General features: G+C 57.3%; 421 protein-coding genes, 3 tRNA genes, 1 other RNA gene, 15 pseudogenes and 1 riboswitch (2 of these 441 running past the window's edge). Of the genes and pseudogenes, 210 read left to right on the top strand and 230 right to left on the bottom strand.

The features are described 5' to 3' along the window. A protein-coding gene (locus tag ACA048_RS22750) for a DUF6124 family protein (protein ID WP_497626381.1) crosses the window boundary here: on the top strand, positions 1-222 show its 3' portion. Its footprint begins 153 nt before the window's first position; only the last 222 of its 375 coding nucleotides appear in the window; the start codon falls outside the window, past its left edge; it ends in the stop codon at positions 220-222. A 134-nt stretch (positions 223-356) separates the two neighbouring features. Here ACA048_RS22750 and ACA048_RS22755 read toward each other — a convergent pair whose 3' ends face one another. Next, entirely contained in the window at positions 357-716 is a 360-nt protein-coding gene (locus ACA048_RS22755) for a PilZ domain-containing protein (protein WP_497626382.1), read from the bottom strand. A gap of 244 nt (positions 717-960) precedes the next feature. Continuing rightward, positions 961-1,335: a tetratricopeptide repeat protein gene (locus ACA048_RS22760; protein WP_497626383.1), complete on the bottom strand. Its 375-nt coding sequence runs from the start codon at positions 1,333-1,335 to the stop codon at positions 961-963. A 165-nt stretch (positions 1,336-1,500) separates the two neighbouring features. Here ACA048_RS22760 and pyk point away from each other — a divergent pair, with 165 nt between their 5' ends. Then, entirely contained in the window at positions 1,501-2,952 is a 1,452-nt protein-coding gene (gene pyk / locus ACA048_RS22765; protein WP_497626384.1) for a pyruvate kinase, read from the top strand. A 210-nt stretch (positions 2,953-3,162) separates the two neighbouring features. Here pyk and ACA048_RS22770 read toward each other — a convergent pair whose 3' ends face one another. The 3 genes from ACA048_RS22770 to ACA048_RS22780 are packed head-to-tail and all read right to left on the bottom strand — an operon-like array spanning position 3,163 to position 5,978. Further along, positions 3,163-3,912, bottom strand: coding sequence for an enoyl-CoA hydratase-related protein (locus ACA048_RS22770; RefSeq protein WP_497626385.1), 750 nt, complete (start codon positions 3,910-3,912; stop codon positions 3,163-3,165). Positions 3,913-3,943: 31 nt separating this feature from the next. Continuing rightward, positions 3,944-4,879 carry an iron-sulfur-binding ferredoxin reductase gene (locus ACA048_RS22775; RefSeq protein ID WP_497626386.1) on the bottom strand — a complete coding sequence of 312 codons (936 nt, stop codon included), beginning with the start codon at positions 4,877-4,879 and terminating at the stop codon, positions 3,944-3,946. After that, entirely contained in the window at positions 4,872-5,978 is a 1,107-nt protein-coding gene (locus tag ACA048_RS22780) for a GGDEF domain-containing protein (protein ID WP_497626387.1), read from the bottom strand. The genes ACA048_RS22775 and ACA048_RS22780 overlap by 8 nt, the downstream gene beginning before the upstream one ends. Positions 5,979-6,381: 403 nt before the next feature. Here ACA048_RS22780 and ACA048_RS22785 point away from each other — a divergent pair, with 403 nt between their 5' ends. The 9 genes from ACA048_RS22785 to ACA048_RS22825 all read left to right on the top strand — a co-directional run bounded on the left by ACA048_RS22785 (position 6,382) and on the right by ACA048_RS22825 (position 26,519). Next, positions 6,382-7,905, top strand: coding sequence for a fumarate hydratase (locus ACA048_RS22785; protein ID WP_497626388.1), 1,524 nt, complete (start codon positions 6,382-6,384; stop codon positions 7,903-7,905). A gap of 243 nt (positions 7,906-8,148) precedes the next feature. Next, entirely contained in the window at positions 8,149-12,672 is a 4,524-nt protein-coding gene (locus tag ACA048_RS22790) for a SpvB/TcaC N-terminal domain-containing protein (protein ID WP_497626389.1), read from the top strand. Next, positions 12,669-15,437, top strand: a complete 2,769-nt coding sequence (locus tag ACA048_RS22795) for an RHS repeat-associated core domain-containing protein (RefSeq protein WP_497626390.1) — start codon at positions 12,669-12,671, stop codon at positions 15,435-15,437. Before ACA048_RS22790 ends, ACA048_RS22795 begins: the two co-directional genes overlap by 4 nt. 57 nt (positions 15,438-15,494) lie before the next feature. Next, the gene (locus ACA048_RS22800) at positions 15,495-18,155 is read left to right on the top strand and encodes an RHS repeat-associated core domain-containing protein (RefSeq protein ID WP_497626391.1); all 2,661 of its coding nucleotides are present in this window, start codon (positions 15,495-15,497) and stop codon (positions 18,153-18,155) included. 25 nt (positions 18,156-18,180) lie between these two features. Further along, positions 18,181-20,919, top strand: coding sequence for an RHS repeat-associated core domain-containing protein (locus tag ACA048_RS22805; protein ID WP_497626392.1), 2,739 nt, complete (start codon positions 18,181-18,183; stop codon positions 20,917-20,919). An 87-nt stretch (positions 20,920-21,006) separates the two neighbouring features. Next, positions 21,007-22,773 (top strand): sensor histidine kinase, encoded by a 1,767-nt coding sequence (locus ACA048_RS22810; protein ID WP_497626393.1) that lies wholly within the window; start codon positions 21,007-21,009, stop codon positions 22,771-22,773. Beyond that, a complete protein-coding gene (locus tag ACA048_RS22815; protein ID WP_497626394.1) occupies positions 22,767-24,101 on the top strand; it encodes a sigma-54-dependent transcriptional regulator in 1,335 nt (444 codons plus the stop codon). The genes ACA048_RS22810 and ACA048_RS22815 overlap by 7 nt, the downstream gene beginning before the upstream one ends. Before the next feature lie 298 nt (positions 24,102-24,399). Then, a complete protein-coding gene (locus tag ACA048_RS22820; protein WP_497626395.1) occupies positions 24,400-25,719 on the top strand; it encodes an MFS transporter in 1,320 nt (439 codons plus the stop codon). A 170-nt stretch (positions 25,720-25,889) separates the two neighbouring features. Continuing rightward, positions 25,890-26,519 carry a flavin reductase family protein gene (locus ACA048_RS22825; protein ID WP_497626396.1) on the top strand — a complete coding sequence of 210 codons (630 nt, stop codon included), beginning with the start codon at positions 25,890-25,892 and terminating at the stop codon, positions 26,517-26,519. Between the two features lies 1 nt (position 26,520). On the opposite strand, the gene ACA048_RS22830 is transcribed toward ACA048_RS22825, so the two are convergent. Then, the gene (locus ACA048_RS22830; protein WP_223520321.1) at positions 26,521-26,751 is read right to left on the bottom strand and encodes a hypothetical protein; all 231 of its coding nucleotides are present in this window, start codon (positions 26,749-26,751) and stop codon (positions 26,521-26,523) included. A gap of 41 nt (positions 26,752-26,792) precedes the next feature. Next, entirely contained in the window at positions 26,793-27,146 is a 354-nt protein-coding gene (locus ACA048_RS22835) for a putative quinol monooxygenase (protein WP_497626397.1), read from the bottom strand. Between the two features lie 336 nt (positions 27,147-27,482). Between ACA048_RS22835 and ACA048_RS22840 the strand changes: the two genes are divergently transcribed. Then, positions 27,483-28,412 (top strand): AraC family transcriptional regulator, encoded by a 930-nt coding sequence (locus ACA048_RS22840; RefSeq protein ID WP_497626398.1) that lies wholly within the window; start codon positions 27,483-27,485, stop codon positions 28,410-28,412. A 142-nt stretch (positions 28,413-28,554) separates the two neighbouring features. On the opposite strand, the pseudogene ACA048_RS22845 reads toward ACA048_RS22840, so the two are convergent. Further along, positions 28,555-28,737: pseudogene (locus tag ACA048_RS22845) on the bottom strand (polyamine ABC transporter ATP-binding protein); the annotation flags it as partial. Positions 28,738-28,744: 7 nt separating this feature from the next. Here ACA048_RS22845 and ACA048_RS22850 point away from each other — a divergent pair. Continuing rightward, complete coding sequence (locus tag ACA048_RS22850; protein ID WP_497629952.1) at positions 28,745-29,014, top strand: hypothetical protein; 270 nt, start codon at positions 28,745-28,747, stop codon at positions 29,012-29,014. A gap of 136 nt (positions 29,015-29,150) precedes the next feature. On the opposite strand, the gene ACA048_RS22855 is transcribed toward ACA048_RS22850, so the two are convergent. From ACA048_RS22855 to ACA048_RS22910, 12 genes and pseudogenes are all read right to left on the bottom strand, one after another. After that, a complete protein-coding gene (locus tag ACA048_RS22855) occupies positions 29,151-30,014 on the bottom strand; it encodes a methyl-accepting chemotaxis protein (RefSeq protein WP_497629918.1) in 864 nt (287 codons plus the stop codon). Then, positions 30,009-30,929: pseudogene (locus ACA048_RS22860) on the bottom strand (MCP four helix bundle domain-containing protein); the annotation flags it as partial. The gene ACA048_RS22855 and the pseudogene ACA048_RS22860, both read right to left, overlap by 6 nt. Continuing rightward, the gene (gene tatC, locus ACA048_RS22865; protein WP_497626399.1) at positions 30,871-31,665 is read right to left on the bottom strand and encodes a twin-arginine translocase subunit TatC; all 795 of its coding nucleotides are present in this window, start codon (positions 31,663-31,665) and stop codon (positions 30,871-30,873) included. The gene tatC and the pseudogene ACA048_RS22860, both read right to left, overlap by 59 nt. Next, positions 31,662-32,072 carry a Sec-independent protein translocase protein TatB gene (gene tatB / locus ACA048_RS22870; protein WP_497626400.1) on the bottom strand — a complete coding sequence of 137 codons (411 nt, stop codon included), beginning with the start codon at positions 32,070-32,072 and terminating at the stop codon, positions 31,662-31,664. Before tatB ends, tatC begins: the two co-directional genes overlap by 4 nt. 10 nt (positions 32,073-32,082) lie before the next feature. After that, entirely contained in the window at positions 32,083-32,361 is a 279-nt protein-coding gene (locus ACA048_RS22875; protein WP_497626401.1) for a twin-arginine translocase TatA/TatE family subunit, read from the bottom strand. Between the two features lie 25 nt (positions 32,362-32,386). Then, positions 32,387-32,715 (bottom strand): annotated as a pseudogene (locus ACA048_RS22880) (phosphoribosyl-ATP diphosphatase). A gap of 457 nt (positions 32,716-33,172) precedes the next feature. Next, entirely contained in the window at positions 33,173-34,228 is a 1,056-nt protein-coding gene (locus tag ACA048_RS22885; protein WP_140667591.1) for an ABC transporter ATP-binding protein, read from the bottom strand. A 157-nt stretch (positions 34,229-34,385) separates the two neighbouring features. Then, positions 34,386-35,234: an ABC transporter permease gene (locus ACA048_RS22890; protein WP_497626402.1), complete on the bottom strand. Its 849-nt coding sequence runs from the start codon at positions 35,232-35,234 to the stop codon at positions 34,386-34,388. Continuing rightward, complete coding sequence (locus tag ACA048_RS22895; protein WP_497626403.1) at positions 35,231-36,139, bottom strand: ABC transporter permease; 909 nt, start codon at positions 36,137-36,139, stop codon at positions 35,231-35,233. The genes ACA048_RS22890 and ACA048_RS22895 overlap by 4 nt, the downstream gene beginning before the upstream one ends. 143 nt (positions 36,140-36,282) lie before the next feature. Then, a complete protein-coding gene (locus ACA048_RS22900) occupies positions 36,283-37,386 on the bottom strand; it encodes an extracellular solute-binding protein (RefSeq protein ID WP_095942819.1) in 1,104 nt (367 codons plus the stop codon). 217 nt (positions 37,387-37,603) lie between these two features. Continuing rightward, positions 37,604-39,052, bottom strand: coding sequence for an aldehyde dehydrogenase family protein (locus tag ACA048_RS22905; RefSeq protein WP_497626404.1), 1,449 nt, complete (start codon positions 39,050-39,052; stop codon positions 37,604-37,606). Further along, positions 39,049-40,686 (bottom strand): 5-guanidino-2-oxopentanoate decarboxylase, encoded by a 1,638-nt coding sequence (locus ACA048_RS22910; protein ID WP_497626405.1) that lies wholly within the window; start codon positions 40,684-40,686, stop codon positions 39,049-39,051. Before ACA048_RS22910 ends, ACA048_RS22905 begins: the two co-directional genes overlap by 4 nt. Before the next feature lie 160 nt (positions 40,687-40,846). Between ACA048_RS22910 and ACA048_RS22915 the strand changes: the two genes are divergently transcribed. Continuing rightward, positions 40,847-41,728: a LysR substrate-binding domain-containing protein gene (locus tag ACA048_RS22915; protein WP_497626406.1), complete on the top strand. Its 882-nt coding sequence runs from the start codon at positions 40,847-40,849 to the stop codon at positions 41,726-41,728. 129 nt (positions 41,729-41,857) lie between these two features. On the opposite strand, the gene ACA048_RS22920 is transcribed toward ACA048_RS22915, so the two are convergent. Continuing rightward, a complete protein-coding gene (locus tag ACA048_RS22920; RefSeq protein ID WP_497626407.1) occupies positions 41,858-42,472 on the bottom strand; it encodes an NAD(P)-dependent oxidoreductase in 615 nt (204 codons plus the stop codon). A gap of 193 nt (positions 42,473-42,665) precedes the next feature. Then, positions 42,666-43,547, bottom strand: a complete 882-nt coding sequence (locus ACA048_RS22925) for an MBL fold metallo-hydrolase (RefSeq protein WP_497626408.1) — start codon at positions 43,545-43,547, stop codon at positions 42,666-42,668. Positions 43,548-43,661: 114 nt separating this feature from the next. On the opposite strand from ACA048_RS22925, the gene ACA048_RS22930 reads away from it, so the two are divergent. Then, positions 43,662-44,567 (top strand): LysR family transcriptional regulator, encoded by a 906-nt coding sequence (locus ACA048_RS22930; protein ID WP_497626409.1) that lies wholly within the window; start codon positions 43,662-43,664, stop codon positions 44,565-44,567. A 175-nt stretch (positions 44,568-44,742) separates the two neighbouring features. Continuing rightward, positions 44,743-44,964 (top strand): hypothetical protein, encoded by a 222-nt coding sequence (locus ACA048_RS22935; protein WP_497629953.1) that lies wholly within the window; start codon positions 44,743-44,745, stop codon positions 44,962-44,964. A gap of 9 nt (positions 44,965-44,973) precedes the next feature. Here the strand turns inward: ACA048_RS22935 and ACA048_RS22940 are convergent, their stop codons facing one another. Next, complete coding sequence (locus ACA048_RS22940; RefSeq protein WP_497626410.1) at positions 44,974-45,870, bottom strand: helix-turn-helix domain-containing protein; 897 nt, start codon at positions 45,868-45,870, stop codon at positions 44,974-44,976. A 178-nt stretch (positions 45,871-46,048) separates the two neighbouring features. Here ACA048_RS22940 and pobA point away from each other — a divergent pair, with 178 nt between their 5' ends. Next, positions 46,049-47,233 (top strand): 4-hydroxybenzoate 3-monooxygenase, encoded by a 1,185-nt coding sequence (gene pobA, locus ACA048_RS22945; RefSeq protein WP_497629919.1) that lies wholly within the window; start codon positions 46,049-46,051, stop codon positions 47,231-47,233. 78 nt (positions 47,234-47,311) lie between these two features. After that, a complete protein-coding gene (locus ACA048_RS22950; RefSeq protein ID WP_497626411.1) occupies positions 47,312-48,829 on the top strand; it encodes an MDR family MFS transporter in 1,518 nt (505 codons plus the stop codon). Positions 48,830-48,954: 125 nt separating this feature from the next. Here the strand turns inward: ACA048_RS22950 and ACA048_RS22955 are convergent, their stop codons facing one another. The 4 genes from ACA048_RS22955 to ACA048_RS22970 form a co-directional block, all read right to left on the bottom strand. Then, positions 48,955-49,803, bottom strand: a complete 849-nt coding sequence (locus ACA048_RS22955) for a cache domain-containing protein (RefSeq protein ID WP_497626412.1) — start codon at positions 49,801-49,803, stop codon at positions 48,955-48,957. A 243-nt stretch (positions 49,804-50,046) separates the two neighbouring features. Then, positions 50,047-50,925 (bottom strand): ATPase, encoded by an 879-nt coding sequence (locus ACA048_RS22960; RefSeq protein WP_497626413.1) that lies wholly within the window; start codon positions 50,923-50,925, stop codon positions 50,047-50,049. Positions 50,926-51,043: 118 nt separating this feature from the next. Then, positions 51,044-52,036 carry an NAD-dependent epimerase/dehydratase family protein gene (locus tag ACA048_RS22965; RefSeq protein WP_497626415.1) on the bottom strand — a complete coding sequence of 331 codons (993 nt, stop codon included), beginning with the start codon at positions 52,034-52,036 and terminating at the stop codon, positions 51,044-51,046. Between the two features lie 55 nt (positions 52,037-52,091). Then, on the bottom strand, positions 52,092-52,985 hold the full coding sequence (locus ACA048_RS22970; RefSeq protein WP_497626416.1) for a LysR family transcriptional regulator ArgP: 894 nt from the start codon (positions 52,983-52,985) through the stop codon (positions 52,092-52,094). 96 nt (positions 52,986-53,081) lie between these two features. Between ACA048_RS22970 and ACA048_RS22975 the strand changes: the two genes are divergently transcribed. From ACA048_RS22975 to ACA048_RS22985, 3 genes are all read left to right on the top strand, one after another. Continuing rightward, positions 53,082-53,483, top strand: a complete 402-nt coding sequence (locus ACA048_RS22975; RefSeq protein WP_497626417.1) for an ACT domain-containing protein — start codon at positions 53,082-53,084, stop codon at positions 53,481-53,483. 5 nt (positions 53,484-53,488) lie between these two features. Next, a complete protein-coding gene (locus ACA048_RS22980; protein ID WP_497626418.1) occupies positions 53,489-54,091 on the top strand; it encodes a LysE/ArgO family amino acid transporter in 603 nt (200 codons plus the stop codon). A gap of 227 nt (positions 54,092-54,318) precedes the next feature. Further along, a complete protein-coding gene (locus tag ACA048_RS22985) occupies positions 54,319-54,915 on the top strand; it encodes a superoxide dismutase (protein ID WP_008034365.1) in 597 nt (198 codons plus the stop codon). A gap of 63 nt (positions 54,916-54,978) precedes the next feature. Here ACA048_RS22985 and ACA048_RS22990 read toward each other — a convergent pair whose 3' ends face one another. After that, positions 54,979-55,401: a DUF6124 family protein gene (locus tag ACA048_RS22990; RefSeq protein WP_497626419.1), complete on the bottom strand. Its 423-nt coding sequence runs from the start codon at positions 55,399-55,401 to the stop codon at positions 54,979-54,981. Positions 55,402-56,638: 1,237 nt separating this feature from the next. Here ACA048_RS22990 and ACA048_RS22995 point away from each other — a divergent pair. From ACA048_RS22995 to ACA048_RS23025, 7 genes are all read left to right on the top strand, one after another. Then, positions 56,639-58,690, top strand: coding sequence for a putative bifunctional diguanylate cyclase/phosphodiesterase (locus ACA048_RS22995; protein WP_497626420.1), 2,052 nt, complete (start codon positions 56,639-56,641; stop codon positions 58,688-58,690). A gap of 182 nt (positions 58,691-58,872) precedes the next feature. Further along, positions 58,873-60,231, top strand: coding sequence for an imelysin family protein (locus ACA048_RS23000; protein ID WP_497626421.1), 1,359 nt, complete (start codon positions 58,873-58,875; stop codon positions 60,229-60,231). A gap of 276 nt (positions 60,232-60,507) precedes the next feature. Then, entirely contained in the window at positions 60,508-61,935 is a 1,428-nt protein-coding gene (locus ACA048_RS23005) for a di-heme oxidoreductase family protein (RefSeq protein ID WP_497626422.1), read from the top strand. Positions 61,936-61,962: 27 nt separating this feature from the next. Continuing rightward, complete coding sequence (locus ACA048_RS23010) at positions 61,963-63,027, top strand: imelysin family protein (RefSeq protein ID WP_497626423.1); 1,065 nt, start codon at positions 61,963-61,965, stop codon at positions 63,025-63,027. A gap of 14 nt (positions 63,028-63,041) precedes the next feature. After that, positions 63,042-64,139, top strand: coding sequence for a DUF1513 domain-containing protein (locus tag ACA048_RS23015; protein ID WP_497626424.1), 1,098 nt, complete (start codon positions 63,042-63,044; stop codon positions 64,137-64,139). A 220-nt stretch (positions 64,140-64,359) separates the two neighbouring features. Continuing rightward, entirely contained in the window at positions 64,360-65,508 is a 1,149-nt protein-coding gene (locus ACA048_RS23020; RefSeq protein WP_497626425.1) for an efflux RND transporter periplasmic adaptor subunit, read from the top strand. 13 nt (positions 65,509-65,521) lie between these two features. Beyond that, positions 65,522-68,557 carry a multidrug efflux RND transporter permease subunit gene (locus ACA048_RS23025; RefSeq protein ID WP_497626426.1) on the top strand — a complete coding sequence of 1,012 codons (3,036 nt, stop codon included), beginning with the start codon at positions 65,522-65,524 and terminating at the stop codon, positions 68,555-68,557. Between the two features lie 115 nt (positions 68,558-68,672). On the opposite strand, the gene ACA048_RS23030 is transcribed toward ACA048_RS23025, so the two are convergent. The 5 genes from ACA048_RS23030 to colR form a co-directional block, all read right to left on the bottom strand. After that, a complete protein-coding gene (locus ACA048_RS23030; RefSeq protein WP_497626427.1) occupies positions 68,673-68,900 on the bottom strand; it encodes a hypothetical protein in 228 nt (75 codons plus the stop codon). Between the two features lie 2 nt (positions 68,901-68,902). Then, positions 68,903-69,616, bottom strand: coding sequence for a lipopolysaccharide kinase InaA family protein (locus ACA048_RS23035; protein ID WP_497626428.1), 714 nt, complete (start codon positions 69,614-69,616; stop codon positions 68,903-68,905). Between the two features lie 4 nt (positions 69,617-69,620). Next, a complete protein-coding gene (locus ACA048_RS23040; protein ID WP_497626429.1) occupies positions 69,621-70,289 on the bottom strand; it encodes a class I SAM-dependent methyltransferase in 669 nt (222 codons plus the stop codon). 162 nt (positions 70,290-70,451) lie between these two features. After that, a complete protein-coding gene (locus tag ACA048_RS23045; protein ID WP_497626430.1) occupies positions 70,452-71,735 on the bottom strand; it encodes a sensor histidine kinase in 1,284 nt (427 codons plus the stop codon). Next, positions 71,725-72,408, bottom strand: a complete 684-nt coding sequence (gene colR, locus ACA048_RS23050) for a two-component system response regulator ColR (protein WP_007948597.1) — start codon at positions 72,406-72,408, stop codon at positions 71,725-71,727. Before colR ends, ACA048_RS23045 begins: the two co-directional genes overlap by 11 nt. 204 nt (positions 72,409-72,612) lie before the next feature. Here colR and ACA048_RS23055 point away from each other — a divergent pair, with 204 nt between their 5' ends. Together ACA048_RS23055 and ACA048_RS23060 are read left to right on the top strand one after the other, a co-directional pair. Continuing rightward, the gene (locus ACA048_RS23055; protein WP_497626431.1) at positions 72,613-74,562 is read left to right on the top strand and encodes an LTA synthase family protein; all 1,950 of its coding nucleotides are present in this window, start codon (positions 72,613-72,615) and stop codon (positions 74,560-74,562) included. A gap of 54 nt (positions 74,563-74,616) precedes the next feature. After that, complete coding sequence (locus ACA048_RS23060; RefSeq protein WP_497626432.1) at positions 74,617-75,360, top strand: phosphatase PAP2 family protein; 744 nt, start codon at positions 74,617-74,619, stop codon at positions 75,358-75,360. 247 nt (positions 75,361-75,607) lie between these two features. Here ACA048_RS23060 and groL read toward each other — a convergent pair whose 3' ends face one another. From groL to ACA048_RS23080, 4 genes are all read right to left on the bottom strand, one after another. Further along, positions 75,608-77,251 carry a chaperonin GroEL gene (groL, locus tag ACA048_RS23065; protein ID WP_497626433.1) on the bottom strand — a complete coding sequence of 548 codons (1,644 nt, stop codon included), beginning with the start codon at positions 77,249-77,251 and terminating at the stop codon, positions 75,608-75,610. 49 nt (positions 77,252-77,300) lie between these two features. Further along, a complete protein-coding gene (locus ACA048_RS23070) occupies positions 77,301-77,594 on the bottom strand; it encodes a co-chaperone GroES (RefSeq protein ID WP_007948593.1) in 294 nt (97 codons plus the stop codon). 247 nt (positions 77,595-77,841) lie between these two features. Then, complete coding sequence (locus tag ACA048_RS23075; RefSeq protein ID WP_497626434.1) at positions 77,842-78,318, bottom strand: FxsA family protein; 477 nt, start codon at positions 78,316-78,318, stop codon at positions 77,842-77,844. A 66-nt stretch (positions 78,319-78,384) separates the two neighbouring features. Beyond that, on the bottom strand, positions 78,385-79,116 hold the full coding sequence (locus ACA048_RS23080) for a HugZ family pyridoxamine 5'-phosphate oxidase (RefSeq protein WP_497626435.1): 732 nt from the start codon (positions 79,114-79,116) through the stop codon (positions 78,385-78,387). 166 nt (positions 79,117-79,282) lie between these two features. Between ACA048_RS23080 and ACA048_RS23085 the strand changes: the two genes are divergently transcribed. Then, entirely contained in the window at positions 79,283-80,041 is a 759-nt protein-coding gene (locus ACA048_RS23085; RefSeq protein ID WP_497626436.1) for an SDR family oxidoreductase, read from the top strand. 123 nt (positions 80,042-80,164) lie between these two features. Here the strand turns inward: ACA048_RS23085 and apbC are convergent, their stop codons facing one another. Beyond that, positions 80,165-81,259 (bottom strand): iron-sulfur cluster carrier protein ApbC, encoded by a 1,095-nt coding sequence (gene apbC, locus ACA048_RS23090; protein ID WP_497626437.1) that lies wholly within the window; start codon positions 81,257-81,259, stop codon positions 80,165-80,167. Positions 81,260-81,458: 199 nt separating this feature from the next. On the opposite strand from apbC, the gene metG reads away from it, so the two are divergent. The 8 genes from metG (at position 81,459) to ACA048_RS23130 (ending at position 88,471) form a co-directional block, all read left to right on the top strand. After that, on the top strand, positions 81,459-83,510 hold the full coding sequence (gene metG, locus ACA048_RS23095) for a methionine--tRNA ligase (protein ID WP_497626438.1): 2,052 nt from the start codon (positions 81,459-81,461) through the stop codon (positions 83,508-83,510). A gap of 143 nt (positions 83,511-83,653) precedes the next feature. After that, a complete protein-coding gene (locus ACA048_RS23100) occupies positions 83,654-84,223 on the top strand; it encodes an electron transport complex protein RnfA (RefSeq protein WP_497626439.1) in 570 nt (189 codons plus the stop codon). Continuing rightward, complete coding sequence (gene rsxB / locus ACA048_RS23105; RefSeq protein WP_497626440.1) at positions 84,220-85,434, top strand: electron transport complex subunit RsxB; 1,215 nt, start codon at positions 84,220-84,222, stop codon at positions 85,432-85,434. Before ACA048_RS23100 ends, rsxB begins: the two co-directional genes overlap by 4 nt. After that, positions 85,421-86,407, top strand: a complete 987-nt coding sequence (locus tag ACA048_RS23110) for an RnfABCDGE type electron transport complex subunit D (protein ID WP_497626441.1) — start codon at positions 85,421-85,423, stop codon at positions 86,405-86,407. Before rsxB ends, ACA048_RS23110 begins: the two co-directional genes overlap by 14 nt. Beyond that, on the top strand, positions 86,404-87,015 hold the full coding sequence (locus ACA048_RS23115) for an RnfABCDGE type electron transport complex subunit G (protein ID WP_497626442.1): 612 nt from the start codon (positions 86,404-86,406) through the stop codon (positions 87,013-87,015). The genes ACA048_RS23110 and ACA048_RS23115 overlap by 4 nt, the downstream gene beginning before the upstream one ends. Then, the gene (locus tag ACA048_RS23120; protein WP_497626443.1) at positions 87,008-87,517 is read left to right on the top strand and encodes an Rnf-Nqr domain containing protein; all 510 of its coding nucleotides are present in this window, start codon (positions 87,008-87,010) and stop codon (positions 87,515-87,517) included. The genes ACA048_RS23115 and ACA048_RS23120 overlap by 8 nt, the downstream gene beginning before the upstream one ends. 28 nt (positions 87,518-87,545) lie before the next feature. After that, positions 87,546-88,184, top strand: coding sequence for an endonuclease III (gene nth, locus ACA048_RS23125; RefSeq protein ID WP_007943576.1), 639 nt, complete (start codon positions 87,546-87,548; stop codon positions 88,182-88,184). A gap of 107 nt (positions 88,185-88,291) precedes the next feature. Then, positions 88,292-88,471, top strand: coding sequence for a PA3496 family putative envelope integrity protein (locus ACA048_RS23130; protein WP_007898493.1), 180 nt, complete (start codon positions 88,292-88,294; stop codon positions 88,469-88,471). 82 nt (positions 88,472-88,553) lie between these two features. On the opposite strand, the gene ACA048_RS23135 is transcribed toward ACA048_RS23130, so the two are convergent. Beyond that, positions 88,554-89,180: a response regulator transcription factor gene (locus tag ACA048_RS23135; protein ID WP_010457667.1), complete on the bottom strand. Its 627-nt coding sequence runs from the start codon at positions 89,178-89,180 to the stop codon at positions 88,554-88,556. Positions 89,181-89,773: 593 nt separating this feature from the next. Here ACA048_RS23135 and ACA048_RS23140 point away from each other — a divergent pair. Continuing rightward, positions 89,774-90,355, top strand: a complete 582-nt coding sequence (locus ACA048_RS23140; RefSeq protein ID WP_497629920.1) for a hypothetical protein — start codon at positions 89,774-89,776, stop codon at positions 90,353-90,355. A gap of 174 nt (positions 90,356-90,529) precedes the next feature. Here ACA048_RS23140 and ACA048_RS23145 read toward each other — a convergent pair whose 3' ends face one another. Together ACA048_RS23145 and ACA048_RS23150 are read right to left on the bottom strand one after the other, a co-directional pair. Further along, positions 90,530-91,747, bottom strand: coding sequence for an argininosuccinate synthase (locus ACA048_RS23145; protein ID WP_452627977.1), 1,218 nt, complete (start codon positions 91,745-91,747; stop codon positions 90,530-90,532). A 129-nt stretch (positions 91,748-91,876) separates the two neighbouring features. Then, complete coding sequence (locus ACA048_RS23150) at positions 91,877-92,782, bottom strand: flagellar protein MotY (RefSeq protein WP_497626444.1); 906 nt, start codon at positions 92,780-92,782, stop codon at positions 91,877-91,879. A gap of 159 nt (positions 92,783-92,941) precedes the next feature. Here ACA048_RS23150 and pyrC point away from each other — a divergent pair, with 159 nt between their 5' ends. Further along, positions 92,942-93,988, top strand: a complete 1,047-nt coding sequence (gene pyrC / locus ACA048_RS23155; protein WP_497626445.1) for a dihydroorotase — start codon at positions 92,942-92,944, stop codon at positions 93,986-93,988. After that, complete coding sequence (gene rnt / locus ACA048_RS23160; protein ID WP_007943569.1) at positions 93,985-94,662, top strand: ribonuclease T; 678 nt, start codon at positions 93,985-93,987, stop codon at positions 94,660-94,662. The genes pyrC and rnt overlap by 4 nt, the downstream gene beginning before the upstream one ends. 74 nt (positions 94,663-94,736) lie before the next feature. Here the strand turns inward: rnt and ACA048_RS23165 are convergent, their stop codons facing one another. Beyond that, on the bottom strand, positions 94,737-95,339 hold the full coding sequence (locus ACA048_RS23165; RefSeq protein ID WP_046026483.1) for a peroxiredoxin: 603 nt from the start codon (positions 95,337-95,339) through the stop codon (positions 94,737-94,739). A 313-nt stretch (positions 95,340-95,652) separates the two neighbouring features. On the opposite strand from ACA048_RS23165, the gene ACA048_RS23170 reads away from it, so the two are divergent. The 5 genes from ACA048_RS23170 (at position 95,653) to ACA048_RS23190 (ending at position 97,844) form a co-directional block, all read left to right on the top strand. Next, positions 95,653-95,871: a bacterioferritin-associated ferredoxin gene (locus ACA048_RS23170; protein WP_497629921.1), complete on the top strand. Its 219-nt coding sequence runs from the start codon at positions 95,653-95,655 to the stop codon at positions 95,869-95,871. 240 nt (positions 95,872-96,111) lie between these two features. Further along, positions 96,112-96,663 carry a hypothetical protein gene (locus ACA048_RS23175; protein ID WP_497626446.1) on the top strand — a complete coding sequence of 184 codons (552 nt, stop codon included), beginning with the start codon at positions 96,112-96,114 and terminating at the stop codon, positions 96,661-96,663. Between the two features lie 109 nt (positions 96,664-96,772). Beyond that, positions 96,773-97,261 (top strand): hypothetical protein, encoded by a 489-nt coding sequence (locus ACA048_RS23180; protein ID WP_497626447.1) that lies wholly within the window; start codon positions 96,773-96,775, stop codon positions 97,259-97,261. 176 nt (positions 97,262-97,437) lie between these two features. Next, positions 97,438-97,692, top strand: coding sequence for a hypothetical protein (locus ACA048_RS23185; protein ID WP_497626448.1), 255 nt, complete (start codon positions 97,438-97,440; stop codon positions 97,690-97,692). Next, positions 97,689-97,844, top strand: coding sequence for a hypothetical protein (locus ACA048_RS23190; protein ID WP_497626449.1), 156 nt, complete (start codon positions 97,689-97,691; stop codon positions 97,842-97,844). The genes ACA048_RS23185 and ACA048_RS23190 overlap by 4 nt, the downstream gene beginning before the upstream one ends. Positions 97,845-98,008: 164 nt before the next feature. Here the strand turns inward: ACA048_RS23190 and ACA048_RS23195 are convergent, their stop codons facing one another. From ACA048_RS23195 to ACA048_RS23285, 19 genes are all read right to left on the bottom strand, one after another. After that, complete coding sequence (locus ACA048_RS23195; protein ID WP_497626450.1) at positions 98,009-98,218, bottom strand: hypothetical protein; 210 nt, start codon at positions 98,216-98,218, stop codon at positions 98,009-98,011. Further along, entirely contained in the window at positions 98,215-98,586 is a 372-nt protein-coding gene (locus tag ACA048_RS23200; protein WP_497626451.1) for a hypothetical protein, read from the bottom strand. Before ACA048_RS23200 ends, ACA048_RS23195 begins: the two co-directional genes overlap by 4 nt. Further along, positions 98,586-98,777 carry a hypothetical protein gene (locus tag ACA048_RS23205; protein WP_497626452.1) on the bottom strand — a complete coding sequence of 64 codons (192 nt, stop codon included), beginning with the start codon at positions 98,775-98,777 and terminating at the stop codon, positions 98,586-98,588. Before ACA048_RS23205 ends, ACA048_RS23200 begins: the two co-directional genes overlap by 1 nt. Beyond that, complete coding sequence (locus ACA048_RS23210) at positions 98,777-98,956, bottom strand: hypothetical protein (protein ID WP_497626453.1); 180 nt, start codon at positions 98,954-98,956, stop codon at positions 98,777-98,779. Before ACA048_RS23210 ends, ACA048_RS23205 begins: the two co-directional genes overlap by 1 nt. Beyond that, positions 98,957-99,484 carry a hypothetical protein gene (locus ACA048_RS23215; protein ID WP_497626454.1) on the bottom strand — a complete coding sequence of 176 codons (528 nt, stop codon included), beginning with the start codon at positions 99,482-99,484 and terminating at the stop codon, positions 98,957-98,959. Beyond that, positions 99,481-99,669 carry a hypothetical protein gene (locus ACA048_RS23220; RefSeq protein ID WP_497626455.1) on the bottom strand — a complete coding sequence of 63 codons (189 nt, stop codon included), beginning with the start codon at positions 99,667-99,669 and terminating at the stop codon, positions 99,481-99,483. Before ACA048_RS23220 ends, ACA048_RS23215 begins: the two co-directional genes overlap by 4 nt. Then, positions 99,666-99,851 (bottom strand): hypothetical protein, encoded by a 186-nt coding sequence (locus tag ACA048_RS23225; RefSeq protein ID WP_497626456.1) that lies wholly within the window; start codon positions 99,849-99,851, stop codon positions 99,666-99,668. Before ACA048_RS23225 ends, ACA048_RS23220 begins: the two co-directional genes overlap by 4 nt. A 4-nt stretch (positions 99,852-99,855) precedes the next feature. Beyond that, positions 99,856-100,236, bottom strand: a complete 381-nt coding sequence (locus ACA048_RS23230) for a hypothetical protein (protein ID WP_497626457.1) — start codon at positions 100,234-100,236, stop codon at positions 99,856-99,858. A gap of 103 nt (positions 100,237-100,339) precedes the next feature. Continuing rightward, positions 100,340-101,260 (bottom strand): hypothetical protein, encoded by a 921-nt coding sequence (locus ACA048_RS23235; protein ID WP_497626458.1) that lies wholly within the window; start codon positions 101,258-101,260, stop codon positions 100,340-100,342. Continuing rightward, the gene (locus ACA048_RS23240) at positions 101,247-101,513 is read right to left on the bottom strand and encodes a hypothetical protein (RefSeq protein WP_497626459.1); all 267 of its coding nucleotides are present in this window, start codon (positions 101,511-101,513) and stop codon (positions 101,247-101,249) included. Before ACA048_RS23240 ends, ACA048_RS23235 begins: the two co-directional genes overlap by 14 nt. After that, positions 101,510-101,992, bottom strand: a complete 483-nt coding sequence (locus ACA048_RS23245) for a hypothetical protein (RefSeq protein ID WP_497626460.1) — start codon at positions 101,990-101,992, stop codon at positions 101,510-101,512. The genes ACA048_RS23240 and ACA048_RS23245 overlap by 4 nt, the downstream gene beginning before the upstream one ends. A 1-nt stretch (position 101,993) precedes the next feature. Further along, complete coding sequence (locus ACA048_RS23250) at positions 101,994-102,479, bottom strand: hypothetical protein (RefSeq protein WP_497626461.1); 486 nt, start codon at positions 102,477-102,479, stop codon at positions 101,994-101,996. Between the two features lie 86 nt (positions 102,480-102,565). After that, positions 102,566-102,904 (bottom strand): hypothetical protein, encoded by a 339-nt coding sequence (locus tag ACA048_RS23255; RefSeq protein ID WP_497626462.1) that lies wholly within the window; start codon positions 102,902-102,904, stop codon positions 102,566-102,568. 613 nt (positions 102,905-103,517) lie between these two features. Continuing rightward, complete coding sequence (locus tag ACA048_RS23260) at positions 103,518-103,841, bottom strand: DUF7557 family protein (RefSeq protein ID WP_497626463.1); 324 nt, start codon at positions 103,839-103,841, stop codon at positions 103,518-103,520. 255 nt (positions 103,842-104,096) lie between these two features. Continuing rightward, on the bottom strand, positions 104,097-105,638 hold the full coding sequence (locus ACA048_RS23265) for an AAA family ATPase (RefSeq protein WP_497626464.1): 1,542 nt from the start codon (positions 105,636-105,638) through the stop codon (positions 104,097-104,099). Then, on the bottom strand, positions 105,635-106,204 hold the full coding sequence (locus ACA048_RS23270; RefSeq protein WP_497626465.1) for a hypothetical protein: 570 nt from the start codon (positions 106,202-106,204) through the stop codon (positions 105,635-105,637). Before ACA048_RS23270 ends, ACA048_RS23265 begins: the two co-directional genes overlap by 4 nt. Positions 106,205-106,309: 105 nt before the next feature. Beyond that, positions 106,310-106,450, bottom strand: a complete 141-nt coding sequence (locus ACA048_RS23275) for a hypothetical protein (RefSeq protein WP_497626466.1) — start codon at positions 106,448-106,450, stop codon at positions 106,310-106,312. A gap of 13 nt (positions 106,451-106,463) precedes the next feature. Next, on the bottom strand, positions 106,464-106,652 hold the full coding sequence (locus ACA048_RS23280) for a helix-turn-helix transcriptional regulator (RefSeq protein WP_497626467.1): 189 nt from the start codon (positions 106,650-106,652) through the stop codon (positions 106,464-106,466). Between the two features lie 308 nt (positions 106,653-106,960). Next, positions 106,961-108,205, bottom strand: a complete 1,245-nt coding sequence (locus tag ACA048_RS23285) for a tyrosine-type recombinase/integrase (protein ID WP_497626468.1) — start codon at positions 108,203-108,205, stop codon at positions 106,961-106,963. A gap of 316 nt (positions 108,206-108,521) precedes the next feature. On the opposite strand from ACA048_RS23285, the gene bfr reads away from it, so the two are divergent. Continuing rightward, complete coding sequence (bfr, locus tag ACA048_RS23290) at positions 108,522-108,998, top strand: bacterioferritin (protein WP_497626469.1); 477 nt, start codon at positions 108,522-108,524, stop codon at positions 108,996-108,998. A 173-nt stretch (positions 108,999-109,171) separates the two neighbouring features. Here bfr and grxD read toward each other — a convergent pair whose 3' ends face one another. Beyond that, on the bottom strand, positions 109,172-109,513 hold the full coding sequence (grxD, locus tag ACA048_RS23295; RefSeq protein ID WP_007943565.1) for a Grx4 family monothiol glutaredoxin: 342 nt from the start codon (positions 109,511-109,513) through the stop codon (positions 109,172-109,174). A 97-nt stretch (positions 109,514-109,610) separates the two neighbouring features. After that, positions 109,611-111,716: a molybdopterin oxidoreductase family protein gene (locus ACA048_RS23300; RefSeq protein ID WP_497626470.1), complete on the bottom strand. Its 2,106-nt coding sequence runs from the start codon at positions 111,714-111,716 to the stop codon at positions 109,611-109,613. A 474-nt stretch (positions 111,717-112,190) separates the two neighbouring features. Between ACA048_RS23300 and argF the strand changes: the two genes are divergently transcribed. Both argF and ACA048_RS23310 read left to right on the top strand, forming a co-directional pair. Next, a complete protein-coding gene (gene argF / locus ACA048_RS23305; protein ID WP_497626471.1) occupies positions 112,191-113,111 on the top strand; it encodes an ornithine carbamoyltransferase in 921 nt (306 codons plus the stop codon). After that, complete coding sequence (locus ACA048_RS23310) at positions 113,108-114,217, top strand: ABC transporter ATP-binding protein (RefSeq protein ID WP_497626472.1); 1,110 nt, start codon at positions 113,108-113,110, stop codon at positions 114,215-114,217. Before argF ends, ACA048_RS23310 begins: the two co-directional genes overlap by 4 nt. A gap of 179 nt (positions 114,218-114,396) precedes the next feature. Here ACA048_RS23310 and ybaK read toward each other — a convergent pair whose 3' ends face one another. Continuing rightward, on the bottom strand, positions 114,397-114,867 hold the full coding sequence (ybaK, locus tag ACA048_RS23315) for a Cys-tRNA(Pro) deacylase (RefSeq protein WP_497626473.1): 471 nt from the start codon (positions 114,865-114,867) through the stop codon (positions 114,397-114,399). A gap of 371 nt (positions 114,868-115,238) precedes the next feature. On the opposite strand from ybaK, the gene ACA048_RS23320 reads away from it, so the two are divergent. From ACA048_RS23320 to ACA048_RS23400, 17 genes and pseudogenes are all read left to right on the top strand, one after another. Beyond that, positions 115,239-116,090 carry an MIP/aquaporin family protein gene (locus tag ACA048_RS23320; protein ID WP_497626474.1) on the top strand — a complete coding sequence of 284 codons (852 nt, stop codon included), beginning with the start codon at positions 115,239-115,241 and terminating at the stop codon, positions 116,088-116,090. A 73-nt stretch (positions 116,091-116,163) separates the two neighbouring features. Next, positions 116,164-117,669 carry a glycerol kinase GlpK gene (glpK, locus tag ACA048_RS23325; RefSeq protein WP_497626475.1) on the top strand — a complete coding sequence of 502 codons (1,506 nt, stop codon included), beginning with the start codon at positions 116,164-116,166 and terminating at the stop codon, positions 117,667-117,669. Positions 117,670-117,764: 95 nt separating this feature from the next. Continuing rightward, the gene (locus ACA048_RS23330) at positions 117,765-118,520 is read left to right on the top strand and encodes a DeoR/GlpR family transcriptional regulator (protein ID WP_007916700.1); all 756 of its coding nucleotides are present in this window, start codon (positions 117,765-117,767) and stop codon (positions 118,518-118,520) included. Positions 118,521-118,792: 272 nt separating this feature from the next. Further along, positions 118,793-120,331, top strand: coding sequence for a glycerol-3-phosphate dehydrogenase (gene glpD / locus ACA048_RS23335; RefSeq protein WP_497626476.1), 1,539 nt, complete (start codon positions 118,793-118,795; stop codon positions 120,329-120,331). 445 nt (positions 120,332-120,776) lie between these two features. Next, on the top strand, positions 120,777-121,691 hold the full coding sequence (locus ACA048_RS23340) for a glutamate/aspartate ABC transporter substrate-binding protein (RefSeq protein WP_497626477.1): 915 nt from the start codon (positions 120,777-120,779) through the stop codon (positions 121,689-121,691). 194 nt (positions 121,692-121,885) lie between these two features. Then, positions 121,886-122,632, top strand: coding sequence for an amino acid ABC transporter permease (locus ACA048_RS23345; protein WP_489333976.1), 747 nt, complete (start codon positions 121,886-121,888; stop codon positions 122,630-122,632). Beyond that, the gene (locus ACA048_RS23350) at positions 122,632-123,303 is read left to right on the top strand and encodes an amino acid ABC transporter permease (RefSeq protein WP_497626478.1); all 672 of its coding nucleotides are present in this window, start codon (positions 122,632-122,634) and stop codon (positions 123,301-123,303) included. Before ACA048_RS23345 ends, ACA048_RS23350 begins: the two co-directional genes overlap by 1 nt. Beyond that, complete coding sequence (locus ACA048_RS23355) at positions 123,300-124,034, top strand: amino acid ABC transporter ATP-binding protein (RefSeq protein WP_497626479.1); 735 nt, start codon at positions 123,300-123,302, stop codon at positions 124,032-124,034. Before ACA048_RS23350 ends, ACA048_RS23355 begins: the two co-directional genes overlap by 4 nt. A gap of 157 nt (positions 124,035-124,191) precedes the next feature. Next, positions 124,192-126,093 (top strand): two-component sensor histidine kinase AauS, encoded by a 1,902-nt coding sequence (aauS, locus tag ACA048_RS23360; protein WP_497626480.1) that lies wholly within the window; start codon positions 124,192-124,194, stop codon positions 126,091-126,093. Beyond that, positions 126,090-127,418 (top strand): two-component response regulator AauR, encoded by a 1,329-nt coding sequence (gene aauR / locus ACA048_RS23365; protein ID WP_497626481.1) that lies wholly within the window; start codon positions 126,090-126,092, stop codon positions 127,416-127,418. The genes aauS and aauR overlap by 4 nt, the downstream gene beginning before the upstream one ends. A gap of 8 nt (positions 127,419-127,426) precedes the next feature. Continuing rightward, entirely contained in the window at positions 127,427-127,756 is a 330-nt protein-coding gene (locus ACA048_RS23370) for a GlpM family protein (protein ID WP_191624655.1), read from the top strand. A gap of 337 nt (positions 127,757-128,093) precedes the next feature. Continuing rightward, a pseudogene (gene tssI, locus ACA048_RS23375) lies at positions 128,094-129,281 on the top strand (type VI secretion system tip protein TssI/VgrG); the annotation flags it as partial. Positions 129,282-129,469: 188 nt separating this feature from the next. Then, on the top strand, positions 129,470-130,324 hold the full coding sequence (locus ACA048_RS23380; protein ID WP_497626482.1) for a DUF4123 domain-containing protein: 855 nt from the start codon (positions 129,470-129,472) through the stop codon (positions 130,322-130,324). Next, a complete protein-coding gene (locus tag ACA048_RS23385; RefSeq protein ID WP_497626483.1) occupies positions 130,321-131,109 on the top strand; it encodes a hypothetical protein in 789 nt (262 codons plus the stop codon). The genes ACA048_RS23380 and ACA048_RS23385 overlap by 4 nt, the downstream gene beginning before the upstream one ends. Then, positions 131,106-131,900, top strand: coding sequence for a hypothetical protein (locus tag ACA048_RS23390; protein WP_497626484.1), 795 nt, complete (start codon positions 131,106-131,108; stop codon positions 131,898-131,900). The genes ACA048_RS23385 and ACA048_RS23390 overlap by 4 nt, the downstream gene beginning before the upstream one ends. Before the next feature lie 33 nt (positions 131,901-131,933). Beyond that, entirely contained in the window at positions 131,934-132,707 is a 774-nt protein-coding gene (locus ACA048_RS23395) for a hypothetical protein (protein ID WP_497626485.1), read from the top strand. A gap of 12 nt (positions 132,708-132,719) precedes the next feature. Then, positions 132,720-134,906 (top strand): lipase family protein, encoded by a 2,187-nt coding sequence (locus tag ACA048_RS23400; RefSeq protein WP_497626486.1) that lies wholly within the window; start codon positions 132,720-132,722, stop codon positions 134,904-134,906. 66 nt (positions 134,907-134,972) lie between these two features. Here the strand turns inward: ACA048_RS23400 and ACA048_RS23405 are convergent, their stop codons facing one another. Further along, on the bottom strand, positions 134,973-135,638 hold the full coding sequence (locus tag ACA048_RS23405; protein WP_497626487.1) for a DsbA family oxidoreductase: 666 nt from the start codon (positions 135,636-135,638) through the stop codon (positions 134,973-134,975). 520 nt (positions 135,639-136,158) lie between these two features. Between ACA048_RS23405 and ACA048_RS23410 the strand changes: the two genes are divergently transcribed. Further along, positions 136,159-136,515 (top strand): DUF6124 family protein, encoded by a 357-nt coding sequence (locus tag ACA048_RS23410; RefSeq protein ID WP_497626488.1) that lies wholly within the window; start codon positions 136,159-136,161, stop codon positions 136,513-136,515. Positions 136,516-136,641: 126 nt separating this feature from the next. Here the strand turns inward: ACA048_RS23410 and ACA048_RS23415 are convergent, their stop codons facing one another. Continuing rightward, positions 136,642-137,676 (bottom strand): alpha/beta fold hydrolase, encoded by a 1,035-nt coding sequence (locus ACA048_RS23415; RefSeq protein ID WP_497626489.1) that lies wholly within the window; start codon positions 137,674-137,676, stop codon positions 136,642-136,644. Positions 137,677-137,881: 205 nt separating this feature from the next. On the opposite strand from ACA048_RS23415, the gene ACA048_RS23420 reads away from it, so the two are divergent. After that, positions 137,882-143,116 carry a dermonecrotic toxin domain-containing protein gene (locus ACA048_RS23420; RefSeq protein WP_497626490.1) on the top strand — a complete coding sequence of 1,745 codons (5,235 nt, stop codon included), beginning with the start codon at positions 137,882-137,884 and terminating at the stop codon, positions 143,114-143,116. Positions 143,117-143,155: 39 nt separating this feature from the next. Here ACA048_RS23420 and metE read toward each other — a convergent pair whose 3' ends face one another. Further along, the gene (metE, locus tag ACA048_RS23425; protein ID WP_497626491.1) at positions 143,156-145,468 is read right to left on the bottom strand and encodes a 5-methyltetrahydropteroyltriglutamate--homocysteine S-methyltransferase; all 2,313 of its coding nucleotides are present in this window, start codon (positions 145,466-145,468) and stop codon (positions 143,156-143,158) included. Positions 145,469-145,586: 118 nt separating this feature from the next. Between metE and metR the strand changes: the two genes are divergently transcribed. After that, positions 145,587-146,504 carry a transcriptional regulator MetR gene (metR, locus tag ACA048_RS23430; protein ID WP_497626492.1) on the top strand — a complete coding sequence of 306 codons (918 nt, stop codon included), beginning with the start codon at positions 145,587-145,589 and terminating at the stop codon, positions 146,502-146,504. A gap of 137 nt (positions 146,505-146,641) precedes the next feature. Here the strand turns inward: metR and ACA048_RS23435 are convergent, their stop codons facing one another. Genes ACA048_RS23435 through ACA048_RS23445 form a run of 3 tightly spaced genes read right to left on the bottom strand, consistent with a single transcriptional unit; the run spans position 146,642 to position 148,237 of the window. Beyond that, entirely contained in the window at positions 146,642-147,139 is a 498-nt protein-coding gene (locus ACA048_RS23435; protein ID WP_497626493.1) for a GNAT family N-acetyltransferase, read from the bottom strand. A gap of 2 nt (positions 147,140-147,141) precedes the next feature. Further along, on the bottom strand, positions 147,142-147,780 hold the full coding sequence (locus ACA048_RS23440) for a LysE family translocator (RefSeq protein WP_497626494.1): 639 nt from the start codon (positions 147,778-147,780) through the stop codon (positions 147,142-147,144). Positions 147,781-147,802: 22 nt separating this feature from the next. Continuing rightward, complete coding sequence (locus ACA048_RS23445; protein WP_497626495.1) at positions 147,803-148,237, bottom strand: NUDIX hydrolase; 435 nt, start codon at positions 148,235-148,237, stop codon at positions 147,803-147,805. A gap of 306 nt (positions 148,238-148,543) precedes the next feature. Here ACA048_RS23445 and ACA048_RS23450 point away from each other — a divergent pair. The 12 genes and pseudogenes from ACA048_RS23450 to ACA048_RS23505 all read left to right on the top strand — a co-directional run. After that, positions 148,544-149,794: pseudogene (locus ACA048_RS23450) on the top strand (FMN-binding glutamate synthase family protein); the annotation flags it as partial. 352 nt (positions 149,795-150,146) lie between these two features. Next, a complete protein-coding gene (locus ACA048_RS23455; RefSeq protein ID WP_497626496.1) occupies positions 150,147-151,409 on the top strand; it encodes a hypothetical protein in 1,263 nt (420 codons plus the stop codon). A gap of 5 nt (positions 151,410-151,414) precedes the next feature. After that, positions 151,415-153,517: a VPA1269 family protein gene (locus tag ACA048_RS23460; RefSeq protein WP_497626497.1), complete on the top strand. Its 2,103-nt coding sequence runs from the start codon at positions 151,415-151,417 to the stop codon at positions 153,515-153,517. A 37-nt stretch (positions 153,518-153,554) separates the two neighbouring features. Then, positions 153,555-154,583 carry an IS30 family transposase gene (locus ACA048_RS23465; protein WP_497625381.1) on the top strand — a complete coding sequence of 343 codons (1,029 nt, stop codon included), beginning with the start codon at positions 153,555-153,557 and terminating at the stop codon, positions 154,581-154,583. 119 nt (positions 154,584-154,702) lie between these two features. Next, positions 154,703-155,917, top strand: a complete 1,215-nt coding sequence (locus ACA048_RS23470; RefSeq protein WP_497626498.1) for a hypothetical protein — start codon at positions 154,703-154,705, stop codon at positions 155,915-155,917. Further along, a complete protein-coding gene (gene gmtX, locus ACA048_RS23475) occupies positions 155,914-156,633 on the top strand; it encodes a gamma-mobile-trio protein GmtX (RefSeq protein WP_497626499.1) in 720 nt (239 codons plus the stop codon). Before ACA048_RS23470 ends, gmtX begins: the two co-directional genes overlap by 4 nt. A 30-nt stretch (positions 156,634-156,663) precedes the next feature. After that, a complete protein-coding gene (locus ACA048_RS23480; protein ID WP_497626500.1) occupies positions 156,664-157,134 on the top strand; it encodes a VPA1267 family protein in 471 nt (156 codons plus the stop codon). Beyond that, on the top strand, positions 157,131-159,431 hold the full coding sequence (locus ACA048_RS23485; protein ID WP_497626501.1) for an ATP-dependent DNA helicase: 2,301 nt from the start codon (positions 157,131-157,133) through the stop codon (positions 159,429-159,431). Before ACA048_RS23480 ends, ACA048_RS23485 begins: the two co-directional genes overlap by 4 nt. Positions 159,432-159,609: 178 nt before the next feature. Continuing rightward, the gene (locus tag ACA048_RS23490; protein WP_497626502.1) at positions 159,610-160,584 is read left to right on the top strand and encodes a hypothetical protein; all 975 of its coding nucleotides are present in this window, start codon (positions 159,610-159,612) and stop codon (positions 160,582-160,584) included. Between the two features lie 478 nt (positions 160,585-161,062). Beyond that, complete coding sequence (locus ACA048_RS23495; RefSeq protein WP_497629922.1) at positions 161,063-161,371, top strand: DUF7693 family protein; 309 nt, start codon at positions 161,063-161,065, stop codon at positions 161,369-161,371. Positions 161,372-161,499: 128 nt separating this feature from the next. Continuing rightward, positions 161,500-162,189 (top strand): hypothetical protein, encoded by a 690-nt coding sequence (locus ACA048_RS23500; RefSeq protein WP_497626503.1) that lies wholly within the window; start codon positions 161,500-161,502, stop codon positions 162,187-162,189. Between the two features lie 306 nt (positions 162,190-162,495). Continuing rightward, positions 162,496-162,936 carry an antitoxin Xre/MbcA/ParS toxin-binding domain-containing protein gene (locus ACA048_RS23505; protein ID WP_497626504.1) on the top strand — a complete coding sequence of 147 codons (441 nt, stop codon included), beginning with the start codon at positions 162,496-162,498 and terminating at the stop codon, positions 162,934-162,936. A gap of 118 nt (positions 162,937-163,054) precedes the next feature. On the opposite strand, the gene ACA048_RS23510 is transcribed toward ACA048_RS23505, so the two are convergent. Together ACA048_RS23510 and ACA048_RS23515 are read right to left on the bottom strand one after the other, a co-directional pair. Next, positions 163,055-163,357, bottom strand: coding sequence for a nucleotidyltransferase family protein (locus ACA048_RS23510; protein ID WP_497626505.1), 303 nt, complete (start codon positions 163,355-163,357; stop codon positions 163,055-163,057). Positions 163,358-164,095: 738 nt separating this feature from the next. Next, positions 164,096-164,404: an antitoxin Xre/MbcA/ParS toxin-binding domain-containing protein gene (locus tag ACA048_RS23515; RefSeq protein WP_497626506.1), complete on the bottom strand. Its 309-nt coding sequence runs from the start codon at positions 164,402-164,404 to the stop codon at positions 164,096-164,098. Between the two features lie 252 nt (positions 164,405-164,656). On the opposite strand from ACA048_RS23515, the gene ACA048_RS23520 reads away from it, so the two are divergent. Next, entirely contained in the window at positions 164,657-165,553 is an 897-nt protein-coding gene (locus ACA048_RS23520) for a hypothetical protein (RefSeq protein ID WP_497626507.1), read from the top strand. A 256-nt stretch (positions 165,554-165,809) separates the two neighbouring features. On the opposite strand, the gene ACA048_RS23525 is transcribed toward ACA048_RS23520, so the two are convergent. After that, on the bottom strand, positions 165,810-167,294 hold the full coding sequence (locus tag ACA048_RS23525; RefSeq protein WP_497629954.1) for a hypothetical protein: 1,485 nt from the start codon (positions 167,292-167,294) through the stop codon (positions 165,810-165,812). A 55-nt stretch (positions 167,295-167,349) separates the two neighbouring features. On the opposite strand from ACA048_RS23525, the gene ACA048_RS23530 reads away from it, so the two are divergent. After that, a complete protein-coding gene (locus tag ACA048_RS23530; protein ID WP_497626508.1) occupies positions 167,350-168,237 on the top strand; it encodes a Fic family protein in 888 nt (295 codons plus the stop codon). A gap of 85 nt (positions 168,238-168,322) precedes the next feature. On the opposite strand, the gene ACA048_RS23535 is transcribed toward ACA048_RS23530, so the two are convergent. Both ACA048_RS23535 and ACA048_RS23540 read right to left on the bottom strand, forming a co-directional pair. After that, the gene (locus ACA048_RS23535) at positions 168,323-170,635 is read right to left on the bottom strand and encodes a hypothetical protein (RefSeq protein WP_497626509.1); all 2,313 of its coding nucleotides are present in this window, start codon (positions 170,633-170,635) and stop codon (positions 168,323-168,325) included. Positions 170,636-171,179: 544 nt separating this feature from the next. Then, the gene (locus tag ACA048_RS23540; protein ID WP_497626510.1) at positions 171,180-172,058 is read right to left on the bottom strand and encodes a helix-turn-helix transcriptional regulator; all 879 of its coding nucleotides are present in this window, start codon (positions 172,056-172,058) and stop codon (positions 171,180-171,182) included. A gap of 433 nt (positions 172,059-172,491) precedes the next feature. Here ACA048_RS23540 and ACA048_RS23545 point away from each other — a divergent pair, with 433 nt between their 5' ends. From ACA048_RS23545 to ACA048_RS23555, 3 genes are all read left to right on the top strand, one after another. Next, entirely contained in the window at positions 172,492-172,638 is a 147-nt protein-coding gene (locus tag ACA048_RS23545) for a hypothetical protein (protein WP_339555579.1), read from the top strand. Between the two features lie 70 nt (positions 172,639-172,708). Further along, positions 172,709-173,065 carry a 4-fold beta flower protein gene (locus ACA048_RS23550; RefSeq protein WP_497626511.1) on the top strand — a complete coding sequence of 119 codons (357 nt, stop codon included), beginning with the start codon at positions 172,709-172,711 and terminating at the stop codon, positions 173,063-173,065. A 115-nt stretch (positions 173,066-173,180) separates the two neighbouring features. After that, positions 173,181-173,771, top strand: coding sequence for a DUF6338 family protein (locus ACA048_RS23555; RefSeq protein WP_497626512.1), 591 nt, complete (start codon positions 173,181-173,183; stop codon positions 173,769-173,771). 616 nt (positions 173,772-174,387) lie between these two features. Here ACA048_RS23555 and ACA048_RS23560 read toward each other — a convergent pair. Together ACA048_RS23560 and ACA048_RS23565 are read right to left on the bottom strand one after the other, a co-directional pair. Then, a complete protein-coding gene (locus ACA048_RS23560; protein WP_497626513.1) occupies positions 174,388-176,148 on the bottom strand; it encodes an SIR2 family protein in 1,761 nt (586 codons plus the stop codon). 52 nt (positions 176,149-176,200) lie between these two features. Next, a complete protein-coding gene (locus ACA048_RS23565; RefSeq protein WP_497626514.1) occupies positions 176,201-176,683 on the bottom strand; it encodes a hypothetical protein in 483 nt (160 codons plus the stop codon). A 283-nt stretch (positions 176,684-176,966) separates the two neighbouring features. On the opposite strand from ACA048_RS23565, the gene ACA048_RS23570 reads away from it, so the two are divergent. Further along, complete coding sequence (locus tag ACA048_RS23570; protein ID WP_497626515.1) at positions 176,967-177,770, top strand: hypothetical protein; 804 nt, start codon at positions 176,967-176,969, stop codon at positions 177,768-177,770. A gap of 68 nt (positions 177,771-177,838) precedes the next feature. Further along, on the top strand, positions 177,839-178,738 hold the full coding sequence (locus ACA048_RS23575) for a hypothetical protein (protein WP_497626516.1): 900 nt from the start codon (positions 177,839-177,841) through the stop codon (positions 178,736-178,738). 390 nt (positions 178,739-179,128) lie between these two features. On the opposite strand, the gene ACA048_RS23580 is transcribed toward ACA048_RS23575, so the two are convergent. Next, positions 179,129-180,244: a GIY-YIG nuclease family protein gene (locus ACA048_RS23580; protein ID WP_497626517.1), complete on the bottom strand. Its 1,116-nt coding sequence runs from the start codon at positions 180,242-180,244 to the stop codon at positions 179,129-179,131. Between the two features lie 98 nt (positions 180,245-180,342). Between ACA048_RS23580 and ACA048_RS23585 the strand changes: the two genes are divergently transcribed. Next, positions 180,343-180,585, top strand: a complete 243-nt coding sequence (locus tag ACA048_RS23585; RefSeq protein WP_462034890.1) for an AbrB/MazE/SpoVT family DNA-binding domain-containing protein — start codon at positions 180,343-180,345, stop codon at positions 180,583-180,585. 249 nt (positions 180,586-180,834) lie between these two features. Here ACA048_RS23585 and ACA048_RS23590 read toward each other — a convergent pair whose 3' ends face one another. Next, on the bottom strand, positions 180,835-181,872 hold the full coding sequence (locus tag ACA048_RS23590; RefSeq protein ID WP_497626518.1) for a GGDEF domain-containing protein: 1,038 nt from the start codon (positions 181,870-181,872) through the stop codon (positions 180,835-180,837). Positions 181,873-182,115: 243 nt separating this feature from the next. Between ACA048_RS23590 and ACA048_RS23595 the strand changes: the two genes are divergently transcribed. After that, positions 182,116-184,605, top strand: coding sequence for a putative bifunctional diguanylate cyclase/phosphodiesterase (locus ACA048_RS23595; protein ID WP_497626519.1), 2,490 nt, complete (start codon positions 182,116-182,118; stop codon positions 184,603-184,605). A gap of 478 nt (positions 184,606-185,083) precedes the next feature. On the opposite strand, the pseudogene ACA048_RS23600 reads toward ACA048_RS23595, so the two are convergent. Further along, positions 185,084-185,260: pseudogene (locus ACA048_RS23600) on the bottom strand (transmembrane anchor protein); the annotation flags it as partial. A 25-nt stretch (positions 185,261-185,285) separates the two neighbouring features. Here ACA048_RS23600 and ACA048_RS23605 point away from each other — a divergent pair. From ACA048_RS23605 to ACA048_RS23615, 3 genes and pseudogenes are all read left to right on the top strand, one after another. Next, the gene (locus ACA048_RS23605) at positions 185,286-185,528 is read left to right on the top strand and encodes a PAS domain-containing protein (protein WP_497629923.1); all 243 of its coding nucleotides are present in this window, start codon (positions 185,286-185,288) and stop codon (positions 185,526-185,528) included. A gap of 143 nt (positions 185,529-185,671) precedes the next feature. Next, the gene (locus ACA048_RS23610) at positions 185,672-185,887 is read left to right on the top strand and encodes a hypothetical protein (RefSeq protein ID WP_140681260.1); all 216 of its coding nucleotides are present in this window, start codon (positions 185,672-185,674) and stop codon (positions 185,885-185,887) included. Then, positions 185,888-186,049 (top strand): annotated as a pseudogene (locus ACA048_RS23615) (LysE family translocator); the annotation flags it as partial. Between the two features lie 47 nt (positions 186,050-186,096). Here the strand turns inward: ACA048_RS23615 and ACA048_RS23620 are convergent. From ACA048_RS23620 to ACA048_RS23645, 6 genes are all read right to left on the bottom strand, one after another. Next, positions 186,097-186,408: a hypothetical protein gene (locus ACA048_RS23620; protein WP_497626520.1), complete on the bottom strand. Its 312-nt coding sequence runs from the start codon at positions 186,406-186,408 to the stop codon at positions 186,097-186,099. Between the two features lie 556 nt (positions 186,409-186,964). Then, positions 186,965-188,047, bottom strand: a complete 1,083-nt coding sequence (locus ACA048_RS23625) for an AraC family transcriptional regulator (protein ID WP_497626521.1) — start codon at positions 188,045-188,047, stop codon at positions 186,965-186,967. Positions 188,048-188,112: 65 nt separating this feature from the next. Beyond that, the gene (locus tag ACA048_RS23630; protein ID WP_497626522.1) at positions 188,113-188,376 is read right to left on the bottom strand and encodes a hypothetical protein; all 264 of its coding nucleotides are present in this window, start codon (positions 188,374-188,376) and stop codon (positions 188,113-188,115) included. 846 nt (positions 188,377-189,222) lie between these two features. Continuing rightward, positions 189,223-189,492 (bottom strand): hypothetical protein, encoded by a 270-nt coding sequence (locus ACA048_RS23635; protein ID WP_497626523.1) that lies wholly within the window; start codon positions 189,490-189,492, stop codon positions 189,223-189,225. 862 nt (positions 189,493-190,354) lie between these two features. Continuing rightward, the gene (locus tag ACA048_RS23640; RefSeq protein ID WP_497629924.1) at positions 190,355-190,576 is read right to left on the bottom strand and encodes a DUF7693 family protein; all 222 of its coding nucleotides are present in this window, start codon (positions 190,574-190,576) and stop codon (positions 190,355-190,357) included. Continuing rightward, positions 190,573-191,049 (bottom strand): CHASE4 domain-containing protein, encoded by a 477-nt coding sequence (locus ACA048_RS23645; RefSeq protein WP_497626524.1) that lies wholly within the window; start codon positions 191,047-191,049, stop codon positions 190,573-190,575. Before ACA048_RS23645 ends, ACA048_RS23640 begins: the two co-directional genes overlap by 4 nt. A gap of 422 nt (positions 191,050-191,471) precedes the next feature. Between ACA048_RS23645 and ACA048_RS23650 the strand changes: the two genes are divergently transcribed. From ACA048_RS23650 to ACA048_RS23660, 3 genes and pseudogenes are all read left to right on the top strand, one after another. Further along, on the top strand, positions 191,472-192,005 hold the full coding sequence (locus ACA048_RS23650) for an SH3 domain-containing protein (protein WP_497626525.1): 534 nt from the start codon (positions 191,472-191,474) through the stop codon (positions 192,003-192,005). Between the two features lie 177 nt (positions 192,006-192,182). Continuing rightward, entirely contained in the window at positions 192,183-193,046 is an 864-nt protein-coding gene (locus tag ACA048_RS23655; protein ID WP_497626526.1) for an alpha/beta fold hydrolase, read from the top strand. 669 nt (positions 193,047-193,715) lie between these two features. After that, positions 193,716-193,986: pseudogene (locus ACA048_RS23660) on the top strand (DUF1264 domain-containing protein); the annotation flags it as partial. 523 nt (positions 193,987-194,509) lie between these two features. Here the strand turns inward: ACA048_RS23660 and ACA048_RS23665 are convergent. The 3 genes from ACA048_RS23665 to ACA048_RS23675 form a co-directional block, all read right to left on the bottom strand. Then, positions 194,510-195,100, bottom strand: a complete 591-nt coding sequence (locus ACA048_RS23665; RefSeq protein ID WP_497626527.1) for a cyclodeaminase/cyclohydrolase family protein — start codon at positions 195,098-195,100, stop codon at positions 194,510-194,512. Between the two features lie 252 nt (positions 195,101-195,352). Further along, a complete protein-coding gene (locus tag ACA048_RS23670; RefSeq protein ID WP_129444056.1) occupies positions 195,353-195,517 on the bottom strand; it encodes a general stress protein in 165 nt (54 codons plus the stop codon). 137 nt (positions 195,518-195,654) lie between these two features. Further along, a complete protein-coding gene (locus tag ACA048_RS23675; RefSeq protein WP_497626528.1) occupies positions 195,655-195,954 on the bottom strand; it encodes a hypothetical protein in 300 nt (99 codons plus the stop codon). Positions 195,955-196,199: 245 nt separating this feature from the next. On the opposite strand from ACA048_RS23675, the gene ACA048_RS23680 reads away from it, so the two are divergent. The 4 genes and pseudogenes from ACA048_RS23680 (at position 196,200) to ACA048_RS23695 (ending at position 198,898) form a co-directional block, all read left to right on the top strand. Continuing rightward, positions 196,200-197,015: a DUF1206 domain-containing protein gene (locus tag ACA048_RS23680; protein WP_497626529.1), complete on the top strand. Its 816-nt coding sequence runs from the start codon at positions 196,200-196,202 to the stop codon at positions 197,013-197,015. A gap of 133 nt (positions 197,016-197,148) precedes the next feature. Next, a complete protein-coding gene (locus ACA048_RS23685) occupies positions 197,149-197,418 on the top strand; it encodes a hypothetical protein (protein ID WP_497626530.1) in 270 nt (89 codons plus the stop codon). A 474-nt stretch (positions 197,419-197,892) separates the two neighbouring features. Continuing rightward, positions 197,893-198,408: pseudogene (locus ACA048_RS23690) on the top strand (MFS transporter); the annotation flags it as partial. A gap of 91 nt (positions 198,409-198,499) precedes the next feature. Continuing rightward, a complete protein-coding gene (locus ACA048_RS23695; RefSeq protein WP_497626531.1) occupies positions 198,500-198,898 on the top strand; it encodes a hypothetical protein in 399 nt (132 codons plus the stop codon). Between the two features lie 157 nt (positions 198,899-199,055). On the opposite strand, the gene ACA048_RS23700 is transcribed toward ACA048_RS23695, so the two are convergent. Beyond that, positions 199,056-199,292: a hypothetical protein gene (locus tag ACA048_RS23700; protein WP_497626532.1), complete on the bottom strand. Its 237-nt coding sequence runs from the start codon at positions 199,290-199,292 to the stop codon at positions 199,056-199,058. Positions 199,293-199,637: 345 nt separating this feature from the next. Here ACA048_RS23700 and ACA048_RS23705 point away from each other — a divergent pair, with 345 nt between their 5' ends. Further along, positions 199,638-200,933, top strand: coding sequence for an NRAMP family divalent metal transporter (locus tag ACA048_RS23705; RefSeq protein WP_497626533.1), 1,296 nt, complete (start codon positions 199,638-199,640; stop codon positions 200,931-200,933). 538 nt (positions 200,934-201,471) lie between these two features. On the opposite strand, the gene ACA048_RS23710 is transcribed toward ACA048_RS23705, so the two are convergent. From ACA048_RS23710 to ACA048_RS23730, 5 genes are all read right to left on the bottom strand, one after another. Beyond that, the gene (locus ACA048_RS23710) at positions 201,472-202,506 is read right to left on the bottom strand and encodes a sensor histidine kinase (RefSeq protein ID WP_283184456.1); all 1,035 of its coding nucleotides are present in this window, start codon (positions 202,504-202,506) and stop codon (positions 201,472-201,474) included. A gap of 9 nt (positions 202,507-202,515) precedes the next feature. Next, entirely contained in the window at positions 202,516-203,991 is a 1,476-nt protein-coding gene (locus ACA048_RS23715) for an ATPase domain-containing protein (RefSeq protein WP_497626534.1), read from the bottom strand. Beyond that, complete coding sequence (locus ACA048_RS23720; RefSeq protein ID WP_497626535.1) at positions 203,988-204,422, bottom strand: hypothetical protein; 435 nt, start codon at positions 204,420-204,422, stop codon at positions 203,988-203,990. Before ACA048_RS23720 ends, ACA048_RS23715 begins: the two co-directional genes overlap by 4 nt. Positions 204,423-204,577: 155 nt before the next feature. Continuing rightward, the gene (locus tag ACA048_RS23725; RefSeq protein ID WP_214384793.1) at positions 204,578-205,114 is read right to left on the bottom strand and encodes a hypothetical protein; all 537 of its coding nucleotides are present in this window, start codon (positions 205,112-205,114) and stop codon (positions 204,578-204,580) included. Between the two features lie 130 nt (positions 205,115-205,244). Beyond that, the gene (locus tag ACA048_RS23730; RefSeq protein WP_497626536.1) at positions 205,245-205,469 is read right to left on the bottom strand and encodes a hypothetical protein; all 225 of its coding nucleotides are present in this window, start codon (positions 205,467-205,469) and stop codon (positions 205,245-205,247) included. Here ACA048_RS23730 and ACA048_RS23735 point away from each other — a divergent pair. Beyond that, a pseudogene (locus tag ACA048_RS23735) lies at positions 205,465-205,796 on the top strand (hypothetical protein); the annotation flags it as partial. The gene ACA048_RS23730 and the pseudogene ACA048_RS23735 overlap by 5 nt on opposite strands. 459 nt (positions 205,797-206,255) lie before the next feature. Here ACA048_RS23735 and ACA048_RS23740 read toward each other — a convergent pair. After that, the gene (locus ACA048_RS23740; protein WP_497626537.1) at positions 206,256-206,951 is read right to left on the bottom strand and encodes a VIT1/CCC1 transporter family protein; all 696 of its coding nucleotides are present in this window, start codon (positions 206,949-206,951) and stop codon (positions 206,256-206,258) included. 249 nt (positions 206,952-207,200) lie between these two features. Continuing rightward, on the bottom strand, positions 207,201-207,566 hold the full coding sequence (locus ACA048_RS23745; RefSeq protein ID WP_497626538.1) for a histone-like nucleoid-structuring protein, MvaT/MvaU family: 366 nt from the start codon (positions 207,564-207,566) through the stop codon (positions 207,201-207,203). 272 nt (positions 207,567-207,838) lie between these two features. Between ACA048_RS23745 and ACA048_RS23750 the strand changes: the two genes are divergently transcribed. Continuing rightward, on the top strand, positions 207,839-209,932 hold the full coding sequence (locus ACA048_RS23750) for a hypothetical protein (protein ID WP_497626539.1): 2,094 nt from the start codon (positions 207,839-207,841) through the stop codon (positions 209,930-209,932). A 159-nt stretch (positions 209,933-210,091) separates the two neighbouring features. On the opposite strand, the gene umuC is transcribed toward ACA048_RS23750, so the two are convergent. After that, a complete protein-coding gene (umuC, locus tag ACA048_RS23755) occupies positions 210,092-211,375 on the bottom strand; it encodes a translesion error-prone DNA polymerase V subunit UmuC (RefSeq protein WP_497626540.1) in 1,284 nt (427 codons plus the stop codon). After that, positions 211,359-211,793, bottom strand: a complete 435-nt coding sequence (locus tag ACA048_RS23760; protein WP_497626541.1) for a LexA family protein — start codon at positions 211,791-211,793, stop codon at positions 211,359-211,361. The genes umuC and ACA048_RS23760 overlap by 17 nt, the downstream gene beginning before the upstream one ends. Positions 211,794-212,054: 261 nt before the next feature. On the opposite strand from ACA048_RS23760, the gene ACA048_RS23765 reads away from it, so the two are divergent. Beyond that, a complete protein-coding gene (locus ACA048_RS23765; protein ID WP_497626542.1) occupies positions 212,055-212,216 on the top strand; it encodes a type II toxin-antitoxin system CcdA family antitoxin in 162 nt (53 codons plus the stop codon). Positions 212,217-212,468: 252 nt separating this feature from the next. Beyond that, positions 212,469-213,578: a hypothetical protein gene (locus ACA048_RS23770; RefSeq protein WP_497626543.1), complete on the top strand. Its 1,110-nt coding sequence runs from the start codon at positions 212,469-212,471 to the stop codon at positions 213,576-213,578. Between the two features lie 83 nt (positions 213,579-213,661). Here the strand turns inward: ACA048_RS23770 and ACA048_RS23775 are convergent, their stop codons facing one another. Beyond that, on the bottom strand, positions 213,662-214,327 hold the full coding sequence (locus ACA048_RS23775; protein ID WP_497626544.1) for a hypothetical protein: 666 nt from the start codon (positions 214,325-214,327) through the stop codon (positions 213,662-213,664). A gap of 215 nt (positions 214,328-214,542) precedes the next feature. On the opposite strand from ACA048_RS23775, the gene ACA048_RS23780 reads away from it, so the two are divergent. Next, positions 214,543-214,800, top strand: coding sequence for a hypothetical protein (locus tag ACA048_RS23780; RefSeq protein WP_497626545.1), 258 nt, complete (start codon positions 214,543-214,545; stop codon positions 214,798-214,800). 42 nt (positions 214,801-214,842) lie between these two features. Here the strand turns inward: ACA048_RS23780 and ACA048_RS23785 are convergent, their stop codons facing one another. From ACA048_RS23785 to ACA048_RS23800, 4 genes are read right to left on the bottom strand one after another with little or no spacing between them, the layout of a single operon-like run. Then, positions 214,843-215,127, bottom strand: a complete 285-nt coding sequence (locus tag ACA048_RS23785; protein ID WP_497626546.1) for a hypothetical protein — start codon at positions 215,125-215,127, stop codon at positions 214,843-214,845. 49 nt (positions 215,128-215,176) lie between these two features. After that, complete coding sequence (locus ACA048_RS23790; RefSeq protein ID WP_497626547.1) at positions 215,177-215,554, bottom strand: hypothetical protein; 378 nt, start codon at positions 215,552-215,554, stop codon at positions 215,177-215,179. Positions 215,555-215,583: 29 nt separating this feature from the next. Beyond that, the gene (locus ACA048_RS23795) at positions 215,584-216,030 is read right to left on the bottom strand and encodes a hypothetical protein (protein ID WP_497626548.1); all 447 of its coding nucleotides are present in this window, start codon (positions 216,028-216,030) and stop codon (positions 215,584-215,586) included. Positions 216,031-216,069: 39 nt separating this feature from the next. Further along, a complete protein-coding gene (locus ACA048_RS23800; protein ID WP_497626549.1) occupies positions 216,070-216,513 on the bottom strand; it encodes a DUF6957 family protein in 444 nt (147 codons plus the stop codon). Between the two features lie 164 nt (positions 216,514-216,677). Here ACA048_RS23800 and ACA048_RS23805 point away from each other — a divergent pair, with 164 nt between their 5' ends. Both ACA048_RS23805 and ACA048_RS23810 read left to right on the top strand, forming a co-directional pair. Then, complete coding sequence (locus ACA048_RS23805) at positions 216,678-217,145, top strand: resolvase (RefSeq protein WP_497626550.1); 468 nt, start codon at positions 216,678-216,680, stop codon at positions 217,143-217,145. Between the two features lie 410 nt (positions 217,146-217,555). Beyond that, positions 217,556-217,924: pseudogene (locus tag ACA048_RS23810) on the top strand (glutamate synthase-related protein); the annotation flags it as partial. A 42-nt stretch (positions 217,925-217,966) separates the two neighbouring features. On the opposite strand, the gene ACA048_RS23815 reads toward ACA048_RS23810, so the two are convergent. Continuing rightward, on the bottom strand, positions 217,967-218,341 hold the full coding sequence (locus ACA048_RS23815) for a GtrA family protein (RefSeq protein WP_497626551.1): 375 nt from the start codon (positions 218,339-218,341) through the stop codon (positions 217,967-217,969). Between the two features lie 331 nt (positions 218,342-218,672). Here ACA048_RS23815 and ACA048_RS23820 point away from each other — a divergent pair, with 331 nt between their 5' ends. After that, positions 218,673-219,797, top strand: a complete 1,125-nt coding sequence (locus ACA048_RS23820) for an OpgC family protein (protein ID WP_497626552.1) — start codon at positions 218,673-218,675, stop codon at positions 219,795-219,797. Positions 219,798-219,853: 56 nt separating this feature from the next. Here the strand turns inward: ACA048_RS23820 and ACA048_RS23825 are convergent, their stop codons facing one another. Beyond that, positions 219,854-221,275, bottom strand: a complete 1,422-nt coding sequence (locus ACA048_RS23825) for an amino acid permease (protein ID WP_497626553.1) — start codon at positions 221,273-221,275, stop codon at positions 219,854-219,856. Positions 221,276-221,910: 635 nt separating this feature from the next. On the opposite strand from ACA048_RS23825, the gene ACA048_RS23830 reads away from it, so the two are divergent. Both ACA048_RS23830 and ACA048_RS23835 read left to right on the top strand, forming a co-directional pair. Beyond that, positions 221,911-225,027: a transglycosylase domain-containing protein gene (locus ACA048_RS23830; protein WP_497626554.1), complete on the top strand. Its 3,117-nt coding sequence runs from the start codon at positions 221,911-221,913 to the stop codon at positions 225,025-225,027. A 166-nt stretch (positions 225,028-225,193) separates the two neighbouring features. After that, on the top strand, positions 225,194-230,257 hold the full coding sequence (locus tag ACA048_RS23835) for an NEL-type E3 ubiquitin ligase domain-containing protein (protein WP_497626555.1): 5,064 nt from the start codon (positions 225,194-225,196) through the stop codon (positions 230,255-230,257). Positions 230,258-230,328: 71 nt separating this feature from the next. Here ACA048_RS23835 and ACA048_RS23840 read toward each other — a convergent pair whose 3' ends face one another. The 6 genes from ACA048_RS23840 to ACA048_RS23865 form a co-directional block, all read right to left on the bottom strand. Further along, complete coding sequence (locus ACA048_RS23840) at positions 230,329-231,558, bottom strand: hypothetical protein (RefSeq protein ID WP_497626556.1); 1,230 nt, start codon at positions 231,556-231,558, stop codon at positions 230,329-230,331. 49 nt (positions 231,559-231,607) lie between these two features. Then, positions 231,608-232,867: a hypothetical protein gene (locus tag ACA048_RS23845; RefSeq protein WP_497626557.1), complete on the bottom strand. Its 1,260-nt coding sequence runs from the start codon at positions 232,865-232,867 to the stop codon at positions 231,608-231,610. A gap of 39 nt (positions 232,868-232,906) precedes the next feature. Beyond that, the gene (locus ACA048_RS23850; protein WP_497626558.1) at positions 232,907-233,407 is read right to left on the bottom strand and encodes a CS1 type fimbrial major subunit; all 501 of its coding nucleotides are present in this window, start codon (positions 233,405-233,407) and stop codon (positions 232,907-232,909) included. A gap of 3 nt (positions 233,408-233,410) precedes the next feature. Next, complete coding sequence (locus ACA048_RS23855) at positions 233,411-234,151, bottom strand: molecular chaperone (protein WP_497626559.1); 741 nt, start codon at positions 234,149-234,151, stop codon at positions 233,411-233,413. 41 nt (positions 234,152-234,192) lie between these two features. Beyond that, the gene (locus ACA048_RS23860; protein WP_497626560.1) at positions 234,193-236,715 is read right to left on the bottom strand and encodes a TcfC E-set like domain-containing protein; all 2,523 of its coding nucleotides are present in this window, start codon (positions 236,713-236,715) and stop codon (positions 234,193-234,195) included. Between the two features lie 109 nt (positions 236,716-236,824). Beyond that, complete coding sequence (locus ACA048_RS23865) at positions 236,825-237,316, bottom strand: CS1 type fimbrial major subunit (protein WP_497626561.1); 492 nt, start codon at positions 237,314-237,316, stop codon at positions 236,825-236,827. 498 nt (positions 237,317-237,814) lie between these two features. Here ACA048_RS23865 and ACA048_RS23870 point away from each other — a divergent pair, with 498 nt between their 5' ends. Together ACA048_RS23870 and ACA048_RS23875 are read left to right on the top strand one after the other, a co-directional pair. Continuing rightward, the gene (locus ACA048_RS23870; protein ID WP_497626562.1) at positions 237,815-238,393 is read left to right on the top strand and encodes a PadR family transcriptional regulator; all 579 of its coding nucleotides are present in this window, start codon (positions 237,815-237,817) and stop codon (positions 238,391-238,393) included. Beyond that, the gene (locus tag ACA048_RS23875) at positions 238,390-239,175 is read left to right on the top strand and encodes a siderophore-interacting protein (protein WP_497626563.1); all 786 of its coding nucleotides are present in this window, start codon (positions 238,390-238,392) and stop codon (positions 239,173-239,175) included. The genes ACA048_RS23870 and ACA048_RS23875 overlap by 4 nt, the downstream gene beginning before the upstream one ends. A 58-nt stretch (positions 239,176-239,233) precedes the next feature. On the opposite strand, the gene ACA048_RS23880 is transcribed toward ACA048_RS23875, so the two are convergent. Together ACA048_RS23880 and ACA048_RS23885 are read right to left on the bottom strand one after the other, a co-directional pair. Then, a complete protein-coding gene (locus tag ACA048_RS23880) occupies positions 239,234-239,872 on the bottom strand; it encodes a Pr6Pr family membrane protein (RefSeq protein ID WP_497626564.1) in 639 nt (212 codons plus the stop codon). Positions 239,873-239,874: 2 nt separating this feature from the next. Then, a complete protein-coding gene (locus tag ACA048_RS23885; RefSeq protein WP_497626565.1) occupies positions 239,875-240,105 on the bottom strand; it encodes a VF530 family protein in 231 nt (76 codons plus the stop codon). A gap of 285 nt (positions 240,106-240,390) precedes the next feature. On the opposite strand from ACA048_RS23885, the gene ACA048_RS23890 reads away from it, so the two are divergent. The 9 genes from ACA048_RS23890 (at position 240,391) to cmoB (ending at position 252,194) form a co-directional block, all read left to right on the top strand. Then, entirely contained in the window at positions 240,391-241,773 is a 1,383-nt protein-coding gene (locus ACA048_RS23890; protein ID WP_497626566.1) for a carbohydrate porin, read from the top strand. A gap of 215 nt (positions 241,774-241,988) precedes the next feature. After that, complete coding sequence (locus tag ACA048_RS23895; RefSeq protein ID WP_497626567.1) at positions 241,989-244,397, top strand: glucose/quinate/shikimate family membrane-bound PQQ-dependent dehydrogenase; 2,409 nt, start codon at positions 241,989-241,991, stop codon at positions 244,395-244,397. 514 nt (positions 244,398-244,911) lie between these two features. Then, on the top strand, positions 244,912-245,289 hold the full coding sequence (locus tag ACA048_RS23900; protein ID WP_497626568.1) for a DUF6124 family protein: 378 nt from the start codon (positions 244,912-244,914) through the stop codon (positions 245,287-245,289). Positions 245,290-245,981: 692 nt separating this feature from the next. Beyond that, entirely contained in the window at positions 245,982-248,399 is a 2,418-nt protein-coding gene (gene lon / locus ACA048_RS23905) for an endopeptidase La (RefSeq protein ID WP_497626569.1), read from the top strand. A gap of 201 nt (positions 248,400-248,600) precedes the next feature. Continuing rightward, positions 248,601-248,993: a protease inhibitor I42 family protein gene (locus tag ACA048_RS23910; RefSeq protein WP_497626570.1), complete on the top strand. Its 393-nt coding sequence runs from the start codon at positions 248,601-248,603 to the stop codon at positions 248,991-248,993. Between the two features lie 2 nt (positions 248,994-248,995). After that, positions 248,996-249,631: a lysoplasmalogenase gene (locus ACA048_RS23915; protein WP_497626571.1), complete on the top strand. Its 636-nt coding sequence runs from the start codon at positions 248,996-248,998 to the stop codon at positions 249,629-249,631. A 170-nt stretch (positions 249,632-249,801) separates the two neighbouring features. Further along, a complete protein-coding gene (locus ACA048_RS23920) occupies positions 249,802-250,290 on the top strand; it encodes a hypothetical protein (protein WP_497626572.1) in 489 nt (162 codons plus the stop codon). A gap of 171 nt (positions 250,291-250,461) precedes the next feature. Beyond that, positions 250,462-251,241 carry a carboxy-S-adenosyl-L-methionine synthase CmoA gene (gene cmoA, locus ACA048_RS23925; RefSeq protein ID WP_497626573.1) on the top strand — a complete coding sequence of 260 codons (780 nt, stop codon included), beginning with the start codon at positions 250,462-250,464 and terminating at the stop codon, positions 251,239-251,241. Further along, positions 251,238-252,194, top strand: coding sequence for a tRNA 5-methoxyuridine(34)/uridine 5-oxyacetic acid(34) synthase CmoB (gene cmoB / locus ACA048_RS23930; protein ID WP_497626574.1), 957 nt, complete (start codon positions 251,238-251,240; stop codon positions 252,192-252,194). The genes cmoA and cmoB overlap by 4 nt, the downstream gene beginning before the upstream one ends. 51 nt (positions 252,195-252,245) lie before the next feature. On the opposite strand, the gene tadA is transcribed toward cmoB, so the two are convergent. Next, positions 252,246-252,743, bottom strand: a complete 498-nt coding sequence (gene tadA, locus ACA048_RS23935; protein WP_497626575.1) for a tRNA adenosine(34) deaminase TadA — start codon at positions 252,741-252,743, stop codon at positions 252,246-252,248. Then, complete coding sequence (locus ACA048_RS23940; protein ID WP_497626576.1) at positions 252,743-254,119, bottom strand: multicopper oxidase family protein; 1,377 nt, start codon at positions 254,117-254,119, stop codon at positions 252,743-252,745. The genes tadA and ACA048_RS23940 overlap by 1 nt, the downstream gene beginning before the upstream one ends. A 229-nt stretch (positions 254,120-254,348) precedes the next feature. Between ACA048_RS23940 and ACA048_RS23945 the strand changes: the two genes are divergently transcribed. Then, a complete protein-coding gene (locus ACA048_RS23945; protein WP_497626577.1) occupies positions 254,349-257,393 on the top strand; it encodes a membrane-targeted effector domain-containing toxin in 3,045 nt (1,014 codons plus the stop codon). 93 nt (positions 257,394-257,486) lie between these two features. Continuing rightward, complete coding sequence (locus tag ACA048_RS23950) at positions 257,487-260,441, top strand: membrane-targeted effector domain-containing toxin (RefSeq protein WP_497626578.1); 2,955 nt, start codon at positions 257,487-257,489, stop codon at positions 260,439-260,441. 85 nt (positions 260,442-260,526) lie between these two features. Here the strand turns inward: ACA048_RS23950 and guaA are convergent, their stop codons facing one another. The 4 genes from guaA to ACA048_RS23970 form a co-directional block, all read right to left on the bottom strand. Beyond that, positions 260,527-262,104, bottom strand: a complete 1,578-nt coding sequence (gene guaA / locus ACA048_RS23955) for a glutamine-hydrolyzing GMP synthase (RefSeq protein ID WP_497626579.1) — start codon at positions 262,102-262,104, stop codon at positions 260,527-260,529. Positions 262,105-262,187: 83 nt separating this feature from the next. Beyond that, positions 262,188-263,657 (bottom strand): IMP dehydrogenase, encoded by a 1,470-nt coding sequence (guaB, locus tag ACA048_RS23960; RefSeq protein ID WP_223512163.1) that lies wholly within the window; start codon positions 263,655-263,657, stop codon positions 262,188-262,190. 185 nt (positions 263,658-263,842) lie between these two features. Then, positions 263,843-264,391: a sugar ABC transporter ATPase gene (locus ACA048_RS23965; RefSeq protein WP_497626580.1), complete on the bottom strand. Its 549-nt coding sequence runs from the start codon at positions 264,389-264,391 to the stop codon at positions 263,843-263,845. Between the two features lie 102 nt (positions 264,392-264,493). Beyond that, positions 264,494-265,261 (bottom strand): sulfite exporter TauE/SafE family protein, encoded by a 768-nt coding sequence (locus ACA048_RS23970; RefSeq protein WP_497626581.1) that lies wholly within the window; start codon positions 265,259-265,261, stop codon positions 264,494-264,496. 127 nt (positions 265,262-265,388) lie between these two features. Here ACA048_RS23970 and xseA point away from each other — a divergent pair, with 127 nt between their 5' ends. Both xseA and ACA048_RS23980 read left to right on the top strand, forming a co-directional pair. After that, positions 265,389-266,768, top strand: coding sequence for an exodeoxyribonuclease VII large subunit (gene xseA, locus ACA048_RS23975; RefSeq protein ID WP_497626582.1), 1,380 nt, complete (start codon positions 265,389-265,391; stop codon positions 266,766-266,768). Positions 266,769-266,771: 3 nt separating this feature from the next. After that, entirely contained in the window at positions 266,772-267,593 is an 822-nt protein-coding gene (locus ACA048_RS23980; protein ID WP_497626583.1) for a peptidoglycan DD-metalloendopeptidase family protein, read from the top strand. Positions 267,594-267,712: 119 nt separating this feature from the next. Here ACA048_RS23980 and ACA048_RS23985 read toward each other — a convergent pair whose 3' ends face one another. Next, positions 267,713-268,069 carry a hypothetical protein gene (locus tag ACA048_RS23985; RefSeq protein WP_497626584.1) on the bottom strand — a complete coding sequence of 119 codons (357 nt, stop codon included), beginning with the start codon at positions 268,067-268,069 and terminating at the stop codon, positions 267,713-267,715. Between the two features lie 387 nt (positions 268,070-268,456). On the opposite strand from ACA048_RS23985, the gene leuA reads away from it, so the two are divergent. After that, entirely contained in the window at positions 268,457-270,136 is a 1,680-nt protein-coding gene (leuA, locus tag ACA048_RS23990) for a 2-isopropylmalate synthase (protein WP_497626585.1), read from the top strand. A gap of 169 nt (positions 270,137-270,305) precedes the next feature. On the opposite strand, the gene ACA048_RS23995 is transcribed toward leuA, so the two are convergent. Together ACA048_RS23995 and ACA048_RS24000 are read right to left on the bottom strand one after the other, a co-directional pair. Further along, positions 270,306-271,097, bottom strand: coding sequence for an amidohydrolase (locus ACA048_RS23995; protein WP_497626586.1), 792 nt, complete (start codon positions 271,095-271,097; stop codon positions 270,306-270,308). Then, the gene (locus ACA048_RS24000) at positions 271,085-272,233 is read right to left on the bottom strand and encodes a pyridoxal phosphate-dependent aminotransferase (protein ID WP_497626587.1); all 1,149 of its coding nucleotides are present in this window, start codon (positions 272,231-272,233) and stop codon (positions 271,085-271,087) included. The genes ACA048_RS23995 and ACA048_RS24000 overlap by 13 nt, the downstream gene beginning before the upstream one ends. Positions 272,234-272,773: 540 nt before the next feature. On the opposite strand from ACA048_RS24000, the gene ACA048_RS24005 reads away from it, so the two are divergent. Both ACA048_RS24005 and ACA048_RS24010 read left to right on the top strand, forming a co-directional pair. After that, entirely contained in the window at positions 272,774-276,754 is a 3,981-nt protein-coding gene (locus tag ACA048_RS24005; RefSeq protein WP_497626588.1) for an RHS repeat domain-containing protein, read from the top strand. Positions 276,755-276,901: 147 nt separating this feature from the next. Then, on the top strand, positions 276,902-277,720 hold the full coding sequence (locus ACA048_RS24010) for an RHS repeat-associated core domain-containing protein (RefSeq protein WP_497626589.1): 819 nt from the start codon (positions 276,902-276,904) through the stop codon (positions 277,718-277,720). A gap of 290 nt (positions 277,721-278,010) precedes the next feature. Here the strand turns inward: ACA048_RS24010 and der are convergent, their stop codons facing one another. From der to trmJ, 19 genes are all read right to left on the bottom strand, one after another. Next, positions 278,011-279,480, bottom strand: coding sequence for a ribosome biogenesis GTPase Der (der, locus tag ACA048_RS24015; protein ID WP_150747938.1), 1,470 nt, complete (start codon positions 279,478-279,480; stop codon positions 278,011-278,013). A 260-nt stretch (positions 279,481-279,740) separates the two neighbouring features. Next, positions 279,741-280,892, bottom strand: a complete 1,152-nt coding sequence (gene bamB, locus ACA048_RS24020; protein WP_497626590.1) for an outer membrane protein assembly factor BamB — start codon at positions 280,890-280,892, stop codon at positions 279,741-279,743. Beyond that, complete coding sequence (locus ACA048_RS24025) at positions 280,885-281,526, bottom strand: tetratricopeptide repeat protein (RefSeq protein ID WP_497626591.1); 642 nt, start codon at positions 281,524-281,526, stop codon at positions 280,885-280,887. The genes bamB and ACA048_RS24025 overlap by 8 nt, the downstream gene beginning before the upstream one ends. Before the next feature lie 40 nt (positions 281,527-281,566). Next, positions 281,567-282,856: a histidine--tRNA ligase gene (gene hisS / locus ACA048_RS24030; RefSeq protein WP_497626592.1), complete on the bottom strand. Its 1,290-nt coding sequence runs from the start codon at positions 282,854-282,856 to the stop codon at positions 281,567-281,569. 37 nt (positions 282,857-282,893) lie between these two features. Beyond that, a complete protein-coding gene (ispG, locus tag ACA048_RS24035) occupies positions 282,894-284,003 on the bottom strand; it encodes a flavodoxin-dependent (E)-4-hydroxy-3-methylbut-2-enyl-diphosphate synthase (RefSeq protein ID WP_007944259.1) in 1,110 nt (369 codons plus the stop codon). A 3-nt stretch (positions 284,004-284,006) separates the two neighbouring features. Further along, entirely contained in the window at positions 284,007-285,032 is a 1,026-nt protein-coding gene (locus ACA048_RS24040) for a RodZ domain-containing protein (RefSeq protein ID WP_497626593.1), read from the bottom strand. Then, the gene (gene pilW, locus ACA048_RS24045; protein WP_497626594.1) at positions 285,032-285,790 is read right to left on the bottom strand and encodes a type IV pilus biogenesis/stability protein PilW; all 759 of its coding nucleotides are present in this window, start codon (positions 285,788-285,790) and stop codon (positions 285,032-285,034) included. The genes ACA048_RS24040 and pilW overlap by 1 nt, the downstream gene beginning before the upstream one ends. Before the next feature lie 17 nt (positions 285,791-285,807). Then, positions 285,808-286,950 (bottom strand): dual-specificity RNA methyltransferase RlmN, encoded by a 1,143-nt coding sequence (gene rlmN, locus ACA048_RS24050; protein ID WP_027922755.1) that lies wholly within the window; start codon positions 286,948-286,950, stop codon positions 285,808-285,810. A 27-nt stretch (positions 286,951-286,977) separates the two neighbouring features. After that, positions 286,978-287,403, bottom strand: a complete 426-nt coding sequence (gene ndk / locus ACA048_RS24055; protein WP_007916882.1) for a nucleoside-diphosphate kinase — start codon at positions 287,401-287,403, stop codon at positions 286,978-286,980. A gap of 92 nt (positions 287,404-287,495) precedes the next feature. Further along, positions 287,496-287,696, bottom strand: coding sequence for a Fe-S cluster assembly protein IscX (gene iscX / locus ACA048_RS24060; protein WP_497626595.1), 201 nt, complete (start codon positions 287,694-287,696; stop codon positions 287,496-287,498). A gap of 14 nt (positions 287,697-287,710) precedes the next feature. After that, positions 287,711-288,052 carry an ISC system 2Fe-2S type ferredoxin gene (fdx, locus tag ACA048_RS24065; RefSeq protein ID WP_497626596.1) on the bottom strand — a complete coding sequence of 114 codons (342 nt, stop codon included), beginning with the start codon at positions 288,050-288,052 and terminating at the stop codon, positions 287,711-287,713. A 3-nt stretch (positions 288,053-288,055) separates the two neighbouring features. Beyond that, positions 288,056-289,918 (bottom strand): Fe-S protein assembly chaperone HscA, encoded by a 1,863-nt coding sequence (gene hscA, locus ACA048_RS24070; protein WP_497626597.1) that lies wholly within the window; start codon positions 289,916-289,918, stop codon positions 288,056-288,058. 51 nt (positions 289,919-289,969) lie between these two features. Beyond that, positions 289,970-290,491: a co-chaperone HscB gene (gene hscB / locus ACA048_RS24075; RefSeq protein WP_497626598.1), complete on the bottom strand. Its 522-nt coding sequence runs from the start codon at positions 290,489-290,491 to the stop codon at positions 289,970-289,972. Positions 290,492-290,499: 8 nt separating this feature from the next. Continuing rightward, positions 290,500-290,823, bottom strand: coding sequence for an iron-sulfur cluster assembly protein IscA (iscA, locus tag ACA048_RS24080; protein ID WP_003227904.1), 324 nt, complete (start codon positions 290,821-290,823; stop codon positions 290,500-290,502). A gap of 34 nt (positions 290,824-290,857) precedes the next feature. Further along, complete coding sequence (gene iscU, locus ACA048_RS24085; RefSeq protein ID WP_003443374.1) at positions 290,858-291,244, bottom strand: Fe-S cluster assembly scaffold IscU; 387 nt, start codon at positions 291,242-291,244, stop codon at positions 290,858-290,860. An 84-nt stretch (positions 291,245-291,328) separates the two neighbouring features. Continuing rightward, on the bottom strand, positions 291,329-292,543 hold the full coding sequence (locus ACA048_RS24090; protein ID WP_059403380.1) for an IscS subfamily cysteine desulfurase: 1,215 nt from the start codon (positions 292,541-292,543) through the stop codon (positions 291,329-291,331). Positions 292,544-292,593: 50 nt separating this feature from the next. Then, a complete protein-coding gene (gene iscR, locus ACA048_RS24095) occupies positions 292,594-293,085 on the bottom strand; it encodes a Fe-S cluster assembly transcriptional regulator IscR (RefSeq protein ID WP_003227911.1) in 492 nt (163 codons plus the stop codon). A 238-nt stretch (positions 293,086-293,323) separates the two neighbouring features. Further along, positions 293,324-294,100: a serine O-acetyltransferase gene (gene cysE / locus ACA048_RS24100; RefSeq protein ID WP_477791539.1), complete on the bottom strand. Its 777-nt coding sequence runs from the start codon at positions 294,098-294,100 to the stop codon at positions 293,324-293,326. Between the two features lie 2 nt (positions 294,101-294,102). Further along, on the bottom strand, positions 294,103-294,873 hold the full coding sequence (gene trmJ / locus ACA048_RS24105) for a tRNA (cytosine(32)/uridine(32)-2'-O)-methyltransferase TrmJ (protein WP_140668441.1): 771 nt from the start codon (positions 294,871-294,873) through the stop codon (positions 294,103-294,105). A gap of 145 nt (positions 294,874-295,018) precedes the next feature. Here trmJ and suhB point away from each other — a divergent pair, with 145 nt between their 5' ends. Beyond that, entirely contained in the window at positions 295,019-295,837 is an 819-nt protein-coding gene (gene suhB / locus ACA048_RS24110) for a type III secretion system regulator SuhB (protein ID WP_007948182.1), read from the top strand. Between the two features lie 252 nt (positions 295,838-296,089). Here suhB and ACA048_RS24115 read toward each other — a convergent pair whose 3' ends face one another. The 6 genes from ACA048_RS24115 to queA all read right to left on the bottom strand — a co-directional run bounded on the left by ACA048_RS24115 (position 296,090) and on the right by queA (position 302,173). Further along, the gene (locus ACA048_RS24115; RefSeq protein ID WP_497626599.1) at positions 296,090-296,638 is read right to left on the bottom strand and encodes a glycine zipper 2TM domain-containing protein; all 549 of its coding nucleotides are present in this window, start codon (positions 296,636-296,638) and stop codon (positions 296,090-296,092) included. Between the two features lie 120 nt (positions 296,639-296,758). Continuing rightward, on the bottom strand, positions 296,759-297,673 hold the full coding sequence (gene secF / locus ACA048_RS24120; RefSeq protein ID WP_497626600.1) for a protein translocase subunit SecF: 915 nt from the start codon (positions 297,671-297,673) through the stop codon (positions 296,759-296,761). A 9-nt stretch (positions 297,674-297,682) separates the two neighbouring features. Beyond that, positions 297,683-299,551, bottom strand: a complete 1,869-nt coding sequence (gene secD, locus ACA048_RS24125; RefSeq protein WP_497626601.1) for a protein translocase subunit SecD — start codon at positions 299,549-299,551, stop codon at positions 297,683-297,685. A 63-nt stretch (positions 299,552-299,614) separates the two neighbouring features. Beyond that, positions 299,615-299,950, bottom strand: coding sequence for a preprotein translocase subunit YajC (gene yajC / locus ACA048_RS24130; RefSeq protein WP_007982729.1), 336 nt, complete (start codon positions 299,948-299,950; stop codon positions 299,615-299,617). 43 nt (positions 299,951-299,993) lie between these two features. Beyond that, complete coding sequence (tgt, locus tag ACA048_RS24135; RefSeq protein ID WP_223512204.1) at positions 299,994-301,109, bottom strand: tRNA guanosine(34) transglycosylase Tgt; 1,116 nt, start codon at positions 301,107-301,109, stop codon at positions 299,994-299,996. A 14-nt stretch (positions 301,110-301,123) separates the two neighbouring features. Next, complete coding sequence (queA, locus tag ACA048_RS24140) at positions 301,124-302,173, bottom strand: tRNA preQ1(34) S-adenosylmethionine ribosyltransferase-isomerase QueA (protein WP_140668445.1); 1,050 nt, start codon at positions 302,171-302,173, stop codon at positions 301,124-301,126. Positions 302,174-302,280: 107 nt separating this feature from the next. Here queA and ACA048_RS24145 point away from each other — a divergent pair. From ACA048_RS24145 to ACA048_RS24155, 3 genes are all read left to right on the top strand, one after another. Beyond that, positions 302,281-302,365: transfer RNA gene (locus ACA048_RS24145), tRNA-Leu, on the top strand. Positions 302,366-302,514: 149 nt separating this feature from the next. After that, complete coding sequence (locus tag ACA048_RS24150) at positions 302,515-302,844, top strand: hypothetical protein (RefSeq protein ID WP_497626603.1); 330 nt, start codon at positions 302,515-302,517, stop codon at positions 302,842-302,844. A 146-nt stretch (positions 302,845-302,990) separates the two neighbouring features. Beyond that, positions 302,991-303,491 carry a DUF3916 domain-containing protein gene (locus ACA048_RS24155; protein ID WP_497626604.1) on the top strand — a complete coding sequence of 167 codons (501 nt, stop codon included), beginning with the start codon at positions 302,991-302,993 and terminating at the stop codon, positions 303,489-303,491. A gap of 124 nt (positions 303,492-303,615) precedes the next feature. On the opposite strand, the gene ACA048_RS24160 is transcribed toward ACA048_RS24155, so the two are convergent. Genes ACA048_RS24160 through ACA048_RS24170 form a run of 3 tightly spaced genes read right to left on the bottom strand, consistent with a single transcriptional unit; the run spans position 303,616 to position 305,295 of the window. Next, entirely contained in the window at positions 303,616-303,972 is a 357-nt protein-coding gene (locus tag ACA048_RS24160; RefSeq protein WP_497626605.1) for a DUF7079 family protein, read from the bottom strand. Beyond that, positions 303,957-304,739 carry a hypothetical protein gene (locus ACA048_RS24165; protein WP_497626606.1) on the bottom strand — a complete coding sequence of 261 codons (783 nt, stop codon included), beginning with the start codon at positions 304,737-304,739 and terminating at the stop codon, positions 303,957-303,959. The genes ACA048_RS24160 and ACA048_RS24165 overlap by 16 nt, the downstream gene beginning before the upstream one ends. A 10-nt stretch (positions 304,740-304,749) precedes the next feature. Further along, a complete protein-coding gene (locus ACA048_RS24170; protein WP_497626607.1) occupies positions 304,750-305,295 on the bottom strand; it encodes a PAAR domain-containing protein in 546 nt (181 codons plus the stop codon). A gap of 67 nt (positions 305,296-305,362) precedes the next feature. On the opposite strand from ACA048_RS24170, the pseudogene ACA048_RS24175 reads away from it, so the two are divergent. Beyond that, positions 305,363-305,599, top strand: a pseudogene (locus tag ACA048_RS24175) (DUF3077 domain-containing protein); the annotation flags it as partial. Between the two features lie 464 nt (positions 305,600-306,063). Here the strand turns inward: ACA048_RS24175 and ACA048_RS24180 are convergent. Beyond that, on the bottom strand, positions 306,064-306,432 hold the full coding sequence (locus ACA048_RS24180; RefSeq protein WP_460164376.1) for a PH domain-containing protein: 369 nt from the start codon (positions 306,430-306,432) through the stop codon (positions 306,064-306,066). 331 nt (positions 306,433-306,763) lie between these two features. On the opposite strand from ACA048_RS24180, the gene ACA048_RS24185 reads away from it, so the two are divergent. The 8 genes from ACA048_RS24185 (at position 306,764) to ACA048_RS24220 (ending at position 315,126) form a co-directional block, all read left to right on the top strand. Then, positions 306,764-307,240 (top strand): formate dehydrogenase subunit gamma, encoded by a 477-nt coding sequence (locus ACA048_RS24185; RefSeq protein WP_497626608.1) that lies wholly within the window; start codon positions 306,764-306,766, stop codon positions 307,238-307,240. Next, a complete protein-coding gene (locus ACA048_RS24190) occupies positions 307,237-308,769 on the top strand; it encodes a formate dehydrogenase beta subunit (protein WP_497626609.1) in 1,533 nt (510 codons plus the stop codon). The genes ACA048_RS24185 and ACA048_RS24190 overlap by 4 nt, the downstream gene beginning before the upstream one ends. Then, positions 308,766-311,648: a formate dehydrogenase subunit alpha gene (gene fdhF, locus ACA048_RS24195; RefSeq protein WP_497626610.1), complete on the top strand. Its 2,883-nt coding sequence runs from the start codon at positions 308,766-308,768 to the stop codon at positions 311,646-311,648. The genes ACA048_RS24190 and fdhF overlap by 4 nt, the downstream gene beginning before the upstream one ends. Beyond that, positions 311,645-311,866 (top strand): formate dehydrogenase subunit delta, encoded by a 222-nt coding sequence (locus tag ACA048_RS24200; protein WP_497626611.1) that lies wholly within the window; start codon positions 311,645-311,647, stop codon positions 311,864-311,866. Before fdhF ends, ACA048_RS24200 begins: the two co-directional genes overlap by 4 nt. Before the next feature lie 115 nt (positions 311,867-311,981). Continuing rightward, positions 311,982-313,904 carry an alkaline phosphatase D family protein gene (locus ACA048_RS24205; protein ID WP_497626612.1) on the top strand — a complete coding sequence of 641 codons (1,923 nt, stop codon included), beginning with the start codon at positions 311,982-311,984 and terminating at the stop codon, positions 313,902-313,904. 14 nt (positions 313,905-313,918) lie between these two features. Next, positions 313,919-314,416: a P-loop NTPase family protein gene (locus tag ACA048_RS24210; RefSeq protein ID WP_497626613.1), complete on the top strand. Its 498-nt coding sequence runs from the start codon at positions 313,919-313,921 to the stop codon at positions 314,414-314,416. 204 nt (positions 314,417-314,620) lie between these two features. Continuing rightward, entirely contained in the window at positions 314,621-314,875 is a 255-nt protein-coding gene (locus tag ACA048_RS24215) for a type II toxin-antitoxin system prevent-host-death family antitoxin (protein WP_007948205.1), read from the top strand. Continuing rightward, entirely contained in the window at positions 314,872-315,126 is a 255-nt protein-coding gene (locus tag ACA048_RS24220) for a Txe/YoeB family addiction module toxin (RefSeq protein WP_497626614.1), read from the top strand. Before ACA048_RS24215 ends, ACA048_RS24220 begins: the two co-directional genes overlap by 4 nt. A gap of 9 nt (positions 315,127-315,135) precedes the next feature. On the opposite strand, the gene ACA048_RS24225 is transcribed toward ACA048_RS24220, so the two are convergent. Then, positions 315,136-316,311, bottom strand: coding sequence for an aspartate aminotransferase family protein (locus tag ACA048_RS24225; RefSeq protein ID WP_497626615.1), 1,176 nt, complete (start codon positions 316,309-316,311; stop codon positions 315,136-315,138). A 102-nt stretch (positions 316,312-316,413) separates the two neighbouring features. Between ACA048_RS24225 and ACA048_RS24230 the strand changes: the two genes are divergently transcribed. Then, positions 316,414-317,319, top strand: a complete 906-nt coding sequence (locus tag ACA048_RS24230) for a LysR family transcriptional regulator (protein WP_497626616.1) — start codon at positions 316,414-316,416, stop codon at positions 317,317-317,319. A gap of 74 nt (positions 317,320-317,393) precedes the next feature. Further along, positions 317,394-318,407: a sensor domain-containing diguanylate cyclase gene (locus ACA048_RS24235; RefSeq protein WP_497626617.1), complete on the top strand. Its 1,014-nt coding sequence runs from the start codon at positions 317,394-317,396 to the stop codon at positions 318,405-318,407. Between the two features lie 24 nt (positions 318,408-318,431). On the opposite strand, the gene msrA is transcribed toward ACA048_RS24235, so the two are convergent. Genes msrA through msrB form a run of 3 tightly spaced genes read right to left on the bottom strand, consistent with a single transcriptional unit; the run spans position 318,432 to position 321,493 of the window. Then, complete coding sequence (gene msrA / locus ACA048_RS24240; RefSeq protein ID WP_497626618.1) at positions 318,432-319,136, bottom strand: peptide-methionine (S)-S-oxide reductase MsrA; 705 nt, start codon at positions 319,134-319,136, stop codon at positions 318,432-318,434. A 31-nt stretch (positions 319,137-319,167) separates the two neighbouring features. Beyond that, positions 319,168-320,931, bottom strand: a complete 1,764-nt coding sequence (locus tag ACA048_RS24245; RefSeq protein WP_497626619.1) for a cytochrome c biogenesis protein DipZ — start codon at positions 320,929-320,931, stop codon at positions 319,168-319,170. A gap of 43 nt (positions 320,932-320,974) precedes the next feature. Further along, positions 320,975-321,493 carry a peptide-methionine (R)-S-oxide reductase MsrB gene (msrB, locus tag ACA048_RS24250; protein ID WP_497626620.1) on the bottom strand — a complete coding sequence of 173 codons (519 nt, stop codon included), beginning with the start codon at positions 321,491-321,493 and terminating at the stop codon, positions 320,975-320,977. Positions 321,494-321,645: 152 nt separating this feature from the next. Here msrB and ACA048_RS24255 point away from each other — a divergent pair, with 152 nt between their 5' ends. The 3 genes from ACA048_RS24255 to ACA048_RS24265 all read left to right on the top strand — a co-directional run bounded on the left by ACA048_RS24255 (position 321,646) and on the right by ACA048_RS24265 (position 324,748). After that, positions 321,646-322,362 (top strand): response regulator transcription factor, encoded by a 717-nt coding sequence (locus ACA048_RS24255; protein ID WP_497626621.1) that lies wholly within the window; start codon positions 321,646-321,648, stop codon positions 322,360-322,362. Next, positions 322,359-323,876 (top strand): sensor histidine kinase, encoded by a 1,518-nt coding sequence (locus tag ACA048_RS24260; protein WP_497626622.1) that lies wholly within the window; start codon positions 322,359-322,361, stop codon positions 323,874-323,876. Before ACA048_RS24255 ends, ACA048_RS24260 begins: the two co-directional genes overlap by 4 nt. A gap of 167 nt (positions 323,877-324,043) precedes the next feature. Further along, positions 324,044-324,748, top strand: coding sequence for a hypothetical protein (locus ACA048_RS24265; protein WP_497626623.1), 705 nt, complete (start codon positions 324,044-324,046; stop codon positions 324,746-324,748). A 55-nt stretch (positions 324,749-324,803) separates the two neighbouring features. On the opposite strand, the gene ACA048_RS24270 is transcribed toward ACA048_RS24265, so the two are convergent. Continuing rightward, positions 324,804-325,298, bottom strand: coding sequence for a RidA family protein (locus ACA048_RS24270; protein WP_497626624.1), 495 nt, complete (start codon positions 325,296-325,298; stop codon positions 324,804-324,806). Positions 325,299-325,419: 121 nt separating this feature from the next. Here ACA048_RS24270 and ACA048_RS24275 point away from each other — a divergent pair, with 121 nt between their 5' ends. Next, positions 325,420-326,829: an aminotransferase-like domain-containing protein gene (locus ACA048_RS24275; protein WP_497626625.1), complete on the top strand. Its 1,410-nt coding sequence runs from the start codon at positions 325,420-325,422 to the stop codon at positions 326,827-326,829. A gap of 197 nt (positions 326,830-327,026) precedes the next feature. On the opposite strand, the gene cyoE is transcribed toward ACA048_RS24275, so the two are convergent. From cyoE to hmpA, 7 genes are all read right to left on the bottom strand, one after another. Then, a complete protein-coding gene (cyoE, locus tag ACA048_RS24280; protein WP_477794725.1) occupies positions 327,027-327,914 on the bottom strand; it encodes a heme o synthase in 888 nt (295 codons plus the stop codon). 11 nt (positions 327,915-327,925) lie between these two features. Continuing rightward, positions 327,926-328,264: a cytochrome o ubiquinol oxidase subunit IV gene (gene cyoD / locus ACA048_RS24285; RefSeq protein WP_497626626.1), complete on the bottom strand. Its 339-nt coding sequence runs from the start codon at positions 328,262-328,264 to the stop codon at positions 327,926-327,928. Continuing rightward, on the bottom strand, positions 328,264-328,890 hold the full coding sequence (locus ACA048_RS24290; RefSeq protein ID WP_223518646.1) for a cytochrome o ubiquinol oxidase subunit III: 627 nt from the start codon (positions 328,888-328,890) through the stop codon (positions 328,264-328,266). The genes cyoD and ACA048_RS24290 overlap by 1 nt, the downstream gene beginning before the upstream one ends. A gap of 3 nt (positions 328,891-328,893) precedes the next feature. After that, positions 328,894-330,924, bottom strand: a complete 2,031-nt coding sequence (gene cyoB / locus ACA048_RS24295; RefSeq protein WP_452628091.1) for a cytochrome o ubiquinol oxidase subunit I — start codon at positions 330,922-330,924, stop codon at positions 328,894-328,896. 3 nt (positions 330,925-330,927) lie between these two features. Further along, the gene (gene cyoA, locus ACA048_RS24300; RefSeq protein ID WP_452628092.1) at positions 330,928-331,872 is read right to left on the bottom strand and encodes a ubiquinol oxidase subunit II; all 945 of its coding nucleotides are present in this window, start codon (positions 331,870-331,872) and stop codon (positions 330,928-330,930) included. An 829-nt stretch (positions 331,873-332,701) separates the two neighbouring features. Continuing rightward, a complete protein-coding gene (locus ACA048_RS24305) occupies positions 332,702-333,211 on the bottom strand; it encodes a disulfide bond formation protein B (RefSeq protein ID WP_497626627.1) in 510 nt (169 codons plus the stop codon). A gap of 287 nt (positions 333,212-333,498) precedes the next feature. Next, the gene (hmpA, locus tag ACA048_RS24310) at positions 333,499-334,680 is read right to left on the bottom strand and encodes an NO-inducible flavohemoprotein (protein ID WP_497626628.1); all 1,182 of its coding nucleotides are present in this window, start codon (positions 334,678-334,680) and stop codon (positions 333,499-333,501) included. 148 nt (positions 334,681-334,828) lie between these two features. Between hmpA and norR the strand changes: the two genes are divergently transcribed. The 5 genes from norR (at position 334,829) to ACA048_RS24335 (ending at position 339,175) form a co-directional block, all read left to right on the top strand. Continuing rightward, the gene (gene norR, locus ACA048_RS24315; protein ID WP_497626629.1) at positions 334,829-336,379 is read left to right on the top strand and encodes a nitric oxide reductase transcriptional regulator NorR; all 1,551 of its coding nucleotides are present in this window, start codon (positions 334,829-334,831) and stop codon (positions 336,377-336,379) included. A gap of 126 nt (positions 336,380-336,505) precedes the next feature. Continuing rightward, on the top strand, positions 336,506-337,408 hold the full coding sequence (locus ACA048_RS24320; protein ID WP_497626630.1) for a chemotaxis protein CheV: 903 nt from the start codon (positions 336,506-336,508) through the stop codon (positions 337,406-337,408). A gap of 27 nt (positions 337,409-337,435) precedes the next feature. Then, positions 337,436-337,894, top strand: a complete 459-nt coding sequence (locus tag ACA048_RS24325) for a GNAT family N-acetyltransferase (protein ID WP_497626631.1) — start codon at positions 337,436-337,438, stop codon at positions 337,892-337,894. Between the two features lie 120 nt (positions 337,895-338,014). Further along, positions 338,015-338,341 carry a hypothetical protein gene (locus tag ACA048_RS24330; protein WP_497626632.1) on the top strand — a complete coding sequence of 109 codons (327 nt, stop codon included), beginning with the start codon at positions 338,015-338,017 and terminating at the stop codon, positions 338,339-338,341. 84 nt (positions 338,342-338,425) lie between these two features. Beyond that, entirely contained in the window at positions 338,426-339,175 is a 750-nt protein-coding gene (locus ACA048_RS24335) for a YkgJ family cysteine cluster protein (RefSeq protein WP_497626633.1), read from the top strand. A gap of 136 nt (positions 339,176-339,311) precedes the next feature. Here the strand turns inward: ACA048_RS24335 and ACA048_RS24340 are convergent, their stop codons facing one another. Beyond that, positions 339,312-339,569: a hypothetical protein gene (locus tag ACA048_RS24340; protein WP_497626634.1), complete on the bottom strand. Its 258-nt coding sequence runs from the start codon at positions 339,567-339,569 to the stop codon at positions 339,312-339,314. 283 nt (positions 339,570-339,852) lie between these two features. Between ACA048_RS24340 and ACA048_RS24345 the strand changes: the two genes are divergently transcribed. The 6 genes from ACA048_RS24345 (at position 339,853) to ACA048_RS24370 (ending at position 348,234) form a co-directional block, all read left to right on the top strand. Then, positions 339,853-341,013: an efflux RND transporter periplasmic adaptor subunit gene (locus tag ACA048_RS24345; RefSeq protein WP_497626635.1), complete on the top strand. Its 1,161-nt coding sequence runs from the start codon at positions 339,853-339,855 to the stop codon at positions 341,011-341,013. Further along, the gene (locus tag ACA048_RS24350) at positions 341,010-344,111 is read left to right on the top strand and encodes a multidrug efflux RND transporter permease subunit (RefSeq protein WP_497626636.1); all 3,102 of its coding nucleotides are present in this window, start codon (positions 341,010-341,012) and stop codon (positions 344,109-344,111) included. The genes ACA048_RS24345 and ACA048_RS24350 overlap by 4 nt, the downstream gene beginning before the upstream one ends. 9 nt (positions 344,112-344,120) lie before the next feature. After that, the gene (locus ACA048_RS24355) at positions 344,121-344,798 is read left to right on the top strand and encodes a heavy metal response regulator transcription factor (RefSeq protein WP_007943491.1); all 678 of its coding nucleotides are present in this window, start codon (positions 344,121-344,123) and stop codon (positions 344,796-344,798) included. Then, positions 344,788-346,152 carry a heavy metal sensor histidine kinase gene (locus ACA048_RS24360; RefSeq protein ID WP_497626637.1) on the top strand — a complete coding sequence of 455 codons (1,365 nt, stop codon included), beginning with the start codon at positions 344,788-344,790 and terminating at the stop codon, positions 346,150-346,152. Before ACA048_RS24355 ends, ACA048_RS24360 begins: the two co-directional genes overlap by 11 nt. 150 nt (positions 346,153-346,302) lie before the next feature. Continuing rightward, entirely contained in the window at positions 346,303-346,527 is a 225-nt protein-coding gene (locus ACA048_RS24365) for a hypothetical protein (RefSeq protein ID WP_497626638.1), read from the top strand. A gap of 204 nt (positions 346,528-346,731) precedes the next feature. After that, the gene (locus ACA048_RS24370; RefSeq protein WP_497626639.1) at positions 346,732-348,234 is read left to right on the top strand and encodes a sensor domain-containing diguanylate cyclase; all 1,503 of its coding nucleotides are present in this window, start codon (positions 346,732-346,734) and stop codon (positions 348,232-348,234) included. Between the two features lie 167 nt (positions 348,235-348,401). Here the strand turns inward: ACA048_RS24370 and lpxC are convergent, their stop codons facing one another. From lpxC to rsmI, 18 genes are all read right to left on the bottom strand, one after another. After that, positions 348,402-349,313 (bottom strand): UDP-3-O-acyl-N-acetylglucosamine deacetylase, encoded by a 912-nt coding sequence (lpxC, locus tag ACA048_RS24375; protein ID WP_007943488.1) that lies wholly within the window; start codon positions 349,311-349,313, stop codon positions 348,402-348,404. Between the two features lie 112 nt (positions 349,314-349,425). Then, positions 349,426-350,619, bottom strand: a complete 1,194-nt coding sequence (gene ftsZ, locus ACA048_RS24380) for a cell division protein FtsZ (RefSeq protein ID WP_007943486.1) — start codon at positions 350,617-350,619, stop codon at positions 349,426-349,428. A 71-nt stretch (positions 350,620-350,690) separates the two neighbouring features. After that, positions 350,691-351,950, bottom strand: coding sequence for a cell division protein FtsA (gene ftsA, locus ACA048_RS24385; RefSeq protein ID WP_007943485.1), 1,260 nt, complete (start codon positions 351,948-351,950; stop codon positions 350,691-350,693). Positions 351,951-351,965: 15 nt separating this feature from the next. Beyond that, positions 351,966-352,835, bottom strand: a complete 870-nt coding sequence (locus ACA048_RS24390; RefSeq protein WP_497626640.1) for a cell division protein FtsQ/DivIB — start codon at positions 352,833-352,835, stop codon at positions 351,966-351,968. Between the two features lie 4 nt (positions 352,836-352,839). Further along, entirely contained in the window at positions 352,840-353,808 is a 969-nt protein-coding gene (locus tag ACA048_RS24395; RefSeq protein ID WP_497626641.1) for a D-alanine--D-alanine ligase, read from the bottom strand. Next, positions 353,805-355,265, bottom strand: a complete 1,461-nt coding sequence (gene murC, locus ACA048_RS24400) for a UDP-N-acetylmuramate--L-alanine ligase (RefSeq protein ID WP_497626642.1) — start codon at positions 355,263-355,265, stop codon at positions 353,805-353,807. The genes ACA048_RS24395 and murC overlap by 4 nt, the downstream gene beginning before the upstream one ends. Next, the gene (gene murG / locus ACA048_RS24405; protein WP_123435071.1) at positions 355,258-356,328 is read right to left on the bottom strand and encodes an undecaprenyldiphospho-muramoylpentapeptide beta-N-acetylglucosaminyltransferase; all 1,071 of its coding nucleotides are present in this window, start codon (positions 356,326-356,328) and stop codon (positions 355,258-355,260) included. The genes murC and murG overlap by 8 nt, the downstream gene beginning before the upstream one ends. Further along, positions 356,318-357,535 (bottom strand): putative lipid II flippase FtsW, encoded by a 1,218-nt coding sequence (ftsW, locus tag ACA048_RS24410; protein WP_452628106.1) that lies wholly within the window; start codon positions 357,533-357,535, stop codon positions 356,318-356,320. Before ftsW ends, murG begins: the two co-directional genes overlap by 11 nt. Continuing rightward, positions 357,532-358,878 carry a UDP-N-acetylmuramoyl-L-alanine--D-glutamate ligase gene (murD, locus tag ACA048_RS24415; RefSeq protein WP_497626643.1) on the bottom strand — a complete coding sequence of 449 codons (1,347 nt, stop codon included), beginning with the start codon at positions 358,876-358,878 and terminating at the stop codon, positions 357,532-357,534. Before murD ends, ftsW begins: the two co-directional genes overlap by 4 nt. Positions 358,879-358,883: 5 nt before the next feature. After that, positions 358,884-359,966 (bottom strand): phospho-N-acetylmuramoyl-pentapeptide-transferase, encoded by a 1,083-nt coding sequence (gene mraY / locus ACA048_RS24420; RefSeq protein ID WP_497626644.1) that lies wholly within the window; start codon positions 359,964-359,966, stop codon positions 358,884-358,886. Continuing rightward, entirely contained in the window at positions 359,966-361,333 is a 1,368-nt protein-coding gene (locus ACA048_RS24425; protein ID WP_497626645.1) for a UDP-N-acetylmuramoyl-tripeptide--D-alanyl-D-alanine ligase, read from the bottom strand. The genes mraY and ACA048_RS24425 overlap by 1 nt, the downstream gene beginning before the upstream one ends. After that, positions 361,326-362,789, bottom strand: coding sequence for a UDP-N-acetylmuramoyl-L-alanyl-D-glutamate--2,6-diaminopimelate ligase (locus ACA048_RS24430; RefSeq protein WP_497626646.1), 1,464 nt, complete (start codon positions 362,787-362,789; stop codon positions 361,326-361,328). The genes ACA048_RS24425 and ACA048_RS24430 overlap by 8 nt, the downstream gene beginning before the upstream one ends. Then, entirely contained in the window at positions 362,789-364,528 is a 1,740-nt protein-coding gene (locus ACA048_RS24435) for a peptidoglycan D,D-transpeptidase FtsI family protein (RefSeq protein WP_497629925.1), read from the bottom strand. Before ACA048_RS24435 ends, ACA048_RS24430 begins: the two co-directional genes overlap by 1 nt. After that, positions 364,528-364,821 carry a cell division protein FtsL gene (gene ftsL / locus ACA048_RS24440; protein WP_223515297.1) on the bottom strand — a complete coding sequence of 98 codons (294 nt, stop codon included), beginning with the start codon at positions 364,819-364,821 and terminating at the stop codon, positions 364,528-364,530. The genes ACA048_RS24435 and ftsL overlap by 1 nt, the downstream gene beginning before the upstream one ends. Then, a complete protein-coding gene (gene rsmH, locus ACA048_RS24445; protein WP_405046781.1) occupies positions 364,818-365,765 on the bottom strand; it encodes a 16S rRNA (cytosine(1402)-N(4))-methyltransferase RsmH in 948 nt (315 codons plus the stop codon). Before rsmH ends, ftsL begins: the two co-directional genes overlap by 4 nt. Beyond that, positions 365,762-366,217 carry a division/cell wall cluster transcriptional repressor MraZ gene (gene mraZ / locus ACA048_RS24450; protein WP_497626647.1) on the bottom strand — a complete coding sequence of 152 codons (456 nt, stop codon included), beginning with the start codon at positions 366,215-366,217 and terminating at the stop codon, positions 365,762-365,764. The genes rsmH and mraZ overlap by 4 nt, the downstream gene beginning before the upstream one ends. 355 nt (positions 366,218-366,572) lie before the next feature. Beyond that, positions 366,573-366,926: RNase P RNA component class A (gene rnpB / locus ACA048_RS24455), an RNA gene on the bottom strand. A 74-nt stretch (positions 366,927-367,000) separates the two neighbouring features. Continuing rightward, positions 367,001-367,906 (bottom strand): 16S rRNA (cytidine(1402)-2'-O)-methyltransferase, encoded by a 906-nt coding sequence (rsmI, locus tag ACA048_RS24460; RefSeq protein ID WP_223515303.1) that lies wholly within the window; start codon positions 367,904-367,906, stop codon positions 367,001-367,003. 176 nt (positions 367,907-368,082) lie between these two features. On the opposite strand from rsmI, the gene ACA048_RS24465 reads away from it, so the two are divergent. The 4 genes from ACA048_RS24465 to ACA048_RS24480 all read left to right on the top strand — a co-directional run bounded on the left by ACA048_RS24465 (position 368,083) and on the right by ACA048_RS24480 (position 371,529). Then, positions 368,083-369,894 carry a penicillin-binding protein activator gene (locus ACA048_RS24465; protein WP_497626648.1) on the top strand — a complete coding sequence of 604 codons (1,812 nt, stop codon included), beginning with the start codon at positions 368,083-368,085 and terminating at the stop codon, positions 369,892-369,894. Continuing rightward, on the top strand, positions 369,894-370,256 hold the full coding sequence (locus ACA048_RS24470) for a YraN family protein (RefSeq protein WP_019582357.1): 363 nt from the start codon (positions 369,894-369,896) through the stop codon (positions 370,254-370,256). Before ACA048_RS24465 ends, ACA048_RS24470 begins: the two co-directional genes overlap by 1 nt. A gap of 104 nt (positions 370,257-370,360) precedes the next feature. After that, positions 370,361-370,954: a phosphoheptose isomerase gene (locus tag ACA048_RS24475; RefSeq protein WP_223515311.1), complete on the top strand. Its 594-nt coding sequence runs from the start codon at positions 370,361-370,363 to the stop codon at positions 370,952-370,954. Next, positions 370,951-371,529, top strand: a complete 579-nt coding sequence (locus ACA048_RS24480; protein ID WP_497626649.1) for a BON domain-containing protein — start codon at positions 370,951-370,953, stop codon at positions 371,527-371,529. The genes ACA048_RS24475 and ACA048_RS24480 overlap by 4 nt, the downstream gene beginning before the upstream one ends. A gap of 259 nt (positions 371,530-371,788) precedes the next feature. Here ACA048_RS24480 and ACA048_RS24485 read toward each other — a convergent pair whose 3' ends face one another. From ACA048_RS24485 to rplM, 7 genes are all read right to left on the bottom strand, one after another. After that, the gene (locus ACA048_RS24485) at positions 371,789-372,202 is read right to left on the bottom strand and encodes a ClpXP protease specificity-enhancing factor (protein ID WP_007943725.1); all 414 of its coding nucleotides are present in this window, start codon (positions 372,200-372,202) and stop codon (positions 371,789-371,791) included. Between the two features lie 16 nt (positions 372,203-372,218). Beyond that, positions 372,219-372,836 (bottom strand): glutathione S-transferase N-terminal domain-containing protein, encoded by a 618-nt coding sequence (locus ACA048_RS24490; protein ID WP_007905304.1) that lies wholly within the window; start codon positions 372,834-372,836, stop codon positions 372,219-372,221. A 150-nt stretch (positions 372,837-372,986) separates the two neighbouring features. Next, the gene (locus ACA048_RS24495; protein ID WP_497626650.1) at positions 372,987-373,769 is read right to left on the bottom strand and encodes a cytochrome c1; all 783 of its coding nucleotides are present in this window, start codon (positions 373,767-373,769) and stop codon (positions 372,987-372,989) included. Next, positions 373,769-374,980, bottom strand: coding sequence for a cytochrome b (locus ACA048_RS24500; RefSeq protein WP_497626651.1), 1,212 nt, complete (start codon positions 374,978-374,980; stop codon positions 373,769-373,771). The genes ACA048_RS24495 and ACA048_RS24500 overlap by 1 nt, the downstream gene beginning before the upstream one ends. Then, complete coding sequence (gene petA, locus ACA048_RS24505; RefSeq protein WP_497626652.1) at positions 374,980-375,573, bottom strand: ubiquinol-cytochrome c reductase iron-sulfur subunit; 594 nt, start codon at positions 375,571-375,573, stop codon at positions 374,980-374,982. The genes ACA048_RS24500 and petA overlap by 1 nt, the downstream gene beginning before the upstream one ends. A gap of 268 nt (positions 375,574-375,841) precedes the next feature. Further along, the gene (gene rpsI / locus ACA048_RS24510) at positions 375,842-376,234 is read right to left on the bottom strand and encodes a 30S ribosomal protein S9 (RefSeq protein ID WP_002555064.1); all 393 of its coding nucleotides are present in this window, start codon (positions 376,232-376,234) and stop codon (positions 375,842-375,844) included. Between the two features lie 14 nt (positions 376,235-376,248). Further along, complete coding sequence (gene rplM / locus ACA048_RS24515) at positions 376,249-376,677, bottom strand: 50S ribosomal protein L13 (protein ID WP_007905295.1); 429 nt, start codon at positions 376,675-376,677, stop codon at positions 376,249-376,251. A 245-nt stretch (positions 376,678-376,922) separates the two neighbouring features. Between rplM and ACA048_RS24520 the strand changes: the two genes are divergently transcribed. After that, on the top strand, positions 376,923-377,963 hold the full coding sequence (locus tag ACA048_RS24520) for an NADP(H)-dependent aldo-keto reductase (protein ID WP_477789416.1): 1,041 nt from the start codon (positions 376,923-376,925) through the stop codon (positions 377,961-377,963). Between the two features lie 120 nt (positions 377,964-378,083). On the opposite strand, the gene ACA048_RS24525 is transcribed toward ACA048_RS24520, so the two are convergent. Then, positions 378,084-379,220: an acyl-CoA dehydrogenase family protein gene (locus ACA048_RS24525; RefSeq protein ID WP_497626653.1), complete on the bottom strand. Its 1,137-nt coding sequence runs from the start codon at positions 379,218-379,220 to the stop codon at positions 378,084-378,086. Between the two features lie 243 nt (positions 379,221-379,463). On the opposite strand from ACA048_RS24525, the gene ACA048_RS24530 reads away from it, so the two are divergent. Further along, complete coding sequence (locus ACA048_RS24530) at positions 379,464-380,360, top strand: GlxA family transcriptional regulator (protein WP_497629926.1); 897 nt, start codon at positions 379,464-379,466, stop codon at positions 380,358-380,360. Between the two features lie 93 nt (positions 380,361-380,453). Here the strand turns inward: ACA048_RS24530 and zapE are convergent, their stop codons facing one another. The 3 genes from zapE to ACA048_RS24545 all read right to left on the bottom strand — a co-directional run bounded on the left by zapE (position 380,454) and on the right by ACA048_RS24545 (position 383,649). Continuing rightward, positions 380,454-381,548: a cell division protein ZapE gene (zapE, locus tag ACA048_RS24535; RefSeq protein WP_033049434.1), complete on the bottom strand. Its 1,095-nt coding sequence runs from the start codon at positions 381,546-381,548 to the stop codon at positions 380,454-380,456. A gap of 91 nt (positions 381,549-381,639) precedes the next feature. Continuing rightward, positions 381,640-382,995: a tryptophan--tRNA ligase gene (locus ACA048_RS24540; RefSeq protein WP_497626654.1), complete on the bottom strand. Its 1,356-nt coding sequence runs from the start codon at positions 382,993-382,995 to the stop codon at positions 381,640-381,642. Between the two features lie 24 nt (positions 382,996-383,019). Then, complete coding sequence (locus tag ACA048_RS24545) at positions 383,020-383,649, bottom strand: alpha/beta hydrolase (RefSeq protein ID WP_497626655.1); 630 nt, start codon at positions 383,647-383,649, stop codon at positions 383,020-383,022. 144 nt (positions 383,650-383,793) lie between these two features. Between ACA048_RS24545 and ACA048_RS24550 the strand changes: the two genes are divergently transcribed. Next, on the top strand, positions 383,794-384,228 hold the full coding sequence (locus tag ACA048_RS24550; RefSeq protein WP_497626656.1) for a Z-ring associated ZapG family protein: 435 nt from the start codon (positions 383,794-383,796) through the stop codon (positions 384,226-384,228). Positions 384,229-384,473: 245 nt separating this feature from the next. Here the strand turns inward: ACA048_RS24550 and ACA048_RS24555 are convergent, their stop codons facing one another. From ACA048_RS24555 to ACA048_RS24585, 7 genes are all read right to left on the bottom strand, one after another. Next, a complete protein-coding gene (locus tag ACA048_RS24555; protein ID WP_497626657.1) occupies positions 384,474-385,172 on the bottom strand; it encodes a YiaD family glycine zipper/OmpA-like lipoprotein in 699 nt (232 codons plus the stop codon). 115 nt (positions 385,173-385,287) lie between these two features. After that, the gene (locus ACA048_RS24560; protein WP_007947105.1) at positions 385,288-385,929 is read right to left on the bottom strand and encodes an MBL fold metallo-hydrolase; all 642 of its coding nucleotides are present in this window, start codon (positions 385,927-385,929) and stop codon (positions 385,288-385,290) included. An 85-nt stretch (positions 385,930-386,014) separates the two neighbouring features. Then, positions 386,015-388,753 (bottom strand): winged helix-turn-helix domain-containing protein, encoded by a 2,739-nt coding sequence (locus tag ACA048_RS24565; RefSeq protein WP_497626658.1) that lies wholly within the window; start codon positions 388,751-388,753, stop codon positions 386,015-386,017. 362 nt (positions 388,754-389,115) lie between these two features. After that, complete coding sequence (locus tag ACA048_RS24570; protein WP_497626659.1) at positions 389,116-390,480, bottom strand: DUF1329 domain-containing protein; 1,365 nt, start codon at positions 390,478-390,480, stop codon at positions 389,116-389,118. A gap of 28 nt (positions 390,481-390,508) precedes the next feature. Continuing rightward, positions 390,509-392,395: a DUF1302 domain-containing protein gene (locus ACA048_RS24575; protein WP_497626660.1), complete on the bottom strand. Its 1,887-nt coding sequence runs from the start codon at positions 392,393-392,395 to the stop codon at positions 390,509-390,511. Between the two features lie 337 nt (positions 392,396-392,732). Beyond that, positions 392,733-394,415, bottom strand: coding sequence for a fatty acid--CoA ligase (locus ACA048_RS24580; RefSeq protein WP_497626661.1), 1,683 nt, complete (start codon positions 394,413-394,415; stop codon positions 392,733-392,735). 153 nt (positions 394,416-394,568) lie between these two features. Further along, a complete protein-coding gene (locus ACA048_RS24585) occupies positions 394,569-395,198 on the bottom strand; it encodes a LysE family translocator (RefSeq protein ID WP_007947100.1) in 630 nt (209 codons plus the stop codon). Between the two features lie 154 nt (positions 395,199-395,352). Between ACA048_RS24585 and ACA048_RS24590 the strand changes: the two genes are divergently transcribed. From ACA048_RS24590 to ACA048_RS24600, 3 genes are all read left to right on the top strand, one after another. After that, complete coding sequence (locus ACA048_RS24590; RefSeq protein WP_497626662.1) at positions 395,353-396,318, top strand: 2-hydroxyacid dehydrogenase; 966 nt, start codon at positions 395,353-395,355, stop codon at positions 396,316-396,318. A gap of 32 nt (positions 396,319-396,350) precedes the next feature. Next, a complete protein-coding gene (locus ACA048_RS24595; protein ID WP_497626663.1) occupies positions 396,351-397,349 on the top strand; it encodes a methyltransferase in 999 nt (332 codons plus the stop codon). A 40-nt stretch (positions 397,350-397,389) separates the two neighbouring features. After that, positions 397,390-397,514, top strand: a riboswitch (yybP-ykoY riboswitch). Between the two features lie 92 nt (positions 397,515-397,606). Then, the gene (locus ACA048_RS24600; protein WP_497629927.1) at positions 397,607-398,188 is read left to right on the top strand and encodes a TMEM165/GDT1 family protein; all 582 of its coding nucleotides are present in this window, start codon (positions 397,607-397,609) and stop codon (positions 398,186-398,188) included. A 123-nt stretch (positions 398,189-398,311) separates the two neighbouring features. Here the strand turns inward: ACA048_RS24600 and ACA048_RS24605 are convergent, their stop codons facing one another. From ACA048_RS24605 to ACA048_RS24620, 4 genes are all read right to left on the bottom strand, one after another. Beyond that, positions 398,312-399,130: a M48 family metallopeptidase gene (locus ACA048_RS24605; protein ID WP_497626664.1), complete on the bottom strand. Its 819-nt coding sequence runs from the start codon at positions 399,128-399,130 to the stop codon at positions 398,312-398,314. Between the two features lie 317 nt (positions 399,131-399,447). After that, the gene (locus ACA048_RS24610) at positions 399,448-400,071 is read right to left on the bottom strand and encodes an SOS response-associated peptidase (RefSeq protein WP_223515363.1); all 624 of its coding nucleotides are present in this window, start codon (positions 400,069-400,071) and stop codon (positions 399,448-399,450) included. A gap of 35 nt (positions 400,072-400,106) precedes the next feature. Next, a complete protein-coding gene (locus tag ACA048_RS24615; protein ID WP_452628127.1) occupies positions 400,107-400,367 on the bottom strand; it encodes a putative signal transducing protein in 261 nt (86 codons plus the stop codon). Positions 400,368-400,382: 15 nt separating this feature from the next. Beyond that, positions 400,383-400,565, bottom strand: a complete 183-nt coding sequence (locus ACA048_RS24620) for a CPXCG motif-containing cysteine-rich protein (protein ID WP_497626665.1) — start codon at positions 400,563-400,565, stop codon at positions 400,383-400,385. A gap of 141 nt (positions 400,566-400,706) precedes the next feature. On the opposite strand from ACA048_RS24620, the gene ACA048_RS24625 reads away from it, so the two are divergent. Further along, positions 400,707-401,870, top strand: coding sequence for a 1-acyl-sn-glycerol-3-phosphate acyltransferase (locus ACA048_RS24625; protein ID WP_497626666.1), 1,164 nt, complete (start codon positions 400,707-400,709; stop codon positions 401,868-401,870). A 63-nt stretch (positions 401,871-401,933) separates the two neighbouring features. Here ACA048_RS24625 and ACA048_RS24630 read toward each other — a convergent pair whose 3' ends face one another. Beyond that, complete coding sequence (locus ACA048_RS24630; protein ID WP_497626667.1) at positions 401,934-402,212, bottom strand: hypothetical protein; 279 nt, start codon at positions 402,210-402,212, stop codon at positions 401,934-401,936. 194 nt (positions 402,213-402,406) lie between these two features. On the opposite strand from ACA048_RS24630, the gene ACA048_RS24635 reads away from it, so the two are divergent. Next, positions 402,407-402,613: a hypothetical protein gene (locus ACA048_RS24635; RefSeq protein ID WP_223515378.1), complete on the top strand. Its 207-nt coding sequence runs from the start codon at positions 402,407-402,409 to the stop codon at positions 402,611-402,613. A gap of 82 nt (positions 402,614-402,695) precedes the next feature. On the opposite strand, the gene ACA048_RS24640 is transcribed toward ACA048_RS24635, so the two are convergent. Beyond that, positions 402,696-403,280: a YajG family lipoprotein gene (locus ACA048_RS24640; protein ID WP_497626668.1), complete on the bottom strand. Its 585-nt coding sequence runs from the start codon at positions 403,278-403,280 to the stop codon at positions 402,696-402,698. Positions 403,281-403,383: 103 nt separating this feature from the next. On the opposite strand from ACA048_RS24640, the gene ACA048_RS24645 reads away from it, so the two are divergent. Together ACA048_RS24645 and mqo are read left to right on the top strand one after the other, a co-directional pair. Then, on the top strand, positions 403,384-403,581 hold the full coding sequence (locus ACA048_RS24645) for a hypothetical protein (RefSeq protein ID WP_497629928.1): 198 nt from the start codon (positions 403,384-403,386) through the stop codon (positions 403,579-403,581). Between the two features lie 737 nt (positions 403,582-404,318). Continuing rightward, a complete protein-coding gene (gene mqo / locus ACA048_RS24650; protein ID WP_223515384.1) occupies positions 404,319-405,827 on the top strand; it encodes a malate dehydrogenase (quinone) in 1,509 nt (502 codons plus the stop codon). A 136-nt stretch (positions 405,828-405,963) separates the two neighbouring features. On the opposite strand, the gene ACA048_RS24655 is transcribed toward mqo, so the two are convergent. The 4 genes from ACA048_RS24655 to ACA048_RS24670 form a co-directional block, all read right to left on the bottom strand. After that, complete coding sequence (locus ACA048_RS24655; RefSeq protein ID WP_477793646.1) at positions 405,964-406,251, bottom strand: PA4642 family protein; 288 nt, start codon at positions 406,249-406,251, stop codon at positions 405,964-405,966. Between the two features lie 63 nt (positions 406,252-406,314). After that, the gene (locus tag ACA048_RS24660) at positions 406,315-406,800 is read right to left on the bottom strand and encodes a hypothetical protein (protein WP_497626669.1); all 486 of its coding nucleotides are present in this window, start codon (positions 406,798-406,800) and stop codon (positions 406,315-406,317) included. Between the two features lie 155 nt (positions 406,801-406,955). Next, positions 406,956-407,429: a WbuC family cupin fold metalloprotein gene (locus tag ACA048_RS24665; protein ID WP_497626670.1), complete on the bottom strand. Its 474-nt coding sequence runs from the start codon at positions 407,427-407,429 to the stop codon at positions 406,956-406,958. 3 nt (positions 407,430-407,432) lie between these two features. Then, positions 407,433-407,990 (bottom strand): hypoxanthine-guanine phosphoribosyltransferase, encoded by a 558-nt coding sequence (locus tag ACA048_RS24670; RefSeq protein WP_223515397.1) that lies wholly within the window; start codon positions 407,988-407,990, stop codon positions 407,433-407,435. A gap of 177 nt (positions 407,991-408,167) precedes the next feature. Here ACA048_RS24670 and upp point away from each other — a divergent pair, with 177 nt between their 5' ends. Together upp and ACA048_RS24680 are read left to right on the top strand one after the other, a co-directional pair. Beyond that, positions 408,168-408,806, top strand: coding sequence for a uracil phosphoribosyltransferase (upp, locus tag ACA048_RS24675; protein WP_223515400.1), 639 nt, complete (start codon positions 408,168-408,170; stop codon positions 408,804-408,806). Positions 408,807-408,808: 2 nt separating this feature from the next. After that, a complete protein-coding gene (locus tag ACA048_RS24680) occupies positions 408,809-410,083 on the top strand; it encodes a uracil-xanthine permease family protein (protein WP_150781825.1) in 1,275 nt (424 codons plus the stop codon). A gap of 89 nt (positions 410,084-410,172) precedes the next feature. Here the strand turns inward: ACA048_RS24680 and hemH are convergent, their stop codons facing one another. Both hemH and ACA048_RS24690 read right to left on the bottom strand, forming a co-directional pair. After that, positions 410,173-411,198, bottom strand: coding sequence for a ferrochelatase (gene hemH, locus ACA048_RS24685; protein ID WP_497626671.1), 1,026 nt, complete (start codon positions 411,196-411,198; stop codon positions 410,173-410,175). A 13-nt stretch (positions 411,199-411,211) separates the two neighbouring features. Further along, the gene (locus tag ACA048_RS24690; protein WP_497626672.1) at positions 411,212-412,114 is read right to left on the bottom strand and encodes a TIGR01777 family oxidoreductase; all 903 of its coding nucleotides are present in this window, start codon (positions 412,112-412,114) and stop codon (positions 411,212-411,214) included. A 196-nt stretch (positions 412,115-412,310) separates the two neighbouring features. Here ACA048_RS24690 and ACA048_RS24695 point away from each other — a divergent pair, with 196 nt between their 5' ends. From ACA048_RS24695 to ACA048_RS24750, 12 genes are all read left to right on the top strand, one after another. Next, complete coding sequence (locus ACA048_RS24695) at positions 412,311-413,297, top strand: NAD(P)/FAD-dependent oxidoreductase (protein ID WP_497626673.1); 987 nt, start codon at positions 412,311-412,313, stop codon at positions 413,295-413,297. Beyond that, a complete protein-coding gene (locus ACA048_RS24700; protein ID WP_497626674.1) occupies positions 413,294-413,509 on the top strand; it encodes a TIGR02450 family Trp-rich protein in 216 nt (71 codons plus the stop codon). Before ACA048_RS24695 ends, ACA048_RS24700 begins: the two co-directional genes overlap by 4 nt. Before the next feature lie 151 nt (positions 413,510-413,660). Next, a complete protein-coding gene (locus tag ACA048_RS24705) occupies positions 413,661-414,623 on the top strand; it encodes a YbgA family protein (RefSeq protein WP_497626675.1) in 963 nt (320 codons plus the stop codon). After that, entirely contained in the window at positions 414,623-415,564 is a 942-nt protein-coding gene (locus ACA048_RS24710; RefSeq protein WP_497626676.1) for a MerR family transcriptional regulator, read from the top strand. Before ACA048_RS24705 ends, ACA048_RS24710 begins: the two co-directional genes overlap by 1 nt. 20 nt (positions 415,565-415,584) lie before the next feature. Next, entirely contained in the window at positions 415,585-417,030 is a 1,446-nt protein-coding gene (gene phrB, locus ACA048_RS24715) for a deoxyribodipyrimidine photo-lyase (protein ID WP_497626677.1), read from the top strand. Further along, positions 417,023-417,445, top strand: coding sequence for a nuclear transport factor 2 family protein (locus ACA048_RS24720; RefSeq protein ID WP_497626678.1), 423 nt, complete (start codon positions 417,023-417,025; stop codon positions 417,443-417,445). Before phrB ends, ACA048_RS24720 begins: the two co-directional genes overlap by 8 nt. Further along, on the top strand, positions 417,442-418,224 hold the full coding sequence (locus ACA048_RS24725; protein ID WP_497626679.1) for an SDR family NAD(P)-dependent oxidoreductase: 783 nt from the start codon (positions 417,442-417,444) through the stop codon (positions 418,222-418,224). The genes ACA048_RS24720 and ACA048_RS24725 overlap by 4 nt, the downstream gene beginning before the upstream one ends. Continuing rightward, a complete protein-coding gene (locus ACA048_RS24730) occupies positions 418,221-419,468 on the top strand; it encodes an NAD(P)/FAD-dependent oxidoreductase (RefSeq protein ID WP_497626680.1) in 1,248 nt (415 codons plus the stop codon). Before ACA048_RS24725 ends, ACA048_RS24730 begins: the two co-directional genes overlap by 4 nt. Continuing rightward, positions 419,465-420,280 carry a DUF1365 domain-containing protein gene (locus tag ACA048_RS24735; RefSeq protein WP_497626681.1) on the top strand — a complete coding sequence of 272 codons (816 nt, stop codon included), beginning with the start codon at positions 419,465-419,467 and terminating at the stop codon, positions 420,278-420,280. The genes ACA048_RS24730 and ACA048_RS24735 overlap by 4 nt, the downstream gene beginning before the upstream one ends. After that, positions 420,267-421,538: a class I SAM-dependent methyltransferase gene (locus ACA048_RS24740; protein ID WP_497626682.1), complete on the top strand. Its 1,272-nt coding sequence runs from the start codon at positions 420,267-420,269 to the stop codon at positions 421,536-421,538. The genes ACA048_RS24735 and ACA048_RS24740 overlap by 14 nt, the downstream gene beginning before the upstream one ends. Beyond that, positions 421,531-422,034, top strand: coding sequence for a DUF2878 domain-containing protein (locus ACA048_RS24745; protein ID WP_497626683.1), 504 nt, complete (start codon positions 421,531-421,533; stop codon positions 422,032-422,034). The genes ACA048_RS24740 and ACA048_RS24745 overlap by 8 nt, the downstream gene beginning before the upstream one ends. Positions 422,035-422,087: 53 nt before the next feature. After that, positions 422,088-422,393 carry a YkgJ family cysteine cluster protein gene (locus tag ACA048_RS24750; protein ID WP_007942663.1) on the top strand — a complete coding sequence of 102 codons (306 nt, stop codon included), beginning with the start codon at positions 422,088-422,090 and terminating at the stop codon, positions 422,391-422,393. A 104-nt stretch (positions 422,394-422,497) separates the two neighbouring features. On the opposite strand, the gene ACA048_RS24755 is transcribed toward ACA048_RS24750, so the two are convergent. The 6 genes from ACA048_RS24755 to hemA all read right to left on the bottom strand — a co-directional run bounded on the left by ACA048_RS24755 (position 422,498) and on the right by hemA (position 427,862). Then, positions 422,498-423,016, bottom strand: coding sequence for an acyloxyacyl hydrolase (locus ACA048_RS24755; RefSeq protein WP_497626684.1), 519 nt, complete (start codon positions 423,014-423,016; stop codon positions 422,498-422,500). Between the two features lie 113 nt (positions 423,017-423,129). Beyond that, complete coding sequence (gene murI / locus ACA048_RS24760) at positions 423,130-423,921, bottom strand: glutamate racemase (RefSeq protein WP_497626685.1); 792 nt, start codon at positions 423,919-423,921, stop codon at positions 423,130-423,132. Beyond that, positions 423,914-424,669 carry a molybdopterin-synthase adenylyltransferase MoeB gene (locus ACA048_RS24765; RefSeq protein WP_497626686.1) on the bottom strand — a complete coding sequence of 252 codons (756 nt, stop codon included), beginning with the start codon at positions 424,667-424,669 and terminating at the stop codon, positions 423,914-423,916. The genes murI and ACA048_RS24765 overlap by 8 nt, the downstream gene beginning before the upstream one ends. Beyond that, on the bottom strand, positions 424,663-425,493 hold the full coding sequence (prmC, locus tag ACA048_RS24770) for a peptide chain release factor N(5)-glutamine methyltransferase (RefSeq protein WP_497626687.1): 831 nt from the start codon (positions 425,491-425,493) through the stop codon (positions 424,663-424,665). Before prmC ends, ACA048_RS24765 begins: the two co-directional genes overlap by 7 nt. Next, positions 425,494-426,576, bottom strand: a complete 1,083-nt coding sequence (gene prfA / locus ACA048_RS24775) for a peptide chain release factor 1 (protein WP_223515431.1) — start codon at positions 426,574-426,576, stop codon at positions 425,494-425,496. Then, the gene (gene hemA / locus ACA048_RS24780; protein ID WP_007942657.1) at positions 426,573-427,862 is read right to left on the bottom strand and encodes a glutamyl-tRNA reductase; all 1,290 of its coding nucleotides are present in this window, start codon (positions 427,860-427,862) and stop codon (positions 426,573-426,575) included. Before hemA ends, prfA begins: the two co-directional genes overlap by 4 nt. A gap of 182 nt (positions 427,863-428,044) precedes the next feature. On the opposite strand from hemA, the gene ACA048_RS24785 reads away from it, so the two are divergent. The 10 genes from ACA048_RS24785 to ACA048_RS24830 all read left to right on the top strand — a co-directional run bounded on the left by ACA048_RS24785 (position 428,045) and on the right by ACA048_RS24830 (position 437,375). Further along, positions 428,045-429,769, top strand: coding sequence for a tetratricopeptide repeat protein (locus ACA048_RS24785; protein WP_497626688.1), 1,725 nt, complete (start codon positions 428,045-428,047; stop codon positions 429,767-429,769). Positions 429,770-429,773: 4 nt separating this feature from the next. Next, positions 429,774-430,391: a lipoprotein insertase outer membrane protein LolB gene (gene lolB, locus ACA048_RS24790; protein ID WP_497626689.1), complete on the top strand. Its 618-nt coding sequence runs from the start codon at positions 429,774-429,776 to the stop codon at positions 430,389-430,391. 2 nt (positions 430,392-430,393) lie between these two features. Continuing rightward, on the top strand, positions 430,394-431,245 hold the full coding sequence (gene ispE / locus ACA048_RS24795) for a 4-(cytidine 5'-diphospho)-2-C-methyl-D-erythritol kinase (RefSeq protein ID WP_497629929.1): 852 nt from the start codon (positions 430,394-430,396) through the stop codon (positions 431,243-431,245). Positions 431,246-431,281: 36 nt separating this feature from the next. Beyond that, positions 431,282-431,356: transfer RNA gene (locus ACA048_RS24800), tRNA-Gln, on the top strand. A 46-nt stretch (positions 431,357-431,402) separates the two neighbouring features. Beyond that, positions 431,403-432,344: a ribose-phosphate pyrophosphokinase gene (locus ACA048_RS24805; RefSeq protein WP_003208392.1), complete on the top strand. Its 942-nt coding sequence runs from the start codon at positions 431,403-431,405 to the stop codon at positions 432,342-432,344. Positions 432,345-432,485: 141 nt separating this feature from the next. After that, positions 432,486-433,085, top strand: coding sequence for a 50S ribosomal protein L25/general stress protein Ctc (locus ACA048_RS24810; protein ID WP_497626690.1), 600 nt, complete (start codon positions 432,486-432,488; stop codon positions 433,083-433,085). A 168-nt stretch (positions 433,086-433,253) separates the two neighbouring features. Next, on the top strand, positions 433,254-433,838 hold the full coding sequence (gene pth / locus ACA048_RS24815; RefSeq protein ID WP_046030136.1) for an aminoacyl-tRNA hydrolase: 585 nt from the start codon (positions 433,254-433,256) through the stop codon (positions 433,836-433,838). Between the two features lie 22 nt (positions 433,839-433,860). Further along, positions 433,861-434,961, top strand: a complete 1,101-nt coding sequence (gene ychF, locus ACA048_RS24820) for a redox-regulated ATPase YchF (protein ID WP_497626691.1) — start codon at positions 433,861-433,863, stop codon at positions 434,959-434,961. A gap of 250 nt (positions 434,962-435,211) precedes the next feature. After that, a complete protein-coding gene (locus ACA048_RS24825; RefSeq protein WP_497626692.1) occupies positions 435,212-436,819 on the top strand; it encodes an anti-phage dCTP deaminase in 1,608 nt (535 codons plus the stop codon). Between the two features lie 85 nt (positions 436,820-436,904). Beyond that, positions 436,905-437,375: a hypothetical protein gene (locus ACA048_RS24830; protein WP_497626693.1), complete on the top strand. Its 471-nt coding sequence runs from the start codon at positions 436,905-436,907 to the stop codon at positions 437,373-437,375. Between the two features lie 76 nt (positions 437,376-437,451). Here ACA048_RS24830 and ACA048_RS24835 read toward each other — a convergent pair. Further along, positions 437,452-437,592: pseudogene (locus ACA048_RS24835) on the bottom strand (MFS transporter); the annotation flags it as partial. 82 nt (positions 437,593-437,674) lie between these two features. Between ACA048_RS24835 and tnpB the strand changes: the two are divergent. After that, positions 437,675-438,034, top strand: a complete 360-nt coding sequence (gene tnpB, locus ACA048_RS24840) for an IS66 family insertion sequence element accessory protein TnpB (protein WP_024647222.1) — start codon at positions 437,675-437,677, stop codon at positions 438,032-438,034. A gap of 18 nt (positions 438,035-438,052) precedes the next feature. Then, a complete protein-coding gene (gene tnpC, locus ACA048_RS24845) occupies positions 438,053-439,585 on the top strand; it encodes an IS66 family transposase (RefSeq protein ID WP_497370897.1) in 1,533 nt (510 codons plus the stop codon). A 44-nt stretch (positions 439,586-439,629) separates the two neighbouring features. On the opposite strand, the pseudogene ACA048_RS24850 reads toward tnpC, so the two are convergent. Beyond that, positions 439,630-440,718, bottom strand: a pseudogene (locus ACA048_RS24850) (MFS transporter); the annotation flags it as partial. A 333-nt stretch (positions 440,719-441,051) separates the two neighbouring features. Between ACA048_RS24850 and ACA048_RS24855 the strand changes: the two are divergent. Continuing rightward, entirely contained in the window at positions 441,052-443,106 is a 2,055-nt protein-coding gene (locus tag ACA048_RS24855; protein ID WP_497626694.1) for a methyl-accepting chemotaxis protein, read from the top strand. A gap of 116 nt (positions 443,107-443,222) precedes the next feature. Then, positions 443,223-443,299, top strand: a tRNA-Met gene (locus ACA048_RS24860). A gap of 89 nt (positions 443,300-443,388) precedes the next feature. On the opposite strand, the gene ACA048_RS24865 is transcribed toward ACA048_RS24860, so the two are convergent. Beyond that, complete coding sequence (locus ACA048_RS24865; RefSeq protein ID WP_497626695.1) at positions 443,389-444,498, bottom strand: DUF2817 domain-containing protein; 1,110 nt, start codon at positions 444,496-444,498, stop codon at positions 443,389-443,391. 163 nt (positions 444,499-444,661) lie between these two features. Here ACA048_RS24865 and ggt point away from each other — a divergent pair, with 163 nt between their 5' ends. Together ggt and ACA048_RS24875 are read left to right on the top strand one after the other, a co-directional pair. Beyond that, positions 444,662-446,494, top strand: a complete 1,833-nt coding sequence (gene ggt / locus ACA048_RS24870) for a gamma-glutamyltransferase (protein ID WP_497626696.1) — start codon at positions 444,662-444,664, stop codon at positions 446,492-446,494. Between the two features lie 308 nt (positions 446,495-446,802). After that, positions 446,803-447,327 (top strand): hypothetical protein, encoded by a 525-nt coding sequence (locus ACA048_RS24875; protein WP_497626697.1) that lies wholly within the window; start codon positions 446,803-446,805, stop codon positions 447,325-447,327. 22 nt (positions 447,328-447,349) lie between these two features. Here ACA048_RS24875 and ACA048_RS24880 read toward each other — a convergent pair whose 3' ends face one another. From ACA048_RS24880 to ACA048_RS24895, 4 genes and pseudogenes are all read right to left on the bottom strand, one after another. Then, a complete protein-coding gene (locus ACA048_RS24880) occupies positions 447,350-447,946 on the bottom strand; it encodes a flavin reductase family protein (RefSeq protein WP_497626698.1) in 597 nt (198 codons plus the stop codon). 57 nt (positions 447,947-448,003) lie between these two features. After that, the gene (locus ACA048_RS24885; protein WP_497629930.1) at positions 448,004-448,612 is read right to left on the bottom strand and encodes a methyl-accepting chemotaxis protein; all 609 of its coding nucleotides are present in this window, start codon (positions 448,610-448,612) and stop codon (positions 448,004-448,006) included. Next, positions 448,592-449,320 (bottom strand): annotated as a pseudogene (locus ACA048_RS24890) (PAS domain-containing protein); the annotation flags it as partial. The gene ACA048_RS24885 and the pseudogene ACA048_RS24890, both read right to left, overlap by 21 nt. A 121-nt stretch (positions 449,321-449,441) precedes the next feature. Beyond that, positions 449,442-450,755 carry an MFS transporter gene (locus ACA048_RS24895; RefSeq protein WP_497626699.1) on the bottom strand — a complete coding sequence of 438 codons (1,314 nt, stop codon included), beginning with the start codon at positions 450,753-450,755 and terminating at the stop codon, positions 449,442-449,444. A gap of 202 nt (positions 450,756-450,957) precedes the next feature. Here ACA048_RS24895 and ACA048_RS24900 point away from each other — a divergent pair, with 202 nt between their 5' ends. Next, on the top strand, positions 450,958-452,376 hold the full coding sequence (locus tag ACA048_RS24900; protein ID WP_497626700.1) for a short-chain fatty acid transporter: 1,419 nt from the start codon (positions 450,958-450,960) through the stop codon (positions 452,374-452,376). A gap of 274 nt (positions 452,377-452,650) precedes the next feature. Continuing rightward, positions 452,651-453,175: an SET domain-containing protein-lysine N-methyltransferase gene (locus tag ACA048_RS24905; protein ID WP_497626701.1), complete on the top strand. Its 525-nt coding sequence runs from the start codon at positions 452,651-452,653 to the stop codon at positions 453,173-453,175. Positions 453,176-453,181: 6 nt separating this feature from the next. On the opposite strand, the gene can is transcribed toward ACA048_RS24905, so the two are convergent. Continuing rightward, positions 453,182-453,826: a carbonate dehydratase gene (can, locus tag ACA048_RS24910; protein WP_497626702.1), complete on the bottom strand. Its 645-nt coding sequence runs from the start codon at positions 453,824-453,826 to the stop codon at positions 453,182-453,184. A 141-nt stretch (positions 453,827-453,967) separates the two neighbouring features. On the opposite strand from can, the gene ACA048_RS24915 reads away from it, so the two are divergent. Next, on the top strand, positions 453,968-454,372 hold the full coding sequence (locus ACA048_RS24915) for a serine kinase/phosphatase (protein WP_497626703.1): 405 nt from the start codon (positions 453,968-453,970) through the stop codon (positions 454,370-454,372). Between the two features lie 125 nt (positions 454,373-454,497). On the opposite strand, the gene rimI is transcribed toward ACA048_RS24915, so the two are convergent. Both rimI and ACA048_RS24925 read right to left on the bottom strand, forming a co-directional pair. Continuing rightward, positions 454,498-454,950, bottom strand: coding sequence for a ribosomal protein S18-alanine N-acetyltransferase (rimI, locus tag ACA048_RS24920; protein ID WP_497626704.1), 453 nt, complete (start codon positions 454,948-454,950; stop codon positions 454,498-454,500). Beyond that, entirely contained in the window at positions 454,943-455,683 is a 741-nt protein-coding gene (locus tag ACA048_RS24925) for an energy transducer TonB (protein ID WP_497629931.1), read from the bottom strand. The genes rimI and ACA048_RS24925 overlap by 8 nt, the downstream gene beginning before the upstream one ends. 238 nt (positions 455,684-455,921) lie before the next feature. Here ACA048_RS24925 and mksB point away from each other — a divergent pair, with 238 nt between their 5' ends. The 3 genes from mksB to mksF are packed head-to-tail and all read left to right on the top strand — an operon-like array spanning position 455,922 to position 460,727. Then, positions 455,922-457,199 (top strand): Mks condensin complex protein MksB, encoded by a 1,278-nt coding sequence (gene mksB / locus ACA048_RS24930; protein ID WP_497626705.1) that lies wholly within the window; start codon positions 455,922-455,924, stop codon positions 457,197-457,199. Then, on the top strand, positions 457,189-457,890 hold the full coding sequence (gene mksE, locus ACA048_RS24935; RefSeq protein WP_497626706.1) for an Mks condensin complex protein MksE: 702 nt from the start codon (positions 457,189-457,191) through the stop codon (positions 457,888-457,890). The genes mksB and mksE overlap by 11 nt, the downstream gene beginning before the upstream one ends. After that, on the top strand, positions 457,887-460,727 hold the full coding sequence (gene mksF, locus ACA048_RS24940; RefSeq protein WP_497626707.1) for an Mks condensin complex protein MksF: 2,841 nt from the start codon (positions 457,887-457,889) through the stop codon (positions 460,725-460,727). Before mksE ends, mksF begins: the two co-directional genes overlap by 4 nt. A 142-nt stretch (positions 460,728-460,869) precedes the next feature. Here the strand turns inward: mksF and ACA048_RS24945 are convergent, their stop codons facing one another. Next, positions 460,870-461,373, bottom strand: partial view of a PqiB family protein gene (locus ACA048_RS24945; protein WP_497626708.1) — the final stretch only. 1,800 nt of this gene lie beyond the right edge of the window; 504 of the gene's 2,304 nt are visible here — the last part of the coding sequence; its start codon lies off the right edge, out of view; its stop codon occupies positions 460,870-460,872.

Raw genomic sequence — 461,373 nt, forward strand, 5'->3', positions numbered from 1 at the left:
GCCATGAAAATGTTCACCGTTGTCCCGGATGCCAACCCCGAAGCCCTGACCATCCAGACTTACGAGACCTTTTCATCAGTCAGCATTCTGCTGCTCGACCTGGCCGAAAGCCTGGACGACAGGCCACGGCACCTGGCGATGGTGATTTATCAGATGAGTGAGTTGGGGTTGATGCTGGTGGAGCGGTCGTTGGATAACGAGCGGGCAATCAAGACGACGTAGCCGTTACCGGTCATTCGTTGTTGTTTGTAATGACGCCTTCGCGGGCAAGCCCGCTCCTACAGGGGATTTGTGAACCCTGGAGATTGTAGAAGCGGGCTTGCCCGCGAAGGCAATAGAGAAGACGACGCTACCCTTCAGGCAGACGCCGGCAACGGCTGAAAACTGAAGTACTGCCTCAATGCCTCCACCAATTGCCCATACTCCGGCGGCGCCCGTTGCAGGCTGAACCCGGCGTCGTAGTGCTGCGGCGTTTCGTCTTCATGGCACCACAGGCAACTCGCCGTCAGGTCAATGACCTGCTGGCCACCATTGGTGGCGGGAATTTTCAGACGCAGGTCGAAGTCGACGCCCACCATCATGGGCAACTGGCTGATCAGCATCAGCCCGTCTTCGGACACGTTGCCGAGAAAGCCGATGGGTTTGTCGGTGACACTGTTGAACACTTTCAGGAAATACGGCAGCTGATGCCGCTGAATCCGGCGGTTGGTAAACATGCGCAAATGGCCCAGCAAGACCCTTAAGCAGGGCCGCACTAATGCTTCGGAACGGGTCTTCTTCTTTATTGTAGAAGTGAAGGCGCGCTCTCCCCGATCCCGGTGCGACAGTCCATGCAACCGCTGACGCTTACTCCTGCCGATCACAGGTATGCACTCGGGTTTAGAGGCAAGGCTCTAAAACCGATCTCTTGGACTATAGCTCACCACCGCCAGTGAGCCAGCCGTTGCGTGACGACTGCGATCAGTACGTCGCCGGGCGCACAGCCGCGGCGCTTCGCAGCGGGTAACGGCCCTGGCTCTCCAGGGTTTCCAGACGAGCGCGGGCGCGGTAGGCGTATTCGCTGTGCGGGTACGTCTCGATGATGTACTGGTAAGTCTGCGCCGCATCGATATACAGCATCTGCTTTTCCAGGCACTGACCGCGCATCATCGACACTTCCGGCCACACATAAGGCCGCGCGCGGCTGGAGCGCTCGACTTTCGACAGTTCGAGTATGACCTGCTCGCAATTGCCACGGTCGTAGGCGCTATAGGCGAGATTCAAATGGTGGTTCATCGACCAACGGGCGCAGCCCGTCACACTGAGGGCAAGGACGGCAATGAGCGCGAATCGCATGGGGGTTCTCCTGTCTTGAGCTCTGTATCGACCCGTTGTGCAAAACCTTCAGGCGGCTTGTCACGATCGTTTAAAGATAAAAGCCAATAAGTAGTGCATTCGAACAATGACTACACCCAAAGATGATAGTAGCCTCACTCAGCGCTTGAACTCAGGAGTCTTTGCATGTCCGTCCGTCGTACCAAAATCGTCGCTACCCTTGGCCCGGCCAGTAACTCGCCGGAAGTTCTCGAACAGCTGATTCTGGCTGGCCTGGACGTCGCCCGCCTGAACTTCTCCCACGGCACCCCCGACGAGCACAAGGCTCGCGCGAAGCTGGTGCGTGACCTCGCTGCCAAGCACGGCCGCTTCGTCGCCCTGCTGGGTGACCTGCAAGGCCCGAAAATCCGTATCGCCAAATTCGCCAACAAGAAGATCGAGCTGAAGATCGGTGATCAATTCACCTTCTCCACCAGCCATCCTCTGACCGAAGGCACCCAGCAAGTGGTCGGTATCGACTACCCCGACCTGGTCAAGGATTGCGGCGTAGGCGACGAGCTGCTGCTCGACGACGGTCGCGTGGTGATGCGCGTCGATACCGCCACCGCCACCGAACTGAACTGCACTGTGCTGATCGGCGGCCCGCTGTCCGACCACAAAGGCATCAACCGTCGTGGTGGTGGTCTGACGGCTCCGGCCCTGACCGAGAAAGACAAGGCCGACATCAAGCTCGCCGCCGAGATGGAAGTCGACTACCTCGCCGTGTCCTTCCCGCGTGACGCCGCCGACATGGAATACGCCCGTCAACTGCGCGACGAGGCTGGCGGTACTGCCTGGCTGGTGGCGAAGATCGAACGCGCCGAAGCCGTGGCCGACGATGACACCCTCGATGCGCTGATCAACGCCTCCGACGCAGTGATGGTGGCTCGTGGTGACCTGGGCGTGGAAATCGGCGACGCCGAGCTGGTGGGCATTCAGAAGAAAATCATTCTGCACGCACGCCGCCACAACAAGGCAGTGATCGTCGCGACCCAGATGATGGAGTCGATGATCCAGAACCCGATGCCGACCCGCGCCGAAGTGTCCGACGTGGCCAACGCCGTGCTCGACTACACCGACGCCGTGATGCTCTCGGCGGAAAGTGCCGCTGGTTTGTACCCGCTGGAAGCCGTGCAAGCGATGGCGCGCATCTGTATCGGCGCGGAAAAGCACCCGACCAGCAAGACCTCCAGCCACCGTATCGGCAAGGTCTTCGAAAGCTGCGACCAGTCCATCGCGCTGGCGGCCATGTACACCGCCAACCACTTCCCGGGTGTGAAGGCGATCATCGCGCTGACCGAAAGTGGCTACACGCCGTTGATCATGTCGCGCATCCGTTCGTCGGTGCCGATCTACGCGTTCTCCCCGCACCGCGAAACCCAGGCCCGCGCGGCCATGTTCCGTGGCGTCTACACCGTCCCGTTCGACCCGGCATCGTTGCCGCCTGAGCAAGTCAGCCAGGCTGCGATCGACGAGTTGCTCAAACGCGGCGTCGTCGAGAAAGGCGACTGGGTCATCCTGACCAAGGGCGACAGCTACCACACCATCGGCGGCACCAACGGGATGAAAATCCTCCACGTTGGCGATCCGATGGTCTGAGTGACCGGTTGTTTGAAAAACAAAAGCCCCGCCATGTGAATGGCGGGGCTTTTTGCTTTCTGATCCAACAGGTGTTGTGTCTGATCGGGCCTCATCGCGAGCAAGCTCGGCTCCTACAGGGGTTGGCGGTGTCCACAAATCCAGCGTTCACCTCAAAACCTGTGGGAGCTGGGCTTGCCCGCGATGAGGCCCGTCCATTCACCACATCATTTAATGCCGGCGGATAAATGCTGACAACGCCGCCATCGCTTCCGGCGACCGCAACCGTTGTGTGAACAACGCCCCCTCTTCTTCTATCACTGTGCGCAGCAATTCCCGGTCCGGCGCTTTCATCAATTGCTTGCTGATGCGCACTGCTTGCGGCGGCAGCGATTCAAAGCGCAACGCCATCTCCCGCGCCTTGGTCAACGCCGCTTCGCCACTGCCCAATGCTTCAGTGGCAATGCCCCACTCTGCAGCCTGTTCACCGCTGAAACCTTCACCCAACAGCAACAACTCCGACGCTTTGGCATGCCCAAGCAAACGCGGCAGGATCAGGCTGGAGCCAAACTCCGGACATAAGCCGAGATTGACGAACGGCATGCGCAGGCGAGCATCACGACTGACGTAAACCAGGTCGCAATGCAGCAGCATCGTCGTGCCAATCCCCACCGCTGCACCGGCCACGGCGGCGATCACCGGTTTGCGGCATTCCAGCAGGTTGAGCATGAAGTGGAACACCGGGCTGTCGAGATTGCTCGGCAGTTGCTGGATGAAATCGGCGATGTCGTTGCCGGCAGTGAAGCACTCGGCGCTGCCGGTGATCAGCACGGCGTTGATTTCGGGGTCGGTGTCGGCCTGCTTCAGCGCCTCGGCCAGACGGCTGTACATCGCACGAGTCAGCGCGTTTTTCTTGTCGGGACGATTGAGGCGCAACGTCAGCAGGCCGCGCTCACGTTCAAGTTGGATGGCATCGGTCATGGCGAGTCTCGCGTCGTTGAACGATCAGCACTCAACCACGGGGAACAAAGACATCCGCCAGCAGTTGATTGCGCGGCAATCCCGCGAGGTACAGGCGCCGGGAAAAGGCGTCGACACTGTCGGGGGCTCCGCAGACTAAGGCCAGGGTTTGCCGGGAGACAAGCCGCAGTTGCGCCAATGCCTGCGGCAACTCGGCCGGGGTCCAGCACTCGACACTCAGGTGATCGTGGCCCTCAGCCATGGCGTGCAGGGGTTTGGCCAGATAATGCTCGTCGGCGTCATGGGCCAGGTGAATAACGCGAATGGCGCCTTGGTGATCCTGACGCAGCGCTTCGCGTAATACGCCAAACAGCGGCCCTAAACCGGTGCCAGCGGCCAACAGCCACAGTGGCCGGGTGTGCCAGTCCGGGTCGTAATGCAGAGAGCCGCCACGCAATTCGCCGAGGCGGATCGAATCGCCGATCTTCAGTTGACGGGCCGCGTCGCTAAATTGCCCCGGCTGTCGACAATCGAGGTGAAACTCCAGAAAGCGGTCTTCTTGCGGCAGGCTGGCCAACGAATAAGGACGTGCCACATTGCCCGCCCACAACACCAGATGTTGCCCGGCGTTGTAGCGCAAAGGACGCTCAGGCGTCAGACGTAATCGCAACACACTGGCGCTCAACCAATCCACGGCCGCCACCTCGGCCGGGTGGCCGTCCTGCTGTGGGTCGAAGGTGTGCACTTGCAGGTCCTCGACCACCCGGCACTGGCACGCCAGGCGCCAGCCTTGTTGGCGTTGCTCTGCGCTCAAGGCATCGGGTCGGCTGTCGCTCGGCAACCCCTGTACGCATTGGACCAGGCAGGCATGGCAACTGCCGGCGCGGCAACTGTAGGGGACGGCCACGCCGTTTTGATTCAAGGCATCGAGCAGGTTGCTGCCCGGTGCCACCGACCACTGACGCTCACCGACCCGCAACTCAGGCATCGACGTTCTCCCAGGCTGCCGCGCAACGATTGCGACCATCACGTTTGGCGCGGTAAAGCGCCTGATCGGCGCGCTGCAAGGCGTCGTCGAGATCGTCGCCCAGCTCCAGCAACGTCATGCCCGCCGACAAACTGAGATGGGCGACGTTGAGGCCGATCAGCTCGACATCGGTGAAGGCGATGCGCAACCGCTCACAGCACGCCGTCAGGCGTTCGGCATCGCAATCGGGCACCATCACCACGAATTCTTCGCCGCCATAACGCGCCAGCACATCGCCGTCGCGCAAGCACGCGGTCGCGACGCCGGCAAAGGCTTGCAGGACCTGGTCGCCCGCCGCATGGCCATGCACATCGTTGATGCGTTTGAAGTGGTCAAGGTCGATCAGCGCCAGGCCATGCATCACGCCGGCGTCCATGGCGTTCAGTTCGCGGGAGGCCAGGCGCAGGAAATGGCGGCGGTTGAACAGCCCGGTGAGTTCGTCGGTGGCGACCAGGTCTTCGAGCTGGCGCATCATCCCGCGCAGGGTGTCCTGGTGCGCTTGCAAGGCGAAGCGCCGCTGCCGCATGCGCTGACGCGTAGCCTGGACATAACGGGCGTAGAGCACCAGCCAGATCAACACAATAAGCAAAACGCACACTTGCAACCCAGCCAGCGCCGGGTCGCGGAGCTGAAAGTGGTAGCCCTCCCACAGCGTGATCGAACTGAAACTGAAAAACACCAACAGCGCACACCGCACCAGTGCTCGGCGCGACAGATGGAACAGTCCGAAAAGCAGGATCAGCACGTAAAACACCAGAAACGCGCCGCGTGCCTCATCCAGATTGGCGATCAGCCAGGTTTGCCACCCCAGCCCCGTCAACACTTGCGCTTCGGTCAGGCTGGGATCGGAAAAGCGCTGGTTGCAGCCGCTGTAAAACACCGCGAACAATGCCGCTTGGCTGATGACCACCAATGCAGTGCCGACGGCCAGGCTGGCCACAGGTTCATCGTAGTGTCCGGAGAAAAAAGCCAGCCACAGTAGCATCAGCGCCAGGGCGTAAGTGCCGGCTGCAAGGGCAAAGCGTTTGAGTAGAAGCTGTTGAAGGGCGTTATGGGTCAATCGTTGACTCACCATGCGAAAGAAAGCTGTTTGAGTGTCCTACTCTACAGGCCGGGTGCCACTTTAGTGGCGGGCCGGATAAATGACCATTCAATTTTAGGGATATAAAACCAGCGTCAAAAAACATGGCTCTCATCCCCCGGTTATTAGCAGTTCTGTGGCGAGGGGGCTTGCCTGTGGCAAGCCCCCTCGCCACAAAAGCAAAAGCACCACGCCAGCCTTTATGCGACCAACGATTGACTGCCGGCGGATGTGCCCGCCAGCGAGGCGCGCTATACTGCCGCGCCTTTTTAGCGTCGCGCCAGCAGCCCCGGCGTGCCTTGAAAGGTGCTTGCAACCGACCGATGCACCCAAGCTGCAAGCACCTTATTGAATGTTCCCGTCTTTTAGAGGAGCGCGACTCATGACCGTGATCAAGCAAGACGACCTGATTCAGAGCGTTGCCGACGCCCTGCAGTTCATTTCCTATTACCACCCCGTTGACTTCATCCAGGCGATGCACGAGGCCTACCTGCGTGAAGAATCGCCGGCAGCCCGCGATTCCATCGCACAGATCCTGATCAACTCGCGCATGTGTGCCACTGGCCACCGCCCGATCTGCCAGGACACCGGCATCGTCACCGTCTTCGTCCGCGTGGGCATGGACGTGCGTTGGGATGGCGCCACTATGGGCCTGGACGACATGATCAACGAAGGTGTGCGCCGGGCTTACAACCTGCCGGAAAACGTCTTGCGTGCCTCGATCCTCGCCGACCCGGCGGGCGCTCGTAAAAACACCAAGGACAACACCCCGGCCGTTATCCACTACTCCATCGTTCCGGGTAACACCGTGGAAGTGGACGTGGCGGCCAAGGGCGGCGGTTCCGAGAACAAGTCGAAAATGGCCATGCTCAACCCGTCCGACTCGATCGTCGACTGGGTGCTGAAAACCGTTCCGACCATGGGCGCCGGCTGGTGCCCACCGGGCATGCTCGGCATCGGCATCGGCGGCACCGCCGAGAAAGCTGCTGTCATGGCCAAGGAAGTGTTGATGGAATCCATCGACATTCACGAGCTCAAGGCTCGCGGTCCACAGAACCGTATCGAAGAGATGCGCCTGGAGCTGTTCGAGAAGGTCAATCAACTGGGCATCGGCGCCCAAGGCTTGGGTGGCCTGACCACCGTGCTCGACGTGAAGATCATGGATTACCCGACCCACGCCGCTTCGTTGCCGGTGTGCATGATCCCGAACTGCGCCGCCACCCGTCACGCCCACTTCGTGCTTGACGGTTCCGGCCCGGCATCCTTGGAAGCGCCACCGCTGGACGCCTACCCGGAAATCGTCTGGGAAGCCGGCCCGTCGGCTCGTCGTGTCAACCTCGACACCCTGACCCCGGAAGACGTGCAGAGCTGGAAGCCGGGCGAAACCGTCCTGCTCAACGGCAAGATGCTCACCGGTCGCGACGCTGCGCACAAGCGCATGGTCGAGATGTTGAACAAGGGTGAAACCCTGCCAGTGGACCTCAAAGGTCGCTTCATCTACTACGTCGGCCCGGTTGATCCGGTGCGCGAAGAAGTGGTGGGCCCTGCCGGTCCGACCACCGCGACGCGGATGGACAAGTTCACCCGTCAGATCCTTGAGCAAACCGGCCTGTTGGGCATGATCGGCAAATCCGAGCGCGGCCCGACCGCGATCGAAGCGATCAAGGACCACAAAGCCGTTTACCTGATGGCCGTGGGCGGCGCGGCTTACCTGGTGGCACAAGCCATCAAGAAATCCCGCGTTGTGGCGTTCGCCGAACTGGGGATGGAAGCGATCTACGAGTTCGACGTCAAAGACATGCCAGTCACTGTGGCAGTCGACAGCAAGGGCGAGTCGGTCCACATCACAGGTCCTGCCATCTGGCAGAAGAAGATCAGTGAGAGCCTGGCAGTAGAAGTGCAATAAGCGCTTTAGCGGGCTAAACAGCGGCCGGGGTGTCTGAATAGACGCCCCGGCCGTTTTTTTTGCGCAAAAAAAATAATGCCAAGGGCATTAAAACCGAAGCATTTACAACTATTCAGTCTAGAACCCCACGTCCGACCTGTCAGATCTGACAGGTTACGCACGCCCCCCTTCTTGTTAGCGTCTGAGCCATCGAGCGACACCGTCACCACGAGTGGCCGCCAGGCAAAAACAGGATCAGCCCCCATGCAAGACCAAGCGTCCCTGAGCATCACTGAACCTTCTATCGCCAAAAGTGCTTCCATCGCCACCATCGGTAAAAGCTGGGGCAAGGTCGGCACGACGGGAGGCGCTTCATTCGAACTACCGCTGCCACTTTCCTCTGGACGCGGATGGGACCCTCAGCTCTCTCTGAGCTATAGCAGCCAATCTGGTAACGGACCGTTCGGTGTCGGTTGGCATTTGAACCTCATCGCCATTACCCGCCAGACCAGCAAAGGCGTACCTCGCTACACCGACGACGATGTGTTCCTCAGCCCCGCGGGTGAGCAGCTCATGGCCGAGCGCGATGGCGAAGGCAAGATCATGTCCAGAGAAGAATCCGAATACAGTGGATTGCCCATCGGGGCTCACAGCGTGGTGCAATATTGGCCGCGGGTGGAAAGCTCTTTTGATGTGGTCGAATTCTGGCGCTGCGAAGCCAACCCCGATGGTTTCTGGCTGGTGCATGGGGCCGACGGCAGCCTGCACCTTTTCGGCAGGATAGAGACCGCGCGCAAGGCTGACCCACAGGACCCGAACCGTGTTGTCGCCTGGTTGCTGCAAGAAAGCATGAACGCTCGGGGCGAGCACATCTGTTACGAGTACAAACAGGAGGACCCGACCCAGGATCCTGACCCGCATGACTACCGGGCCCAGCGGTACTTGGATCGAGTGCTATATGGCAACTTCGCCGCGTATGAACACTTGTACGGCTGGGACATTTCACCAACGCCGACGCCTTCATGGCACTTTCACCAGGTGTTCGACTATGGCGAACGCACACGGGACCTGACTGAAAAACCTGTCTATGACGGCCCGACGCTTGCCCCGTGGCTGATCCGCAACGATCCCTTTTCGTCCTATGGCCAGGGCTTTGAAGTAGGCACCCGCCGCCTCTGCCAACAAGTGCTGATGTTTCACAATTTTCCGGTGCTGGGTGAGGAGCCGGTGCTGGTCCGCCGCTTGCTGCTGGAGTACTCGGTCACCGCAGAGCCCTGGTCTTACAGTCAAATCATGGCGGCGCATTATCAGGCGTACGACGCCAGCGGTACCGTGGAAAACATGCCCCCGGTGGAGTTCGACTATGCGGATTTCGAACTGAATACACAGCCGACACCGTTCTTCCCGTTCGAGAACATGCCGGGCATCGAAGAGGGTCAACGCTATCAATGCGTCGATCTGTTCGCAGAAGGCCTACCGGGCTTCCTGTGTCGTTATGACCAGTGCTGGTACTACCGGGAGCCGCTGCGTGACCTGACCGGTGGCGATCACATCCGCTATGGCCCGTGGACAGTGCTCAACGAAATTCCAGTCGCAAATCGCAACACGCAAGCGCATCAAGCGCATCAAGCGCTCATGGACCTCACCGGCGACGGTCGGCTGGACTTGATTGTTGCTCAGCCCGGCATGAGCGGTTTCTACACGCTGAATCCGGACAAAACCTGGTCTGGTTTCATTCCGTTCACGGCGTTCCCGGCGGAGTTTTTCAACGTCCTTTCGCAGTTGGATGATTTGACGGGCGACGGACTCAGCTCCCTGGCGCTGATCGGCCCCAACGCGGTGCGCCTTTACGCCAATAAACGTGAAGACGGTTTTGCCAGGGGCGAGGATGTCCTTCATGAGCCGATAGATGACCGCTTGCCATTGATCAGCAGTTCACGCGGTGAACTGGTGTTTTTGGGCAATCTGCTGGGCAGCGACATGACTGAGTTGTGCCGCATTCGCCACAACGAAATCAAATGCTGGCCAAACCTTGGGCATGGCCGCTTCGGCCAGGGTTTCGTCATGAGTGCCCTGCCCTTCGAATACGACACATTCGATGCGGCACGTGTACGGATCGCAGATTTGAACGGCTCCGGCGCCCCCGCGCTCATTTATTTGAATTCGGACGGATTCGAGATTTACCACAACCGGGGTGGCAACGGTTTTGAGCAGGTTCCCATTCAGGTTGCCTGGCCCGAAGGTGTGCGTTACGACAACCTGTGCCAGGTCACACTCGCCGACCTGCAGGGACTGGGCTGCGCCAGCCTGATCCTGACCGTACCGCACATGCCCCCCCGGCACTGGCGTTATGATTTTGTCAGCGCCAAGCCATACCTGATGATCGCCAGCAATAACAACATGGGTTGCAGCACCGAGGTGGTGTATCGAAGTTCCGCGCAGTACTGGCTGGATGAAAAACAGCGAATTCTCAAGCTCAAGCGCCTTCCCGCTTGTTACTTGCCTTTCGCTATTCAAGTCGTCAGTCAACAAACCCAACGCGACGAAATCACCGGCAATTGCCTGAATCAGTTTTTCAGCTATTTCGAGGCCTGGTACGACCTTAAGGACCGGGAGTTCCGTGGCTTCGGGCGGCTGCACCAAACCGACAGCGAAACCAGCTCGGACGAAGACGAAAGCTTCACCGCCCCGGCATTGGTCTGCACCTGGTTTCATACCGGCCGGCACATCGATTTGCCTCGCGATGGCTACTTCGATCGCGATGACGAGGCACACCCGCTGGGCGACACGCTCTTTTGTCGATATCACCCGAGCGATGACTGCGAAGAGCTCATTACGCCGGCCGATGAAGCCACCGCCCACGAAATCGCCCGCGCCCTTTCAGGCTCTGTGCTGAGAATGGAAACCTACGCGGCGGATGACCCGGTCCCGGCCAATCCGTACCTCGTGGAACAGTCCCGATACATCGTGCGCCAAGTGCGTGAACGCGGCGACCACCACCCCAACGCGGTGCTGATGCCGTCGCTATTGGAAAACATCAGTTACCACTATGAGCGTTTCGTCGAAGACCCGCTGTGCCGCCATGTCATTAATTTGAACCGGGACGCCTTCGGGCTGACGAGTCACAGCATCACGGCCAGCTATGCCCGGCGCAGAACCGGGGACGATGAGCCGCCGTTTGACGATGTCGACGAACGTAAATGGTGGATTGACGCCCATGATCCGGCTCAACAGTCCTACTACCTGAACGAAACCCGTGCCGAATTTATTCACCTGTCCAATCTGCAAGGCTGGAGGCTTGGCCTGCCGTATCGGCAACGCGGTAACGCACTGGTATTGCCCAAGGGGCCAACCCCTGAGGGCCTTAACCCAAAGGACATTGCCTATGAACAGTTTCGTGACCTGTTCAAGTCAACTGAATGGGTGGCTCAGCGGGAGCTGACGTCGCAATCGGTACAGCGTTATCTCAAAACAGCAGACGGCACGCTGCTGCCGGACGGAACTGCCGAGTTCGAAGCATCGGTGGGACCGCTGGAAATCGCGCAACTGAACAAGACGGCGCTGGCCGTTTACGGCGACGTGAGCCCTGCGATCGATATCCGGGAAGAACTGGCGAAGATTGGATATCTGCCCATGAATCTGTTTCTGGGTACAGACGAAGAGGCCGACGAAGAAGAGGACAAACAGAGAAATCTTTGGTCTGCCCAATACAGTTTTGCCAAGTATGGCGACCTTCAACACTTTTATAAGGTGACGCACTTCAACGAAACACAAAGTCACGGCATCACTACGACCCGATACGACGACTACAGCCTGATGAACATCAACGTCGAACTGCCGGACGGCTGTACCACACGCGTTGAATTCGACTACCGCTCACTGCAACCGCTACGCATCATCGATGCCAACGATAACGTCGAAGAAGCCCTTTACGATCCGTCCGGCCCGCACACTGTCACCTATTACGGAACCGAAGCTGCCCTGCCCGCCGGTTTCTTGCCCATCGCCGACTATCAGCGCCCCGAAGATACCAGCGCCGGCACGGCCATCGACGCCCCAAAAGAGGCGCTGCAAAACGCTGCCAGTACCTGGCGCAAAGACCCGTTCAGCTGGATGGGCCAACTACCCCCTTCCGTCCGGCAGACATCCGATTGGCTGACCAACGCGTGCGGGCAAGGTTGGGTATTGCCAAGCCTTCACCTGCGGGCTGGCGCACGCCGGCGACTGGGCCGGCTCAAGTCCCGGACGCCGGCGGAGCAGGCATTGTGGGAACGGCTGCCGAGCGTCCCACGCATGCCGGTGCACAGCGTCGTCCTTACCGCCGACCGCGACTACTATGATCAGACACCGCAACAAATCCACATCATCCTGAGCATCATCGATGGGTTCGGACGGCCCCTGCAAACCCAACAACTGGTTGAACCCGGCGATGCCTATGTCGTGGAAAACGGCGAACTGGTGATTGAAAACGGTCAACCAAAGGTTGCGCACGCCGATCGGCGCTGGCGCATCAGCGAACGCGTGGAATACAACAACAAGGGGCTCCCCGTACGTACCTATCGTCCCTATTTCGCCAACACTTACGGCTACATCCATGACCACGCCTTCAGGCAGTTCGGTCACCACGACAAGCGCTTTTATGACTTCCTCGGTCGCTTGATCAAGATCATCAACGCCAAAGGCGATGTCGCGCTTGAAATAATCCACCCCTGGTACAAAACCAGTCTGGATTTCAATGACACCTACGTTGAGCCGCCTGTGCAAGGACGCAAGGCCGGCGTGCAATGACCGGCGCAACTCCCTGGAACACCCCCGCCGTAACCTCCCATGACGCGCGAGGTCTGGCGGTGCGCCACATTGCTTACGTACGCAATGCGGCCAATGGCACCCTGGAACCGCTCGTCACCCGGCACACCTGTGACGTGATCGGCCGACAGGTGGAGCAACGGGACCCGCGCCTGGCCGATACGCCCACCCCTAACCTGTCGTCGGTCTATGGTCTTGGCGAACACCCCGTCATGATCGACAGCGTCGATGCCGGTAAACGGCTGAGCCTGAGAGGGCTGGCCGGTGAAATACTTCGTCGCTGGGACGCAAGGGGCAAAGATTGGCGCACAACCTACGACAACCAGTTACGCGTTCTCTCGCTTGAAGAAAGCGATCAAGACCCCGTTGACCTCTTTACCTACGCCACTGCGCTCGATGACCCGAACCATAACCTGCGCGGCCAAATGATCAGGCAAGTCGATACCTCAGGCGTTCTTGAGCTCCACAGCTTCAGCCTGCACGGCCAACCGTCGCGCGACAGCCGAACGATCACCGGCGCCGGCACCTTTACCAGTCAGCGGACTTACAACCCGCTCGGCGCGGTGCTGACCCAGACCGATGCCGGTGATCATCAGCAACAGATGCAGTACGACATCGCCGGGCAGCTGCAACAGGTTTGCCTGCGGCTCACGCTCACGGGGGGTTGGCTGCCCGTTCTGACAGACGCCCGGTATAACGCCGCCAGCCAGATCATTGAGCAGCGCGCCGGCAACCAGGTGGTCAGCCGCTGGACGTACGATGAAGCCGACGGTCGGCTCGATACCCTGGCCGCCGGTGTGCCCGGGCAGGACCTGCTCCAGCACTTTCAGTACGTTAATGATCGGGTCGGGAACCTGTTACACATCAGCGATCTCGCGTTTCAACCGATGTACTTCAAAAACCAGCTCATCGATGGTCATCGAGCGTTTACCTATGACTCGTTGTATCAGCTGACCAGCGCCACCGGCCATGACGCCGCGCCAACCTCCGATCTACCGGGCCGTCCTTTGCCGAGCGATCCCCGGAACCGTCTCAACTACAAACAGATTTACACCTACGACGACGGCGGCAACCTGATCAAGTTGATCCATGAGCGCGCGGTGGGCAGCTACACCCTCGAGATGTTCATAGACCCGTCCAGCAACCGAGGCGTGCGCTGGAAAGCAGGCGACCCCGCCCCCGATTTCGACGGTTTGTTCGACCGCCATGGCAATCAGCTGGCGTCGTCTCCCGGAAGGCCGCTGCACTGGAACAACCGCGATCAACTGGCCGCAGCGACGCTGGTTGAGCGTGACGGCGCGCCCAACGATGAAGAAACCTTTCGCTACAGCCAGGGCACGCGCGTCTGCAAACGCCACGAAACCCATACGTCCAAAACGACGCATTTTCACCAGGTGATTTACCTGCCGGGACTGGAAGTCCGCACCCGCGACAACGGCGAAGTGCTGCACGTCATCACCCTGCCGGGAGGCCGTGGCAGCGTGCGTTGCCTGCATTGGGTCAGCAAAAAACCCGATGGTATCGATCAGGATCAACTGCGCTACAGCCTCGACGATCAACTGGGTTCCAGCCTGATGGAACTTGATCAACTGGCCAGGCAGATCAGCCACGAAGGCTATTACCCGTTTGGCGGCACCGCCTGGCTGACGGCGGTTTCAGCGCTGGAGGTCGATTACAAAACCGTCCGTTATTCGGGCAAGGAAATGGATGAATGCGGGCTTTACTACTACGGCGCTCGTTACTACGCACCATGGTTGCAGCGTTGGGTGAGTGCTGATCCGCAAGGGGATGTGGATGGTATGAATCTGTATGGGTTTGTGGGTAATAACCCGCTGCGTTATGTGGATCACGTCGGCGAGGCAAAAGCCGAAAACGTCATCCTCAACTATTCAAGATTCCTTTCGGTCCTGGAAGGGCATGCCACTCAAACGCTGGGGCAAATCGACAACATCATTAATCAATCCAAAGTTGCGACATCGCTGGTGAAGAACCTGGTGGGTGAATCCATCAATGCCGGTATCGGTTTCGCCGGCGGATTCATTGCCGGCGACAAGCTGGGTGGACTGGTGCCTCAACACACGCCGGCGGGCAGCTTGAATGCTCAAGAAGTCATGCCTTTTTCCGGTGGTCTTACCGTCGGTAACTTCGGAGGTGAAACGGCAGGCCGTACGAGCCCATCTGTGATTCCGACTTCTCGGCTGACCGGCCCACTGATACCACAGACATCAACCATGTCCATCAAGGCGATTGATCAATCACTGAGTCTCGACACCCGTTCAGACCCGATCGACTGGCTTGGCGGCGCCATCAATATTTTCTTCAACAACGGGGTCGGCTCAGTGGTCCCAGGGGTGGGAGCCTTCCTCGCAATGGGCTCAAGGGTTCAGGAAGCCGAGGACATCAATAACCGGCTGGATCCGGTCAAGATCAACAAAATCGAGGCAATGCTGGATGAGTGGCAATCCACAGAAAATCAACGCTATGCCAACTCCGTGGCCGCCTTCAAGGTCGTTGGCGTTGATGTTATTTACCCTGCCGACGTGCTTCCCAATGTCAATCACATGACCCTTCGAAGCCTGTTGGAACCGATTCGCCTCAGCGAATTGACGCAACAGCATGAAAGAACGCAGGACTTGATACGTAGAAACAAAGCCGGTCTGGCGCTCTACAAAGAGAGGGGTACGACGGATAACCAGTTTTTGTTGAAGCAGGCACGCGTGGGAAAAATCTCACATGCAGCGGCTTAATGGACAAAGGGCCAATGGCTCCACCGTCCCGGGCTCTTGGCCTGTGAGTGCCAGCACGTGAACGCGGCCGTCCATACGGGCACCCCACGTCTGACCGCTACTGACGCCAGGGGGCTGGCGGTGCGTCAGGTGGTTTACCTGCGCAGCAAAGCCGGGGATGACGTGGCATCACTCAACACCCGACACGTCTATAACACTGCCGGGCATCTGATCGAGCAATGGGATTCGAGGCTGCCTGGACCCAATCTTTGCAACGTCTATCGCCTCTCTGGCGAGGTCATCAGGATCAACAGTGTCGACGCAGGCAGGCGCCTGATCCTGACGGGGCTGGCCGGCGAAGAACTGCAACGCTGGGACCCGCGCGGTCATCATTGGCGCACTCGTTACGATAATCAATTGCGCGCGGTGGCCCTTGATGAAAACGCTCAGCTGAATGTCGAAACTTTCAGCTATGCCGATGCGACGGCCGACCCCGCGTTCAACCTGCGTGGCCAGATGATCACACAAGTCGATCCGTCCGGCCGACTCGAGCTAAGCAGCTTCGGCCTGCGCGGTCAGCCGCGACGCGAAAACCGAACGATTGTCGATGCAAACGCCTGCGTCACTGGCCGAACTTACGGCCCCCTCGGCATGGTGCTGACGCAAATCGATGCAGGGGAACATCAGCAACATTTTCACTACGATCGTGCCGGGCGCCTCAAGGCAGTCGTTCTGCAACTCAAGGATGGCGAGCGACACTGTGTGCTGGAGGATGCACAGTACAACGCTGCCGGCCAGATCGTGGCGCAGACCACCGGCAACGGTGTGGTCAGCCAATGGACTTACGACCCGGCGGACGGCCGCCTCTGCACCCTGAAGGCCGGCAATATCAGCGAACGGTTGCAACAAAACTTCAAGTACTTCTATGACCGGGTGGGCAACATCCTGCGCATAGAAGATCACACCCAGGCCACGGTGTACTTCGCCAACCAGCGCGTCGAGGGGCACCGCGACTTCCGCTATGACTCGCTCTACCGACTGATCAGCGCCAGCGGATTCGAGGGTGAAATACCCAACAATCGGCCGGGTTTGCCGGATGTCATCACCCCGCTCGATCCCGGCCCCCGCTATAACTACACCGAAGAGTTCGAGTACGACTCGGGCAATAACCTGATCGAACTGCGCCATTTGCGCGACCAGCACTGCTTTACTCAGCGGATGTATATCGATCCCGCCAGCAACCGTGGCATGCGCCGGGATGAAAACCAACCGGAACCGGATATCGAGAAACTGTTCGACAGGTCTGGCAACTTATTATGTTTACAACCGGGACAGCCCTTGCAGTGGAATGCCCGCGATCAACTGGAGAAAGTGACTTTAGTTGTCCATGACAATGAACTGCCCGATGACGTCGAATCGTATCAGTACAGTCAAGGCGAGCGGGTCCGTAAACATCATGTGACGCATACCCCTACGGCCACTCACAGCCAGACCGTTATTTACCTGCCAGACCTGGAAATCCGCACCCGCAGCAATGGCGAGCACCTGCACGTTATCAGTGTGTCACTCGCTTACGGCTGCGTGCGCTGCCTGCACTGGGTCACGGATGAACACCCTGATCAACTGCGCTATAGCCTTGATGATCATCTCGGATCCTGCGCATTGGAACTCGATCGCTTCGGTGGCCTGATCAGCGCCGAAGTGTATTTCCCCTACGGCGGTACCGCCTGGTGGGCGGCAAAATCATTGATAGACGCGAGTTACAAGACCCTGCGTTACTCAGGCAAGGAACTGGATGTCAGCGGACTCCACTACTTCGGGTTGCGCTATTACGCGAGCTGGTTGCATCGCTGGATCAGTCCGGACCCCAAAGGAGCCGTTGATGGGTTGAATCTGTATCGGATGGTCGGTAACAACCCGATTCTGTACATCGACAAGTCGGGCGCAACCAAGGCTGTGTTTGAACTGGCCAAAGATTTCATCGGCGTTCTCGGTAAAGCCAAAAATGCCGCCGACCAGTTACACAATCTCGCGGAGGAATTCGACGGACTTGTTCCCGAAGGCGCCGATATTGCCGACGTTCGACTGAGCATGACGCTGGGCACATTCATGAAGTCCAAACATGGATTCAAATCGATTCTCAAAGGGGCCATTGCGGGAAGCACTGTAGCCTCGGCGCTGGGAAGTGTAGTTCCCGGTGTCGGTACGGGCATAGGCGCCGCCGTCGGTATGGTGGTCGGTGCCATTGCGATGCCGTTACTGCGGTATTACTTCTTCAAGAAAGGTTTAAAACTTGCGCAAACGCTGCATACCCAGGAATTGAAAGAGGGCTTGAGCACCGCCCTGGACACAACGAAGAAAGTAGTCAATGGCGCTCAGGACCTTTTAAGCGGCGGTAAAGAGGTGCTCGAAAAAATAAAAAATGGAGTGGCGAGTATCACGAGCTACACAGAGCCCCTGCAGAAAATGTTTTACCAACAGCTGGAGGAACTCGCCTCCGTACATCAACGTGAAGTGATGAAACTGCTCAATACCGGCATCGATCCTTTTGAAGCAATCGATAAAGTGCTGGAAATGGCGAAAGCCACTGCAAACCTTCCAGGCGAAGCAGAAGACGTACCCCGGCGATTGACCAAATTGGAACAGGAAGTCGTGGCGAATACGGTAGAGAAGCCGGTGCCCAAGCCCAGGAAGATGATCCCGAAATTACATAGAACCCTCTCCGAGTCAGCCGCATGAGTGGGCCTACCTGTGAGCCGGTCAAATGAAGCAGAACCTCCACTACCGCACCCCGCGGTTGAATGCCTTCGACAGCCGGGGTTTGCCCGCCAGGCGGGTTGACTACCTGCGCCAAAACGGGCTGCTGGAGGCGCATATCTCGTGCCAGCGTTACAACACCCATGGACACTTGGTGGCGCAATGGGACCCGCGCCTGTCCGGGGCGCGGCCGAACCTGGCCACGGTCTACCGACTCAGCGGCCAACCGATCAAAGTCGACAGCGTCGATGCCGGCTGGCGGATAAGCCTGGCCGGTATAGACGGTGAAATACGGCAACGTTGGGAGCAACGCGGCAGTCATTGGCGCATCGCTTACGACAATCAGTTACGCGAAGTCGCCATTGACGAGAACGGTCAACCGAACGTTGAAACCTTTACGTATGCCGATGCATCAGCCCCTCCCGAGTGCAATGTGCGCGGCCAAATGATCAGGCAAGTCGATACCTCAGGCGTTCTTGAGTTCCACAGCTTCAGCCTGCACGGCCAACCGTCGCGCGACAGCCGAACGATCACCGGCGCCGGCACCTTTACCAGTCAGCGGACTTACAACCCGCTCGGCGCGGTGCTGACCCAGACCGATGCCGGTGATCATCAGCAACAGATGCAGTACGACATCGCCGGGCAGCTGCAACAGGTTCGCCTGCGGCTCACGCCCACGGGGGGTTGGCTGCCCGTTCTGACAGACGCCCGGTATAACGCCGCCAGCCAGATCATTGAGCAGCGCGCCGGCAACCAGGTGGTCAGCCGCTGGACGTACGATGAAGCCGACGGTCGGCTCGATACCCTGGCCGCCGGTGTGCCCGGGCAGGACCTGCTCCAGCACTTTCAGTACGTTTATGATCGGGTCGGGAACCTGTTACACATCAGCGATCTCGCGTTTCAACCGATGTACTTCAAAAACCAGCTCATCGATGGTCATCGAGCGTTTACCTATGACTCGTTGTATCAGCTGACCAGCGCCACCGGCCATGACGCCGCGCCAACCTCCGATCTACCGGGCCGTCCTTTGCCGAGCGATCCCCGGAACCGTCTCAACTACAAACAGATTTACACCTACGACGACGGCGGCAACCTGATCAAGTTGATCCATGAGCGCGCGGTGGGCAGCTACACCCTCGAGATGTTCATAGACCCGTCCAGCAACCGAGGCGTGCGCTGGAAAGCAGGCGACCCCGCCCCCGATTTCGACGGTTTGTTCGACCGCCATGGCAATCAGCTGGCGTCGTCTCCCGGAAGGCCGCTGCACTGGAACAACCGCGATCAACTGGCCGCAGCGACGCTGGTTGAGCGTGACGGCGCGCCCAACGATGAAGAAACCTTTCGCTACAGCCAGGGCACGCGCGTCTGCAAACGCCACGAAACCCATACGTCCAAAACGACGCATTTTCACCAGGTGATTTACCTGCCGGGACTGGAAGTCCGCACCCGCGACAACGGCGAAGTGCTGCACGTCATCACCCTGCCGGGAGGCCGTGGCAGCGTGCGTTGCCTGCATTGGGTCAGCAAAAAACCCGATGGTATCGATCAGGATCAACTGCGCTACAGCCTCGACGATCAACTGGGTTCCAGCCTGATGGAACTTGATCAACTGGCCAGGCAGATCAGCCACGAAGGCTATTACCCGTTTGGCGGCACCGCCTGGCTGACGGCGGTTTCAGCGCTGGAGGTCGATTACAAAACCGTCCGTTATTCGGGCAAGGAAATGGATGAATGCGGGCTTTACTACTACGGCGCTCGTTACTACGCACCATGGTTGCAGCGTTGGGTGAGTGCTGATCCGCAAGGGGATGTGGATGGTTTGAATCTGTATGGGTTTGTGGGTAATAACCCGCTGCGTTATATCGACAGCCACGGTACACGCAAGAAGGATGCTGCAAAACAGCAGATCATCGACGCGTCAAACACGCTATCGGCCGTCAACAGCGAAATGAAGAAACTCAATTATCAACTCTACAATCTCACTCGAACCCGTGACATCTACAAAACTGCAGGCAAAAAATTACTCTATAGCGTGGCTTCGTTTGCCGTCACGTTTCATGCGGGGGCGGCTGGAGCCACAGTGGGTACAGGCATCGGCAGCCTGACGGGCCCGGCGGCACCGGTTGTGGTGCCGATTGCAGCGGCTGTTGGAGGGATTTTTGCCGCCGAAGCGGCTGCCAAATCCATGGACAAAATCGGCGAGGAAACAGGACTGGGATACACCATCACCCCGGACCCCTCAGCGATCTCGGTGAAAAACCTGAAAAGCAAATCCCGCGCCGAGCCTTTCAGCGTTAAAGCGGTGGCACAAAGCTTCAGCCCGGAAAATTCGGCAGGCCTGACAAAAACAGCCATCGAAACCACCGCCAGAGTCATTGGTAAACACCTCAAGGTGCCTTACCTCAAACAAACCCTGGCCATAGCGCGTCAGGCGTCCCAACTGACCGAAGCGCTCAATGATTCCCTTGGCCAAGGCGATCTCGACAGAATAACGTCCAATCTCGACGCATTGGACACCTATCTCAATGACGTAGAGGCGCAGGTCAACGAAGCCCTTGAAACGCTGGCAGGCGCGGCCGTCAGCGATGACAGATTGATCGGCGCCCTCAACATGCCGATGAACTCGGGTGCTCTCGACAGGTCGAGGCTTGAGCAGGACTTCAAAGTCGCACGAAGCGGGATCAAGCAAGCCAGAAACCTGGCCGGAAGAGTTTCTCAGTACCTCAACGAAAAAAGAGCCGCCTGAAGGCCTGCGCTGCGGCGCCGGGCCCTGAATTTTTGGCGCTACTCCATGTTATGGTGCGCGCCCCTACTGCTGATTGTTTCGGACACCATGCTTGCTCGTTCGCGCGCGTTACGCCTGACGCTGTACACCTTGCTGATCATCGCCGGTGCCGTGCTGGCGGCCAGTTTCGCCATGCGACATGCCGAACGCCAGGCCCTGGTCGAAGACGCCGCGCGAGCCAATCAGCAACTGGCGCTGTACGCCAACTCCCTGCACACCCTGATCGATCGCTACCGCGCCCTGCCCGCCGTGCTTGCGCTGGACCCGCAGTTGCGCGCCGCCCTCAACGGCACGGTATCGCCTGAACAGCAGGATGCGCTGAATCGCAAACTGGAAAAAATCAACGGCGCGGCGCAATCCTCGACCCTCGAACTGCTCGACCGCACCGGTCTCGCCGTGGCCGCCAGCAACTGGCGTTTGCCCAGCAGCTATGTCGGCCACAACTACGGCTTTCGTCCGTACTTCAGCGAAACACGCACCCAAGGCACCGGGCGTTTTTATGCGGTGGGCGTGACCAGTGGGATTCCTGGGTATTTTCTGTCCAGCGCGGTCACCGGCGACAACGGCGAGTTTCTCGGCGCAATGGTGGTCAAGCTCGAGTTTCCGGAACTGGAGCGCGAATGGAGTCAGGGCAACGACACATTGCTGGTCAGCGATGCGCGCGGGATCATCTTCATAGCCAACCAGCCGGGCTGGCGTTATCGACTGTTGAAACCGTTGAGCGACAGCGATCACACCGCGCTCAAGGCCACCCGCCAATACGACAAACAACCGCTGACACCGCTGGATTATCAATCGCTGCAGCACTTCGACGACAACAGTGATCTGAGGCGCGTCACGGGCCCCGACGGGACCGCTGATTACCTGTGGGAATCGCTGCCGCTGGCCAGTGAAGACTGGACCCTGCACCTGCTGCGCCGCCCGCAAGTCGCCTTCGAAGACAGCCGCAATGCCGCGCTCGCCGCTGCCGGGCTGTGGCTGGCGCTGGTGTTTCTGTTGCTGTTCCTCAATCAACGCTGGCGCCTGGCCAAAATGCGTCAGCGCAGCCGCGAAGAACTTGAACGACTGGTAGAGGAGCGCACCCGTGATTTGCGCACCGCTCAAGACGGTCTGGTGCAATCGGCCAAACTCGCGGCCCTCGGGCAAATGTCGGCTGCCCTCGCCCATGAAATCAACCAGCCACTGACCGCCCAGCGCATGCAATTGGCAACCTTGCGCCTGCTGCTCGATCACGGTCGGGTCGACGACGCCTACAAGGCGCTCAGGCCAGTGGATGAAATGCTGACGCGCATGGCGGCCCTCACTGGCCACCTGAAAACCTTCGCCCGCAAGAGCCCCAGCGGCCTGCGCGAACGGCTGGATCTGGCGGCGGTGGTGGACCAGTCGCTGCAATTGCTCGATGCGCGTCTGCGTGGCGAACAGGTCAGCACCGTGCTGCACCTGACGCGTCCGGCGTGGGTGCGCGGCGATGCGATTCGTCTGGAACAGGTGCTGATCAATCTGCTGCGCAATGCCCTCGACGCCATGCACGACAAGCCCTGCAAACGTCTGGGAATCCGCCTCGTAGCCGACGAACAACTCTGGCGCCTGAGCGTCAGCGACAACGGTGGCGGCATCGCCGAAGAACACCTGCCGAATGTGTTCGACCCGTTCTTCACCACCAAACCGGTGGGTGATGGCCTGGGCCTTGGTCTGGCGGTATCGTTTGCCATCGTTCACGAATCGGGTGGCCGCCTGCGTGCCGACAATGGCGAAAACGGCGCCGTATTTACCCTGACCTTGCCCATCGATCTGGAGGCGCCTGTCGCATGCTGAATTCAGTGATGGTGGTCGACGACGAAAGCAGCATTCGCAGCGCCGTCGAACAATGGCTGAGCCTGTCGGGTTTTGCGGTGCAGTTATTCAGTCGCGCCGATGAGTGCCTTGCGCAATTGCCCGCGCACTTTCCCGGCGTGATTCTCAGCGACGTGCGCATGCCTGGCATGACCGGGCTGGAGTTGCTGGCCGAAGTTCAACGCCGCGATGCTGACTTGCCGGTGATTTTGCTGACCGGTCACGGCGATGTGCCGATGGCGGTCGAAGCGATGCGCGATGGCGCGTATGACTTTCTGGAAAAGCCCTTCAGCCCGCAAACCCTGCTGAACAGTTTGCGCAGGGCGTTGGACAAGCGTCGGCTTGTACTGGAAAACCGCGCGCTGCATGAACAGGCCGATAACCGCGCCAAACTCGACGCCACCCTGCTCGGCGTGTCCCGTGGTTTACAGACCTTGCGCCGACAGGTGCTGGACCTGGCGGCGTTGCCGGTCAACGTGTTGATCCGCGGTGAAACCGGCAGCGGCAAGGAGCTGGTTGCCCGTTGTCTGCATGACTTCGGGCCGCGTGCCGACAAGCCGTTTGTGGCGCTCAACTGCGCGGCGATTCCCGAGCAGTTGTTCGAGGCTGAATTGTTTGGCCACGAGAGCGGCGCGTTCACCGGCGCCCAGGGCAAACGTATCGGCAAGCTTGAATACGCCGATGGCGGCACGCTGTTTCTCGATGAAATCGAAAGCATGCCCCTGGCCCAACAAGTGAAATTGTTGCGGGTGTTGCAGGAGCAGAAGCTGGAGCGCCTGGGCTCGAATCAGAGCATTCGGGTTGATTTGCGGATCATTGCCGCAACCAAACCGGATCTGCTCGATGAGGCGCGAGCCGGGCGTTTTCGTGAGGATTTGGCCTATCGACTGAACGTCGCCGAATTGCGGCTACCGCCGTTGCGCGAGCGCCGGGAAGACATTCCGTTGTTGTTCGAGTCGTTTGCACAGCATGCCGCCGAGCGTTTGGGGCGGACTTTTGCACCGCTGACCGGCCCGCAGCTTAGGCACCTGCTGAGCCACGACTGGCCGGGCAATGTGCGCGAACTGGCGAACGTCGCTGAGCGGCAAGTGCTGGGATTGAGTGAACCAGAACCCGCGGGAATTGATCCGGGGCAGTCGCTGGCGGCGCAGCAGGAAGCGTTTGAAGCGCATTGTTTGCGCGCGGCGTTGACCCGGCACAAGGGCGATGTGAAAGCGGTGCTTGAAGAACTGCAACTGCCGCGCCGCACCTTCAATGAAAAGATGCAGCGGCATGGGTTGAGTCGGGAGATGTTCTTGCAAGACAGCTGATTTTTTGGTGCCTGATATGGCTTCTTCGCTGGCAAGCCAGCTCCTACAGTAGAGGGGTGTACACAGTTCAAATGTAGGAGCTGGCTTGCCAGCGAAGAGGCCGGCACAGACAACGCAAATAACGACTTTGTAAGCAATTTTCCGCTCACACCCAACCCAACATGAGCGGATTTCCGCTCACCCATCCTTCAAAACCCCTCTAAACCGCCCCTCTCCCTCTTGGCACACCTCCTGCTATAGCCCTCACAGGCTGCGTTTAAACGCGCTCCACAAAAACAATTAAACGAAGGATCCTTCAATGGATAACTCCAACACCCTGCCCCTTGGGTCGGCTGCCGTGCCGGCCAAAGAAAGAACCACTTCCAGCCGCATCAAGTCGATCTTCAGCGGCTCGGTCGGCAACATGGTCGAGTGGTATGACTGGTACGTTTACGCCGCCTTCTCCCTGTACTTCGCCAAGGCCTTTTTCCCCAAAGGCGACACCACCGCCCAACTGCTGAACACCGCCGCGATCTTCGCCGTGGGCTTCCTGATGCGTCCGATTGGTGGCTGGGTGATGGGCCTCTATGCCGACAAGGTCGGGCGCAAAAAGGCCCTGATGGCCTCGGTCTACCTGATGTGCTTCGGCTCGCTGCTGATCGCCCTGAGCCCAGGTTATGAAACCATCGGCATCGGCGCGCCGATCCTGTTGATTTTCGCGCGTTTGCTGCAAGGTCTGTCGGTCGGTGGCGAATATGGCACCTCGGCAACCTATCTCAGCGAAATGGCGACCAAAGAACGTCGCGGCTTCTTCTCCAGCTTCCAGTACGTGACCCTGATCTCCGGCCAGCTCATCGCTCTGGGCGTGCTGATCGTCCTGCAGAATATGCTGACGACCGAACAGCTTTACGCGTGGGGCTGGCGTATTCCGTTCGCCATCGGCGCACTGTGTGCCGTCGTCGCGCTCTACCTGCGGCGCGGGATGGAAGAAACCGAGTCCTTCACCAAGAAAGAGAAGGCCAAGGAAAGCGCCATGCGCACCCTGATGCGCCATCCGAAGGAACTGATGACCGTGGTCGGCTTGACCATGGGTGGAACGCTGGCGTTCTATACCTACACCACGTACATGCAGAAATACCTGGTGAACACGGTCGGCATGAGTATCTCCGACTCCACCACCATTTCCGCCGCCACGCTGTTCCTGTTCATGTGCCTGCAACCGCTGGTAGGTGGGCTGTCCGATAAAATCGGACGCCGGCCGATCCTGATTGCCTTCGGCATTCTGGGCACGCTGTTCACCGTACCGATCCTGACCACCCTGCACACCATCACCACCTGGTGGGGGGCGTTCTTCCTGATCATGGCCGCGCTGATCATCGTCAGCGGCTACACCTCGATCAACGCCGTGGTGAAAGCCGAGCTGTTCCCCACCGAGATCCGTGCGCTGGGCGTGGGTTTGCCGTACGCACTGACCGTGTCGATCTTCGGCGGCACCGCTGAATACATCGCGCTGTGGTTCAAGAGCATCGGCATGGAAACCGGTTACTACTGGTATGTCACCGCGTGCATTGCCGTGTCGTTGCTGGTGTATATCACCATGAAAGACACCCGCAAGCACTCGCGGATCACGACGGACTAAGCTGGTAAGCGAAAAAAAGAAGGGGCAGACCTTAACGGGTCAGCCCCTTTTTCATTTGTGTCGACACAGAACCTGTGGGAGCGAGCCACATTTGGATCTCATCACTGGAATTAACCCGTTTGTCCTTGCACTATGGCGCGATCTGCGAATAAGCCCCAGGAAAGCCTTCCATGCCCGACGACATCCACTTCTACGAACCCGCCAACGGCCACGGCCTGGCGCATGACCCGTTCAACGCCATCGTTGGCCCGCGTCCTATCGGCTGGATTTCCTCGCAGGACGCCAATGGCCGCTTGAACCTGGCGCCCTACAGCTTCTTCAACGCCTTCAACTACATTCCGCCGATCATCGGTTTTGCAAGCGTCGGGCGCAAAGACAGCCTGAACAACATCGAGCAGACCGGCGAATTTGCCTGGAACCTGGCCACTCGCCCGCTGGCCGAGCAGATGAACCAGAGCTGCGCCATGGTCGGGCCTGAGGTCGACGAGTTCGAACTGTCTGGCCTCACGCCTGCCGCCTCGAAAATCATTCAAGTGCCACGGGTCGCTGAAAGCCCGGTGTCCTTTGAGTGCAAGGTCACGCAGATTATTCAGTTGCAGCGCGCAGACGGGAACGTGGTGCCGAGCTGGCTGATTCTCGGCGAAGTGGTCGCCGTGTACATTGCCAAATGGCTGCTCAAGGACGGGGTATACGACACCGCCGCGGCAGAACCGATTCTGCGCGGCGGTGGGCCAGCGGACTATTTTCAGCTGGGGCCGGAGGCGTTGTTCAAGATGTATCGCCCCGGTGCGAACAAGTAACTCACCAAAGCAGATCGGTGTTTTCTTTGACGTCCTTGAGGCGGGTCAGCTCTTTGGCTGCTGCTTCATCGGCCTCATGCGCCGTCTTGAAGGTTCGGTCTTCAAGGACTTTGTGGAAACGCGGTGCGCCCGCACCGCCCAGGGCTTTGACGGCGATGGCTGCGTGATAACCGCCCTCACCCGGTACTACAGCGGAAACAGCTTCGAAGTGATCAAAGGCTTTACGTGCCATGTCGCGGATCCTGGCTGGTTGAGAATGGCCTCATTAAACCCTCAACCCGCCATTTTGTGTACCCACGACTGGGTCTGACCCAACGCCTGGGCGGCCGATATCTCCTTGAAGGTATGAAAATCCAGACTGTTGACCACCAGGTCCTGCACCAATTCGGCAAACACTTCCATCGCCGGGGTGCTGAAATACGCGGTCATGGCCTGCTGGTTCATCCAGAAACCGGACACCAGCCACAACTCGGGATCGCATTGCGAATGTTGCAGGGCAAAGCTCAAGCAACCCGGCGCATTGCGCGACGGCTCGATCAAGGCGCTCAGGCGCGCACCGAGTTCCATCGAACGCCCGGCGCGGGCGCGGACAAAAGCCATATGACTGACGGGGATCTGTATAGACATGTTCAACCCTCCCAGGTACTCGAGTGGCAGCCTTGGGACGGGCCGCGACAGAATCCAAGGTTAAGCGCGCACGTTCCAGCGCGGTTAGTCGATTCCTGCCGGTGTTTTGCACAATCCTGCAGGGTGTCTCAAAAAACCTGTAATGCTCGGCAACACGCTTTAACGCTAATGAAACAAGGCTTTCAAGCAAGTTTTCCTTGGGCCGCCCGGCGCTAGAGGCACCGTTAATCCACTCCGTGCAGAATCAGGCAAGGTTGAGGCAGGATGTGTCTACCGCATCGTCTTGCACAAACTTAAGCTCGGCTCATTACTCACACCCCTCCGAGGATGCCTTGCATGTCGTCGCTCGATCATTTTCAAGCCCCGCTGGACGCCGACATGGAGAAACAGCGCGCAGAACTGGCCGCGATCATCCGCCGCAATACGCAGGAGGATGGCAATTATGCGACAGCCGTCGGTTCGCTCTTCATGTCACGCCATAGCCAGTCCCATGAATTTTCCCCGGGGCTCGCCCAACCGGCGCTGTGCATCATGGCGCAGGGGCGCAAAGAGGTCCGGCTGGCCGATGAGCACTTCAACTACGATCCGCTGAATTACCTGGTGGTGTCAGTTTCGATGCCGCTGAGCGGGCGGGTGGTGAACGTCTCGCCCGAGGCGCCGATCCTTGCTGTGCGGCTGGACATCGACCCGGCGGAAATCTCAGCGCTGATTGCCGACGCCGGACCTTTAGGTGTGCCGACCCGCCCCACCGGTCGTGGCCTGTATGTCGAGCGGGTCGACAGCGCCATGCTCGACGCCGTGCTGCGTCTGGCGCGTTTGCTGGACACGCCGAAAGACATAGCCATGCTCGCGCCGCTGATTCGTCGGGAGATTCTGTACCGGTTGTTGCGCAGCCCGCAGGGCCATCGGCTGTATGAAATTGCGATCGCCAACAGCCAGAGCCATCGCATCAGCCAGGCGATCAAGTGGCTCAACGGCAACTACGAACAACCGCTGCGTATCGATGATTTGGCGAAGGAAGTGAACCTGAGCGTGTCGACGTTGCATCACCGGTTCAAGGCAATGACGGCGATGAGTCCGTTGCAGTATCAGAAGCAACTGCGCCTGCAAGAAGCGCGGCGGTTGATGCTGGCCGAAGGATTGGAGGCTTCGGCGGCGGGGTATCGGGTGGGGTATGAAAGCCCTTCGCAGTTCAGCCGAGAATACAGCCGGTTGTTTGGGGCACCGCCGCTGCGGGATTTGGCGCGGTTGCGGTTGTCGGTCTGATCTGATTTTGCGGTGTGGCTACTGACGCCTTCGCGAGCAAGCCCGCTCCCACATTTCTACCGCATTCTCCTGAAAGAACTCGGTCAAATGTGGGAGCGGGCTTGCCCGCGATGAGGCCAACAAGGCCGACATCAATTCCGGATCAGGCACCCAATACGCGGCAAGACTCAGCCGGCAAGGTCACCGACACCGGGTTGCCAATGCTCAACCCAAACCCCTGGCACGGCGTGCTCAGCGCGGTAAACGTCACCCCGGAACACTCCACCGTGGTTTCAATCGTCGCGCCGATATCACGCACGAACGTCACTTTGCCCAGCAAGCGGTGAAATGGCATGACTATTCCACTTCATCATATCTCTATGTGCGACTTGCCCAGCAACTCCGGAAAGATCGCAAGTCGTGTCCTTTTGCATACGCCATACAACATCGTCAATTCGAAAAAAAATATCGAACGTCACCCTGAGTACGAAGGCGGGCAGTATCGGCATGAAGGGGACGTTCTGCGTTACGAGTTTTTCCACTCCATCGTGCTGGACATTCTGGTGGGTGGGCGCGCCACCTTGCAGGCGTATGTTGCGCCGTTCAGCCATTTGGTGGTGTGAGGCATTTATCGATGCAGGGCTGGATTTCTCCCGGTAGGCCTATGCACGGGTTCGTCGTCCGTGCACGGGTGACTGACAGAATGGTCAGCCTCTGGAGCTCATCCATGAGCCATTGGAGAGAGTGCTCTCCCCTGACTTAGAGTCTGAACTTGCCCACCAGATTATTGAACGAAATGGCCAGGCGCGACAGCTCCTGGCTCGAAGCGCTGGTCTGGTTCGCACCTGCGGCAGTCTGGGTCGACAGGGCCTGAATGTTCACCAGATTGCGATCAACTTCGCGTGCCACATGGGCCTGTTCCTCGGAAGCGGTGGCAATGAGCATGTTGCGGTCATTAATCTGAGCGATACTCTGCGCGATACGCTCAAGGGACTGACCTGTGGCCTGAACCAGCGACTGAGTACTGGTCGCCAGCGTACGGCTGCTGCCCATCGATCGCACGGCCTGGTTGGCGCTGTTCTGTACCGTACCAATCATCCCCTCGATTTCACCGGTAGAGGCTTGAGTGCGGGCGGCCAACGCTCGCACTTCATCCGCGACTACGGCAAAGCCTCGGCCTTGCTCGCCAGCGCGGGCAGCCTCAATGGCGGCATTCAGTGCCAGCAGGTTGGTCTGTTCGGCGATCGCGCGGATGACGTCCAGCACCTTGCCAATATCTTGCACCCCTCCCGCCAGCTTTTCGACAGAGGCGGTGGACGCGGTGATTTCGGCGCTGACACTGTTAATGGCATTCACTGCTTCAAGCGCCTGGTCTCGGCCTTTGGCTGTTTCTTCGCTGGTGCTTTTCGATGCGTCGGAAGTGGAAATGGCGTTGCAGGCAACTTCTTCGACCGCTGCGGTCATTTGCGTGACGGCGGTCGCGGCTTGCTGGATTTCGTCGTTCTGGCGTGTCAGGCCGCGGCTGCTTTCCTCGGTCACCGCATTGAGTTCTTCGGCAGCTGAAGCGAGTTGTTCCGCTGCGCTGGCGATTTGTTGGATCGTAGCCTTGAGACTGCCCTGCATGTCGCCAAGAGCGATCAGCAGTTGGCCCGTCTCATCACGGCCAGTACTGATGATCGTCTGGCTCAGGTCCCCGGCTGCCACACGCCGAGCACTGGCAACGGCCGTGGCGATCGGTCGACTGATCACGCGACTGATGAACACGCCCAACATCAGCGCGGCAATGAATGCGACGGCAATGCAGATGTAGAGAGCAGTATTGGCCGAGAGCGCCTGTTGCGAAGCATTCACGGCGCCTTCGTCAATCTGGCGGTTATTCGACTCCACCATGATTGTCAGTTCGTCCATCACCGTCTGATAAGCTTTTTGCACATCAGTATCCAACAGTGTTCTCGCCCCCTCGATATCCCACTTGGCAATCAAACCGACAGCTCGGTCGACCAGTGCCTGATAGGCTGGCCAGTCCTTCGCCATTTTGTCTCCGGCGGCGCGTTCATCGTCTTCCAGAGGGCTGGCACGGTATATGGAAAACGCTTTTTCACTGGCCGCCCGGTTGGCAGTGATACTGGCCAGAATCTCACTCTTCACGCTCTGAGACCCATTGGCAGCGATCACCGCCATGAGTCGATACAAATCGCGGTTCTGAGAGACAGCGCTGGTTCTGGTTTCTGCGATTTTGGTGACAGACAGCAAGTTATTGGAGAAGACCGCCTGGAGGGTACTCGAAAGGGTGGTGATACCCCGACTTCCCAGTACGCCCACTCCTAATGTAATAAATGCGCAAAGCGCGAATGAAAAAATGAGTTTGGTCGACAGCTTGGCGTCATAAAACCAGTTCATGCTGAGACATCCTATGGTGGGCAGCGAGGCATGCGATAGGTTGCAAGAGAAAGCAGGAATGAATTCCCACACAGTGTGTTCACGTTGGGGTCGCTGGCGGCTGGTCGTTGTGATCGTCGACCGGATGGTCATCGGCATGGTCGCCACCCTTGCTGATCAGTCTGCTGAACTGAATGCCAATCTCGAACAGCAACCACATTGGCACCGCGAGCAGTGTCTGCGAGAAGATGTCCGGCGGCGTCAGGATCATCCCCACGACGAAGCAGCCGATGATCACGTACGGGCGGATTTTCTTCAGGTAGGCCACGTTGACCACGCCGATCCACACCAGCAGCACCACGGCCACGGGAATCTCGAACGCCACGCCAAAGGCAAAAAACAGGGTCATGACGAAATCGAGGTAGCTGGAAATGTCGGTCATCATTTCCACGCCTGCCGGGGTGGCGGCGGCGAAGAACTTGAAGATGAGCGGAAATACCAGGTAATAGGCGAACGCCATGCCGGCGTAGAACAGCACGATGCTCGACATCAGCAAGGGGACGGCGATGCGCTTTTCGTGCTTGTACAGGCCCGGCGCGATGAAACCCCAGACCTGGTGCAGAATTACCGGGATCGCCAGGAACAGCGACACCATCATGGTCAGCTTCAACGGCGTGAGGAACGGCGAGGACACGTCGGTGGCGATCATCGTCGCGCCCACCGGCAAATACTGGCGCAGCGGCGTGGAAACGAAGGTGTAGATCTGCTGGGTGAACGCGAACAGCCCGGCGAAGATGATGAAGATCGCCGCGACGCAACGCAGCAGGCGCGTGCGCAGTTCGGTGAGGTGCGAGACCAACGGCATGTGTTGATCGTTTTCGGGAAGGTCGCTCATGGGGCTCGCGGCGGCAAAGTGTTGTCGTGAAGGGCCGGCTTGATCGGCGCCGGTTCAGCAACGGTCGTGGTCTCCGACGTGGCGAAGGCGGGCGTCGCTGCCGCCGTGGGTGCAGGAATCGTCGGCTCCGCCACTGGCTGCACCGGCGTCGGCTCCTGCTGGGTCGGGGTGAAAATCTTCCGCGCCTCTTGCTCCAGCGACAGAATGTGCTCGTTGTGCAGTTGCCGACGAATCTCGTCGGCACCGATTTCCCGTTCAACTTCCTGTTTGATCGCGTTGAAGCTGCGCTTCAAGCGCCCGACCCACAGGCCGGCGGTGCGCGCAGCACCCGGCAGGCGCTCGGGGCCCAGCACCAGCAGGGCTACGAGGCCGACGAGCAGCAGTTCAGAGAAGCTGATACCAAACATTAGTCAGTGCTCACACGTCTTTGCGGATCGGCTCTTCGACTTTTTGCGCCTGCACGTCGATGGTGTGCGGCTGGTTCACGGACTGCGTGGTCTGCGGCTGAACAGGCGGAACCGGTTGGGCCGGGGTCACCATCGGATCGGCTGGTTTTTCATCGTCGTTCATGGCTTTCTTGAAGCCCTTGATCGACTCGCCAACATCTGTGCCGAGGTTTTTCAGTTTCTTGGTGCCGAATACCAACACGACAACAACCAGGATGACGATCCAGTGTTTCCAGTCAAAAATGCCCATGTTGCTGCTCCTCTCTAATCATTGTTCAGGCGGACGGGCGCGAGGCTTTCTCGGCGTGTCCGGAGAGACCGAAACGACGGTCCAGTTCATCGAGTACAGCCTGTGGATGCTGCCCGAGTTGCGCATGACCATGCTGTGGGACCATAAATCGGCGGTCTCGTAGATCACATCACTGCAGTCGCCACTGACGGCGGCGTCCTTGGCGGCAATGATGGTTTCGACCGATTCTTCGCCGACTTTTTCCAGAATCTTGTTCAAGCCCTTGTGGTACAGGCTGGCGACGTACGAGCTGTCGACGGCGGCGCCTTTGCGCTCTACCAGCACTTGGGCCAGCCGGGTCAACGTATCACTCATGGGAATGCCCTGCGGAATAGATGGCGTGCGGGTCTTTCAGTACCGAGTCGACAGTGGTTGATGCGATATCCTCATCGACAAATTGCATATCGTTGAGCTCGCTTGACATCTCACGCTCGGAAGCGTCGGGTCCTGGCCGTAGCCCCGTCGATCCAAATATCCAATGTTGGGGAGCTGAGGGTGAACACCACTTCCTTGCGGCACTGGATAGCCCCGAACAAATTATTCATAGCTAAATTTTCCGCGGGTCGTGATAGGCAGAAATCGGCCACAAGCATCCGATGGACACGGTGATGGCATTATCGCCGCGTCCTGCCGACGGATCACCACCATCACCTGCCACGTCCCCTATTTCAGTACTACCGTGACTTCGCCAGATTCAATTTGAACTCCGGCTGCTCCCACAGCTTTGGGAACTGCCCGCCAAAGAGCCGGCAAAGCCACAATCAAATCGGGATCAGGCACCCAACACGCGGCAAGACTCTGCCGGCAAGGTCACCGACACCGGGTTGCCAATGCTCAACCCAAACCCCTGGCACGGCGTGCTCAGCGCGGTAAACGTCACCCCGGAACACTCCACCGTGGTTTCAATCGTCGCGCCGATATCGCGCACGAACGTCACCTTGCCCAGCAAGCGGTTCCCCGCCGTCGCCTGCGGGTGCGACAGTTGCAGGTCTTCAGGGCGAATCAGCATCTTCACTTTCTCGCCGACCACAATGCTGCTGCAGATCGGCACGTCCAGTGCATCGCCACCTGGCAAACCAACCTTGCCATTGCCCAGCGCCGTGGCCGGGAAGATGTTGCCGGAACCGATAAAGTCCGCGACAAATTCGTTGGCCGGGTGGCGGTAGATTTCAATCGGCGTGCCGACTTGCTGCACGCGATGTTCACCCAGCACCACGACGATATCAGCCATGGTCATCGCTTCCCGCTGATCGTGGGTCACCATGATCGTCGTGATGTTGAGGCGTTGTTGCAGCTGACGGATTTCCACCTGCATCGATTCACGCAGCTTGGCGTCCAGCGCCGACAGCGGCTCATCCAGCAGGAGGATTTTTGGTCGCGAAGCAATCGCCCGGGCAATCGCCACGCGCTGACGCTGACCGCCGGAAAGTTTTGCCACCGGGCGATCAATCATTTCCTGCAGCTGAATCAGCTCCAGCAATTCCACCACTCGCTTCTGCTGATCAGCTTTGCTGACACCACGCAGTTTCAGCGGATAAGCGATGTTCTCCCCCACCGTCATGTGCGGGAACAAGGCCAGCGATTGAAACACCATGCCGAAATTGCGCTCGTGCGCCGGGGTGTGGCCAATGTCTACGCCGTCCAGGCGAATCTCGCCGCCGGTGAGGGTTTCGAGGCCCGCGATCATCCGCAGCAAGGTGGTTTTACCGCAGCCCGACGGGCCGAGGAAGCACACCAGTTTGCCCTCGGGCAAATGCAGGTTTACATCTTTTACCGCGCAGGCCGAGCCGTAGTGTTTCTCGACGTTTTCCAGAATCAGACCAGACATGTGAATCACCTAAAAAATAAGGTTCTGGCTGGAGGTCGCCGAGCGAAGATCAGGCAAGGCAAAAGTCTGCGAAGAAGCGGAGTTGACTTTAGTCAATGAGCATTCTGAGCGGACTTTTAACGCAGCATGATCGAGCGCAGGCACCTCCAGGCAGAAGCTAGAACGAAACGCCACCTTCACCGACTAGCTTCTCCAGCGCCCAAATCAGGACGAAGTCGATCAGCACGATCAGCACGGCAAACGAGAAAACGGTAGGGTCGAGCGAAGACACGGTGCGGCTGTACATCCAGATCGGCACGGTCATCACGTCGATGGTGTAGAGGAAATAGGTCACGGTGAATTCGTTGAAAGAAACGATGAACGCCAGCAGCGCACCTGCCAGGATCCCCGACTTCATCAACGGCACCACCACATCGACAATCGCCCGGGTCGGCGAAGCACCGAGCATTTGCGCGGCCTCCTCGACTTCGCTGCCAATGGACAGCATCGCCGCGGTGCAGTTTTTCACCACGAATGGCAACGCCAGGATCACGTGGGCAATCACCAGTCGCGAGGTGGTCATCTGGAACGGCAGGCTGTCGAACACCAGCAGCAACGCCAGGCCCAACACCACCATCGGAAACACCAACGGCAGCGACATCAATTGCAGCGCCACGGCTTTGCCATGGAACTCGCAACGGGTCAGCGCATAAGACGCCGGCACCGCGATGATCGTGGCGAAGACCATGGTCAGGCACGCGACCATCAGGCTGGTCGTCATGGCTTTGCCCAGGCTCAGCACGTCGTTGCCGTCCGGCGAGACGAAGGTGTGCCAGGCGGCCTTGTACCATTGCAGGCTGTAGCTGGTCGGCGGAAAGTCGAGGTTCGACGAACCGCTGAACGACATCACGATCATGGTCAGGATCGGCAACACTGCCAGCAGCAGGATGAAGCCCGAGAGAATGCCGGCGAACTTGCCGGTTTCGCCCGGCAGCAGCCCATAACGTTTCTTGATCAGGGTACTCATTGCGAAGCCTCCAGCATGCGCCGACGGCGGCCAGTAAAGTATTCAGAGAACGTCATGATCGCCAGGGTAGTGACAATCAACACCACACCGGCAGCGGACGCGGCGGGCCAGTTCATCAGTGGCGCGATCTGGTCATGAACCATCACCGCCAGCATCGGCACGCGACGGCCACCAAGCAGCAAAGGCACCACGAAACTGCTGGCGTTGTAAGCGAATACCAACGTTGCACCGGTGATGATCCCCGGAAAACTCATCGGCAGAACCACCTGACGGAACACCTGGAAGCGACTGGCGCCCAGGGTCGCAGCGGCTTCTTCGTAAGTACGGGCGACGCCGCGCATGGCGCTGGCGATTGGCAACACGGCCAACGGGAACGCGGTTTGCACCAGGCCCATCAAGACGCCGTTCTGGTTGTACAGCAGCATGATCGGTCGTTTGATCAGTCCCAGGCCCATCAGCGCCTGATTGAGCATTCCGCCCGGGCCGAGAATCACCAGCCAGCCGTAGCTTTGCAGCAGCAGGTTGACCAGCAGCGGCAACAGCACCGCGGCGAGGAAAATCCGGCGCACGAACGGCGAGGTCAGGCGCGACATGGTGTAGGCCACCGGGATCGCCAGCACCACGGCGATCACAGCGCTGATCAGCGCCAGGCGCAGGGTCAGCAGCAAGGATTTGAGGTAATACGGTTCCAGCAATTGGGCGTAACTGGCCAGGCTGAACCCGGTCCATTCCGCGCCTTTGGTGCCCACGCTCATGCGCAGGACCAGCAGGCTGGCGGCGATCAGTACACCGAGAAACAGCATCGACGGCGTCAGGAAAAACCAGGCGCGGGTCGTCGGCGAAACACCCCGTTGCGCACGCTCGGGGGCGACGCTTACCGGATGAGTCAGAGGTTGGTGTTCCATAGCAAGGGTCTCGTCAATGGAAGATCTCGGCGAGTGCTGCGCACTCGATCGCGGGCAAGCCATGCTCCTACAGGTAAGGTGCTGCTCTTGTAGGAGCAAGGCTTGCCCGCGATGAGGTTCGAAGAACCTCCCTGCGATTCAGATCAGGAAGAAAAGATTTCCGTGTAGCGACGAATCCATTGGTCATGCACGGTGGCCAGGAAGGCGTTGTCGTGCATGATCGCCTTCTCGGCAATCTGCTCTGGCGTGAGGATGTACGGGCTCTTGCGCGCTTCGGCGGAGATGATCGCCTTGGCGTTGACCGGGCCGTTGTAGATGTCTTCAGCCATCTTGCCCTGCACCAGTGGGTCCAGAGAGTGGTTGATGAAGGCGTACGCCATGTCGGTGTCGCCCGGACGGTTCTTCGGCATGACCGAGAGCATCAGGTCGGTGTAGAAACCTTCCTTCATGCCGAACGTGGCGCCCAGACCGTAGGCCGGATCGCGGATTTGTTTCGGGAAGAATGCTGGCGCGTACAGGCCGCCCATGTCCAGGGAACCGGTGCGGAACAGCTCGGCGATCTGGTTCGGGTTTTCACCCAGGGTCACCACACGATCTTTCAGCTCGGCGAGTTTCTTGAAGCCCGGCTCAATGTTGTGCTCGTCACCACCGGCCAGTTTGGCGGCGATGATGATCAGGTCCATGGCCTCGGTCCAGTTTGGCGGCGGCAGGAAGATGTTCGGCGCGGCGTCGGCGTCCCACAGGGAGGCGTAGCTGGTCGGGGCTTCTTTCTGGGTGCGAGTGCTGTAGACCAGGCTGTTGCACCACAGGAGGTAACCGATACCGTGGCCATTGGCGCCGGTGCGGTATTTTTCCGGTACGTCGACCAGGTTGGGAATACGGTTGAGGTCGGGTTTTTCCAGCAGGTTGGCGGCGGCCAGACCTTCGGCACCGACGCCTGCCAGGGTGATGATGTCGTACTGCGGACGATCACCGCCAGCCTTGAGTTTGGCGACCATTTCCGAGGTACTGCCGGTGCGGTCAGCGATGACCTTGCAGCCGTACTTGTCTTCGAAGGTCGCAGCGATGTTGCGCAGGGCTGCCAGGCCTGTGTCATCGGACCAGGTCAGCAAACGCAGGGTTTTGCCCGCAAAGCGAGTATCGCTGGCATTGGCCTTGATGAACGGCATGCTCATGGCCGCTGCTGCCACCGAGGCTACGCCTACGGTTTTGATGAATTGACGTCTGTTCAGATCATGCTCGCCCATTACGGACTCCCTTTGTTTTTGTAGGTATAAGGCAGGTCGAAACTGTTGCATTCGCGCGACCGGACCAGCGTTATCCCCCGTATTTTCGGGGGCTTGGCTGAGCCGACGGGTTCATCCTGAGGTTGCGCAAAACACCTGACTATCGATAAAAATTCATTGAAGCCATGACGCCAGTGCATGCCTCCTTTCGAGGCATGCACTCACCTTTTTCGTGCCGTCAGACAGCCCGAATCACGTGTTTGATTTCCTGGAACGCCTGCAAGCCCCACGGCCCCAATTCGCGGCCGATGCTGCTCTGTTTGTAACCACCCCAGGCGGTCTGCGGGAAGATCACCTGCGGCGCGTTGATCCATACCAGCCCCGCCTGCAAAGCGTTGGCGACCCGATCAGCCGCTTCGGCATTGCGCGTGACCACGCTGGCCACCAGACCGAACTGACTGTCGTTGGCCAAGGCAATCGCCTCGGCTTCAGAGGCAAAACTGCGCACGCAGATCACCGGGCCGAAAATCTCTTCACACCACAGCGCACTGTCGAGGGGCACTTCGGTGAAGATCGTCGGCTGCAAAAAATAACCGCGCGGTAGATCAGCCGGACGGTTCCCGCCGCAAATCAACTTGGCGCCCGCACTCAAACCACGATCAATGTGGCCCAGCACACGCTGGTATTGCGCCTGATTGACCAGCGCGCCCATTTCCACGGCCGGGTCGAACGGGTCGGCCACGCGAATGGCTTCAGTGCGCGCCTTCAGACGCAACAGGAATTCATCGGCCAGTTCGTCGGCGACCAGCACGCGGCTGGTGGCGGAACACATTTGCCCGGCATTGAAGAAACCGCCGCCACAGGCCACTTCCACCGCCAGGTCGACGTCGGCATCGGCCAGCACCAGCAGCGACGATTTACCGCCCAGCTCCAGGCTCACGCCTTTGACGGTTTCCGCCGCGCGTTGCATGACCTGCACGCCCACCGCGTTGCTGCCGGTGAAGGAAATTTTGGCGATGCGCGGATCCGCCGACAGTGGCGCGCCGACCGCCAGGCCGGTGCCGCACACCAGGTTGAAGACCCCGGCTGGCAAACCGGCTTTCGCGATGATTGACGCCAGCTCCAGCTCCGGCAGCGGCGTCACCTCTGAAGGCTTGAGCACCACGCAGCAACCGGCAGCCAGCGCCGGAGCGAGTTTCCAGGCGGTGGTGACCATCGGGAAATTCCACGGCACGATCAGTCCGACCACACCGGCCGGCTCGCGGCGCAGACGCGCACTGAAATCTTCGCTCGGCAATTGAACGGCGCTGTCTTGTTTAGCGTCGAGTCCTTCGGCCAGACCGGCGTAATACTCGAAGGTGGCGATCACGTCATCGACATCGATGGCCGCTTCGAACAACGGCTTGCCATTGTTGCTCGACTGCACCTGCATCAACTGCTCGCGACCGGCCTTAACGCCCGCCGCGATGTTGCGCAGCAGGGCGCCACGCTCGGCGCCCGTGGTTTTCGACCAGTGCACGAACGCCTGGGTCGCCGCGCTCACCGCGTGATCGACGGCCTGTGCATCACCGCCATTGACGGTGGTCAACAGGGCTTCGGTCGCCGGGTTGATTACGCGCAGGTGTTCGTTGCCCGCCGACCATTGACCGTCGATGAACAGACCGTCCAGCGTCGCAGGGAACGTCATTTCGACACCGCCTTCATCCACTGGGTCTGATCGATTTCAATCAAGGTCGGGCCTTGGCGATCAGCCGCGGAACGCAGCGCAGTACGCAGTTGCTCGACGCCGCTGATCGCTTCCGCCGCGCAACCCAGTGCCTTGGCCACGCCGATGAAGTCAGGGGTGTAGATGTCGACGCCGACCGGCTCGATGGCGCGGTTGACCATGTACTTCTTGATCTCTTCGTAGCCTTGGTTATTCCACAGCAGCACGATCACCGGGGTGCGCGCTTCAACGGCACTGGCCAGTTCCGGCAGGGTGAATTGCAGGCCGCCGTCACCGATCAGACACACCACCGGCGGACGCGAACCGCCTTCAACGCTACCGCCAAGCCAGGCGCCGATAGCGGCCGGCAAGGCGTAACCGAGGGTGCCGTAACCGGTGGACGAGTTGAACCAGCGACGTGGGCGCTCGGGGTTGAACGTCAGGTTGCCGGTGTAGACAGGCTGGGTCGAATCGCCGACGAACACAGCGTCCGGCAGCACGCGCAATACCGTTTCAAGGAAGCAAGTCTGGGCCAGTGTCGGGGCATCCCAGGTCTCGGCAAGGTCTTTACGCAAACGGGCGGCACGGGCCTGCCCCCAATCGCTGCGACGCTCGGCCAGCGCCTGCTGGGACAGCGCACTCAGCAAAGCCTGGGCGGCGTTGCGCGAGTCAGACACCAGCGCCACGTGCGGCGGATAGTTGCGCACGGTCTGGTCCGGGTCGATGTCCACGCGTAGCAATTGACCAGGAATCTCGAAACCACCGGCAAAGGTGACGTCGTAGTCGGTCTCGGCCAGCTCGGTGCCGATGGCCAATACCACGTCGGCCTCGGCCACCAGTGCACGCGTCGCGACCAGGCTTTGGGTGGAACCGATCAGCAACGGGTGGCTGGATTCGAGCATGCCTTTGGCGTTGATGGTCAGTGCCACCGGTGCGTCCAGCAGTTCGGCCAGTTCAGTCAGTTCAGCGGCGGCATCGATGGCACCGCCACCGGCGAGAATCAGCGGACGCTTGGCGCCGGCCAGCAATTCGGTCATGCGCGAAACGGCGGTCGGCGATGCGCCAGCGCGGTCGATGTTCACCGGTACGCTGGTCAGCAGGTCATCAGCTTCTTCGACCAAAACATCCAACGGAATTTCGATGTGCACCGGACGCGGACGACCGGCCTGGAACAGCGCAAAGGCACGCGCCAGTACGCCTGGCAACTCGGACGCCGACATCAAGGTGTGGGAAAACGCCGCCACGCCGGCAACCAATGCGCCCTGGTTCGGCAGTTCATGCAGCTTGCCGCGACCGCCGCCCAACTGGCTGCGCGATTGCACGCTGGAGATCACCAGCATCGGGATCGAATCGGCGTAAGCCTGACCCATGGCGGTGGTGATGTTGGTCATGCCAGGGCCGGTGATGATGAAGCACACACCCGGTTTGCCGCTGGTGCGTGCATAACCGTCGGCCATGAAACCGGCGCCCTGTTCGTGACGTGGAGTGACGTGGTTGATGCTCGAACGGGCCAGCCCGCGATACAGCTCCACGGTATGAACCCCGGGAATGCCGAACACCTGCTCGACCCCATAATCTTCGAGTAACTTGACCAATACTTCGCCGCACGTCGCCATCTGATTTGCCCTTCTTGTTCGTTTGAGACGCCGGGCCTGCGCATTGTTTATGATGGGTGGGCAGGTCCAGGGATGGCCTCATTGGAACGGGCGACACGTAGCCGCAACAATGGATAAAAAGTCATACAAGCCATGTCCTCACGTCATACCTTGGATCCCAATGAAACGACTGCCTCCCCTGTCGGCGCTCCACAGCTTTTTGATTACCGCACAGTGCTGCAATTTCACCCGGGCCGCCGAACAGCTGCACATCACCCAAGGCGCGGTCAGCCGACAGATCGCCGGGCTGGAAGATCATCTGGGTTATGAGCTGTTTATCCGCCAGGCTCGCGGCCTCGATCTGACGGCCGAAGGACGCGAATGGCTGCCACGGGTTCAGCAGATTTTCGGGTTGATCGACGAGGCGGTCGAACAGATCGGCCAAAAGCGCGAAACCCTGCAACTCAAGGCCCCGACGTGCGTCATGCGCTGGCTGCTGCCGCGTCTTGTGCAATGGCAGAGAGAACGTCCGGACGTGCCGGTGGAACTGACCACGACGGTCAAGCACGGCGTGGATTTTCATCGCGAACAGTTCGATGCGGCGGTGATGTATGGCGCACCACCGGACAGTGCGCTGGTGTCTCAACGCCTGTTTGATGAACAGTTGACGCCGGTCTGCTCCAAGCCGTTGCTCGAAGGTCCGGTGCCTTTGCTGACACCCGAAGATCTTGAGCAGCACATGCTGCTGCATCCCACCCGTGATGAGCGGGACTGGAAAGCCTGGCTGGCCACGGCCAATGTTCGCCTGAGCAATGTCAGCAAGGGTCAGCACTTCGAAACCCTGGACCTGGCGATGTCGATGGCGTCCCAAGGGACGGGTGTGGCGATCGGAGACTGGTCGTTGATTGGCGATGACTTGAGCGCCGGGCGGCTGGTCATGCCGTTTGAATTGAAGGTGAAGACGGGGCTGGGGTATTACCTGGTATTGCCGCAAAAGCCCGCACCTTCGCCGAAGTTGCAGGAATTGTTGGGGTGGTTGGTGGAGCAGGCTCAGGCACGCTGAAACCCGAAAGCCTTGATGCGGTTCCTGTGGGAGTGAGCCTGCTTGCGATTGCGGTTGATCATTCAACGGTGATGTCGACTGACCCAACGCCATCGCGAGCAGGCTCACTCCTACAAGGGATCGGTGAACTCAGTAACCGACGGTGAACCGCTGGCGGGAATGCTTCGACACTTCCACTTCATCGATCATCGCAATCGCATAATCGAAAAACGTAATCCAGCTGCGCCCTGCACTGCCCACCAGCAAATCATCCTTGCCGATCCGAAACACGCCGGTGCGTTCACCTTCGACAAACTCCGCCGACGGTGAGAGGAAGGTCCAGTCCAGCTCGTTTTCCTGACGCAGGTTCTCAAGGAACAAAGCACCGGCCCCTGCCTCGGCCTTGTACGCCTCGGGAAAGCCCTTGCTGTCGATCACGCGAGTTCCGTCCGGCAACAACAGCGAACCGGCGCCGCCGACCACGAGCAGACGTTTCACCCCGGCCTTTTTCACCGGCCCGATCACGGCAGCAGCGGGCAGCGTCGAAAAATGCGCGGCGCTGATGACCACATCGTGACCGGCGATAGCTGCTTGCAAGGCGTCGGCATCAAGCGCATCGACATTCTTGCTCACCACACCGGCACGCTGGCTGATCTTCGACGTGTCGCGGGCAATGGCGGTGACACTGTGACCACGACGCAGCGCCTCTTCCAACAGTTGGCTGCCGGCACGGCCGGTGGCACCGATGATTGCGATTTTGCTCATGACATTCTCCAGTCGGGTTGGGTTTAAATGGGTTGGCAATGCTCATTGTGGCGCGGGAGCTTGCTCCCGCTCGGCTGCGAAGCAGTCGCAAAACTGGAGGATGCGGTATGTCTGACACACTGCCGGGAGCGCTTCGCACTCCAGCGGGAGCAAGCTCCCTCGCCACAGATATGCCGTTCACGGATAACCTCATTCACCCCCACTTCATCTCGCCCTTGGCGACTTTGGCGCTCAGCTCCAGCGAGCTTTCTTCGCCCAGCGTCGAGAAGCGTTTTTTCATGGCTACGATCAGTGCGGCCGAGTCTTTGGCCTTGACGGTTTCTTCGTCGAACGCCTTGATGTAATCCGCGGTGAACTGCACAGCGGCAAGCGAACGGGCGCTGTCACTGAGGTAATGACCCGGCACGATGGTGTTCGGTTTCAAGGTTTCGATGGCGTGCAGCGTAGTCAACCAATCGGCGTGAGACTGCGGGGTTTGCGTATCGGCCATCCAGACGTGGATGTTCTCTGCCACGACTACCCCACCGACAACCGCTTTGATCGACGGAATCCAGACAAAGGTGCGATCCGGCTGTTTACCCTCCAGCCCCACCACCTGCAACTTCTGCCCTTCCAGCATCAGGCTGTCGCCCTTGAGTACCTGCGGCACGATGGTTTTCGCCGGTACGTCGACGCCCATTTTTGGGCCCCAGAACGCCAGTTTGCCGTCGACGGTGTGCTTGATGTGGTCCACGGTCGGCTGCGAGGCGAGCACTTTGGCGTTGGGGAACGCGGTAGCCAGGGTGTCGAGACCGAAGTAGTAATCCGGGTCCCCGTGGCTGATGTAGATGGTGGTCAGTTGCTTGCCGCTGGCGCGGATTTTCTCGACGACCTGTTCGGCCTGGGATTTGCCGAACTGCGCATCCACCAGAATCGCCTCCTTCTCGCCACTGACCAGTACCGAAGTCACCGGGAAGATCGCCTTGTCGCCGGGGTTGTAGACATCCAGCGTCAGGGTCGATGCCGCCGCATGGGCCGCGAAGCCGAATGTGGCGGTGGCCAGCAAAATACGCTTGAGGGTGGTGAAACCGATCATGTGTTGCTCCATTGTCCGAATGCCATGCTTGGCGATGGGACGGAGCTTAGTTGCATGACTCAGTACAAAAAATGCGATGCTGGAACATAGTTTGTTTCTGAAAGCGTGCAAATCATGGATCGTCTACAAGCAATGCGGGTGTTCGTCACCGTGGTCGACCTCGGCAGCCAGTCGGCCGCCGCTGACCAGTTGGACCTGTCACGGCCGGTGGTGTCGCGCTATCTGGCGGAGTTGGAGGATTGGCTCGGCGCCCGGCTGATGCACCGCACGACCCGCAAATTGAGCCTGACCGCCGCCGGTATCGATATGCTGCCCCGCTGTCGGCAGATGCTCGACTTATCCACAGACATGCAAGCCGCTGTCAGCGAGCCGGACGATACGCCACGAGGCGCGTTGCGGATCAGCGTCAGCACCTCGTTTGGTCAGGCACAACTGGCGGACGCCATGGCGGCCTTCGTCAAACGTTACCCAGGCGTCAGCATCGACATGCAGATGCTCGACCGCACGGTGAACCTGGTGGATGAACGCATTGATCTGGCGATTCGCACCAGCAACGACCTGGACCCGAACCTGATTGCCCGGCGGCTGACGGTCTGTCGCTCGGTGATCTGCGCCTCCCCCGCTTACCTGCGCGAACATCCGACGCCGCAGCGGGTGGAGGATCTGAGCCGGCATAACTGCCTGACCCATTCCTACTTTGGCAAAAGCCTTTGGCATTTCGAGGAGGGCGGCGAATCGGTCTCGGTACCGGTGCAAGGCAACATCAGCGCCAACGAAGCCAGCACGTTGCTGCGCGCGGCGATGGCCGGCGCGGGGGTGGCGATGCTGCCGAGTTATCAGGCGGGCGTACATATTCACCGCGGCGAACTGATCCGCCTGCTGCCCCAAGCCGAGCCCCGGCAGATGAACATCTACGCGGTGTACGCCTCACGCAAACACATGCCGGCGGCGCTGCGCAGCCTGCTGGATTTTCTGGTGGTCAGATTCCCCGAAACGCCCCAGTGGGATATCGGCCTGTAAACACCTCCCCCTGTAGGAGCCGAGCTTGCTCGCGATGGCGTCGTCACATCCAACAATGATGCTGACTGACAGTCCGCTATCGCCGGCAAGCCAGCGCCTACAAGGGGTACATCAGTGTTCTGAATATCGGGCTACATGCGAGGCCGCTTTAGTGGCAACTCACTGGCGCTGACCTATGCTCAAAGTAATACCCAAGGGTATTCGTTCAGAGGTCAACGCCATGAACATCAAAACAAGAAGGTACCTCACCATTTTCATCACCTGCGCGGTGACGCTGGCGCTGTATGGCACCGCGGCCTGGCGGGTCGAGCAGGCGCGCCAACTGCCCCGCGAGTTTGCGAGCTGCAACTTCGAGCGCTGCATCCCCCACAACGCGACCCTCAACGCCCTGCGGTGACGAAGGGGATCAGGCCTCGTTGTCCTGATCGGCCTTCAAGCGGTCGCGAAACGCCTTGGGCGATATCCCCACTCGACGCCGGAACAGGCGCGTGAAGTTGGTCGGATCGGAAAACCCCAACACGTCAGACATTTCGTAGATGGTCATGCTGGTGTAGGTCAGCAAGCGCTTGGCCTCCAGCAATTGCCGCTCGTGCATGATCTGCAACGCCGGTTGTCCCGCCAGTTCACGGCAGGTGCCGTTGAGGTGGGACACGGAAATTCCCAGCCGATGCGCCAGGTCTTCGACCTTGACGTGCTGGCGGTAAGTTTCTTCCACCAGTTGAATAAACCCGTTGAGGTATTCCCGGGCGCGCTGCGGACGCTGGCTGGCGTTGCGGCGCGTGATCACCTGCCGGCTGACCCAGACCATGATCACGCTGACCAGTGAATGCATGAGCATTTCACGCGCCGACTGGTGACCGGTGTATTCCTCTTGCAGTGCAGAAAACAGGCTATTGAGGTAGTCGCCGTCCTTGCCCGCCGGGTAGCTTTCGGGCTGGGCCAGCGCATTCACCGAGTTGCCCAGTTGCGCCTGCAAATGGGCAACCAGCGGCGCGGCCAGGGTCAATACAAACCCTTCAACGTCCTCGGAAAATCGATAACCATGCACCGACAACGGCGGCAGGATCAGGATCGCCGGTTCAGTCAGTTGCGTGCGTTTACCTTCGATTTCAAGCTCTGCCTGACCTTTGAAGACGAAGAGTAACTGGCACAGATCCGCGTGGCGGTGGGGTTTGATTTCCCAGTGGTGTTCGCGGCTGCGTTTGGAAATGGTTTCGCAGTGCAGCAAGTCCGGGGTCGGCCAGTCCAGGCTTTCACCGTACAGCTTGAACACTGGAATCGAAGGCAGGTCAGGCTTGTTCATCCAAGGCCTCGAGGTGACGGGCGATAATCGCACTGATTGGCAGAATGTACAGGTATCGGCTCAGTTTTCCCCTTCAATTGACAGACTCGCAAGAGAAAAATGCAAGCACTCGATCCATAAAAATAATTCACCGGCCGTGGTCGCGTGGAGCTTGCGAGTCTTAAAAACAATGAAAACACTGAAGACCCAAATCGCCATCATTGGCGCCGGCCCCTCCGGTTTACTGCTCGGCCAATTGCTGCACAACGCCGGCATCGACACCCTCATTCTTGAACGCCAGACCCCGGATTATGTACTCGGCCGAATCCGTGCCGGCGTGCTTGAACAAGGCATGGTAGAGCTGTTGCGTCGGGCCGGGGTGGGGCAGCGCATGGATGCTGAAGGGCTGGTGCACACCGGCTTCGAACTGGCGCTCGATGGCCGCCAGGTGCATATCGATCTGCATGCCTTGACCGGCGGCAAAACCGTGATGGTCTATGGCCAGACCGAGGTCACCCGCGACCTGATGGCCGCTCGTCGGGAGGCTGGCGCGCAGACGATTTACAACGCCAGCAATGTCGTACCGCACGGGATGAAAACCGCAGAACCCTTTGTGACATTTGAGAAGGATGGCGAGACGTACCGCCTCGATTGCGACTACATCGCCGGGTGCGATGGCTTCCATGGTGTGGCACGCCAGTCGATCCCCGACGACTGCCTCAAGGTCTTCGAACGGGTCTACCCGTTTGGCTGGCTCGGCATTCTCGCCGACACGCCGCCGGTACACGAGGAGTTGGTGTATGCCCGCCACGAGCGCGGTTTTGCCCTGTGCAGCATGCGCTCGGCAACCCGTACGCGTTATTACCTCCAGGTGCCGGCCGAGGATCAAGTGCAGGACTGGTCTGATCAACGCTTCTGGGATGAGCTGAAATCGCGTCTGCCGCAAGCGTTGGCAGCGTCGTTGGTCACTGGCCCGTCCATCGAAAAAAGCATCGCGCCGCTGCGCAGTTTTGTGGTCGAACCGATGCAGTTCGGGCGGATGTTCCTGGTCGGCGACGCGGCACACATCGTTCCACCCACCGGCGCCAAAGGCCTGAACCTGGCCGCCAGTGACGTCAGCACGCTGTTCAATATTCTGTTGAAGGTTTACCAGGAGGGACGCGTGGACTTGCTGGAGAAATACTCCGAAATCTGTCTGCGCCGAGTGTGGAAAGCCGAGCGCTTTTCCTGGTGGATGACCTCGATGCTGCACCGCTTCGACGACCATGACGCCTTCAGCCAGCGCATCAGCGAGTCGGAGCTGGACTACTTTGTCGGCTCCGAAGCCGGTCGAAAAACCATTGCAGAAAATTACGTCGGGCTTCCGTACGAGGCTATCGAATAGCTTGCTATCGACTTACACTGGCGAGCATTCCCGCTCGCCGTACGCCTTGCGGGCCCATCACTGCCCGCAGGTTTTACCGTGACCAATCTCAACCAGCCTGACACGCCCAAACCGGCCATTCGCAGCGTGCTGATAGCCCTGATGCTGGCGATTTTTCTCGGCGCGCTGGACCAGACCATCGTCGCCGTCTCGATGCCGGCGATTTCCGCGCAATTCAAGGACGTCAGCCTGCTGGCCTGGGTGATTTCCGGGTACATGGTGGCGATGACGGTGGCGGTGCCGATTTACGGGAAGCTCGGCGATTTGTATGGTCGGCGCAAGCTGATGCTGTTCGGCATGGGGCTGTTCACCCTCGCCTCGTTGTTCTGCGGCATGGCCCAGAGCATGGAGCAATTGGTGCTGGCGCGGATCATTCAAGGCATCGGCGCGGGCGGGATGATTTCGGTCAGTCAGGCAATCATCGGTGACATCGTCCCGCCCCGGGAACGGGGTCGTTATCAGGGCTATTTCAGCAGCATGTACGCCGTGGCCAGCGTGGCGGGCCCGGTGCTTGGCGGCTACATGACCGAGTACTTGTCCTGGCGTTGGGTGTTTTTGATCAATCTGCCGCTGGGCGTTGGTGCCTGGCTGGTGGCCAATCGCACACTGGTCGGGCTGCCGGTGCCGCAGCGCAAACCGATCATCGACTACCTCGGCACGTTGTTGATGATCATCGGTTTGACCGCGTTGTTGCTGGGCATCACTCAAGTCGGCCAAGGTCATTCGTGGCGCAGCGCCGAAGTGCTGGGACTGTTTGCTTGTGCGGTGGTGGTGCTTGGGGTGTTCGTCTGGCATGAACGCCGAGCGCGGGAACCGTTGCTGCCGATGCATTTGTTCGCCAACCGCAACGCGATCCTGTGCTGGTGCACGATTTTCTTCACTAGCTTCCAGGCGATCTCGCTGATCGTGCTGATGCCGCTGCGCTTCCAGAGCGTCACCGGCGCCGGGGCCGACAGCGCCGCGCTGCACCTGTTGCCGTTGGCCATGGGTTTGCCGATGGGTGCCTACTTTGCTGGACGCCGAACTTCGGTGACCGGGCGCTACAAACCGATGATCCTGACCGGTGCTGCGCTCATGCCGATGGCAATTCTGGGCATGGCCTTCAGCCCGCCTCAGGCCTTTGTGCTCAGTAGTCTGTTCATGTTGTTGTGCGGGATCGCCAGCGGCATGCAGTTCCCGACGTCATTGGTCGGCACGCAGAACTCGGTGGACCAGCGCGATATCGGCGTCGCCACCAGCACCACCAACCTGTTTCGCTCGCTGGGTGGCGCGATGGGGGTGGCGTTGATGTCGGCGCTGCTGCTGGCGTTGTTGCAGGACTCCAGCTTTGCCCACATCGCCGGTTCGTCGCTGATTGCCGAGGGCAGTTCGGGCAATGTCTTGCTCGACGGCTTGAATGCCGCACCGGGGGATGCACAAAACGCCTTGCGCGCTGAGTTGTTGCTGACCTTTCGGCATTTGTTGATGGTCAGTGCGGGGGTGTCATTGCTGGGGCTGGCGGCGGCGGTTGCGATGCCGAATATGTTGTTGCGGGGGCGGGAAGACAAGGTCCGGTAGGGAGACCGAGTCGCCTGCATTCGCGAGCAAGCCCGCTCCCACATTTGATCGCATTCTTATAGGAGAACTCGGTTAAATGTGGGAGCGGGCTAGCTCGCGAAAGGGCCATTACAGGCATCGAAGAATCAAGGACTGTAATACCCGACAGCCACCAGAAAATGCCCGACCTTTTTCAGGTAGGCATGCTTGTCCTCAACCTTGTTGGTCACCGGGTTTTTCCAGCGGTATTCGTATTCGCCATAATCCTTTTTGGCCATCAACGCCAGGATCTCCTCGCCCACCGGTTTGCCTTCCGGGTCCTTGATCGCGCCAAAGTCGGTATTGACCAGCCGCAGATTGGTGCCGTGGGCCACATAACGCTGGGTGTTCAGGTCGACGACGAACACATACAGGTCATCCTGCAAGTAACCGCCCTTGAGGGAATTGATCGCGGTCAGTGTGCCCTTCTCATCCTTGGCCAGGTCGGTCGCGGCTTTGTTCAGCAGCGCCATGGCCTGTTCCGCCGACGCCCGTGGCCGGTAGTAACCGACCGCCAGAATCCGCTGACCGACGCGCTGATAGAACACATGTTTGCGCTCGACCTTGCCGTCAGCCCAGTTCTGCCAGCGGTATTCCGCCTCCTGAATGCCATTGCTCTGCGGCACGTTCACGGCGTCCTTGAAGGCTTTCTGCAAGTCCGGCCCGAGGGTTTCGGTGACATCGCGCCCGATCAACGCCGCAGATGGCCCGCCGCTCGCGAGCATCACACCCTTGGTGTCGACCACAAAGACGTAGCGATCCTTGTCGACAAATTCGCCTTGACGACTGAATGCCGCGAAGGCCTTGTCGCCATTGTCGTGGTAGTAGGCCAGGGCCTTCTCCAGCAAGGCTTTGGCGGCCTGACTGTCTTCCTTTTCTGTGTCGGCGGCGTGAGCCTGCCCGAGGCACAGCAAGAGCGCCCCGCCCAGTAAGGCCAGTTTGTGCAGAACCCCCATAGTGCATCCCTCGTTCTTTTAGGTGTTTCAAAAGCGTAGACGGCTTGGGGAGTTGTACGAATATTCAGGAACACGCAGGACGTGGCGAGGGAGCTTGCTCCCGCCGGCCGGTTCGCGTTCGGGCGCAGCAGTCGTAAACGAGGCACCGCGATTTAACTGAAGAACGGCGGTGAATGGTTTTGGGGCGGCTTCGCCACCCAGCGGGAGCAAGCTCCCTCGCCACCGATATCCAGCAACTGCAGACTATTGCCCCCGAGCGCGAAGCTGCTGCTGCAGATTCTGGATCTGCGCCTGAAGGGTGTTGATGTTGCGGGTGACCTGACCGCGGAACGCGTCGAACTCGGCGGTATTGGTGGCGCCTTGCACAGCGGCCGGGCGGTTGTCCTGCTCGCTTTTGAGCACAATCATCTCTTGCTCCAGACGCTCGATCGCGGCGCTTGGATTGCCTTGTTTTTTCAGCGCGGCGATGTCAGCGCCGAGGCTTTTGAGCTGAGCGTCGAATTTGCTGCTGTCGTCCGGCGCGCTTTTCAGGGCGGTCAACTCAGCGCTCAAGTCTTTGACCTGCGCCTGCAATTGCGTATTGGCCGTCTGGTGCTCGGTGTCCTGGGCGGTGAGTTGCGCCAGACGCTTATCAAGATCGCTGGATTGTGCCCTCATCTGCGCCAGACGCTTGTCCAGATCGGAGGCTTGGCCGACAACGCCTTGCTGCTGTTTGCCTTGATCCAGCAGTTTGGATTCCAGGTCCTTGATTTGCAGTTTCAACGCTTCGCTGTCGCTGGTGACGTTGGTCTGGCTGGCGACGACCTTGCCGGAAATGTCCTGCAAGCGCCCCGCGGCTTCCTCACTAATACGCGCGAAACTTTCCTGGGTTGCGACCAGTTGTTGTTCCATCAGCGAGATCTGCTGAAAACTCCACCAGGCAAGGCCGGCAAACGCAATAAACAACGCGCCGACCAAGGCCCAGAGCGGGCCGGTGCTGGCGCTTTTGACCTGGACCACCGGCGCCGGCCGCGAATGCACGCGAGTACGAACGGTAGGCGGAAAATCATCATCGTCGAGGCTGTCGGCACGCAAGCTAGGTACATTCTCGAAATCGTCGTTGGCATCGTTACGCATGGACATTGAGTCAACCTTTGTGGAACGCGGTGATGGCTTTATGCGGCGAGTATAAACCCCACTGCCGCACCGATTGACTCTCTTCACCCTACTCGGTTCAGTGCTGGCAGGCGCGGTTGGAACGTCAGCGGATGTCCTGAGCCTTCCACCAACTGCAAAATTCATCGAGGGCGGCCCAGAGGCTGACTTTCGGATCGTAGTCCAAATAATGCCGGGCGCGGCTGATGTCCAGGGTGAAGTTTTTGTTCATGACCTGCATGCCCAGTCGCGACAAGGTCGGCTCGGGACGCCCCGGCCACAGCTTGCACACCCCTTCGTTGAGCGCCGCGACGGTATAACCCAAACCGTAGGAACGGTAGCGCGTCACTTGTGGGACGTCCATGTTGCGCATGACGTAATTGACCACATCCCACAATGGAATCGGCGTTCCATTACTGATGTTGTAGGCCTTGCCCAAGGCCGAGCCGCTGGCGAGCAAACTGCTGAGCAGCGCTTCGTTGAGGTTTTGCACGCTGGTGAAATCGACCTTGTTCAGGCCGTTACCGATGATCGCCAAGCGTCCTTTACGCTGCATTTTCAGCAATCGCGGAAAAATGCTCATGTCACCGGCGCCCGTGACGAAACGCGGGCGCAGCGCCAGGACTTCGAGGCCGAATTCCTGGGCGCCGAAAACCTTTTGCTCCGCCAGGAATTTGGTCGCCGCGTAGGGATGTTTGAAACGCTTGGGCACCTGTTCTTCGGTCAACCCCAAGTGATCGCGGCCATCGAAGTAGATCGAAGGCGACGACAAGTGCACCAATCGACGAACGCGCTGCTTCAGACAAGCCTCGACCACGTTTTCGGTGACCTGGACGTTGCCTTGATGAAAGTCCTGATAGCGCCCCCACAGCCCCACCGCCCCTGCGCAATGGACCACGGCTTCGACGTCTGAACACAGGTCACGCGCCAGTTCCGGGTCGCTCAAGTCGCCCTGAATAAACTCGGCGCCACGACGCACCAGGTGTTCGACGCTTTCGGCCCGGCGACCGTTGACCCGTACGTCCAGGCCCTGCTCCAACGCGAAACGCGCAAAGCGTCCGCCAATGAAGCCGCTTGCGCCGGTGACCAGAATTTTCATGTAGTACTCCGATGTCTTTCGTTTCGCGTATTTCGAGAGATCTTGACGCTGTCCGTCAATCCAACGGCACCAGCCATTGCTTCGACGAACGCAACAATTGATCGGTCAACAACCCCAGAAGTTGACCGCCATTGCGCCAATGATGCCAGTACAGCGGCACGTCGATGGGCTTATCTGGCAAAAGCTCCCTCAATACACCGCGTTCCAGTTGCTCGCGCACCTGTAATTCCGGGACCAGCCCCCAGCCAAGACCGGCTTCGGTCAAGCGAATGAAGCCTTCAGACGAGGGGCATAAATGGTGTTCGAAACCTCCATCCACACCCAGCGAAGCAAGGTAGCGATGCTGTAGGAAATCATCCGGGCCAAAGACCAGCGCCGGGGTTTTCGCCAGTCGGTCGGCGCGAACGCCTTCCGGAAAATGACGCGCAATGAACGCCGGACTGGCCAACGCCCGATAACGCATGGCCCCCAGCAGAACGCTACGGGCACCCGCCACCGGGCGCTCACTGGCGCAGAGACACGCCGCCACTTCGCCGGCACGCATGCGTTTGAGGCCGACGGTCTGGTCTTCGACCACCAGGTCCAGCAGCAGGTGTTGTTCGGCACAAAAGTCGCCCACCGCTTGCGCCCACCACGTGGCCAGGCTGTCGGCATTCAATGCGATGCGCAGGCGCTCCGGCAGGCCCTCTTCATCCAGCGCCGGCACCAGGGACTGTAAGTCGCGCTCCAGCAAACGCACCTGCTGCACATGGTTGAGCAGGCGCCGGCCGATCTCCGTCGGGGCCGGCGGCGTCACCCGCACCAGCACCGGTTGGCCGACCCGCGCCTCCAGCAGTTTGATGCGCTGTGAGATCGCCGATTGTGACAAACCGAGCACCTGCGCGGCCCGTTCGAAACCGGCCTGCTCGACCACCGCGGCCAGGGCAGACAGTAATTTATAGTCGAACATCAGTTTTCCTAATGGGCGATCAGCATGATTGGTTTTTCTTATACAGGTTAGCAGCGGAGAATGCCCATCAAGATCTTTTGAACAAGGAACACCGACATGGCTGGCGAAACATCATTGGCAAACCTGCTGCGCAGCATGAGCCCGCAACTCAACGCCGGCGAATACGTGTTCTGCACCCTGCGCGACGGCAAGCTGCCGGCGGGCCTTGAGATTGTCGGCAGCTTTCGCGAGCAGGAAGGTCTGACCGTCATCCTGGAACGTACCCACGCCGAACAAGCCGGTTTCAGCTTCGACTACGTCGCGGCCTGGATCACCTTGAATGTTCACTCGGCGCTGGAAGCCGTCGGCCTGACCGCCGCCTTCGCCACCGCGTTAGGCAAGGCCGGCATCAGCTGCAACGTGATAGCCGGTTACTACCACGATCACTTGTTTGTCGGTCAGGCCGACGCCGAACGCGCACTCCACGTGCTGCGCGATCTTGCAGCCAACGCGGAGTAACCCTTATGTGGCAAAGCTATGTCAACGGCCTGTTGGTGGCCGCCGGGCTGATCATGGCGATCGGCACGCAGAATGCGTTTGTGCTGGCGCAAAGTCTTCGGCGTGAACATCACCTGCCAGTGGCGGCGTTGTGCGTGGCGTGCGATGCACTGTTGGTCGCCGCGGGCGTGTTCGGTCTGGCGACCGTGCTCGCGCAAAACCCGACATTACTGGCGGTTGCCCGCTGGGGCGGCGTGGTGTTTCTGATTTGGTATGGCAGCCAGGCATTGCGCCGCGCCTGCTCCAAACAGAGCTTGCAACAGGGAGAAAACCAAACCGTTCGCTCATTGCGCGCCGTCATGCTCAGTGCGTTGGCGGTGACACTGCTTAACCCGCACGTTTATCTGGACACGGTTTTGCTGATTGGCTCCCTCGGTGCGCAACAAACCGAACCTGGTGCTTATGTCATGGGCGCGGCGAGTGCGTCGTTGCTGTGGTTTTTCACCTTGGCGTTGGGCGCGGCGTGGTTGGCGCCTTGGCTCGCGCGACCCAGCACCTGGCGGATTCTCGATCTGCTGGTGGCGGTGATGATGTTTACCGTGGCGTTTCAATTAATCAGTGCAGGCTGATTATTCCAAAAGGCTCACGGGATGCCCTCACTAAATGACGGTCGCGTCATTTAGTGAGGGCATCCCCTTGAACCTCTATTCCACACAGTTGTTGCGTGGTTATGCAGCCCCCCCGGTGCTATGATCCGATTCCCTGCGCCGCAAAGAGTACAAACTCCCCGGCGCTTGTCTGGCCGCCCGTGATCGGCCTTGCGCTCACCGCAACTGACCTGATTAGGAGAATCATCATGGCTTTCGAATTGCCGCCGCTGCCTTACGCACACGATGCCTTGCAGCCGCACATTTCCAAGGAAACTCTGGAATACCACCACGACAAGCACCACAACACCTACGTCGTGAACCTGAACAACCTGGTGCCAGGCACCGAGTTCGAAGGCAAGACCCTGGAGGAAATCGTTAAATCTTCCTCGGGCGGTATCTTCAACAACGCCGCTCAGGTCTGGAACCACACCTTCTACTGGAACTGCCTGGCGCCAAACGCCGGCGGTCAACCAACCGGCGCGCTGGCTGAAGCCATCAACGCTTCGTTCGGTTCGTTCGACAAGTTCAAGGAAGAATTCAGCAAGACGTCCATCGGCACCTTCGGTTCCGGTTGGGGCTGGCTGGTGAAAAAGGCTGACGGTTCCCTGGCCCTGGCCAGCACCATCGGCGCCGGCAACCCGCTGACCAACGGCGACACCCCGCTGCTGACCTGCGACGTCTGGGAGCACGCCTACTACATCGACTACCGCAACGTTCGTCCGAAGTATGTCGAAGCGTTCTGGAACCTGGTCAACTGGAAATTCGTGGCTGAGCAGTTCGAAGGCAAAACCTTCACTGCTTAAGATCGATGCCAGTCAAAAAACCCGGCTTTTATGCCGGGTTTTTTTATGGGGGTTGGGAATGTTTTAGGACCCTGTGCAACTTGGAGAATTAAGTCGACTGCTCTGCCGCCTTCGCGAGCAAGTCGAATCGACGTTATCCAAGGCCCGGTTCACCGCCAACTCCGCCAGCATGATGATCTGCTGAATCGCCACCACCGTATTACGCTGCGGGCCGATCAGGTTCGCGGCGAAATCGCTGGTCATGACGCTGGCAGAGGCCAGTGACTCGCAGGCCTGGACCAGGAGGCTTTCGGTGTCCATGTTCGGGGCAATCATGTACATCGTGCTGGGGCGGCGGGGTTTTTCGGTGTATTGAGACGGAGGATCGAGGTAGTAGTCGAGGGCGCGCTTGATGGCTTCGCGGTCTCGCAGGAGTGCTTCGGATTGGGTTTCTTCGGCGTCTGGGCTGGTGGTGTTCAAGGGTGGATCGGGAATCAATTTGTCCATTGTATTTCTCCAGCGTTGGAGCCTCCACTTGCCGCTTCTCACACGGCGAAGAGGTGGCAGCTATGTGCGAGGTGAGAAGACCGGTTATGGACACCCGGCCGGACCGAAGTCCGCCCGCACACAGCCGCCATAACGCAATTACTGGCAGCGAGTAAGCTGGCGGCGATTATGCGTGTACAGACACTGGATGACCATAAGTTGCCGGGCTCTCACACCCGGTCGCTGAGTTTTCAGCGACAGCCAGAGGTTAGAGACAGGGCTTCCTACCCGGCAACCTGAAAAATGCGTGGGAAAGCGCTGTGTTTTTTACACATCTTTCAACACACAAAAATGGAACGCGAAGCATCCCCGGCGGCATTCCCACGCGGGAGCGAGGGAACGATCAGTCGGGGGGCGGCAGAATGAGACTGGTCGACTGTCAGGCCGCCTTCGCTGGCAAGCCAGCTCCTACAGGGGAATGGTGTACATCTGCTGGAAATTGGTCGGCTTTCAGGCCGCCATCGCAAGCGAGGCAGTTCCCACAATAGGTCGGCGTACAGCCCTTGCTCTTCACCACTCATCAGGCCGAGCGTTAGCTCGCCTGCAGCTTTTGATCTTGATCCACCCGCCCCTTCGGGAGGCTGAGTGGAGGTGTGCATCCGGGGAGTGGCGCGCAGCGCCGTTCGACGCAGTCGAACACGCTGCAGGTAGGTCGAAGCGAAGCCGACCGGAGGGCAGTGTCCCCGGATGGATACCGGAGCGAAGGAACGCCGAGCCCAGGCGAGGGGCCGGACGCTCGGGGCGAGCCTTTTTGGTTTCTTTTGTGGCGTTTGACAAAAGGGACTCGCTGTAAGAGCGAAACCATTAGTGGCCGTTACCGCAGAAATGGATATGTAAACCATTCAAAATCATGGTCGGCTGTCGGGCCGCCTTCGCTGGCAAGCCAGCTCCTACAGTTAGAACGCGTACATCAGTCAAAAAAGGGCCAATTTCCGACAATGAAACCAGCCTTAGCCCCCTTGCCCCAACGCCATAGCCGACTACCATCAACCCAGAAGGAAAAATTATCCCAATCCCCTCAAGTTGAAGGACCCAACTACCGACACAGTACCAATAGGACAAATACCCCAGACAACTGCATATCGGCCAAGCCCACAGGCAAAACCCCCTGTGATGGATTGTCCCTTTGACTGCCATCTCGGGATTGCCAATACTCATGGCAACTTGATGCTACCCGCACGGAACAAGGAATAACCCTTTGAAGCTGGAACTCAAGAACAGCTTGTCGGTGAAGTTGCTCCGGGTCGTCCTCCTGTCGGCATTGATAGTCGGCGTGGTCTTGAGCTGTGCGCAAATCGTTTTCGACGCCTATAAGACGCGCCAGGCCGTAGCCAACGATGCCGAACGTATCCTCGACATGTTCCGCGACCCCTCGACCCAGGCCGTCTACAGCCTTGACCGGGAAATGGGCATGCAAGTGATCGAAGGCCTGTTCCAGGACGACGCCGTGCGCCAGGCCTCCATCGGCCATCCCAACGAAGCCATGCTCGCGCAAAAATCCCGCGAATTGCAGCATTCAGACAGCCGCTGGCTGACCGACCTGATCCTTGGCAAGGAACGCACCTTCACCACCCAACTGGTCGGTCGCGGCCCTTACAGTGAATATTACGGCGACCTGAGCATCACCCTCGACACCGCCACCTACGGGCAAGGGTTCATCGTCAGCTCGGTCATCATCTTCATCTCCGGCGTGTTGCGCGCCCTGGCCATGAGCCTGGTGCTGTACCTGGTGTATCACTGGCTGCTCACCAAACCGTTGTCGCGGATAATCCAGCACCTGACCGAAATCAATCCGGACCGCCCCAGCGAACACAAAATTCCGCAACTCAAGGGTCACGAAAAGAACGAACTGGGGATCTGGATCAACACCGCCAACCAGTTGCTCGAATCCATCGAACGCAACACCCACCTGCGCCACGAAGCGGAAAACAGCCTGTTGCGCATGGCCCAGTACGACTTCCTGACCGGCTTGCCGAACCGCCAGCAATTGCAGCAACAACTGGACAAGATCCTGGTCGACGCCGGCAAACTGCAACGGCGGGTCGCGGTGCTGGTGGTCGGTCTGGACGACTTCAAAGGCATCAACGAACAATTCAGCTACCAGGCCGGCGACCAACTTCTGCTGGCCTTGGCCGATCGCTTGCGGGCTCACAGTGGCCGCCTCGGCGCCCTCGCCCGTCTGGGCGGTGACCAGTTCGCCCTGGTCCAGGCCGATATCGAACAACCTTACGAAGCGGCTGAACTGGCGCAAAGCATTCTCGATGATCTGGAAGAGGCGTTTGCCCTCGATCATCAGGAAATCCGACTGCGCGCGACCATCGGCATCACCTTGTTCCCCGAAGACGGTGACAGCACCGAGAAGCTGCTGCAAAAAGCCGAGCAGACCATGACCTTGGCCAAAACCCGCTCGCGCAACCGTTATCAGTTCTACATTGCCAGCGTCGACACCGAGATGCGCCGTCGTCGCGAACTGGAGAAGGACCTGCGCGATGCGTTGGCCCGAGATCAGTTCTACCTCGTTTACCAACCCCAAATCAGCTACCGCGATCACCGGGTGGTGGGCGTCGAAGCGTTGATTCGCTGGCAGCATCCCGAGCATGGTCTGGTGCCGCCGGACCTGTTCATCCCGCTGGCCGAGCAGAACGGCACCATCATTGCCATCGGCGAATGGGTGCTGGATCAGGCCTGCAAGCAACTGCGCGACTGGCACGATCAGGGTTTCCCCGACCTGCGCATGGCGGTAAACCTGTCCACCGTACAGCTGCACCATGCCGAGCTGCCGCGAGTGGTGAATAACCTGCTGCAAATGTACCGCTTGCCACCCCGTAGCCTGGAACTGGAAGTGACCGAAACCGGCCTGATGGAAGACATCAGCACGGCCGCCCAGCACCTGCTGAGCCTGCGTCGCTCCGGCGCATTGATCGCCATCGATGACTTCGGCACCGGCTATTCGTCACTGAGTTATCTGAAAAGCCTGCCGCTGGACAAGATCAAGATCGACAAGAGCTTCGTACAAGACCTGCTCGATGACGACGACGATGCAACCATCGTTCGGGCGATCATTCAGCTGGGCAAGAGTTTGGGCATGCAAGTGATTGCCGAAGGCGTGGAGACCGCCGAGCAAGAGGCCTACATCATCTCCGAAGGCTGCCACGAAGGTCAGGGCTACTTCTACAGCAAACCGTTGCAGGCACGGGAATTGAGCGCCTACCTGAAACAGGCCCAGCGCAGCAACGCGGCGATCCTCTAAATCAACGCAGCCCTGAGCTGGCAACGCCACAGGATCGCGCCAGCGGCTAAAGGTTCTGTGCCGCGTGAATAAGAAATATTTCCACCTACAACCCTTTACACATAATGCGAAAGATTTGCATTATGTCGCAGTTTTGCGCGCGTGAAGCGCCAGTCCACCCCTCTTGAAGCAGGATGTTCGCCATGATTCGTATGCCTCTGGCTACCGCCAGTCTGTTGGCCATCGCTATTTCCCTCGCCGGTTGCGGCGAAGGCAAAGACAAGACCGCCGCCGCGCCAGCGCCTGCTCCGGCCTCCAGCACTGCCGCCGCTGCACCAGCACCTGCTGTCGCCCCTGCCGCTGCCAGTAAAGTCGATGAAGCCGCCGCCAAAGCCGTTATCGCGAATTACGCCGACATCGTCTTCGCCGTTTACAGCGATGCCGAATCCACCGCGAAGACTCTGCAAACCGCCGTCGACGCCTTCCTCGCCAAGCCGAACGCCGACACCCTAAAAGCCGCCAAGGCCGCCTGGATTGCTGCCCGCGTTCCTTACCTGCAGAGCGAAGTGTTCCGCTTCGGCAACACCATCATCGACGATTGGGAAGGCCAGGTTAACGCCTGGCCACTGGACGAAGGCCTGATCGACTACGTCGACAAATCCTACGAACACGCACTGGGTAACCCGGGCGCCACCGCCAACATCATCGCCAACACCCAGGTTCAGGTCGGCGAAGACAAGATCGACGTCAAAGACATCACCCCGGCAAAACTCGCCAGCCTGAACGAGCTGGGCGGTTCCGAGGCCAACGTGGCGACCGGCTACCACGCCATCGAATTCCTGCTGTGGGGCCAGGATCTGAACGGCACCGGCCCTGGTGCCGGCAACCGTCCAGCGTCCGACTACCTGGAAGGCAAAGGCGCAACCGGCGGTCACAACGATCGTCGCCGCGCTTACCTGAAGGCCGTGACCCAACTGCTGGTCAACGACCTGGAAGAAATGGTCGGTAACTGGAAGCCAAACGTGGCCGACAACTACCGCGCCACCCTGGAAGCCGAACCGGTTGATTCGGGCCTGCGCAAAATGCTGTTCGGCATGGGCAGCCTGTCCCTGGGCGAACTGGCGGGCGAGCGCATGAAGGTTTCCCTGGAAGCCAACTCCCCGGAAGACGAACACGACTGCTTCAGCGACAACACCCATAACTCGCAGTTCTACGATGCCAAAGGCATTCGTAACGTGTACCTGGGCGAGTACACCCGCGTCGACGGCACCAAAATGACCGGCGCCAGTTTGTCGTCCCTGGTGGCCAAGGCCGACCCGGCTGCCGACACCGCGCTGAAAGCTGACCTGGCTGCAACCGAAGCCAAGATGCAGGTCATCGTCGATCACGCCAACAAGGGTGAGCACTACGACCAGCTGATCGCTGCCGGCAACACCGCTGGCAACCAGATCGTCCGTGACGCGATCGCTTCGCTGGTCAAGCAGACCGGTTCGATCGAAGCCGCCGCTGGCAAACTGGGCATCAGCGACCTGAACCCGGACAACGCTGATCACGAATTCTGATCAACGCTGGCTGAACAAGAAGGCGACCTGCGGGTCGCCTTTTTCATACCGGTCTGAATGCTGGCCAATGTGGGAGCGGGCTTGCTCGCGAAGGCTGACTCAGCCGACATCAATGTTGAATGTACAACCGTTTTCGCGAGCAAGCCCGCTCCCACAGGGGATCGCGGTCTCCGGTAAAACCTGCTCCACATCAAGCAAACGATAATTCCTCTTATTCAAACTCCCCTGCCCTGTTAGACTTTGCGCCCTTGTTTTGCTCGCCTTGCAGGATGTCTGATGCCCCCGCTGCCTCTTCGCTTGTCCGCACTGTTGCTGGCCCTGTGCCTGAGTGCCTGCGATGACGCCCCGCGTTTTACCAAGGCCGAACCCGGTGAAGCCCGGTCCGGTGGCAGCGCGACCGTGCGCAAGATTGATCAGAACTCGTTTTCCCTGCCGTCCGCCAACCTGCCGCCGTCACGGCGCGTGGACTTCAGCGTCGGCAACAGTTTCTTCCGCAACCCCTGGGTGATCGCCCCGTCGACCACCACCGCCCGCGACGGCCTCGGCCCATTGTTCAACACCAATGCCTGTCAAGGCTGCCACATCAAGGACGGTCGCGGTCATCCGCCGACGCCGGAGGCACCGAATGCCGTATCGATGCTGGTACGCCTGTCGATCCCCAACGCGCCGGCCTATGCCAAGGTCATTGAGCAGCTCGGCGTGGTGCCGGAGCCGGTATACGGTGGGCAGTTCCAGGACATGGCCGTGCCGGGCGTGGCCCCGGAAGGCAAAGTGCGTGTCGATTACACGCCCGTTCCAGTGCGTTTCAAGGACGGTACTGAAGTCGAACTGCGCAAGCCGAGCCTGAACATCACCCAATTGGGCTACGGCCCGATGCACCCCGATACCCGGTTCTCGGCGCGTGTCGCCCCGCCAATGATTGGCCTGGGCTTGCTCGAAGCGATCCCCGACGAGGCGATCCTGGCCAATGCCGAGGCGCAGGCGAAGGATAAAAACGGCATCGCCGGACGCCCGAACCGAGTCTGGGATGACGTGCAGCAGAAGACCGTCCTCGGACGGTTTGGCTGGAAAGCCGGGCAACCGAACCTCAATCAACAGAATGTTCACGCGTTTTCAGGTGATATGGGCCTCACGACCCGCCTGCGACCGTTCGATGACTGCACCGACGCGCAAACTGCCTGCAAACAGGCGCCAAATGGCACCGGCCCCGACGGTGAACCAGAAGTCAGCGACAACATCCTGCGTCTCGTGTTGTTCTACAGCCGTAACCTCGCCGTACCGGCCCGCCGCGATGTCAGTGCGCCGCAAGTGCTGGCCGGCAAGACTCTGTTTTTCCATGCGGGATGTCAGTCCTGCCACACGCCGAAATACACCACCGCTGCCAATGCCGCCGAGCCTGAACTGGCCAATCAAGTGATTCGCCCGTACAGCGATCTGCTGCTGCATGACATGGGCGACGGCTTGGCCGACCACCGCACCGAATTTCAGGCCAGTGGCCGCGACTGGCGCACCCCGCCGTTGTGGGGCATCGGCCTGACGCAAGCAGTCAGTGGCCACACCCAGTTTTTGCATGATGGCCGCGCGCGCAATCTACTCGAAGCCGTGCTCTGGCATGGCGGCGAAGCTCAGGCTGCGCGTGAACAGGTTTTGTCTTTCAATGCCGAGCAACGTACTGCGTTGCTGGCGTTTTTGAACTCACTTTAAACACTTATAAAGAATCGGGAGCCCGACATGTTCCGTCCCAAATTGTTGTTCACCAGCCTTGCAGCACTCGCACTGGGCGCTTGCTCACCGCAGGACCCGCAAGCCGTGACGTCGGCCGCCATCGCCAAATCGGTGATCCTGCCGACCTACACCCGCTGGGTTGAAGCCGATCGCCAATTGGCCGTCAGCGCCCTCGCCTACTGCGAAGGCAAGGAAAACCTCGACACCGCCCGCGCCGACTTCCTGCACGCGCAGAAAGCCTGGGCCGAGCTGCAACCGCTGCTGATCGGTCCACTGGCCGAGGGCAACCGTTCGTGGCAGGTGCAATTCTGGCCGGACAAGAAAAACCTGGTCGGCCGTCAGGTCGAGCAACTGGTGACAGCGCAGCCGCAGATCGATGCCGCCGCCCTGGCCAAGTCCAGCGTGGTGGTTCAGGGCCTCTCGGCCTATGAATACATCCTGTTCGACAGCAAGCCGGACGTGGCCAACGACGCACAAAAAGCCAAGTATTGCCCGCTGCTCAAAGCCATTGGCGAGCGTCAGAAACAACTGGCCGAAGAGATTCTGCAGAGCTGGAACAACACCGACGGCATGCTCGCGCAAATGAGCAAATTCCCGAACCAGCGCTACGCCGACTCCCACGAAGCAATCGCCGATCTGCTGCGCGTGCAGGTCACCGCCCTCGACAGCCTGAAGAAAAAACTCGGCACGCCGATGGGCCGCCAGAGCAAGGGTGTGCCGCAACCGTTCCAGGCCGATGCATGGCGCAGCCAGTCGTCCCTGGCCGGCCTGGAGGCCAGCCTCGCCGCGGCCAGAACCGTGTGGGAAGGCGTCGACAACAAAGGCCTGCGGGGTCTGTTGCCGAGTGAGCAGAAGCCGTTGGCCGACAAGATCGATGCCGCCTACGCCGCTTCGCTGAAACTGTTTGCCAGCAACCAGCGCTCGCTGACCGAAATGCTCAATGACGATGCCGGTCGCCAGCAACTCAACGATCTCTACGACAGCCTCAACGTTGTTCACCGCTTGCACGAAGGCGAACTGGCCAAGGCGCTGGGCATTCAACTGGGCTTCAACGCCAACGACGGTGACTGATGAGGACGAGTGCCATGCTGCGACGTCAGGCTCTGACTTTAGGTAGCTTGCTGCTGGGAGCAGTGACTCTGGGCGGCTGGACGCTGTTCAAGCAAAAGGACAAAAGCCCGTTGCTGCTGTCGGCGCGGGACGATACCGACGGCAAGCATTACGCCGTCGGCTATCGGCTGGACGGCACCCGGGTGTTCGCCACCCGGGTCGGTCAGCGCTGCCACGACATCATCAACCACCCGACGCTGTCGATTGCGTTGTTCGTCGCCCGCCGTCCGGGTACCGAGAGTTACTTGATCGATCTGCGTGACGGCACGTTGCTGCAAACCGTGACCTCGCAGCCGAACCGGCATTTCTACGGCCACGCAGTGATTCACAAGAGCGGCGACTGGCTGTACGCCACCGAGAATGACACGTCCGATCCGGGCCGTGGCTTACTGGGTGTGTATAAGTTCGAAGGTGAGCGACTGGTACATAGCGGCGAGATTTCCACCCATGGCCTCGGCCCGCATCAGGTGTCGTGGATGCCCGATGGTGAAACCCTGGTCGTGGCCAATGGCGGCATTCGGACCGAGGCCGAAAGCCGGGTCGACATGAACCTCAACGCCATGGAGCCAAGCCTGGTGTTGATGCAGCGCGACGGCACCTTGTTGAGCAAGGAAACCCTCGCCCAGCAGATGAACAGCGTACGCCATTTGGGGATCGCCAGCGACGGCACCATCGTTGCCGGTCAGCAATTCATGGGGCCATCCCACGAGTCATCAGAACTGCTGGCAATCAAGCGTCCTGGCCAACCGTTCGTGGCGTTTCCGGTGCCCGAGCATCAGTTGCAGGCGATGGGGCATTACACCGCCAGTGTTGCGGTGCACAGCGATCTGCGCCTGGTGGCGTTGACCGCGCCACGGGGTAACCGCTTTTTCATCTGGGACCTGGACAGCGGAGAAGTGCGCCTGGATGCGCCACTTCCCGATTGCGCCGGGGTAGGCGCCGTGGCCGATGGTTTTGTCGTGACTTCGGGCCAGGGCCGCTGCCGCTACTACGATTGCCGCCAGACCAACCTTGTTGCAAAACCCCTTGAACTGCCGGCGGGGCTTTGGGACAACCACCTGCATCTCATTTGACCTCACCCTGCCTTTGTAGGAGCTGAGCTTGCTCCGGGCGGCGTTCCGACGATAGCGGCGTATCAGTCGGTATATCCGTCGGCTGAGACACAGTCTTCGCGAGCAAGCTCAGCTCCCACGGGTTTTGCGCGGCATGTGAAATGTGTCAGTTGGAATCACCCGCGCACTCGGGGTAATGTGCCTCTCTGTCTCACCTGATTTTCTCCAAGGAACTGGAAATATGCTGCGTCGCCGCATGCTGATCATGTTGGGTGTTGTTCTGCTGATCGTGCTGGTCCTGGCCGGTTATAAAGCCTTCTCCATCTACACGATGATTCAAGGCTTCTCTGCGCCAAAACCGCCGATCAGTGTCGCTGTGGCCACGGCTACCGAACGTCCGTGGCAAACCCGCCTGCCGACCGTGGGCACGCTCAAGGCGTTGCAAGGGGTGGACCTGAGCCTGGAGGCCGACGGCACCGTTACGGATGTGCAGTTCCAGTCAGGGCAGACGGTCAAGGCCGGACAGCCTGTCGTCAAACTCGACAGCGCCGTGGAAAGCGCCTTGCTGGAAACCGCTCTGGCTGACCTCGGACTGGCCCAGCTGGATTACACCCGTGGCAGCCAACTGGTGGGCAGCCAAGCCATTTCCAAAGGCGAGTTCGACCGACTCTCGGCCGTCCTGAAAAAATCCAAGGCTTCGGTCAATCAGCTCAGGGCTGCGCTTGGCAAGAAAAGCATCCTGGCGCCGTTCAGCGGGACCATCGGCATTCGCCAGGTCGACGTGGGCGACTATGTGGCCAGCGGCACCATGATCGCCACCCTGCAAGACCTCAGTAGCCTTTATGTCGACTTTTTCGTGCCCGAACAGTCGGTGCCGAAAATCGCGATTGGCCAGCCAGTTGAAATCATTGTCGCGGCCTATCCGTCCCAAACCTTCAAGGGCACGATCAGCGCGATCAACCCGAAACTCGAGAGCAGCACGCGCAACATGCAGGTCCGCGCCACCTTGGCCAACCCCGACGGCAAACTGTTGCCCGGCATGTTCGCCAGCCTGCAAGTGCTGCTGCCCAACCCGCAGCCGCGCATCGTCGTGCCGGAAAGCGCGATCACCTACACCCTCTACGGCAATTCGGTTTACGTGGCCGCGCAGAAAAAAGCCGAAGACGGCAGTGTCGAGAAGAACGACAAGGGCGAGCCAATCCTGGTCGCCGAAAGGCGTTTCGTTGAAACCGGTGAACGCCGCGAGGGGTGGGTAATCGTTACCAAAGGTGTGCAGGACGGCGAAAAAGTGGTCACAGCCGGCCAGATCAAACTGGACAACGGTGCGCCCATCGCGATCAGCGACGACAAGACCCTAGCCGAGAAGAACAGTCAGCCGCGCGCGGACTGATCAAGGAATCCCCATGGCTTTTACCGACCCGTTCATCCGCCGCCCGGTCCTCGCGACCGTGGTCAGCCTGTTGATAGTGCTGCTGGGCTTCCAGGCCTGGAGCAAACTGCCGTTGCGCCAGTACCCGCAAATGGAAAACGCCTTGATCACGGTGACCACTGCGTACCCCGGGGCCAACGCCGAAACCATCCAGGGCTATATCACTCAACCGATGCAGCAGAGCCTGGCCAGTGCCGAGGGTATCGACTACATGACGTCGGTCAGTCGCCAGAACTTCTCGGTGATCTCGATCTACGCGCGTATCGGCTCCAACAGCGACCGCTTGTTCACCGAGCTGCTGGCCAAGGCCAACGAGGTCAAGAACCAGCTGCCTCAGGACGCAGAAGATCCGGTGCTGAGCAAGGAAGCGGCTGACGCCTCCGCACTCATGTACATCAGCTTCTTCAGCAAGGAGCTGAGCAACCCGCAGATCACCGACTACCTGTCGCGGGTCATCCAGCCGAAACTGGCCACCCTGCCCGGCATGGCCGAAGCCGAGATTCTCGGCAATCAGGTGTTTGCCATGCGCCTGTGGCTGGACCCGGTGAAGCTCGCCGGCTTCGGCTTGAGCGCCAGTGACGTGACCAACGCGGTGCGCCAATACAACTTCCTTTCCGCCGCCGGCGAGGTGAAAGGCGAGTACGTGGTGACCAGCATCAACGCCAACACCGAGCTCAAATCCGCCGAGGCCTTTGCCGCGATTCCACTGAAAATCGATGGCGACAGTCGAGTGCTGTTGCGTGATGTCGCCCGGGTTGAAATGGGCGCGGAGAACTACGACACCATCAGCTCCTTCGGCGGCACGCCGTCGGTGTACATCGGTATCAAGGCCACGCCCGGCGCCAACCCGCTGGACGTGATCAAGGAAGTGCGCAAGATCATGCCGGACCTGGATGCCCAGTTGCCGCCCAACCTCAAAGGTGAAATCGCCTACGACGCCACGCTGTTCATCCAGGCCTCGATCGACGAAGTGGTGAAAACCCTGTTCGAGGCGGTGCTGATCGTGATTGTGGTGGTGTTCCTGTTCCTCGGCGCCTTTCGCTCGGTGGTGATCCCGGTAGTCACGATTCCGTTGTCGATGATCGGCGTGATGTTCTTCATGCAGATGATGGGGTACTCGATCAACCTGCTGACGCTGCTGGCGATGGTGTTGGCCATCGGTCTGGTAGTGGACGACGCCATCGTGGTGGTGGAAAACATTCACCGGCACATCGAAGAAGGCAAGACGCCGGTTGATGCGGCCATCGAAGGCGCCCGGGAAATCGCCATGCCGGTGGTGTCCATGACCATCACCCTGGCGGCGGTCTACGCGCCGATCGGCTTCCTGACGGGGCTGACGGGGGCGTTATTCAAGGAGTTTGCCCTGACGCTGGCCGGGGCGGTGGTGATCTCCGGGATCATTGCTCTGACCTTGTCACCGATGATGTGTGCGTTGCTGCTGCGTCACGATGAAAACCCCTCCGGCCTGGCCCATCGCCTGGACCTGATTTTCGAAAGCCTCAAGCGACGCTATCAAAGCATGCTCCACGGCACCCTCAATACCCGGCCGGTGGTGCTGGTGTTCGCCGTGATTGTGCTGTGCCTGATTCCGGTACTGCTCAAGTTCACCAAGTCGGAACTGGCGCCGGATGAAGATCAGGGCATCATTTTCATGTTAGCCAACGCACCGCAACCGACCAACCTCGATTACCTGAACACCTACACCGACGAGTTCGTCACGATCTTCAAGGCGTTTCCCGAGTACTACTCTTCGTTCCAGATCAACGGTTTCAACGGTGTGCAATCGGGGATCGGCGGCTTCTTGCTCAAGCCGTGGAACGAGCGCGACCGCACTCAAATGCAGATTCTCCCCGACGTCCAGGCAAAACTGGAAAGCATCCCGGGCTTGCAGGTTTTCGGTTTCAACCTGCCCTCCCTGCCCGGCACCGGCCAGGGACTGCCGTTTCAGTTCGTCATCAATACGGCCAACGATTACGAGTTGCTGCTGCAAGTGATGGACCGGGTGAAAAAGCGCGCAATGGATTCCGGCAAGTTCGCCTTTGTCGACGTCGACCTGGCCTTTGACAAACCCGAAGTGGTGGTCGATATCGACCGCGCCAAAGCCGCACAGATGGGTGTGTCGATGCAAGACCTGGGCGCAACGCTGGCGACGTTGCTGGGCGAGGCGGAAATCAACCGTTTCACTATCGAGGGACGCAGTTACAAAGTCATTGCGCAGGTTGAGCGCCCGTTCCGGGATAACCCGGACTGGCTCAATAATTACTATGTGAAGAACACCAAGGGTGAATTGCTAGCCCTGTCGACCCTGATCACCGTGACCGACCGTGCCCGACCGCGGCAGTTGAACCAGTTCCAGCAACTCAACTCGGCCATCCTTTCCGGTGTCCCGCTGGTCAGCATGGGGGAAGCCATCGATGTCGTGCGGCAGATCGCCCAGGAAGAAGCCCCGGCGGGCTTCGCCGTCGACTATGCCGGCTCGTCGCGGCAATACGTTCAGGAAGGTAGCGCGCTGTGGGTGACCTTTGCCTTGGCACTGGCGATCATCTTCCTGGTACTGGCCGCGCAGTTTGAAAGCTTTCGCGACCCGCTGGTGATTCTGGTGACCGTACCGCTGTCGATTTGCGGTGCGTTGATCCCGCTGTTCCTCGGTTGGTCGAGCATGAATATCTACACCCAGGTCGGGCTGGTGACGCTGATCGGACTGATCAGCAAACACGGGATTCTGATCGTCGAGTTCGCCAACCTGCTCCGCAAGGAAAAAGGCCTGACAGCTCGCGAAGCGGTGGAGGAAGCGGCGGCCATTCGGCTTCGCCCTGTCTTGATGACCACGGCAGCGATGGTGTTTGGCATGGTGCCCTTGATCATCGCCACGGGCGCGGGTGCGGTGAGCCGGTTTGATATCGGTACGGTGATTGCTACGGGGATGTCGATAGGGACGCTGTTTACCCTGTTCGTGTTGCCGTGCATTTACACCTTGCTGGCCAAACCCGACACCAAAGAACCCGCATAAACTAATCCCTGTGCGAGCAGTCTCACTCCCACAGTTAATTGGTGGAGAGGCTTGGAAATCGGAATTAAAAAAAAGGCCTCGCACTTGCGAGGCCTTTTTTTTGGCTTCAATCTGGTCAATTTTGCGGTCTCATTCCCTGTACAAGCCCGAACATAAGCAACAACAAATCGTGGTCGGGTTGCGCAGCCGTGGAGGCTTTGATTGCGCGCGGTATTGGACAGTGAGCATCGCCGCTCACTGAACTGAGGACCTGCGTGCGAGGCTGCTCCCAAGCAGCCACCGCCAATGAAGCAACTGCCAAGGCTCCTATCAGAAACAAACCTCGTGCAATTTCCAGTTTCATCGCTATAAACCTTTGATAGCGCTGCCAAACGCCGTCTTGTAAAAATAGACGAGTTTTTCCCAATCCGCAGCGCTGAACGACGAGTGGCGACGCAGTTGCTTCATGTCATGAGCCGCCGCCTGAGAGGCTGTCATACGCTTTCGGCACTTCTCCAGGTCGATCAAGGCGATTTCGGGTTTGGCCGACTCACCTTCACCGATGATCCGCAGAAATACGTGCTTTATATAGAGGCAACTGTGCTGCCAACGGCCCTTGTGCATGCGGGCGAGGTTCTCGGCCAGCTCCTTCAACACGCGATCATGCACCGCCTCACCATGACGCTCACGACCACCACCGGCGTACCAGTATTCGATCTCCTGAAAGCCATCCAGCGACTTGGTTACCAGCAATGCGCGCCATTTGTGCACAGGGTCGCGCTGTGCGCCGCAGAAAACGATGTCAGGAACACGTACGTCGAGCTTGCGCAGGCCGACGAGGGCATCTTGCTCGCGCAACACGGTCGGCCGACCAAACGGGTGCAACCAGCTACGATAAATGTGACCGGTCTGACGCTTGGCGTAGAGCAATTGTCCATCGCTGGCCGTGACGCGCTGCACACCACTCTCTCCGCCGCGGCGAACGTTGGGTTCTTCTACCCATTCACCGCGCTGGTTCCAGAAATAGTCGAAGCGATCCTGGGGAGCGACTTCCTTTTCTGCTGCACATTGCCCTGCCATCCTGTTACCTCTTGCGTAATACGTAAACGCGCCACATCGCGTAGAGCGGTATAAAGTCCAGTTTTTCCTGGATACGGAAACCCGCCTGCTCAAACTCCTTTTCCACCGTTGCGGCCGGTAACACAAAGCGGTTTTGGTAGCCTTCCTGCCCACGCCGCGCTTCTGAACGCTTGCGCTTCCAGGCCTTGAAGTTACCGTCCACCCACAGTGAAAGGATCACGCTGTCACGGGAGACACGCTCGAATTCGCGGAAAATGGCCAGTCGATGCTCGGCTTCACCAATGTGGTGCAGCAAACGCATGCAGAAAATGCTGTCGACGGAGTTATCAGGCAAGGCGATGTCGAAAGCCGAAGTGTGCAAGGGTTGTACCCGCTTGACCACGTCAGCGGGTTGCGACTGCATGGCAATCTTCACCATCGACTCAGAGTTGTCGGCACCGATGATCGCACGGTTGGCTTTTTCCGCCAGCATTGGCCAGAAACGCCCGGCACCGCATGGCAAATCGAGTACAAGCCCAGGATCGCCGACCAGCGTCAGCGCCTTGCGCGCCAGCTGTACGTCACGCCAGTGGGACAACTTGCGACCGAGGCCATCCTGATGCTTGCGCAGGTAGTGTTGCGCGTGTTGGTCGTCGTATTTTTCGGAAAAATCAAGTTTGATCGGGCCGTCCATTATCAATGGTCTCCTGAAATGCTGATTTCACCAACCTTAGGTAGTTTAGTGTCACTGTGAGGTCATGCATTTGTGAAAATTTCGTCGGGTAAAACGTTGAACCATTTCAAGATTTTACTGGAAGCTAACAATAGCTCATGGCATCCCACCGTGACCATTCAATCAACTGACATTCGACGCCTGTAACTCGACCTGAAAACGACAACCATTGGGCTCCATTGTCGTCAGGCTGACAGTCCAGCCCTGGTTCTCACAGATCCGTTGCACCAGTGACAACCCTAGACCAAGGCCCTCGCCGCGTTTTTCGGAACCCCGCACAAAAGGCTCGAACATCGCTTCGCGCTTGTCCTCTGGAATGCCCACACCACTGTCCTCGACCCAAAAACCCGTGGCCGTGAGGGTCAGGCGAATGAACCCGCGTTCGGTGTAATGCAGTGCGTTGCGCAACAAGTTGCCCATTACCGCATGCAAAAGGGTTGCGTTGTAACTCGAGACTGGAGGGGGGCCCGGCTCGAAAATCAGCGTCAGCCCCTTGGTTTCGATGGGTTCTCGCCACAGATTGAGCAACCCGTCGGCGACCTGGCTCAGGTTCTGCTGCGGCGACATGCTGGCGTCTTCACGCTGTGCGCGAGCCAGCATCAGGAAGGTTTGTACCAGCTCTCGCATTTCTTCGCAGGCCCGGGCAATGCGCTCGACCTGGGCGCGGCCGCGCTGATCGATACCGGGGTTTTCCAACAGCAGCTCACAGGAACTGGCCAGCACCATCAATGGCGTACGCAGTTCGTGGCTGACGTCACTGGTAAACATCCGCTCGCGGCTCAATGCCTGGCGCAAGCGCCCGAGGGTGGCGTCGAAGGCAACAGCCAGCTCGCCCACTTCGTCAGCGGCATAATCGGGCGCCAGGGGCGGTGCCAGCCCTAACAACTGATCGCGGTGACGCACCTGGCGGGCCAGACGGACCACCGGCGCCATGACTTTGCGCGCCAGGACCCAACCGAGAAATACCGCCAGCACCAGGCTCAGCACGAAGCCCGTTAACACCACGGCAAACAACACCCGCTCACGCTCTTCGAAATCGCTTTGGTCCTGAAGCAAAACGTAACGCCGGCCGTCGACGATTTCGACCATGGCGTGATACGACAGCTGATCGCGAAAAACCTCGTGAAAACCCGAGTCCAGGTTGCGCAAATCCTTGGGCAGTTCGAAATCGCCTGCCCCACCACTGAAGTAGAACAGTTGGTCCGGCTCGGGACGATGGTTCCAGTCCGACATGCTGTCCATCAACAACAGACGTTGTAAATCGCCGCCCAGACCGGACGAAATCAGTTTTTCTTCCACCACGTGCACGGTCGCCACAATGCCCATGGCAAAGGCGCCAGCCACCAATGCGCTCATCAGTGCAAAGGCGATGATGATCCGTTGAGCAAGGCTCTGCTTAAACTCCATCACGGCCCTCGGCCAAGCGATAACCTACACCGTGAACGGTTTGCAGCAATGGCTTGGCGAACGGCTTGTCGATGACCTGACGCAGTTGATGGACGTGGCTGCGCAGGCTGTCACTGTCCGGGCAGTCGTCGCCCCACAGTGCCTCTTCGAGAATTTCGCGGCGCAGCACATGCGGGCTTTTCTGCATCAGCACGGCCAGCAGTTTCAGCCCCACCGGGTTGAGCTTCAGCAATCGGCCTTCGCGGGTCACTTCCAGGGTATCGAGGTCATAGGCCAGATCGCCGACTTGCAACGTACGACGACCGCCACCTTGAGTGCGGCGCATCACCGCCTCGATCCGCGCTGCCAGTTCAGACAGGGCAAAAGGTTTGATCAGGTAATCATCAGCGCCGGACTTGAAGCCTTGCAGCCGGTCATCCAGTTGATCGCGGGCGGTGAGCATGATGACCGGCGTATCGCGGCGGGCGTCTTCGCGCAGGCGTTTGCACAGGGTGTAACCGTCGATGCCAGGCAGCATGATGTCGAGCACGATCAAGTCGTAATGCTCGGTGGCCGCCAGGTGCAGGCCGGACAGACCGTCTTGTGCGCAATCCACGGTGTAGCCTTTGAGGCCCAGATAATCAGCCAGGTTGGCCAGGATATCGCGGTTGTCTTCAACCAATAGAATTCGCATGGGCACTCCTCCGTACACAGTCACGGCCGTCTTGGCCCGCGCAGCTTAAGGGCAAGTGTGGCTCAGGGCTAGGGTTGCGGACAGGAGGAATCAATTCGCTCAACCAAATGATAGAGTTAACACGTTTTTCACTATGGATTCACACCCTGACTACAGCGGTCGGGCGAAGCTTCCACGTAAATGATAATAAGGAATACATACACAATGGACTTCTTCAAGACGGCACCCATGCGCTTTCTCCTGCTGGTCACCGGCGCCTGGCTGGCCATTTTCTTTCTGACCCGAACGGTTCTGCTGCTCACTCATCTGGACGAGGCTGGCAGCGGCTTCCTGTCAGTGTTCGGCATCGGCTTGATTTACGACCTGGGCTTTATTGCCTATGCGGCACTGCCAATGGGCCTCTACTTGCTGCTGTGCCCACCGGCCTTGTGGCGTCGGCGCGGTCATCGCTGGTTTCTTCAGGGCCTGCTGACGGTCAGCCTGTTCGCCATGCTCTTCACCGCGGTGGCCGAGTGGCTGTTCTGGGATGAATTTGGTGTGCGCTTCAATTTCATCGCCGTCGACTACCTGGTGTATTCCGACGAAGTGCTGAACAACCTGCTCGAGTCCTATCCGATCGGCAAGCTGCTGAGCCTGCTCGCGGTCCTGGCAGTGGGCTTGAGCTTCGTATTACGCAAACCCTTCAATGCAGCCATGAACGCCCCGTTGCCACCCTTGCGCGGGCGCCTGCTGAATGCCTTGGGGTTATTGATCGTTGCTGGTTTGAGCCTGCAATTGCTCAGCCAGGATTCGCCTCGCGCACAAGGCGGCAACGCCTACCAAAACGAGCTGGCAAGCAACGGTCCGTACCAGTTTTTTGCAGCGTTCCGTAACAACGAACTGGACTACCCGCAGTTTTACAGCACCCTGCCGAGCGACGTTGTCGCGCAGCAGATTCGGGCCGAGTTAAGCGAACCGAATGCGCGCTTCATCGGCACGGACCCGCAAGACATCCGTCGGGAAATCGATAACCCCGGTACCCTGCGCAAACCCAATATCATATTGGTGACCATCGAAAGCTTTAGTGCCAAATACATGGGCAGCAACGGCAACCAGCGCAACTTGACACCCAACCTCGATGCCCTGCGCAACCAGAGCCTGTACTTCAACAACTTCTACGCCACCGGCACCCGTACTGACCGCGGCCTGGAAGCCATCACCCTGGCCATCCCGCCGACACCGGGACGCTCAATCGTCAAGCGCGTAGGGCGTGAGAGCGGTTTTGCCAGTCTCGGCCAACAACTCAACGCCGTGGGTTACGACAGCGTATTCGTTTACGGTGGGCGCGGTTACTTCGACAACATGAACGCGTTTTTCAGCGGCAATGGTTACCGCGTAGTCGACCAGAGCAGCGTCGATGAAGCCGAGATTCACTTCAAGAATGCCTGGGGCATGGCCGACGAAGATTTGTATACGCAGACGCTGAAACTGGCTGACGCCGACTATGCGAAGCAACAGCCGTTTCTGCTGCAACTGATGACCACGTCCAACCACCGCCCTTACACCTATCCGCAGAATCGGATCGACATCAAATCCGGTGATGGCCGTGACGGTGCGGTGAAGTACACCGACTACGCCATTGGTCAGTTCCTTGATCAGGCGCGCAAAAAGCCCTGGTTTGACAATACAATCTTCGTGTTTGTCGCCGACCACACCGCTGGCAGCGCCGGTCAAGAAGACTTGCCGATCAGTAACTATCAGATTCCGCTGTTCATTTATGCACCGAAGTTGATCGAAGCCCGCGAGACCGCACAACTGGCCAGCCAGATCGACCTCGCCCCCACTTTATTGGGCTTGCTGAATCTGGATTATGAATCGACGTTCTTTGGTCGCAACCTGTTGCAGGACAATCCGCTGCCACCGCGAGTGGTGGTTGGCAATTACCAACACCTGGGGTTGTTTGATGGCAAGGATCTGGCGATCCTTAGCCCGCGCCAAGGGTTGCGTCGTCATGATGAAGCGCTGACAGACAGTCGCGAGTCCAGTGCCAGTGCCAACGATCCATTGATCACCCGTGCGATCACTTATTACCAAACGGCCAGTTATGGCTTCAAGCAACAGCTGCTTGGCTGGAAGGCGTCCAAGGAGGGTGCCGGCCAAGTCAGCAACCGTTAACCGAATCGCCCCAGGCTGATGCCCCGGGGCTTGTTCCTTTGTTCAGGATCCACCATGTCATCAACCGTTGTCCGTCCTGCCTCTCGCCCACTCAATTTCTGGGTGTGCCTGGGTGTCCCCGCCGTCGCGGCGATCATTCTGGTGCTGCTCGAACTGACATCCCTGGACATGGACCTGGCCAAGCTGTTCTACGATCCAGTGGCAGGAGACTTCATCGGACGCCACAGTTACTTCCTGGAAGACATCCTGCATGACAGCGCCAAGCAAGTGGTCATCGCGTTCTCGGTTTTTGCCGTCCTCGGTTTCATCGGCTCGTTTTTCATGACCAGGCTCAAGCCGTTCAAACGGGAGCTGGGCTGCCTGGTGCTGTCTCTGGGACTGGCGACCTCCTTTGTCACCCCCATGAAAGCGGTGACGGCGGTGCAATGTCCGTGGAGCCTTGAGCAATTCGGCGGCCACGAGACCTACAGCGAATTATTGAGCACTCGTCCGCACACGGATAAACCTGGCCGTTGCTGGCCTGGCGGTCATGCTGCCACTGGTTTCACGCTGTTTGCGCTGTTCTTTGTGTTGCGTGACCGCCGCCCGCGCATGGCTCGCGCGGCGTTTGTCTTCGCCTTCGCCCTGGGCTCGGTGTTCTCCATTGGCCGGATGATGCAGGGCGCGCACTTCTTTTCGCACAACGTATGGACAGCGGTTTTCTGCTGGCTGATTTGTCTGGGGTCGTATTACTACGTTCTTTACCGACCAGCGACCCACGCTGAATCAGTAGCCAAGGCGAAACCGGTCAGCGCCTGAAACACCGATCAAACAATGTGGGAGTGAGCCTACTCGCGATGGCGTACTTTCAGCCGACATCCTGGTTGAATGTAAGACCGCAATCGCGGGCAAGCCCGGCTCCCACAGGTTTAGCTCGGTCAACTGAGGGAGCCGGGCTTGCCCGCGATGGTAGCGACTCGGTCTCCTGACTTGCCCGAATGCGGGCAATAAAAAAACCCCGCCTGCTTTCGCAGGCGGGGTTTTTCAATACAGGGGTAAGGCTGGCTTACATCATGCCGCCCATACCGCCCATACCGCCCATGTCTGGCATGCCGCCGCCAGCTGGTGCGTCGTCCTTGATCTCGGCGATCATGGCTTCGGTGGTGATCATCAGGCTGGCGATGGAAGCCGCTGCCTGCAGAGCCGAACGAGTCACTTTAGCCGGGTCCAGGATACCCATTTCGATCATGTCGCCGTATTCGCCGGTAGCAGCGTTGTAACCGTAGTTACCCGAACCCTGCTTGACCTTGTCGACGACTACGCTTGGCTCGTCACCGGAGTTGGCAACGATCTGACGCAGTGGGGCTTCAACAGCGCGACGCAGCAACTGGATACCAACGTCTTGATCGGCGTTGTCGCCTTTCAGTTCGGAGATAGCCTGCAGAGCGCGAACCAGTGCCACGCCGCCGCCAGGTACCACGCCTTCTTCGACGGCTGCACGGGTAGCGTGCAGGGCGTCTTCAACGCGGGCTTTCTTCTCTTTCATTTCAACTTCGGAACCAGCGCCAACCTTGATCACTGCAACGCCGCCGGACAGCTTGGCCAGACGCTCTTGCAGTTTTTCGCGGTCGTAGTCGGACGAAGTGTCGGCCACTTGCTGACGGATCTGCAGAACGCGAGCCTGGATGTCAGTCTCAACGCCAGCGCCGTCGATCACGGTGGTGTTTTCTTTGGACAGGATCACGCGCTTGGCATTACCCAGGTGTTCCAGGCCAGTGCTTTCCAGGCTCAGACCGATCTCTTCGGAGATAACGGTACCGCCAGTCAGGACAGCGATGTCCTGCAGCATGGCCTTGCGACGGTCGCCGAAGCCTGGAGCCTTGACGGCTGCGACTTTAACGATGCCACGCATGTTGTTCACAACCAGAGTCGCCAGGGCTTCGCCTTCAACGTCTTCGGCCACGATCAGCAATGGACGGCCGGCTTTGGCAACGGCTTCCAGGACTGGCAGCATTTCGCGGATGTTGGAGATCTTTTTGTCGACCAGCAGGATCAGCGGACCGTCGAGCTCGGCAGTCATGGTCTCTGGCTTGTTGACGAAGTACGGGGACAGGTAGCCACGATCGAACTGCATGCCTTCAACAACCGACAGTTCGTTTTCCAGGCCCGAGCCTTCTTCAACGGTGATCACGCCTTCTTTACCGACTTTTTCCATGGCTTCGGCAATGATGTCGCCGATGGAGTTGTCGGAGTTGGCCGAGATGGTGCCGACCTGAGCGATAGCCTTGGTGTCAGCGCAAGGCTTGGACAGGGCTTTCAGCTCTTTGACAATAGCGATGGTCGCTTTGTCGATGCCGCGTTTCAGGTCCATCGGGTTCATGCCGGCAGCGACGGCTTTCAGGCCTTCGTTGACGATCGATTGAGCCAGAACGGTAGCGGTGGTGGTGCCGTCGCCTGCGTCATCGTTGGCACGGGAGGCAACGTCTTTGACCAGCTGCGCGCCCATGTTTTCGAAGCGATCTTTCAGCTCGATTTCTTTGGCAACGGACACGCCGTCCTTGGTGATGGTCGGAGCGCCGAAGCTCTTCTCGATGATCACGTTACGGCCTTTAGGGCCCAGGGTCGCTTTTACTGCGTCAGCCAGGACGTTGACACCGGCGAGCATTTTCTTGCGGGCGGAATCGCCGAATTTAACTTCTTTAGCAGCCATGATCGATATTCCTTAAATACTTTGTAGTAGCGGGAAAATGAGCGGGGAATCAGCCTTCGACAACGGCGAGGATTTCGCTCTCGCCAATGACCAACAGGTCTTCGCCGTCGACTTTCACAGTGTTGCTGCCGGAGTAAGGGCCGAACACAACCTTGTCACCCACTTTCACGGACAGTGCACGCACTTCACCGTTGTCCAGCACTTTGCCTGGGCCTACAGCGAGGACTTCACCCTGGTTTGGCTTTTCAGCAGCCGAACCTGGCAGGACGATGCCGCCAGCGGTTTTCTTTTCTTCTTCGCTGCGACGGACGACGACGCGGTCATGCAGAGGACGAAGCTTCATTGTCGATCTCTCCTAATTGTGGTTTTCATCGGCCGGTGTACTCCCGGCGGGTTTAACAAATCCGGCGGTGCCGGGTGCGGTTCGTCAAACGAACCGCGGAAGTCTGTCTGGCAGGTTTGCCAGAAACCTTGCGGTGACCGTTACATAAGGGCACATAAGCTCATTACAAGGGCGGGGATCGAAATTTTTTACATCGATGACCCGAAAACGAACACGGCACCCGAAGGTGCCGTGCAGGTGAAACGATTTACTTGGAGTCGCGGTGCTCGAACTCACCTTCGATCACATTGGGCTCACGGCCCAGCGGCTCGCGCGGAACAGGACCGCCACGCGGCTGAAGGTCATCGGCGAATGCACGCTGACGGATCGCGGCTTCTTCGGCGCGCTGGCGCATTTTATTGGCCAGCAGTCGACGAGAGAACGGCAGCAGCATGATCAGGCCCAGCACATCACTGACGAAACCCGGCAGGATCAATAGTCCGCCCGCCAAGGCCAGCATCAGGCCTTCCAGCATGGTCTGGGCCGGCAGTTCGCCGCGACTCAGGCTTTCACGGGCACGCAGTGCAGTGGCCAGACCGGCGATACGCAGCACGAACACGCCAAGCATCGAGCCGAGAATGATCAGTAGCAGGGCCGGGAAAAACCCGATTGCCCCACTGACTTTGACGAATACGAACAGTTCCAACACCGGGAACAGTACAAAGAGCAACAAAAAAGGGCGCATCAAATGGTTCCTCAACGCAAGAATGCCTTGCCAGTGTTCCCTAGATGACGTCGCCGATTCGTGAATTCAAGCGTCGGCGACTTCATTTCTGGGCCAATGCTCGGCGTGAGCCAGGAAAACCAAGGCTTCCCGGACTTGTGTCGGCGTATTACAAGGCGCTTGAAACGGCAACCAGTATAGCGCCTGACCAATACGCAAATGCATGCCTTCGGTGTCGATGCCAGCCAGTTGCGCCGGTTCGGTTTTCGGCAAACCCGCCAGTTCGACGTAGTGCGCAATGGCTTTGGCGTGATCGGCATTCATGTGCTCGACCATGCTCACTTCGGCTTTGCCGGCAAACGGGTTGGCCAACGTCAGTTGATCGACCCAGTGAATCGCGCCGAAGCCGCCGATATAGCGGTGACGCACCGGTTTGAGTACCCAGAAATCGAAATCGTGGGCCTTGTGGTAACTCTGCGAATCCGGGAAGTAGCGGTAGTAACGCTCGGCTGCCGCTTCAATGGCGGCCTCGTCCTCGAGCTTTTCGGCTTCGGCGAGGTAGGTCAGGCGACCAACGGCTTGTACGTCGTCGGCCTCACGCTCGCCCACAAACAGAGAGCATTTCGGATCTTTCTGCAGGTTATGCGTGTGCTGGGCGATGCGGCTGATAAGGATCAGCGGCCGGCCCTCCTCGTCCAGACAGTAAGGAACCACAGAGCCAAACGGGTAACCCGGCATCGACTTGGAATGGGTCGACAGCACCCCCCGGTATTCCTTGAGAAGCAATTTTCGGGCATTCTTGGCCGCTTCTACGCTCAATTTATGACTCCTTAAATAGAATCCGTCGAAAAAACGGACAGGCGACTGGGGAAAAGTATTCAGTGCGCCATTCGGGCAGTTCTCATGTGCAGCCAGGCCACATCCGGCGCAGATCGAGAGGCCCTCTCCAAGGAAAACCACTCTGACCTGCTATTGGGGCATGCGAATGCAACTCACTGACAAAGTAATCATTATCACTGGCGGTTGCCAGGGTTTAGGTCGTTCCATGGCCGAGTATTTCGCCGCCAAAGGCGCGAAACTGGCGCTGGTGGACCTGAACCAGGAGAAGCTCGACGACACCGTCGCGGCCTGCAAGGCCAAAGGTGCCGAGGCACGCAGCTACCTGTGCAACGTCGCCAATGAAGAGCAAGTGACCCACATGGTCGCCCAGATCGCCGAAGATTTCGGCGCGATCCACGGCCTGATCAACAACGCCGGGATCCTGCGCGACGGTCTGCTGCTGAAGGTCAAAGACGGCGAAATGACCAAGATGAGCCTGGCCCAATGGCAGGCGGTCATCGACGTTAACCTGACCGGCGTGTTTCTGTGTACCCGTGAAGTTGCGGCCAAAATGGTCGAGCTGAACAACAGCGGCGCGATCATCAATATCTCCTCGATCTCCCGCGCGGGCAACGTCGGTCAGACCAACTACTCGGCTGCCAAGGCCGGCGTGGCGGCGGCCACCGTGACCTGGGCCAAGGAACTGGCGCGCTACGGCATCCGCGTGGCGGGCATTGCACCGGGCTTTATCGAAACCGAGATGACGCTGGGGATGAAGCCTGAAGCGCTGGACAAGATGACGGCCGGTATTCCGCTCAAGCGCATGGGCAAGCCTGAAGAGATCGCCCATTCGGCGGCGTACATATTCGAGAACGACTACTACACCGGCCGGATTCTGGAAATGGATGGCGGGTTGCGGATCTAAGCAACACCGCAAAACAATGTGGGAGCGGGCTTGCTCGCGAATGCGGTGTGTCATTCAACTAGTTGGCTGATCTACCGCATTCGCGAGCAAGCCCGCTCCCACATTTAATCGTATTTCAGATCATCAATCGTCGCTGATGGAGATGTTCGGCATCGCCGGCGACACGGCTTCCTGTAACACGATCCGCGCGCCGACGTGGCGGGCCAATTCCTGATACACCATCGCAATCTGGCTGTCCGGCTCGGCGATCACCGTTGGCTTGCCGCCATCGGCCTGCTCGCGGATAACCATCGACAGTGGCAACGAGGCCAGCAGTTCGACGCCGTACTGGTTGGCCAACTTCACACCACCGCCTTCACCAAACAGATGCTCGGCATGCCCGCAATTGGAGCAGATGTGCACGGCCATGTTTTCCACCACGCCCAGCACCGGGATGTTGACCTTGCGGAACATCTCCACGCCCTTGCGCGCGTCCAGCAATGCCAGATCTTGCGGGGTTGTCACGATCACTGCACCGGCCACCGGGACTTTCTGTGCCAATGTCAGCTGAATGTCACCGGTGCCTGGCGGCATGTCGATGACCAGGTAATCCAGGTCGCCCCAGGCGGTTTGGGTCACCAGTTGCAGCAGCGCACCGGACACCATCGGCCCACGCCAGACCATGGGTGTGTTGTCGTCGGTCAGGAATGCCATTGACATCACTTCAACGCCATGGGACTCGATCGGCACGAACCACTTCTGATCCTTGACCTTTGGTCGGGTACCTTCCGGGATGCCGAACATGATGCCCTGGCTCGGACCGTAGATGTCCGCGTCGAGAATGCCGACCTTGGCACCTTCACGGGCCAGCGCCAGCGCCAGGTTCGCGGCGGTGGTGGATTTACCCACGCCGCCCTTGCCGGACGCCACGGCCACCACGTTTTTCACGTTCGCCAGCCCCGGAATCTGCGCCTGAGCCTTGTGCGCGGCAATCACGCTGGTGATCTCAACGCGCGCGGTCGTCACGCCGTCCAGGCCTTCAATAGCCATTTGCAGCATCTGTGACCAGCCGCTTTTGAACAGGCCGGCGGCGTAACCCAACTCCAACTGGACGTTAACGCGATCGCCCTGGATCTGGATATCGCGCACGCATCCGGCGCTGACCGGATCCTGGTTCAGATAAGGGTCGGTGTATTGGCGAAGGACGGCTTCCACCGCTGCGCGATTGACGGCGCTCATGGGCAACTCCGATAGCAAGACTGGAAAATCAGGTGGGTATCGTACCTGTTCTGATCGTTTGGCGGGATGCCGAACAGATCTGTAGGGATCCGTTGCGCGAATCCCCGTCACTCATCCAATGAAACAGGCTCACAAGGTGAAAAATATGCGCCGGCGCTTTATAGTGGCCGACCTCCGTTTCATCAAGTAGCCGAGCCCCATGTCCGAGCCACGCAAGATCCTCGTCACCAGCGCCCTGCCCTATGCCAATGGTTCGATCCATCTTGGCCACATGCTGGAATACATCCAGACCGATATGTGGGTGCGTTTCCAGAAGCACCGCGGCAATCAATGCATTTATGTCTGCGCCGACGACGCCCACGGTTCGGCGATCATGTTGCGCGCGGAAAAGGAAGGCATCACCCCGGAACAACTGATCGCCAACGTCCAGGCTGAACACAGCGCCGACTTTGCCGAGTTCCTGGTGGACTTCGACAACTTCCACTCCACTCACGCCGAAGAAAACCGTGAGCTGTCGAGCCAGATCTACCTGAAGCTGCGCGACGCCGGGCACATCGCCCAGCGTTCGATCACGCAGTACTTCGACCCGGAAAAGAAAATGTTCCTGGCCGACCGCTTCATCAAGGGCACCTGCCCGAAATGCGGCACCGAAGACCAGTACGGCGACAACTGCGAAAAATGCGGTGCGACCTACGCACCAACAGATCTGAAGGATCCGAAGTCGGCAATCTCTGGCGCCACGCCGGTGCTCAAGGATTCCCAGCACTTCTTCTTCAAGCTGCCAGACTTCCAGGAGATGCTGCAAACCTGGACCCGTAGCGGCACCCTGCAAGACGCCGTGGCCAACAAGATCGCCGAATGGCTGGACGCCGGCCTGCAACAGTGGGACATCTCCCGCGATGCGCCGTACTTCGGTTTCGAGATTCCTGACGAGCCAGGCAAATATTTCTACGTGTGGCTGGATGCGCCAATCGGCTACATGGCCAGCTTCAAGAACCTCTGCAACCGCACGCCGGAGCTGGACTTCGATGCGTTCTGGGGCAAGGACTCCACGGCCGAGCTTTACCATTTCATCGGCAAGGACATCGTCAACTTCCACGCCCTGTTCTGGCCAGCCATGCTCGAAGGCGCCGGTTTCCGTAAACCGACCGGCATCAACGTGCACGGCTACCTGACCGTCAACGGTCAGAAAATGTCCAAGTCCCGTGGCACCTTCATCAAGGCCCGGACGTATCTGGATCACCTGTCGCCGGAATACCTGCGCTACTACTACGCAGCCAAGCTGAGTCGTGGCGTCGACGACCTCGACCTGAACCTCGAAGACTTCGTGCAGAAGGTCAACTCGGACCTGGTCGGCAAAGTCGTCAACATCGCCAGCCGATGCGCCGGTTTCATTCACAAAGGCAACGCCGGTGTGCTGGTGGCGGGTAATGCCGCGCCGGAACTGACCGACGCGTTCCTGGCCGCTGCGCCAAGCATCGCCGAGGCTTACGAGGCTCGCGACTTCGCCCGAGCCATGCGTGAAATCATGGGCCTGGCCGACCGTGCCAACGCCTGGATCGCCGACAAGGCACCGTGGTCGCTGAACAAACAGGAAGGCAAGCAGGACGAAGTCCAGGCCATCTGCGCGCTGGGCGTCAACCTGTTCCGTCAGTTGGTGATTTTCCTCAAGCCGGTCCTGCCGCTGCTGGCTGCCGACGCCGAGGCGTTCCTGAACGTCGCGCCGCTGACCTGGGATGACCACGCGACCTTGCTCAGCAACCATCAGCTGAACGAGTTCAAGCCGTTGATGACCCGCATCGACCCGGTAAAAGTGCAGGCCATGAGCGACGCTTCCAAAGAAGACCTGACCGCCAGCGCAACCGACACCGGCGAAGCCGCACCGGCCGGCAACGGCGAACTGGCCAAGGATCCACTGTCGCCAGAGATCGAGTTCGACACCTTTGCTGCGGTCGACCTGCGCGTTGCTCTGATTCTCAAGGCCGAACACGTGGAAGGTGCCGACAAACTGCTGCGCCTGACCCTGGACATCGGTGACGAGCAACGCAACGTGTTCTCCGGGATCAAGAGCGCTTACCCGGATCCGTCCAAGCTCGATGGTCGCCTGACCATGATGATTGCCAACCTCAAGCCACGGAAAATGAAGTTCGGCATCTCCGAAGGCATGGTGATGGCGGCCGGCCCTGGCGGTGAAGAAATCTACCTGCTCAGCCCTGATAGCGGCGCCAAGCCGGGTCAGCGCATCAAGTAAGGTTGTGCGGTAAACCGATCCCACAGTCGTGCCTGACGCGACTGTGGGATTTTCATATCTGGCCCACCCTCCGTCCTTGCCGGATAATGCCTAAGCTTTTTAGACCGCTCCGTTAAAAAGCCCCTGTTCTTGCCGGCACGATCATGACCGAAATGCTTCTTACGCTTATCAGCGCTGCCCTGATCAACAATGTCGTGTTGCACTGGCCGCTGGGCGCCGATCCGCTGTTGGGTAACGAGCATCGGCAAGTGCACGCGTTGGGTATTGCGACATTCTGTTTGATGCTAGTGGTCGGCGTGTTGGGCTACTCAGCTGACCGCTGGCTGCTGGTCCCTCTGGAACTGACGTCGTTGCGCCTTTTCGTGTTCTTGCCCTTAAGCGTTTTGTTGATTGCTCCGTTGTTGAAAGTGCTGTCGCGGGCACTGCCAAAACTGGCGTTCGACGGGCTCTGGCCACTTCTTTTGGGCAACGCTGGCGTGCTCGGGCTGACGCTGCTCAACGCTCAGGACGATAAAGGATTCTTTCATGCCACCTTCCTGAGCCTCGGCGCCGGGTTGGGGTTTTGGCTGGTGCTGAGCCTGTTCAGCGATTTGCGCCAACGCACACTCGACAACGATGTTCCCCTGCCCTTTCGCGGCCTGCCGATCGAGCTGATCGGCGCCGGATTGATCGCCTTGGCATTTCTCGGATTTAGCGGACTGATCAAAACATGAGTCTGATTCAACGCATCGACGCCCTCTTGCCGCAGACTCAATGCGGCAAGTGTGGCCACCCCGGATGCAAGCCCTACGCCGAAGGCATCGCCAGCGGCGAGCCGATCAACAAGTGCCCGCCCGGCGGCAGCGAAACCATCGCGGCCCTGGCCGAACTGCTGAAAGTACCGGTGCTGGAACTGGACATCAGTCGCGGCTCGGCCCCGGCGCAAATCGCCTACATTCGCGAGGCCGAATGCATCGGTTGCACCAAATGCATCCAGGCCTGCCCGGTGGACGCCATCGTCGGTGCGGCCAAGTTGATGCACACGGTGATCATTGATGAATGCACCGGTTGCGACCTTTGCGTAGCGCCCTGCCCGGTAGATTGCATCGAGATGCGACCGTTGCCGCTGGCCACCGTATTGCCGATTGTCGGGGGCCTGGCCGTAAGCCTTGAAGAGCAACGGGCTCGCGCCGCCAAACGCAACCATGCACGGCGCCGATTCGAACAGCGCAATGCCCGCTTGCAGCGCGAGGAACAACAGAGAACCGCTGAACGCCAAGCCCGCGCGCAACGCACCGTTGCGCACACTGAAGTGACGACGTTCGACCCGGTACAGGCAGCGCTTGAACGCGTGCGCGCACAAAAAGCGGCGAGCGCCGATGCGGCGTTGAAAAAGGCCAAGATCGATCTGGCGATGAGTCGGGCGCAACTGAACAAGTCACTCAAGGCCTTCGGGCATCCACCGACCTCCGAGCAGCAGTCGCAACTGATCGTGCTTCAGCAACAGTTCGAAGCCGCCGAACAAGCCTTGGCGCAACTGGAAAGCAGTTCACCGCCAGCCCCGCCCCCCGTTGCCCCGGCGAAGGACGCCGAGTTGAAACGGGCGAAGATCCAGTTGGCCATGCGCCGCGCCGAACTCAAGAAAGCCCAGACCAGCGAAGCACCGGTCGAACAAATCGAAGCCCTGCAACGCGCACTCAACGAGGCGGAACAGGCCTTGCACGTTGCCGAAGCAGCGAGTGAACAACCGCTGCCGGACCTGACGCGCGTCGAGAAACGCCCTATCGATAGCCAGCTTCGACAGTTGAAAACCGAATTGGCCTACGCACGTGCCGACGTCAGCAAACTCGAACGAGGTGCGGACACCCCAAGCGAGTTGATCGACAAGGCCCGCGCGCGCTTGCTGGAAGCCCAGCGCCAGGTGGATGCCTATGTCGCCCCTTGAGTCGGTGGACGAACGCCTTCAGCAGGCAATGAAGCTGGTGTTGCTGGCCACCGTGCCGGGAATGCTGACGTTATTCGGGCTGTATGGCTGGGGCGTATTGATCAACCTGATGCTGGCGACCGTTACCGCGCTGGCGGTTGAAGGCGCCGTGTTGCGACTGCGCCAGCGCCCGCTCAAACCGACATTGAGTGACGGCAGTGCGCTGGTCAGTGCGACGTTACTGGCACTGGCGCTGCCGCCCTACTGCCCGTGGTGGCTGACGGTCTGTGCGGCGGCGTTCGCGCTGCTCGGCAAACAGCTGTATGGCGGCGTTGGCAAGAATCCGTTCAACCCGGCGATGCTCGGTTTCGCCCTGGTGCTGGTGGCCTTTCCCCAGCAGATGACGCACTGGCCATCCTCCCACGGCATGGACTTGTTCGGCGGCCTGCAACAGGTGTTCGGATTCCACCTCAGCCAGACGCCCGACGCCTGGGCCCAGGCCACCGCGCTGGACAGCCTGCGAATCAACAAAAGCCTGACCATGGACGAACTCTTCGCCGGTAACCCGGCATTCGGCCATTTCGGCGGACGCGGCGTGGAATGGGTCAACCTGGCCTTTCTCGCCGGTGGCGCATTTCTCCTGCAACGGCGCGTGTTCAGCTGGCATGCGCCGGTCGGCATGCTCGCCAGCCTGTTCGTCATCAGCCTGCTGTGCTGGAACGGTTCGGGCTCCGACTCCCATGGCTCTCCCCTGTTTCATCTGCTGACCGGCGCCACCATGCTGGGGGCTTTTTTCATTGTCACGGAACCGGTTTCCGGCGCCAAAAGCGCTGGTGCCCGGTTGCTCTTTGGTATCGGCGCCGGCTTGTTGACTTACCTGATACGGACTTGGAGTGGCTATCCGGACGGCGTGGCATTTGCCGTGCTGCTGATGAACCTTTGTGTGCCAGCGCTGGAGCGCTTTGTCGCGTCCAGGCAGGAAGTGACCCCATGAGCCGAGCGTCCAGCGTTGTGATTCTGGTGCTGTTGGCCGGGCTGGGAGTCGGCGCGACCTACCTCGTGCAACGTATCAGCGCCCCCCGCATTGCCGCTGAACAACGGTTGATCGACAGCCGCAACCTGCTCGACCTGCTACCACCGCAAACCTACGACAATCAACCACTGGAACAGCCGCTCAACCTCGCCAACATCACGTTGCCCAACAGCACGCTGCTGGGCGGCTACCTGGCGACCAAAGCCGGCCAACCGAGCGCGGTCTTGCTGCGCAGCCAGACCATGGGCTACGAAGCCTCAATCGAATTGCTGATTGCCATCGATCCCAACGGCAAGTTGTTGGGAGTCAAAACCCTCAAGCAATCGGAAACTCCGGGGCTGGGTGGCAAGATCGCCGACTGGCCCAATACCTGGCTCCAGGCATTTGCCGGCAAGTCTCGAAGCGACCCCGGCGACGCAGGCTGGGCCCTGAAAAAGGATCAGGGGCAATTCGATCAGGTGGCGGGGGCAACCAGTACTTCAAGGGCGGTGATCAGTGCCATTCACGACGCGTTACGCTACTTCGATGAACACCGCCAACCATTGAGCGGGAGTAGCGCCCATGACTAAGTCATCGACCCTGCAAAACTCGTTGATGCTTGCGCCCCTGATCGGTGCCACGACTTCCTGGGCTGCGGCGCTGGGATTGTGGCTGATGTTCATCGTAGTGATCAGTGCTTACGGCGCTGGCATGTGGGCCTTGCGATCCCGGCTGGTTCCGCTCGCCCGCTTGCTTGCCTGCCTCCTGCTGGCCGCCACACTCACCAGCTGCGCGCAAATGGCCACACAAGTCTGGTCACTTCAATGGCACCAACCGGTAGCGCTTTACGCAGGATTGATCGCCCTGCAATGCGTTGTGCTGGAGTACAACGGTTTCTTTCAGAGCCCACGTCTTGATCGCTTGCGCCTGTGTGCTCTGTTTGGCGCGCTGATGGTCGGCCTGGGCCTGCTTCGCGAACTGGTTGGAAACGGTGGCCTGCACCTCGCCACGCTGGCCCCCGGCGGGTTCATTTTGCTGGGAGTGTTGTTCGCCGCACGTCAGGCCTGGACCCGCTCGACGCCCTCACCTTGATTGACTGTTTTTAGGAAATGCATCGCCCATGAATGCCGCAAAACGTTTGGAAATTTTCCGTCGGTTTCACGAAGACAACCCGGAACCGAAGACTGAACTGGCCTATTCATCGCCATTCGAATTGCTGATTGCCGTGATTCTTTCCGCCCAGTCGACCGATGTGGGCGTCAACAAGGCCACCGCCAAACTCTATCCCGTGGCCAATACACCGGCGGCGATCCATGCGCTGGGCGTCGAGGGCCTGTCGGAATACATCAAGACGATCGGTTTGTTTAACAGCAAAGCGAAAAACGTGATCGAAACCTGTCGACTGCTGGTGGAGCGCCATGGCGGCGAAGTGCCGCAAACCCGCGAGGAACTGGAAGCGCTACCCGGCGTCGGCCGCAAGACGGCGAACGTGGTGCTCAATACTGCCTTTCGCCAACTGACCATGGCCGTGGACACCCACATTTTCCGGGTCAGCAACCGCACCGGCATTGCTCCCGGCAAGAATGTAGTCGAGGTGGAGCAGAAATTGATGAAGTTTGTGCCCAAGCAATATTTGCTGGACTCCCACCACTGGCTGATCCTTCATGGGCGCTACGTGTGTCTGGCCCGCAAGCCCCGCTGCGGCAGTTGCCGGATCGAAGATTTGTGCGAATACAAGCAAAAGACCTCGGACGATTGAGGCACTATTAGATTTATTGATCCATCGATTGAAAAAATCTTTTTTACCCGCCGGTCGATTGTCGATATAAGGAGCGCCAAAGGCAGTCTTAGCCTGGAGTTGACCTTATGAGCACTGGCAAAGAGCAATTGGACGTAGAAGACGACTTCACACCCGTTGAGGCCGATGACGCTGAACCGGTGGTTGAAGTGGCAAAGACCAACCTGAGCAAACGCCGCACCATCGACAATTTGCTGGAGGAGCGCCGACTTCAAAAGCAATTGGCCGATTACGATTTTGACCTTTAACACCTAAAAGCCTCCCGAAACGGAGGCTTTTTACTAAGTGCCGATCCCTGATGAGCGCCGCCTCATCAGCCGTTAGTGGCACTTAGACCAGACCATTGCGTTGAGCCAGTTCGATCAGATCGACCAGGGAGCGCGCATTGAGCTTCAACAACAGGCGAGTTTTGTAAGTGCTGACGGTTTTATTGCTGAGGAACATTCCATCGGCAATCTCCTTATTGGTCTTGCCTCTGGCCAACTGTTGCAACACCATCATTTCGCGCCCGGACAGACGATCCACCATATCGGCTTCACTGGCATTGCCAAGACTGGACCGTACGGTATGCAATGCTTGATTCGGAAAGTAACTGTAACCTGAAAGAACGGCTTTTATCGCACTGAGCAATTCAGTGAGGTCCTGCTGTTTGCAGACATACCCTGCAGCCCCTGACTGCATACAACGCATGGAAAAATGCCCAGGTGCTTGTGAAGTCAAGATCAACACTTTAAGAGGCATCGCCGTCGTTGTCAGTCGCGCAATGACTTCCAGCCCATCCAGCTTCGGTATTCCAATATCCAGAATGACAATATCCGGCATAAGTTCGCGGGCCAGTTGTAATGCGTCCACGCCGTTATCTGTTTCTGCAATGACTTCGTAGCCATGGCGCTCCATTAGCATACGTACCGCAAGACGAATGACGGGGTGATCATCCACGATCAGCACTTTATTCATGGGCAAGTCCAATTTTCGCTGTTCGAATTTTTAGAGCCCGCACAATAGCCTAGTCGTTTCATCCATGGCATGCCGCCCCCCTCAGTGACCCACACCGAGAGACATTCCCTACAAACAAGAAGGATAATTCTTACAAGATTTGCACAAATACTGTGTTTCTTAAATTTTACCCGTCCATCAGCGCGCGGCTTTTTGAAATTTTTGTGTATCGATTTACATCCTAAAAAACTAAAGGGACAGGACAGTGAACGTGCAGCCCGACAAACACCGGCGATTGGGCTACGCTTAAAAATCAACCAACACATCAACCCTAAATACTCACACCTTGGAGGCGTAGCATCAACCACCAGGCCAACATAATGCTAATAGATCAACATCGAGCAACACTCCAGCATTAAAGATCAACAGAACTCTTCTTAAAACACGAACAGCAGCTATACCCGACCCACCATTAATACAGCTACTATAAGACCCACTAGAAACCCAACTAAAAGGACCCACAAAACAACAACTCAAATATAACAAAACCAAAACACACTTGAAAAACTCAAACTTACAAATCGAGAAAAGATAGTCCTTTATGAGCAAAAAACATAATGAAACCCAAATCAAAAATTACCAACCCTATGACAATCATCGCGGTATTTGCAGCACTGTCTGAAACTTCAGCTGCCATTTCGCTCCCCTTTCTCGATAATGATGAACGCAAGATTTACATCTGGTTCCTTATCAGCTTCCCCTTTTATTTGCTTTTTCTATTCTTCGCCACACTCAACTTCAACTACCGATCACTGTACGCCCCCTCTGATTTTGAGAAGGGGAAACATTTCATAAAGGTGATGGCCCACGCTGATCAATCGGAAAGTTTCGCACCGACAGACTCGACCAAGCACTGGATTGAACATCAGGTACGGTTGCCGGCATTGCTAAAGGATCTACACATCGTTGATGTACGAAGGATGAGCAAAAAAATTGAATTCAACACGCTGATCGAGAAGGTCCAGGCACCTCAGGCCCCCTCTGCACGGCTGATCGTATTTCTTACGTGTACCGATTCAGAGGCGCTACTGAAAGAAAGCGCGCTCAAGCATTCAAAGCAAACAAGGAAACGCAGCAACACAGCGTTCTGGGTCGCTTACAACGTGAGCTCACAGGGTGTGACGACTATGGCTTGATTGCCCGATAGCCGAACAGGACAGCTCTCTAAAACTCAAAGAGAGAAAGAAGCAGAAGGAATTGTACGAGTAACAAGAAGAACGTTGAAAACACAAGGCGCGACAGGAAAACTTCCCTTTTCAGAATTGTGGCCTTGTCACCGACAAGGCCACAGCTCTATTACTTCAACGGGCTCAGAACAGCTTCCGGCCTTTGTTCGCAGCAATGCGCATACGCAAGGCGTTGAGCTTGATGAAGCCCGCCGCGTCGGCCTGGTTGTAAGCGCCGCCATCTTCTTCGAAGGTTGCGATGTTGGCATCGAACAACGATTCGTCAGACTTGCGACCCGTAACGATCACATTGCCCTTGTACAGCTTCAGGCGAACCACACCGTTCACGTGGGCCTGGGACGCGTCGATCATTTGTTGCAGCATCAGTCGCTCAGGGCTCCACCAGTAACCGGTGTAGATCAGGCTGGCGTATTTGGGCATCAGCTCGTCTTTGAGGTGAGCCACTTCGCGGTCCAGCGTGATCGATTCGATCGCACGGTGAGCGCGCAGCATGATGGTGCCGCCTGGGGTTTCGTAGCAGCCACGGGACTTCATGCCCACGTAACGGTTCTCGACGATGTCGAGACGACCGATACCGTGTGCACCACCGATACGGTTCAGGGTCGCCAGCACGGTGGCCGGTGTCATTTCGACGCCGTCCAGTGCCACGATGTCGCCGTTACGGTAGGTCAGCTCCAGGTATTGCGGTTTGTCGGGAGCGTTCTCCGGGGAGACGGTCCATTTCCACATGTCTTCTTCGTGCTCGGTCCAGGTGTCTTCCAGCACACCGCCTTCATAGGAGATGTGCAGCAGGTTGGCATCCATCGAGTACGGGGATTTTTTCTTGCCGTGACGCTCGATCGGGATGTTGTGCTTTTCAGCGTAATCCATCAGCTTTTCACGGGACAACAGGTCCCATTCGCGCCACGGAGCGATCACTTTCACACCTGGCTTCAAGGCATATGCGCCCAGTTCGAAACGAACCTGGTCGTTGCCCTTGCCGGTGGCGCCGTGGGAAATGGCGTCAGCGCCGGTCTCGTTGGCGATTTCAATCAGGCGTTTGGCGATCAACGGACGAGCGATGGAAGTACCCAACAGGTACTCGCCTTCGTAAACGGTGTTGGCGCGGAACATCGGGTAAACGAAATCACGCACGAATTCTTCGCGCAAGTCGTCGATGTAGATCTCTTTGACGCCCATGGCCTGCGCCTTGGCGCGCGCAGGTTCGACCTCTTCGCCCTGACCCAGGTCAGCAGTGAACGTCACCACTTCACAGTTATAAGTATCCTGCAGCCACTTGAGGATCACCGAAGTGTCCAGGCCGCCGGAATACGCCAGAACGACCTTGTTTACGTCCGCCATGCCATCACTCCACGGGATTCTACGGAAAGCCGGGAAGTCTACCGCTCAAACGCGGTAATTTACAGAGGCGCGACAGCTTAAGACGACGAAGCGACAGAATCTGTCGAGAGCGCGACGATGACCGGCGAGTCAGGAAGTTGCCGAAGTACCGCCCGTAGCGATTTGCGGCGCGACTTGCTCGGTCGGCGCCACACGCTCCAGTCGCACCGCAACCCGACGATTTTTCGCGCGATTGCCAGCGTTGGTGTTCGGCGCCACCGGGTAGCGCTCACCATGGAAGCGCATAGTGATCTGCGATTCCTGAATGCCGTTGGCTTTGAAATAATCCATCACCGCCAAGGCGCGGCGGCGTGACAGCTCACGGTTGGTCAGGCGATTGCCACTGTTGTCGGAGTGCCCGTCGAGTTCGATGTGATTGACCGACGGATCAGCCTTCATGAACTCAAGCATCACCTGCAACTGCGCCTTGGCCTGGGGGCTCAGGTCGATACTTTCGCCCGGGAAGCCGATTTCGGACTTTTTAACCTGTTCGAAATTTTTCGGCAGTAGTTTCGCCACGCAACTCTGATAGTCGCTGAACGCCTTGTTGAACTTGACCGGCAACAGACGCACTTCCGAGACACGGCCATCGCCGGAAGTATGCCGGATCACCGGGCTGCGGCCATCGATCAATCCGCTGATCAAGCGCCCGGCCTGAGCTTGCGAGCTATTGAACAGCACATTGCCGCCGCCGATTCTGACGGATCCCAGGTTGATATCACCCCGTCCCGGCTGCCACGGTGCAGCGGCCGCCAGCAACGTCGCCGAACCACCACCGATCATTGAGTTGTAAGCATTCAAACGAAACGTCGCCTGCTCGCCGGCACGGCGCACGAATTCGCCCGAGCCGAAATCGGTGACCGGTTGAGTCAGGCGGCATTCGAACTTGTCACCCTCGACCGTCCACTCAATGTTCTCCAGAGGTGTCTGGAAAGTCAGCGCCATTGCAGGAAGGCTGGCAAACACACTGAGCAAGGCTAAATAACGCTGGCGCACGGGAGGCTCCACTGGCTTCTACGACAAAAAGACCGACACACGCATGTTTACGGCATACCTCGTTCATATCGGTACGTTCCTGCAAAACTTGATAGCGAGTGCCTGCAAGTGTCTTTTCCGGTAGCATTCCCCTGAGTTTGACCCGCCTGGAATCCCCTCATGTCCGACCGCCTGACCCTGCTGCGTCCCGACGACTGGCACATTCATCTTCGCGATGGTGCCGTGTTGACCAATACCGTTGCGGATGTCGCGCGCACCTTTGGTCGCGCCATCATCATGCCCAACCTGGTACCTCCGGTGCGTAACGCCGCTGAAGCCGACGGCTATCGCCAGCGGATTCTCGCTGCACGCCCGGCCGGCAGTCGCTTCGAACCGTTGATGGTGCTGTACCTGACCGACCGTACCCAGCCTGAAGAAATTCGCGAGGCCAAGGCCAGCGGTTTCGTGTACGCCGCCAAGCTGTACCCGGCCGGCGCGACCACCAACTCGGATTCTGGCGTCACCAGCATCGACAAAATCTTCCCTGCGCTTGAGGCCATGGCCGACGTCGGGATGCCTTTGCTGGTTCACGGTGAAGTCACCCGTGGCGATGTCGACGTGTTCGACCGCGAAAAAATCTTCATCGATGAGCACATGCGTCGAGTGGTCGAGCGTTTCCCGACGCTCAAAGTGGTGTTCGAACACATCACCACCGCCGATGCCGTGCAGTTCGTCAACGAGGCTTCGGCCAACGTCGGCGCGACCATCACTGCGCATCACCTGCTGTACAACCGCAACCATATGCTGGTGGGCGGGATTCGGCCGCACTTCTATTGCCTGCCGATTCTCAAGCGCAATACGCACCAGGAAGCCCTGCTCGACGCCGCCACCAGCGGCAGCGAAAAGTTCTTCCTGGGCACCGACTCGGCTCCCCACGCCCAGCACGCCAAAGAAGCGGCATGTGGCTGCGCCGGTTGCTACACCGCGTATGCGGCCATCGAGATGTACGCCGAAGCGTTCGAACAACGCAACGCGCTGGACAAGCTCGAAGCCTTCGCCAGCCTCAACGGTCCACGCTTCTACGGCCTGCCAGCGAACACCGACAGCATTACCCTGGTCCGCGATGAGTGGACCGCCCCAACCAGCCTGCCATTTGGCGAGCTGACCGTTATCCCGCTGCGCGCCGGTGAAAAACTGCGCTGGCGCCTGCTGGAGGAACACGCGTGAGTGAAGACCATTTCGACGACGAACAGGACGGTCAAGGCGGCGGAGGCGGTCCTCGTCATCCGATGGCTGCCAGATTCCGTGGCTACCTGCCGGTTGTCGTCGACGTAGAAACCGGTGGTTTCAACTCGGCCACCGACGCCCTGCTGGAAATTGCGGCAACCACCATCGCGATGGACGAGAAAGGGTTTGTGTACCCCGATCACACCTACTTCTTCCGTGTAGAGCCTTTTGAAGGCGCGAACATCGAAGCGGCCGCCCTGGAATTCACCGGGATCAAACTTGATCACCCACTGCGCATGGCGGTGAGTGAAGAAGCCGCGCTGACCGATATCTTCCGTGGCATCCGCAAGGCTCTGAAAGCCAACAGTTGCAAACGGGCCATTCTGGTCGGCCACAACAGCAGCTTCGACTTGGGCTTCCTCAACGCAGCGGTCGCACGCCTGGACATGAAACGTAACCCGTTTCATCCGTTCTCCAGCTTCGACACCGCGACCCTTGCCGGCCTGGCTTACGGTCAAACCGTGCTGGCCAAGGCCTGTCAGGCAGCCGATATCGACTTCGACGGTCGCGAGGCTCACTCGGCTCGCTATGACACCGAGAAGACAGCAGAGCTGTTCTGCGGCATCGTCAATCGCTGGAAACAAATGGGCGGCTGGGAAGACTTCAACGACTGATCTTGTTGATTTATCCCGCGCATAAAAAAACCGGCCTCATCAGAGGCCGGTTTTTTATTGCCTGACGCTTGAGCTTACAGCGCCGCAGCGTTCTCGGTCAGGTAAGCCGCAACGCCTTCGGTCGAAGCGGTCATGCCTTTGTCGCCTTTTTTCCAGTTGGCAGGGCAAACTTCGCCGTGCTCTTCGTGGAATTGCAGAGCGTCGACCAGACGGACCAGCTCTTCAATGTTACGGCCCAGCGGCAGGTCGTTGATGATCTGCGAACGGACAACGCCTTTGTCGTCGATCAGGAACGCGCCACGGAAAGCCACGCCGCCTTCGGACTCAACGTCGTAGGCCTTGGCGATTTCGTGCTTGATGTCGGCAGCCATGGTGTAACGAACTTCGCCGATACCACCATTGTTTACCGGGGTGTTACGCCAGGCGTTGTGGGTGAAGTGCGAGTCGATCGACACAGCGATCACTTCAACGTTGCGGGACTTGAAGTCAGCCATGCGGTTGTCCAGAGCGATCAGCTCGGACGGGCAAACGAAGGTGAAGTCCAGTGGGTAGAAGAACACCAGGCCGTATTTGCCTTTGATGGCCGACGACAGGGTGAAGCTGTCGACGATTTCGCCATTGCCCAGTACAGCTGGAACGGTGAAGTCCGGGGCTTGCTTGCCTACGAGTACGCTCATTGAAAATCTCCTGGTCTATTAACGTGAAGAACTGGATTCGCATCAGCCTGCCACCCTCAGGCGACAGCCCTGTGACACGATCCCCTTCGAAGGACCGACCATCATACACGGCGTTTTTGAGCTGTCCTCAACGGTTTTTTGCAGGAAGGTTAAAATTGCCGTCGCGACCATGACTGGCAGATTGCCCCAACGAAAACCGTTCGTCGGTCACGTCTGCTTATAACGCGAAGCTTTCAGAAAGCACTTTGACAATCATTCTCGTTAACATTAAGATCCACCGCAATTGAGTCACAACCAACGACGGTTTTCACTTATGTATGTCTGCCTCTGCACTGGCGTCACCGACGGTCAAATCCGCGATGCAATCTATGAAGGTTGCTGCAGCTATAAGGAAGTCCGTCAGGCCACCGGCGTAGCCAGCCAATGTGGCAAATGCGCCTGCCTTGCTAAGGAAGTGGTTCGCGAAACCCTGAGCAAATTGCAATCGGCCCAGGCAGCCATTCCTTTCCCTGTAGAATTTACTGCCGCTTAATTACCCTGTTTCAAAGAACCGGACTTGATGTCCGGTCATAAATAGCTCGAAACTCAAAATAATTCGATACAAAACAAGGGCTTGCAGCGATGCAGGCCCTTGTCGTTTCTGGCTGGGTTACGGCGGGGATACACCGGCCACTGGTTGGCACAGATTGCGCAGTGCTGGTGGACAGCCTAGTGGCAAATTGGTAGCGTCGTTTGACACCCATCGCGACAACAAACGCGACATGGAGAGGAAATGGAAGGCCTGAATAGCAAGTACTGCTCAAAGTGTGGCGAAGCTGTAATGCCAATGGCTGCTTTTTGCCAAGCCTGTGGAGATCGACTGCCAAGCAACGTCACCCCCGCTTTGGTAGCTTCGGAGGTCGCCATTCAACCTGAAGATCCCGCCGCACCTGTACAGTACTTCCGAAAGTTACGCATTATGAATTGGGCGATTGTCGTTCTAATCTCAGTTGGCGCGGCGCGGTTGCTCTTAAAATCACAGTCCATTACGGGCGTATTGATTGTCGGGGCATTAATGGCCGTCATAGCTGCCCCCTTTCTCTTAACGGCCGTAGTGCTCTCCAGAGACACCATCTTTTTTGCCGGCATCCCAGTTGCCGCACAACGAAGGAAGCTCAAGAAAATCGCTGTCGCGCTCAATGTCACCTTGGGCGTGTTTGGCACGCTGGGCCTAATCACAGGCATGGTTAGCGGGCAAATGGCGCCATTGGTGGCATCGCTAATTTATGTCATTCCACCAGTCCTAAACTTCCGAGCACTGCGGGCTCTGGTCTTGCCCGGCTAAGCCGTGAACCACAGGGACGCGCGGCCCTGTTTGCCACTTTTGTGTTAGCTGTACAGTTTATTTGTTTCGGATTTATCAACCCTATGAAGCTACTTCGGAAATACTGCGAATGGACGAACTGTCAGATGATGAGTTTCACGATGCCCTGAGCAGCGAAGATCACTTGGGGATGGTTATTCGTGGCCACATCCATGTTGAACATTGGATCGATCGCTTTCTGCTTTCAGCAATGCAGCACTATAAAAAGTATGCTAATGACATCAATGCTGATTACGAAACAAAAGTTTTATTGTCTTGCGCATTGGGCCTTGCACCAGAACTTAAAGGGCCGCTAACCTCGGTTGGCACGCTTCGCAACCGATTTGCTCATCGCCCAAATTACAAGCTCACGAAGTCAGATGTAAGTAATCTCTATGCTGCGCTCTCTGGTACACACCAACAGCATTTAAAAAAGGCATACAAGGCGTTGGCATTACGGTATCAACGAGAGGAAGCGTCATTTTCAAAACTCGGAAACATTGAACTTCTAACCCTGCTATTCCTGCTGCTTCGCGCAAAACTAAAAAAAGCAAATGAGCAACTCAATAAAATTGCATAACAACTGGAGTTTCTTACCGTTTTAAGTCTGCCATGACTGGCTAGATCGGCCCCGTGTGCGGGCCGCTGATCCGATTGGATGCTGTACGTTGGGTGCTGGGTGTACAGTGGATTCGCGCCGATTTATTCCCACTTGCCGGGCGCTTAATAAATGCTGCTAAAGCGGAGCACGCCGTCATGCTTAATTTAAATTCCCTCGCCCGCCAGCAAATTCGTCAGGCCATTGCCGAAAGCACCCTCGGGGATGTGTACTGCCTGATCGACCTCCCGGATGGAGACAGCCTGCTGATGCTCGCCCACGCCGGGAACATCGCCTTTGCCCTGATCGACCATGAGGCTGACCTGTTTGACCCACACACCATGCAGGATGTTGGCGCTCAGGTGCTGGCCGACCTCTGGGCGAACCGAGACCTGATGCGGGAGGAATCATGAAAGCCACCACCAAAAAGAAAATTCGACGCTGCGTGATATTCATCGCGGCCTGCATCGCGTTCTACGTCACGTTCAACATTAATGGCATCGCGCAGTTACTGGGCGGGGCGGCGCTGGTTGTTTTTGGGTTGCGCTGGCAGCGGCTGCGCTGACAGTTGTTTTTATCGCCCTGATCCTTTATTGGGAACGTGTGAATCCCGATTGGAACAAGCCGGAAGCACCAGAGAAACCACTATCACCAGAGCTAGCGGATCTGGCCGAGAAAATGAGGGAAAAACTCAAGTAACAAAAAAGGGCCCTGCTTCGGCGGGGCTTTTTATCGACGGCGTTTGGTCACGACTCTTGGCTCAGGCTTCGCGGTGCCGCGCTCTTCGGCAGTGCCGCGATAGCTCTCGATGGTGCAATCAACGGTGTCGTGGGTGAGCTGCCACGCGTAGTACTGGCCGGCGTAGTCGCGTGGGTCGTCAGGGTTGAAGACGAAACGCGGATCCGTGAAAGTCTGGTAGCCGTCACCAAAGGTCGTCATAACAATTCCTCCCGACGCTCTGCCAGTTCCCGTTGCGCGTTGAGTGCAAAATTCAGAGCGTAAGCCACGCGCATCGCTGATTCCAACTCGGTCATGTTGCCCACGTTGTTCTGGATGTTGACCTGAACGTCCGGGTCATCCTTTTGCGGGGCGGGCATCAGGCGCGCCAGAATCTGGGTATAAAACACCGTCCGATTTTGTCGCGCCCATTTCACCATGTCTGCCGTGCCACCCAGCTGCTCAAACGTCGAGAGTATGCTTCCCGCCAGATCAGCCGACACCAAAGCCCTAGCCTGACGATCCAGCGATTTCCCGGCGATCCTGCCACCGGTCTTGGGTTGCCCCGGTGGTCTGCCTCTGGTGGCCATTACGCTTCGTCCCTTGCACACGGCGCCGTTGTCACGAGCACGGTCAAGGTGCCTTCCGAATAGTTAAAAATCGTGTGGGTGCCGGACAGCACGGGTGGGGTCGGGTGCCTTGCAATCCACAGGCTCAAGCATTCAATCAACGCCCGAGCGTGGCCGACCATTTCATCATCGAAATCGAGTGGGGTAGACATCACGCACCGTCCTTTTCCAGCGTCACCACCACCCGCGCCAGCCCACTGCTGTCGTGGACGAACTGGGCAGACGCGGCCTTGGGCTCAGCCGGTTCCTGTTCATTGAGCCAAAGTTGCAGTGTAGCGATGACAGCCATCGCTTCGGCTTGCGGTTCGCCTTGGAAAATCACAGTGGCCATTTATCTGTCCTCACCGGGGTTGAATCGTCGCGCCGAGGTCTTGTAGTCGATGTCGAGGGCTGGCAGCACTGGCGATTCGTCTGGGGGCGTCGTCTGGGTGCGGACGATGGCGCCAGCACCATCGCGCTCGACCTTGGTGACGAAGCGCTTGCCGTCGGAATCAACCGTCTCTGCCCACGCTATTTGGCCAGCGCCGTCGCGGTGCCATGTGGTGACGAAGTCGGTTGGCTTCTTGGTGGGGGTTTGCACAGGGGGTAGCTGTCTGTAATCAGGTGCTGGTGCATTGAACTGGCGCAACAATTCGCGCACTCGGGGGGATTGTTTGACCGGCGGTTGCTCAAGGGCCTCCCGCACGCGCTGGTCCACGGCCTGTTGGATCGCCAGTTCGGTGGCCGCGTCCAAAGCGGGCTCTTTTTCCCCACGTTTCAACCGCCGTGCGATCAGGTCCATATTTGGGCTCATTGGCTGGAATTCCTTCGGCGACAGCCCAAGTTTGCGTTCAATCAGCCGTAGTTTAGGGGAAGTCATGACGCTTTCGCCTCTTTAATCAGGGTTTGCAGTTGCAATTTCGCGCCGGGTTCGCCGCAGAAAAGCCGCCAAATAGCAGCTTCCAGTTCCTTAGTGTCGGCGCCTGCTTTGGCCTGCACGGCCCAAACTTCAAGCCCTACCGAGATGGGATCGGTGTTGGCGGCCATCGGACCGTAGGCGATCATAATTGTTTCGCCTGTTCGATCAGGCGCTCAAGTTTTAGTTGCTCGCCACCGTGGAGGGATTGTTTGCTTAAAAGATCGTCCAGTTTGGCAATCAGGCGATCATGCCCGCCTTTCAAGGCAAGTTTAGCCCTGACTTGGCGGGCCTCTATCAGTAGTGGGTTACTACCGGTGATGTTGTCCATTTGATTAAACCTCCGCCAAACCGATTTTAATGATACGAGCAGCCGCTTGCGCTACTGCACTCGACCCGTTGGTTGTCATTGACACAAACTGCAAGCTACCAAACGCACGGAATAAATCCGGGTTAAGAACCACCAGACGGGAAGCGCTTGTTTGGTAAGCTAATAGATCCCCTGTAGAACCGTAGACCGGCAGGAAGTTAGTGGTCCCATCTACACACGCGTTTACACCGACAGAGGCCTGAGTCCAAGCGGCTGGCATCTGAATGTTGGTCAAAGTGAGCCCGGTAATATTAATTGGCGAACTAAGTCCATTGGCAGCCGTGGAAATGTCCACCGTGGCGAACGACCGGCTTGAAGGCTTACCTTTGAACATCTGGGTGGCCATGATTAATTCCTCTCTTCAAACTTTTGTTTACGGTCCCGTTTCGATTGGTGACGCTTCACCCGCTCAAGTTTCTCGATTTGATATTGAATGGACTTTTTCTTTTTCACCGCCCGTCACGCCTATCTAACAAAGTGCGATACCTTGCTTGCAACGCGTTGTCATCGCGCCACTGTTTGGGGTTGGTTTTCATACAGCGTTCGCATTCTGCGATCTCTCTCGCAATGCCACTTCCATCTTTGGGTAAATTATGGGCTCCGGTCGCCGCGTCAAACATGGCGGTGATAAATTCAACCGTATTCCTTAAGTGAATCCAGTTGCCGCTAAATTTATCGAAAAATTGCTGATCGGCGGCAGGCAGCTTTGACAAATAATCCTGCGCAATGTCTATGTTCTGCCTAAACGTATAGTCACCCCAACGCTCTTGTAGTACCTGCATGGTATTAGCGAGCGCTTTTTCATTGATAGCGATCACCGCGTTGTAGTCTTTGTCTGAGAGCCGACTTAACATCACCTCAGTTGAAGTAGGTGCGCTTCCATGCGCTTCTCTCGACCCCTCGGGAGATTGAGCATTAAGCCGTTTGGATGCCTCAGTTACCCACCAGCAGGCATCTGTCACAAACTTCGCAGAGAATTTCTGGACAGCCGCGTAATTAGCGAACGCTTGAAAGAGGGCGTCGTTGGTATGTTCGTAGAGGTTGTAAGAATGCCTTTTTTGTTGCTGTTGGGGTGGGTTCGTGATCGCATCCATGAACCATTTGACGGCTTTTTGCGTTTGCGTAACGTTGTGGCCCAGCTTCATAAAGTCGGCTACGAAAACGTTGCCGAGTTCCTTATAACCCTGCATAACCTGCTCGATGCTGACACCGGGGGGCAAGGGCTGGCCGAAGACCGTTTGGCCACCGGGGCGCTGGGTGTATTCCTGATTGGTCAGTTCCGTGGTGCCCCAGTCCGGCGCTGGCGCCAACGACTGCGACGGGCTGTACGTCTGGACTCCACCGGGGGTGCGGATATCAATCTCGTTCATGGCCAAAGTCTCTTAAGATTGCACCGACACCATCGCCAAAATAACTTTCGACATCCGCATAACTGGCCTCGCACATTGGCATGCCCGCGTGGAACATCACCATTTGCACCAGATGATTGTGTGAATGAAACTGCATGTTCGGGATGGATTTCAGTTCTTTTAATGCGTCATTAATCTGGTCTACGAACATGTAGGCGGCCTCGGCGATATCGAGAAGGTTTATAAAAAAGCCGTATTTTATCTGGATGTTCAAAGGAGAGACTCCCGTTGTTTAGTCGGGGTTTGCGCCGCAATCAACTGCAAGCGCTGCCAGCTCAAGCTACAACGCTTGTGAACGCGTTCGTAAGGGATGGGCTGTCCAACCGGGCTGGTGGCAACTACGAGTTCCAAAGGAGCGTAAGAACCTTCAACTAGCCCGCAAAAGCTGCAACTTTCCCTACTGTTAAGCAGGCGCCTTTGCGTTAATACTAGGGCATCTTTTGGGTCGGAAGGGAGCGCGGTAGTAATTAAACAAAACTGGCCTGAGACATGCCTGTAAATTAACGTCTCCCACTCGCTAGCTAGTTCACGTTGCGCGGTTTCGTGGCGCAGCACATGGATAACGGCTTCTTTGTCGAGGGGAACTTCCGACCCCCGCCAAGCTAATTCTATGATTCGCGTAAGCGGGGCGCGAATGGCTTGCACGGCGCGTGAAAGTTGCTGTATCCGACGATAAATCTCGATGTTGTCCATGTTAGCTCGCTTTGAAACTAGGGTGCGCTTTCAGTTGCTTGATGGCCTCTTCCTTTGATGAAGCTCCTTGGACTACGAGGACCGAATCAGAGAGCCGACGGCAGCAATAGCCGTCCATTTGCGAATAGAAGATGTCGAAATTAATAAGGGCCTCGGAACCGTCTGAGATAATACCCGGCAACTTACGGTAATCAAGCAACAACATCGACACAAAACTTTGTGAGGCTTCCATACACAACAGGTTGGCCATCCGGCTGCGGTCATCCCAAAACACCAGAACATGCGCCAACGGTGTCAGTCTATGGGCCACGGTTATCCAGAACTTACTTTCGGTCAGCATGGCTGGATCAGTATCCCTTGGGACGAAGGCCACATGGCGGATCACCCGGCTGTCTTCAAACATCAAGTTGCCCGGCGCCAGCGGCTGGATGATTTTTTTTACTTCGGCGGGTTCTTCTTCGGCCAGTTCTACGGATGGAGAGTGCATGTTTGGTACTCCGGTTTAGATAACCCGAGTATGGTCTTAAGCGGTTGTTACGCAATGGGGTTAGGCGTCACCGTTAGCACTTGTGGTTAGATGTAATAGCCTTGCTTAATTAGTATGGCCTTAACCGTCTTTATGCACGGCACTTTGCCCTCATAGCGCTCCGGGTGATCACGCATGTGGTCCCTCACTTTGCCGACCCGGTAGCACTGATGCACCGCCATCAGCGCCGCGTGTAGTGAGACGTTCTTCAATGCTTCGATCACCAGACCCTCAATGTCCCGTGTACGGTCTTGGCGGGCCTTGGCCGGGTTGGGCACCATGTCGAGGTAGGCGAGTACACGCGCTGCATGTTCTGGTGGCATGTACAACTTCACAGCGTTGTCAGTTGCTCCAGTGCTACCGGGCGTGAGGTCGAGAAAGCTCATAACCGAAACCCCTGCATCTGGCGTTGCCTATAACCGTTGTGACACTTCACACCAGACGGTTGCCATGGTTCGTCCCGGTATCGCGGCCAAAGGTCGAGCAGAGTCCTGATTCTTGTAATTACCATGTCGTTCATACCTCAAATCGCCAGCGTGGCTTAGCGGCACCCACTTTCTAGCTGTTTCAGCACCATGGCCGTCAATTTGCCCTGCCCAGTTTTTGCACGTCTCCTACAGCCTCACAGGAGGTGCAATACCTCGACGATGTAGCGCCTGCTGACACCGGCGTAGGCGACCGAGGTAATCAGGGTACGAGCCATGCCGTTGACCATGGTCAATGGCCCAAGCTCGCCACTCCACAAAAGTGAGGCGGCCAGCCTTGATGAAATCGAGCATCAGTGTGTCCTGCATTTTCAAGGCCCTCTGAAACCATCAAAAAATGCGGTTTTTGACCCCTTCCGTGACCCCGGCTGTAACCCCCATGCACCAAACCGCTCTATTCCGGGGCTTAAACAGCGGACTAAATGTCCGTTTCATGGTTAAAAAGGGCGCGTATCCATGGCGCCAGCACATGGTTTAGGTGATCCGCCGCACCAATCGTTAATTTGCGGATTCTCTACTTCTGTATGTCCACCATAGATATATGATGATCGTCAGCTATTGACAAAAGCCGTTCAACGAGTTCGGCAAATGATTCACCCTCATGCAGCATGGCGCGCAATCTATTAAAAATAGGCTCGGGCAATAAAGTATGGAAATCCCGGTAACCAGCTGCTAATTGGCGGCGCATGTAATCGCGCTGCGCAATTAAGTGAGCAGACGGTTTCTTTGGAAGCACCGCCAGTACATGGCTGCCACTCGCCAGCATCCGATCCAAGTCCGGGCCATCTACCATCTCGCGAACGTACATGCGCGGCGCAACATATTTTGGTTTTTTCACAGTCGTCTCCTTTTATCACAAGGGGTAAATACCCCCCGCATATAGGTGGGTGCCCCTACGGGGCACACCCGCCCGCCTATAATTGTTTTATAGGGCAATATAGGTCTGAAACTTTCCCGCCTATAATGTCTAAAACCCTTGTGGTTACTGGGTTGGCGCCCTTTTGCCACTTGTGCGTTATAGGCGGCTATAGGTGGCCGCTCGTTATCACCTATATAGGCGGGAAAACGGCCCCACCTATAATGCGAATAATTCTCAAAGCAAGGCATTTCGTTCTTCCTCCGTCGCTTTTATTGGGGGTTCTCTGGCTGGTATCTGGACGTTCTGCCCTTGCGCTTTGTAGACCACGGCTATATCGAATGTAATTTCATTGAATGCTTCTATGCCGGTCTTGGTTATCTCTGAATTCTTTGTGATGAAACCCCGGCTCTGTAGAGCCACAAGCGTTTCAGAGATAGTCGGCTGGGATACGCCACACAATGCTGCCAGTGCCGTTTGGGTTTCGCCGGGTTTGTTGAGTATCCGCGCCAGCAAGGTACGCAAATAAGAGTGGCGTTTCCCTGCGCCGAGTTCGGGGTATTTCCTGTAAAACGCTTTCTCCCGCGCATCCCGTTGGTCTTCACCAGCCATGACCATGCAAACCGCCGTCACGTCTTCAAGTACGTCTGCCGAGTCCGCTTCTTGGCGGATCACGTACACTTTCGGCTTCAAGGTAAGCGGTTTAGGTAGAGGCGCGCTGCGCAACTTTTCCCATGTCATTGTGAGTAGATCCGTTTCCTTGTTGTACTCACACAGCACACTTGAATCGGCGTTACAGCGGATGGCATAGGAGCCGCGCTCGCGCTGTTTGGCGGTGTGCCCATTGTGGTGTATCACATACACCGTGGCGTCGCCGCGCAGTTCGTCAAAGCAGTTCAGGATATTGCGCATGTCGCTGGCCGAGTCTTCATCCAGCCCGCCACAGTTGCGGTTGAGGGTGTCGATGATGATCGCAGAAAGTGCTACGGGCATATCGGCGATGGATGCCTTGATGCCTTGTATGACTTCTGGATTCGACAGGTCGTAACCGCCGTGGGTGATATAGACCGCCACACTGTTCGGGTTTATGTCGTATTCGAGGCAGGCCGCTTCGACCATATCGACAATGCCTTCGTCGTCTTCGGCGGCAATGATCAGCACACCGCCACCACCGTTTTCTATCAGGCTGTCATGCCAAAACGGGCGACACTCTATCGAAACGCCAAGGCCCACTAAGGCTGTGCTTTTATAAGCGCCAGACGCGCCGAAGAGGATATTGATCGTGCCACGCCGGAACCGGCCTTTTACTTGCCAGCGATTAGGCTTGCGGTTTTTGCGCCGCTCGGCAAAAGAAGCGATGTAATACTCGTCGCGATTTGGGGGCGAACCGGGATCTTTTTCCTTCGGCGCGTAATGCTTGTTAATTGTGGTTTCCAGATACTTCTGGTCGCGCTCGCGACTAGCCTTGCCATGCTGGTATTTCGACAAAAACAAAAGGGCTTCAGCAGGTGAATATTTCAGCCTGTACAGCGTCAAGGCATAGGCGTTATCCAAGCCACTACCGCTATCGTCTTTCACCCATGCAGGCGCCTTGCCTTCCAGCAACAACTTTAAGTCAGGGTCGAACTGCTGATGGGTGGCGTACCGTGTGGCGAGGCTCAGTTCATTAATACCGCTGAAGTCGAAGTCGAGTTTGGGCGTGGTAGCCTTGACCTTATCCATGGCCGTTTTCAGCAGTCCCGCCAAGAGCGCCAAGGCGGCTTCGTCGAGACTGCTCATAACCCTACCCCCTGCTGGTTGCCCGTCATGGTAATAAACGTCGGCTCACAGCCGGTGTAGATTTCGATGTGGTCGCAACCTGGGACTTTAATGTGGCCGGCGTTGGCGTAATTGGCGGCCCACTCTTCGGGCGCCCATGCGAAGGCATGCAGGCCCATGCCGGAAGGTGAAATTTCCCAATAGGTTTTAATCTGGTTCACCAGCGGAAAAGCTTTAAGCGCTTGTTCGACCTTGGCCGGGTCATCCAGCAACACTTTCACCCGTTCTCCTTTTTCGTTAACTTTCTCCGTATAAGTGCCGACGATCTTATCCACGTCGATGGCAATTAGACGCTGACCGTTTAGAGTGGACGTGCTGCTGATAAACAGACCGACGCCAGCCAGCAGCTGAGGGTTCACCTCAAATAAAGCCTGCGCCCTGTCGAACTTCATCCAGCTGGCTGAATCCCCCCATTCCATGTTGCGCAGAGTGCCGTCGCTATACAGTTGTTGCGGCGCCTTGCTCTTGCAGTACGGCGCCCAGATAGGAAGTTCGGTCACGTCTTTGAAAACTTCGTTGATGGTCATATAACCCCCGTATTGCCTATTACTTGCCGAGGGTTTATATTGACCTCGGTGCGTTCATCACCAACCCCTAAAACCCTCGGTCAACGCCTTCTGATCGAGGGTTTTTTATTTAGCCTTAAACTGAGCTTTTATTGAGTACAACTCGCTTTCGCTGAAGTGATGCCTATAACTTGTATCGGTTAACAAAAGGCTCCACGCCACGCCCGTTTCGGTCGCGCCGTGCTTCTTAAAATACTGCTTGTTCATGATCGTGTTCTCCTTAGATTAACTCCCGAACAGTCTGCGATTCCAGAAAGGCGTCCAAGTCTTTCCGCCAATAAAAGACTTTGGAACCCACTTTTATATACGGGATGGGAAAGCGTTTTTCACAGCGCCACACGTTTAAAGTGTTTTCACTGATGCCGATATAGGCGGCGGCTTCCTTATGGTGGAGACGTTCGTTTTGCATGGCCTTAACCTCACCTTACGGAACCTGCCGGGTATTCCAGTAGGTCAATGAGTTAATAATAAGCGCAATAAAACAGGCAACAAGAGTGGCATAACGCTACTCCTGTATTACAGTGATACAGGAATGTCGCATGAAGAACGGCAAACCATTGAAAGTTCTACTTTTACCGTTGGTCGGCACGCGGAAACAGCGGCTGAATGGTTAATTCGTTTAAACTAAATCTAAATAATGGCCCAATGTTATTAGTGCAATAACTGTTTGAAAGCTAAAGCATACTGTTAAAAAAGGCCCTCTTAAGGGCCTTTGTTTTAATTAAGCTTAAATAGTGGCACCACGTTGTCAGTGGCTTCTATAAAATTAGCCGCCGCCTGCCAGCCAGCGCGCAATTGCGGCTCCAGTTTCTTGATGTAATTTTTATCATCGGTGTCGCCTTTTTTGCCACGGTTCATGATCCGTTTGTAAACGTGAATGGTCACTAACTCACTGGCGACTGACGCGAACACGGCACGCAGGTTTTTAGGGGTAAACGTTAAGCCAGTAATGGCCGACAGTTCATGCGCCAGTGCGTTGGCTTGTGCGGGTATGACGTTGAACAAACGATCACCGGGGGCTTTGCCTTCGGCTTGCCGTTGCACGATTGCCAGCGCCTGATCGGCAAGCAGCAACGTGTGATCGGTGCGGGTCTTGGTATCCCTTAATAGCACCTTGCCCGCTGCCAGATCGCAGTCGGCCACCGGCACCTGAAGCGGTTCGCTTGGGCGACACCCCGTCAACAACAAAAACCTCAAGTAGTCTGCTGTGGGTGACTGCATCGCGCTTAACGCCCGCCAGAACGGCCCGAGGTTTTTCAGCAACTCCGTTACAGGGGTATCGTCGGCGGCTCGCGTCTTGGGGATCACCACGCGCCCTGCCTTGGCTGTTTTCAGGCTGAACGGACTGTCCTTGACCTCGACACCGTAAAAATTCAAAACGGCCTTTAACACCTGCATCGCATACGCTGACTGGCGCTCGCCGCGCTGCGCTTTATTGTCCGTGTTCACGGCCTTGATGTCGGCGGCGCTGATTTCATGGATGGGCTTTTTCGCCAGTTTGCGCAGCAGTCCGCCCTTGGTGGGTTTGCCCTGTGCGGTCACCCGGCTGGGTTTGACCATCGCCAGATAATCAGCCTTGGTGCGTGCCTTAAGCGGCAGCTTGTCGTCTTCACGGGTCTGCTGTTCAACGTACTCGGCCACGGCTTTCGCCAAGGTCATCGGCTCCACCTTGCTGGCGCGATCTTCCACGTTCGGGTTCACGCCAATGGCCAGTTGGGCGATTTTTTCCTTGGCTTTCTTGCGGGCGACTTCCGGGGTGATCGCCGGGTATTTGCCGATAGTCACCCGCGTGGGTTTGCCACCGGCTACGCGGGCAAACACACTGAAAGTTTTGGCGCCGCTGGCAGTCACCCGTACCTGCAAACCGGGTTGCCGTTCGTCGTAATAAACATCGCGCTGTTTGCCTTCAGGTAGCGGCAAACTATCCAACGCGGCTCTGGTGAAGCTGAATGTGGTGTCCATCGTCTGGCCTCCGGGGTTACGCCGGGGTGATAATTTCAGTGTAACCCCGGTAATTTCAGTGTAACCCCATTAAGCATAAGCGCTTATCACATATAGATTTATTAAGGGCTATCTATCCAGCTTAAACAGTATTTCCCCGGACTTGATGTCCGGTTTTTTTATGTCTGAAAATCAACTGCTTACACCCTAGACGCGGAACAAAAACATTCTTATTCCGATTAATTTTCATATAAGTTTCAATAACTTAGGTTTGACACTCTTACATACGCGGCTCAAACTCAGCCTCATAGACAGCTACTTAGGGCAGGACCCCATCATGAAAGGCGACGTTACAGTCATCCAGCATCTCAACAAGATCCTTGCCAATGAGCTGGTCGCGATCAATCAATACTTTTTGCATGCCCGCATGTATGAAGATTGGGGCCTGAACAAGCTTGGCAAGCACGAGTACCACGAATCCATCGACGAGATGAAGCACGCGGACAAGCTGATCAAGCGCATCCTGTTCCTTGAAGGCCTGCCGAACGTCCAGGACCTGGGCAAGCTGCAGATTGGCGAACACACCAAGGAAATGCTTGAGTGTGACCTGCGCATCGAACGCATCGGTCATGCCGATCTGAAAGTCGCTATTGCTCATTGCGAAACGGTCGGTGACTTCGGTAGCCGGGAACTGCTCGAAGACATTCTTGAGTCCGAAGAAGAACATATCGACTGGCTGGAAACCCAACTGGGCCTGATCGATAAAGTCGGTCTTGAGAACTATCTGCAATCGCAGATGGGCGAAGACGAGTAAGTTAGCGCCCTCTAAACTCGAGACACTAAAAAGCCCCGCGCTCTTTTAAAGAGGCGGGGCTTTTTTATGCCCCTGCAGGAGCATGGCTTGCCAGCGATGAACGATGACGCGGTGTTACTGATGTACCGCGTCATCGTTCATCGCGAGCAAGCTTTGCTCCTACAGATACCGGATCAGGCTTCGGTCTTGTTGGCAGCAGCCGCTTCAACAGCAGCTTTGATCGTGGTCTGCAACGAACCGTCAGCAGCCATCTCGGTCATGATGTCGCTACCGCCGACCAGCTCACCACCGACCCACAGTTGCGGGAAGGTTGGCCAGTTGGCGTATTTTGGCAGGTTGGCGCGGATTTCCGGGTTCTGCAGGATGTCCACGTACGCAAACTTTTCACCACATGCCATCACGGCCTGCGCGGCTTTCGCGGAGAAGCCACACTGCGGGGCATTCGGCGAACCTTTCATGTAAAGCAGAATGGTGTTGTTAGCAATCTGCTCTTTAATCGTTTCGATGATATCCATGGAGCACCTCGGCTGAACTTTCCGACTCAGAGGTCGGCACGGTGGCGCATTGTAACGGAAAGCCGAGCGCCATGCTCGGTCTCCCCGACAGACACGATCACGCCGCCGCGACCGTCACCGGGACGCCGTTCAACGCTGCATTCCCCGACAACTCATCAAGCTGACACTCGTCAGTCAGGTCGTTGGCACTGGAGCCCGGCTGGCTACTGGCAATCGTCATCTGTACACCGGGCCTCGCATGCCCCCAGCCGTGCGGCAGGCTGACTACGCCTCTCATCATGTCCAGGGTGGCGAGCACTTCCACTTCGATCATGCCAACCCGAGAACTCACCCGTACACGCTGGCCGTTGTTGAGCCCACGACTGGCCAGATCGTCCGGGTGCATCAGCAACTGATGACGCGGCTTGCCTTTCACCAGTCGGTGATAGTTGTGCATCCACGAGTTGTTGCTGCGCACATGACGGCGGCCAATCATCAGTAACTGATCAGCAGCCGGCGCCTCTAGAGCGGCGAAGCGCGCAAGGTCGGCAAGGATCGCCGGCGGCGCTGCCTGCACTCGCTGATTGGCGGTTTTCAGGCGTGGCGTGAGGTTGGGTTTCAGTGCACCCAAGTCGACACCATGAGGATGATCGAACAAGGTTGTCAGCGAGAGTTTATGTTCCGAAGCGTCGCCATATAGCCCCATCCGCAAGCCAAGGTCGATCATTTGCGCCGGAGCGATGGTCGGCTTCAATTCCTTGCCAGTCCTGGCGGCAAACGCATTGGCAAGGCCGACGAAGATCTCCCAGTCATGCAGAGCGCCTTCAGGCTTGGCCAGAATCGCCCTGTTGAATCGCGTCACGTTACGCACCGCGAACATGTTGAACGTCGTATCGTAGTGATCGTTTTCCAGCGCCGAAGTCGACGGCAGAATCAGGTCGGCGTAGCGCGTGGTTTCATTGATGTACAGATCGATACTGACCATGAACTCCAGGCCATCCAGCGCCTGCTCCAGTTGCCGGCCATTGGGTGTCGAGAGCACCGGATTACCGGCGACAGTGATCAGGGCACGGACCTGCCCCTCCCCTTCGGTGAGCATTTCTTCGGCCAAGGCGGACACCGGCAACTCACCGCCGTACTCTGGGCGACCGGACACACGGCTTTGCCAGCGATTGAAATGCCCGCCCGAGGTGGACGCCACGAGGTCCACCGCCGGTTCGGTGCACAGCGCGCCACCAACCCGATCAAGGTTGCCAGTGACCAGATTGATCAGTTGCACCAGCCAATGGCAGAGCGTACCGAACGCTTGGGTCGAAACGCCCATGCGGCCGTAACACACCGCTGTCGGCGCCGCCGCAAAATCCCGGGCCAGTTGGCGGATCTGTTCTGCCGGCACCGCGCACAACGGGCTCATGGCTTCGGCGGTGAAGGTAGCGATGGCCTGACGCACATCATCCAGGCCATCCACCGGCAAATGACTGTCACGGGTCAGATTTTCAGCAAACAAGGTATTGAGCAGCCCGAACAACAGGGCCGCATCGCCACCGGGCCGCACGAACAGATGCTGGTCGGCCATCGCGGCAGTTTCGCTGCGGCGCGGGTCGACCACCACCACTTTGCCACCCCGGGCCTGAATCGCCTTCAAGCGTTTTTCCACATCCGGCACGGTCATGATGCTGCCGTTGGAAGCCAGCGGGTTACCGCCCAGGATCAGCATGAAATCGGTGTGATCGATATCCGGAATCGGCAACAACAACCCATGGCCATACATCAAATGGCTGGTCAGGTGATGCGGCAACTGGTCGACCGACGTCGCGGAAAAACGGTTACGGGTTTTCAGCAGGCCGAGGAAATAATTACTGTGGGTCATCAACCCGTAGTTGTGCACACTGGGGTTGCCTTGGTACACCGCCACAGCGTTCTGCCCGTGACGCTCCTGAATCGCCGCGAGGCGTTCGGCCACGAGGTTGAAGGCGTCTTCCCAAGCGATAGGCTGCCATTCGCTGCCCACTCGCAGCATCGGCTGACGCAGACGATCCGGATCGTTCTGAATATCTTGCAGGGCCACCGCTTTGGGGCAGATGTGCCCGCGGCTGAACGTATCCAGAGCATCGCCCTTGATCGAGGTGATTTGCACAGCGCCATCGACCTCGGAGGTTTCTATGGTCAAGCCGCAAATTGCCTCACACAGGTGGCAGGCTCGGTGATGGAGAGTCTTGGTCATGGCCAGTCTCTGTCTTGTTCTGGGCGGGCAATATCGGCCGCGGGAACAAAACTATGGCGCCAGACCCGCTCCTGCGCCAGCGACGTTCGTCTTGTGAATCGGCGACCATCAGGCCAGCCGATGGCCACGCGTACTCAGTGACACACCAGCCGGGAGCCGACCGAATGGCAGGTCAGAAACAGACCGCCACTGAACCCTCCCCGGCCTGTTTGATTGCAAAGCCCCGCAGCCCCGGTGTACAAATGAGCGGCTGCCGTAAGGAAAAAGACTTCAAAAGCGCTACAGCGATTCGACCGTAGCCCCTCTGAAACTCCCTGAAAAACGTAGCCCTATTGGTAAGACGCGACATTTAATTATAAGATCGCGCCTTCCCCTATTTCGTCGCCCCGTGCGGCTTACGCCGCAGGTCTCGCCCGTTGTTCCGTCAAACAAGGCTTTGAGCATCTGCGGTTTGTAGCAAAAAGGTAGTCAATGATGAGCGCAAGGCACTTTCTCTCCCTGATGGATTGCACGCCCGAAGAGCTGGTCAGCGTGATCCGTCGAGGCGTTGAGCTCAAGGACCTGCGTAACCGCGGCGTACTGTTCGAGCCTCTGAAAAACCGCGTCCTGGGGATGATTTTCGAGAAGTCCTCGACCCGCACCCGGATCTCCTTCGAAGCCGGCATGATCCAGCTCGGCGGCCAGGCGATCTTCCTTTCGCCGCGCGACACGCAACTGGGCCGTGGCGAGCCGATCGGTGACTGCGCGATCGTCATGTCTAGCATGCTCGATGCGGTGATGATCCGAACCTTTGCCCACAGCACCCTGACCGAATTCGCCGCCAACTCCCGCGTGCCCGTGATCAATGGCCTGTCCGACGACCTGCATCCGTGCCAATTGCTGGCCGACATGCAAACCTTCCTCGAACATCGCGGTTCGATCCAGGGCAAGACCGTGGCCTGGATCGGCGACGGCAACAACATGTGCAACAGCTATATAGAAGCGGCGATCCAGTTCGACTTCCAGCTACGCGTTGCCTGCCCTGAAGGCTATGAACCCAACCCTGAGTTCGTGGCCAAGGCCGGCGATCGGGTGACCATCGTCCGCGATCCAAAGGACGCCGTGCACGGCGCCCACCTGGTGAGCACCGATGTCTGGACCTCCATGGGCCAGGAAGAAGAAACCGCCAAACGCTTGAAGCTGTTCGCGCCCTACCAGGTCAATCGCGCCCTGCTCGACCTCGCCGCAGACGATGTGCTCTTCATGCACTGCCTGCCGGCCCACCGCGGCGAAGAGATCAGCGTCGATCTGCTCGACGACAAACGCTCCGTGGCCTGGGATCAAGCCGAAAACCGTCTTCATGCACAAAAGGCCCTGCTCGAGTTTCTCGTTGAACCGGCGTATCACCACGCATGAGCCAGCCATTACTGCTTAACCTGCGCAATCTCGCCTGCGGCTATCAAGACCAGCGGGTCGTGCAGAACCTCAACCTGCATTTAAATGCCGGTGATATCGGCTGCCTGCTGGGTTCTTCGGGTTGCGGCAAGACCACTACGTTGCGGGCGATTGCCGGTTTTGAACCGGTGCATGAAGGTGAAATCACGCTGGCGGGCGAGACGCTTTCGCGCGCCGGCTTCACCCTCGCCCCGGAGAAGCGCCGGATCGGCATGGTGTTCCAGGACTACGCGTTGTTTCCGCATTTGAGCGTGGCCGACAACATCGCCTTCGGGATCCGCAAGCACCCGCAAAAGGATCGCGTAACCGAAGAGCTGCTGGAACTGGTCAACCTGAAAAATCTCGGCAAGCGCTTCCCGCATGAGCTGTCCGGCGGTCAGCAGCAGCGTGTTGCCTTGGCCCGTGCTTTGGCGCCGGAACCGCAACTGCTGCTGCTCGACGAACCGTTCTCCAACCTCGATGGCGAACTGCGGCGCAAGCTCAGCCATGAAGTGCGCGACATTCTCAAGGCCCGTGGCACCAGCGCGATTCTGGTAACCCACGACCAGGAAGAAGCCTTCGCGGTCAGCGATCATGTCGGCGTGTTCAAGGAAGGTCGCCTGGAACAATGGGACACGCCCTACAACCTGTATCACGAACCGCTGACACCGTTTGTAGCCAGCTTCATCGGCCAGGGTTATTTCATCCGTGGCCAGTTGAGCAGCCCGGAGTCGGTGCAGACCGAACTGGGTGAGTTGCGCGGCAATCGTGCCTACACTTGGCCGGTCGGTAGTGCGGTGGATGTGTTGCTGCGTCCGGACGATATCGTTTATGCGCCAGACAGTGCATTGAAGGCGCGGATTGTCGGCAAGTCGTTCCAGGGCGCATCGACGTTGTACCGGTTGCAGATCCCGACCGGGGCGCAGCTGGAATCGATTTTCCCGAGTCATGTAGATCGGCAGGTCGGTGCTGACGTCGGTATTCGTGTGGCGGCTGAACACCTGGTGTTGTTTCAGGCGTCCGGCAGCACAGCCGCGCAGATTCCAGCAGTCGAGTCCGGTGTGCGCCGCTACAGCACCGCCAACTGACTCCCCGCTTCTGTAGAAGCAAAGCTTGCTCGCGATAGCATCGCCGCGGTTTAGCTGACGCATCGCGTCATCGTTCATCGCGAGCAAGCTTTGCTCCTACAAAGATCAGCGTCAATCGAGGATCAGCGTTCCGCTCGCAACGAGCGACGCACTCCCGTCAATCTTTACCCGCCTCTGATTCACGCGCGGCCGATGTCGGCGAACTTGGCCTGAGTGTGTTCCGCCAAAACTGCCGGCGCCAACTCGACTTCCAGGCCACGCCGACCGGCACTGACAAAAATGCTGGCAAAAGGCTGAGCCGAATTATCGATAAAGGTGCGCAAACGCTTTTTCTGCCCCAGCGGACTAATGCCGCCCAACAAATAACCGGTGGATCGTTGCGCAGAGGCCGGATCGGCCATTTCGACTTTTTTCACGCCCGCTGCATGAGCCAGATGCTTCAAATCCAGACTCCCGCCAACCGGTACCACCGCCACCAGCAACTCACCTTTTTCGCTGGCCGCCAGCAAGGTCTTGAACACCTGCGCCGGGTCGAGCCCCAACTTCTCTGCTGCCTCCAATCCATAGGACGCGGCCTTGGGATCATGTTCGTAACTGTGCACACGATGTTCGGCTCGAACTTTTTTCAACAAATCCAATGCGGGGGTCATGACAGCTCCAGACTGGGCGGCAGTAGAAAAATACTGCGCTGGATTCTAGGTCATTGACTCGCAAAAGGCTCTATTGCGCCCCTGTTTTCAAGGGCCGGCGGCATCTTTTACCGTCCGTCGGCGCACAAAGCACCGCGCGAACAACGCGATCACTCACATGACTAATAGTTGGATTGTGACTGACGGTTCACTTTCGACCTTTGACAGCCGTGTTTCTTGTCTATATTTTTTCGAATCTGAATATGTAAGAAAAGCCTTACAGCAGCATCCAGCAGTAATCCAAGACCAGGATGGGGATCCTGCCTTGGTGAAAATCGCGCTTCGACCATGATGAAAAAAGCGCCAGACAAGAAAAACAATTGAGGTTTTCAATGACAACTGCTTTACAACAACCGTCGCTCTCGAGCCAATGCATGGCTGAGTTTCTGGGGACTGCGCTGCTAATCTTTTTTGGTACTGGCTGTGTTGCCGCGCTCAAGGTCGCGGGCGCCAGCTTTGGCTTGTGGGAAATCAGCATCATCTGGGGCGTCGGCGTGAGCATGGCGATCTACCTGACCGCCGGAGTTTCCGGCGCGCACCTCAACCCTGCTGTCAGCATCGCCCTGAGCATTTTCGCTGACTTCGAAAAACGTAAATTGCCGTTTTATATTCTCGCCCAAGTGGCGGGCGCCTTCTGCGGCGCACTTTTGGTTTACACGCTGTACAGCAATCTGTTCTTCGATTTCGAACAAATCCACCATATGGTTCGTGGCACCCAGGCAAGTCTGGAATTGGCGTCGGTATTCTCGACCTTCCCCAACCCGGCCCTGACCACAGCCCAGGCGTTCCTGGTGGAAGTGATCATCACCGCGATCCTGATGGGCGTGATCATGTCCCTGACCGATGACAACAACGGTCTGCCCAACGGGCCAATGGCGCCACTGCTGATCGGTCTGCTGATTGCGGTGATCGGCAGTTCGATGGGCCCGCTGACCGGTTTCGCGATGAACCCGGCGCGTGATTTCGGTCCGAAGCTGATGACTTTCTTCGCGGGCTGGGGTGAAATTTCCTTCACCGGCGGGCGTGATATCCCGTACTTCCTGATTCCTGTTTTTGCACCGATAGTCGGTGCCTGCCTCGGTGCTGCCGCTTATCGCGGGCTGATTGCCCGTCATCTGCCTGGCGCCACACCTGCTACAAAGGACGTAACACCGGCCATTGACGGCAAACCAAGAACTTCTTGATACCGTAGGCGCGTGATCCTGCCCTGTGGTCCGCGCCTGACTTCACTCCCTTATTTCGTCCAAGGCAATCGACATGACCGACACTCAGAATAAGAACTACATCATTGCCCTCGATCAGGGTACGACCAGCTCCCGCGCGATCATTTTCGACCGCGACGCGAATGTGGTCAGCACCGCCCAGCGCGAATTCGCACAGCATTACCCGCAAGCCGGCTGGGTTGAACATGACCCGATGGAAATCTTCGCCACCCAAAGCGCCGTGATGGTCGAGGCCTTGGCGCAAGCCGGCCTGCATCACGACCAGGTCGCGGCCATCGGCATCACCAACCAGCGCGAAACCACCGTGGTCTGGGACAAAACCACCGGCCGCCCGATCTACAACGCGATCGTCTGGCAGTGCCGCCGCAGCACCGAGATCTGCCAGCAGCTCAAGCGCGACGGACACGAGCAATACATCAGCGACACCACCGGCCTGGTCACCGACCCGTACTTCTCCGGCACCAAGCTCAAGTGGATCCTCGACAACGTCGAAGGCAGCCGCGAGCGTGCGCGCAACGGCGAAATTCTGTTCGGCACCGTCGACAGCTGGCTGATCTGGAAATTTACCGGCGGCAAAGTCCACGTCACCGACTACACCAACGCCTCGCGCACCCTGCTCTTCAACATCCACACCCTGGAGTGGGACGCGAAGATGCTGAAGGTGTTGGATATCCCGCGCGAAATGCTGCCGCAAGTGAAGTCCTCCTCGGAAATCTACGGCCACACCAAAAGCGGCATCGCCATCGGCGGTATCGCCGGCGACCAGCAAGCCGCCCTGTTCGGCCAGATGTGCGTCGAGCCCGGCCAAGCGAAAAACACCTATGGCACCGGCTGCTTCCTGTTGATGAACACCGGCGACAAAGCGGTCAAGTCCAAGCACGGCATGTTGACCACTATCGCGTGCGGCCCGCGCGGCGAAGTGGCCTACGCCCTCGAAGGCGCCGTGTTCAACGGCGGCTCCACGGTTCAATGGCTGCGTGATGAACTGAAGATCATCAACGACGCCCATGACACCGAATACTTCGCCAACAAGGTCAAGGACAGCAACGGCGTGTACCTGGTGCCGGCCTTCACCGGACTGGGCGCGCCGTACTGGGACCCGTACGCCCGTGGCGCGCTGTTCGGCCTGACTCGAGGCGTACGCGTGGATCACATCATTCGTGCTGCGCTGGAGTCGATTGCCTACCAGACCCGCGACGTACTCGACGCTATGCAACAGGACTCCGGCGAACGCCTCAAAGCCCTGCGCGTGGATGGCGGTGCCGTTGCGAACAACTTCCTGATGCAGTTCCAGGCCGACATCCTCGGCACTCGGGTCGAGCGTCCGCAAATGCGAGAAACCACCGCACTGGGTGCCGCGTACCTGGCTGGCCTGGCGTGCGGTTTCTGGGGCAGCCTGGAAGAACTGCGCGGCAAGGCCGTGATCGAGCGCGAATTCGAACCGACCCTGGACGAAGCCGCGAAGGAAAAACTCTACGCCGGCTGGAAAAAAGCCGTCAGCCGCACCCGCGACTGGGAACCGCATGAAGGCGCTGAATAAGCCAACAACAGGTTGCGAATAGGGTTGTAACTGGTCGGGAGCAGATTCCTGCGGCATCATGGGCAAATTTTGCACGGCAGCCCAAAGGAAGCCCCATGAATCTGCCTCCCCGTCAGCAGCAAATCCTCGAACTGGTTCGCGAACGCGGCTACGTCAGTATCGAAGAAATGGCCACGCTGTTCGTCGTTACACCGCAGACCATCCGCCGCGATATCAATCAGCTCGCGGAAGCTAATTTACTGCGTCGCTACCACGGCGGCGCCGCTTACGACTCCAGTGTCGAAAACACCGCGTACGCCATGCGCGCCGACCAGATGCGCGATGAAAAACAGCGTATCGGCGAAGCCATTGCCGCACAGATCCCCGATCACGCCTCGCTGTTCATCAATATCGGTACCACCACCGAGTCGATCGCCCGGGCGCTGCTCAATCACAATCACCTGAAAATCATCACCAACAACCTGCACGTCGCCTCCATGCTCAGCGCCAAGGACGACTTCGACGTTCTGCTGACCGGTGGCAACGTGCGACGCGACGGTGGTGTGGTCGGTCAGGCGAGCGTCGACTTTATCAACCAGTTCAAAGTCGACTTTGCGCTGGTGGGCATCAGCGGCATCGATGAAGACGGCAGCCTGCTGGATTTCGATTATCAGGAAGTACGGGTGTCCCAAGCGATCATAGCCAATGCCCGGCAAGTGATTCTGGCGGCGGACTCCAGCAAATTCGGGCGCAACGCCATGATTCGTTTGGGGCCGATCAGCCTCATCGATTGCCTGGTCACTGATCAGCAACCTGTGCCGGCACTGGCGCAGTTGTTGAGTCAGCACAAGATTCGGTTGGAAGTTGTTTAACACCGAAGGCGGTTAGACAACCCGTAGGAGCACGACTTGCCGGCGATGGCGTCCTCAAGCACGTCATCGCCGGCAAGCCGTGCTCCTACAGATATCGCTGCACCCCCTCTCTCTTTATTCTTCTAATGTTCGATAATTTTCCTTTAACCGCCCTTCGATGAGTTTTTTTAATCGAAGTTAACTGGCTGTGGGCATCTTTATGGGCTACCATTTTCGCAAATGAACATAAATGTTCGAATTCAAATACATAAAATAAGCACCGAGGCCCGCCGATGCCCACTTCCACCTTGCGTACGCCCCCTCTCGCTGAGGTTTACGATATCGCCGTCATCGGTGGCGGGATCAATGGCGTGGGGATCGCAGCAGATGCCGCCGGTCGCGGCCTGTCGGTGTTCCTTTGTGAAAAAGATGACTTGGCCAGCCACACGTCCTCAGCCAGCAGCAAGCTGATCCACGGTGGTCTGCGCTACCTCGAACATTACGAATTCCGCCTGGTGCGCGAAGCCCTCGCCGAGCGCGAAGTGCTATTGGCCAAGGCACCGCACATCGTCAAGCAGATGCGTTTCGTGCTGCCACATCGTCCGCACCTGCGTCCTGCGTGGATGATCCGCGCCGGCCTGTTTCTGTATGACAACCTCGGCAAGCGGGAAAAACTCGCAGGCTCGAAAAGCCTCAAGTTCGGCCCGAACAGCGCGCTGAAAAGCGAAATCACCAAAGGCTTCGAATACTCCGATTGCTGGGTCGATGACGCGCGCCTTGTCGTCTTGAATGCCATGGCTGCTCGCGAAAAAGGCGCCCATGTTCACACCCAGACCCGTTGCGTCAGCGCGCGTCGCTCCAAGGGTTTGTGGCACCTGAACCTGGAACGCGCCGATGGCAGCCTGTTTTCGATCCGCGCCAAGGCATTGGTGAATGCGGCCGGTCCGTGGGTCGCCAAGTTCATTCGTGACGACCTCAAGATGGAATCGCCGTACGGCATTCGCCTGATCCAGGGCAGCCACCTGATCGTGCCGAAACTGTATGAAGGCGAACACGCACACATTCTGCAAAACGAAGATCAGCGTATTGTCTTCACTATTCCGTACCTGAACCACTTCACCCTGATCGGCACCACCGACCGTGAGTACACCGGCGATCCGGCTGCAGTTGCGATCACCGACGGCGAAACCGATTACCTGTTGAACGTGGTCAATGCCCACTTCAAGAAGCAGATCAGCCGCGACGACATCCTGCACAGCTATTCCGGCGTTCGCCCGCTGTGCAACGACGAGTCCGACAACCCGTCGGCCGTCACGCGCGACTACACCCTGGCGTTATCGGGCACCGGTGAAGAAGCGCCATTGCTGTCGGTGTTCGGCGGCAAGCTCACCACTTACCGCAAACTGGCCGAATCGGCGCTGACGCAACTGGCGCCGTACTTCACCCAGATGAAGCCAAGCTGGACCGCCAGCGCCACACTGCCGGGCGGCGAGGACATGACCACCCCGCAAGCCTTGTGTGCCTTGATCCGCGACAAGTTCGACTGGGTGCCAACCGAAATCGCTCGCCGCTGGGCCACCACCTACGGCAGCCGCACCTGGCGCATGCTCGAAGGCGTGCAAAACCTCAATGATATGGGTGAACACATCGGCGGCGGGCTCTACACCCGAGAAGTCGATTACCTGTGCAGCGATGAATGGGCGACCACCGCGCACGATGTGTTGTGGCGTCGCAGCAAGCTCGGGTTGTTCACCACTGCAGCAGAACAGCAAAAGCTGGCGGACTACCTGAGCAAGGTTGAACAGAACCGCAGCAAGATCGAAGCGGCCTGATCGGGCATCCGGTTAAAGCAAAGCCCCTGAATCGCAAGATCCAGGGGCTTTTTGCATGCTGCCAGACACCACTCCCCCCTGCAGGAGCCGGGCTTGCCCGCGATGAGGCCCGTTCAGCCACCATTAATGCTGGCTGCTATACCGCCATCGCGGGCAAGCCCGGCTCCTACAGTCGTACGTGCATGGCAATACATTCGGTTTTCCGAACAAGACCCGCCAGTCGATTCGGATAACCGGATTATTCCTTGCGAAAAATACCGCAATAAATATTTAATACCCTTATAAATCAACAAGTTGAGCTGTTAGGCCTGGCCTGGCACGAGTCATGCTCTACACTCTTTGACGAACACCCTTCGCGGCATCCCTTCAGGGACCGCCGGGCATTCGAAGCACAAAAGGGCCGATAAACTGGCTCCATAAAAAAAACAATGTCGAGGAAAATTTGATGCGCATCGTTCCCCACATCCTGGGCGCAGCCATTGCTGCCGCTCTGATCAGCACTCCGGTTTTCGCCGCCGAACTCACCGGCACCCTGAAAAAGATCAAAGAGTCCGGTGTCATCACCCTCGGGCATCGTGACGCTTCCATTCCGTTTTCGTACATCGCGGACGCTTCCGGCAAACCGGTCGGCTATTCCCACGATCTGCAACTGAAAATCGTCGAAGCCATCAAGAAAGACCTCGACATGCCGAACCTTGAGGTCAAGTACAACCTGGTGACCTCGCAAACCCGTATCCCGCTGGTGCAGAACGGCACCGTGGACGTCGAGTGCGGCTCCACCACCAACAACGTCGAGCGTCAGCAGCAAGTTGACTTCTCCGTTGGCATTTTCGAAATCGGCACCCGTCTGCTGTCCAAGAAAGATTCGCCTTACAAAGACTTCACCGACCTCAAAGGCAAGAACGTCGTGACCACCGCTGGCACCACGTCCGAGCGCCTGCTCAAGTCGATGAACGCTGACAAGCAAATGGGCATGAACGTCATCTCCGCCAAAGACCACGGCGAGTCCTTCCAGATGCTGGAATCGGGCCGCGCTGTTGCCTTCATGATGGACGATGCCTTGCTGGCCGGTGAAGCAGCCAAGGCCAAGAAAGCGGATGACTGGGCCGTGACCGGTACGCCACAGTCCTACGAAATCTACGGCTGCATGGTCCGCAAGGGCGACGAGCCGTTCAAGAAGGCCGTGGATGAAGCCATCATCGCCACCTACAAGTCGGGCGAGATCAACAAGATCTACGAAAAATGGTTCATGGCGCCAATCCCGCCTAAAGGCCTGAACCTGAACTTCCCGATGAGCGACGAGCTCAAGGCCCTGATCGCCAATCCGACCGATAAAGCGGCTGACGACAAGAAATCCTGATTTCTGACTAACCTTATCTCCTGAGAGGGCCGCTGCCCTTTCAGGGGTTTGTCACTCCCTGCTGGCATTTTTGGAAACACTCGAACCGGTGGCTGTCGAGCCGCTCTTGTGTGCCTGATCGTCTCGATCGGGGCTGGGAACGGAGCTTCCCCAGGCGGGCACTTGTACATCGAACGATCTGAGGGGAGACCCTAATGAATTACAACTGGGACTGGGGCGTGTTCTTCAAGTCCACTGGCGTTGGCAGCGAGACCTATCTCGACTGGTACATCACCGGTTTGGGCTGGACCATTGCCATCGCCATCGTGGCCTGGATCATCGCCCTGACACTGGGCTCGATTCTGGGCGTCATGCGCACCGTACCGAATCGCATCGTATCGGGCATCGCGACCTGCTACGTCGAACTCTTCCGTAACGTGCCGCTGCTGGTTCAGCTGTTCATCTGGTACTTCCTGGTGCCCGACCTGCTGCCGCAAGACCTGCAAGACTGGTACAAACAGGACCTGAGCCCGGTCACCTCGGCGTTCCTGAGCGTCGTCGTCTGCCTGGGCCTGTTCACCACCGCTCGCGTTTGCGAACAAGTGCGCACCGGCATCCAGGCCCTGCCCAAAGGCCAGGAGTCCGCGGCTCGCGCCATGGGCTTCAAGCTGCCACAGATCTACTGGAACGTGCTGCTGCCCCAGGCCTACCGGATCATCATTCCGCCGCTCACCTCGGAATTCCTCAACGTGTTCAAGAACACGTCCGTGGCCTCGCTGATCGGCTTGATGGAGTTGCTCGCGCAAACCAAGCAGACCGCCGAGTTCTCCGCCAACCTGTTCGAAGCTTTCACCCTGGCAACCCTGATCTACTTCACCCTGAACATGAGCCTCATGCTGCTGATGCGCCTGGTCGAGAAGAAAGTGGCCGTACCGGGCCTGATCTCCGTAGGGGGTAAATAATGGAATTCGACTTCTCGGGCATCATCCCTTCCCTGCCGGGTTTGTGGAACGGCATGGTCATGACCCTCAAACTGATGGTCATGGGCGTGGTCGGCGGCATTATCCTCGGCACGATCCTGGCCCTGATGCGCCTGTCCCACAGCAAACTGCTGTCGAACCTTGCCGGCGCCTACGTTAACTACTTCCGCTCGATCCCGTTGCTGCTGGTGATCACCTGGTTCTACCTTGCGGTGCCGTTCGTGCTGCGCTGGATCACCGGCGAAGACACCCCGATCGGCGCGTTCGCCTCGTGTATCGTGGCCTTCATGATGTTTGAAGCGGCGTACTTCTGCGAAATCGTCCGGGCCGGTGTGCAGTCGATTCCCAAGGGCCAGATGGGCGCAGCCCAGGCTCTGGGCATGACATATAGCCAGATGATGCGCCTGATCATCCTGCCACAAGCGTTCCGCAAGATGACCCCGCTGTTGCTGCAACAGAGCATCATCCTGTTCCAGGACACCTCGCTGGTTTACGCGGTCGGCCTGGTGGACTTCCTCAACGCTTCGCGTGCCAGCGGCGACATCATTGGCCGCTCCAATGAGTTCCTGATCTTCGCAGGTCTCGTGTACTTCACAATCAGCTTTGCCGCCTCGCTGCTGGTCAAGCGTCTGCAAAAAAGGTTTGCCGTATGATCTCTATCAAGAACATCAACAAATGGTATGGCGACTTCCAGGTACTGACTGATTGCAGCACCGAGGTCAAAAAAGGCGAAGTGATCGTGGTATGCGGGCCGTCCGGTTCCGGCAAATCCACCCTGATCAAGTGCGTCAACGCCCTGGAACCGTTCCAGAAAGGCGACATCGTGGTCGATGGCACTTCGATTGCCGACCCGAAGACCAACCTGCCGAAATTGCGTTCGCGCGTTGGCATGGTGTTCCAGCATTTCGAACTGTTCCCGCACCTGACCATCACCGAAAACCTGACCATCGCGCAGATCAAGGTGTTGGGCCGCAGCAAGGCAGAAGCCACCAAGAAAGGCCTGCAACTGCTTGAGCGCGTCGGCCTGTCTGCCCATGCGCATAAGCACCCGGGCCAGCTTTCAGGTGGTCAGCAACAGCGTGTGGCCATTGCCCGTGCACTGGCGATGGACCCGATCGTCATGCTGTTCGACGAACCGACCTCGGCGCTGGACCCGGAAATGGTCAACGAAGTGCTCGACGTAATGGTGCAACTGGCCCACGAAGGCATGACCATGATGTGCGTGACCCACGAAATGGGCTTCGCCCGTAAAGTGGCGGACCGGGTGATCTTCATGGACGCGGGCAAAATCATCGAAGACTGCCAGAAAGAGGAGTTCTTCGGCGACATCAGCTCCCGCGCCGAGCGTACACAGCACTTCCTCAACAAGATTCTGCAGCACTAAACAACACGCCGCTCCTTTGCAGGAGCTGGCTTGCCAGCGAAGGCGGTGGTCCAGACGAACTCTGGTGTCCGGGCTATCGCCTTCGCCGGCAAGCCGGCTCCTGCAGGGGTCGGTGCAAGGTTCGGATTTGTGTTGTGGTTGACCCAAGGCATCTGTGATGAAATGCGACCCCACTCTCTATCGCGCAGCAACGCCATCACTAGCCGTGAAACCCCGTCTGATTCGCCACTTGTTACTGCCGCCGCTGATCATCGCCCTGATGATCGGACTGGGTTACGCCGGCTTCTGCGTCAGTGAACACTACGGCATTCGCAGCCTCAGCGAGAACGGCCAGCGTCAGCTCGAACTGCACGCCCGCGCCGTCGAGAGCGAGATCAGCAAATACACCTACCTGCCCAGCCTGCTGGAACTCGAAACCAGTGTTTCCACACTGCTGGCCGACCCGTCGCCGGAACACCGGCAACCGGTCAACGATTACCTTGAAGGCCTGAACCGGCGCAGCCGCAGTCGGGCTATCTACGTGATGGACACGACCGGCCGTGTCGTGGCCACCAGTAACTGGCGCGATGTCGACAGTTACCTCGGTGAAGACCTGTCCTTTCGCGCCTATTTCCAGAACGCCATTCGCGGCCAGCCGGGACGTTTCTATGGCATTGGCAGCACCAACGGCGAACCCGGTTACTACTTGGCCCACGGCCTGGAAGAACACGGCAAGATCATCGGCGTTGCGGTGGTCAAAATCCGCCTCGAAGCCTTGGAAGAACGTTGGCAGCGGGCGCGCCTCGAAGCCTTCGTCAGCGACGAAAACGGCATCATCATTCTCTCCAGTGATCCGGCGCGACGGCTCAAGTCGGTCGTGCCATTGAGCGATGAAACCAAGGAAAAACTCGCCCGTAGCCTCCAGTACTACTGGTTTCCGCTGAATGAGCTGCAACCGCTGGCCCGAGAAACCCTGGCCGAGGGTGTCGAAAAGCTGACCTTCCCCGCCAACAGCGAAGTGGCGTCCGACGAAGAGGACATCACCTACCTGGCCCAGACCCGGCCCCTGAGCGATACCCCGTGGAATTTCACCCTGCTCACGCCGTTGCAGGATCTGCGCCGTGAAGCGATCAATCAGGGGATTCTGGTGGCGGTAGCGTTCGCCCTGGTGGCGATCCTGCTGATCGCCTGGAACGAGCGACGCAAGGTCATCGCCACCCGCCTCGCCGCACGGGAGGCCTTGCAGGAAGCCAACAATCAACTGGAGCGTCGGATTACCGAACGCACCACCGACCTGCGCGCCAGCAACGAACGGCTCAAGGGCCAGATCCGCGAGCGCCGGCACGCGGAAGAGACGCTGCGCCGCGCCCAGGATGAACTGGTGCAGGCTGGCAAACTCGCGGCTATCGGCCAAATGTCGACCAGCATTGCCCACGAATTGAACCAGCCGCTGGCCGCGCTGCGCACCTTGTCCGGCAATACCGTGCGCTTCCTTGAGCGTGGTCAGCTGGACGTGGCCAGCACTAACCTCAATACCATCAACGAACTGATCGACCGCATGGGCCGGATCACTGCCAGCCTGCGCTCTTTCGCTCGTCGCGGTGATGACAAAGGCCAGGCCAGCCTCGGCAAAGCCGTAGACGCCGCCTTGCAACTGCTCAGCAGTCGGGTGGAAAGCGCGCACCTGCAACTGCATCGAGATTTCAAAGATGTGCAAGTGCAAATCGACCAGACCCGCCTCGAACAGATTCTGGTCAACCTGGTCGGCAACGCCCTTGATGCGATGCAGGCCCAACCGCTGCCGGAGCTGTGGCTGGAAGGCGACGTCTTCGACGGCAAATACCGTCTTCGCGTGCGCGACAACGGCCACGGCATCGACGCCGAAACGCGCAAGCATCTGTTCGAACCGTTCTTCACCACCAAACCCGGTGAACAGGGGCTGGGCCTCGGCCTGACTCTTTCAGCCAGTCTGGCCGCCGCCACCGGCGGGCACTTGGGTGTCGAACACCCGGTCAGCGGTGGTACCACTTTCGTCCTCAGTTTACCGTTGGTAAGCCCTATTTCCGCCGAGCCCATATGAACAACGACCTTAGTGTACTGATCGTCGAGGACGATCCTCATGTGCTGCTCGGCTGCCAACAGGCGCTGACCCTGGAAGACATTCCCTGCGTCGGCGTGGGCAGCGCCGAGGAAGCCCTGGAACGTGTCGGCGACAATTTCGCCGGCATCGTCATCAGCGACATTCGCCTGCCGGGCATCGATGGCCTGGAACTGCTGACCCGGCTCAAGGCCCGCGACCGCAGCTTGCCGGTGGTGCTGATTACCGGTCACGGCGACATTTCCATGGCCGTCGGCGCGATGCAAAAAGGCGCCTATGACTTCATGGAGAAACCCTTCTCCCCCGAACGCCTGGTGGACGTTGCGCGCCGGGCGCTGGAACAACGCAGCCTCGCCCGCGAAGTAACTTCGTTGCGGCGCCAACTGGCCGAGCGCGACTCCCTCGAAGGCCGCATCATCGGCCGCTCGCCGGCCATGCAAAACCTGCGGGAACTGATCGCCAACGTCGCCGACACCTCGGCCAACGTGTTGATCGAAGGCGAGACTGGTACCGGTAAAGAACTGGTCGCGCGTTGCCTGCATGATTTCAGTCGGCGCCACACCAAACAATTCGTCGCGCTGAACTGCGGCGGCCTGCCGGAGAACCTGTTCGAAAGCGAAATTTTCGGCCACGAAGCCAACGCCTTCACCGGCGCCGGCAAGCGGCGAATCGGCAAGATTGAACACGCCGACGGCGGCACGCTGTTCCTCGACGAAGTGGAAAGCATGCCCCTGCCGCTGCAAATCAAACTGCTACGAGTGTTGCAGGAACGCACCCTCGAACGTCTCGGTTCGAACCAGAGTGTGGCGGTGGATTGCCGGGTGATCGCGGCCACCAAGTCCGACCTGGCCGAAACGAGCAAAGCCGGCGAATTCCGCAGCGACCTGTATTACCGCTTGAACGTGGTCACCCTGGAATTGCCGCCGTTGCGCGAACGTCGCGAAGACATCCTGCAGTTGTTCGAACACTTCTTGCAGCAGTCGTCCCTGCGCTTTGACCGCACCGTGCCGGAGCTGGACAACCAGACCCTGTCGAACCTGATGAGCCACGACTGGCCGGGCAACGTGCGCGAATTGCGCAACGTCGCCGAACGCTTCGCCCTCGGCCTGCCGGCCTTCAAAAAGTCTGGCGCCAGCGGCAGCAATCAGGGCCTGGCGTTCGCTGAAGCGGTGGAAGCCTTCGAACGCAATTTGCTCAGCGACGCCTTGCAGCGCAGCGGCGGCAACCTGACCCAGGCCAGCCTGGAACTGGGTATGGCCAAAACCACGTTGTTCGACAAAGTCAAAAAGTACGGATTGAGTCACTGATGGATCTGATTCTGAAAGCAGCGTTAGGCGCGGCGGTGGTGCTGATTCTGGCGGCGCTGGCCAAAACCAAAAATTACTACATCGCCGGGCTGGTGCCGTTGTTTCCGACCTTTGCGCTGATTGCGCATTTCATCGTCGGTAAAGGGCGCTCGGTGGAGGACTTGAAGACCACCATCGTGTTTGGCATGTGGTCGATCATTCCCTACTTCGTTTACCTGGCGACCTTGTATGTGATGGTCGACCGGATGCGGTTGGAGGCGTCGCTGGCCGTGGCTGCTGTGGGTTGGTTGATTGCGGCGACAATCCTCGTCACCGTTTGGGTCCGCCTCCACAGCTGACCACCACAAATCCCCTGTAGGAGCGAGCTTGCTCGCGAAGGGGCCATCAGCTTCAACATCTTTGTTGAATGACCCATCGCATTCGCGAGCAGGCTCGCTCCCATAAGGGAGCTGCCACAGACTCAGTACCGTGATCCAACTGTTCTCAGCCGCTGCGACGACTGTGATGTGTAACAGCATTTTGGGAAGCGTCTGACATCATTTCGTTTACTCCCTTGTTAGGGTGGCATTAAACCCGGCTTCAGGACGTTTGGTTGTGACTGGCCATGGAAGGTCTTTTACACACAGAGCATCAACGTCCCGAAGCCTGTGCCACGCACAGGACAAGGAGTCATGGATGTTCGACGTTAACCCACACGTTCGTTTCAGCCTTTCGATCAGCGATTTAGAGCACGACCTGCAGGTGCTCTCATTCACCGGCAAGGAATTCATCAGCCAGCCTTACGCCTTTGAGCTCGAACTGGTCAGCGAAAGACGGGACCTCACCGGGAAAATCCTGCAGCACAAACGCGCCTTTCTGGCGTTCAACGACAGCGGTGCCGGCATTCATGGGCAGGTGTACGGTTTTGCCCGAGTCAGCCCGGGTAAACGCCTGACCCGTTACCGAATGACCTTGGTGCCACAACTGACCTATCTGGGGCTGCGCACCAACCAGCGGATTTTCCAACAGCTGTCAGTCCCGCAGATTATCCAGCGGCTACTCGCGGAACACGGGATCCTCGCAGACGCCTGCCTGTTCCAGCTTGGCTCGACCTATGCGCCACGTGATTTCTGCGTGCAATACGGTGAATCGGACCTGTTCTTCATCCAGCGTCTGTGCGAGGAAGAAGGGCTGCATTACCACTTTCGCCATCACCGCGATCAGCATGTGCTGGTGTTCGGTGACGACCAGACCGTATTTCCCCGGCTCGACGGTGCAACGCCTTACAAGCAGGACTGCGGCATGGTCGCGCAGGAACCGGTGATCAATCACTTTGATGTATGGGAGCAGACCCGTCCCAATAAAAGCGCTCGCCGCGACTATGACTTCGAGAAAGCCCGCATCCTGCTCGAGTCCAGCTATCGACCGCACCTCGACCGTGCCCAGCCGGATCTGGAGATTTACGATTACCCAGGCCACTTTAATCAACGCGATCAAGGCAAACGCCTGAGTCGTTGTGCGCTGGAGAGCCATCGCGCCGATTGCGACCTGGCCCAGGGTAAAAGCCATCAGGCGTCGCTGGTCACCGGGCACTTCTTGCAACTGTCCGAGCACCCGTTCGATGAATGGAACCAGCTGTGGCTGTTGACCGAGGTGCAACACGAAGGCCGGATGCCTCAGGTCCTCGAAGAGAGCGCGGCAAGCACCCTCGTCGACTACGAAGAAGGCTTTCAAGGCTATCGCAACCAATTCGTCGCCACCCCATGGGAGGTGTTCTACCGCCCGCCCCGCACCCACCACAAACCAAGAATGTCCGGCAGTCAAACCGCCATGGTGACCGGCCCCGAAGGTGAGGAGATCCACTGCGATCAATACGGTCGGGTGCCGGGCCCGGACGCATCACTAGCGATGCCGGGATCAATCGATGCCTTGTCTGCGCCCCCCGAGTTACCCCCGATAATCGCGCCTTCCCAGCACGAGCTGATGGCGGTCAGTCACGCTCTGGAGGCGGATTTCTGTCCCCTCTGCGAAGCCTGCAGGGCGGGCCTCTGCCCGACTGAAGGAGCTGGCGCATGATGGATACACTCCCCCTGCGCTGGATGACCGAACAGCGGCGTTTTGGCCATGAGATATGTCTGGTGCTCGACTCGGAGAATGAGCGCGAAACGCGCCAGTCATTGTTGAAGTCCAGCCAATTTGAACAGTATTTGGGCGTCTACAGCGGCACCCACATAGCAAGCCTGGCTGACGCCGGTCCGTTCATTTTTACCCTGGATCAATCCGGCGACCGCCGTATCGACGAACTGCTCGAGCACCCGCAGCGAAACTGGGGCTGGCTGGTCAGCCTGGCAAAAGGTGACCTGCGCACACTGGTGAGTCACTGGCATGAACGGCTGATCATCGGCACCCGCCCCCATCAGGTGCTGTATCGCTTTCACGACAATCGAGTATTGGCCCGCGCGCTTGAACACTTACCCGTCGACGCCTACCCGGCCTACCTCGGGCCGGCGATCAGTGTGTGCTACTGGAACGGTACAGGCTGGAAAACCGCCTTCAGCCCTGCCCCCGGCACCTATCCCGTACCGGATGAACCCCTCTGGTTACGCTCACCGATCCCCCATCCGCAGGCCTCGGAAATTCGCCGGCTCAATGCCCACCGTTTTTTGTTGGCAGAGCATCTGAAAGCCTACGTCACACTCGCCGATCTACATGACCCGGACACCTGGTTACGCGACCGACTGGCATTGGCGCAGGCATGGGGCTGGCTGGAACCGGAGCAATTGGCGTTTCTGCTGATCCAGAGTTTGCAGGCACCCGCGTACACCCTGCCGCCGCATTGGCAGGTGCGTCCTGATGAAACGCCCAGTGAGCATTTCGAGCGGGTGCATCAGGTATCGGCGTTTTGGCAAGGAACAGCCCCGCTATGAAATGCGCTTTACGAATGGCAAGCCTGGGCAGTTGTCTCGCGTTAACCGCTGGCTGTGCCACCAGCCAGCCGAACACGTTCACCTTCACTGCCGATTTACCGCCAGATTTTGCTTACGTCGCAGCGGTTTACTACGTGCCCGCTAAGGCGGAAACCTGCACCGTTGAAACACGGGATAACAAAGCCCCCGTGTTCAACAACGCTTGGCGAACGGAATACAAACCTGATGCTGAAATCACCATTCGCAGAACCCGAAATGGCTGCCCCTTGGTGATCAGTCGCATCAGTTTGGAAATCAACGCGACCTATGGCAAAACCCGGGGGGATTTTGGAGGGGATACCGCTGGGGTCGTCATTCGCGATGAACTGGAGGAGCAGTACAAACGCGCGTTCAACGAGGCGGGCGAAAGTACCTTCTACGGCGAATGCCAGTGGCTGTTCCGCACCTCCGGCAAACCACGCATCCTCAGAAAAATCCTTGATTGCAAAAAAACCGACACACTTGGCGAACCGGGGCGAGGTCGTCCGTTTTCGGCGTACACCCTCGATCAATTGCCGGGTAAAACCGTGAGGATGCGCATCAAGTTGGCGGATGAGGAACGGCCTGCCATTGGGAATACATGGGTAAAAGTGCCGAACGGTTGGAAGCGATGCATGGGCGATAACTTTCAAGACCAATACGCGTTTTGCTTTGGCAACTACAAGGACTTCAGTGGTTTTCAAATGCCCGACGGACGGCAATGCACCATTTACCCTGGCTGCACTGAACAAGGACCTCCCCTATGACAACGACATATCCGATGGTGAAGTTGCTGTTTAAAAGCCCTGTTCTGGGCTGTTGTCTCGCATTAACCACAGGCTGTGCCACCAGCCAGTCAAACACGTTCACCTTCACCGCCGATTTACCGCCCGACTTCACCTACCAGGCCATTGCCGTGTATGTGCCCGCCAAAGGCGAAACCTGCACCGTGCCCGGCGGGCGAAATACTGAAGTCGGATACAACATGAAATGGCGTGGAAACTACCAGCCAAACGCTGAGATCACCCTGCGCCGAACGGTCAGTGGGTGCCCGCTGGTCATTAGCCGCATCGAGCTGGAAATCTATGGGACTTACGGTAAAGCCCGGGGAGACTTTGGTGCGGATATCGCCAGCGTGTTCATTCGTGAAGAGGTGGAAGATCAGTACAAAAGCGTCGTCAACGAAGCCGGCGAAAGCACCTTCTATGGTGAATGCCAACAGCTATTTCGCACCTCAGGCAAGCCTCGCATCCTCAGAAAACTCCTCAACTGCAAAACACTCAACGCTCAGGGAGAGCGCGGCCGTGGCCAACCCTTCGCGGCGTACACCCCGGACCAACTGCCGGGAACAACCGTAAGGATGAACATCAAGTTAGCCGATGAGGAACGGCCTGCGATTGGGAATACATGGGTCAAAGTGCCGAACGGTTGGAAGCGATGTATGGGCGATAACTTTGAAGACCAATACGCGTTTTGCTTTGGCAACTACAAGGACTTCAGTGGTTTTCAAATGCCCGACGGACGGCAATGCACCATTTACCCAGGCTGCACTGAATAAGGACATCCCCCTATGACAACGTCATATCCGCAGGTGAAGTCGCTGTTTAAAAGCCCTGTTCTGGGCTGTTGTCTCGCATTAACCACAGGCTGTGCCACCAGTCAGCCAAACACGTTCACTTTTACTGCCGATTTACCGCCCGACTTCACCTACCAGGCCATTGCCGTGTATGTGCCCGCCAAAGGCGAAACCTGCACCGTGCCCGGCGGGCGAAATACTGAAGTCGGATACAACATGAAATGGCGTGAAAACTACCAGCCAAACGCTGAGATCGCCCTGCGTAGAACGGTCAGTGGGTGCCCGCTGGTCATTAGCCGCATCGAGCTGAAAATCTATGGGACTTACGGTAAAGCCCGGGGAGATTATGGCGTGGATATCGCCAGCGTGTTCATTCGCGACGAGCTGGAGGATCAGTACAAAAGTTCCTTTAACGAAGCCGGCGAAAGCATCTTCCATGGTGAATGCCAACAGCTATTTCGCACCTCAGGTAAGCCTCGCATCCTCAGAAAACTCCTCAACTGCAAAACAATCAACGCTCAGGGAGCGCGCGGCCGTGGCCAACCCTTCGCGGCGTACACCCCGGACCAACTGCCGGGAACAACCGTAAGGATGAACATCAAGTTAGCCGATGAGGAACGGCCTGCGATTGGGAATACATGGGTCAAAGTGCCGAACGGTTGGAAGCGATGCATGGGCGATAACTTTGAAGACCAATACGCGTTTTGCTTTGGCAACTACAAGGACTTCAGTGGTTTTCAAATGCCCGATGGAAAGCAATGCACCATTTACCCAGGCTGCACTGAATAAGGAGAATTCGACATGACGTCATTGGAAAAAGAACTCAAATCGCCGCTGAGCAGCCAAGTACTGGCATGCCCCGCACAGGGTCGATGGAGCAGCTTTCAGTTAGTCGACGAGTTCGGCTCTGGCGAACCCTATGCCGGGCTGGCCTACGTCGTAACCGACTCGGAAGGGCAAAAGTACGGCGGTGTGTTGGATATAACGGGCACAGGTAAAGTGGACAACCACTTTGCCGGCCCTATCTCGCTACTCCTTGACCAAAAATACCAGGGGCGTGAAAAGAGCTATGAATTTTTACAGACAAGACCCCATTACCCCTTAGAAATCACCGAACTCCAGGTCCGCGCCGAGCAAACCCGCTACCTGAACCAAAACTCCACCCGCACCAAAGAAAACCCGGCACAAGCCTGCGCGGATGAGTATTTTCAGGTGGAAGTGCGTCATCTGGTCAAGCATGTCTCGCACCTGCCTCCTGAGGTCTATCGCCATTACCCACACAGTACGGGGCGGGCGAAAGTCATGGGTAAACATGGCGCACTTGGCATTGCCCTGTTGCCGTTGCAACACACCGTGCTGGAAGTGCGCCCGATGCGGGCTTTGCGGCCCATGCTCTCGACCGACCCTGAATTCTGTGCGCTCAACCTGTACCAACTCGCGCTAATGGCCACCTTGAGCTATTGCCCCTTTGGTCAGCAGCCCGATGAACAACCCGTCAGAACCAGGACCGTGAGCTTCCCCCTGCAACCAAGCGTCGGTAACTGGTTCGGGGATGCGCTGGCCAAATTTGATGAACTATGGAAAATCGATGCAGCGCAGACAAAGGCGTACTACCCGCTGTACGAGGATGTGCCGTACTCCAGGCGACTAGAGATCGTGCCCTTCGACCCAGATCTCTATCCAGTAAACAAGCCAGAGCTCGAAGGTGACCAGGAATATCCCGCCAAAATTCACTTCTTGGACGATAGAAAGCTTGGCTCGGAATCCACCGATACCCAGGCCTTCATCACCCATCACGACGAGCTGATCCTGATTGCGGTACGTGGCACCTATGAAATCATCGCGGATGGTTTGCGTGATGCCGATGCGTTTCAAGTGCCGTTCGAAGACACCGACAGCAACGTGCACCGTGGTTTTTACCTGGCAGCGCAGAAAGCCTACGACTTCGCTGTGAAATACCTCGATAAATTTTATGCCGGACAAAAACTACTGATTTGTGGCCACAGCCTCGGTGGCGCAGTGGCCTTGTTACTCTCAGAAATGCTGCGTCGCAGGCCGGAAGGCTACAACATCCAGCTCTACACCTACGGCGCCCCCCGCGCCGGCGATGCCAATTTCGTAAACGGTGCCGAGGGTCTGGTGCATTACCGCATGGTCACCCACAACGACCCGGTGCCGAGCGTGCCTGGCACCTGGATGAACACCAAGGTTGACGTGTTCGGCACCGGCGCAGCGCTGACCTTCGTCAACGTGCCCGTCGGCCTCTCGGTATTTGTCGCCGGCATCACTAACTGGAAAGGTGAACCCTACGACCACCACGGCACCCTGCATCACGCGATGCCGGTGCAGTTCAGCCGCAATAAAACGTCCATGATCCTGTGGGAGCCCGGCTGCGACACCATTGCCCAGCATGCCGCCTGCTCGGTGGCCATCCAGCAAAAAAACGGCCTCCCGGATCGACCTTCGCTGCTGACTCAACTGTTTAATGCCGGTCACCACTCGATGGTCGGCAGCTACATTCCTGCCTGTTGGGCCTCATTCAAGCGTTCGCAAGAAGCACTGGGGGCAAAACGCTCCCTCGTCACCGACCTGGAATTTGGATGGGTCGAGCTGGCACTCCAGAGTGTTACCGAACAGTTGCGTGCCAAGCGAAAACACTTATCGAACCAAACCCTCAAGTACCAACAAACCCACGAATCGCAAAACAACGCCTTCATGCTTGAGATCAACAAAATACACGTGACGCTCGATCGGCTGAAAAAATTTCGGCACGAGCGCGTCACCGAAAAAAAGGTCTACGGATCGCTGTCGACTCAGCCCGATTGGCTGGCAGAAAACCTGCAACGCTGGCTTGCCCATCCAGAAAACCGGGTCGATGAGCAGATGGCCATGGCGCCGAAGGGCTCAAACGAAGACGCGTTACTGGCGTCGATCTACGGGCATGCCGTAGGGATGCCGCATACCCTCGATATCGATTCGTTTACTTGAATAAACACCCGAGCCTCCCGCGTGGCGATGGAGCAAGCGCCCTCGCCACAAAAGCGCCCTGCACAATCAGATAACGGTACCGCCCTTCGCCTCACTCATGATCTGCCGGATCGCTCCAACAAACGTTTCCACCGGCTGCCCGCCACTCACGGCGTACTGCCCGTTGAACACCACCGTCGGCACCGAGCTTACGCCTCGCGTCAGCCACAGCTGTTCTTCCTCAACCACTTCTTTGCCGTATTCATCCGACGCCAGAATCGCCTCGGCTCGCTGCCGATTGAGCCCCACGCTTTCAGCAATCTGCGCCAACTGCCCGTGATCGGACGGGTTGCCGCCATCGGTGAAATACGCCTTGAACAGCGCTTCTTTCAGGTTGAATTGCAAGCCTTCAAGCCCTGCCCAATACAGCAACCGATGCGCATCAAAGGTGTTGTAGATACGGCTGTTGCCGTCGGTGCGAAACGCAAACCCGACCTCGGCGCCCCGGGCGCGGATCATCTCGCGGTTTTTCTGGGATTGCTCGGGAGTCGAGCCGTACTTTTCAGTGATGTGTTCGGTGATGTTCTGCCCTTCCGGCCCCATTTTCGGGTTCAGTTCGAACGGCTGAAAATGGATCTCGGCCTGGACCTCATCGCGCAAAACCTCCAGCGCCCGGGTCAGGCCGTACAAGCCGACAACGCACCAAGGGCAGGACACATCGCTGACGAAATCGATTTTCAAAGGGGTACTCATCACACACCTCGCAGGCTTGGATCACGCCGGAAAGCTCGAACGATACACCTGAAAGACGAGATCCTGTAGGAGCCGGGCTTGCCCGCGATGACGGTCTTCCTGCCGACAGGTGTGGTGACTGACACGCCGCCATCGCGGGCAAGCCCGGCTCCTACAGGTTTTTGGGTGTTTTTGGGGGGTGTGTTTAGTTCTGTTTAGGGTTACTTCCTGAAAGCTACAGCGCCTTGCGCCTTCGCCTACAACCACGTCAGAATCCGCCGGCTTGTGCGCCTGGAGAGCCGTCGGTAACTTGGTCCTGTCACTGATTCCCAGTGATCGGGTTTAGTAGCCCGGCTTTTCCTCTACCCGGACGTATAAGTTTCATCTAGTCAGGCAATCGCCTGCACTCGATGGTGGCTGTGCGCATGGCGCCCTCGGGCGCGCCGGTTTTGGGTGGTGGCCGGTCTACTAACTTGCGTACAGCCGCCACCCTTTCGTGTAGTAGCGGAACGGTCGTGGCCTCAATCCAGGGACACCACCAATGTTCAAAATCACACCAAATCCACCAGAAACCGACGACGTTTCCCCCTACGAAACCCCAGAGTCCAAAAAACTCAACAAAGCCGCCGACCGCGCCCTCGATTACTACCTCAAACCGGTCATCCCCAAAGACACCCCACGCAAACCCAGCACCATCTACCTCGTCGCCCATGACACCGACAACGAAACCCTGCTGGTCAACGCCTGCGAGACGTTGGCGTCAGCGAGCGTGATGTTGAGTGATTTCGCCGGCCAACTGAACGGTACACAGCGCCACACCCTACTGGGCATTCAGCACTCGGTCATGCTCGGTGAACTGGCGGTGAACCGGATGCTGGATAACGTCGGTCCCACATAATTCAGGGCCTATCGAAGATCAAATGTGGGAGCGGGCTTGCTCGCGAAGGCGTCGTGTCAGTCGACATCTGCATTGACTGATACACCGCTTTCGCGAGCAAGCCCGCTCCCACATTTTGATTGGGGGTCACAGGAGATTTGGCGACGGGACAGGATCAATCTGCGCCCAATGCGAAGTGTCTTCGCGATGGGCCTGCAAGTACGGCAACACCGCCGCCAGCAACGGTTCCTTGAATGCCTCCTGGAACCGATGTGCCAACCCCGGGATCAGCTTCAACTGACTGCCACGAATATGCGCCGCCAAATGCACGCCGTGCATCACCGGCAACAACGGATCGGCAGTGCCGTGCACCACCAGCGTCGGCACGCGCAACTGGTTGAGCAGGTCCACGCGACTGCGCTCGGCGAGGATGGCCATGATCTGGCGTTTCACGCCTTCAGGGTTGAACGCCCGGTCGTAGGACTGCGCTGCTTGCTGCAACAGCGCCTGTCGGTCATCCGTCACCGTGGGACTGCCCAGCGCCGCGAGCAAATCCGCCTGTTGTTCCAGCGCCACTTCACGGTTCGGCGCACCACGACGGGACAACAATTGCACCAGCGCCTCACTCGGCGCCGGCAAGCCTTCGGCCCCGGAGCTGGTCATAATCAACGTCAGGCTCTCTACTCGCTGCGGTGCCATCGCCGCCATGTGCTGGGCGATCATTCCGCCCATGCTCGCGCCCAATACGTGAAATTGTTCGACGTGCAACGCATCCATCAGGCCAAAGGCATCGTCCGCCATGTCGGTCAGGGTGTACGGAGCCGACACCGGCAAACCGAGTTTGTAACGCAAGGCTTCGAAGGTCAGGTTGGCCTCGGCCGGGGTTTGCCGCCACGTGGACAGGCCAACATCACGATTGTCGTATCGAATCACCCGAAAGCCCTGCTGACACAGTGCGACCACCACCTCGTCCGGCCAGTGAATCAACTGCCCGCCCAGGCCCATCACCAGCAGCAACGCAGGGTCCGACGCACGGCCAATGCTCTGGTACGCCAGGCTCACCTGCGCCAGATCGACGTGTTGGGTCGGTACGTTGACATCACACCGAGACGCCGCAAAGGACGGCAGGCCAAACAACAACGCGGCCAAAAAGGCCGCAGTTGATAAAAATCGTGCACGCATGAAAAACACCGAAACGCAGAACCCCAGTAGAGCGCGAGTCTGATGAAGTTTGATCAAGCGCGCTGCCACAGTTGCGTGACAGTTTCGTGAATCTCGCCCAATGGTCGATGCGATAACTATGTAGTGCCACGGGCCATGGCAGGTTTCTTTTAATGGCGCTCCTCAAGAGCGGATACGCCGCTCCTCTGCACAGAGCCACGTTGCCATGAATGAAACCCTGCCCGACTCCCCGCCGATCGTGATGGCGCCCCATCCGCTCCTGAAAAACAACCCCGATGAAAGCCTGTTGCTGAATGCTTCAGCACGCTGGCGCGACAGCAGCCAGGGCTTGCAAGCGTTGTTCGCCGCCGCACCGCTGAGAAGTGAGCGCAATGAACCCTCGCTCAACGAACGCTGGAAGGCCTATTGGGACGCCCGGGCACCCGATACGCCGGTGTCGCGACGCGAGCGGGCGGGTCAGTTGTACCGCTGCCATTTCGAGGCCTGCGCTCAGGTGGCATTCGCTCGCAGAACCCTGACGGCGGAACAGTTGCAGCCGCTGTTGTTGATCCTGGACCCTCCCGCCTCGGGCCTGCGCCTGAACGATCAGCCCATCCACTGCGAGCAATTGACCCTGGTACTGAGCGACAGCGGCACCCTGCAACTCCCCGCCGCCTGGGTCATCCGCGTGGGCGATCGGCAACCCGCCACGCAGTGGTTGTATCTGCCGGGGCGGCCGGTTCCCATTCAGTTCTTCAATCAGCGCGGGGACATGGAAAACTGGTTGTCTCGACAATCGCTCGTCCCGCAGGGACTGCCCGACGATGAGTTGCGCTTTGAATACACCACGAAGGCTCAGCCGCTGGCGGTCGGCATCACTGAGCTGCTGGTACACCCGCCCTACGCGAACGCCGTCGTTTTCGCTGCGCCTCCAGACCTTGAAGTCTCGCTGCCCGGTAACCTTGTTGAGGATGAAGCGGAACAACCGCTGTTTGACCACCTGTTTGCCGATATCCCCTGGCCCCAGCGCCAGGCTGCGCTGAACCGGCAGCGCGATGCGCTGGAGACACTGCTGGGCGATGAGTTCGAAAGCGTCCGGCAACAGCCATTCAAAGACGCATTGAAGACGCTGGAGACCGCTGAGCAAGCCGCCGATACGGCCGCCTCCGCCCTGCTTTACAGATCGCGCACCCTCGACTTTTCAACCATCAACCGTGAGTTCAGTGCGCTCTATCAGGCACACAAGGATGGTCTGCGCGCCGAGGCTGAGCTTCAACTGGCGCTCAAGCAGCTCGACAGCGATGAGTTCAGCCTGCTCGAGGCTGTGCTGGATACGCCGCCGGCGGCCGATCGCGACGCAGCCATCATCGCGGCCAGTCTCACGCTGTCGATGACCGAGCAATCCGGCAACGTCACCACCCAAACGCTCAACGGGCCCTTCGTCATCACCCGAGCGCGGCTCGACGTCGCATCACCTCACAGCCTTTTGCTGTACTGGCCGGGAGCCGGTGGCGGCTTGCAACGTTTCGCCAACCGCAGGGAGCTGGAGCGATGCCTGTTCAAGATTCAGGATCAGGACAAGGTTCTGGCCTTGCAGCTGAAAGTAATCGATACCGACCCGCTGCATGACAGCCTCGATAAACAGACCACTCATTTCGAAGAACAAGCCGCGCGACTACGCCAGCAATATCCTGATGCCACCCAAGCGCTACAGCGTGCAGACGAACTCGAAAAGCTGCGCAAACAGACACTGGCGATCCTGCAAGTCCCGGTGCCGGCCGCCAGAAGCCTGGCCTTTTCGCACTTGCAGGAACAAAGCCGCAGCGCAGCCCTGTTCTCTTTGCAGCCCGAATGGCTGGCCACCTTATCGGTGGCCGACCGCATTGAGCTCAAGGGGTTGATGGAGGTTTACATTCTGGCCATGCGCCGTAGTCACGAACAGCTGGAAGCCGCCCTGGCACCTCGTGACGATTTCACCCGTCAACAGGTGCAGGCTCGTCTGCGAAAAGACTTCTCGCTCCACGGGCATTTTTCCGTGCAGCTTGATCTGCCCGACGCGGTGACGCTGAAAAAACAACTGTCCGATGGAGCAGCCCCGGGAACCCCGCAAAAACTCGTCGCGGTTCCCAGTGCAAGCCGCAGCAAAATGTCACTAGAAGAACTCGCCCAGCTCAACATCGACAACACGCCCTCGATGCAACTCGAGCCCCTTTCACTGCGCCTGGGTTTTATGCGGCTTGAGGTCACGGCGGCGGATGAAACCGAACGCCGCGTTTTGGCAAACGGCATCACCCTGCCCTGGCTGCGCAAGGTACTGCCCGAGCTGGATCTGCCCCAAGCCTACGAAAACCTGATTCGCGATGCCTTCACGGGCTCGGCCAGCGAGACCGCGTTCGTGAAGGAACATCGGCGTGAATGCCTGATTGAGCCGTGGCGCCTGATGCTCCAGATGCAGGGAACTTGTGCGCGCCTGCAAAAGCAGATTAATCAAAACGAATGGCAGGTATTCAACATCGCCATCGAGGCCAATACCCCGCAAGCCTGGAACGTGCAGGGTAAGCGCATTGTGCTGCTGCCGGCCTACCTGAGCGCCGGCGGCAAGGACACACCAAACGAGGGACCGACCACGTTGTCAGGGGTGACCTTCGTTGAAGAGCAAATCAGCGGGATGACCCTGCTTTACCTGCCTGACAGCCCCGACGGCCAGGTCCTGCGACGTTTCGACAATCTTGAGGCGGCGCGCCGGGCCTTGTTCAATCTGTGCCTGCGTAGCGAGATGGTCAGTTATCTGGCAGGACGCGCCTTGATCGGCAACGTGCGAGCCCATGCAAGCCGCATCAACCAGGCTGTGCTCAAGCATTTCGACGCGATGATCGGGGTCGGCATTCCCTGGCCGAAAACCACGTCACTGTCAGCCCATCTGCTCAATACACAGAGGGGACGCCTGATCGAAGCGCATCGCGCAACCTCCCGTTCCAACGATGCCTTGTACCTGGAACGCTACGCGCTCAGCGGTCCGAAGGCTTTCTACTACATAAAAATGACCTTGGGCCTGGTGCCCTTTGTCGGCGCGGGCGTCGCCCTCTACGATGCCTGGAGCAGCGCCAACCGCGCCGTCGAATCTTTCTTGCGCGGTGACGTAGGCGATGGCCTGACGGAGATTGAATCAGTGTTGTTGTCATTGGTCGATGCCACCATGGACATCCTTCCGGGCACGTCCGTGGGATCCCGGTCAGCCAAGGGTGCCCGTTCACTGACGCGGCTTCGTCAAATCAACGCATTGGGCAAAAACGCGGGGGCGCTGCAAGGGAGGTCAAGGCGCCAAGCGCGGCACGGGCTGAATCGCTTTGCCGGTTACGATTACGAAAAACCGATCTCACTGGCCGGGCTGCAAGCGGCTACCCATGGAATCTACCGCAATATTTACCATCACCCGGAGGGCGACTTCATCGTTCGCCAGGGAAGGATCTTTGAAGTTGAACGCAGCCGCGACTCACGCAACTGGCGTCTTTGCGGCACTCGACAAAAAACCTACAAGCAACCTGTCGGCCTCGATGAGGCGGGCAATTGGGACACTTACTTCGGGGTCTATGGGGTGACGTTCGAGGGCGGAGGGCTGGGTGGCGGTGGCGTGCTCGGGCACTTGGCGGACGGCCTTGACCCTCTCTGGCCAGCCGCCATTCGAGAACGGCTGCCGCGTTGGTGGGTCGACCAGACCTTTCGCCGCCATCACGCGCTGACCGAAGCGGCCGACGACATGGCCCCGCTAATCGATGCCCAGATCACCCGCACCACCGCCCTGCTGGAAACGTACAACGCCAGCCCTGACACCATTCGCCCGTCGCTGGTACAGACACTTGAAGCGGCGTGCATCAAGGATATGGAACTGGGCCGCAAGCATTACCAGACGCTGGCTGAATTGCTCCCCATGACTCACGGCAACAAATTACGCGCGCTCAAGGAAATGCAAAGCAATGACGCCCTGCTATTGGCCGATCGATCCAAACAACGGGTTGTCCTGGCCAGTGGAAGGGCACTCGCCCTGACGGACAGGATCGACGATCTTCTGGACCAACTGGACTCGCTGCCTGCCGAGGCACTGCGTGAGCGCTTGCGTATTCTGGAGGACGTCAGGAGGCTGCGCCTGACGTCACTGCGCGAGTTCGACGCGATGGATGCCCACATGCGCGATCTCAATCTGTGGTACGAGCGCATCAGCGACAAAACACAAAAAACCTACCTGAGCCGCACCGTCACGCAATTGAACGCGAAGCTCAATGAGGCCAATCAGCTTTACTTGAAAACCAGTCACCTGCTGGAAATCGTCAAACGCTACGACAGCACCAGCGATATTTCCTGGTTCTACCTGCAAGGTCAGGCACAGTCTCTGCGGACCAAAGTCGATCGCGCGCTGTTCACCCAGTACAGCCTTTCGGAAGTGACCGCCACCAAAGCCCAGCGCAATCAGATATTGCAGGAGTGCCTGGATCTTTACGGGGAATTTCGCCGCAACATGAATGCCTGGACCGCCAGCTACCCCCAGCACTTCCATCTGGAAGCCGTGTCACCGCTGTTGGAAGGTATCGAGAAAATGGCCGAACGGGCACGCAAGTCCATAGATCAGCCGGCGCCCGCGCTTCCTGCCGGGCAACGCAGCAAAAAAGTGTTCACCACCGACGACGATCAATTGCTGATCGGGGAGGAGCGCTGGGAACCGACGACCCAAAAGCGCCAATACACCCTGACAGGACAGGGCGGATTCGAGGAGGTTTGGGAACAAGGTACAAACGGCAAGTTTCGCCTTCTTAATCCTCAGGTACAGCGCTCTCACCCCGCTCACCAAGACCTTGGCGCGTTAACGGCTGATGCCCGCAGCCGACTCGATGCCCAAGCGGCGTACAGGACACGCGTCGAGGCCTATGCCCGTCAGGACATGCTGCCCGTCGATGTGGAACACATGATGCTCAGCGAAGCAGCCGAACTCGGCCGGCGCGCCCTGACGATCGAAGATATTCAACCCGCTCACGCGCTCATCCAGCAGCTGCGTGACAAGGCCACCGAACTGACCCATACCGCACGGGTGCTGCGTATCGAGTACTCAATGAAAAGTCGAAACCCGACCGACGGAACGCTGGATTACCTCATGCTGCAAAATTCCGCGCAGAAGACAATCGTCGATATCCATAAGCACAAGCCGATGGAAAACCTGGGTAAACGGCCGGACGGACGAACCGACTACCTGCAGGAATACGAGGTACGAGACCTGACGCAAACACCGCCCAAGGTGATGTGGTATGCCCATTTTCACTACGCAAAGGCAGCACCTGCATTCGCAGAGTTCGAGAAGGCTCATCTGAAACTGCCGGAGCACCGGTTTCTGACGCACGCTGACAACGCCGACCTTCCATACGCCGACATCGGCAAGAAATCAGTCGCGCTTAAACATTTCAACCCGGCTTAGAACGTCGAACGGGAGCGGTTTTTCCGCTCCCGTTTCACCTTATGCCAACTGACTGCGCAACTGCCGCGCCGCCGCCACCAAGTTAACCAACGCCGCCTCGGTCTCCGGCCACGCCCGGGTCTTCAGCCCGCAATCGGGGTTCACCCACAACCGCTCTGCCGGAATCCGCTTCACCGCTTTGCTCATCAACTTGACTATCTCGGCCGTGTCCGGCACCCGGGGCGAGTGGATGTCGTAGACCCCCGGCCCAATATCATTCGGGTAATCGAAGGCTTCGAAGGCCTCCAACAACTCCATGTCCGAACGCGAGGTCTCGATGGTGATCACGTCGGCGTCCATCGCCGCGATGGACTCGATCACGTCGTTGAATTCGCTGTAGCACATGTGGGTGTGGATCTGGGTTTCATCACGCACACCACTGGCGCTCAATCGGAAGGCTTGCACCGCCCAATCCAGATACTCCTGCCATTGCGCCCGGCGCAGCGGCAGACCTTCGCGGAACGCAGCTTCGTCGATCTGCACGATTTTGATGCCGGCGTTTTCCAGGTCGACCACTTCGTCACGCAGGGCCAGCGCCAATTGCTGCGCCTGGACTTTGCGCGACACGTCTTCGCGCGGGAACGACCACATCAGCATGGTTACCGGCCCCGTGAGCATGCCTTTCATGACCTTGTCGGTCAGGCCCTGTGCATAAGTGATCCAGTCGACCGTCATCGCCTTCGGGCGGCTGAGGTCGCCGTAGATAATCGCCGGTTTCACGCAGCGCGAGCCGTAGCTCTGCACCCAGCCGAAACGGGTGAACAGGTAACCGTCCAACTGCTCGGCGAAGTATTCGACCATGTCATTGCGTTCGGCTTCACCGTGCACCAGCACGTCCAGTCCCAGGCGTTCCTGTATTTGCACGGCGTGGCGGATTTCGCTGTGCATGGCGTCGGTGTAATCGTTGGCCGACAGCTTGCCCTGCTTGAACGCCTGACGGGCCAGACGAATCGAACCCGTCTGCGGGAATGAGCCGATGGTGGTGGTCGGGAACGCCGGCAGTTTCAAGCGTGCGCGCTGTTGCTCGATACGCTGGGCAAACGGCGAATGGCGTTGGCTGTCCGCTGTACTGATGGCTGTGATCCGCGCCTGAACGGCAGCTTTATGAATGCGCGGTGATTCGGCGCGGCTGGCCTGAATCGCCCGGCTTTCGGCCAGTGCGACCTGCACCTTGGGCGATTGCGGATCGTTGAGGGCGTCGCGCAACACGGCGATTTCGCCACACTTCTGCACGGCAAACGCCAACCAGCTTTTCAGTTCCGGATCGAGTTTGTCTTCACGTTCCAGATCCACCGGGCTGTGCAGCAGCGAACAGGAACTGCTGACCCACAGGTTGTCGCCAAAGCGTTCCTGGGCCGGTTGCAGTTGCGCCAACACTTGCTCCAATTCACAGCGCCAGACGTTGCGACCGTTGACCAGACCGACCGAGAGAATCTTGTAGGTCGGCAGACGGTCCAGCACCTGGCCGAGTTGGTCCGGCGCGCGTACGGCATCGATGTGCAAGCCTTGCACCGGCAGGCCAACGGCCAGGCCGAGGTTGTCTTCGAGACCGCTGAAGTAGGTCGCCACCAGTTTTTTCAGCGGTGAATATTGAAGGATGTGATAGGCCCGTTCGAACGCATTTTTCCAGGCTTGCGGCAGGTCGAGGGTCAGGATCGGTTCGTCGATCTGCACCCATTCCACGCCTTGAGCGGCAAGGCGCGTGAGGATTTCGTTGTACACCGGCAGCAGGCGTTCCAGCAGGTCGAGTTTGTCGAAGTCGTTGCCTTTGGCCTTGCCCAGCCACAGGTAAGTCAGCGGGCCGATAATCACCGGTTTGACGTTATGGCCGAGAGCCTTGGCCTCGTCGACTTCGTCGAACAGCTGTTCCCAGCTCAGTTTGAACGGCTGGTCTGCGGTGAATTCCGGGACCAGGTAGTGGTAGTTGGTGTCGAACCACTTGGTCAGTTCCTGGGCGTATTGCGCTTTGCCGTGTTCGCCGCCGCAGCAGGTCGCCGTGGCACCTCGGGCCATGGCGAACAGGGTGTCGAGGGTCGGCAGGCCGTTGGCATCCTTGGCACTGTCGAAACGCTCGGGGATCACGCCGAACGTCAGGGAATGGGTCAGCACCTGATCGTACCAGGCGAAGTCGCCGACCGGCAGCAGGTCGATACCGGCGTCTTTCTGCAACTGCCAATGGGTGGCGCGCAATTGGCGGCCGACACTGTTCAGCGCGTCCTGATCGACGTCGCCCTTCCAGTAGGCTTCGAGGGCTTTTTTCAGTTCGCGGTCCGCGCCGATGCGTGGGAAACCAAGTGTGTGGGCCAGCGCCATGATGAGTTCTCTCTATAAAAGATGCTGTAAACATGGCGCTATTGTCGACAGCCAACCCATCATGAGACAAACTCAACCTTTTCGTGTTGATCACAAGTTTTCCTCATGGAGCCCTCCGGTGCTTGAAATCCGTCACCTCAAGACCCTGCACGCCTTGCGCGAAGCCGACAGCCTGGTCGATGCCGCCGACCGTCTGCACCTGACGCAATCGGCCCTGTCCCACCAGTTCAAGGAACTGGAGGAGCGCATGGGCATGCCGCTGTTCGTGCGCAAGACCAAACCGGTGCGCTTCACCAGTGCCGGTTTGCGCCTGCTGCAACTGGCCGACGCCACCCTGCCGCTGCTGCGCGGCGCCGAGCGTGACATCGCACGCTTGGCGGGTGGCACCGCTGGCCGCTTGCACATGGCGATCGAGTGCCACAGTTGCTTCCAGTGGCTAATGCCGACCATCGACCAGTTCCGCGATGCCTGGCCGGAAGTCGAACTCGACCTGGCCTCCGGATTTTCCTTTGCGCCGCTGCCGGCGCTGGCCCGTGGCGATCTGGATCTGGTCGTGACCTCTGATCCGCTGGAAATTGCCGGCATCACCTATGTGCCGCTGTTCACCTACGAAGCCATGCTGGCGGTAGCCAACCAGCACCGGTTGGCGAGCAAGGCGTACATCGTGCCGGAAGACTTGCTCACGGAAACCTTGATCACCTACCCGGTGGAGCGTGATCGGCTGGACATCTTCACCCGTTTCCTCGAACCGGCCGACATCGAACCGGCGCAGGTCCGCACGTCGGAATTGACGGTGATGATGATGCAACTGGTGGCCAGCGGTCGCGGCGTGTGCGGCATGCCGCATTGGGCGTTGCATGAGTACAGCTCGCGGGGTTACGTGAAGGGCAAGCGGCTGGGTGAAAAAGGCTTGTTTGCGACGCTGTACGCGGGGATTCGCGCGGACATGCTGGATGCGCCGTATATGCGCGATTTCTTGCTGACGGCGAAAGACACGTCGTTCTCGACGTTGGATGGGGTTAGCGCAGTCCGCTAGGAACACATATCCCCCTGTAAGAGCGGCGGTGCGGCGATCCGACTTGCCCGCGACGGCGGTCTTCCAGCCAATGTCTGCGGTGACTGACATACCGCCTTCGCTGGCAAGCCAGCTCCTACAGGGGATATCGGTGAGCCTTAGATTTCCCGCCACATGTGGATCTTGTCGAAGTAGTCTTCGCCCACCCGCATCGCCAGCGGTTCCAGGCCGAACTGAATGAAGCCGCAGCGCTGGTACAGGTTGAACGCTGCCTCATTGCCGGCAGTAACAGTCAGTTGAATGACCTTCAGCGCCGGATGATTGCGTGCCTCGGTCAACACCGCTTGCACCAACTCATACCCCAGCCCGCGCTGGCGAACGGTGCCCGACACGTACATGCCAAACAGCGTCGCCTTGTGCCGGGCCTTTTCTCGCGGTTCAAATGCCAACCCGATAATGCCCGCCAGCCTCCCTTCCTCAAACGCTCCAAACACCACCTCCAGCTTGCTGGTCAGGCGCTTTTCCCACCAACTCAGCGGCATCGCGGCGCGTTCTCGCACAGTTGAAGTAAAGGCCTGCGGATGCAAGTCGTAGGCTTCGAGCATCATTTCCCGGTAAGCCAGGGCATGACTGGCATCGAGCCGTTCAATCCACATGTTCAAGCCGTCCTGCGTTGCTCAAGCATCAGCCGCACCGCCAGCGCCGCCAACACAAACCCCATGACATAACGCTGCACCGCCAGCCAGGTCGGGTTGTTGACGAACCAGGAAGCGATGCTCGCCGCGAACAGCGCGATCAGCAGGTTGACGCAGAAACTGACGCTGATCTGAGTCAGGCCAAGGATGATACTTTGGCTGAACACCGAGCCATGTTCTGGGTTGATGAACTGCGGAAACACCGACAGGTAAAACACCGCAATCTTCGGGTTCAACGCGCTGGTGAGAAAGCCCATGGTGATCAGTCTGCGCGATGAGTCCGGCGGCAATTGCTGAGCCTCAAACGGTGAACGCGCACCGGGTTTGACCGCCTGCCAGGCCAGCCACAGCAAGTACAACGCCCCCGCCCATTTCAACACTTCATAGGCCATCGGCACCGCCAGGAACACCGCGGTCAAACCGGCCGCAGCGGCGAACAAATGCACGAAGAACCCCGCGACCACGCCCAGCAATGACGTCACGCCGGACTTGCGCCCCTGACAGATTGAACGGGAGATCAGGTAGATCATGTTCGGCCCCGGCGTCAGCACCATCAGCAACGCGGCGGCGGCAAAAATCAGCAAATCTTGAAGCGGGATCATGGCGAGTCCTTTGCGTAAATGATCAGGTGATCGCAGTCAGCGATGCTCGATAAAACGGCAGGATCAGGTCCCGTGTCAATGGCGCCAGCGTGACATCGCCATCAGTGGCCGGGTCGATCCAGATCACTTCTTCGATCTCTGCCGCCGGGGTGACGTCGGCCTTGAGGGTCAGCAAAAACAGTTCGGCGTGTACGACAAATCCCGGCTCGTTGGCGGCCGGTGCCGAGAATTGCCCAAGGTAACGGGCATGCGCAGGATCGATAATCAGACCCAGTTCTTCTTCCAGCTCTCGGGCCAACGCGTGTACCGGTTGTTCATGGGCTTCGATCTTGCCGCCCGGCTGCATGAAGGCTTGGGTGCCGCGCTTGCGCACCAGCAATGTGCGGCCGTCGGGACCGATCAACAGGGCGGCCGCGATGCGGATGAAGCGCGGTGTATCAGCAGATGAAAGCGTCATGGATCAGAGAGGGCCTTGGGTAAAAACCGCAAGGATCCCATGCTCGCCGGGGCCTCGTCATCAGACGGACACCCGGATCGCGTGAACTAGAGGCTGTTCTCAATTTTTCTCCAGGCGCAGAATGCCTGCCACAACGCTGAAGTGCTGTTCTGTAGGAGCAAAGCTTGCTCGCGAAGAGGCCATTACATTCAACATTGATGTTGGTTGACACACCGCTTTCGCGAGCAAGCTTTGCTCCCACAGGATGGGTGTATTCAGTTGATCCACGGTATTGAATACAACCGAGTCCGACCCCAAGGAAACCGTATGAGCCTGTCACTCCTGAGCCGCTACGCCTTCTTTGCCGCTTGCGTGATCTTCACCCTCGCCAGCCTGCCCTTTGTGCAATACGACTGGCTCTGGCCGATCACCGCCGTCACCGGTGTGCTCAGCCTGATCGGCCTGTTCGATCTGCTGCAAAGCCCGCACGCGGTGCGTCGCAACTACCCGATCCTGGGCAATATTCGTTATCTGGTAGAGGGTATTCGCCCGGAAATCCGCCAGTACCTGCTCGAATCCGACAGCGATGCCCTGCCTTTCTCCCGAGCCCAGCGCTCGCTGGTCTATTCGCGCGCCAAGAACGAAAGCGCCGATAAACCCTTCGGCACGTTGATCGATGTGTATCAGTCGGGCTTCGAATTCATCGGCCACTCGATGCGTCCGGCGCCGTTGAGTGATCCGAGCGCATTCCGCGTGATGGTCGGCGGCCCGCAATGTACCCAGCCGTACTCGGCGTCCGTGTTCAACATCTCGGCCATGAGTTTCGGCTCGCTCAGCGCCAACGCGATTCGCGCCCTGAACCAGGGCGCCAAGCTCGGCAACTTTGCCCATGACACCGGCGAAGGCAGCATCAGCGCTTACCACCGGGAAAACGGTGGCGACCTGACCTGGGAACTCGGCAGCGGTTACTTTGGCTGCCGCACCGCTGACGGCCGTTTCGACCCGGAGCGCTTCGCCGCCCAGGCACAAACGGCGCAAGTGCGAATGATTGAAATCAAGATGAGCCAGGGCGCCAAACCCGGCCATGGCGGGATTTTGCCCAAGCACAAAGTCACCCAGGAAATCGCCGAAACCCGCGGCATCATGATGGGCGAAGACTGCATCTCACCATCACGCCACAGCGCGTTTTCCACACCGATCGAACTGATGTACTTCATCCAGCAACTGCGTGAACTGTCCGGCGGCAAACCGGTGGGTTTCAAGTTCTGCCTCGGCCACCCATGGGAATTCATGGGCATCGCCAAGGCCATGCTGGAAACCGGCATCCTCCCAGACTTCATTGTCGTCGACGGCAAGGAAGGCGGCACCGGAGCCGCGCCAGTGGAGTTCACCGACCACATCGGCGTGCCGATGCGTGAAGGCTTGTTGTTCGTGCACAACACGCTGGTCGGCTTGAACCTGCGGGACAAAATCAAACTCGGCGCCAGCGGCAAGATCGTCAGCGCCTTCGACATCGCCAGCGTCCTGGCCATCGGTGCCGACTGGGCCAACTCGGCGCGCGGCTTCATGTTCGCCATCGTTATTGACCCCATACTCGAGCAACTATTCGGTAATCCCATTCACCCTTTTGCGGCACCGTTCAGAGCTTGAAAACCGATTTCTACCGCTACAAATTCCGAATTCGTAAGCCCCAGAACGAAATCCGCACCGTTCGTCCCCCGGATCCGCACCGCGCCTTGACCATCTTCCGATGAGCTTCTAAACCAGAAACTACCCCCTAACTATTATATTCGTGGCTTCCATGACTCGTTGCTCTTTCCACAGCATCGTCGAGCTCCCCATGGAGGGCCCAAGAGCCGGTCAGTCCATACCTGCTTTGTTTCTCCAAAATGGAGAGATGAGCTTGTACAGCCTAGCGTGGGCGCGAAATATGATGGTGCAGGACGACCGTAGCCCGATGCACCTGTTCAAATGTGTCAACGCTGTTGGGCTGCTCTATGACTTTTACTTAGTGGGCTACGGCGGCCGGCCCCTGGCCCAAAACGAAATGCTCGGTTTGATGAAAGATTTTTTCGAAGCACGTGCTTTTGGATATAAAGCACTTGGCTGGCATCCCGTCGGAAAGAAAAATGCGAAAAGAGACGTGAGATATGCCAGCCAATTTTCAAAGTTCTGTTCCGATCATTTTGGAACATATCAGATCAATCCGACAGAAAAAAGCCTGCTAAAAGACCTAAACGTTTCTGAGCAGATGGAGTATTACGCAAATATAAACCAGCGAAAACACTGGAATCTTCTTGACCATTTAACACCAACAACTGAACTGGGTCGCGGAATCATAAGTGGTTTCACGTTCGCCCCCAAATCAGAACACATCATATCAAGGGGCGCTTATAGTTACTTCCCGCCAGATAAGGTTCTGAAACTTATCGCAGCAACTGACAACTTAAGAGACAAACTTGCCTTTCTGCTAATGTTTTTTGGGGGACTACGGGAATCTGAAGTTTTACACCTGTATATCACCGACATTTCTACCCCTGGGGGCGAGGCAGAGATACGTATAAACCACCCAGGGTTATCTTCCTATTGCTGGGACGATCCTTTTAGAGGATCACAAAAAGGGAGCCGCTCCCAATTTCTCCTTGAGAGATATGGCTTAACACCAAGGAATAAACTAGGAACAAAAAACCCTTTCCACGTTGGTTGGAAAGGTATGATGTACGCAAAAAAGAAATACGAAGCTAGCTTTACTTGGTTGCTGCCTGAAATGGGAAGGCTGTTCGCCAAGCTTCATCGTAAATATTTGCACGAATACCGAACTGGTATACCTGACGAACATCCTTATTATTTCGTAAATTTTCAGGGGGAGCGATTCGGAAGCCCGCTAAAGATGTCTAATCTAACTAAAAGCTTTTGTCGTGCAGCAAGCAGAATTGGACTTAAGCCATATAGCCCAGGAGTTCGCCCTCATGGAAGCAGGCATTTTTATGGCCATTTCTGTGCATCGTATTTGAAAATCCCAATTGAACGTGCGCAAGTCATGCTCCGACATGCTCAAATCAGTTCTACTCAAATCTATTACTCTATCGATGAAAGAATTGTGAGAGATGAGTTGATCAAGGCATACGAAAAAATGAAACAGGACATCCCAGAATTTATAAGAGAATTTGAAAGTCTTACTGACAAGGAGTAGTAATCATGCTATTACGAGCTACTGCGCCTGCGTCCGGTAGAGAAATCAAACTAAATCTAAGTTTCGAGCAGTGCGTTGTGTTTGATTTCGTGACAAAAAACGACCTTGCCATGATTATCAAAGAATACGAAAAAGAGAAAATCAACCACCTCTGGGATGATATTTTCTGCAAAGAAATAGTTGAGAATGGCAACACATTTTATGAAGCATTTAAAACTAAAAAAAATAACAAAAAAGACAACAATAGATCATTTACATACTTTAAAGGGCCATGCATAGGCTCAGCGCTCATGACGCCATTAAGAGGCGGCAAGCTTGCCAAGTATGTCCAGGCACTCTGTCTCGAAGGACAAAAACATATTCTTGATGCATGCTACCCATTTGATCGTAGACAAGCAGAAGAGATACTTAGAAACCCACTCGGACTGCTCGGAAGCGACAAGATAGCTTTGCTTGAGCGACTCTCAAGCCCTGAGGAATTTGTTAATCGGCTCTGTTCTAACTTACTCGAACAGGCGACTTATGCGAGTCGAGGCGAAAATCGAACAAGAAGTGAGTCAGACAACTTCGATCTTCTGGTTAGATTTTGGGCCAAGGGCTTAATTTTACTCCCCCAAAACGTACGTCACTGGAACCTTGCCGTCAAATGGAATATTATTTGCGACGCAAATTCGCAAATTGATCACACAATTAAAACAATATATCAAAGCTATACGAAGACTGGACACACTGACCGACGAATGTCCTTTATCGCTACTTTTTTTGCGACTTCCACAACCGTTAATCGGAACGATTTGAGCATTGAGCTTATAAAGTCTTTCCAAGAATTCATCGATGCGGACATCAAGAAGCAGTATGAAGCTTCTGATTCTGACCCCAAAAAAGTGCAACATCCACTGAGCGATGTGCATAAGGCGATACTTTGCCTTTCGTCCGCATTCAACGATGAAAATCCCAGCCTAGCAGTTGACTTGGTGTCTAGAAGAAAATTCAAAGAAGAAACCACACCAAGAAGGGATATTAAATTTGGCTGGGTTACTTATACAGCCCCGAATCTCGTCACTTGGGCGGACTATCTATATTTGTATTTTTGCGATAATAAATCATCAAGGATTGCAGGCCAAATCACCGCCCTCAATCATTTTATGGATTTCATTCTTACACTCGAAAACCCTCCGCCTTCACCTTGGTTAATATCAAGACAGGATCACATCACAGATGTACGACTTATAAATAAAAACACTTTTTTTAGCTATTTAACCGAACATGTATCCGATGACGGTCATTTCCTAAGCTCCATTATCAGCTCAGTACGCAAGTTTTATTTGCGACTGAGAGACATCCTGATAATTGAAGGCAAGCAAGAAGAAAGCAAATTTCTGGATCCTATTCTTGAAACCGACAGACTAGGGATTCGAACTTATACCAACCGAACTTCTCGAGATGCCCTTCCTCCCTTCTTAATTTTGGAGATGAAGGAAATCCTTGTGGAAGATGATTTTTCATTTCCCAGGGGATATTTCCGCAACACTGTACAAACGATTGATCAAGACTCCGGATATAGTGTTAGAGTTTTTTATCCTGGAACTGCAATATGCATGTACACGCTTCTAGACACCCCAATACGAAGCCACCAAGCTAGATGGCTGGACTCAGGCTTACTTGATGAAAAAATTTATAACCCTTTGACTGGCAACAGCGACTACAACCGTTCTCCGTATGCTATAGCTGGCCGAAAGAAGGGTGTAGTACAACTTTCAACAGACACCTTAAGATCTGAAAGCTGGCTTTCAATGTGGGTTAATACAAATAAAGCGGCCTCCCTTGATACAAAAATCGGGTATAGCATCCCGTATATTTCCCCACAACTTTCAAAGCTTTTTTACACTCAACTTGAGTGGTCTAAGAAATATCTTCCCGCGCCCAAAGAACCCATAAGCTACCGACATTACATGCAGGATGTTCGCGAAATCCGGCCTGGGGCTAATTTGATCGGCCCGGAAATCACTCCGCTATTTATAGATCCTACCAAACCGGGGCAAAAACTTCCCATAGCCTATCCGAAACTAAAGCGGTTTTACATATTACTAGGCGGCCGCAAAAACTGAGTGCAACACCTGACCATTTCGGTACGGTGTTGCCCTTATGTCCTATCACGAACTCAGTATCGAAGAACGCGTCACTATCCAACTCGGTTTGGCCCAAGGCTTTAGTCAGCGAAGGATCGCCCGCTTGATCAACCGAGCGCCCTCGACCATAAGCCGAGAGCTACGTCGTAACCGGGAGGGAGGTAGCCGCTATTTGGTGCGAACTGCTCAGCAACGGATGCAGGTTCGCCGTCGTCTCTGTCGGCCCAAACGTAAGCTACTGCCGGGCAGTGAGCGGCTGGAGTTAGTGGCCCATATGCTGCGTGAGCGTTTGTCTCCTGAGCAGATTAGCGGCAAGCTGCGCAGCATGAACATACCCAGCCTCAAAGACGCCTACGTCTGCCGCGAGACGATCTATACCGCGATCTACGCCTTGCCGGTCGGTGAGCTGCGCAAGGAGCTGATCATCTGCTTGCGCCAAGGTAAGACCTCCCGTAGGCCGCGCTCTGGTGGAGTGGATCGGCGCGGCCAGATCCCCGAGATGGTCAGCATTCATGTGCGACCACCGGAGATTGAAGACCGGTTAACCCCGGGGCATTGGGAAGGCGATCTGATCAAGGGCAAAGCCAACGCCTCGTCTGTAGGCACCTTGGTGGAACGTACCAGCGGCTACTTGATGTTGGTGAAAATGAACGATGCGACAGCGACCTCTGCGATGGAAGGCTTTTGTGCTGCGCTCAATCGCATGCCGCTGGCGATGCGTAAAAGCATGACCTACGACCAGGGCCGGGAGATGGCGAGACATATCGAAATCACGCAGAGGACCGGTGTGGCGATCTATTTCTGTGATCCGCACAGCCCTTGGCAGCGCGGGAGTAACGAAAATATTAACGGACTAATCCGCCAATACTTGCCCAAGGGGACTGACTTGTCAGTCCACAGCCAGGAAGAGCTTGATGCCATAGCGCTGCAATTGAACATGCGCCCACGCAAACGCTTCGATTTTAAATGTCCAATCGAAGTGATGGGTCAAGTAATGCAAAAGGCCATCGCTATGCGGCATGATGGCCCGACTTCAAATCAATAACCGTGTTGCACTCAGCTCCTGCAACCGCCCTACTTAAAGAGGCGGAGAAAAGGATACTGGCCAAGCATGGCCATCACATCAAGTTGGTCACCATTAACGAAAAGGGAAACGAGACATGGGTGGTTGATCTTCACTCCTTAAGAGTTAGTGGAATTACCAACTTAATCGAGGCCGGCGTACCCATTGAAGTTGTTCAACAATTTGTCGCCGGGCATAAAACTTTGGTGATGACACTTCACTACCTCAAGTATTCCCCTGAGAAACTTAGAGAGTTCATTGAGAACGCCCATCAGCGGATGCAAGAAGACCAAGATTTCGTAGGCTCCCAAACTTTCATCCAGACAATTAACGAATTCACCCCCTACCTTTTGAGTCAAGCTGGTGCGGGCATGGGTGCGGGGTTCGAAGCGCTCAATTCCGGCGATGGAATTATGGTGATTAATACGGACGGAATTTGCCCCGGAACATCGTGCAGCACAGGTTTCTTATTGCGAGATGGTGTTGCGCCCTTGTATGGGCCGGTGCCAGGTGGCAAACGATGCCCCCTTTGTCGGTACTGGATCACTGGCCCTGCACACCTCCTTGGGCAAGTTACAGCGGCTAACAACCTTGCCTATTCGATACGCAAAAAGGGTTTGGAGTTAGCAAGGCTTAATGAACTTAAACTCGATGCAGAAGATCTTGGAAATCAACCGCTCGCGCGAGAATTGCGGGATCGTGTAGACCTGCTTAATCGAGAGATAGAGTTGGATGTCGCTGAGTGGGCTGCTCGATATAAATACGTGGTGCAGTCTCACGCGCAGATGGACGAGTATCTGAAAGCAAAAACAAAAATCATTGCCACCGACGCTACCCCTCGTGTTCCTATGATGACCTCGAGCGCACCACTTGAGCTAAAAGTAACCCTTGAGCAGGCTCATGAGTTCGCGTTGCTCGATCAGATCACTCAAACAGCTGTTTTCAATCCAGGTTTTCCTAATCTTCAAGCAGAGTTGGAGAAACACCACGTACTGTCTAAAATGATGGTGGCAAACGGCATGAAGCCCTTCCTTCTTTCACTGTCCGATGAGCAGGCGCGCGAAGCCGGCAATCTGCTGTCTGCACTCGTGCTCCAGCAAGTCAACGCTCAAGATCTAGACGAAGTTCTGACAGGTAAGATGCCTCTGGAAAATTATCCTTTTCTGTCTCTTGCAATGCACAAGCTTGAAGATGCCTCCGCCGACGACTACAGCTTCCTGCCGAATGCACTGAGCGCACTTTCGGCTCTCATTGCCCCTTCCAATCCTGTCGCGCAAGCTCATACTAATCAAGACGATGAGGATATGTTCGGATGAATGCAACTGAGAACATCCAAGCCATCTTTGATCAATGCATGGCTGAATCGAAAAATCCGCGTCAGCAGGAATCACTGAAGCGGATACACCAAGCGTGCGAATACCTACAAAAAGAAGACATTCGAATTACGCCTTCAAAAGTCGAGCGCTATTGTATTGATCATGACTGGGAAGGCCCGAAGGCTCAATCAATTCGAAACTCCCCTGCGCTTAACCGCTATCTAATGCTTCGTAAATCTGGTCAGGTAATAAGGGCTAACACTAAGGCCTCTCGGCCTATCCCACTGATCGCGGATGAATCAGTTCGCGCCTATGTAAATCTGCTAATTGAGGAGCGCGATCAGGCAATCGCTGAGAAAAATCGGATCGTGAAAGGACTTAGCTCTATACCCGGCATTCCGATTGATGAGCTCATTCGACAAGGGTTCGGGGCTCCACCAACAACTGCTCGTCGAGAAGAAATACGTCTTTCCTCTCTTATGCGAGAAGCCTTGGGCCGACTGTTCAATGATCAGATACTTTCCAACTGCGGATTACATCTACACAAGGGCCGATTACTCGACAAACTCGTTGGCAATGAATTGCTTGAAAAAAGACATGTTGACGCGATCAGAACTCTCGCCGAATCCGGATGCGCTATTGGGGAGGAGTCTCACATCAGTTCACTTCAAGAGATAGGTGCTGAGAAAGCGTCCATAATAGATACAAAAAAATAATCCACTGAGCTCTCGCCCATAGGAGCTGCCATGTCAAACGGCCGACAGATTGCGGAGCACAATGTGGCGGTTTTCACCGCATGGGTTGCGAGCAAAACAGACCCTGACTTCCGCTGTATCACCCACCGGGGCGCCCTCTCGCGCTCAGTGATAGCCCAAGAATGCGGCTTCGCTAAATCGGCACTCGCACAAAACCCCCGAATCAAATCGCTCCTTAACGAGCTTGAAATTCGGCTCAGAGCCAGCGGTGTACTCCCGTCATCGAGCGAAACCATTGACCCGGAAGATCCGCAATCATTCCCACCCGACAAACACGCAAAGTCATCGCCGCGCACGACAGGAACAACCTCACTGGCCACGCCCGATCTCGAAAGTAAACTCCAACGCCTCCAGCAGGAAAACGCCTGCCAGCGCGCTGAAATCGAAGAGCTCAGAAAGCAATTGAAGCAGTTCACGTCGATCCATGAGGCGCTGAGCAATTCAGGCAGGATCCCCAGATGACAATCGAACGACTCATCCGGGTTCTGTCGATTCGAAGCGACAATCCACTCGGCAAAGGTGGCTGTATTTTTTACGGCGTAGCCATTGATGAGGCCGGTACTGCGCTAGGAGACGAGCATTTCGTTGTCGTTGCACCCTTCTACCTGCTTGCGGCGATTGAGGTTGAGGTAGGCCAGTGGTGGCGTGTGTCAGGTGATGCCAGCACCTACACCAGTCTGCGCAACGGCTACCAAATCAGAGAGCAACAAATTGACCCAATGGAGATGAGGCTGCTGCTACCCAGTGGGCAGCACATCGTGACGCTCCTGGCGAACGGAAAGCATTTTGCCGGGGTTGGAATATCAAAGGCCACTCGCCTGTGGCAACGATTTGGAGAAAGGCTACAGGGGCTTCTGGAGAGTGGCCAGAAGGATATGCTGGCCTCTGTTCAAGGTGTCAGCTTAGATACCGCAGATCAGCTCATTGAAGGCTGGAAGCTTTATGGCCACTCGAGCGTTCTCCATCTGCTCGGCAGATTTGGTATTGATCACAACACAGCTCAGGCGGTGCTGGAGCATTTCGGAAACAACACGTTAGATGCATTGAGCGAAGATCCCTACCGTCTCCTCTCCTTTTCCGCATCGTGGAAGAGCGTGGATCTGATTGCCCTCAAGCACTTTGACCTACCCTTCGACGATCCACGCCGTACCAATGGTGCAGTTGAAGAAGTGTTGTACCGGCTCTTTTCAGAGGGCCACACTGCCCCACCCAAATCAGTCGTACTGCGCCGTCTCGGCATCTTGCTGAATGGCTCATCGACAAGCCGGCAGACTCTTTCTCACTCATCCCTATCCCATGTCTTGGAGAGTTCTTTGCAACATGGGGTGTGCCTACTCCTCGAGGGTGATCGCATTCAGCAAGTGGGCGCATGGGCCATGGAACAGAAGGTGGCTGAGTTCATTGCCGATCGGCTATCTAGCGTCGCCACGAACAGAGGATCGACTGACAATCTCTTTCGGCAAGACCACGAAATAATTGACCGGATCCTTGATCAACAACCATCGTCTTTCCAGCTAACTGTCGAACAGAAAGCGGCGATTCTAACGGTTGCCAGTCAGCGAGCTGGCTTGATTAGCGGTGGAGCAGGAGTTGGTAAAACAACGGTTTTGAAAGCCCTCTATGCATACTTTGATGCCATTGGCTTGCCTGTCATTCAGGTGGCTATTGCAGGGCGAGCGGCTCAACGAATGAGGGAGGCAACTGGACGCCCCGCACGTACATTGGCCAGCCTTCTGTACTCCCGAAATCAAGGTGAACTGGACGAGCCTTTCGTGTTGGTAATCGACGAGGCGAGCATGGTGGATATCCTCACCATGTATCGTCTGTGTCATGCGTTGCCCGAGCACGCCAACCTGCTAATGGTCGGGGACACAGGACAACTGATGCCTGTCGGGCCGGGCCTGGTATTTCACGACTTGACTCGAAATCACCGGATACCTCATGCCCGCCTAATCCAGGTGATGCGACACGGCTCCCATATCGCTTCCGTATCAGCTTCAATCCGAAGTGGAGAGTGGCCATCAATGGGAAGCAACGACGGGGATGCGGTCGCCTTCTTGAGAGCAACTGGAGGCTCCAGCCCAGCCGAATCACCTCTCCAAACATCAGACCACATCCTGCGCTTGTACCTGAGATCACCCGAGTCCACACAAATTCTTTGTGCTCACAAAAATGGGCCATTGGGCGTCAAGGCGTTGAACAAGCTTTGCCAAGATACTGTAGGTATCGACCAACCTCGACTGCAGGTATGGAATGCCGAATTTCAAATGTTCGCAGACACCGGCTTTCGGCTGGGAGACCCCATTGTCTGCACTAAAAACCTGAAAGAAATCGGCTTGCAGAATGGCTCACTAGGACGGGTTACAAGCCTTGAAGAGCCGCCGACTCAGCAATCGAACGATGATCGGCCTGGCAAGGTTACCGTTCTGGCTTGGGCAGAATGGGATGACGGAGAACGACGATCGATTACCAGCGATCTGTTACAGCATCTGGATCTGGCGTACGCCTTGACCATTCATAAGGCTCAAGGTTCTGAGTGGCCGATCGTCATCGTGCCAATCGTGCGTAGTCGCTTGCTAGACCGTAGCCTGATTTACACAGCAATCACTCGTGCCCAGCAACAAGTATTGCTCATGGGTGACGAGCCGGCCGCCAAAGCTGCTGTAGCCAGAAACACGAGGGCTAGCCAGCGAAGCAGTGGATTGAGCTACCACCTCGCCGAACAGCTTGATGAAATAGCTGCACAGCTGCCTGCCTGACGCTCCAAAAAATTGACCCGTAGAGTGCCACGCGAGGCAGCATCTCGATCGTGCAGGAACTAATGGGTATGCTCGTAGGATATTGATATCTCGTCGGAAATTTTCCCAAAGACCGTCCGCTTCCTTGACGCATGGCCTGGCGTGGCCTTCATTTCTCTAAACGATTAGGAGAAGTGATATGACCTTTCCGACATTTTTTCAACTGAGTCGTAACGCTATCAGCCCAACCAGTTCAGGCGAGTCTGAGGGCTCTCTGAGCTATTGGGTGTTCTGTTGCGTGGAACAAAGAGACGCAAACCTCAAACCTCTGTCGCCGTCGCCGTCGGCGCGCAAGCGCTTTGCCGTGATGTGCAGAGAAGCTATCGGGGATGACCTTTTCGAAACTCTGGCGCAAGTACACGACCTAGGGGGAATGTCCCCGGTCAAGCTAATCGACGTGAGCGAGAACTCTCTATACATCATCTTGGATGCATGTGTTGCCAGCAGCACAGTCGCTTCAATCGAGTCCATTTGGTTGAAGGCTATAGGGGCTGAAGATGGCCACTGGTCTGTGCGTTTTGCCAGTGAACGCGAGGTTTGGTCAGGTCGCTCTGATTACGCTTTTTTGTCGGCAGCCAAGGAGGTTCTGGAGTCAAACGAGCTGGGATTCATACCGAACAATTTTGCGACGTCAGATGGCTGCAGCTATGAGAAAGCCGCGAGCGATGACCTTGAGGCACATTCCTCGTTTGAACAAACGGTGCACGCACCCTTACCGCCTTCAGTCATGGAATCTTTTTCCTCAGCCGTCCGGATGTCTTTGAATCATCAGACTCCTGAAATGACTGAACACTACCTACGTACGAGTGCGTGGGAAAAAAAACAAAAGCACAGTTTCTCAAAGACAATCGCTTTGCAGGTGATTAGCGGTTTGCGCTTACCAGAAGAGCCAGTGCAATGGCCGCTTGCAGAAGATCCATCCTCCGGATCCTTAGAAAATGACATCCTCATCAAGAAGCTGAAGGCTACAGTCGGGCACCAAAGCCTGCCGAATATCTCTGATTACGTGTCCTTTCCTGCGCAAATCGGGGTATGTCCGAATGATTTTTCGTCGAGGATGGCGAAGCTATATCGGAAGGAGGTTAAAGCGAAGAGATCTAAGCCGCTGCCTTAGGTGCCGTAGTAAAAAACATACTCGCCATTGGCACAATGCTGCGGAATTGCGAAGCCCCTGTCGTCTTTATAAAAAGCAACCAGCTGGTAGGAAGCCGTCATGCCCATTACAGACATCTTTCACGCTGAATCCGATCCCGTTGAGCCAGAGCACTGCCGCATTCCTCGAGCGCTAGCGCAGTCCTATCTCTCTGACATCCAGGCTCGCTTAGGGCATAGGAGCGCAAAAACGATTGAGCAAAACCTCCATTCTTTTATTAATTTTCTTAACTTTTGTGAGTCACACGCTCCGCAACTGATCGGACGGTGTTTGAATGAGCCTGAACACCACCCGACTGAGCCAAATAGCTGGCCACATAGGGAGTGCGCCCGCTGTGGGAATGCAATGATTCCGTTGCGTTCGAAGCTCACTGACATGCCGAAGTAGTATTCCCCAGTAACGCTCCCGGGACTGCTTTCAGAACATGAAAACTTCCTCAATGCCTCCGCTCACAGCGCAAGATGTCTGCCAGGTGCTCAGAGACATCATCCTCGAGCGTCGCACCGTGAAGAGAGCATGCGCACAGTCTTGGGACGAAGTTTTCGCAGGGCTTTTCCACATCGAAGTCGGGGGTTGGCAACTCGTTTTCTTCAACGATTGCTGCGAGCTCGATTACTGCGATGAGTGCATCAGCCCTGATGGCCGATGTTGGTCATTCGCGAGTGTCGGCAGTGACGGTATTGACCCAATTTTTTTGCTGAGCACCGAGGAACGGGCAGCGTTAGAGCAGCTTCTTCAACAACTGTAAACCGTGCCCCCTTCTCCCGCTCTGCTCTGACGGAAAAGCGATCATCCCTGTTTGTTTCATCCGAAAGAGAATGCCTCTAACAGAGCCATTGGCAGTGGGACACCAAACAAGGCAAAGGAAGTCTAATCGTGAACAACAACTACGTTGACCAAGCTAAAGGCCTTCTCTCTGAGATTGGCGTACACCAGCTTTCGGAAGGTCTATGGGCATTCACGGATGTTCACATTGCCAGCCAAGCCTACATCCACCACTCGCGAGAACCAGTAGCCCTGGCTGCCTACGCAGCAGTTAACGCCACGTTTGCTGCTGGACGTTTCCCTGGCTGGGCGCTGGTCGACATGGTGAACAAAGTACCTTGCATGGATGGTATTGAGCACACGGCGCTGGCGATGGTTTGCGGAGCTTCAATCCCTACATTTCCCAGTGCATCAGAACGTGGAAATATTTTTGGGCAAGCAGTACGGGGAATCGTAGAGTCTTACTCGCTTGAGGGTTGTTTTGAGCACGTCGAACGCGCCTACGGCAGTCCAGGCTGGCATTACAACTTGCGACCTCGCGGTTTCGATTGGGCTGGCGGAGAAGAGCCCGTCCCCGAATCCTTGAGAGCAATGCGCAATAGCTATCGCGCAATGTCGCCGCTGCAACAGATCATGGTTTTAACGATCATGCACTTGTACAACCAGGGTAAAGACAAGACATATCTGACTGGGGGCTGTCCGACGAAAATTGTTGCCGTCGAGGCAATGGAGATCCTTCGAAGAAATGGGTCGGCGTTCTCGGCCTGGGGCCACATGGTTACTCATTATGCGGGCTGGTGAGAGGCCATGGTTTTGGGCGTGCCCCTGGTCGGGGACGGCTGTCGTGAACCAAGCCCTGGCGCGAAGCGCCGGTCTTGGCCCTACGGGCTTACATCCGCACGCCTGCGCGCTCCGCTTGCCTGCGCCCCTCCTCGCCTTCTGAGGTCTGTAACGTAGTTTTGTGCGCTGTAACGTAAGCAGTGTTACAGAGCACAAAATGACGTTACAGAGCATTGATCGCCTGGCTGCTGGAGCCATTCACGAGTGCAGTAATTCATAACGTTTTCGTTCAGAACACTGAAGGATCAATTTAGTCGTCGGTCAGAAGTGGCCATACTGCTCGATGTAGATGGATTGATAAATTCGGTCATCACAGACCAGTTATTACAGATATGGTGGAGCATGGAATCAGTCACATCGAACGCGGAAAACGCTGTACTTGGCAAAGCATTTTTCCGGGCTGGCGAAGGGCTGGGTCTTGATGACGATGAACTATCAGCAGTCTTGGACGAGCATGTTTCCACGGTGTTGCTTCTACGCAATGGACATGAACTGCTTCAACCGGGTACTGAAGCTTGGAACCGGGCCTTGCTTTTCGTTGGGTTGTATCAGTCACTGCTTGCGGTCGCGGGAAACGAGCAAAATGCAAAGATCTGGCTAAGCAGCGAGAATCGTGGCCTGAGTGGTCGACCACGTGACCTCATCGCATGCCGGACGGGACTGGAGCAAGTCGTCCAATATCTGGCTGCTACTCGCTCACTCATTTGACACATCCGGCTGAGCCAGGCTGGTGGGCAATGCACAACGACTAACCGCAGAGTGTTGAGTCTATGGCTGTCTCGAGTTGACGGGGGTTCGCTATTTATCGAACGCAAATGATGCCCCACTACAGCTTGATCACTTCAAGCTCAATCGACGCCCTGTAGGTTTCTGGCATGTTGTTTTCGACATTAAAATCTACAACCACTCCGAGCACCAGCTCGAGCTCATCTTGCATGTCGGCGATGTCAAACAGCGAAATCTGACCGGCCATGGCCTCTGGAATGGTCGCTAGCAAATCGAGATCACTTCCCTCTTCATCTTCTCCACGTGCTGTCGATCCGAAAATCCCAGGAGCCACAAATCCGTATGACTCGATGATTTTTCGCATCTCATCCGTCTTACCTTTAATGGCATCAGAAGGTTTCATTTAAGGAAAGCTCTCGGGTAGTGGCTCAACCGACATAGATCGCGCTGCGTTAGTGACAATCAGCTTATCAGCGTTGACACCTCTTTCACTCACACACGAGGAGCACACGAGCTCAACTGATGAGGCCACACGACAGGCTGGACGAAAAAGCCAGGACATTTTCCGCCCCTTCGCTGAAGATGCGTTCCATGGTTCATGGACAACGGAGCGCGTTATGAAAATGTTCGAGCGATGCATGGCTCTTTTCTTGAAGGACAAAAGACCAAGCTCAGAGCAAGCGAGAGATCGCGCGTTCATAGCGTCTCTCAACAATCTGAAATCTCTTCGCGTTACGCCAGACGGCGGCATGTCGATTGATCCCAACGAGATTCGAGAGAAAGTGATAGCGAGTCGACAGTCACTCAAGCGATTCGTGCGATGACCATTACGGTTCATTCAGTGTCCACGCAGCCGAGCCAAGGCTCGAAGGAGCGATAGCAGGACAGCAATGGCATCGTGCTCAGCGACCTTATGGTGCATTGCGCTGGGGCGGCCAAATTCATACTCGTTTTTCAGGCAAAAAAAAGCCCCAATGAAGGGACTTTTTCGACTTGCAATACGATCCGTGCTGGCGTCCCCGGAAGCTACGACCAGAATTGGCACCGTCAATGCAATTGAGATAACTGTATATTCATACATAGTTATCGTCAAGCAAAAATTTGGGACAGGTCTAAACGCGGAAAACGATCGCGCTCAGGCTCAGACAACCACTCCCCTTTCCAGCCTGCCTATCAGCTCCAAGACAGCGTTTGTTTCTACCCTCGTCCCCAACATGTCCAGAGGCCGCTTCAGCCCTAGACCTTGCACCGGCGAGCTCATCCATTTTGCGGCAGCGACCGTATCGTTTTCAAACAGAGAAAGGGCTTCCTCGAACACCGTAATTAATGCGACCAGGCGATCGCTTTTCGCAGTGTTGAAGCGACCAGCTTTTGCCCTCCCCGCCAACGTCGGAGATACAGCTAGCTTCGGTACACTCTGCGCTGGCATCAATGATGCTAATCCCGTCATCGAGCATTTGCACCTTTAGCGGCGATGGCCGCATTCAATTGACAATCGTATGGTCGGCTATCACGATTCGGGAGGTGACCAAGCCTCGCAGCCCCTAGGAAGGAACCATAACTGATGAGTCGGCGAAATTTTTCTGATCTACGAATACCCTCTACGCTTCCCGTTGAACTTGCTTCTGATCTGTGTGGCACTCGCTTCGAGTCGGAGCAACTCTACCGTTTGTGCCTTCCGAGCAACTCGACTGGCAGATTGATGCGCCTTACAGGTGGTGAGTTGGAAGGTCTGCTAACCACGACAGTGATGGGGCCAAATGGGATTGAGGGAACTGCAGGCTTAAAGCCCGTAGCCGTAACATCTATTAGCCCGTTGCTCACCCTTCGGCATCTCCAGTTAATGTCAGACTGCATAGAGGGCCTGACAGGCGATTTGAACCGCCTGCATAGGCAAATCTACGAGCACTTCCACGCTGATGTCGAAAGCTCAATTACCGCTCTGGCCGACATTGCTCCTCGGATTGACGAGGCGCTTCTGAATGATCCTTATCGGACAGCACTATTGACTGAGGTTCGAAGAGTTAAAGGTCTGCTGTGGAAAGGTTTTGAGCTGGAGTTGAAAGATTTTTCGAGGATAGTCGATGGGATGTGCGATTCCCTAAGGAACTCGCAATATTCAAATGCCTGCATTAATAATATTTCTTATCTGGGCAAGTCGGACTCATTCTCGATATTAACCTTGCTTTCGATATGTGAATTGTTTGAGATCATGCTTTTCGGTTCTTTTTCTGAAAACATGATGCAAGCAAGTTCGAAAACCTTAGGCGACCAGCGAAACAAAGTCCTGTCAATAGTTAGTCGATATTATGATGGTGTAGTAAGTCATCTTGATGGTATGGATGAGTATAATAGGTACAGCGACAGAGGGCGTGACTGGCATGAAGCCAGAGTCAAGGAGCATTCAGATAATTTAGAGAAGGCCCGAAAAGAGTTCGATTCGGTAAGACAGCCATCTGCTCTTTTGGAAGCATTGTTGAATGGTGATGCAACTAAGGCTGAGGAACTTTGGTTTTTTATTCGGGATGGCAGGATTAATATGTCATCTGGGCGGCCTTTCACAAGCGCGAGCGTCAAAATGCTGAAGAAAGGCGAGTAGAAAAAGTCGTGGATCTGAACTGCACAAGGTGAGCCAATGGCTCACCTCTATGATCAGGTGAAAAGTGCAGTGTGGCTATGCGCCTGTGTAGGTAAATTCAAGTTTGGCGCTGTATAGGCGTTCTTGAGGAATTTGCTCATTTGCTGGGGCTTGGGTTCTGGAACCACGAATGACCTGGCCCGTACGAAGGCGAACTGCGGAACATGTGGAAGCCAGCACAGCAGGAAGACCTCTGGTTCCACGGTGGTAACCTGCATCAATCACGGCATGATTCGCTGTATCTGGCGCTGCAGTTAACCGTGGCGCCCTCCACTAGCGGTAGCTCGTCAATCATGGCCACTGTCCTTGCGCGCATCGGGCGCCAAACATCTCTGGCGCTTGTCCAGTCGGCAATGTCTTGAAGACACTGGCCCGCTATCGACACATCTTCCACACACTCGAAAATACCAGTTTCGTAAACGGCTGAAATATCGAGATTGAAATCGTCAGAAAAATCCTCTTTCCAGCCCAATATCCGGTCTAAATGGGAGACCCTCAACCGAACATTGGAATGCAACGCAATCAGTTGTTGATATACCTCATATCGTCGGACGTCTGAGATTTCCTCGCTCGCAGCAGCAATCCATCCATCGAATAATTGTGTCATCTCTTCCATCTGGTCGAAGGTTTGACGAGCAGTGTTTCCAATGGCACAGCAAGACTCAACAAATAACCGCTTCATCCGGCCGTGCTGATGCTCGTCTTCATGCATGAAGTCCGCTGGGGATTTCGGGGTCGCGAAGTGTCGTGTCCAGGCTGTAACGAAGCTTCTCGGTGACATTGCATCACCTGACCATTCGTAGTTCTTCAGAACATCCGCAGGGGTAATTAGTCCAGCTTTTACTGCCATGGCCATCGACTCAAGTGCCGTCTCCATCGCCGAGGTGGCGTTGCTGACCATGTACGTTTCTTTCGTCATCCTCGAAGCGAAACCGTCAATTTCATAGGATAGGTCTCGCGACGGCCTCAAGAAGTCGTCACCAGATTTAAGAGGAGGATCAAATTGATAACTGCAAAGAGGAGTGCGTAGCCAATCTGCGCTTTCCTGGGTATGGGCATCAATATCCGCAGGCAAACAGTTGCGGGCACCATCCTTTGCGCAAATGAACCCGCTATCATGAAAGACCTGTGCGACAAATTGCGAACACACAGTTCCCTGCTGGTTCTTAAAGGTTTCAGAGGGGTTATGAAGGGCGAGAACTGAGTAGCGCTGACCAAAATAATACCTCGCCCGAAGCATTAGGATCTCGCGACGGCCTTCGTCGAGAGATTGAAGCCTCGCCACCGATGATTCGCGGATATCGTACTGATCTCTTACTTCACACCATGCTCTGATCTCAACCCCTTCACCGGGAACGGCGTGGATGATGCGATAAGGTGTAAGAACCAACGCAACGTGCGTATATCGTGCAGACGTACCTCTCACGACCGATTGATACCCAAGGTTGAGTGAGCGTGTTTTACTATCACCAGACAGCAGTAAAATGTCCCCAGGACTAGCGTCCCAGGTCATGGTTGCATCATTATCCATAGAGTTGGAACTCTTATTTTTGCATGAAAAACTGATAGCAGATGGAGCGACAGAGGCCGGAAGGGTCACTTGATAACCATAATGCCTTTCGGTGTTTCTGTGCCAGCCGGTATGCTGCCGATCGCAGGCGACTTTAGCCTTTGAGCTTTCGTGACTTCCACGAAATACCATGCACCGCTTCGCTCGTTTCGAAATCTACACTTGTTGCATGACAAGCGCTTCAAGCATGGATAGTGTCAGCGCCATGAATGCCTCAAAACCAGCCCTCCCCGACTCGATTCCTCCGTCAATGCTGGCGAGCGCAGACTTGCTTGTAACGAAGTCAGCTTTCCTGGCCGGCATGGTCGCGCCTGAAACCGCTGCGTCCTTGAGCAGACTGTTGATGGACACTGACGCCCGTTTTTCAAGGATCATCGACGGCTACCACACAGAGCCTGAAGCTCTGAAGAATGCACTGAACTCAGCGAACCCGCAGTCCATGCTGGAGACGGTACCAGAGCTTCGTCGACGTATCGTAGCGGCGCTAGCCCACCACTATCGCCTTCTACAAACTCCAGCTGGGAATGGGGTTGTGGCGAGAATGATCGCTCACCAGCATTTGGCTCAGCTCCGGTTACATCCGCAACTCTGGTCACTTTCTCGCGGCTTGGCCCGTAGGCAAGAGGAGTATCACGCTGCCCTGAACACTACTGATAGCACTCAAGATGTTCAGCTTGCTGGTGGTGCCCAGCGATCTTACAAAGCCCTTCTCGGCTTCATCGACTTCATGCTTGATGTCTGCCATGAAGAAGTGGACTACATAACTACCGCTCTGAGTCGTCACCAGCTTCGTGATTCCGTTGCCCATGCGTACAGAACAAACTTGCGATTGACGGAAGCAGGCGTCAGCCCAGAAACGATGTCGGCGCTCCTAGCGCTCTTAATTCAAGGCTCACTACCCCGCACCGAATTCGTAACCTTTACCGGTCTTCCACGTGAGTCAGCGAGCGACCAGCTCAACCGGCTGCTCAACCTCGGCATCGTTGTGAGCCCGCCATCTAACCTCCAAAGGCTGGAGGTAGGCTTACCAGCCTGGTTTGCCCAGGATCTCCTTCCCGGCTTTCATTTAGCATGAGCTTTACGTTAAGCCGGGCCAATAGCCCGGAGGAAGGTAAAGTATTGGTCGCCAATACCAACGCACTCAACATTTTATGTTGGATCTATAGCTCGCAAACCGTTGAAATTGATTTAAATTGGACAGAGGCCTGTTGCCTTGCCAACGCATAGAATTGTTTTATACCTTCCGCGTTTTCATTTTTTAGATTTTTGATGAGTTCCCCCGCTTGGCTTGTGTATTGCCGAGCAAGCTCTCTGTATGCAGAAAAAAGAGTGAGCGATGAGTTAGCAGTCATCCACACTGTAGAGTTTTGGGGAAATACTTGGCACCCCGACTTTTTGGGGTTCCAGCTATTTAACAACAACGCGGCAGCGTCGCAGTTAAGCAGGGGAATTCTTGATCCTGCTTCATTTGTTTCGGCCTGAGAAACGCCGCAGCTTTTCAAATGCACACCTTCAACTTGCCGTGCCCGATAAGCTGGGAGATTGATTGCCGGTTTAACCACCAGCAGCCGTGTTTCCAAGTCTGAAAGATTTTCACAGGAGTTGTCATCATTGATTTGGCCGTAACTTCGTATGCATCCAACTAGAACAGGGAAGTAAAAAGGCCATCTATGAATATCGTAGCCTTTATTTTTCTCTACCACTCCACAATGTGTTTTGAAATCCTTCAGTCCTGGAATGGCCACATGTCCAATCCTACCATTTCGCAACCGAGTATCAAGGGCGCAAAGATCTGCGAAATTCCCATCCGGATCAGAGGCGGCATCTGCGAGAATAATATTACGAACGTCTCTTTTAAATAATGAATAGACACCTAGATTCTCACCGTTACCACCATCGATTAGACGAATGAATGAGGATCGAACCCTATCCTGCGTTTCCTCACTGTTGGATGCGTCCGTCATATAACGAGCGTAGGCTCCATCAGTCCAATAAAAAGGAATCGGAAGCCATCTGTGTAAAGCAAAACGTGAGTCTGAAACGTTATAATTTTGAATGTCGATTCCCCAGTCCATCGCTGCAAGGTGGAGGCCTGCACCTATGAAGCCCCGTTTAATAGGAGACTTGTAAACCAGCTGGTTTGCATCCATGAATGCCGCCGACGAAGCAACGGCGTCCACCACTGTCATATCATGCAATGAGACAGGTGCTGACACATAGCCATATCGACCCGAACCGTGGCTGACCGCCGTCATTTCGAACATATCGCTGTTTGTTGTATCCTCTTCGCCGAATGCCCACCACCCCAGTCCACTTCTTGATTTTGGAGCCGCTGCGTTAATAACCCAAAACGGCACTTCGGATTGCTTCTTAAGTTTAAGCAGGCCGCTTCTAAGCTCTGAGAAAGTCATGTCCTTCGGGGCGACGTCAAATCGATTGTTGCTGCAATCAGTCGCATACCCCTTTTTATTAGCATCGCAGGAAATCTTGAAGGACTTTTCACCTTCGGCGTATTCTAATGCGTTAACGTCACTTATGGTTGCTCCATAGGCAACCCCAATGCCATTGCGATAAGCACGCGCGGACGGGGAGTTGTTCACACCGGTATCAAACAGTGTATTGGTCACGAAGCTAAGAGGAACTGCAGGCACAGTGCCCAGCAACGCAAACGGTGCAATCCCAAAATCCTCCGATGTTCTTTTCGTTGAACAAACACCGGGACTAAATAAATCTTGCTCACACCTCAAAAAAGCTTGATATTTATTATTTCCATCACCCCGAGGGGCAACTGAGTAACGCAACGCATTAGGCAAACATATACCGTGCCTCTTAGCTGCTTCGCGAACGCCACCTTCAAGCGCGCTTGAATCAATTAACATTATGCAATCGCGAAATAGATCCTCCGTGGACGGTACTGGCCCAATTTGGTCTTTTTCGCGAGTGACTGGAAAAATTCGGTGAGCATAGTAAAAGTACGCAGCGTAGCTGCCTCCTGAAACGCTACTGATGAAGTCAGCAGAGTCCAGTAAGCCTTGATCTGCAAGACCGGCTAAAACGCCAATAGCGAACGATGAAGCTTTACTACCACCCCCTGAAAGCGCGATACCTAATGCAGGTCTATTGCCAGCATTATAGGTAAAGGGGCTTTCCAATGTATTCCTGAGAATTTTCTCCTGTCCCGAAAATGCCTGTGCTTCTAGCCTCAAGATGGTCATTTTTTCAGGTCGGCTCATCACTTCAGTGTGAGGTGTTTTATTTGGTTCTGGCTTTGTTACGCACACCCAACTGGAACTAAACTCAGGAGGTTGGCTGTCGGGATCAGCGCTTGCATTGGCTCTCGCCTGAGCCAACACTTCATCGTTACAAGACTGTAAAGGGAAGGAAACTCCGCGCGTTCCCGGAGCGAGTCGATAACTGACACACCCACTTAACAACCCAATCACCAATATTCCCGTAATCAATCGTGATTCCATGGAAATCGGGTCAAACCCGCCTCTGTCCGTGACCGATAGCTTAGGTAATGAGACGGTCATTATCGTTAGGTTTAGCAGAAGCGGCGAAGGTTACTAGATCGGGTAGTGCATTTAGTCCTAGATATTCTATTTCTACTTAATCTGAGTCGAATTTGGTGAAAGAGGAAGATAACCGCGCTCAAGCGCGAACGAGCGATAGCCAATGTAGCTTGAGCTCCAGGAACCAAACAACTGTTTGATAAACCTATTACAGGTGCTCCTCTCTCCAGTCCGCCAATCAAGAGGAAGACAGCTTTCGTTTCCGCCTTCGTCCTCCACAGGTCTAGTAAGCGCTTTGAACCAAACTCTCATACCGGCGAGCGCATCCATTCCGTTGCTGCCGCAACATTATCGTCGAACAGAGAGTGGGCGCCCTCACAGACAGAAGCTTAGCCGGGCCTGTTGGCCCGAAGCCTCGACTTAGGGAATTGGTTCAACACGGCACTTACCAGCTTCATGCGATGAGAAGCATGATGCTTCGTCATAAATTGTCTCAGCTTAGCGATCAATTAGGACTTTGATAGCCAGGCGCGAACATGGAACTCTCTACGCCATAAAGAGCCAATGGATCTTTTAGCCATAGACGGTAGGCCTTATCTGCAATGCTGTGGTCTGCCGAACAGTCCACGTGATACTGCTGCAAAACGTACCCTGCCATAGCAGCTCGTACACGCAACTTAAGCACCCCATCCTGCATATCGTAGTCACGCTTTACGATCTCTGTTGAGTCTTTATCGGGATGAGGGACAAGAGGAAGCTCGAGCATTCGATTCCACTGATCATCATGCCTCGGCATTTCTTCGTCTCTAGCTCTTTCCCTCATTTGAATCTCGGCGTGCCCGACTCTCGTTAGAACGAAGTCCGCGAATTTTTCACGTTTCCGATCAAACGCCCGGACGTGCCAGCGCAGACCGTCACAACCGATAGCGAATGGTACGATTTCCCGCTCAGACTGGCCTGAGCTAGAGGTGTAGCTGATCTTAACAACCCGTTTGAGGTGAATCGCCCTCGTGATCGGTGCTAAAACTTCCACCTTCGGCTTACTAAGAAGCGATACAGATTCGTGCGCGATCAGCGGCTTCTCATCTGAGTCGAGGCCATACCCGAATCCCTGCGAAAGGGCATTGAGAACTCGCTCTGGTGAGTGGGCGATCAGAGGCGAAAAGGTATCTCGAATCACATAGTGCTTGGTCACTGAGTCAAGCTCGGTATTCTCAGGTGCAACCTCCCGATACTGGCCGAAATCCCGAGTTGCAGCTGCCCCACCTACCCCAAACCTATCCATGAGATCCATCCGCGAGACGGAGCCTGTGAAATACAGGCGGAAGTCTATGTACACCAGACGTTCCCGTTGCGCCTGGCTGTACTCGCTTAAATCAATCATATGCTCTCCGTCTAACCATCCAATGTCTTACCGTCTTGCTGTCTTGCTGTCTTGCTGTCTTGCTGTCTTGCCGTCTTGCCGTCTTGCCGTCTTGCTGATCATGCCAGCGCGTAATCGGCCTATCGTCCATCATAGCACATAAGGATTTGACGTAATCAAAATGATGATGATAGGATTCGCATATAGTTGTTACTGATCAGTATTTCTATCACCTGAAGCGATATCAAAAGGGTAGTTAGGATGCAATGACGGAACGCCAGAAACAAAAAGGCCGGTCAAGGTACGAACTTGACCGGCCTTAGGGAAAAGACATCTGAACATGCTCCAGATGTCTCTCGCGCTTTGTTGAGAAGCTTTGCGATGGTAGCCCCTGTGGGCTCCTTTCGCAAGGGAGCGAGTTTTGTGTTCGAGCCACCTCAGTAGGAGACATTTTATGTCCCAGCTTGAGATGTTCGAAAAACCCGACGAGGAAGGCGAGGTCATCTACCGCATGACCATCACCACCAAATCGGGGAAGGTGATTCGACGTGCGAACGGTCAGCCGTTCCGTATCGTCATTCGCCCCAAAGCGGCCAAATAATTTGACCGCTTAACAGAGCTCAGGGCACAGCCGTGCCCTGCACTCCCTCGCTCCCAAAAGAAGGATTTTGATGAGCTTAGATTTCTACGATCGCGAACGTACGCCGATAGCGTATACGGATGACAATGAGCATTTGTATGCTTACTGCGGTCGTCCAGTAGCCTACATCTACGAAGGCTCCATCTATTCCTATCCAGGCCGCCATCTCGGAAGCATCTCTGACGGTGTGATCCGCGACAACCATGGCCACATCGTGCTCTACACAGCAGAGTCCAGGGGCGGCGCGATGAAGGGAATGCTTCTACCAGTGCCACCTAAGGGCCTCAAGCAGATGCGATACCTCAAATGTCGAAGGCGCCCTAAGCCTGAGAGGCTATTTCGGCACTCCTTTTGGTCGCATATCCCAAGTCAGCAGTTTTTCTCTTGATCAGGCTATTTCTTCCTCCCACTTGGATCTGTTAAGCGAGGTGGCAGTGCAGCTGCCGCTTGGTAACCCCTAAGAAGATTTGAGACGCCCCCTTTATTGGAATTAGAGGCTTGCGATGGAAGACCTCGCTACAAAAATCATCCCACTTGTACAGACGCTTATACCTGGCTTTCTCACCACCATGATTTTCTATTGGCTGGCAGATGTTAAAAAGCCTGAGCAGTTCGAGCGCACGGTACAGGCGCTCATAAGTACAGGTCTCATAACGATGCTGGTGTCAGGCATCAAGGTTTTATTGATTTACATAGGAGCACACTATTTCCAACTCGGGCAGTGGTCGGGTCAAGTAGAGGGTGTCTGGGGTATAGGCTTGGCTGTGTCTCTGGGCTTGCTCCTGGCGTTCGCATCGAACCACGACTATCTCTACAGATTTGGCAGGTGGCTGACCCTGACATCTCGCTCTTCATACCCGGAGTGGATTTACGCATTCCGTAAGCGTGAAGGTCGGAGCGTGGTGCTTACCCTGCTAGATGGTCGTCGATTATTCGGGTACCCCGCCGTATGGCCAACCGAGCCTAAAGAGGGCCATTTCCTCATTACACAGCCAAGCTGGATGAGCGAGAACAATGAGTGGGTGGACACGCCTGGGATCGAGAGCTATCTGATTGCCAACAGTGATGTCTATCTAGTCGAATTTTTGGAGTAGGAGACCGAAAGTGAAAAGCGAAAATGAGCCTAGGCAACACGTGTTCGAGCAGCGAACTGGTAATGAGGGAATGAATGTAAACCCTCCTGCACCGGCTAACATTCGTCCGGCAGCACCACCACCTGCGCCCCCTAAAGCACCTAAAAAATAGAGGTCGAAATGTACGAGGAAAGAGGCATATCGCCCCAACCACGCAAGCCGAGTGGCGGACAATCAAATCCACCCAAGCCATTCGCTCAACGCCCGGCCACTCCCCCTAAGGCCCCTCCACCACCCACCAAAAGGTAGTCCGATGACAAACCAATCTGGCGGAAAAGTTCATGTGAATGACGGTATAAGTAAGCAGACAACTAGCCAAAGGCCAGCTGCTCCACCCCCGCCGCCACCGCCTCCAAAACGCTAAAGATCATCTTGTGCCTTTGTGGCGGGGACGCTGATGTGTCCCCACCTGAATACTTGTTATGCAGGCACACCCGCCCAAACATGATCGTTTTCGCGGTGAGAGTACCTTGGTTTGCTGACCCCAAGAATGGAAGATGCGACTTTTGCACTGATAGCCCCGGAGCAGCTCTAATCGGTTCGATGGTAAGCCTCCTTGTTATCAGAATAAGGGGGATCAGAATCTCGCCATTCGTTGGAACGCTTCAAAAAATGTTTTGAGGTAGGCCTCACTGGCGAAGCCAAACCCAGCCGTGACCAACGGGGCTCTGAACTCCGCGAGAGACATTTCCTCAGACAGCCGTCTTCTGGCCGCCCGCACCGTACCTAAACGCCCGTGAATCCAGTGCCGAAATTGATTTTTTTGGATGGCATCAGTCAACGAAGCCTCATTCACGTCACGGTGCTTGAAAAGTTGAAGTAAGCAGAACAGCTCAAAGCGTTCATAAAGCTGGATTGGGTCGGATACGCCGGCGAAGCTTGTCGACCAAGCTGGAGTGAGAATTTCAGCCAAGCGGTCATAAATCGATCTGGAAGTGCCACCGTCCAAGGTCTCCCAGACTTGGCTACCTGTGAGATCCTCAAGGTAGTAAGGCGAGAGTTCCTCTATGAGTGGGATTCTCACACTGGTTTGGTTGGCAATGGGATGCTCCATCAGCGCATACAAGTCGGATAAGCGGCCTGCCCTTGTTAATCCTAGGCCGTATCCGTAAAAAACGAGAGCGGCTGGGTAACGCTTTAGCTCAATCCAGCCTTGATGGCCTAGACCTCTGGCGTAAGCCTTAGATAACAGAGTCTGGATCACCTCAAGCATTAGGTCGTGTTCGTGCTGGGAGCCCCAGCGTCCGACTACACCGGCGAGACGCACCAACGGCTCAGATGCGGCTTCGTAGCGCAGCACCCAGTCTCCAAATTCTCCAGACTCGTCGCCGTCTAAGTTATACATCTCAGCCAAATGAGTTGTGGCGCGCTCGACCTCGTTGACGACCAGGTCATCGAACTGAATGCGATACTCAGGTTTCGACAGGTATCGCTTTGCCAGGGAAATCGTAAGCTCAATGCTAGACAGGTTGGGCTGGCGGAATTGTTTGATGGTTGAGACTTTTGCAATGAGTGCCTGGAAGAAAGTGTCAGCGTCCGGGGCAATCGCCATGTTGGCCTTCCGGTGGGAAACCAACTCTTGGGCGCGCTCTGAGAGTTTCCCACGAGTTAGCCAGTAGGAGGAGTAGCGTCTGTTAGGCGCACGTAGTATTGCCGCACGAAGAGCGCGATCCCATTCCCCCGACCACCCGGCAACGATCAAGCCGAACTCATCAAAAATTCTGTCGAGCAAGCCATCGAAGACCTGGGGATATTCGCTGAGCTCGGAGTCTGTGTTGAGAATGCGAGCATCCTTGAAATCGCCGTGAAGCTTGAGGATGTAGCAATTTGTGTGGGTCAGCGGTTCAGCGCCCGCAAAACCATCGGCTGAACTCACGACGGTTGGCTCTATCCCCACATCACGCAGCGCATTCTCCATCAGACGATCAAAATTGGTTGTAATGATCACACGCACGTGGCCGGTCTTCACTAAGTCAGCAATCGCGCGGTGAGCCGATGTTGGCAACTTGAGACCTTGCTCACGCTCATCTTCGGAGGGTTTGAGAAAGCTCTCAATGATGGCTTGCCGTTCTTTAGGCGTGCTCGCCAGTTCTTCCAACAACGTCGAGTAGTTAGGCTGCTGTTCGCGCTGCTCGACGTACCAGCGATGCCAGTCATCTTGCTCTCCCGCGCCAGCGGCAATCCCAGCACGTCGTATCAACTCGAGTGTTATCTCCCATCCTGTAGGTATGCCCGCACTCCGTGAAACTCCTGACCCCAACAGCACCGCATAAACGCCGGGATTCTCAGACATGGAGAACGCGAGCTGGGTCGTAGAGTCCGTGTTGGTGATGCTCATGTGAAAATCCTTAATCAGTAAGCGTCGGGGCTTGCGCTAGTTAGCACCGGTTTCAGGCGAGTTCAAACCCTAACCCAGTAAGCGTTTCTTTCTCATCGGCCTTCAGTTTCTTCACTGCCCAGATAAGCATGTGGCGTGGACGTGAACTCGCCACGTAAGCGAACCTCGCGCCTTCGGATGCTGGGTCGGCCAGCCACTCTTTCCAATGAGAAAGGTGAATGCCTTTTTGAAGCGATGACACGACCACCGTTGCATCGTGAGTCTCGCCTTTGACTTGATGGATGGTCTCGTAGCGTAGAACATCCGCGACAGGTTGTTGAGCAACCGCTTGGTTAAGGCGGACGGAAAGTGCTATGTCACCCTGCTTCGCGGGTGATCGAAGTTCCAGCACCCTAAGCGGCTCAAGATCACCGCTGATTTCATCCAACACGAAAGCCTGATCGGGCAAGTTACGCATAGTTTTTTTTGCTACTGCCGCCCACTCCTTCCACGTCAGATTCGTATCTGCAGCGCCGGCGGCAACCAAGTGCTTCAAGCAATGGTGAATAAAATTCCGCCAGGCGAGCTTGGACTCGATTGCTACCGGGCAGTGTCCGCCTCTATCAGGATGGTTGAAGCTCTACTGCGATATGTCGCGCCGCCTCTGGCGGATGGCTGTCGTAAACCGAGCCGTATCAAGCTACGTCTCGGCACTCAGGGCTGACATCCTGCACGCCTGCGCGCTCTGCTTGCCTCAGCGAGGAACATCGAGTCGCTAACATTCTTGTGTTCGAGGCCGACAGATATGTGCTGGACGATTTCGATGATCGTGCACAGCAATGAATATCCTGAAAAGCGTGGAGTCTATCTTGTTAAGAAAGCTTGTCTCAGTTCTGTCATCACTAAAAAATCGCTCCGCAATTCGAAACATGGTATCGATCGGCGCCCTCTTCGCCTTCGTTGGCTTTTTGAGTGACAGCTCCTCCATCATATCTTTCGTCAATCAGTTACGAGGCGAAGACAAGGCACCACTAACCGTTGTCCGAGCAAGGCTAAAGCCTTTCAGAATCAGCCCAGTAGCTCCAGAGAACCAAGATTACGTCTTTGTTCAACTACAGCTTAGGAACTACGGAAATGATCCCGTATACCTGACTTCGGCGAAAATAGAAGTCACCAAAAGCAATACGGCAAAGGTCGGTAAAGCCGCTGTGACCGGGATGTGTGCATTGACAGATAATCCGAACGCCAACACGCCCATCAAGGTTGAACCAGGTGCAAGTATTTGGGTTCGAGTGTCAGACAGCATTCACCTACAGGGCTTGTCTGCCTGGCTGACTGAAGAAACGCTTAAAGACATTCACGTCCCCACTCCTGAAGACCCATCCACCATCACCGAGAACTTCTTTGTCGATGAGGTAAATCGGAAATTTGGCGAGCTCTACGGCCCCAATGCGGCTCTTAAGGTCACTGTTTATTCAGGGAATCGCAAAGAACTGCAGACGTTTAGTTTTAGGCTAGCCGAAGGAAAAGACATATTTTCCAAAGATGGAAGCCTCCAGCAGGACTGGTTCATTGCCAACTGGATGTATCCTAGATGGCGGCCGGCTGGTGTAGGTGCATCCTGTGAAGATGAGCCAAGCTAACAGCATTGTGACGTAGATGATCCTGCCGTTCGCGGTTGACCCATTTTTTGATAAGTGATTTCGAACCGATGAAAGCAGTGCAGTGGACAGTGTTTATCGACATGCTGGGTTTCAAGAAGCTCAATTCGTCAGTGACAACGGATGAGCAGGCCCAGGATCTCATTGACTTTATGACCACCAATCGAGACATCCTCGTAGGTCATGAAGCAGCGCTATCAGAAGGGTATAAAAGGGGAAGTGGTTTTAACCCCTACGACTGGTATGACGTCAAAAGCGCTTTTATCTCAGACTCCATCGTAGTGACGTTCAAGCCGAAAGAGGTTCCGTCGGAGAAGGATGCTGGAAAGGTTCTGATGCACTCCGCAAATATACTGATGCTCTTAACCATGCGATTGGGCTTGATGATGCATCGATGCCTACAGGAAAAAGAGATCACCTTCCGAGGCGGTATCTCCACCGAATACTGTGATATCAGTGATAGTTTTGCCGTTGGCGCAGGCCTCAGCGCGGCAAATGAAGCGGAAGGCAAGGCCAAGTATGCCCGTCTTGCATTGGCGGATGATGTTCTGAACAACGCGAGGCTGATGAAGGAAGTTCGACAGCTATTCAAGCGGATGTACGGTGATTCGCAGTTCCTGGTTGAAGAGAAGGGGGTCACCTATGTGAATTCTCTTGACTTGATGCTGGCGGGCACGGATGTCAATTCACCATGCGTAGCGAATGCAGTGGGTAATCTTGCGGGCCGAACGGCGATTATAGCAATGCGAGAGCAATGTGAAGATTTCCTCACGGCTCAGAGGAAGCTGGTGATCGACTCGATCCGAGCATTTTATGCTGCATACCGCAAAAACTATTCGGACGAGAAGCTCCGAGCGGTCAATCGCGGCGTGCTCAAGAAGTATTTTTGGCTTCGCAAATACCACAATACCACCGTGAAAAATCGTCGATACATCGACTTTCTCATTTGACTTAACAGTACAACCACAACGCGGCATCGAAATGATGACTAACTGAAAATTCCTTGTGCTGCCTCAAGAGATTTTTCAGGAAATCTGCCAAGGCCCTAACTCGCTGAAGAAAGCATCATACAGATGCGATGCCCGCACCTCGTACTACTACGCTCCCGCCAAGCAGACTCAGTCGATCCTCATTTTCGAAGAAGCTTGAGCGCCCAGTGTTGTACGGCTATCGCAGCAACCGTGACGATGATGGCCTGTTGGAGGAGCTCGAAGGGTACCCTGGATGATCTATACCTAGGTACTAGCTAACCCTGTAGATGCACGCCACAGCGGAAGCAGAGGTGCCATCGACCGAAAGCAATCTACCGAATATTTCGGCATCCACCTCTCTCTGTTTACTCATTTGACGCGTGAGTATGTCTTGCCCGCAATAACGCTTCGGATCTGCTCAACCGTCGCTCCAGTCCGCTCGGCAATCTCGTCAGAAGAGTGCTTGGAAGACAGGTCTCGTATGGCCACGATCTGCGATGTCGAAAGACGGTCGGAGCGGCTACAAATCTGGGCGGCAGCCCATGTATCGTCCTGCCATCTATCGGTAATACTAATAGGAGGAAGGCTTTTGCGTTTATGCGTGTGAAGCCATTCGCCGATCGTACGATCCCGATCATCTGGCATAGCAATCACACCTTTGTCGAGAATGGAGTGTTCTCTAAGATAGCGTAGGCCGGCTCTCCCGCCAGGGATCATATTGAGGCGCCTCTCATCTTCCCAGTGGCCATTGATCAAAAAATCTTCGCCATTGTAAAGTGCTTCAAGGTCATCAGTGATCGCCATCACCTTATGGTGAATATACGTAATATGCCCCGCCGCCCTCTCCTCTCTGAACTTTCGATGGAACAGCAACTGGCTGCCTTTCTCCACTGCTCGCAAGTGCTCGGCCCATCTCGTTTGCCACCGCCGCTTTGTGATACCAACGTAGAAGAATCCATCGTTGGGGTATGAATTTCCCATACCAAAAATATGCTGGTAAAGCGCATATGCTTTATCAGGCCACTGCTGAGGCGAGAGTAGATAATGGGCCGGGATGGAAAAGATCATGCTGGGAGATTTAACGCCAGAAACATGCCCTGACAACTGAAGCCTGAAGGCCGCTTTTATGAGCGCCTCATCAGTCACAACATCCAGACGTATTTCCGGGGTAGCCGCGATCTCGTTTTCAGCAATTGGGCGCCCTGATGTGAACTCTCTGGCGCCAACGAACCTGTGGCCTTCTCTGACCGTTTGCTGAGGAGCAATGAAAATGGGGCGGCTGCCAAGCGCGATGAGGTGGACAGCTGGGATGGCCTGGCCGGGAAACAGTCTGATCGCTTGATCAGGGTTTCGAGCCACGTTAAGCCAATACTGCCCATAGGGACTTTTGCACCAAGTCGACAGAGCCTTCTCTACTTCACTCAACCGACGGTGCATTGACTTCGGCGCCAGGTGCTGCCACCAAAGTCGATTCAGCGTAACCATCGGATGCTCCTATTCATGAACTGCTCTTTACCTGCCGGGTACGGACAGTACGCAAAAGCACGTTACCATTGCCGACTCAGAAGCAATGGAGACCACACGTGAGAAAGCCACCAATGAAAATCATCATTGAAGAATGGGACGGTGACGGTGCGATTCGAATTCCGGACGAAGCGCTGCAGGAGCTCGAACTTGATGTCGGCGATTCTGTGTACCTGATAGAAGAATTTGTCGGCAACACGCGCTGCCTTGTCCTATCAAAAAAGCCTCAAATCACGGATCGGATTGACGAGCTCACTGAAGCCTGGAATAGCGAACAGCGCGGCAGCCTCGAAGACAAATGAGGAAGGCATAAAATACTTCGCTGAACCACTACATCAGGCTGAACTTCAGAGTCCTCCGCCAAGCCGGAAACGCATACCTGGACACATCACCTGAAGGCGCGAGATCGAGCCGGGCTTAAGCCAGAAGGAGCGACCTCCCCATTGACATCACTTCACACCACAGCTTAGCTATGGCTGCCATTCGGAATGAACGCGAATCGAATCACCATATCCTGTGGGGCTATGTGATTGCAGCTAAGAGTCCTTGCCTCAGTTCACTCGGTTGCGCCCGCTGCGCTTGGCTAGATAGAGCGCATCATCGGCACGAGTCAGAAGGCTTTCCACATCGTCACCCGCTTTGGCGAGGGCGACACCCAAGGACGCAGTTACAGTGTCTAGCACTTCATCCGTGCCACGAACCTTGATCCGCAACGCCTGAATTTTCAGGCGCAGTTGCTCAGCAAAAGCATGAGCACTGGTGAGATCAAAACACTCTCGCAGGACTACACAGAACTCTTCACCACCATAGCGTGCCGCCAGGGCCTGAGGCGGGATTGAGTTCCGTAACACCTGACCAACATGCTCAAGTACGCGGTCGCCTAAAGGATGGCCATACCGGTCATTGAACTGCTTGAAATGATCAATATCCAACATGACCAATGCCACCCCATGAGGAGCGTTGATCAATGCATGTTCCAGCAAGCGAGTGAAGGTAGCTCGGTTCAACACCTTGGTCAGACCATCCAAAGATGCAGCCAGTTGGGCTCGCTCGAGCTTGTCTCTCAGACTCTTGATTTCATTTTGCGCTGAGTGCAGTTGGGAGAGGAAAAGCTCTTGCTGATCCTGCATGACCTGGGTGCTCTGTTGCAGCTCACTCAGAATGGCGGGCAACCTCTGGTCGACCGGCTCCGCGAGCATTTCCATGCAATGGCCAAGACTGGCTTGAAAGTTGGCACTGCCATTCACGCTACGCGAGACATTACGCTCCATGTCGTCAACCAGATTGATCGCTTGCTGTTGCCCTGCGCGCGCCTCCTCCAATTCGTCACGAATGATGTAGTCGCGAAAAAGCTTCGTAGCAGATTCTGGAGGGAAACAGTCGAAGTCTTTGACCACCCTGTCCAGATGGCGATTAAGCTCTGGCTCCTGACCTTTGCTGTAGGTGTACCAGAGAGCATAGTGAACGGGATTTGGTGGAATGTTGTGACGCACCATCAGTGGTACGGCCTGCTTCAGCAAAGCCGCCGCCTCGCGGGAGTCCTCTGGATACAGCGTTAGGGCAGTCGCACGCGTCTCTGATTGGCTCATAACGTCACTGTAGTTAGTTTTTTGTTGGCATATATGAAGTCGGGGGCAGCATATCCTTACGTACACCAAGAGGCCATACATAATGTATGCCTACTACCTGTTGGACTAGAATAGGCCGAACTCGACTACAGCAATTTGCTGATGAAATAGTCCCAGCTACCAGCTGACGCCATCGGTTGGTTTACTTACGTAGAGGCCAACACCAATGATCAGCACGCTGGAAATCGAAAAGGGATCGTAGCTTTGTACTCTCTCACTGCCGGCGTTCCTGTCGATTACGGAATCATCCCAGCCGGTCAATACACCACTGCAGAATGGGATGCCCTTAAGGCCCAAAGCCTGAATGATCCGTGTGCATTCAAAATCCCCTACTGTGATTCACGCGCCTTGCTCAAGACAAGTATGAATGGCGTGCAATTCTTTGCTCACTACTTTGACGAGTCCGCCACAGCGCCGGAGACCTCTGGGCATAGTGAAGGTACCGATCGAACTTCATATGCGATCATAGATGGTCAGTTGCGATCCGTCGGCGCAGAAACTTGGTTGAAGCAGCCCATCGCCGCGCTGGTCGAGCGTGCTCGCAACGGGGTAGAAAACGAGACGCCGGTGGCCATCTATCTCAATGTTGAAGGAACTCCGGTGCTGGTCGCTGCAGCGCCACTGACGCCTGGCACCGACCCTCAGATCGAAGCGGATGACAGGCCTTCTTCGGTGCTGATATTCGTCGCCAAGATGGACGCCGCCAGATTGAGCAGCTTGGGCAGTGATTTTGGCATTAACAATTTGCGCGTCGCCCAAGGCGAAAACACACAGTTGAACCCGTCATATTTACCCTTGGGCAAGGCCGGAGCGGCGGGGGCCGTGCAATGGACGCCGGAGCGCCCTGGAGATCAGGTGCTCATCGTGGTCTTGCCGCTGATTGGTATCGCCGGGCTGATCATCGGGCTGGTGACCTGGATTCTAAGGCGGCGCGCCACGGACTCGGCGCGGGTCATTGATGCCAGTTACACTTCCTTGCAGCTCAGCCAGACTGCGCTGGCGGCCAGTGAAGCCCGGTTTCGCGACGTTGCTGAAGCTTCGTCCGACTGGATTTGGGAAATCGATTCCGCGTTACGTTTCACTTACTTGTCAGAACGCTTCGAGGCGGTGACGGGACTGCGTCGTGCCGATTGCATGGGGCGTCCCATCGATGAACTTCTGACCTCTGATCAAGGGCCGCTGTCGCAGTGGCTGAAAAATCATTCTCGACGGGCCCACGCCATTTTGCAGTGCAGTTATCAGGCTGGCGACGGGCAAGCCCGGATCAGCCGTCTTTCTGTGCGGGAGATGGAAGGGCAAGGGTATCGCGGCACGGCGAGTGATATCACCGAAGAAGTGGAGGCTCGCAGGCGTATTGAGTACCTATCACAACACGACGCGCTGACCGGCTTGGCGAACCGCACCCGCATGCAGGAGTTCCTCGACGGCAAGCTCAAGGCTGCGCCGACCCTCGACGAGCCGCTGGTGATGCTGAGCATAGATCTTGATCGCTTCAAACCAGTGAATGATTTGCTCGGGCATGCCGCTGGCGATCAAGTGCTTAACGAAGTATCCAAACGGCTGGGGCAATGCCTGCGCAACGATGATCTGGTCGCGCGAATAGGCGGCGATGAGTTTGTACTTGTGCTGGCCAACATGGTGTCCCAGGAAGAGGTTGAACACCTGTGCAAGCGCTTGATCGACTGCATCGAGCAGCCGTTTCAGGTCGAGGAACATGAACTCTTCATCAGTGCCAGCATCGGCATCGCCATGGCCCCGGCCGATGCCACCCAAGCCGACGAGTTGCTGCGTTATGCCGATATCGCGTTGTATGAAGCCAAGGATGCTGGACGCAATACGTGGCGCTTTTACGCCGGCGACATGAACGATCGAATCATCGATCGTCGCCAACTTGAAAGTGACCTGCGCCATGCCATTAAACATGGTGAGTTGCGGCTGCACTTCCAACCCCGCTACCAGATTGAAGGACTGCGGATGGCCGGTGCAGAAGCATTGGTGCGTTGGCAACACCCGCTGCGCGGGCTGTTATCGCCTGACGTGTTTATTTCCATTGCAGAAGAGACAGGCTTGATTCTACCGCTGAGCAACTGGGTTCTGCGCACCGCTTGCGTGGCGGCGTCGACATGGCCTGAAGAGATCTTTGTTTCAGTAAACCTGTCGTCAACTGAGTTTCAGCGCGGTCAACTGGTGTCCAGAGTGCAGGCGGTGCTAGAGGAGACCGGCTTGAGCCCGGGCCGTTTAGAGTTGGAGTTGACCGAGAGTGTGATGCTGGAAGACGCTAAGGGGGCTCTGCAGATAATGCACGACTTGAAAGCGCTGGGTGTACGACTAGCGATGGATGATTTCGGCACAGGCTATTCGTCATTAAGCTACCTGCGTTCGTTCCCCTTCGATGGGCTAAAGATCGATCGCAGCTTTGTCTCGGGACTGACAGCCAGCGGTGATGATCAGTCGATCGTTGAGGCTATCGTCGGCCTGGGGCGAGCGTTGTCGTTAACGGTGACGGCGGAGGGGGTGGAGACGATCGAGCAGCTCGAGGCGTTGCAGGTTGCGCATTGTGATGAGGTGCAGGGGTATTTCTTGAGTAGGCCCATAGATACACAGGCGATTGGGGAGCTGATTAGTATTGAGACAGAGCGTTTTACAGGCCGGATGGTTGTGCCTGATTCGAGTTCAACGGAACGTTCTTTCTAAGAGAATCGGTCAGGGGGCTTAATCTTGTCCACAAGCTGGCCTTGCCTTTCTCGATGCGTCGGATATCCCATGCGCTCGGCACACCTCTTCTGGTGTCTGACCTTCTGGCTGTTGTGGGAGTGGTAGTTTGAGATTGCTCAGCACAACGACCCACGCGTGATCGTCAGAGAGCCAAACGTTGTTCAAGCATTCGAAGCTCTTGCGCTCTCCATTCTCGATGCATTTGACCTCGTAGCGGATGTGGTACGGCTGCACGGTTACCGGGAGGCGCAAGTCAAAAGCTTTCAAAGCCGCTTCTAATTGTTCAATTTTTGATGTGTGTAAAAAGTCCACTAGGCGATCACCCTAGGCCTGGTGCACGCCGAGCAACCGGCACAAGTCAGCCTTGCGCATATCTCGCTCCATCATGGCGTTCCAAAGCTCGATCTTCGCCACAGTTACCGCTGGCAAGCGGACTACGTGCTCACCAGCCTTGCGCAACCTGCGGAGCTGGAGCTGCTGGTTGAGGTGGCGCGGCATCCGCCAAAGCTTCCTGGGCAAGGATGATCTTCAGCTCGCCCATCTGGGTCAGTCCCAGTGCTCGGCCCACACCCGTTGGATCAATGGCGTATTCCGAAGGCATGACAACGGTCACCAGCAGGCCGACCGCAGTCAGTAGCCTTCAGCAACACTTCCAGGCCATGGCATTGACCAACCTATCGGCCAAGTTAATAGAGAGCTGTTTTTTCTTGGGGCATGATCCGCAGCGATATTTGCTGCGCTTCCACCCGGAGGCAGGCTTCGTTGGACTGCTGGGTGAAGGTCTGCTCAGTTTCGACGAGAGTGCCCGTATTTGCTCAGTCAATCATGCTGCGCTGGATCTGTTGGGCCTCAGCCGTGATCAAGTGATCGGCCAGTCTCTAACAGTGCTGTTGGCGCGATAAGCGTAATTGACACCTCACGGGGCACCCCTCCAGCTAGCGTCAAATCAGCCCGAGCTAATGATTCAAGCCAGTTCGTGCAGCTGAAATACTGACGAAACATTCTGGCCATATGATTCGCGTCACTGAAATCCAGGGAGTTGGAGATGAATCGGCCATCAAGAAGCATGCGCAAACTGCTCGACTCCGTCGCCACTAACAATGAGGTAGCGGCGCTCGATATGATGCGCGCAGCAGAGCAACTCCAAGACGAAGTGCTACGCCAGCGGTTGCTCAATATGATTCACCGGCTCAATCAGGACGCTAATGACTTACGAGCGGCGCGTGACGATATCCAGGGCGGAGCCATAAAGCTCGCGTGATCGGTCTCGGTGACGTCTCTTAGTCTGTATGCCGCACTGGTCTCTTGGGTCAAGGGCGTGTTGAGCCATCCCGAGCTATCCCGGTGGGTCAGCCGGGTAGTTGGGTCGACGTTCATCGGCTTCGGAGCAGCCATCCTGACCATGCGTCGACAGGCTGCATAAGAGGAGGGCGGCTAGGTACCGATTACCGCAGCACAGGCGCCAAAACATCACCACTGATTTGATGCAGAGCCTGCCTCTTTCAAGCCAGGGTAATCATCGAGCGCAAGGCTAGACTCACCATCGTCCATTGGCTCGCGCACTGATTTATGTATCACTCCGGCTTCAGCATCCGCACGCATCTGATCGAGCTCCCTGTGAAATGCCTTGTCCTGAACCGTGGGCTTACTGGTGTATGGCTTTCGTTCGGGTTCAGGCTGTGCTGCATAAGTCGTTACCGCATCAGGGTCGTGCTGTAGCTTTTCTTGAACTTGCGATTCCAGCATCGCACGTAGCGTGTCTTTGTCGGGCCGAGTCAGCAATTTGTCATTCCTATTAGGATATCAGGCACCCAGTAATCGACTGGGACAGTGGTCGGTTGGGGAACATTCAATCGATCGTGTCGAAAATATGAGCTGCAGATACAGCCACAGGATTTCAGGTCGAAGAGAAGAGGCGAATCATCAATTTCATCCAACACGCCTATCGTGTCAAATTGGGAACATGCCTGGGATGATTCCGTAATCGACAGGAACGCAGGCAGTGGGGAGTACAAAGCTATGATCCCTTTTCGATTTCCAGCGTGCTGATCATTGGTGTTGGCCTCTACGTGGGTATCCATGGCTGGATCGGCTTAAATGCATATGAATGGCAATGTGATAAAGGTGAAGCCTTCACCCAGAGTGTCCAGTTTTGGGTTGCAATCACACACAATGCAGTGATCTTGATTCAAAGAGGAAGTCATATTGAATGCACCTCAGGCGTAGCTCTATATTGACTGCTTGGCGGGGATAACTGGAGCAGTACTGGAACCTCGCGACGGCCTAGGGGCATTTACTGCAGAAAACAACCAAAGCCGCCGCAAAGTGGTTTTTATGCTCATGGATTTTGGGTGGAGGGCTGCCTGTAACCGGCTAGAAGGGTCTTAGTTTCCATGGCCTCGAGCGACAATTCGTTGGCTCGATACTGACCGGGTGTCATGCCGAACCAACGCAGGCAAGCCTTGTGGAAACCGCTGTGGTCATGGAAGCCGAGCAGGTAAGTCACGTGCTGCATATTGAAATGGGAATGACGCAGGTAGAAGTCGGCTAGCTGCTGGCGCACGTAGTTCAGGATATCTGTGAACTGCGTGCCCGCCTTCTCCAGTGCCCGTTGCAACGTTCGCTTGCTGACGTTCAACGCGGCCGCAATCGATTCCATATCATACTGGGCCTGGCTTTGCCCCAGACTTAGGCGTTCGGTGATCAGCGCACGAATCCTGCAGACAACGGTGAAGTCATCCATCAGGTCAAGCTGAAATTTGGCATAGCTGTCATGGAGCTTGGCCAACGCCTCATTGGCCATGCTCAACGGACGCAGCAGCTCCTCACCATCGAACAGGATGCTGTCATAGACCGCCCCGAAACGCAGTTCGCAGCCAAACATCTGTTGATGCTCGTAGATGTCATCCGGCTGGGGATAGCTGAACTCCACACTCAGCGGTTGCGGCGATTTGCCACCGCTCAGCCAGCGATAGACACCCAGCAGGGTTGCGAGGCTGGCATCGGTGTACTGCCGGGGCTTGATCGAGCCGCGCTGATGGTGATTGAGCGTGACCAGGCGGTAATGCTGTTGTTCCTGGACAACAAACAGGGTGAAGCCAGTGCCGATCAACGGGCTGAAATGAACCAGTCGTTCGAATGCGTTTTTCAGGTTCAAACTGGACATCATGGTATAGCCGACGATCTGAAAAATGCCCGGGTGGAAGTTATCGTAGGCCTTCAAACCGATGTCCGGATCGCTGGAAGCCTGAGCCGACAGATACCATAGGCGGTAGATAGTGCTTCGTTTGCAGAATGATCCCGGTATATCTGCGAGCTTTATATCAAGCCCTGCCTCCTGGCACAGACTGTTGGCATCCAGTCCTTGCGCCGAAAGCGTATTCACCAGCACTCTGGCATAGCCTGAACTGATTCTATACATGACAACCCCATCTCCCTGTTGAATTCGACATCCTTGACCGCTCAAGTGGAATCGGCGGTCTTATGTTATCGGGATTTTGGGTGCTCCGGGGGGATGTGGTATTGCGTCATGAGCAATCGCAAGTGCTCGATGGCGTCGTTGTATTTAATATCGGCATGTTGTCGCTTTTCTTGGTAGTGGCTGAAGGCTTCCGTATCTAGGTAGGCCCGATCAAGAATATTCAGGGCGGCGCAGCGCAAGCTTTGTGCTTCGTTGAAGAGCTGGTTGTTACGTTCAAGAGCCAGGTTTAGACAGACTTTGGTTTGATGGGACACACGCGTGTCGTTCATTGCATTACCTTTGTTGACTGATCTTTTTTTATTTTTTTTGGCTCAACCTACGCTGTTGCATTAGCAGGCCGGCTCGGGTCAGAAATGTCGCCGCACAGCTACAATTATTTCAAGACGATGCCAACCAGCAGACCTCCCCATAGGCAACGTCGCTGAGCTGATCGGCTAACGAGGAGCTGGTTGCTGAGGTTCGTGGATTCAGGCGCTGGGCAGCTTTGCTCTTTTTGGAAATCATAGGGTCATAGCGTCATTTTCTTCTATCAGGAATCGTAGTTGAAAATGCGCTGCTGGCATGCCTTCATGCAGGCATCGAGTGACAAAAAAACACACTGTGTTGGTGATCGTTCCTGCCATGATGACCTATCAATGTGAATTATTTGTGTAACGAAGAAGCTGGCAGGTACTACAGCTTCAGAAAATTAACCCATGACGCCGGTTATGGATTACGTATTTTGGGGCAGGGTCACACACGCTGAGCAGTCCATCACCAAGCACTACGCCGAGCCGGCGAGGAAATCGACAACGCTTTAACTCTTCTAGCCACATTCGGAGTGAGGTGCAGGGCGCGGCAGATGCTTAACGCGCACTGATCGATGGGGCTCTAATTTTACGGATGGGATAGCTAGGCTATAAAGGGATGTCATGTGAAGTCGAGTTCCTAAGCCGGGTGTTACAAAAAACCACGGCCGTCAGCACTGCAACAACCGAGCTCATTCCCTGTGAGCGGATCGACTCGAACGAGACCGACCTTCAGCTGAATGCATGGCCTCAAAAATTTAGCCATCAAACTGTTGGACACGTGTGCCGCCCAGGTCGACGCCCAGATGAAGCGAAGTCAGATGATTTTTAATGACGTGCCGATCTGTTCTGCTGCGCCTCTATCTCTGCACCTAGCATTTGAAGCCGGTTATGTTCGTGCTTTTGGACGAGGGAGAGATACTCGTCGACGTCTTCCTGCGTGCGATGCTCCTGCCCCAAGAGCGACTCACTCAAAAAATTGAATTGCATTGATTCCTCGAGCGTCAGGCCAGCAAATACTTCGTTGCCCTGAAGGTCTTTACTCAGGGCTCGTATTTTCCTGAGGTACTCGCGCTGCGTGTCCGTGAGTACAAGCATCTAAATCTCCTGTTAACTGCCCTGCGAAGGTGTGCCGCAATGTGCAGAGTTGATCACTCTACTTTTTGAGGACTGCTTGTATGGGGTCAGCGGCGCTCAAAAGTTCCACCCAAATTTCATTGGAGAAGAGGTACCTATCCGAACGAGACTTGCTACGGTGAACGGATCGTTTGCGTCAACCTTTGCCTGGCCTCCGCGCACAATGGTAGGCCTACAAATACGGGGGCTTTTCTGAGCGCAGGGATGTACTGCGAGACGACTTACCGACTCCTGGTTGACATTCGAGTGTGGAAAAGAAGTGCAGCGAACCGCCAAATCGAAAGTCGCGCTCCGACGCTGCCGATTGCTGCATCGACCTAGTACAGACGGTATTCTACGAACCAATACCTCAATGTTTTACGATCAACAGAACAGATACACGGATAGATATGGCGACGTCGGATACTAAAATGGGAGAGGGGCATGTCGGTGCAGCTCATGCTGGTCAGTTCGACAGCTTAGTGAAGCTCTGCGATGAATACCCTGGGTATGGATTGCTAGCCTGTAGTATTGCGGAATGCTTTGACCCACGCGCGTCTGTAGAAAGCGAACAGGCCACCAACTTGGTAACAATGCTATGCAGACGCTTCGCAGAGAATGAGAGCGAGGCTCTGGCTGCCATCCTCCATCAGTTGTCGAAATTTAGAGATGTTGGCGCGCTATCTGAACTCGATGCAGCTGCGCTGATTTCAAACGCATACGCGCTCGGAGGTGTGAGATCGTGAACGCCTGAGGTGGTACACAGGCGCTTGACGATACAATGGTAGCGATCGAGAAATTTCAGGGGCTTGTGGTGCCTTCGACCTAAGAGGGCGCAAAAGGGTCACAGGTTGTTCAGCAGCCGCTCCAACTGCTCACTCTCCCAACTACTCAAGAGCTCGACTGGATCAGTGTCATAGCACTGACAGGTTTCAAGAGTCCCGACACGACCGTCAGGCGACCTGTACTCCTCGCATGAGCCGACACTATGGGTTGATTTGATGAGGTTTAGGGGGGCACCAAGCCCTTGTAATCTAGCCCGTAGCTCAGGGTTCGCCGTCCTCAGAACACTTTATCCAAACAAGCGACGTCCTTCCTGATGGCGGCAGCCACACGGTTCCTGACTAACTCATCCTCTGAGACCCAGAGCGATGAGTTCTTCTTGTCTGAGCCCATAGGGTCAATAACAAACACCCCTTGAAATCCGAAGTCATCAAACAGCGTAGGGCCGATATTCTGCCTTACAAACGCCCAATCGATATCCACCGTCTTGTGCAGATGCACATAGGCCTCGCCCCAGAACGCGTAGTCCTTTATCGTCAACAGCACCGACTTCTCCAGCGATTGCACGGCCTTATCTGTATAAAAATGGCTGCGCGTTTCGGCGTCACGGTTCTGCTTGAAGGCGATAGAAATGATCAACACGCTGGCCAGCATGAAAATCAACAGCAACATGCCAGAGAACCCGATCAGCGAAATGCGGGCCAGGGAAAGATTGGAGGCTTGCACCTTCACGAGGGGATCGGCATTAATTTTCATAGTGCTCCAGGCGGTGCGGCGAATACGTCAAGCAACAAAAGAAAACGACACCACTCGGCAATGTGGGTTTAGATTTTTATTCACTCTAAGTGCGGTATTCGTTAGACCGAGCAGTTGGAGGCATCAGTCCGGATCGCACTTGTTGACTACATCGGCCTGAATCTCAAAATCTTGACCCCATTGGCAAATTCAAGCCGACGATTTGATGGGCAGTGGTGGCTGGAGCGCTAGCATCTTGATCTACGACTAATTCGACCCGAATGACCTCAGTGCTTCCGCCATATTCTTAAACGAATATATTCATGTAGATCAGGCCCCGAATCATCATGGCCGGAGCGTCTCATGGAACTCATTGCGTTAGGGTCGACTACGCTTGTCGCTACGGCAGCTTGCGTAACGCGTGCTGGACAGGGGCAAAGGATATGCGCAGAAAATCTCAGTCATGGTTTGTCCCTCTTCTGATTCTTGTTGCAGTCCTATGGTTCATGGTCGAAAAAGACACACCTCCTAAACAGGTACAGCCAGTCACCCAGGCCACACCGAACGCATTAGTTTCCGTCCCCGCACCGACAATGGCACCAGCCGCAACGCCACCGCTCGATCAGTTCGTTAGCGCGGATAAGCTAAATATGCGAGATCAGCCGGGCGGGAAGGTTATTTCTACTCTGAAGCGCGGAGACAAGGTTCAAGTCTTCGAAAAGAAAAATGATTGGGTGCGGATCAGCATCGACGGTCAACCGGCAAAATGGCTTTCATCCAAAAGCCTTTGCAGTGGATCGAACTGTTACGTCGCCTCTGAGCGAAAATCATCAGTGCAACCTGCGGCGCAGCCAACTCGCAAGCAAATCCCCGACTATGGAACCTCATGTGCTTGTTCTTCAGGCAGTGTCTGCATCGGCCCAAGAGGCGGTCGTTATTGCATCACTTCTGGTGGAAATAAACGTTACGGCGTTTAAGTGAAACCGTGTTTTGAGTACGGAGTTAAGGTCACTCCAAGCTGCCCCAGATTCTACTGAAAATAAGAGCCAGGTCTCGTTACTAACGATTGATCACAACGATGCAAATGAAGGCAATGATCCGGCGACGTGGTCGTTGCGAACCTACGAACAGTGGCAAACGCCCAGGACAGCGCGATGTTCGACAACTTCTCTCTCGATACCGTAACTCTTCCTGAGGCAACGCTAAGGGTAAGGCACGGTGGCAGTGGCTCACCCGTTTTGTTGCTCCACGGGCATCCTCGAACTCATGTGACTTGGCATCGTGTCGCCCCGCTCCTGGCGCAACATCATACGGTCGTCTGCCCAGATCTGAGAGGTTTTGGTCGCTCATCAAAACCAGAGGATACATCCGACCATGCGGGATCTTCGAAACGCGCCAAGGCCCGAGACTGTGTCGCCCTGATGCGCCATCTTGGTCACGAGCGGTTCGCTGTGATTGGCCATGACCGGGGTAGTTACACCGCCTTTCGCACGGCAATGGATCACCCTGAATCCGTTACACATCTCGGCGTATTAGATGGTGTGCCAATCCTTGAGGCTCTTGAACGCTGTGACGCGCGGTTCGCCGCAAAGTGGTGGCACTGGTTTTTCTTTGGTCAACCCGAGAAACCGGAGCAAGCAATCCTGGCCGACCCTGATGGATGGTATGGCGGCTCCCCCGAGGCAATGGGTTCTGAAGCCTACAAGGACTACCAAGCGGCCATCCACGATCCGGCGACCGTTCATGGCATGGTCGAGGATTACCGTGCAGGCTTAGGGATCGACCGTGATCACGATGAGGCCGACCGCCGCGAGGGCCGTCGGATCGCATGCCCGACCATGATTCTATGGTCGCTACGTGATGACCTTGAACTTCTATACGGCGATGTCCTGGCTGTTTGGAAACCATGGACGACAATGCAGCGTGGTCGTAGTCTCGACTGCGGGCACCACATGGCTGAAGAGGTGCCCAAGGAGCTCGCGAGCGAAATCCTCGCATTCCTGCGCGAAGACGAATAGTGGAGGCTCCTAATTACGACTCCCCGCACGAGGCAAAGTGGATGGAAGTCCTCTTGGGCTCGTTGAGAACAACTTGGGTTTAGCAATTCGGATCAGGAGACGTCGTCGAGAAGGCGCGGTGTACTGGAAACTATCATGCCCAGAGTGCGCATATGTAGCGTCTTGGCGCGTGTCATGCGCCGGAGGTGTTACCGCCAATGCATTTTTGACCCTGGTGCCGACGCTATTCTGATCCAACCCAGCAGTCTGAAAGCGAAATTCAACAACGAGTTCGGTGTTCGAAACTGGGTCAATGAAATTCCGGCATGTCGGTGAAAAATACGTCGGCGGCAACATAAGGTGACTCAAGGCACTTTTGGCAAGATTTTTCATGGCGACCACTTAACGTCTTTTTGTTGTCACCAGTTTATTGACCTTATCTAGCTGCAAAACATCTATAAATATCGGACAGACACATAATTACTGCGTTTTTCTGGAGTGCTACGCTCTTTTCCTGCGCGTCAGTTTCTACTAGCATTTGGTCGAACAAAATACGCTAAAGAACCCGCGAGTTCTAGACTCCCCACCCGGTTGAGAAAGGGATGGGGCCAAACAGTGGAGGCGACTTCAGTCCGACCATTGCCACACCATTTTGAACTCAAGCAATGAACTCGCGACGCTGTAGGCAGCAGTTATGGCAAGACATGGCATACGTGGTACACCGACCTCAACAAAGATCTACCGCCGGGTGTTCCACAACTCATGATGGGATTCACCGCTGATGGCCAGATCGATCAGAAACTGGTTACAGATCGGGACAGAAGATTTGGAGTCGATAGCACTGAGAAAAAGAAGGCGCGGGCACATCCCTGCACCCGCTATCGATCCAGGCGCTGACGCCTGGCGCAAGGGAGAGGTCATTCAAGTCGTAGATCCGACTGGCAGTCCGCATCCGCACTGAATGTCATCAGCAACAACTTCAGTCTTGCTGCTTTTTTAGCCCAAGCCGCATTCAGATGCCCCGTCACTCAGCAGCTAATTTATTCAACTGATTTTTTAAGGACTTCTGGTTGCTCTAAAATCAAAAACTAGCCGCGACTTGCGTCGCAAAAAAACGATCTCTCCTTGCCCTGCGGGCAATGCCCCATTCCAACGACGCTTCCCTGCCATTTATTTCCTTCTACATTTCCTAAAGGCAAGGACAGAGGCAGAAGCAACGACGAAGCAATCGAGTCGATTGCCCTAAAGCCTTTGGCTATCTGAAAAAAGCGGTGTGATGAAGATCCCTGCTTTTTGTTTGGTATCAAATATAATAACTCCGTCGCGTTTTTTTGATTTCAAGGGGGCTCGCAAACTATTTTTTTTTAGCCCTACCATGGCTTCTAAGCCAACCCTAGCAGTTCGTTGACCCCACCCCTGCTCTCGACGATCTCGCCAGCCGTCGAGGCTCTGTATCGATTTGATCATGTGTTTTGGCTGCGTGCTCACGCCAGGAGCGGTTTGTCCTGACGCCAGACGCGAGCTAGCGCTTCATCGGCTTTTCGCTGAAGGTCGGAGCGGCTATGTACCAGATCAATTCTCCTAGCCGACGGTACGAGCTGTTCAACGTCCGAATCGACATTCAGCAGTAGCGCCGAGAGGCTTGCGTGAATGATTAAGACGGCGGCGACCACATCGCATTGCAAAAATGGCTTCACACTTGGTAAGCCCCTCTCCGCAAGTTCGATACCCTGAAGGCTGCATCTCGCAGCGGCAAGTGCACCTAAGGTAATTTCCAGTGTTCGCTGCTGACTGTGACCTTGAGAGTCAGCCAATGGCTCTTCGATAAAAGCACTGAACGCCCGAACATCGTTATCAGCGTGGGCCTTCATGACGGCCATCAGTTGCTCCACCTCATAGATGGTCATTTTCCGCTCGTCTTCCAAGTTGCGGGCAGCAGATTTTCGTAGCGCCATAAGTAGAAGCGCAAGCCCGAAGCTGGCACAGACGCATGACGTGGCACCACAGCTTGGTACCGAAGTATCGGCCGCAATTTTGTCTCGAAAAGACTCGAGGCTTGATGACCAAATGCTCATCCGCAGCATATCCTTCAAGGCAGTGTATTACTGATTGGGTAGTCGCTCTTCATCTGCTCGGCCCGGCGTAACCCTAGCTCCGTCACCCGCCGATTCCTCTTCCCTGCTGACGCGCTCGTCGTCCGCCAGCCCCTTACCGACGTCATGCTCATTCAACTGATCTCGGTGATCCTGCTCTGGTTCGTTGTCTCGCCACTGCTTTAAGAGGATACCGACCTGCTGACGTAGGCATGTCAGCAGGTCAGCTGTTCATCACCGTTCTCCGCGCGTCCCGCCATGGCTATGTTGCCCGCCGATTCGAGCTTTCTCGGCCTTGTCAGTTGCGACATTGGCATTAGGCTCGCTTTTGCGCCCCGCCTCTTTGACTTTTTGAGGGTCATCGGAAAAGCCGTGATGCGGTTCTTGTCGTTTGGTCATGGCTGATCTCCTTCAAGCAAAAAGAATCGTTACCTTCATTTGAGGCGGCACCATGAGCCTTCGTCCCGTTGAAACGACCAACGGGAATTACCCGTTGCCTCGGTGAAAAATGCCTCTTCAAATGCGACTACTGCCGCTCAATCAACGCGGTCATTGTTCTGTTCCGGTGTTTCAATATCCGTTTCCGTTTCACCGTTCGGTCGCGTCGACGGTATCGAGGGTGCCTGATCAGTTTCAGATTCACTCGGGTATCCGGGCAAGCCACGCGCATCTTCCGGAGTCAGCACGTTACCCGCAGAGTCGTTTTCGTGATCCCAGTCTGTCATCGCATTTGGATCTTCGTCGCGACCGGCAGTGCCCAAAATGCAGCCATCATCGTTCTGATGGCTCGAGTCATTTTCTGGCAAATTTTGAGTGCTGGTTGAATGCGGTTTCATAGGGGTCTCCAATGCGGAGTAGTGGGTCTTCTTTGGAGTAACCCAGTGCTTCCAAGTGCAGCGTAAGGGACAAACGGTGTGGTTATCCGCTTCAGTAACCACCGGAACTGAAGAACACAGAGTCAAATGCACATTCAGCCTTTGATGCGGCAGCGGAATCCAGAACCGATCAAACCCGACCTTTAATCGAACCCCTCCCGATTCGACAGGTCTGCTCCTGTACTGCTTCTCTGGAATTAGATCCTATGTCCACGCGACAGAGCCTTGTTGTACTCGCAAGGGGTGGTTATGCCGCTCGGGGCGTTATTTATCTGATCATTGGCATTTTTGCGTTGCTGGCGGCTCAAGACTCGACAAAACCGAAGGACAGTCACAGGAGCTTGGAAGCATTGTTAAACCAGCCATTCGGTTATGTTTTAGTCGGGCTAGTGGTGGCTGGTCTGCTCGCCTTCGCCGGTTGGCGAGTGTTGCAGGCAACGCACGACGTTGATCATCACGGTAAAAAGTTCAAAGGCTTGGTGATTCGTGCAGGTTTGTTGGCGGGAGGTGTAGTCAACGGCGCGCTGGCGTTTTTTGCGTTGGGTCTTCTCATCAGCGGACTCAAGAGCTCGGGCAGCTCAGGTGGGGAACAAACCAAGGATTTACTGGCGCATATCTTGTCTTGGGAACACTCAAATTTATTGGTTTACCTCGTCGCACTTGTACCACTAGGCGTAGGCATTGCGCACATCATCAAGGGCTGGAAGGCGTCGTTCGAGAAATATTTTGAGGCTGACGAAGACGTTATGCGATATGTACGTCCGGTGTCTCGGTTCGGTCTTATAGCTCGTGGAGTCGCCTTTATTGAGATCGCCATGCTACTGACAATCAGTGGTTCGAGTTATCAAACCATGGATCCACCGGGCATGAAGGACGCCCTCAATGCTCTCCAGAACCTACCGGCCGGAGCTGTGGTTTTGATGGTGATGGCCTTGGGGCTGATCGCCTTTTCGGTTTACAGCTTTGCCGAAGCCGCTTGGCGCAAGATAAACATGGACGTGCCGGGAGTGTCGGAAGCATAGCGCCTCTTCTCCTATGAAAGCAGTTGGAACTTTCGCGCGATGCTGACCCCATACAAGCAGCTCCAACAATTTTGGGTAGTGAATTTTGCGCATTGCGGCACAGCTTCGCAGTGGCAATTATCAGGAGATCCAAATGCTTGTACTCACGGACATGCAGCGCGCATACCTCCGGAAACTACGCGCCCTCAGCACTGACCTTCAGGGCAACGAAATATTTGCTGGCCTGACTATCGAGGAGTCAATGCGGTTCAATTTCTTGAGTGAGTCGCTTTTGGGGCAGGAGCATCGCACAGAGGAAGACGTGAACGAGTATCTCACCCTCCACGAAAAACACGAGCATGACCGGCTTCAAGTGTTAGGCGCAGAAACAGAGGCGCGGCAGAACGGATCGGCACGTCATTAAAAGTCATCTGACGTTGATTGATCCTGGTTTCCACTTGGTCGACACACTTGTCCAAGCGAATAGATCCAACATAACTTAGCTACCAATATCAGCGTAACAGTGACTGAAGTCACCATGAGCAGATGTTGTGGACAGAAGCGCGGATCCGCAGAGGTACCTGAGTTCTTAGGCTCCTCATCAGCAAAGACGGCTCTACCTGCAAACGAGGAACAATACCGTGAATCTAGAAGGTGTCCCGATGTGAGGGAACGCTTTGTAGCGGTCTCAAGTTAAGCCACTGGCATTCAGCCTCAGCCTCTTCACGGGTTAGAAAGGTAGCCTGCGAACGCAGCTTTTTCTCGTTGTCATAAATGTTAAAACCTATAGGCTCTGTTTTGCAGTAAACGCGCATTCCATTACGTGAAGAGCCAGTTTCCGTCGGGACTGCAGGGACAACAACGAATCTCGAAATCATCTTCATTCCCTCGCTGAGATATCTGCGGTAGCGTCGGCCTGTTCTTCCTCGCCATCCCGGCCTTCATGCTGATCAACAGTGGCAAGATCGGCCTGATCTTTTCCGGTTTGCTGGTGCTGGCGGTGCTGCTCAACTTTTTCATCGGCGTGATGGCTTCCACCCTTCCGGCGATGTTTCCCACTCACATCCGCTACAGCGCCCTGGCCAGCGCCTTCAACGTCTCGGTATTGATCGCGGGTCTGACCCCTGCCGCCGTGGCCTGGCTGGTGGAAAGCACGCAAAATCTGTACATGCCGGCCTACTACCTGATGGTGATTGCCGTGGTGGGTTTGATTACCGGTGTGACGATGAAAGAAACGGCGAGTAAACCGTTGCGTGGTGCAGCTCCGGCGGCTTCCGACATTGAGGAAGCGCACGAACTGCTGCAGGAGCATCACGACAACATCGAGCAGAAGATCGAGGACATCGACGCAGAAATCGCCGAGCTGGAAGCTAAACGTGAGCATCTCGTGCAGCAGCATCCGCGAATCGAATAACGGGGCACTATTGTCCAGTAGCTGCCTTTCAATGCTGTCCACAGAGACCCACTCGACGTAACCTGAAGAACACCATTGAAAAGGAGTTCAAATGAAAACTGATTGGCAACAAATTCGGGAAATGATGAAAACTGTTATCGATAGCTGCGAGCAGATCGAAACGGCAGGATTCAATGAGGAACATCGCTCCGCGACCGTGGAAATCAACGGCGTTGATTACTCCGTTCAGGAGTTTTTAATCAGTGCCTGGACACTCCCGGAGAACATCCGCTACCAGATCATTCGTGAGCGTCATGAAGCGGGGAATGACCTTCCCTATGTTCCCGAAGCCGCCCGTATTCTTGTCTCGATGGCGCAAGCTTGCGCGGAACTGATCGGGGCAGCCGACACGGCACCTGCTCAGAAAGCTATTGCGGGAATGAATCATTGGTACAAGGCCTACGCGGTACCTCATATGACTACAGCCATCGGGCTAGCAAAAAAAGTCTGACACTTAGTTATGGGGGCAATCACCAGGCACACACGGATCTGTTTTCCATGGTTTGAAGGTCTCCTATGGGTCGTCTTCAGCCCATCGTGACGGACAGCAATCGGCCAACAGCAGTCCTATATGCCGAGGTGCGCTTTGCTGGTCGCTGCACCTGGCATCAACTGGATTGATCGACGACCTTAATCTGCGTCAGCCCCACCAGCTCAGCCTGCTCTAAAATCTCCTCCGGCGTCGCGTCCGCAGTGGGCATGATCAGGCTGTTCTCCCCATCCCCAAAATGCAGCTGTAGCAGGTGCATCGCCGCCTCATGGATGGGCAGCTGAGGCTGCTTGAGTTCAAATATGTGTGTGCGGGGTTCGCCGTTGAACAGGTATTCCACGATGTATTTGCGCATGGTGGGATCCTTATATTGGGACAAATGCAGCTGATTATCCTGACCTACTGGTTCAAGGTCATCCCATGATGTAGCGACAAAAAGCCATTGCGGCACCCTGCCACCAAGGCGAACAATCGAATTGTACGCGCGCGAGCCCGCAAAACTTCTACGAATCGTTCTTGCCTCAAGGTCAGATCCGAAGGACTTCCAATGATCTATTCGGAGCTGGTGATCGGCAGCCTTCGCCCAGAGCAGCCATTCCCCTTGGGCAATACACCTTCCTGAATTCTGCCACGGAACTCCCGTTGAAGAGCCTCAGTCAAAACTTGGTGTGGCATCCGATGCCCCCGAGAAATCAAAAAAATGAATAAGAAAGAGCTCATAGGCAAGCCTCCGGCTGTTCCCCATCGTTCGTGGATAAAAAAACTAGGGCCCGGCCTTATCACAGGCGCGGCGGATGATGATCCAAGCGGTATAGCGACCTACTCGCAAGCAGGCGCGCAATTTGGCTTTAATACGCTCTGGACGTTGTTTTTCACCTTCCCCCTGATGGTCGGCATTCAGATCATCAGCGCAAAAATAGGCCGAGTCAGCGGGCATGGGCTCGCTACCAATATCCGCAGCAATTACCCTTGGCCTTTTGTATATGGCATCGTCGCCCTATTGATGTTTGCCAATACCATCAATATTGCAGCGGACATCGCAGCGATGGGGGCGGCGTTGAAGCTGTTGATAGGCGGATCGTCTCAATTCTACGCAGTCGGCTTTGGTCTGGTTTCTCTGCTTCTGCAGGTGTTCATTCCGTATAAGCGCTATGTGCGGGTACTCAAGTGGCTGACACTCGTGTTGCTGGCTTATGTGGGCATTATGTTTGCCGTGCAGATTCCATGGGGGCAGGTCGTTCGCCAGACTGTGTGGCCTCACATGTCCTGGAAGCCGGAGTATATAACCATGGTGGTTGCCATTTTTGGCACAACCATCAGCCCCTATCTCTTTTTCTGGCAAGCATCACAGGAAGTTGAAGACATGGAGGCTGACCCTAAGGCTCAGACGCTGATTGATGCGCCAGACCAGGCGCGAGCCAACTTTACTCGCATCAAAATTGACACAATAGTGGGTATGGGCATTTCTAACCTCATTGCGTTTTTTATTATGTTGACCACAGCTGTCACGCTAAATATGCATGGCACCACAGATATTCAATCGTCCGCACAGGCAGCGAGTGCGTTACGACCGATTGCTGGGGAGTTTGCATTTTGGTTATTCAGCGCAGGCATCATTGGCACGGGCATGTTAGCGGTTCCCGTGCTGGCAGGCTCTGCTGCTTACGCAGTAGCCGGTACATTTAGATGGAAGAATAGCTTGGCGGCCAAGCCGGAAACAAACAAAGCGTTTTATAGCATTATCACTGCGGCAACATTATTAGGTGTATTGATCTGCTTTGCTCCGATCGACCCCATCAAAGCATTGTTTTGGAGTGCAGTCGTCAATGGTGTGATTGCGGTGCCTGTCATGTTCATCATGATGTTGATGGCATCGCACAAAGAGATAATGGGCTCTTTCGTCATTTACCCTGGGCTGAGGGTATTGGGCTGGAGCTGTACTATAGCAATGGCTTTTGTCGTGATCGGTATGCTCTGGGGCATGTTTTCAGCGTAGAACCTTTTCTTAGATTTAGTCAGTCGCATCAGTCATGGCCAGTGGGTGGTTCCCCAGGAGAATCGTGACTTGGGCCGTCATCCATAGCATTCAAGGCTTGGCCCGGTTGGTCGCACGACCGCTCTAATTCCGCTCAGTGACCCAGATGTGATTTCTCCGATTTAAAGGATATGAGAGTTCAGTAGCGATGACTCATTCAGATGAGAATTCCAAGCTGCATACGCGTCCGAATGTTGGGTTACAGCCGCATACCACCTTTCACCGGAAAGCTCGCGAGTTGCGACCAACATCATCATTTGGTTAATAGCTGCATCCAGATCTAAAAGCAGCTCATGAGATTTAAATCTAAAGTCGTCCGCTGCGTTCATGTCGGATCCTGTGCTCAGCGGGTCTGACTCGAAGTTACGAGTCGCAGTGCCCACCAAGAATCTTGATTGCGGTTTTTAATGGATCAGCCCAAGTGATGGACAGCAGTCATTTTGTCTGGTGAGAGCTGACCTATGCCCCTGGACTTAGATCAATCACTGTCCACGCCTTTTTATCCGTTTGAATGGATTACCATCGGTAACGTGACCACGAACTCGCTCCCCTTGCCATCACCCTCGCTCGTGCCGGCAACCTCGCCGCCGTGCGCCTCGACCAGTTCGCGGACTACTGTCAGTCCGATGCCCAAGCCTGACCCATTGAAGCCGACAGCGTGCACGTCCTGAACATAGGGGTCGAAAATAAACGGCAGTGCTTTAGCGGAAATACCAATGCCATTGTCGGAAATGGTTATCTTCAAAACGTCGGACGCTACCGTTACAGACAGTTTGATCCTACCGTGGGTCGGGGTGTATTTGGCCGCATTCGCCAGAAGATTGTGGAGAATCTGCGCGAGGCGCCCCGGGTCACCATTGACCATCAAGATGCCATTGGGAAGATGGACGTTGAAATGCTGCTCTTGTGCGCTCATCAAAGGGCGGCACGCATCAATGGCTTCACGCAGAACTTGAATTATGTCGACATCGCGGCGATCAATTCGCAACTTGCCAGTGCTGGCACGGGAGACATCCAGCAGATCATCGACCAGCCGCGACATGTGCTGCACCTGGCCTTCGATCAGCGCCTGCATGCGCGGCAGCTCCTCACTGGGCACGCGCACCAGACGCCCGGCGATCATGCTGATGGGCGTCAGCGGGTTGCGAAGTTCATGGGCCACTGTCGCCAGTATGCTTTTTTGCTGACTCAGTGCGCGCTCGGCTACAGCCTGAAGGTCTTGCGCGCTGAGGGCCGCGATCACCAATTGCGCGTTGGCTTCACGCATCTCCAGGAACAGCCGTTGTTCTTCCTGTGTGCGTTTTGGTTTTTCTGCATCCGACTGCGCCAGCAAAATCGCCAGCACCAACTGCTGATTGGCCTCGATCAGTTGCTCGACCTGCTGGCTATCGACCAGCCGGCTGCTGGTGTCGCTCAACTCTTTTTGAAGAGCTGCCAGCACGGCGCGTGCTTCAACGGTTTTCTGGCCAAGCAGGAAGAGTTCGTGAGCGGCATTAGCGATCTCACGCTCATTCGTGCCATCGACATTACTCATGAGTCGGGCTCAAGCATTTTTATCTCCTGGATGTGATACACCTGAAATCCGCTTTGTGGGTCGGCCTCCGAGCAGACCTTCTTGTTCATGAAGCATTTCGCCAATCTGCAAGCCATTTTCATCGACGCGGTATAAGCGCAGCTCATCGGAGTGGGCACTGGCCCGCAACTTGACCACGGCCATGATCCGCAGTAACCGGCTCTCTACTTCGATATAGCGTTGGACAATGATCGCGTCAGTGAGAAATGCCGTGCCGTAAGGGCTGAAACGCAAGTCGGTGTAGCGGTCTTCCAGCTCGGAGGTCATCAGCACACTGACCCCGGCACTGGTCAGCGCGGTGACCATGCGCGACAGCGATTCACGGAAGTCTTCGCGGAAGGTCGGCGCCAGCGCCAGTTCGAAGCCCGACAACGAGTCGATCACCACACGGGTGGCTTTCAGTCGGCTGATCTCGCTGAGCAGCAACTGCACGATTTCGTCGATGGACAAGTCCGGTGCGCGACTGTCTACCAAGCCGACCTGACCGTCTTGGATCAATTGAATGAGGGCGGCATTTTGAAAATGATTGGGCCGTTGTTCGAACACCGCGATCACACCGGTTTCGCCGTTGCGTGCGCCTTCGGCCAAGAACGTCGCCGCCAGGATGCTTTTGCCCGACCCCGACGGCCCAGCCACCAGCAAGGAATAACCCCGAGGTAGGCCTCCACCGAGCATGTCGTCGAGCTGTGGCACGCCCATTTTCAGGCGCTTGATGGAGGTCTCCAGCGGCGCTTCAACCGGGTTGAGTGGCGCGGGGGCAAACACCTTGATCCCCGACGTCGCAATGCGGAAGGTGTGCAAGCCCGGTAACGTGGGCTGGCCGCGCATCTTCATGATTTCAATCTTGCGTACCATGGAATTGCGCTGCACGCTCTGACGCAGCCAGATCAAGCCATCGGCCACGGTGAAAATCGGGTTGGTGTCGGTTTCGGTAAAGTATTCGCCAATCAGGAAGGTCGTTGCCTGCCAGGTGGTCATCAACATGCCCAATTGCTGAACGAACTGCGGCAGGTTGTTGTTGGGATTGTCCTGGGTCTGGCTGGCCAGCACTACGGAGCGGAACGAATCGACAAACACCAGCGCCGGCGAGTGAGCCTCAACCTCGCTGACGATGCGCCGCAGCACTTCGTCCAGATTCCCGGCCAGGGTGTCGTCGGTCAGGTTGATATAGCGGATCGACTGGTTGATCGCTTCGCTGTCGAAAAAGTCGAATTGCTGCTGATAACGCAACATCTTCAGCGGCGGCTCGCCCAATACGGTAAAGAAAAGCGCCGGGCGCTCGGGCGTCGCCAGGGCAAACATCATCTGATGCGCGAGGGTGGTTTTTCCGCAGCCAGGCGGGCCGGCGATCAGGTTGAACGAAAACTCCGGCAATCCTCCGCCCAGCACCTCGTCCAGTCCTGGCACGCCGGTGGCCAGACGGTTGATAGTCACTTTGGTGCTCATGGCGAAATTTCCTGCGAAGGGGTGTCGCTCAAAGAAGGTTCCCACATGTCACGAAGCAAACGTTCGGTGAGCGAGGGCCCAATGAGCGTGGTCAGCAGCTCGTAAAAGGTAGTCAGCAACACTTCACCGAAAAACAGCGCATCGGCGTCGCTTTGCTCAACGATTACGGATTTGAGGGCAATCAAATCCATGCCTGCCTGCACTCTGTCACAGGTGCCGGCCAGTCGCGGATGATTGGAAACGCACAGATTGAGGCTGCGGCGATAAAGCGCGACAACCCCTTGCTGGCCGATGATGGGCCTGAGGGCTGCGTCCATATCCTGCAAGGTTGAAATAATTGCGTGGGCGGTCTTTGCAAGATCAGCAATGTTACCGACCCGGCGCGCCAGAGAAGCTACGATCTGGCGGCCCTCTTCGCTTTCCCTGGACATGGCTCATTACTTTTTGATGGGCACCTATCGATGGTACACCCTATAACCTGTGATCGAGTTTTCATTTGGGCGCAGAGCTGATGATGTTCGGAGCCTGCTAGGTGGCTGAAGAAAAGTAGTCCCAAACAGCAAGGGTTTACCTCTCTGTTTACGTCTCAAGCACCTGGATTTGTGATTTGGATACAAACCGACCAAATGCCAAGCAATATCCAGAATGTCGCAAAGATCCAAGGTGTGCGCACTGAAAACAGCAACGCCTTTCGATACCCCTTTTGCGTGGACTCTCTTTCACAAAATAAAGGCGACTCGTCATAAGCCAATCCCATTACAGGCTCGCTATGCAATAGCTCGCTCTGCTTGAAATGCCAATGGCCGATAATATCGTATGCCGCACGAATACCGGGCCAAGCATTCAACGAACTTAGCACTCCAAGCAACGTAAGAAACGGTGGTACTACCAGCGTGAACAACTTGCCCCATTCGGGGTTGAGATTGCCCATAGAAGAGGCAAATGCGATGACCAAAAAAGACTGAGATGCCAAAAAGGCGTCAGTTCGATTAGCCAAGATGCTGGTTTCGTACTGAATCTCTCTTCGGTAAAAATCCAAGCGCTCCTTTGGCGACCCGAACATCCTGGCATTGTGCTCGTTTAGTGCGGTGTCACTTATCTGGGAAGTCAAAATTCTCGGCACGGTGGGTTCATCCTCATCAAACATGTGAAGCCGGCTTACCACCCATCCCAATCCGCGAATTGAACTGGATATCTCCCACGTCAGCGTTGGTCATTCACTAACGACTGCCGAAGGGTATTTATTCCTGATTTCATCTTTGCGTTGAGCGCTCCGCCATCATCCGCGCCCCGACCTCACGCTCAGCAACCTGCACCAGCCCATGGTCAGCCGCTGCAAGCGGAATCACCACCTCATCAACACGCTTCACCTTGACGTTGATCCGCCAGACTTCCTGGCCTTCAATGTCCTCCCTGCAGGTCACGTAATTCCAGGGCCGAAAGCCTTCGCGCTCGTCATAAGTACCCTGCTTGGTCACTCGCTGCAATGATGGCCGTATGCTCTTCACAGAAAAGGAAAAAGGTGTGGTTCATCAGTTGACCGAAGGCCGCAACGATCCTGCCGTGTCGGCAAATTTAAACCAGCCTACGTTCTTAAAGTGCGATGAGCGTGGATTGTGGATTGTGGATTGTGGATCAGGGAGGACGCCACGCACCGTTCCCGGTTGTTGCTGGTTGACTCGCAAGGTCGCCAACAAACAATCCTTTCGTTCTTGAAAGCTCCGCAGTCGATAGTTCTCACAGCCAAGGGCGCATGCTTGTTCGCGGAGCGTGGTCACAACCGAGTGCCGGAACTGGTGCCATCCTCAGTCCTGGAAGTTCACGAGGAGGAGGATGAATTGCTCGAGCAGCACGACGTGCAGGGTGAAGGTTTAGAGGAAAATTCTGAACGTCGTGAAACCCGAGAAATGATCCTTTTGTATCAAAACTTATACCGGTTGGTGAAGGTAACTTGATTGCAATTCGTATGCCGCCTCCGCCTAGGTTTTCGTGGCGAGCAGTAGCGTCGGGGCATGCGCTAGCATGCTTGATAGGATGGGCCCCCAAGGCCTGCGTTTCAGTTTCAGCTTCTGTTCCAGCTTTCAATCCTGTGGGATTAAAAAGCTAAAGAAAACAGAAGAAAAACCGGCGGCATCCTATCGGATAAAGGTGTTTGGGGGCAGCGCTGCTTTTCTCTTGCCTTCAAATATATAAACCCTGTTCCATCCTTGTATAAAGGCCCACTCTCACCATCAAGAATTTAATTCTGGAACCCGCTCCGGGTTTTATACTGTGGTTCCCAACAGGGTACCGACTCCTGCTGCCACCGCCATCGAAAGCGCACTCCAAAAAGTCACACGTAAAACCCCATTTTTAATATTCGCCCCACCGACCTTGGCCGCCAAGCCGCCAAGGATAGCAAGGAAGACCAACGACGCGACGACGATGACTGGGATGAGATGTTCTTGTGGAACTACTACGACCACGAGTAATGGTAGTGCCGCACCTACGGCAAAGCTTAGCGCAGATGCAAGAGCAGCCTGTAATGGCTTTGCACTCATCGCATCGGTGATTCCCAACTCATCTCGGGCATGCGCCCCCAAGGCGTCGTGATCCATTAGTTTAGTCGCGACTTCTTTTGCAAGCGGCACCTCAAGTCCTCGCTCAACATAAATTCCTGTCAGTTCACGATTCTCGCCCTTCGGATTTTCCTGAATCTCAATTCGCTCCGCCTCTAGGGCAGCCGCTTCCGTGTCGGCTTGGGACTGCACGGAAACGTACTCTCCGGTAGCCATCGACATAGCACCGGCGACGAGAGCAGAGACACCCGCTATAAGGATGCTGTTGTGAGTTGCGTGAGAGGCGGCTACGCCCAGAATCAGACTTGAAGTTGAAACGATTCCGTCATTGGCCCCCAATACGGCAGCGCGCAGCCAACCAATGTTGTCTATTGAGTGTTTCTCTTTATGATGCGCTGCCATTCTGGAATTCTCCGTGTGAAAAATTGCATTAGGTCGGGTCACTCTGGCGTCATGAGCACCGTGAGATTCATGTTGATGAACGGAGATCCAATCACCGGTAATGACTGAATCAACCGATTAAATTTCAGAAAGATGCTTTACGCTGCCAGCATGCCCCAGAACATACCGATCACGGCAAAAAGCCATTACGATAGTACATCGTGTTTAACAAAAAAGGCCCTCGCGGGCCCTTTTGTACTCAAACCAAAATCACTTGCTCAGCCAGGACTCGACGGTGTCTGAACCGTATTTCGCTTTCCATTCCTTCAACGTTTTGTGGTTGCCGCCTTTGGTTTCGACTACTTCTCCAGTGTGCGGGTTTTTGTAAACCTTTACCTGGCGAGGCTTGCGGGTACCGGATTTGGACTCGGTTGCTGGTGCGCGACGACCCGCCTTAGGGTCAAGCAAGTTGATCACGTTCAGCAGGCTATAGCCGTACTCGGCGAGCAAAGCGCGGAGCTTGGTTTCGAATTCGATTTCTGCCTTCAAGCCCGCATCCCCCTTCAGGGCCTCGAGCGCTTGGAGCTGTTCAGCTAGATGTTTTTCAAGCTGGCGGAATTCTGCGAGTTTGGACATGGTAGATCTCTATGTAATTAGTCACCTAACAATACACCAAAAACTACATTTTGATTTTTTTGGGGGGGGGCAGCGTTCGCCCTAAACCATAAAGTGTCACTGGTGCTCATCCCGAAAGAAAACGAGATCTTGTCTCCAACAGGATCGCGAAGGTATCGCGACATAAAAGTCGGTCGATACAAGTTTTTTGTTTACCGACATAGAACGCTTTTCCAGCATAAACAATATTATGAGCTACTATTCAGGCTCACCTCAGTGCTGCGAAACGGTATATGGACATCAAAATTTCGAATTGCAACAACATAGATACTGGCACCCTTCATATTTCTCTAGCCAAGCTTAATATAAAGTATGCAACCAACGGAACAGGGAAAAGCACCATAGCGAAAGCACTGTCGCTTTCTATACATGACAGACTAGCAGGCACAAGCAAATTATCCGAACTTACGGCCTTCAAAAACTCAGAAAACCCAGAGCTAGCTCCTAAGATAGAAGGAGCTGAAGAAATTATTAAACTTAGAATTTTTGACGAGTCATATATTAATGATTTCGTCTTCCAAGCTGATGAACTTGTGAAGGGCAGCTTCGACATCTTTGTCAGAGACAAGGATTATGATGCTGGTATGGAAGAAATAAAAAATCTAACTAGCGAAATGAAGGATATGTTAGGGGCAGACCCAGAAATTGAAACACTAATTACAGATTTACTAGAGCTTTCCAGCGCTTTTGGAAAGCCCGTAAAAAATGGATTCCATGCTTCGAGCAATGTGGCTAAAGCGCTAAAAAATGGTAACAAGGTAGAATCCATTCCGGCCGGCCTGGAGAAATTTACGACCTTGATTCAACACGATCAGAATTACAAGTGGATAAAGTGGCAACAAGAAGGCAAGCCTTTTCTAGACATTTCATCAGATTGCCCGTATTGCACACACGATGTAAAAGACACGCTGGAAGTAATAACGAAGGTAACAGAGTCGTACGATTCAAAATCCATTGAAAGTTTAGCAAAAACCATTGCCACCTTCTCAAAGCTAAACAAATACTTCTCAACCGAAACCCGCAACAGCATCGATAGCTTTATAAAGAATATTGAAGGGTACACGGATGACCAAGCTGCGTTTATTCGTGAAGTATGGGATCAAATTGATCGCCTATCTAACAGCTTGACAAAAGCTAAAAATTTAGGATTCTCATCACTTAAAAATGTTGACGTTATAATTGAAGAGCTCAAGAATCATAAAATTCAACTTGAGTTGTACGTCCATCTAAATTCAGAAAGCACAGCTGAAAAAATCGAGATAGTCAACAAAGGGATTGATGCACTGCTAGAGAAAGCAGGAAAACTCCAAGGAAGTGTAGTAAAACAGAAAAAACTTATAGAAAAACTCATAAAAAACAACGGCATCGGGATCAATGAATTTTTGCGAAATGCCGGGTACAGCTATTCAGTTATGCTCGTAGCGGATGGCGAAAGCTACAAACTAAAATTGATACACAACTCAGTAGATGGGGAGATTGCTAATGTACGCTCTCACCTTAGCTATGGAGAGCGTAATGCATTTTCGTTAGTTTTATTTATGTATGACTGCCTAAAAAGCGAAGCCGAACTGATCATTCTCGACGACCCCATTTCATCTTTTGATAAAAATAAGAAATACGCTATAGTTGACGCTCTATTTCGCAAAGAAAATTCATTCAGAGGAAAGACAGTTCTTTTCCTCACTCACGATTTTGAACCTGTCGTAGACATGATGCTTCATCACCCAGACCGCTTCATAAAACCAGCTGTTTATTTCCTCGAAAACAATCTAGGCCAATTAAGCGAAAACTTAATTGAAAGGGTAGACATTCAGACATTCATTGAAATTGCCATGACCAACTCGCGAACAGACTGCCATGAAATAAATCGCCTTGTTTATCTGCGCCGTTACTACGAAATCACGGAAAACAAGCAGTTCAGCTTTGATATTCTTTCCAGCCTTTTCCATAAAAGATCCAAGCCATCTAAAAAAGATCCAGATGGTGGCTTTGTTGAGCTAACAGACAGCGAATTAGAAGAAGGCACTCAGCACATTTGTAAATTCGTAGAGAGCTTTGAATACAACAGACTTATTCAGCTAGTGCAAAATGACAGCGAACTGAAAAAACTGTATTTCGATTCAAAAAATAACTATGAAAAGCTTCACCTTTACAGAATGCTTTTCGATGGCAAAGCCAAGGATATTGAATCCGACGTAATTCGCAAATTTATCAATGAAGCGTTCCACATTGAGAACAACTACATATACCAGCTTAACCCCTCTCAATTTCAGCTTGTACCTCAGTACGTTATAGACGAATGTGATACATTCGTTGAAAACCTTTAGGTCTAATTTTCAAGCTGAATTTTTATATCGTTGTTTCCGTGAAAAAAGGGCCCTCGTATCTTTGACAGGCCCTTTTTAGTGAAGATGCTAAGACAAGGGTGAGTTTTTTTTGAGGAAAACCACCTAATGGAGTTTCTTGGAGTCTAAGTAAAAGGAAAACTATTTACAAAAAACAGTCCATAGCTGATCTACCCGAGTGGTGAAACTCTGACTCATCATCTCCCGACGCATCCCCCAATCGGGATTGGTTGGCACACTCGCCAAGCGCAGTGTTCCCCTACCCCACCGTTCATTGATGGAATCCAGCACGCCCATGACTTTCTCTGTAGCGACCGGCTGTGAAATCGAAAAAAGGTCATCGGTGTACTCCCCTTTCTGGCAAAGGTTGAGCAGGAGCACCTCTGCTTTGCTGTACTTGAACCCTGGCCGGAACACTCGATCAACAGCCTCCACCGCCGCCTTCGTCATCAAGCGAACGTCGTCCGTTGGGTACGGCAATTCCACCAACACACCATTGGCGTATTTCGCTTCCTCCGGATTGAACATGCCGGTGCGGATAGACACGCGTATTTTCTTGCAGAGTGACTGCTGGGCTCGGAGCTTTTCAGTCGCACGCTGCATGTAGGTGGCCACAGCTTCTTTGATTGGTGCGATATCGGTGAGGCGCTTGCCAAACATGCGGGAACAGCAAATCTCTTGTTTCGGGGGATCAGGTTCATCGAGCTCCAGGCAAGGCGTGCCGGCCAACTCACGCGCAGTTTTCTCGATCACCACGCTGAATTTTTTGCGCAACATCCAGGGATCGGTTTTGGAGAGATCCCAGGCGGTCTTGATGCCCATGCCTTCGAGGTGCAGAGTCATCTTGCGTCCGACCCCCCATACGTCCGAGACCGAGCATTTCTTGAGCACCCAGTCGCGCTTGATTTGGTCACGAAGGTCGACGACACCACCGCTCTGAGCCTGCCACTTTTTTGCCGCGTGATTGGCGAGTTTGCTCAGGGTCTTCGTGCCGGCGATACCTACGCCAACTGGGATGCCGGTGCTCCTATACACCAGGGCTCGAATACGCCGTCCGAGTGCCTCTAGATCGCCTGGCACGCCTGCCAAGTCTGCAAAGGCTTCATCAATGCTATAGACCTCAACGGCTGGCACCAGGGACTCGATCACACTCATCACGCGTTCACTCATGTCGCCATACAGCGGATAGTTGGATGAGAAGGCCACGATGCCGTGCTGCTTGAGTTTGTGCTTGATCTGGAAGTACGGCTCGCCCATCTTTATGAACGGCTTGCTGTCCGCGCTGCGGGCGATCACGCAGCCGTCATTGTTCGACAACACCACGATGGGTGTCTTGGCCAGGTCTGGGCGAAAGACACGCTCACAGCTCGCATAAAACGAGTTGCAATCGATCAGGGCAAAGACGGGTTCAGGCTTTAGGGTCATGGGCACGCACACTGAATGTCACAACACCCCAAATGACCAGCTCATCGCCTTCAAGAATGTAGCGCGGCGGATAACCTGAGTTTTCGGACATCAATATGATGTTGGGCCCTCGCTTACACAGGCGCTTACACACCGGCTCGCAGTTCACTGCGGCGATAACGATATGGCCATGCTCAGCGGTAATTGAGCGATCCACCACTGCCATATCGCCATCAAATATCCCGGCACCCTCCATGCTGCTTCCCTCGATGCGCACGAGATAGATATGCGGCGCACGGATGTCCAATAACTCGTCGATGGAGATGTGCTGTTCAAGGTGATCAGCCGCAGGGGACGGAAAGCCAGCAGGGACTTTGAACGAGTAAAAGGGAAGCTGAACTCCCCCTCCTCCCAACGGGCCGATGATCGTGACGCTCATGAGACATGCCTTAACCAAAACTGTATATACATACAGTTAACGTCGAAGGCGGCTTGCGGTCAATCTTGGGCGAGGAAATTTGCGACCGAAGGATCACCGGAGCAAAATCTGAAGGTAGGTCAGGAGTCATGATGTCTGAACCCAGACCACCTTTTGCTATGCCGTCGACATTACTGCAAGTCGCTACTTCGTAAGCGGCTAGGTGTTTTTCAGGATGCCTTTGACTACTCTTATGATCGCGACTGAAAGGGAGACAACACCATGCAGACTCAAGACGAAATTCTTTTGGAGCAGAAGCGGGCCGAGGCCCTGAGGAAGAAGCAGGGCGAGCAATGGCTGGCAGAGAACAGCGAGGCCGTTAATAACTACAACGAATACGTGGAGGCCCAGGGCGTTTTCAGCGACTCCGTACGGAGCTTCTAATGCCTGAGTGAATTGATACCCCAGAAACGACCGTGGCCATGACTTAGAGTCGTTTGTCATCAAGGGAGGAAACCTTTCCTGGGCCAGAACAGCGAGTCTGTAAATTAAGGCGCACCTCCCCCTAGCCGGAGGACGGTTGATCTCAGAAGGCGCGTGCCTTCTTTCGGATGCCCCGCTCATTTTTTGATGCTGTGCTGAAAGCTGTCATAGCGCAAGTATGGCAAAATGCCTCCTCAGTTAAAGGAAGCGCAAATGAATCAGCAAATCCAGGATCTAATTTACCTTAGGAACATGATGCAGGCATTAGCGCCAATCTTTTTTACCACCTTGATCTTTGCCCATGCTGCCGTACAATCACAGGACAAAAGCCTTACTTTCTACAATTTCGCATACCATCTAAATCCTCGCCGAGGGCTGTTCTCCCAATATCCTCTACTGTTCTGGTTATCAACGATCTTCTTGTATTTTATCGCAGCAGGCCACGTCTGTTGGTCACCCTACACCCTATCCTTTACTCCTAAAGGATTTGATACCTTTATCGAGATAAGCAAATTTCCACTTGGCGTGCTGTCATTAACAATTCCGGTTGGAGTTTTTATTAGCAGGCTGCACAGCACCCAGCAAACAGCGGCGCAAATAGAAGCGACCGACATGAAAAACCGACTGGATGCGTTTCACGCACAGCGAAAAGGAATAGTCGAGTACATCGCGTCATTGGGGACAATCAAACTGGCACATCAAGTGTCACAAAAACTCCAGATCAACCAAGCCTTCCACTCAGCGGTTTTTTGCAATTCAACTCACACGACGGGCGCAATGGAAGCTGACGCAAAAGTGATGAAAGATATCATTCGTCGAGTAGATTATATATTAGATGATCTCTCATTCCTTCTACCGACCTTTGAGCTACTGAAAGACCGAACTCTCCGTAAGCCCACCACAGATCGCGACGGGATCTACTTTGAGATCATGAAATCCATAAACGATCTGTGCGCCAAGCTGAGCATCACGGATTATGTTGTAGATACCCAGCAGCAACGATCAATGTTTAAGGTGATACTGTTTAGCGGTCAAGAGGAGCGACACGCCCGCTTGGCAAACAACTATTACGAGTTGATCGCAATCCTAAACTACTGCATTACCGTCAGTTACTATGCCATGATTTCTGAAAATCGCAGTGAGGATGGCTTTCTGATGCTCCTACAGATAGAGCAACTGAAGAAGGAGCTATATACGCTCGGTCTTGAATTATCGCAGGGGATTGATCAGATACAAATATACTCAACGAAAGCAACCATATCTCCACAGCCATTTTCCGAAGCTATCAGCGAGGCATTGTTACTCGGCTGCCCTACCCCATAGCTTCCAGATACGATGGGGAACCTTGCTGACGCTCAGCGAAGGTTCCTGCAGAATTCAGCTCGATACTAACGTCGATCCAACTTTCAAACGATGGGTTTGTAAGATTTCAGGTAATCAAATAGTGCCTTATTCGCCAGATCAAAAGAGGCTTTATCCGATGCTGCGCGCCCGGTACTCCACTCGATACGCCTGTCCCAAATACTCCAGACACGCGTGACGAGTGAACTGGAAGAATCTGCAAGCTCCAAGCAGAGCTGAACAACGTGCTTTGGGCTCAAAAGAAATTCATCGTTTCCCTTTTTGAATCCTACAACACCATCCAGCCTAGTTTTAAGAAATACCACGTTTGCGGGGAAATCCAAATCCTCCCCAACTCCCTCATAAAGCCAACCCGACGCGGAAAATTTGTTGTCTGCTTCCGGGATATAAAGTGTGGCGTCAAGGAACCCCATCCCCATCGCCGCCCCCTTACGGAAAGTCTTTTTGGGCATCGCACTCACGTTATGGATCTGTCCATTACGCCATGGCATATCGAAACGTCGAAGACCAGTGCGTAGAGCTGCCATTAGAAAGCCTTGAGCCAGTAGATCGGCTTTTGTAGGGCTTAAGTGGAAGGCGTACTCATCAATTTTAAGAATGACCTGGTCTCCGTCCCTGAAAGCGCCTACAACACTAGAGATCTCGTAGGCTATTCGGCCTCGGAGAAAATCATATGCGTGAGTTGATTCTTGCGTGGTGACGGTAGCCATAACTCTCGAGCCTTTAGGTGTGTTTATTTGTTAAACGGCTCAAAACTGAGAATACTTTAGCTCCAATGAAGAATATTTTTTGAGCACACCGTCCCGTCCTGAAACCAATGCGACTGATGCAACTCCTTATTGACCGTACGACAGTAATCGATATCATTGACCTGCGCACGATGCCCACTTATCTATTTTCAGGAACACGTATTTAAGGGCATCGCATGAAATTCCTCATCAGTTTTATTCGCATCGATACGACCGTAGCCGACAGCTTCTGGGTAAATGTTTCAGCATTGAGTTGCATCTGCCACGAATACGTGACGAGCGATACACCTGATTTCCAGGACTGCAATAATCTCCGCGAAATCGAAGCAGTCTTCGAGGCCAGGACGAATTACGGTGACGATGGTGATAGCTTGGTGTGCCCTCAAGCTAAAATTAAAGTTATTCGGATCGAGCCCGTACCTGATGCAGCCTGATGTTGCCAGTACCTTCAATGTTCGACTAACGCGGAGGAGGTTTTAGATGTAATCGTCTTCCTTGATATGCCATTCTCCGAAAGCACCTAAGTGGACGTTACGACAAGTGATCGTTGAAAGAATGCCCAGAGCAAGGAGCATGCGGGGGATTTCGTGCATTAATTCCGCGATCTCCCAATTCTCTTTTTGAGAATGATTGACGGTGGTTATGAATTCATTGAGATCAAAGTCCATCTCGACCAAGAATGGCCCGAATCTGTGGAAGCTCTCAAAAACTCCCGATGCTATGCAAATGACTTCGCCCTTTTTGAAAGGTTTGATTGCCATGAAGCCTCCTGGGCGCTGAATCAGGTTTGCTCGGGCACGAGTGAGAAGCTCACTGAATCGAAGGGGACTCTTGGATTGCCTGGCTCGAAACCATCAGAAAGTTACGCAGGGTTTGTCGGCCGATGTCACGTTGAAACGTCGCGATGACGTATCGCGAGTTGAGTGTGTTGAGAACCCAAAATCGGCCTTCACGCCGGGCGCAAACGATGTCAGAGGTGCGCATGTAGTGACCATCATCGAAGCGGCCCAATGGGCCTTTCCGTACGTGGCCGAAGACGACTCCCATCGCACTTTTACCAACGATGGCCACATGATTGAGATAAGCCGTCACTGGAAGATCAAAACCTTGCGCTTGCACCTTATGAATTCGAAGTAGATCGAAATTTGATAGTCGTTTGCTGTGAAACGTCATTTCGGTACCGTTCATAAGAAAGCTCCGTTTGGCCGTGGTCAGCTTCAGACTGGACGAATGCGACTTGAGTGGAAAATTTCTTTCAAATTGGAAACCAATGCTCGGTCGAAATCTTGACGATGCGAGTCGTGGTACACGGCACCGCTTTCCACTTCGATAATGCAAACGACGCACTCGAGTTCATCTTCCCCCACAGACACCCTGGTAAGTGGTTCCATACTCGGTTTCCCTCCCCCATTCATGTAGGCTGGGATTACCGCTTGGGCACCGATAACCACCATTGTGGGGTCTTTGGAGTTCAATACCGCTTCCAGCTGATGTTCATCGTTGATCATCAACTCGTACTCGACCTGTCGGCCTTCCAACTCACGTTGGACAGTGACGTAGTACCAGTGCATTCGGAGCACTCGCGACACGGTGTGCCAGTGCGCCAGGCCTGCCCCGAACATTCCGGGTACTCCTAAAAGGTCGCTGTCTTGTGTTCTGAACATGTCTAATCTCTGGTATTTGCAACGGCCGCAGCCACTGGATTAGAAAAAGGAAAAGATTGTTTCCAAACTCGCCTTCTTCTCATGGCCTACGCCCTTGAGCACGTAAACCGTGTTCCTAGTCTCAAAAAGAAAGCCGTCTTCAAACGAGGTCGCGAAGGTGGAACGTACCCAGTCGCCGACATCAAATCTTCTTTGACTATCAAACATGACGTTATGAGCGAAAACGATCATGGGTAACTGGCCGGCTGCTTGGATCTTGCTCAGCTCGTCTTCTGTGGCGTCAACTTTGAAGATCGTCCAACTTTCAACTAGGCAGTAGGGCTTGCGCGGGTATAGACCTTGGACGAGTTCGATGAGAGTTTCGTCTGAGTCCATCGAGCCTTGGTGAGGTTCGCCCGGGCCGCCTAACAGGTCGTCGTCACCTTTGTTTTCATCTGTGCTCAACTGCAAAATCTCCGTCAATACATCTGATATGTTTGGCATGCACCCTGCCTAAGGATGACCAGCTTCTAGCCCATCGCGCCGTAATCTGAACGGGAAGGCTCCGTCTCAGCGACCAAAATCCACGACAGTTCCGATAATACCATCAAACGAGGTTTATCGGAACTAGCCGCGTGTGGCTCTATCCTCGTTTTTTAGGACAGAAAATGTCGCTCAAGAAGGAGATAGGCGCCGCGATACGGTCTATTCGATCCGTGCGTGGGGCCGACTACGGGGATTTGGCCGAGGTCAGCGTGAAGGCCAACATCAACAAGCTTGAACAGGGCATGAGCAGCATCACACTGGAGAAACTTGTTGAACTGTCCAAAGCCCTTCAATTCGATTCCGTCGCTCTATTGGCCATGTGCGTTGCCATGCAAAATGAGGAGCACTACTCGCTGACCCTCAAGCGAGCAGAAGATCAGCTCGATGCATTTCAAGCGGAAGGCGGAATGGAGCTTTTTAGTAGTCAACTCATTGGCAGGGAGTTGCTTCAGCGGCCCCGGGGCAAGCCTAAGAAGACAAAAAATGAGGAGGCCGTCAGGGAGCTCAAGGCAGCTGGGTTTAGCCAGGCAGAGGCGGTGGAGAAGCTTGGCCTGTCAAAGTCGACGGTGCATAGGTATTGGCAGTCGTAGAATGCGTTACTCACATTGGCGCTCGGTACGTCTGAACAACGCATGGCGCATGCAGCCATTTCTGTGTGCTTTGCTGAATTTGAAGATTTAGGTTTGCTGACACGCCTTTACTATCGCAGTCACAACCGAAAACGACGCTAGCGATATAGCAATCACTCTTGAACGATGAATCTTTCTAGTAGGGTCATCTCATAGAAAACCATCGTCATCCCCATCAGCCAGCACATGCGTTCACCGATTTAATCCCAAGCTGGATCAGGTGAAGAGCTAGTATTTTTGTCATTTTTTCACAAGCGAACATGGCACTGCTCGCTGCAAATCCAACGATAAATAGTATAGGCAACTATTCACCAACCCTCTCACTCACTCACTCTCAGGCGAGTAGTTGATTTTTGGGGGCCATAACTTTCGGCTGCATCCAGTCGCAAAGCTGCCACACCAACAAATGCCCTACAGGCGTCGCCACCCAGGACACCTTGCGTCAACGCGCACTGGTGGTACCGGACAAGGCCCAGCGGGTGTTCAATTTCCATCGAAATACGCTCAAGGCGTTGGCCGAAATGTTGGCTGCCGCGGGCCTCGATCACCCTTCGCAACTGTCGGCCAAGCATCTGGTGCGACGCATGTCGGCGACCGAGATCAAGTTGTTCTCGCAGCTGCATGTGTTCTTGAAACCGGGAGAGTTGCTGACCGGGGAAGTGAACGGGGAGTTTTACTCGCGGATGTGGCAGATGGCTCGGGCGGATAGTTTTGAGCCCAATGAGGTGGCTGCCGCTTGACAATGGCTCTGCATGCCAGCTTCACGGGGAGGCTGGGATCTTTCACACCTCACGCTCGCTAAACAGAATAAATCTGGAAAATAACAATCCGCAGATCAGGCTCAAAAGCGAGAACGACGTGACGGTCACCAACCCGTGAAGTTTCCAGGCATCAGCGAAATGGCCGACAACGAAACTCATCAGCCCCATGAAACAGAGATACACCAGATAACGAAGTACCGAGTATTTGGCGTCGAATGTGTACAGCGCATGCACATACAAAGAGAACGTCGCCGCCACACAAAACGCCGAAACGTTACTGGCGGCCTGACTCAATTCGGCGGCGGTGGTCAGTACATAAAATAGTTGCCAATGAATCAGCGTATTGGCCACGCCAATCACCGCGTAGGTGGAAAACTCTTTCCATAAGGCTTTCATGTCCGCTCCTTGGCCCGCTGCTGTTTCAGGAGTCAACCTAAAGTCAGCGCAGGGTGTGTGTCTACTGTCAGAACGAACAGGTAGCGCGGTAGTCCGGATCAACGGTCATTTTGACCTGCTCGTTTACGAACCCGACGGTAGTCAGAGATCGTAAAGCTGCCGGGCCTTCAGGCAGGCGATTGATCCTCGGCAATTCGTAGAAATATCCCGCAATCTCCCCCTTTTGCAATTGCCGGCGAATCCCTGCACCCTGCGCGCCGCCGTGTGCGCCGCGCAACCTTTTGTGACGCCGCTCGCTCCTCCTTAAAAAATCGTTCAAGAGCCCGCAGCCATGACGACTGAACGCGATCACCGAATCGACTTTTTCCGTGGCCTGGCCCTGATCTTCATTTTCTGGGATCACGTGCCCCACAACCCCTTGGGTCAAATTACCCTGCGTAACTTCGGCTTCAGCGATGCAGCAGAGGTCTTTGTATTTTTGGCGGGCTACGCGGCGATCCTGGCCTACGGCAAGATCCTTGCGCGCGACGGCTATTTTTTTACCTGCGTGAAAATCCTGCGCCGCGCCTGGGTGCTGTATGTGGTGCATATTTTCCTGCTGGCGATGCTGATGGGCATCGTGTTTTTCGCCAACAGCCATGTGGAAACCCGCGATCTGGTCGAGGAAATGGGCCTGCGCCACTTCATCACCAACCCGCAGCAAGCGTTGACCGATGAATTGTTGTTGCGCTTCAAACCAAACCTGATGGACCCGTTGCCGCTGTACATCGTGTTGCTGGTTGGGTTGCCGCTGGTGCTGCCCATGTTGGTGCGCAAAGCCTGGGCAGTGGTGGCGGTGTCGTTGACTGTCTACCTGCTGGCGCCGGTATTTGGCTGGAACCTGGCCGCGATCAAGGACGGCGTGTGGTACTTCAACCCCGTCACCTGGCAGTTGCTGTTTGTGCTCGGCGGCGCCGCTGCAATTCACGGGCAAAGGCCACGGTTGGTCGAGGCTCGTCCGCTGCGGCGCCAGCCGTTGTTTGTCTGTGCGGCGATTTACGTGGTGGCTGCCGGGGTGATTACTGTCTCCTGGCGCTGGCCGGAGATACATGACGCGTTGATGCCACCCCTTCTGAATAACTTGCTGTACCCGATCAGCAAGACCGACCTGTCGCCGGTGCGCCTGCTGCACTTTCTGGCCCTGGCGTACGTCACGGCGAAACTGTTGCCGGACACCGGCTGGACGCAAAACTGGATGGCCCGGCAATGCTCGCGCATGGGTCGTTTTTCGCTGGAAGTGTTCTGCCTCGGCGTTTTGCTGGCACCGTTGGCGGATATGATCAACGCCTTGACCGACGATGCGTTTGCCATGCAAATCTTCACCGCGCTGGTGGGGGCCGGGTTGATGGGGTTGTTGGCGGTCTGGCTGGAGTTCAACAAGCGCCTGAACCGGTCGCAACACATCGCTGTCGCCTAAAACCAAAAAGCCCCGGTCATCTCGACCGGGGCTTTTGGCATTTCAAGCCTTACACTTTACGAAGCCGAACGCATCGCACCTTGCGACACATGGGTCGGTTGCAGCTTGAACACGTAGAACAACACCGTCAGCAGCACCAGGAACGCCGGCCCCACATACAGCGCCACGCGGGTGTCCGGGAAGTACGCCATCAGGCCGACCACCAGCACCAAAAATGCCAGCGCAAGATAGGAGCTGACCGGGTACAGCCACATCTTGTATTTCAAGCCGGCACGCTCGCTGGCGCTCAGTCCTTTACGGAATTTGAGCTGGGCCAGCAGGATCATCACCCAGGTCCAGATCGCGCCGAAGGTGGCAATCGCGGTGACCCAGACGAAGACTTTTTCAGGCACCAGGTAGTTGAGCAACACACCCAGCAGCAATGCCCCCATCGACAGCAGCAAGGCGCGACGCGGTACACCGTTGCTCGACGTCTTGGCGAAACCGGCCGGGGCCTGGCCATTCTGCGCCAGGCTGTAGAGCATGCGCCCGGTGCTGAAAATGCCGCCATTGCAGGACGACAGCGCGGCAGTGATCACCACAAAGTTGATGATGCCAGCGGCGGTCTTGATACCCAGACGCTCAAAAGTCATCACAAACGGACTGCCCTGGGTGCCGATTTCGTTCCACGGGTAGATCGACAGGATCACGAACAACGCGCCGACGTAGAACAGCAAAATCCGCCAGAACACCGAGCCGATGGCATCCGGGATGGTCTTCTGCGGATTTTTTGCTTCACCGGCGGTCAGGCCGATCATCTCGACGCCGAGGTAGGCGAACATGACCATTTGCAGGGACATCAACACGCCTTGCACGCCATTGGGCATGAAGCCGCCATGGGCCCAGAGATTGGAAATCCCCAGCGCCACCCCATCGTTGCCAAAGCCGAACGCGATCACGCCGATGCCACCGATGACCATCGCAACGATGGTGACGATCTTGATCAGGGCGAACCAGAATTCGAATTCACCGAAGGCTTTTACGGCGATCAGGTTGATGGTGCCCATGCTGATCAACGCTGACAGCGCCCAGATCCAGCGCGGCACATCGGGGAACCAGACGCCCATGTACACCGCCACCGCCGTGATTTCCGCGACGCAGGTCACCAGCCACAGGAACCAATAGTTCCAACCGGTGAGGAAGCCCGCCAAGGGGCCAAGGTAGTCTTGGGCATAACGGCTGAACGAGCCGGCGACCGGGTTGTGCACCGCCATCTCACCGAGGGCGCGCATGATCACCAGGATCGCCAGACCGCCGATGATGTACGACAGCATGATAGCCGGGCCGGCCATTTCGATGGCCTTGGCCGATCCGAGAAACAGACCGACGCCGATACAGGCACCGAGTGCCATCAAGCGAATATGCCGTTCGCCGAGTTCGCGTTTAAGCGGGCCGCCTTGAGCGGTGTCGCCGTGGGGCAGGTGATTGCCGACTGGCATAGGGGACATCCTCATCTTGTTATTGGATACACCCACCGAGTGTCGAAGCGCTGACCGATAAGCCATTGCTTGCCTGAAACCGGCCTGCTTTGTGGGCAAAACCGTCCTGTAGGACAAAACCTTCAGGATCAGCGGGACGCGCAGTATAAAAAGCTTTTCGAAGGCGTTTTCACTCTATAAATAGAAAAATACAGCCACAACTCTCGGCAAAACCCCTGTTTATGGAGAGGCTTTAACTGGCTAAAGGTGATTTCACTCGCTATTGAAAACGGCGCCGAGTATTGCACAGCATGGGTGCATCGTCATGCCCTGACCTTCGTAGTGTTTCCATCTTGAAGCGTCTAGTCCAAGCATTTCAGCGCCGGTCACTTCCCCAGAAGCTAAAGGATTCATTGTGGCGAGGCGGCTTGTCGGAACGCCGCACCATCCCGCTCGGCTGCGCAGCAGTCGTAAAATCGGCAACAAAGGTGTGCCTGATATCTGGGACTGCTACGCAGTCCATCGGGGGCAAGCTCCCTCGCCACAAAAGTCAGTGCACATTGAAAAATTCTACGCTCACAATTTTTTCACCATCGCCAACCACCGACTAAGCTTCAGTCAAGTCCGATAAATCTGCGTAAATGGATCAATCGACTATGGGCGCTTTGTGGCAAACCGATACGAGTAAAACTGTGGTCCCGACTGAACCTGTGGATGAAGCGCCATCACCTGAAAAACCCCGTAGCAGCCGTGTCAAACACGGCTGGAAGGCGTTTTGGTTGCTGCTGCTCATCATCCTGATCGTCGTGGGACTCGCAGCTGCCAAAGAAATGCGCACGTCGAAGTTTCAGGCGCGGGAAGTCAGCAAATTTGCTGCGTCCCTGAGCTACACCCTGGAACCGGGCCCCAGCGACGCCATTCGTTACCCTGGCGCCGGGCCTTTCGATTTGCGTCTGGGCTACAGCTCACTGAATGAGTTCCTGCCCCGGTTACTCAAGCGCGACTACGTGATTTCAGCCCAAACCCGCTTCTCTCCAAAGCTGATGGACTACAGCGCCAAAGGTCTTTTCGTGCCCTATTCGGAGAAAATCCAGGCCGGCCTGTCAATCACCGATTGCCGCGCGTTACCGCTGTACCAGTTCAAGTATCCACAACAGCTTTATTCAAGCTTTGAATCGATTCCGCCGGTGGTGGTCAACAGCCTGTTGTTCATCGAGAACCGCTTTCTGCTCGACCCCAAACAACCCTTGGCCAACCCCGCCGTGGACTGGCCACGCTTTGGCATGGCCGCGTGGTCGCAGGTGGCCAAACTGATGCACCTGCCGGGCCAGTCGGCGGGCGGAAGCACCTTGGCGACACAGCTTGAAAAATATCGACACTCACCCGATGGCCTGACGGTGTCGGGCGCGGAAAAGATCCGGCAGATGATTTCCGCCACCGTGCGTGCCTATCAGGCCGGTCCGCAAACCCTTGAGGCGCGGCAAAATGTGGTTCGCGACTACCTCAACAGCGTGCCGCTCTCTGCCGTGCCCGGTCACGGTGAAGTGCATGGCATGGCCGAAGGGTTGCGCGTCTGGTACGGCGCCGACTTCAATAAGGCCAACGAGACGCTCGCCAGCACCGACACGGACCCAAAGACCATGGCCGCGAAAGGTTTGGCCCTGCGTGAAGTGCTCTCGTTGATGATTGCCCAGCGCCGCCCTTCTCATTACCTGACCAAGGGCCGTGACGAACTGGTCGATCTCACCGACAGCCACATTCGGCTGCTGGCACAGAACAACGTGATTGATGCGCCCCTCGCGGCGGCGGCACTGGCCAGCAAGGTCACTTATCGCGACTGGCAGACCCAGCCGACCATTCAGCCGATCGAAACCAACAAAGGCATCAGCGTGGCGCGCAGCCGCCTGGGCGGGTTGCTCAATCGTCCGCTGTACGACCTTGATCGCCTCGACCTGTCTGCCACCAGCACCCTGCAAGGCGACCTGCAATCCAAGGCCACCGAGTACCTCAAGCATCTGGCCGATCCGGCGTTTGCCACGCAGATCGGCTTGATGGGCGAACGCCTGCTCACCCCCACCAGTACCACCCAGGTGCGCTACAGCTTCACCCTGTTTGAACTGACACCGGACGGCGCGCGCGTGCGGATTCAGACCGACAGCACCGACCAGCCGTTCGACATCAACGAAGGCAGCAAGCTGGAATTGGGCTCCACTGCAAAAATGCGCGTGCTCACCACCTACCTGCAAATCATCGCCGAGTTGCACGATAAATATGCCGGGCTGACCGTCCCTGAACTGAAAAAACTCGACGTCCCTGACCAGGACCGCCTGAGCCGCTGGGCCGTCGATTACCTGATCCAGAACACCGACCGCAACCTGCCGGCCATGCTCGGCGCGGCGTTGGATCGCAAATACTCGGCCAGCCCCGGCGAAGCGTTTTTCACCGGGGGCGGGTTGCACGTTTTCCATAACTTTCGCAAGGAAGACAACGGCCGCATACCGACCTTGCGCGATGCCCTGCGCGAATCCATCAACCTGCCGTTCATTCGGCTGATGCGCGACCTGGTGCGTTACGCCACGTATTCCGGCCCCAACAGCAGTGCAGAACTGCTCAAGGACGACCGCGACCCTCGGCGTCAGGAATACCTGGCCAATTTTGCCGACCGCGAAGGCACCTCGTTCTTGCTGAAGTTCTGGAAGAAGTACAAAAACAAAGACACCCAGGCGCGGCTCGACACCTTCCTCGACAGCCTGCGCCCGACGCCGATTCGCTTGGCGGCGATTCACCGATATCTGCTGCCGCAGGCCAGTCAGGAAAGCTTCAATACGTTCGTGCGCTCGCACCTCAAAGGCACCAAAGTCACTGAAAAAGTCACCGACGAACGCCTCCAGCGGCTCTACGAAAACTACAGCCCCGGAGCCTACGACCTGCCGGATCAGGGCTTCATCGCCAAGGTTCACCCACTGGACCTGTGGCTGATGGGCTACCTGTTGAACAACCCCGACGCCAAGTGGGGCCAGATCGTAAAAGCCAGTCAGTTCGAGCGTCAGGAAGTCTATAGCTGGCTGTTCAAAAGCCGTCACAAGGGCGCCCGTGACAGCCGCATTCGCACCATGCTCGAGATCGAGGCGTTCCTTGACATTCACCAGCGCTGGCAGCAAGTCGGCTACCCGTTTGATCACCTGGTGCCGTCGCTGGCCACCGCCATTGGCAGCTCAGGTGACCGCCCGGCGGCGCTGGGCGAGTTGATCGGCACCATTCTCAACGATGGCGTACGCATGCCGACACTGCGCATCGACACGCTGCATTTCGCGGCGAACACACCGTACGAAACCAAATTGATCAATGATCCGGACGTTGGAAAACGAGTGATGCCCTCCGAAGTTGCTGCAGCGATGCGCGAAGCCCTGTCGCAAGTGGTGGATGCCGGTACAGCAAAACGTGTTTCCGGCAGTTTCACCCTCCCCAATGGTAAGCCGTTAGCCATGGGCGGCAAGACCGGCACCGGCGACAACCGCATTGCAGCCATTGGTTCCGGCGGGCGGGTCATCAGCTCGAAATCCCTCAATCGCACGGCGACTTTCGTGTTCTACATCGGCGATCACCATTTCGGCACCCTCACCGCCTTCGTGCCGGGTCGCTCGGCCGAAACGTTTACGTTCACTTCAGCGCTACCGGTGCAAGTGCTCAAGGGCATGGCGCCGATTCTGACGCCGTACTTGCAACCCGCCAGCAACACCGGTTGCCTGCCGATTGAAGTGGTGCGGCGTTAACAGAACCGGCCGTGTGCGCAGGTGGTACATAATTATTTTCGACATTGATAATTTCAATATTTTTTCAAGGACGAACTCTGACTTAACAGCAGTTATTCAAACTTTAACTTTTAGCGATGAAAGGTAGGCTGGAAGCTCCTATCAACGCTCAAGGTTTATTAGAACAATGCCTGACTTACAAGGACGTATATCCGCAGATCAAGATCCGGACACACTTGGCGACAGTGGCCGTCACTACGCGTTTATCAAGAGCCGCATCCCTCTCGTGTTCAAAAGCTCATCACTCATAAGAGCCAGGGAACTAAGTGCCGCGCGAATAAGCCCCGCGAGTTGGATAACAACCGCCTCACCGTACGATCACAGCCAGTTACAAGATGCCAATCTGAAACTGTGGACCGAACACAACAGCATCGACCGGCTGCTTGATAAGTTGCAGAATGTTTATGAGTTTGCCGAACCCTTATTGAGGGCCGCACTCAAGAAACACTATGGCGTCGAGGACGACGTCAAAACAACATTCCTGCATCTTTATTTACCCAAGCAACAGCCGTGGTACGTCATAGACATTTCAAAAGGTGTTGTCACCCGAACTGTTTCTCTGCTGGACGCCGCACTGCACAACTTCGCACGCTCTGAAACCTGCGAAGCCGATTCGGATTTCATCAGCCAACCCGATGAACGTGGGCTGTTCGACATCAAACCAATCAAACGCAAGATGTCCATCGCCCAGTTCCAGACCCTGTGTCGCGAACTGGACATTGGCGCCAAATACACTGAACACCTTGAAAGCGTGTTGTTGTCGGGTGATGCCGTTGCCAAAACCGTCTTGCAGAGGAAGGTGGTCAATAGCCAGAAAGCCGCGTTCAAAGCCGCGGCGCAACTGGCGGTGATGACCGGCGATATCGCCCCCTACACCCGGGATGTAGTGATGGGGATGCTCGATGGCCGGCAACACCTCCGGCTCAAAGGCAAGACCCAACGGTTTCACCAACTTTCAATGCTGGACACGGCGTTGACCGGCATCGTCCTGATCGCCCCGGATCTGGACCGGACATGGCAGGCCGAGCAAGTGATTGCCTATGTGCCGCAAGACCCCGAACATCCGCTGAAGGCGTACCCGTCGCTCCCTGACTTCCTGAACGAGTTGATCCGCCAACTGCGGGAAAACAAACTCATCGAATCGAGCGGTATGACCTATCGCCAATTCTTCAGTCAATTCGTCCCTCATCAACAACGCGGACTATTTTTCGCCGAACTCGAACAGAATCTGACTGAGATTCAGTGGCACAAAAAAGAGCCGCTGGATCAGCGTCCGCCATGGCGCGAGGAGCCGGTGCCTCACCCCAGGCTGCATTTTCAAACCGAGATGATCATCGGTGATGTGTGGACACATCTCTATCAGCAAAAACTCAACAAGATTCTCAACGATGCCAGATCTATTGCCGTGTCCACCGCCGATACGGACAGCAATGCTCGCTGGGCCTGGTGGGATAACTTCAAGAAAATCATCTCTGACATTTTCAACGTTGCGTTGATGGTCATTACGCCGTTCGTGCCGTTCCTGGGCGAGTTAATGATGGCCTACACCGCCTATCAACTCGCCAACGACGTGATCGAATCCATCGTGGACCTGGCCGAAGGGTTATGGATTGAAGCCGCCGAACATATCGTCGGGGTGGTGACCGATGTCGTTCAGCTGGCGGCCTTGGCCGCCGGTCAGGAGATTGCCCAATTGGCTCGTCTGAAGCTTTCGCCGTTGATCGAAGGCATGAAACCGGTGGAACTCCCCAGCGGCCAGTCCCGCCTGTGGCATCCCGACCTCAAACCCTACGAACTGCCGGACTTCACGTTGCCGGCTGACTCCCGACCCAATGAGCAGGGCCTGCATTCACACCAGGGCCAGGACATTTTGCCGTTGGATAAAAAACAATACGCCGTGCAACAAGAGCCGAAAACAGGCAACTATCGCGTCAAGCACCCTCACCGCACCGACACCTATTTACCCGAGTTGAAACACAACGGTCGCGGTACCTGGACTCATGAAGCCGAGAACCCGCGAACCTGGGAAAGCCCGACACTGATGCGTCGTCTTGGGCATGCCGTGGACGGTTTGAGCGACGCGGAACTGGAGCGGACTCGCGTCGCCAGCGGCACCGAGGACAATGCACTACGCCGGATGTACATGGACAACAGTGCGCCGCCACCGCTGCTGGATGACAGCCTCAAGCGTTTGAAAATCCAGCGACAGACCGAACAGGCGATTGAACGCATCCGTAGCGGTCTGCCCCTCGATCCATCCTCTTATTGGTTCGAGCCGCTGGCGACCTACTTGGAGGGTTGGCCTTCGGACAAGACGCTGAAAGTGTTCGAAGACGCTGGCATGACAGGACCCTTCCGCCAATACGGCAATACCGAGGCGACGAACGAACAAACCCTCAGCACCAGCCTTCCCCATGTCTTGAGCGGCGAACTGCCGCAACGCCTCGTCGACTTCCTGAGTGAAGAAGAACTTCAGGCCCTGCTCGGCCCGGGAATCGCCAAGGGTGAGCGAGTGCAGTCCCTGCGTAATCGATTGGCTGACGAGGCAGACCGCCTCAAGGCGGACATCTTCACTCAGCTGTACCAGGCGGGGGAAACCTCGTATGACCCGCACGTTCAACTACTTCGCTACGCGTTCCCGGAACTGCCGACCCGCGCCGCACAGACACTGCTGAGCAGCGCCAGTGAGAGTGAGCTTGCGCGCATGACCCAAGAACAGCGCCTGCCGTTACGTCTGAAAAACCAGGCCCGCGAAGCGGCATTCGAGGCACGAACCAGCCATGCCTATGAGGGCTTTCATGACGATGCGCTGTTGACTCCGGATACCGAAAGCCTGGTCCTGAACACGCTCAGGCTACACACCGACACCCTCGGTGATTTGCGCATCGAAATCCATGACGGCAGCTATGACGGGCCACTGCGGTGCAGTGTCGGCGCAGAGGAGGCTTCGAGTGTCCGGCTGTTGGTCAGGGATGAGTTCGCAGGCTACGAGGTACGCGACGGCGCAAACAATAAACTGCAGGAAGCCGGCGATTTTTATGAGTCGATCCTCCACGCATTGTCAGCGGCCAAACGAGCGCAATGGGGCTACCGCGACGGCCAGGGACCGCTGTTCAAACAATGGGTGATGGCAAAAACCGAGACACCCGCCGAGCGTCGAACCGCGCTCGCCGCGCCGCCAATCCGTCCCGTCCCGGACCCCGAGAATGTGTTGCTGTTGCGCGGCCCGGTCATTTCCAGAACCGGCGCGACCCCGACGGAAAGGGTGCAGGATATTTACCCTCACCTGAACGAAAGGGAGGTCAGCACGTTTGTCCGCTCCCTGGGTGCACAAGACGAAGCCCTTAAGACCCTCGAACGACTTGACCGCGACCTCGACAAGCTGCGTGTGGCGCTGAACAAATGGCGGTATCAGCAACCTGAGGCCTGGGGCCCGGATCGACAGGGATTTGTAAACGGTGGCGGATTACACATTTCCGAGCGGCTCATGCAATGTTTCGAAAGAAAAGCGACCGTATTCGGCGAGCGCAGTACCACCCTCGAAGGGGGTTATGCGCTGGACCTGTCGACGGAGTTCAACCGTTATGATCTGGAGCGGTGGTGGAAAGAACTGCCCGATCTCAAGTACTACCTCGACCAGGTCAGCACTCTGAATCTGGACCGCACGAGCTTTTCCGCAAGCTCCACCGGCCTGCTGAAAGACTTCCCGCACCTTCGGCAACTGAGCGCCAGGCGCTGCCAGCTGACTCAGTTGCCAGACGGTATCGGCAAGATGCATTTCCTTCAAACCCTGCGCCTGATGAACAACCGGATCCGGTTGACAGCGTCCTCGGTCGAGCAACTGCGACACCTGACCCGCATGGAAACACTCAGGCTCGATGACAACCCGCAGTTGGGAATGCTGCCCAATGTGGAGCGAATGTCCAAGCTGAGAATTCTGAGTTTGAGCAACACCGGCGCAACCACCTGGCCTGAAGGCCTCTTCAAGAAACATCGCCCGCGAGGCTTTCTCCTGGACCTGCAGGAAAACCCGCTCAGCAACATACCGACAGTCATCCCAGGTTCCGATCATGCGCGCATCGTGGCGCGTACGCGGCTTTTCGCGACGTCTCTCTCGGACGCCAACCGCATCGCCTATGAAGACTACCGAAGGTCGGTGGGACTGAGCCCCACTCAACCCTATTCCCCCGCTGCCGCGCACGCGATCAATCAATGGCCGATGTCGGATGACTCCCATTGGTGGAGCAACGGTGCCGTCGGGCTGGGTACTTTCAGGCAAGAGGCGTGGCACGATGTGCTGACCGAGCCCGGTTCCGCAGGGTTCTTCACCTTGATCCACAAGCTGACGCTGTCGGCCGATTACCGGGCCGGGGGCGAATTGCGCGAGCAACTCAGTGGGCGGGTCTGGCGAATGATCGAAGCCATCGATCTGGACAGCGACCTGCGCAAAGACTTGTTCGAAATGGCCACCACGCCCACCACCTGCGCCGATGCGGGTGCCCAGGTCTTCAATAACATGGGGATCAAAGTCCTCGTCTCCGAGGCCCAAGCCTTGTCGACCTCCGCCGACGTTCTTGAAAACAAACTGGTGACCCTGGCAAAAGGCGCCGCTCGTCTGACGCGGGTGGATGACATCGCGCGTGCCGATTTCGGCAGCCGACCGGGCAACCCGGATGAGGTTGAGGTGTACCTGGCTTACGAGACAGGCCTTGCGCAACGCCTCGGTTTGCCGTGGCAATCGGAAACGATGCTGTATCAACCCACGGCCGGGGTGAGCGCCAAGACCCTCGATACGGCCTTTGACACCGTTATTGCGATGGAGGAAGGCGACGGACTGCTCAATGGAATGCTCGATCACCCCTTCTGGGAGAAATACCTGCGGGACACTTACCCGAGAGAGTTCAGTGCCAACGCAAGGTTATACGATGGCAAGACCGGCCTCCTTCAGGATCTACGCTCGGCGCAACATACCTGGGTACGATCCCACGGCGCCTCAATGATGCAAAGACGCCTGTTCCGGCAGCGGTTGGTGGACCTCGCCGGGCAACTCGATGTCCCGCAGAGCGCAGTGTTCACCGGGGCCGAAATGACCGACGATTTTTATGACACGATGATCGTCGACATCGCTTATGCCGAAAAAGAACTGGCCAGGCGGTTGACCCGAGCGGCGCTGCAAAAAGCCGGGCAGTAAAAAGCAGCCCTGAAGGCGATTGTTTGAACAGCCCTCAGGGCCTTGGCTTCAAACCGGGAGCCACGAGGTTCTCACCCCACTTCCGAGTCCCAGATCACGGTGATATTCCCGGCATAGTTGGCCGCTACACCGGGCTGCAACATGTAACTCACGTAATAGGAGGAAATTTCGAAGTGCAGAACACCGGGAGCCCGATCCACGTAGAACCCGGGCTTGAACGCTTGCGCATTCACCTGACCGATGTGCAAAGGTTGGCGCTTGACCGGTTGCCCGGTCAGGTCAGTCAAGCCATGGGGCAGGCTGACACTGAGCTGTACCGTGGCTGCGCGTTGTGAAACGGGGTCGCGAATCATGCAATCGACCAGCCCGGGAATTTCGCACTCCACTTGCATCTTGAAGCGCGACGACGCCGAAATATTGAAGGTCTGATCACGGAACAGCCGCACCGGTTTGCGCCCTTGTTGCAACCAGTTTTGCCAGCCGCCGGCTGGCACCAACTGAACCTTGTCGCCGCCGGGGGGGATTTCGACTTTCAGGGTATGTTCGACAAGCAAGGAGAAGTTAAGGGTAATCAAATCGTCATCGGGCAACATCACATCGCCCATGTCGAAGTCTTTGTTGGGCCCCACGGAGTAGTTCAATACCCCTCTGTAAGTGCCCGCACTCATTTGCAGAGGATTGGGCGTTATGAGCTGATATGAAAATCCTGCGTCCTGGTAGGCGAACGCAAGGTCCTCAGGGATGGGCTTCTGAGCTTGCTTGGCACAGCTCCCCGCGTTTTCCGGGACTAACCAGAAAAAAGCAAAATAACGAGAATTCCCATAACCCACACCGCCGTAACCGCAAGGCGGTGGCGCATATTGCCAAGGACTCACCCAAACGCCCTCTGGCAGTGGATCCTTGATCGTATAGGCCGCGCCGATTCCGTTGACACGAATTCTAACCACCTCCGACTCACCGGTCTGGTCATGGACTACAGGAACATCCTTCCAGTAGGACGGCACCCGAAACATCGGCCCCTGACGCTCACCATGCAGTGGTTCGATAGCCGAAGCCGACCTGAACCGGATCGGCAGCGCGAGGCTGAAGACACCGTTCTTGCAATACTCCGGATGATCGCCGCAATAACCACCCTGCGGTGTCGTGTTCTCGAAAGCATTCTGCATGGGATTGGACGGATCAGGCCGGAACACGGCGGTCATCTCCACGGTGGCGGCCGAGGCCGGCGCCGTAAACACACCTGACAGCATGCCTGCCAAAACCCAGGAGCCTGGGGATTTCAATGTCCTTATTGCCTTCATGACTCAACCACTCCTTGCCAAATTTTTATCGCCGACCTTCGTCCACGCACTAGATATCCGAATCCCAGATCACCGTGACCCTGGCCCTGTATTGTCGGGACTGCCCCGGTTCGATCATGTAGGCCATGGCCTCCGGCGGCACTTCAAAGTGCAACGTTCCGGGTTTGCGGTCCACATAGAAACCGGGCTGAAACATCAAGTCCTCTTTCCAGGTTAACAACCGACGGCTGACGGGTTGCCCACCCGCGTCGGTCAAACCGTGGGGTAGACTTACGCTTACTCGCAATGGCGCCCTATTATCCTCAGTGACGGTATCTCGCAATCCGCAACCGTCACCATTGTAAAGAGAACATTCCAGCTTCATTTTGAACCGCGAACTGGCCGAGATATTGAACGTCTGGTCCCTGAACAAACGCGTCGGTTTGCGTCCTTGTGTCAGCCAGGACTGCCAACCGCCCTGAGGGACCAGCTCAACCTGATTGCCACCCGGCGGCACCTCGACCTTGAGGGTGTGTTGCACGTCCAGCGTGAAGTTCAAGCTCAGGGTCGAACTATTGGGCACCATCACATCCCCCATATCAAAGTCACTGTTGGGGCCGACGGTGTACGTCAGGCTGCCACGGTACTTTCCCGAAGACATGCCCAGCGGATTCGGCGTCACCAGTTCATAGGCAAAGTCGAGATGCTCGTAGCGCAGCCAGGGTACATTGAACTTCGCCTGTTTTTGACAGATGCCGTCAGTCGGCGTTTTCCAGAAAAACCGATACGTCGTGTTCGAGTACGCGCCAACGCCACTGTATTGGCAAGGCGATGGCGCGTTTACCCAACTCAGCCCCCATAACTGATTGTGGGCTAATCGATAATCGTCGCCTCCCCCTCCCACCAGGCTGATCACATCCTCAGTCTCATATCTCGAGCCCACCCCTACAATACGAACTTTTACAGTCTCCGGTTCACCCGTGGACTCATGAATGACCGTCAACTCTCGCCACAGCACCGGAGCTTTGATCATCGCCCCTTGGCGGACATCTCCATGGTCGGCTGCAATCGGTGCACTGGAGTCGAACTGAATCGGCACTTGCAGACTGAACATCCGGTTATTCGTGCATTGCCCGGGATAAATGGCGCAGTAACCGCTGGAAGGCGTGTCATTCTTGAATTGATTGAGCTGCGGATAGGCCGAGTCCGGTTTGAACGAGGCTTGAATCGACACCTCCTGACCCCAGGCCGAAGACCAGAAAGTGCCGAGTAAAAGCCCTACCCCCACGCAGCAACGCACACTTCGATTGAACGCGGTTGAACAGTTCATCCTTTATTGCCTCGTAGAGTCAGGCGATCACATCCGGCCTCAAGCACCCGGCAGTACCGCGTTGAAGATCAGGTTGACGCTGCCAAAATAACTACCGGGCTTGTAAACCCCATCGCCGGGCGGCACGGGCACGATTTCCAGCAGGACGCGTTTGCCCGGTGCCGCTTCGGTCAATGACACCACTTCGGTGTTTTCCCGCTCATTCAACAACGTGCCGTTGAACAACACGCGCAGGCCAATGTCATGGGCATCGGTACCGTTGGACAGATACGGCCGACCCTCCAGCCGGGCTTCGATGGAGCCTGCTTCATTCTTGACATCGAAATGTTTGCGCAAGCTGCCCAGTGTCGACGCCGTCAAATTCCACGGCAGTTGTTGCTCCCGATGAATCCAGCCAGGGTCCGCCGGAATGACGTAAAAAGCCTGGGTCGGAATCGTCACGAACACTTCGAACTGATGCACCTCTCTGGCGGCAAAAGCGCAGCTGCTTGCCCACGCGGCAGCGGCCGACAACAGCACGACGGTCAGTTTCTTGAACATGGGTTATCCCTTCACATCGAGCTTTTTGCTGCGCTCGCCTTCAACCAGGGTGAAACGGTATTCACGACCGGCCTGCTTCTCGAACTGAAAAGTCCGCCCGGCCAGAATGTGATGTTTGGTGGTGGGCTGGCAGTCCTGTTCGTTTTTGATCGAGCAGTCCTTGAACTCATCGATCACCACCACCGTGTTGCCGTTGTTGCGGATCACATAGTTGCCCGCGCCGTTTTCGATCACGCTGTCAAAACGTGTCTCCTTGGGCCGCACAAAAAACACCGCACCGTAACCGGCGAGCACGGTGACCCCGGCCGACAGCGCTTTCTTGTAGTCCTCGCGCTCTTCGCTGGAGACCGCAAATTCATCTTCTTTTTCCGGCACCACCGGGACGAAACGCACCCGAAAATAGCGCTCTTTGTCACGCTCACCCATGTACAGCAGGCGCGTGCCTTGCATGCCATTGGCCGGCACGATCAACCGTGCCGGGCTGGCCATCAAGCCATCGCGAGCACTGCCGTCGGCTTGGGTCTTGAGCGGCACTTCCTGTGAGGTGCCGTCGGCGGCATAGAGGATCTCGAGAATGTTGACCTTGACGAATGCGGTGCTGTCGCCGCCGTTGAACACGCGCTTCAGATAGGTACTTTTGTCCCCGTCCAGGTAGTCATAAACGGTGCCGATATTAATGCTCGGGGCAGCATGTGCCGCAGTGGTGAACAAGCAATAACCAAACAGTGCCAACAGGCGCTTCATAGTCCTTTACCTCGTAGATCAATCACGTTTGAACCGGGTCATCAACCTTCCGACCGGGCCATAAAATTTGCGTCCGCCAACGTATCCGGCGTGCACCGAAGATCACCGATCATCAGCACGTTGTTTTCAGTGCGCCCCAGGCTCGGGTCGAGGCGGAATTGGCACAGCAGCTGATTGCCGTGACGCACTTCCAGGGTCGGTGAACCCGCGTTCATTTCCATGGAGAAGAAACCGTCCACTTCGCTCACGCCACGACTGGCATGGTTGATGATGTGATGGCCCTTGAGCGGGTTGCCCTGAGAGTCGATCAGGCGACCGAGCACGGTGAGGGTTCTCATGACCTTGATCTGGCGATACTCCACGCCGCCCTTGTTCAAGTGATAACTGGAACGAGCCGGCTGGATGGTCGCTGCGGGGACATGGTTACCTTCGAAATCGAAACTGACGGAGCTGCTTTTGTAGGCCGTGATCGGTAAGAAGTTGCGCCCCGGTTTGAGGATCGCACTGCCGCCACTCAAATCGTCGGCACGCAGAGCGATGTCTTCGATATCCGATTCCACATCGATGATCATGCCCGCGCCGTTGCGGTGGTACTGGCTGGTCACGACCATCTTCCGCGCGCCGACGGCCACGGTGCTGTCCAGGTTCAGGCCACCGGTGAAGTCATTGCTGAACGATGAGCGTTGAATGAAACCATCGCCGTTGACCAGGTCCGATTGCATCGTTGCCATCGTATTCAAGCCGATGCCGTAGATATCGGTAATGGCCGTGGCGGACACGCTTTGCAGAATGTGATCCTGCAAGTCTTTGCGGTAAGTGACCGAGGCGTTGTTATCCCGGCCGCCCTCACGAGCGGTTCGCGAGCCGATGCTGCCGGAGATCTGTTCACCGGGACCGCCCAAGGCAATGTTGACGCTCAGGTCGACACCACGGTTGCGCTCGTCATCCGAACTGATGCTGCCCGGCCGATCGAACAGTGACAATCGCCAATTGGCATCGCTGCCAAACAGCCGGGTCCGCTGGGTCCATCCCAGATCCACCCCGGTGCCATTGGTGTTGCCCTCACTGTAGGAGACCCGCGCATTGACCGAGCTTTTGCTGGTCAGTCGATGGTTGATCGACAACGAAGAGTTACTGGTTTGCCCGATAAACACGTTGGGCTGCCGTACCCGCGTGCCATCGGGCAGGGTGTCATACAGTTTTGTGGTGTCGAGCCAGCTGCGGTTATAGCTGGCGACAAGGCTGCCGCTGCCATAAGAGTAGAGCCCCTGCACGTCGAGACCGGTGCCGTAATCTTCGGTCTGGTAGACGTTGGCATACAGGCTGGCGTTATTGACGATGGCCCAGTCCACCGATGTGCCGAGTTGCAGGCTATCGCGCACCTGCCGGCCGGTCAGGCCGAGGATCACTCGCGGGTGCAACAGGTAGTTGAACGCGGCACCGGCGGTCATGTCGCCATCGTCGGGTTGATCCCAGTTGCTGAGCAATCCGGATTCACGCCCGGCGAACAGGTTGTAGCGCCAGCGTTCGTCGTGGTTGCGCCAGTTGCTGGGTTTGTAGATCAGTTCCTGGGTGCTGGACGTGATCTGGCCGTCTTCGATCAGGCGTACTTCCACTTCGTATATTCCGCCCGGCAGCGGACGGGTATCGAGGGTCTGCAAACCGGCGGGCACCGCTTGGGTATTGATCATCAAACCGTCGCGATAAATCTCCACCGACCCTTGCCGATTGGCGGTGACGTAAATCGGATAGACCGCCGCTTTCGGGTTGTTGACCGCCAGGCTGTCGGAGCTGCCATACATCACGCCCAAAGCCGTATCGGGGCTGGTGCCAAAGGTGCGCGGCTGGCGGGACAGGCCCTCGGATGAGGGGGTGAAATAACCCAGGCGCAGGAAATCGCCTTCCAGTTCGCGCTGGGTATAAAGCTCGTTCACAGCGTGGTAGAGCGTGTTATCCAGGCCGCCCAGCCGGGACCACTGAACATTGACCGCTTGGGTCCAATTACCCAGGCTGCTGCTGGCCTCCAGACCATAGCGCCCGCCGAGGTCCTGGCCCTGGCCGCCGTTAAGGTTCAACTGGTTGCGCACGATCAATCCAGTGCTGCCTCCCTCAGGCAGGTTGTAATAGCGTTGCACCTGATCGTCACGCTCAGCGTTTTGCGTGAGAATCGAGACCAATGAGTTTTCAAGGCTGTAATGCACGGCCAGCAATTGCTCGGGGCATTTGGCCTCGCATTTGCCGAGGGCCACGCCTTGTTTCAGATAGCTCGACCAAATGTCTCGCTCACTGGGTTTGAACTGGCTGTCGCTGACATCCGTGAAGTCAACGAGGGTAATGCGATCATCGCGCGTTAACACGACCATCGCCTCACCGAGAAACTGGCTATCAAGTTCCACGCGCACCGCCAGCGGCACATCAAAGAAGTGCTCTTCAAACTCGGTTGGCAAACCCTTGGCTTGCGCCAACAGACTTCGAGGGGTATACGCGTTATCTGCTGGTGCGGCCAAAGCGGTTGCGCAACAAAGCAGGGCAAGCGCCGTCGCGATGGGAGTCATCGGGAACATGAACGAAATACTCTGAATATAAACACGTTAAAACCCGATCGACAGGCAGAAGTTGCCTGTCGACCGGCAAGCGTTATCAAATAAGGCCAGGCCTTAGTTCATAACCGTATTACTGGGTAATACGTGGGATAGCGTCGAATATCACCACCGGGGTGGCGGTGTACAAACCATTCTGGCTGTCGGATGGCTTGGCGGCGGCGATCACCAGGTCCGCCTGCATGCCGCCGTTGGACTCGGTGTCGCCTACCACTTCCTGCGAAACGCCTGTCAGGGTTGTGCCGTTGAAGGTGTAGGTCAGCGGGATGGTGTTGGCACCGTTGGACAACGGCTGTGGTCCGCCTTCAACATAAGCGCCGACCGAACCGTTGGTGTGCTGAACGTCGTAAGTCGCACGCACTGGCGTCAATGTACCCGCACCCAGCACGTAGGCCATTCTTTCATCTTTACCAAAGTCAGGATTGCGAGGCTGAGCGTGGAAAACCTTGCTTGGGATGGTGGCGCTGATGTTGATGGTGGTGCGCGCTTCTTCCGCAGCGAACGCCATAGAAGTGCTCAGTGCCAGGAGGGTCATCGGGACGGCGATTGCAAACTTATTGAACATTGTTGAGTACCTGTCTTTTCAAAGGATTGGGCCGAAAAAGTCTGAACAAGCCAGTACGGCTCATCGCGTTCTGGCTTAACTTTCGACGCCAGAGAATGATCGGCCAATTGCCCGAGAAAGTAAGTACGTAAGTTCCGAAGAACATGTAGTAAGAATGGCTTTTGAATAGAAGGAAAAAAGTCAGAAAAACAAAAAATTAATTGTTTTACCCTCAGACAGATACTACACACAGTTTCAATTAAAAAAGCACACAGGCAATATCCAATCAAACTTCCGTCAGAACAATACTACTGACCACGCAATAACAAGCCAATGATAATCAGCAGCAACTTACAATTAGTTTAATTACTCTAAAATAGCAAACTTCGTATCACTCTCGACGGTCGTGTGCCTGCCAGCGCATGCCATCCTGCTCCGTGGACCGTTCGTCCTGGTGTCTTGCTTTCTCGCAAAGATATATCTTAAGTTGTATCTAAAGACCACGAGAGAAGACGAAAAATGAGAGACCATCATTCCCATCGAGAGCACAGCGACAGCCGTGACGGCTTCGAAAAACGCCCAAGCCCCGGCCGTGAACGCGGTGGACGCGGACCACGAGTGTTCGCCACCGGCGATCTGAAACTGCTGCTGTTGGCGCTGATCGCCGAGCAGCCCTGCCATGGCTACGACCTGATTCGCCAGATCGAAAGCATGTTCGACGGTGCCTACAGCCCCAGCCCCGGTGTGATCTACCCGACCCTGACCTTTCTTGAAGAAAGCGAAATGATTTTGGGCGACGCCGAGGGCGGGAAAAAACGCTACAGCGTCACCGACGCCGGGCGCCTGTCGCTGACCGAACAAGCCATTGCGCTGGACGGCGTGCGCATGCGCATCGAGGTCAGCAAGCGCTCGCTGCGCGGTCATGACCGCCCGCCCGAGATCCACGAGGCTGTGCACAACTTGCGCCACGCCTTGCAGATGCATCACGGCCGCTGGAGCCCGGAAGAAATCCTGCGGGTGCGCGACCTGCTCAACAACACTGCAAAAGCCATCGTCGATGGTCCTGCCGTTCAACCTGCTCAGGAGAAAACCGAATGACTGAAGTGATCGTGCAATCCATCCACCGAGTCATGCATGAGATCAAACGCCGTCGCCTGGAAGTGTTGCGCGTGGTCGACCTGACGCCGCGTATGCGCCGGATCACCTTGGGCGGGCCGGAGCTGGCCGGCTTCGTCAGCCTTGGCACCGACGACCACGTCAAACTGCTGTTCCCGCAGAACGCAGCGGAGCAAGCGGCACTGGAAACGCTGGTATTCGGTGCCGGCAAAGACAACGGGCCGACGCCGGCGATGCGCGATTACACACCGCGTCGCTACGACCTCGACACCCTGGAACTGGACATTGATTTCGTGTTGCACGGCGACGGCCCTGCCTCAACCTGGGCCGAGCAAGCCAGGCCCGGCCAGTACCTGCACATCGGTGGGCCACGCGGCTCGATGATCGTGCCGGACATGTTCGACAGCTACCTGCTGATCGGCGACGAAACCGCCCTGCCCGCCATCGCCCGTCGCCTCGAAGGCCTCGCGGCGAATCGCCGAGCGCTGGTGATTGTGGAAGTGGAAAACGGTGCCGAACAGCAACGCCTGGAAAGCGCCGCACAGGTCGATGTGATCTGGGTACTGCGCGAAGGGAGCAAAGACAATCTGCTGACCACCGTCAAGCAACTGCAAGTGCCCAGCGGCAATCTATATGCGTGGGTGGCGACCGAGAGCAAGGTGTCGCGGCAGATCCGTCGGGTATTGCTCGATGAGCACGGCCTGAATGAGCAGTTCGTCAAAGCCGTCGGCTACTGGCGGCTGGATGACAGTGACGAGGAGTAACTAAAGGTTGCCAACGTTCCTGTGGCGAGGAAGCTTGCTCCCTCGCCACAGTTCAGATTCACTTTCGACCCTGCCATCTGTCGAGCCCGATCACCATCAGCGCAACCACCACAAACCCCGCCAACAATCCCCCCGCATTCACAAACACCTGTGGATAACCCAACTTGTCGACATCAATGAACGGATAGGGATAAACCGCCAGCTGATGCCCGCGCCACAACACAAACGTGAAGTACACCAGCGGATAAATGACCCACAGGCCAATGTGCCGCAGCCGTAACGTGCCTTTGGGCACACACACCCACCAATACGCCAGAAACAGCAGCGGCGTGATGTCGTGCATCAATTCGTCAGCCAGAAATTGCCAGCCTTCGGGATGCCATAAATGTCGCAGCAACACGCTGTACGCCAGCCCCACCACGGCGATGCTCACGGCAATCGCGCTGCTGACCCACGGCTGTAAAAACCAGCGTCGCGCCGCTGACTCGCGGGACGTCCACTCACAGGTCAGTACCGTCGCCACCAGTGTGTTGGTCAGCACGGTGAAATAACTGAAAAAGCTTACCAGCCCACCTATGAGACTGGCTTCCAGAGTCCAGCGTGAATAGAGAATCAGGTACAGCTGAATGGCCAGTCCCGACCAGCCCAGCAGCGCCGCAACGGCAACAAAACGACGCCTCGCAGCCGAGCCCGGCATGTTCAGACCGGTCGCTTGGTGCGCATCAATTTGACGTACAAGCGCTCGACCTTCTCCCGGGCCCACGGGGTTTTGCGCAGGAATGTCAGGCTCGACTTGACGCTCGGGTCGCTCTTGAAGCAGCGGATATCAATGCGCTCGGCCAGCCCCGACCATTCGTAATGTTCAACCAGGGCGTTGAGGATCTGTTCCAGCGTCACGCCGTGCAGCGGGTTGTTGTTCTGTTCGGTCATGCAGGGCCTTCGAGCGGTGTAAGGAGTGGGAAGCCGCGCACCTTAGCCGAGGGTGTGATCGGGTGGAAGCGCTGTGTGCGCTATCTCTAACTGTAGGTGACCTTGATAAGACTGCCGCCCGCCACTGTTACCAAATCCGAAAGGGTCCATGTCAGTAAAAGCTCTTTCTCTATTTGTAACAGAACATTATCCTTGCGCCCGCCAAGCTGAAACGCTTCCGCCTACTGCTTTATGCCTGCTGCAATCCGTTTATTTCCTAGAAAAAAGACCCCGAATTTCTTCTCTATGCCTTACTTTCAAACTTCGCGAGACAGCGCTGTCTTCACGCCTGTTGCCAGCCGAAAAGCCCTGAACCTGATCGGAGGGTTCACCGCGTTGGGCCTCGCCACCGGCACCCAGGCGGCTCCCGCCTTCGATAGCAGTTCACCGTGGATGCTCGACGACTGGAACGGCACGCGCACCGAACTTTCGGAAAAAGGCTACGACTTCAACGTCGATTACACCGGCGAAACGGGCAGCAATCTGCACGGCGGCTACGACCATGACCGCACCGCACGTTACAGCGATCAGTTCGCCTTCGGCACGCACCTGGACTTGCAGAAAATCCTCGGTTGGGACGACGCCGAATTTCAGCTGACCCTCACCGAGCGCAACGGCAATAACATCAGCAACGATCGGATCAACGATCCGCGTGTGGGCGGCTTTACTTCGGCTCAGGAAGTCTGGGGGCGTGGGCAAACCTGGCGCCTGACGCAGATGTGGTATCAGCAGAAATTCTTCGATCAGCAACTCGACATCAAGGTCGGTCGCTTCGGTGAAGGCGAAGACTTCAACAGCTTCCCCTGCGACTTCCAGAACCTGGCGTTCTGCGGCTCGCAAGTCGGCAACTGGGTCGGTGGCATCTGGTACAACTGGCCCGTCAGCCAGTGGGCGATGCGCGTCAAATATCACCTCACGCCGCAGTTGTACGCGCAGGTCGGCGCCTATGAGCAAAACCCGTCGAACCTGGATCGCGGCAACGGCTTCAAGCTCAGTGGCAGCGGCACCCAGGGTGCGATTTTGCCAGTGGAACTGGTGTGGTCGCCCAAGGTTCATGACCTGCCGGGCGAATACCGCGTCGGCTATTACTACAGCAGCGCCAATGCCAGCGATGTCTACAAGGACAGCAATGGCCAGCCCGCCGCCCTGAGTGGCGAGGCGTATCGCAGTGCATCGAGCAAGCATGGCGAGTGGCTGGTTATTCAGCAGCAAGTGACCAGCATCGCCAGCGATCACTCCCGTGGTTTGAACGTGTTTGCCAACGTCACGATGCACGACAAGAAGACCAACGCCATCGACAACTACGTCCAGGCCGGCGTGGTCTACAAAGGCTTGTTCGATGCGCGCGCCAAAGACGACATCGGTTTCGCCCTGGCCCGGGTTCACGTCAACCCGGCGTACCGCAAAAACGCCGAAGCGACCAATCAGGCGCACGCCGCTTACGACTACGACGACCCGTCGTTCCTGCCACCGCAAGACACCGAATACAGCGCCGAACTCTACTACGGCGTGCACGTCACAAACTGGCTGACCGTGCGCCCGAACTTGCAATACATCCGCCACCCCGCAGGCGTAGACCAGGTCGACGACGCGCTGATTGGCGGGATCAAGATCCAGTCGTCGTTCTAACCGACACCACAAAACCTGTAGGAGCAGAGCTTGCTCGCGATGACGGAGTGTCAGTTGACATTGATGCTGCCTGACACACCGCCATCGCGAGCAAGCTCTGCTCCTACAAGGGAATGCATCAACCGAACAGATTTCAACTGACCCATGCCCACGCCAGATCGTCATCTACAGTGAACTTGCGCGGGACTACTTAAAACGTCACGGAGAACCACACTATGAGCACTGATGGTGCTTTGAGTCGAAGCCGTCTATTGCCGACCCTGCTCGGCATTCTGCTTCTGCTAATGGGCCTGGCCATGCTGGCAGGCGGGATCAAGCTGAGCATGCTCGGCGGCTCGCTGTATTACCTGCTGGCCGGTATCGGCCTGGCGCTGACCGGCGTACTGCTGATCCTCGCCCATCGCGCCGCCCTGGGCCTGTACGCACTGGTGCTGTTCGCCAGCACCGTGTGGGCCTTGTGGGAGGTCGGTCTTGATTGGTGGCAACTGGTCCCGCGTCTGGCGATGCTGTTTGCGCTGGGCCTCGTCATGCTGTTGCCGTGGTTCCGCCGTCCGCTGCTGCGCGAAGGCGCTGCACCGCTGGGCACCGGCGCCCTGAGCGTCGCCGTGGTCCTGGCGGGCGTGGCCGCCTTGGCCAGCCAGTTCACCAACCCGGGTGAAATCAAAGGCCAACTGGACCGCGACAGCGTGCCGGGCATGACCAACACCGCGCCGGCCATGCCCGACGGTGACTGGAATTCCTACGGCCGCAGCGCCCACGGTGATCGTTACTCGCCCCTGGCGCAGATCACCCCGGCCAACGCGCACAAGCTGGTTCCGGCCTGGACTTACCGCACCGGCGACCTGCCGGGCCCGAACGATCCGGGCGAGACCACCGCTGAAAACACCCCGCTGAAAGTCAACGGCATGCTCTACGTGTGTACGCCGCACAGCCAGGTGATTGCACTGGACCCGGACACCGGCAAGGAAATCTGGCGTTTCGACCCGAAGCTCTCAACGCAAAACGCGGCGAACTTCAAGGGTTGGGCGCACATGACCTGCCGTGGCGTGTCGTATCACGATGACGCCGTCTACGCCTCCGAGCAGAGCCCGACCGGCAGCGCCAGCGCCGCCGTCGAGAATGCCTGCCCACGCCGAATCTTCCTGCCGACCGCCGACACCCGTCTGATCGCCCTGAACGCTGACACCGGCAAGATGTGTGAAGACTTCGGCGACAAGGGCCAGGTTGACCTGCGCGCCAACATCGGCGGCTTCACGGCCGGCGGTTACTACTCCACCTCGCCTCCAGCGGTCACCAAAGACCTGGTGGTGATTGGCGGTCACGTCACCGATAACGTTTCCACCGACGAGCCAAGCGGTGTGATCCGCGCGTTCGACGTGCACACCGGCAAACTGGTGTGGAACTGGGACAGCGGCAAGCCGGACGACACGACGCCGATTGCCGAAGGCCAGACCTACACCCGCAACTCCCCGAACATGTGGTCCATGTTCGCGGTCGATGAAAAACTCGGCATGCTCTACCTGCCGATGGGCAACCAGACCCCGGACCAGTTCGGTGGCGCACGCACTCCGGAATCGGAACTGCACGCCGCCGGCCTGACGGCCCTGGATATCGCAACCGGCAAAGTGCGCTGGCACTTCCAGTTCACCCACCATGACCTGTGGGACATGGACGTCGGCGGCCAGCCAACCCTGATGGACCTGAAAACCGCTGACGGCGTGAAGCCAGCGGTGCTTGCGTCCACCAAGCAAGGCAGCCTCTACGTGCTGGATCGCAGCACCGGCAAAGCGATCGTGCCGATCAACGAAGTGCCGGTGCCGCAAGGCGCTGTCGCCGGTGATCACACCTCGCCGACCCAACCCAAGTCCGACCTCAACTTCATGCCGCCGCCGTTGAAAGAACGCGACATGTGGGGTGTGACACCGTTCGACCAACTGGTCTGCCGGATCACTTTCAAATCCCTGCGTTACGACGGCCCGTTCACCCCGCCATCGCTGCAAGGTTCGATCGTTTATCCGGGTAACTTCGGCGTGTTCGACTGGGGCGGTATCTCGGTGGATCCAGTGCGTCAGATCCTTTTCGTGAACCCGGACTGGATGGCCTTTAAATCGAAGCTGATCCCGGCCGCCGAAATCGCCGCCCAAGGCCCACGCAAAAGCGAAACCGAAGGCGTGCAGCCAAACAAAGGCGCGCCTTATGGCGTGATCCTCGAACCCCTCCTGTCGCCAATGGGCCTGCCGTGCCAGGCACCTGCGTGGGGCTACGTGGCCGCGGTCGACCTGACCACCCATGAAAAAATCTGGATGCACAAGAACGGCACCGTGCGCGACAGCTCACCGGTACCGATCCCGTTGAGCATGGGTGTGCCAAGCCTGGGCGGCACGTTCACAACCGCCGGTGGCGTTGGCTTCCTCAGCGGCACCCTTGACCAGTACCTGCGCGCCTACGACATGAAAAACGGCAAGCAGTTGTGGGAAGGCCGCCTGCCGGCCGGCGCGCAAACGACACCGATGACCTACACCGGCAAGGACGGCAAGCAATACGTGCTGGTTGTTGCTGGCGGTCATGGATCGCTGGGCACCAAGCAAGGTGACTACGTGATGGCGTACAAACTGTCCGAGTAAGGTTTAGCGGCGGTTAATGGAAAGGCGACTCCTGAGAGGGGGTCGCCTTTTTCATGGATGATGGTTTTTAAGTGCAATGCCCAACACACAACTGACCCCTTGTAGGAGCTGAGCTTGCTCGCGATAGCGGTGTGTCAGACGACTTCAATGCTGAATTTTAAACAGCCTTCGCGAGCAAGCTCAGCTCCTACAAGGGATCGAGGTCGGCCTGAAAAGTCAGTGGACGTCCTACAGCCGTAGCAGTTTTCGAGGGGGATTCCGACAGGTTGTGGCGGTTGTTGTGTCGGAAGGCAGGGAGATAGGCTTTACCCGTCGCTGCAAATTCAACGACCGGGTTTGGTCGCCCAGGTTTAGAATGGCGCACTTTTCGTGCTTGCTTCATGGCGAGCTGTGCGTGGGAGGGCTTCGGCCCTGCCGGGTTCCATTCCCTGGTCGACCAACCTGCGTACGGTTCGCCACCCAACTGCTTGGTCGCAGTCGTGGCGAACTCCCTATCTTCGAATGGAGCTTCAGCATGATCAAAGAAACCCCAAGTCCCCCCGAAACCGACGACGTTTCCCCCTACGAATCCATCGATTCCAGAAAGCTCAACGAAGCCGCAGAACGCGCTTTGAATCACTACCTCAACCCCGCTGCGCTCAAATCACCGGCCACCCGCAAACCCAGCACCATGTTTATCCTCGCCCCGGATGTCAAAGACGAAGACCTCTTGGCCCATACCTGTGAGTCGTTGGCCCAGGCCAGTGTGATGGCCAGCGATTTTGCCGCCTATCTGGAAGGCCCGCACCGGAACACGGCCATGGCGATTCAGCAGATCGTCATACTGGCCGAACTGGCGGCGAACCGGATGCTGGATAACCTCGAACTACCAAAACCCTCACCACACCGCTAATCCCCCAGCAGAAGCCAATCCCCTGTGGGAGCGAGCCTGCTCACGAAAGCGGTGTGTCAGTCGACATCAACACTGAATGTCATGCCGCATTCGCGAGCAGGCTCGCACCCACAATGGGCCGGGTATATCTGATAGAGATTGATCGGCTGTCAGGTCGCATTCGCTGGCAAGCCAGCTCCTACAATGAATCGGTGTACACCCGCCGCTCTTCACCACTCATCAGGCCGAGCGTTAGCTCGCCTTCAGCTCTTGATCTTGATCCACCCGCCCCTTCGGGAGGCTGAGTGGAGGTGTTCATCCGGGGAGTGGCGCGCAGCGCCGTTCGACGCAGTCGAACACGCTGCATGTAGGTCGAAGCGAAGCCGACCGGAGGGCAGTGTCTCCGGATGGATACCGGAGCGAAGGAACGCCGAGCCCAGGCGAGGGGCCGGACGCTCGGGGCGAGCCTTTTTTTGCTTACTTTTTTTTGGCGTTTGAAAAAAAAGTGAGTCGCCGTAAGGGCGAAACCCTAAGTGGCCGTTACCGCAGAAACGGATATGTACACCAAAACCAACAACATGGTCGGCCCAGAGGCCGCCAAGTCAAAAGCCACCTGTCCAAACCCTGAACACACACTCGGAAACATCGCGAGCCATTGAAACCACCCCCCACCTGCCCCATCTAACACCCATACCCAATTGCGCAGGTGCCCCATGAGCGACCAGCAAGAATTCCCCGAAGACCCAAGCGAGTACGACGAAGCCGAACAAATCGAACACCACGCCACCGGCAAAGGCCTCGCCCTGCCCGGCCAGAACCTGCCGGACAAGGTCTACATCATCCCGATCCACAACCGCCCGTTCTTCCCGGCCCAAGTGCTGCCGGTCATCGTCAACGAAGAACCCTGGGCCGAAACCCTCGACCTGGTCAGCAAAGCCGATCACCACTCCCTGGCCCTGTTCTACATGGACGCGCCCCAGGAAGACCCGCGCCATTTCAATACTGGCGCACTGCCGGAGTACGGCACGCTGGTCAAGGTGCACCACGCCAGTCGTGAAAACGGCAAACTGCAATTTGTCGCCCAGGGCCTGACCCGGGTGCGCATCAAAACCTGGCTAAAACACCATCGCCCGCCGTACCTGGTGGAAGTCGAATACCCGCACCAGCCGACCGAGCCGACCGATGAGGTCAAGGCCTACGGCATGGCGTTGATCAACGCGATCAAGGAACTGCTGCCGCTCAACCCGCTGTACAGCGAGGAGCTGAAAAACTACCTCAACCGCTTCAGCCCCAACGATCCATCGCCGCTGACCGACTTCGCCGCCGCCCTGACCTCGGCCACCGGCAGCGAGCTGCAAGAAGTGCTCGACTGTGTGCCCATGCTCAAACGCATGGAAAAAGTCCTGCCGATGCTGCGCAAGGAAGTCGAAGTCGCGCGCCTGCAAAAAGAGATCTCCGCCGAAGTTAACCGCAAGATCGGCGAGCATCAGCGTGAGTTCTTCCTCAAGGAACAACTCAAGGTCATCCAGCAAGAGCTGGGCCTGACCAAGGATGATCGCAGCGCCGACATCGAGCAGTTCGAGCAACGCCTGACCGGCAAAGTGCTCTCGCCGCAGGCGCAAAAACGCATCGAAGAAGAAATGAACAAGCTGTCGATCCTCGAGACCGGCTCGCCGGAGTACGCGGTCACCCGCAACTACCTCGACTGGGCGACTTCGGTGCCGTGGGGCGTGTTCGGCGAAGACAAACTCGACCTCAAGCACGCACGCAAGGTACTGGACAAACACCACGCCGGCCTCGACGACATCAAGGACCGCATCCTCGAATTCCTCGCGGTCGGTGCTTACAAAGGCGAGATCAGCGGCTCCATTGTGCTGCTGGTCGGGCCGCCGGGCGTGGGTAAAACCAGCGTCGGCAAGTCCATCGCCGAATCCCTCGGCCGGCCGTTCTACCGCTTCAGCCTCGGCGGCATGCGCGACGAAGCCGAGATCAAGGGCCACCGCCGCACCTACATCGGCGCGCAACCGGGCAAACTCGTGCAGGCGTTGAAAGACGTCGAAGTGATGAACCCGGTGATCATGCTCGACGAGATCGACAAGATGGGCCAAAGCTACCAGGGCGACCCGGCCTCGGCGCTGCTGGAAACGCTTGATCCGGAACAGAACGTCGAATTCCTCGACCATTACCTGGACCTGCGTCTGGACCTGTCGAAAGTGCTGTTCGTGTGCACCGCCAACACCCTGGACTCGATCCCCGGCCCGTTGCTCGACCGGATGGAAGTGATTCGCCTGTCGGGTTACATCACCGAAGAAAAAATCGCCATCGCCAAACGCCACCTGTGGCCCAAGCAACTGGAAAAGGCCGGCGTGTCCAAAGGCAGCCTGAGCATCAGCGACAGCGCCCTGAAAGCATTGATCGACGGTTATGCTCGTGAAGCCGGCGTACGCCAGTTGGAAAAGCAACTGGGCAAACTGGTGCGCAAAGCCGTGGTGAAGTTGATCGACGAACCCAAAGCGGTGATCAAAGTCGGCCCGAAAGACCTTGAAGCCTCACTCGGTCATCCGGTGTTTCGCAACGAGCAAGTGCTGTCCGGCACCGGCGTTATCACTGGTCTGGCCTGGACCAGCATGGGCGGCGCCACCTTGCCGATTGAAGCCACGCGAATCCACACGCTGAACCGTGGCTTCAAACTCACCGGGCAATTGGGTGATGTGATGAAAGAGTCGGCGGAAATCGCCTACAGCTACGTCAGCTCCAACCTGAAGTCGTTTGGCGGTGATCCGAAGTTCTTCGACGAAGCCTTCGTCCACCTGCACGTCCCGGAAGGCGCCACCCCCAAGGACGGCCCGAGCGCCGGCGTGACCATGGCCAGCGCCCTGCTCTCGCTCGCGCGCAACCAGCCACCGAAAAAAGGCGTGGCCATGACCGGCGAACTGACGCTGACCGGGCATGTCCTGCCGATTGGCGGGGTGCGCGAGAAGGTGATTGCGGCGCGGCGGCAGAAGATCTTTGAATTGATCTTGCCGGAGCCTAACCGTGGCAGCTTTGATGAACTGCCGGACTATCTGAAGGAAGGGATCACCGTGCACTTCGCCAAGCGTTTTGCGGATGTGGCGAAGATTTTGTTCTGACCCCGTAACCTGATCGTTCCCACGCTCCGCGTGGGAATGCATCCTGTGACGCTCTGCGTCAGCTTGTGATGGGACGCGGAGCGTCCCGGGCGGCATTCCCACGCAGAGCGTGGGAACGATCATGTCCCGCAACATCGTCACACTTTGTCTCATCTTCGGTTATGCTCGCCGTTCGTCGTGAATGCCGGAGCCCCTGACCTTATGTCCCCCATCCGCCTGTTTGTTCTCCTCGCCCTGTCCTTGCTGGCCGCCTGCGCCACGCAACCGAAACAGAACGTGACCGTAGTAAAACAAAGCGAATGCCCGGTGAAACTGAACAGCGGGCAAAACCTGATCCTGACCCTGCCTAGCAACCCGTCCACGGGTTACCGCTGGGCGATTCAGGATTCGGCCGGTGGTGTGTTACATGCGCTCAGCCCTGAGGTTTACAGCAACCCGGAAGACGCCGGAATCGTCGGCAGCGCCGGCCTCTCGACCTGGCGCTTTCAGGCGTTCACTGCCGGTACCGGGCGCTTGCGTCTGACATCACAACAACCCTGGGCCCCGGAGGTATTGCCGGTGGAAACTTTCGATTGCGCGATCTCGGTTAACTGATCGTGGGCTGGCTCATTCTGGCGCTGATGGGCGCAGTGACCTTCCTGTACGGCGTGAGCATGCAGGCAACGTTGCTCTGCCTGCTGGTCAAACCTATGCCCGTGCTGGCCTTGCTCGGTTGGCTGCATGACGCGCCGCCCGGCGACTATCGCCGGTGGATCAGCCTAGGCCTGATTTTCTCGCTGCTCGGCGATGTTTTACTGGCGTGGCCAGGGGATCTGTTTGTGTTTGGCCTTGGCGCGTTTCTGGTTGCGCATCTGGCTTATCTCAAAGCCTATTTGAGCGATTGCCGGCGATTGGCGGTGTTGCCATTGGTGATTGCGTTGGGAGTCGGCGCGGTGTTGCTGGGGATTTTGATTTCCCACGGCCTTGGCCCATTGCTGATCCCAGTGATTGTTTACGGCTTGGCCATCAGCGCCATGCTCTGGCGGGCACTGGCTCGACTGGGCACTGAAGTCCCCAAACGCTCAGCGCTGCTGGCGGCGGCAGGTGCGGTGGCGTTCGTGTTCTCAGACAGCGTGATTGGCATCAGCCGTTTTGTCGCGCCATTCGACGCAGCGCCCTATGTAATCATCCTCAGTTATTGGCTGGGGCAATGGGGAATTACAGCGTCGGCGTTTTCGAAAAACAATCATTGATGAATGTCAGAGCCTGAACAAATGCGGGTTCAGCACCCGCATAAGAAAATACGAAGTAATAGCCCAAAAGTCTAACTACCTGTCAGGTTTGACAGTATATCTGTCCTCCTTGCGAACTTATTGTTCACGTGGTTCTACGCAACTACACCACTCACGCAAGGAAGGACATTATGAGTTTCTTTAAAGGCAACAAACGCGGCCCTGCTGATCCGATTATCACCGTCAGTGCTGAAACAAGCGCTACTGTTTCCCGTCGCGTAAAGTTCGAGAGTCAAATCGTAGAATTCGAAGCCGACACTAACAGTGATCTGATTGCGCTCATCACTCGTGCAAATACCGAAGACACCTCATCCAGATGCAAAAAGGGTCTGGTACTTATCTTCGACAAAAATATTCAATCCGGCACCTATTCAGTCTCAGATTCAGACTTCCCGTTTCTCGAGGCTTACTACTTCGAAACTGGAACAATCCCTGGGTTTATCACCTCCCACCACTATCAACCCAAGAGTGGATCGTTCACCGTAGAGGCAATCGAAAACAATACCGAAGAGTTACATTATGAAATCAGCTTTGATTTTAAAGGCGTAAACGGGAGGAATAAAGAGCTCCGTATCGCTGGTAAATCCACCTATATTGTGTTGATGGAACCACAGCGATAACTCTTTAAATTTTGAATGGCCAAGCCCCTGATTCGGGACTTGGCCATTCGTTTTTCATTTAGTGTTCCCTCTCCAACTACAGCTCTCTGACCTTCGCTAGTCAGAATCCCCGCCGGGCATCCCTCACGGTTTATCAGACAACCCGCGCATCCCCCCGTCAATTTGGCTAAAATGCCGGCCTTTTCCACCAACGCCGCTGGAACCGCCGTGAGCAAAGAACCCGATCGCCTTTTCGCCCAGCCTTTGGCCCAGGTGCCTGACTTCTCCTTTAACGAGGACGTGGTGCGGGTGTTCCCGGACATGATCAAGCGCTCGGTGCCGGGTTATCCGACCATCGTGGAAAACCTCGGCGTGCTCGCCGCGCAATTCGCCCAGCCCAACAGCGTGCTCTACGACCTCGGTTCATCCCTAGGTGCCGTGACTCAGGCCTTGCGCCGTCACGTGCGCACCGACGGTTGCCGCGTGATCGCTGTGGATAACTCTGCGGCGATGGTCGAGCGTTGCCGCGAATACCTCAACGCTCAAGACTCGATGTTCCAGGAGTTGCTGCCGGTGGAAGTGATCGAAGGCGACATCCTCGCCCTTGAGTTTCAACCGGCCTCGGTGGTGGCGCTGAACTTCACCCTGCAATTCATCGCCCCGGACCAGCGCACGGCGTTGCTCTCGCGCATCCGCCAGTCACTGTTGCCCGGTGGCGCGCTGATTCTGTCGGAGAAGCTGCGTTTCAACGACTTCGAAGAACACGCGCTGCTCACCGACCTGCACGTCGCCTTCAAACGCGCCAACGGCTACAGCGAACTGGAAATCGCCCAGAAGCGCAGCGCCATCGAAAATGTCATGAAGCCCGACAGCCTCGAAGAACACCGCGAGCGCCTGCTGGCCGCCGGGTTCTCGAAAGTCGTGCCGTGGTTCCAGTGTCTTAACTTTGCCTCGTTGATTGCCTTGCCATGATTGATCTGTCCCCCCTCGCCCGCCGCCTGGCCGGTACACCATTGGCCGAATGGGCCAACACCCTGCAAGCGCAACTCGACAAGAAAATGGAAAAGGGTCACGGCGACCTGGAGCGCTGGCAGAGTGCGCTGGATGCCTTGCCGAAGATTCAGCCCAGCGACGTCGACTTGCTCAATGGCTTGATGCTGGACACCCGTTGCGACGACGAAACCCGCGCGCAGATGCGTACTGCGCTGATGGGGTTGTCGCCGTGGCGCAAAGGGCCGTTTGATCTGTTTGGTGTACACGTCGACACCGAATGGCGTTCGGACTGGAAATGGTCGCGCGTCGCCCCGCATCTGGATCTGAAGGGCAAACGCATCCTCGACGTCGGTTGCGGCAATGGCTATTACATGTGGCGCATGCTCGGCGCCGGTGCCGACAGCGTGATCGGCGTTGACCCGAACTGGCTGTTCTTCTGCCAGTTCCAGGCGGTGCAGCGTTACCTGTCCGAACCCAATGCCTGGCACCTGCCATTCCCGTTCGAAGACCTGCCGCCGGAGCTGGAAGGCTTTGATTCGGTGTTTTCCATGGGCGTGTTCTACCATCGCCGCTCGCCGATCGAGCATTTGCTGGCGCTGAAAGATTGCCTGGTCAAGGGCGGCGAGTTGGTGCTGGAGACGCTGGTGATCGAGGGCGATCAACAGCAGGTGCTGGTGCCGGAAGACCGCTACGCGCAAATGCGCAACGTGTGGTTCCTGCCGTCGGTACCGGCGCTGGAGCTATGGTTGCGGCGTGCCGGGTTTACGGATGTGCGTTGCGTTGACGTGAGCGTGACCACGGTCGAGGAACAGCGCGGGACGGAGTGGATGAAGTATCAATCGTTGAGTGACTTCCTTGATCCGGACGATCACAGCAAGACGATTGAAGGGCTGCCGGCGCCGATGCGTGCTGTCATTGTGGCCCGCAAATAACGCATAACCTGTAGGCGCCGAGCTTGCTCGGCGCCTACAGATTTTACGTGTTCAGTCTGTTGGTTTGGCTCTTCGGGCCTTGAAGAACTCGCTGAGCACTGCCCCACACTCCTGCGCCAACACCCCGCCTTCAAACAATACCCGGTGATTCAAAAAGCCCTGGGTAAAGAACTGCCCCTGACTCTGCACAATCCCGGCCTTGGGCTCCAGCGCGCCATACACCACCCGCGCAATCCGCGAATGCACAATCAAGCCTGCGCACATGCTGCACGGCTCCAGGGTCACGTACAGCGTGCTGCCCGGCAGGCGATAATTGCTGGCCGCCAACGCCGCCGCGCGGATCGCGACCATCTCGGCATGAGCACTCGGGTCGTTGCCGCTGATCGGGCAGTTGAAGCCGCGGCCAATGATTTCACCGTCCTGCACCAGCACCGCGCCCACCGGCACTTCACCCAGCGCGGCACCTTGAGCCGCCAGGGCCAGGGCTTCGCGCATGAAGTCGCGATCACGGCTGCGGTCGATGATGGCGGTTGGACGAATCTGACGCATCACGCCACCTCGATGGCGGCCATCAGGCCGGTTTCCATGTGATCGATCACATGGCAATGGAACATCCAGATGCCCGGGTTATCCGCCACCAGCGCCACTTGCGCACGCTCGTTCTTGCCCAACAGATAGGTGTCGGTGAAGTACGGAATGACCTTGTGCCGGTTCGAAGCAATGACCTTGAAGCTCATGCCATGCAAGTGAATCGGGTGCTGATACTGAGTCATGTTCTTCAATTCGAAAATGTAGCTCTTGCCCTTTTCAAGCTTGGCAATCGGCCGGTCGGCGCAGGTCTTGTCAGTGATATCCCAAGCTTTGCCGTTGATTTGCCACAGGCTCGGCGGTTTGCCGTTTTCGACGTTGACCGACACAGAGCCGACCCACTCGAAATTGAAGTTGAGTTTCTCGGCATTGGCCAGGTCCGGCTCAGCCACCGGGTTGGCGGGTAGCGCGGGCGGCCATTCAGTCGATACATCGCTATTCGCCACCGAACGGAACGTACCCAAGCGTACCGGACCGTTGCGCAGGGACAACTCCTCGCCGGCCGGCGGTGCCTTGATTGCCAGACAAATACGCATGCCCGGGCCGAGCCAGTATTCCTTGCCCAGCGGGCGCGGCTCGATGGGGTTGCCGTCCAGCGCGTAGATCTGCGCTTCGACGCCGGGAATATTCAGGCGATAGGTCAACGTGTTATCGAGGTTGAGTAAGCGAACACGAGTAATCTGTCCGGCAGGCAAGTCGATCACCGCTTGCGAGGCACCGTTGATGGTCGACAGACGCCCCGCCGTGCCGCCACGAGCGGCTTCGCGAGGAATGCTGAACGCGACGAACGCGCCTTCTTCATCCACATGCCAGCTCTTGAGGCTCAAGGTTTTCTCGTACTTGAAACCGGTGGGCTCACGCTCTTCGACGATCAACGGGCCTACCAGCCCGCGACCGAGCTCTTCGCTGCTGTTCACGTGCGGGTGATACCAGTAGCTGCCAGCATCGGGCACGCGGAATTTATAGTCGAAGTATTCGCCCGGCAGCACCGGCAATTGCGAAACGTACGGCACGCCGTCCATTTCCAACGGCAGGCGAATGCCGTGCCAGTGGATAGTGGTCGCGACCGGCAGATGGTTGATGAAACGCACCCGCAGCCATTCGCCCTGGCGAACCCGCAATTCCGTGCCCGGCGCCGACGGGCCGAACGCCCAGGCTTCAGTTTTGTGCCCGGCGACCAGTTCGACGTCCAGCGGCGCCGCAATCAGCTCATAGTCGTGGCCGGCGTCCGCCTCGGCCCTCTTGCCCAGCCAGTAACGCGACGCGCCACCAGCCCCCGCGCCAACCACCACAAGACCGGCCAGACCACCGAGTATTTGTCGACGGGTAAAGGACATGAACTCAACTACCTCACGTATCAGCGACAGGCCTGGCGCCTGCAAAAGGCGAATACGATACACCTGCGGTTGAGAAACAGTAAGGGTGGCGCGGCGGATGGCCGCACCCGGCAGCCTTGTCGGATCTGGCCCCTACACCCTATCGAAGCGCGAATGGGCATAACTATGTAGTGCACCTAATTCGAACAAATGGGTAATTCTCGATCCCTATTTCTCAAGGAGTGAGAGCATGCTCAATCAAACAAATACGACGGTGCTTCCCAATGGCTCCGACAAGGAACACCTCAAAGTCACGGCCCCCCTCATTGTGGCAGCCTGTCCGGGTTTGCAAGATGAAGCCCACGCGATCGCCAGCGAGATTCTGAAAAAATACGGCATCAGCGACATCGACCCCGACCAGGTCTGGTGGCATCGCTTTGACAATGTCTCGGCCAGCAGCACCAAGGCCTTCCTGGGTTGGGAGCACGCGCCACAACCCAGCGAATCACTGACCCTGACGCAACTGGTCATCCATCGATACCGCGTCACGGATCAGGACAACGCCGATCTGCTGGACAGCGATGGCGGTTTTTACAACCAGGACGCACACGCCAGCCTCTACAACGAAACCAACGAAGTGCGGATGTACCCCAGCCAGGTCCTCAAGGACCTGTGGCGACTCAACCTCAGCGACCGCTACCTGAGCAAAATGCACGCCTTCTGGAGCACTCATTTTGAAGACTACCGGACCCTGGCCAAATGCAACTTCCTCAGCAAAGCCGTCGAAGCCCGGCAAAACGGTCAGCTGGAGGAAGAAGATTTTCAGACCGTCATCAAGGCTGCTGTCGGCGACCTGACCTGGCCGATAACCCTGGCGGGATTACAAGCCAAAGTCTCTACAACCGGGGAGGCTGGTTTTTTTGTGCTGGATGTAGCAGGACATGTCGCCACCGATATCCTGCGTATCGTTGGTCGGGACGGACGGCAGATCACCTATGTTCCCGGTGCGGCCGAAGCGTTCCACGTGCACCCGAAACCTGCGGATCTGCATTGGTGGATCTTGCTTCAGATGAATGACGATACGCGCCTTGCCGAGTTCATGACCCATTTCCCAGTGTCTGAACGTCAGGCCATCAATGACAACATCACGCCTCTTATGGATCAGTTGGTGAGCACCTGGGGCAAGTCCGACCACCACCTGATCAATCAAAAGACTATCGCCATCAGCGGCGATACATTCACCTGGCTGAGTCGTTCAGTACAGAGCACCATGCAGGCAGACGCCGATCTGACGCTGATCTCCAATGGGCAAATGCGCAAACAACTGTGGCTGGGTTACCTGACCGTTGGCTTGCATGTGTTTGGTCCGCTGGCGATGCTCGGTTGGCCGATCGCGTTGCCGGTGATCGGGGCCAGTCTGGCCGCCATGGGGTTGAACATCGATAAAGCGGTCAACGGCAAGACGGCTGAGGCGCGCAAGGCCGGTGTCATCGGTGCCGTACTCGCTGGCATCAATACCCTGTTCAACATTCCGCTGCTCAAAGGCGTTGGTGCGCTGGAGGAAGTTGGAGCGTCGGTCGCCACCGCCGAAGCGGTCGAAATGGCTGAGCTGAAAGAGGTGGGCAATCCGGTTGGACCTGGAAGCCCGGAAGAACCGCGAGTTTCCGACGGCGCGCAGGAGACACCCTCTCAAGTCGAAGGATTGACCCCCGTGCCAGGGGATTCCGGCTCGCCCGTTGAAGTGCCGGAACACTGGCAAAGCAATGACATTCTGGAAAGCGAACCACTCGCCGACAGTGGAAAATTCCAGGGGGTCTATACACTCAACTCCAACCCTCCAAACGCCATCATGATGAATGACACGGCCTATTACGTGCGCTACGAAAGCGACGTCAACGGTGGTGGCAGCTGGGCAATCATTGACCCGAAAAACCCTAACGCCTTTTCAGGATCAATGCCGGTACGCCTGAATGCTCAGGGCGAATGGGAACTGACGCCGCGAGCCGGGCTCAAGGGCGGCGGCAAAGAGATTGGCGAACCGGTGCCGGGAACGTCTCAATCGGCCTCTCAATCCCGCCCACCGTCCTCCCTGCGCAGTCCGTCCACAAAATACGATGCTCCAGGGCTATACCGCCTGAGGAGGCTGGCGCTGGGTATAAAACAAACACATTTCAAAGTCATGCGCCTGCCCGACGGAAGCATGAAGGGGATTTCAGACTATGAAGAACATGTCGCCCCACTCCGCACACGGCTGACCGGCGATACCCGCAGCTTCTATTCACGGCCCGACTTTTTCGCCTCGCTGCCCGCGCGTCCGGTACTCCCCGTCATAACGCCATCGACCACCGTGACGGATCTCCTGGAAAAGATTTTCGAAGCCGCGCGGGGGCTGGTCGTTGGTGAGAGCCGGGATCGCATCGCGAGCATGCGATTCCTGATCGAGAACATGCAGACACTGGCCAGACAAGGCGTCAAAACGATCTATTTGCATCGACTGCTCAACGACGTCAATCAATTTGACCTGGATGCATTCACCAGAACGGGAGAGATATCCACGGAGCTGGAGAAATATCTGAATCAGCTGCAAAGCGACCCTTCCGGACAATTCACCCCGCTGAAGCTCGTCAGAATCGCCCGACAGCACGGCATTCGAATCCAGGCCACCGACTGCCTGGCAAGCTACAAGTATGAAGGTGCGTCCTTGAGTGACACGGCGGAACAGTCGATCAAAAACTACCTCACCAACACGATCATCCACACCAACGAATCACTCAATGGCTCTGGAAAATGGGTCGTGCTGACGGGCCAGGAAAACACCAATACCTTCAGAGGTATCGCCGGCATCAGCGAAATGAATGGCGGAATCGGTTTGCGCGTTGAGGAAGTTCTTCCCGAACTCAGTCCGCTTATTGAGGTAGATCCAGGCATCGATGTGGGCCGTAACCTGGGCCCGGCACAGCAACAAATGCATGGAGATTTCGACACCTTGTACGCCGACCTGAGCATCAAGGTGCCGCTGCCGATGCTTGAACGAACGGCGGCCGACTACGACCGGCTGCTGTTCCGCCAAGGCATGTTCACCTTAAAGGACTGGAACGGCGCCTGGACGTTGATTCATCGCAGCAGAGACGGCCAGATCATGCGTACGTTGATTGAACGAACGGCTGACGGAGGGTATCTGATCAACCGCCCTTCCTGGCCCGATCTGCACCAGATCCCCTACGCGAATATCGGCGATCTTACGCGGGCACTCACTGGTATAGGCTTGAAACTAGAAGGACGCCTGCCTCTGTAAGCAAAAAGTGCATCGAGCAGATCATTCCCAATACTCCGGTCATTACGAACGTGATGACCGGTCTCCTATCCCCAATTTCTCAAGGAGCGAGAAGTGAATTCAATTGAAACGACCTCCCCGTCCCTCCTGCCCGATCCGGCTGACGAGCAGTCGCTCAAAGACCTGGTCATGCCCTTTGTAGAGGCCTGCCCGGACATGCACGATTTGGCGCACGTGGAAGCCCAGGGCATTCTGGACAAATACAACATCAGGAACATCGACCCGGATCAGGTCTGGTGGCATCGTTTCGACAATATTTCCGCCAGCAGCACCCAGGCCTTCCTGTTCTGGGAACACGTCCCCACACCTTGTGAATCACTGACCCTCCCACAGTTGGTGGTTCAGCGCTTTCATGCCCATGATCAGGACAACGCCGACCTGCTGGATAGTGAGGGCGGATTTTACAATCAAGATGCTCGCGCCAGTATCTATAACGAAACCAACGAAGTGCGGATGTACCCCAGCCAGGTCATCAAGGACCTGTGGCGAATCAACTTCAGCGAACGCTACCAGAACAAAATGAACACCTTCTGGAGCGCTCATTTCGATGACTACCGGATCCTGGCCAAACTCAACTTCATCTCCACGGCGCTGGAGGAACATGGCGGTTCACGCCTGAGCAACGAAAACCTCAAGACCGTGCTCAAGGCCGTCGCCGGGAATATCTCCTGGCCGGTTACTCTGGACATGCTCAAGGCCCAGGCACCTGCCGTCGACGGACTGCAGGTTACCCCCCTGGATATCGGCGGTTACCAGGCAACCGACATCCTGCGCATTGTCGATCGCAATGGATGTCAGATCCTCTATGCTCCAGGCGAACTGGATGCCTTCCATGTGTTCGAGACCCCCAATGACCTCCATTGGTGGCTGCTGTGTCAGAACAATCACGCCGATAACCGTGCACGCTTCATGACCCACTTTCCTTTGGCCGCCCAGCAGCAAAGTGGCGATAACGTTGGCCTGAACCACACGATCGATTTGCTCTACGTGACCTGGGGAAAGTCCGATCACAGCCTGTTGAATCAGCACGCCTCGCCATTGAATACCGACCCCTTCACTTGGCTGCGTGACTCGGTGAAGTCCCGCATGAGCGCCGATGCGCAGGTGTCTCTGCACTCCAACGGTGATTTACGCGAACAGATGTGGATCGGCTACTTGACGGCCTTTATCAAAACCTTCGGTTCCATGGCGGTGTTGGGCTGGCCGGTTGCTCTGGCGGCCGTCGGTGCGGGCATCGCCAACATCGGCCTGAACCTGGATCAGGCCATCAACGGCACGACCGCAGCCGACCGCAAGGCCGGTGTCATTGGCACGATCGTCAACAGCATCGATACCCTGTTCAATTTGCTTTTTCTCAAGGGTGCTGCCGAACTTGCCGAAGTCCCGCAAGCCAGGGAAGTCTTCACGCCTCAGGAAAACCTCGCAGCCGAAACGCAAACCTCGACATCCACCTTGGCAAGAATTGAAATCGCAGCCTCTGGTCGCTCTTATGTCGTCGACGGCAAGGATCTGTTTGCCCCCTTCGAGACCAATGAGATTCTTGACGGGCTGGAACCTGTCAGCGAAGCGGGGAAATTCCGGAACATCTATCAGCCAGCGACTGGCGGAAACTTCATCCTCCTCAATGACGCTTACTGGCAGGTCCGCTACGTTAACGAACTGAAAACCTGGGTCATCATTGAGCCGGCCAATCCATTTTCGTTTTATCGCAGCCTGCCGGTTCGCCTGAACGCTGAGGGTGAATGGGAACCGCTCACACGTCCCGGGTTGTACGGTGGGGGAAAGATCTTCGACAAGCTGCCGTGGGGTCGTGCCCCGGAGCCACTGCGGGATTTTGACAGTTTACCGACGCCCTACGATGTGCCGGTTGCCTTGCGACAAGAGCTTGAACCGATGGCCAATGGTGCTCTGGATGAGAGAGCCATGAATGACCACTTCGTTAACATCCATCGACCTGACCCTGCCCTGACAGCATTCAAGGACTTGAGACGCACCCTGTATCAGGACGCCGAAACCTTCTATGCAAACCCGTCGCTTCCACCCCGGCCCGAGATCCCGACCTTTAACCCGACGACCAAAGCCAAGGACATCATCAAACGAATCGCCAGGACATCGGAAAGCCTGATCGTCGGCGAAAACCACGCAAGTGTAGGCAGCAAACAGTTCTTTATCGAAAACATGGAGGTGCTCGGCAAACAGAAATTCAAAACCCTGTACATGGAACACCTGCTCACCGACTTCCATCAGGCCGACCTGGACATTTTCAACAGAGGCGGAGACCTCTCGGAGGATCTGGAAAACTACCTTAAGAAACTCGACGCAGGCCATAGCACTGATCCCTCAGGGCAGTTCACCTTTCTGGAAGTCGTCAAGAGCGCACAAAAAAACCACATCCGTGTGCAGGCCATCGATTGTGCTGCCAGCTACCGGTCGAAAGGAATCCTCAGCGCACCTGCCGACTACCGACAAAAAATGATGAACTACTTTGCCAAGTCCGTTATCGACGCCGACCAGGCTGCCAGGGGCGCGCACAAATGGGTGGCGCTGGTCGGTGACAGCCATGCCAACACCTGGGACGGAGTCGCGGGCCTCAGCGAGCTGGAAGGAGGAATTGGCCTGCGCATCGAAAGTGCCGAAATCGGTCAGGCCGCAGGCATCGAACCGGATCCGGGGCGAATGGGCACCAATGAGGCGGGGATGCCGCAACCCCCAGTCAGGAGCGACTTGCGCCTGCAACTGGAGGTTCCCGCAACGCTTGCCCGGGAGCAGGCACTGGCCCTGGCCCTGAAAGAACCGGGCATGCTCACTCTCGAGCCCTCCGGCAGCCGGATACTGTTAATTCACCGTAGCAGTGATGGCTCGCTCGTACGCACCCCCATCGTGCAAGACTCGAAAGGGGTCTACATCACGCGCCCGAGCTGGAGCATCAGCAACAAGCACTTCGCCAACCTCACCGAGCTTGGCAATGCACTCGATCGCATGGGCATGAAACGTATACGCGTCCCCTGAAGTGCAAAAAAAAAGCTCCTGGCCTTTCGGCCAGGAGCTTTTATTCACAATCGTCGCGAACCTGTCTTCACAGGCTCAGGCGCGATCATTCCCACTCAATGGTCGCTGGCGGCTTGCTCGACACGTCGTAAGTGACGCGGGAGATGCCTTCGATTTCATTGATGATGCGGCCGCTGACAGTTTCCAGCAGTTCGTAAGGCAGGTGAGCCCAACGCGCGGTCATGAAGTCGATGGTTTCCACGGCACGCAGGGCAACGACCCAGGCGTAACGACGGCCATCGCCAACCACACCAACCGATTTCACCGGCTGGAACACCACGAATGCCTGGCTGACTTTGTGGTACCAGTCGGCTTTACGCAGCTCTTCGATGAAGATGTGGTCGGCACGACGCAGCAGGTCGGCGTATTCCTTCTTCACTTCACCGAGGATCCGCACGCCCAGGCCAGGGCCCGGGAACGGGTGACGGTAGACCATGTCGTACGGCAGGCCCAGTTCCAGGCCCAGACGACGGACTTCGTCCTTGAACAGCTCGCGCAGGGGTTCAACCAGCTTGAGGTTCATTTCTTCCGGCAGGCCACCCACGTTGTGGTGCGACTTGATCACATGAGCCTTGCCGCTTTTGGCGCCAGCCGACTCAATCACGTCCGGGTAGATGGTGCCTTGAGCGAGGTACTTGATGTTGTCCAGTTTGTTGGACTGGGCATCGAAGACGTCGATGAAGGTACGGCCGATGATCTTGCGTTTCTTCTCCGGGTCGGACTCGCCGGCCAGGTTGTTCAGGAACTGATCTTCAGCGTTGGCGCGAATCACTTTGACGCCCATGTTCTCGGCGAACATGGCCATCACTTGCTCGCCTTCGTGCAGACGCAGCAGGCCGTTGTCGACGAAGACGCAAGTCAGCTGGTCGCCAATGGCTTTGTGCAGCAGCGCGGCAACTACCGAGGAATCCACACCACCGGACAGGCCGAGCAGTACGTTGTCGGTGCCGACCTGAGCGCGAATGTTGGCGATGGCGTCTTCAGCGATCTTCGAAGGCGTCCACAGGGCTTCGCAGCCGCAGATGTCGAGGATGAAACGCGAGAGGATGCGACCGCCCTGTTTGGTGTGGGTCACTTCCGGGTGGAACTGCACGCCGTAGTAGCCGCGAGCGTCGTCGAACATGCCGGCAATCGGGCAGCTCGGGGTGCTGGCCAGGATGTGGAATTGCTGCGGCATTTTGGTGACCTTGTCACCGTGGCTCATCCACACGTCGAGGCCGAACAGGCCGTCGGCGTCGATGTGGTCTTCGATGCCGTCGAGCAGGCGGCTCTTGCCGACCACGTCGACACGGGCGTAACCGAACTCACGCAACTCGGAGCCTTCAACCTTGCCACCCAGCTGTTCAGCCATGGTCTGCATGCCGTAGCAGATACCGAAGACCGGTACGCCCAGGTCAAACACCGCTTGCGGGCAGCGCGGGCTGTCAGCGACGTGCACGGACTCGGGGCCGCCGGCGAGAATGACGCCTTTTGGAGCGAATTCGCGAATCGCTTCGTCGTCCATGTCGAACGGATGCAGTTCGCAATACACGCCGATTTCACGCACGCGGCGGGCAATCAGCTGGGTGTACTGGGAACCGAAGTCGAGGATCAGGATGCGGTGGGCGTGAATGTCGAGGGCCATGAAGTCAGTCTCGTCTATGTAGTTCAGAAACAACTCGGGGCTGAATAAAACAGCCCCGGTTACTTAACTTTTTGCTTGAAGGCTCAACCTACGCGGTAGTTTGGCGCTTCTTTGGTGATCTGTACGTCGTGAACGTGGGATTCGGCCATACCGGCACCGGTGATCCGCACGAACTCAGGCTTGGTGCGCATTTCTTCGATGTCGGCACTGCCGGTGTAACCCATCGAGGAACGCAGGCCGCCCATCAGTTGATGGATGATGGCGCTCAGGGTGCCCTTGTAAGGAACACGCCCTTCGATGCCTTCCGGAACCAGCTTCTCGGCGCCTGCCGAAGAGTCCTGGAAGTAACGGTCGGAGGAACCTTGAGCCTGGGACATGGCGCCCAGCGAACCCATGCCACGGTAAGCCTTGTACGAACGACCCTGGAACAGTTCGATCTCGCCCGGCGCTTCTTCAGTACCGGCGAACATCGAGCCCATCATTACGCAGGAAGCACCGGCTACGATGGCCTTGGACAGGTCACCGGAGAAACGGATGCCGCCGTCGGCGATCAACGGAACGCCAGTGCCTTCAAGGGCAGCGGCGACGTTGGCGATGGCACTGATTTGCGGGACGCCGACACCGGCGACGATACGGGTGGTGCAGATCGAGCCAGGGCCGATACCGACCTTGACCGCGTCAGCGCCCGCTTCGGCCAAGGCCAAGGCGGCAGCGCCGGTGGCAATGTTGCCGCCGATGACCTGCACTTCAGGGAAATTCTGTTTGACCCAGCGAACGCGGTCGATCACGCCTTTGGAGTGACCGTGTGCGGTGTCGACCACCACCACGTCAACGCCGGCGTTGACCAGGGCAGCGACGCGGTCACCGGTGTCTTTACCGGTACCGACGGCAGCGCCCACACGCAGACGACCTTGATCGTCCTTGCTGGCCAGCGGGTAAGCCTTGGCTTTTTCGATGTCGTTGACGGTCATCATGCCTTTGAGGGCAAATTTGTCGTCGACGATCAGTACGCGTTCAATGCGGTGTTTGTGCAACAGCTCGCGAACGTCGTGCTTGTCGGCGCCTTCCTTGACCGTGACCAGGCGCTCTTTAGGCGTCATCACTTCACGGACGGAGACGTCCATACGGTTCTCGAAACGCACGTCACGGGAAGTGACGATGCCGACCAGGTCGCCATCGTGCAGTACCGGAACGCCGGAGATATTGTGCATGCGGGTCAGTTCGAACAGTTCACGAACCGTGGCATCCGCCTCGATCGTGATCGGGTCCTTGACCACACCGGCTTCGTAACGTTTGACCTTGCGCACTTCGGCAGCTTGCTGCTCGATGGTCATGTTCTTGTGGATGATGCCGATGCCACCTTCCTGAGCCATGGCGATTGCCAGACGGGCTTCAGTGACGGTGTCCATGGCGGCAGAAACCAGAGGAATATTCAGCTCGATGCCACGGGTTAGGCGGGTCTTGAGACTGACTTCGTTAGGAAGCACCTCGGAATAACCAGGCACTAGGAGAATGTCGTCGAATGTCAGAGCTTCTTGGCTGATACGCAGCATCGCGGGGGCTCCCGAGCGGGAAAATGGAAGCGCGCCATTATAGTCAGACACCCCCTCGGGTTCAATGTAAAACTCTGTCTATTATCGACAGGGTCGATCGACGGGTATTTAAACCCGAATTCTGTAGGAGCACAGCTTGCCCGCGATGGTGTCCTTAAGTCCGTCATCGCCAGCAAGCTGTGCTCCTACAGTTCGACTTTCACCCAACTGACCGGCTGATCCAGCCAATCGGCAAATTCATCGATAAAGCTCTGCTTGAACCCGGCTTCTGCCCAGTTGTTGAAGATAAATCCCAGGTTGGAAAAACCGCATTCCTGCAAGAAAAGAAAGCCGTTGATGTCATCTTCATGCCCGCATTCGGGACAGGTGAAATTATCGGTGCGGCCCGGCATCCAGTCTTCCAGGCTTTCGAACAGTGCTTCGCCGACTTCCTTGCGGCACTCGGCGCATCCCGCCTCTTCAAGGAAACCTTTGGCCGGCGTATAGATGCAGCGTTTGGTGACGATCTCCAAGCCATTGATCGACTCGCCAAACGGCAGCGCTTCCGGGTGCAGCACCACCGCGCGGGCACCGTCGGCAATGGCGTGGCCCATGCGGTTGCCGGTGCGGCCACAGGTGGTCAGTTCTTCCTGGACGATGTTTTTGCGCACCAGCCACCGCACCACCGCGCGAGCCCGGGGTTCGTGGACCAGCAACGTGGAGATTTTCGGGACGATGATGCTTTGTGAATTCATGGGTGCAGACCCTGCAAATACTGAATATTCACCCTTGTGTGAGCGAGCTTGCTCGCGCCCACAGGAAATGCGGGCGGCAGCTTAATCCCTGACACTCTCAGGTCAAGTGCTCAAGTACCGCCCGATCAAGGCAATCCCGCTGGCCAGCACCAACCAGGTCACCAGCCGCACAAATGCCTCCCGGGACAATCTCATGGTCAACCGCCGCCCGATCCACAACCCCAGGGCCATGGCCGGCAACAAACACAGCGCCAATACCAACAAGGGTAGCTCGGCATATACACCTGCGACGGCAAACAGGCTCAAGCGCACCACCGTGCTGCAACTGATCAGCGCACTCTGGGTCGCGCGGGCCGCCTCTTTGGGCAGGCGACTGTTCAAATAGATCGCGTATAAAAAGCCGCCACTGCCAAACAACGCCCCGAACATCCCGCCCACGGTGCCCATCGGCACCGCCCAACCGGCGGATAACTGCGCAGGACGGGTTTTGACCCACAGGCTGTAAATCGCATAGGCGCTGATAAACAGCCCCATCAACAGCAGCAATACATCGGATTTCAGGTTCAACAGAAAGATCACCCCCAGCGTGCAACCCACCGCCATGCACGGCAGTAATCGCAGCAACTCGGGTTTCGCCACATCACGTCGCGAGGGCAGCAAATTGCCGAATGCCGCAACAAAATCCAGCAACACTAGCAATGGCACAATTTTCGACAGCGGCATGAACAGGATCAGAATCGGCCCCGCCACCAGCGCCGTGCCGAAACCAGCGATGCCGAACACGATATAAGCCAGGGCGATGCCCAGCCCGATCACCAGCCAATCCGTCGCGCCGAACGGCCATTGGTGCAACAACTCAAATGCATTCATTCCATGTCTTCCTTGATTCCGGATTCCGGATTCCGGATTCCGGATTCCGGATTCCGACTTTACCCTTGTAGGGGGATTTTCGTTGGCTCATGGAGATTCAACGCCGAATGCCTTTAAACTGCGCCCCATGATTAAAGATCCCTTTGCAAGACTCGGCCTGGACCGTGAAGTCCTGACTGTCAGCCAGCTCAACGGCCGCGCGCGGGTGTTGCTCGAAGACGTGTTCAGCAATATCTGGGTCGAAGGCGAAATCTCCAACCTCGCCCGCCCGGCGTCCGGCCACGTGTATTTCACCCTCAAGGACAGCGGCGCCCAGGTGCGTTGCGCGCTGTTTCGGCAAAATGCGGCGCGGGTGCGTCAGGCGTTGAAGGATGGCCTGGCAGTCAAAGTCCGGGGCAAGGTTTCGTTGTTCGAGGGGCGCGGCGACTATCAGCTGATCCTCGACACCGTGGAGCCGGCCGGTGATGGCGCGCTGCGCCTGGCCTTCGATGCACTGAAGGAAAAGCTCAGCGACGAAGGTCTGTTCAGTGCCGAGCGCAAAGTGCCGCTGCCGGCGCATCCGCAACGCATCGGCATCATCAGTTCGCCGACCGGCGCGGTGATCCGCGACATCATCAGCGTGTTCCGTCGCCGTGCGCCGCAGATCCAGCTGACGCTGATTCCTACCGCCGTGCAGGGGCGCGAGGCTACGGCGCAGATAGTTCGCGCGCTGAAACTGGCGGACGCCCGTGGTTTCGACGCGCTGATCCTGGCCCGTGGCGGCGGTTCGCTGGAAGACCTCTGGTGTTTCAACGAAGAAGCGGTAGCCCGCGCCGTTGATGCCTGCGTCACGCCGATTGTCAGCGCTGTCGGCCACGAAACCGACGTGTCGATCAGTGACTTCGTCGCCGACGTCCGCGCCCCGACACCGTCCGCCGCCGCCGAACTGCTCGCCCCGGACTCCAGCGATCTGGTGCGTAGGGTCGAAAGCCTGCATCGCCGACTGGTGATGCGCATGCGCGACCGTTTGATGCGCGACAGGCTGCGTCTGGAGGGCATTTCCCGCCGCCTGCGCCATCCCGGCGAACGCCTGCGCCAGCAAGCGCAGCGTCTGGATGACCTGGACATGCGCATGCGCCGCGCGTTCGAACGCCGCCTCAATACCCGTCGCGAGCGTTTGATTCGTCTGGAGACCCGCCTCGCCGGGCAACATCCCGGCCGGCAATTGGCGATGCTCCGCCAGCGCCTCGACAGCCTCGCCGAACGCCTGCCCCGTGCAATCCGCGAAAGCCTCAAGTCGCGGCGCCTGCAACTGCAAAGTCAGGTGCAGACGCTACAAGTGGTCAGCCCTCTGGCGACACTGGCCCGTGGCTACAGCATTCTGCTGGACGAACGCGGCAACGCGATCCGCAGCGCCGAACAAACCCACAACGGTCAGCGCCTCAAGGCCAAACTTGGCAACGGCGAACTGCAAGTGCGGGTCGAAGACAATCACCTGACGCCTGTCACCCTTTCTTTACTGGATTGATCCATGCCGCGTTTTTTAGCTCCGCTGCTGTTGCTGTGCCTGACCTTCAACGCCCACGCCGACAGCTACATCACTCGCCTGTTGAACAAACCGGTGCCCGGCGGCGTGGCCGTGGTGGATCTGGGCACTTCTCCCCAGGCGCCGAAAGCCAGTTATCAAGGCAAACCGGTGTTGGTGGTCAAAGAACAGAGCAACTGGCTGGCGATTGTCGGCGTGCCCTTGACGGTCAAACCGGGCACGCAGCAGCTCAGCAGCGGCGGTCGTAACCTGAGTTTCACCGTCGGCAACAAGAAGTACCCGGAGCAGCACATCACCTTGAAAAATACGCAGCAGGTCAATCCGAATCCGGACAACCTCAAGCGCATCGAAGGCGAACTGGCCGAACAGATCCAGGCCTATCGTAGCTTCAGCCCGAACACGCCGAGTAACCTGCTGCTGGACAAACCGGTCAACGGGCCGCTATCGAGCAAGTTTGGTGTACGGCGCTTTTTTAATGGTGAAGAACGCAATCCCCACTCAGGCCTGGACTTCGCAGTGCCGGCGGGTACGCCGATCAAGACGCCGGCGGCGGGCAAGGTAATTCTGATCGGCAACTACTTCTTCAATGGCAACACGGTGTTTGTCGATCACGGGCAGGGCTTTATCAGCATGTTCTGCCACATGTCGAAAATCGACGTGAAGGTAGGGCAGCAACTGGCGCGTGGCGGGGTGGTCGGGAAAGTCGGGGCGACGGGCCGCGCGACCGGGCCGCACATGCACTGGAATATCAGCCTGAATGATGCGCGGGTGGATCCGGCTATCTTTATCGGTGCATTTCAGCCCTGAATTTTCGGTAAGGCTGCCGGCCCCTTCGCGAGCAAGCCCGCTCCCACATTTGATCCGTGGTGTATACAAATCCAATGTGGGAGCGGGCTTGCTCGCGAAGGCGGCATTACAGACGCCGCTTATTCAGCCTCCAGATCCTCAATCCCATGGGCCTCCCGGTCCGCCAGGCAATGCTTGATCCACTCCTGAGTCTCCGCCGAGAACCCCGCCAACTCTTCAGGCGTGATTAACTCCCGCGCGCACAACCCAAGCAAGTGCGACTGCGCCTCATGCCTTGAAAACCTGAACACACCAAACGCCCAATACAGCTCTTTTTGCCGGGACTTAAGCAGCTCTTCAGTGGCTTCAATCCGATCATAAGGCTCCAGGCTTTTATCCAGCACCGTGCGCTCGACCTCCTCCATGATCCGGATACACATCCGCTCATGTGCCAATGGACGCAACGTGCTATACCGCTTCCAGTCCGACTCGTTCATGTCCAACTCCTGCCTTGTTCAGGCTTTAAGCATAGCCGTGCCCAAGAGGCCGTCGTCTCAATTCTCCAATTGCGCAGTGCTCAAGCCTCGCGCAATCATCAAAACAATCACTGTGATTCACAGCAATAAAATCTCGATAAATCAGGCTTTCCGGGTATTCCTCTCAATTTTTTTCGACTGCTTGCCATCCTTCCCCCCCGCGGTTAGGGTTGAAGGCATGAAAACCTCTCACACCCTCATTCAGCTTCGCCAGCACCGCAGCCTGTGCCTCGTCAGCGCACGACTGCCGGGCTGAATTTGCGGTGCCTCGCCCCACGCTTTTCCCCAAGAACATTTGATCCACCGGCAGGCCGCCTTTTTTCGGCCCACACAATAAGGATTCCCCCGATGAGCATGCTCAAAGACCCGTCTTCGAAATACCGCGCGTTCCCGACCATCGACATCCCGGATCGCACCTGGCCGTCGAAGACCATCACCGCCGCGCCGATCTGGTGCAGCTCCGACCTTCGTGATGGCAACCAGTCGCTGATCGAGCCAATGGACGCGGTCAAGAAGCTGCGCTTCTGGAAAACCCTGGTGTCCGTCGGTGTGAAAGAAATCGAAGCCTCGTTCCCGGCCGCTTCGCAAACCGACTTCGACTTCGTGCGTACCCTTATCGAAGGCAAACACGTCCCGGACGACACCACCATTCAGGTGCTGACCCAGGGCCGTGAAGACTTGATCGAACGCACCTTCGAATCCCTGCGCGGCGCGAAGAAAGCCATCGTTCACCTGTACAACGCGACCTCCCCTTCTTTCCGCCGGATTGTCTTCAATCAGGACAAGGACGGGATCAAGGAAATCGCCGTCAGCGCAGCCAAGTTGTTCGTCAAGTACGCCGCCCAGCAACCGGACACCGAGTGGACCTTCGAGTACTCACCTGAGACTTTCAGCGCCACCGAACTGGAATTCGCCAAAGAAGTCTGCGATGCAGTGATCGAGGTCTGGAACCCGACGCCTGAGCACAAGATGATCCTCAACTTGCCTGCCACCGTCGAATGCGCCACCCCGAACATCTACGCCGACCAGATCGAATGGTTCGGCCGTCATATCAACCGTCGTGACAGCGTGATTATCAGTCTGCACACCCACAACGACCGTGGCACTGGCGTAGCGGCCACTGAGCTGGGCCTGATGGCCGGCGCCGACCGTGTCGAAGGCTGCCTGTTCGGCAACGGCGAGCGTACCGGTAACGTCGACCTCGTAACCGTGGCACTGAACCTCTACACCCAGGGCGTTCACCCTGAGCTGGACTTCTCCGACATCGACGGCGTGCGCAAGGTCGTCGAAGAATGCAACCAGATCCAGGTGCATCCACGTCACCCGTACGTCGGCGACCTGGTCCACACCGCGTTCTCCGGCTCCCACCAGGATGCGATCCGCAAGGGCTTCGCCCAGCAGAAACCGGATGCGCTGTGGGAAGTGCCGTACTTGCCAATCGACCCGGCCGATATCGGTCGCAGCTACGAAGCGGTCATCCGCGTCAACAGCCAGTCGGGCAAGGGCGGTATCGCTTACTTGCTGGAACAGGAATACGGCATCAACTTGCCACGCCGCATGCAGATCGAGTTCAGCCAGGTAGTACAGCGCGAAACCGATCGCCTGGGCCTGGAAATGACCGCTCAGCAAATCCACGCGCTGCTGCACAGCGAGTACTTGCAGGCCAATACCCCGTACGCGCTGGTCAGCCATCGCCTGCAGGAAGAAAACGGTCACAGCGCCGTGGAAGTGGAAGTCTCCAGCAAAGGTCAGGGCGAAAACAACCTGCAATGGCGCGGCAAGGGCAATGGCGCGCTGGAAGCCCTGGTGGCCGGCCTGCCGATCCCGGTGGAGATCATGGACTACAACGAACACGCCATCGGCGCGGGCACCAATGCCAAGGCTGCGGCCTACATTGAGCTGCGCGTGAACGGTGAACGTGCGGTGCATGGCGTCGGCATTGATGAAAACATCACCACTGCCAGCTTTAAAGCACTGTTCAGCGCACTGAACCGCTCGCTGAGCCAGCCGGAAGCAAAAGCGGCGTAAGCGTCGCTACAACGCAAAAGGCCCCAAGGTGCGAACCTTGGGGCCTTTTTGTTTGCCTGTGATTTGATCGTTCCCACGCTCTGCGCGGGAATGTCTCGAGGGACGCTCCGCGTCCAGTGACGCGGAGCGTCACGGGCTGCATTACCACGCAGAGCGTGGGAACGATCGGTTACGTGAATTCGAATGTATCCGCATCCAGATTAGCCGGAAACCGCGTGCGATAAGCCTGTAGATCCGCAGCGTTCAGCACCACCTGAAACACACCATCGGCCTCGCCTGCACTGAGCAAGGTCTCCCCCTGGAAATCCAGCACCTGACTGTCGCCGGTGTAGGCAAAACCTTTGCCGTCCGTGCCGATGCGATTCACCGCCGCCACATAGCAAAGGTTTTCGATCGCCCGCGCAGGTAGCAAACGGTTCCAGTGCTGGCGGCGTGCACCGGGCCAGTTGGCGGTGTACAGCAGCAAGTCGGTGTCCTGGGCATCGCGGCTCCAGACCGGGAAGCGCAGGTCATAGCAAATCAATGGCCGAACGCGCCAGCCCTTGAGCTCAAACTGCACCTGACGCTCACCCGGCGTGAAGTGGTTATGCTCGCCCGCCATGCGGAACAGATGACGTTTGTCGTAGTGCCAGACCTCCCCTTCCGGACGCGCCCACAGCAGGCGATTGCGATGACTGCCGTCAGCGGCCTGGACAATGATGCTGCCGGTAATCACCGCACCCAGCTTCGCCGCCTGAACGCGCAACCACTTGCTGGTCGGACCGTTTTCCGCTTCCGCCAGGGTTTCCGATTCCATGGAAAAACCAGTGGTGAACATCTCCGGCAGGATGACCAGGTCCGCACCGCGAGCCTGCTCCAGCAACTGTTCGAAATGCTCCAGGTTAGCCTTCCGGTCGTGCCAGGCGAGTGTGGTCTGGATCAACGCAACATTCAGGTTGGGCAGTGCACTCAGATCACGCATAGTTTTGCCGCTGCTTCACGCAGGGTCTCCTCGCGTTTGGCGAAGCACAAGCGCACCAGGCGCTGGCCTGCGGGTGGGGTCTGGTAGAACACCGAGATCGGAATACTCGCCACGCCATGTTCGCGGGTCATCCACAGCGCCATCTCGACGTCATTGAGGTCCGGGCGGATCTGCGAGTAATCGACCAACTGGAAATAAGTGCCGGTCACGCGAGTGAAACTGAACCGCGACGGCGTCAGCAGATCGCAGAACAGATCACGCTTGGCTTGATAGAAATCTGGCAACTCTTCGACGTGTTCCGGGTGCTCGGCCATGAAGTCGGCCAAGGCAAATTGCAGCGGTGTCACGCCGCAGAAACTGACGTATTGATGAACCTTGCGCAGCTCGGCGGTGAGTGCCGGCGGTGCGACCACGTAGCCGGTTTTCCAGCCCGTGACGTGGTAAGTCTTGCCGAAGGAACTGACCACGAAGGCGCGCTGATACAGCTCTTGGTGATTCAGAACACTGACGTGAGGCACGCCGTCGAACACCAGATGTTCGTAGACTTCGTCGCTGACCAGATAGATGTCGCGACCACGAATCAAATCCGCCAACTGATCCAGTTCTACACGGTTTATCAACGCCCCACTCGGATTGTGCGGTGAGTTGAGAACGATCATCCGCGTGCGCGGCGTAATGGCCTCGGCCAGCATCTGACAGTCGATGGAGAAATCATTCAGCCCGAGTTGCACATGCACGCAACGTCCACCCGCCAGTTCCACCGACGGTTCATAACTGTCGTAACTGGGGTCGAACACGATGACTTCGTCGCCGCTGCGGATAACCGCCTGAATCGCGCAGAAGATCGCCTGCGTGGCGCCAGGAGTGATGGTCACTTCGTGGTCGGCGTCGACATTGACGCCATAACTGTGAGCGATTTTCGCCGCCACTTGCTGACGTAAAGCAGGCAGGCCAGTCATTGGCGAATATTGGTTATGGCCATTGGCGATGTGCCGGCCAACCGCATCACACAGGGCCTGCGGGGCATCGAAATCGGGAAAACCCTGGGACAGGTTGATCGCCCCGGTTTGCGCCGCGAGTTGAGACATCTGAGTGAAGATAGTGATGCCGACATTCGGCAGCTTACTGGTGATCATCGGTCATTCCCTGCTCTACACCCGGCGCTAACGGCGGCGCGGGAGAGCCTGAGGATAGCCGAACTACCAGGGATAAAAAACAATTGCAGCATTCCATTCCTTGTCGGAAACATCGTCATTCCTCGACCTCCGAATCAGCCCGCCCCCGACCAAGTGGGATGAATCGATGAGGGATCAAATCATAAGCACGGATTTCCAAGTATATGGAAATGACGGCTGATGCTCTGCCCTACGCTGGTGATCTTGAACAAGTAGCCAAGAACACCAGCTGAATACTCACACTGACGTGAGTCGCGCCATGCTTGCGACGCCAATTAGTGCTCCCACAATTCACAATACGACAAGCGCCCACAAACATTATAAGTGCCATTTTTTGAGGTCTGTCCAATTTCAGACTTGAAGGCATACAAGGCAACTACATCATTTATATTAGCTCCTGCATACCAACAACATTCCAGATTGCTCAATTCAACCATTCATCATGCGAGCGTGTGGATAGTCGTGCGAGCACTCCTCCGAAAACATAAGAAGGTACCCCCCATGAGCACCACTACTGTTACATCAGAGGCCTACAACCTATCTTCAATCTCAACAGCCGTAAATGACAGAACCGGCGGCGTAGATATCTCTGTATCTCTCGGAAAGATCAGTTGCGGCCTTCAGGATCCGGCAGTATTCAATCTAATGATCTATTCAAACCCAGGAAACCCCAGCAACAACTACTATGGATTTGGCGGAAACTGGCTTATTAACTCCCCGCGCATTGATTTTAGAAATCAAACCATCTACTTCAGTGACGGAAAAACCGCGCGATACACCGGAAATCTGGTACTGGAATACCATCGCATCAAGGATATCAAAACAGAAGCGGTACATATCGTCGATGGTTCGACATCATACTGGAACTACACAGTCTCTTATAAAAACGGAACCGTAGAATACTATAACGAACTAGGGGCAATCACCAAGCTTGTTTCAGCCAGTGGGCACCACCTGAATTTTACGTATGAGAGCCAGCCGGGCGAAACCTATCAAATCCTCTCAAAAGTTGATGACAGCCATGGCAACGAGCTGACCATTGATTACGGCACCGCCCCTCCAGGCTCAACAGAAAGAGTCGTGACAGTCACACAACTCGTTGCGGGAGAGCGAAGCACGACCAAAGTCTATATCCAGCGAAATATAAATCAGGACATTGTAAAAAGCATCTCACTCCCAAACAATCAAGCCCAACGCTTTCACTTTGAGTACACTGCAAAAGAAGATGGCCTTGTATACTTGTCAAAAATCACAAAGCCTACAGGCCAGGCTCAAGCCTTTACCTATCAAAAGATTAATTACAACAGCACCCAGACGATCAACGTTGTATCAAAACTAGAAACCATGGGCAATGACCCTGCGCAAAGCGACAAAGCAACCATATCATTTGAATACAGCGACCAGAATTTTACGGGTTACCCACTTATAAACACTCAGGTATCCGGCCGCGACAATTGCATTTATCGTACCGACGATTTCACCTACACCGTCACCGAAGTACATGCCGACATCAAGACTAAAAGAACATTCAATCGTTTTCACCTGACTGTCAAAGAAGAGCATATCGATCCACTAACTGGCACCCAGCAGTCATTGACTACATTTACATACCCTATCGTCAACAATCAGGACATCAACGGACAGCCCGGCAATTTCTCGTTCTGGACAAAAAAAAGTACGGTATACAGCAACGCCCTCAATGGCCAGCGTGAAATTTACGAAACCCGCAGTTTTGACTTGTTCGGAAACTTACTGTCACGCCGAGAGGTTTCCGGCATCACGACAACCTACGTTTACTATCCTGCCGATTCCAAATTGGAGGATGGCTGCCCGCCCACACAGAACAAATACTTTGTTTGCCATCTGAAGCGTTCTGAAATCAAGCCAGAATCGTCCACTTCCAGTGACGAAATAAAAACACTCGAGATCAAATACAAAGAAGTACAGGGATTCAATTATACCTCGCCAATACTCTCCAAGCCCCCCACGACCATCAGACCGTATATGGTGCGTGCCGTAGAATCAAAAGCAAATGGCATTATCCTTTCTACCGCCGATTATATTTCAGCTGCCGATGACACCCCCGCCAGCGCAAGAGTTTTTGTAGGCATGCAACAGTGGGAAAAGCTCCCGTCAGACTACAATCCATATACCACCTATTATACGTACTCCAAAGTAAACGCCCTGGCCATGATCCACGTATCACACCGCTCAACTGGTGCTGACGGAGCTTTGGAAAAAAACACATCAAGAACATTCAGCCTTTCTTCCGGCCTCACTTATAAAGAAGAAGACTTCAACGGAGTAATAACTGAATACCAGTACGATGCAGAAAATCGACTGATCAAAGAAATAAATTTTTCTGGCACAGACTGGTCACAAGAAAAAAACTACACCTACGAATACTACAAAAACATCGACAACACCTACGGTTACCAAAATACGGTAAAGGCCACGGACTCCAATGGCATGCAGTTTACCAGCTATATTAACTTCAACAACCAACTCAGCTACGCGTTGGAAACCTTTCCTCAGGGTGTTGAGTTCTGCGTGAAAAAACTACAGTACCTTGCCAGTGGCCTGATTGCCTCGGAGACTGAATACGACAAAGTTTCAGACCCTTCAGGGAAAGAAATTACAGTCGCCAACACAACCCGCTACACCTACGACTCAAGGGAACTTGTCAGGATCGACAACCCTGATGGAACGACGAGCACCGTCAAGCGAAACAAGGTCCTCAACACAGAGGACTACCAACAACAAAACGGTGCCATCTATAGAAAAACGTATGATGCCGCCGGAAATGTCACGTCCATCGCTGTCGTAACCCGGAATGGAAACAATGAGATATTGTCCCCTATCGAACAAACAACCTACGATAGTTTTGGCAGGAAAGTCTCGACCATTAATCGTACGGGCGGACGTTCGAACTTTGAATATGATCCATTTGACCGACTGACGAAAGAAACAGTACACGACACTGATGGTGACGGCCGAGTGGACTGTAATACCTACACCTATGATTCCGCCTTACAAAACATGAATCTACCGGCGTCCGTAGTCAGCACGACCTCACTTAATGCACAGCAAGAAGTTATGCTTGATTCGAGGCGAACTCACGATGGCTTTGGACGACTTACCCAGCAAGACGGCCAGACATTTCGCTATGCACAACCTTATTACAAACAACCCTCCAGTTCCGACATTGCTGACGCGGCAAAAGTTTCAACTACATTTAACACATCAACCTTGCTTGCCGACGAAATTGTCAAGATGTTTCCCGACACCCCTGAAATCAAATTCAAATACACCTATGACAAGAAAAACGGTTCAATCACTCAAGCACAGGCTTACCGTTCCGGTCTCGAAACATCCAACCTTGAGTACACTTACAACGCCAAGGGCGCGCTGACCAAAACCAGCTGCACGTATGGTACCGGTACATCCATTGCGACTGAAAAGACCTATTCAGCCAGTGGGGATCGTGTCACGACAGCGACCAACCATCTCGGAAAACTGCAAAGTTACCACTATGATAACTATGGCCGACTGTGGGTCAAAAAATACAGTGACCTGGATATATTAATCGGCGCGAGTTACAACCAGGATGGAACCCTTTCAAGCATCAGAATCCAGAGTCCTACATTCTCAGGTGCACAGGGGGTTGAATTTGCCATTCTGTCTTTTGAGTATAACGCCTCTAAATTTGAGTCCCGCCGAAGCCTGGCAATAAAAAAAGACACCTCCCTGAGTGTCGTTCTCGATGCTCGTACGGCATATGATAATAACGAGCTGATTGTCTCCCGCCAATGCAGTAAAGGTGAGAGCGCTACCGACAACCTGGACCATTCCTACACCTATCTTGGGGCATACGGTCATTTACGCTCGTCTACCATGAACAAAGGTACTGCGGCGCCCTCCGTAACAAACTATGATTTTGCAGGCGGACAGCGATTCAACACCATTGCGGTCACAAATAAAAATACGCTGGAATACATCTACCGTGAAGATCAAGTTGCAGCCACGACTGACGGCGTGAATTTCAGTAACTTCAATAGCGATTTTATGGGGAACCTAACCAACGGCCCGGAAACCGGAAATGATTCCCGCTTCTTTACATATGACGCCGCCAACAGCCTAACGTCGTGCGATATTTATAACGAACGCACAGCTTATGAGTACCTGTATGACGCCTTTGGAAAGCTAAGTCAAATCCTTCAAGGCAGCGAAAACATTACCTATGTTTATGATGGCGATGTAGTTATCGGCGAAATTAGTGACAACACTAAAACGCTGTATCTGTCATTTGGCAATATCGTCCTTGGTCGTTACCTCATGCGAGGTGAACAGGTAGAACTTGAGCTTTTCGGTACAGATAGTACAGGAACGGTTCGTTGCGTCACCACGTGCATGCCCGGCGGTGACATTGCACAAACTATTTATCATGACTACTCCGATTTTGGGGAGCGCCGTGACTGGTGATGTGAAGTCGCACTGAATTAGTGACGACTAAGCTACGCAAACAGGAGCCGACCGTGACGCTTATCGCTTGTGTCACGGTGGCTATCAGCCAGTTGGTCAGGCTAATCCTGACCTGCATTGTCAATGAAAACAAATTGGTGAATCAACATGACAACAATTAACAACACCCTTGCTACCACAACGTTTCTTATCGGTCGCAACACTCGCGGCTTCAACGGTTTGATTTTTGATGGAGTTTCTAATACGTATCCGCTGGGTAATGGTTATCGCTCTTTCAGTCCAGCCTTGCGCACGTTCTACTCTCCTGACAATTTAAGTCCGTTTGGCGCGGCTGGCATTAACCGTTATCAATACTGCCAGTTGGACCCAATCAACTATATAGACCCAACGGGTCATATTAGTTGGCAGGCCATTGGTGGAATCATTTTAGGCGTCGTCGGTACGGTCGTGGGTATAGCTCTTGCAATCCCTACCGGTGGGGCCAGTTTGTCTTTAACTGCATTGGCAGTCGGTGTTGCGGCAGCCGGTCTTGGACTGAGTGCAATTGGAACAGGTATCGCGTCGGGTATTTATGAAGCGCAAGGTTACAACGAGTATGCAGAAAAACTCGGCTGGATATCTTATGGGCTGGGGGCAGCATCCTTTGCCGTGGGTACAGGCTTAGGCGGCGGAACGGCAACGATTCTCCAAGGCGTAGGTGTTCTGACTACGCTGTCAGGCTCTGGTTTGATATTTGCTGGTGTGGCAACCGACAGCAGCGCCCTGAAAAGTTTTGGATTTGCACTCACACTAGTAGGTATCGGATTGGTGATGAGCGGAGGTGTATTATCAAAATTTCCTGCCCAAAGCTTTGGTATGCCGCGAGGACTCTCCTACCCGCCAAACCAACCCGGAATTTTATCTAACATCGGTTTACGCTCAATACAGCCCGGCATTCGGCCAGGTCTGAGTACTGGACTGATCTGAACAAGACCCTCGACTCTGTTGATGTTTTGAATAAGAGGCGCAGGAAGAACACCAAACCCGCAGAATTGAGACTCCTGCGGGTTTGCGATGCACGATTGATGCTCAGTGATGAGCTTTGGTCGAAGCTGGAAAAACTCTGCTTCAGCCGACAAACTGAAGAGGAACTACGAGAGTACGGTGGCCATGGCTTGCGGGTTACTCGGGCTACCAATGTAAAACGTCAACCGCCCTTAGCCAGACACAAAAAAGGGCGCCACAGGCGCCCTCTTCGTTCCACAAAAAAAACAGAATCAGCGCTTGTCGCGGCGCTTCTTGTCGGCCTTTTTGTGGTGCGACATCATGCGACGCTTCTTGTTGACCTGGCGGTCTGTCAGCGAGTTCTTGTTGCCTTCGTACGGGTTCTCGCCGCCCTTGAACTCGATGCGGATCGGCGTACCGACCAGCTTCAAGACACGACGGTAAGTGTTTTCCAGATACCGGACGTAAGACTTCGGCACCTTCTCGATCTGGTTACCGTGGATCACGATGATCGGCGGGTTCGCACCACCCAAGTGGGCATAACGCAGCTTGATCCGGCGATTGTTGACCATCGGTGGCGCGTGCTCACCGACCGCATCTTCCAGAATCTGGGTCAGGCGGTTGGTCGGCCAGCGGGTCACGGCGGACTTGAACGAGTTCTGTACCGAGGCGTAGAGATTGCCCACGCCCGTACCGTGCAGCGCCGAGATGAAGTGGATGTCGGCGTAGTCAACGAAGAACAGTCGACGTTGCAGCTCGACCTTCACGAAGTCGCGCTCGCTCGGCGTCATGCCGTCCCACTTGTTGATCGCGATAACCAGCGCACGACCCGACTCAATGGCGAAGCCCAGCAGGTTGAGGTCGTGGTCCACCACACCTTCGCGAGCGTCCATCACGAAGATCACCACGTTGGCGTCTTTGATCGCTTGCAGGGTTTTGACCACGGAGAATTTTTCAACTTCTTCGTGGATCTTGCCGCGCTTGCGCACACCGGCGGTGTCGATCAGCGTGTACTTCTCGTCGTTACGCTCGAACGGGATGTAGATACTGTCGCGGGTCGTACCTGGCTGGTCATACACGATCACCCGGTCTTCACCGAGCATGCGGTTGACCAGGGTCGACTTGCCGACGTTCGGGCGACCGATGATGGCGATCTTGATACCGTCTTTTTCGCTTGGGCCAGGAATGCGCTTGGCTTCCTCACCTTCGGCAACGATCTCTTCTTCGCCGTCTTCCGGCTCTTCGTCATCTTTCGGGAAATCGCTCAGGGCGATCTCCAGCATCTGGGTGATGCCACGACCATGTGCACCGGCGATAGGGATCGCGTGGCCCATGCCCAACGGGGCGAATTCCGCGCGGGCCATTTCAGGGTCGATGTTGTCGACCTTGTTGGCAACCACGTAAGAACGCTTGTTACGTTTGCGCAAATGCTCGGCGATCATCTGGTCGGCGGCGGTGAAGCCAGCCTTGGCATCTACCAGGAACAGAACGACATCAGCTTCTTCAATGGCCAGCAGCGACTGCTCGGCCATTTTTTCGTCCATACCGTGCTCGTCACCGGAGATACCGCCGGTGTCGACCAGAATGTAGGAACGCCCTTGCCACTTGGCCTCACCGTATTGGCGATCACGGGTCAGACCAGACAAGTCGCCGACGATGGCGTCGCGAGTCCTGGTCAGGCGGTTGAACAAGGTGGACTTGCCGACGTTCGGTCGGCCCACCAGGGCGATTACGGGAACCATGCGGCTCTCCACTTCGTTATTTCAGAAAATACAAAAGCCGCTGCGAGGCAGCGGCTGGTGCTCGGGGCAACGCTTGAGGGCGCTGCGAACCCCGTGGAACGGGGCTGCCTGGGGTTTAACCCCAAGCATAGCTAAAGGGCCTGCGCTCGCTCATGCTGCGTTAAAAATCAGCTCAGGATGCTCATTGACTAAAGTCAACTCCGCTCCCTCGCTGATTTTTGCCTTGCCTGAACTTCGCTCGGCTCCTTCAGAAAATAATGCTACTTAATGGTCAGGGCTTCCAGTTTGCCGCTGTTGCCATACACATAAATCGTGTCACCCACCACCAGCGGACGGGCACGCAGGCCGTCGCTGTCGATGCGCTCGCGGCCGACGAAACGACCGTCCACCTGACTCAGCAGGTGCAGGTAGCCTTCCATATCGCCGACTGCAACGTAGCTGGAGAACACTTCCGGAGCCGACAGCTGACGGCGGGCCAGCGAATCATTGTTCCACAACGCGGAGGTGGAACGTTCGTCGACGCCTTCAACGGTGCCCGAAGCCAGGCTCACGTAAACGTTGCCAAACCCCTGGGCGACACCAGCATAGCTGGAAGCATCACGCTGCCAGAGCTGACGCCCGCTTTCCAGGTCCAGTGCCGCAAGACGGCCCTGATAGCTGGCGACGTACAGCGTACCGCCGGACAGCAGCAAGCCGCCGTCGATGTCGACCACACGCTCCAGCTCCGAACGACCCTGTGGGATCGCTACACGTTGTTCCCACACCGGCACGCCGTTGGAGACATTGAGAGCGACCACTTTACCGGTCGACAGGCCTGCTACCGCTAAACGGTTGGTCACGATCGGCGCACTGGTGCCGCGCAGCGTCAGGACCGCAGGGGTGCTGTCATACAACCAGCGCTGGTTGCCGGTCGCGGCATCCAGACCGATCAGACGGTCGTCCTGAGTCTGAACCACCACCACGTCACCGTTGGTGGCCGGCGGTGCGAGAACTTCACTGTTCACGCGAGCGCGCCATTTCTCTTCACCGTTGATCGCGTCCATGGCAACGATTTCGCCTTGGAGCGTACCGATCATGACCAGACCGTAACCCACGCCTACGGCGCCGGAAACAGGCAGATCGAGATCTTTCTTCCATTTGACGTCGCCATTGCTGCGATCCATCGCCATCACCACGCCAGTGACGTCGCCAGCATAGATGGTTTCGCCATCAATCGCCGGTACCAGCATGTTGTAGGATTCACCCTGACCGTCACCGACCGAACGACTCCACTGCTTTTGCAGAACCACTTCTTCTTTGAAGTCGACCAGCTCGGCAGGTGGCAATTCCTTTTTGCTGTTGCTGCTGCAACCCGCGGCCAAAATGGCCAGGGCCAGCAATGCTGCATGCTTCCAACGAATCACGTCACGCATCCCCTTTGGCCAGATCATCCAGCTTGATTTGCAGGCCACCGACCGCCGCTTCGTCCGACAGAGCGGCCTTGGCTTTTTGATACGCCGTGTTCGCTTCATCAGTACGACCCAACTGCACCAGCAGGTCTCCTTTGAGTTCTTCGCGAGTGGCCAGGAATGCTTTGTCGGTATCGCCTTCGAGCAGTTTCAAGGCTTCATCGGCCTTGTTCTGCGCGGCCAGTACCTGCGCCAGGCGCTGACGGGCGATTTCGCCCAGTGCCGGGTTGGCCGGTTTGGCGACAATGGCTTTCAGCTCGGTGACTGCGTCGTCCAGCTTGCCGCTGTCGACCGCGACTTTCGCCACGAACAGGCTGCCGTACTGAGCGTATGCGCTACCGGCGAACTCGCTGTTGAGCTTGCCGGCCAGGTCGGCAACACGGGCTGCGTCAGGCTTGCCGTCAGGCGTCAGCGTGGTTTCGAGCAATTGCTGATAGAGCATCGAGGCGCCTTGCGACTGATTGCTCTGATACTTGTGAAAGGCTTGCCAGCCGAACACGATGACCAGCGCCAACAGGCCGCCAGTGACCAAGGGCTTGCCGTTGCGTGACCACCAGTCCTTCAAATCCGCCAGATGTTCGTCTTCGGTACTCGACACCCCAATACTCCTTAATCGCTAAATCGGCTGTTTGACAGCTTCAACCCTGCACGACGCAGGTGGCCAGGTGTGCAGCAAGCGCATCCCAGGCAATACTTTGTTGTTCGCCCTGGCCACGCAGTGGTTTGAAACCTACCACTTGCTGGGCCATCTCATCTTCACCGAGGATCAGTGCATACAGCGCACCGCTCTTGTCGGCCTTCTTGAACTGGCTTTTGAAGCTGCCGGCGCCGGCATTGACTTGCAGGCGCAGGTTGGGCAATTGATCACGGACACGTTCGCTCAGGGTCAGACCGGCAAGCTCTGCGGCTTCACCGAAGGCACAGAGGTAGACGTCGACCTGACGGGAGATTTCTTCCGGGATCTGCTCCAGGGTTTCAAGCAACAGCACCAAGCGTTCGATACCCATGGCGAAACCAACGCCCGTGGTCGGCTTGCCGCCCATCTGCTCGACCAGACCGTCGTAACGACCACCGGCACACACGGTGCCCTGGGCGCCCAACTTGTCGGTGACCCATTCAAAAACGGTTTTGCTGTAGTAATCCAGCCCGCGAACCAGCTTCGGGTTGATCACATAAGGAATGCCGGCGGCGTCCAGACGAGCCTTCAGGCCCTCGAAGTGCACGCGGGACTCATCGTCCAGGTAGTCGGCCATTTTCGGGGCGTCCACCAGGATGGCTTGCGTATCGGCGTTCTTGGTATCCAGAACCCGCAGCGGGTTGGTTTTCAGACGGCGCTGGCTGTCTTCGTCCAGCTTGTCCAGATGCGCTGAGAGGAACTCGACCAGCGCTTCACGATAACGACCGCGCGACTCGGCAGTGCCCAGGCTATTGAGTTCGAGCCTGACCGCATCACGGATGCCCAACTCGCCCCACAGGCGCCAGGTCAGCACGATCAGCTCGGCATCGATGTCCGGACCGTCGAGGTTGAACACCTCGACACCGATCTGATGGAACTGGCGATAACGGCCTTTCTGTGGGCGCTCGTGGCGGAACATCGGACCGATATACCAGAGTTTCTGCACCTGGCCACCGCCGGTGATGCCGTGCTCAAGCACCGCACGCACACAGGCTGCCGTGCCTTCAGGACGCAGGGTCAGGGAGTCGCCGTTGCGGTCGTCGAAGGTGTACATCTCTTTTTCGACGATGTCGGTCACTTCACCGATAGAGCGTTTGAACAGCTCGGTGAACTCGACGATCGGCATGCGGATCTGCTTGTAACCGTAGTTATCCAGCAGACGCGAAACAGTGCCCTCGAAATGACGCCACAGGGGAGTCTGTTCGGGCAGGATATCGTTCATGCCACGAATGGCTTGCAGAGACTTGCTCACAATAAATCCTTAAATTCGTTCGGCTCGTTAGTCAGGCTCAGCCACGCGCAATAACGGCAGCGTCAGCTTCGACCTTTTCGGCCGCTTTCTGGCGGATCAAGCGTTCAAGCTCATCCACCAGATTGTCATTCGTCAGTTTCTGCGACGGCTTGCCGTCGATGTAAATCAGGTTTGGCGTGCCGCCGGTCAAGCCGATATGGGCTTCCTTGGCTTCACCCGGCCCATTGACCACGCATCCGATGACCGCGACATCCAGCGGCACCAGCAGGTCTTCGAGACGCCCTTCCAGCTCGTTCATGGTTTTGACCACATCGAAGTTCTGCCGCGAGCAGCTCGGGCAGGCGATGAAGTTGATGCCACGGGAACGCAGATGCAGGGATTTGAGAATGTCGTAGCCGACTTTCACTTCCTCGACCGGGTCAGCCGCCAACGAGATGCGAATAGTATCGCCAATCCCTTCGGCGAGCAGCATACCGAGGCCCACGGCGGATTTCACTGTGCCAGAACGCAAACCACCCGCTTCGGTGATACCCAAATGCAGAGGCTGGACGATTTCCTTGGCCAGCAGGCGGTAGGCTTCGACGGCCATAAACACGTCGGAGGCCTTCACGCTGACCTTGAAGTCCTGGAAATTCAGGCGCTCAAGGTGCTCGACGTGACGCAGGGCAGACTCAACCAGCGCAGCCGGGGTGGGCTCGCCGTACTTCTTTTGCAGGTCTTTTTCCAGGGAGCCGGCGTTGACGCCGATGCGGATCGGAATCCCCCGATCACGGGCGGCATCGACCACCGCGCGTACACGGTCTTCGCGACCGATATTGCCCGGGTTGATCCGCAGGCAGTCAACACCCAACTCGGCTACGCGCAAGGCGATCCGGTAGTCGAAGTGAATGTCAGCCACCAACGGCACTTTGACCAGTTGCTTGATCTTGCCGAAGGCTTCGGCGGCATCCATGTCCGGCACGGAAATGCGCACGATATCGACGCCAGCGGCTTCCAGACGATTGATCTGGGCCACGGTGGCGGCAACGTCATTGGTGTCACTGTTGGTCATGCTCTGCACAGCGATGGGCGCATCGCCGCCAACAGGCACGTTACCGACCCAGATCTTGCGGGATTCGCGACGCTTGATTGGAGATTCGCCGTGCATGACTTATTGACCCAACTTCAGGCGAGCAGTCTCGCCACTGGTGAACGGAGCGACATCAACCGCCTGACCGTTGTAGCTGACCTGCGCGCCACGGGCGAAGCCCAGACGCACAGAAAACGGCGGTTTGCCGCTGACGGAAACGCTGTCGCCTTTACGCTTGAGACCACTCAACAGCACCTTGCCAGCGCCATCGGTCACTTGCGTCCAGCAGTCGGCGGTGAACTTCAGCTGAACCTGGCCTTGGCCGGCCACTGGAGCTGCCGTTACTGGAGCGGGAGCAGTCGGAGCAACCGGAGCAACCGGAGCGGTGACCACCGGTGCCGGAACAGCTGGAACTGGGGTAGCCGGTGCTGCAACAACTGGAGCAACGTTGTGTGTCGGGGCAACCGGCGTCGGGGCTGTCGGTGCAGCAGCAGGCGCGGTTACTTCAGCTTCAGCCGGTGATTCAGAGGAGCTTTCGGCTTGCGGCAATGCAAGCGGGGTAGCGCTTTCAGCCTGACCTTGCGCGACGGCCTGGTCTTCCGGCTCGTCCAGCGGATGAATCTGGGTAGTGCCGTCGGCGCCTTCCACTTCAACGTGTTCCGGGCTCAGGCCGATCAAATCCTTGGTGCGCTGCGAGGTTTGATCCTGCCACCAGACAAAACCGCCACCTATTACCGCGATCAGCAGCAACAGGCTGACAATCCGCAAAATAGTATGGGAAACCCGCACCGGCTCTTCGATACGCCCCAGGCTGTGGACGCTGCTTCCCTGGGAATCGGTGCCGGTGGACTGGTCGAATTGCTGTACAAGAACGGCCTGGTCCATGCCCAGCAATTTGGCGTACGCACGGATATAACCGCGAGCAAAGGTATGCCCAGGCAGCTTGTCGAATGCGCCGGCTTCCAGATTGCTCAAGGAGGTCACAGTGAGGTTGAGCTTGAGGGCCACTTCGGCCAGCGACCAGCCATTGCTTTCGCGGGCCTGGCGCAAAGTTTCACCGGGGTTAACGCGATTCGCTGCTACAACTTCGGGATGCGCCGCTTTCATCATTGCTCCGACAGGTATTGCTGATATTCCGGCGTACCGGGATAGAGTCGTTTTAGTTGCAGGCCCGCACTGGCGGCCTTGTCGCGATCATCGAACACTGTTGCCAGCCGAACACCGAGCAATAGACTACGTGCATTTTGCTCGGCCAGCAGGCTAAAACGATCGTAATAGTCACGCGCGGGCACATAATGCCTGTCTTCGAAGGACAACTCAGCCATTTCGAGTAATGCACGTGGCTGTTGGCGATTCAAACGCAGGGCTTTTTCCAGTTGCTGCTGCGCGAGATCACGCTCACCCAGCTTTGATGCGGTCATACCCAGGTTCTCGAATACTCGCGAACGCTCAGGATACAGCGTATCGGCGGCGGCCTGTTCAAAGCGCTCGTACGCCTCTTTGTAACGTTTTTCCTCGAACAGAAAACTGCCGTAGTTGTTCAGGATTCGCGCATCGCTGGGGCGGGAGGACAGCGCCTTGCGAAAATGCTGGTCTGCCAGTTCAGGTTCCATTTCAGCCTGAAACACCAACCCGAGTGCCGCATTGGCATCCGGGTCCGAGTCATCCAGCTCCAACGCCTTTTTCAGCGGGACTTTAGCGCGTTCGGTCATGCCTTGTTGCAAGTAGCCCAAGCCCAGTTGCACGTAGGCAACACGCGCCTCATCACGGCCCTTGCTGGTCTTCATCGGGTTGAAATCGCCCGACAGGACACAACCAGCACACAGGCTGGCCCACAGCAAAAGCAGCGCGAAGCGCAGGGACATAGAGATCCTCTCTTGAATTATTTCGCGGCGTTTGTCGCCATATCGTTTTCGGCGCTCAATTCGCGCACGGCGATATAACGTTCGCTGCGACGGGTGCGATCCAGCACCTGCCCTACCAATTGGCCACACGCGGCATCGATGTCTTCACCGCGGGTGGTGCGTACGGTGACATTGAAGCCTGCATGGTGAAGCTGATCCTGAAACCGGCGAATCGCGTTGTTGCTCGGGCGCTCGTAACCGGAATGCGGGAACGGGTTAAACGGAATCAGGTTGATCTTGCACGGGATGTTCTTGAGCAACTCGATCATCTCAACGGCATGTTCAACCTTGTCGTTGATGTCCTTGAGCAAGGTGTACTCAATGGTCAGCACGCGCTTTTCGCCCAGGGACGACATATAGCGCTGGCACGACTCGAGCAGCATCTTAAGCGGATATTTCTTGTTGATCGGCACCAATTGGTTACGCAATGCGTCATTTGGTGCGTGCAGCGACAACGCCAGGGAGACGTCGATGTGCTTGGACAGCTCATCGATCATCGGCACCACGCCGGAGGTCGACAGGGTTACACGGCGCTTGGAAATGCCGTAGCCCAGGTCGTCCATCATCAGGTGCATGGCCGCAACGACGTTGTCGAAGTTCAGCAGCGGCTCACCCATGCCCATCATCACCACGTTGGTGATGGCACGGTCGGCGGTTGCCGGGATGCTGCCGAACGATTTATTGGCAATCCACACCTGACCGATGACTTCGGCGGCGGTGAGGTTGCTGTTGAAACCTTGCTTGCCGGTGGAGCAGAAACTGCAGTCCAGGGCACAGCCTGCCTGGGACGAAACGCACAAAGTGCCGCGCTTGCCCTGGGGAATGTACACGGTCTCGACGCAGCTGCCGGACGCCACGCGCACCACCCACTTACGGGTGCCGTCGGTGGAAATGTCCTCACTGACCACTTCAGGACCGCGAACTTCAGCAATCACCTTGAGCTTGTCGCGCAAGGCTTTGCTGACGTTCGTCATGGCGTCGAAATCATCGACGCCAAGGTGGTGAATCCATTTCATTACCTGACCGGCACGGAAACGCTTCTCCCCGATTGAGTCGAAGAATTTTTCCATTTCCTGTTGAGTCAGACCCAGCAGGTTGGTTTTTACAGTCGATGTAGTCATGGATTCACCTTCACTCTTAAGCAATGCTTAGCGAGTGGTTACTTCAGTAGCTGCGAAGAAGTACGAGATTTCGCGAGCAGCAGCGGCTTCGGAGTCCGAACCGTGCACAGCGTTGGCATCGATGGAATCAGCGAAGTCAGCGCGGATGGTGCCGGCAGCAGCTTCTTTAGGGTTGGTAGCGCCCATCAGCTCACGGTTCAGAGCGATAGCGTTTTCGCCTTCCAGAACCTGAACAACAACCGGGCCGGAGATCATGAAAGCAACCAGGTCGCCGAAGAAACCACGAGCGCTGTGCTCAGCGTAGAAGCCTTCAGCTTCAGCTTTGGACAGTTGCTTCAGTTTCGAAGCTACAACGCGCAGGCCTGCTTTTTCGAAACGAGTGGTGATCTCGCCGATGACGTTTTTTGCAACAGCGTCAGGCTTGATGATGGAGAAAGTACGTTGAACAGCCATGGTGTAACTCCAGAAACGGTAATTTGTGAAAAATTAAACCCGCGAATTATACGCGGGTTCTTGGGTATTGCCTAACTGCATACGGCGCAGACTCAGTCTGCTTCTTCGATCCAGGCGGCCTGAATGGCTTCAAGCACCTTCTCGCCACCGCGGGTCGGATCATCACGGAACTCCGGCAATGCCAGCACCCATTGGTGCAGATCGACGAAGTTCACATAACGCGGATCCACATCCGGCTTGGATTCAGCCAGCTGGATCGCGATTTCCAGCACATCAACCCATTTCAGACTCATGTCGCTTCCTTGAATCAGTGCGGCGCTTCGGCCGCATGGTTGACCGAGTATTTCGGAATTTCGACGGTCAGGTCTTCAGTCCCGACGATCGCCTGACAGCCTAGACGCGATTGCGCCTCCAGCCCCCAGGCACGATCAAGAAAGTCTTCTTCCAGCTCATCGGCTTCTTCGAGCGAGTTGAAACCTTCACGAATGATGCAGTGACAGGTAGTGCAGGCGCAAACGCCGCCACAGGCGCTTTCCATCTCGATATGGTTGTCGTGGGCCACTTCGAGAATGGACTTACCGGTTTCAGCCTCGACAACCATCCCGTCCGGGCAATGCTCGGCGTGAGGCAGAAAAATGATCTGCGGCATCAGTTATTCCTCGATTTCATTCAGGTTGCGCCCCGCCAGCGCGGCTTTCACCGTCGAGTCCAGGCGGCGTGCAGCAAAAGCATCGGTCACTTGCGACAGACGCTTGGTCTGCTGCTCGATGGCGTAACCATCGGTACCTTTCATCAGTTCGGTCAATTCCTGCACCTGGATGTCGATGACCAGGCGCTCTTCGGCGTCGAGCAAGCGCTCGCCATCGACCTCCAGAGCAGCCTGTACCGCTTCAATCAGGCGTTGTGCGTCCACCTGCTGCTCACGCAGCACACGGGCAACCTTGTCGTCATTGGCGTGCTGGAACGAATCCTTGAGCATCTTGGCGATTTCGCCATCGGTCAGGCCGTAGGACGGCTTGACCTGAATGCTCGCTTCAACGCCCGAACCCAATTCACGGGCTGAAACGCTGAGTAGACCATCGGCATCGACCTGGAAGGTCACGCGAATCTTCGCCGCGCCGGCCACCATCGCTGGAATGCCGCGCAATTCGAAGCGTGCCAGGGAGCGGCAGTCGCTGATCAGCTCGCGCTCGCCCTGCAATACGTGGATCGCCATGGCCGACTGGCCATCTTTATAAGTCGTGAAGTCCTGAGCGCGGGCAACAGGGATGGTGGTGTTGCGTGGAATCACCTTCTCCATCAGTCCGCCCATGGTTTCCAGCCCCAGGGACAACGGAATCACGTCGAGCAACAGCAGTTCATCGCCATCGCGCTTGTTGCCGGCCAGCGTATCGGCCTGGATCGCGGCACCGATTGCCACCACTTGATCCGGATCGATTTCAGTCAGCGGCTGACGACCAAAAGCCTCCGCGACGGCGTCGCGAACGCGAGGCACGCGAGTCGAGCCACCGACCATGACCACCGCGTGCACTTCTTCCAGCTCAACACCAGAATCACGCACTGCGCGGCGGCAGGCTTTCAGGCTGCGAGCGACCATCGGCTCGATCAGCGCTTCAAAGGCTTCGCGGGTCAGTTCGGCTTTCCAGTCGCCATGAGCCACTTCGACCGACGAGGCATTGGTCAGCGCTTCTTTGGCAGCGCAGGCAGTTTGCAGCAGTTGACGCTGCGCGCCCGGATCGAGATCGGCGGACAAATCGGCGCTCTCGATGATCCAGCCAGCAATCGCATGATCGAAGTCATCACCGCCCAGCGCGCTGTCGCCGCCAGTAGCCAAGACCTCAAACACACCGCCGGTCAGGCGCAGAATCGAAATATCAAAGGTGCCGCCGCCCAAGTCATAAATGGCAACCAGGCCTTCAGCGTGCTGATCCAACCCGTAAGCGACCGCCGCAGCAGTCGGCTCATTGAGCAGACGCAGCACGTTCAGACCGGCCAGCTTGGCCGCGTCCTTGGTGGCCTGACGTTGCGCATCATCGAAATAGGCCGGAACGGTGATCACCGCGCCGACCAGCTCACCACCCAACGTCGCTTCGGCGCGCTGACGCAGCACTTTCAGGATGTCGGCGGAGACTTCGACTGGACTTTTCGGCCCCTGAACGGTGTCGATGAACGGCATGTGCGACTCGCCGCCGACAAAGCGGTACGGCAGTTGATCGCCCAATTGCTTGACGTCGGACAGACCACGACCCATCAAGCGCTTGACCGACAGCACCGTATTCAAAGGATCGGTCGCGGCAGCCAGCTTGGCTGACTCGCCGACTTCGACGCGATCGGCGTGATAACGCACGGCAGACGGCAGAATGACCTGCCCGTCAGCGTCGGCCAGAGGCTCGGAAAGACCACTGCGCAACGCAGCGACCAGCGAATTGGTAGTGCCCAAGTCGATCCCCACAGCCAGACGACGCTGGTGCGGTTGAGGACTTTGGCCGGGTTCGGCGATCTGCAGTAGGGCCATTGGTATCAGGACTTATCTGTATATCAGGCGTGCGACCGGAGCGGCACTGGGTTAATCGTCGAGGCGCTCTTCTAACTGGCGCACTTCGTAGGTGAGCTTGTCGAGGAACTGCATGCGCCGCATCAGGCGTTCGGCCTGCTCACGGTGCGCCGCATCATTCCAACAAGCCGCGAAGCTTTGGTTCAGTACATCCTGGGCGGTTTTCAACCGACGCTTGAACGCTGCAACACCGGCCAGATCGGCACTGTCTTGCAGGTCTTCGAGCTCTTCACGCAGCTCCATCTGCTGCAGCAAAAACTCCGGATCATGCACCGTGACCTCCAGCGGCAGCTCCCCACCATTCAAGGCGAGTAAGTAACGCGCGCGCTTGGGCGGACTTTTGAGCGTCTGATAGGCCTCGTTGAGGCTCGCGGATTGCTCTAGCGCCAACCGCTGCTCACGCCCGGAAGCGTCAGCAAAGCGGTCCGGATGAACACTGCGCGCCAACTCACGGTAGCGCGTAGCCAGCTGGTCGAGGTCCAGATTGAAACTCGGTTGCAGCTCAAATAAAGCGAAATGACAAGGAGTACCCACGACAAGCCTCAGATGTTGAAGCTTTCGCCGCAGCCACATTCACCGCGCACGTTGGGGTTGTTGAACTTGAAGCCTTCGTTCAACCCTTCCTTGACGAAATCGAGCTCGGTGCCGTCCAGGTAGGCCAGGCTTTTCGGGTCAATAATCACTTTTTCACCGTGACTTTCGAACACCTGATCCTCTGCAACCACCTCGTCGACAAACTCCAGCACGTAGGCAAGGCCGGAACAGCCTGTGGTGCGAACACCCAGACGAATCCCTTCACCTTTGCCGCGCCCGTCGAGGGAGCGCCGCACGTGTCGAGCAGCCGCTTCTGTCATGCTGATAGCCATCGGTGACTCCTTACTCGTCGCCAAAACCTGAAAGTCAGATCAAGCCTTTCTTCTGCTTGTAGTCGCGAACGGCCGCTTTGATAGCGTCTTCAGCGAGTACGGAGCAGTGAATTTTCACTGGCGGCAGGGCCAGTTCTTCAGCCAGCTGAGTGTTCTTGATGGTCTCTGCTTCATCCAGAGTCTTGCCTTTCATCCACTCGGTCGCCAGGGAACTGGAAGCGATAGCCGAACCGCAACCGTAGGTCTTGAACTTGGCGTCTTCGATGATGCCTTGCTCGTTGACCTTGATTTGCAGACGCATAACGTCGCCGCACGCTGGAGCGCCGACCATGCCGGTGCCGACATCAGGATCTTCCGCGTCCATCTTGCCGACGTTGCGCGGGTTTTCGTAGTGGTCGATGACCTTTTCGCTGTAAGCCATGATGCTTATTCCTCACTCATCAGAGAGTCGCTCTTTAAGCCCTGCAAACCTTGGTTTTACAGGGCCGGTTCGCGGCGACTTGAATCAGTGTGCCGCCCACTCGATTTTCGAAATGTCGACACCGTCTTTGTACATATCCCACAGCGGCGACAGAGTGCGCAGCTTGGTAACGGCCTCGCAGACTTTCTGCGCGGCGTAGTCGATTTCTTCTTCGGTGGTGAAACGGCCGAAGGTGAAGCGAATCGAGCTGTGTGCCAGTTCGTCGTTGCGGCCCAGGGCGCGCAGTACGTACGAAGGCTCCAGGGAAGCCGAAGTGCAAGCCGAACCGGACGAAACAGCCAGATCCTTAAGCGCCATGATCAGCGACTCGCCTTCAACGTAGTTGAAGCTCAGGTTCAGGTTGTGCGGTACGCGGGCGGTCATGCTGCCATTGATGTACAGCTCTTCCAGGCCTTCGACCTGCTTGAAGAAGCGGTCGCTCAGGGCTTTGATGCGCACGTTTTCGGCAGCCATGTCTTCCTTGGCTACGCGGAAGGCTTCACCCATGCCGACGATCTGGTGGGTCGCCAGGGTGCCGGAACGCATGCCACGCTCGTGACCGCCGCCGTGCATGGTCGCTTCGATGCGAACACGCGGCTTGCGGCTGACGTACAGCGCGCCGATGCCTTTAGGGCCATAGGTTTTGTGGGCAGAGAACGACATCATGTCGACTTTCAGCTTCGACAGGTCGATGTCGACCTTGCCGGTGGACTGAGCGGCGTCAACGTGGAACAGGATGCCCTTGGAACGGGTCAGTTCGCCGATGGCTGCGATGTCGTTGATGGTGCCGATTTCGTTGTTCACGTGCATGACCGAAACCAGGATGGTGTCGTCGCGCAGTGCCGCTTCGATCATGGCCGGCGTTACCAGACCATCAGTCTGAGGCTCGAGGTAGGTCACTTCGAAGCCTTCACGCTCCAGTTGGCGCATGGTGTCGAGGACAGCCTTGTGCTCAATCTTGGTGGTGATCAGGTGTTTGCCTTTGGTCGCATAGAAATGCGCCGCACCCTTGATTGCCAGGTTGTCGGATTCGGTGGCGCCGGAGGTCCAGACGATTTCACGCGGATCGGCGTTGACCAGGTCTGCGACCTGACGACGAGCGTTTTCGACGGACTCTTCGGCTTTCCAGCCGAACACGTGGGAACGGGACGCCGGGTTACCGAAGTTTCCGTCGACCAGCAGGCATTCACTCATTTTTTGCGCAACACGCGGATCAACCGGTGTGGTCGCAGAGTAATCAAGGTAAATCGGCAATTTCATGGACTATCTCCTAAATCAGGCTGGCTGGCGTGCCGTTAGCTCTCTGGCTGTCATTCGACGGCGGACGCTTCAATCTTGTCCAGGCGTGGCGCCTTGCTGTTGCAACGGCGCTGGTCCTGACGCTGGGCTACTTCTTGTACCTCACGGCGAGTCACAAGGTCAGCCAAGCTGATACCGCTCAGAAATTCGTGAATCTGCAGGCTCAGGTCGCACCACAAGTGGTGAGTCAGGCAAGTGTCGCCGGAATGGCAATCGCCTTGACCCTGGCATTTGGTTGCATCGACCGATTCGTTCACCGCATCGATCACCTGGGCGACCTGGATGCCCTGCATGTCGCGGGACAATTGGTAGCCACCGCCCGGCCCCCGGACGCTGGACACCAGATTGCTGCGGCGCAATTTGGCGAAAAGCTGTTCGAGGTAGGACAGGGAGATGCCTTGGCGCTCGGAGATATCGGCCAGGGACACCGGTCCGTGCTGCGCGTGCAATGCCAGATCAAGCATGGCGGTCACGGCGTATCGGCCTTTTGTAGTCAGTCGCATGGACAATTACCACGGAGTTCGGAATGGGGCGAGTATGCAATTCCCGAGTATTTAAGTCAACTATAAGACCTAGTACCTTAGTCAGGTTTACCCGCAAAAGAGCGGCCGCATCATAGCAAAGGCTAGAGGGTTACAGCCAGCAATTGCGCGTTATCGTTCATCGCGAGCAGGCCCGCTCACACAGGGGAATGCATTTCAACTGTGGGAGTGAGCCTGCTCGCGATGCAGTCAACTCGGTCTAGCTGGCCTGGCTCTGATCCTTGTCCTTCACACACGCAAAGTCTTCTTCGCGCAGCTCAGGCAGATCTTTCGCACAGTAATTACTGCCCAGATCCTTCAAAGCCCCGCACATCCCCTCCAGACGACCATCGACCGCCTGCAAGTGATCCAGCAACTGACCAATGGCGCGCGCTACCGGGTCAGGCATATCTTCGCCAACACCGTAGGCATCGAAGCCGATTTTCTCGGCCATGGCTTTACGCTTGGCATCTTGCTCGTCATCGGACTTGACGATGATTCGCCCCGGAATCCCCACCACCGTAGCCCCCGGCGGAACCGCTTTGGTCACTACAGCATTGGAGCCGACCTTGGCCCCAGCACCGACGGTAAACGGGCCAAGCACCTTGGCGCCCGCCCCGACTACCACACCATCTTCAAGGGTCGGGTGACGCTTGCCCTTGTTCCAGCTGGTGCCGCCCAGCGTCACGCCTTGATAAAGGGTGACGTCATTGCCGATCTCGGCGGTTTCACCAATGACGATGCCCATGCCGTGATCGATAAAGAAACGACGACCGACTTTGGCGCCCGGATGGATTTCGATCCCGGTCAACCAGCGACCGAAGTTCGACACCAGCCGGGCCAGCCATTTCAGCTCTGCGCGCCACAAGGCCGCCGACAGACGATGAATCCAGATGGCATGCATGCCCGGGTAGCAAGTCAGGACTTCAAAAGCGTTACGCGCCGCCGGGTCTCGATGGAATACGCTTTGGATATCTTCACGCAAACGCTCGAACATGTTTAATCCTTCCGCTTCAGAAGCTCGCCACGGGCCGCTTTTTGGGTTTCCGTGAGGATGCCACGCAATATATTCATTTCCGCTCGGCTGACCGAGCTACGTCCGTACAACCGGCGCAGGCGCGCCATCAAGTGCCGTGGTTTTTCCGGATCGAGGAATTCGATGGCCACCAGGGTTTGCTCCAGGTGCTCATAGAATCGCTCCAGCTCATCCATTGTCGCCAGCTCACCGCTTTTGGTGGACGCCACTTCATCCTTCTCAACCTTGCTCGGCTGCCCTTGGGCCGCCAGCCAGGACATGCGCACTTCATAGCCCAACACCTGCACCGCCGCCCCAAGGTTCAGCGAACTGAACTCAGGGTCTGAGGGGATGTGCACGTGATAATGACATCGCTGCAGCTCTTCGTTGGTCAGGCCGGAGTCTTCACGACCAAACACCAAGGCAATCTCGGCGCCCTGCCCGGCCTCTTCCACCACTTTCACACCGCATTCGCGGGGATCGAGCAACGGCCAGGGAATGCGACGGTCACGAGCACTGGTGCCGAGCACCAGATTGCAGCCGACCAAGGCATCTTCCAAGGTGGCGACGACTTGCGCGTTTTCAAGGATATCCCCGGCGCCGGAAGCACGGGCGTCGGCTTCGTGATGCGGGAACAACCGCGGCTCGACCAGCACCAGCCGCGACAGGCCCATGTTCTTCATGGCACGCGCAGCCCCGCCGATGTTGCCGGGATGGCTGGTATTGACCAGGACGACACGAATGTTATGCAGCACGGGAGGCGCTCTCGAACACAGAAATTGGAGCCGAATCTTACAGTTCCTACTACCGTTAAGCTATGAAAGCGAACACCGACCTTCACCTGTAGAAAAGTTCTGATAGAATGCCCGGCTTTCTTTAACAACCTTAGGTGACACATCCATGCAGCCCATGCTGAATATCGCGCTGCGCGCCGCCCGCAGCGCCAGTGAATTGATTTTCCGCTCCATCGAGCGCCTGGATACCATCAAGGTCGACGAAAAAGACGCCAAGGATTACGTATCCGAGGTGGATCGCGCCGCCGAACAGAAAATCATCGATGCGCTGCGCAAGGCCTACCCGAACCACTCGATCCTGGGTGAAGAAACCGGCATGCACGCCGGCAACGGCATCGAAGGCGAAGAGTACCTGTGGATCATCGATCCGCTGGACGGCACCACCAACTTCCTGCGCGGCATTCCTCACTTCGCTGTCAGCATCGCCTGCAAATACCGCGGTCGCTTGGAACACGCTGTTGTTCTGGACCCGGTTCGCCAGGAAGAATTCACCGCCAGCCGTGGTCGCGGCGCTCAACTGAACGGTCGTCGCCTGCGCGTCAGCGGCCGCACCAGCCTGGACGGCGCCCTGCTGGGCACCGGCTTCCCGTTCCGTGACGACCAGATGGACAACCTCGAAAACTACCTGGGCATGTTCCGCGCCCTGGTTGGCCAGACCGCCGGCATCCGCCGCGCCGGCTCGGCGAGCCTGGACCTGGCCTACGTGGCTGCCGGTCGTTTCGACGCGTTCTGGGAGTCGGGTCTGTCCGAGTGGGACATGGCCGCAGGCGCCCTGCTGATTCAGGAAGCCGGCGGTTTGATCAGCGACTTCACCGGCGGTCACGACTTCCTTGAAAAAGGCCACGTCGTTGCCGGCAACACCAAGTGCTTCAAAGCAGTGCTGACGGCCATCCAGCCGCACCTGCCGCCTTCGCTGAAGCGCTAAGCTTCCAGCGACAGACAAAGCACCCTTCGGGGTGCTTTTTTTATGCCCACGATTTATGCATCACTCCCACCCCCTGTGGGAGCCGGGCTTGCCCGCGATAGCGGTGTGTCAATCACCATGAATGGTGCAGGTGAAACCGCCATCGCGGGCAAGCCCGGCTCCCACAGGGTTTTAAGTGTTCCCGCAGTCGTATTCCAGGCACAAAAAAAGCACCTCGAAGGGTGCTTCTTTTTGAATCTTAAACCGGAGTATTTAGCGGTTCTCGTCATTCTGCGACAGGATCAGCTTACCTTCCTTGTCGACCGGAATCTGGTTACCCGGATCGCGATCCATCCGCACCTTGCCTTCCTTGCCATCCAGCGAATACCGAACATCGTAGCCAACGACCTTGTCGCTGATGTCATTCACAGTATTACAGCGAGTTTGGGTCGTGGTGTAGGTGTCACGCTCTTGCATGCCTTCCTGAACCTTGTTGCCCGCATAACCACCGCCGACAGCGCCTGCGACCGTGGCAATTTTCTTGCCGGTGCCGCCGCCGACCTGATTACCCAGCAGACCACCCGCTAATGCACCGACCACCGTACCGGCGATCTGATGCTGATCTTTGACCGGCGCCTGCCGAGTCACGGTTACGTCCTTGCAAACTTCACGTGGCGTCTTGATCTGCGTCTTGACCGGTTCAACGGCTAGTACTTGCGCATACTCAGGGCCGCTTTTTACCAGATTGTAGGTGGCAACAGCACCCCCGGCAGTCACACCGACAGCACCCAAAACCGCACCAACCAACATCGACTTGTTCACATGAACCTCCTGACCATCACATGCGGGACAAGCCCGCGCTTCTCCCAGCCTTGGAGCACAAAAAAAGGCGCGAGTTCAACTCGCGCCTTTTTTTGGCAGACAGCTGGAAAGCGATGGCCGTTATGGACGGTCGTCGACTTCCTTCTCTGTCGCCGCAGGAGGAATCAAATCCTCGCTGTTGAGGTTCAGCCAAATCAGCACCACGTTCGCGATGTAGATCGACGAGTAAGTACCCGCCAGAACACCGATGAACAGCGCAATGGAGAAGCCGAACAGGTTGTCGCCACCGAAAAACAGCAGAGCCGCAATCGCCAGCAACGTCGAAATCGAAGTCGCCATGGTCCGCAGCAGGGTTTGCGTGGTCGAGATGTTGATGTTCTCGATCAGGGTGGCCTTGCGCAGCACACGGAAGTTCTCGCGAACCCGGTCAAATACCACGATGGTGTCGTTGAGCGAGTAACCAATGATCGCCAGTACCGCCGCCAATACCGTCAGATCGAAAGTGATCTGGAAGAACGACAGAATACCGATGGTCACGATCACGTCGTGGATCAACGAAACAATGGCACCGACCGCAAACTTCCACTGAAAGCGGAACGCCAGGTAGATCAGGATACCGCCCAGCGCCATCAGCATGCCGAGGCCGCCCTGGTCGCGCAGCTCTTCACCGACCTGCGGGCCGACGAATTCTACGCGCTTGACCTGCGCCGGGTTATCGCCGCCGACCTTTTGCAAGGCCTCGGCCACCTGGTGACCCAGTTGCGGATCTTCACCCGGCATACGCACCAGCAGGTCGGTGGTGGCACCGAAGTTCTGCACGATGGCTTCGTGGTAACCCGCTGTCACCAGCTGCTCACGCACCTTGGTGACGTCGGCCGGACGCTCGTAGGTCAGCTCGATGAGCGTACCGCCGGTGAAGTCCAGGCCCCAGTTCATGCCCTTGGTGGCAACACTGAACAACGCCAGTGCAGTAAGGAACAATGTGACGCCGAACGCAAAGTTGCGAACGCCCATGAAGTTGATTGTACGTAACATGGCAGCCCCTTAAATCCACAACTTCTTGAAGTCACGACCGCCGAAGATCAGGTTGACCATCGCGCGGGTCACCATGATGGCCGTGAACATCGAGGTAAAGATCCCGAGGGACATGGTCACTGCGAAACCTTTGACGGGACCGGTGCCCATCGCAAAGAGAATCCCGCCGACCAGCAACGTGGTCAGGTTGGCGTCGAGAATCGCGGTGAATGCCCGGCCGAAGCCTTCGTTGATTGCCCGTTGTACGGTCATGCCCGCCGCGAGTTCTTCACGTATCCGCGAGAAGATCAGTACGTTGGCGTCGACCGCCATACCCATGGTCAATACGATACCGGCGATACCCGGCAGGGTCAGCGTTGCACCCAGCAACGACATCAAGGCCAGCAGCAGCACCATGTTCACTGCCAGCGCGACGGTGGCGATAATGCCGAAGAAGCGGTAGATGGCGATGATGAACAGCGAGACAAACAGCATGCCCCACAGCGATGCATCGATACCTTTGGTGATGTTGTCGGCACCCAGGCTCGGACCAATGGTGCGCTCTTCAGCGAAGTACATCGGCGCAGCCAGACCACCGGCACGCAGCAGCAGTGCCAGCTCGGAAGACTCGCCCTGGCCGTTCAGGCCAGTGATGCGGAACTGAGCACCCAGCGGCGACTGGATGGTCGCCAGGCTGATGATCTTCTTCTCTTCTTTAAACGTTTGAACCGCAACGTCTTTTTCGACGCCGTTGACCATTTGCTTGACGTAAGTGGTCACTGGACGCTGTTCGATGAAGATCACCGCCATGCTGCGGCCGACGTTGCTGCGAGTCGCACGACTCATCAGCTCGCCACCGTGGCCATCCAGACGGATGTTCACTTCTGGCGTGCCGTGCTCGCCGAAGCCAGCCTTGGCGTCAGTCACCTGGTCACCGGTGATGATCAGGCCACGCTCGATCTGTGCCGGCGGACGCTTGCCTTCACGGAACTCGAAGGATTCGGAAGTGGCTTTCGAAGCACCCGGCTCAGCGGCCAGACGGAACTCAAGGTTGGCCGTCTTGCCGAGGATACGCTTGGCTTCTGCGGTGTCCTGAACGCCCGGCAGCTCAACCACGATGCGGTTGGCGCCCTGACGCTGAACGATCGGTTCGGCAACACCCAGCTCGTTGACGCGGTTACGTACCGTAGTCAAGTTCTGCTTGATGGAGTATTCGCGGATTTCCGCCAGCTTGGCCGGGGTCATCGCCAGACGCAGCACCGGTTGACCATTGAGGTCGGCCGGAACAATGTCGAAATCGTTGAAGTTCTTGCGGATCAGCGCACGGGCTTCTTCGCGGGCTGCTTCATCACTGAAGCCCAGCTGAATGGCACCGTTGAATTGCGGCAGGCTGCGATAGCGCACTTTATCTTTACGCAACAGGCTCTTCACATCGCCTTCGTACACTTTCAAGCGTGCGTCGATTGCTTTGTCCATGTCCACTTCCAGCAGGAAGTGCACACCACCGGACAAGTCCAGACCCAGCTTCATCGGGTGCGCGCCCAGGCTGCGCAGCCATTGCGGGGTGGTTTGTGCCAGGTTCAGTGCAACGACGTAGTCATCACCCAAGGCCTTGCGCACGACGTCTTTGGCAGGCAGCTGATCTTCAGCCTTGGTCAGACGAATCAGACCACCCTTGCCGTTCGCCGACAGCGTGGCAGCCTTGACGTTGATCCCGGATTCCTTGAGCGCAGCGCTCACGCGATCCAGATCAGCCTGATTGACGAGCAGCGCAGTACTTGCACCGCTGACCTGAATGGCCGGGTCATCAGGATATAAATTGGGAGCGGAATAAATCAGACCGACCGCCAGCACCGCCAGGATCAGAATGTATTTCCACAGAGGGTATTTGTTCAGCATCACGCCGCCCGCTTATGACGCGGGGCGCCTTGCGCGCCCCGTCGATTGAGTAGAAGTTGAAACTTAGATCGCTTTTAGCGTGCCTTTTGGCAGCGTGGCGGCAATGGCGCCTTTCTGGAATTTCATTTCGACGGTGTCGGAAACTTCCAGAACGACGAAATCGTCTGCCACTTTAGTGATCTTGCCGGCGATACCACCGGTGGTCACAACTTCATCGCCTTTTTGCAGGCTGCTCAGCAGGTTCTTCTGCTCTTTGGCGCGCTTGGCCTGTGGACGCCAGATCATCAGGTAGAAGATGACCAGGAAACCGACCAGGAAAATCCACTCAAAACCGCCACCCATTGGGCCTGCCGCAGGTGCAGCAGCGTCAGCCATGGCATTAGAGATAAAAAAGCTCATTTAGCACTCCAGTTGCAAATGTTGAATCTTGGGGTCAGAAAACTCAGTCCAAAGGCGGAACAGGTAACCCGCGTTTGGCGTAGAAGGCATCGACAAAGGCGGCCAATGTACCCTGTTGAATAGACTCGCGCAAACCAGCCATAAGCACCTGGTAATGGCGCAAATTGTGGATGGTATTCAACATGCTACCCAACATTTCGCCGCACTTGTCCAGATGATGCAGATAAGCACGGGAGAAGTTCTGGCAGGTGTAGCAATCGCAGGTCGGATCCAGCGGCGAATCATCATGGCGATGGAACGCGTTACGGATCTTCAGCACGCCAGTGTCAATGAACAGATGCCCATTGCGGGCATTACGGGTTGGCATCACGCAATCGAACATGTCCACACCGCGGCGCACACCCTCAACCAGATCCTCCGGTTTGCCAACGCCCATAAGGTAACGAGGTTTGTCAGCCGGCATCTGACCCGGCAGGTAATCCAGCACCTTGATCATTTCGTGCTTGGGCTCACCCACCGACAGACCACCAATGGCCAGGCCATCAAAGCCGATCTGGTCGAGGCCTTCCAGGGAGCGCATGCGCAGGTCCTGGTGCATGCCGCCCTGAACGATGCCGAACAACGCCGCCGTATTGTCGCCATGGGCTTCTTTCGAGCGCTTGGCCCAACGCAACGACAGCTCCATCGACACGCGAGCGACGTCTTCGTCAGCCGGGTACGGGGTGCATTCGTCGAAGATCATCACGATGTCCGAGCCCAAATCGCGCTGAACCTGCATCGACTCTTCCGGGCCCATGAACACTTTGGCGCCATCAACCGGAGAGGCGAAGGTCACGCCCTCTTCCTTGATCTTGCGCATGGCGCCCAGGCTGAACACCTGGAAACCGCCGGAGTCAGTCAGAATCGGGCCTTTCCACTGCATGAAATCGTGCAGGTCCCCGTGCTTCTTGATCACTTCAGTGCCAGGACGCAGCCACAAGTGGAAGGTGTTGCCCAAAATGATTTCCGCGCCGGTGGCGGTAATATCCCGCGGCAGCATGCCCTTGACGGTGCCATAGGTGCCCACCGGCATGAAGGCCGGGGTTTCTACGGTACCGCGTGGAAAGGTCAAACGACCGCGACGAGCCTTGCCGTCAGTAGCAAGCAACTCAAACGACATACGACTTTGGCGACTCATTCTTTGTCCTCAGGGCCACGTGGTGCGGGATTACGGGTGATAAACATCGCATCACCGTAGCTGAAAAAGCGGTATCCATGCTCAACGGCCGCTTTATAAGCAGCCATGGCTTCGGGATAACCGGCGAACGCCGAAACCAGCATCAACAGCGTGGATTCAGGCAAATGGAAGTTGGTAACAAGGGCATCGACCACATGAAACGGTCGGCCCGGGTAGATAAAGATATCGGTGTCGCCACTGAACGGCTTGAGCACGCCATCGCGCGCAGCACTTTCCAGCGAGCGCACGCTGGTGGTCCCCACGGCCACCACCCGACCACCACGAGCGCGACACGCCGCCACCGCATCCACCACGTCCTGGCCGACTTCCAGCCATTCGCTGTGCATGTGGTGATCTTCGATCTTCTCGACGCGCACCGGCTGAAACGTACCGGCGCCGACGTGCAAGGTCACGAACGCCGTCTCGACGCCCTTGGCGGCAATCGCCTCCATCAGCGGCTGATCGAAATGCAGCCCCGCCGTCGGCGCCGCCACCGCACCCAAGCGCTCGGCATAGACCGTCTGATAACGCTCGCGGTCCGAGCCTTCATCCGGGCGGTCTATATAAGGCGGCAACGGCATGTGCCCGACGCGGTCCAGCAGCGGCAACACCTCTTCGGCGAACCCCAACTCGAACAACGCATCGTGACGCGCCAGCATCTCGGCCTCGCCACCGCCATCAATCAGGATCTTCGACCCCGGCTTCGGCGACTTGCTGGAACGCACATGCGCCAGCACGCGATGGCTGTCGAGCACGCGCTCGACCAGGATTTCCAGCTTGCCGCCGGAAGCCTTCTGGCCAAACAGCCGCGCCGGAATCACCCGGGTATTGTTGAACACCATCAAATCGCCCGGGCGCAAATGCTCGAGCAAATCGGTGAATTGACGGTGTGCCAGGGCGCCGCTGACCCCATCAAGGGTCAACAGGCGGCTGTTGCGACGCTCGGCCAAAGGGTGGCGGGCGATCAGCGAATCAGGGAGTTCGAAAGTAAAGTCAGCAACGCGCATGATGGGGTTCGTCTAGCAGGGGCCGGAAGTCTAGCCGAAATAGTGAAAATTCTCTATGTACCTGATTGACCGACGGTAATCTCATCTCTATACTCCGCGGCCATTGAGCCCTGATGGCGGAATTGGTAGACGCGGCGGATTCAAAATCCGTTTTCGAAAGGAGTGGGAGTTCGAGTCTCCCTCGGGGCACCAAAATCAAGAAGGTCTTGCTTAGCAAGGCCTTTTTTTTCGCCTGCCAAAAAGTGCCTGACACAACGCCGACCTGTAGGAGCCGGCTTGCTGGCGATGCTTTTGATTTCTCGCCTCCTCGACCGGTACGACCCTTCTCAAGGATTCACCCCATGGAACTGCTGCTGGAAACCGTCGCCCTGTTCTGCCTCAAGCTTGCTTATGAGACGGAGGATTCGAGTCCGATTCTTCGGGATGATCTGCTGATGAGTGATTATGAGCGGGAGGTTTTTGGGTTGTTGGTGCGGCGGGGGGATGTTGAAGGGATTCAGTTTAGGGTGGCGCACTGTGTAGGTTTGGCGCTGGACGCTATAGGTGGTGTTGATACGCCGCTTGGGCGTGAGCTGCATCGGTTGTCTTCTGATTTTGGCAACGCGCGGACGATAGAGCAGCTTGAAGCTCCGGCCATTGCGCTCAAGGATTACCTGAAAGATATTCAGTGAAGGATCAGGTGAGGCAAAGTTTAGTAACTCTTTACACCGACTAGTGCTGGCCTGGGTCTTGGCTGATATGGAAATCTACTGCCCACTTTTCAATTGCGCCAGCAGACAACAACTAAAGACTTTTTCGGCATCACAAGGACGTATCAATGCGGCAAATCGCCCTCAGCAACAAGCCACTCAGAGGCAATCCCCGCCGCCTTCGCGCTCTGGAACGCTGGGCCTCCAGTTTTCGCGACGAGTTTTACCCGCGATCCGAACACATGGAGCGCTACACACATTGGAAGATCCCGGTACACGAGGCATTAGTTCAAGGCCCCCAAACCAGGATCGAAGTTCAGGCCTTCTGCATTCAGCAACTACTCGAAGCCACTAACCACCTGTCCAATGCTGCTGACCACTCACAGGGTTACTATTGCGTCGCTTGTTTGTTGACGTGGCCATCGGTTCATCAGAGCGAGGTCACCATTTTCTATGACCGAGATTATTATCTGGGTTTTCTAGGTGAAACTAACGCGCTCATGCCCAAGCGGATCAGTCATGATCTTGCGTTGCACACACCGGCGAATTTCGTCGAGAACGGGCATGACGTGACTCAACCTGACAATGAGGTCGCAGAACAGTGGTGGTGCATTGGGGAACCGGCCTGATGGCTTTGGCGAGCAAGTCGAACGCTGGTACTCCAAGTAAAACAAGCTGGATCTGAAAAGGCCCTGACGGGCCCTTTTTGGGGATGACGCTAAACTCAAAAGCAAATCAAACTTCGCTGTCAACTCACAGCCTGCTGACAATCTCCTTCCAGATGTACCCGTAGTTATATTCCAACCAACGAACAAGTAGTTTGTCGAACTGCCTACGAAACCAATTGTTCTTCCGGGCGGCGCGCCGTTCTTCAATCATGGCATTGAGGGAGTCAGGATCGAAGCCTGTCCATACCGTTGGGAGGGCCGCTGCAATATTGGTAAAGCACACAGGCGCAACTTCGGAGTAAAGAATCTCGTGGAGGGTTTGAGGGTCAACTCCTTTAACCTGGCTCGCTATGTAATCGTAATCAACCGGGAAATCATTGAACGGATCCGAGAGCGCGACCCTAATCTTTGTCAACTCAGATTGATTCAAAGAATATCCCAATGTGAAAACTCCTCTAATTCCTCATCAAGCGAGTCCGCTACCGTTCCGCCTGCCACGCCCCCAACAACAGTTCCCAGAAACACAACGGCGAATGCACAGATCGGAGCGCCTGGCCCACAGAGAGCGCTGACTCCAAGCCCTGCCAGAATACCGCCCGCCGCGCCGCCGCCCACGATGAGCCCTTGACGCGCCGTTTCCTTTTGTTTGTTTTCCGCATTCAGAATTTGATAAGTCGCGAGAGCAGCGGTAATCAAAATGCCAAGCTTGCCCATTAGCTGCATTTTTTTAGTGCCATTTGTAAACTTGGAATTGTCCCGCCCTGCTGCCTCTAAAATTGTGTAATGGACCTTGTTCTGCTCCGCTGGTGAAAGGCTATCGTAACTTCTTTGGAACAGCTCCTTGGAGTAGCGATCAAAAAGCGTTTGAAGCGTTCTGCCATCGGCCTTCTTTTTTTGCACGACAGCCAAGCCCTGCACAGAGGTAACCTTGCGGTGCTCCATCAAGATCTTGTTTCGCATTTCATGACTGAACTGCACGCCCTCTCGCGCAGTGATCTTCCCGGTCTTCACATCGGCCAACGTCTGTTGTGACATACGTTTTATGTTTTTCAGGTAGCTCGCCCGGACCTTTTCGTCAGAGACCGCGTCCAGAGAGAACCTAAGTGCAGTTCCCTCCATCAGTTCTAACGCCCTATCGAGCGGAGAATCTTGTAAGGCGTGTTCACGCTGAACGACATAGCTGCCGGTGACGAGATATGGTTCTGTCATAGGATGTTCCTTATCCTAATATTCTATTCAAAAAGCTTTCTGTGAGAGACGACGTACCGGCTGGAGCTTCATCATCAAATTTGAGCATCACGCAGGTCTTACCGGACGGATTCGTAAACTTAACGGCATTGTCTTTACTGAACACCCCTGGCAGTGACGACCCATCCTCGAAATGAGCGGTGCACGATAAGCCTTCATAGCTTTCGTCAGCTGGAATTCTGAAGCCGATCCAGCTTGCGAAACCCGTTAACGGCGCAGGAGGAACAAATTCGCAGGGTGTGTGGGTATCGCCAATTATTACCGTACCCGAACCACCAATCACGATGCCGCCGTGGGTACCTCCGGTATCGATGGTCGCTGCATTCTTGCCGTTAATGAACACGGTCGCAGACAGTCCTGAAGAGAGCGCACTACCGCAAGTGCAGGTGTCGCCCTGACGCGCTGCGGGAAGGCCGTCGAAGAATACGTCGGGAGATCCTGATGCAATCGGGTTGGTACCGTGCCCCGGTAAAGGACAACGGTATAAATCGCTTTTACGCGCTGCTGGCTTAGCCACTTTGACCTCCTGTCAAAAATCCTTGCGAGCGTCATAACCTACCCGAAACAAAGGGGACGGACCACATTACTTCACTCGCGGCGTTCCCCTCGGCGATGCATTAGCCATGGCTTCTGACTTTCTGTTTCTCGCGAAGAAACTGAATGAAGATGCCGCGTACGCCACGGACACCGACCGCCATGCTTGGGCTGCGCATTATTTGACGGCGATGAGTAAGGCGGTGGTTGATGATGCGGTGAAGGTGCTGACGCGGGATCGGAAGGTTGCGTCGATGTCGAAGCAGGCAGCGGAGGCTGAAGGGTAGCTTCTGGGTTTTAGACGTCAGGCATAACGCATGTAGGGACGGGTTGGGTCGCGGGCTGGGGCATTCAGCGGGAGTGGTGATTGCCTTGAGTTTTTCGCGAGCAGGCTCGCTCCTACAGAGGGTGGTTGGAACGGCGTTGGAAGAGTTGGCTTAGTCAACTTCCATTTTCCAGAAACAAGAAGGCCCGAACGTAATGCCGGACTGAGCCAGCACCAGAGGATCGGGCGCGATTGAGATAGATGCTGTCGAAACCGGATCACCATGTCAACGTCGACGCCACATAAAACACTGGTTTGTGCCGACACCTAAGCGGGCGAAGGCGAAGGCTGGGAGGTAGAGGCAAGCTTTAAACATTGATGTTGGCTGGTCTGGCGCTTTCGCGGGCAAGCCCGCTCCCACAGGGATTGCGGTTAGCTGAAGGCCGTTGTTAGCCCCGAGGTTTTCGGGGCTTTTTTGTGTTGGGGTTAGAGGACGTGTTGGGAGATCAGTTTTGAGATTTCCACCATCGATGTCCTGCCGGTGAATTCGAACTTCACTTTCCCCAGCGACGAAAAGTAAATCTCCAGCTCCGAATCAAGGTCAAACGTCCCGGACGTTTCCACCGAGTACGCCACGATGTTTTTGTAGGGCAGCGAGGTGAAGTCTTTTTTACTGCCGGTGATTCCCTGCACGTTGACGGCGATGATGCGTTTGTTGGTAAACACTACGCCGTCGCGCATGGATTTGTAGGCGTCGATGACCTGTTCCCCTTCCAGCAGCAGTGCGCTGACGCGTTCTGCGTATTCTTCGTTTTGCTTGAGTTTGAAGAAGCCTTTGTTGTTGAAATCAATCATCTGTCATTCCCTGTTTTTTGAATGTATGTCCCGAGTACGAGCTGCCTACGGTGCCTTGGGCTGGGCCTCGTCTAGACTTAACGGGTAGTCGTAGAAAGAACCAAACACGTCGCTTTGGTGCAGTCGATTCAATACCAGCGTGGCAAGCTGCCTTAATGCCCTATAAAAGGTGCGGCAAAGACCGCGCCGGGCACAACAAGATGCCCGCTCAGGGTGCCCTGGCCAACGGCCTGACAATGCCACGATACCGTGACGTGGTGTGAATGCCGCAGCCGACACTTTCGGACGACCGACAACCGCCTGGTTTGTCCGTGACCGTGAGGAATGCTGTATGCCTGATGAGATGTTGCAATTGCCTATGGTCAACAGCGTGCTGGAGCGCCACGAGGGCTCTGCTGGCGCACTGTTGCCCATCCTTCATGAGATTCAGGCCGGTATCGGTTACATCCCCGATGCCGCCATCCCCGAGATTGCCCACGCCCTCAATCAGAGTCAGGCCGAGATTCGCGGCGTGATCAGCTTCTACCATGACTTCCGCACCGCGCCGCCGGCCCGGCATATTCTGCGTCTGTGTCGGGCGGAGTCCTGCAAGAGTCGCGGTGCCGAGCAACTCGCCGCGCAGTTGCGTGATCGCCTGCAATTGGATGACCACGGCAGTAGCGCCGACGGCACTATCAGCCTGCGCCCGGTGTATTGCCTCGGCGCGTGCGCTTGTTCGCCAGCGCTTGAGCTGGATGGTCAGGTGCATGCGCGGCTCAGTGCCGAGCGTCTGGATGCCCTGCTCGATGCTTGCAGGGAGGACGTATGAGCCTCTATCTATCCTGTGATTCACTGGCCCGTGCCGTGGGTGCCGATGCGGTGGCGTCTGCCCTTGCCAGCCAGGACCTGCAACGTACCAGTTCTCGCGGCCTGTATTGGCTGGAACCCTTGCTGGAAGTGGACACCCCGCAAGGCCGAATCGGCTTTGGCCCGCTGACCGCTGCCGATGTGCCGTCGGTGCTCGATGCGCTGCAAGGCGCCCCGTCCTCGCATCCACTGGCCTTGGGCCTGGTGGAAGAATTGCCGTATCTCAAATCTCAACAACGCCTGCTGTTCGCCCGCGCCGGTATTACCCGGCCGTTGTCGCTGGACGATTACCGGGCCCACGGCGGTTTCGAGGGTTTAACAAGGGCCGTCACTATTGGCGGTGATGAGACCGCGACCGCGGTGTTCGATTCCGGCCTGCGTGGCCGTGGCGGCGCCGCCTTCCCCGCCGGGATCAAATGGCGCACGGTACGCGCCACCCAAGCTATGCAGAAATACATTGTGTGCAACGCCGACGAAGGCGACTCCGGCACTTTCGCCGACCGCATGTTGATGGAAGGCGACCCCTTCCTGCTGATCGAAGGCATGGCCATTGCCGGCATCACCGTCGGCGCCAGCTACGGCTACATCTACGTGCGCTCGGAATATCCACAGGCCATCGCCACGTTAAATGAGGCGCTGGAGATTGCCCGGACTAACGGCTACCTCGGCGCCAACGTCGGCGGCAGCGGTCAGGCCTTCGACATGGAAGTGCGCGTCGGTGCCGGTGCTTACATCTGCGGTGAAGAAACCGCGCTGTTGGATTCGCTCGAAGGCAAGCGCGGGATCGTCCGCGCCAAGCCACCGATTCCTGCCTTGAAGGGCCTGTTCGGCCAGCCGACGCTGGTGCACAACGTGCTGACCCTGGCTTCGGTGCCGCTGATTCTGGCCAAAGGTGCGCAGTTCTATCGCGATTACGGGATGGGCCGTTCCCTCGGCACCATGCCTTTCCAATTGGCGGGCAATATTCGTCGTGGCGGCCTGGTGGAGCGGGCCTTTGGCCTGACCCTGCGTGAATTGGTGGAAGACTACGGCGGTGGCACCGCCAGTGGCCGACCGCTGAAAGCCGCGCAGGTCGGCGGCCCGCTCGGCGCCTGGGTACCGCCAAGTCGATTCGACACGCCACTGGATTACGAAGCGTTCGCCGGCATCGGCGCGATGCTCGGTCACGGTGGTGTGGTGGTGGCTGATGACACGCTGGACATGGCCCACATGGCACGCTTCGCCATGCAGTTCTGCGCCGAGGAATCCTGTGGCAAATGCACGCCCTGCCGCATCGGCTCGACCCGGGGCGTGGAGGTGATCGACCGCCTGCTGGCCGCGCCGGACCAGAACGGTCGCGATGAGCAGGTGATCATCCTCAAGGACCTGTGCGACACCCTGCAATACGGTTCGCTGTGCGCCTTGGGCGGCATGGTTTCCTTTCCGGTCGCCAGCGCCCTAAAGCACTTCCCCGCCGACTTCGGTCTGCAACCTTCGGAGGCCGACCAATGATCACTCTCTTCGACCCGAACACCGATATCGATCTAGGCACTCCGGCCCGCGAAAGCCAGGTACAAGTCACCCTGAACATCGACGGCCGCAGCATCAGCGTGCCCGAAGGCACCTCGGTGATGCGCGCCGCTGCGTTGATGGGCACCACGATTCCGAAACTGTGCGCCACCGACAGCCTCGAAGCCTTCGGTTCTTGCCGCATGTGTCTGGTGGAAATCGACGGCATGCGCGGTTATCCCGCGTCCTGCACCACGCCGGTTACCGAAGGCATGAGCGTGCACACACAGACGCCGAAACTCGCGACGCTGCGCCGCAATGTCATGGAGTTGTACATCTCCGATCACCCGCTGGACTGCCTGACCTGCTCGGCCAACGGCAACTGCGAGCTGCAAACCGTGGCCGGTCAGGTTGGCTTGCGGGAAGTACGTTACGGCTATGAAGGCGAGAATCATCTGGCCGATGTGAAGGACACTTCCAACCCGTATTTCGACTACGACCCGAGCAAGTGCATCGTCTGCAACCGTTGCGTGCGCGCCTGCGAAGAAACCCAGGGCACCTTTGCCCTGACCATCACCGGGCGCGGTTTCGAATCCCGGGTCGCGGCCGCCGGTGGCGAGAACTTCTTCGACTCGGAATGCGTGTCTTGCGGCGCCTGTGTACAAGCCTGCCCCACCGCGACCCTGATGGAAAAAAGCGTGGTCGAACTGGGTCAGCCCGAACGCAGTGTGATCACCACCTGTGCCTATTGCGGCGTGGGTTGCTCGTTCCGCGCCGAGATGAAAGGCGATCAGCTGGTGCGCATGGTTCCGGACAAAAACGGCCAGGCCAATCACGGCCACTCCTGCGTCAAAGGGCGCTTTGCCTGGGGCTACGCCACCCACCCGGATCGCATCACCAAGCCGATGATCCGTAAACATATCAACGACCCTTGGCAGGAGGTCAGCTGGGATGAAGCGGTGACCTACGCCGCCAGCGAATTCCGCCGGCTCCAGCAAAAATACGGCCGCGATTCCATTGGTGGCATCACCTCCAGCCGCTGCACCAACGAAGAAACTTACTTGGTGCAAAAACTGGTGCGCGCCGCGTTCGGCAACAACAACGTCGACACCTGTGCGCGGGTCTGCCACTCGCCGACCGGTTATGGCCTGAAACAAACCCTGGGCGAGTCCGCTGGCACCCAGAGTTTCGACTCGGTGATGCAGGCCGACGTGATCCTGGTGATGGGCGCCAACCCCAGCGATGCCCACCCGGTGTTCGCCTCCCAGCTCAAACGCCGTCTGCGCGAAGGTGCTCGGCTGATCGTCATCGACCCACGCCGTATTGATCTGGTGGACTCGGTGCATGCCCGCGCCGAATTGCACCTGGCCCTGCGCCCTGGCACCAACGTCGCCATGCTCAACGCCCTGGCCCACGTCATCGTCACCGAAGGCCTGCTCGATCAGGCCTTTATCGACGCCCGTTGCGAGGGCAGCGATTTCGCCCGCTGGAGCGAGTTCGTCAGCCGCGCGGAAAACTCGCCGGATGTCCTTGCCGACATCTGCGGCGTAGCCGCTGCCGACATCCGTGCCGCCGCCCGTCTGTATGCCACCGGCGGCAATGCGGCGATCTACTACGGCCTGGGCGTCACCGAGCACAGCCAAGGCAGCACCGCGGTCATGGGCATCGCCAACCTGGCCATGGTCACTGGCAACATCGGCCGCGAAGGTGTGGGCGTGAACCCGTTGCGTGGGCAGAACAACGTGCAGGGCTCCTGCGACATGGGCTCTTTCCCTCACGAGTTGCCCGGCTACCGGCACATCTCCAACGAGGTGGTACGGGCGCAGTTCGAACAGGCGTGGAACGTCACCCTGCAACCCGATCCGGGCCTGCGTATTCCGAACATGTTCGAGGCCGCCCTCAGCGGCAGTTTCAAGGGCCTGTATTGCCAGGGCGAGGACATCGCCCAGAGCGACCCGAATACCCAGCACGTCACCGCAGCCCTGTCGGCCATGGAATGCATCGTGGTGCAGGACATTTTCCTCAACGAAACCGCCAAGTTCGCCCACGTGTTCCTGCCGGGCTGCTCGTTCCTGGAAAAAGACGGCACCTTCACCAACGCAGAACGTCGCATCTCCCGAGTGCGCAAGGTCATGGAACCGCTGGGCGGCAAGGCCGACTGGGAAGGCACCGTGGCCCTGGCCAACGCGCTGGGTTACCCGATGAACTACCAGCACCCGTCAGAAATCATGGATGAAATCGCCAGCCTGACGCCGACCTTCACCAACGTCAGCTACACCGAACTGGATCGCCACGGCAGCCTGCAATGGCCATGCAACGCCGCAGCACCGGACGGTACGCCGACCATGCACATCGAGGAGTTCGTGCGGGGCAAGGGGCGTTTCATGCTCACCGGCTACGTGCCCACCGAAGAGAAGGTCAACAACCGCTATCCCCTGCTGCTGACCACTGGGCGCATCCTCAGCCAGTACAACGTGGGCGCCCAGACCCGGCGTACCGAAAACGTCGCCTGGCACGACGAAGACCGCCTGGAAATCCATCCGAGCGACGCCGAGAGTCGTGGCATCAACGAGGGTGACTGGGTCGGCATCGGCAGCCGCGCCGGACAGACCGTCCTGCGTGCACGGGTCACCGAACGGGTCGCCCCGGGCGTGGTGTACACCACCTTCCACTTCCCTGAATCGGGGGCCAACGTGATCACCACCGACAACTCCGACTGGGCCACCAACTGTCCGGAGTATAAGGTCACCGCCGTGGAAGTCAGCCGCGTCTACCACCCTTCCGAGTGGCAAAAACGCTATCAGGCGTTCAGTGATGAACAGGACCGTTTGCTCAAGGAGCGCCGGCATGCCCGTGGCGCTAAAGCGGAGGTGCGCCGATGAGTACGGAGAACCTGATCAAGATGGTCAACCAGATCGCCCTGTACTTCGCCACCGAACCGGACCAGCAAGCGGCCGTGCTCGGCGTGCGTAATCACCTGCAGATGTACTGGACGCCAGGCATGCGCAAGGAGTTGCTGGCCTGGCAGACGGACCACCAAGGGGCCGATATGCACCCACTGGCGCAGGCGGCGGTCAGTGGGGCGGGCTGGGTGGCGTAGGTTCGCAGAAACATTTGGGCATGGGGTCGTGAGCAATCGCGGCTCCCGCTTGACAGGAAAAGGCGATCACCTGAGCTATCATCGCCGACCTGTGCGCCTAGAGCCTTGAACCCGGATGTCCGTATCTCTGCCATTGCCTGACGATTGCAACTCACTGCCTCCGGTGCTGGTCGGCCCGCTGTTGCGGCGGCTGGAACCTGCACGGCTGGTCATGTGGCTCGTCGGATCCCGCGCGCTGTCGCTGACGTTGCGCCTGCAAAACTGCGACGACATCCGCCTGGATGCCGGGCAGTGCACCGTCATCCCCATCGGCACTCACGCGTTTATTCACTTGATCGATGTGCCGCTGGCGACCGCCCTGCCCTGCGACACACTGATCGAATACGACCTGTTGATCGATGACGCGATGACCGGCATCGCCGAGTGGGCCCCGCATCTGCTCTACGGCGAAGCGCGATGCCCGAACTTTGTCCTGCGTTCGCGCATTGATCAGTTGCTGCATGGTTCCTGCCGCAAACCGCATTACCCGGCCACCGATGGTTTGCTCTGTGTCGACCGTTTGTTGGCCGAGGAACATGACGCCTCGCAGCGGCCGGCGTTGTTGATGATGAGCGGCGATCAGATTTACACCGACGATGTTGCGGGCCCGATGTTGCGGGCGATCCATGCCTTGATCGAGCGGCTGGGTCTGTTTGAGGAACACCTGGAAGGCGCCGTGGTCAGCGACAGCGCCAAACTCTACGAACACCCGGCCAGTTACTACCACCGTGCGGATTTGTTACCGGCGCTCAAGAGCAACGAAACCCTGCGGGATCGATTTTTCGGTGGCGCGAGTAAGCCGATTTTCACCAGCAGCAATGCCGACAATCACCTGATGACCTTCGCCGAGGTGATGGCCATGTACCTGCTGGTCTGGTCGCCGACGCCCTGGACATTGATCGCCCCGCAACCTCCCACGCTGACGCCTGAAAGACTCAAGCGTTATGCCCTTGAACAATCGCATATCGACGGCTTCAAGTCCGGCCTGGGCGGTGTCGCTCGGGCCCTGGCGCATCTGCCCTGCCTCATGATTTTTGACGACCACGACATCACCGACGATTGGAATCTGTCCGCGCAATGGGAGGAAACGGCCTACGGCCATCCGTTCTCCAAGCGCATCATCGGCAACGCCTTGATCGCTTACATGCTGTGCCAGGGCTGGGGCAACAACCCGGATGCGTTTGGCGGTGTGCTGGAAAAAACCCGTTTGCTCAGCGCCACCGGGGGTGACCGTTACCTCGACAGTCCGGTGCAGGATGACTTGATCGATGCGCTGTTGAGCTTTCAACAGTGGCATTACGTGCTGCCCACCACGCCCGCACTGGTGGTGATCGATACCCGCACCCGCCGTTGGCGCAGCGAGATGAACCTCAAGCAACCGTCCGGCCTGCTGGACTGGGAAGCCCTCAGCGAACTGCAACAGGAACTGCTCGACCATCCATCGGCGATCATCGTTTCACCCGCGCCGATCTTTGGCGTCAAGCTGATCGAAACCGTGCAGAAAGTCTTCAGCTGGTTCGGATATCCACTGCTGGTGGACGCCGAAAACTGGATGGCCCATCGCGGTGCGGCCCAAGTGATCCTGAACATTTTCCGCCACTCGCGCACACCGGGTAACTACGTGGTGCTGTCCGGTGATGTGCATTATTCCTTCGTCTACGAAGTGTTTATCCGACACCGCAAGGCCGGCCCGAAAATCTGGCAGATCACCAGCAGCGGCATCAAAAACGAATTCCCGCCCACGCTGCTCGAATGGTTCGACCGCCTCAATCGCTGGCTCTATTCGCCGCGCTCGCCACTCAACTGGCTGACCAAACGCCGTCGCATGCGCATCGTCCCGCACATCCCCGAACATGCCGAGGCGGGCGAACGGCTATGGAACTCGGCGGGCATCGGCCAAGTGTTCTTCAATGAGAAAGGACAACCCCAGGACATTTATCAGCACAACTCAAACGGCTCGCCCAAAACCCGGATGGTTGCGCCTGAACATGACGACTGAAATGGCGAGTGACCATGAACCTCACCCGAACGCTGATCATCGGCAACTCTGGCTCCGGCAAAAGCTGGCTGGCGAAACGATTGGCGGCACAACTCAAGGAGCCATGGATCGATCTCGACAAGATTCACTGGATCTCGGACGAACACAGTATCGCCCGCCCGTATGCCGCAGCACTGGGCATAGCGCGGGTTGCGGCCGATGAAAAACAGTGGGTGATCGAAGGCGTTTATGGCTGGATCGTCAGCGAGCTTATGCACCGGGCAACGGCGCTGATCTGGTTGTGTGTGGATGACGACAGCTGTGTAGCCAATATTCGTCAGCGAGAACAACGAACGGACGATGACGAGTTGCTGATAGCGTTGCTGGAATGGGCCGCGAGTTATCGGGTGCGTGAAGACGCCAGTGGATTTACCGTACACCGGCAGTTGTTCGCAACGTTCACTGGCTCAAAAATCAAACTCATGGATCGAAGTGAAATCAGCGCTTTCGCCAAATCCCCCCACACTGTTTAAGAAGAATATGTATGTTTGCACGGAGGCAGGGATGACACGTAATTCGGACAGGGCCTACATCGCTCACCGAAACGTCTTGAAGTAGCTTCGGTGATACTGAGTGCAAGCGCAGAGACCACGTCTGTGCAACGACCACTCAGAGGTATTACCTTGTCATCCTGTACTCATTTCTGTACGTTCTTTGCATCAAGCGAGGACTACGCCATGCAAACCATCAACTACACCACCGCGCGGGCACATCTGGCGGAAACCATGGATAGGGTCAACGAAGACCGTGCTCCATTATTGGTGACCCGCCAAAAAGGCGAACCCGTTGTGATGATGTCTCTCGCGGAGTACAACGCGCTCGAGGAGACTGCCTATCTGCTGCGTTCACCCGCCAACGCCGAGCGTCTGATTAAATCGATCGGCAACCTGCGAGCAGGGAAATCCAAAGCCCGGCAACTCATCGAAGAATGAAAATCGAGTTCACACCTGAAGGCTGGGACGACTATCTATGGTTCCAACAAAACGACAAGGCCGGGCTCAAGCGAATCAACCTGCTGATTAAGGCGATCCAACGTGAACCCTTTGACGGCCTCGGAAAACCTGAACCGCTCAAACACAATTTGAGCGGTTTTTGGTCTCGCCGAATTACGGCTGAGCATCGTTTGGTCTACGCGGTCGAAGAAGGTGCGATATGCGTCGTGATGTGTAGGTATCACTACTGAGCGACCCTCTCAGGTCGCTCTCACTATCCGGCCAACCCCTCTGACAATCATCTCCACCTCCCGCTCATCAATCGTCAACGGCGGCAGCAGGCGAATGGTTTTCCCGCGTGTCACGTTGATCAGCAAACCGTGATCCCGCGCGGCGATCAGGGTCAGATCGCGGATCGGCTGCTTGAGTTCGATGCCGATCATCAAGCCTTGGCCACGGATTGCCAGGACGTTCGGATTGTCCGCCAACTCGCTGCGTAATCTGGCGAGCAGACGTTCGCCCTGAAGCCTGGCGTTCTCCAGCAGACCCTGTTCTTCAATGATGTCCAGTACGGTGCAGCCCACACGGCAGGCCAATGGATTACCGCCGAACGTGCTGCCATGACTGCCCGGTGTGAACAGATCGGCCGCTTTGCCCCGGGCCAGACAGGCACCGATGGGGATGCCGTTGCCGAGGCCTTTGGCCAGGGTCATGACGTCCGGGACAATGCCTTCGTGCTGAAACGCGAACCATTGGCCGGTACGGCCGATGCCGGTCTGGATTTCGTCGAGCATCATTAGCCACGAGCGCTTGTTGCAGAGTTCACGCACCGCTTTGAGATAGCCGGGAGGCGCCAACTGGACACCGCTTTCGCCCTGGATCGGTTCCATCAGGATCGCCACGATTCGTTGGCCATGGGCTTGCTGCACATTATCCAGTGCACTGAAGTCACCGAACGGCACTTTGACGAAATCCCCTGGCAACTCATTGAAACCCAGGCGTACAGCCGGGCCATCGCTGGCGGATAAAGTGCCCAGCGTCCGGCCATGAAAAGCGTTTTCCATGACCACCACCAGCGGCTGCTCAACGCCTTTGTGCCAGCCGTAAAGCCGTGCGAGTTTCAGGGCAGTTTCATTGGCTTCGGCGCCGGAGTTGTTGAAGAACGCCCGGTCCATGCCCGCCAGTTTCGTCAGTTTTTGCGCCAACCGCTGTTGCCAGTCGATGCTGTAGAGGTTGGACGTGTGCAACAGCAAACCGGCCTGTTCGCTGATCGCCGAGACGATTCGAGGATGGGAGTGGCCAACGTTGGTCACCGCCACACCCGCCACCGCGTCCAGGTATTCACGACCGGCCTCATCCCATAGGCGCGTACCCAGCCCTCTGCTGAAACTCAGGGCCAGCGGTTGGTAAGTGCTCATCAGGCAAGCGGCGGTCATGGCATCAAGCTCCATCAATGGTCGGTGTTTTTGCAGTATGGTTAGCCACCTGAGCTGGATAAACGCCGCAATACTTCAATCATCTCAAAGCCGAGCTTGATAATGGATTTGTTCCAGGCAATGACCGTTTACGTACGCGTGGTGGAGGCTGGCAGCATGACGGCCGCCGCGCAGCAGTGTGAAATGTCCACGACCATGGTCGGCAATCACCTGCGCGCACTGGAGCAACGCTTGGGCGTGCGCTTGCTCAACCGTACGACACGGCGCCAGCGCCTGACGGAATTCGGCTCCGCTTATTACCTGCGTTGTCTTGAAGTACTGGGGTTGGTGGCCGATTCCGAACGCCTCGCCGAACAAAGTCAGGATGCGCCGAGTGGAATCTTGCGCATCACGGCACCGCTGACCTTCGGCACGGAAAAGCTTGCGCCAGCGCTCAGCGAATTTTCTCTGCAATGTCCGCAGGTCAAACTGGACGTGGTGCTCACTAACGGACGCCCCGATCTACTCGAAAACGGCCTCGATGTGGCGTTTCGCTTGGGCGCCATTGAGCCGTCCAACCTGATCGCCCGCCCGCTGATCGACTACACCCTGACCATGTGCGCATCACCGGAGTACCTGGCACGCCGTACCGCGCCGGAAAAACCCGAAGACCTGCAACATCACGATTGTTTGTCTTTTGCCTACCCGGTCGGGGATGACTGGCAATCGGTCGCAAAACAATGGCGTCTGAGCGGGCCGGAAGGCGATGTGATGGTGGCCGTCAGTGGTCCGATGCTGATCAATAGCTCCGCAGGGTTGCATCAGGCTGCTCGAACCGGGATGGGCATCGTGATGTTGCCCGATGCACTGGTCGAACAGGACCTGCTCAACGGAAAACTGGTGGCGTTGATGCAGAACTATCAACTGCCGAGCCGGCCGATGCACCTTGTGTACGCTCAGGATCGCTACCGCTTACCGAAATTACGCCATTTCGTCGACTTTGCCATGCAGTTATGGGGCAAAGACTAGGCGTGGCAATGCGCCATGCACTAATCTCGACGCCAGGCGAATCAATTGAAAGCTGTGCGTCAGGGAGAGTGGTGATGGGGGAAGCGACAAATATCAAGCCATTGAAACTCAATGTGTCAGATTTTAGCGAAGACCTGCTCCACACTATTCTGGAACTGGTCAGCGACGGTATTTGGGACTGGAACGCCAACACAGGTTTTGTCTACCGCAACCCCGGTTGGTACAAGATGCTCGGTTACGAGCCTCATTCCCTGGACAACACCGCGTTGACCTGGGAAAACCTCATCCACCCGGATGATTACCCCTCAGTCATGGCCGTGTTTGATGATTACCTGCAACAGCGCGCGCCCACCTATCAGGCCGAATATCGCTGCCGCATGCTGGACGGCAGTTACACCTGGATCGAAGATCGCGGCTATGTGCTGTCCCGCAACGCCGACGGCACGGTAGCGCGGATGGTCGGTGCGCATCGCAGCATCGACGACAAGCGACGTCTGCTCGAAGAGTTGGAACGACGCGCTCACTCCCTTGAAGCGACCGTTGAAGAGCGAACCCGAGAGTTGTCTCAGGTCAACCAGCAGCTTCAGGTTCAACTCGAAGAAAACCGCAAACTGGCGGAAACCGATACGCTGACCGCCATTGCCAATCGCTACCTGATGGAAAAAACCCTGCCTCAGGAATGCGAACGAGCCCAACGCTTTCGACGCCCCCTGTCGCTGATCGCCATGGACATCGACGACTTCAAGATCATCAACGATCACTACGGCCATGCCTTGGGTGATGCGGCAATAGTGCAGGTGGTCGAGAGCGTGAAGTACTTCGTGCGCGAAGGTGATCTGCTGGCGCGATGGGGGGGTGACGAGTTCATCATGATCCTTCCCGATACCTCGTTGGCTGATGCCAGGCTCCTCGCCGAAAAAATCCGCGATGGCCTGCTGAGTTTGCCGCCTGTGGGCGCGTTTCAAGTGACCATGAGTTTCGGCGTGGTCCAGCGCTTTGAGGAAGAACAGCAGACCGGATTGCTGGCCCGGGCCGACCAGGCACTGTATCGGTCGAAGGTGGCGGGCAAGAATATGATTTCGGGGTGATCCCCAACCGACATCAACTGCCATTCACATCCCTGCTTTCACCAACACCGGTTTCTCCTGATACCGATCGGGATACAACCGTTTCAACTGCGCCACTTTCGGTAGATCGTTGATCACGATGTATGGGTAGGTCGGGTGCTCGGTCAGAAAATCTTGATGTTCCTCCTCCGCCGGGTAGAAACCGTTGTAGGTTTCCAGCTTGGTCACAATGGGTTTGTTGAATGAGTGAGCAGCGTCGAGCTGGGCAATGTAAGCCTGGGCGATGCGTTGCTGTTCGGTGTTTTCAGTGAAAATCGCCGACCGGTATTGAGTGCCGCTGTCGGGGCCCTGGCGGTTCAGTTCAGTGGGGTTATGGGCCACCGAAAAATAGATCTGCAACAACGTCCCGTAACTGACCTGAGCCGGATCGAAAGTGACTTCGACGGATTCCGCATGGCCGGTATCGCCCTCGCTGACCCGTTCATAGTGGGCGGTGTTGGCCGCACCGCCGGCATAACCAGAGACAGCTTTTTTCACACCTTTAACGTGCTGAAAAACACCTTGGACGCCCCAAAAACATCCGCCGGCAAACACCACTTTTTCGCTGTGGGCCTGGGTCGTTTCATCCATAGCTGGCGGGGGGATGACGACGGCTTCTTCGACACCGAACGAAAATGCCGAGCACTGACTAATAACGCCGGCAGCGGCCATTCCCAACAGGGTGCGGCGCCAGGTGAACAGGGTTTTCATGGGGCATGACTCCTCAACCAATGGAATGATTTCAACCGAACGTAAACGCATATGCCGACACACCCGGATCGAGAAACTCGATGCTGAATGTCCGATCCGTCACGCTGCCGCTCTGGTGTATCAACTGATACAAACGTTGTTCTTTCACACTGCCGCTGCCATCGGGCGACACATCGGTGCCGTGGGCGTCACCAGGGGCTTTGCCGTCGATGAGCACTTTGAATCGCACCGGTTTACCGTCGGCACCAGGACCCAGCACCAAGTGCAGATCGCGAGCATGGAAGCGATAAACAATGCGACTGTCTGGCGCGCTGGAAGTCGCACGCTCTGAACCGACATTCCATTTTCCGTCCAGGCTCCAATCGTTGAGGGCCAGTTCGGCGGGTGAGGTGTACGCGGTCACTTTGTCAGGCACGAGACTTGTTTCGGGGACGAAATGCTCGGCACGCTGGAAACCGACATAGGTTTCCGGTGATTGCACTTCGTTCATATCCGGCGCGAGTTGAACCCCTGTCGCATCCGCAGTAATCAGACCGTCCGCGACCTTCACCGCTCCCGCTTCACGCAGCAATTGTTGAATGACCCTTTCCGACTCGGCGTACTCGCCTTCACCAAAGTGGTGATAACGAATGCGCCCCTGTACGTCCGCAAAATAATGGGCCGGCCAGTATTCGTTGTTGAAGGCACGCCAGATTTTGTAGTCGTTATCGATGGCCACAGGGTAGTTGATGCCCAGGTCTTTCATGGCTTTGGTGACATTGCCGACATCCCGTTCGAAGGCGAATTCCGGTGCATGCACACCAATCACCACCAATCCCTGATCGCGATACTTTTCGGCCCAGGCCTTCACATACGGCAAGGAGCGCAGGCAGTTGATGCAGGAGTAAGTCCAGAAATCCACCAGCACGACTTTGCCCTTCAAGGCTTGAGCGGTAAGAGGTGGCGAATTGAGCCATTGCACCGCGCCATCCAGCGGTGGGAGGTTGCCTTCAATCGGCAAGGCGCCCGCTGCCCTGGCACTCGCTTTTATCGCGCCACCCGCGGCCATCATCGCCCCGCTGTTATTCGCAGACTTGCCGGCCAAACGGCCTACCAAGGCTTGCTCGATCCCGCCGGTGGACGCGGTCGAAACCCGTGCCAGAATTCCCGTATCCAACCCCAAGGCAATCGCCGCGACACCCGCCAGCATTGCCGCTCCCAGGCCGCGCCGTAGCCATTCCCCAGCACCGATTGAACGCTTCATTGCTGCGAACACTTTACCGCCAAGCAGCAACGCCACGGCGAGCGAAGTGGCGGCACCTGCCGCGTAAGCCAGCAGCAACAACGTGGTTTCGATGCTTGCCCCTTGCAGCGCCGCCCCTGTCAGCAACAGGCCAAGAATCGGCCCGGCGCAAGGTGCCCAGAGCAGGCCCGTGGCGACGCCGATCAGGAACGAAGCGCCGGGACGCGGCCGGGTATCGGCGCCCGCGACTTCCGACAATCGGCTGCCTGCTGCCACCAGTGGCCGCGTCAGACGTTCGGCCAGTCGAGGCAGCAACAGCGTCAGCCCGAACAGAGCAACGAACAGCAACGCGAGCCAGCGACCGTACTGATTGACTTGCACCACCCAACCGCCGCCCACCGCCGCCAACGTGGCGACCAGGGCGAAGGTCAACGCCATTCCCGCCAACAGCGGCAAGCCACTCTTCATAAACGGCTGCCCGGTTCGAGCGAAGACAAAGGGCAGCACCGGCAGAATGCAGGGGCTGACAATCGTCAGCACCCCACCGAGATAAGCGAGAACCAAAAGCCACATAGCGTCGACCTGCATCAAGTGAGTGAAAGGAAATGCCCAAGGGTCAAGCCGCCTGTGGCTCGAACTTCAGCGCCAGACCGTTCATGCAGTAACGCAGACCGGTGGGTTTGGGCCCGTCGTCGAAGACATGGCCCAGATGACCGCCACATCGCCGGCAGTGGACTTCTTCACGCAGCACACCAAAGGAGCGGTCCTGACGAGTGGCCACCGCTTTGTCCAGGGGGGCCCAGAAGCTGGGCCAGCCGGTGCGGCTGTCAAACTTGGTGTCGGATGAGAACAGCGGCAAATCACACCCGGCGCAGGCGAAAACGCCCTCGCGATGTTCATTGTTCAACGGGCTGCTGTAGGCCCGCTCGGTGCCCTCTTCACGCAGGATTTCGTACTGTTCGTCGCTGAGCATGGCGTGCCATTCGCTGTCGCTGTGGGTCACCTCGAACACCTCTGCCGCGCGGGCCTCACTGACCAGTGCGGTACTGGCGGCAAATTTTGGCAACACACCGATCACCAGTGCTGCAGCGCCCAGCCCGCCGCCCGCTACAAGAAACTGTCGCCGTGAAAACATGGCCTTCTCCAAAATTCCAGATGCCTGATATGGAACACAGCCTAGGCTTGGGTTGATCGCCAAATCCTCACGAGCAGTTAAACAATTCGTGATAACTCGGACTGAGGAAAACCCGCACAATGTGCCCATTGCGCTACAAAGGATTGAGCTTTATGGAACAGACCAAACGCGTCCTGGTGGTCGAGGACGACCTGCACATCGCCGACCTTATCTGCCTGCATCTTCGCGATGAGCAGTTCGAGGTGGTGCACTGCGCCGACGGTGATGAAGGCATGCGCCTGTTGCAGCAAGGAAGCTGGGACGCCTTGATCCTCGACCTGATGCTGCCCGGTGTCGACGGCCTGGAAATCTGCCGCCGTGCCCGGGCGATGGCCCGCTACACCCCGATCATCATCACCAGTGCGCGCTCCAGCGAAGTGCACCGGATCCTGGGGCTGGAGCTCGGCGCCGACGATTACCTCGCCAAGCCCTTTTCGATGCTGGAACTGGTCGCTCGGGTCAAAGCCCTGCTGCGCCGGGTCGACGCCATGGCCCGCAACCTGAAGATGGACTCGGGCAGCCTGATGACGGACGGATTGTCCATCGACCCGATCACCCGCGATGTCGCTCTCGACGGCCGACGCCTGGACCTCACGCCACGGGAGTTTGACCTGCTGTACTTCTTCGCCCGCCAACCCGGCAAGGTGTTCTCGCGCATGGATTTGCTCAACGCGGTCTGGGGTTACAGCCATGAAGGTTACGAACACACGGTGAATACTCACATCAACCGTCTGCGGGCCAAGATCGAAGCTGATCCGGCGCAACCCGTGCGCATCCTCACGGTGTGGGGCCGTGGCTACAAATTCGCCGTCAAGGAGGAGCAGCCATGAGGCTGACCCTGACACAACGCCTGTCGCTGGTGTTCGCCATTCTGTTGCTGGTGTGCTGCGGCACATCGGCATGGATGCAAGTGCGCTCCAACCGGATGCATGAACTGGAAGTGGTCCAGGGGCTGTCGCGCGATCTGGCGCAACACATCGCCCATGACACGGTGCTGATGGACAGCAGCGGCCTGATGCCCAATGCCATTCGTGAATTGTTCAGCAAACTCATGCAGGTCAATCCCAGCGTTGAGGTCTATCTGCTGGACACCGAGGGCAAGATTGTCGGAAGTGCCGCACCGGAAGGCCGGATACGTCGGGAGCGGATCGATCTGGGACCGATCCAGCACTTACTCAAAGGCGATGCCCTGCCGATTCTCGGCGATGACCCGCGCAGCATCGATGGCCGCAAAGTGTTCAGCGCCGCGCCATTGCGGGTCAACGGTCAACCGGTCGGCTATCTCTATGTGGTACTGCTCAGCGAAGAACACGACCGCTTCGCCGAACAAGGTGCCACCAGCGCCGCACTCAATACTGCCCTGATGTCCATCGGTCTGGTGGCGTTGTTGTGCCTGATCGCAGGCCTCACGGCCTTTGCCCTGATTACCCGACCGTTGCGGCGTTTGACCGAAAGGGTCAGCCAGTTCGACATCGATGGCATGCCCTCCACACTGCCGGCCTCGGAACCGGTAGAAAAAGCCGCCAGCCACGATGAAATTGCCGTGCTGGACGCCGCCTTCCGGCAGATGCAAACCCGCCTCAATGAACAGTGGCGCTCGCTGACGCGTCAGGACCAGGAGCGCCGCGAGCTCGTGGCGAACATTTCCCACGACCTGCGAACGCCCTTGGCCTCGCTGCACGGGTACCTGGAAACCCTGTCGCTCAAGGACGCCACGCTATCCCCTGCCGATCGACGTCGCTATCTGGGCATCGCCCTGGATCAAAGCCGCAAGGTGGGTGGGCTGGCGCAATCGCTGTTGGAACTGGTCAGGCTGGAACACGGTTTCGTACAACCGGTGCTGGAGCGCTTCTCCCTGACCGATCTGGTGCAGGATATTTTTCAGAAATTCGAATTGACCGCCGAAGCGCGCCAGATTGAGCTGAAGGCCACCTTCGCCCCCAACGTTTCCACGGCCTGCGCCGACCTGGGATTGATCGAGCGGGTGTTGACCAACCTGTTCGACAATGCCTTGCGCGATACCCCTCAAGGTGGAGAAATCGAACTGAGCCTGCGGCCCCAAGGACCGTTTATCGAAGTCACTGTCAGCGATACCGGCCCAGGCATCGCTGCGCCGTTGCGCGAAGGTCTGTTCCTGCGCCCCTTCAACATTGGCGGTGCTCGGCGTGATGGCGGGTTGGGGTTGCGTATCGTGCATCGGATCCTGCAATTGCACGGTCGGGAGATCCAGCTGATCGATCTGCCCGGGCGCGGTGCGACCTTTCGCTTCTCCTTGCCGGTGGATCAGCAAACGGCGGAACAATGGGCGCCTCACTCGATGAATCTGAATACGATGGGGAAATAGCCCGCAGCACAGGTTCCGGCAATGCCCACAAATGCCCTCACGCAAAAATCATGACCAACCGCCTGTTCATCCGTGACAACGCTGCCGCGGTCCAATAGATTAGGCGACCTGAAAAGGCCCCGTGCTTTCTCGCCTCAATTCAAGTTAAAAGAAGTAGTGAAATTTCAATGTCCGATTCCAACACCGCTGAATCCGTAGTCACCTTGTCGTCCAAAGCGGAATACGAAAACTCCATCAATCTTTCACAGCATGTGCCTCAGGCCAAGATCATCAGCGAGATGGTCCTGGACGCTTTTCAATCCACCCGGGAAAGCGACCAGATCCGCGAGCTGCGCGCCGCGATTCGCCAGGCTCATGACAGCTTCGACGACGATAAAGCCTATGAACTGATGGGTGAACTCAAGCAACTCAAGGACGCGGAAGCGGCCGACATTGCCGCTCTGGAAGACCTGAGCAGCAAATTCTCGATTGGCCGGATTCTCTCCAGCTTCAAGGATGACCCGGCGTTTCAGGAAGTCGTCTACGGCCTGGCGCTGAAAGTACTGAACCAGACGCATCAAGCCATCAGCAACCCGAGCAGCGGCAAAAGCAAAGCGGCTCGCGCCAAGAAAGATCTTGAAGTGTTCACCATCAGCAAGGACGGCATGAGCGTCACCTTGCCACTGCGCACCCCGCGTTCGAACCTGAACGTTGATCGCAAAGCACTGGAATTCCTCGGCTTTACCTTCGTCGGCGAAGGCGATGAAGCGGAGCTGGAAAGCGAGACGTTCCTGGATAACGCAGGCGTCGAACAAGCGGTCAACCGCAAGAACATCATCACCGCTCTGCAGCAGCAAACCGCGTTCGACGGCTACAGCATCGCCGCGCAGTAGCACGTTTCACCCGAAAGCCCCGCCCTTGCAGCGGGGTTTTTTATTGCCTGCAAATTTAGAGCGTCGAGGGATTCAGAGCCACGATCAAGTCCACTTCTACCGGTGCGTTTTTCGGCAACTGATAAACACCCACCGTCGTCCGGGAATGTTTGCCGGCGTCGCCCAACACGTGGGTGAAGATATCCGACGCACCGTTGGCCACCTCACTGAGATCGACAAAGTCGAAGGTGGATTTCACATACACGGTGATACGAAGCACTGCCTTGACGTTTTCCAGAGAATCGACGGCATCGCGGATCAGCGCCAGACCGCGTATGGCGCTGATGCTCGCGGCCTCTTGAGCGTCGGCCAGATTGAGTTCCAGCCCCACTCGGCCGGGGTACTGGATTTTGCCGTTCATGCGCGGCACCAGGCCACTGACATACAACTCATCGTCATGCCGAAGCAGTGGCGCGTAATGCCCGCCGGCTGCGTTCTGGTCATAGATATCGAAGCCGAGTTCTTTCGCCATCGCGAGGAAACGTTCGTCGCGGGTTAGTTGCTTAATCATCTACTGAGCCCTCTTGATCCATCATGCAAACGCGCTTTTGATGGTAGAGACAGACGCTTCTCCTGATCAGGGCAAGTTCGTATAGAATCCAGCGAAGTTTACTGCCAGGGAGACCAGTAAAATGCAGGCTCAGCGCGCCGTGATCGCCGCCATCGAGTTCCAGCCGGGAGCACCGTTGGTGCAGCAGATTGTCGATCAGCTGTCCGAGGCAATCAGCCAGGGCGGCCTGCCGCACGGGGCCAAGTTGCCGCCGATTCGCGAACTCTCTGAATTGATGAACGTCGGTAAATCCACCGTGGTCGACGCTCTCGACCGACTGCGGGCCAAGGGGCTGGTGGTCTCACGCCAGGGCTCAGGGCATTACGTCCACCGAGCGAGCCCGCAAACTTCAGCCGCTGCTGGCCCGGATCTGCAACCACAAGACACCCTCAGCCGAGTCCGCCGTGCAGTGCTGCTGGACAACGGCGCGCTGCGTCCCGGCTGTGGATTTCTGCCCAGCTCATGGCTGCCCGCCGAAGAACTGCTCAAAGCGGTGCGCAGCACCCTTCGCGCGACGTCATTGCGCATGGGTGAATACGGTGAGGTCGGTGGTTACCGGCCGCTGCGTGAGGCGTTGCGGGTGAAGTTGTCGAGCTTCGGCATCGAAGTGCCGGTGGAACAAATCATCACCACCGCTAACACCATGCAGGCCATCGACCAGTTGATGCGCCTGTTGATAAAACCTGGCGATACGGTGCTGCTCGACGATCCGTGCTACTTCAACCTGCACACCAACCTGGCGTTGCACGGTGCCAGGATCATCACCCTACCCCGCGATTGCAATGGTCTGGACCTGGAGGCTTTCGAGCAATTGCTGATCGCCCATCGCCCCGTGCTCTACATGACCAACAGCACCCTGCATAACCCGACCGGGCACTCGTTTTCCGCGGCGCAAGTTTATCGCCTGCTGGAGTTGAGTCACCGATACGGCTTGCACATTGTTGAAGACGATCTGTACGGCGACCTCCAGCAAAGACGCACCCCTCGCCTGGCCGCGAGCGGGCTGGACACCGTCAGCTACGTGTCCGGTTTCTCCAAGACCCTGACGGCCAACAGCCGGGTCAGCTACGCCGTGTTATCACCACAAATGGCCGCCCGAATGATTGCCCTTAAGATGAGCATCGGCGGCGTGACCTCTGAATTGGCGGAGCAGATCATCTGCACGATGCTCAGCAACGGCAGCTACGCCAAACACATCCGGCGCACGGTAGATCGCTTGTATGAATCAAGCAGTCGCGTGGCGCGCTGGCTGGTGGAGGCGGGATGCTCGGTGTCCTCGGTGCCGGGTGAAGGGTTGTTCATCTGGACCCGTTTGCCCAACGGGCTGCATGCCGAAACCCTCGCCAACAAAGGCCTCAAAAATGACCTGGTGCTAACGCCAGGTACCATGTTGAGCAAAGCTGCCGACGCCAATAGCTTTCTGCGCTTCAATGTCGCGCACAGTGATGATCCGCAGGTGCGAGAGCGGTTTTTCCGACTCCTTGATAGCTGAGCTTTTCTGAAAGACCGAGGTGCTGCCTTCGCGAGCAAGCTTGCTCCTACATTTGACCGCATTCCATTTGGAGGAACGCGGTCGAGTGTGGGAGCGGGCTTGCTCGCGAAGGGGGCAACACGGTCCACCAGAAAGCCCCCAACAAAAAGCCCCGCGCTTCTCTCGAAGGCGGGGCTTTTGTTTACAGCATCCGACGCTTATGGCGCGTACGTCAGCAGCAGCTCGGTCGGCACTTTGAAGTCCAGGGACATCATCACGCTCAACGCGGTAATGGTGAAGATCGAGAACACGAACAGCTTGCGTGCCCAGACCGTATCATCCACTGCCTTGTAACCGGTCCAGGCCATGTACAACCAGTACATGCCCATGGCCGCGGCGACAGCGAGGTAGCTCATGCCAACGTAACCGCTGAAGGTCAGCATCAAGGTCGCCACGAGGAACGCCAGGATGTAGAGCAGGATGTGCTTCTTGGCCACTTCGATGCCGCGCTTCACTGGCAGCACCGGAATCGATGCGGCCAGGTAATCGTTGAAGCGGAAAATCGCAATGGCGTAGGAATGCGGCATCTGCCACAGGCTGAACATCACCAGCAACGTCAGTGCGGCCATGTCGAAGCTGTTGGTCACAGCGACGTAGCCAATCACCGGCGGCATGGCGCCCGACAGACTGCCCACGAGCGTGCCGTGAACCGACTTGCGCTTGAGGTACAGGCTGTAGAAGCCGACGTAGATGACGAAACCGATCACCGCGAACAGCGCGGCCAGCGGGTTTGCCACCTTGTACAACAACGCAACGCCGGCAACACCCAGGACGGTCGCAAAGGCCAGGGCCAGTTTCAGGGAGATCAAGCCCTGGACCAGCACCCGGTTCTTGGTGCGTTCCATCTTCAGGTCGATGTCGCGGTCGATGCAGTTGTTGAACACACAACCGGAAGCCACCACCAGGGAAGTGCCGATCATCGCGGCCAGGAATATGGCCAGATCGACATGCCCTTTCGAGGCCAGGAAAAATCCGCCCGCCACAGAAAGCACGTTACCGAAAATGATCCCCGGTTTGGTGATTTGGATAAAGTGCTTAAAGGACATCCGGACTTTCCTCAGTGCGCCATCATGACGGTGTGGATGCTGAACATGATCCACAGCGACAAGCCAACCAACAGAACGATCACCAAAGCAGCGAAGACAAACGCGATCACGTTGTTACGCTGGGCAGCGGAGCGGTCCAGGTGGAGGAAGTACACCAGGTGCACGAGCACCTGGATCACTGCGAAGGCCAGTACGATCCACAGGGTCATGGCTTTTGGCAGCGACGGGTACATCACCAGGCCAAAAGGAATGATCGTCAGGATCACCGACAGGATGAAGCCGATGGCGTAGGACTTGACGCTGCCGTGGCTGGCGTCATGACCATCGTGTGAGTGAGCTGCATTAGCCATTACAGGGTCCCCATCAGGTAAACAACGGTGAATACGCAGATCCACACCACGTCCAGGAAGTGCCAGAACAGGCTCAGGCAGCTCAGACGGGTCTTGTTGGTCGCCGTCAGGCCGTTTTTCTGCACCTGATACATCATGATCGCCATCCAGATCAGACCGCTGGTCACGTGCAGACCGTGGGTGCCGACCAGGGTGAAGAACCCGGACAGGAAGCCGCTGCGGTTAGGCCCGTAGCCTTCGGAGATCAGCATGTGGAACTCGTTGATCTCCATGCCGATGAAGCCGGCACCGAACAGGAAGGTCATCGCCAGCCAGCCCAGCACTTGAGTCTTCTTGCCTTTGAACAACGCCAGCATGGCGAAGCCGTAGGTGATCGAACTGAACAGCAGCAGGGCCGTTTCGCCCAGCACGTATGGCAGCTCGAAGATGTCGTGGCCCGACGGGCCACCCGCTACGTTGTTAACCAGTACCGCGTACACCGCGAAGATCGACGCAAACAAAATGCAGTCGGTCATCAGGTAGAGCCAGAAACCGAATACGGTCATCTCGCCCGAGTCGTGGTGATGGTCATCGTGCCCATGTCCATCGACATGGGTGTGTCCAGCATTGGTCACTAAGTTCGACATGGTTTAAGCCTGTTCCAACGAGGTTTCAACACGGGTGGCGGTGGCTGGGATTTTCCCGGCTGCTACCAGACGTTTGCGCTGCTCGGCTTCGGTGCGCTCGATCACGTCGACCGGCACCATATAGCCCTGGTCATCACGAGCAGCGTGGATCACGAAGTAGATCACGGTACCAGCGAGGCCGAAGATGGCCATCCACCAGATGTGCCAGATCATCGCGAAACCGAACACGGTCAACAGAGCACCCATGACCAGGCCGGTCGCGGTGTTGTTTGGCATGTGGATCGGCTCGTACCTGGCCGGAGCCTGGTACGCAGTACCGTTTTCCTTGGCTTCGGTGAACGGGTCGATGCAGTCGGCTTTTGGCAGTACGGCAAAGTTGTAGAACGGTGGTGGCGACGAGGTCGACCATTCCAGCGTGTGGGCATTCCACGGGTCGCCGGCTTCGCACATGTTTTCCGGTTTGTTACGGTCACGCACACTGACGTAGAGCTGGATCAGCTGGCAGGCGATACCGCAGGCGATCATGACCGCACCGAACATTGCAACGTACAGGTACGGAACCCACTCAGGGTTGGTGGTGGCATTCAGACGACGGGTCATGCCCATGAAGCCCAGAACATAGAGCGGCATGAACGCGACGAAGAAGCCGGTGATCCAGCACCAGAACGCTGCCTTGCCCCAACCTTCGTGCAGCTTGAAGCCGAACGCTTTAGGGAAGTAGAAGGCGAAGCCGGCGATGTAGCCGAATACGGCGCCGCCGATGATCACGTTGTGGAAGTGAGCGATCACGAACAGGCTGTTGTGCAGAACGAAGTCAGCACCCGGGATGGCCAGCAGTACGCCGGTCATGCCGCCGATGGCGAAGGTCACCATGAAGCCCAGGGTCCACAGAACATGGCTGGTGATGCGCAAACGGCCCTGGTAAATGGTGAACAGCCAGTTGAACAGCTTCACCCCCGTCGGAATCGAAATCAGCATCGTCGCCAGACCGAAGAAGGCGTTGACGTTGGCACCCGAACCCATGGTGAAGAAGTGGTGCAGCCAGACCATGAAGCCCAGGATCGAGATCGCGCCCGAGGCGTAGATCATCGAGTGGTGACCGAACAGCTTCTTGCCGGAGAAGGCCGAGATGACTTCGGAGAAGATCCCGAACGCCGGCAGAATCAGGATGTAAACCTCGGGGTGACCCCAGGCCCAGAACAGGTTGACGTACATCATCGGATTGCCACCAAGTTCATTGGTGAAAATGTGGAAATCCATGTAACGGTCAAGCGTCAGCAAAGCCAGGGTAGCGGTCAGGATCGGGAAGGAAGCGACGATCAGAACGTTGGCCCAGGTGCAGGTCCAGGTGAAGATCGGCATGTCCATCAGTTTCATGCCCGGGGTACGCATTTTCAGCACGGTGGCCAGGAAGTTGACCCCGGTCAGCGTCGTACCCAGCCCGGATAGCTGTAGCGCCCAGATGTAGTAGTCCACACCCACGCCAGGGCTGTAGCCCAGTTCCGACAGTGGTGGATACGCAACCCAACCGGTACGGGCGAATTCGCCGACACCCAGGGACACGTTGACCAGCACCACGCCAGACATCAGCAGCCAGAAGCTCAGGGAGTTCAGGAACGGGTAGGCCACGTCACGCGCGCCGATCTGCAGCGGCACTGCAAGGTTCATCAGGCCGGTGAAGAATGGCATCGCCATGAAGATGATCATGATCACGCCGTGAGCGGTGAAGATCTGGTCATAGTGTTCAGGCGGCAGGTAGCCAGGCGAACCTTCGGTGGCCATGGCCAACTGGGTACGCATCATGATGGCGTCGGCAAAACCACGCAGCAGCATGACCATGGCGACGATGATGTACATCACGCCGATTTTCTTGTGGTCGACCGAGGTCAGCCACTCGGACCACAGGTAGGTCCACTTCTTGAAATAGGTGATTGCACCGAACACGCCCAGACCGCCGAGCGCGATCATGGCGATGGTCACCATCACGATCGGTTCGTGGAACGGGACCGCTTCCCAACTTAATTTACCAAACATCGTTTACTCCTCTGCCCCGGCAGCTGAATGCGAACTCATGTCCATCCCTTCCATCTGGGCCACTTCTTTCTCTTTCTTCTCGTGATCCACTTTCGGACCCGCTTTCATGCCTTCGTACTTGTCGACGATGGTCTGGAACAGGTTCGGCGTGAACGAGGAGTAGAGCTCTACTGGATTGTTCTGGCTTGGCTTGGAAAGGGCTTCGTATTCAGCTTTTTCAAGCTGTTTAGGTGCCTTCTTGACATCACTGACCCAGGCATCGAAGTCCGCCTGAGACGTGGCGATTGCTTTGAACTTCATGCCGGTGAAACCCGCGCCGCTGTAGTTGGCGGAGATCCCGTCGAATTCAGCGTTCTGGTTGGCGATCAGGTGCAGTTTGGTCTGCATGCCCGCCATCGCGTAGATCTGGCCGCCCAGACCCGGAATGAAGAACGAGTTCATCACGGTGTCGGAGGTGATCTGGAAGTTAATCGGCGTGTTGGCCGGGAATACGATCTTGTTGACCGTGGCGATCCCTTGCTCGGGATAGATGAACAGCCACTTCCAGTCCATCGACACCACTTGAATGGTGACCGGCTTGACGTCGGATTCCAGTGGCTTGTATGGGTCCAGCGCGTGGGTCGACTTGTAGGTGACATAACCCAGGGCAATGATGATCAGCACTGGAATCGCCCACACCGCGATTTCAATCTTGGTGGAGTGCGACCACTTAGGCGTGTAGACGGCGTCAGTGTTAGAGGCGCGATATTTCCAGGCGAACAGGAAGGTCATGACGATGACCGGTACCACGACAAGAAGCATCAGCAGCGTTGCGGTGATGATCAGGTTTCGCTCGTCCAGGCCAACCTGGCCCTTGGGATCGAGCAAGGTCATGTTGCAGCCTCCCAGCAACAGTGTGCCGAGCAGCGGCAATAAGCCTAGTAGTCTGGGGTACCTGTTTTTACTCATCTCACGACCTCTAAAGCAGCTTGCGCAATGCAGTTGGGTTTTGATCGCCAACACTTCACCCTGCCAAGGGTTGGCATTTTTCTTGGATTGAATAAGGGCTGCCCGTCGCGCGTCAGACGCTGCTCGACAAATCCTGGGCCAGCGGTAAGTTCTTATTCGATTTCGTGGTCAAAGGCCTTGTTACAGACCAATTCCATTTGGTGCGGAAAGTTGGAAGGCCCCGACACCAGGGAGTCGCATGAAGCGTTCAAGCCCCTCGACGCCCTGCTTTCTGCTCATGCACCTGAGCAAGGGCGAGCAGTGCCGGGATTTCAGTGCGGGCGATTGTAGATATGTAACGATTCATAAACCATGTCTCATCTCGAAATAATTTCTATCCATTCCAGCAACAATCATTAACGTATTTCGCAAAAACGCGGCATGTTATCGAAATTGATTCTCAACAAAAACACCAAAATCAATAGGTCTACCTTGCGCAGTTCAGACAGCTTCAAGGCCCCCACCCCCGGCGCCATCATTGCGCAACCCCCTATGCGACAAGGGCTCTGGCGATTCGCCAGCCCCTGTTAAAACTGCCTGCTTCATCATTTTCAGGGTGACATGATGAACCACCGAAACAGTCCAATTTTGTTGTCTTGTCCTGCGTCAATTAATCCTCTTGAAATGCCTTGCGACACTCACGCTGTGACAACGTGTCGCACACGTGTCGCACCCCTGATTGCCGTGCATCACGGTCTTTTTACCTGACCTCTGAAATGCAAAACGCCCCAGCCCTCTCAACGAGGGCCGGGGCGTTTTTATGGATGACGCAGCGGTGCGGCGAACCGCCTCAGCGCAACGTTTTACGGTTACGTGAAGTCAGTAACGGCACCAGAATCACGATCAGCACGAACGACACCAGCGCCCATTGCGCCAGCGACAGACCGAGAATCGGCGGGTACGGCGTGGAACAGAAACCATCCACCTGGAAGCCCAGCGGGAAGATCTTCGCCAGCGGCAAACCATCGACTATCGGTTGCAGCACATCAATGCCGCAGCTGACCGCAGGATAGAACTGGGTGTAGACGTGGTGCCCGGCGACCGCGACGCCTGCAATGGCACAGATGACCACCAGCGTCTCGAACACAGTAATGCTGCGACGGGTGCGCGTTGCCGCGCCAATGAAGGCAAACACCGCGATCAGCAGCAACGCATAGCGCTGGAGGATGCACAGCGGGCACGGAGCCTCGCCCAACACAATTTGCATGTACAGCGCGCCGCCGATCAGCGCCAGGCAGATGATGCCCAGCAACACCAGATAGCGCCGTTCGCGCCCCAATCGCATTGTTTCCTCGCTCATCGCGTTTCCCTTTTAGATAGCAGTTGCCGCCAGTCTACACGCAGGCTCTGAGGTTGGAGAGCCTGGCGCGTGCCGATGGATTTGGGGGAATAAACGATAAGCCGGTTAAGAAGGGATTAACTTTTCGAGCTGTATTCAAGAATTGAGACCGGGGTGCGGCCATCGCGAGCAGGCTCACTCCTACATAGGAATGGGGTGAACACACATTTTGAGTACACCCAAACCCCCTGCAGGAGTGAGCCTGCTCGCGATAAAGGCGACTCGGTCTCCCGAGTCGCCGCAACCAGTTATTCCAACGCCGAAGCCGGCCCGAAGAACTCATACCGGCTCTGCTTCTCCGGAACCCCCAACGCCTTGAGGTGACGCTTGATCGCCGCCATGAACCCCTTAGGCCCCAGGAAGTAAGCATCCAGATCACGTTGCTCCGGTAGCCACTCACCCAATTGTTCCTGACTCAACAACCCGACCTTGTGCGCAGCGGCACTGGCACCGTCATCTTCGTCATAGCAATAGAATCGCTTCAGTTGCGGATGACGTTCGGCCAACCCATCGATCCAGTCACGGAAGGCATGCACACTGCCGTTACGCGCGCAGTGGATAAAGTGCACTGGACGCTCGGTGGCCAGCGCAGCTTCAAGCATTGCCAGCGTCGGAGTGATGCCGACGCCGCCACTGATCAGCACCAGCGGTTTGTCGCTGGCCGTCAGGGTGAAGTCGCCCGATGGCGGGAACAACTGAATGCTCGAACCGACCTGCAGATGATCGTGCAAGTGGTTGGATGCACGCCCACCGGTCTCACGTTTGACGCTGATGCGGTAGTGGCCCTTGTTCGCCAGCGCCGACAGCGAGTAGTTGCGACGAATCTCTTCGCCATCGAGGATCAGTTTCATGCCGATGTACTGGCCAGGCTCCGCCGCAAGGATCGGACCTTTGTCGGCAGGTTCGAAGTAGAACGAGGTGATTTCCGCGCTTTCCTCGACCTTGGCCGCGACGATGAATTCCCGCGCCCCGCGCCAGCCGCCAGGGGTTTGTTCTTTCTGGTCGTAAATGCTGGCTTCGGCACCGATCAAAATGTCGGCGAGTTGACCATATGCGGCACCCCAGGCCGAAACAACCTCAGGGGTGGCGATTTCTTCGCCCAGCACTTCGGCGATGGCGCGCAGCAGGCAACTGCCGACAATCGGGTAGTGTTCCGGCAGGATTTGCAGGGCCACGTGCTTGTTGATGATCTTGGCCACCAGGTCGCCCAATTGGTCGAGCTGGTCGATGTGCCGTGCGTACATCAAGACACCGTTGGCCAGTGCACGCGGCTGATCACCGCTGGCCTGGTGGGCCTGGTTGAATAACGGGCGGACTTCGGGGTATTCGGAGAGCATCATGCGGTAGAAGTGCGTAATCAGCGCTTCGCCGCCGCTTTCCAGCAGTGGCACGGTGGATTTGACAATGGCACGGTCTTGAACGCTAAGCATAAGGACGACTCCGGAGCTTTATGTGTATTTCCTTAGACTTATCAGTTTCCATGCCAAAACTATAAACGTTATAAATCAATAACTTAAATACATCGTAGTCATATCGACACGAGCTGATTTATAGTCTTGGCGACTACATGGAGTCACTATGACTGCAAAATCCTTGCTCACCGCCCTGCTGCCTCTGGTGGCTGACCTGTCCCGCGAACTGCCCGAAGGCGAGCGCTATCGACGCCTGCTCGAAGCCATGCGCGCCCTGCTTCCCTGCGATGCCGCTGCCCTGCTGCGCCTTGATGGCGAATGGCTGGTGCCGTTGGCAGTCGACGGGTTGAGCACCGACACCCTGGGCCGGCGCTTCAAAGTCAGCGAACACCCGCGCTTCGAGGCCTTGCTCAGCAGCAACGGTCCGACCCGCTTCGCCGCCGACAGCGACCTGCCTGACCCTTACGACGGACTGGTCGATGGCCTCGACGATCATCTGGAAGTCCACGACTGCATGGGTTGCCCGCTGTTTATCGACGAACGCCCCTGGGGTTTACTGACCCTCGACGCCCTTGACCCGGAACAATTCGAGCCCATCGAACTGGATGCCCTCGAAGCTTTTGCCAGCCTGGCTGCAGCCACGGTCAACGCCGCCGAACGCATCGAGCGCCTGGCCAATCGCGCCGAAGACGAACACCAGCGGGCCGAGGTTTACCGTCAGGCCAGCGGTCAGCAGAACCGCGAGATGATCGGCCAGAGCAAGGCACACAAACGCCTGGAGGAAGAGATCAATCTGGTGGGCGGCAGTGACTTGACGGTGCTGATCACCGGTGAAACCGGGGTCGGCAAGGAACTGGTCGCGCAGGCGATCCATGCCGCCTCTGCGCGGGCCGACAAACCGATCATCAGCCTTAACTGCGCAGCCCTGCCGGACACTCTGGTCGAGAGCGAGTTGTTCGGCCATGTGCGTGGCGCGTTCACCGGCGCGACGAATGATCGTCGCGGCAAGTTCGAACTGGCCAATGGCGGCACGCTGTTTCTCGATGAAGTCGGTGAACTGTCACTGACGGTGCAAGCCAAACTGCTGCGCGTCCTGCAAAGCGGGCAATTGCAGCGCTTGGGTTCGGACAAGGAACACCAGGTGGACGTGCGTCTGATCGCGGCGACTAACCGAGACTTGGCCGAAGAAGTGCGCAACGGGCGCTACCGTGCCGACTTCTACCACCGTTTGAGTGTTTACCCCTTGTTGGTACCGGCACTGCGCGATCGCGGAAGGGATGTATTGCTGCTCAGCGGCTTCTTCCTGGAGCAAAACCGCTCGCGCATGGGCCTCAACAGCCTGCGCTTGAACAGCGACGCACAGGCCGCATTAATGGCCTACAACTGGCCGGGGAACGTGCGGGAGCTGGAGCATTTGATTGGCCGAAGTGCACTCAAAGCGCTGGGCAACTGCAAGGACCGACCGAAGATTCTCAGCCTGAGCGCTGCAGACCTTGATTTGCCCACGGGCCACGTCGAGGCAGTTACCGAGCAAGCGGTGGACAGCCCTGTGGTGTTGGTGTCTGGCGATTTGCGTGAAGCCACCGAGAACTATCAGCGGCAATTGATCAGTGCTTGCCTGGAGCGGCACCGCAACAATTGGGCGAGCGCGGCCCGTGAGCTGGGTTTGGACCGGGCGAATCTTGGACGCATGGCCAAAAGGCTGGGGATGAAGTGACGGCCCCTTCGTCGGCAAACGGTTCATCCGAATTTCTAAAGCCTGCCCGCTACGAGTCGATAACCCGATATCGGTCGTTGTGGGCCTTCCCGTAACCACCCATCACCTTTTCCACAGAAGGTTTTTATGTCTTCCACCAAAGCCCGCGCAGACTCACTTTCGCTTCTGCTGTTTACCTTGCGCAGCGGCAAGCTGATGGCGATCAACCTGCTGAAAGTCAGCGAAATCATCCCCTGCCCGCCGCTGACCAGGCTGCCGGAGTCGCATCCCAACGTCAAAGGTATCGCCACCCTGCGTGGCGCGTCGTTGTCGGTGATCGACCTGAGCCGTGCCATCGGCGAGCGCCCACTGGAAGACCCGAACGGGGGCTGCCTGATCGTCACCGACGTCAGTCGCTCAAAGCAGGGCCTGCATGTTCAAGCCGTGAGCAAGATCGTTCACTGCCTGACCTCCGACATTCGCCCGCCACCCTTCGGTTCCGGCGGCGTGCGCTCGTACATCACCGGCGTGACCTCGGTCGACGGCACGCTGGTGCAGGTGCTGGACATCGAAAAAGTCATCCACGGCATCGCACCGGCACAGATCGAAACCGCCCCGACCGAACTGAGCATGGAAGACGCCGAAATCTTGGGCAGCGCACGCATTCTGGTGGTTGATGACAGCCAGGTCGCCTTGCAACAATCCGTGCACACCCTGCGCAACCTCGGCCTGCAATGCTACACCGCGCGCAGCGCCAAGGAAGCGATCGACTGTCTGCTCGACCTGCAAGGCACGGCCCAACAGATCAATCTGATCGTCTCGGACATCGAAATGTCAGAGATGGATGGTTACGCCTTCACCCGCACCTTGCGCGAAACGCCAGACTTCTCGCACCTGTATGTGCTGCTGCACACGTCCCTGGACAGCACGATGAACAGCGAGAAAGCGCGCTTGGCCGGGGCTAACGCGGTACTGACCAAATTCTCTTCGCCAGAGCTGACCAAATGCCTGATCGAGGCGGCCAAGGCCGTCGCTGAACAAGGTCATTGAGAGATGGCCGAGGGCTTTTGTTTTTTGATGCGGCGCAACCTCGCTGAGGCTGTGCCAGAGATCACGTGGCCTCAAGGGATTGTCCTCACCCAGTACCGCCCTGAATCGGCAGAAGCTATTCATCGTTTGATGGAACAAGGGTTTCAGGACGGTGGCGGCCGCGTGCCGGCGCTGGAGGTGTGGCAACAGCGGTTTGAAACCGACCCCGAATACGATCCCACCCTGTGTTTCATTGCGCTGGATGCCAACGGGATCGTCGGTGTGTGCCAGTGCTGGACCAGCGCCTACATCAAAAACCTGGTGGTGCATCCGCGGGCGCAATGCCTCGGGCTTGGCCGCGCATTGCTGCTACAGGCGTTCAGCGTATTTCAGCAACGCCGGGAAGGCTTTGTCGATTTGAAGGTATTGGAAGACAACCTTCGGGCGCAGCGGCTGTATGAACGTGCCGGGATGTATGTCGTCCGCCGGGAGCCGGTTCCAGCCTGAAACAAGCCCCCTGTGGGAGCGGCGGTGCGACGATTCGACTTGCCCGCGAAGAGGCCCGAACACCCAACATCAAACCCTCAGGCATACTCGGCCCATAAAAGCCCAACGGATCCCTGAACCATGAAAGCCGCAACCCTGACCTTCCTCTGCCTCACCGCCCTCGCCTCCCAGGCCAAAGCCTCCAGCCCTGACGCTTGGGCGACCTACGACAAAGCAGTGCTCGCCAGCTGCACCAAGGCAAGCGGTCTGAAAAATGCCAAACCGGTCGGCAACGCTGCGCAGTTCGATGATCGGGTCGGCTACACCGCCCTCCTGTTGCAAGGCCAATACCCGCAAAAACACATGAAAGGCCAGCAAGGCACAGAGCTGTGCCTCTACAACAAGCAGACAAAAACCGCCTACGTGACCGAGTGGGACTCCATCCGCTCTACCGCCAAGGCCCAGTGAGTGGCGCATAACTTGCTTCGATACCGGTTTGTGCGGTGACAATCTGGCGCCGCTTCATGCCTTTCACCTGCGACCGATCGACCAATGAATACAACGTTTTCCTGCGTAGGTTGCGGCAAATGCTGCAATGACCATCATGTCCCCCTGACCCTGGCGGAAGCCCGGATGTGGGCGGCCGATGGCGGTCAAGTGATCGTGCTGGTCGAGGGCTTTTTGGGTAACGGCCTGGGCCTGCCCGTGCAGCAACGCGAACACGCCGAACGCCGTTCGGTAGTGGTTCGAAGCGGCACGTCCGAGGCGTATGTGGCGATCACCTTTGCCGCCTATAACGTCGGTCCCTGCCGGAATCTTGACGAAGACAACCTGTGCCGCATTTACGAACGCCGACCGTTGGTGTGCCGCATCTACCCGGCGGAAATCAACCCGCACATCATGCTGAACACGACGAACAAGGACTGCCCGCCCGAGTCATGGGAACAAGGCCCGGACTTGATCATCGGCGGCGAGTTAGTGGATCAGGAACTGGCGGGATTGATCCAGCGTTCTCGTCAGGCGGATCGCGATGACGTTCAGACCAAGGATGCGATTTGCGCGTTGCTGGGGATTCGGACGACAGCGCTGAAGGGAGATGGGTTTACCGCTTATCTGCCTGACATGACGGCGTTTGCCACGGTCATCGACCAAGTGTCAACGCAACCGCTGGCGGCATCGGAAAGTGACTGGTTGTTTCATGTGTCGGGGGATGACATCGCCGGCCAAGTACAGGCTGCGGGGGCGCAAGTGGCGACTGATGCGCCGGTGAACTATGCGTTTATTTCGTTGCGGGCGGCTTGATCCATAAGGTGTATTGCCCTGAATGGCCCCTTCGCGAGCAAGCCCGCTCCCACATTTAACCGCGCCGAACGCAAATCAAATGTGGGAGCGGGCTTGCTCGCGAAGACAGTAGATCAGGCACCGCAAAGATAAAAACTCAGCGCTTACCCATCGAACGACGAGTTCCAGGTGGCGCGGCCCCAGGCGTCTTGGTATGGCCATTTTTCGCGCCATTCTTGTACCAAGGCTGGCTGGCGTTCTTCGCAGCGGCCAACTCACCCGGGTTGAACGGGAACTTGAATGCCGGGATCGCGGCTTTGGTTTCGCTGTCTGCGCTGGAGTCGACGCTGTCTGGCAGGTCTGCCTGGTCGTCGCTCAAAGCGTCGGCAACCGGCGGTTGTGTCGGGGAAGTCATGAAAGCTCCGGGTGATGCACATAGAGTCGGGCCCGGTCAGCGAGCCGCGAAAGGCGGCAGTATAACTGGATGGGACAATACAAGCTGCAAGCCTCAAGCGAGTCCGTCGGGTTTTGTGTTGACGGGTACACCGCCATCGTCGGAACGCCGTCCGCCGCTGATTCAAACGCCCAAACTGACAACCCCGTCAGTTAGCAGTCACCCTCCTGACGGGCTGACAGGGTTATAAAGGAGGGTATAAAGCTGAAAATACCCAATCCTTTTAGCCCGGCGCCCCACTCGCATGCGAATTCAGAAAAAACCCGCCTTGATCGCAGGTCTGCTAATTGCCTTGGCAGCGCTGGGCACGTGGTATGTCACCAAGCCCGCCACAGCCAAACTCGCCGCCCCTACCGCGATTCCGGTTCGCGTGGTCAATGTCGTTGAAAAAGACGTGCCGCGTTATGTCAGCGGTATCGGTTCGGTGCTGTCCTTGCACAGCGTCGTGGTGCGCCCGCAGATCGACGGCATTCTCACCAAAATCCTCGTCAAGGAAGGCCAATTGGTGAACAAAGGTGACCTGCTGGCCACCATCGATGACCGTTCGATCCGCGCCAGCCTCGATCAGGCCCGCGCCCAATTGGGCGAAAGCCAGGCGCAATTGCAAGTGGCGCAGGTCAACCTCAAGCGCTACAAGTTGCTGAGTGTCGACGACGGGGTTTCCAAACAGACCTACGACCAGCAACAAGCGCTGGTCAATCAACTCAAGGCCACCGCCCAAGGCAATCAAGCTTCGATCGATGCCGCTCAGGTGCAACTCTCCTACACGCAGATTCGCTCCCCGGTCAGTGGTCGCGTCGGTATTCGTACAGTGGATGAAGGCAACTTCCTGCGCATGACCGATGCCCAAGGCCTGTTCACCGTGACGCAGATCGACCCGATCGCCGTCGAGTTCTCCCTGCCGCAGCACATGCTGCCGACCCTGCAAGGGCTGATCGGTGACCCACAACGCGCACAGGTAAAAGCCTACATTGGCGCCGACACCGACGGTGAAACCGGCAACCTGCTGGGCGAAGGTCACTTGACCCTGATCGATAACCAGATCAACGCCAACACCGGGACCATCCGCGCCAAGGCCGAATTCAACAACCCAGGGCAGAAACTCTGGCCGGGCCTGCTGGTGACGGTAAAAATTCAGACAGCCCTGGATAAAGATGCACTGGTGGTGCCGCCCACCGTCGTACAACGGGGCCTCGATCAACACTTTGTGTACCGGGTCAACGGTGACAAGGTCGAAGCCGTCACCGTGCAGGTGGTTTCGCAAGGCAGCGGCCAGGACATCATCAAAGGCGTGAAACCGGGCGATGTGCTGGTCACTGATGGCCAGTCGCGGCTCAAGCCGGGGTCGACCGTGCAGGTGCTGACCGACCCGCCGCAAGTGGTGCAATCGGAGTCGAAGCCATGAAGGGCCACGGCTCGATCTCTGCCTGGTGCATCGATCACCCGGTCGCCACCCTCCTGCTGACCTTCGCCCTGGTGCTGCTCGGCGCCATCGCCTTCCCCCGCCTGCCGATCGCGCCGCTGCCGGAAGCCGAATTCCCGACCATTCAGGTGGCCGCGCAACTGCCCGGCGCCAGCCCGGAAACCATGGCCTCGTCGGTGGCCACGCCGCTTGAAGTGCAATTCAGTTCCATTCCCGGCGTGACCCAAATGACATCGAGCAGCGCCTTGGGCTCGACCATCCTGATCCTGCAGTTCACCCTCGACAAAAGCATCGACACCGCCGCCCAGGAAGTCCAGGCCGCGATCAACACCGCCGCCGGCAAACTGCCCAAGGACATGCCGACGCTGCCGACCTGGCGCAAGGTCAACCCGGCCGACAGCCCGGTGCTTATCCTCAGTGTCAACTCCACGCAAATGCCCGGCACTGAACTCAGCGACCTGGTTGAAACCCTGCTGTCCCGTCAGATCAGCCAGATCGAAGGCGTAGGCCAAACCAACATTACCGGTCAGCAACGTCCGGCTATTCGCGTTCAAGCCTCCGCGGACAAACTGGCGGCCATCGGTCTGACCCTCGCCGACATTCGCCTGGCCATCCAGAACACCAGCCTCAATCTGGCCAAAGGTGCGTTGTACGGCGAGTCGAGCATTTCGACCCTGTCGACCAACGACCAGCTGTTTCACCCAGAGGAATACAGCCAACTCATCGTTTCCTACAAGGACGGCGCCCCAGTTCACCTGAGGGATGTCGCCAAAGTCGTCAACGGTTCGGAAGATGCCTACGTTCAGGCCTGGGCCGACGGCAAGCCCGGGGTGAACCTGGTGATTTTCCGGCAACCGGGCGCGAACATCGTCGAGACCGTGGACCGCATTCAAGCCGCACTGCCCACACTGAAAGCCATGCTCCCCGCCTCGGTGCAGGTCAACGTGCTGGTTGACCGCACCCAGACCATCCGCGCGTCCTTGCATGAAGTGGAAATCACCCTGCTGATCGCGATCCTGCTGGTGGTGGCCGTGATGGCGCTGTTCCTGCGCCAATGGTCGGCGACCCTGATCGTGTCCGCGGTACTGGGCGTTTCCCTGATCGCGAGTTTCGCCCTGATGTACATCATGGGCTTCAGCCTGAACAACCTGACCCTGGTGGCGATTGTGGTGGCCGTGGGGTTTGTGGTCGACGATGCGATTGTGGTGGTGGAGAACATTCACCGACATCTTGAAGCCGGCGACGGCATGCGCGAGGCAGCGATCAAGGGTGCCGGCGAGATTGGTTTTACCGTGGTCTCGATCAGTTTCTCGCTGGTGGCAGCGTTCATTCCGCTGCTGTTCATGGGCGGCGTGGTCGGGCGGTTGTTCAAGGAATTCGCCCTGACCGCCACTTCAACCATCATGATTTCGGTCGTGGTGTCGCTGACACTGGCGCCAACCCTGGCCGCGCTGTTCATGCGTGCGCCGGTGCATCATGCCCACAGCAAACCCACGTTTGGCGAGCGCTTGCTGGCTGGCTATGAAAAATTATTGCGTCGCGCCCTCGCCCATCAAAAATTGATGATCGGCGTGTTTGGTCTTTCTCTCGGTCTGGCTATCGCCGGTTACATCTTCATTCCCAAGGGCTTCTTCCCGGTGCAGGACACCGGTTTTGTCCTCGGCACGACCGAAGCCGCCGCTGATATTTCCTACGGCGACATGGTGAAAAAACACCTGGCGATGGCCGAAATCGTCGCGGCGGATCCTGCGGTTGCGGCGTTTTCCCACTCGGTCGGAGTGTCGGGCAGTAACCAGACCATCGCCAACGGCCGGTTCTGGATCTCCCTGAAAAAACGCGGCGACCGCGACGTTTCGGCCAGTCAGTTCATCGACCGGATTCGTCCGCAACTGATGAAGGTTCCGGGCATCGTGTTGTACCTGCGCGCAGGCCAGGACATCAACCTCAGCTCCGGCCCGAGCCGCGCCCAGTACCAATACGTGCTCAAGAGCAACGACGGCGCGACCCTCAGCACCTGGACCCAGCGGCTGACGGAAAAACTGCGCAGCAACCCGGCGTTCCGCGACATTTCCAACGACCTGCAACTGGGCGGCAGCATCACCCACATCAGCATCGACCGCAGCGCCGCGGCGCGCTTCGGCCTGACCGCCAGCGATGTCGACGAAGCGCTGTACGATGCGTTTGGGCAGCGCCAGGTCAATGAATTCCAGACCCAGATCAACCAGTACAACGTGATTCTGGAACTGGACACCCAGCAACGCGGCAAGGCCGAAAGCCTCAACTACTTCTACCTGCGCTCGCCGCTGAGCGGGGAAATGGTGCCGCTGTCGGCGCTGGCCAAATTTGACGCACCCACGGTCGGTCCATTGTCCATCGCCCATGACGGCATGTTCCCGGCTGCCAACCTGTCGTTCAACCTCGCGCCCGGCGTGGCGCTGGGTGATGCGGTGATCATGCTCAACCAGGCCAAGGTCGACATCGGCATGCCGGCGGCCATGAGCGGCAACTTCCAGGGCGCGGCGCAGGCGTTCCAGAGTTCGCTGGCCAGCCAGCCGTGGCTGATTCTGGCGGCGCTGGTGGCGGTGTACATCATTCTTGGTGTGCTTTACGAGAGCTTCGTGCATCCGCTGACCATCATCTCGACGCTGCCGTCGGCGGGGCTCGGGGCGGTGATCATGCTGTGGATCTGCGGCCAGGACTTTTCGATCATGGCGCTGATCGGTCTGGTGCTGCTGATCGGTATCGTCAAGAAGAACGGCATCCTGATGATCGACTTCGCGCTCGACGCCCAGCGCAACCGTGGCTTGCCGCCAGAAGAGGCAATCTTCGAGGCCTGTATCACGCGGTTCCGGCCGATCATCATGACCACCCTCGCCGCACTGCTCGGCGCACTGCCGTTGATGCTTGGTTACGGCACCGGCGCCGAACTCCGCCAGCCATTGGGCATCGCGGTGGTCGGTGGCCTGCTGGTGAGCCAGGCGCTGACGCTGTTCACCACTCCAGTCATATACTTGTGGCTTGAGCGGCTATTTCACAGGCCCAATCCGTCGCCGGTACCGGCGTTGGCGACCACAGACTGAGGCGGGGTCATGCGCGTTCTGATTATCGAAGACGAAGAAAAAACCGCGGACTATTTGCACCGCGGCCTGACGGAACAGGGTTACACCGTGGACGTGGCGCGGGACGGCGTTGAAGGCCTGCACCTAGCGCTGGAAAGTGACTACGCGGTGATCGTCCTCGACGTCATGCTACCGGGCCTCGACGGCTTCGGCGTCCTGCGCGCATTGCGTGCGCGCAAGCAAACCCCGGTGATCATGCTCACCGCCCGCGAGCGTGTCGAAGACCGTATCAAAGGCTTGCGCGACGGCGCCGACGATTACTTGGGCAAACCGTTTTCCTTCCTTGAACTGGTGGCGCGTCTGCAAGCGCTGACCCGGCGCAGCGGTGGGCACGAACCGGTGCAAGTGAGCATCGCCGACCTGTGGATAGATTTGATCAGCCGCAAAGCGACCCGCGCCGGCACTCGCCTTGACCTGACGGCCAAAGAGTTTTCGCTGCTCAGTGTGCTGGCCCGTCGGCAAGGTGAAATCCTCTCGAAAACGGCGATTGCCGAGATGGTCTGGGACATCAATTTCGACAGCGACGCCAACGTTGTCGAGGTCGCGATCAAACGTCTGCGGGCCAAGCTCGACGGGCCGTTTGACGAGAAACTGCTGCACACGATTCGTGGCATGGGTTATGTGCTGGAGAGCCGTGGTGTCCAGTAACTCCATCGCGCTTCGCCTGAGCGGGATGTTTACGCTGGTGGCGCTTTTAGTGTTTTTGTTGATCGGCTGGGCGTTGTATCAGCAGGTCGACAAGGGGCTTGGTTTGCTGCCCGAAGCCGAACTGGATGCGCGCTACAGCGTGCTCGAATCCACCGTCGGCCGCTACGGCACACCCGAGCACTGGGTGAAGATCAACAACAAGCTCAAGCTGCTCGGTGAAGAAGACAAGCGCATCCGTTTCTGGATCGTCAGCGGTGATCCGCATTACGAATACGGCGAGTTCACACCGCAAATCCGCGCTTTCACCGAAGGGCCGCTGGGCATGCGCGACTTGCAGTTGCCAGACCACCCCTACCCGCTGAAAGTGCTGGTGAGCCAGTTCCCGGCCAAGGATCAACGCCCGCCGTTGCGCTTCATGATCGGCATCGACACCGAGACATTTTTCGAGACTCAGCATCACCTGCTGATCGCATTGATCAGCCTGGCGATTGTCGGTGTGTTATTGGCTTCTGCGCTGGGGTATTGGGTGGCGCGGATTGGGCTCAAGCCTTTGATCAAATTGTCTCAGGAGGCCCAGCGCCTGGCGCCGCCGCTGCGTTCCGGGCGACTGCGATTATCGTCGCTGCCGCCGGAACTGAATCAGTTCGTCAATTCGTTCAACTCCACGCTGGAGCGGGTTGAACAGGCGTATTCACGGTTGGAATCGTTCAACGCAGACGTCGCCCATGAATTGCGCTCACCGCTGACCAACCTGATCGGCCAGACCCAAGTCGCGCTGACGCGTGGGCGCTCCGCCGAACACTATTTTGAAGTGCTGCAATCGAACCTAGAAGAACTGGAACGGCTGCGCTCGATCATCAACGACATGCTGTTCCTCGCCAGCGCGGATCAGGGCAGCAAGGCCACCAAACTGACGTCCACCTCGCTCGCCGATGAAGTGGCGACGACGCTGGAGTATCTGGATTTCATTCTTGAGGATGCGCAGGTTCAGGTGCAGGTCAGTGGTGATGCGCAGGTGCGGATCGAGATCGCCCATCTGCGGCGGGCGTTGATCAATTTGCTCAGCAACGCGGTGCAGCACACTGAACCCGGGCAAGTGATTCAGGTGCGGATCGAGGTCGAGGAGTATCAGGTGAGCATTGGTGTCGCCAACCCTGGATCACCGATTCCCAGCGAGCATTTATCGCGGCTGTTTGAGCGGTTTTATCGAGTGGATGCGTCGCGCAGCAACAGCGGCAACAATCACGGGTTGGGGCTGGCGATCGTCAAGGCGATTGCCCTGATGCATGGCGGGGATGTGTTTGTGCGCAGTGACCACGGGATGAATACCTTCGGGATCCATCTCCCCGTTTAATCCTCCCACAGCCCTGTGGTGCGGCGTCGTTCTTCTTACTGTTGCTTCTAGCGCAACAGTCCTTTCTTGGATTGGCTCTGTTTCCCGTTGGTCAAGATCCTTATCTTTGCCCGCACCAAACAGCACTTGCCAAGCAAGAAGGTTTAAAAGATGTCCAACATTACGGGTATTGCCAGCGCTTTCGTTTTGTCCTCTTTGTTCCTGTCTCCGTTCGCCATCGCGGAAGAATCGCAGACGTTCGTCACGCAAAATGCCGCGCGCACCACAGCGTACGATCAGTATCAGAGCGAAATGACGGCCAAGGCTCAGGACGCTGCGCAACCCCCTCAAACATCGATTTCTGCAAGCCAGCAACGGATTGAGAAAGACAGCTGATTCATCGATCGACTCTGTTTCCCTCGACACTTTTCATCGGCTCTTCCCTTTGAAAGGTTGTCTTCAAAGCCGCTGCTATCAGCGGCTTTTTTTCGTTGGGGCTAACGCAAGTGCGTTCCCGCTCAATGTCTTCTAAGCTTGAATAAGTAAAGGCCAGCGCGTTTTGCTGGCCTTTTTTATGCTCTTCAAGCAGACAGTCGCCCCATGCCCGTGAGCCCCCCCCAACACCTTTCAGGCAAGACCGGTCGACCTGAGCTCATGGTGATGCTTGGCAGTTTGCTGACGGTGATCGCGATTCTGAGCATCGTTGCCTATCTGCTGATTCGCGAGCACGCCAACGCCCAGCAGGCGGCCACCCGCAGCGCGACCACTATTGCGCAGTTGATCGACGCTGACGTACTGCGCACCGTCGAGCTCTACGATTTGACCCTGCAAGGCCTGATAGCGGCCTCACAACGGGAGGACCTGAAACAGGTTTCACCACAGATTCGCCATCTGGTGCTGTTCGACCGCTCCACCACGGCGCGCTTCAAGGGCGATATTCTGTTGCTGGACAAGCACGGTGAAGTGATCGCCGATTCATCGCTGATCGAGCCCAAGCCCGGTAACTTTGCCGACCGCGACTATTTCCTCGCCCATGCTTTCAACCGTGACACCGGCATGTTCATCAGCCGTCCGTTCAAGCCGCGCTGCGACTGCGACGACAGCGAGGAGTGGCGTATCAGTTTTAGCCGACGCATCTCCTCGTCCAGTGGTGAGTTTCTAGGCGTGGCGATGGCATCGATGCGCCTCGCGTACTTTCAACAGTTGTTCAACAGCCTGGACATCGGTAACGACAGCACCCTGAGCATCATCAATGACGACGGCATTCTGCTGGCGCAAAAGCCTCACCTGATCAACGACCCCATCGGCAAGAACTTCGCCAGTCGGCCCAATGTCGAGCGCATCCTGCGTGAGGGCGCGGGCAGCTTCGACAGCGTGTCGAGCGTCGATCATCAACAACGCCTGTACACTTTTTCGAGGGTCGGCAACCTGCCGTTGACGGTCATCGTCGCCCTCTCCGGCAACGAAGTGTTCGCCACCTGGAAACGCACGGCGGTGGTGATCAGCGGTGCAACCGGCGTGCTGTGCATCGGACTGCTCTGGCTGACCTGGTTGCTGTGCCGCGAACTGCGTCTGCGCCATCACGTCGAGCGGGAACTGGCGCAACTGGCCGCCACCGATGCCCTGACCGGCGTCGCCAACCGCCGAACCCTGGATCAAACCGTGCGCCATGAGTGGTTTCGCGCCCAACGTTCGGGCAAGCCGCTGTCGGTGCTAATGATCGACGCCGACCACTTCAAAGCGTTCAACGATCGCCATGGCCATAAGGGCGGCGACGATGCGCTGCGGGCAGTGGCTAAGGTGATCAGCGCCAGTATCCGGCGGCCTGGAGATTTGGTGGCGCGATATGGCGGGGAGGAGTTTTCGGTCATTCTGGCGGAAACGGACAGCGCGGGGGCCTGGCTGATTGCTGAAAAAATCCGGGGGGCGGTGGAGCAGATGCCATTGGTGGCGGGCGCTGAAACGCCGATTACTGTCAGTATCGGGATCAGTACCTGGACGACGGAGAAAGAAATCAGTCTGGAACAGTTGCTGTTTACGGCGGACAAGGCGCTGTATCAGGCCAAGGCCGGGGGAAGGAATCGGGTGGTGGCTGCGCAGTGAGATCGTTCCCACGCTCTGCGTGGGAATGCTTCAACGGACGCTCCGCGTCCGGCTCTGGATGAGACGCAGAGCGTCTCGGGCTCCATTCCCACACAGAGCGTGGGAACGATCAGGCATAAAAAAAGGCCACCCGAAGGCAGCCTTTAAAAACTAGAGAGGTTTTTTGCTTACACGGCCGCGACAGGACGCATGTAAGAGATCGGTGCAGTGCTGGCGTCTTCGAAAGTCACGACTTCCCAAGCATCTGTCTGCTCAATCAACTTGCGCAGCAGCTGGTTGTTCAATGCATGTCCGGACTTGAAGCCCTTGAACTCACCAATCAGGCTATTGCCCAGCAGGTAGAGGTCACCAATTGCATCGAGGATCTTGTGCTTCACGAATTCGTCTTCATAGCGAAGGCCGTCTTCGTTCAGTACACCATCCGCGTCGACCACAATAGCGTTTTCAACGCTGCCGCCGAGTGCGAGGTTGTGCTTGCGCAGGTACTCGATGTCACTCATGAAACCAAAGGTACGGGCGCGGCTGACTTCTTTTACGAACGAAGTGCTGGAAAAATCCACGCTTGCACTTTGTGTGCGGTTACGGAAAACCGGGTGATCGAAATCGATCTCGAAACTCACCTTGAAGCCTTCGAAAGGGACGAAAGTGGCGCGCTTGTCGCCGTCTTCCACTGTCACTTCCCGCAGGATCCGGATGAACTTCTTCGGTGCGTCCTGTTCTTCCAGGCCGGCCGATTGAATCAGGAATACGAAAGGTCCAGCGCTACCATCCATGATTGGTACTTCGGACGCGGAGAGCTCGACGTAGGCGTTATCGATGCCCAGGCCAGCCATGGCCGAGAGCAAGTGCTCCACCGTGTCCACTTTGACGTCACCGTTGACCAGTGTGGTCGACATTGTGGTTTCGCCAACGTTTTCTGCGCGGGCAGGTATCTGCACCACAGGATCGAGGTCAGCACGACAAAACACAATGCCGGTGTCGATAGGCGCGGGCTTGAGGGTCAGGTATACCTTCTCCCCGGAGTGCAGGCCTACACCTGTGGCACGGATAATATTTTTCAGTGTGCGTTGTTTAATCATGGCTTGGGCCGCTTCAGCGCAAATTGCGAACTGGTATCAACAAAGGCTGGCGATGATAGCAGACCAGACCTTTGCTGAACACCAATCAACTTCATAGCCCTGATACATTCCATCAATCAGCCTGACGACGCAGGAATGCCGGGATGTCCAGATAGTCCAGATCATCTTGCGGATTCATCTTCGCAGCAGTCGCAGCACCGGCCTGAGCCTGGTTGCGCATGACGGTCGGACGGTCCAGGTCACGGTAGTTTACCGCCGGTTGTTCCTGACGAGCGGGAGCCGATTGTTGCGGCTGGGAAGCCATCGAGGTGTGAACGGTGTTGTCGATGACCTTCACAGGCTTCTCGATTTTAGCGCCCAGACCAGTAGCAACCACAGTTACGTGCAACTCATCGCGCATGTCCGGATCGATAACGGTACCGACCTTGACCATCGCGTGCTCGGAGGCGAAAGCTTCAATGATGCTACCCACGTCGGAGTACTCACCCAGAGACAGGTCAGGACCGGCGGTGATGTTCACCAGGATGCCGCGTGCACCTTGCAGGTTCACGTCTTCGAGCAACGGGTTGCGAATGGCCGCTTCGGTGGCCTCGCGCGCGCGATTCGGACCGCTGGCGCAGCCAGTGCCCATCATCGCCATGCCCATTTCGCTCATCACGGTACGTACGTCAGCGAAGTCGACGTTGATCATGCCCGGACGCTTGATGATGTCGGAGATACCGCGAACGGCACCGGCCAGCACATCGTCAGCCTTGGCAAATGCGGACAGCAGGCTTGCGTCCTTGCCAAGGATGGTCAGCAGTTTCTCGTTGGGAATGGTGATCAACGAGTCGACGCTTTCAGACAGCAGACGGATGCCTTCGTCGGCGATCTGCATGCGCTTGCGACCTTCGAACGGGAACGGACGAGTCACCACCGCAACGGTGAGGATCCCCATTTCCTTGGCCACTTCGGCAATGATTGGCGCCGCACCGGTACCGGTACCGCCGCCCATGCCAGTGGTGATGAACACCATGTTGGTGCCCTGCAGGACTTCGGCAATGCGCTCACGGTCTTCGAGAGCGGCCTGACGACCTACTTCAGGGTTGGCGCCGGCGCCCAGACCTTTGGTCACGCCGGTACCCAGTTGGAGGATGGTCCGCGCGCCGATGGATTTCAGCGCCTGGGCATCAGTGTTGGCGCAGATGAATTCAACGCCTTCAATGTTGCTCTTGACCATGTGATTCACAGCGTTTCCGCCGCCACCGCCAACACCGATAACTTTAATAACCGGGCTTGCGGGGATGTTGTCTACGAGTTCGAACATTTTCCCTCTCCTTTACATTCTCTAGTTTTTTCGCCTACTGCCTGTATCTACAACGGTGCCGCGGTAAATCTTTAGAAGTTGCCTTGTACCCAGCTCTTGATGCGATCGAGCAAGGCGGCTTTTGGTTCTTCATTGCTGTAGCTGTCACGGCTGCTGATGCCCGAGAAAGAAATCCCGTCGGACTGCTTTTGCAGGCCGTACATCAACAGGCCAACGCCTGTGGAATAAATCGGGTTGCGAACCACGTCGTCCAGGCCCTTGACGCCATGGGGCACGCCCAGGCGGACCGGCATGTGGAAAATCTCTTCGGCCAGTTCGGTGGCGCCTTCCATCTTCGCCGTACCGCCGGTCAGCACGATGCCGGCCGGGATCAGGTCTTCGTAACCGCTGCGACGCAGTTCGGCCTGGATCAGCGTGAACAGCTCGTCGTAACGCGGCTCGACCACCTCGGCCAGGGCCTGACGGGACAGCTCGCGCGGTGGACGGTCGCCAACGCTTGGGACCTTGATGGTTTCACCGGCACCGGCCAGTTTGGCCAGGGCGCAGGCGTAGCGGATCTTGATTTCTTCGGCGTACTGGGTCGGGGTGCGCAACGCCATGGCGATGTCGTTGGTCACCTGATCGCCCGCAATCGGAATCACGGCGGTGTGACGAATCGCGCCTTCGGTGAAGATGGCGATGTCGGTGGTGCCGCCGCCGATGTCCACCAGGCACACGCCCAGCTCTTTCTCGTCGTCGGTCAGGACCGAATATGCGGAAGCCAGTTGTTCGAGAATGATGTCGTCGATTTCCAGGCCACAACGACGCACGCATTTTTCAATGTTCTGTGCGGCGTTGACGGCGCAAGTGACCACGTGAACCTTGGCTTCCAGACGCACGCCGGACATGCCCAGAGGCTCACGGACGCCTTCCTGGTTATCGATCACATAATCCTGCGGCAAGGTGTGCAGCACGCGCTGGTCTGCCGGGATCGCCACAGCCTGGGCAGCGTCGAGGACGCGCTCCAGGTCGGCCGGGCTGACTTCGCGATCACGGATGGCGACGATGCCGTGGGAGTTCAGGCTGCGGATGTGGTTGCCGGCCACACCGACAAACGCCGAGTGAATGCGGCAACCGGCCATCAACTGCGCTTCTTCGATGGCGCGCTGGATCGACTGCACGGTGGATTCGATGTTCACCACCACGCCTTTCTTCAGGCCACGGGACGGATGGGTACCGATCCCGACGATTTCGAGCGTGCCGTCGTCCGCAACCTCGCCGACAAGCGCCACCACCTTGGAGGTGCCGATATCGAGACCGACGATCATTTTGCCGCTTTGCACGTTTGCCATGGGTCCTGCCTCTTCTTAATTCTTCGCGACAGCGGGTTGGGCTGTCGTGGGCGCTACAGGTTCCCGCCAGCCAACAGCAAGGCCGTTGGCGTAGCGCAGATCGATGCGCGCAATGTTCGTAATCTGTTCTTTAAGCGTCTTGTCATAGATGGCGATGAAACGGCGCATCTTCTCTACCAGCTTGCCGCGCCCCAGCAGCAGTTCGATCCCGGGACCGGCACTGCCGGCGCCGGTGGTCAGGAACCAGCTGCCGCGTTCACGCAATTCCAGGCGTGCAATCGAGAAGCCCAGCGGCCTGAGCATCTGGCTCAGCACCTGGTATTGCTGCATCACCTGCTGCTGAGCCCGTTGTGGGCCGAACAGCTGTGGCAAGTGTTCGTAGTTCGCCAGCTCACGCGGGGTGAATGCCTGGCCCTGGTTGTTCAACAGTGATTCATCGCCCCAACGGGCCACCGGCAGTTGTTCTTCCAGGCGGATCACCACTTGATCCGGCCACACCCTGCGCACTTCGGCGTGGGCGATCCATGGCATCGTTTCAAGCTCGGTACGCATGCTCTCCAGGTCGATGGTGAAGAAGCTCGACGCCACGTACGGGGCGATCCGCTGCTGCACGGCTTGCTGGCTGATGTAACTCAAATCGCCCTGCACGTTGATCTTGGTGATCGGCCGGTCGGCGTACGGCAGCAAACGCTGCGCGCCTTCGTAAGTACCAAACCCCAGTGCAACCAACAGCACCGGCCAGAACAAGGCTTTGAGAAAACCAAAATTGGCTTTCGGCAGGCGCACAGACATCGGCTCTTTGGCCACCATTCGGCTGGCACCCCGTGGCACCGGCTTGCGGCCGGGTGCTGGTGGAGGCTGATGTCTGAGCTGCGCGCCTTGCATGGTCTTAACCTCTTGGCTCTTCAGTGCCGGCAACACTGGCTGCCAGAATCGCCAGAACCAGTTGCTGGAAATCCAGACCGGCAGCACGGGCCGCCATCGGTACCAGGCTGTGATCGGTCATGCCCGGCGCCGTATTCACTTCCAGGAACCAGAACTGCCCGTCGGCGTCCTGCATCACGTCTGCCCTGCCCCAACCTGCGATACCCAGCGCCTCGCAGGCTTTCGCCGTGAGGTCCATGAGTTCCTTTTCCTTGGCGCTGTCCAGCCCGCACGGAATGCGGTACTGGGTATCGTTGGCGATGTACTTGGCGTCGTAGTCGTAGAAGCTGTGCGTCGTGCCCAGGGCAATCGGAGGCAACACCTGGTCACGCAGGGTGGCGATGGTGAACTCCGGACCGTGAATCCATTGCTCGACCAACACTTGCGAATCGTAGGTACTGGCCGCTTTCCAGGCGTCGATCAACTCGGACGCGGAACTCACTTTGGCCATACCGATACTTGAACCTTCATGCGCCGGTTTGACGATCAAAGGGAAGCCCAGTTCCGTCGCTGCCGAAATACAATCGGCCTCGCTGCTCAAGACGGCGTGACGTGGCGTGGGAATGCCCAGGCTGTGCCAGACCTGCTTGGTGCGCAGTTTGTCCATGGCCAGCGCCGAAGCCAGAACGCCGCTGCCGGTGTACGGAATGCCCAGGCATTCGAGCAGGCCCTGCATGCTGCCGTCTTCGCCACCACGACCGTGGAGGATGATGAAGGCGCGGTCGATCTTTTCGTTGAGCAAACGCTGCAACAGGTCATCGCCGACGTCGAGACCGAACGCGTCCACACCGCCACTTTGCAGTGCAGCGAGGACCGCGTTACCCGACTTCAGGGAAACTTCCCGCTCGGCACTCTTGCCGCCGAAGAGCACGGCAACGCGGCCGAAGTCTTTCGGCGCGACAGTGGAGACGAGGTTGGCGTAAGCAGCAGTCATTTCAACTTCCCCACGCTTGGCGCGGCAACGGCGCCAGCGAACAACGGACTGTTCAAAAGTTTGGGTGCAAGGCCACCGATATCACCGGCGCCCTGGCACAGCAGGATGTCGCCAGCACGCAGCAGTGGCTTGACCAGCGGCGCGAGGTCGACGCCGCGCTCGATGTAGATCGGGTCCAACTGCCCGCGCTGACGGATGCTGTTGCACAACTTGCGGCTGTCGGCGCCCGGGATCGGCTCTTCGCCGGCCGGATAGACTTCCATCAACAGCAGGACGTTGGCGTCAGCCAGCACATTGACGAAATCGTCGTACAGGTCGCGGGTGCGGCTGTAACGGTGCGGCTGGTAAACCATCACCAGGCGGCGCTCCGGCCAGCCACCGCGCACGGCTTTGATCACGGCGGCGACTTCGGTCGGGTGGTGACCGTAGTCGTCGACCAGCATCACGTTGCCGCCTTCGACCGGCAGTTCGCCGTAGACCTGGAAGCGTCGGCCGACACCCTGGAACCCGGACAGGCCCTGGACGATGGCTTCATCGCTGACACCTTCGTCAGAGGCGATGCAGATGGTGGCCAGCGCGTTCAATACGTTGTGGTTGCCCGGCATGTTCACCGAGACATCCAGCGGCTCGCGATCAGGGCGCAGCACCGTGAAGAAAGTCTGCATGCCCTGCTGACGCACATTAATGGCGCGTACGTCGCAGTCATCGCCGAAGCCGTACGTGACGGTCGGACGTTTGACCAGCGGGAGGATTTCACGCACCACCGGATCGTCCAGACACACCACGGCCAAACCGTAGAACGGCAGGTTGTGGAGGAACTCGACGAAGGTTTTCTTCAGTTTATTGAAGTCACCGTCGTAGGTCGCCATGTGGTCAGCGTCGATGTTGGTGACCACGGCCACCAGCGGCTGCAAGTGCAGGAAACTGGCGTCGCTTTCGTCGGCTTCGGCAATCAGGTAACGGCTGGTACCGAGCTGGGCATTGGTGCCAGCCGCATTCAGACGACCACCAATGACGAACGTCGGGTCCAGGCCACCGGCCGCGAACACCGAAGCGATCAGGCTGGTGGTGGTGGTTTTACCGTGCGTACCGGCGACGGCGATACCGTGGCGGTAGCGCATCAGCTCGGCCAGCATCTCGGCGCGCGGCACCACGGGAATACGACGTTCCAGTGCAGTCGCGACTTCCGGGTTGGAGGTGTTGACGGCGCTCGACACCACCAGCACATCAGCAGATGCGGCGTTCTCGGCGCGGTGACCGATAAAGATCTGCGCGCCGAAAGATTCCAGGCGCTCGGTGACCGGCGAAGCCTTCAGGTCGGAACCGGACACGTCATAACCCAGGTTCAACAACACTTCCGCAATCCCGCACATGCCCACGCCGCCGATGCCGACGAAGTGGATTTTACGGATGCGGCGCATTTCCGGTTGCGGCATGGCTTTCTGATTCTCAACCATGGGCCACCTCCAGGCAGGTATCGACCACGTTACGGGTGGCATCGGGTTTGGCCAGGCGGCGGGCGGCCGTGGCCATATCGTTGAGTCGTTGTGGTTGCATCAGGACCTCTGTCAGGCGAGCGGCAAGATCCGCTGCGCCAGTCGTTCTTTGCGGCATCAGGAAGGCAGCGCCTTCACGGGCCAAATAATCGGCGTTGCGGGTCTGGTGATCGTCGATCGCGTGGGGCAAAGGCACCAGCATCGAGGGCAGACCGGCGGCGGCCAGTTCACTGATGGTCAACGCGCCTGCGCGGCACACCACCAGGTCGGCCCAGCCATAGGCTTGGGCCATGTCTTTGATGAAAGGCTGCACTTGCGCCTCGACGCCAGCCGCGCGATAGCGCTCTGCAGTCACTTCATCGTGGTTTTTTCCGGCCTGATGAAACACTTCCGGGCGCAGGTCGGGGGCGACTTGCGACAGGGCTTCAGGCAGCAATTTGTTCAACGGTTCTGCGCCCAGGCTTCCGCCCAGGATCAGCAAACGCGCCTTGCGACCGGCCAGGGCAGGTCGCGCTGTTTCGAGGAACAGCTCGGTGCGCACCGGGTTACCGGTGGTCCGACGGCTGTCCGACAGGGTAAAGGTGTCGGGGAACGCTTCACAGACCCGGGCGGCCAACGGCACCAGCAACCGATTGGCGGTACCGGCCACGGCGTTCTGCTCGTGAACGATCACTGGCACACCGGCCAGTTTGGCGGCGACTCCACCAGGGCCGGTCACGTAACCACCGAAGCCGACCACGCACACCGGCCGCAGCTGACGAATGATCGCCCGCGCCTGCCACACGGACTTGAGCAACATGAACGGCGCCTTGAGCAGGGACAATTTGCCCTTGCCACGCAGCCCGCTGGCATTGATCCGATGCAACTCGATACCGGCCATCGGCACCAGGTCGTTCTCGATGCCACGCGGCGTTCCCAGCCAATGCACGGTGTAACCGCGGGCCTGGAATTCGCGAGCACAGGCCAGCGCAGGGAACACGTGGCCCCCGGTGCCGCCCGCCATGATCAATACGTTAGCGCCCATGGGTCGGCTCCTCGGCGAAGTCGCTCTCATGGAACTCCATCTCTTCACTGCCCAAGTGGGTTCGACTCTCCCACTCGATGCGCAGCAACAAGCCGAGACAGGCACCGCAAATCACCAGCGAACTGCCGCCATAACTGAGGAATGGCAGCGTCAACCCTTTGGTCGGCAGCAGACCGACGTTCACGCCGATGTTGATCAGGAACTGACCGATCCACAGGAACGACAGGCCGTACGCGATGTAGGCGGCGAAGAATTGCTTGGCCTTCTCGGCCCAATAACCAATGTACATGCCACGAATACAGACAAAGGTGAACAGCGCCACGGTGCACAACGAACCCACGGCACCCAGTTCTTCAGCCAGTACCGAGAACACGAAGTCAGTGTGGGCTTCCGGCAGGTAGAACTGTTTCTGCACGCTGTTGCCCAGGCCAACGCCCAGCCACTCGCCGCGGCCGAACGCGATCAATGCTTGCGACAACTGATAGCCGGCACCGAACTGGTCGGCCCACGGATCGGCAAAGTTGGTCAGGCGCGCCATTCGATACGGCTGCACTTGAATCAACAACACCACCGCCGCGACGGCCAGGACCACCATCAAGGAAAACCGGAACAGCCCGACCCCGCCAAGGAACAGCATCGCCGCAGCCGCCCCCATCATCACGACGGTGGCACCGAAGTCCGGCTCCATCAGCAACAGCCCTGCCATCGGCAACAGTACGATGAACGGCTTGAAGAAGCCCATCCAGCTTTCACGCACTTCTTTCTGGCGACGCACCAGATAACCGGCGAGGTAGATCACCACGAACACCTTGGCGATCTCGGAAGGCTGGACGTTGAAGAAACTGAAGCCGATCCAGCGCATCGAACCGTTCACTTCACGGCCGATCCCCGGAACGATCACCATCACCAGCAAACCGAACGCTCCCAGCAGCATCAGCCAGCCCAGGCGTTGCCAGGTGGCAATCGGAATCATCATGGTGACGATGCAGGCCCCCAGGCCCAGCACCACGTAAATAAGGTGGCGAATCATGTAATACAGCGCACTGCCCGACTGCACCGCCCCCACTTCGGTCGATGCCGATGCAATCATGACCAACCCCAGGCCGATCAATGCCAGGCAACCGGCGAGCATCGGGAAATCGAGGTCGATACCGCGCCCGGTGATGATCGGCGACGGATAAGGTTTGATGATGTTTTTCAGGCTCATACCAGTTCCTCCACTGCCTGGACGAACTGGTGACCACGGTCTTCGTAGTTCTTGAACATGTCGAAACTGGCGCAGGCAGGTGATAACAGCACCACGTCACCTGGTTCGGCAGCAGCGCGGCATTGCTCCACGGCTTCAACCAGCGAGCTGACGCGAATCAGCGGCACGGCATCCCCGATGGTCTGGCCGATCTGGTCGGAATCACGGCCCATCAGGATCACGGCGCGGCAGTTGGCAGCCACCGGATCCCGCAGATCATTGAACTCGGCACCCTTGCCGTCGCCGCCGGCGATCAGCACGATCTTGCCGCCGATGTCCGCGCCCAGGCCTTCGATGGCTGCCAGTGCGGCGCCGACGTTAGTGGCTTTGGAATCGTTGTAATAGCCGACGCCATCTAGATCACGAACCCACTGGCAACGATGTTCAAGCCCGGCGAAGGAGCGCAGGGCCGAGAGCATGGCGTCGAATGGCAGACCGACAGCGTGGCCCAGCGCCAAGGCCGCCAAGGCATTGGATTGGTTGTGGGCACCGCGGATTTTCAACTCGCGCACCGGCATCAGGTTCTGGAATTCGAAGGCCAGGTACTTCTCGCCGTCTTCTTCACGGATCCCGAAGGCCTTGAAATCAGGCTTGCTCAAACCGAAGGTCCAGCACGGCTGGCCCTCGCCCATCAACGGACGGCTCAGGGCGTCCTGACGGTTGACCACAAACTGTCTGGCGCCACGGAAGATCCGGTGTTTGGCCAGGTGATAGGCCGGCAGACCGCTGTAACGGTCCATGTGGTCTTCGCTGACGTTGAGCACGGTCGCCACTTCGGCGCCGAGGTTGTCGGTGGTTTCCAGCTGGAAGCTCGACAGCTCCATCACGTACAGCTCGATGTCGTCGCTGAGCAGGTCCAGTGCCGGCGTACCGAGGTTGCCGCCGACGGCCACGCGCTTACCCGCTGCAGCCGCCATCTCGCCGACCAGGGTGGTGACGGTGCTTTTCGCGTTGGAACCGCTGATGGCGACAATCGGTGCCTTCGCGTTACGCGCGAACAGCTCGATGTCGCCGGACAATTTCACGCCACGGGCAGCGGCAGCCTGCAGGGCCGGAGTCGCCAGCGCCAGGCCGGGGCTCACGTAAAGCTCGTCGGCACGGCACAGGAACTCGACGTCCAGCTCGCCACAACGCACTTCCACGTGCGGATAGTCACGCATGAGCGTGGCCAGTTCCGGTGGATTTTCCCGCGTATCGGCGACAGCAAACGACGTGCCCCGGTTCGCCAGGAAGCGAACCAGGGACATGCCGCTCTTGCCGAGGCCGACAACGATGCGGAAGTGGTCAGAAGCGATCAGAGACACTCGTTCTACCTCAGCTTCAGGGTGGCAAGGCCGATCAGCACGAGAATCACGGTGATGATCCAGAAACGGACGATCACGCGTGGCTCAGGCCAGCCCTTGAGTTCAAAGTGGTGGTGAATCGGTGCCATGCGGAACACACGGCGACCGGTCATCTTGAAAGAAGCAACCTGGATGACGACCGACAGGGTCTCCATCACAAACACGCCGCCCATGATGAACAGGACGATTTCCTGACGGACGATCACCGCGATGGTGCCCAGAGCCGCGCCCAGCGCCAGCGCGCCGACGTCGCCCATGAAAACCTGTGCCGGATAGGTGTTGAACCACAGGAACCCGAGGCCGGCACCGATCAACGCGCCGCAGAACACGATCAGTTCACCCGCGCCCGGTACATAAGGGATCAGCAGGTATTCAGCGAATTTCACGTTACCCGACAGGTAGCAGAAAATTCCCAGACCACCGCCGACCATCACCGTCGGCATGATGGCCAGACCATCGAGGCCGTCAGTCAGGTTGACTGCGTTGCTCGAGCCGACGATCACGAAGTAGGTCAGCACGATGAAGCCTGCGCCCAACGGAATGCTGTAATCCTTGAGCATCGGCAGAATCAGGGTGGTTTCCACCGGAGTAGCAGCAGTCATGTAAAGGAAGACCGCCGCGCCAAGACCAAACACCGACTGCCAGAAGTACTTCCAGCGGCTCGGCAAGCCACGGGAGTTCTTCTCGATCACTTTGCGGTAGTCGTCGACCCAGCCGATGGCGCCGAACAGCAACGTCACCAGCAGCACGGTCCAGACATAACGGTTGCTCAGGTCAGCCCAGAGCAAGGTGCTGACGCCGATGGACGACAGAATCAGCGCGCCGCCCATGGTCGGAGTACCCGATTTGGACAGGTGCGATTGTGGACCGTCGTTGCGAACTGATTGACCGATCTGACGGTTCTGCAAGGTGCGGATCATCCACGGGCCATAGCACAGCGACAAGACCAGCGCGGTCAGCACACCGAGAATCCCGCGCAGGGTCAGGTACTGAAAGACCGCGAAGCCTTTGTAGAACTGTTGCAGATACTCCGCTAGCAGCAGCAGCATTAATGTTTCTCCAGACTGGACCCGCACAAAGCGGCGACGATGTTTTCCATCGCAGCGCTGCGCGAGCCCTTGATCAAAATGGTGGTGTTGGTGTCTTGCTCGGCGCCCAGGGCCTTGATCAGTTCAGCCTGAGTGCTGAAGTGAAAGGCCTGTGGACCGAAAGCGTTTACGGCGTGAACCATGTTGGGTCCGACGGCATACAGCGCGGACACCTTGCCGCGGGCGTATTCACCCACATCGCGGTGCCCCTGCTCCGCCCAATCGCCCAACTCGCCGATGTCCCCGAGCACCAGAACGGTGCGACCGGAAAAGCCGGCGAGTATATCAACGGCGGCGCACATGGAGGTCGGGTTTGCGTTGTACGTGTCATCAATTACGCGCATGCCGTTGGTGGCCAGTTGCGCGACGGTGCGCCCCTTGACCGGTTGCACCGCGGCCAGGCCCGTGGCGATGCCGAACAGCGACACGCCCAAGGCATGCGCAGCGGCGGCAGCAGCCATGGCGTTGGCGACGTTATGCGTGCCGAGCAGGTTCAATTGAACGCGCTCCACCCCTTCAGGCGTGTGCAGGTCAAACGCCGGGCAACCGCGAGCGTCGCGGTCCAGGTCGCTGGCATAAAAGTCGGCACTGAGGTTGCTCAGGGCGAATGTCAGCACTTTGCGACCGGCCGCGCGGGCCTTCCAGATTTCAAAAGCCTTGTCGTCGAGATTGAGAACGGCGATGCCATCGGCCTCGAGCCCTTCAATAATTTCGCCTTTGGCTTCAACGATTTTTTCCGGCCCGCCGAACTCACCAACGTGGGCGGTCCCGGCATTGTTGAGGATGGCCACGTGAGGTTTGGTCATGCCCACGGTGTAGGCAATTTCGCCAAGGCGCGAGGCACCGAGTTCGATCACGGCAGCGGTGTGTTCCGGCGCGAGTTCGAGCAAGGTCAGCGGCACGCCGAGGTCGTTGTTCAGGTTGCCACGGGTGGCCAACACCGGACCGCGCGTGCGCAGGATGCTCGCGAGCATTTCCTTGACCGTGGTCTTGCCGCTGGAACCGGTGACGGCCGCGACCGGGTTGGTGAACGCCGCACGGTTCAGTGCGCCCAGTTGGCCGAGAGCCTGGCGGGTGTCATTGACCAGTAGCTGAGGCAGCGCGCTGTCGGCGACTTCGCGCTCGACCAACGCTGCGACGGCGCCTTTGGTTGCGACGTCATTCAAATAGTCGTGACCATCGAAACGCGGGCCGGTCAAGGCGATAAAGAGCTGACCCGGTTTGATCGCACGGCTGTCGATGCTGACGCCGTCGAACGTGGCGTCGGCAGTGATCAGGCGAGCTTTCAGCGCGCCAGTCAGTTCGCTCAGCTTCAAGGCTTTAAGCATGGGCCACCTCCCAAGCGGTCAGGGCATGATCGGCCTCGACCAGATCGGAGAAGGCGTGACGCTCGCCGTTGATTTCCTGATAGTCCTCGTGACCTTTACCGGCCAGAACAATCACGTCATCCACCGAAGCGCTGGCGATCAACTGGGCAATCGCCTGGCCACGGCCTGCCACGAAGGTCACTTTATCCACAGCCTTGAAGCCGGCGCGGATGTCATCGAAGATCACAGCCGGGTCTTCGGTGCGCGGATTGTCATCGGTCACCAGCACACCGTCGGCCAGACGTTCAACCACCTCAGCCATCAACGGACGCTTGCCGCGATCACGATCACCGCCGCAGCCGAACAGGCACAGCAAGCGACCTTTGGCGTGTGGACGCAGGGCCATCAAGACTTTTTCCAGCGCGTCCGGGGTGTGCGCGTAATCGACCACCACCAGCGGCTGAGTACCGCCACCCAGGCGCTGCATGCGACCAGCCGGGCCTTCGAGCTTCGGCAGGACGTGGAGGATTTCGTCCAGCGCGTAATCCAGACCGAGCAAGGCGCCGACCGCGGCCAGTACATTGCTCAGGTTGAAACGACCGAGCAAGGCGCTGCGCAAATGGTGCTCGCCCTGAGGCGTCACCAACGTGGCGCGCACGCCTTCGTCGTCGAATTGCGCTTCACGGCAATACAGGTAGGCGCTGGTGTCTTCCAGGCTGTAGGTGATCAAACGCGACTCACGCTTTTCGGCGGCCAGTTGGCGGCCGAATTCGTCGTCGAGGTTAACCACCCGGCACTTCAAATCGTTCCAGGCAAACAGCTTGGCCTTGGCTTCGCCGTAGGCCTGCATGTTGCCGTGGTAATCGAGGTGATCGCGGGACAGGTTGGTCATCACCGCCACATCAAACGCCAGCGCGGTCACGCGGCCCTGATCCAGACCGTGGGAAGAGACTTCCATGGCAACGGCTTTGGCACCGGCCTTTTTCAGGTCGGCCAGGGTCGCTTGCACGGCGATCGGGTTCGGCGTGGTGTGCAGACCGCTTTCCAGCGCCCCGTAGAAACCGGAACCCAGCGTGCCGACGATGCCGCAGTGTTGGCCCAGCAGATCGAGCGCCTGGGCCACCAGTTGAGTCACGCTGGTTTTGCCGTTGGTGCCGGTCACGCCAATCAGATTCAAGTGACGGCTCGGGTCGCCATAAAAACGCCCGGCGATGTCCGACAGCTGCGCCGCCAGGCCTTTGACCGGAATCAGCGGCACTTCGGTGATCGGCAATACAGTCGCACCTTCGACTTCATAAGCCACAGCGGCAGCGCCGCGTTGCAGGGCGTCGGCGATGTGCTCGCGACCGTCGAAGCGCCCGCCCGGGACGGCGAGAAACAAATCGCCAGCGCGCACGTTGCGGCTGTCGAGTGCCAATTCGCGGATCAACAGATCGCGACCGGCGTGAGCGAAAATCTTGTTCAGACTCAGAGACATCAGCCGCGCCCTCCATTGGCTTTCAGCGGTACGACGGGGGTTGCATTCGCGGTTTCAGTCGGCGGCAGGTTGTCCGGCGTAATGTTCATCAGGCGCAGCGTCCCGGACATCACTTTGCTGAACACTGGCGCCGAGACCAGACCACCGAAGTAACCGGCCTTGGTCGGTTCATCGATCACCACGACGATCGCGTAACGTGGATCGCTCATCGGCCCGAAGCCTGCGAACAGCGAGCGGTAAGAGTTCTCGGCGTAGCCTTTGGTGCCCACCGATGTTTTGCGCGCAGTACCCGACTTGCCAGCCACGTGATACGCCGGCACTTGCGCACGGAATACACCGCGCGGCGCTTCGATCACTTGGGTCAGCATGGTTTGCATGGTTTTCGAGACGGCTTCCGGCAGCACTTGCGTGGTCTGCGGCGCCTTGTCGGTTTTGATCAGGGTCAAGGGTGCGAGGCGACCGTCGTTGGCCAGCGCCGAGAAGGCGTGGACCAGCTGAATCGCGGTCACGGAAACACCGTAGCCGTAGGACAGCGTGGCGGTTTCAGCCTTGCGCCATTCGCGGTAGTTCGGCAGGTTGCCGACGCGTTCGCCCGGGAACCCGAGGCCGGTGTCCTGGCCGAGGCCGAGTTTTTGCGCCAGACGGAAAATCGTCTCGCCGCCGATATCGAACGCGACCTTACTCATGCCGACGTTACTGGAATTGATCAGGATGCCGGTCAGATCGAGTACCGGGCCTTCGGTCTTCGATACGTCCTTGATGGTGTACTTACCAATCTGCAAGGAGCCTGGATACACCTCGACGGTATCGCTCGGCTTCCAGCGCCCGGTTTCAATCGCGGCACTCATCGAAACGGCTTTCATGGTCGAACCCGGTTCGAACACGTCGATCATCGCGCGGTTACGCATCATCGCCGGTTGCAGGTTGCGACGGTTGTTCGGGTTGTAGGTCGGCTGGTTGACCATGGCCAGGATCTCGCCGGTCTTCACGTCCATGATCACCAGGCTGCCCGCCTTGGCGCCGTTCTCGATGATCGCGTTACGCAGTTCGCGGTTGGCCAGATATTGCAGGCGCAGGTCAATGGACAACGCCAAGGGCTTGCCGGCCTTGGCGTTTTTGGTGACCTGGACATCCTTGATCAGCCTTCCGCGCCGATCCTTGATGACTTGACGCTTGCCGGGGACCCCGGCGAGCCATTCGTCATAGGCCAACTCGACCCCTTCACGACCGTGGTCATCGATATCGGTAAATCCAACCATGTGCGCGGTGACTTCACCGGCCGGGTAGAAACGCCGGAACTCTTCAATGCCGTAGACGCCCGGTACTTTCAGATCGAGCACGGACTGGCCCTGCTCGGGAGTCAGCCCGCGTACCAGGTAAATGAATTCTTTGCTGGCCTGGGCTTCGAGACGTTCAGTCAGGGCTTTAGGGTCCTGACCCAGGGCAGCCGCCAGTGCCGGCCACTTCTCTTTGGCCGTTTGCATTTCCTTGGCGTTGGCCCACAGCGTGGTGACCGGGGTACTCACGGCCAAAGGCTCGCCGTTACGGTCGGTGATCAGACCACGGTGAGCCGGAATCGGAATATGACGAACGCTGCGCGCATCGCCCTGACCTTTAAGGAAGGCACGGTCGACGACTTGCAGGTCGATGATGCGCCAGGAAATCGCCGCGACCATGATGCCGAGCAATCCCACCACCACGCGGAAACGCCATGGGAACATTGCGCCTTCGAGTTTCATCATGGCGCCACCATCTTCACTTCAGCTGCGCCAGGAATGCGCATCTTCAGCTGTTCGGAGGCCAGTACTTCGATACGGCTATGGGCGGTCCAGGTGCTCTGTTCAAGGATCAAACGCCCCCACTCGGCCTGCGCCTTGTCGCGCACGCTCAACTCGTTGTACAGCGAGTTCAACAGCTGACGGTTCCAGTGAGCGCTGTACGAAACGCCGATCGCTGAAACAAGCACGCCCACAAACAACAGCAGCATGAAAAAGCTTCCGCCGGGCAGTGGCTTGGCGAAAAGCTTGCTCACCGCAGCTTCTCCGCCACGCGCATGACGGCGCTACGGGAACGCGGGTTGGCTTTGAGTTCGGCCTCGGAGGCGGACTGGGCTTTGCCATGGATTTTGATGATCGGTTCGAAAGCGACGTGACGTACCGGCAGGTTGCGCGGCAAATTGTCGGCTTCACCTTTAACCAGTTTGCGCATGAACAGTTTGACGATGCGGTCTTCCAGCGAATGGAAGCTGATAACGACCAGACGGCCGCCGACTTCCAGGCATTCCAGTGCGGCTTCGAGGCCGGCTTCCAGATCGCCCAGTTCGTTGTTGACGTGAATGCGCAGGCCCTGGAACGCACGGGTCGCCGGGTTCTTGCCTTTTTCCCACGCCGGGTTGGCGACTTTCAGGACTTCGGCCAGGTCCGCGGTGCGTTCAAACGGCTTGATGTCGCGGCGCTCGGCCACGGCCCGGGCCATACGACCGGAGAAACGTTCTTCGCCGTATTCCTTGAACACGCGAGCGATTTCTTCCACCGGTGCGGTGTTGACGAACTCCGCAGCGCTGATCCCGCGGGACGGGTCCATGCGCATATCCAGCGGGCCGTCATTGAGGAAACTGAAGCCGCGTTCAGGGTCGTCAAGCTGCGGCGAAGACACGCCGAGGTCGAGCAAAACACCACTGACCTTGCCGGCCAGACCGCGCTCGGCGACTTCCGAACCCAGCTCGGCAAAGCTGCGCTGCACAACGACAAAGCGGCCGTCTTCGGCCGCTAGCGTCTGCCCGGTGGCAATCGCTTGAGGATCTTTATCAAATCCGAGCAACCGACCATCAGGCCCCAGCTGGCTCAAGATCAGCCGGCTGTGCCCGCCGCGCCCGAACGTGCCGTCCAGATAGCAGCCATCAGGACGTACGGCGAGAGCCTCGACGGCTTCGTCAAGCAGTACGGTGATGTGGTTAAAGCCGCTATCAATAGTCACAGGATCAAATCACGCAGTTCATCAGGCATAGAGCCCGGTTGTTGAATAGCAGCCAGGTCAGCGGCAGAAACCGCATCCCAGGCATCCTCGTCCCACAATTGGAACTTGTTCAGTTGGCCTACCAACATCGCGCGCTTATCCAACTTGGCATATTCACGAAGACGCGGTGGAACCAGAAAACGACCACTGCCATCGAGCTCGAGGTCGACGGCATTACCAATCAGTAAACGTTGCAGGCGGCGGTTCTCTTCGCGAAGCGAAGGCAATGCGCGCAGTTTGGTTTCAATAACTTCCCACTCATCGAGGGGGTAAACACACAAACATGGATCAACGGCGTCAATTGTGACGATTAACTGACCTGCACTACGCGAAACGAGCTCGTCACGGTACCGGCTCGGCATGGCGAGTCGGCCCTTTGCATCGAGACTGATAGCGTTAGCTCCGCGAAACACGTCAGCGTTTCTCCAAATTTTAGCGTTTTACGTTCAAAAAACCCACTTCATGCCACTTTCCGCCACTTGCGCACACTATAGGAATGCGGCCACCGCACCGTCAAGGCGCGGATTAAAGGAAAACCCTTACAGAACTGAGATTTAGGAGCGCAGGAGGAGGTGTTACGGAAATCCGACGTGTCATTACACTCAATAACTTGAGTCAACACAGATGGCTGCGCTCGAAAGTTAAAGTAGTTTGTTAAGAGTAAGATTTTTTTGGTATTACGAAAGTGCTTCTGCTGATGATTCGGTAAGGAGGGAATTTGCCACTACCAGCGCCCTGCTCAAAGATTCAAACAGGGAGGAAAAAAAGGTGGAGAGTCGATCTGTAAGCCGGGTTCTGTCTTGAACAGTCATTCGTCTACGATGGCCATCACTGGACATCTTTAGCAACCTACCCGGTCCCAGCGCGGGCCACGCCTTGGGACCCTATTTGGTCTTGCTCCAAGTGGGGTTTACCTAGCCACGAACTGTTGCCAGACGTGCGGTGCGCTCTTACCGCACCTTTTCACCCTTACCGGCGCCGAAGCGCTTAGGCGGTTATTTTCTGTGGCACTTTCCGTAGGCTCACGCCTCCCAGGCATTACCTGGCACTTCGCCCTATGGAGCCCGGACTTTCCTCCCCCCCCTAATTTTCATAGAGGGCAGCGACTGTCCGATCGACTCTCCGCCGCAAAGGTTAACGGCAGAGCGGCCGAAGAACAAGCGCTAAACGCCTTTGCCCCTTCCTGCACGTCGGGTTTACTCGCCCTTCTGTTTATCCAGCGCGACCTGATACAGCACATTCTTGCGCTCGCCGGTGATTTGCGCAGCCAAGGCGGCCGCACGCTTGAGCGGCATCTCTTCGAGCAACAGGTTGAGGATGCGCATCGCTTCGCTGCTGACCGCGTCTTCGGTCTCGGGCGCAGCCCAGCCGGCCACCAGCACCACACATTCACCGCGCTGCTGATTGCTGTCTGACTCGACGAACTCACGCAACTCGGCCAACGGCAGGCCTTTAAGGGTTTCAAAGGTTTTAGTGATTTCACGAGCCAGCAACGCCTGACGCTCGCCACCGAACACCAGCTCCATATCTTGCAGGCATTCAAGAATGCGGTGCGGAGCTTCGTAGAAAATCAGCGTGCGCGGCTCTTCCTTTACCAGCTCAAGACGAGCCCGGCGACCGACCGCCTTGGCCGGCAGGAAGCCCTCAAAGATAAACCGGTCGGATGGCAAACCCGCTGCTGACAGAGCCGCGATCAATGCACAGGCTCCCGGCACCGGCACCACATTGATCCCCGCAGCACGAGCCTGACGCACCAAGTGATACCCAGGATCAGAAATCAACGGCGTGCCGGCATCGGATATCAGTGCCACATCGTCGCCTGCCAGCAGACGCGTGATAAAGCGGCTACCTTCATCCCGCTCGTTGTGTTCGTGACACGCCGCCAGCGGCGTGGGGATACCGAAATGTTGCATCAATCGCTGGGAGTGGCGAGTGTCTTCGGCGGCAATCAACGCCACCTCACGAAGGATCTTCAGCGCACGCGCACTGATGTCATCCAGGTTGCCGATGGGCGTCGCCACCACATAAAGCGAGCCAGCAGCGGAATTCAAAGCACCTGGAGCAGTCAAAGCGCACACCTCATGATCGGTAAAAAGTGACATTGTAGCGCGTAGCGGCGCTCGCGATACGCCTGCTCCTTCCCGGCTTTTCCCGCCTTTTGTGCAGCGCTGCAACATTTACACGAGCTAAATTGATCGATTCACGCCAGTAACATCGCGCCCCGGCCAGTGCTTGGGTACAATTCCACGCTAATTTGATCGAGTAACAGGAACACTACATGATCGCTTGCCTGCGGCTGTTTACTGCCCTCTGCCTCGCTGCCTTGCTGGCGGCTTGCGCCAGCTCGCCCTCCTCCAGCCTTGGCGAACTTCCACGGACCCCGAATGCCAGCATCGAGCAACTGCTCGAGCAGGCCAATCAAAGCAAAGACCCGGAAGAAGCTGCCCTGCTGCGCCTGAGCGCCGCAGACGTGGCCTACCGCCAAGGGAATGCCGGCCAGTCCGCGCAAATCCTGCAGCAGGTTCCGGTCGAGCAACTCAAGCCAGGCCCACAAGTCTTCGCCAGTACGCTGGCGGCGGAACTGGCGATGGCTCGCAACCAGCCCAAAGCGGCGCTGACGGCCTTGAGCCATCCGAGCTTGCAACGCCTGAGCGAACTGCCGGCCGAGCAACAGGTTCGCACCGGCACCGTCCATGCCCGCGCCCTTGAAGCAGATGGCCAGACGCTAGCTGCCGCACGGGAGCGCATTTTTATCGCGCCAATGCTGAGTGGTGAAGCGGCCAGTAAAAACCACGATGCGATCTGGATCCTGATCGCCTCCCTGCCCACCGACCAACTGCAACCCACCACCTCCGACGACCTCGGCGGCTGGATGGGTCTGGCGCTGGCGGTCAAAACGGCCGGGACGCTGGAGCAGCAGCAAGCCGCAATCGATAACTGGCGCGCGCAAAACCCTAAACACCCGGCCGCCATTCATCTGCCGTTGGCACTGACCAACCTCAAGGACTTGGCCAGCCAACCCCTGAGCAAGATTGCCCTGCTGCTGCCACAAGACGGCCAACTGGCGTCGGTCGGCAAAGCATTGCGCGAAGGCTTCATGGCCGCTTATTACCAGGCCCAACAAACCGGCCAGAAGCCACCCGCCATCGAGTTTTATGACAGCTCGAAGCTGACGTCGATGGACGAGTTCTACCGCAAAGCCCAGGCCGATGGCGTGCAACTGGTGGTCGGCCCGCTGGAAAAACCACTGGTTAAACAGCTCAGCGCCCGCCCGCAATTGCCGATCACTACCCTGGCACTGAACTACAGCGAAGGCGAACAAGGCCCGGCCCAACTGTTCCAGTTTGGCCTGGCCGCTGAAGACGAAGCCCGCGAAGTGTCTCGCCGCGCGCGCGCCGATGGCCTGCATCGCGCCGCGATCATGGTGCCCAAAGGCGAATGGGGCGATCGCGTACTCCGCGCATTCAGCCAGGACTGGCAAGCCAACGGCGGCACCATCGTTGCCACCGAGCGCGTAGACCAACCGGTTCAACTGGCCCAGCAGATTGCTGACATGTTCCAGCTGCGCCAAAGCGAAGGCCGCGCGAAAAGCCTGCAAAGCACCGTCGGCTCGCAGGTCGCCGCCCAGCCTTCGCGTCGCCAGGACATTGAATTCATCTTCCTGGCCGCCACTCCGCAACAGGCTCAACAGATCAAACCGACCCTGAACTTCCAATACGCAGGTGACGTGCCGGTTTACGCCACCTCCCACGTGTACAGTGCCAGCGGCGACGTAAATCAGTACAACGACATGAACGGCATTCGCTTCTGCGAAACCCCGTGGTTGCTGGACGCCAATGATCCACTGCGCAAACAGGTTACGGCTCAATGGCCACAAGCCTCCGGTAGCCTCGGTCGCCTGTATGCCATGGGCGTCGATGCTTACCGCCTGGCGCCACGCCTGGGGCAACTCAAAGCCTTGCCGGACAGCCGCCTCGAAGGTCAGTCGGGTAGCCTGAGTTTGACTCAGAACCAACGCGTCGTGCGTCAGCTACCGTGGGCTCAATTCGTCAATGGCCAGGTTCAACGCCTGCCCGGCTCCCCGAACTGATGCCTGACAGGTCACGCCAGCAAAGCGGTAAAGATGCCGAGCGCCATGCGCTCGAGCATCTTCAACAACAAGGTCTGCGCCTGCTGGCGCAGAACTGGTTGTGTAAACGCGGCGAGCTTGATCTGGTCATGCTTGATGGCGATACAGTAGTATTCGTTGAAGTCCGCTACAGAAAAAACACCCAATGGGGTGGCGCGCTCGATAGCATCGATGAGCGCAAACGGCAGAAACTGATTTTCGCTGCACAGTATTTTCTTCAGCGCGAGTCGCGCTGGGCCAATTCCCCTTGCCGCTTCGACGTGGTTGCCATCGACAGCAACCTTGATCAGTTGAACTGGTTGCAGAATGCCTTCGACAGTTGATCGCTTGCGCCCCGAACCGGACACTTTCACCCAACACTTTTGCTCTTTGCATTGCGGGCTGCACATTCATGTGCCAAGTAGCCGCGCTAATTAAGGTCACACAGATGGACATGCAATCCCGAATTCGCCAGCTTTTTCAGGCCAGTATCGACACCAAGCAAATGGCGATGGACGTACTTGCACCGCACATCGAGCAAGCCAGCCAAGTGATGGTCAACGCCCTGCTCAATGAGGGCAAAATGCTTTCCTGCGGCAACGGCGGCTCCGCCGGCGATGCCCAGCACTTTTCGTCGGAGCTGCTCAACCGCTTCGAACGCGAACGCCCGAGCCTGCCAGCCATCGCGCTGACCACTGACAGCTCAACCATCACCTCGATTGCCAACGACTACAGCTACAACGAAATTTTCTCCAAACAGATCCGTGCCCTCGGCCAACCGGGCGACGTATTGCTGGCGATTTCCACCAGCGGTAACTCGGCAAACATAATTCAGGCGATCCAGGCCGCACATGATCGCGAAATGGTTGTCGTAGCAATGACCGGTCGCGATGGCGGCGGCATGGCGTCGCTGCTTTTGCCCGAGGACGTCGAGATTCGCGTACCGGCCAATGTCACCGCACGTATTCAGGAAGTCCACCTGCTGGCGATCCATTGCCTTTGCGATTTGATCGACAGCCAACTGTTCGGGAGTGAAGAATGACCCCTAATCGCCTAGGCCTGATGGCCTTGACCCTGTGCCTCGGCATCAGCGGCTGCACTTCGGTGGTTAACGCCAGCCGTGAAGCGCCGATTGAAGATGACCGTGGCACGCGCACCTTTGGCAGCAAGATCGACGATTCCCTGATCGATACCAAAGTCGGCGTAAACGTGGCCAAGGCCGACCCTGCCCTGGACAACGAATCGCACATTGTCGTCACCAGCTTCAACGGCGTGGTGCTGCTCGCCGGTCAGACGCCTCGCGCAGACCTCAAGGCTAAAGCCGAACAAGCTGCTGGCGCTGTTCAACGGGTAAAAACGGTCCACAACGAATTGCAGATCATGCCGCCCTCCTCATTGCTGGCGCGCCAGAACGACGCCTGGCTGACCACCAAGATCAAGACCCAGATGCTCACCGACGCCTACATTCCTGGCTCGCGCATCAAGGTTGTGACCGAAAATGGCATCGTCTACTTGCTGGGCCTGCTGACCAAACAGGAAGCCGCTCAGGCTACCAACCTGGTACAGGGCGTTTCCGGTGTGCAGAAGGTTGTGAAGCTGTTTGAGTACATCGACTGACACCCGCCCCCGCAGGAACACGGCTGCCGGCGATGGCGTCCTTGAAATCGCCATCCCGTAGGAGCACGGCTTGCCGGCGATGGCGTCTTTGAAATCGCCATCCCGTAGGAGCACGGCTTGCCGGCGATGGCGCCTATGAAATCGCCATCGCGTAGGAGCACGGCTTGCCGGCGATGGCGCCTATGAAATCGCCATCGCGAGCAAGCTCGGCTCCTACGGAAGTAATAAAAAAGGCGATCCATCCGGATCGCCTTTTTTATTACTTCACCACTTTCAAACTGGGTCGACCGCTGGGACGCGGCGGCTCGCTGTCGGGTGGCGGAATATCATCATCCGGCTCGATCTCTTCCTCGTCTTCCATAGGCGATTCCAGATCGAACACCATGCCTTGGCCATTCTCCCGGGCGTAAATCCCAAGGATCGAGGCGATAGGCACGTACAAGGTGTGCGGCACGCCACCGAAACGCCCTTCGAAACTGACCGCCTCGTTATCCATGTGCAGATGACGCACGGCTTGCGGCGACACGTTCAAGACAATTTGTCCGTCACTGGCAAAACCCTGAGGCACCTGCACCGACGGATACTCGGAATTGACCAGCATGTGCGGGGTGCAATCGTTATCCACAATCCACTCGTAGAGCGCGCGGACCAGATAAGGTCGACTGGAGTTCATAGCGGCTCCTTAAGCCTTAGCGCATATCGCGTTCGACACCAGACAGACTCGCCTGGAAAGCCTCACGCGCAAACGAGCGCTCCATATAATCAAGCAGCGGCTTGGCAGGCCGCGGCAGTTCAATACCCAAAATCGGCAAGCGCCAGAGTATTGGTAATAGGCAGCAATCCACCAGACTTTGTTCCTCACTGAGGAAAAACGGCTTGTCGGCGAATAACGGCGACACGCCAGTCAGGCTTTCGCGCAGCTCTTTACGAGCGACGACGCGGGCAGCTTCCTTGGTCCGTGAATCCAGGATCAGATCCACCAGGCCACACCAGTCACGCTGAATACGATGAATCAGCAGACGGCTGTTGGCACGCGCCACTGGATAAACCGGCAACAAAGGCGGGTGCGGGTAACGCTCATCCAGATATTCCATCACCACGGTCGACTCCCACAACGCCAGGTCACGATCGACCAGGGTGGGCAGGCTTCCGTAAGGGTTCACCTCAATCAGTTTAGGCGGCTGACGACCAGCTTCCACGTAAATGATCTCGGCGCTGACACCCTTCTCTGCAAGTACGATACGCACTCGGTGGGAATAGTGGTCGGCGGGGTCGGAGTAACAGGCCAACCGATTGGTCACGCCCATGGCGGTCCTCCTCGCTTGTTGAAATTATCGGAAGCGGAAAAACGAGCGCGCCCAGAGGGCGCCTCCCGTAACGCCTGGATCACCAGGCTCGTTACACCTTCAGAGGCGCCCTTGGGCGCGCGCGATTAACAGCAATTGCTTGAAGCTTTATCAGTGCACATCTTTCCAGTATTCGCGCTTGAGCAAATAAGCGAATACGAAGAAGAACGCCAGGTACAGCAAGACGTATGTACCGATGCGCTGATGTTGCAGCTTAACCGGGTTAGCCGAGTAAGCCAGGAAGGTTACCAGATTCTTGACCTTCTCATCGAACTGCTCTTCGGTCAGAGCACCGCTTTTCGGCACGATGGTCATCTGATCGCATGCTTCATGAGTCAAAGGCGTACCGGTCAACGGGTCATATTGCTTCTTGCCGTCTTCGACGATCTGAACCTGTTTGCAACCGATAATCTGACGACCTTGCAGAGCAGCCATGACGTTAGGCATGCCCACGTTCGGGAAGACCTTGTTGTTCACGCCCCACGGACGCGACGGATCCTCGTAGAAAGACTTCAGGTAGCCGTAGAGCCAGTCAGTACCACGAACACGAGCCACCAGCGTCAGGTCGGGCGGAGCCGCGCCGAACCAGGCCTTGGCGTCCGCCGGCTGCATGCCGATGTTCATGTGGTCGCCAATCTTGGCGCCGGTGAACACCAGCTTCGAGAGCATCAGATCATGGGGAACGCCAATATCATCGGCAACACGCTCGTAGCGTTGGAACTTGGCGCTGTGGCAGCCCATGCAGTAGTTGGCAAATGTACGCGCGCCATCCTGCAAAGCCGCCTTGTCAGAAACGTCGATATCGACCTTTTCCAGCTCAGGACCGCCGTGCTCAGCCCCGAAGGACAGAACAGGCATAGCAGCAAGAATCAGTACAGCAAATAGCTTTTTCATCAGCCAGTCACCCTTTCCGGAACCGGTTTGGTCTTTTCAAGCCTGGTGTAGAACGGCATCAGAATGAAGTAGGCGAAGTACAGGAACGTACACACCTGCGACAGCAAGGTCCGCTCTGGCGTTGGGGCCAATACGCCCAGCACACCCAGGATCACGAACGAGATGCAGAACACCCACAGCCAGATCTTGCTCAGCCAGCCTTTGTAGCGCATCGACTTGACCGGGCTGCGGTCCAGCCACGGCAGGACGAACAGCACGGCGATGGCTGCACCCATGGCGATAACGCCCAGGAGCTTGTCCGGAACCGCCCGCAGAATCGCGTAGAACGGAGTGAAGTACCAGACCGGAGCGATGTGCTCTGGGGTCTTGAAGGCGTTCGCCACTTCGAAGTTCGGCTTCTCGAGGAAGTAACCGCCCATTTCCGGGAAGAAGAACACGATCGAGCAAAAGATGAACAGGAACACCACCACGCCGACGATATCTTTCACGGTGTAGTACGGATGGAAGGCAATGCCGTCCAGCGGTACGCCGTTTTCGTCTTTGTATTTCTTGATGTCGACGCCGTCCGGGTTGTTCGAACCGACTTCGTGCAACGCCAGGACGTGCAGCACCACCAGACCAAGGATCACGATCGGCAAGGCAACAACGTGAAGGGCGAAGAAGCGGTTCAGGGTAATACCGGAAATCAGGTAGTCACCACGGATCCACTGGGTCAGGTCGTTACCGATGACCGGGATCGCACCGAACAGCGAGATGATCACCTGGGCACCCCAGTAGGACATCTGGCCCCACGGCAGCAGGTAACCCATGAAGGCTTCAGCCATCAGCGCCAGGTAGATCAGCATGCCGAAGACCCACACCAGCTCACGCGGCTTCTGGTACGAACCGTAGAGCAAGCCACGGAACATGTGCAGATAAACCACGACGAAGAACGCCGAAGCGCCGGTGGAGTGCAGCAGACGCAGGATCGAGCCGTACTCGACGTCGCGCATGATGTATTCGACGGAAGCAAATGCCTCTTCCGCCGATGGGGTGTAGCTCATTGTCAGCCAGACACCGGTAACGATCTGGTTAACCAGAACGAGCAGCGCCAGGGAGCCAAAGAAATAGAAGAAGTTGAAGTTCTTCGGGGCGTAGTACTTGCTGAGATGGTCTTCCCACATTTTGGTCGCGGGAAAGCGCGCATCTACCCAATCCATGAACTTGCTCATCACGCTTTCTCCGTATCGACGCCGATGACAATGAGCTCATCGGTCTCATAGGAATGCGGGGGAACTGGCAGGTTCAAAGGCGCAGGTTGCGACTTGTAGACGCGGCCAGCCAGATCGTAATGGGAGCCGTGGCAAGGGCAGAAATATCCACCTACCCATTTCGGACCAAGATCCGCAGGTGCCACTTCCGGACGGAAAGTAGGCGAACAACCCAAGTGCGTGCAGATACCGATCAGCAGCAGAATTTCTGGCTTGATCGAACGTGTTTCTGGGTTGACATAGGCCGGTTGCGTCGATTGTTTGGAATCAGGATCGGCGAGCTCGCCTTCGATCTTTTTCAGATTCCCCAGGATTTCCGGAGTACGGCGGACAATGAATACCGGCTGGCCGCGCCACTCAGCAATCATCTGCTGGCCTGGCTCGATTTTGCTGACATTCACTTTCACCGGTGCACCTGCGGCTTTCGCCTTGGCACTGGGAAACCATGACCCCACGAACGGGACCGCAGCCCCCACCGCTCCTGCAGCACCCACCACGGATGTGGCTGCTACCAAGAAGCGACGCCGGCCTGTATTCACGCCGTCATTGCTCATTCAGTCCTCTCCCATCAGCTTTGTGGCCTGTTAAATCAGGCATCTACTAAGTAAATCTATGTACTTATAAAAATTTTGCCGAATGGTAATGAAAAGCCCCAATTCTGACAAGGTAATTACCGAAGGGCTCCACTGCCAAGCCTTGTAGTATAGGGGCTCTACGGATGTGGCAAGTTGTCACAGCGCAATTCCTTGATAAATCGCACGTATAAAAAAACGCCCAGCTCCGTGAGGAAACTGGGCGTTCTTTTTTGAACGTGAAAGCGAATTAACGCTTCGAGTACTGCGGACGCTTACGCGCTTTACGCAGACCGACTTTCTTACGTTCAACTTCACGAGCATCGCGAGTAACGAAGCCAGCTTTGCGCAGAGCGCCACGCAGGGTTTCGTCGTACTGCATCAGTGCGCGAGTGATACCGTGGCGGATTGCGCCAGCTTGACCACTTACACCACCGCCGATCACGGTGACGTAGATGTCGAACTTCTCGACAGTCTCAGTCAATTCCAGCGGCTGACGAACTACCATGCGGGCAGTTTCGCGGCCGAAGAAATTATCCAGCGAACGGTTGTTGATGGAGATGTTACCAGTACCCGGACGCAGGAAAACGCGTGCGGTTGCGGTCTTGCGACGGCCAGTGCCGTAATTTTGAGTCGCCGACATAATGAACTATTCCGTTAAAACTTCAGTTCTTGGGGCTGCTGAGCAGTATGAGGGTGTACAGCGCCCGCATAGACTTTCAGCTTACGATACATGTCGCGACCCAGCGGGTTCTTAGGCAGCATGCCTTTGACCGCGGTCTCGATCACGCGCTCAGGGGCTTTGGCGATCAGCTTTTCAAAGTTGATCGACTTGATGCCGCCCGGGAAACCGGAGTGGGAGTAGTAGATTTTGTCGGTGGTTTTAGCACCGGTTACACGAATCTGCTCGGCATTGATAACGACGATGTAATCGCCGGTGTCAACGTGAGGAGTGTACTCAGCTTTATGCTTGCCACGCAGACGGCTCGCGATTTCGGTGGCTAGACGACCCAGGGTCTGACCTGCAGCGTCGACGACAAACCAGTCGCGCTGTACTGTTTCCGGTTTAGCAGTAAAAGTTTTCATTCTTTATAGCCTCAGGGGCCGCCCTGTAAATTAGACGGCGGATCTTACTGAATAGTGCGTACTTTGACAAGTCAAAGGCAGCCGGATACAGACGCTTTCGGGGGCTCGGGTCGGCGCGTCCGTTCAACGGCAAGATTCTTCGGCGGCGGCGCATCACTTCCACTGCAGAAAGAGGTGCGCAATTATGCAGATTGCGAAAAATATTTCAACCTGCTTTTATGATTGTTTTGCCCAAGGAGCACCTGATGGACTATCGACAGCTAGGCCGAACCGATCTGAACGTGAGCGCTATCTGCCTCGGAACCATGACGTGGGGCGAGCAAAACAGCGAAGCTGAAGCCTTCGCCCAGATTGAACGGGCCAAAGGTGCCGGGATCAATTTCATCGACACCGCCGAGATGTACCCGGTGCCGCCCAAGGCCGATACCTACGCCACCACAGAGCGCTACATCGGCAATTACTTCAAAAGTCGTGGTGATCGCGCCGACTGGATCCTCGCCAGCAAGATCGCCGGCCCCGGCAACACCATCGACTACATCCGCGACAAAAACCTGCGCCACAACCGCCAGCACATCACGGAAGCCGTGGACGCGAGCCTCAAGCGCCTGCAAACCGATTACATCGACCTTTACCAACTGCATTGGCCGGAACGCAGCACCAATTTCTTCGGCCAACTTGGCTACAAACACAAGAGCGAAGCCAACCTCACGCCGCTGGAAGATACCCTCGAAGCACTGGACGAGCAGGTCAAGGCCGGCAAGATCCGCCACATTGGCCTGTCCAATGAAACGCCATGGGGCACCATGCGCTTCCTCGCCTTGGCCGAAGCCCGTGGCTGGCCCCGCGCCGTATCGATCCAGAACCCGTACAACCTGCTCAACCGCAGCTTCGAAGTCGGTCTGGCAGAGATTGCCATTCGTGAGCAATGCGGCTTACTCGCTTACTCGCCGCTGGCGTTCGGTTTCCTGTCAGGCAAGTACGAAGGTGGCGCGCGCCCGCCAAAAGGCCGCCTGAGCCTCTACAGCCGCTTCAGCCGCTATTTCAATCCACAATCGGAAGCAGCGTGCAGCCGTTACGTGGCACTGGCCCGTGAACACGGCCTGGACCCGGCGCAGATGGCGTTGGCATTCGTGAATCAACAGCCGTTCGTCACCAGCAACATCATTGGCGCGACGACGCTTGAGCAATTGGACAGCAACATTGCCAGCTTCGAGCTGAAACTTTCGGACGAAGTGCTGGAAGGAATTGAGGCGATTCACAAGGATCACCCGAACCCTGCACCTTGAATGATTTGTAGACCCAATCGCGGGCAAGCCACGCTCCCACAGGAGATCACCTAACCCTGTGGGAGCGGCGGTGCGACGATTCGACTTGCCCGCGATAGCGGTCTCAAGCTCAACACTGCATCAAAGCGACCGCGCAATAATCTCTTTCATGATTTCGTTGGTGCCGGCATAGATCCGCTGCACCCGCGCATCCGCCCACGCACGGGCAATAGGGTATTCCCACATAAAGCCGTAGCCGCCATGCAACTGCACGCATTCGTCGAGCACCTTGCATTGCAGGTCCGTGCCCCAATACTTGGCCATCGCCGCCGTCGGTACATCCAGCTTGCCTTGCAGGTGCAGTTCCAGGCAGCGATCGACGAAGACCCGGCCAATCTGGATCTCGGTCGCCATCTCGGCCAATTTGAAGCGGGTGTTCTGGAAGTCGGCAATCGCCTTGCCGAACGCCTTGCGCTCGCGGGTGTAGTCCAGCGTCCATTGCAACGCTGCTTCAGCCGACGCAAGTCCGCCGATGGCCACAGTGAGTCGCTCTTGCGGCAACTCCTGCATCAGGTAAGCGAAGCCCATTCCGGCTTGCCCCAACAGGTTTTCCTTGGGCACCCGAACGTCCTGGAAGAACAGCTCCGAAGTGTCCTGCGCCTTCATTCCGACCTTTTCCAGACGTTTGCCCTTGTCGAAACCAGGGGTGTTGGCCTCGACCAAAAACAGGCTGGTACCCTTTGCGCCGGCCTTTGGATCGGTCTTGGCCACGACAATCACCAGATCAGCCAGAAAGCCGTTGGTGATGAAGGTTTTCGAACCGTTGATGACGTACTCGTCGCCATCCAGCACCGCAGTGGTTTTCACCCCTTGCAAATCGGAGCCCGCCCCCGGCTCGGTCATGGCGATTGCCGTGACCATCTCGCCAGACACCAGTTTCGGCAGGTACTTGTGCTTCAGCGTTTCACTGCCGTAATGCAGGATATACGGCGCCACGATGTCCGAATGCAGGGAAAAACCGATCCCGGTCAGCCCCAGGCGCCCGACCTCTTCGATCACTACTGCGCTGTATAAAAAGTCCGCCCCCAGCCCACCGTATTCCTCCGGCAGATGCGAACACAGCATCCCCGCCTCCCCCGCCTTGTTCCAGAGTTTGCGGTCGATATAGCCTTGTTTTTCCCATTGCCCATGGAACGGCACCGCCTCTTTTTCGAGGAACGTTCGCACGCTGTCGCGGAAAAGTTCGTGCTCGGAACTGAACAAGGTTCTGGGGATCATGCGGCACCTGTCGTTATTGTTAGAGGAGTTGACCTTGAGAGACTAAGCCCCGCATTCGACACAGGACACTGGACACATCAGACAAAAAATAAGACGATCCAGCCGTTTGATGACCACTTTCTCCTATAAAAATAAAGTTGAATTATGTCTAAGCAAGTCTCCACGCCCCTGCGGCGCGTCAGCATCCTGGCGATTGACCGGGTTTTCGCTTCCACCCTCCTGCAAGCCAAAGATTTTTTCCACATGGCCAGCCTGCGCCATGGCAAACAACTGGGCCAAGGCCTGACACCGTCGTTCGAAATCCGACTCGTCAGTCCCGACGGCAAACCGGTGAACAGCTTTAGCGATGTGATCATTCCGGTAGACGGTGGCCTGGAAAACACCGACATCATCATCCTCCCCGCCTTCTGGGATGACTTCGACACGCTCAGCAAACGTTATCCACAGGTCCTGCCATGGCTGCGTGAGCAACATGCCCGCGGCGCAGTGCTGTGCGGCGAAGCGACCGGGGTGTTCTGGCTCGCCGAAGCGGGCCTGCTCGATGGCAAGGAAGCGACCACTTACTGGCGTTTCTTCAACGCCTTCGCCGAGCGCTTCCCACAGGTTCACCTCAAACAGGACAAACACCTGACCGACGCCGACAATCTGTATTGCGCAGGCGGCACGACGTCGGCCTGCGACCTTTACGTCTACCTGATCGAGCGTTTCTGCGGTGCCAACGTATCGCAAGCCGTGGCGCGGGATATCCTCTACGAAGTACAGCGCAGCTATTCGCCAGGACGCATCGGTTTTGGCGGCCAGAAGCTGCACCAGGATGTGATCATCCTGCAGATCCAGCACTGGCTCGAAGAGCATTTCGCCGACAAGTTCCGCTTCGAAGACGTCGCCCGCGAACACGGCATGAGCATCCGCAACTTCATGCGCCGCTTCCAGACCGCGACCGGTGACAAGCCGCTGCATTACTTGCAGCGCCTGCGCATCGAAACCGCCAAGGGCCTGTTGTCCGGCAGCCGCAAGAGCATCAAGACCATCAGTTATGAGGTGGGTTATGACGATGCAAGCTTCTTTGCGCGGCTGTTCCGCCAGCACACCGAGCTGTCACCGAACCAGTATCGGCAACAGTTTCAGCAAGCGGCGTAGATCTTAGCCCCCACACAATCTAAATGTGGGAGCCAACAGGCGAACAAAAAAAGGGCCTGCATCTGCAGGCCCTTTTTTGTATTCCGATAAATCCTACGGCTTGTGAGCCCGGGACAGGAATTCGTGCGACTGCATCTCCAGCAGTCGGCTGAGCGTGCGCTGGAACTCGAAGTTCAGGCGACCACCGGTGTAGAGGTCTTTGAGCTCGACCTCGGCAGAAATGATCAGCTTGACGTTACGGTCGTAAAATTCGTCGACCATGTTGATAAAGCGACGGGCGATGTCGTCAGTGGTGACGCTCATCTGCTCGACATCACTGAGCAACACAGCGTGGAAGATCTTGCCCAGTTCGATGTAGTCGTTCTGGCTACGCGGGCCATCGCACAGTTCGCGGAAGTCGAACCAGGCCACGTCGTCGCACGTGCGTACAGCGCGGATTGCGCGATTCTCGATCATCAGCACGTCGTTCTCGACCGCGGCCGTGCATTCCGGCGTCAGCGCACGGAAGCTCTTGCGCAGGCTGTCCTGAGCGGCGTCATCCAGCGGAAAGTGGAACAGCTCCGCTTGCTCAAGATGACGCAGGCGGTAATCGACACCACTGTCGACGTTGACGATGTCGGTGTTCTGCTTGATCAGCGCGATGGCCGGCAGGAAGCGCGCGCGTTGCAGGCCGTCCTTGTACAGACCGTCCGGCACAATGTTCGAGGTCGCGACCAGGGTCACGCCATTCTTGAACAGCTCTTCCATCAGCGTGCCGAGGATCATGGCATCGGTGATGTCGGAGACGAAGAATTCATCGAAGCAAATCACTCGCGACTCGTCGGAGAAACGCTTGGCGATGATGGTCAGCGGGTTTTTCTCGCCGCCAAGGGTCTTCATCTCTTCGTGCACACGCTTCATGAAGCGGTGGAAGTGAGTTCGGGTCTTTTCCTTGAACGGCAGCGCTTCGAAGAAGGTGTCGACCAGGTAAGTCTTGCCGCGACCCACGCCGCCCCAGAAGTACAGGCCCTTGACCGGCGCCTGCTCTTTCTTGCCAAACAGTTTGCCGAGCAGGCCCGGCTTGTTCTGCGAGGCCGCGACCAGATCGTCGTACAGGCGCTGCAAATGGCGCACAGCAGTTTCCTGCGCAGCATCATGGAAGAATTCCGGGCGCTTCAGATCAGCTTGATATCGTTCTAGGGGCGTCATAATTCGTTAGCAAGGCAACAAAAACGGGCCGTCACTGTAGCGACGGCCCCGGGGAATGGCAATCAGCCCTTGGTCGGGCCGAGCCGCTGATTTATTCCTGAACCGGCGTCAGCGCAACGCGCAGGGCGTCGATGGCGACGTCGCGAGCCGCGCTGTCGGCGAATTCCGGGCTGTCTGCCACGCACTCGCCTTCGAGCCAGACACTGAAGCTCAGGTCTTCGCTGCGAACGTCCAGAGGCTGGCCCGCTTGCAGTTGTTTGGTCACTTGCCCAGCGGTTTTGCCGTCGGCGAAGTTGCGCGACAGCAGCAGTTGCTCGCCATCGGCCGCCAGCAGACGGAAGCGGAAGCTGCCGTCGTCTTCACGGAAGCTGACGAAACGTGCGGCTTTCGCGGCTTTTTTCTTGGTGGTGGCGACGACTTGAGTCTGCGCCACGAAAGAACGCAGGCCGACCGCTTCACGCAGTTCGTTGAGGAACGGCGTCGCAACGGCCCGGGCCTTTTTGGCGCCGATTTGCAGCATGTCTTCCAGGTCGGCCGGACGTTCTATCAGCTGGTAATAACGCTCGCGGGATTCGCCCAACTCGCTGTCCAGCAATTGGAACAGGCGATTCTTCGCCTCCCCCCAACCCAGGCCCTGCAACAGTTCGCTGCGGAACTCGTCGGACTGCGCCGGCGTAGCAAACGCTTGAAACAGCGTGAACAGATGCGAATTGTCCGGGTCCTTGGCTTCGCCCGGCGCGCGCGAATCGGTGACGATCCGCGAAATCGCGTCCTTCATCTCTTTGGCGCTGCTGAACAACGGGATGGTGTTGTCGTAGCTCTTCGACATCTTGCGACCGTCGAGGCCTGGCAGCGTGGCGACGCTTTCTTCGATCAGTGCCTCAGGCATGGTGAAGAATTCTTTGCCCTGACCGAACAAGTGGTTGAAGCGCTGACCGATGTCGCGAGCCATTTCCACGTGCTGGATCTGGTCGCGACCGACCGGCACCTTGTGCGCGTTGAACATCAGAATGTCTGCGGCCATCAGCACCGGGTAGCTGTACAAGCCCATGGTGATGCCGGCATCCGGGTCTTCGCCGGTCTCGACGTTCTTGTCCACCGAGGCCTTATAGGCGTGTGCACGATTGAGCAAACCCTTGGCGGCGACGCAGGTCAGCAGCCACGTCAGCTCGGGAATTTCCGGGATGTCGGACTGGCGGTAGAACGTCACGCGATCCACATCCAGGCCACCGGCCAGCCAGGTCGCGGCGATTTCCAGACGCGAGCGCTGAATGCGCAGCGGGTCATCGCATTTGATCAGGGCGTGGTAGTCGGCCAGGAAGTAGAACGAATCGGCATTGCTGTCGCGGCTGGCGACGATCGCCGGGCGGATGGCGCCGGCGTAGTTGCCCAGGTGTGGCGTGCCGGTGGTGGTGATGCCGGTGAGGATACGGGTACGAGTCGTCATGGGTAATCGCTTGTCAGACTGCAATCAATTCGAAAGACGCGGCAGGATCAGATCCTTGAGATCGGTCAGCTTGCCATGAAAAAAGTGTCCGCATTCTGCCACTTTCAGCAGCTCATGGGGGCGCTCGAGTTTTTCGGACCAGTCGTAAACCAGCTGCGGATCGATGACTTCGTCGGTTTCCGGCTGGATCAGGGTCAACTCACCCTGCTGCGACAGTTGCTCCTGATCGCCCAGGCGCATGACCGCAGGTGCGACCATAAACAAATGTTTCAGTTGTTCGCCCTTGGCTTCCAGGCGTCCGCCGAGACTGGCTGCAACAAAACCGCCGAAGGAGAAACCGAACAGGGTCAGGGGCAAATCCGGGTGCTTGACCCGCAGCCATTCGGCGACGGCTTGAGCATCGTCGACTTCACCGGTGCCCATGTCGTGCGTGCCTTCACTGGCACCGACGCCACGGTAGTTGAACCGCAGGGTAATCAAGCCCGCATCGCGCGCAGTGCGCTGCAGGGTCGAGACGACTTTGTTGAGCATCGTGCCGCCCTGCACCGGGTTCGGATGGCAGATCAGCGCCAGGCCGCGGGGCTGCTCATTATCCAGATACAAAGCTTCCAGTTGGCCGACCGGGCCATCAATCACTACAGGGGTTTCGCGCATAAGCAAGGAAGGAACTCCGTGACCTCTAATCGGGTCGACTCGTCTAGCAAATTGTCTGTGCCAATCTATTGCGAGTGAATCGCGGTATACAGCGCAGGTTCGAGCCGTTAACGTAAAGCAAAGCCGTTTATAGAGGAAGGACTCGTGGAACACTCGCTCTTAGTTTGGTTGTTACCGACTCTTGCCCTGGTTGTGGGTGTCGCCATTGGATTCCTGATCGCTCGCTTGGTGCCGAACGCCGCGCCCAGCAGCACGCAACGTCAGCTGGATGACATTCAGGAACGTTTCGACAGTTATCAGAATGAGGTGGTCACCCACTTCAACAGCACTGCAAACCTGGTCAAGAAACTGACTCAGAGCTATCAGGAAGTGCAGGATCACCTCGCCGAGGGTGCCAACCGTCTGGCCCTGGACGAGCAGACTCGCCAACGCTTGCTCGCCTCCCTGCACGCCGATGCGACAGTGACCCCACGCGAACGCCTGACGCCGCCGCGCAATCAGGAGCCTCCTCGCGACTACGCACCAAAATCCCCGAACGCGCCGGGCATGCTCGATGAGCATTACGGCCTGAAGAAGTAATCAGGTTACGCGCAGTACAAAAAGCCCTCGGATAAGTGATTGTCCGGGGGCTTTTTTATTGTTGTTCGGGCCCCATCGCGAGCAGGCTCGCTCCCACAGGGGAACGTGATCAATTGTGGGAGCGAGCCTGCTCGCGATGGGGCCTGAACGGGTGATAAAAAAAGCCCGCCCGATCTGTTGAGGATCGGGCGGGCTCTTTTTTTTACGCCTGGGGTTCAGTCAGGTTGGTAAAGGTAAAACTGTTATTACTGAGGATACTGCTGACCCGGAATCGCTTTCAAGTTGACTTCAACTCGACGGTTCTGTGACCGACCATTGGCATCACCGTTGCTGGCAATCGGGTTATCCGGGCCGGCGCCGCGAGCCGAGAGATTGGCACCGCTCACGCCTTGCGAAGTCAGGTACGTCGCCACACTCTGCGCACGACGCTGGGACAGGTCCATGTTGTGCTGGCGGCTGCCAGTACTGTCGGTGTAACCGACGATTTCGATCTGGTTCTGGCTGAACTCCTTGAGCGAGCCTGCCAGGTTATTCAACGGCTGATAGAAGCCTGAAGCGATGTTCGCCGAATCGGTTGCGAACGTGATGTTGCCTGGCATGATCAGTTTGATCTGATCGCCCTGGCGCTGCACTTCAACGCCGGTATTGGCCATGCTGGCGCGCAATTTTTTCTCTTGCTGGTCGGCGTAGTAGCCGTAACCAGCGGCAGAAGCACCCACTACTGCTGCGCCGATCAGCGCGCCTTTGCCACGGTTATCATGGTTAATGGCGGCACCCGCCACAGCACCGGCCAAAGCACCGAGACCGCCATATTTAGCGGTTTTGCTCATACCTTGAGAGCCACCATTAGTTTGGCCCTGGTTATCGTAAGGGCCAGGCGCGGCACAGCCAGACAGCAAGGCCACTGCGGTAGCGACAATAATCAAACGACGCGTGGTGAACATTAGAGCTCCTACTTTTTTTGCATTCTGTGGTGCAACGGACTTCAGCATTGGACCTTTGCGGGGGTTGGATCATCGCACAGCTCAAAAATTCCCCGTATGACAAACGTGTTACAAATCAGGCCCGCACAAACGGATTCTCGCGCATTTCATCGCCCAAGCGCGTATCCGGACCATGGCCGGTGACCACGGTCGCCTCTTCGTCAAGCGTATACAGCCGCTGCTTGATCGACCGCACGATGGTCGCCTGATCGCCGCCCCACAAATCCGTGCGCCCTACCCCGCGACGGAACAACGTGTCACCAGCAATCAGCAGCTTGGCCTCGGAAAACCAGAAGCTCATGGAACCCGGCGTATGACCCGGCGTGTGCAACGCCACACCGCAACCGCAGGCCAGTTCTTCGTCATCGGCCAACCAGCGATCCGGCGGCGGCACCGGCGTGTAAGGCACACCGAACATCTGGCATTGCATCTCCAGATTGTCCCAGAGGAACTGATCTTCTTTATGCAGGTGCAAGGTGGCGCCGGTTTTCTCCTTCAACTGACCGGAGGCCAGGAAGTGATCCAGATGCGCGTGGGTATGGATGATGCTGACCACCTTCAAGCCCAGGGCATCGAGGCGCGCCAGAATCAATTCATGATTGCCGCCCGGATCGACCACGATCGCTTTTTTGCTGATCGGGTCGCCGATGATGGTGCAGTTGCACTGCAACGGGCCGACGGGGAAGGTTTCGCGAATGAGGCTGGGTGGCTGGGTCATCGGGACAAGCTCGAAAATCAGAGATGGGCAATTCTGGCACAAAACTGCAGCAGTCTTTTTTAGGGTCGGGCCAATCTTGAAAATACTATCTCAGCAGTCCCAATTCTTTCGCCCGTGCCACCGCCTGCGTTCGCCGCTCAACACCAAGCTTGCTGTTGATGTGGCTGGCGTGGGTCTTGACCGTGTGCAACGAAATGAACAGTTGATCGCTGATTTGCTGGTTCGAACAACCTTGGGCAATCAGTTGCAGAACTGCCAGCTCACGCGCGCTGAGCTGCTCTGCCCCCGAACACGACTCCAATACCGGGCGAGCGATGATGATCGGCAGTTGTTCTACGAGACTCTGCGAAACAGCCGTCGGAGCAACCAGTTGCAGTTGCCCACGTAGCCAGTCCGGATGTTCAGCCAGCAACCCGCCGAACGGTTGCAAGGCGCCACCGGTCGACGCCTCAAGTGCCAGCGCCAGCGCCTTGCGGGCTTCGGGCTCACGCCCACTGACGAGCAACAAGGCAACTTTCTGAGTCAGCGCCATCGCACTGAGCATCTGCCGCCCCGTTTGTTGCCCCTGCTCAAGCAGTGCATTCAATCGGCCTTCGGCCAGCATTGGCTGCCCTTGAATGACGTCCAGCAATGCTTGTTGCAATTCGATATGCAACGGCAGCTGTGGATGGAATTCGGGCGGTGCTGCCGGGTGTTCGCCGTTATAGGTCTGCCCCAACCGGGAAAGCCAGGCTTCGGCCAGATCGGTGCGACCCTGGGCCAGCCAGAGCTCGCATTTGACCATGGTAATCATCGCCAGATAGTAAATGGGGGGCACGTCCCAGATGTGCATAAGGCGCTCGGCTTCGGCCAGTTCGGCGAAGGCGTTGGCGAACTCGCCGCTGTTACCTTCAAGCCTGGCGATCACGCAATGACCGATCAATACGCTGATATCGCGACAGGCCCGAGCCTCACTCAAACCGGCTTGCAAACGTGCCCGAGCGGCTTGCGGTTGCAGGCGCAAGGCCAGCAAGAGCCCCTCATACAACGTCAGACGAGCGCGTATGGCGTAAAGTCGTTGCGCGGATAACCCTTGCAGGCGTTGCAGCCCCTGACGAACCTCTTGCAACGCGCGCAGGATTTCCCCGCGCGCCTGCAATACTCGGGCGCGGTCGTAATGGGCCAGTGCTTCAAACAACGGATTACCGACCCGCTGCGCCAATTCCAGCGACTCACGGTTCAAACTGCGCGCACGCCACAAGTCGCCGTCGGCGATGGCCAGGTTGGACAGGGTCGAGAGGCACATCAGACGTTGCCCGTAGCGTTTGGCCGGCAGGCTATGCAGCGCTTCAGTGCAATAGAGAAGCGTCAGCTCGCGGTTGCCACGCCCCCGGGCGATGATGCCCCTCAGGGCCAGCCACTGCGCGAGCATCGACTTCTGCGCGGTGGCCGAAGGGGCCGGCAGGAAGCGGCTCAAGTGGGCTGCCAATTCCTCCGCCGCATCCAGTTGACAGGCCATCCCCAGCGCCCAGCTGTAGAGCACGATCAGCCTGGGTGTGCTGATCAGCAAGCTGTCGGGCAAGTCCATTTTCCAGCGCAGCAACATGCCGGCGTTCTGCTCGGCCAGCAATTGTTCTTCCGAGAGGTTTTGCACCAGGTTCGCCGCAACGTCCAGATGCCCGGCACGCAACGCCTGCTCCACCGCTTCGTCGAGCAGCCCCTGTGCATTGAACCAGCGACAGGCACGCAAATGCAGGCTGGCGGCCGGCACTAGCGTGTGAGCGGTGGGCCGAGTGCGCAGCAGGTCGGAAAACAGGTGGTGATAGCGGTACCAGTGACCGTGCTCGTCCAGCGGCACCAGGAATACCTGGTGCGCCTGAAGGAAACGCAGAATTTCGGCACTGTCATGGGCTTCACGAACCGCATCGCAGAGCTCGCTGCAAAAACGTTCCTGAGGCGCCGTGTCGTAAAGGAATTGCTGCACTTCGGCCGGCAAGCAATCGATGACTTCTTCCAGCAGGTAATCGCGGATCAACCCTTCCCCACCGTGCAGCGACTGCGGCAACGCACCGTCATTGCCTGCCTCTGAGGCCGCCAGCAACCAGAATCGCAGGCCCGCGACCCAGCCTTCACTGCGCTGAATCAAACTTTCCAGCGCCTCGCCATGCAAGGAACTGCTGTGGCGATCAAGCAACGTGAGCGCTTCATCATGGGTCAGTCGAAGGTCCTGCTCATGCAGTTCGAGCAGTTGGCGCGACAACCGCAGACGTGCCAGATGCCAGTCCGGACGCTGTCGACTGGTCACCATGACCAACAGGCCATCGGGCAAATGATTGAGGAAAAATTGCAGGCAACGATCGAGTACCGGGCCTTGCGCAAGGTGATAGTCATCTAGCACCAATAGCAAAGGCGTACTCGGCGACAGGTAGATGGCCAGCTCGTCCAGCAACCCGTCCAGCCATTCTTCAAAGGCGAACGGTTGATGACGCTGGCGCATTTTCAGCAGCCCCAGCGCCTGACTGCCCAGTGTCGGAAAATAATCCTGGAGTCCTTCGAGCAACCGCTCAAGGAAACGCCCCGGATCACTGTCTCGAGAACTCAACCCCAACCACAGACTTTGCCAATGGGCCGGCAGCCCCTGACAGAACTCCACCGCCAATGAGCTCTTGCCGAAGCCTGCGGGTGCGCTGACCAGCAACAGCCTGCCACCGAGGCCGGCACTCAGGCGCTCGCACAAACGAGGCCGCAGCACATAGCCGTCGGGCAGCGGGGGCCGAAAAAAGCGCCCGTCCAATGCCGCGATGGAAACGCTTGCAGGGCCCGGGAGTGGGGACAGATCAGTCATGGCCGGCTCTTGTTTGAATTGCGGATGGCGGCGTTGCAGATGTCCGCAGACTAGCGGTAAACGGATAGGGAATGAAGGTAATTGCTACAAATGGCTACAAAAAGTCTACAAGCAGAACCCGCCGGACCCGCGCTGCAGTTTTCCCTGGAGACCGAGTTGCCCCCTTCGCGAGCAAGCCCGCTCCCACATTCGACCGAATTCCATCTGGAAGAACTCGGTTAAATGTGGGAGCGGCGGTGCGACGATTCGACTTGCTCGCGAAGGGGTCATCACAGACGCAGAAAATGTTCAGGCCAAACAAAAAAAAACGCCCCGAACCAGTCGGGGCGTTTTTCGAGGAAGCGACCTTTGTTCAGTGCAGGTTAGCGAACCCCGTCCTGACGCAGCGCAGCCGGTGTGAAGTCGCTGGTGGTAGCGGTGAAGCCGAAGTCATACGCAGACTTCTCTTCGTTCTTCATACCCAACGCCAGGTAGCGACCCGATTGCAGATCGTACAGGGCTTCCAGGGTGTACCACGGCACTTGAACGTTGTAGTAATCCTGGGCGTGAGCTTCTGCCACACGCCACAGCTGATTACGACCGTCGTAGTGATCGATCACTGCGGCTTGCCAGGTGTCTTCGTCGATGTAGAAGTCACGTTTGGCGTAGATGTGACGCTGTCCTTCTTTCAAGGTCGCCACGATATGCCAGACCCGGCGCAACTCGTAACGTGCCAGGTCCTGGTTGATATGACCGGCCTTGATGATGTCGTCGTACTTGAGGTTAGGCGAATCGAGCTTGTAGCTGTCCGAGGCAATGTACATCTCTTTCTTGCCTTCGAGCTTCCAGTCGTAGCGATCCGGCGCACCGTTGAACATGTCCAGGTTGTCGGAGGTACGCAGGCCGTCCGCCGCGGTACCCGGCCCGTCATAGGACACTTGAGGTGCACGACGCACACGACGTTGACCGGCGTTGTAGACCCACGCCGAACGTGGTTCTTTCACCTGGTCGAGGGTTTCGTGCACCAGCAGCACACCGCCGGCCAGACGTGCTGGCGCGAGCACTTTTTGCTTGAAGTAGAACAGGATGTTGCCCGGGTTCGCCGGATCGTAGTCCTTCATCTTGTCGCGGAACACGAACTGATCCTGGAAGTACACCAGGCTGTACGAGCCGTTCGGCTGCGGCGTGGCCTGGGTCACCAGACGGGTCACGCTGCCACCGCGATAGCGGGTGATGTGGTTCCAGATGACTTCAATTCCGCTCTGGGGAATCGGGAACGGGATAGCGGTTTCGAAGTTTTCCAGGCCGTTGCCGCCGGATACGAGCTTGGTCGCGGTGGCGTTTTTCTTGATGGCGGCGAACACGTCAGCCGGCACGGTGGAGCCACGATGCGACGTGTAAACCGGCATCTTGTAGGTTTCCGGGTAGCGCTTGAACATCGCGTACTGGCCCGGGGCGAGCTTGTCTTTGTACTGGTCGACGTTTTGCGCCGTGATGGTGAACAGTGGTTTTTCACTGGCGTACGGGTTGGACAGGAAACCTTTGCTGTCGACCGTTCCGATATTTTTTGCCATTGGCTTCCAGGCCGGAATCGAACCGTCGGCGTTGCCCGCCATCTCGGCGCCCATCGGGGTCAGGCTCTTGCCCAGTTTGTCGGCTTCGGCCGCAGGGACCGCCGCCATCACGCTGGTCGCCAGCAGCGAAAGCCCCAGAACACCCGCTTTGAACAGACTCTTTGTTATTTTCATATGTGTGTTCGTCCTGAAAAAACAGTGCTTAGAAGTTCACGCCGACGCTGAGCGCAACGAAGTCGCGGTCATCTACGGTGGTGTACTTGCCGTCGAAGAAATTGGTGTAAGCCAGGCTCGCGGTGTAGGTGTTCTGGTATTCGGCATCGACACCCAGGCTCACCGCTTTACGACCTTCCTCGAAGTTGCCGCCAGGGCCTGGCGAGTAACCGTCTACGTCGTGGGACCAGGCCACGTTCGGCTTGAGGTTCACACCGGCGAACACGTCGTTGTATTCCCAGATGGCACGACCGCGGTAGCCCCACGAAGTCGCCGTGGTGAAGCCGTCGTTGTCGCAGTTGCGGCTGATGTTGTTGGTAGGAGTGCCCGGGCCGGCACCGGCGATGGTGTTGGTGTTGAGCGCCACACAAGTATTGGCACCGCCAGTGGCTGGCAATGCACCTGGGCCGTAGACCGGATCGCGGCCATATCGAACGTCGGAGGTGCTTTCCAGGCCGCCGACATGAGTCACGCCCACCTCACCTACCAGGGTCAGGCGGCTCGCGCCCATCACTTGGTCAAAGAAGTGCGTCAGGGTGCTCTGGAACTGGGTGACTTCTTTACGGCGATAGCCATTCAGGTCAGTACCCGGTGCTGCAGAGAGCAGTGAAGCGTTGCCCAGGCCTGGCAACGGACGTACACCGGCGAACAGAATGTCGGTGGAGTTCAACTGCACCGGCGCGTTCGGACGATAGCTGACTTCACCGCTCCACGCCGTACCCGTAGACAGGGTAGTGGAGAAGCTCAGGCCGTAAAGGCGAATGTCTTCAGGGTATTCGATGAAGTACTGCGAGTTACCGGCCACCAGCAACGGCGCAAGCCGGGCAAATGGTCCACCGGCCAGCGACGCCGCAGTGTTGTAGACCGACTGCGGCGCACCGGTGGCGCTGAAGATTGGCGCACGGCTGTGGTAGTTCATGAAGTAGGCACCGAACTCGGTATCCAGCGGGTCGAACATGTACTTGAAGGACGCACCCCACTGGCCGCTGTCCCTTGCATCACGGTCGGGGCCACGCCGAACCAGCACACCTTCTTCGTTGACGTCTACTCCCGCAGTGGCCAAAGGACCCAGCGCGATGGCTGGAATCGTCGAGCGCTTGTTCAGCACGCGCAGGTTGTTGTCGCAACCGTCGGCGACGATGTCTGGCTGAGAGAAGAACGTGCCGCAGTTATCGACAACGGTCTGGTCCCATTCCAGCTGGTAGAACGCTTCGGCCGAGAGGTTTTCGGTCAGGCTCTGTGACACGTAGAACATGTTGACCGGGATCAGGCCTTCCTTGATCTCGGCACCCGGACGACGGAACGCGGACACGTCGATAGGGTTGATCGAGTTGATGCCGCCGCCGATGAAAGTACTTTCACCCCAGCTCACCACCTGCTTGCCCAGACGCACGGAACCCGGCTGATCGGCAATGGCGTAGTTGTGGTAAACGAAGGCGTCGAGGATTTGCCCGCCGGAGGACTTGGCGCCCTCTTTACGACCGTCGTTTTCGACGTTCTTGAATTCCAGGTTTGTATCTTGCAGTGCGAAGTCGTACCAGTATTTGCCCCGGACAAAGACGCCGGTGTCGCCGTATTTCAATTCAAGGTCATGGATGCCCTTGAAGATTTTCGAGAACGCTTGCCCGCTCTTGAAGTTCAAGTGACCGTCATCGGAGGTCTGGGACAAACCTTGCCCGCCGTTGTTGACGCCGATCAGGTTCTTGTTCGGCTGTTGGGTCGAGACACTCATACCCAGGGACAGCGACGAATCGAACTGACCTTCGATTTCACCAACGTTGAAACTGACGCCGAATGCAGGCCCGGCGAGCGAAGAGGCGAGACTGACCGCCAGGGGCAATTTCGCCCGGCGCCAGAACTTGTTTACTGATGTCATCGACGCTACTCCATGTGCATTATTGTTATGGCTGTGAGCACTTCTAAAAACGTTGTGGGTGACGGGGAGCCAAGGCGTCCCGAAGTCACTCCAAAATTGCATCGCCCCCGTTTGTGCGCTTGCTCCGTTCTTAGAAATCCGTGAGCGGACTATAGCCAGCAGGTAGTAGAGCTTGATCCCTCTAAAGTGTGATTTGTAGCTGCCGACCACTCTGGAACAGTCCTTTCGCCAGTCCGACACCTGTCGGCCCGGCAAGGATGGCTGAAAATTCGGATTACACAAGCCAAGCGCTTGCTTGGTGGGCCTGGCGTGCCTTTTCGGGCACGCCAGGAGGCGCTTAAAGCGTCGAGAGGAAGGTGCTGTTGTTGGCCTGCCATTCAGTGATGTCGAGGCGGATGCGCTTCTTGTCGAGCTTGCCGACACTGGTCTTGGGAATTTCAGTAACAAGGGCAATCTGGCTGGGGATCGCCCACTTGCTCAAGTGCCCCAGTTCCACAAATGGCTTGAGGTGTTCCTTGAGTTCCCGGGCCCCGATTTCATGCCCTTCGTGGATCACCAGCAGCGCAAATGGTCGCTCACCCCATTGCGGATCGGCGATGCCCACCACTGCTACTTCGCGTACCGCCACGTGGCGACTGATCAAGTCTTCAAGGTCCAGAGACGAGATCCACTCGCCACCGGTCTTGATCACGTCTTTGATGCGATCACGGATGTCAATCACGCCCATGGCGTCCAGCGTCGCCACGTCGCCGGTATGCAGCCAGCCTCCGGCCCAGAGCTCGGCACCTTTTTGCGGTTCGTTGAAATAGCCCTCGGTGAGCCATGGCGCACGCAGCACGAGCTCGCCTTGGGTTTCGCCATCGGCAGGCAGGAAGTTGCCGTCGGGGTCGACGATTGCCGCTTCCACCAATGGCCCCGGTACGCCGGCCTTGATGCGATAGGCGGTGCGTTCATCTTCGCTGCCGGCCATCAATTCATCGTTGAGGTGCGCACACGACACCAGCGGCCCGGTTTCCGACATGCCATAAGCGGCCGTCAACTGAATGCCTTTGCCTTTGGCCGTTTCGTACAGCGTGCGGTTAAGCGCACTGCCGCCGATGACGATTTTCCAGCCGCCGAAGTCCGTGCCTTGCGCCGCTTTGGCATTGAGGATCATCTGCAAAATGGTCGGTACGCAGTGGGAAAAGGTGACCTTCTCCTTGCGCCACAACTCCACCAGATATTCCGGGTCGTAGCGGCCGGGGTAAACCTGCTTGAGCCCGAGCATGGTCGCCACATAGGGCAAGCCCCAGGCATGCACATGGAACATCGGGGTGATCGGCATGTACACGTCGCTGGTACCCAGCAGGCGCACGCTGTCGATGGAGCCCATGATGGTCGACACACCCATGGTGTGCAGCACCAGTTGCCGGTGGGTGAAATACACACCTTTAGGATTGCCGGTGGTACCGGTGGTGTAGAACGTTGTCGCGACCGAGTGTTCGTCGAAGTCCTGGAAGTCGTATTGCGTACTGGCAGCCGCCAGCAGTTGCTCATACTCGCCAATCAGGTTCGGCAGGTCGGCGGTTTTCTCCGGCAGGTCGGTCAGCAGCAGGGTTTTCTCTACCGTGGTCAGGTGCCCGGCAATCGCCTGGTAGAGCCCCACGAACTCGCTGTTGACCAGCACAAAGCGGTCCTCGGCGTGGTTCATGGTGTAGAGAATTTGTTCCGGCGACAGGCGCACGTTGATCGTGTGGATCACCGCGCCGATCATCGGGATGGCGAACATGCATTCCAGGTATCGATGACTGTCCCAGTCCATTACCGCCACGGTATCCCCGGCCTTGACCCCGGCCGCCGTCAACACATTGGCCAGCCGCGCGACCCGCTCAATGAGGGTCGGATAGCTGTAGCGCACCTGGTCGCGGTAAATGATCTCGCGGGTTTTCTCGTAACGAGCGCCGGACATCAGCAGTCGTTTAATCAGCAGCGGATACTGGTAAGCGCCTTCGGCTGGGGGGATAACGCGAGTCTGCAACATATCAATCCCTTTTCTGACTGCACGGTGTTGGCTGAAAGTAAACACTCTAGTGCCCTTCAACGCCGGCCAAATCAGCCAAAGGAATGATTTGCAGAGCCGTGCAAATGCTAGCTTTGCGCCAGCATTTGCAGGATATCGAGGATCAGTCTGCTATCAATGCATCTCGGTAAAGGCGAGTTTCACGCCGATGGCGATCAGCACCACGCCCATGGTGCGGTCGAACCAGTGGCCCATGCGGGCGAAACCGGCACGCACACGCTGCTGGCTGAACAGCCGCGCCACCAGGCAAAACCACACCGCCGTCGCCGCTGCGAGGTAGACCCCGTAACCGGCTTGTACCGCCAGCGGCGTGTGAGGGTTGATCACCACGGTGAACAGCGACAAAAAGAACAGCGTGGCTTTCGGGTTCAGACCGTTGGTCACGAAACCGGAGGTGAAAGCGCCACGGGCGGTGCGCTCGCCGGCTTCTTTGTGCAGATTGTCAGCGACCGCTTTGGCCGGTTGCGCGCGCAGGGCCTTGTAACCGATGTACAGCAGGTACGCGGCGGCGGCCCATTTCAGCGCGTTGAACAGCACGATCGATTGGGACACGATCAGGCCGATGCCGAGCAGCGAATAGCCAACGTGCAGGAAAATCGCCGTCCCGACACCCAGCGCCGTCCAGGTGCCGGCGCGCCGACCATGGGTCACGCTTTCACGCACCACCACGGCAAAGTCCGGGCCGGGACTGGCCACGGCGAGCAAGTGAATCAGGGCAACGGTCAAGAACTCTGTCCAGTACATGGGGGCTCCTTTGTGGCAGATCGGTCGAAATGAAACTCACTAGGTTAACGCCATCCCCCGCGGGAGCGTCCAGCCCGGCAATGGGTAACCATTTGTTTCATCTGGTAGGCTCGGCAGATTACGCCTTCAGTTCACTGCACAAAAGGTACAGTTGATGACGAACTCTCGCCGCGCCGTTTTCCTCGACCACCCGTCCCTGGACCTCGGCGACCTCGATCTCGGTCCGCTACGTGATTGCTTCGACGACTTGCAGCTGTTCGCCCAGACCACGCCGGATCTAGTGATCGAACGCCTCAAAGGCGCCACGGTGGCCATCAGCAACAAGATCCTGATCGATGCCGCGACCATCGCCGCCAGCCCAGCACTCAAGCTGATCCTGATCACCGCCACCGGCACCAACAACGTCGATCTCGCCGCCGCCCGCGCCCATGGCGTTACCGTTTGCAACTGCCAGGGTTACGGCACACCGTCGGTGGCCCAGCACACGATCATGTTGCTGCTCAACCTGGCGACGCGCCTGGCCGATTATCAAAAAGCCGTGGGTGAAGGCCGCTGGCAGCAAGCGAAACAGTTCTGCCTGCTGGATTACCCGATCGTCGAACTGGAAGGCAAAACCCTTGGCCTGCTCGGCCACGGTGAACTGGGCGGCGCCGTTGCACGGCTGGCCGAAGCGTTCGGCATGCGCGTGCTGCCGGGTCAGATTCCGGGGCGCCCTGCCCGGCCGGATCGATTACCGCTGGATGAACTGCTGCCGCAGATCGACGCCCTCACCCTGCACTGTCCACTCAACGAACACACCCGCCACTTCATCGGCGCCCGTGAACTGGCCTCAATGAAACCCGGTGCCTTCGTGGTCAATACCGCTCGCGGTGGCTTGATCGATGAGCAGGCACTGGCCGATGCCTTGCGCAATGGTCATCTGGGCGGCGCGGCCACCGATGTGTTGAGCGTCGAGCCACCAACGGCTGGCAATCCCTTGCTGGCCGCTGACATCCCGCGCTTGATCGTCACCCCGCACAATGCCTGGGGCAGTCGCGAGGCGCGGCAGCGGATCGTGGGGCAGTTGACCGAAAACGCGCAGGCTTTCTTCAGCGGTACAGCGCTGCGAGTCGTCAGTTGATAAACTGCCGCACTTTTTTCAAGGAGCAGAGTATGGATCCGCGCAGTGAAGTACTGCTTCGTCAGCCCGAGTTATTCCAGGGTTCGGTGTTGTTGGCCGGTTTGCCCGCCGACGATCTGCTGGGCCGACTGCCCGAAGCCCACGGTTGGTGCTGGCACGCCGGCGATCAAGCGGCACTCGATGCGCGTTTCGCCGAGCGCAGCCATTTTGGTGTGACCGCACCCGAGCGTGAGTTTGAAACCGCCGTGGTGTTTCTGCCCAAGTCCAAGGACCTGACCGATTACATCCTCAACGCCCTCGCCTCGCGCCTGGCCGGTCGCGAGTTGTACCTGGTAGGCGAAAAACGCAGCGGGATCGAAGGTGCAGCCAAACAACTGAACCCGTTCGGCAAGCCGCGCAAGCTCGACAGCGCCCGTCATTGCCAACTCTGGCAGGTTACCGTGGCCAATGCGCCAGCAGCCAAATCGCTGGAAAGCCTGGCTCAGACCTACGAGTTGCCGCTGGCTGAAGGTCCATTGAAAGTTATCAGCTTGCCGGGTGTGTTCAGCCACGGCCGATTGGATCGCGGCAGCGCGCTGCTGCTGGAGCATCTGGACAAGTTGCCGAGCGGACACTTGCTGGACTTCGGTTGCGGCGCTGGCGTTTTGGGCGCGGCAGTGAAACGTCGTTATCCGCACAATCAGGTCACCTTGCTCGACGTCGATGCGTTTGCCGCTGCCAGCAGTCGTCTGACCCTGGCCGCCAATGGTCTGGAAGCCGACGTGATCACCGGAGATGGAATTGACGCTGCACCGATGGGTTTGAGTGCGATTCTGAGCAACCCTCCGTTCCATGTCGGCGTGCATACCGATTACTTCGCGACCGAGAACCTGCTGCGAAAAGCTGCCAAACATCTGAAAAACGGCGGCGAACTGCGCCTGGTTGCCAACAGCTTCCTGAAGTATCAACCGCTGATCGAAGAGCACCTCGGCGTGTGCGCAATCAAGGCTGAGGGACAGGGTTTCCGAATCTACCGGGCCAAACGCGGCTGATAAACAAGTGCTTGCCTAACGGATTTTGCCTAGGCAGAATCCGCTCCGTCCTAGGGGAGTAGTCTCCCACGAGCGCCATGCTCGTCCGGCATACGTCAACATACTTGGTCCTCAGGCCATGGCGTATGCGACCCAAGCGTCCGCATCAGACGGATCGCAGGGTTTGACAAGACCTATGACACGAACACCTTACCCGGGGCGGGAAGGCTGTACGTGTCATAGCCGTGTCGACCCGCCCCTTAGGAAAAACCCTGATGATGCTGGATTCATTTCTCGTTCCTACCGCAATCGTTGCCTTGGCCGAAATCGGCGACAAGACGCAACTGCTCGCGCTCATTCTCGCTGCCCGCTTTCGCAAGCCGTGGCCAATCATCGCCGGCATCGTCGCCGCCACCTTGGCCAACCACGCAGCCGCTGGTGCGGTCGGTGCCTGGTTCGGCAGTTTCTTCTCGAATGCGACACTGCACTGGATCCTGGCCGCCTGCTTCACGGCGACGGCATTGTGGACCCTGGTCCCGGACAAGATGGACGACGACGTCAGTACAGCTCGCAAGTTCGGGCCATTCCTGACCACACTGATTGCGTTCTTCCTCGCGGAAATGGGTGACAAGACTCAGGTCGCTACCGTGATGCTGGCTGCGCAATACCCGGATTTGTGGCTGGTCATCCTCGGCACCACCGCCGGCATGTTGATTGCCAACGTGCCTGTGGTGCTGGCCGGTAACTTTGCGGCAGACAAATTGCCACTGACCCTGATCCGTCGACTGGCGGCGTCGGCGTTTATGATCTTGGCGATTGTTGCGGTGTACAAGGCGATGCAGAGCAGCGGATGGGTTTAACTCGGTAGACCGAGTCATCGTTCATCGCGAGCAGGCTCGCTCCCACAAGGGTTAGTGTCGATCACAAACCAATTTGGGAGCGAGCCTGCTCGCGATGAGGCCCTGACTGACGATGTAAAAATCTCAGGATTTACGCGCGTTCTCGTACAACGGCATCACCTTGGGAATCGCCGCCTGCAACGCGGCTATACGACTGGCCGACGCCGGGTGAGTGCTCATGAACTCCGGTGGCGAGCCTTCCGAGACCTTGCTCATCTTGTTCCAAAGCGTGATAGCGGCGTTCGGGTTATAACCGGCGCGAGCGGCCAGTTCCAAGCCGATCAGGTCTGCCTCGTTTTCATTGGCGCGACTGTTGGGCAGGGTCATGCCGTAGTTCGCAACGGTATCCGCCAAGGCCATGCTGCTCTGGCCCAACCCTAACAAGGCACCGGCGCCCTGCTTGGCCATTTCAATGCCATAGGCTTTGGACATCGCTTCCCGACCATGCTCACGCAGGGCGTGGGCGATTTCATGCCCCATGATTGCGGCGATTTCATCGTCGGTCAGTTGCAGTTTGTCGATCAGCCCGGTGTAAAAGATGATCTTGCCCCCAGGCCCGCAGTTGGCGTTGAGCTCATCGCTCTTGATCAGGTTGACTTCCCAATTCCACTGAGCAGCATCCGGACGAAAATTTGGCGCCTGGGCAATCAGCCGATCGGCAATGGCCTGGACGCGTTGGGCATCCTGACTGGTTTTGTCCAGCACGCCTTTGCTGGAGGCTTCACCGACCGTCTTCTTATAGGACTGGGCATACATCTGGTCGACCTCTTGCGCGGGCAACATGGTGAACATGTACTGTTTGCGCTCAACACCCACGGCGCCACCACTGGTGGTGTTGACCGACTGGCACCCGGCGAGCAGCAAACTGGCGCTCAGCGTCCCAAAAACCAATAGTTTGTTCATCAAATTAACTCCCTGAAATCATGCCGCGTATCCTAGGCGTGGAAATGTATCGACGCCAGATACATAAACATAAGACGCAAAATTGCGGCAAAGCTCTCAGCAGCGCAGAAAAAAAACACAATGCGTTGCGAGCCGTAACGCATCACGGCGTGCTCTGATTTATTGACGACATCCGCCTGGGATCATCGGAAGGCCCTGCGGGCCTTATCGCGAGCAAGCTTGCTCCTACAGGGGATTTGTGAACGACACAGAACAAAGGTGGGAGCGACGGTGCGACGATTCGACCTGCTCGCGAAGGGGCCAGCCCAGACACTTCATCAACCTGGGGTAAGACACTCCGGCGCATTCAACTTCGGATCATTCACCAGATTCGCCAGCACCCGCTCGCGCAACACCGCGGGTTCACTGGCAAGCAAGGCCTGCAAAGTATGCAACGGCGTCTCGGGATCGAGCCACGCCGCCTGCCCCGCCGCATCGAGAATCAACGGTCGACGCTGACTCGCCGCTGGCTGCGTGATCACTGCCGTGCTCAGCCATACCTGTTCCTGCACCGGGTACGCTTCCCAGATCGCGGCAAAAAACAGCGACGAACCTTCCCCCGGTGTCAGCCAGTACGGACGCTTGCGTGTGGTGCCGCGCCACTCATAGAAACCGTTGGCCGGCAGCAGGCAACGTCGCTCACGAAAGGCCTGGCGAAACATCGGCTGCTCGGCAACGGTTTCAGCCCGGGCATGGGCCGGGGTGCGGGACAGATCGGTCAGCCACGGCGGCGTCAGGCCCCAGCGGGCGCGGGCCAGTTCACGCTGGCCGTCCAGGCCTGCACGCAGCATCAACACCGAATCGTTGGGGGAAATATTCCACTGGGCCTGCTGATCGGCAGGGAAACCGGGCAGGGCCGCGAAGGCGGGGTTCCAGCGAAACAGGGCATAACGTCCACACATGGGGTAGCACGACTCTTGATCAATCGAACGCCAGCCTAACAGACCAGCGTGCCGGGAAAGCTCTCCGGTTCATCGCCGGACAGCGGCAGCGCGGCATTGTACGCGGTGATCAGCGAGCGGGCGTATTCGGCCTGGTCATTATCCACCGACAAGCCCAACAGGCCGAAGACCGGCAGTTCGCCAGTGCCGCCGAGCAAATGGCGCCCCACCAAATGCGCCTCAATGCCCTCGCTGGCCAACATGCTTTGCAGCAACTCGCCTTCCATCAGGTTTTCCGGCTCGTAGATTCGCAGCATCGGGACGCCCCTTTTTCACTCGTTTTCGCTAAGCACTTCGAGCAACCATTCCTGACCATCGGTCTGCAGGACAAACGTTATTGGCCGACAACAGACCGGACAGTCTTCGATATAGGTCTGATCCCCGCCAGACAAGTCCAGTACTGCCTCTGCCTCTTCACCACAATACGGACATTCGTAGCGCTCGGTTTCCAGCATCGCGGTCTCCCAAGTGACTTGTGCGTATAATCGCCGGTCTATTTGCAGGGCTATTTTTGTCTGGCTATTTTTTCAGACCGTGCCCTGTCGGTTTTGATCAAAACCATTACTTACCCTAGCCGTTTCTAACAAGAGAGCATGATGGGCGAATTCGATGCCATCCGACCTTACGACGACAGCGAAGTCCCAGCGGTACTGGACAGGTTGCTTGGCGACAAGGCGTTTCTAGATATCCTCACCCACTTCCGCTTCCCGCGTTTTGCCGGTGCTTTCGGCTGGATGCTTAAACCACTTATAGCTCATAGGCTGCGCCGCGAGTTCGCCGGCGTTCATTCGGTGGCCACGTTGCAGGATAAGGTCGAGATGTACGTCGACCACACCATCGAACGCGCCACAGACGGCGTCACCTACACCGGTGTCGAGCAGTTCAAGTCAGGCAGCGCCTACCTGTTCATTGCCAACCACCGCGACATCGTGATGGACCCGGCCTTCGTCAACTACGCCGTGTACCACGCGGGCCTGCCGACACCGCGCATCGCGATCGGCGACAACCTGCTGCAAAAGCCCTTCGTCAGCGACCTGATGCGCCTGAACAAGAGCTTCATCGTGCACCGTTCGATCACCGGTCGCCGCGAGAAGATGGCGGCGTATCAACTGCTGTCGGCCTACATCAACCATTCGATCCGCAACGATTGCGCCTCGATCTGGATCGCCCAGGCCGAAGGCCGGGCGAAAGACGGCGACGACCGCACCGAATCTGCGATCCTCAAGATGTTCCACATGAGTCGCAAGGACGAGCCGTTCGGCGAAGTCATTCAGTCGCTGAACCTCACCCCGGTGTCGATCAGCTATGAATACGACCCGTGCGACCAAGCCAAGGCGCGCGAGTTGTTCATCCGCGCCACCACTGGCAGCTACAGCAAAGTGCCGGGCGAAGACGATGTGAGCATCGCCAAGGGCATCACTGGCTACAAGGGCCGGGTCCACGTGAACTTCGCCGCGCCGATCAGCGAGCTGTTTGAAGACACCAAGCAATTGGCGGTCGAGATGGACAAGCAAATCCTCGGTGGCTACCGCTTGTTCCCGGTGCACTACCTGGCCTACGCCCAATGGAAAGACGCCGACCCGCAATTGCAGGTGCCCAAAGCTGTTGAAGTATTTGCGGCCGATGAACTGGCCAAGGCGCAGGAAGAATGGAACAAGCGTCTGGAGGCCTGCCCCGAAGAACATCGTCCGTACCTGGTGCTGCAATATGCGACGCCCGTGCGCAATCAGTACCGGGTGAAAGCCGGATTGCCGCTGTAAGGTTTCAGACTGATACGACAACGGCGCCCTTGGGCGCCGTTTTCATTGCTGCAGTCTTTGCTGTCAGACCCGCGTGCTGATCCACGACACCAGCAACGCCAGCCCGAGGCAGGCGAAACCGAAGCGATAGAAAAAGCGGTTCATGCGCAAGGTCGCCCAATCGAGGGTCGGCTCTACGTTGGGTTGGCTCTGACGCTGGGCCACAATATTGGCCATGGCGCGTTGTTCGCGGCGACGAGTGGCGTGCAGCAGCCAACCGCCCGGAAAGGCAAGCAGCAAGGCCAGCAGATTCACCAGTTTGGCGGGATGGGCGGTAAACAGCGTCATCAAATGCAGCGACATCACGGACCTCAAACAAAACAGGTGTAGCAGACGCCGAACCGACGAATGCGGCGCGGATTCTACCGAAAGCCTCCCCTCCCGCATCTGTTTTACGACAAAGAGCTCACTAATTGGCAGACTCCTGCCCTGAGTCATAACTTCGTCATCTAAATCCGTCAGTCTCGCGCCCCACGAAAACGGACACGGACACCGTCATGCTGCACGCTGAAAATCAGGATCGCCTCTACCTCATCGCCCAAAGTGAAGAACAACAAACATTGATCGGCAGCCTTGCCTTCAACGTCCAGGACCGCCACTGGCTGGTGTATTGCGCGCTGGGCGGACATCAACATGCGGATTTGCCGGAGACGGACTTACTGACCGGGGTGAGTGTGCTGGACTTTTACTCAGAAGCGGCCTGACACAACACATTCCCTGTGCGAGCCTGAATAAAAAAGCCCGGAGCCATTGCTGGCCCCGGGCTTTTTTGAATCCGACGAATACTTATTCGCCGAGAACCTGACCCACCGTCGGGTCCTTGAACAGACGCGTCAGCGCATCACTCAACACATCACTGACCAGTTTGGTGTTGGTTTCCTGATTCGGTGCCATGCCGAAACGCTGGTCCAGCGATGCACCGTAACGGCCGCTGTAACGACGATTGGCGTTCTGCACATCGGAGCGGAACGTAGCGGCGATGGTCGCTTCTGTCACATACATGCCTTCTTTAGGCGACTGATACTTCAGCTCGGCCAAGGTCACAGTGAGTTGCGGTGCATTCGGCGCATTGGGCGTCGGGGTAAAGCCCAGCAAGCGCACGGCCGCCTCGGCCTGAGCCTGCAACTTCGGCAGAATCTGCGAGCCCTGCACGGTGATCGCGCTGGTTTCCGGGTACAGGCCGCCACGGGTGCCCAATGTTGGCGACGGACGACCGTCCACCACACGCACCACCACCGGCTGACCATGGCCGACCGGCGCCAGCTGCGTTGTCAGCTTGGGCTCAGGGTTCAGTTGTTGCGGGCTGTGGGCGCAGCCAACGAGGGTCAAACTGGTCACAGTGATCAAACCGAACAACAGACGTTGCAACATGCGTATCTCTCCAGAATCAGGCACAAACAGGCCCGCAGTATAGCGGTGCGTCACGACGGGTAACTAGCACCCTACGAGCCTTGAAGTAAATTCCTGTACCCCCCTGAACCACTGCTTTGCCGTGCTCTACAGCAATGGCCGTTGCCAGACGTTCAAGCAGTTCAGCCTCCAGCCAATGGGCGAAGGCTGGGTGGAAATCGAAGAAATCCGTCTGAACGGGTCGCACCAACCTCTCCCCCCAAGCGCACGCGTTAGCACGCGCCAGCCACGTGCACCGGTGCAATATCTGTTGACCACCTGACCAGATGCCTAATAAAAGTCATTAAACACGTCCATTTCCCTGCGTTTCTTAGATACAATCTCCCCCCGATTATAAGGACGTCTCCTGATCGGGCCTCGCAGCATCGTTAATGCCTCGGTATTGACACCCCGCACCGCCCACAGAGAGCCGCCCACACAGATCGAGTGAAGCTGGCGCGCTTGCTGTTCCTGGAGCAAAAACCCGCTTTTCGCGAATCTGCAGAGCTGTCATTACGCTCGGTCACTGAGCTGTCTGCCCGTTTTGCCGGTCATGTATCCCATGACGGTAATGCTTGCGGGCACGGTGCCAGGCAGGGACAGCCCTTTTTTGAGGTTCACGTCTTCAAAAGAGCGTGAAAAAAACGGGTTTTCACAACTTCACAAGAGTGTGGCGAGCAAATGAATAGTTTTGCGTCTGAACATGCACCATTAGCGTCTGAAACAGCCCAACGACACAGGACCGGGCACTCCTCGTATACCGGAGCCTGAAGCCTGTCCGCTACGGATTTGGTTGCACAAACGGATGTATCGACCATAAGTCGAATTGCCAGTCGCGCGTTGAAATGAGTTCATAACCCTCATTGACCCGGCCGGTAGCGTCCGTCGAAGTTGCAAAAAATTGCGAAGATTCGGACATGGCGAAACTGTCCATGGGTACCTGGGGCATCACTGACACGCCCCTGAACGCCTGGCAGCCATGCCGACAATTTGGTGCTGCAGATTTTGGAGACGCGTTAAATGGCGCATAACGAAGCAGTCGACGTAGTACTGGTTGGGGCCGGCATCATGAGTGCCACCCTTGCGGTATTGCTCAAAGAGCTCGACCCCGCGATCAAGCTGGAAGTCGTCGAGCTGATGGATTCCGGTGCCGCGGAGAGTTCCAACCCGTGGAACAACGCCGGTACCGGTCACGCCGGGCTGTGTGAGCTCAACTACACGCCACAGGCTGCCGATGGCACCGTCGACATCAAGAAAGCCGTGCACATCAATACCCAATTCGAGGTGTCGAAGCAGTTCTGGTCCTACCTGACCAAGAAAGGCACGTTCGGCTCATGCAAGACGTTCATCAGCCCGGTGCCACACCTGAGCTTCGTGCAAGGTGACAGTGGCGTTTCCTTCCTCAAGGAACGCTTCAAGTTGCTGAGCAAGCACCACGCCTTCGCGGACATGGAATACACCGAAGACAAGGCGAAAATGGCCGACTGGATGCCGCTGATGATGCCAGGCCGTCCGGCCGACGAAGTCGTCGCGGCTACCCGCGTGATGAATGGCACAGACGTCAACTTCGGCGCCCTGACCAATCAATTGCTCAAGCACCTGACCAGCGCGCCCGACGCACAGGTCAAGTACTGCAAACGTGTGACCGGCCTGAAGCGTAACAACGGCGGCTGGACCGTCAGCATCAAGGACGTCAACAGCGGCAACACCCGCGACGTCGACGCGAAATTCGTCTTCCTCGGCGCTGGCGGTGCGGCATTGCCGCTGTTGCAGGCCTCGGGTATTGAGGAAAGCAAAGGCTTCGGCGGTTTCCCGATCAGTGGCCAGTGGCTGCGTTGCGACAACCCGGAAGTGGTCAAACACCACCAGGCCAAGGTGTACAGCCAGGCCGCCGTGGGTTCGCCACCGATGTCCGTGCCACACCTGGACACCCGTGTCGTCGATGGCAAGAAGTCCCTGCTGTTCGGACCTTACGCCGGTTTCACCACCAAGTTCCTCAAGCACGGCTCCTTCATGGACCTGCCGATGTCGGTTCGCGCCGGCAACATCGGCCCGATGCTGGCCGTGGCGAAAAATAACATGGACCTGACCAAGTACCTGGTCAGCGAAGTGATGCAATCGATGGAACAGCGTCTGGAATCCCTGCGTCGTTTCTACCCTGAAGCGAAAGCCGAAGACTGGCGCCTGGAAGTGGCCGGCCAACGGGTGCAGATCATCAAGAAGGACCCGAAAAAGGGCGGCGTTCTGCAGTTCGGTACCGAACTGGTCGCGGCCAAGGACGGTTCCCTTGCTGCCCTGCTCGGCGCCTCCCCTGGCGCTTCGGTGACCGTTTCGATCATGCTTGAGCTGATCGAAAAATGCTTCCCGGGCAAGGCTTCCGGTGAGTGGGCTGCCAAACTGGCAGAGATCTTCCCGGCTCGCGAAAAAGTGCTCGAAACCGATGCTGCGCTGTATCGCAAGATCAATGCGCACAACAACATCGCACTGGAACTGGTTGAAGCCAGTAACGAGACCGAAAGCTACGCTTGATTCGGCCCCATAAAAAACGCCCCGTTTTCACTGAGAGCGGGGCGTTTTTTTATGCCGTTCTGTAGGAGCACGGCTTGCCGGCGATGGCGTTCTTGAGATCGCTATCGCCGGCAAGCCGTGCTCCTACAGGTACAGGTTAACCGCGGGCCTTGGCGATCAATTCGATGTACTCGGCCGCATTGCGCTGATCCTTGATCAGGGCGACGAAGTCATTGCCGTGCTCATCTTGGCCATTGAGGTCCAAACCTGCCTCGACGAAGAACGTCAGGAAACGCTCAAAGTCATCGATGCGCAGACCACGGTAGGCCTTGATCAATTTGTGCAGCGACGGCGAAGTGGCGTCGACCGGCTCGAAATCGAGGAACAACTTGATCTGCTCGTCGCCGATCTCGTCACCAATCACTTGCTTCTTATCTTTACGCATTGCCGACTCCAGCTCGCAGACATTTCACGGGGCGGGCAGTTTACCCCTCCCTTGGCGCCGGGCTCAACGCGTGCGAGTGGCCCCGGTGTGCAAGTCAGCCCAGACATGGCCATTGGCATAGCTGAGAAACTGGCAATACACCGTGTCATTGCGAAGTAAGTCGATCACCACCCGGTACTGCGCCAGCGGGTAAAACAGTGTCAGGGTTTTGCTTTTTTCGTCGTAGACCGGCTTTTTCAGGCTTTTGCTTTCGCCATCGAAGTTGACCAGCACCTGGTTGATGGTCGCGCCCTTGTTCAAGGATTTGCCCTTGAGGCGGATCAGCAACGGTGACGTGACGGGAATCGGCTGTTGATTGGACTGGCGCTGGCTACCCACCACCACCGAATACTCGGTGACCTGCAGGAATTGTTGCTGCTCGGGCTCGGCGTCGCGCAGGGTCAGGTCATCGGGTGGCAGAAACTGTGCGTGCACCGGCGCCGGGGCGGCCGCCAAGGGCAGGCTGAGGGTCAGCAACAAGGCGGCGCAGCAGCGAATCAAAAGGCTCATGACGGGCTCCGAGGGGCGGGGCCGAGCACTCTAGCATGGGGTTACGAATAGATTCCTGTAGGAGTGCACTTGCTCGCGAAGGCGGCGGCACATCCAACATCAATGTGTCAGTCAGGCCGCTTTCGCGAGCAAGCTCGCTCCTGCAGGAAGTGTGATCATTCGAATTGTGAGCGCATCCACGCCTGATACTCGGCGACACCTGGCTCGCCTTCACGAGGAGCCCAATCCGCCAGTTCGCCTTCACCGACCGGGCGATACGGACCAGCCTTGCACTCAAACATCAGGCTGTCGGCTTCCAGCACCACCAATCCGTGGAAAACGCCAGTGGGCAGGTCGACGCCGACACAATCACCACCGGCTTGCAGGATTTGCTTTTTAACCACCCCGCCAGCCTCGTCGAAGATCAGCACGCCAAGGCGCCCTTTCAGGACCAGCAAGGTTTCAGCCTTGTTTTCGCCCAAGTGCCGGTGAGGCGGGATATAGGTGCTCGGCTGCAAACCCACCGCCATGCGATGGCAAGCGTCTTCCATCTGATGAAAGTTGTGATGCTGCCGTCCACGAAGATTAGCCACAGCTTTCTCGGCCAATTCAGTGAACAGCGTTTGATCCAGAAAGCGCGGCGTGGTCATCGATTACATTCCTTTAACAGCAAAGATCCCGTTAGCGTTACGCCAGTAGCCTTTGTAGTCCATGCCGTAACCAAAGATGTAACGGTCGATGCACGGCAGGCCGACGAAATCGGCTTTCAGGTCCGGGCGAGCCTTGCGGTCGTGGTCTTTGTCGATCAGCACGGCGGTGTGCACTTTGCGCGCGCCGGCGTGTTTGCAGAAATCGATGATTGCGCCCAGGGTGTGACCTTCGTCGAGGATGTCGTCGATGATCAGCACGTCACGGTCGATGAACGACACTTCCGGCTTGGCTTTCCAGAACAGGTCGCCGCCGCTGGTTTCGTTGCGATAACGGGTGGCGTGCAGGTAAGACGCTTCCAGCGGGAAGTGCAGATGCGGCAACAGCTTGCCCGAGAAAATCAGGCCGCCGTTCATCACACAGAACACCACCGGGTTGGAATCCGCCAGTTGATCGTTGATTTGCGCACCGACGCGGGCGATGGCCGCCTCGACTTCAGCTTCGGTGTACAGGCAGTCAGCCTCTCGCATGATTTGACGGATATGCTCGAGATCAGCGGACATGGCGCTCTCCAGGGAGGGGGTAAGGGGAGGGACGGATTCAGGAAAAGCGGGCAAAGGTACGCATCAAGCGAGGTCAGATCAAGCGTTTGTGGACTAACGTACTGTATGTCTATAGGACAACACCCTCGGATAGATTAATCTAAGCCGGTTTTTTTGCCCGCCGCCGGAGCCTTTCCCATGCCCATCCTCGAGATCCGCCACCCGCTGATCCGTCATAAACTTGGCCTTATGCGCCGTGCAGACATCAGCACCAAGAATTTCCGAGAGCTCGCTCAGGAAGTCGGCGCCCTGCTGACCTATGAAGCCACCAAAGACCTGCCGCTGGAGACCTACGACATCGAAGGCTGGTGCGGCACGGTGTCGGTCGAGAAAATCGCCGGCAAGAAAATTACTGTAGTACCGATTTTGCGCGCCGGTATCGGCATGCTCGAAGGCGTGCTGAGCCTGATCCCGGGCGCCAAAGTCAGCGCCGTGGGCGTGGCCCGCAACGAAGAGACCCTGCAAGCCCACACCTACCTGGAAAAACTGGTCCCGGAAATCGACGAGCGCCTGGCGATGATCATCGACCCGATGCTCGCCACCGGCAATTCCATGGTCGCCACCATCGACCTGCTGAAAAAGGCCGGTTGCCGCGAGATCCGCGCCATGGTGCTGGTGGCAGCGCCCGAAGGCATCGCCGCTGTAGAGAAGGCTCACCCGGACGTGACCATCTACACCGCCTCCATTGACGAAAAACTGAACGAACACGGTTACATCATCCCGGGCCTGGGCGATGCCGGTGACAAGATCTTCGGCACCAAGCAGAAGGACGCTTGAGCATGCAGCAAGAGTTCAACGATCCGCTCTGGCGCACGGTGCTGTCGGGTGCACAGATGCTGTTCGTGGCCTTCGGTGCGTTGGTGTTGATGCCCCTGATTACCGGCCTCGACCCGAACGTGGCGCTGTTCACCGCAGGTTTGGGGACGATTCTGTTTCAGATCGTCACCGGACGTCAGGTGCCGGTGTTCCTGGCGTCGAGCTTTGCCTTCATCACCCCGATCATCCTTGCCAAGGGCCAGTTCGGCCTTGCGGCGACCATGGGCGGCGTGATGGCGGCAGGCTTCGTCTACACCTTCCTCGGCTTGGCCGTGAAGATCAAAGGCACCGGTTTCATCGACCGCCTGCTGCCACCGGTGGTGATTGGTCCGGTGATCATCTCCATCGGCCTGGCCATGGCGCCGATTGCCGCCAACATGGCAATGGGCAAGGCCGGCGACGGCACTGAGCTGATTCATTACCAGACCGCAATGCTTATCTCGATGCCGGCACTGTTGACCACCCTGATCGTCGCGGTGTTTGGCAAAGGCATTTTCCGTCTGGTGCCGATCATCTCCGGCGTACTGGTCGGTTTTGCCATGGCCTTCTACTTCGGCGTCGTCGATACCGCGAAGATTGCGGCCGCGCCGTGGTTTGCGATTCCGAACTTCACCGCGCCCGAGTTCAACTGGCAGGCGATTCTGTTCATCGTTCCGGTTGCGTTGGCCCCGGCCATCGAACACATCGGCGGCGTGATTGCCGTCGGTAGCGTGACCGGTCGCGATTACTTGAAGAAACCCGGCCTGCACCGCACCCTGCTCGGCGATGGCATTGCCACCACCGCAGCGGGCCTGTTTGGTGGCCCACCCAACACCACCTACGCCGAAGTGACGGGCGCGGTGATGCTGACCAAGAACTACAACCCGAAAATCATGACCTGGGCAGCGATCTTCGCCATCAGCCTGGCGTTCATCGGCAAGTTCGGGGCGCTGCTGCAAAGCATTCCGGTGCCGGTGATGGGCGGGATTCTCTGCCTGTTGTTCGGTTCGATTGCGGCGGTGGGCATGAACACGCTGATTCGCCACAAGATCGATTTGGGCGAAGCGCGCAATCTGGTGATTGTGTCGGTGACCCTGGTGTTCGGGATTGGCGGTATGCTGGTCGGCACCGGGACCGGCCAGGATGACTTTGGCCTCAAAGGCATCGCGCTGTGCGCAGTGGTGGCGATAGCGCTAAACCTGTTGCTGCCGGGCAATGACAGCTGGAAACACAAGAAGGCGGATGAACCACTTCTGTAAGCCGATCTTGAGATAGCTATCGCGGGCAAGCCTTGCTCCTACAGGTTTTGTGTCAATCACTGTAGGAGCAAGGCTTGCCCGCGATGCTTTTAAAGGGCCAACGGCGCTCTTTCGCATAGTGCACTCAACGCCCGCGCCCATTGCGGGTCATCGTTCAGGCACGGCACCAGCACCAATTCCTCCCCTCCCGCTTCGCGGAACTGCTCCAACCCACGATCACCGATCTCTTCCAGCGTCTCGATGCAATCAGCCACGAACGCCGGGCACATCACCAGAATCTTCTTCACGCCGCTCTTGGCCAGTTCATCGAGGCGCGCTTCGGTGTAGGGTTCGATCCACTTGGCCCGCCCCAGACGCGACTGAAACGACACCGACCACTTGCCGTCCGGCAAGCCCATGCGCTTGGCAAACTCTGCCGCCGTGCGCAGGCATTGCGCGCGATAGCAGGTGGCTAATACCGCGGGCGTTGCGTTCTTGCAGCAATCGTCATTCTTGAAGCAATGCTTCCCCGTCGGATCGAGCTTGGTCAGGTGCCGCTCCGGCAATCCGTGGAAGCTCAGCAACAAGTGATCGTAATCCTGCTGCAAATAAGGCTTAGCGCTGGCGACCAAGGCGTCGAGGTATTCCGGCTGATCGTAAAATGGCTGGAGAATCGACAGTTGCAGCTCGAGTCCTTTTTCGCGCAGCACGCGCTTGGCTTCTTCGATCACCGTCGTGGTGGTGCTGTCGGCGAACTGTGGATAAAGCGGCGCCAGGGTGATTCTTTTGTGGCCCTGAGCGGCCAACTGCACCAGTTTCGTTTCAATCGACGGCTCACCGTAACGCATTGCCAACTCGACCGGACCATGAGTCCACTGCGCCGTCATGGCCTGTTGCAGACGACGGCTGAGCACCACCAGGGGCGAGCCCTCCTCCCACCAGATCGACGCGTAGGCGTGGGCTGACTGCTCCGGGCGTTTGATCAGGATCAGCGACACCAGCAAGCGTCGCACCGGCCATGGCAGGTCGATCACATACGGGTCCATCAGAAATTGATTGAGGTAGCTGCGTACATCCGCCACCGACGTGGAGGCAGGTGAACCCAGGTTAACCAGAAGCAACGCGTGATCGGTCATGCAACGTCCTATTTCAGAGGCGGCTGGACAGATCGTCCAGGGCCGCGCGCAAATCAGTGAACTGGAAAGTGAAACCCGCTTCCAACAAGCGGGCCGGCAGGGCCTTCTGGCCACCCAGCAACAACAATGACAACTCGCCCAACCCCACTTTCAAGGCCAGGGCCGGCATCGGCATGAACGCCGGGCGGTGCAGCACGCTGCCCAGTGTCTTGGCAAACTCGCGATTGCGCACCGGTTTGGGGGCGCACGCATTATAGGGACCGCTGACGTCTTTCTGATGCAGAAGAAAATCAATCAGGGCGATTTGGTCGTTGATATGGATCCACGGCATCCACTGCCGACCATTGCCGATCGGCCCGCCCAGCCCCAGTTTGAACGGCAGCAACAGCCGCGACAAAAAGCCGCCCTCAGCCGACAGAACCAACCCGGTACGGATCAGCACAACCCGAATCCCCAAGGCCTCGGCACGCTGGGCGGTCTCTTCCCAGGCGATGCACAACTGACTGGCGAAATCATCGATGACGGGGGGTGAAGCCTCGGTCAACTCACGCTCCCCCCCATCGCCATACCAGCCCACCGCCGAACCGGAAATCAACAGAGAAGGTTTTTGCTCGCGTTTTTCGAGCCAGGCCAGCAGCGTTTCTGTCAAGGTGATGCGGCTACTCCAGAGCAACGCTTTGCGCTTGTGAGTCCAGGGCCGGTCGGCAATCGGTGCGCCTGCCAGATTGATAATGGCGTCCAGCGGTGCCTGATCAAGGTCCTCCAGCCGGGCAACCCCACGCACTTGCGTGCCGCACATTTTCTCAACTTTTTCAGGCTTGCGACTCCAGACGGTCAGACGATGTCCCTGACTCAACCAGTGCCGACAGAGCTGACGTCCTATCAAACCAGTACCGCCTGTCAGCAATATGTGCATGACTTCTTCCTCGCGTGGCGTTTAACCCTGATCACTAGTCTATTTTTATAAGCAGGGATCTTTGGTATCGGGCAGTGTCTGTGTTTAACAATAGGCCAAGCTGTCAGATCGAGAACGCTAAAAGTTATACCAAAAAACAATATTGTACAGGTTTGACCCACAGCGTAGTCTGTACAGAAAGGTAAACGAGGCCCCTATGACTGTACCTATCGCAATCATCGGCACCGGCATCGCCGGGCTCTCAGCCGCTCAAGCCCTGACTGATACAGGGCATGTCGTCCAGCTTTTCGATAAAAGCCGCGGCAGTGGCGGACGTATGTCGAGCAAGCGCAGCGATGCGGGTGCTCTGGACTTGGGCGCGCAATATTTCACAGCCCGCGACCGCCGCTTCGTCACCGAAGTCCAGCGTTGGCAAGCCAACGGCTGGGTCGCCGAGTGGACACCGCAGCTCTACACCTACCACGGCGGCCAACTCAGCCTGTCGCCGGACGAACAGACGCGCTGGGTCGGCACGCCTCGCATGAGCGCCATCACCCGCGGCCTGCTCGGCGATCTGGAAGTACAGTTCGCTTGCCGGATCACCGAGGTCTATCGCGGCGAAGAACACTGGCATTTGCAGGACGCCGAAGGCTTCACCCACGGTCCGTTCAGTCATGTGGTGATCGCCACACCCGCCCCTCAAGCCACCGCGCTGCTGGCGGCCGCATCGAAGCTGGCCGGGGTCGCCGCCGGGGTAAAAATGGACCCGACCTGGGCCGTCGCACTGGCATTCGAAACACCGCTGGATACGCCCATGGAAGGTTGCTTCGTACAGGACAGCCCACTCGACTGGCTGGCCCGCAACCGCAGCAAACCGGGGCGCGACAACACTATGGATACGTGGGTGCTGCACGCGACAAGTGCCTGGAGCCGGCAACATATCGACCTGCCCAAGGAAGCGGTGATCGAGCAACTGCACGGTGCATTCGCCGAGTTGCTTCATGATTCCATGCCCGCCCCGAGCTTCAGCCTCGCCCATCGCTGGCTCTATGCCCGCCCCGCCAGCAGCCATGAATGGGGCGCGCTGACCGATGCCGATCTGGGCCTGTATGTATGCGGCGACTGGTGCCTGTCCGGGCGTGTCGAAGGCGCTTGGCTGAGTGGTCAGGAAGCCGCTCGCCGGTTGCATGAACACCTGCAATGAACAGCATCAATCCACGTAAATTGCTGCTGTCGAAGTGGACAGCAGCCCATCCGCAACACCGCGAAAAACACTTTCTGGTGACCGAGTTGTTCCGTGACGAGGAAGGTACGGTGCTGGAAGTCGAGTTACAGGCGGTGCTGACCAATCGCAGAGAACGCCTCGATTGGCGAACCCTCAAGAACAGCGACACCTGGCAATTGGGCTGGAAGTAGATCCCGGGGGAGTGAGCTTGCTCGCACAGGGATCGGCTGAGGGACGATAAAACCTATACAAATAATTTGACTTGTACACCTTTGAATCTATGATGAGGATTATGTTGTACAGAGACCAAACTCTGTACAAGTTTAGATTCGAGGTGCTTCGATGCGCGACCAGCCAGCGACCCGACCAAAAATCGCAATCAGCGCTTGCCTGATGGGCGCTGAGGTTCGCTATAACGGCGGGCACAAGGAATCACGCCTGTGCAGTCGCACCCTCACTGACCATTTCGATTTTGTCCCGGTATGCCCGGAAGTGGCCATCGGCCTCGGCATCCCCCGTGAGCCGATTCGCCTGGTGGGCGATCCGCAACATCCGCAAGCGGTCGGCAGTGTTCACGCCGAGCTTGACGTCACCCGACAGCTCACCGAGTACGGCCAGACAATGGCTAGTCAGTTGAGCGACATCTGCGGCTACATCTTCATGCAAAAATCCCCTTCCTGCGGCCTGGAACGGGTGAAGGTCTATCAGGCCAACGGTACACCGGTGGAGGGCGGCGGACGCGGCCTCTATGCTGAGGCCTTTTGCGCACTGAACCCAGACCTGCCGGTAGAAGAAGACGGCCGGCTTAACGACCCGGTGCTGCGGGAAAACTTCCTGACTCGCGTGTTTGCCTACAGCGCCTGGCAGCAATTGCTGCAAAAAGGCCTGACCCGCCGCGACCTCACCGACTTTCACTCGCGCTACAAATACCTGCTGATGGCGCACAACCCAGTGCAATACAAAGCTTTGGGCAATCTGCTGGGCAACATGGGCCAGTCCGATCCTGGTGAGCTCGGCCCGCGCTACTTCCGCGAACTGATGGCGGCGTTGAAAAAATGCGCCACGCGGCGCACCCACACCAACGTCCTGCAACACATCAGCGGTTATCTCAAGCAAGTCATCAGCCCTGAAGACAAGCAGGAAATGCAGCATGTCATCGGCCAATACCGCCAAGGCATCGTGCCGCTGGTGGTGCCGTTAACCCTGCTCAAGCACTACTTTCGTCAACACCCGGATCCTTACATTGCGCAGCAGGTTTACCTGCAACCGCATCCGGAAAACCTCAGCCTGCGAAACGCGATCTAATGAAATCCCAACTCGACACCAGCGCCAGCGAAGACCTCGGCGACGACTTTAAAAAGGCGCTGGACGACGGCTGGCTACCGATCCGCGAAGTGGCGCGCCAGACCGGCGTCAACGCCGTGACGCTGCGCGCCTGGGAACGGCGCTATGGCCTGATCGTTCCGCAACGCACGCCCAAGGGCCATCGGCTGTTCTCTGCCGAACACGTACAACGCATCCTGACAATCCTCACCTGGCTCAACCGTGGCGTGGCCGTCAGCCAGGTCAAGCAACTGTTGGACACGCCGCAAGCGTTTAGCGAATCCGTCGAAAATGATTGGCAGGTGCTACGTCAGACACTGCTGCAAGCGGTGTCGCACCTGAACGAACGCACCCTTGATGACACCGTCAATCAAGCCATGGCGTTGTATCCCCCGCGAACCTTGTGCGAACTCCTGTTGATGCCGTTGCTGGCGGAACTGGACCAACGCTGGCAGGGCCAATTCGGCGCGCAGATGGAGCGGGCGTTCTTTCATTCCTGGTTGCGCAGCAAATTCGGCGCGCGCATCTACCATAACAACCGTCAGTTACGCGCTGCGCCGCTGCTGTTGATCAATCACTCCGATGTGCCACTGGAACCTCACCTGTGGCTCGCCGCCTGGCTGATCAGCAGCGCCGATTGCCCGGTAGAAGTGTTCGACTGGCCCTTGCCCGCCGGCGAACTCGCGTTGGCGGTCGATCACCTGCAAGCCCGCGGCGTACTGCTGTATTCCAGCAAAGCCATAAACCTTTCGCAGCTGCCGAAACTTTTGAACGGTGTCAGTTGCCCAAAAATGATTGTCGGACCCACGGTACGTATCCATCACGCCGAGTTGTCCGCAAGAACTACCGGGATCGCTGATTTGTCCTTCGCCGAAGACCCGTTATCGGCGCATAAGGAACTTGTTCAGCGTGGGCTCATTTAATGAATCGTTCGGATAGCACCATGCAATTGATCTGGCTGCGCAGCGATTTGCGCCTACACGACAATACCGCCCTCTCGGCTGGCGCAGCGCGCGGCCAGGCGGTGGCGGTGTATCTGCTGAGTCCGGAGCAGTGGCTGGAACACGATGATGCACCGTGCAAAGTGGATTTCTGGCTGCGCAACCTGAGGGAGTTGAGCCGCGCGTTGGGCGAACGGAACATCCCCTTGTTGATCCGCAAGGCATCACGTTGGGACGAAGTGCCGACAGTGCTGCTCGACCTGTGTCAGCAGTTGAAGATCGACGCCGTACACGTCAACGAGGAATACGGCATTCACGAAAGCCGTCGTGATGCGGCGATGGCCCAAGCGTTGAAGGCCAATGGCATCGATTTCTATAGCTACTTCGATCAACTGCTATTCAAACCGGGCACCGTGCTGACCAAGACCGGCACTTACTTTCAGGTCTTCAGCCAGTTTCGCAAGGTCTGTTACGACCGCCTGCACAGGTCAACGCCAGAGAGGGTCTGCGCCCCTGCCGTCCAGGCGCCATTGGCGATCAGCAGCGACCCCCTTCCATCAAGCGTTGAAGGTTTCGCCACGCCCAGCGACAGCTTGCGCAAACTCTGGCCCGCCGGTGAGACCGAAGCCCGACGCCGTCTCGACACCTTCGCCGACGCCCAGATCGACTACTACAAAGACGAACGCGACTTCCCGGCCAAACCCGGCACCAGCCAGCTCTCGGCCTATCTCTCCGCCGGGGTGATTTCACCCCGCCAGTGTTTGCACGCGGCCCTGCAAAGCAATCAGGGCGAGTTCGAAAGCGGCAAGGTGGGCGCCGTCACCTGGATCAACGAGCTGCTGTGGCGCGAGTTCTACAAACATATTCTGGTGGGTTACCCACGGGTCTCCCGCCATCGCGCCTTCCGCCCGGAAACCGAGGCCATGGCTTGGCGCGATGCACCGGAAGAACTGCTGGCATGGCAAGAAGCCCGCACCGGCCTGCCGATCATCGACGCGGCCATGCGCCAATTGCTTGAAACCGGCTGGATGCACAACAGGCTGCGCATGGTGGTGGCGATGTTCCTGACCAAGAACCTGCTGATTGACTGGCGTGAAGGCGAGCGCTTTTTCATGCGGCATTTGATCGACGGCGACTTGGCGGCGAACAACGGTGGCTGGCAATGGAGCTCGTCCACCGGCACCGATTCGGCGCCCTGGTTCCGGATTTTCAACCCGTTGAGCCAATCGGAAAAATTCGACGCCGAAGGCGTGTTCATCAAGCACTGGCTGCCTGAACTGGCCGGTCTCGACAAGCGGGATGTGCACAACCCGGCCAACCTTGGCGGTCTGTTCGGCGCGGCGGATTATCCATCGCCGATCGTCAATCTGGGCACGTCCCGGCAACGGGCGCTGGCCGCGTTCAAAAACCTGCCTTCGAGACAACAGGCCGGAGGTCGCCATGAGTGATTTCCTGCGGCGTTTTGCTGTGCAGTTTGCCGACCTGAACAAAGACAACCTGCACCACCTCAATCAGCTCTACACCCATGACGTGCACTTCACTGATCCGCTGCATGAAGTACAAGGTCTGGTGGAGCTGCGCAGCTACTTTACCGAGCTCTACACCAACGTCAGCGATCTGCGTTTCGATTTCCACGGCTTCGACCAGATCAGCGAAGGTGAAGGCTATCTGCGCTGGGTCATGAGTTACCGCCACCCGCGCCTGGCCAACGGCCAGTTGATCCGCGTGGACGGCTGCTCGCACCTGCTTTGGCGCGACAAGGTTTATCGCCACCGGGATTACTTCGATGCCGGGGCGCTGATTTACGAACATTTACCCGTACTGGGTCGGGCAATTGCCTGGCTGAAAAGGAGAATGGGATGAGCCTGGCATCTCCACGGCGCTACTGGTTGACCGGCGCCAGCAGCGGTATTGGCGCCTCGCTGGCCGAAGAAATACTCAAGACCGGTGCTCACCTGGCCGTCAGTTCACGCTCGACAGCCGTGCTGAAGGTCTTGTCCCAGCGCTATCCCGGACAAGTGCTGGTGGTGCCCGGGGACCTGACTAACAGCCAACGAGTACGCGAAATTGGTGAGCAAATTGCGCAAGACTGGGGTTCGCTGGATACGGTGATTCTCAATGCGGGCACCTGCGAGTATGTCGACGTCCAGCAGTTCGATTCGTCGATTGTCGAACACGTGGTACGCACCAATCTGCTCGCCAGCGCCTATTGCATCGAGGCGGCGTTACCGCTGCTGCGCAAAGGCACCGCGCCGCACCTGGTGGCCGTCGCGAGCTCCGTTACGTACTTGCCCCTGCCGCGCGCCGAAGCCTATGGCGCGTCGAAGGCGGGGCTACGTTACCTGTTTGAATCGCTGCGCATTGATCTCGCGCCGGAAGGCATCGAAGTCACTATCGTCAGCCCGGGTTTCGTCGAGACACCGCTGACGGCCAAGAATGACTTCCCGATGCCGCTCAGTTGGCCGGTGGGTAAAGCGGCCCGGCACATCTTCGCCAAACTCAAGAACCGGCCATTGGAGATCGCTTTTCCGGGACTGTTCATGGCGGCGCTGTGGCCGCTGTCGAAAATGCCCAACGCGGTGCAATTGGCAATCGGCAAACGCATGGTGCGCAGCTCTCCGCCGATCCAGGATCTACCGTGAACATCGCCATCATCGGCAGCGGCATCTCGGGGCTGACCTGCGCCTACCTGCTTAATCGCAGGCATGCGATCACCCTGTTCGAGGCCGGCGACCGGGCGGGCGGTCACACCCACACGGTCGACGTGTCGGTCGATGGCCAGCGCTATGCGGTAGACACCGGTTTCATCGTCTTCAACGACAGGACCTACCCGAATTTCATCCGCCTGCTGAGCCAACTCGGGGTGGGTTTCAAGCCGACTGAAATGAGTTTTTCGGTGACCGACCCGGACTCGGGGCTTGAGTACAACGGCAATAACCTGAACAGCCTGTTCGCCCAACGCCGTAACCTGTTGTCGCCAGGATTCTGGGGCATGTTGCGCGACATTTTGCGCTTCAATAAAGAAGCCCAGCGCGACCTGGCGCAAGGGCGCATCACCGCCGACACCACGCTGGACGATTACTTGAAGGCCGGAAACTACGGCGAGCGCTTTATCCTGCATTACATCGTGCCGATGGGCGCGGCGATCTGGTCGATGTCCATGGCGGACATGCTCGGTTTCCCGTTGCAGTTTTTTGTTCGGTTTTTCAAGAATCACGGGCTGCTGTCCATCAGCAATCGCCCGCAATGGTGCGTGATTGACGGCGGATCCAATGCCTACGTCGGACCACTGGCCGCCTCATTTCGCGAGAAGATTCGTCTCAACTGCCCCGTGACGCGCGTCGAGCGTGATGACGCAGGCGTGGTTATCCACAGTGCCGTTGGCAGCGAACGCTTCGATAAAGTCGTGTTCGCCTGCCACAGCGATCAGGCGTTGAAACTGTTGGCCAGGCCGAGCGATGCCGAACTGTCGATCCTCGGTGCCCTGCCCTACGCCGACAACGAAGTGGTGCTGCACACTGATACGCGCTTGCTGCCCGTGCGCAAACGGGCCTGGGCCAGCTGGAATTATCGCCTCGGGGGCGCCGGTCACACACTGGCCGCAGTCACCTACGACATGAACATCCTGCAAGGTTTGCAGAGCGATACCACGTTTTGCGTCAGCCTCAACCAGAGCGCCGGTATCAGCCCTCACAAGGTGCTCGGCACATTCACCTACGCCCATCCGCAATACAGCCTGGCCGCCGTCGCCGCGCAAGGTCGCTGGGATGAACTGGATGGCACCCGGCACAGCCATTTTTGCGGCGCTTATTGGGCCAACGGTTTCCATGAGGACGGCGTGGTCAGCGCCTTGCGAGTCGCCCGCTCCTTTGGAGAAGTGCTGTGAACAGCGCCCTCTACAGTGGCTGGATCGCCCACCGGCGGTTTGCCCCAAGGCACCACGAATTCCGCTATCGGATCGGCCTGCTGTACCTGGACCTCGACGAGCAAGACGCGGTGCTTGGCTTGTCGCCCCTGTGCGGCACCAGCCGCTTTGCGCCCTTCTCGTTTCGCGAATCGGACTACCTGAAAACCTTTACCGGCAAGGGCATGCGCCTGATTGATGCGGTTCGCCTGCAAGTCAGCGAAGTCATCGGCCATGCGCCGCAAGGGTCGATCTGCCTGCTGACACAGGCCCGCAGTTGGGGTCTGTCGTTCAACCCGGTGAGTTTCTTCTATTGCCATGAAGCCGATGGGCAATTGGCAGCGATTGTTTGCGAAGTCACTAACACGCCATGGCGAGAACGCTTTCTGTATGTGTTGCCGGCGAGGTCGCCTGAGAACCGGTTCGATTTCCATCAGCATTTCGTGGTGACCAAGGCGTTTGATGTGTCGCCATTTTTGCCGCGGGATCTCGAATACCGGATGAGTTTCAGCCCTGTCGCCAACGCGCTCGGCGTGCACATGGCGGACTGGCAGGGCGAACTGAAACTCTTCGACGCCACGCTTAACCTGCATCGCGAAGCGTTAAACCGCAGCAGCCTGCACCGTTACCTGCGGCAGTTTCCCTGGATGACCGCGAAAACCTGCCTGGCGATTTACTGGCAGGCGCTGCGCCTTTTGCTCAAACGCGCCCCGCTCTTTGCTCACCGGGTTGCCGATGGCAGCTTTCAAACCGCCACAGCTCCCTCCAAGGATCGCCGTCATGAAATCCTCTAGCATTTTGGCCAAAGCCACTCTGCCCGGCACCCACGGCTTGACCGGAGCGTTGCTGCGCCGTGGCGTGCTACGGCAACTTGCGGCGCTTAGACACGGGCAACTGGTGGTGGTCGAGGACAGCGAGCGGCATGTCTTCGGCACGGCCGACAGTCATTTGATCGGGGAGATTCATATCCTCGACGCAGCGGCATGGGGATTGGTGGCCAGCAACGGTTCAATTGGCGCGGGTGAAGCGTTCATCCACGGTTATTGGAGTTCGCCGGACCTGACCGCCGTGGTGCGCGTCTTCGTCAGCAACCTCGACGTGCTGGATGCACTGGAAGGCGGCCTGGCAAAACTCGGCCGACCTTTCGTTCAAGGACTGCATTGGCTAAACCGCAACACCCGCAAGGGCTCGCAGAAAAACATTGCCGCCCATTACGACCTGGGCAATGACCTGTTCGAGCAGTTTCTCGATCCGACCATGATGTATTCCGCTGCGCAATTCCTCAGTCCCGAAGACAGCCTCGAACAGGCGCAGTTGAACAAACTCGAAAGGATTTGCCAGAAACTGGTCTTGCAACCCAGCGATCACCTGCTGGAAATCGGCACCGGTTGGGGCAGCATGGCGCTTTACGCGGCGCAGCATTACGGCTGCAAGGTCACCACTACTACGCTCTCAAAAGAGCAGTTCGCGTTTACCGCCCAACGAATCGAAACCCTGGGCCTGCAAGGCCAGGTCACGCTGCTGCTTAAGGATTACCGCGACCTCACCGGCCAGTACGACAAACTGGTGTCGATCGAGATGATCGAAGCGGTCGGTCATCGCTTCCTGCCGACCTACTTCAAGCAATGCGCGCACTTGCTCAAGAGCAACGGCTTGATGCTGCTGCAGGCCATTACCATTCGCGAACAACGCTACGAGCAGGCCAAGGGCAACGTCGACTTCATCCAGCGCTATATCTTCCCCGGCGGCGCCCTGCCCTGCGTGCAGAAAATGCTCGAGATCGTCAGTCGTGACACCGACATGAACCTGCTGCACATGGAGGATTTCGGTTTGCACTACGCGCGAACCCTGCGCCTGTGGCATGAAAATTTTCGCCGCGCCCAGGGCCGTTTGAGCGAGTTGGGTTACGACGACTATTTCCTGCGACTTTGGGAATTTTACCTGTGCTACTGCGAAGGCGGCTTTCTGGAGCGCACCATCGGCACGGCACAATTGCTGTTGGCCAAACCGTCTGCTATCACCGCGCCGCTGTTGGGCCGTTTCGATGCTTGAACGCGTGGCTAATGCAGTATTGTTTCAGCTCGGCTGGTTTGCCTGTGTGGCCGGCGGCAGCAGTCTGTGGTTGCTGGTAGCACCGGCGGTACTGGTGATTCATCTGCTGTGGATAAGTCGCTGGACCGATGAAGGTCGATTGATCCTCAGCGTGGTGCTGCTGGGCACCACCGTCGACAGTTCATTGCGCTGGCTGGGCGTATTCGATTTCACCGACCCCGCGCCAGTGATTCCGTTGTGGCTGATGCTGTTGTGGGCGCTGCTGGCAACGACTTTGCGCCATTGCCTGGCGTGGACCGCCAACCCTTGGTGGCTCGGTAGCGTGCTCGGCGCCGTCGGCGGGCCACTGTCGTATTACGCAGGCGGACAACTGGCGGGCGTGCAGTTTCCGTATGGACAATGGCCGACCTTGACCGGCATCGGGCTGCTCTGGGCAGGGCTGTTACCCGCACTTCACTTCATGGCCCAGCGACTCGCGTCAGGCACCCGCTACTGAGCGTCCGTCAGGCCTTTCACACAGCACCGGCCCACTGCCTTACACTGGGCGCCATGAAAACCATTCCCCACACGCAAATCGCCGAGCCGGCCGTCACGTGCTCAACCTGCGCGGCTTGCTGCTGTCAGCTTGAAGTGATGCTGATCACCGACACGGGCGTACCCGAACGTTTTATCGATACCGATGATTGGGGCGGGGAAGTCATGCTGCGTCTGGACGACGGCTGGTGCGCTGCGCTGGATCGCAACAGCATGATGTGCACGATCTACGAAAAGCGTCCGCTGATCTGCCGGGAATTCGAGATGGGCGCACCGGAGTGCATCGAAGAGCGCCAGGGGATCAGCACGGCATATCGGTAACCTGGAAGTGTATCGCTCGATCCGACGCCATCGCGGGCAAGGCACGCTCCCACAGGAGAATGCCTGACCTGTGGGAGCGTGGCTTGCCCGCGATGTTTTTGACATTACAACGGCATGGTGTAGTGCAGCGCGTAACTTTCTACGCCATCGTTGTGATTGGCCATACCGCCATTGGAATAGTGCGTCGCACGAATCCCGACTTCATGACCGCCGGCAAAACGCGCACCGAAACCGAAACGGTCTTCGAATTGGAAGGACTGGCCAATGTCGTTGTTCTCAAGTTCGGTATGGGAGAAAAACGCCACACCAATACCCGCCTCGACATAGGGTTTGATGGACTGACCGGCAAACTCGTAAACAAACACCGGCGAGAACGACAGGCTGTTGTTGCTGGAAGTCTTGTCCCCGTCCCAATAGGTATAGGCACCGCTCCAGTTACCCGTCAGGCGCCCCACGTCACTTTGCCACCAGCTCTTGTCCCAATCGAATTGCATGCCCAGTCGATAGGTCATGGTTGAATCGGTGGTCTGGCCGACCCCGAACTCCACGCCTGCTGCCTGTGCGGTGAAACTTTGCCCCATCAAAGCGGCCGCAATCGCGGCCAAGCAGAATAGTCGCCTCACTAGAAACTTCCTTTTCCAAACGATTTCGTATGGTTTTCAGTTGCTGAACGCTATAGAAGTCGACGTTTGATCAAAAGTTCATGCCAATTGCTCTTTCGCCCCCAACTCGTTACTTACCCCTCGAAGCTTCTCACAACACCCGACGTATTCCACAGTATCGGCAAGATATTTCTGAAATGAACGGGATCGGCACTCGTCCAGAACCGAGCGGCACGAACAGGTCCATCGGCGAGCAATTCACGCTCGGCCAACAGACGTTGAAGTTGCCGCGCGACAGCCGCCCCCGTGTCGATCAGGCTGATGTCATCGGGGATCATCTGCTTAAGCAAAGGCTTTAGGAAAGGATAATGCGTACAACCCAGAATCAGGGTGTCGCACCCGGCGCCCAGCAGCGGTTCGACGTACCTTGCCAGCAACTGGCGCAATGCCTCGCTGTGCAAATCGCCGTTTTCAATCAGTTCTACCAGGCCGGGACATGGCTGAGTGATGACGCGCACATCGGAGGCAAAACGGTCGAGCAAGGCGGCGAACTTGGCACTTTGCAAGGTGCCCGTGGTGGCGAGCACGCCCACCACACCGCTGCGGGTCGCGGCGGCGGCGGGTTTGACCGCAGGCTCCATGCCGACGATGGGCCACTGAGGATAGTCGCGCCGCAAATCTGCAACGCCCGCGACGGTCGCGGTATTGCACGCCAGCACCAACGCCTTCGCACCCTGCTGATGGAAAAATTCGGCCATGACGCTACAGCGCTGGCGGATGAATTCCGGGGTTTTCTCGCCGTAAGGAACATTCCCGCAGTCGGCGACGTACAGCAGTGACTCGTTGGGCAACAAACGCTGGATCTCGGCCAGCACCGAGAGCCCACCGACGCCGGAATCGAACACGCCAATCGGCGCTTCACGCATGTGTCGAACCACAGACACTACAGCCCGGATCACGCTTGACCCGCAATTCGCGAAAGCGCGAGCCCAGCGCATCGATCAACAACAAACGCCCCACCAGTGGCTCGCCGAAACCGACCAGCAGTTTCATGGCTTCCAGTGCCTGAAGGCTCCCCACCAAACCCACCAAGGGCCCGACGACACCGGCTTCGCTGCACGTCAGCTCGGCTTCGCTGCCATGCCCGTATAAACAGTGGTAGCACGGGCTCTCCGGACGGCGCGGGTCGAACACCGACAATTGCCCTTCGAGGCGAATCGCCGCGCCACTGACCAGTGGTTTGCGGACGGTGACACAGGCAGCATTGACCGCTTCTCGGGTGGAGAAGTTATCTGAACAATCAAGCACCAGATCCACCGCAGCCACGGCGGCGGCCAAGGAATCCTCGTTCAGTGCGGCGCGATGGGCGATCAGTTTTATCTCGGGATTGATCGCGCTCAGGCGTTTGATCGCCGAATCAACCTTGCTCAGGCCGATGCTATCGGTGTCGTGAACGATCTGACGCTGCAGGTTGGTCAGGTCGACCGTGTCGAAGTCGGCAAGGTGCAGCTCACCCACGCCAGCAGCGGCCAGGTAGAGCGCAACCGGTGAACCGAGACCACCGAGGCCGACGATCAACACGCGGCTCTCTTTCAAGCGCAACTGGCCGTCGATGTCGACGTGTTGCAACAGAATCTGCCGACTGTAGCGCAACAATTCCTGATCATTCAGCACGGCAGGCGCCCCAGGCTGATACGTTCGTGACCACCCAGGTCGGTACGGCTATGGACGTCTTCAAAACCGTGAGTCAGCAGCAAATCGCGTACCGCACTGGCTTGATCGTAGCCGTGTTCGAGCATCAGCCAGCCACCGGCTTCGAGGTAATCCGGTGCCTGGGCGACGATCAAGCGCAGATCGTCGAGCCCGTCGACACCGGCCACCAGCGCACTGGCCGGCTCGAAGCGCACGTCGCCTTCCACCAGATGCGGGTCGGAGGAAGGGATGTAAGGCGGGTTGCTGATGATCAGTTGAAAACGCTGACCTGCCAGGGCGCTGAACCAATGGCTGCTCAGCACCGTGGCGTTATTGAGGTGCAGGCGCTGGCGGTTACGCTCGGCCAGTGCCACGGCTTCAAGCACGCGATCCACTGCCGTGACCTTCCACGCCGGGCGCTCGCTGGCCAGGGCCAAGGCGATGGCACCGCTGCCGGTGCCAAGGTCTAGAACCTTGGCAGGTGTGGCCGGCAACAACTCAAGCGCAGCTTCCACCAGCAGTTCGGTGTCGGGGCGCGGTATCAATGTGTGCGGAGCCACTTCAAGGTCCAGCTTCCAAAACCCTTGCTGCCCCAGAATGTAAGCCACTGGCTCGCCGACACGACGGCGCTGCAAGTAACTGGCAAACGTCAGCGCCGCTTCACTGGGAACAATGCGCTCCGGCCAGGTGTGCAGAAAACTGCGGGGCTTGCCCAATGCGGCAGCGAGCAGCAGCTCGGCATCCAGACGCGCCGTGGGCGAGTCAGGCAAATCGGCGGCGCGCAACAAACTGGCAATGATCGTCATTTATTCACCTATCGCTGCCAATTGATCGGCCTGGTACTCGGCCAGCAACGGCTCGATCACTGCATCGACCCCGCCGGCGAGGATTTCGTCGAGCGAATACAGCGTCAGGTTAACCCGGTGGTCGGTGACCCGGCCCTGGGCAAAGTTGTAGGTACGGATCCGCTCGGAGCGATCACCGGAACCGACCAGCAATTTACGCTCGCTGGCGATGGCATTTGCCGCGGCGCTGGTTTGCTGATCATTAAGTTTGGCCGACAGCCAGGACATCGCCCGGGCGCGGTTTTTGTGCTGCGAGCGTTCTTCCTGGCACTCCACGACAATACCGGACGGCAAGTGCGTGATGCGGATCGCCGAGTCGGTCTTGTTGACGTGCTGACCACCGGCCCCCGAGGAGCGATAGGTATCGACCCGCAAATCCGCCGGGTTGATCTCGATCGTTTCCTGTTCGTCCGGCTCGGGCAACACCGCCACGGTGCAGGCCGAGGTGTGGATGCGCCCCTGGGACTCGGTGGCCGGAACCCGTTGCACACGGTGCGCTCCGGATTCGAATTTCAGCTTGCCGTAGACGTTGTCACCTTCGACCCGGGCGATGACTTCTTTATAGCCACCGTGTTCGCCTTCGTTCTCCGAGAGGATTTCCACTCGCCAACCGCGTCGCTCGGCGTAACGCGAATACATGCGGAACAGGTCGCCGGAGAAAATCGCCGCCTCGTCACCACCGGTGCCGGCACGGATTTCGAGGAACACGTTGCGGCCGTCGTTCGGATCTTTGGGGAGCAGCATGCGTTGCAGGCTGGCTTCGAGTTCGATCAGTTGCTCTTTGGCTTCGCGGACTTCTTCCACGGCCATTTCGCGCATGTCCGGGTCGCTGTCCTTGAGCAGTGCCTGGGCGCCTTCAAGGTCGCCTTGCACTTTGAGCAACTGTTTATAGGTGCCGACAATCGGCTCGACTTCCGCGTACTCCTTGGAATAGGTGCGGAATTTGTTTTGATCGGAAATGACTTCGCCATCGCCAAGCAAGGCGGTCAATTCCTCGAAACGGTCCTGGAGGATGTCCAGCTTATTGAGCAGTGACGCTTTCATTGCGGTTTTTTATCCGAAAAGCTATCCGATGAGCCCTCATTCAGGGCAAAGAGTTCCTGGGCCATGGCCAGCGCATCGAGGCGGCCTTCGGCAGAAAGCTTCTTCAATTGCACACTGGGTGCGTGCAACAGTTTGTTGGTCAGGCCACGCGCCAGTTGCACCAGCACGTCTTCGGCGCTGCTGCCATTTGCCAGCAGGCGCTGGGCCTTCTGTAACTCTTCGTCGCGCAGGCGCTCGCTTTGTTGACGATAAGCCTTGAGCACATCCACCGCCGCCAGCTCGCGCAGGCGGACCATGAAATCTTCGGCGCCGACCGAGACCATTTCTTCCGCCGCCTGGGCTGCGCCCTGACGGCTCTTGAGGTTCTCGGCGACTACTTCGTGGAGATCGTCGACGCTATACAAGTAAACGTCGTCCAGTTCGCCGACTTCCGGCTCGATATCGCGCGGGACGGCGATGTCCACCATGAAGATCGGCTTGTGCTTGCGCAGCTTCAGGGCGCTTTCCACCGCACCTTTGCCAAGAATCGGCAACTGGCTGGCGGTGGAGCTGATAACGATGTCGCTGCGCACAAGCTCAGCCGGGATGTCCGAGAGCAGCACGGCGTGGGCGCCAAACTGCTCGGCCAGAATACTCGCGCGTTCCAGGGTGCGGTTGGCGACGACAATGCGTTTTACGCCCAGCTCGTGCAGATGGCGCGCGACCAGGGTGATGGTTTCGCCAGCGCCGATCAGCAAGGCCTGGCTGCGTTGCAAGTCACTGAAAATCTGTTTGGCCAGGCTGACGGCGGCAAACGCCACGGACACCGGGTTTTCACCAATGGCGGTATCGGTGCGCACTTGCTTGGCCGCGTTGAATGTGGCCTGAAACAAGCGCCCCAGCAATGGGCCAATGGTGCCGGCCTCGCGGGCGACGGCGTAGGCCGACTTCATCTGACCAAGAATCTGCGGCTCGCCCAACACCAGCGAGTCGAGCCCGGAGGCAACCCGCATCATGTGACGAACTGCCGCATCATCTTCGTGCACATAACTGCTCGCACGCAGCTCTTCGAGGCTCAAATGGTGATAGTCGGCCAACCAGCGCAACACAATGTCAGCCGAAAGGTGATCCTGTTCTATATAGAGTTCACTGCGATTGCAGGTGGAGAGGATCGCAGCTTCGCGGCTGTCGGTGAGGCGGCAGAGCTGCTGCAACGCCTCCACCAGCTGCTCAGGGGTAAAGGCCACGCGCTCGCGGACGTCTACTGAAGCAGTCTTGTGGTTGATACCGAGTGCAAGGAAGGCCATTCAAGGTCGCTGATGGTGACGTGAAGCCGGCAATTGTCCTACTTCGCCACAGACAGAACAACTACCGCTGACTATTGTCCCAATGTCCCGCCTCTATAAAGGCCTCGATTGAGACTCGGTTATGTTTGGCCGAAGGCTTGTGTCATGATGATCCGACCGCAGGTTAGTCGTCCTTTTCCTATATGAATAGATCCTCCGCGTTGCTCCTCGCTTTTGTCTTCCTCAGCGGCTGCCAGGCCTTGGCACCCGTGTCGCCGGACGGTACACCGCCGGTTGAAGACAGCAGTCCGGCCCCTGAAAAGCCCAAGGTTTACAGCTCACTCAGTGAAGAAACCGTCTTCAGCCTGTTGAGCGCCGAACTGGCTGGCCAGCGCAATCGTTACGACATTGCTTTGGACAACTACGTGACCCAGGCCATCAACACACAGGATCCGGGCATCTCCGAGCGAGCATTTCGCATTGCCGAGTACCTGGGCGCCGATCAGGCCGCTCTGGACACCGCGCTGATCTGGGCAAAAAACGCCCCAAACGACCTTGAAGCGCAGCGTGCGGCCGCCGTGCAACTGGCCCGTGCCGGTCGTTATGACGACTCCATGGTCTATATGGAGAAAGTCCTGCTAGGCAAAGGCGACACGCATTTCGACTTTCTTGCCCTGGCCGCAGCCGATACTGACCAGGACACGCGCAACGGCTTGATGAAAAGTTTCGACAGCTTGTTGCAGCGCCACCCGAAAAACAGCCAGTTGATCTTCGGCAAAGCCTTGCTGATGCAACAGGACGGCGACGCCAAAGGCGCGCTGACCCTGCTGGAAAACAATCCACCGGACGATGGCGAAATCGCCCCGATCCTGCTGCGCGCGCGCCTGCTGCAAGTGCTCAACCGTGGCGACGAAGCGTTGCCGCTGCTGCAAAAAAGCATCAAGAAATACCCGGACGACAAGCGCCTGCGCCTGACTTACGCGCGCATGCTGGTTGAACAGGACCGCATGGATGACGCCAAAGCCGAGTTTTCCAGCCTGGTTCAGCAATACCCGGAAGACGACGAGTTGCGTTATTCCCTGGCGCTGGTCTGCCTGGAAGCCAAGGACTGGGACCAGGCCAAGGGCTTGCTTGAAGAGCTGATCGCCCGCGATAGCCACGTTGATTCCGCCCACCTGAATCTCGGCCGTATCGCTGAAGAACGCAACGACCCTCAAGGCGCGCTGATCGAGTACGGCAAAGTCGGGCCGGGTAACGAATACCTGCCGGCACAATTGCGTCAGGCCGATATTCTGATGGACAACGGCAAGACCGCCGAAGCGCAACGCCACCTGGCGGGCGAGCGCGACGAGCAGCCGGATTACGCCATTCAGTTGTATTTGATCGAGGCCGAAACCCTGTCTGCCAATAAACAGGGGGACAAGGCCTGGGCTGTCTTGCAGAAAGCATTGCAGCAGTACCCGGATGATCTGAATCTGCTGTACACCCGCGCCATGCAGGCGGAAAAACGCAATGACCTGGCGCAGATGGAAAAAGACTTGCGCCTGATCATCAAGCGCGACCCGGACAATGCCATGGCATTGAATGCGCTCGGCTACACCCTGTCTGATCGCACCACTCGCTACGCCGAAGCCAAGGCCCTGATCGAACAGGCACACCAGATCAATCCGGAAGACCCGGCAGTACTCGACAGCCTCGGCTGGGTGAACTACCGCTTGGGCAATCTCGATGAAGCCGAGCGCTATCTGCGCCAGGCGCTGGATCGCTTCCCCGATCAGGAAGTCGCCGCCCACCTGGGTGAAGTCCTGTGGGCCAATGGCAAACAGCGGGAAGCCAAACAAATCTGGGGCAAATTCCTCAAGGAACAACCTGACAGCCCTACCCTGCGCGGCACCATCAAGCGCCTGACCGGATCAGAGACTCTTTAAGATTATGTTTTTGCGCCACCTTATCGTTTTCAGTTTTATCGCCCTGCTCGCCGGTTGCGCAGGCTTCGGTGCCCGCGAGTCGGTCGAAGGTCACGGAAACCCGGCCCAATGGCGCGAACACAAGCAGCAACTGACCAGCCTCGACGGTTGGCAAATCAACGGCAAGATCGGCATCCGCGCGCCCAAAGACTCGGGCAGCGGCACCTTGTTCTGGCTGCAACGTCAGGATTACTACGACATCCGCCTTTCCGGCCCACTGGGTCGCGGTGCCGCACGCCTGACCGGCCGACCTGGCAAGGTCTCGCTGGAGGTCGCCAATCAGGGCCGATATGACGCACCGAACCCGGAAATCCTGCTGGAAGAACAAATGGGCTGGAAATTACCGGTGTCGAATCTGGCCTGGTGGGTCCGTGGACTCCCGGCGCCCGACAGCAAAAGCAAATTGACGCTGGATACCGACAGCCGCCTGGCGAGCCTCGAACAGGATGGCTGGCAGGTTGAATACTCTTCTTACACACAACAAAACGGTTTCTGGCTGCCCGAAAAGATCAAACTGCACGGCACCGACCTTGATGTCACGCTGGTGATCAAGGAATGGCAACCACGCAAGCTGGGGTCGTGAATATGACGACTCCGCGCTTGACGCTGCCCTCCCCGGCCAAACTCAATCTGATGCTGCACATCCTCGGTCGCCGTGAAGACGGTTATCACGAGTTGCAGACGATTTTTCAGTTCCTCGATTACGGCGATGAAATCACCTTCGCCGTTCGCGACGACGGTGTGATCCGCCTACATACCGAATTCGATGGCGTTCCCCACGACAGCAATTTGATCGTCAAGGCCGCGAAGCAACTGCAGGAGCAATCCGGTTGTGCGCTCGGCATGGACATCTGGATCGAAAAAATTCTGCCCATGGGGGGCGGAATTGGCGGCGGCAGCTCCAATGCCGCGACGACATTGCTGGGCCTGAATCATCTCTGGCAATTGGGTTGGGACGAGGATCGACTGGCGGCGCTGGGCCTGGGACTGGGCGCTGACGTCCCGGTTTTCGTGCGCGGCCACGCGGCATTTGCCGAAGGCGTAGGGGAGAAACTGACCCCTGTAGACCCCGAAGAACCGTGGTATGTCGTGCTGGTACCGCAAGTATCTGTAAGTACAGCAGAAATTTTTTCAGATCCGCTGTTGACACGTAACTCTCCTCCCATTAAAGTGCGCCCCGTTCCCAAGGGAAACAGTCGTAATGACTGCTTACCGGTGGTAACAAGGCGTTATCCAGAGGTACGTAACGCTTTGAATTTGTTAGGTAAATTTACCGAAGCAAAACTCACCGGAACTGGAAGTTGTGTGTTTGGGGGCTTCCCAAGCAAAGCTGAAGCTGATAAAGTCTCGGCCCTTCTTACAGAGACCCTTACAGGATTTGTAGCAAAGGGAAGCAACGTTTCGATGTTGCATCGCAAGCTGCAAAGTCTGCTCTAAAGGAACCGATTACTGGGTAATCGTTGCAACAGATACAGGGGCGTCGCCAAGCGGTAAGGCAGCAGGTTTTGATCCTGCCATGCGTTGGTTCGAATCCAGCCGCCCCTGCCATTTTCCTATACTCATCCAGGTTACCCTCAGCCTTCAGGTACTGCGCGTGTCCAAGATGATGGTCTTTACGGGGAACGCTAACCCCGATCTGGCTCGGCGTGTCGTACGTCAGCTGCATATCCCTCTCGGTGACATCTCTGTCGGTAAGTTTTCCGACGGCGAAATTACAGCCGAGATCAATGAAAACGTCCGCGGTAAAGATGTCTTCATTATTCAGCCGACTTGCGCTCCGACCAACGATAACCTGATGGAACTGGTAGTGATGGCTGATGCCTTCCGCCGCTCCTCGGCTACTCGTATCACTGCTGTTATTCCTTACTTTGGTTATGCCCGACAGGATCGCCGTCCGCGTTCCGCACGTGTAGCTATCAGCGCGAAAGTCGTTGCTGACATGCTTACCGTAGTCGGTATCGACCGTGTTCTCACGGTTGATCTGCATGCTGACCAAATCCAGGGTTTCTTCGATATTCCGGTAGATAACATCTACGGCTCCCCGGTACTGGTGGATGACATTGAAGATCAGCGCTTCGAAAACCTGATGATCGTGTCCCCGGACATTGGTGGCGTCGTGCGTGCACGGGCTGTTGCCAAATCCCTGGGCGTGGATCTCGGGATCATCGACAAACGCCGTGAGAAAGCCAATCACTCTGAAGTGATGCATATCATCGGCGATGTCGAAGGGCGTACCTGTATTCTGGTCGATGACATGGTCGATACCGCCGGCACTCTGTGCCACGCGGCAAAGGCTTTGAAAGAGCATGGCGCGGCCAAGGTTTTCGCCTACTGCACACACCCTGTGCTGTCCGGTCGGGCGATCGAAAACATCGAAAATTCCATGCTGGACGAACTGGTGGTGACTAACACCATCCCGTTGTCCGCTGCTGCACAAGCCTGCTCGCGTATCCGTCAACTGGATATCGCGCCGGTAGTTGCCGAGGCGGTCCGCCGCATCAGCAATGAAGAATCGATCAGCGCGATGTTCCGTTAAGGGCCCTGCCCTTCTCATTCATCACGTTGACGAAAAGCGCCCCGCCCCGGCATTCCTGTCGGGGCGGGGCTTTTTTGCCCATATCGCCTTTAGCGCTGGTCGCAAACGCTGGGGCGAATGTGGTTATTTTGGAGATACAACATGAACGATTTTACCCTGAATGCTGAAGTGCGTTCCGACCTGGGGAAAGGTGCGAGCCGCCGCCTGCGTCGTCTCGCAAGCCTGGTACCAGCTGTAGTTTACGGTGGCGAAAAAGCCCCTGAATCCATCAGCATGCTGGCTAAAGAAGTTGCCAAACTGCTCGAAAACGAAGCGGCTTACAGCCACATCATCGAGCTGAACGTTGGCGGCACCAAGCAAAACGTAATCATCAAAGCTCTGCAACGTCACCCGGCCAAAGGCCACGTGCTGCACGCTGACTTCGTACGCGTAGTTGCCGGCCAAAAGCTGACCGCTACCGTTCCTGTGCACTTCATCAACGAAGCTGCTCCAGTGAAGAAAGGCGGCGAGATTTCGCACGTTGTTGCTGAAATCGAAGTGTCTTGCCTGCCAAAAGACCTGCCTGAATTCATCGAAGTTGACCTGGCTAACGCTGAAGTCGGCGCGATCATTCACCTGTCCGACATCACCGCCCCTAAAGGCGTTGAATTTGTTGCTCTGGCTCACGGTAACGACCTGGCTGTTGCCAACGTTCACGCTCCACGTGTTGCTCCAGAAGCTGCAGAAGGCGCTGCAGAGTAATTTACTCTGTACGCCGGAGTGACCGGAAACATCGCGGACTGGAACGTAGCGAGAAAGCGGGCGAGAACGCGGAGTTTACATAATGGTAAATGAGCAATTTTCGTCCACTTTCGCCGCACACACTGATTGCGGCGATGTTATCCACCACTCCAAGGAAGGGCCCCTATCGTGACTGCCATTAAACTGATCGTTGGCCTGGGAAATCCAGGCGCTGAATACGAACAGACCCGGCATAACGCAGGGGCCCTTTTTGTTGAGCGCATCGCGAACGCACAAGGGGTAAACCTTGTCGCCGATCGCAAATATTTTGGCCTGACCGGGCGCTATTCGCATCAGGGTCAGGATGTTCGTCTGCTGATTCCCACCACGTACATGAACCGTAGCGGCCAGGCCGTAGCAGCTCTGGCGGGTTTCTTCCGCATCAAGCCTGAAGAAATCCTCGTGGCGCACGACGAACTCGATCTGCCTCCGGGCGTTGCCAAGCTCAAGCAGGGCGGCGGCCATGGCGGTCACAACGGGTTGCGCGACATCATTGCGCAATTGGGCAATCAGAATACCTTTCACCGCTTGCGGCTTGGCATTGGCCACCCGGGCGTTGCCAGTATGGTTTCAAATTTCGTCCTGGGTCGTGCGCCACGCGCCGAACAGGAAAAACTCGATGCCAGCATCGACTTTGCCCTCGGCGTGCTGCCGGATATCCTCGCCGGTGAATGGAACCGCGCGATGAAAAACCTGCACAGCCAGAAGGCCTGACTCACTCCTCGGGGAATACACCATGGGATTCAATTGCGGCATCGTCGGCCTGCCTAACGTCGGCAAGTCCACCCTATTCAACGCCCTGACCAAATCCGGGATCGCGGCCGAGAACTTCCCCTTCTGCACTATCGAGCCGAACACCGGTATCGTGCCGATGCCGGATCCGCGTCTGGACGCCCTGGCGGCTATCGTCAATCCGAAGCGCATCCTGCCGACCACCATGGAATTCGTCGACATCGCGGGCCTCGTTGCCGGCGCCTCGAAAGGTGAAGGCCTGGGCAACAAGTTCCTCACCAACATCCGTGAAACCGATGCCATCGCCCACGTGGTCCGCTGCTTCGAAGACGAGAACGTAATTCACGTCTCCAACAGCGTCGACCCGAAACGCGACATCGAGATCATCGACCTGGAACTGATCTTCGCCGACCTCGACAGCTGCGAAAAGCAACTGCAGAAAGTCGCCCGTAATGCCAAGGGTGGCGACAAGGACGCCGTGGTCCAGAAAGGCCTGCTTGAGCAACTGATCGCTCACTTCACCCTCGGCAAGCCTGCGCGCACGCTGATGAAGAACATGGGCGCCGACGACAAAGCTGTGGTTCGTGGCTTCCACCTGCTGACCACCAAGCCGGTCATGTACATCGCCAACGTCGCTGAAGACGGTTTCGAGAACAACCCGCTGCTCGACATCGTCAAGGCCATCGCCGACGAAGAAGGCGCCATGGTGGTTCCGGTTTGCAACAAGATCGAAGCCGAAATCGCCGAGCTGGAAGACGGCGACGAGAAAGACATGTTCCTCGAAGCCCTGGGCCTCGAAGAACCTGGCCTGAACCGCGTAATCCGCGCTGGCTATGAAATGCTGCACCTGCAGACCTACTTCACCGCCGGCGTCGAAGAAGTCCGCGCCTGGACCGTCCGCGTCGGTGCCACCGCACCGCAAGCCGCTGGCGTGATCCACACCGACTTCGAAAAAGGCTTCATCCGCGCCGAAGTGATCGCGTACGACGACTTCATCCAGTACAAGGGCGAAGCCGGCACCAAAGAAGCCGGCAAATGGCGTCTGGAAGGCAAGGATTACATCGTTAAAGACGGCGACGTGATGCACTTCCGTTTTAACGTGTAGCTAGGTACAGTCACTCGCTGAACCGAGAGGCGCTCCAAATCGCTTGTTATCGGCTCATTTATTGCTTGTATTGTCGACTCTGTAACCGCTAATGACATGGAGGTCATTAGGCGATTCACAGAAACAATAAAAAACCAACACACCTTGAAAGATTTTCGCCAGCACCTGGTAACGGATCTACTATTACCCTCGGGTGCTACGTTACTTTTTTGGATACTCGTCGAAAAACGGACTCAAAAGGAATTTGAAAATGGCGGTAGCTAGGCAAATTGTCCAATCAGCCTCAAATGAAAATCGAAAGGGCTCCAACACCCTTTTGAAGGAATTCGTAGCAAACGAACTCATTTTTGCAGTCGTCGGCCCGGCAGGATCAGGGACCAGCTGGATTGCAACAGCGCTTGAGCAGAGACTAAAAACAGCTATTGCCGATGTAGAAATCACAATATTAAAAGCAAGTGATGCTATTGAAAACTGGGCATCAACAAATAAAATCGAAATAAAAACCGAGTCCAAGTTAGCACGAGCTCAATCTTTACAAGATGCAGGCGACAAAATTCGAACATTTGACACAGCAGGCGTAGCAGTAAGCTTAGTCTCCGAAATTAAAAAAATCCGTCTAGCGTCTGTCAAAGATTTAACGAAAGCAGAATCTGAAAAGAAATTTCGCGTATATATTTTAGACTCTCTAAAACATCCTGCGGAAGTAGAACTCTTAAGAAGCGTATATCAAGAAGCTTTTTGCTTAATCGGTGTGGTTTGCGAAGGTGACATGCGACACTCGAGACTTAGGGATAGTAAATGCCGAGTCTCAGCAGCGTCGGAAATTGATGATTTCATAGCGCGAGATGAAGACTCCGGCATTAACAACGGCCAAAAAGTAACAGACACATTCCACCTCGCAGATTTTTTCATTGACAATACCGCACCTCGCTTCTTAGATAGAGAAAGAAAAAAAGAAAATCCTCTATGGGATGTAAATGATCAACTTGGTCGATTGATAGACATACTTACCTACTCTAAAGTTGTACGCCCACAACCAAATGAAACCGGCATGTTTCATGCGTACGGCGCGCAGATGACTAGTGCTTGCCTATCAAGGCAAGTAGGCGCTGCACTTATGGACAAATCTGGAAACCTGGTCTCTACCGGAACAAATGAGGTTCCAAGTGCCGGAGGAGGCGTTTACGGTAGTAACTTCTCTACCCAAACAGGCCAAACTCCTCACGATCATCGTTGCGCATATACAAATGAATACTGCAGTAGCAACGAACACCAAGAAATCATAATCAAAGAGCTTATCGACACAATTCCCGAACTGAAGGACTTTAAGCTATCAGACTTAAAGCTTAAATTAAAGAAAACAGGCATCGGGCGTCTGCTTGAATTTAGTCGAGCAGTTCATGCTGAAATGGATGCTTTATTGAGTGCAGCTCGAAAGGGAGCTTCACCGGTTGGCGGCAGACTATTTGTTACGACGTTCCCCTGCCACTACTGTGCCAGACATATCGTTTCAGCTGGAGTTGATGAAGTTCAATACATTGAGCCTTACCCTAAGAGCCTTGCATTCAAACTGCACGGGGACGCGATAGCTCAATCCTTGGACGGCTGGACAGCGCCCAGCGATATTATAATTAAGTCTAGCGACAAAGAAGATCACCCTAGAGTATTATTTCGCCCCTTCACAGGTGTTGCACCAAGGCTTTACAAGAGGGCATTCATTAAAAATCGTCCTCTAAAAAACAGCTCTGGAAAAATGCACATTGGAGAACCTGAATGGGCATCCGGGCTTCTAAGAATCGACTACAAAGAAATAGAAGATCGTCTAATCGCTAACATCGCGAGCCCAGCAGATGAGTAAGCACGCGTCAAAAACCAGTGGATTAAGGTTAATCTCCACGTCTAAAAGCTCTTCATATGTTCGACCTGAAATTGAGGAAGACACCATGACAGAATTCTCAGATTACACTTCAACCATGGGCACAGTCGTTCTCATGCGGGAGCCTGAGATGACTAAAAGCGGTGCTTTCTCAGAGTTCGCTAAAAAATATCGCCCTCGCAGAATCTTAGATCTAAGATCATTTCCGAGACTTGATTTTTTTGCAGGCTCACGAGTTCGAACGTTCAAGCTTTTTGAAGAACTACATATTGAATATCTAGACTTTTTCGGAAGAGAAGATATAAAAGCCAGCGACAACAATAAAGCAACGAGCCTATTGATATTAGACTTCTTGGATTCGTTCCTTGCAGAGCAAAAAGACAACGATGGTCCCACTGTACTTTTTTTTGATAACGACAGCTTGCTGCAAGAGTGCAAACTATCACTACCATCTACATTTCAAAAATCGCAAAATATTTTTCCTAGGATGAATATTGCCGAATACAAATCTGGTTTTCTTTCTATGTATTTCAGATAGACAAAGAAAAAGCCGCGTTTGATACGCGGCTTTTTTGTGCCTGAAACATTTATCCATCACACAAACCAATGTACGGTCAGGCCTTTTTGGTTCTTGGCAGTAAGATCGCCAGCACACCCAACAATGGCAAGAACGAGCACAGGAAGTACACGTACTCGATACCGTGCACATCCGCCAGATGCCCGAGCAACGCAGCACCAATCCCGCCAAAACCGTAACCGCTCCATGAACCCCACATTCAAAGCCGCCAATTGATCCCGGATGCTGTGCTCCCGATTCCTTTCTGGAGCCCATCCGCCATGATGCGACCCGACGCAAAAGTCGAAAAAGTGTATCTGTACCCCAAGCCCGTCGACTTCCGAAAATCCATTGATGGCCTGGCTGCGCTGGTCGAGCTGGACATCAAGGTCGCCGTGTTTGACCCGGTGCTCTTCGTCTTCCTCAACAAACCGCGCAACCGCGTGAAGATTTTGTACTGGGAGCGCAACGGCTTCTGCCTTTGGCTCAAGCGCCTTGAATCTGAGCGATTCAAAACATCGCCCGATGCCACCGACGAGGCGATTGTCCTAACTGTTCAGGAACTCAACTGGATGCTCGACGGTTTCGACCTCTGGCGTAACCGTCCTCATCAGGTTTTGACGCCGCGATTCGTGGCCTGATTCGTTATAATCCAGGGCATGATTTCAATGCCCAAAGATCTTCCTGACGATCCTGCGCTGCTCAAGCAATTGCTAGAGCAAATGCTGCTTGAGCGCGAGTCTAACAAGGGCCGTATTGTTCATCTTGAAGAAGAAAACGCGCTGCTGCGTCAGCGCCTGTTCGGACGCAAGTCCGAACAAACAGCCGATCCGGCCACGCCGCAGTTAGCTCTTTTCAACGAAACTGAAAGCATCGCCGAACCCGTCGGCGAAGACGCTGAAGAAGAGGTCGTCGGTCCAGCCAGGCGTCGCGGTAAACGAAAGCCGCTGCCCGCCGACCTGCCACGTATCGAAGTCATCCACGAACTTCCCGAGGATGAACTGACTTGCGTTTGCGGCTGCCGCAAACACGCCATTGGCGAAGAAGTCAGCGAGCAGCTTGAAATCGTGCCGATGCAGATTCGCGTTATCAAACATGTGCGCAAAGTTTATGGCTGCCGCGATTGTGAGACGGCACCGGTCACTGCGGATAAGCCGGCTCAACTGATTGAAAAAAGCATGGCCAGCCCAAGTGTTCTGGCGATGCTGCTGACCACCAAGTACGTGGACGGTCTGCCGCTTCACCGTTTTGAAAAAGTACTAGGCCGCCACGGCATCGATATTCCGCGCCAGACCCTGGCTCGCTGGGTTATCCAGTGCGGCGAGCACTTCCAGCCGCTGCTGAATTTAATGCGCGATAGCCTGTTGGCCAGCCGTGTCATCCACTGCGATGAAACACGCGTACAGGTGTTGAAAGAGCCTGACCGAGAGCCGAGCAGTCAGTCCTGGATGTGGGTGCAAACCGGCGGCCCGCCAGACAAACCGGTGATCCTTTTCGACTACTCCACCAGCCGAGCGCAGGAGGTGCCGTCGCGCCTGCTCGAAGGTTATCGCGGCTACGTCATGACTGACGATTACGCGGGTTACAACGCGCTGGGAGCACAGGCCGGAGTTGAACGTTTAGGGTGTTGGGCTCACGCACGGCGTAAATTTGTCGAAGCGCAAAAAGTACAGCCCAAGGGCAAGACAGGACGGGCCGACATCGCATTGAAGTTGATCAGCAAACTATATGGCATCGAGATCGCCTACAAACGGAGTGGTGATGAGGCGCGGAAAAGAGGCCGCCAGGAGTTGAGCGCCAGCGTGCTGAGTCAACTGAAAGACTGGATGCTAAAGACGCTGCCGTACGTGACTACACAGAACGCATTGGGCAAAGCCGTCAGCTACTTGGCAAACAACTGGAACAAACTCGAGCGGTACGTCGAGGAAGGTTACTTGCCCATCGACAACAACGCCGCAGAACGTGCAATACGGCCGTTCGTTATCGGAAGAAAAAACTGGTTGTTTAGCGACACGCCAAAAGGGGCGACGGCTAGCGCTCAACTTTACAGCTTGGTCGAGACTGCTAAAGCCAACGGCCAAGAGCCCTATGCGTGGCTGCGCCACGCACTTGAGCGCCTGCCAATGGCGGCTTCGGTGGAAGATTACGAAGCCCTGCTACCTTGGAACTGCGCACCCCAATCTCATAGCTAACCGCACCGCCCACCTTTGACTAGGTGGGTTTTATGGAGCGCTTACCCAAAACCGAACATCAAGCCAAAGAACACCCCGGCAATCATCCCGACATTACCCGGCACCAATTCCTGCGCGTACACCACAATCGCGGAAAACGCCGAGGCGAGGATGAAGCCGATAATCACGCTCAGGACGCTGGTCCAGAACAGGTCGACATGCGGCAGCAGCAACGTGAACGGCGCGACACCGAGGATCGAGAACCAGATCACCGCCTTACGCCCGATCTTGTCCCCAATCGGCCCACCGAAGAAGGTCCCCGCCGCAACCGCACCCAAAAACAGGAACAAGTGCAGCTGCGAACTGGCCACCGACAGGTCGAACTTCTCGATCAGGTAGAACGTGAAGTAACTGGTGAGGCTGGACATGTAGAAGTACTTGGAGAACACCAGCAACCCGAGCACCACCAGCGCACTGATCACCCTGCCCTTCGACAAGCCATGCGTCGCTGCCTGGCCCTGCTTGAGCTTGAACAGGTTCAAGTGATTGGCGTACCAGCGGCTGATTCGGTAGAGCACGAACAGCGCGAACACGGCGAATAGCCCGAACCAGGCCACATTCCCCTGACCGTAGGGAATGATGATCACGGCCGCCAGCAATGGCCCGAACGCCGACCCGGCATTCCCGCCCACCTGAAAGGTTGATTGCGCCAGTCCAAAACGTCCACCAGAGGCCAGTCGGGCCACGCGAGAGGCTTCCGGGTGAAAGGTCGACGAGCCGATACCGATCAGCCCCGCCGCCAGCAGAATCAACGGAAAAGTGCCGACCATCGACATCATGACAATGCCGATCAGCGTGCACACCGTCCCGGCGGGAAGCAGCCAGGGTTTGGGATGTCGATCCGTGTAGTAACCGACCCACGGCTGCAATAGCGAAGCGGTCAATTGAAAGGTCAGCGTGATCAATCCGACATGGGTAAACGTCAGGCCATAGTTAGCCTTGAGCATCGGATAAATCGACGGCAGCACCGACTGGATCAAGTCGTTGATGAGGTGCGCCAGCGCCACCGCGCCGATGATGCGCACGACCAAAGGGCTGCTTTGTGAAGTCGCGGGTACAGACGTCGCGCCGGTCTGAACGTTGCTGATAGCCATGAGTATTTCCGTATAGCAGATGGGTGCACGCGGGCAGGTGCGTCAATGTGCCATTTTTCGGTGCGACATTGCCATCCACTTAGCCAGCTAACGAACTAAATATTCAACACCCGATAGGTGATAGCGCAACGCCATGGTCTAAATCTTGCGTTGTTTAACCCCTTCAATGCGGGCCTCTTACAAAGGGGTCCGAGAATGGGAAGTTTCGCTACAGAGTCGGCCTACAGAGCTGGCGAGGGTGAACTTTCGAGGCCTTTTAAAAGGGCACCGGTCGCGGTCGCAATGACCTCGACGCACGCCGATGGTGCGTGGTGTCCACAGGAGTCATGGGGCATGTCGTTTTTATCACCGGGGATCGGGTTGCTGGGGCGTTTTGGCTTCGCACGCAAATTTCAGCTGTTGTTTCTGCTGTTTATCCTGCCGCTGGCCGGCAGCCTGTTGATGATCGGTCAGGATTATCGCGCCAAACTAAGCCTGATCTCCGGCGAACGTGCCGGTGTGCGTCAGTTGCTCGCGCTGGATGCGCTCGACAACCTGCTCGCGGCCCAGCGTGATCGCGCTGCTCGCTGGCGCGCCACGGAAACCAATCGCCAGCCGACGCCCGCAACCCTCGCCGCGATGGCTGCGTTTGATGCGATTCAGCCTGCCATTGCTCAAGCCACCTCAGACCTCGGCAACGCGCTGAAAGCAGAAGGCGCCGAGGGCGAAACGCTGACCCGTTATCAAGCCCTGCAAACCGCGCTCAATGGCCTGGACTCGAAAAGCCTGAACGGTGTTGGCTGGTGGCCGGACGGTTACGACCGTTTCACCAACGCCTTGAGCGCCCTGCAAGCCCTGCGCGAACAGATCGCCATGGACAATCGCCTGACGCTGGCACCGTGGCTGGAAACCTATTTGCTGACGCAAATCTCCACCCAGCACGCACCGGACCTGATCGAACGGGTCGGCCGCCTGGCCAGCGTCGGTCAGGCGTCGGTTGTCTCCGGGCAATTCACCCTGCAAAGCCGTCTGCAACTACGTGACCTGCGCGGCCGTATCGGCGATGCCCGGGAGCAGTTGGTGAAAACCGCCACGCTCCTGGAAGCTCGCCTGCCTAGCGCATTGCAAAGCTGGGCCGGGCTGTACCGAGACAGCGTCAAACAGCTCGACACGAGTCTGAAAGTGCTGGATGACGGCGTGTTCGGCGGCAGCATCAACCTCAAGCCGGAAGAATTTGAACGCAACCTCGACGCCCTGCTCACCGACCTTGCATCCCTGCGCCAGCAATCGTTGATGTCACTGGATCAGCGTCTGGATTACTACCACGGCTCGGCGATTCGCCAGTTCATTGTGGTGGCGACGATCTTTGGTTGCCTGCTACTGGCCGCGCTGTACTTGTTTATCTGCCTGCAAGCCTCGATCCGGCGCAGCGCCAGCGGCATCACACTGCTGGCCGAAGCCTTGCGTGACGGCAATCTGAGCCTGCAAGCCCCCGTGCAGGGCCGTGACGAACTGGCGGCCATCAGCACCGCCCTGAACGTTGCCGTGGTGCAATTGCGCAACAGCTTGCAGGGGGTCGATCACGAAACCTTGCAGGTGAGCAACGCAGTACGCACGCTCAACCATCACTCCAGCGGCGCACTCGGCGAAGTCGAAGCGCAACAATTGCAAATCAGCCAGATCGCCGCTGCGGCCACGCAACTGGCGGCCACCTCTCAAGGGGTCGCCCAGAGTTGTGAACAGGCGTCAGGCAGCGCTCAGCACACCCAGCGCATTGCCGCCGACAGCAGCCGAGACAGTCAGCGCACCACCGCCAGCATTCAGCAGCTCAATCAGCGCTTGAACGACACCGCCGCGGCACTGGGTCGGGTCAGTGAGCAAGGAAAACAGATTCAGTTGGTGGTCGACACCATTCGCGGTGTCGCCGAGCAAACCAACCTGTTGGCGCTCAACGCGGCTATCGAGGCGGCTCGCGCGGGCGAGCAAGGTCGTGGTTTTGCCGTGGTGGCCGATGAAGTGCGTAGCTTGTCGCAACGCACCCAGTCTTCCACCGCGCAAATTGCCGGCACGGTCGACAGCCTGCGCAGCACCGTGAATGAGGCAGTCGGCCTGATGGAAGCGGCCTGTAGCCAGGCACAAAGTGATGCCCAATCGGTCACCGGACTGGGTGAACGCCTCGGGGAAATTGCCCTCGCGGTGCAGGGCGTGACCGACACCCTGGCGCACATCGCGACCGCGGTGGAAGAACAGGCCAGCACCGCCGATGAAGTCAGCGGCAACATTCAGCAAGTCGATCAGGCGGCGGTAAGGTTGCTTGAAGGCGCGCGGGCGGTGAACCTGGCAGCAGACACCTTGAGCCAGGGCAGCAAGGCCCTGAGCGCGAATACCGGGAGATTTCAGCTCAGTTGATGCCCTCCTCCGGCCCGTTTTTTCGGGTCAGGAGGATAAGCAGTTGAAAGCGTAGAGAAATATTTTAGATTTACGCTTGACACATCATCGTTCCAAGCCAATAATGCGCGCCACTTGGCTACATAGCTCAGTTGGTTAGAGCATAGCATTCATAATGCTGGGGTCCGGGGTTCAAGTCCCTGTGTAGCCACCAAGTACTAAAAACGGCTTACCGAAAGGTAGGCCGTTTTTTTATGCCTCGAGAAAAGTACCCTGAACCCCATGGGTCCAGGGTGATCCGCCTCAGGTGCGAATCGTCGGCAACGCTGACAGCGCCCGCTCCCAAATTTGCCAGGTACGCAGCCAGACCATCGCCTGCCAGTCATTGTCCGCCGGATAGAACTGCTCCAGCAGATTCAGCTTGATCCCGCGCCCCACCGCATCACCCGGGTTGCCATGCAGATGCAGCCAGTGGTCATCGCGCAAATGACGATGCACGTCGGCCCCCGGATACGTTCCGCACTCAATCACAAAGGGCATCAACCGTACCTGCGGTAACGCATCGATTAGCGCCTGCGAGGTGTAGCCGGTAGCGGTCGCCGCCACACCGGTTTCGCTCAAGGTGTCGGCGCCGGTCAACAGCGTGTAGAGCCACGGACCGTAAATGGCCTGCGCCTGCGGGAGCGCCGGATAAGCCGCCTCGGTGATCGTCAGCAACATCGGATGACCGTACTCGCCGGCGCCCGTGTGCAAGTCGAAACACATGGCCACGTCGGCATGGGCAATGTGCTTTTGCAGGATGGTGTGCAACGTGCGGGTCGACCAGCTTGGCGCCAGCCCGCCGTAAAACAGACCGTCGGGGTGACTGTGCTGGCCGCCCTCGACAATCGACATCACCGCCGGCCAGCCATGCGTGCGAATCTGCTCATCGAGCAAGGCATCGGCTCGTTCACGCTCAGGACCTTGCAGCTCGGTGCAGGCGTAGATGTCATGCAGCGTGGCGTAAGCCTGATTGTCCGGCAGCGGGCGCTCGAAATTCAGGTGATTGCGGTTCAGGTCGATGTTGTCTTCGTTGACCCGCCGCAGCCAGGCGGTGCCCCAGGGATTGATCAAGTGAATGAACACCACTGCAACATCGGCCGGCAGTGAGCGCTTGCCCAAGTCCTGCATCCATTTGATCTGGCAACCCGAACCGTAAAAGCCTTCGACGCCATGCGTGCCGCTCAGCGCGATGAGTAAGCGCTTGGCGCCCGGATCGCCCAGTACCGCCACATCAGTGCTCAACGGCTCCCCGAAAGGCCCTTTGAGCGGATGCGGGTATTCGGTCAATGTCGCACCGGCCTCGATCGCTGCCGCGAGGAACTGCTCTCGTTGAGTACGGTAACTTGGCTGGGTGGGGAACTCGGTCTGCATGTCTGCCTCTAGTTGATCTTCTGGCCAGTCTTTGCCCTCGACCCTACAGAAAATCTGTCGACTCATGAAGGGCAAAAGCAGCTTTACTGTAGGCCTTGATTTGCGCCACGCCGAGGCGGCCGATAAAGTCCCGGTAACTTTCCCACGGACGGAGTGCCCTAACGTGATCTCAGCCTTCCACTTGAGCCGCTATCGCCGCTCGGCCCTGTCGCTCATCGCCACTGCGCTAATCCTCACCGCCTGCAACGCGCCACCCACGTCAACGTTGCCGGTTGCGCCAGAAAGCGCCTCGGGCTATCGCACCAACCTGCAAACCCGGTACGCGTCCAAACATATGGCGGCAGCGGCCAACCCTCTGGCGGCCGAAGCCGGCCGGGAGATGCTGCGCCAGGGTGGCTCGGCGATTGATGCCGCGATAGCGATGCAAGCAGTATTGACGCTGGTCGAGCCACAATCTTCCGGCATTGGCGGCGGCGCATTGATCGTGCTCTGGGATGGCAAGGCGGTACGCACCTTCGACGGTCGCGAAACCGCCCCGCTCGGCGCCACCGAGAAACTTTTCCTACAGGCCGACGGCACACCGATGGCGTTCACCCAGGCGCAGATTGGCGGTCGTTCGGTGGGGACACCAGGCGTGTTGCGAGCGCTTGAGTTGGCCCACCACAAATACGGTCGTCTTCCGTGGGCGAAGCTGTTCGAACCGGCCATCCGACTCGCGGAGCAAGGCTTCCCCATCTCACCGCGCCTGCACCAATTGATCGCCTCGGATTCGTCCATGCGCAGCTCGCCGGACATGGTGGCCTACTTTCTGAACGCTGATGGCAGCCCGAAAGCCGTCGGTACACTGTTGAAGAATCCGGCATTGGCCGCTGTGCTGAAACGCATCGCCAACGAAGGGCCTGACGCGTTGTACAACGGCGCCATCGCGCAAGAGATCGTCACCAAGGTTCAGGGGCACGCCAACCCCGGCAGCCTGTCGCTGAACGATCTCCAAGGCTACCAGGCCAAGGAACGCGCGCCGCTGTGCACCGACTACAAACACTGGCAGGTGTGCGGCATGCCGCCGCCGTCGTCCGGCGGGATCGCCGTGGCGCAGATCCTCGGCACCTTGCAGGCCCTGGAAACCCGCGACCCGCGTTTCGCCCTGGCGCCGCTTAAACCGGTCAAGACCCACAAACCCGCAGGCACGGAGCCCGTTCCGGAAGCGGTGCACCTGATCGCCGAAGCCGAGCGGCTGGCTTACGCCGACCGCGCGCTGTACGTGGCCGACGCCGACTTCGTGCCCGTGCCTGTCAAAGGGCTGGTCGACCCGGCCTATCTGGCCAGCCGCGCCGCCCTGATCGGTGATCGCAGTATGGGCGTGGCCAAACCCGGCACCCCGCCCGGCATTCAGGTGGCCTACGCGCCGGACCGATCGCCGCTGCGTATCTCCACCTCACAAGTGGTGGCGGTGGATGACCAAGGCGGCGCCGTGTCCATGACCACCACCATTGAATCCGGATTCGGCTCACATGTGATGGTTCAGGGGTTCCTGCTCAATAACGAGCTGACCGACTTCTCGTTCATCCCCGAAGAAAACGGGCAAAAAGTCGCCAACCGCGTTGAACCCGGCAAACGCCCACGCTCGTCCATGGCACCGACCCTGATCTTCGACCGCCAGAGCGGTGAATTCCTCGCCACCCTCGGCTCCCCCGGCGGCTCGCAAATCATCGAATACGTCGCCAAATCCACCATCGGCCTGCTCGACTGGAACCTCGACCCACAAGCCGCCATCAACCTGCCCAACTTCGGCAGCCGCAATGGCCCGACAGAGCTGGAACAGGGAGAGTTCAGCGCAGAGTTGATTCAGGCGCTGAAGGACAAAGGGCACAGCGTGAGTGAGATCGACATGACCAGCGGTACCCAGGCGATTGTTCGGGTCAAGGATGAGCAAGGAAATGCTTCGTTGGCAGGTGGGGCCGATCCTCGGCGTGAGGGGGAAGCGATGGGGGATTGATTCGTACGCGGGAATGAAAAAGGGCTTACCGGGAGGTAGGCCCTTTTTTACAGGCCTCAGATTTTGATCGGCTGTGGCGTGCTGACTTTTCTATAGGTGTGAACCCAACTAAAACCCGCACTTCTCGCAAAGCCCACAACGCTGTGGGAATCGCCCTCCAACACCCTCGGAAGCTTCAGACATAAGTGTTTCAGCGGTTGTTTTAAAGTATTTCCCGGATCGCAGACGTCATGATTTGACCCGCGGGTTTCCCCGCTCGAACCCTGCGCACCCGCTACTTTTCACAACCACCAAGGCGTTTACATTCGATGAACAACCGTTGGAAGAGCAATTCGCGCAATGATTCTGGTGCGTTTCTCAAGCGCTTTAAAACCGAACTGATCGTGGGCTTCATTCTTGGCGCCATTCCCCTGCTGATCCACTCGACGAGTCAGGCCGAACTGCAAGCCATTCTCCAGTCGTTGCTGGCCAGCGCGCCCATCATCAGCCATGGCTTTTGCCTGCTGACGATCTACATCGCGGTCTGCATTCACAAGAAAATTCACCGGCTGAAAAGCGACCGCATGCGCGAACGGTTCGAGGTGATCTACAAGGTCACGGCGGAAGTCGGGACGAGTTTCCTGACCCTGCTGCGTACCGGTCTTGGGGCGATCGTCGGTTTCCTGATGATTGCCCCTTTCATGGAGGACGTGCCGATCTCACTCAACCACTGGCTGACCACGCTCATGCTCTGCCTCATGACCTTGGTGTTCTCGGCATCGGTATCGTTGCTGCATGACTTTCTGATGACTCGCCCGACCCGCAGCCATCCGAAAAATCACATTCGCTTGTAAGGACGCATGCCTGGTGGTTGATTTACGGCAGGGTCTTGCCGTCTACCGGATCGCCAATCATCAGGAAATGCCCGCCCGCCACATGATGCAAGGTGCGCAATGCATCCTGCCCTTCGAAGTGCCAACGGCCCTCGCTGAAGACGCGCTCATCCGCCTGAGCGGCAATGACCTCGGCCAGGAACAGATCGTATTGCTGATGATTATTGGGCTCTGGCAGCAGTCGACATTCCAGCCATGCCACGCAGCCTTCGAGCATAGGGGCGTCAATCAGCTCACCACTGAAGGTCTGTAATCCGTAGGCCTGGAACTTGTCCTGACCTTGGCCCCGGGTCAATTCCAGACCTGACGTCGAGCCTACGGTCTGGGTGATATCGGCCTGCGCCGCGCAGGGAACGTTCAGCACGAACGTTCCCGAGGCTTCCAGCAGTTGCCGGGTCCAGGTGGACTTGTCCAGCACCACGGCAATTTTCGGCGGCTCGAAATCCAGCGGCATGGCCCAGGCGGCGGCCATGATATTGCGCTGGCCATCATGGGCTGCGCTCACCAGTACAGTCGGCCCGTGGTTGAGCAGACGATAAGCCTTGGACAATGGAACCGGCCGGCGGTGAGAGTCGCTCATGTTGTCTGCTCCTGGGAAAAGAGCCGATTGTAGCGATTTCCACCGTTATGGCAGGTATCAAGTCGCCAGTTGATTGGCGAACTGCCCCACCGCGTTCACTACTTTCTGCGCACCGTCCTGAATCTCGACAATCACCGTGCCGGCTTCCGCCGCCAGCGCCAGACCTTGTTCCGCCTGGAGTTTGCCGTCGGTCATCAGGGCCACGGCATTGCGCGCCATCTCCTGGTTCTGACGCACAACACCGACAATTTCATCGGTGGCCTGGCTGGTGCGAGACGCCAACTGCCGGACCTCATCCGCGACCACGGCAAACCCCCTGCCCTGTTCGCCAGCCCGTGCCGCCTCAATGGCCGCGTTGAGCGCCAGCAAGTTGGTCTGTTCGGCGATGCCGCTGATGGTTTTGACGATGGTGCCAATGACCAGCGATTGCTCATTCAACGCTTCGATGCCATCGCCAGCGGTTTGCATGTGCCTGGCCAGGTCGCGCATGACGGCCACCGCCTGAGTCACAACGGCCGTACCGCGCTGGGCACTTTGGTCGGTTTGCTGAGAGGTGCTGTAGGCAATGTTGGCCGCTTCGGAAACGGCGTTTTCCTGATTGACCTGATCGGTAACCACCGTCGCGAACTTCACCACTTTGTAGAGCTTGTTGTTGGCGTCGGTCACCGGATTGTAGGAAGCTTCCAGCCAGACCATACGACCATGGCTGTCGAAGCGTTTGAAACGACCGGCGACAAACTCACCCGCGTTCAGGCGCCGCCAAAAGTTTTGATACTCGGCGCTGTTGTACTCCTGCGGCTCACAGAACGTGCGGTGGTGTTTGCCCTTGATCTGCGCGAGGCTGTACCCCATGCCACTGAGGAAGCGATCGTTGGCCGTCAGCACGTTGCCATTAAGGTCAAACTCGATCACCGCCGTCGAGCGCACCAGTGCGCCGATCAGGTTCTCGTGCTCACGAGATGCTTCGATGGTGCGCGTCAGGTCGCTGGAGTAAATCGAGAAATTTTTGATTCGGCCATCCGCCGAGCGCACCGGCTGCAAAATCGACCGCAACCATGCTTCCTGGCCATTGCCCCGCAGCAAACGCACGGCGCCGGCGAAATGCTCGCCACGGGACAGCGCGTTTTGGAAGCGGCGGTGGAATTCGTCTGATTTCACATGGGGGGGAACAATGTCTTCGATGTGACGACCGACCAGATCGTTGCTCTTGTAGAACATCTCTGCGATGAAATTCTGGTTGGCCGATTGAATCCGCCCATCTGGATCAAGGGTCAGGACCAGCATCTCGCTTTCCAGGCTGTCCTTCACTTGCTGAAGGCTGGAGAGTTCTTCGCGAAGAGCCGACAGCTCCTGCTTCAAGCGTTTATTGAACATGGGAAAGCACCGATGGACTGGAAGGGAAAACGGCCTGCTGCCTAGCCATCGGCGGTACGGGTACTTTCTGAAGAGTGTTTCAGGGTTGTCCTACAAATATAGTTGCCGTCACAACCTGCGATTACATCGCGCCAGCCGCCGCGCACTGACCGACCTTGGGCATGCGCGGACCAAAATACGCCGCGCTGCCAACGCCCACCGCCCCCATCACTGCACAGAAGATCACGCAGATCCACGGGCTCCACGGCATCAGACCAATCAACAACAGCGGTGTGATGCTTGCCCACGCGGCGTAGGCAATGTTGTAGGTGAAGGAAATCCCCGAAACGCGAACCCGCGCCGGGAACAGGCTGATCATCACCGCCGGCACCGCGCCGACCACCCCGCAGCTCAGGCCGGCAATCGCATACGCCAGACCTGTCCAGTTGCCGCCGCTGATCAGGCAGCCGTAAAGCACGCCAATGCCCAGCGGCAACAGCAGGCTATAGAGCATGACCGTGCGCCAGGCGCCGATTCGATCGACCAGCAACCCGGCAAGCACGCAGCCGATGTTCAGGAAAACAATGCCCAACGCGCTCAGAGCGAAAGTATGGCTGGCGGTCATGCCGAAGGTTTTTTGCATCATGGTCGGGGTGATGACAACGAACACCACCACGGCCGAGGTCAGCACGCAGGTGAGGATCATGGCCGGCAACATCGCCAGACGATGCTCACGCAAGACCGTGCGCAACGGCAGTTCGACGGCGGCATCGCGCTGGGCCTGCATCGCCATGAACACCGGGGTTTCACTCAGCCAGCGGCGCAGCCAGACGCCGATCACTCCGAACACACCGCCCAGCAGGAACGGGTAACGCCAGGCGAAATCAAGGATTTGCGCCGGGGTGAACGACTGTGCGAGAAAGGTCGCCGCCAGGGCGCCGATCAAATAACCGAAGGTTAGCCCGGCTTGCAGGAAACCGAGGGCATAACCGCGATGCCCGACCGGCGCGTGCTCGGCGACAAACACCCAGGCGCTCGGCACTTCACCACCCACCGCCGCGCCTTGCAGGACACGTAACACCAACAGCAGCAGCGGTGCCCAATAGCCGATCTGCGCGTAGGTCGGCATGATCCCGATCAGCAGGCACGGGAGCGCCATCATCAGGATGCTCAGGCTGAAGACTTTCTTGCGCCCCAGCCGGTCGGCGAAGTGCGCCATCAAAATCCCGCCCAATGGGCGCGCCAGATAACCGGTGACGAAGATTGCAAAACTTTGCAGCAGGCGCAGCCACTCAGGCATTTCCGGCGGGAAGAACAGCTGACTGAGGGTCAGGGCGAAAAAAACGAAAATGATGAAATCATAGATTTCCAGCGCGCCGCCAAGGGCCGCAAGGCCGAGGGTCTTGTAGTCCGAGCGGGTAAAGGGCATCGGGCGCGAAGGGACGTTGGCAGTCATGTAAAAGAACTCTGCAGCCGGTAAAAAAACCAAGGGGCCCATGGTCTACGCAAACGCGTCCATGGACAAGCCGTTAGACCATAGTCCTGTTTTGGTAAAACTTTGTCACACGGCAGGACCGGTTGATTTACTGTTGGCATCTGTCTAGATGGGCCGTTACGGCTAGAAGACCACCATAAACATAAAAATTCGAGGTACGCCCGTGGCTGCTGATATCGAAGATACCCGCTCTGCCCGTTTTGCCCTGCGCTGTTCAAATTTTGCCGAACGCTGGTTCCCCGATTCCTGGGTGTTTGCCGCGCTGGCAGTCATCATCGTCGCCGTAGCGACCCTGTTCATGGGCGCCAAACCGACTGACGCCGCCATGGCGTTCGGTGACGGGTTCTGGAGCCTGATCCCGTTCACCATGCAGATGGCATTCGTGGTGATTGGCGGTTATGTCGTCGCCGCCTCGCCACCCGCCGTGAAACTCATCGACCGCCTGGCCCGGATTCCGAAAAACGGTCGGTCGGCCGTGGCGTGGGTCGCATTGATTTCCATGGTCGCCTCACTGCTGAACTGGGGCTTGTCGCTGGTGTTCGGCGGTTTGCTGGTGCGCGCCCTCGCCCGCCGTACCGATCTGAAAATGGACTACCGTGCCGCCGGCGCGGCTGCCTATCTCGGCCTTGGCGCGGTGTGGGCCTTGGGCCTGTCTTCGTCCGCGGCACAATTGCAGGCCAACCCGGCCAGCTTGCCGCCGTCGATCCTGTCGATCACTGGGGTCATTCCGTTCACCCAAACGATTTTTCTGTGGCAGTCCGGCGTGATGCTGCTGGCGCTGATCGTGGTCTCGCTGATCATCGCCTACGCCACCGCACCAGGCCCTAACACGGCCCGTGACGCCAAGGCCTGCGGCATCGACCCGAGCTTCAATCTGCCGCCATTGGCCCCGCGTACCCGTCCGGGCGAATGGCTGGAACACAGCCCGCTGTTGACCCTTTTGCTGGGGGCGCTGGCGGCTGGCTGGCTGTTCCACGAGTTTTCGACCAAACCGGCGATCAGCGCCATCTCCGGTCTGAACACCTATAACTTCCTGTTCCTGATGCTTGGCGCGCTGCTGCACTGGCGTCCGCGCAGCTTCCTTGACGCCGTGTCCCGCGCAGTACCGACCACCACCGGCGTACTGATCCAGTTTCCGCTGTACGGCTCGATCGCCGCCTTGATGACCACGGTCAAAGGCACTGACGCTCAAACCCTGGCGCACCACATCTCGACCTTCTTCGTCAGCATCGCATCCCACGACACCTACGCGGTGCTGATGGGCGTGTACTCGGCGATTCTGGGCTTCTTCATCCCGTCCGGCGGCGGCAAGTGGATCATCGAAGCGCCGTACGTCATGCAAGTGGCCACCGACCTGAACTACCACCTGGGCTGGGCTGTACAGATCTACAACGCGGCCGAAGCGCTGCCGAACCTGATCAACCCGTTCTACATGCTGCCGCTGCTGGGCGTGCTCGGATTGAAGGCGCGTGACTTGATCGGCTTCTCGTTTGTGCAGTTATTGGTGCATACGCCGCTGGTGCTGTTTCTGCTGTGGGCGCTGGGAACGACGCTGACGTATACGGCGCCGGTGATGCCTTAATTGAAGTTGATTGCGCCTGCCGGGGGGTAGGTGCAATACGTTTGAAACCGCGGACATCCTTTACAGGTGTGAAATACGGCCAGGAGGTGCCTGACCACGTCCTGGAGTCAAGAATCCCCGCCTCGAAGCGCGAAAAAAGTTCACTCCCCCCACTGTCAACTCTGACAGTAGACCCGTCGTTTCATATGCGAGATTGTGAGGCATGCCCCTGTGTTGCAGGGCTGACAGGATTGTCAGTGTTGGAAGTCGCAACGCGTTGCCGACAAGGATCGTTATGAAATCTCATCCGCTGCACCCAGCGTCTTCGCCTCAGCCGAATGGCATTTACCCATTTCCAGAGCTGCCGCTCAGCCTTGGATTTCCATCACGGGCCGACTTCAAAATGATCTGCACCGCCGATGGCTCGGCGGTGGCCGTCACAGCGTTGTGCGGGTTTCCACGGATCAGCCGAATCTGCCGTGTGTCGGGGCATGTGCTGCCTTATCGCAATCAACACACTCGGCAAATGGCGGCCGACATTCACCTCTATGACCCGCGTTTCAGCGGCCTGCTGCGGCATTCCTGCGACCCCAACGTGTTTTTTGACATGAGCGAACTGTGGTTGTGGGCGCTGAAGGACATCAAGAAAGGCGACAGTCTGACGATGGACTTCGCCGCGACCGAAGACAAACTGCTGCGCCAGTTCGCCTGCCAGTGCGCGTCGCCGCAGTGCCGAGGCTGGATCACCGGTTACGATGAACCGCCCAACGCCGACGGCCAGCTGTTTTACCAACACTGGCGTCGGCGCATTCTGTGTTGAGGACCTTTACAACGTCTCGACCGGACGCAGACGGTATTGCGGCGGCAGTTGCTCAAACCCGCTGATGGTCGCGTTCAGGCTTTTCCAGCGCCCGTCCTTGATGCCGTAAATGCAGCCATGGATCGACAGTTTCTGCCCTCGATGCCAGGCGTTCTGCACAATGCTGGTATGCCCGACGTTCGCCACTTGCTGAATCACGTTCAGCTCGCAGAGACGGTCGACTCGCTCTTCTTCCGTCGGCAACCTGGCCAGCTCTTCGCGTTTTTCATAGTAAAGGTCGCGAATCGAGCGCAGCCAGCCGTCGATCAGGCCCAGCTGGCGATCCTGCATCGAGGCGCGCACACCGCCACAGCCGTAGTGACCGGTCACCAGGATGTGTTTGACCTTGAGCACGTCCACGGCGTACTGAATCACCGACAGGCAGTTGAGGTCGGTGTGCAGCACCACATTGGCCACGTTGCGGTGCACGAACAGGTCGCCGGGCAGCATGCCGACGATCTCGTTGGCCGGCACACGGGCGTCGGAGCAGCCAATCCACAAATATTCCGGCGTCTGTTGGCGGGCCAGCTTGGAGAAGAAGTCCGGATCTTCCTGTTTGATCGCTTCAGCCCAGCGTTCGTTGTTATCAATCAGATCTTGTAATTCGTTCATGCTGTAAAGCCTCAAGAATGATGCGCTGGTTTGACAGACAACCGCCCGTCGAGGTCACGCGCTTGATGCAAGTAGGGCCGGTGGAATTCTCAGGAGCCCAGTGGGTCCACCGTAGTAAGACCCACAGTATGAGGAATTGCCATGACTGAATCACGACGGCCGTTCGATGCGACGCAACCCGAGTCGATCGACGACAACGAAGACCGCATGGGTACGGTGCGTGAGCTGGACTTCGACGAGGAAGAACCCGGCGGCAAAATCGGTGACGAACTGCCGGTAACCGAACGCGAACGGCTGATGCCCATTGAACGCCTGCGTGAAGCGGGCATGACGGACGCCTCGACCGATGATCACGCGTCTACCGATGATGACATGAGCCCGGAAACGCTAATCCTTGAGGATGGTGCGCGGGATGCTCATGAAGCGGGTGAAGGCGATCAGGCGGATTGGGATTTGAGCATTGTCGATGAAGATGACATTGGCGGCGGTAATGGACTGGATGAGGCGGAGATGGCGAATCGGGATCCGATGGATGGGAATCGTTGATTTGTAGCGCCTGACAGGAAGCCATCGCGGGCAAGCCCGCTCCCACAGTGGATTTGCTCAGCACACAAAATCTATGGCTGTCATAGATCCTGTGGGAGCGGGCTCGCCCGCGATGCTTTTAAGGCTCAATCCACCAGAGTGCAGGCCATGACGACCGCATCTTCCCGTCCTCCCACCGCCGGATAATAATCCCGACGCCGGCCAATCTCGTTAAACCCGTACCGCTCATACAAGCGAAATGCCGAGCGGTTACTGTCACGAACTTCCAGAAAACACTCCCGCGCCTCAGCTTTGTAGGCAATCGACATCAAGTGCTCCAGCAGCGTCAAACCCAGGCCACGGCCCTGACTCTCCGGTTTCACGGTGATATTGAGCAGATGCGCCTCATCAAGAATGATCTGCACCACGCCATGCCCGACCTGCTGCTGCCCTGCGAACATCAGCCAGATCTGATATTTGCCCAGCCCATCGAGAAAAATCCCGCGGGTCCACGGATGGCTGTATGCCGCGTATTCGATTTTCAGTACAGCGTCCAGGTCCGCCTCGGTCATTGGGCGGAACGATACAGCGTCACTCATTTGATTCTTTCCAGCGCGCCATCAGCCGACGCATGGCTTGCCAGACATCAGCCTTACGCTGTGGCTCTTCCATTAATAATTCCAGACCCGGCAGGGCCCAGACCGAGCCCAGGCCTTCGACCTGGAGTTCACGGTTGAATGATTCGGCATTGGCCTCACCGGCAAACCGCACCGCCGGGAGACCGATCAGCCACACGCAGACGCACGGGGCGTCTTCGATGCGGGCCGAGAGAAAACCCTGCACGAAGTCGCGAGCCGCTTCCGGGCCTTGATCCATGGTGCCGCGAGCCAGCAGCGGCCAGCGTACCGGTTCGCCGACTATCTGCGGGCTGTCCGGCAGACCGGCGGCGCGCAGCATGTCTTTGAGCAGCAAATAGGCGGGATCGCGGGTCTGGAACGTTTCGCCTGTGGGTAACTCCACCAGCAACAGGCAGCGACCGGCGCGCAGCAATTGCAGGGCGAAGCGCGGCGGCGGCACTTGCACCGCCTTGGCGACGACCGGCGCCGTCTCTTCTTCGACCTTGGCGTGGGTCCGCGTACTGGCCAACGACGGGCGCGGCACCTCGATTTTCACCCGCTCGGCCGGCTTGACCACAGGCTCCATGGGCGCTTCAGCCGCTGGAACCGGGGCCATCGGCGCCAAGACCAACGGCTCGGGCATCTCCAGCAGCTCGGGTCGCGAGGGCGCGGCAAAGGGCAATTCGGTGCGCGGCAGCCAGTTGACCACCTGCATGGCGGTCAAATAAGCGCGGCGACGGGACTCGATAAGCAAAGGTCGGCCACTTGTGGATAACTAAAGTGCGGTGATTCTACCGCCCTTCGCTCAAGATCGCCCGCGCTGTTGATCAATAGACTTCACCGATAGTCTTTCCACCTATGAAAAATGGCGACAGCCTGTCCCGAGAGTGAATCGCATCGGCCCTGATGCAGTACAATCGCGGCTTTTAATCGCCAACCAGCCGGCCATTCCGATGATCGAACCCAAGCGCGTCTTGCGCGCCCTCGCTGAACACTGGGCACTTCTGGAGCCACTGTGCGAGCACTTCGACCAAGGCACCTTGAGCCTCAACGAACTGCGCACGCAACTGGCCGCCCAGCAACTCGACAGTACGCCGCAGGACATCACCAGCCTGCTGGACGTGTGGATCCGCCTCGATATTCTGGTTCCGGTGGCGAAAAGCCCGAACCGGTTCGAGCTCAATGCGCAGATCCACGACTTCCTCGCCTACCTGCGCCGTGAGCACCGTCTGGGCCTGTGCCTGGAAATCGAAGCCTACTTGCGTCACCTCGAACGCCTGGCCGGTTACATTCAGGACGCCTTCGACATTCGCGACGGCCACGATCTGGCGCGCCAATTACGCTTGCTCGATATGCGCGTACGCGACGTATTGAAGAAACTCGCCAACGACGAACAGGCGCTGGTGGCCGTCGCCGAACGTGCCAAAACCAGCGACCGGCAGATTCCGTTGCGTCAGCGTTACGCCGAAGTGCTGGCGACCTGGGACGAATACGTCGAGCCGATGATTCAATTGGTAAACGCCGATGGCGCCTTCGAACAAGGCGTGCGCAAAGTCGAAAATGTCCTGCTGAAGATGCTCACCGAGCAGCAACGCCTCGGCCACCTGGTCGACGACGACATGCTGCTGCGTACCCACGCGCGCATCCTCGAAATGCAGACCAGCGCTCAATTGACCCTGCGTCATGCTCGCGAACTGTTGCTGCCGCTGCGTGAAGAAGCCCGCCGCCACAATGCCGTGACCCGTGGTGCGGCGCTGGCCTTGTCGGCCATCCGTCGTAAAGGCATCGATGCGGTGCCGCAAGCCGCCATGCCGATGTTCACCCGACCGCAAAGCACCTTCCTCGGCAGCGCCAGTCAGGTCGAAGCCTACGTGTATGCGCTGGCCCGTTTCGAACCGAAACCGGCGCGCTTCCCCAAGGCCCACAAGACTCAGAAAGGCGAAACACCGCGCGCGCCACGCACCGTTCGCGAAATGCTCGAACGCTGCGAAGACGCCCTGCCGATGCCGGACCTGATGACCTGGCTGCTGGAGCAGGAACCGGACGGCGCCACCGACGAATTGCTGTACTGGTTCTCCCGCCTGTCGCGGGAGAAACGTTTCAAACGCGAGCGTCTGGAGCGCCGCGATTACCACACTCATGAGCATCAGGTCAGCCTGCGCTCCTTCGCCCTGCTCTCGGCCGGCGACACCGCCACCGAGAATTCTGCGAGCACACCCAATGCATCTTGATCTAAACGAACTGTCCCAGCTGGCGCCGATCTTTCGCGAGCTGTTCAAGGGCTACCACGTCAGCCGCCGCGACCCGGAGCTGTACGCACAACTGTCGAACTTCCAGGACCAGTACCGCACGCTGTTCAAGGCGTTGGGCTTCGAACTGGTGTGTGACACCCGTGGTTTCTACTACTTCGTGCCGGACCTTGCTGCTGCCGCGGTGAACAAAACCGCGCAACGACTGGCGCTGTTCACCTTCATCCTCGTCGAGCACCTGGCGGATCAGGGCCGTGACCCGGTCGCCGTGCTCGACGGCGGCAGCCTCGGCCGCGATGAATTGCCTTCCTTGCTGGAAAAGTACCGCGACCTGTTCATCCAGGCCGAAGTGCAGACCGTCGAAGAGCTCGAAGAAAAAATCATGCGCCGCATGACCCAGCTCGGTTTCGCCGGCGAAGAAAACGGCATCTACCGTTTCCTGCCGCCGATGCACCGCTTCCTCGATGTCTGCCTGTCGGTTCAGCAGGACCGCGATCTGGCGGCCAGCCTGCACAGCGTGCTGCCATTGCCGGCCCCGGTGCTGATCGATGACGACAGCGATGAAAAGCTGTTGGAAACCGATGATCCGCTAGACCTCAGTGACTTCGAAGAAGAAAGCGAAGAAGACGCCATGGCCCGCGCCATTGCCGAAGAACAGGAGACCGACGCATGAGCAAGGAACGCTACGGCATTCGCCGCTTTGCCCTTTTGAACACCGCCGGTTACAGCCTCGGCCTGTTTCCGCTGGAAGAACCGCTGTCGGTCTACGGCGCAAACAACCTCGGTAAATCCGCCTCGATCAACGCCTTGCAGTTCCCGATTCTGGCGCGCATGTCGGACATGAGTTTCGGCAAGTACAGCCTGGAACAATCCCGGCGTTTCTATTTCGCCTCGGATACCAGTTACATCCTCGTTGAAGTCTCGCTGCCCCACGGCCCGCACGTGATTGGCGTGGTTGGTCGCGGCCCGGGCGGTGGTTTCGGTCACCAGTTCTTTGCCTATGCCGGCAAACTGGATCTGGCGCACTACCAGAAAAACGACACCTGCCTGCGCCAGAAAGAACTGTTCACCAACCTCGAACGCGAAGGCCTCAAAGCCTACGAATTGAAGCCTGATGAGCTGCGTCGTTTGCTAGTCGGCGGTCACACCTCGATTCCGCTGGACTTGACGCTGATCCCGCTGCGCTCCACCAGCGAGCAAAGCCTGAAGACCTTCCGCGCGCTGTTCATCAACCTGCTGCACATGCGCGAAATCACCGCGGCCAAGCTCAAGCAACTGTTCCTCGATGCGTTCGAGCACAGCCTGCGCTCCGGCAGCGTCGACTACATCGCCGCGTGCGAAGAAGCGTTCCGCGATGTGCGGCGCATGGAGCAGGATTACAACTCGCTGGTCACCGCCGGCCCGTTGGTTGAAGCACTGGCCTCAGGCGTGGCCCAGCGCAATATCCTGCGCGGCAAATTGCACCGGATCTCGCCTCTACTGGATTCGCTGCTCGGCACCTGGTCGGACTACGCCAGTGCGCGCAAGGAAGAACTGACGATTCAGGCCGAGCATTACCGCAACGAGCAGGACGCGCTGCAAAACGATCAGCGCGGTGGCACGCAAGAACTGATGCGTCTGGAACGGGAGATCACCGGCATCCAGCGCTGGCTCGGCGAGTTGTCGGTGCTCAAGCATCGCTTCGCGCTGGTCGATGACGTCAAAGTGCTGGAGCAGCAACTGCTTGCGGCCAAGGACGCGCACGATGAACTGGCCGGCGCACTGGCGCAGTCGCGGCAGTTCTCTGCCGAAGATCTGGACGAACGTCTGCGCGATCTGGAAAAACGCCTCAAGTCGGTCAAGCAGCAGCTCGATCACGCTGACAACAACAGCTACGCCCGTCTGCGTGAAGAGTTCTCGCAGCAGGACGTCGAGCGTTTGATGCGTCTGTTCAATAGCGCTTTGTTCAGCCTGCCGCTGGGTGAGCACGGCATTACGCTGGACGAGGACGGTCAGTGGGTCAAATCCATGGAGCTGATCCTCGACGGCTTCAAAGGCGAGCGCTTCGAAGTGCCGGGCCTGTCTATAGACATTTCGCACATCGAACCGCCAGCGCTGCAAGCCCTGGCTGACCGTGCCGCGTTGCGCGATCAGAAAGAGCGTCTGGACAAAGAACTCAAGCAACTCAAGACCCAACAGGCCGTCGCCGCCGACCGCGCGGCGAGCAAGACCCAGACCGAAGCGCTGTACCAGCAAGTGCTGGATGCACAGAAAGCCCTGGAAGATTTCCGTCGCGCGCAAACCCTGAGCGCCGAGGAAGGCGACAAGCTTGAGCAACTGGCGCAAATGGAAGCGGCGCAGGACGAATTGAAGCGTTCCAGCGATGCCTTCACCGAACGCGTCCAGCAACTGTCGGCCAAGTTGCAACTGGTCGGCCGTCAGATCGGTGACATGGAAGCCAAGCAACGCACCCTCGACGACGCCCTGCGCCGCCGTCAGCTGTTGCCGGCAGACCTGCCGTTCGGCACGCCGTTCATGGACCCGATCGAAGACTCCATGGACAACCTGCTGCCGCTGCTCAACGACTATCAGGACAGCTGGCAGGGTTTGCTGCGCAGTGACGGTCAGATTGAAGCGCTGTATGCGCAGGTTCGCCTTAAAGGCGTGGCCAAGTTCGACAGCGAAGACGATATGGAACGTCGTCTGCAATTGCTGATCAACGCGTACGCGCACCGCACCGACGAAGCCCTGACACTGGGCAAGGCACGCCGTGCGGCGGTCACCGACATCGCCCGGACCCTGCGCAACATCCGCAGCGACTACGACAGCCTTGAGCATCAACTGGCGCTGTTCAACCGCGAGATCAACAAGCGTCAGGTGTCCAACCTGCAAAGCTTCCGCATCGTGCTCGCGCCAAACAAGGAAGCGCTCAAGCACATCGACCAGATCATCCACAGCGCCGGCCAATACGAAGAAGGCGAAACCCTCTCTGTCTTCGACCTCAGCCAAAGCGCCGATCAGGACAACAAGAACGAAGAAGCCAAGGAGTACCTGGCGCGGCTGGTGGCGGCAAACCACAACCAGCTCGGTCTGAAGGACTTGTTCGAACTTGCGTTCGAAATCACCAAGGTCAACGGTCAGCCGGTGATCCATACCGACATCGATGGCGCCGCCTCCAACGGCACCACGATGACCATCAAGGCGCTGACCAACATGTACTTGTTGCTGCACTTGATGGACCGCGACCAGGCCGGTCGCGTGCGCCTGCCGTATTACCTCGACGAGGCGGCAGACATCGACGAGAAGAACCAGGCAGCGCTGCTGGAAACCAGTTTGCAACTGGGCTTCGTGCCGATCCTGGCGAGCGTTAAACCACAGGTTTGCGCCAGTGTTGCGATTGACCTGGAAGGTGGCAGCGGGCCGAACGGGATCTACATCGATGAGGCGGACTGGAAGTACATTCGTCGTCATGATGAGGTGAAGGCGAACGTTGTAGTGCCAGCTGATGAGCCGGAGCTGGATGTAGTCTGAGTTAAACCGTCAGATACGAAAAGGCCGCGATCCAATGGATGGCGGCCTTTTTATTTTGTAGGTACATCTTTCAGGCTTTCAGCGAATTTGAGGACCTCTTCGCGGGCAAGCCCGCGAAGGCGGCATCACAGGCGCCGATAAACTACTTGCCGATTGCGATCTTCGGCGCCCAGGTCAGCCATTCATCTTCGAACTTGTCGAACAGCGGGAAGGTTTGCTCAGCCCGCGCCGGGCTACCCATGCGATCACCGTCCGGCGTGGCAAAGGCGATGCCGCCTTGAATCAGCGTCTCCAGCGATTCAGTGCGCACTGTTGCGCCTTTGAACAAGCCGTAGTCGAGACCAAAACCGCTGCTGTTCCAGAAACGCGTACCGCTGCGCACCAGCGGCGCGTATTTCGGCTCGATCAGAATGTGCACCAACACACGATCCGCCGTCTGCCCGAGCTCATAGCCCGTGACCTTGCCGACAGTGATTTCGCGGTACGTTACCGGCACACCGGTTTTCAGCGAACCACGGCGAGCGGCACTCAGGACGAGACTCAAACCAGCTTCCTGCTTGGCCGACTCTGGTGGATTGGCCAAGACGACGAAGTTCGTTTGTGGCCCAAGATTTTTCGGTGCGGGCTGCACTTCGATGTATTGGCC

The sequence above is a fragment of the Pseudomonas sp. LBUM1659 genome (assembly GCF_059716045.1).

Coding starts and splice junctions, on each gene's coding strand:
- ACA048_RS23225 (WP_497626456.1), bottom strand. CDS start 99,851: ATGGACAACATCACCGGTAGTAACCCACTACTGATAGAGGCCCGCCAA.
- ACA048_RS22935 (WP_497629953.1), top strand. CDS start 44,743: ATGCTCAAAGTAATACCCAAGGGTATTCGTTCAGAGGTCAACGCCATG.
- ACA048_RS24350 (WP_497626636.1), top strand. CDS start 341,010: ATGAAGGGCCACGGCTCGATCTCTGCCTGGTGCATCGATCACCCGGTC.
- ACA048_RS23280 (WP_497626467.1), bottom strand. CDS start 106,652: ATGCAAAACGAACGTCTCCACCATAAGGAAGCCGCCGCCTATATCGGC.
- metE (WP_497626491.1), bottom strand. CDS start 145,468: ATGGCGCTGGCCCACACACTTGGTTTCCCACGCATCGGCGCGGACCGC.
- ACA048_RS23045 (WP_497626430.1), bottom strand. CDS start 71,735: ATGGAGTTTAAGCAGAGCCTTGCTCAACGGATCATCATCGCCTTTGCA.
- ACA048_RS23320 (WP_497626474.1), top strand. CDS start 115,239: ATGACAACTGCTTTACAACAACCGTCGCTCTCGAGCCAATGCATGGCT.
- metG (WP_497626438.1), top strand. CDS start 81,459: ATGTCCGAGCCACGCAAGATCCTCGTCACCAGCGCCCTGCCCTATGCC.
- ACA048_RS24365 (WP_497626638.1), top strand. CDS start 346,303: ATGTCCAACATTACGGGTATTGCCAGCGCTTTCGTTTTGTCCTCTTTG.
- ACA048_RS24165 (WP_497626606.1), bottom strand. CDS start 304,739: ATGACAGAACCATATCTCGTCACCGGCAGCTATGTCGTTCAGCGTGAA.
- ACA048_RS24880 (WP_497626698.1), bottom strand. CDS start 447,946: ATGAGCGACTCTCACCGCCGGCCGGTTCCATTGTCCAAGGCTTATCGT.
- ACA048_RS22905 (WP_497626404.1), bottom strand. CDS start 39,052: ATGACGTTCCCTGCGACGCTGGACGGTCTGTTCATCGACGGTCAATGG.
- ACA048_RS24335 (WP_497626633.1), top strand. CDS start 338,426: ATGAATACAACGTTTTCCTGCGTAGGTTGCGGCAAATGCTGCAATGAC.
- ACA048_RS24325 (WP_497626631.1), top strand. CDS start 337,436: ATGCGGCGCAACCTCGCTGAGGCTGTGCCAGAGATCACGTGGCCTCAA.
- ACA048_RS23010 (WP_497626423.1), top strand. CDS start 61,963: ATGTTCCGTCCCAAATTGTTGTTCACCAGCCTTGCAGCACTCGCACTG.
- ACA048_RS23060 (WP_497626432.1), top strand. CDS start 74,617: ATGTCATCAACCGTTGTCCGTCCTGCCTCTCGCCCACTCAATTTCTGG.
- ACA048_RS23460 (WP_497626497.1), top strand. CDS start 151,415: ATGCTATTACGAGCTACTGCGCCTGCGTCCGGTAGAGAAATCAAACTA.
- ACA048_RS23535 (WP_497626509.1), bottom strand. CDS start 170,635: ATGGAATCACGATTGATTACGGGAATATTGGTGATTGGGTTGTTAAGT.
- ACA048_RS23465 (WP_497625381.1), top strand. CDS start 153,555: ATGTCCTATCACGAACTCAGTATCGAAGAACGCGTCACTATCCAACTC.
- ACA048_RS24210 (WP_497626613.1), top strand. CDS start 313,919: ATGAACCTCACCCGAACGCTGATCATCGGCAACTCTGGCTCCGGCAAA.
- cyoD (WP_497626626.1), bottom strand. CDS start 328,264: ATGGCTAATGCAGCTCACTCACACGATGGTCATGACGCCAGCCACGGC.
- ACA048_RS23350 (WP_497626478.1), top strand. CDS start 122,632: ATGGAATTCGACTTCTCGGGCATCATCCCTTCCCTGCCGGGTTTGTGG.
- tnpB (WP_024647222.1), top strand. CDS start 437,675: ATGATGCGACCCGACGCAAAAGTCGAAAAAGTGTATCTGTACCCCAAG.
- ACA048_RS24585 (WP_007947100.1), bottom strand. CDS start 395,198: ATGTACTGGACAGAGTTCTTGACCGTTGCCCTGATTCACTTGCTCGCC.
- ACA048_RS24530 (WP_497629926.1), top strand. CDS start 379,464: ATGGCCAGCCTGCGCCATGGCAAACAACTGGGCCAAGGCCTGACACCG.
- ACA048_RS24230 (WP_497626616.1), top strand. CDS start 316,414: ATGGATTTGTTCCAGGCAATGACCGTTTACGTACGCGTGGTGGAGGCT.
- tatB (WP_497626400.1), bottom strand. CDS start 32,072: ATGTTTGGTATCAGCTTCTCTGAACTGCTGCTCGTCGGCCTCGTAGCC.
- tatC (WP_497626399.1), bottom strand. CDS start 31,665: ATGAGCGACCTTCCCGAAAACGATCAACACATGCCGTTGGTCTCGCAC.
- ACA048_RS22855 (WP_497629918.1), bottom strand. CDS start 30,014: ATGCAGGGCAGTCTCAAGGCTACGATCCAACAAATCGCCAGCGCAGCG.
- ACA048_RS24340 (WP_497626634.1), bottom strand. CDS start 339,569: ATGACTTCCCCGACACAACCGCCGGTTGCCGACGCTTTGAGCGACGAC.
- ACA048_RS23685 (WP_497626530.1), top strand. CDS start 197,149: ATGCTTGTACTCACGGACATGCAGCGCGCATACCTCCGGAAACTACGC.
- ACA048_RS22890 (WP_497626402.1), bottom strand. CDS start 35,234: ATGAGTACCCTGATCAAGAAACGTTATGGGCTGCTGCCGGGCGAAACC.
- ACA048_RS24810 (WP_497626690.1), top strand. CDS start 432,486: ATGAACGATTTTACCCTGAATGCTGAAGTGCGTTCCGACCTGGGGAAA.
- ACA048_RS23805 (WP_497626550.1), top strand. CDS start 216,678: ATGTCGCTCAAGAAGGAGATAGGCGCCGCGATACGGTCTATTCGATCC.
- ACA048_RS23845 (WP_497626557.1), bottom strand. CDS start 232,867: ATGAACTGTTCAACCGCGTTCAATCGAAGTGTGCGTTGCTGCGTGGGG.
- fdx (WP_497626596.1), bottom strand. CDS start 288,052: ATGCCGCAGATCATTTTTCTGCCTCACGCCGAGCATTGCCCGGACGGG.
- ACA048_RS22850 (WP_497629952.1), top strand. CDS start 28,745: ATGACTATTCCACTTCATCATATCTCTATGTGCGACTTGCCCAGCAAC.
- ACA048_RS23275 (WP_497626466.1), bottom strand. CDS start 106,450: ATGAACAAGCAGTATTTTAAGAAGCACGGCGCGACCGAAACGGGCGTG.
- ACA048_RS24520 (WP_477789416.1), top strand. CDS start 376,923: ATGGACTATCGACAGCTAGGCCGAACCGATCTGAACGTGAGCGCTATC.
- ACA048_RS24575 (WP_497626660.1), bottom strand. CDS start 392,395: ATGACATCAGTAAACAAGTTCTGGCGCCGGGCGAAATTGCCCCTGGCG.
- ACA048_RS23995 (WP_497626586.1), bottom strand. CDS start 271,097: ATGCGTGATCTGAGTGCACTGCCCAACCTGAATGTTGCGTTGATCCAG.
- ACA048_RS24495 (WP_497626650.1), bottom strand. CDS start 373,769: ATGAAAAAGCTATTTGCTGTACTGATTCTTGCTGCTATGCCTGTTCTG.
- ACA048_RS23655 (WP_497626526.1), top strand. CDS start 192,183: ATGTTCGACAACTTCTCTCTCGATACCGTAACTCTTCCTGAGGCAACG.
- ACA048_RS22900 (WP_095942819.1), bottom strand. CDS start 37,386: ATGGGCGAGCATGATCTGAACAGACGTCAATTCATCAAAACCGTAGGC.
- ACA048_RS23330 (WP_007916700.1), top strand. CDS start 117,765: ATGAATCTGCCTCCCCGTCAGCAGCAAATCCTCGAACTGGTTCGCGAA.
- gmtX (WP_497626499.1), top strand. CDS start 155,914: ATGAATGCAACTGAGAACATCCAAGCCATCTTTGATCAATGCATGGCT.
- ACA048_RS23665 (WP_497626527.1), bottom strand. CDS start 195,100: ATGAGCATTTGGTCATCAAGCCTCGAGTCTTTTCGAGACAAAATTGCG.
- ACA048_RS24825 (WP_497626692.1), top strand. CDS start 435,212: ATGGCGGTAGCTAGGCAAATTGTCCAATCAGCCTCAAATGAAAATCGA.
- ACA048_RS24275 (WP_497626625.1), top strand. CDS start 325,420: ATGCAGGCTCAGCGCGCCGTGATCGCCGCCATCGAGTTCCAGCCGGGA.
- zapE (WP_033049434.1), bottom strand. CDS start 381,548: ATGACGCCCCTAGAACGATATCAAGCTGATCTGAAGCGCCCGGAATTC.
- ACA048_RS24605 (WP_497626664.1), bottom strand. CDS start 399,130: ATGAACAAACTATTGGTTTTTGGGACGCTGAGCGCCAGTTTGCTGCTC.
- guaB (WP_223512163.1), bottom strand. CDS start 263,657: ATGCTGCGTATCAGCCAAGAAGCTCTGACATTCGACGACATTCTCCTA.
- ACA048_RS23965 (WP_497626580.1), bottom strand. CDS start 264,391: ATGAATTCACAAAGCATCATCGTCCCGAAAATCTCCACGTTGCTGGTC.
- ACA048_RS22915 (WP_497626406.1), top strand. CDS start 40,847: ATGAAACGACTGCCTCCCCTGTCGGCGCTCCACAGCTTTTTGATTACC.
- ACA048_RS23550 (WP_497626511.1), top strand. CDS start 172,709: ATGAGCTTAGATTTCTACGATCGCGAACGTACGCCGATAGCGTATACG.
- ACA048_RS23410 (WP_497626488.1), top strand. CDS start 136,159: ATGTTCAAAATCACACCAAATCCACCAGAAACCGACGACGTTTCCCCC.
- ACA048_RS23875 (WP_497626563.1), top strand. CDS start 238,390: ATGACTGAAGTGATCGTGCAATCCATCCACCGAGTCATGCATGAGATC.
- ndk (WP_007916882.1), bottom strand. CDS start 287,403: ATGGCTGTTCAACGTACTTTCTCCATCATCAAGCCTGACGCTGTTGCA.
- ACA048_RS24235 (WP_497626617.1), top strand. CDS start 317,394: ATGGGGGAAGCGACAAATATCAAGCCATTGAAACTCAATGTGTCAGAT.
- aauR (WP_497626481.1), top strand. CDS start 126,090: ATGAACAACGACCTTAGTGTACTGATCGTCGAGGACGATCCTCATGTG.
- ACA048_RS24005 (WP_497626588.1), top strand. CDS start 272,774: ATGAGCACCACTACTGTTACATCAGAGGCCTACAACCTATCTTCAATC.
- ACA048_RS23790 (WP_497626547.1), bottom strand. CDS start 215,554: ATGAACGGTACCGAAATGACGTTTCACAGCAAACGACTATCAAATTTC.
- ftsW (WP_452628106.1), bottom strand. CDS start 357,535: ATGAGCCTGAAAAACATCATCAAACCTTATCCGTCGCCGATCATCACC.
- pyrC (WP_497626445.1), top strand. CDS start 92,942: ATGTCCGACCGCCTGACCCTGCTGCGTCCCGACGACTGGCACATTCAT.
- ACA048_RS24500 (WP_497626651.1), bottom strand. CDS start 374,980: ATGAGCAAGTTCATGGATTGGGTAGATGCGCGCTTTCCCGCGACCAAA.
- ACA048_RS23515 (WP_497626506.1), bottom strand. CDS start 164,404: ATGACGGGATTAGCATCATTGATGCCAGCGCAGAGTGTACCGAAGCTA.
- ACA048_RS24640 (WP_497626668.1), bottom strand. CDS start 403,280: ATGTTGCAACGTCTGTTGTTCGGTTTGATCACTGTGACCAGTTTGACC.
- ACA048_RS24630 (WP_497626667.1), bottom strand. CDS start 402,212: ATGTCGCTGCATTTGATGACGCTGTTTACCGCCCATCCCGCCAAACTG.
- tnpC (WP_497370897.1), top strand. CDS start 438,053: ATGATTTCAATGCCCAAAGATCTTCCTGACGATCCTGCGCTGCTCAAG.
- ACA048_RS22920 (WP_497626407.1), bottom strand. CDS start 42,472: ATGAGCAAAATCGCAATCATCGGTGCCACCGGCCGTGCCGGCAGCCAA.
- ACA048_RS23025 (WP_497626426.1), top strand. CDS start 65,522: ATGGCTTTTACCGACCCGTTCATCCGCCGCCCGGTCCTCGCGACCGTG.
- ACA048_RS23020 (WP_497626425.1), top strand. CDS start 64,360: ATGCTGCGTCGCCGCATGCTGATCATGTTGGGTGTTGTTCTGCTGATC.
- ACA048_RS23130 (WP_007898493.1), top strand. CDS start 88,292: ATGAGCACTGGCAAAGAGCAATTGGACGTAGAAGACGACTTCACACCC.
- ACA048_RS24390 (WP_497626640.1), bottom strand. CDS start 352,835: ATGCAAGGCGCGCAGCTCAGACATCAGCCTCCACCAGCACCCGGCCGC.
- ACA048_RS24610 (WP_223515363.1), bottom strand. CDS start 400,071: ATGTGTGGACGTTATGCCCTGTTTCGCTGGAACCCCGCCTTCGCGGCC.
- ACA048_RS23345 (WP_489333976.1), top strand. CDS start 121,886: ATGAATTACAACTGGGACTGGGGCGTGTTCTTCAAGTCCACTGGCGTT.
- ACA048_RS24590 (WP_497626662.1), top strand. CDS start 395,353: ATGACGAACTCTCGCCGCGCCGTTTTCCTCGACCACCCGTCCCTGGAC.
- ACA048_RS23745 (WP_497626538.1), bottom strand. CDS start 207,566: ATGTCCAAACTCGCAGAATTCCGCCAGCTTGAAAAACATCTAGCTGAA.
- secD (WP_497626601.1), bottom strand. CDS start 299,551: ATGCTGAACAAATACCCTCTGTGGAAATACATTCTGATCCTGGCGGTG.
- ACA048_RS23715 (WP_497626534.1), bottom strand. CDS start 203,991: ATGAGCACCAAAGTGACTATCAACCGTCTGGCCACCGGCGTGCCAGGA.
- ACA048_RS23490 (WP_497626502.1), top strand. CDS start 159,610: ATGACCTTTCCGACATTTTTTCAACTGAGTCGTAACGCTATCAGCCCA.
- nth (WP_007943576.1), top strand. CDS start 87,546: ATGAATGCCGCAAAACGTTTGGAAATTTTCCGTCGGTTTCACGAAGAC.
- umuC (WP_497626540.1), bottom strand. CDS start 211,375: ATGACCCTAAAGCCTGAACCCGTCTTTGCCCTGATCGATTGCAACTCG.
- lolB (WP_497626689.1), top strand. CDS start 429,774: ATGTTTTTGCGCCACCTTATCGTTTTCAGTTTTATCGCCCTGCTCGCC.
- ACA048_RS23635 (WP_497626523.1), bottom strand. CDS start 189,492: ATGCTTGTACTCACGGACACGCAGCGCGAGTACCTCAGGAAAATACGA.
- ACA048_RS24395 (WP_497626641.1), bottom strand. CDS start 353,808: ATGACTGCTGCTTACGCCAACCTCGTCTCCACTGTCGCGCCGAAAGAC.
- ACA048_RS23285 (WP_497626468.1), bottom strand. CDS start 108,205: ATGGACACCACATTCAGCTTCACCAGAGCCGCGTTGGATAGTTTGCCG.
- xseA (WP_497626582.1), top strand. CDS start 265,389: ATGATTAAAGATCCCTTTGCAAGACTCGGCCTGGACCGTGAAGTCCTG.
- phrB (WP_497626677.1), top strand. CDS start 415,585: ATGCAATTGATCTGGCTGCGCAGCGATTTGCGCCTACACGACAATACC.
- mksE (WP_497626706.1), top strand. CDS start 457,189: ATGCATCTTGATCTAAACGAACTGTCCCAGCTGGCGCCGATCTTTCGC.
- ACA048_RS23890 (WP_497626566.1), top strand. CDS start 240,391: ATGCCTTACTTTCAAACTTCGCGAGACAGCGCTGTCTTCACGCCTGTT.
- murC (WP_497626642.1), bottom strand. CDS start 355,265: ATGGTTGAGAATCAGAAAGCCATGCCGCAACCGGAAATGCGCCGCATC.
- ACA048_RS23385 (WP_497626483.1), top strand. CDS start 130,321: ATGAAATGCGCTTTACGAATGGCAAGCCTGGGCAGTTGTCTCGCGTTA.
- petA (WP_497626652.1), bottom strand. CDS start 375,573: ATGAGCAATGACGGCGTGAATACAGGCCGGCGTCGCTTCTTGGTAGCA.
- glpD (WP_497626476.1), top strand. CDS start 118,793: ATGCCCACTTCCACCTTGCGTACGCCCCCTCTCGCTGAGGTTTACGAT.
- ACA048_RS23030 (WP_497626427.1), bottom strand. CDS start 68,900: ATGAAACTGGAAATTGCACGAGGTTTGTTTCTGATAGGAGCCTTGGCA.
- ACA048_RS23835 (WP_497626555.1), top strand. CDS start 225,194: ATGCCTGACTTACAAGGACGTATATCCGCAGATCAAGATCCGGACACA.
- ACA048_RS24665 (WP_497626670.1), bottom strand. CDS start 407,429: ATGACCACGCCGCGCTTTCTGGATCAAACGCTGTTCACTGAATTGGCC.
- ACA048_RS24830 (WP_497626693.1), top strand. CDS start 436,905: ATGACAGAATTCTCAGATTACACTTCAACCATGGGCACAGTCGTTCTC.
- ACA048_RS22975 (WP_497626417.1), top strand. CDS start 53,082: ATGGCTGGCGAAACATCATTGGCAAACCTGCTGCGCAGCATGAGCCCG.
- ACA048_RS23510 (WP_497626505.1), bottom strand. CDS start 163,357: ATGAAACCTTCTGATGCCATTAAAGGTAAGACGGATGAGATGCGAAAA.
- ACA048_RS24355 (WP_007943491.1), top strand. CDS start 344,121: ATGCGCGTTCTGATTATCGAAGACGAAGAAAAAACCGCGGACTATTTG.
- rplM (WP_007905295.1), bottom strand. CDS start 376,677: ATGAAAACTTTTACTGCTAAACCGGAAACAGTACAGCGCGACTGGTTT.
- ACA048_RS23570 (WP_497626515.1), top strand. CDS start 176,967: ATGAATATCCTGAAAAGCGTGGAGTCTATCTTGTTAAGAAAGCTTGTC.
- ACA048_RS24150 (WP_497626603.1), top strand. CDS start 302,515: ATGGAACTGCTGCTGGAAACCGTCGCCCTGTTCTGCCTCAAGCTTGCT.
- ACA048_RS24695 (WP_497626673.1), top strand. CDS start 412,311: ATGACTGTACCTATCGCAATCATCGGCACCGGCATCGCCGGGCTCTCA.
- ACA048_RS22955 (WP_497626412.1), bottom strand. CDS start 49,803: ATGGGGGTTCTGCACAAACTGGCCTTACTGGGCGGGGCGCTCTTGCTG.
- ACA048_RS24855 (WP_497626694.1), top strand. CDS start 441,052: ATGTCGTTTTTATCACCGGGGATCGGGTTGCTGGGGCGTTTTGGCTTC.
- ACA048_RS23495 (WP_497629922.1), top strand. CDS start 161,063: ATGCCTCCGCTCACAGCGCAAGATGTCTGCCAGGTGCTCAGAGACATC.
- ACA048_RS24620 (WP_497626665.1), bottom strand. CDS start 400,565: ATGCTGGAAACCGAGCGCTACGAATGTCCGTATTGTGGTGAAGAGGCA.
- ACA048_RS24205 (WP_497626612.1), top strand. CDS start 311,982: ATGTCCGTATCTCTGCCATTGCCTGACGATTGCAACTCACTGCCTCCG.
- ACA048_RS24000 (WP_497626587.1), bottom strand. CDS start 272,233: ATGATCACCAGTAAGCTGCCGAATGTCGGCATCACTATCTTCACTCAG.
- ACA048_RS24475 (WP_223515311.1), top strand. CDS start 370,361: ATGGACATGCAATCCCGAATTCGCCAGCTTTTTCAGGCCAGTATCGAC.
- ACA048_RS22925 (WP_497626408.1), bottom strand. CDS start 43,547: ATGATCGGTTTCACCACCCTCAAGCGTATTTTGCTGGCCACCGCCACA.
- ACA048_RS23900 (WP_497626568.1), top strand. CDS start 244,912: ATGATCAAAGAAACCCCAAGTCCCCCCGAAACCGACGACGTTTCCCCC.
- ACA048_RS23040 (WP_497626429.1), bottom strand. CDS start 70,289: ATGGACGGCCCGATCAAACTTGATTTTTCCGAAAAATACGACGACCAA.
- ACA048_RS24260 (WP_497626622.1), top strand. CDS start 322,359: ATGAGGCTGACCCTGACACAACGCCTGTCGCTGGTGTTCGCCATTCTG.
- ACA048_RS23680 (WP_497626529.1), top strand. CDS start 196,200: ATGTCCACGCGACAGAGCCTTGTTGTACTCGCAAGGGGTGGTTATGCC.
- rlmN (WP_027922755.1), bottom strand. CDS start 286,950: ATGACTACATCGACTGTAAAAACCAACCTGCTGGGTCTGACTCAACAG.
- ACA048_RS23100 (WP_497626439.1), top strand. CDS start 83,654: ATGACCGAAATGCTTCTTACGCTTATCAGCGCTGCCCTGATCAACAAT.
- ACA048_RS23170 (WP_497629921.1), top strand. CDS start 95,653: ATGTATGTCTGCCTCTGCACTGGCGTCACCGACGGTCAAATCCGCGAT.
- ACA048_RS23670 (WP_129444056.1), bottom strand. CDS start 195,517: ATGACCAAACGACAAGAACCGCATCACGGCTTTTCCGATGACCCTCAA.
- ACA048_RS24290 (WP_223518646.1), bottom strand. CDS start 328,890: ATGTCGAACTTAGTGACCAATGCTGGACACACCCATGTCGATGGACAT.
- ACA048_RS22820 (WP_497626395.1), top strand. CDS start 24,400: ATGGATAACTCCAACACCCTGCCCCTTGGGTCGGCTGCCGTGCCGGCC.
- ACA048_RS24480 (WP_497626649.1), top strand. CDS start 370,951: ATGACCCCTAATCGCCTAGGCCTGATGGCCTTGACCCTGTGCCTCGGC.
- ACA048_RS22965 (WP_497626415.1), bottom strand. CDS start 52,036: ATGAAAATTCTGGTCACCGGCGCAAGCGGCTTCATTGGCGGACGCTTT.
- ACA048_RS24345 (WP_497626635.1), top strand. CDS start 339,853: ATGCGAATTCAGAAAAAACCCGCCTTGATCGCAGGTCTGCTAATTGCC.
- ACA048_RS22805 (WP_497626392.1), top strand. CDS start 18,181: ATGAAGCAGAACCTCCACTACCGCACCCCGCGGTTGAATGCCTTCGAC.
- guaA (WP_497626579.1), bottom strand. CDS start 262,104: ATGGCCCTCGACATTCACGCCCACCGCATCCTGATCCTCGACTTCGGT.
- pyk (WP_497626384.1), top strand. CDS start 1,501: ATGTCCGTCCGTCGTACCAAAATCGTCGCTACCCTTGGCCCGGCCAGT.
- ACA048_RS23120 (WP_497626443.1), top strand. CDS start 87,008: ATGACTAAGTCATCGACCCTGCAAAACTCGTTGATGCTTGCGCCCCTG.
- ACA048_RS24220 (WP_497626614.1), top strand. CDS start 314,872: ATGAAAATCGAGTTCACACCTGAAGGCTGGGACGACTATCTATGGTTC.
- queA (WP_140668445.1), bottom strand. CDS start 302,173: ATGCGCGTTGCTGACTTTACTTTCGAACTCCCTGATTCGCTGATCGCC.
- ACA048_RS23230 (WP_497626457.1), bottom strand. CDS start 100,236: ATGGCCACCCAGATGTTCAAAGGTAAGCCTTCAAGCCGGTCGTTCGCC.
- ACA048_RS23255 (WP_497626462.1), bottom strand. CDS start 102,904: ATGAGCTTTCTCGACCTCACGCCCGGTAGCACTGGAGCAACTGACAAC.
- murI (WP_497626685.1), bottom strand. CDS start 423,921: ATGCGTGAAGCGCCGATTGGCGTGTTCGATTCCGGCGTCGGTGGGCTC.
- ACA048_RS24570 (WP_497626659.1), bottom strand. CDS start 390,480: ATGAAAATAACAAAGAGTCTGTTCAAAGCGGGTGTTCTGGGGCTTTCG.
- ACA048_RS24690 (WP_497626672.1), bottom strand. CDS start 412,114: ATGCACATATTGCTGACAGGCGGTACTGGTTTGATAGGACGTCAGCTC.
- ACA048_RS22980 (WP_497626418.1), top strand. CDS start 53,489: ATGTGGCAAAGCTATGTCAACGGCCTGTTGGTGGCCGCCGGGCTGATC.
- ACA048_RS23005 (WP_497626422.1), top strand. CDS start 60,508: ATGCCCCCGCTGCCTCTTCGCTTGTCCGCACTGTTGCTGGCCCTGTGC.
- ACA048_RS23985 (WP_497626584.1), bottom strand. CDS start 268,069: ATGAACGAGTCGGACTGGAAGCGGTATAGCACGTTGCGTCCATTGGCA.
- cyoA (WP_452628092.1), bottom strand. CDS start 331,872: ATGAGTAAAAACAGGTACCCCAGACTACTAGGCTTATTGCCGCTGCTC.
- aauS (WP_497626480.1), top strand. CDS start 124,192: ATGAAATGCGACCCCACTCTCTATCGCGCAGCAACGCCATCACTAGCC.
- ACA048_RS23860 (WP_497626560.1), bottom strand. CDS start 236,715: ATGTTCCCGATGACTCCCATCGCGACGGCGCTTGCCCTGCTTTGTTGC.
- msrB (WP_497626620.1), bottom strand. CDS start 321,493: ATGTTTTCACGGCGACAGTTTCTTGTAGCGGGCGGCGGGCTGGGCGCT.
- ACA048_RS23785 (WP_497626546.1), bottom strand. CDS start 215,127: ATGGCAATCAAACCTTTCAAAAAGGGCGAAGTCATTTGCATAGCATCG.
- ACA048_RS22970 (WP_497626416.1), bottom strand. CDS start 52,985: ATGTTCGACTATAAATTACTGTCTGCCCTGGCCGCGGTGGTCGAGCAG.
- ACA048_RS23865 (WP_497626561.1), bottom strand. CDS start 237,316: ATGTTCAATAAGTTTGCAATCGCCGTCCCGATGACCCTCCTGGCACTG.
- ACA048_RS23760 (WP_497626541.1), bottom strand. CDS start 211,793: ATGAGCGTCACGATCATCGGCCCGTTGGGAGGAGGGGGAGTTCAGCTT.
- ACA048_RS23075 (WP_497626434.1), bottom strand. CDS start 78,318: ATGCGCCCTTTTTTGTTGCTCTTTGTACTGTTCCCGGTGTTGGAACTG.
- ACA048_RS22835 (WP_497626397.1), bottom strand. CDS start 27,146: ATGTCTATACAGATCCCCGTCAGTCATATGGCTTTTGTCCGCGCCCGC.
- ACA048_RS24670 (WP_223515397.1), bottom strand. CDS start 407,990: ATGTCCGCTGATCTCGAGCATATCCGTCAAATCATGCGAGAGGCTGAC.
- ACA048_RS24635 (WP_223515378.1), top strand. CDS start 402,407: ATGCTGCACGCTGAAAATCAGGATCGCCTCTACCTCATCGCCCAAAGT.
- cmoA (WP_497626573.1), top strand. CDS start 250,462: ATGCCGGCCTTTTCCACCAACGCCGCTGGAACCGCCGTGAGCAAAGAA.
- ACA048_RS24320 (WP_497626630.1), top strand. CDS start 336,506: ATGTCTTCCACCAAAGCCCGCGCAGACTCACTTTCGCTTCTGCTGTTT.
- ACA048_RS24660 (WP_497626669.1), bottom strand. CDS start 406,800: ATGAGCCTTTTGATTCGCTGCTGCGCCGCCTTGTTGCTGACCCTCAGC.
- ACA048_RS24090 (WP_059403380.1), bottom strand. CDS start 292,543: ATGAAATTGCCGATTTACCTTGATTACTCTGCGACCACACCGGTTGAT.
- ACA048_RS24925 (WP_497629931.1), bottom strand. CDS start 455,683: ATGCAGGTGGTCAACTGGCTGCCGCGCACCGAATTGCCCTTTGCCGCG.
- ACA048_RS22785 (WP_497626388.1), top strand. CDS start 6,382: ATGACCGTGATCAAGCAAGACGACCTGATTCAGAGCGTTGCCGACGCC.
- ACA048_RS24895 (WP_497626699.1), bottom strand. CDS start 450,755: ATGACTGCCAACGTCCCTTCGCGCCCGATGCCCTTTACCCGCTCGGAC.
- ACA048_RS23870 (WP_497626562.1), top strand. CDS start 237,815: ATGAGAGACCATCATTCCCATCGAGAGCACAGCGACAGCCGTGACGGC.
- ACA048_RS23675 (WP_497626528.1), bottom strand. CDS start 195,954: ATGAAACCGCATTCAACCAGCACTCAAAATTTGCCAGAAAATGACTCG.
- ACA048_RS24680 (WP_150781825.1), top strand. CDS start 408,809: ATGCAGCAAGAGTTCAACGATCCGCTCTGGCGCACGGTGCTGTCGGGT.
- ACA048_RS24430 (WP_497626646.1), bottom strand. CDS start 362,789: ATGTCTCTGAGTCTGAACAAGATTTTCGCTCACGCCGGTCGCGATCTG.
- ACA048_RS23435 (WP_497626493.1), bottom strand. CDS start 147,139: ATGTGGATTGAACGGCTCGATGCCAGTCATGCCCTGGCTTACCGGGAA.
- pilW (WP_497626594.1), bottom strand. CDS start 285,790: ATGTCCCTGCGCTTCGCGCTGCTTTTGCTGTGGGCCAGCCTGTGTGCT.
- ACA048_RS22825 (WP_497626396.1), top strand. CDS start 25,890: ATGCCCGACGACATCCACTTCTACGAACCCGCCAACGGCCACGGCCTG.
- ACA048_RS24595 (WP_497626663.1), top strand. CDS start 396,351: ATGGATCCGCGCAGTGAAGTACTGCTTCGTCAGCCCGAGTTATTCCAG.
- ACA048_RS22985 (WP_008034365.1), top strand. CDS start 54,319: ATGGCTTTCGAATTGCCGCCGCTGCCTTACGCACACGATGCCTTGCAG.
- ACA048_RS23400 (WP_497626486.1), top strand. CDS start 132,720: ATGACGTCATTGGAAAAAGAACTCAAATCGCCGCTGAGCAGCCAAGTA.
- ACA048_RS24040 (WP_497626593.1), bottom strand. CDS start 285,032: ATGAAAGCGGCGCATCCCGAAGTTGTAGCAGCGAATCGCGTTAACCCC.
- ACA048_RS23380 (WP_497626482.1), top strand. CDS start 129,470: ATGATGGATACACTCCCCCTGCGCTGGATGACCGAACAGCGGCGTTTT.
- ACA048_RS24010 (WP_497626589.1), top strand. CDS start 276,902: ATGACAACAATTAACAACACCCTTGCTACCACAACGTTTCTTATCGGT.
- ACA048_RS23520 (WP_497626507.1), top strand. CDS start 164,657: ATGCGCCTTACAGGTGGTGAGTTGGAAGGTCTGCTAACCACGACAGTG.
- ACA048_RS23700 (WP_497626532.1), bottom strand. CDS start 199,292: ATGCGCAAATACATCGTGGAATACCTGTTCAACGGCGAACCCCGCACA.
- glpK (WP_497626475.1), top strand. CDS start 116,164: ATGACCGACACTCAGAATAAGAACTACATCATTGCCCTCGATCAGGGT.
- ACA048_RS24555 (WP_497626657.1), bottom strand. CDS start 385,172: ATGTTCACCACGCGTCGTTTGATTATTGTCGCTACCGCAGTGGCCTTG.
- ACA048_RS24270 (WP_497626624.1), bottom strand. CDS start 325,298: ATGATTAAGCAACTAACCCGCGACGAACGTTTCCTCGCGATGGCGAAA.
- rpsI (WP_002555064.1), bottom strand. CDS start 376,234: ATGTCGGCGACTCAAAATTACGGCACTGGCCGTCGCAAGACCGCAACC.
- ACA048_RS24560 (WP_007947105.1), bottom strand. CDS start 385,929: ATGACCCAGCCACCCAGCCTCATTCGCGAAACCTTCCCCGTCGGCCCG.
- ACA048_RS22810 (WP_497626393.1), top strand. CDS start 21,007: ATGCTTGCTCGTTCGCGCGCGTTACGCCTGACGCTGTACACCTTGCTG.
- ACA048_RS24245 (WP_497626619.1), bottom strand. CDS start 320,931: ATGTGGCTTTTGGTTCTCGCTTATCTCGGTGGGGTGCTGACGATTGTC.
- ACA048_RS23880 (WP_497626564.1), bottom strand. CDS start 239,872: ATGCCGGGCTCGGCTGCGAGGCGTCGTTTTGTTGCCGTTGCGGCGCTG.
- apbC (WP_497626437.1), bottom strand. CDS start 81,259: ATGAGCGCCGTCAATCGCGCAGCGGTGGAAGCCGTCCTTCGCCAATAC.
- ACA048_RS22770 (WP_497626385.1), bottom strand. CDS start 3,912: ATGACCGATGCCATCCAACTTGAACGTGAGCGCGGCCTGCTGACGTTG.
- ftsA (WP_007943485.1), bottom strand. CDS start 351,950: ATGGCAAACGTGCAAAGCGGCAAAATGATCGTCGGTCTCGATATCGGC.
- ACA048_RS23215 (WP_497626454.1), bottom strand. CDS start 99,484: ATGACTTCCCCTAAACTACGGCTGATTGAACGCAAACTTGGGCTGTCG.
- ACA048_RS24200 (WP_497626611.1), top strand. CDS start 311,645: ATGAGTACGGAGAACCTGATCAAGATGGTCAACCAGATCGCCCTGTAC.
- ACA048_RS23630 (WP_497626522.1), bottom strand. CDS start 188,376: ATGAACGACACGCGTGTGTCCCATCAAACCAAAGTCTGTCTAAACCTG.
- ACA048_RS23645 (WP_497626524.1), bottom strand. CDS start 191,049: ATGAAAATTAATGCCGATCCCCTCGTGAAGGTGCAAGCCTCCAATCTT.
- ACA048_RS23750 (WP_497626539.1), top strand. CDS start 207,839: ATGGACATCAAAATTTCGAATTGCAACAACATAGATACTGGCACCCTT.
- ACA048_RS23340 (WP_497626477.1), top strand. CDS start 120,777: ATGCGCATCGTTCCCCACATCCTGGGCGCAGCCATTGCTGCCGCTCTG.
- ACA048_RS22840 (WP_497626398.1), top strand. CDS start 27,483: ATGTCGTCGCTCGATCATTTTCAAGCCCCGCTGGACGCCGACATGGAG.
- ACA048_RS23830 (WP_497626554.1), top strand. CDS start 221,911: ATGGGCGCTTTGTGGCAAACCGATACGAGTAAAACTGTGGTCCCGACT.
- iscA (WP_003227904.1), bottom strand. CDS start 290,823: ATGGCTATCAGCATGACAGAAGCGGCTGCTCGACACGTGCGGCGCTCC.
- mksB (WP_497626705.1), top strand. CDS start 455,922: ATGATCGAACCCAAGCGCGTCTTGCGCGCCCTCGCTGAACACTGGGCA.
- ACA048_RS23415 (WP_497626489.1), bottom strand. CDS start 137,676: ATGCGTGCACGATTTTTATCAACTGCGGCCTTTTTGGCCGCGTTGTTG.
- ACA048_RS22830 (WP_223520321.1), bottom strand. CDS start 26,751: ATGGCACGTAAAGCCTTTGATCACTTCGAAGCTGTTTCCGCTGTAGTA.
- ACA048_RS23245 (WP_497626460.1), bottom strand. CDS start 101,992: ATGGACAACATCGAGATTTATCGTCGGATACAGCAACTTTCACGCGCC.
- ACA048_RS23920 (WP_497626572.1), top strand. CDS start 249,802: ATGAGTTTCTTTAAAGGCAACAAACGCGGCCCTGCTGATCCGATTATC.
- ACA048_RS23135 (WP_010457667.1), bottom strand. CDS start 89,180: ATGAATAAAGTGCTGATCGTGGATGATCACCCCGTCATTCGTCTTGCG.
- ACA048_RS24435 (WP_497629925.1), bottom strand. CDS start 364,528: ATGAAACTCGAAGGCGCAATGTTCCCATGGCGTTTCCGCGTGGTGGTG.
- ACA048_RS23885 (WP_497626565.1), bottom strand. CDS start 240,105: ATGACCGAACAGAACAACAACCCGCTGCACGGCGTGACGCTGGAACAG.
- ACA048_RS22895 (WP_497626403.1), bottom strand. CDS start 36,139: ATGGAACACCAACCTCTGACTCATCCGGTAAGCGTCGCCCCCGAGCGT.
- grxD (WP_007943565.1), bottom strand. CDS start 109,513: ATGGATATCATCGAAACGATTAAAGAGCAGATTGCTAACAACACCATT.
- ACA048_RS23175 (WP_497626446.1), top strand. CDS start 96,112: ATGGAAGGCCTGAATAGCAAGTACTGCTCAAAGTGTGGCGAAGCTGTA.
- ACA048_RS24370 (WP_497626639.1), top strand. CDS start 346,732: ATGCCCGTGAGCCCCCCCCAACACCTTTCAGGCAAGACCGGTCGACCT.
- tgt (WP_223512204.1), bottom strand. CDS start 301,109: ATGTCGTTTGAGTTGCTTGCTACTGACGGCAAGGCTCGTCGCGGTCGT.
- hmpA (WP_497626628.1), bottom strand. CDS start 334,680: ATGCTTAGCGTTCAAGACCGTGCCATTGTCAAATCCACCGTGCCACTG.
- ACA048_RS22910 (WP_497626405.1), bottom strand. CDS start 40,686: ATGGCGACGTGCGGCGAAGTATTGGTCAAGTTACTCGAAGATTATGGG.
- mraY (WP_497626644.1), bottom strand. CDS start 359,966: ATGCTGCTGCTGCTAGCGGAGTATCTGCAACAGTTCTACAAAGGCTTC.
- ispE (WP_497629929.1), top strand. CDS start 430,394: ATGACGACTCCGCGCTTGACGCTGCCCTCCCCGGCCAAACTCAATCTG.
- ACA048_RS24720 (WP_497626678.1), top strand. CDS start 417,023: ATGAGTGATTTCCTGCGGCGTTTTGCTGTGCAGTTTGCCGACCTGAAC.
- ACA048_RS23115 (WP_497626442.1), top strand. CDS start 86,404: ATGAGCCGAGCGTCCAGCGTTGTGATTCTGGTGCTGTTGGCCGGGCTG.
- ACA048_RS23300 (WP_497626470.1), bottom strand. CDS start 111,716: ATGACCAAGACTCTCCATCACCGAGCCTGCCACCTGTGTGAGGCAATT.
- ACA048_RS23015 (WP_497626424.1), top strand. CDS start 63,042: ATGCTGCGACGTCAGGCTCTGACTTTAGGTAGCTTGCTGCTGGGAGCA.
- ACA048_RS23820 (WP_497626552.1), top strand. CDS start 218,673: ATGACGACTGAACGCGATCACCGAATCGACTTTTTCCGTGGCCTGGCC.
- ACA048_RS24485 (WP_007943725.1), bottom strand. CDS start 372,202: ATGAACTCCAGTCGACCTTATCTGGTCCGCGCGCTCTACGAGTGGATT.
- prfA (WP_223515431.1), bottom strand. CDS start 426,576: ATGAAAGCGTCACTGCTCAATAAGCTGGACATCCTCCAGGACCGTTTC.
- ACA048_RS22790 (WP_497626389.1), top strand. CDS start 8,149: ATGCAAGACCAAGCGTCCCTGAGCATCACTGAACCTTCTATCGCCAAA.
- mqo (WP_223515384.1), top strand. CDS start 404,319: ATGGCGCATAACGAAGCAGTCGACGTAGTACTGGTTGGGGCCGGCATC.
- ACA048_RS24905 (WP_497626701.1), top strand. CDS start 452,651: ATGAAATCTCATCCGCTGCACCCAGCGTCTTCGCCTCAGCCGAATGGC.
- ACA048_RS23540 (WP_497626510.1), bottom strand. CDS start 172,058: ATGATTGATTTAAGCGAGTACAGCCAGGCGCAACGGGAACGTCTGGTG.
- ACA048_RS23970 (WP_497626581.1), bottom strand. CDS start 265,261: ATGAATGCATTTGAGTTGTTGCACCAATGGCCGTTCGGCGCGACGGAT.
- ACA048_RS23580 (WP_497626517.1), bottom strand. CDS start 180,244: ATGGTTACGCTGAATCGACTTTGGTGGCAGCACCTGGCGCCGAAGTCA.
- mksF (WP_497626707.1), top strand. CDS start 457,887: ATGAGCAAGGAACGCTACGGCATTCGCCGCTTTGCCCTTTTGAACACC.
- ACA048_RS24600 (WP_497629927.1), top strand. CDS start 397,607: ATGCTGGATTCATTTCTCGTTCCTACCGCAATCGTTGCCTTGGCCGAA.
- ACA048_RS22885 (WP_140667591.1), bottom strand. CDS start 34,228: ATGTCTGGTCTGATTCTGGAAAACGTCGAGAAACACTACGGCTCGGCC.
- lpxC (WP_007943488.1), bottom strand. CDS start 349,313: ATGATTAAACAACGCACACTGAAAAATATTATCCGTGCCACAGGTGTA.
- ACA048_RS23695 (WP_497626531.1), top strand. CDS start 198,500: ATGAAAACTGATTGGCAACAAATTCGGGAAATGATGAAAACTGTTATC.
- ACA048_RS24705 (WP_497626675.1), top strand. CDS start 413,661: ATGCGCGACCAGCCAGCGACCCGACCAAAAATCGCAATCAGCGCTTGC.
- rsxB (WP_497626440.1), top strand. CDS start 84,220: ATGAGTCTGATTCAACGCATCGACGCCCTCTTGCCGCAGACTCAATGC.
- cysE (WP_477791539.1), bottom strand. CDS start 294,100: ATGTTCGAGCGTTTGCGTGAAGATATCCAAAGCGTATTCCATCGAGAC.
- ACA048_RS23910 (WP_497626570.1), top strand. CDS start 248,601: ATGTCCCCCATCCGCCTGTTTGTTCTCCTCGCCCTGTCCTTGCTGGCC.
- can (WP_497626702.1), bottom strand. CDS start 453,826: ATGAACGAATTACAAGATCTGATTGATAACAACGAACGCTGGGCTGAA.
- rimI (WP_497626704.1), bottom strand. CDS start 454,950: ATGAGTGACGCTGTATCGTTCCGCCCAATGACCGAGGCGGACCTGGAC.
- ACA048_RS22755 (WP_497626382.1), bottom strand. CDS start 716: ATGTTTACCAACCGCCGGATTCAGCGGCATCAGCTGCCGTATTTCCTG.
- ACA048_RS24180 (WP_460164376.1), bottom strand. CDS start 306,432: ATGATTGATTTCAACAACAAAGGCTTCTTCAAACTCAAGCAAAACGAA.
- tadA (WP_497626575.1), bottom strand. CDS start 252,743: ATGCGTCAGATTCGTCCAACCGCCATCATCGACCGCAGCCGTGATCGC.
- ACA048_RS23610 (WP_140681260.1), top strand. CDS start 185,672: ATGAATCGGCCATCAAGAAGCATGCGCAAACTGCTCGACTCCGTCGCC.
- fdhF (WP_497626610.1), top strand. CDS start 308,766: ATGATCACTCTCTTCGACCCGAACACCGATATCGATCTAGGCACTCCG.
- ACA048_RS22960 (WP_497626413.1), bottom strand. CDS start 50,925: ATGTCCATGCGTAACGATGCCAACGACGATTTCGAGAATGTACCTAGC.
- ACA048_RS24745 (WP_497626683.1), top strand. CDS start 421,531: ATGCTTGAACGCGTGGCTAATGCAGTATTGTTTCAGCTCGGCTGGTTT.
- ACA048_RS23780 (WP_497626545.1), top strand. CDS start 214,543: ATGAAATTCCTCATCAGTTTTATTCGCATCGATACGACCGTAGCCGAC.
- ACA048_RS23205 (WP_497626452.1), bottom strand. CDS start 98,777: ATGTCTACCCCACTCGATTTCGATGATGAAATGGTCGGCCACGCTCGG.
- ACA048_RS24875 (WP_497626697.1), top strand. CDS start 446,803: ATGAACAACCGTTGGAAGAGCAATTCGCGCAATGATTCTGGTGCGTTT.
- ACA048_RS24750 (WP_007942663.1), top strand. CDS start 422,088: ATGAAAACCATTCCCCACACGCAAATCGCCGAGCCGGCCGTCACGTGC.
- ACA048_RS23180 (WP_497626447.1), top strand. CDS start 96,773: ATGGACGAACTGTCAGATGATGAGTTTCACGATGCCCTGAGCAGCGAA.
- ACA048_RS24915 (WP_497626703.1), top strand. CDS start 453,968: ATGACTGAATCACGACGGCCGTTCGATGCGACGCAACCCGAGTCGATC.
- ACA048_RS24155 (WP_497626604.1), top strand. CDS start 302,991: ATGCGGCAAATCGCCCTCAGCAACAAGCCACTCAGAGGCAATCCCCGC.
- ACA048_RS23825 (WP_497626553.1), bottom strand. CDS start 221,275: ATGCCAGTCGGCAATCACCTGCCCCACGGCGACACCGCTCAAGGCGGC.
- ACA048_RS23650 (WP_497626525.1), top strand. CDS start 191,472: ATGCGCAGAAAATCTCAGTCATGGTTTGTCCCTCTTCTGATTCTTGTT.
- ACA048_RS23000 (WP_497626421.1), top strand. CDS start 58,873: ATGATTCGTATGCCTCTGGCTACCGCCAGTCTGTTGGCCATCGCTATT.
- ACA048_RS23235 (WP_497626458.1), bottom strand. CDS start 101,260: ATGAACGAGATTGATATCCGCACCCCCGGTGGAGTCCAGACGTACAGC.
- ACA048_RS24625 (WP_497626666.1), top strand. CDS start 400,707: ATGGGCGAATTCGATGCCATCCGACCTTACGACGACAGCGAAGTCCCA.
- ACA048_RS23895 (WP_497626567.1), top strand. CDS start 241,989: ATGAGCACTGATGGTGCTTTGAGTCGAAGCCGTCTATTGCCGACCCTG.
- ACA048_RS23545 (WP_339555579.1), top strand. CDS start 172,492: ATGTCCCAGCTTGAGATGTTCGAAAAACCCGACGAGGAAGGCGAGGTC.
- ACA048_RS24330 (WP_497626632.1), top strand. CDS start 338,015: ATGAAAGCCGCAACCCTGACCTTCCTCTGCCTCACCGCCCTCGCCTCC.
- ACA048_RS23455 (WP_497626496.1), top strand. CDS start 150,147: ATGATGGTGCAGGACGACCGTAGCCCGATGCACCTGTTCAAATGTGTC.
- ACA048_RS22760 (WP_497626383.1), bottom strand. CDS start 1,335: ATGCGATTCGCGCTCATTGCCGTCCTTGCCCTCAGTGTGACGGGCTGC.
- ACA048_RS24785 (WP_497626688.1), top strand. CDS start 428,045: ATGAATAGATCCTCCGCGTTGCTCCTCGCTTTTGTCTTCCTCAGCGGC.
- suhB (WP_007948182.1), top strand. CDS start 295,019: ATGCAGCCCATGCTGAATATCGCGCTGCGCGCCGCCCGCAGCGCCAGT.
- iscX (WP_497626595.1), bottom strand. CDS start 287,696: ATGAGTCTGAAATGGGTTGATGTGCTGGAAATCGCGATCCAGCTGGCT.
- ACA048_RS24865 (WP_497626695.1), bottom strand. CDS start 444,498: ATGCAGACCGAGTTCCCCACCCAGCCAAGTTACCGTACTCAACGAGAG.
- ACA048_RS22795 (WP_497626390.1), top strand. CDS start 12,669: ATGACCGGCGCAACTCCCTGGAACACCCCCGCCGTAACCTCCCATGAC.
- iscR (WP_003227911.1), bottom strand. CDS start 293,085: ATGCGACTGACTACAAAAGGCCGATACGCCGTGACCGCCATGCTTGAT.
- ACA048_RS24255 (WP_497626621.1), top strand. CDS start 321,646: ATGGAACAGACCAAACGCGTCCTGGTGGTCGAGGACGACCTGCACATC.
- ACA048_RS23070 (WP_007948593.1), bottom strand. CDS start 77,594: ATGAAGCTTCGTCCTCTGCATGACCGCGTCGTCGTCCGTCGCAGCGAA.
- ACA048_RS23210 (WP_497626453.1), bottom strand. CDS start 98,956: ATGGCCACTGTGATTTTCCAAGGCGAACCGCAAGCCGAAGCGATGGCT.
- ACA048_RS23770 (WP_497626543.1), top strand. CDS start 212,469: ATGAATCAGCAAATCCAGGATCTAATTTACCTTAGGAACATGATGCAG.
- yajC (WP_007982729.1), bottom strand. CDS start 299,950: ATGAGCTTTTTTATCTCTAATGCCATGGCTGACGCTGCTGCACCTGCG.
- ACA048_RS23055 (WP_497626431.1), top strand. CDS start 72,613: ATGGACTTCTTCAAGACGGCACCCATGCGCTTTCTCCTGCTGGTCACC.
- norR (WP_497626629.1), top strand. CDS start 334,829: ATGACTGCAAAATCCTTGCTCACCGCCCTGCTGCCTCTGGTGGCTGAC.
- der (WP_150747938.1), bottom strand. CDS start 279,480: ATGGTTCCCGTAATCGCCCTGGTGGGCCGACCGAACGTCGGCAAGTCC.
- rsmI (WP_223515303.1), bottom strand. CDS start 367,906: ATGTCACTTTTTACCGATCATGAGGTGTGCGCTTTGACTGCTCCAGGT.
- ispG (WP_007944259.1), bottom strand. CDS start 284,003: ATGCACGGCGAATCTCCAATCAAGCGTCGCGAATCCCGCAAGATCTGG.
- ACA048_RS23850 (WP_497626558.1), bottom strand. CDS start 233,407: ATGTTCAAGAAACTGACCGTCGTGCTGTTGTCGGCCGCTGCCGCGTGG.
- ychF (WP_497626691.1), top strand. CDS start 433,861: ATGGGATTCAATTGCGGCATCGTCGGCCTGCCTAACGTCGGCAAGTCC.
- cyoB (WP_452628091.1), bottom strand. CDS start 330,924: ATGTTTGGTAAATTAAGTTGGGAAGCGGTCCCGTTCCACGAACCGATC.
- ACA048_RS24545 (WP_497626655.1), bottom strand. CDS start 383,649: ATGCGCGAAACCCCTGTAGTGATTGATGGCCCGGTCGGCCAACTGGAA.
- ACA048_RS23250 (WP_497626461.1), bottom strand. CDS start 102,479: ATGCACTCTCCATCCGTAGAACTGGCCGAAGAAGAACCCGCCGAAGTA.
- ACA048_RS23815 (WP_497626551.1), bottom strand. CDS start 218,341: ATGAAAGCCTTATGGAAAGAGTTTTCCACCTACGCGGTGATTGGCGTG.
- ACA048_RS23525 (WP_497629954.1), bottom strand. CDS start 167,294: ATGGTATTTCGTGGAAGTCACGAAAGCTCAAAGGCTAAAGTCGCCTGC.
- ACA048_RS24700 (WP_497626674.1), top strand. CDS start 413,294: ATGAACAGCATCAATCCACGTAAATTGCTGCTGTCGAAGTGGACAGCA.
- hscA (WP_497626597.1), bottom strand. CDS start 289,918: ATGGCCCTACTGCAGATCGCCGAACCCGGCCAAAGTCCTCAACCGCAC.
- ftsZ (WP_007943486.1), bottom strand. CDS start 350,619: ATGTTCGAACTCGTAGACAACATCCCCGCAAGCCCGGTTATTAAAGTT.
- bamB (WP_497626590.1), bottom strand. CDS start 280,892: ATGCGTGACGTGATTCGTTGGAAGCATGCAGCATTGCTGGCCCTGGCC.
- ACA048_RS23855 (WP_497626559.1), bottom strand. CDS start 234,151: ATGAAGCGCCTGTTGGCACTGTTTGGTTATTGCTTGTTCACCACTGCG.
- ACA048_RS23200 (WP_497626451.1), bottom strand. CDS start 98,586: ATGGCCACCAGAGGCAGACCACCGGGGCAACCCAAGACCGGTGGCAGG.
- ACA048_RS24490 (WP_007905304.1), bottom strand. CDS start 372,836: ATGGGCGTGACCAATCGGTTGGCCTGTTACTCCGACCCCGCCGACCAC.
- ACA048_RS22815 (WP_497626394.1), top strand. CDS start 22,767: ATGCTGAATTCAGTGATGGTGGTCGACGACGAAAGCAGCATTCGCAGC.
- ACA048_RS23265 (WP_497626464.1), bottom strand. CDS start 105,638: ATGAGCAGTCTCGACGAAGCCGCCTTGGCGCTCTTGGCGGGACTGCTG.
- ACA048_RS24465 (WP_497626648.1), top strand. CDS start 368,083: ATGATCGCTTGCCTGCGGCTGTTTACTGCCCTCTGCCTCGCTGCCTTG.
- ACA048_RS23420 (WP_497626490.1), top strand. CDS start 137,882: ATGAATGAAACCCTGCCCGACTCCCCGCCGATCGTGATGGCGCCCCAT.
- ACA048_RS24305 (WP_497626627.1), bottom strand. CDS start 333,211: ATGAGCGAGGAAACAATGCGATTGGGGCGCGAACGGCGCTATCTGGTG.
- ACA048_RS23720 (WP_497626535.1), bottom strand. CDS start 204,422: ATGTCCAGGGAAAGCGAAGAGGGCCGCCAGATCGTAGCTTCTCTGGCG.
- ACA048_RS23145 (WP_452627977.1), bottom strand. CDS start 91,747: ATGGCGGACGTAAACAAGGTCGTTCTGGCGTATTCCGGCGGCCTGGAC.
- ACA048_RS23710 (WP_283184456.1), bottom strand. CDS start 202,506: ATGAGTAATGTCGATGGCACGAATGAGCGTGAGATCGCTAATGCCGCT.
- ACA048_RS23390 (WP_497626484.1), top strand. CDS start 131,106: ATGACAACGACATATCCGATGGTGAAGTTGCTGTTTAAAAGCCCTGTT.
- ACA048_RS23705 (WP_497626533.1), top strand. CDS start 199,638: ATGAATAAGAAAGAGCTCATAGGCAAGCCTCCGGCTGTTCCCCATCGT.
- ACA048_RS22875 (WP_497626401.1), bottom strand. CDS start 32,361: ATGGGCATTTTTGACTGGAAACACTGGATCGTCATCCTGGTTGTTGTC.
- ACA048_RS23195 (WP_497626450.1), bottom strand. CDS start 98,218: ATGACGACCTTTGGTGACGGCTACCAGACTTTCACGGATCCGCGTTTC.
- ACA048_RS24540 (WP_497626654.1), bottom strand. CDS start 382,995: ATGACGACTCGTACCCGTATCCTCACCGGCATCACCACCACCGGCACG.
- ACA048_RS23840 (WP_497626556.1), bottom strand. CDS start 231,558: ATGAAGGCAATAAGGACATTGAAATCCCCAGGCTCCTGGGTTTTGGCA.
- msrA (WP_497626618.1), bottom strand. CDS start 319,136: ATGAAAACCCTGTTCACCTGGCGCCGCACCCTGTTGGGAATGGCCGCT.
- cyoE (WP_477794725.1), bottom strand. CDS start 327,914: ATGTCCTTTAAGCACTTTATCCAAATCACCAAACCGGGGATCATTTTC.
- ACA048_RS22775 (WP_497626386.1), bottom strand. CDS start 4,879: ATGCCTGAGTTGCGGGTCGGTGAGCGTCAGTGGTCGGTGGCACCGGGC.
- ACA048_RS23485 (WP_497626501.1), top strand. CDS start 157,131: ATGACAATCGAACGACTCATCCGGGTTCTGTCGATTCGAAGCGACAAT.
- ACA048_RS23445 (WP_497626495.1), bottom strand. CDS start 148,237: ATGACGCTTTCATCTGCTGATACACCGCGCTTCATCCGCATCGCGGCC.
- ACA048_RS24725 (WP_497626679.1), top strand. CDS start 417,442: ATGAGCCTGGCATCTCCACGGCGCTACTGGTTGACCGGCGCCAGCAGC.
- ACA048_RS23775 (WP_497626544.1), bottom strand. CDS start 214,327: ATGGCTACCGTCACCACGCAAGAATCAACTCACGCATATGATTTTCTC.
- ACA048_RS24580 (WP_497626661.1), bottom strand. CDS start 394,415: ATGTTGCAGACTCGCGTTATCCCCCCAGCCGAAGGCGCTTACCAGTAT.
- ACA048_RS23740 (WP_497626537.1), bottom strand. CDS start 206,951: ATGGCAGCGCATCATAAAGAGAAACACTCAATAGACAACATTGGTTGG.
- groL (WP_497626433.1), bottom strand. CDS start 77,251: ATGGCTGCTAAAGAAGTTAAATTCGGCGATTCCGCCCGCAAGAAAATG.
- murG (WP_123435071.1), bottom strand. CDS start 356,328: ATGGGCGCTAACGTATTGATCATGGCGGGCGGCACCGGGGGCCACGTG.
- ACA048_RS23945 (WP_497626577.1), top strand. CDS start 254,349: ATGCTCAATCAAACAAATACGACGGTGCTTCCCAATGGCTCCGACAAG.
- ybaK (WP_497626473.1), bottom strand. CDS start 114,867: ATGACCCCCGCATTGGATTTGTTGAAAAAAGTTCGAGCCGAACATCGT.
- leuA (WP_497626585.1), top strand. CDS start 268,457: ATGAGCATGCTCAAAGACCCGTCTTCGAAATACCGCGCGTTCCCGACC.
- ACA048_RS23625 (WP_497626521.1), bottom strand. CDS start 188,047: ATGTATAGAATCAGTTCAGGCTATGCCAGAGTGCTGGTGAATACGCTT.
- ACA048_RS23185 (WP_497626448.1), top strand. CDS start 97,438: ATGCTTAATTTAAATTCCCTCGCCCGCCAGCAAATTCGTCAGGCCATT.
- ACA048_RS24225 (WP_497626615.1), bottom strand. CDS start 316,311: ATGACCGCCGCTTGCCTGATGAGCACTTACCAACCGCTGGCCCTGAGT.
- iscU (WP_003443374.1), bottom strand. CDS start 291,244: ATGGCTTACAGCGAAAAGGTCATCGACCACTACGAAAACCCGCGCAAC.
- ACA048_RS24470 (WP_019582357.1), top strand. CDS start 369,894: ATGCCTGACAGGTCACGCCAGCAAAGCGGTAAAGATGCCGAGCGCCAT.
- ACA048_RS24215 (WP_007948205.1), top strand. CDS start 314,621: ATGCAAACCATCAACTACACCACCGCGCGGGCACATCTGGCGGAAACC.
- hemH (WP_497626671.1), bottom strand. CDS start 411,198: ATGACCGATCACGCGTTGCTTCTGGTTAACCTGGGTTCACCTGCCTCC.
- ACA048_RS22940 (WP_497626410.1), bottom strand. CDS start 45,870: ATGAACAAGCCTGACCTGCCTTCGATTCCAGTGTTCAAGCTGTACGGT.
- ACA048_RS24190 (WP_497626609.1), top strand. CDS start 307,237: ATGAGCCTCTATCTATCCTGTGATTCACTGGCCCGTGCCGTGGGTGCC.
- ACA048_RS23110 (WP_497626441.1), top strand. CDS start 85,421: ATGTCGCCCCTTGAGTCGGTGGACGAACGCCTTCAGCAGGCAATGAAG.
- prmC (WP_497626687.1), bottom strand. CDS start 425,493: ATGACGATCATTGCCAGTTTGTTGCGCGCCGCCGATTTGCCTGACTCG.
- ACA048_RS23575 (WP_497626516.1), top strand. CDS start 177,839: ATGAAAGCAGTGCAGTGGACAGTGTTTATCGACATGCTGGGTTTCAAG.
- ACA048_RS23940 (WP_497626576.1), bottom strand. CDS start 254,119: ATGTCCTTTACCCGTCGACAAATACTCGGTGGTCTGGCCGGTCTTGTG.
- ACA048_RS24740 (WP_497626682.1), top strand. CDS start 420,267: ATGAAATCCTCTAGCATTTTGGCCAAAGCCACTCTGCCCGGCACCCAC.
- lon (WP_497626569.1), top strand. CDS start 245,982: ATGAGCGACCAGCAAGAATTCCCCGAAGACCCAAGCGAGTACGACGAA.
- ACA048_RS23190 (WP_497626449.1), top strand. CDS start 97,689: ATGAAAGCCACCACCAAAAAGAAAATTCGACGCTGCGTGATATTCATC.
- colR (WP_007948597.1), bottom strand. CDS start 72,408: ATGCGAATTCTATTGGTTGAAGACAACCGCGATATCCTGGCCAACCTG.
- ACA048_RS23220 (WP_497626455.1), bottom strand. CDS start 99,669: ATGATCGCCTACGGTCCGATGGCCGCCAACACCGATCCCATCTCGGTA.
- ACA048_RS24265 (WP_497626623.1), top strand. CDS start 324,044: ATGTCCGATTCCAACACCGCTGAATCCGTAGTCACCTTGTCGTCCAAA.
- ACA048_RS24655 (WP_477793646.1), bottom strand. CDS start 406,251: ATGCGTAAAGATAAGAAGCAAGTGATTGGTGACGAGATCGGCGACGAG.
- ACA048_RS23530 (WP_497626508.1), top strand. CDS start 167,350: ATGGATAGTGTCAGCGCCATGAATGCCTCAAAACCAGCCCTCCCCGAC.
- ACA048_RS23035 (WP_497626428.1), bottom strand. CDS start 69,616: ATGGCAGGGCAATGTGCAGCAGAAAAGGAAGTCGCTCCCCAGGATCGC.
- ACA048_RS23605 (WP_497629923.1), top strand. CDS start 185,286: ATGGCATTGACCAACCTATCGGCCAAGTTAATAGAGAGCTGTTTTTTC.
- ACA048_RS23165 (WP_046026483.1), bottom strand. CDS start 95,339: ATGAGCGTACTCGTAGGCAAGCAAGCCCCGGACTTCACCGTTCCAGCT.
- ACA048_RS23270 (WP_497626465.1), bottom strand. CDS start 106,204: ATGACCATCAACGAAGTTTTCAAAGACGTGACCGAACTTCCTATCTGG.
- ACA048_RS23085 (WP_497626436.1), top strand. CDS start 79,283: ATGCAACTCACTGACAAAGTAATCATTATCACTGGCGGTTGCCAGGGT.
- ACA048_RS23800 (WP_497626549.1), bottom strand. CDS start 216,513: ATGCCAAACATATCAGATGTATTGACGGAGATTTTGCAGTTGAGCACA.
- ACA048_RS24425 (WP_497626645.1), bottom strand. CDS start 361,333: ATGCTTAAAGCCTTGAAGCTGAGCGAACTGACTGGCGCGCTGAAAGCT.
- cmoB (WP_497626574.1), top strand. CDS start 251,238: ATGATTGATCTGTCCCCCCTCGCCCGCCGCCTGGCCGGTACACCATTG.
- ACA048_RS23765 (WP_497626542.1), top strand. CDS start 212,055: ATGCAGACTCAAGACGAAATTCTTTTGGAGCAGAAGCGGGCCGAGGCC.
- ACA048_RS23310 (WP_497626472.1), top strand. CDS start 113,108: ATGAGCCAGCCATTACTGCTTAACCTGCGCAATCTCGCCTGCGGCTAT.
- hemA (WP_007942657.1), bottom strand. CDS start 427,862: ATGGCCTTCCTTGCACTCGGTATCAACCACAAGACTGCTTCAGTAGAC.
- ACA048_RS23440 (WP_497626494.1), bottom strand. CDS start 147,780: ATGATCCCGCTTCAAGATTTGCTGATTTTTGCCGCCGCCGCGTTGCTG.
- argF (WP_497626471.1), top strand. CDS start 112,191: ATGAGCGCAAGGCACTTTCTCTCCCTGATGGATTGCACGCCCGAAGAG.
- ACA048_RS24615 (WP_452628127.1), bottom strand. CDS start 400,367: ATGCTGCGAATCTACGAGCCGGAAAACCTGATGGAAGGCGAGTTGCTG.
- upp (WP_223515400.1), top strand. CDS start 408,168: ATGCCCATCCTCGAGATCCGCCACCCGCTGATCCGTCATAAACTTGGC.
- ACA048_RS22990 (WP_497626419.1), bottom strand. CDS start 55,401: ATGGACAAATTGATTCCCGATCCACCCTTGAACACCACCAGCCCAGAC.
- ACA048_RS23405 (WP_497626487.1), bottom strand. CDS start 135,638: ATGAGTACCCCTTTGAAAATCGATTTCGTCAGCGATGTGTCCTGCCCT.
- ACA048_RS22930 (WP_497626409.1), top strand. CDS start 43,662: ATGGATCGTCTACAAGCAATGCGGGTGTTCGTCACCGTGGTCGACCTC.
- ACA048_RS24525 (WP_497626653.1), bottom strand. CDS start 379,220: ATGATCCCCAGAACCTTGTTCAGTTCCGAGCACGAACTTTTCCGCGAC.
- ACA048_RS23355 (WP_497626479.1), top strand. CDS start 123,300: ATGATCTCTATCAAGAACATCAACAAATGGTATGGCGACTTCCAGGTA.
- ACA048_RS23590 (WP_497626518.1), bottom strand. CDS start 181,872: ATGAGCCAATCAGAGACGCGTGCGACTGCCCTAACGCTGTATCCAGAG.
- ACA048_RS23555 (WP_497626512.1), top strand. CDS start 173,181: ATGGAAGACCTCGCTACAAAAATCATCCCACTTGTACAGACGCTTATA.
- ACA048_RS24185 (WP_497626608.1), top strand. CDS start 306,764: ATGCCTGATGAGATGTTGCAATTGCCTATGGTCAACAGCGTGCTGGAG.
- ACA048_RS23795 (WP_497626548.1), bottom strand. CDS start 216,030: ATGTTCAGAACACAAGACAGCGACCTTTTAGGAGTACCCGGAATGTTC.
- ACA048_RS24565 (WP_497626658.1), bottom strand. CDS start 388,753: ATGACTGATCTGTCCCCACTCCCGGGCCCTGCAAGCGTTTCCATCGCG.
- ACA048_RS23980 (WP_497626583.1), top strand. CDS start 266,772: ATGCCGCGTTTTTTAGCTCCGCTGCTGTTGCTGTGCCTGACCTTCAAC.
- ACA048_RS23480 (WP_497626500.1), top strand. CDS start 156,664: ATGTCAAACGGCCGACAGATTGCGGAGCACAATGTGGCGGTTTTCACC.
- bfr (WP_497626469.1), top strand. CDS start 108,522: ATGAAAGGCGACGTTACAGTCATCCAGCATCTCAACAAGATCCTTGCC.
- ACA048_RS23560 (WP_497626513.1), bottom strand. CDS start 176,148: ATGAGCATCACCAACACGGACTCTACGACCCAGCTCGCGTTCTCCATG.
- secF (WP_497626600.1), bottom strand. CDS start 297,673: ATGTTACGTACAATCAACTTCATGGGCGTTCGCAACTTTGCGTTCGGC.
- ACA048_RS24710 (WP_497626676.1), top strand. CDS start 414,623: ATGAAATCCCAACTCGACACCAGCGCCAGCGAAGACCTCGGCGACGAC.